The sequence below is a fragment of the Pelagimonas sp. KU-00592-HH genome (assembly GCF_040369695.1).
In the GTDB taxonomy this organism is placed as follows: Bacteria; Pseudomonadota; Alphaproteobacteria; order Rhodobacterales; family Rhodobacteraceae; genus Shimia.
The window spans coordinates 1-456,031 of the sequence record NZ_BAABWM010000002.1 but is presented as its reverse complement, the minus strand read 5'-3'; the positions used below and the strand labels follow the sequence as shown (position 1 = coordinate 456,031).

422 protein-coding genes, 2 tRNA genes, 5 pseudogenes and 2 riboswitches (1 of these 431 cut by a window edge) are annotated in these 456,031 nt (G+C 59.4%); of the genes and pseudogenes, 228 read left to right on the top strand and 201 right to left on the bottom strand.

The window, feature by feature from the left end; all coding sequences use genetic code 11:
• Positions 1–3, top strand: the 3' end of a protein-coding gene (locus tag ABWV42_RS09275) for an MATE family efflux transporter (protein ID WP_353339879.1). The gene continues 1,401 nt to the left of window position 1, outside the view; only the last 3 of its 1,404 coding nucleotides appear in the window; the start codon falls outside the window, past its left edge; its stop codon occupies positions 1–3.
• 12 nt (positions 4–15) lie between these two features.
• Here the strand turns inward: ABWV42_RS09275 and panB are convergent, their stop codons facing one another.
• Positions 16–825 (bottom strand): 3-methyl-2-oxobutanoate hydroxymethyltransferase, encoded by an 810-nt coding sequence (gene panB, locus ABWV42_RS09270; RefSeq protein ID WP_353339878.1) that lies wholly within the window; start codon positions 823–825, stop codon positions 16–18.
• Complete coding sequence (panC, locus tag ABWV42_RS09265; protein ID WP_353339877.1) at positions 822–1,667, bottom strand: pantoate--beta-alanine ligase; 846 nt, start codon at positions 1,665–1,667, stop codon at positions 822–824. Before panC ends, panB begins: the two co-directional genes overlap by 4 nt.
• 186 nt (positions 1,668–1,853) lie before the next feature.
• On the opposite strand from panC, the gene ABWV42_RS09260 reads away from it, so the two are divergent.
• Positions 1,854–1,997 carry a hypothetical protein gene (locus ABWV42_RS09260; protein WP_353339876.1) on the top strand — a complete coding sequence of 48 codons (144 nt, stop codon included), beginning with the start codon at positions 1,854–1,856 and terminating at the stop codon, positions 1,995–1,997.
• Positions 1,998–2,142: 145 nt separating this feature from the next.
• On the top strand, positions 2,143–4,650 hold the full coding sequence (locus ABWV42_RS09255; protein ID WP_255103342.1) for a GcvT family protein: 2,508 nt from the start codon (positions 2,143–2,145) through the stop codon (positions 4,648–4,650).
• Positions 4,651–4,731: 81 nt separating this feature from the next.
• On the opposite strand, the gene ABWV42_RS09250 is transcribed toward ABWV42_RS09255, so the two are convergent.
• From ABWV42_RS09250 to ABWV42_RS09220, 7 genes are all read right to left on the bottom strand, one after another.
• Complete coding sequence (locus ABWV42_RS09250; protein WP_353339875.1) at positions 4,732–5,319, bottom strand: DUF937 domain-containing protein; 588 nt, start codon at positions 5,317–5,319, stop codon at positions 4,732–4,734.
• Between the two features lie 85 nt (positions 5,320–5,404).
• Positions 5,405–5,833 carry an EF-hand domain-containing protein gene (locus ABWV42_RS09245; protein WP_353339874.1) on the bottom strand — a complete coding sequence of 143 codons (429 nt, stop codon included), beginning with the start codon at positions 5,831–5,833 and terminating at the stop codon, positions 5,405–5,407.
• Positions 5,834–5,881: 48 nt separating this feature from the next.
• A complete protein-coding gene (locus tag ABWV42_RS09240) occupies positions 5,882–6,220 on the bottom strand; it encodes a carboxymuconolactone decarboxylase family protein (RefSeq protein ID WP_353339873.1) in 339 nt (112 codons plus the stop codon).
• A gap of 259 nt (positions 6,221–6,479) precedes the next feature.
• Positions 6,480–7,139 carry a DUF938 domain-containing protein gene (locus tag ABWV42_RS09235; RefSeq protein ID WP_353339872.1) on the bottom strand — a complete coding sequence of 220 codons (660 nt, stop codon included), beginning with the start codon at positions 7,137–7,139 and terminating at the stop codon, positions 6,480–6,482.
• Positions 7,139–8,215 carry an NAD(P)/FAD-dependent oxidoreductase gene (locus tag ABWV42_RS09230; protein ID WP_353339871.1) on the bottom strand — a complete coding sequence of 359 codons (1,077 nt, stop codon included), beginning with the start codon at positions 8,213–8,215 and terminating at the stop codon, positions 7,139–7,141. The genes ABWV42_RS09235 and ABWV42_RS09230 overlap by 1 nt, the downstream gene beginning before the upstream one ends.
• Entirely contained in the window at positions 8,212–9,147 is a 936-nt protein-coding gene (locus ABWV42_RS09225; RefSeq protein WP_353339870.1) for an aldo/keto reductase, read from the bottom strand. The genes ABWV42_RS09230 and ABWV42_RS09225 overlap by 4 nt, the downstream gene beginning before the upstream one ends.
• A gap of 105 nt (positions 9,148–9,252) precedes the next feature.
• Positions 9,253–9,834: a VOC family protein gene (locus tag ABWV42_RS09220; RefSeq protein ID WP_353340377.1), complete on the bottom strand. Its 582-nt coding sequence runs from the start codon at positions 9,832–9,834 to the stop codon at positions 9,253–9,255.
• Positions 9,835–9,969: 135 nt separating this feature from the next.
• On the opposite strand from ABWV42_RS09220, the gene ABWV42_RS09215 reads away from it, so the two are divergent.
• The 3 genes from ABWV42_RS09215 (at position 9,970) to ABWV42_RS09205 (ending at position 11,831) form a co-directional block, all read left to right on the top strand.
• Entirely contained in the window at positions 9,970–10,713 is a 744-nt protein-coding gene (locus ABWV42_RS09215; protein ID WP_353339869.1) for a helix-turn-helix transcriptional regulator, read from the top strand.
• Positions 10,714–10,976: 263 nt separating this feature from the next.
• Positions 10,977–11,567, top strand: a complete 591-nt coding sequence (locus ABWV42_RS09210) for a Crp/Fnr family transcriptional regulator (RefSeq protein WP_353339868.1) — start codon at positions 10,977–10,979, stop codon at positions 11,565–11,567.
• 69 nt (positions 11,568–11,636) lie between these two features.
• Positions 11,637–11,831, top strand: a complete 195-nt coding sequence (locus tag ABWV42_RS09205; RefSeq protein WP_255103332.1) for a YgaP family membrane protein — start codon at positions 11,637–11,639, stop codon at positions 11,829–11,831.
• 94 nt (positions 11,832–11,925) lie between these two features.
• Here the strand turns inward: ABWV42_RS09205 and ABWV42_RS09200 are convergent, their stop codons facing one another.
• Genes ABWV42_RS09200 through ABWV42_RS09180 form a run of 5 tightly spaced genes read right to left on the bottom strand, consistent with a single transcriptional unit; the run spans position 11,926 to position 16,860 of the window.
• Complete coding sequence (locus tag ABWV42_RS09200) at positions 11,926–13,008, bottom strand: BMP family ABC transporter substrate-binding protein (protein ID WP_353339867.1); 1,083 nt, start codon at positions 13,006–13,008, stop codon at positions 11,926–11,928.
• A gap of 39 nt (positions 13,009–13,047) precedes the next feature.
• Complete coding sequence (locus ABWV42_RS09195) at positions 13,048–13,968, bottom strand: ABC transporter permease (RefSeq protein ID WP_255103330.1); 921 nt, start codon at positions 13,966–13,968, stop codon at positions 13,048–13,050.
• Positions 13,968–14,255: a hypothetical protein gene (locus ABWV42_RS09190; RefSeq protein ID WP_353339866.1), complete on the bottom strand. Its 288-nt coding sequence runs from the start codon at positions 14,253–14,255 to the stop codon at positions 13,968–13,970. Before ABWV42_RS09190 ends, ABWV42_RS09195 begins: the two co-directional genes overlap by 1 nt.
• The gene (locus ABWV42_RS09185; RefSeq protein WP_255103326.1) at positions 14,255–15,334 is read right to left on the bottom strand and encodes an ABC transporter permease; all 1,080 of its coding nucleotides are present in this window, start codon (positions 15,332–15,334) and stop codon (positions 14,255–14,257) included. The genes ABWV42_RS09190 and ABWV42_RS09185 overlap by 1 nt, the downstream gene beginning before the upstream one ends.
• Entirely contained in the window at positions 15,331–16,860 is a 1,530-nt protein-coding gene (locus tag ABWV42_RS09180) for an ABC transporter ATP-binding protein (protein WP_353339865.1), read from the bottom strand. Before ABWV42_RS09180 ends, ABWV42_RS09185 begins: the two co-directional genes overlap by 4 nt.
• Before the next feature lie 202 nt (positions 16,861–17,062).
• On the opposite strand from ABWV42_RS09180, the gene ABWV42_RS09175 reads away from it, so the two are divergent.
• The 3 genes from ABWV42_RS09175 (at position 17,063) to ABWV42_RS09165 (ending at position 23,650) form a co-directional block, all read left to right on the top strand.
• Entirely contained in the window at positions 17,063–17,908 is an 846-nt protein-coding gene (locus ABWV42_RS09175; RefSeq protein ID WP_353339864.1) for a DUF6544 family protein, read from the top strand.
• A gap of 76 nt (positions 17,909–17,984) precedes the next feature.
• On the top strand, positions 17,985–21,503 hold the full coding sequence (gene dnaE, locus ABWV42_RS09170; RefSeq protein ID WP_353339863.1) for a DNA polymerase III subunit alpha: 3,519 nt from the start codon (positions 17,985–17,987) through the stop codon (positions 21,501–21,503).
• 143 nt (positions 21,504–21,646) lie between these two features.
• Positions 21,647–23,650: a M10 family metallopeptidase C-terminal domain-containing protein gene (locus ABWV42_RS09165; protein ID WP_353339862.1), complete on the top strand. Its 2,004-nt coding sequence runs from the start codon at positions 21,647–21,649 to the stop codon at positions 23,648–23,650.
• A 3-nt stretch (positions 23,651–23,653) separates the two neighbouring features.
• On the opposite strand, the gene ABWV42_RS09160 is transcribed toward ABWV42_RS09165, so the two are convergent.
• On the bottom strand, positions 23,654–23,848 hold the full coding sequence (locus ABWV42_RS09160; protein ID WP_255103316.1) for a SlyX family protein: 195 nt from the start codon (positions 23,846–23,848) through the stop codon (positions 23,654–23,656).
• 102 nt (positions 23,849–23,950) lie between these two features.
• On the opposite strand from ABWV42_RS09160, the gene ABWV42_RS09155 reads away from it, so the two are divergent.
• The 3 genes from ABWV42_RS09155 to ABWV42_RS09145 all read left to right on the top strand — a co-directional run bounded on the left by ABWV42_RS09155 (position 23,951) and on the right by ABWV42_RS09145 (position 26,345).
• Complete coding sequence (locus ABWV42_RS09155) at positions 23,951–24,754, top strand: crotonase/enoyl-CoA hydratase family protein (RefSeq protein WP_353339861.1); 804 nt, start codon at positions 23,951–23,953, stop codon at positions 24,752–24,754.
• 99 nt (positions 24,755–24,853) lie between these two features.
• Positions 24,854–25,465: a TetR/AcrR family transcriptional regulator gene (locus ABWV42_RS09150; protein WP_255103312.1), complete on the top strand. Its 612-nt coding sequence runs from the start codon at positions 24,854–24,856 to the stop codon at positions 25,463–25,465.
• A gap of 67 nt (positions 25,466–25,532) precedes the next feature.
• Positions 25,533–26,345, top strand: a complete 813-nt coding sequence (locus tag ABWV42_RS09145) for a crotonase/enoyl-CoA hydratase family protein (protein WP_353339860.1) — start codon at positions 25,533–25,535, stop codon at positions 26,343–26,345.
• A gap of 63 nt (positions 26,346–26,408) precedes the next feature.
• On the opposite strand, the gene ABWV42_RS09140 is transcribed toward ABWV42_RS09145, so the two are convergent.
• The 9 genes from ABWV42_RS09140 to ABWV42_RS09100 form a co-directional block, all read right to left on the bottom strand.
• Entirely contained in the window at positions 26,409–26,900 is a 492-nt protein-coding gene (locus ABWV42_RS09140) for an NYN domain-containing protein (protein ID WP_353339859.1), read from the bottom strand.
• Positions 26,901–26,951: 51 nt separating this feature from the next.
• The gene (locus ABWV42_RS09135) at positions 26,952–27,686 is read right to left on the bottom strand and encodes a hypothetical protein (protein WP_353339858.1); all 735 of its coding nucleotides are present in this window, start codon (positions 27,684–27,686) and stop codon (positions 26,952–26,954) included.
• Positions 27,687–27,695: 9 nt separating this feature from the next.
• Positions 27,696–29,192, bottom strand: a complete 1,497-nt coding sequence (locus ABWV42_RS09130) for a phosphomannomutase/phosphoglucomutase (RefSeq protein WP_353339857.1) — start codon at positions 29,190–29,192, stop codon at positions 27,696–27,698.
• A gap of 20 nt (positions 29,193–29,212) precedes the next feature.
• On the bottom strand, positions 29,213–30,046 hold the full coding sequence (gene kdsA, locus ABWV42_RS09125) for a 3-deoxy-8-phosphooctulonate synthase (RefSeq protein ID WP_353339856.1): 834 nt from the start codon (positions 30,044–30,046) through the stop codon (positions 29,213–29,215).
• Between the two features lies 1 nt (position 30,047).
• Positions 30,048–31,748 carry a KpsE/RkpR family capsule polysaccharide export protein gene (locus ABWV42_RS09120; protein WP_353339855.1) on the bottom strand — a complete coding sequence of 567 codons (1,701 nt, stop codon included), beginning with the start codon at positions 31,746–31,748 and terminating at the stop codon, positions 30,048–30,050.
• Complete coding sequence (locus ABWV42_RS09115; RefSeq protein WP_255103299.1) at positions 31,726–32,385, bottom strand: ABC transporter ATP-binding protein; 660 nt, start codon at positions 32,383–32,385, stop codon at positions 31,726–31,728. The genes ABWV42_RS09120 and ABWV42_RS09115 overlap by 23 nt, the downstream gene beginning before the upstream one ends.
• Before the next feature lie 191 nt (positions 32,386–32,576).
• Positions 32,577–33,824 carry a Na+/H+ antiporter NhaA gene (locus ABWV42_RS09110; protein ID WP_255103296.1) on the bottom strand — a complete coding sequence of 416 codons (1,248 nt, stop codon included), beginning with the start codon at positions 33,822–33,824 and terminating at the stop codon, positions 32,577–32,579.
• A gap of 180 nt (positions 33,825–34,004) precedes the next feature.
• Complete coding sequence (locus tag ABWV42_RS09105; protein ID WP_353339854.1) at positions 34,005–35,039, bottom strand: permease; 1,035 nt, start codon at positions 35,037–35,039, stop codon at positions 34,005–34,007.
• Positions 35,032–35,379, bottom strand: coding sequence for an ArsR/SmtB family transcription factor (locus tag ABWV42_RS09100; RefSeq protein ID WP_255103292.1), 348 nt, complete (start codon positions 35,377–35,379; stop codon positions 35,032–35,034). The genes ABWV42_RS09105 and ABWV42_RS09100 overlap by 8 nt, the downstream gene beginning before the upstream one ends.
• Positions 35,380–35,463: 84 nt before the next feature.
• Here ABWV42_RS09100 and ABWV42_RS09095 point away from each other — a divergent pair, with 84 nt between their 5' ends.
• Positions 35,464–36,063: a uracil-DNA glycosylase family protein gene (locus tag ABWV42_RS09095; protein ID WP_353339853.1), complete on the top strand. Its 600-nt coding sequence runs from the start codon at positions 35,464–35,466 to the stop codon at positions 36,061–36,063.
• Positions 36,060–36,848: an SseB family protein gene (locus tag ABWV42_RS09090; RefSeq protein WP_353339852.1), complete on the top strand. Its 789-nt coding sequence runs from the start codon at positions 36,060–36,062 to the stop codon at positions 36,846–36,848. Before ABWV42_RS09095 ends, ABWV42_RS09090 begins: the two co-directional genes overlap by 4 nt.
• Before the next feature lie 118 nt (positions 36,849–36,966).
• Here ABWV42_RS09090 and ABWV42_RS09085 read toward each other — a convergent pair whose 3' ends face one another.
• The 6 genes from ABWV42_RS09085 to ABWV42_RS09060 all read right to left on the bottom strand — a co-directional run bounded on the left by ABWV42_RS09085 (position 36,967) and on the right by ABWV42_RS09060 (position 43,575).
• Positions 36,967–37,896 carry a 2-hydroxyacid dehydrogenase gene (locus tag ABWV42_RS09085; RefSeq protein ID WP_353339851.1) on the bottom strand — a complete coding sequence of 310 codons (930 nt, stop codon included), beginning with the start codon at positions 37,894–37,896 and terminating at the stop codon, positions 36,967–36,969.
• A gap of 90 nt (positions 37,897–37,986) precedes the next feature.
• Positions 37,987–39,126: a rod shape-determining protein RodA gene (gene rodA / locus ABWV42_RS09080; RefSeq protein WP_255103284.1), complete on the bottom strand. Its 1,140-nt coding sequence runs from the start codon at positions 39,124–39,126 to the stop codon at positions 37,987–37,989.
• Entirely contained in the window at positions 39,123–41,069 is a 1,947-nt protein-coding gene (gene mrdA / locus ABWV42_RS09075; RefSeq protein ID WP_353339850.1) for a penicillin-binding protein 2, read from the bottom strand. The genes rodA and mrdA overlap by 4 nt, the downstream gene beginning before the upstream one ends.
• The gene (locus ABWV42_RS09070) at positions 41,066–41,608 is read right to left on the bottom strand and encodes a rod shape-determining protein MreD (RefSeq protein ID WP_353339849.1); all 543 of its coding nucleotides are present in this window, start codon (positions 41,606–41,608) and stop codon (positions 41,066–41,068) included. Before ABWV42_RS09070 ends, mrdA begins: the two co-directional genes overlap by 4 nt.
• Positions 41,601–42,497, bottom strand: coding sequence for a rod shape-determining protein MreC (gene mreC / locus ABWV42_RS09065; RefSeq protein WP_255103278.1), 897 nt, complete (start codon positions 42,495–42,497; stop codon positions 41,601–41,603). The genes ABWV42_RS09070 and mreC overlap by 8 nt, the downstream gene beginning before the upstream one ends.
• A gap of 37 nt (positions 42,498–42,534) precedes the next feature.
• Complete coding sequence (locus ABWV42_RS09060) at positions 42,535–43,575, bottom strand: rod shape-determining protein (protein ID WP_255103276.1); 1,041 nt, start codon at positions 43,573–43,575, stop codon at positions 42,535–42,537.
• Between the two features lie 226 nt (positions 43,576–43,801).
• Between ABWV42_RS09060 and ABWV42_RS09055 the strand changes: the two genes are divergently transcribed.
• From ABWV42_RS09055 to ABWV42_RS09040, 4 genes are all read left to right on the top strand, one after another.
• The gene (locus ABWV42_RS09055) at positions 43,802–44,596 is read left to right on the top strand and encodes a 23S rRNA (adenine(2030)-N(6))-methyltransferase RlmJ (protein WP_353339848.1); all 795 of its coding nucleotides are present in this window, start codon (positions 43,802–43,804) and stop codon (positions 44,594–44,596) included.
• A 199-nt stretch (positions 44,597–44,795) separates the two neighbouring features.
• The gene (locus ABWV42_RS09050) at positions 44,796–45,227 is read left to right on the top strand and encodes a hypothetical protein (protein ID WP_353339847.1); all 432 of its coding nucleotides are present in this window, start codon (positions 44,796–44,798) and stop codon (positions 45,225–45,227) included.
• Positions 45,228–45,317: 90 nt separating this feature from the next.
• Positions 45,318–45,728 carry an ImmA/IrrE family metallo-endopeptidase gene (locus ABWV42_RS09045; protein ID WP_353340376.1) on the top strand — a complete coding sequence of 137 codons (411 nt, stop codon included), beginning with the start codon at positions 45,318–45,320 and terminating at the stop codon, positions 45,726–45,728.
• Position 45,729: 1 nt separating this feature from the next.
• Complete coding sequence (locus ABWV42_RS09040) at positions 45,730–46,800, top strand: beta family protein (RefSeq protein ID WP_353339846.1); 1,071 nt, start codon at positions 45,730–45,732, stop codon at positions 46,798–46,800.
• Positions 46,801–46,956: 156 nt separating this feature from the next.
• Here ABWV42_RS09040 and ABWV42_RS09035 read toward each other — a convergent pair whose 3' ends face one another.
• The gene (locus tag ABWV42_RS09035) at positions 46,957–48,327 is read right to left on the bottom strand and encodes a tryptophanase (RefSeq protein ID WP_353339845.1); all 1,371 of its coding nucleotides are present in this window, start codon (positions 48,325–48,327) and stop codon (positions 46,957–46,959) included.
• Between the two features lie 153 nt (positions 48,328–48,480).
• The gene (locus ABWV42_RS09030) at positions 48,481–49,359 is read right to left on the bottom strand and encodes a LysR family transcriptional regulator (protein WP_353339844.1); all 879 of its coding nucleotides are present in this window, start codon (positions 49,357–49,359) and stop codon (positions 48,481–48,483) included.
• Between the two features lie 112 nt (positions 49,360–49,471).
• On the opposite strand from ABWV42_RS09030, the gene ABWV42_RS09025 reads away from it, so the two are divergent.
• Positions 49,472–50,317 carry an alpha/beta fold hydrolase gene (locus tag ABWV42_RS09025; RefSeq protein WP_353339843.1) on the top strand — a complete coding sequence of 282 codons (846 nt, stop codon included), beginning with the start codon at positions 49,472–49,474 and terminating at the stop codon, positions 50,315–50,317.
• On the opposite strand, the gene ABWV42_RS09020 is transcribed toward ABWV42_RS09025, so the two are convergent.
• Together ABWV42_RS09020 and ABWV42_RS09015 are read right to left on the bottom strand one after the other, a co-directional pair.
• The gene (locus ABWV42_RS09020; RefSeq protein ID WP_353339842.1) at positions 50,314–51,264 is read right to left on the bottom strand and encodes an asparaginase; all 951 of its coding nucleotides are present in this window, start codon (positions 51,262–51,264) and stop codon (positions 50,314–50,316) included. The genes ABWV42_RS09025 and ABWV42_RS09020 overlap by 4 nt on opposite strands.
• 213 nt (positions 51,265–51,477) lie before the next feature.
• Positions 51,478–53,052, bottom strand: a complete 1,575-nt coding sequence (locus tag ABWV42_RS09015) for a 2-isopropylmalate synthase (RefSeq protein ID WP_353339841.1) — start codon at positions 53,050–53,052, stop codon at positions 51,478–51,480.
• 352 nt (positions 53,053–53,404) lie between these two features.
• Between ABWV42_RS09015 and ABWV42_RS09010 the strand changes: the two genes are divergently transcribed.
• Together ABWV42_RS09010 and ABWV42_RS09005 are read left to right on the top strand one after the other, a co-directional pair.
• Positions 53,405–54,061 carry a pyridoxamine 5'-phosphate oxidase family protein gene (locus ABWV42_RS09010; protein WP_353339840.1) on the top strand — a complete coding sequence of 219 codons (657 nt, stop codon included), beginning with the start codon at positions 53,405–53,407 and terminating at the stop codon, positions 54,059–54,061.
• A gap of 42 nt (positions 54,062–54,103) precedes the next feature.
• Positions 54,104–54,766, top strand: coding sequence for an SDR family NAD(P)-dependent oxidoreductase (locus ABWV42_RS09005; RefSeq protein ID WP_353339839.1), 663 nt, complete (start codon positions 54,104–54,106; stop codon positions 54,764–54,766).
• A 139-nt stretch (positions 54,767–54,905) separates the two neighbouring features.
• Here the strand turns inward: ABWV42_RS09005 and ABWV42_RS09000 are convergent.
• Positions 54,906–56,042 (bottom strand): annotated as a pseudogene (locus ABWV42_RS09000) (IS3 family transposase).
• 274 nt (positions 56,043–56,316) lie between these two features.
• Here ABWV42_RS09000 and ABWV42_RS08995 point away from each other — a divergent pair.
• A complete protein-coding gene (locus ABWV42_RS08995; RefSeq protein WP_353339838.1) occupies positions 56,317–57,981 on the top strand; it encodes a DUF262 domain-containing protein in 1,665 nt (554 codons plus the stop codon).
• Between the two features lie 66 nt (positions 57,982–58,047).
• Here ABWV42_RS08995 and ABWV42_RS08990 read toward each other — a convergent pair whose 3' ends face one another.
• A complete protein-coding gene (locus tag ABWV42_RS08990) occupies positions 58,048–58,962 on the bottom strand; it encodes a LysR family transcriptional regulator (RefSeq protein ID WP_353339837.1) in 915 nt (304 codons plus the stop codon).
• A gap of 146 nt (positions 58,963–59,108) precedes the next feature.
• Here ABWV42_RS08990 and ABWV42_RS08985 point away from each other — a divergent pair, with 146 nt between their 5' ends.
• The gene (locus ABWV42_RS08985; RefSeq protein ID WP_353339836.1) at positions 59,109–60,776 is read left to right on the top strand and encodes a GMC family oxidoreductase; all 1,668 of its coding nucleotides are present in this window, start codon (positions 59,109–59,111) and stop codon (positions 60,774–60,776) included.
• Between the two features lie 14 nt (positions 60,777–60,790).
• Here ABWV42_RS08985 and ureG read toward each other — a convergent pair whose 3' ends face one another.
• The 8 genes from ureG to ABWV42_RS08945 all read right to left on the bottom strand — a co-directional run bounded on the left by ureG (position 60,791) and on the right by ABWV42_RS08945 (position 65,980).
• Positions 60,791–61,438 (bottom strand): urease accessory protein UreG, encoded by a 648-nt coding sequence (gene ureG / locus ABWV42_RS08980; RefSeq protein WP_353339835.1) that lies wholly within the window; start codon positions 61,436–61,438, stop codon positions 60,791–60,793.
• A complete protein-coding gene (locus ABWV42_RS08975) occupies positions 61,435–62,079 on the bottom strand; it encodes an urease accessory protein UreF (protein ID WP_353339834.1) in 645 nt (214 codons plus the stop codon). The genes ureG and ABWV42_RS08975 overlap by 4 nt, the downstream gene beginning before the upstream one ends.
• Positions 62,063–62,509 (bottom strand): urease accessory protein UreE, encoded by a 447-nt coding sequence (ureE, locus tag ABWV42_RS08970; RefSeq protein ID WP_353339833.1) that lies wholly within the window; start codon positions 62,507–62,509, stop codon positions 62,063–62,065. The genes ABWV42_RS08975 and ureE overlap by 17 nt, the downstream gene beginning before the upstream one ends.
• 10 nt (positions 62,510–62,519) lie before the next feature.
• Positions 62,520–64,280, bottom strand: coding sequence for an urease subunit alpha (gene ureC, locus ABWV42_RS08965; protein WP_353339832.1), 1,761 nt, complete (start codon positions 64,278–64,280; stop codon positions 62,520–62,522).
• A 146-nt stretch (positions 64,281–64,426) separates the two neighbouring features.
• Positions 64,427–64,732, bottom strand: coding sequence for an urease subunit beta (locus ABWV42_RS08960; RefSeq protein WP_353340375.1), 306 nt, complete (start codon positions 64,730–64,732; stop codon positions 64,427–64,429).
• The gene (locus tag ABWV42_RS08955; protein ID WP_353339831.1) at positions 64,729–64,896 is read right to left on the bottom strand and encodes a hypothetical protein; all 168 of its coding nucleotides are present in this window, start codon (positions 64,894–64,896) and stop codon (positions 64,729–64,731) included. The genes ABWV42_RS08960 and ABWV42_RS08955 overlap by 4 nt, the downstream gene beginning before the upstream one ends.
• A gap of 12 nt (positions 64,897–64,908) precedes the next feature.
• A complete protein-coding gene (locus ABWV42_RS08950; RefSeq protein ID WP_353339830.1) occupies positions 64,909–65,211 on the bottom strand; it encodes an urease subunit gamma in 303 nt (100 codons plus the stop codon).
• Between the two features lies 1 nt (position 65,212).
• Positions 65,213–65,980 (bottom strand): urease accessory protein UreD, encoded by a 768-nt coding sequence (locus tag ABWV42_RS08945; protein ID WP_353339829.1) that lies wholly within the window; start codon positions 65,978–65,980, stop codon positions 65,213–65,215.
• A 456-nt stretch (positions 65,981–66,436) separates the two neighbouring features.
• Between ABWV42_RS08945 and urtA the strand changes: the two genes are divergently transcribed.
• The 10 genes from urtA (at position 66,437) to ABWV42_RS08895 (ending at position 78,947) form a co-directional block, all read left to right on the top strand.
• On the top strand, positions 66,437–67,717 hold the full coding sequence (gene urtA, locus ABWV42_RS08940) for an urea ABC transporter substrate-binding protein (protein WP_353339828.1): 1,281 nt from the start codon (positions 66,437–66,439) through the stop codon (positions 67,715–67,717).
• Between the two features lie 63 nt (positions 67,718–67,780).
• Positions 67,781–69,736 (top strand): urea ABC transporter permease subunit UrtB, encoded by a 1,956-nt coding sequence (gene urtB, locus ABWV42_RS08935; RefSeq protein WP_353339827.1) that lies wholly within the window; start codon positions 67,781–67,783, stop codon positions 69,734–69,736.
• 193 nt (positions 69,737–69,929) lie between these two features.
• Positions 69,930–71,159: an urea ABC transporter permease subunit UrtC gene (gene urtC, locus ABWV42_RS08930; protein WP_353339826.1), complete on the top strand. Its 1,230-nt coding sequence runs from the start codon at positions 69,930–69,932 to the stop codon at positions 71,157–71,159.
• On the top strand, positions 71,156–71,896 hold the full coding sequence (urtD, locus tag ABWV42_RS08925) for an urea ABC transporter ATP-binding protein UrtD (RefSeq protein WP_353339825.1): 741 nt from the start codon (positions 71,156–71,158) through the stop codon (positions 71,894–71,896). The genes urtC and urtD overlap by 4 nt, the downstream gene beginning before the upstream one ends.
• Positions 71,897–71,899: 3 nt before the next feature.
• Positions 71,900–72,595 (top strand): urea ABC transporter ATP-binding subunit UrtE, encoded by a 696-nt coding sequence (urtE, locus tag ABWV42_RS08920; protein WP_353339824.1) that lies wholly within the window; start codon positions 71,900–71,902, stop codon positions 72,593–72,595.
• Positions 72,596–72,699: 104 nt separating this feature from the next.
• The gene (locus tag ABWV42_RS08915) at positions 72,700–74,412 is read left to right on the top strand and encodes a sensor histidine kinase (RefSeq protein ID WP_353339823.1); all 1,713 of its coding nucleotides are present in this window, start codon (positions 72,700–72,702) and stop codon (positions 74,410–74,412) included.
• Positions 74,409–75,710, top strand: a complete 1,302-nt coding sequence (locus ABWV42_RS08910) for a sigma-54-dependent transcriptional regulator (protein ID WP_353339822.1) — start codon at positions 74,409–74,411, stop codon at positions 75,708–75,710. Before ABWV42_RS08915 ends, ABWV42_RS08910 begins: the two co-directional genes overlap by 4 nt.
• Positions 75,711–75,820: 110 nt before the next feature.
• Entirely contained in the window at positions 75,821–76,831 is a 1,011-nt protein-coding gene (locus tag ABWV42_RS08905) for a C4-dicarboxylate TRAP transporter substrate-binding protein (RefSeq protein ID WP_353339821.1), read from the top strand.
• Positions 76,832–76,903: 72 nt separating this feature from the next.
• Positions 76,904–77,560, top strand: coding sequence for a TRAP transporter small permease (locus tag ABWV42_RS08900; RefSeq protein ID WP_353339820.1), 657 nt, complete (start codon positions 76,904–76,906; stop codon positions 77,558–77,560).
• Positions 77,547–78,947, top strand: coding sequence for a TRAP transporter large permease (locus ABWV42_RS08895; protein ID WP_353339819.1), 1,401 nt, complete (start codon positions 77,547–77,549; stop codon positions 78,945–78,947). The genes ABWV42_RS08900 and ABWV42_RS08895 overlap by 14 nt, the downstream gene beginning before the upstream one ends.
• A 46-nt stretch (positions 78,948–78,993) precedes the next feature.
• Here ABWV42_RS08895 and adh read toward each other — a convergent pair whose 3' ends face one another.
• A complete protein-coding gene (adh, locus tag ABWV42_RS08890; protein WP_353339818.1) occupies positions 78,994–80,517 on the bottom strand; it encodes an aldehyde dehydrogenase in 1,524 nt (507 codons plus the stop codon).
• A gap of 133 nt (positions 80,518–80,650) precedes the next feature.
• Positions 80,651–81,610: a helix-turn-helix domain-containing protein gene (locus ABWV42_RS08885; protein WP_255108753.1), complete on the bottom strand. Its 960-nt coding sequence runs from the start codon at positions 81,608–81,610 to the stop codon at positions 80,651–80,653.
• Between the two features lie 246 nt (positions 81,611–81,856).
• On the opposite strand from ABWV42_RS08885, the gene ABWV42_RS08880 reads away from it, so the two are divergent.
• From ABWV42_RS08880 to ABWV42_RS08830, 11 genes are all read left to right on the top strand, one after another.
• Entirely contained in the window at positions 81,857–83,950 is a 2,094-nt protein-coding gene (locus ABWV42_RS08880; RefSeq protein ID WP_353339817.1) for an FAD-dependent oxidoreductase, read from the top strand.
• Positions 83,951–83,962: 12 nt separating this feature from the next.
• A complete protein-coding gene (locus tag ABWV42_RS08875; RefSeq protein WP_353339816.1) occupies positions 83,963–85,141 on the top strand; it encodes an acetyl-CoA C-acyltransferase in 1,179 nt (392 codons plus the stop codon).
• An 11-nt stretch (positions 85,142–85,152) separates the two neighbouring features.
• Positions 85,153–86,349 carry an acyl-CoA dehydrogenase family protein gene (locus ABWV42_RS08870; RefSeq protein WP_353339815.1) on the top strand — a complete coding sequence of 399 codons (1,197 nt, stop codon included), beginning with the start codon at positions 85,153–85,155 and terminating at the stop codon, positions 86,347–86,349.
• A gap of 15 nt (positions 86,350–86,364) precedes the next feature.
• A complete protein-coding gene (locus ABWV42_RS08865; RefSeq protein WP_353339814.1) occupies positions 86,365–87,474 on the top strand; it encodes an acyl-CoA dehydrogenase family protein in 1,110 nt (369 codons plus the stop codon).
• 26 nt (positions 87,475–87,500) lie between these two features.
• A complete protein-coding gene (locus tag ABWV42_RS08860) occupies positions 87,501–88,286 on the top strand; it encodes an oxepin-CoA hydrolase, alternative type (protein ID WP_353339813.1) in 786 nt (261 codons plus the stop codon).
• Positions 88,287–88,291: 5 nt separating this feature from the next.
• Entirely contained in the window at positions 88,292–89,287 is a 996-nt protein-coding gene (locus tag ABWV42_RS08855; protein WP_353339812.1) for an NAD(P)H-dependent flavin oxidoreductase, read from the top strand.
• Between the two features lie 23 nt (positions 89,288–89,310).
• Positions 89,311–90,831 (top strand): class I adenylate-forming enzyme family protein, encoded by a 1,521-nt coding sequence (locus ABWV42_RS08850; RefSeq protein ID WP_353339811.1) that lies wholly within the window; start codon positions 89,311–89,313, stop codon positions 90,829–90,831.
• Between the two features lie 187 nt (positions 90,832–91,018).
• On the top strand, positions 91,019–92,089 hold the full coding sequence (locus ABWV42_RS08845) for a C4-dicarboxylate TRAP transporter substrate-binding protein (RefSeq protein WP_353339810.1): 1,071 nt from the start codon (positions 91,019–91,021) through the stop codon (positions 92,087–92,089).
• 76 nt (positions 92,090–92,165) lie between these two features.
• A complete protein-coding gene (locus ABWV42_RS08840; RefSeq protein ID WP_353339809.1) occupies positions 92,166–92,663 on the top strand; it encodes a TRAP transporter small permease in 498 nt (165 codons plus the stop codon).
• Between the two features lie 59 nt (positions 92,664–92,722).
• The gene (locus ABWV42_RS08835; protein ID WP_353339808.1) at positions 92,723–94,063 is read left to right on the top strand and encodes a TRAP transporter large permease; all 1,341 of its coding nucleotides are present in this window, start codon (positions 92,723–92,725) and stop codon (positions 94,061–94,063) included.
• A gap of 73 nt (positions 94,064–94,136) precedes the next feature.
• Positions 94,137–94,940 carry an IclR family transcriptional regulator gene (locus ABWV42_RS08830; RefSeq protein WP_255108738.1) on the top strand — a complete coding sequence of 268 codons (804 nt, stop codon included), beginning with the start codon at positions 94,137–94,139 and terminating at the stop codon, positions 94,938–94,940.
• Positions 94,941–94,982: 42 nt separating this feature from the next.
• Here ABWV42_RS08830 and ABWV42_RS08825 read toward each other — a convergent pair whose 3' ends face one another.
• From ABWV42_RS08825 to ABWV42_RS08805, 5 genes are read right to left on the bottom strand one after another with little or no spacing between them, the layout of a single operon-like run.
• Positions 94,983–95,639 carry an energy-coupling factor ABC transporter ATP-binding protein gene (locus ABWV42_RS08825; RefSeq protein WP_353339807.1) on the bottom strand — a complete coding sequence of 219 codons (657 nt, stop codon included), beginning with the start codon at positions 95,637–95,639 and terminating at the stop codon, positions 94,983–94,985.
• A complete protein-coding gene (gene cbiQ / locus ABWV42_RS08820; protein WP_353339806.1) occupies positions 95,636–96,418 on the bottom strand; it encodes a cobalt ECF transporter T component CbiQ in 783 nt (260 codons plus the stop codon). The genes ABWV42_RS08825 and cbiQ overlap by 4 nt, the downstream gene beginning before the upstream one ends.
• Complete coding sequence (locus ABWV42_RS08815; RefSeq protein WP_353339805.1) at positions 96,418–96,999, bottom strand: NikL family nickel/cobalt ECF transporter subunit; 582 nt, start codon at positions 96,997–96,999, stop codon at positions 96,418–96,420. Before ABWV42_RS08815 ends, cbiQ begins: the two co-directional genes overlap by 1 nt.
• Entirely contained in the window at positions 96,996–97,607 is a 612-nt protein-coding gene (gene cbiM / locus ABWV42_RS08810; protein WP_353339804.1) for a cobalt transporter CbiM, read from the bottom strand. The genes ABWV42_RS08815 and cbiM overlap by 4 nt, the downstream gene beginning before the upstream one ends.
• A gap of 6 nt (positions 97,608–97,613) precedes the next feature.
• On the bottom strand, positions 97,614–98,399 hold the full coding sequence (locus ABWV42_RS08805; RefSeq protein ID WP_353339803.1) for a DUF4198 domain-containing protein: 786 nt from the start codon (positions 98,397–98,399) through the stop codon (positions 97,614–97,616).
• A 133-nt stretch (positions 98,400–98,532) separates the two neighbouring features.
• Positions 98,533–98,736: riboswitch (cobalamin riboswitch) on the bottom strand.
• Positions 98,737–98,985: 249 nt separating this feature from the next.
• On the opposite strand from ABWV42_RS08805, the gene ABWV42_RS08800 reads away from it, so the two are divergent.
• The 4 genes from ABWV42_RS08800 to ABWV42_RS08785 all read left to right on the top strand — a co-directional run bounded on the left by ABWV42_RS08800 (position 98,986) and on the right by ABWV42_RS08785 (position 115,868).
• Positions 98,986–109,095, top strand: a complete 10,110-nt coding sequence (locus ABWV42_RS08800; RefSeq protein WP_353339802.1) for a calcium-binding protein — start codon at positions 98,986–98,988, stop codon at positions 109,093–109,095.
• Positions 109,096–109,262: 167 nt separating this feature from the next.
• Positions 109,263–110,768 (top strand): trimethylamine methyltransferase family protein, encoded by a 1,506-nt coding sequence (locus tag ABWV42_RS08795; RefSeq protein WP_353339801.1) that lies wholly within the window; start codon positions 109,263–109,265, stop codon positions 110,766–110,768.
• Positions 110,769–110,906: 138 nt separating this feature from the next.
• Positions 110,907–113,324, top strand: a complete 2,418-nt coding sequence (locus tag ABWV42_RS08790) for a GcvT family protein (protein WP_353339800.1) — start codon at positions 110,907–110,909, stop codon at positions 113,322–113,324.
• A gap of 129 nt (positions 113,325–113,453) precedes the next feature.
• A complete protein-coding gene (locus ABWV42_RS08785; protein WP_353339799.1) occupies positions 113,454–115,868 on the top strand; it encodes an FAD-dependent oxidoreductase in 2,415 nt (804 codons plus the stop codon).
• 133 nt (positions 115,869–116,001) lie between these two features.
• Here the strand turns inward: ABWV42_RS08785 and ABWV42_RS08780 are convergent, their stop codons facing one another.
• Positions 116,002–116,928 carry a LysR family transcriptional regulator gene (locus ABWV42_RS08780; RefSeq protein ID WP_353339798.1) on the bottom strand — a complete coding sequence of 309 codons (927 nt, stop codon included), beginning with the start codon at positions 116,926–116,928 and terminating at the stop codon, positions 116,002–116,004.
• Between the two features lie 102 nt (positions 116,929–117,030).
• Here ABWV42_RS08780 and ABWV42_RS08775 point away from each other — a divergent pair, with 102 nt between their 5' ends.
• From ABWV42_RS08775 to ABWV42_RS08750, 6 genes are all read left to right on the top strand, one after another.
• Positions 117,031–118,407, top strand: coding sequence for an aminotransferase (locus ABWV42_RS08775; RefSeq protein WP_353339797.1), 1,377 nt, complete (start codon positions 117,031–117,033; stop codon positions 118,405–118,407).
• A 12-nt stretch (positions 118,408–118,419) separates the two neighbouring features.
• Positions 118,420–119,910 carry an aldehyde dehydrogenase family protein gene (locus tag ABWV42_RS08770; RefSeq protein ID WP_353339796.1) on the top strand — a complete coding sequence of 497 codons (1,491 nt, stop codon included), beginning with the start codon at positions 118,420–118,422 and terminating at the stop codon, positions 119,908–119,910.
• Complete coding sequence (locus ABWV42_RS08765; RefSeq protein WP_353339795.1) at positions 119,907–121,178, top strand: hypothetical protein; 1,272 nt, start codon at positions 119,907–119,909, stop codon at positions 121,176–121,178. Before ABWV42_RS08770 ends, ABWV42_RS08765 begins: the two co-directional genes overlap by 4 nt.
• Entirely contained in the window at positions 121,171–122,184 is a 1,014-nt protein-coding gene (locus ABWV42_RS08760) for a glutamate cyclase domain-containing protein (protein WP_353339794.1), read from the top strand. The genes ABWV42_RS08765 and ABWV42_RS08760 overlap by 8 nt, the downstream gene beginning before the upstream one ends.
• Before the next feature lie 20 nt (positions 122,185–122,204).
• A complete protein-coding gene (locus tag ABWV42_RS08755; RefSeq protein ID WP_353339793.1) occupies positions 122,205–123,464 on the top strand; it encodes an aminotransferase class V-fold PLP-dependent enzyme in 1,260 nt (419 codons plus the stop codon).
• A gap of 274 nt (positions 123,465–123,738) precedes the next feature.
• Entirely contained in the window at positions 123,739–124,401 is a 663-nt protein-coding gene (locus tag ABWV42_RS08750) for a hypothetical protein (RefSeq protein WP_353339792.1), read from the top strand.
• A 964-nt stretch (positions 124,402–125,365) separates the two neighbouring features.
• Here the strand turns inward: ABWV42_RS08750 and ABWV42_RS08745 are convergent.
• Complete coding sequence (locus ABWV42_RS08745) at positions 125,366–126,142, bottom strand: response regulator (RefSeq protein ID WP_353339791.1); 777 nt, start codon at positions 126,140–126,142, stop codon at positions 125,366–125,368.
• A 189-nt stretch (positions 126,143–126,331) separates the two neighbouring features.
• Between ABWV42_RS08745 and ABWV42_RS08740 the strand changes: the two genes are divergently transcribed.
• Positions 126,332–128,965: a PAS domain-containing sensor histidine kinase gene (locus tag ABWV42_RS08740; RefSeq protein ID WP_353339790.1), complete on the top strand. Its 2,634-nt coding sequence runs from the start codon at positions 126,332–126,334 to the stop codon at positions 128,963–128,965.
• The gene (locus ABWV42_RS08735) at positions 128,949–129,362 is read left to right on the top strand and encodes a response regulator (RefSeq protein ID WP_353339789.1); all 414 of its coding nucleotides are present in this window, start codon (positions 128,949–128,951) and stop codon (positions 129,360–129,362) included. Before ABWV42_RS08740 ends, ABWV42_RS08735 begins: the two co-directional genes overlap by 17 nt.
• A gap of 133 nt (positions 129,363–129,495) precedes the next feature.
• Here ABWV42_RS08735 and ABWV42_RS08730 read toward each other — a convergent pair whose 3' ends face one another.
• Positions 129,496–130,032 carry a hypothetical protein gene (locus ABWV42_RS08730; protein WP_353339788.1) on the bottom strand — a complete coding sequence of 179 codons (537 nt, stop codon included), beginning with the start codon at positions 130,030–130,032 and terminating at the stop codon, positions 129,496–129,498.
• A 702-nt stretch (positions 130,033–130,734) separates the two neighbouring features.
• Here ABWV42_RS08730 and ABWV42_RS08725 point away from each other — a divergent pair.
• Positions 130,735–131,907: a hypothetical protein gene (locus ABWV42_RS08725; RefSeq protein ID WP_353339787.1), complete on the top strand. Its 1,173-nt coding sequence runs from the start codon at positions 130,735–130,737 to the stop codon at positions 131,905–131,907.
• A gap of 254 nt (positions 131,908–132,161) precedes the next feature.
• Here ABWV42_RS08725 and ABWV42_RS08720 read toward each other — a convergent pair whose 3' ends face one another.
• A complete protein-coding gene (locus ABWV42_RS08720) occupies positions 132,162–139,382 on the bottom strand; it encodes a CARDB domain-containing protein (protein WP_353339786.1) in 7,221 nt (2,406 codons plus the stop codon).
• Between the two features lie 235 nt (positions 139,383–139,617).
• Between ABWV42_RS08720 and ABWV42_RS08715 the strand changes: the two genes are divergently transcribed.
• The 5 genes from ABWV42_RS08715 (at position 139,618) to ABWV42_RS08695 (ending at position 145,400) form a co-directional block, all read left to right on the top strand.
• Complete coding sequence (locus ABWV42_RS08715; protein ID WP_353339785.1) at positions 139,618–139,809, top strand: hypothetical protein; 192 nt, start codon at positions 139,618–139,620, stop codon at positions 139,807–139,809.
• A 115-nt stretch (positions 139,810–139,924) separates the two neighbouring features.
• A complete protein-coding gene (locus tag ABWV42_RS08710; RefSeq protein WP_353339784.1) occupies positions 139,925–140,485 on the top strand; it encodes an SH3 domain-containing protein in 561 nt (186 codons plus the stop codon).
• Positions 140,486–140,949: 464 nt separating this feature from the next.
• Entirely contained in the window at positions 140,950–141,609 is a 660-nt protein-coding gene (locus ABWV42_RS08705) for a hypothetical protein (protein ID WP_353339783.1), read from the top strand.
• A 28-nt stretch (positions 141,610–141,637) separates the two neighbouring features.
• Complete coding sequence (locus ABWV42_RS08700) at positions 141,638–142,519, top strand: S1 family peptidase (protein ID WP_353339782.1); 882 nt, start codon at positions 141,638–141,640, stop codon at positions 142,517–142,519.
• A complete protein-coding gene (locus ABWV42_RS08695; protein WP_353339781.1) occupies positions 142,476–145,400 on the top strand; it encodes a S8/S53 family peptidase in 2,925 nt (974 codons plus the stop codon). Before ABWV42_RS08700 ends, ABWV42_RS08695 begins: the two co-directional genes overlap by 44 nt.
• 58 nt (positions 145,401–145,458) lie before the next feature.
• Here the strand turns inward: ABWV42_RS08695 and ABWV42_RS08690 are convergent, their stop codons facing one another.
• Together ABWV42_RS08690 and ABWV42_RS08685 are read right to left on the bottom strand one after the other, a co-directional pair.
• Positions 145,459–146,358, bottom strand: coding sequence for a LysR family transcriptional regulator (locus ABWV42_RS08690; RefSeq protein ID WP_353339780.1), 900 nt, complete (start codon positions 146,356–146,358; stop codon positions 145,459–145,461).
• Positions 146,359–146,508: 150 nt separating this feature from the next.
• A complete protein-coding gene (locus ABWV42_RS08685; RefSeq protein ID WP_353339779.1) occupies positions 146,509–147,390 on the bottom strand; it encodes a LytTR family DNA-binding domain-containing protein in 882 nt (293 codons plus the stop codon).
• Between the two features lie 330 nt (positions 147,391–147,720).
• On the opposite strand from ABWV42_RS08685, the gene ABWV42_RS08680 reads away from it, so the two are divergent.
• From ABWV42_RS08680 to ABWV42_RS08650, 7 genes are all read left to right on the top strand, one after another.
• A complete protein-coding gene (locus ABWV42_RS08680) occupies positions 147,721–148,806 on the top strand; it encodes a Hint domain-containing protein (protein ID WP_353339778.1) in 1,086 nt (361 codons plus the stop codon).
• Positions 148,807–148,821: 15 nt separating this feature from the next.
• A complete protein-coding gene (locus ABWV42_RS08675) occupies positions 148,822–149,349 on the top strand; it encodes a Hint domain-containing protein (protein ID WP_353339777.1) in 528 nt (175 codons plus the stop codon).
• A 139-nt stretch (positions 149,350–149,488) separates the two neighbouring features.
• The gene (locus tag ABWV42_RS08670; RefSeq protein WP_353339776.1) at positions 149,489–150,565 is read left to right on the top strand and encodes a hypothetical protein; all 1,077 of its coding nucleotides are present in this window, start codon (positions 149,489–149,491) and stop codon (positions 150,563–150,565) included.
• Between the two features lie 53 nt (positions 150,566–150,618).
• The gene (locus tag ABWV42_RS08665; protein WP_353339775.1) at positions 150,619–151,179 is read left to right on the top strand and encodes a cytochrome P460 family protein; all 561 of its coding nucleotides are present in this window, start codon (positions 150,619–150,621) and stop codon (positions 151,177–151,179) included.
• Positions 151,180–151,243: 64 nt separating this feature from the next.
• Positions 151,244–152,176: an MBL fold metallo-hydrolase gene (locus tag ABWV42_RS08660; protein ID WP_353339774.1), complete on the top strand. Its 933-nt coding sequence runs from the start codon at positions 151,244–151,246 to the stop codon at positions 152,174–152,176.
• A 159-nt stretch (positions 152,177–152,335) separates the two neighbouring features.
• Positions 152,336–154,513 carry a mechanosensitive ion channel family protein gene (locus ABWV42_RS08655; protein WP_353339773.1) on the top strand — a complete coding sequence of 726 codons (2,178 nt, stop codon included), beginning with the start codon at positions 152,336–152,338 and terminating at the stop codon, positions 154,511–154,513.
• A 53-nt stretch (positions 154,514–154,566) separates the two neighbouring features.
• The gene (locus ABWV42_RS08650) at positions 154,567–155,337 is read left to right on the top strand and encodes a hypothetical protein (RefSeq protein WP_353339772.1); all 771 of its coding nucleotides are present in this window, start codon (positions 154,567–154,569) and stop codon (positions 155,335–155,337) included.
• 78 nt (positions 155,338–155,415) lie between these two features.
• Here ABWV42_RS08650 and ABWV42_RS08645 read toward each other — a convergent pair whose 3' ends face one another.
• The 7 genes from ABWV42_RS08645 to ABWV42_RS08615 all read right to left on the bottom strand — a co-directional run bounded on the left by ABWV42_RS08645 (position 155,416) and on the right by ABWV42_RS08615 (position 160,489).
• Positions 155,416–156,606, bottom strand: coding sequence for a cation:proton antiporter (locus tag ABWV42_RS08645; protein ID WP_353339771.1), 1,191 nt, complete (start codon positions 156,604–156,606; stop codon positions 155,416–155,418).
• Entirely contained in the window at positions 156,603–157,145 is a 543-nt protein-coding gene (locus tag ABWV42_RS08640; protein WP_353339770.1) for a peptide-methionine (S)-S-oxide reductase, read from the bottom strand. The genes ABWV42_RS08645 and ABWV42_RS08640 overlap by 4 nt, the downstream gene beginning before the upstream one ends.
• Complete coding sequence (locus ABWV42_RS08635) at positions 157,097–157,555, bottom strand: carboxymuconolactone decarboxylase family protein (RefSeq protein ID WP_353339769.1); 459 nt, start codon at positions 157,553–157,555, stop codon at positions 157,097–157,099. Before ABWV42_RS08635 ends, ABWV42_RS08640 begins: the two co-directional genes overlap by 49 nt.
• A gap of 145 nt (positions 157,556–157,700) precedes the next feature.
• Entirely contained in the window at positions 157,701–158,264 is a 564-nt protein-coding gene (locus tag ABWV42_RS08630; RefSeq protein WP_353339768.1) for a peroxiredoxin family protein, read from the bottom strand.
• Positions 158,265–158,272: 8 nt separating this feature from the next.
• Positions 158,273–158,776 (bottom strand): peptide-methionine (S)-S-oxide reductase MsrA, encoded by a 504-nt coding sequence (gene msrA / locus ABWV42_RS08625; protein WP_353339767.1) that lies wholly within the window; start codon positions 158,774–158,776, stop codon positions 158,273–158,275.
• A gap of 1 nt (position 158,777) precedes the next feature.
• Positions 158,778–159,221 carry a peptide-methionine (R)-S-oxide reductase MsrB gene (gene msrB, locus ABWV42_RS08620; protein ID WP_353339766.1) on the bottom strand — a complete coding sequence of 148 codons (444 nt, stop codon included), beginning with the start codon at positions 159,219–159,221 and terminating at the stop codon, positions 158,778–158,780.
• A 164-nt stretch (positions 159,222–159,385) separates the two neighbouring features.
• Positions 159,386–160,489 carry a cytochrome P460 family protein gene (locus ABWV42_RS08615; RefSeq protein WP_353339765.1) on the bottom strand — a complete coding sequence of 368 codons (1,104 nt, stop codon included), beginning with the start codon at positions 160,487–160,489 and terminating at the stop codon, positions 159,386–159,388.
• Between the two features lie 386 nt (positions 160,490–160,875).
• On the opposite strand from ABWV42_RS08615, the gene ABWV42_RS08610 reads away from it, so the two are divergent.
• Positions 160,876–161,475: a hypothetical protein gene (locus ABWV42_RS08610; RefSeq protein ID WP_353339764.1), complete on the top strand. Its 600-nt coding sequence runs from the start codon at positions 160,876–160,878 to the stop codon at positions 161,473–161,475.
• A gap of 12 nt (positions 161,476–161,487) precedes the next feature.
• Here ABWV42_RS08610 and ABWV42_RS08605 read toward each other — a convergent pair whose 3' ends face one another.
• Positions 161,488–162,000, bottom strand: coding sequence for a hypothetical protein (locus ABWV42_RS08605; protein WP_353339763.1), 513 nt, complete (start codon positions 161,998–162,000; stop codon positions 161,488–161,490).
• Positions 162,001–162,117: 117 nt separating this feature from the next.
• Here ABWV42_RS08605 and ABWV42_RS08600 point away from each other — a divergent pair, with 117 nt between their 5' ends.
• The gene (locus tag ABWV42_RS08600) at positions 162,118–164,232 is read left to right on the top strand and encodes an AIPR family protein (protein WP_353339762.1); all 2,115 of its coding nucleotides are present in this window, start codon (positions 162,118–162,120) and stop codon (positions 164,230–164,232) included.
• A 17-nt stretch (positions 164,233–164,249) separates the two neighbouring features.
• Here the strand turns inward: ABWV42_RS08600 and ABWV42_RS08595 are convergent, their stop codons facing one another.
• The 7 genes from ABWV42_RS08595 to ABWV42_RS19695 all read right to left on the bottom strand — a co-directional run bounded on the left by ABWV42_RS08595 (position 164,250) and on the right by ABWV42_RS19695 (position 171,666).
• Positions 164,250–164,684, bottom strand: a complete 435-nt coding sequence (locus tag ABWV42_RS08595) for an EcoRII N-terminal effector-binding domain-containing protein (RefSeq protein WP_353339761.1) — start codon at positions 164,682–164,684, stop codon at positions 164,250–164,252.
• A complete protein-coding gene (locus ABWV42_RS08590) occupies positions 164,681–166,495 on the bottom strand; it encodes a DEAD/DEAH box helicase (RefSeq protein ID WP_353339760.1) in 1,815 nt (604 codons plus the stop codon). The genes ABWV42_RS08595 and ABWV42_RS08590 overlap by 4 nt, the downstream gene beginning before the upstream one ends.
• The gene (locus tag ABWV42_RS08585) at positions 166,488–167,312 is read right to left on the bottom strand and encodes an HNH endonuclease (RefSeq protein ID WP_353339759.1); all 825 of its coding nucleotides are present in this window, start codon (positions 167,310–167,312) and stop codon (positions 166,488–166,490) included. The genes ABWV42_RS08590 and ABWV42_RS08585 overlap by 8 nt, the downstream gene beginning before the upstream one ends.
• Positions 167,312–168,943, bottom strand: coding sequence for an ATP-binding protein (locus ABWV42_RS08580; RefSeq protein ID WP_353339758.1), 1,632 nt, complete (start codon positions 168,941–168,943; stop codon positions 167,312–167,314). Before ABWV42_RS08580 ends, ABWV42_RS08585 begins: the two co-directional genes overlap by 1 nt.
• 42 nt (positions 168,944–168,985) lie before the next feature.
• On the bottom strand, positions 168,986–169,447 hold the full coding sequence (locus ABWV42_RS08575; RefSeq protein WP_353339757.1) for a very short patch repair endonuclease: 462 nt from the start codon (positions 169,445–169,447) through the stop codon (positions 168,986–168,988).
• Complete coding sequence (dcm, locus tag ABWV42_RS08570) at positions 169,440–170,513, bottom strand: DNA (cytosine-5-)-methyltransferase (protein ID WP_353339756.1); 1,074 nt, start codon at positions 170,511–170,513, stop codon at positions 169,440–169,442. The genes ABWV42_RS08575 and dcm overlap by 8 nt, the downstream gene beginning before the upstream one ends.
• Positions 170,514–170,853: 340 nt before the next feature.
• The gene (locus ABWV42_RS19695; protein ID WP_502930956.1) at positions 170,854–171,666 is read right to left on the bottom strand and encodes a DUF8548 family protein; all 813 of its coding nucleotides are present in this window, start codon (positions 171,664–171,666) and stop codon (positions 170,854–170,856) included.
• Between the two features lie 45 nt (positions 171,667–171,711).
• Here ABWV42_RS19695 and ABWV42_RS08560 point away from each other — a divergent pair, with 45 nt between their 5' ends.
• From ABWV42_RS08560 to ABWV42_RS08540, 5 genes and pseudogenes are all read left to right on the top strand, one after another.
• Complete coding sequence (locus tag ABWV42_RS08560) at positions 171,712–171,930, top strand: helix-turn-helix domain-containing protein (RefSeq protein WP_353339754.1); 219 nt, start codon at positions 171,712–171,714, stop codon at positions 171,928–171,930.
• Between the two features lie 353 nt (positions 171,931–172,283).
• Entirely contained in the window at positions 172,284–173,657 is a 1,374-nt protein-coding gene (locus ABWV42_RS08555) for a site-specific DNA-methyltransferase (protein WP_353339753.1), read from the top strand.
• On the top strand, positions 173,654–174,040 hold the full coding sequence (locus ABWV42_RS08550) for a DUF5681 domain-containing protein (RefSeq protein WP_353339752.1): 387 nt from the start codon (positions 173,654–173,656) through the stop codon (positions 174,038–174,040). Before ABWV42_RS08555 ends, ABWV42_RS08550 begins: the two co-directional genes overlap by 4 nt.
• A complete protein-coding gene (locus tag ABWV42_RS08545) occupies positions 174,033–174,419 on the top strand; it encodes a DUF5681 domain-containing protein (RefSeq protein ID WP_353339751.1) in 387 nt (128 codons plus the stop codon). The genes ABWV42_RS08550 and ABWV42_RS08545 overlap by 8 nt, the downstream gene beginning before the upstream one ends.
• A gap of 163 nt (positions 174,420–174,582) precedes the next feature.
• Positions 174,583–175,722: pseudogene (locus ABWV42_RS08540) on the top strand (IS3 family transposase).
• A 63-nt stretch (positions 175,723–175,785) separates the two neighbouring features.
• Here ABWV42_RS08540 and ABWV42_RS08535 read toward each other — a convergent pair.
• The 3 genes from ABWV42_RS08535 to ABWV42_RS08525 form a co-directional block, all read right to left on the bottom strand.
• Complete coding sequence (locus ABWV42_RS08535) at positions 175,786–178,101, bottom strand: KAP family P-loop NTPase fold protein (protein ID WP_353339750.1); 2,316 nt, start codon at positions 178,099–178,101, stop codon at positions 175,786–175,788.
• 612 nt (positions 178,102–178,713) lie between these two features.
• Positions 178,714–179,511 (bottom strand): E2 domain-containing protein, encoded by a 798-nt coding sequence (locus ABWV42_RS08530; protein WP_353339749.1) that lies wholly within the window; start codon positions 179,509–179,511, stop codon positions 178,714–178,716.
• Entirely contained in the window at positions 179,508–181,112 is a 1,605-nt protein-coding gene (locus ABWV42_RS08525) for a hypothetical protein (protein ID WP_353339748.1), read from the bottom strand. The genes ABWV42_RS08530 and ABWV42_RS08525 overlap by 4 nt, the downstream gene beginning before the upstream one ends.
• Positions 181,113–181,244: 132 nt before the next feature.
• On the opposite strand from ABWV42_RS08525, the gene ABWV42_RS08520 reads away from it, so the two are divergent.
• The 10 genes from ABWV42_RS08520 (at position 181,245) to ABWV42_RS08475 (ending at position 191,918) form a co-directional block, all read left to right on the top strand.
• Positions 181,245–182,126: a WYL domain-containing protein gene (locus ABWV42_RS08520; RefSeq protein ID WP_353339747.1), complete on the top strand. Its 882-nt coding sequence runs from the start codon at positions 181,245–181,247 to the stop codon at positions 182,124–182,126.
• Positions 182,105–183,007, top strand: coding sequence for a Crp/Fnr family transcriptional regulator (locus ABWV42_RS08515; protein ID WP_353339746.1), 903 nt, complete (start codon positions 182,105–182,107; stop codon positions 183,005–183,007). Before ABWV42_RS08520 ends, ABWV42_RS08515 begins: the two co-directional genes overlap by 22 nt.
• A gap of 219 nt (positions 183,008–183,226) precedes the next feature.
• Positions 183,227–183,841, top strand: coding sequence for a TIR domain-containing protein (locus ABWV42_RS08510; RefSeq protein WP_353339745.1), 615 nt, complete (start codon positions 183,227–183,229; stop codon positions 183,839–183,841).
• 15 nt (positions 183,842–183,856) lie between these two features.
• Positions 183,857–184,555: an adenylate/guanylate cyclase domain-containing protein gene (locus tag ABWV42_RS08505; protein ID WP_353339744.1), complete on the top strand. Its 699-nt coding sequence runs from the start codon at positions 183,857–183,859 to the stop codon at positions 184,553–184,555.
• A gap of 821 nt (positions 184,556–185,376) precedes the next feature.
• Positions 185,377–185,751: a hypothetical protein gene (locus ABWV42_RS08500; protein ID WP_353339743.1), complete on the top strand. Its 375-nt coding sequence runs from the start codon at positions 185,377–185,379 to the stop codon at positions 185,749–185,751.
• 204 nt (positions 185,752–185,955) lie between these two features.
• Positions 185,956–186,300 carry an integrase core domain-containing protein gene (locus ABWV42_RS08495; RefSeq protein WP_353339742.1) on the top strand — a complete coding sequence of 115 codons (345 nt, stop codon included), beginning with the start codon at positions 185,956–185,958 and terminating at the stop codon, positions 186,298–186,300.
• A 149-nt stretch (positions 186,301–186,449) separates the two neighbouring features.
• Positions 186,450–188,648: a sensor histidine kinase gene (locus ABWV42_RS08490; RefSeq protein ID WP_353339741.1), complete on the top strand. Its 2,199-nt coding sequence runs from the start codon at positions 186,450–186,452 to the stop codon at positions 188,646–188,648.
• 1 nt (position 188,649) lies between these two features.
• Positions 188,650–189,204, top strand: coding sequence for a hypothetical protein (locus ABWV42_RS08485; protein WP_353339740.1), 555 nt, complete (start codon positions 188,650–188,652; stop codon positions 189,202–189,204).
• Between the two features lie 568 nt (positions 189,205–189,772).
• Positions 189,773–190,564 (top strand): adenylate/guanylate cyclase domain-containing protein, encoded by a 792-nt coding sequence (locus ABWV42_RS08480; protein WP_353339739.1) that lies wholly within the window; start codon positions 189,773–189,775, stop codon positions 190,562–190,564.
• A 248-nt stretch (positions 190,565–190,812) separates the two neighbouring features.
• Positions 190,813–191,918, top strand: a protein-coding gene (locus ABWV42_RS08475) for an IS3 family transposase (RefSeq protein WP_353339738.1) whose coding sequence is annotated in 2 segments (ribosomal slippage) — positions 190,813–191,023 and positions 191,023–191,918 — 1,107 coding nt in all. Because the reading frame shifts where the segments join, the coding sequence is not laid out codon by codon here.
• 189 nt (positions 191,919–192,107) lie between these two features.
• On the opposite strand, the gene ABWV42_RS08470 is transcribed toward ABWV42_RS08475, so the two are convergent.
• The 4 genes from ABWV42_RS08470 to ABWV42_RS08455 all read right to left on the bottom strand — a co-directional run bounded on the left by ABWV42_RS08470 (position 192,108) and on the right by ABWV42_RS08455 (position 197,706).
• Positions 192,108–192,860 (bottom strand): DUF3800 domain-containing protein, encoded by a 753-nt coding sequence (locus ABWV42_RS08470; protein ID WP_353339737.1) that lies wholly within the window; start codon positions 192,858–192,860, stop codon positions 192,108–192,110.
• 202 nt (positions 192,861–193,062) lie between these two features.
• Positions 193,063–193,962 carry an HNH endonuclease gene (locus ABWV42_RS08465; protein ID WP_353339736.1) on the bottom strand — a complete coding sequence of 300 codons (900 nt, stop codon included), beginning with the start codon at positions 193,960–193,962 and terminating at the stop codon, positions 193,063–193,065.
• A gap of 493 nt (positions 193,963–194,455) precedes the next feature.
• Positions 194,456–195,421 carry an HNH endonuclease family protein gene (locus ABWV42_RS08460; RefSeq protein WP_353339735.1) on the bottom strand — a complete coding sequence of 322 codons (966 nt, stop codon included), beginning with the start codon at positions 195,419–195,421 and terminating at the stop codon, positions 194,456–194,458.
• Positions 195,418–197,706 (bottom strand): AAA family ATPase, encoded by a 2,289-nt coding sequence (locus ABWV42_RS08455; protein WP_353339734.1) that lies wholly within the window; start codon positions 197,704–197,706, stop codon positions 195,418–195,420. The genes ABWV42_RS08460 and ABWV42_RS08455 overlap by 4 nt, the downstream gene beginning before the upstream one ends.
• A gap of 142 nt (positions 197,707–197,848) precedes the next feature.
• Between ABWV42_RS08455 and ABWV42_RS08450 the strand changes: the two genes are divergently transcribed.
• The 3 genes from ABWV42_RS08450 to ABWV42_RS08440 all read left to right on the top strand — a co-directional run bounded on the left by ABWV42_RS08450 (position 197,849) and on the right by ABWV42_RS08440 (position 202,113).
• Positions 197,849–199,504, top strand: a complete 1,656-nt coding sequence (locus tag ABWV42_RS08450; protein ID WP_353339733.1) for a hypothetical protein — start codon at positions 197,849–197,851, stop codon at positions 199,502–199,504.
• 567 nt (positions 199,505–200,071) lie between these two features.
• The gene (locus ABWV42_RS08445) at positions 200,072–200,485 is read left to right on the top strand and encodes a DUF2924 domain-containing protein (RefSeq protein WP_353339732.1); all 414 of its coding nucleotides are present in this window, start codon (positions 200,072–200,074) and stop codon (positions 200,483–200,485) included.
• The gene (locus tag ABWV42_RS08440) at positions 200,407–202,113 is read left to right on the top strand and encodes a recombinase family protein (RefSeq protein WP_353339731.1); all 1,707 of its coding nucleotides are present in this window, start codon (positions 200,407–200,409) and stop codon (positions 202,111–202,113) included. The genes ABWV42_RS08445 and ABWV42_RS08440 overlap by 79 nt, the downstream gene beginning before the upstream one ends.
• A gap of 104 nt (positions 202,114–202,217) precedes the next feature.
• Here the strand turns inward: ABWV42_RS08440 and ABWV42_RS08435 are convergent, their stop codons facing one another.
• The 3 genes from ABWV42_RS08435 to ABWV42_RS08425 form a co-directional block, all read right to left on the bottom strand.
• Positions 202,218–203,027, bottom strand: a complete 810-nt coding sequence (locus ABWV42_RS08435; protein WP_353339730.1) for a hypothetical protein — start codon at positions 203,025–203,027, stop codon at positions 202,218–202,220.
• Complete coding sequence (locus tag ABWV42_RS08430) at positions 203,024–204,091, bottom strand: GSCFA domain-containing protein (protein ID WP_353339729.1); 1,068 nt, start codon at positions 204,089–204,091, stop codon at positions 203,024–203,026. Before ABWV42_RS08430 ends, ABWV42_RS08435 begins: the two co-directional genes overlap by 4 nt.
• Before the next feature lie 471 nt (positions 204,092–204,562).
• Positions 204,563–204,638 (bottom strand) — tRNA-Gln (locus tag ABWV42_RS08425).
• A 258-nt stretch (positions 204,639–204,896) separates the two neighbouring features.
• On the opposite strand from ABWV42_RS08425, the gene dgt reads away from it, so the two are divergent.
• Positions 204,897–206,264, top strand: a complete 1,368-nt coding sequence (gene dgt / locus ABWV42_RS08420) for a dGTP triphosphohydrolase (protein WP_353339728.1) — start codon at positions 204,897–204,899, stop codon at positions 206,262–206,264.
• A gap of 7 nt (positions 206,265–206,271) precedes the next feature.
• Here the strand turns inward: dgt and ABWV42_RS08415 are convergent, their stop codons facing one another.
• Together ABWV42_RS08415 and carB are read right to left on the bottom strand one after the other, a co-directional pair.
• Complete coding sequence (locus ABWV42_RS08415) at positions 206,272–206,721, bottom strand: hypothetical protein (RefSeq protein WP_353339727.1); 450 nt, start codon at positions 206,719–206,721, stop codon at positions 206,272–206,274.
• Between the two features lie 104 nt (positions 206,722–206,825).
• A complete protein-coding gene (gene carB, locus ABWV42_RS08410) occupies positions 206,826–210,158 on the bottom strand; it encodes a carbamoyl-phosphate synthase large subunit (RefSeq protein WP_353339726.1) in 3,333 nt (1,110 codons plus the stop codon).
• A gap of 196 nt (positions 210,159–210,354) precedes the next feature.
• On the opposite strand from carB, the gene ABWV42_RS08405 reads away from it, so the two are divergent.
• The 6 genes from ABWV42_RS08405 (at position 210,355) to ABWV42_RS08380 (ending at position 217,675) form a co-directional block, all read left to right on the top strand.
• Positions 210,355–211,479, top strand: coding sequence for an aminodeoxychorismate synthase component I (locus ABWV42_RS08405; protein ID WP_353339725.1), 1,125 nt, complete (start codon positions 210,355–210,357; stop codon positions 211,477–211,479).
• Positions 211,434–212,081, top strand: coding sequence for an aminotransferase class IV family protein (locus tag ABWV42_RS08400; RefSeq protein ID WP_353339724.1), 648 nt, complete (start codon positions 211,434–211,436; stop codon positions 212,079–212,081). The genes ABWV42_RS08405 and ABWV42_RS08400 overlap by 46 nt, the downstream gene beginning before the upstream one ends.
• A gap of 165 nt (positions 212,082–212,246) precedes the next feature.
• Positions 212,247–214,097, top strand: coding sequence for an aspartate--tRNA ligase (gene aspS / locus ABWV42_RS08395; RefSeq protein WP_255109588.1), 1,851 nt, complete (start codon positions 212,247–212,249; stop codon positions 214,095–214,097).
• A 183-nt stretch (positions 214,098–214,280) separates the two neighbouring features.
• The gene (locus ABWV42_RS08390) at positions 214,281–215,657 is read left to right on the top strand and encodes a DUF1800 domain-containing protein (protein ID WP_353339723.1); all 1,377 of its coding nucleotides are present in this window, start codon (positions 214,281–214,283) and stop codon (positions 215,655–215,657) included.
• A gap of 11 nt (positions 215,658–215,668) precedes the next feature.
• Positions 215,669–216,898, top strand: coding sequence for a DUF1501 domain-containing protein (locus ABWV42_RS08385; protein WP_353339722.1), 1,230 nt, complete (start codon positions 215,669–215,671; stop codon positions 216,896–216,898).
• A gap of 63 nt (positions 216,899–216,961) precedes the next feature.
• Positions 216,962–217,675 carry a GNAT family N-acetyltransferase gene (locus ABWV42_RS08380; protein ID WP_353339721.1) on the top strand — a complete coding sequence of 238 codons (714 nt, stop codon included), beginning with the start codon at positions 216,962–216,964 and terminating at the stop codon, positions 217,673–217,675.
• A 2-nt stretch (positions 217,676–217,677) separates the two neighbouring features.
• On the opposite strand, the gene ABWV42_RS08375 is transcribed toward ABWV42_RS08380, so the two are convergent.
• Positions 217,678–218,394 carry a response regulator gene (locus ABWV42_RS08375; protein ID WP_353339720.1) on the bottom strand — a complete coding sequence of 239 codons (717 nt, stop codon included), beginning with the start codon at positions 218,392–218,394 and terminating at the stop codon, positions 217,678–217,680.
• A 153-nt stretch (positions 218,395–218,547) separates the two neighbouring features.
• Here ABWV42_RS08375 and mce point away from each other — a divergent pair, with 153 nt between their 5' ends.
• Together mce and ABWV42_RS08365 are read left to right on the top strand one after the other, a co-directional pair.
• The gene (gene mce, locus ABWV42_RS08370) at positions 218,548–218,952 is read left to right on the top strand and encodes a methylmalonyl-CoA epimerase (RefSeq protein WP_353339719.1); all 405 of its coding nucleotides are present in this window, start codon (positions 218,548–218,550) and stop codon (positions 218,950–218,952) included.
• A gap of 80 nt (positions 218,953–219,032) precedes the next feature.
• On the top strand, positions 219,033–219,317 hold the full coding sequence (locus tag ABWV42_RS08365; protein ID WP_353339718.1) for a DUF1467 family protein: 285 nt from the start codon (positions 219,033–219,035) through the stop codon (positions 219,315–219,317).
• A 90-nt stretch (positions 219,318–219,407) separates the two neighbouring features.
• On the opposite strand, the gene ABWV42_RS08360 is transcribed toward ABWV42_RS08365, so the two are convergent.
• The 4 genes from ABWV42_RS08360 to ABWV42_RS08345 form a co-directional block, all read right to left on the bottom strand.
• Positions 219,408–220,109 (bottom strand): hypothetical protein, encoded by a 702-nt coding sequence (locus tag ABWV42_RS08360; RefSeq protein ID WP_353339717.1) that lies wholly within the window; start codon positions 220,107–220,109, stop codon positions 219,408–219,410.
• Between the two features lie 213 nt (positions 220,110–220,322).
• Positions 220,323–221,027 carry an EI24 domain-containing protein gene (locus tag ABWV42_RS08355; protein ID WP_353339716.1) on the bottom strand — a complete coding sequence of 235 codons (705 nt, stop codon included), beginning with the start codon at positions 221,025–221,027 and terminating at the stop codon, positions 220,323–220,325.
• Positions 221,012–221,590: a nitroreductase family protein gene (locus tag ABWV42_RS08350; RefSeq protein ID WP_353339715.1), complete on the bottom strand. Its 579-nt coding sequence runs from the start codon at positions 221,588–221,590 to the stop codon at positions 221,012–221,014. Before ABWV42_RS08350 ends, ABWV42_RS08355 begins: the two co-directional genes overlap by 16 nt.
• Before the next feature lie 58 nt (positions 221,591–221,648).
• Positions 221,649–222,977: a histone deacetylase-like amidohydrolase gene (locus ABWV42_RS08345; RefSeq protein WP_502930955.1), complete on the bottom strand. Its 1,329-nt coding sequence runs from the start codon at positions 222,975–222,977 to the stop codon at positions 221,649–221,651.
• On the opposite strand from ABWV42_RS08345, the gene ABWV42_RS08340 reads away from it, so the two are divergent.
• Complete coding sequence (locus ABWV42_RS08340) at positions 222,898–223,152, top strand: DUF167 domain-containing protein (RefSeq protein ID WP_353339714.1); 255 nt, start codon at positions 222,898–222,900, stop codon at positions 223,150–223,152. The two genes, ABWV42_RS08345 and ABWV42_RS08340, sit on opposite strands and share 80 nt — an antisense overlap.
• 7 nt (positions 223,153–223,159) lie before the next feature.
• Here ABWV42_RS08340 and ABWV42_RS08335 read toward each other — a convergent pair whose 3' ends face one another.
• Complete coding sequence (locus ABWV42_RS08335; RefSeq protein ID WP_255109563.1) at positions 223,160–223,402, bottom strand: DUF8831 family protein; 243 nt, start codon at positions 223,400–223,402, stop codon at positions 223,160–223,162.
• Between the two features lie 134 nt (positions 223,403–223,536).
• Here ABWV42_RS08335 and ABWV42_RS08330 point away from each other — a divergent pair, with 134 nt between their 5' ends.
• From ABWV42_RS08330 to ABWV42_RS08300, 7 genes are all read left to right on the top strand, one after another.
• Positions 223,537–224,244 (top strand): M48 family metallopeptidase, encoded by a 708-nt coding sequence (locus ABWV42_RS08330; protein ID WP_353339713.1) that lies wholly within the window; start codon positions 223,537–223,539, stop codon positions 224,242–224,244.
• A 5-nt stretch (positions 224,245–224,249) separates the two neighbouring features.
• Positions 224,250–224,606 (top strand): YigZ family protein, encoded by a 357-nt coding sequence (locus tag ABWV42_RS08325; protein ID WP_353339712.1) that lies wholly within the window; start codon positions 224,250–224,252, stop codon positions 224,604–224,606.
• 98 nt (positions 224,607–224,704) lie between these two features.
• Positions 224,705–224,968 carry a DUF6455 family protein gene (locus ABWV42_RS08320; RefSeq protein ID WP_353339711.1) on the top strand — a complete coding sequence of 88 codons (264 nt, stop codon included), beginning with the start codon at positions 224,705–224,707 and terminating at the stop codon, positions 224,966–224,968.
• Complete coding sequence (locus ABWV42_RS08315) at positions 224,965–225,243, top strand: DUF6455 family protein (protein ID WP_353339710.1); 279 nt, start codon at positions 224,965–224,967, stop codon at positions 225,241–225,243. The genes ABWV42_RS08320 and ABWV42_RS08315 overlap by 4 nt, the downstream gene beginning before the upstream one ends.
• Positions 225,240–225,518 (top strand): DUF6455 family protein, encoded by a 279-nt coding sequence (locus ABWV42_RS08310; RefSeq protein WP_353339709.1) that lies wholly within the window; start codon positions 225,240–225,242, stop codon positions 225,516–225,518. The genes ABWV42_RS08315 and ABWV42_RS08310 overlap by 4 nt, the downstream gene beginning before the upstream one ends.
• 13 nt (positions 225,519–225,531) lie before the next feature.
• Positions 225,532–225,786, top strand: a complete 255-nt coding sequence (locus ABWV42_RS08305; protein ID WP_353339708.1) for a DUF6455 family protein — start codon at positions 225,532–225,534, stop codon at positions 225,784–225,786.
• 61 nt (positions 225,787–225,847) lie between these two features.
• Positions 225,848–226,204, top strand: coding sequence for a diacylglycerol kinase (locus tag ABWV42_RS08300; RefSeq protein WP_353339707.1), 357 nt, complete (start codon positions 225,848–225,850; stop codon positions 226,202–226,204).
• 101 nt (positions 226,205–226,305) lie between these two features.
• Here the strand turns inward: ABWV42_RS08300 and ABWV42_RS08295 are convergent, their stop codons facing one another.
• From ABWV42_RS08295 to rimO, 3 genes are all read right to left on the bottom strand, one after another.
• Positions 226,306–226,551, bottom strand: coding sequence for a CDGSH iron-sulfur domain-containing protein (locus ABWV42_RS08295; RefSeq protein WP_353339706.1), 246 nt, complete (start codon positions 226,549–226,551; stop codon positions 226,306–226,308).
• 94 nt (positions 226,552–226,645) lie between these two features.
• Positions 226,646–227,014 (bottom strand): thiol-disulfide oxidoreductase DCC family protein, encoded by a 369-nt coding sequence (locus ABWV42_RS08290; protein WP_353339705.1) that lies wholly within the window; start codon positions 227,012–227,014, stop codon positions 226,646–226,648.
• Positions 227,015–227,386: 372 nt separating this feature from the next.
• The gene (gene rimO, locus ABWV42_RS08285) at positions 227,387–228,793 is read right to left on the bottom strand and encodes a 30S ribosomal protein S12 methylthiotransferase RimO (RefSeq protein ID WP_353339704.1); all 1,407 of its coding nucleotides are present in this window, start codon (positions 228,791–228,793) and stop codon (positions 227,387–227,389) included.
• Positions 228,794–228,868: 75 nt separating this feature from the next.
• On the opposite strand from rimO, the gene ABWV42_RS08280 reads away from it, so the two are divergent.
• From ABWV42_RS08280 to ABWV42_RS08240, 9 genes are all read left to right on the top strand, one after another.
• Positions 228,869–230,494, top strand: a complete 1,626-nt coding sequence (locus ABWV42_RS08280) for a pentapeptide repeat-containing protein (RefSeq protein WP_353339703.1) — start codon at positions 228,869–228,871, stop codon at positions 230,492–230,494.
• Between the two features lie 201 nt (positions 230,495–230,695).
• Complete coding sequence (locus ABWV42_RS08275; RefSeq protein WP_353339702.1) at positions 230,696–231,613, top strand: lipid A-modifier LpxR family protein; 918 nt, start codon at positions 230,696–230,698, stop codon at positions 231,611–231,613.
• Positions 231,614–231,708: 95 nt separating this feature from the next.
• Positions 231,709–232,770, top strand: a complete 1,062-nt coding sequence (locus tag ABWV42_RS08270) for a Hint domain-containing protein (RefSeq protein ID WP_353339701.1) — start codon at positions 231,709–231,711, stop codon at positions 232,768–232,770.
• A gap of 485 nt (positions 232,771–233,255) precedes the next feature.
• A complete protein-coding gene (rpsD, locus tag ABWV42_RS08265) occupies positions 233,256–233,876 on the top strand; it encodes a 30S ribosomal protein S4 (protein WP_255109539.1) in 621 nt (206 codons plus the stop codon).
• Positions 233,877–234,131: 255 nt separating this feature from the next.
• Positions 234,132–235,166: a Hint domain-containing protein gene (locus ABWV42_RS08260; RefSeq protein WP_353339700.1), complete on the top strand. Its 1,035-nt coding sequence runs from the start codon at positions 234,132–234,134 to the stop codon at positions 235,164–235,166.
• 92 nt (positions 235,167–235,258) lie between these two features.
• Entirely contained in the window at positions 235,259–235,777 is a 519-nt protein-coding gene (locus ABWV42_RS08255) for a TIGR00645 family protein (RefSeq protein WP_502930954.1), read from the top strand.
• Between the two features lie 213 nt (positions 235,778–235,990).
• Positions 235,991–237,076, top strand: a complete 1,086-nt coding sequence (hisC, locus tag ABWV42_RS08250) for a histidinol-phosphate transaminase (protein ID WP_353339699.1) — start codon at positions 235,991–235,993, stop codon at positions 237,074–237,076.
• Positions 237,073–237,999 (top strand): prephenate/arogenate dehydrogenase family protein, encoded by a 927-nt coding sequence (locus ABWV42_RS08245; protein ID WP_353339698.1) that lies wholly within the window; start codon positions 237,073–237,075, stop codon positions 237,997–237,999. Before hisC ends, ABWV42_RS08245 begins: the two co-directional genes overlap by 4 nt.
• Positions 238,000–238,025: 26 nt before the next feature.
• Positions 238,026–238,754: an extensin-like domain-containing protein gene (locus ABWV42_RS08240; protein ID WP_353339697.1), complete on the top strand. Its 729-nt coding sequence runs from the start codon at positions 238,026–238,028 to the stop codon at positions 238,752–238,754.
• 44 nt (positions 238,755–238,798) lie between these two features.
• On the opposite strand, the gene ABWV42_RS08235 is transcribed toward ABWV42_RS08240, so the two are convergent.
• The gene (locus ABWV42_RS08235; RefSeq protein ID WP_353339696.1) at positions 238,799–239,797 is read right to left on the bottom strand and encodes a DUF2125 domain-containing protein; all 999 of its coding nucleotides are present in this window, start codon (positions 239,795–239,797) and stop codon (positions 238,799–238,801) included.
• A gap of 64 nt (positions 239,798–239,861) precedes the next feature.
• Between ABWV42_RS08235 and ABWV42_RS08230 the strand changes: the two genes are divergently transcribed.
• From ABWV42_RS08230 to ABWV42_RS08220, 3 genes are all read left to right on the top strand, one after another.
• Positions 239,862–240,389 carry a gamma-glutamylcyclotransferase gene (locus tag ABWV42_RS08230; RefSeq protein WP_353339695.1) on the top strand — a complete coding sequence of 176 codons (528 nt, stop codon included), beginning with the start codon at positions 239,862–239,864 and terminating at the stop codon, positions 240,387–240,389.
• A gap of 87 nt (positions 240,390–240,476) precedes the next feature.
• On the top strand, positions 240,477–241,727 hold the full coding sequence (locus tag ABWV42_RS08225; protein ID WP_353339694.1) for a biopolymer transporter ExbB: 1,251 nt from the start codon (positions 240,477–240,479) through the stop codon (positions 241,725–241,727).
• 3 nt (positions 241,728–241,730) lie between these two features.
• Complete coding sequence (locus ABWV42_RS08220) at positions 241,731–243,824, top strand: peptidoglycan -binding protein (protein ID WP_353339693.1); 2,094 nt, start codon at positions 241,731–241,733, stop codon at positions 243,822–243,824.
• On the opposite strand, the gene ABWV42_RS08215 is transcribed toward ABWV42_RS08220, so the two are convergent.
• The 3 genes from ABWV42_RS08215 to gloB form a co-directional block, all read right to left on the bottom strand.
• On the bottom strand, positions 243,825–244,754 hold the full coding sequence (locus ABWV42_RS08215; protein ID WP_353339692.1) for a M23 family metallopeptidase: 930 nt from the start codon (positions 244,752–244,754) through the stop codon (positions 243,825–243,827). It lies immediately after the preceding gene.
• 14 nt (positions 244,755–244,768) lie between these two features.
• The gene (clpA, locus tag ABWV42_RS08210; RefSeq protein WP_353339691.1) at positions 244,769–247,093 is read right to left on the bottom strand and encodes an ATP-dependent Clp protease ATP-binding subunit ClpA; all 2,325 of its coding nucleotides are present in this window, start codon (positions 247,091–247,093) and stop codon (positions 244,769–244,771) included.
• 164 nt (positions 247,094–247,257) lie between these two features.
• Complete coding sequence (gene gloB, locus ABWV42_RS08205) at positions 247,258–248,025, bottom strand: hydroxyacylglutathione hydrolase (protein WP_353339690.1); 768 nt, start codon at positions 248,023–248,025, stop codon at positions 247,258–247,260.
• A 61-nt stretch (positions 248,026–248,086) separates the two neighbouring features.
• On the opposite strand from gloB, the gene ABWV42_RS08200 reads away from it, so the two are divergent.
• The 7 genes from ABWV42_RS08200 (at position 248,087) to ABWV42_RS08170 (ending at position 254,477) form a co-directional block, all read left to right on the top strand.
• The gene (locus tag ABWV42_RS08200; RefSeq protein WP_353339689.1) at positions 248,087–248,827 is read left to right on the top strand and encodes a class I SAM-dependent methyltransferase; all 741 of its coding nucleotides are present in this window, start codon (positions 248,087–248,089) and stop codon (positions 248,825–248,827) included.
• A 351-nt stretch (positions 248,828–249,178) separates the two neighbouring features.
• Entirely contained in the window at positions 249,179–249,739 is a 561-nt protein-coding gene (locus ABWV42_RS08195) for a F0F1 ATP synthase subunit delta (protein WP_255109605.1), read from the top strand.
• Positions 249,739–251,277, top strand: a complete 1,539-nt coding sequence (gene atpA / locus ABWV42_RS08190; protein ID WP_255109507.1) for a F0F1 ATP synthase subunit alpha — start codon at positions 249,739–249,741, stop codon at positions 251,275–251,277. Before ABWV42_RS08195 ends, atpA begins: the two co-directional genes overlap by 1 nt.
• Before the next feature lie 12 nt (positions 251,278–251,289).
• The gene (locus ABWV42_RS08185; RefSeq protein WP_255109505.1) at positions 251,290–252,165 is read left to right on the top strand and encodes a F0F1 ATP synthase subunit gamma; all 876 of its coding nucleotides are present in this window, start codon (positions 251,290–251,292) and stop codon (positions 252,163–252,165) included.
• Positions 252,166–252,180: 15 nt separating this feature from the next.
• Complete coding sequence (gene atpD / locus ABWV42_RS08180; protein ID WP_255109503.1) at positions 252,181–253,605, top strand: F0F1 ATP synthase subunit beta; 1,425 nt, start codon at positions 252,181–252,183, stop codon at positions 253,603–253,605.
• Positions 253,606–253,616: 11 nt separating this feature from the next.
• Complete coding sequence (locus tag ABWV42_RS08175; RefSeq protein WP_255109500.1) at positions 253,617–254,015, top strand: F0F1 ATP synthase subunit epsilon; 399 nt, start codon at positions 253,617–253,619, stop codon at positions 254,013–254,015.
• 111 nt (positions 254,016–254,126) lie between these two features.
• A complete protein-coding gene (locus tag ABWV42_RS08170) occupies positions 254,127–254,477 on the top strand; it encodes an H-type lectin domain-containing protein (protein WP_255109498.1) in 351 nt (116 codons plus the stop codon).
• Between the two features lie 103 nt (positions 254,478–254,580).
• Here the strand turns inward: ABWV42_RS08170 and ABWV42_RS08165 are convergent, their stop codons facing one another.
• On the bottom strand, positions 254,581–255,597 hold the full coding sequence (locus ABWV42_RS08165) for a ribose-phosphate pyrophosphokinase (RefSeq protein ID WP_353339688.1): 1,017 nt from the start codon (positions 255,595–255,597) through the stop codon (positions 254,581–254,583).
• A gap of 117 nt (positions 255,598–255,714) precedes the next feature.
• Between ABWV42_RS08165 and ABWV42_RS08160 the strand changes: the two genes are divergently transcribed.
• Entirely contained in the window at positions 255,715–256,314 is a 600-nt protein-coding gene (locus ABWV42_RS08160) for a 2-hydroxychromene-2-carboxylate isomerase (RefSeq protein WP_353339687.1), read from the top strand.
• 1 nt (position 256,315) lies between these two features.
• Complete coding sequence (locus tag ABWV42_RS08155) at positions 256,316–257,116, top strand: alpha/beta fold hydrolase (RefSeq protein ID WP_353339686.1); 801 nt, start codon at positions 256,316–256,318, stop codon at positions 257,114–257,116.
• An 83-nt stretch (positions 257,117–257,199) separates the two neighbouring features.
• On the opposite strand, the gene ABWV42_RS08150 is transcribed toward ABWV42_RS08155, so the two are convergent.
• The 4 genes from ABWV42_RS08150 to ABWV42_RS08135 are packed head-to-tail and all read right to left on the bottom strand — an operon-like array spanning position 257,200 to position 260,064.
• The gene (locus ABWV42_RS08150; RefSeq protein WP_353339685.1) at positions 257,200–258,246 is read right to left on the bottom strand and encodes a threonine aldolase family protein; all 1,047 of its coding nucleotides are present in this window, start codon (positions 258,244–258,246) and stop codon (positions 257,200–257,202) included.
• Positions 258,246–258,725: a YcgN family cysteine cluster protein gene (locus tag ABWV42_RS08145; RefSeq protein ID WP_353339684.1), complete on the bottom strand. Its 480-nt coding sequence runs from the start codon at positions 258,723–258,725 to the stop codon at positions 258,246–258,248. The genes ABWV42_RS08150 and ABWV42_RS08145 overlap by 1 nt, the downstream gene beginning before the upstream one ends.
• Positions 258,722–259,654, bottom strand: coding sequence for a bifunctional riboflavin kinase/FAD synthetase (locus ABWV42_RS08140; RefSeq protein ID WP_353339683.1), 933 nt, complete (start codon positions 259,652–259,654; stop codon positions 258,722–258,724). The genes ABWV42_RS08145 and ABWV42_RS08140 overlap by 4 nt, the downstream gene beginning before the upstream one ends.
• A gap of 41 nt (positions 259,655–259,695) precedes the next feature.
• A complete protein-coding gene (locus ABWV42_RS08135; protein ID WP_353339682.1) occupies positions 259,696–260,064 on the bottom strand; it encodes a winged helix-turn-helix transcriptional regulator in 369 nt (122 codons plus the stop codon).
• A 93-nt stretch (positions 260,065–260,157) separates the two neighbouring features.
• On the opposite strand from ABWV42_RS08135, the gene ABWV42_RS08130 reads away from it, so the two are divergent.
• Positions 260,158–260,928 carry a nuclear transport factor 2 family protein gene (locus ABWV42_RS08130; RefSeq protein ID WP_353339681.1) on the top strand — a complete coding sequence of 257 codons (771 nt, stop codon included), beginning with the start codon at positions 260,158–260,160 and terminating at the stop codon, positions 260,926–260,928.
• Between the two features lie 120 nt (positions 260,929–261,048).
• Here the strand turns inward: ABWV42_RS08130 and ABWV42_RS08125 are convergent, their stop codons facing one another.
• From ABWV42_RS08125 to ABWV42_RS08110, 4 genes are all read right to left on the bottom strand, one after another.
• A complete protein-coding gene (locus ABWV42_RS08125) occupies positions 261,049–261,246 on the bottom strand; it encodes a hypothetical protein (RefSeq protein WP_353339680.1) in 198 nt (65 codons plus the stop codon).
• Between the two features lie 152 nt (positions 261,247–261,398).
• Positions 261,399–261,842: a MaoC family dehydratase gene (locus tag ABWV42_RS08120; RefSeq protein WP_255109475.1), complete on the bottom strand. Its 444-nt coding sequence runs from the start codon at positions 261,840–261,842 to the stop codon at positions 261,399–261,401.
• Between the two features lie 140 nt (positions 261,843–261,982).
• Positions 261,983–262,681 carry a helix-turn-helix transcriptional regulator gene (locus tag ABWV42_RS08115; RefSeq protein ID WP_353339679.1) on the bottom strand — a complete coding sequence of 233 codons (699 nt, stop codon included), beginning with the start codon at positions 262,679–262,681 and terminating at the stop codon, positions 261,983–261,985.
• Positions 262,682–262,897: 216 nt separating this feature from the next.
• A complete protein-coding gene (locus tag ABWV42_RS08110) occupies positions 262,898–263,785 on the bottom strand; it encodes a TIGR01459 family HAD-type hydrolase (protein ID WP_353339678.1) in 888 nt (295 codons plus the stop codon).
• Between the two features lie 199 nt (positions 263,786–263,984).
• On the opposite strand from ABWV42_RS08110, the gene ABWV42_RS08105 reads away from it, so the two are divergent.
• The 4 genes from ABWV42_RS08105 to ABWV42_RS08090 all read left to right on the top strand — a co-directional run bounded on the left by ABWV42_RS08105 (position 263,985) and on the right by ABWV42_RS08090 (position 267,803).
• Positions 263,985–265,130, top strand: coding sequence for an acyl-CoA dehydrogenase family protein (locus ABWV42_RS08105; RefSeq protein ID WP_353339677.1), 1,146 nt, complete (start codon positions 263,985–263,987; stop codon positions 265,128–265,130).
• A 95-nt stretch (positions 265,131–265,225) separates the two neighbouring features.
• Complete coding sequence (locus tag ABWV42_RS08100) at positions 265,226–265,687, top strand: MarR family winged helix-turn-helix transcriptional regulator (RefSeq protein ID WP_353339676.1); 462 nt, start codon at positions 265,226–265,228, stop codon at positions 265,685–265,687.
• Positions 265,680–266,573 (top strand): alpha/beta hydrolase family protein, encoded by an 894-nt coding sequence (locus ABWV42_RS08095; RefSeq protein WP_353339675.1) that lies wholly within the window; start codon positions 265,680–265,682, stop codon positions 266,571–266,573. Before ABWV42_RS08100 ends, ABWV42_RS08095 begins: the two co-directional genes overlap by 8 nt.
• A gap of 60 nt (positions 266,574–266,633) precedes the next feature.
• Positions 266,634–267,803 (top strand): winged helix-turn-helix domain-containing protein, encoded by a 1,170-nt coding sequence (locus ABWV42_RS08090; RefSeq protein WP_353339674.1) that lies wholly within the window; start codon positions 266,634–266,636, stop codon positions 267,801–267,803.
• Positions 267,804–267,957: 154 nt separating this feature from the next.
• On the opposite strand, the gene ABWV42_RS08085 is transcribed toward ABWV42_RS08090, so the two are convergent.
• Positions 267,958–268,878, bottom strand: a complete 921-nt coding sequence (locus tag ABWV42_RS08085) for a manganese-dependent inorganic pyrophosphatase (RefSeq protein WP_255109462.1) — start codon at positions 268,876–268,878, stop codon at positions 267,958–267,960.
• A gap of 150 nt (positions 268,879–269,028) precedes the next feature.
• Positions 269,029–270,039: a TraB/GumN family protein gene (locus tag ABWV42_RS08080; RefSeq protein ID WP_353339673.1), complete on the bottom strand. Its 1,011-nt coding sequence runs from the start codon at positions 270,037–270,039 to the stop codon at positions 269,029–269,031.
• Between the two features lie 164 nt (positions 270,040–270,203).
• On the opposite strand from ABWV42_RS08080, the gene ABWV42_RS08075 reads away from it, so the two are divergent.
• The 6 genes from ABWV42_RS08075 to ABWV42_RS08050 all read left to right on the top strand — a co-directional run bounded on the left by ABWV42_RS08075 (position 270,204) and on the right by ABWV42_RS08050 (position 276,127).
• A complete protein-coding gene (locus ABWV42_RS08075; RefSeq protein ID WP_353339672.1) occupies positions 270,204–270,863 on the top strand; it encodes a DUF2161 domain-containing phosphodiesterase in 660 nt (219 codons plus the stop codon).
• Positions 270,860–271,513: a sulfotransferase family protein gene (locus tag ABWV42_RS08070; RefSeq protein ID WP_353339671.1), complete on the top strand. Its 654-nt coding sequence runs from the start codon at positions 270,860–270,862 to the stop codon at positions 271,511–271,513. Before ABWV42_RS08075 ends, ABWV42_RS08070 begins: the two co-directional genes overlap by 4 nt.
• Before the next feature lie 182 nt (positions 271,514–271,695).
• Entirely contained in the window at positions 271,696–271,983 is a 288-nt protein-coding gene (locus tag ABWV42_RS08065; RefSeq protein WP_255109454.1) for a co-chaperone GroES, read from the top strand.
• A gap of 40 nt (positions 271,984–272,023) precedes the next feature.
• Positions 272,024–273,670, top strand: a complete 1,647-nt coding sequence (gene groL, locus ABWV42_RS08060) for a chaperonin GroEL (protein ID WP_255109452.1) — start codon at positions 272,024–272,026, stop codon at positions 273,668–273,670.
• Between the two features lie 177 nt (positions 273,671–273,847).
• A complete protein-coding gene (locus tag ABWV42_RS08055) occupies positions 273,848–275,620 on the top strand; it encodes a calcium-binding protein (protein WP_353339670.1) in 1,773 nt (590 codons plus the stop codon).
• A 39-nt stretch (positions 275,621–275,659) separates the two neighbouring features.
• Positions 275,660–276,127 (top strand): GNAT family N-acetyltransferase, encoded by a 468-nt coding sequence (locus tag ABWV42_RS08050; RefSeq protein WP_353339669.1) that lies wholly within the window; start codon positions 275,660–275,662, stop codon positions 276,125–276,127.
• Here the strand turns inward: ABWV42_RS08050 and ABWV42_RS08045 are convergent.
• Positions 276,103–276,573 carry an NUDIX domain-containing protein gene (locus ABWV42_RS08045; protein WP_353339668.1) on the bottom strand — a complete coding sequence of 157 codons (471 nt, stop codon included), beginning with the start codon at positions 276,571–276,573 and terminating at the stop codon, positions 276,103–276,105. The two genes, ABWV42_RS08050 and ABWV42_RS08045, sit on opposite strands and share 25 nt — an antisense overlap.
• A gap of 69 nt (positions 276,574–276,642) precedes the next feature.
• Here ABWV42_RS08045 and ABWV42_RS08040 point away from each other — a divergent pair, with 69 nt between their 5' ends.
• A complete protein-coding gene (locus ABWV42_RS08040; protein ID WP_353339667.1) occupies positions 276,643–277,389 on the top strand; it encodes an esterase/lipase family protein in 747 nt (248 codons plus the stop codon).
• Positions 277,386–278,516: an alpha-D-ribose 1-methylphosphonate 5-triphosphate diphosphatase gene (locus ABWV42_RS08035; RefSeq protein WP_353339666.1), complete on the top strand. Its 1,131-nt coding sequence runs from the start codon at positions 277,386–277,388 to the stop codon at positions 278,514–278,516. Before ABWV42_RS08040 ends, ABWV42_RS08035 begins: the two co-directional genes overlap by 4 nt.
• Before the next feature lie 108 nt (positions 278,517–278,624).
• On the opposite strand, the gene ABWV42_RS08030 is transcribed toward ABWV42_RS08035, so the two are convergent.
• The 3 genes from ABWV42_RS08030 to ABWV42_RS08020 form a co-directional block, all read right to left on the bottom strand.
• A complete protein-coding gene (locus tag ABWV42_RS08030) occupies positions 278,625–279,701 on the bottom strand; it encodes a 5-(carboxyamino)imidazole ribonucleotide synthase (RefSeq protein WP_353339665.1) in 1,077 nt (358 codons plus the stop codon).
• Positions 279,694–280,182, bottom strand: coding sequence for a 5-(carboxyamino)imidazole ribonucleotide mutase (purE, locus tag ABWV42_RS08025; RefSeq protein ID WP_353339664.1), 489 nt, complete (start codon positions 280,180–280,182; stop codon positions 279,694–279,696). Before purE ends, ABWV42_RS08030 begins: the two co-directional genes overlap by 8 nt.
• Positions 280,183–280,295: 113 nt before the next feature.
• Entirely contained in the window at positions 280,296–280,520 is a 225-nt protein-coding gene (locus tag ABWV42_RS08020; RefSeq protein ID WP_255109430.1) for a YdcH family protein, read from the bottom strand.
• A gap of 162 nt (positions 280,521–280,682) precedes the next feature.
• Between ABWV42_RS08020 and ABWV42_RS08015 the strand changes: the two genes are divergently transcribed.
• From ABWV42_RS08015 to ABWV42_RS08005, 3 genes are all read left to right on the top strand, one after another.
• On the top strand, positions 280,683–281,096 hold the full coding sequence (locus ABWV42_RS08015; RefSeq protein WP_255109428.1) for an Hsp20 family protein: 414 nt from the start codon (positions 280,683–280,685) through the stop codon (positions 281,094–281,096).
• Between the two features lie 4 nt (positions 281,097–281,100).
• Entirely contained in the window at positions 281,101–281,331 is a 231-nt protein-coding gene (locus ABWV42_RS08010; RefSeq protein ID WP_255109426.1) for a DUF1150 family protein, read from the top strand.
• A gap of 132 nt (positions 281,332–281,463) precedes the next feature.
• Entirely contained in the window at positions 281,464–282,585 is a 1,122-nt protein-coding gene (locus tag ABWV42_RS08005) for a hypothetical protein (RefSeq protein WP_353339663.1), read from the top strand.
• 33 nt (positions 282,586–282,618) lie between these two features.
• On the opposite strand, the gene ABWV42_RS08000 is transcribed toward ABWV42_RS08005, so the two are convergent.
• From ABWV42_RS08000 to trxB, 4 genes are all read right to left on the bottom strand, one after another.
• Positions 282,619–283,455 (bottom strand): glycosyltransferase family A protein, encoded by an 837-nt coding sequence (locus tag ABWV42_RS08000; RefSeq protein ID WP_353339662.1) that lies wholly within the window; start codon positions 283,453–283,455, stop codon positions 282,619–282,621.
• A 115-nt stretch (positions 283,456–283,570) separates the two neighbouring features.
• Positions 283,571–285,637, bottom strand: a complete 2,067-nt coding sequence (locus tag ABWV42_RS07995) for a bifunctional sulfate adenylyltransferase/adenylylsulfate kinase (RefSeq protein WP_500151994.1) — start codon at positions 285,635–285,637, stop codon at positions 283,571–283,573.
• A gap of 149 nt (positions 285,638–285,786) precedes the next feature.
• Entirely contained in the window at positions 285,787–287,466 is a 1,680-nt protein-coding gene (locus tag ABWV42_RS07990) for an adenylate/guanylate cyclase domain-containing protein (RefSeq protein WP_353339660.1), read from the bottom strand.
• A gap of 118 nt (positions 287,467–287,584) precedes the next feature.
• Positions 287,585–288,526: a thioredoxin-disulfide reductase gene (gene trxB / locus ABWV42_RS07985; RefSeq protein ID WP_255109418.1), complete on the bottom strand. Its 942-nt coding sequence runs from the start codon at positions 288,524–288,526 to the stop codon at positions 287,585–287,587.
• A gap of 214 nt (positions 288,527–288,740) precedes the next feature.
• Here trxB and ABWV42_RS07980 point away from each other — a divergent pair, with 214 nt between their 5' ends.
• Positions 288,741–289,241 carry an Lrp/AsnC family transcriptional regulator gene (locus ABWV42_RS07980; protein WP_255109416.1) on the top strand — a complete coding sequence of 167 codons (501 nt, stop codon included), beginning with the start codon at positions 288,741–288,743 and terminating at the stop codon, positions 289,239–289,241.
• 80 nt (positions 289,242–289,321) lie between these two features.
• Here ABWV42_RS07980 and ABWV42_RS07975 read toward each other — a convergent pair whose 3' ends face one another.
• The 4 genes from ABWV42_RS07975 to lgt form a co-directional block, all read right to left on the bottom strand.
• Positions 289,322–289,471 (bottom strand): hypothetical protein, encoded by a 150-nt coding sequence (locus tag ABWV42_RS07975; RefSeq protein WP_255109414.1) that lies wholly within the window; start codon positions 289,469–289,471, stop codon positions 289,322–289,324.
• 142 nt (positions 289,472–289,613) lie between these two features.
• On the bottom strand, positions 289,614–290,372 hold the full coding sequence (gene pgeF, locus ABWV42_RS07970; protein ID WP_353339659.1) for a peptidoglycan editing factor PgeF: 759 nt from the start codon (positions 290,370–290,372) through the stop codon (positions 289,614–289,616).
• Positions 290,369–291,430, bottom strand: a complete 1,062-nt coding sequence (locus ABWV42_RS07965; RefSeq protein ID WP_353339658.1) for a class I SAM-dependent methyltransferase — start codon at positions 291,428–291,430, stop codon at positions 290,369–290,371. The genes pgeF and ABWV42_RS07965 overlap by 4 nt, the downstream gene beginning before the upstream one ends.
• Complete coding sequence (gene lgt, locus ABWV42_RS07960; RefSeq protein ID WP_353339657.1) at positions 291,423–292,307, bottom strand: prolipoprotein diacylglyceryl transferase; 885 nt, start codon at positions 292,305–292,307, stop codon at positions 291,423–291,425. The genes ABWV42_RS07965 and lgt overlap by 8 nt, the downstream gene beginning before the upstream one ends.
• Positions 292,308–292,402: 95 nt before the next feature.
• On the opposite strand from lgt, the gene ABWV42_RS07955 reads away from it, so the two are divergent.
• The 5 genes from ABWV42_RS07955 to ABWV42_RS07935 all read left to right on the top strand — a co-directional run bounded on the left by ABWV42_RS07955 (position 292,403) and on the right by ABWV42_RS07935 (position 295,644).
• Entirely contained in the window at positions 292,403–292,642 is a 240-nt protein-coding gene (locus ABWV42_RS07955) for an accessory factor UbiK family protein (protein ID WP_255109406.1), read from the top strand.
• Positions 292,643–293,015: 373 nt separating this feature from the next.
• A complete protein-coding gene (locus ABWV42_RS07950; protein ID WP_255109404.1) occupies positions 293,016–293,516 on the top strand; it encodes a type III secretion system chaperone family protein in 501 nt (166 codons plus the stop codon).
• Positions 293,517–293,547: 31 nt separating this feature from the next.
• Positions 293,548–294,363 carry a pyrroline-5-carboxylate reductase gene (gene proC / locus ABWV42_RS07945; protein WP_353339656.1) on the top strand — a complete coding sequence of 272 codons (816 nt, stop codon included), beginning with the start codon at positions 293,548–293,550 and terminating at the stop codon, positions 294,361–294,363.
• Positions 294,356–294,694 carry a tRNA-binding protein gene (locus ABWV42_RS07940; protein WP_353339655.1) on the top strand — a complete coding sequence of 113 codons (339 nt, stop codon included), beginning with the start codon at positions 294,356–294,358 and terminating at the stop codon, positions 294,692–294,694. The genes proC (ABWV42_RS07945) and ABWV42_RS07940 overlap by 8 nt, the downstream gene beginning before the upstream one ends.
• Complete coding sequence (locus tag ABWV42_RS07935; protein ID WP_353339654.1) at positions 294,691–295,644, top strand: 2-hydroxyacid dehydrogenase; 954 nt, start codon at positions 294,691–294,693, stop codon at positions 295,642–295,644. The genes ABWV42_RS07940 and ABWV42_RS07935 overlap by 4 nt, the downstream gene beginning before the upstream one ends.
• Before the next feature lie 6 nt (positions 295,645–295,650).
• On the opposite strand, the gene ABWV42_RS07930 is transcribed toward ABWV42_RS07935, so the two are convergent.
• Positions 295,651–296,244: a thymidine kinase gene (locus tag ABWV42_RS07930; RefSeq protein ID WP_255109398.1), complete on the bottom strand. Its 594-nt coding sequence runs from the start codon at positions 296,242–296,244 to the stop codon at positions 295,651–295,653.
• Between the two features lie 379 nt (positions 296,245–296,623).
• On the opposite strand from ABWV42_RS07930, the gene ABWV42_RS07925 reads away from it, so the two are divergent.
• Positions 296,624–297,085 (top strand): hypothetical protein, encoded by a 462-nt coding sequence (locus tag ABWV42_RS07925; RefSeq protein ID WP_255109396.1) that lies wholly within the window; start codon positions 296,624–296,626, stop codon positions 297,083–297,085.
• A 2-nt stretch (positions 297,086–297,087) separates the two neighbouring features.
• Positions 297,088–297,972 carry a helix-turn-helix transcriptional regulator gene (locus tag ABWV42_RS07920; RefSeq protein ID WP_255109394.1) on the top strand — a complete coding sequence of 295 codons (885 nt, stop codon included), beginning with the start codon at positions 297,088–297,090 and terminating at the stop codon, positions 297,970–297,972.
• Positions 297,973–298,299: 327 nt separating this feature from the next.
• On the opposite strand, the gene ABWV42_RS07915 is transcribed toward ABWV42_RS07920, so the two are convergent.
• Both ABWV42_RS07915 and truA read right to left on the bottom strand, forming a co-directional pair.
• Complete coding sequence (locus tag ABWV42_RS07915; protein ID WP_353339653.1) at positions 298,300–299,421, bottom strand: beta-ketoacyl-ACP synthase III; 1,122 nt, start codon at positions 299,419–299,421, stop codon at positions 298,300–298,302.
• 124 nt (positions 299,422–299,545) lie between these two features.
• Positions 299,546–300,313 (bottom strand): tRNA pseudouridine(38-40) synthase TruA, encoded by a 768-nt coding sequence (gene truA / locus ABWV42_RS07910; RefSeq protein ID WP_353339652.1) that lies wholly within the window; start codon positions 300,311–300,313, stop codon positions 299,546–299,548.
• Positions 300,314–300,433: 120 nt separating this feature from the next.
• Between truA and ABWV42_RS07905 the strand changes: the two genes are divergently transcribed.
• A complete protein-coding gene (locus tag ABWV42_RS07905) occupies positions 300,434–301,849 on the top strand; it encodes a YcjX family GTP-binding protein (protein ID WP_353339651.1) in 1,416 nt (471 codons plus the stop codon).
• Entirely contained in the window at positions 301,846–302,838 is a 993-nt protein-coding gene (locus ABWV42_RS07900; protein ID WP_353339650.1) for a YcjF family protein, read from the top strand. The genes ABWV42_RS07905 and ABWV42_RS07900 overlap by 4 nt, the downstream gene beginning before the upstream one ends.
• A gap of 2 nt (positions 302,839–302,840) precedes the next feature.
• On the opposite strand, the gene ABWV42_RS07895 is transcribed toward ABWV42_RS07900, so the two are convergent.
• Entirely contained in the window at positions 302,841–303,254 is a 414-nt protein-coding gene (locus ABWV42_RS07895) for a group III truncated hemoglobin (protein WP_255109384.1), read from the bottom strand.
• Positions 303,255–303,385: 131 nt separating this feature from the next.
• Here ABWV42_RS07895 and ABWV42_RS07890 point away from each other — a divergent pair, with 131 nt between their 5' ends.
• Both ABWV42_RS07890 and ileS read left to right on the top strand, forming a co-directional pair.
• Positions 303,386–304,099: a VIT1/CCC1 transporter family protein gene (locus ABWV42_RS07890; RefSeq protein WP_353339649.1), complete on the top strand. Its 714-nt coding sequence runs from the start codon at positions 303,386–303,388 to the stop codon at positions 304,097–304,099.
• A 310-nt stretch (positions 304,100–304,409) separates the two neighbouring features.
• The gene (ileS, locus tag ABWV42_RS07885; protein ID WP_353339648.1) at positions 304,410–307,331 is read left to right on the top strand and encodes an isoleucine--tRNA ligase; all 2,922 of its coding nucleotides are present in this window, start codon (positions 304,410–304,412) and stop codon (positions 307,329–307,331) included.
• Between the two features lie 57 nt (positions 307,332–307,388).
• Here ileS and ABWV42_RS07880 read toward each other — a convergent pair whose 3' ends face one another.
• Positions 307,389–308,489 (bottom strand): fasciclin domain-containing protein, encoded by a 1,101-nt coding sequence (locus ABWV42_RS07880; RefSeq protein ID WP_353339647.1) that lies wholly within the window; start codon positions 308,487–308,489, stop codon positions 307,389–307,391.
• 110 nt (positions 308,490–308,599) lie between these two features.
• Positions 308,600–309,064, bottom strand: a complete 465-nt coding sequence (locus ABWV42_RS07875) for a hypothetical protein (protein ID WP_353339646.1) — start codon at positions 309,062–309,064, stop codon at positions 308,600–308,602.
• A gap of 126 nt (positions 309,065–309,190) precedes the next feature.
• On the opposite strand from ABWV42_RS07875, the gene ABWV42_RS07870 reads away from it, so the two are divergent.
• Entirely contained in the window at positions 309,191–309,643 is a 453-nt protein-coding gene (locus ABWV42_RS07870; RefSeq protein ID WP_353339645.1) for a methylated-DNA--[protein]-cysteine S-methyltransferase, read from the top strand.
• Here the strand turns inward: ABWV42_RS07870 and ABWV42_RS07865 are convergent.
• Positions 309,640–310,332, bottom strand: coding sequence for a CDP-alcohol phosphatidyltransferase family protein (locus tag ABWV42_RS07865; protein WP_255109370.1), 693 nt, complete (start codon positions 310,330–310,332; stop codon positions 309,640–309,642). The genes ABWV42_RS07870 and ABWV42_RS07865 overlap by 4 nt on opposite strands.
• A 51-nt stretch (positions 310,333–310,383) precedes the next feature.
• Entirely contained in the window at positions 310,384–311,211 is an 828-nt protein-coding gene (locus ABWV42_RS07860; RefSeq protein ID WP_353339644.1) for an NAD(P)-dependent oxidoreductase, read from the bottom strand.
• Between the two features lie 158 nt (positions 311,212–311,369).
• Here ABWV42_RS07860 and ABWV42_RS07855 point away from each other — a divergent pair, with 158 nt between their 5' ends.
• Complete coding sequence (locus ABWV42_RS07855) at positions 311,370–311,849, top strand: DUF4405 domain-containing protein (RefSeq protein ID WP_255109366.1); 480 nt, start codon at positions 311,370–311,372, stop codon at positions 311,847–311,849.
• A 34-nt stretch (positions 311,850–311,883) separates the two neighbouring features.
• Here ABWV42_RS07855 and ABWV42_RS07850 read toward each other — a convergent pair whose 3' ends face one another.
• The 14 genes from ABWV42_RS07850 to ABWV42_RS07785 form a co-directional block, all read right to left on the bottom strand.
• On the bottom strand, positions 311,884–313,212 hold the full coding sequence (locus ABWV42_RS07850) for a DUF8689 domain-containing protein (protein ID WP_353339643.1): 1,329 nt from the start codon (positions 313,210–313,212) through the stop codon (positions 311,884–311,886).
• Positions 313,213–313,326: 114 nt separating this feature from the next.
• Positions 313,327–313,827 (bottom strand): prepilin peptidase, encoded by a 501-nt coding sequence (locus ABWV42_RS07845; protein WP_353339642.1) that lies wholly within the window; start codon positions 313,825–313,827, stop codon positions 313,327–313,329.
• 11 nt (positions 313,828–313,838) lie between these two features.
• The gene (locus ABWV42_RS07840) at positions 313,839–314,687 is read right to left on the bottom strand and encodes a tetratricopeptide repeat protein (RefSeq protein ID WP_255109362.1); all 849 of its coding nucleotides are present in this window, start codon (positions 314,685–314,687) and stop codon (positions 313,839–313,841) included.
• 28 nt (positions 314,688–314,715) lie between these two features.
• A complete protein-coding gene (locus ABWV42_RS07835) occupies positions 314,716–315,276 on the bottom strand; it encodes a tetratricopeptide repeat protein (RefSeq protein WP_353339641.1) in 561 nt (186 codons plus the stop codon).
• A gap of 15 nt (positions 315,277–315,291) precedes the next feature.
• Positions 315,292–316,245: a type II secretion system F family protein gene (locus tag ABWV42_RS07830; RefSeq protein ID WP_255109360.1), complete on the bottom strand. Its 954-nt coding sequence runs from the start codon at positions 316,243–316,245 to the stop codon at positions 315,292–315,294.
• Between the two features lie 12 nt (positions 316,246–316,257).
• Positions 316,258–317,226 carry a type II secretion system F family protein gene (locus ABWV42_RS07825; protein WP_353339640.1) on the bottom strand — a complete coding sequence of 323 codons (969 nt, stop codon included), beginning with the start codon at positions 317,224–317,226 and terminating at the stop codon, positions 316,258–316,260.
• 6 nt (positions 317,227–317,232) lie between these two features.
• A complete protein-coding gene (locus ABWV42_RS07820) occupies positions 317,233–318,681 on the bottom strand; it encodes a TadA family conjugal transfer-associated ATPase (RefSeq protein WP_255109357.1) in 1,449 nt (482 codons plus the stop codon).
• Positions 318,682–318,696: 15 nt separating this feature from the next.
• Positions 318,697–319,956, bottom strand: a complete 1,260-nt coding sequence (locus ABWV42_RS07815) for a CpaE/TadZ family protein (RefSeq protein ID WP_255109356.1) — start codon at positions 319,954–319,956, stop codon at positions 318,697–318,699.
• Between the two features lie 215 nt (positions 319,957–320,171).
• Positions 320,172–320,804, bottom strand: a complete 633-nt coding sequence (locus ABWV42_RS07810) for an OmpA family protein (RefSeq protein ID WP_353339639.1) — start codon at positions 320,802–320,804, stop codon at positions 320,172–320,174.
• Positions 320,805–320,816: 12 nt separating this feature from the next.
• Positions 320,817–322,229, bottom strand: coding sequence for a type II and III secretion system protein family protein (locus ABWV42_RS07805; protein WP_353339638.1), 1,413 nt, complete (start codon positions 322,227–322,229; stop codon positions 320,817–320,819).
• A gap of 192 nt (positions 322,230–322,421) precedes the next feature.
• A complete protein-coding gene (cpaB, locus tag ABWV42_RS07800) occupies positions 322,422–323,288 on the bottom strand; it encodes a Flp pilus assembly protein CpaB (protein WP_353339637.1) in 867 nt (288 codons plus the stop codon).
• Positions 323,289–323,474: 186 nt separating this feature from the next.
• On the bottom strand, positions 323,475–323,651 hold the full coding sequence (locus ABWV42_RS07795) for a hypothetical protein (protein ID WP_255109352.1): 177 nt from the start codon (positions 323,649–323,651) through the stop codon (positions 323,475–323,477).
• A 149-nt stretch (positions 323,652–323,800) separates the two neighbouring features.
• The gene (locus ABWV42_RS07790) at positions 323,801–323,980 is read right to left on the bottom strand and encodes a hypothetical protein (protein ID WP_255108642.1); all 180 of its coding nucleotides are present in this window, start codon (positions 323,978–323,980) and stop codon (positions 323,801–323,803) included.
• Positions 323,981–324,284: 304 nt separating this feature from the next.
• Complete coding sequence (locus ABWV42_RS07785; RefSeq protein ID WP_255108642.1) at positions 324,285–324,464, bottom strand: hypothetical protein; 180 nt, start codon at positions 324,462–324,464, stop codon at positions 324,285–324,287.
• Positions 324,465–324,791: 327 nt separating this feature from the next.
• Between ABWV42_RS07785 and ABWV42_RS07780 the strand changes: the two genes are divergently transcribed.
• The gene (locus tag ABWV42_RS07780; protein ID WP_353339636.1) at positions 324,792–325,613 is read left to right on the top strand and encodes a lytic transglycosylase domain-containing protein; all 822 of its coding nucleotides are present in this window, start codon (positions 324,792–324,794) and stop codon (positions 325,611–325,613) included.
• A 4-nt stretch (positions 325,614–325,617) separates the two neighbouring features.
• On the opposite strand, the gene ABWV42_RS07775 is transcribed toward ABWV42_RS07780, so the two are convergent.
• Positions 325,618–326,991 carry an L-serine ammonia-lyase gene (locus ABWV42_RS07775; protein WP_353339635.1) on the bottom strand — a complete coding sequence of 458 codons (1,374 nt, stop codon included), beginning with the start codon at positions 326,989–326,991 and terminating at the stop codon, positions 325,618–325,620.
• Positions 326,991–327,692: a glutathione S-transferase family protein gene (locus ABWV42_RS07770; protein ID WP_353339634.1), complete on the bottom strand. Its 702-nt coding sequence runs from the start codon at positions 327,690–327,692 to the stop codon at positions 326,991–326,993. The genes ABWV42_RS07775 and ABWV42_RS07770 overlap by 1 nt, the downstream gene beginning before the upstream one ends.
• Positions 327,693–328,015: 323 nt before the next feature.
• Here ABWV42_RS07770 and rpiA point away from each other — a divergent pair, with 323 nt between their 5' ends.
• The 6 genes from rpiA to ABWV42_RS07740 all read left to right on the top strand — a co-directional run bounded on the left by rpiA (position 328,016) and on the right by ABWV42_RS07740 (position 334,076).
• Positions 328,016–328,804 (top strand): ribose-5-phosphate isomerase RpiA, encoded by a 789-nt coding sequence (rpiA, locus tag ABWV42_RS07765; RefSeq protein WP_255108631.1) that lies wholly within the window; start codon positions 328,016–328,018, stop codon positions 328,802–328,804.
• Positions 328,805–328,813: 9 nt separating this feature from the next.
• Positions 328,814–330,169: a glutathione-disulfide reductase gene (gene gor / locus ABWV42_RS07760; protein ID WP_353339633.1), complete on the top strand. Its 1,356-nt coding sequence runs from the start codon at positions 328,814–328,816 to the stop codon at positions 330,167–330,169.
• A 66-nt stretch (positions 330,170–330,235) separates the two neighbouring features.
• On the top strand, positions 330,236–331,372 hold the full coding sequence (gene hflK, locus ABWV42_RS07755; RefSeq protein WP_255108619.1) for an FtsH protease activity modulator HflK: 1,137 nt from the start codon (positions 330,236–330,238) through the stop codon (positions 331,370–331,372).
• Entirely contained in the window at positions 331,372–332,253 is an 882-nt protein-coding gene (hflC, locus tag ABWV42_RS07750) for a protease modulator HflC (protein WP_255108617.1), read from the top strand. The genes hflK and hflC overlap by 1 nt, the downstream gene beginning before the upstream one ends.
• On the top strand, positions 332,250–332,447 hold the full coding sequence (locus tag ABWV42_RS07745; RefSeq protein ID WP_255108615.1) for a DUF2065 domain-containing protein: 198 nt from the start codon (positions 332,250–332,252) through the stop codon (positions 332,445–332,447). The genes hflC and ABWV42_RS07745 overlap by 4 nt, the downstream gene beginning before the upstream one ends.
• A gap of 210 nt (positions 332,448–332,657) precedes the next feature.
• The gene (locus tag ABWV42_RS07740) at positions 332,658–334,076 is read left to right on the top strand and encodes a Do family serine endopeptidase (RefSeq protein ID WP_353340371.1); all 1,419 of its coding nucleotides are present in this window, start codon (positions 332,658–332,660) and stop codon (positions 334,074–334,076) included.
• Between the two features lie 61 nt (positions 334,077–334,137).
• On the opposite strand, the gene ABWV42_RS07735 is transcribed toward ABWV42_RS07740, so the two are convergent.
• Positions 334,138–334,677, bottom strand: a complete 540-nt coding sequence (locus ABWV42_RS07735) for a peptidoglycan-binding domain-containing protein (protein WP_353339632.1) — start codon at positions 334,675–334,677, stop codon at positions 334,138–334,140.
• A 53-nt stretch (positions 334,678–334,730) separates the two neighbouring features.
• Entirely contained in the window at positions 334,731–335,102 is a 372-nt protein-coding gene (locus ABWV42_RS07730) for an OB-fold nucleic acid binding domain-containing protein (protein ID WP_255108613.1), read from the bottom strand.
• A 125-nt stretch (positions 335,103–335,227) separates the two neighbouring features.
• On the opposite strand from ABWV42_RS07730, the gene ABWV42_RS07725 reads away from it, so the two are divergent.
• On the top strand, positions 335,228–335,551 hold the full coding sequence (locus ABWV42_RS07725; protein ID WP_255108612.1) for a 2Fe-2S iron-sulfur cluster-binding protein: 324 nt from the start codon (positions 335,228–335,230) through the stop codon (positions 335,549–335,551).
• Between the two features lie 65 nt (positions 335,552–335,616).
• Positions 335,617–336,300 (top strand): FG-GAP repeat domain-containing protein, encoded by a 684-nt coding sequence (locus ABWV42_RS07720; protein WP_353339631.1) that lies wholly within the window; start codon positions 335,617–335,619, stop codon positions 336,298–336,300.
• A 60-nt stretch (positions 336,301–336,360) separates the two neighbouring features.
• Here the strand turns inward: ABWV42_RS07720 and purD are convergent, their stop codons facing one another.
• Positions 336,361–337,623: a phosphoribosylamine--glycine ligase gene (gene purD, locus ABWV42_RS07715; protein ID WP_353339630.1), complete on the bottom strand. Its 1,263-nt coding sequence runs from the start codon at positions 337,621–337,623 to the stop codon at positions 336,361–336,363.
• A gap of 73 nt (positions 337,624–337,696) precedes the next feature.
• On the opposite strand from purD, the gene xseA reads away from it, so the two are divergent.
• On the top strand, positions 337,697–339,181 hold the full coding sequence (gene xseA, locus ABWV42_RS07710; RefSeq protein WP_353339629.1) for an exodeoxyribonuclease VII large subunit: 1,485 nt from the start codon (positions 337,697–337,699) through the stop codon (positions 339,179–339,181).
• A 120-nt stretch (positions 339,182–339,301) separates the two neighbouring features.
• Here xseA and ABWV42_RS07705 read toward each other — a convergent pair whose 3' ends face one another.
• The 9 genes from ABWV42_RS07705 to ABWV42_RS07665 form a co-directional block, all read right to left on the bottom strand.
• Positions 339,302–339,688 carry a hypothetical protein gene (locus ABWV42_RS07705; protein WP_353339628.1) on the bottom strand — a complete coding sequence of 129 codons (387 nt, stop codon included), beginning with the start codon at positions 339,686–339,688 and terminating at the stop codon, positions 339,302–339,304.
• A gap of 78 nt (positions 339,689–339,766) precedes the next feature.
• Positions 339,767–340,420 carry a DsbA family oxidoreductase gene (locus ABWV42_RS07700; protein ID WP_353339627.1) on the bottom strand — a complete coding sequence of 218 codons (654 nt, stop codon included), beginning with the start codon at positions 340,418–340,420 and terminating at the stop codon, positions 339,767–339,769.
• A 71-nt stretch (positions 340,421–340,491) separates the two neighbouring features.
• Positions 340,492–341,421, bottom strand: coding sequence for an AEC family transporter (locus ABWV42_RS07695; RefSeq protein WP_353339626.1), 930 nt, complete (start codon positions 341,419–341,421; stop codon positions 340,492–340,494).
• Between the two features lie 4 nt (positions 341,422–341,425).
• Positions 341,426–342,226, bottom strand: a complete 801-nt coding sequence (locus tag ABWV42_RS07690; RefSeq protein ID WP_353339625.1) for an MBL fold metallo-hydrolase — start codon at positions 342,224–342,226, stop codon at positions 341,426–341,428.
• Positions 342,223–343,029, bottom strand: coding sequence for a TatD family hydrolase (locus tag ABWV42_RS07685; protein ID WP_353339624.1), 807 nt, complete (start codon positions 343,027–343,029; stop codon positions 342,223–342,225). The genes ABWV42_RS07690 and ABWV42_RS07685 overlap by 4 nt, the downstream gene beginning before the upstream one ends.
• Before the next feature lie 3 nt (positions 343,030–343,032).
• The gene (locus ABWV42_RS07680; RefSeq protein WP_353339623.1) at positions 343,033–344,154 is read right to left on the bottom strand and encodes a DNA polymerase III subunit delta'; all 1,122 of its coding nucleotides are present in this window, start codon (positions 344,152–344,154) and stop codon (positions 343,033–343,035) included.
• Positions 344,151–344,777, bottom strand: coding sequence for a dTMP kinase (gene tmk, locus ABWV42_RS07675; RefSeq protein ID WP_353339622.1), 627 nt, complete (start codon positions 344,775–344,777; stop codon positions 344,151–344,153). The genes ABWV42_RS07680 and tmk overlap by 4 nt, the downstream gene beginning before the upstream one ends.
• The gene (locus ABWV42_RS07670; RefSeq protein ID WP_353339621.1) at positions 344,774–345,943 is read right to left on the bottom strand and encodes a D-alanyl-D-alanine carboxypeptidase family protein; all 1,170 of its coding nucleotides are present in this window, start codon (positions 345,941–345,943) and stop codon (positions 344,774–344,776) included. The genes tmk and ABWV42_RS07670 overlap by 4 nt, the downstream gene beginning before the upstream one ends.
• 25 nt (positions 345,944–345,968) lie before the next feature.
• Positions 345,969–346,838, bottom strand: a complete 870-nt coding sequence (locus ABWV42_RS07665; protein ID WP_353339620.1) for an SPOR domain-containing protein — start codon at positions 346,836–346,838, stop codon at positions 345,969–345,971.
• Between the two features lie 196 nt (positions 346,839–347,034).
• On the opposite strand from ABWV42_RS07665, the gene ABWV42_RS07660 reads away from it, so the two are divergent.
• Both ABWV42_RS07660 and ABWV42_RS07655 read left to right on the top strand, forming a co-directional pair.
• Positions 347,035–347,124, top strand: a tRNA-Ser gene (locus tag ABWV42_RS07660).
• A gap of 245 nt (positions 347,125–347,369) precedes the next feature.
• Positions 347,370–347,789 (top strand): annotated as a pseudogene (locus tag ABWV42_RS07655) (IS6 family transposase); the annotation flags it as partial.
• Between the two features lie 115 nt (positions 347,790–347,904).
• Here ABWV42_RS07655 and ABWV42_RS07650 read toward each other — a convergent pair.
• Entirely contained in the window at positions 347,905–348,381 is a 477-nt protein-coding gene (locus tag ABWV42_RS07650; RefSeq protein WP_353339619.1) for an Lrp/AsnC family transcriptional regulator, read from the bottom strand.
• 140 nt (positions 348,382–348,521) lie between these two features.
• On the opposite strand from ABWV42_RS07650, the gene ABWV42_RS07645 reads away from it, so the two are divergent.
• The 5 genes and pseudogenes from ABWV42_RS07645 to ABWV42_RS07625 all read left to right on the top strand — a co-directional run.
• Entirely contained in the window at positions 348,522–349,556 is a 1,035-nt protein-coding gene (locus ABWV42_RS07645; RefSeq protein WP_353339618.1) for a zinc-dependent alcohol dehydrogenase family protein, read from the top strand.
• Positions 349,557–349,559: 3 nt separating this feature from the next.
• Positions 349,560–350,360 carry a pyrroline-5-carboxylate reductase gene (gene proC, locus ABWV42_RS07640; protein ID WP_353339617.1) on the top strand — a complete coding sequence of 267 codons (801 nt, stop codon included), beginning with the start codon at positions 349,560–349,562 and terminating at the stop codon, positions 350,358–350,360.
• 86 nt (positions 350,361–350,446) lie between these two features.
• Positions 350,447–350,683 carry a hypothetical protein gene (locus ABWV42_RS07635; protein ID WP_353339616.1) on the top strand — a complete coding sequence of 79 codons (237 nt, stop codon included), beginning with the start codon at positions 350,447–350,449 and terminating at the stop codon, positions 350,681–350,683.
• Positions 350,684–350,689: 6 nt separating this feature from the next.
• The gene (locus tag ABWV42_RS07630) at positions 350,690–351,874 is read left to right on the top strand and encodes an aromatic amino acid transaminase (protein WP_353339615.1); all 1,185 of its coding nucleotides are present in this window, start codon (positions 350,690–350,692) and stop codon (positions 351,872–351,874) included.
• Between the two features lie 198 nt (positions 351,875–352,072).
• Positions 352,073–352,432, top strand: a pseudogene (locus ABWV42_RS07625) (IS6 family transposase); the annotation flags it as partial.
• Between the two features lie 114 nt (positions 352,433–352,546).
• Here the strand turns inward: ABWV42_RS07625 and ABWV42_RS07620 are convergent.
• The 5 genes from ABWV42_RS07620 to ABWV42_RS07600 all read right to left on the bottom strand — a co-directional run bounded on the left by ABWV42_RS07620 (position 352,547) and on the right by ABWV42_RS07600 (position 357,903).
• Positions 352,547–353,380, bottom strand: coding sequence for a phosphodiesterase (locus ABWV42_RS07620; protein ID WP_353339614.1), 834 nt, complete (start codon positions 353,378–353,380; stop codon positions 352,547–352,549).
• Positions 353,381–353,440: 60 nt separating this feature from the next.
• Positions 353,441–354,688, bottom strand: a complete 1,248-nt coding sequence (locus tag ABWV42_RS07615; protein WP_353339613.1) for an ABC transporter substrate-binding protein — start codon at positions 354,686–354,688, stop codon at positions 353,441–353,443.
• A 113-nt stretch (positions 354,689–354,801) separates the two neighbouring features.
• Positions 354,802–355,764, bottom strand: coding sequence for a carbohydrate ABC transporter permease (locus tag ABWV42_RS07610; RefSeq protein ID WP_353339612.1), 963 nt, complete (start codon positions 355,762–355,764; stop codon positions 354,802–354,804).
• Positions 355,761–356,741 carry a carbohydrate ABC transporter permease gene (locus tag ABWV42_RS07605; protein ID WP_353339611.1) on the bottom strand — a complete coding sequence of 327 codons (981 nt, stop codon included), beginning with the start codon at positions 356,739–356,741 and terminating at the stop codon, positions 355,761–355,763. The genes ABWV42_RS07610 and ABWV42_RS07605 overlap by 4 nt, the downstream gene beginning before the upstream one ends.
• A 1-nt stretch (position 356,742) precedes the next feature.
• Complete coding sequence (locus ABWV42_RS07600) at positions 356,743–357,903, bottom strand: ABC transporter ATP-binding protein (protein ID WP_353339610.1); 1,161 nt, start codon at positions 357,901–357,903, stop codon at positions 356,743–356,745.
• Between the two features lie 110 nt (positions 357,904–358,013).
• On the opposite strand from ABWV42_RS07600, the gene ABWV42_RS07595 reads away from it, so the two are divergent.
• Positions 358,014–358,886 (top strand): LysR family transcriptional regulator, encoded by an 873-nt coding sequence (locus ABWV42_RS07595; RefSeq protein WP_353339609.1) that lies wholly within the window; start codon positions 358,014–358,016, stop codon positions 358,884–358,886.
• Between the two features lie 115 nt (positions 358,887–359,001).
• Positions 359,002–359,707, top strand: a pseudogene (locus tag ABWV42_RS07590) (IS6 family transposase).
• Between the two features lie 112 nt (positions 359,708–359,819).
• Here ABWV42_RS07590 and ABWV42_RS07585 read toward each other — a convergent pair.
• A complete protein-coding gene (locus tag ABWV42_RS07585; protein WP_353339608.1) occupies positions 359,820–360,380 on the bottom strand; it encodes a TetR/AcrR family transcriptional regulator in 561 nt (186 codons plus the stop codon).
• 101 nt (positions 360,381–360,481) lie between these two features.
• On the opposite strand from ABWV42_RS07585, the gene ABWV42_RS07580 reads away from it, so the two are divergent.
• The 8 genes from ABWV42_RS07580 (at position 360,482) to ABWV42_RS07545 (ending at position 369,265) form a co-directional block, all read left to right on the top strand.
• The gene (locus tag ABWV42_RS07580) at positions 360,482–361,381 is read left to right on the top strand and encodes an alpha/beta hydrolase (protein WP_353339607.1); all 900 of its coding nucleotides are present in this window, start codon (positions 360,482–360,484) and stop codon (positions 361,379–361,381) included.
• A gap of 107 nt (positions 361,382–361,488) precedes the next feature.
• Positions 361,489–361,986: an SRPBCC family protein gene (locus ABWV42_RS07575; RefSeq protein WP_353339606.1), complete on the top strand. Its 498-nt coding sequence runs from the start codon at positions 361,489–361,491 to the stop codon at positions 361,984–361,986.
• A gap of 26 nt (positions 361,987–362,012) precedes the next feature.
• The gene (locus ABWV42_RS07570) at positions 362,013–362,921 is read left to right on the top strand and encodes an alpha/beta hydrolase (protein ID WP_353339605.1); all 909 of its coding nucleotides are present in this window, start codon (positions 362,013–362,015) and stop codon (positions 362,919–362,921) included.
• A gap of 165 nt (positions 362,922–363,086) precedes the next feature.
• A complete protein-coding gene (locus ABWV42_RS07565) occupies positions 363,087–364,103 on the top strand; it encodes an SDR family NAD(P)-dependent oxidoreductase (RefSeq protein WP_353339604.1) in 1,017 nt (338 codons plus the stop codon).
• Between the two features lie 89 nt (positions 364,104–364,192).
• Positions 364,193–364,585: a (2Fe-2S)-binding protein gene (locus tag ABWV42_RS07560; RefSeq protein ID WP_353339603.1), complete on the top strand. Its 393-nt coding sequence runs from the start codon at positions 364,193–364,195 to the stop codon at positions 364,583–364,585.
• Between the two features lie 13 nt (positions 364,586–364,598).
• Complete coding sequence (locus ABWV42_RS07555) at positions 364,599–366,872, top strand: xanthine dehydrogenase family protein molybdopterin-binding subunit (protein WP_353339602.1); 2,274 nt, start codon at positions 364,599–364,601, stop codon at positions 366,870–366,872.
• Between the two features lie 400 nt (positions 366,873–367,272).
• Positions 367,273–368,025 carry an HAD-IIB family hydrolase gene (locus tag ABWV42_RS07550; protein ID WP_353339601.1) on the top strand — a complete coding sequence of 251 codons (753 nt, stop codon included), beginning with the start codon at positions 367,273–367,275 and terminating at the stop codon, positions 368,023–368,025.
• 19 nt (positions 368,026–368,044) lie between these two features.
• Positions 368,045–369,265 carry a glycosyltransferase family protein gene (locus tag ABWV42_RS07545; RefSeq protein WP_353339600.1) on the top strand — a complete coding sequence of 407 codons (1,221 nt, stop codon included), beginning with the start codon at positions 368,045–368,047 and terminating at the stop codon, positions 369,263–369,265.
• On the opposite strand, the gene ABWV42_RS07540 is transcribed toward ABWV42_RS07545, so the two are convergent.
• From ABWV42_RS07540 to ABWV42_RS07490, 11 genes are all read right to left on the bottom strand, one after another.
• Positions 369,258–371,000 carry a sugar phosphorylase gene (locus ABWV42_RS07540; RefSeq protein ID WP_353339599.1) on the bottom strand — a complete coding sequence of 581 codons (1,743 nt, stop codon included), beginning with the start codon at positions 370,998–371,000 and terminating at the stop codon, positions 369,258–369,260. The two genes, ABWV42_RS07545 and ABWV42_RS07540, sit on opposite strands and share 8 nt — an antisense overlap.
• Before the next feature lie 166 nt (positions 371,001–371,166).
• Entirely contained in the window at positions 371,167–372,117 is a 951-nt protein-coding gene (locus tag ABWV42_RS07535; protein WP_353339598.1) for an XdhC family protein, read from the bottom strand.
• The gene (locus ABWV42_RS07530; RefSeq protein WP_353339597.1) at positions 372,110–372,562 is read right to left on the bottom strand and encodes an SRPBCC family protein; all 453 of its coding nucleotides are present in this window, start codon (positions 372,560–372,562) and stop codon (positions 372,110–372,112) included. The genes ABWV42_RS07535 and ABWV42_RS07530 overlap by 8 nt, the downstream gene beginning before the upstream one ends.
• A gap of 103 nt (positions 372,563–372,665) precedes the next feature.
• Positions 372,666–373,451, bottom strand: a complete 786-nt coding sequence (locus ABWV42_RS07525; protein WP_353339596.1) for an XdhC family protein — start codon at positions 373,449–373,451, stop codon at positions 372,666–372,668.
• Positions 373,448–374,635: a vWA domain-containing protein gene (locus tag ABWV42_RS07520; protein ID WP_353339595.1), complete on the bottom strand. Its 1,188-nt coding sequence runs from the start codon at positions 374,633–374,635 to the stop codon at positions 373,448–373,450. Before ABWV42_RS07520 ends, ABWV42_RS07525 begins: the two co-directional genes overlap by 4 nt.
• Positions 374,632–375,507, bottom strand: coding sequence for an AAA family ATPase (locus ABWV42_RS07515; protein WP_353339594.1), 876 nt, complete (start codon positions 375,505–375,507; stop codon positions 374,632–374,634). The genes ABWV42_RS07520 and ABWV42_RS07515 overlap by 4 nt, the downstream gene beginning before the upstream one ends.
• A 62-nt stretch (positions 375,508–375,569) precedes the next feature.
• Positions 375,570–377,996 (bottom strand): aerobic carbon-monoxide dehydrogenase large subunit, encoded by a 2,427-nt coding sequence (locus tag ABWV42_RS07510; protein WP_353339593.1) that lies wholly within the window; start codon positions 377,994–377,996, stop codon positions 375,570–375,572.
• Positions 377,993–378,487, bottom strand: a complete 495-nt coding sequence (locus ABWV42_RS07505) for a (2Fe-2S)-binding protein (protein ID WP_353339592.1) — start codon at positions 378,485–378,487, stop codon at positions 377,993–377,995. Before ABWV42_RS07505 ends, ABWV42_RS07510 begins: the two co-directional genes overlap by 4 nt.
• A gap of 11 nt (positions 378,488–378,498) precedes the next feature.
• Positions 378,499–379,353, bottom strand: coding sequence for an FAD binding domain-containing protein (locus tag ABWV42_RS07500; protein ID WP_353339591.1), 855 nt, complete (start codon positions 379,351–379,353; stop codon positions 378,499–378,501).
• A 149-nt stretch (positions 379,354–379,502) separates the two neighbouring features.
• Positions 379,503–380,621: an MHYT domain-containing protein gene (locus ABWV42_RS07495; protein WP_353339590.1), complete on the bottom strand. Its 1,119-nt coding sequence runs from the start codon at positions 380,619–380,621 to the stop codon at positions 379,503–379,505.
• A gap of 194 nt (positions 380,622–380,815) precedes the next feature.
• Positions 380,816–381,856: an alkane 1-monooxygenase gene (locus tag ABWV42_RS07490; RefSeq protein ID WP_353339589.1), complete on the bottom strand. Its 1,041-nt coding sequence runs from the start codon at positions 381,854–381,856 to the stop codon at positions 380,816–380,818.
• A gap of 191 nt (positions 381,857–382,047) precedes the next feature.
• Between ABWV42_RS07490 and ABWV42_RS07485 the strand changes: the two genes are divergently transcribed.
• Entirely contained in the window at positions 382,048–383,736 is a 1,689-nt protein-coding gene (locus ABWV42_RS07485; protein ID WP_353339588.1) for an NAD(P)H-dependent oxidoreductase subunit E, read from the top strand.
• A gap of 53 nt (positions 383,737–383,789) precedes the next feature.
• Here the strand turns inward: ABWV42_RS07485 and ABWV42_RS07480 are convergent, their stop codons facing one another.
• Complete coding sequence (locus tag ABWV42_RS07480) at positions 383,790–384,278, bottom strand: hypothetical protein (RefSeq protein ID WP_353339587.1); 489 nt, start codon at positions 384,276–384,278, stop codon at positions 383,790–383,792.
• A 28-nt stretch (positions 384,279–384,306) separates the two neighbouring features.
• Positions 384,307–384,786: a 2TM domain-containing protein gene (locus ABWV42_RS07475; protein ID WP_255108479.1), complete on the bottom strand. Its 480-nt coding sequence runs from the start codon at positions 384,784–384,786 to the stop codon at positions 384,307–384,309.
• 211 nt (positions 384,787–384,997) lie between these two features.
• On the opposite strand from ABWV42_RS07475, the gene ABWV42_RS07470 reads away from it, so the two are divergent.
• Positions 384,998–385,681, top strand: coding sequence for a lysoplasmalogenase family protein (locus tag ABWV42_RS07470; protein ID WP_353339586.1), 684 nt, complete (start codon positions 384,998–385,000; stop codon positions 385,679–385,681).
• A 7-nt stretch (positions 385,682–385,688) separates the two neighbouring features.
• On the opposite strand, the gene ABWV42_RS07465 is transcribed toward ABWV42_RS07470, so the two are convergent.
• A complete protein-coding gene (locus ABWV42_RS07465) occupies positions 385,689–386,534 on the bottom strand; it encodes an FkbM family methyltransferase (protein WP_353339585.1) in 846 nt (281 codons plus the stop codon).
• 107 nt (positions 386,535–386,641) lie between these two features.
• Between ABWV42_RS07465 and ftsY the strand changes: the two genes are divergently transcribed.
• The 3 genes from ftsY to ABWV42_RS07450 are packed head-to-tail and all read left to right on the top strand — an operon-like array spanning position 386,642 to position 389,364.
• Entirely contained in the window at positions 386,642–387,796 is a 1,155-nt protein-coding gene (ftsY, locus tag ABWV42_RS07460; protein ID WP_353339584.1) for a signal recognition particle-docking protein FtsY, read from the top strand.
• 42 nt (positions 387,797–387,838) lie between these two features.
• Positions 387,839–388,741, top strand: coding sequence for an EamA family transporter (locus ABWV42_RS07455; protein WP_353339583.1), 903 nt, complete (start codon positions 387,839–387,841; stop codon positions 388,739–388,741).
• A gap of 8 nt (positions 388,742–388,749) precedes the next feature.
• A complete protein-coding gene (locus ABWV42_RS07450; protein WP_353339582.1) occupies positions 388,750–389,364 on the top strand; it encodes an inner membrane-spanning protein YciB in 615 nt (204 codons plus the stop codon).
• A 79-nt stretch (positions 389,365–389,443) separates the two neighbouring features.
• On the opposite strand, the gene ABWV42_RS07445 is transcribed toward ABWV42_RS07450, so the two are convergent.
• The gene (locus tag ABWV42_RS07445) at positions 389,444–390,139 is read right to left on the bottom strand and encodes a glutathione S-transferase N-terminal domain-containing protein (RefSeq protein ID WP_353339581.1); all 696 of its coding nucleotides are present in this window, start codon (positions 390,137–390,139) and stop codon (positions 389,444–389,446) included.
• Between the two features lie 25 nt (positions 390,140–390,164).
• Complete coding sequence (locus ABWV42_RS07440; protein WP_353339580.1) at positions 390,165–391,103, bottom strand: alpha/beta hydrolase; 939 nt, start codon at positions 391,101–391,103, stop codon at positions 390,165–390,167.
• Between the two features lie 113 nt (positions 391,104–391,216).
• Positions 391,217–391,294, top strand: a riboswitch (SAM riboswitch).
• Between the two features lie 61 nt (positions 391,295–391,355).
• Between ABWV42_RS07440 and metZ the strand changes: the two genes are divergently transcribed.
• Entirely contained in the window at positions 391,356–392,537 is a 1,182-nt protein-coding gene (metZ, locus tag ABWV42_RS07435; protein WP_353339579.1) for an O-succinylhomoserine sulfhydrylase, read from the top strand.
• On the opposite strand, the gene ABWV42_RS07430 is transcribed toward metZ, so the two are convergent.
• The gene (locus tag ABWV42_RS07430; RefSeq protein ID WP_353339578.1) at positions 392,528–393,325 is read right to left on the bottom strand and encodes a HalD/BesD family halogenase; all 798 of its coding nucleotides are present in this window, start codon (positions 393,323–393,325) and stop codon (positions 392,528–392,530) included. The two genes, metZ and ABWV42_RS07430, sit on opposite strands and share 10 nt — an antisense overlap.
• Before the next feature lie 181 nt (positions 393,326–393,506).
• Between ABWV42_RS07430 and folE2 the strand changes: the two genes are divergently transcribed.
• The 4 genes from folE2 (at position 393,507) to ABWV42_RS07410 (ending at position 398,268) form a co-directional block, all read left to right on the top strand.
• Positions 393,507–394,610: a GTP cyclohydrolase FolE2 gene (folE2, locus tag ABWV42_RS07425; protein WP_255108462.1), complete on the top strand. Its 1,104-nt coding sequence runs from the start codon at positions 393,507–393,509 to the stop codon at positions 394,608–394,610.
• A 160-nt stretch (positions 394,611–394,770) separates the two neighbouring features.
• Positions 394,771–395,007 carry a hypothetical protein gene (locus tag ABWV42_RS07420; protein ID WP_255108460.1) on the top strand — a complete coding sequence of 79 codons (237 nt, stop codon included), beginning with the start codon at positions 394,771–394,773 and terminating at the stop codon, positions 395,005–395,007.
• 200 nt (positions 395,008–395,207) lie between these two features.
• A complete protein-coding gene (locus tag ABWV42_RS07415) occupies positions 395,208–396,656 on the top strand; it encodes a TrkH family potassium uptake protein (RefSeq protein WP_353339577.1) in 1,449 nt (482 codons plus the stop codon).
• 1 nt (position 396,657) lies between these two features.
• Positions 396,658–398,268, top strand: coding sequence for a thiamine pyrophosphate-binding protein (locus tag ABWV42_RS07410; RefSeq protein ID WP_353339576.1), 1,611 nt, complete (start codon positions 396,658–396,660; stop codon positions 398,266–398,268).
• 90 nt (positions 398,269–398,358) lie between these two features.
• Here ABWV42_RS07410 and ABWV42_RS07405 read toward each other — a convergent pair whose 3' ends face one another.
• The gene (locus tag ABWV42_RS07405) at positions 398,359–400,095 is read right to left on the bottom strand and encodes a serine protease (protein ID WP_353339575.1); all 1,737 of its coding nucleotides are present in this window, start codon (positions 400,093–400,095) and stop codon (positions 398,359–398,361) included.
• 181 nt (positions 400,096–400,276) lie between these two features.
• Here ABWV42_RS07405 and ABWV42_RS07400 point away from each other — a divergent pair, with 181 nt between their 5' ends.
• The 8 genes from ABWV42_RS07400 (at position 400,277) to glmM (ending at position 410,882) form a co-directional block, all read left to right on the top strand.
• On the top strand, positions 400,277–401,206 hold the full coding sequence (locus ABWV42_RS07400) for a glycine--tRNA ligase subunit alpha (protein WP_353339574.1): 930 nt from the start codon (positions 400,277–400,279) through the stop codon (positions 401,204–401,206).
• Positions 401,203–401,730 (top strand): DUF6446 family protein, encoded by a 528-nt coding sequence (locus ABWV42_RS07395; RefSeq protein ID WP_353339573.1) that lies wholly within the window; start codon positions 401,203–401,205, stop codon positions 401,728–401,730. The genes ABWV42_RS07400 and ABWV42_RS07395 overlap by 4 nt, the downstream gene beginning before the upstream one ends.
• 1 nt (position 401,731) lies before the next feature.
• Positions 401,732–403,957 (top strand): glycine--tRNA ligase subunit beta, encoded by a 2,226-nt coding sequence (gene glyS, locus ABWV42_RS07390; protein ID WP_353339572.1) that lies wholly within the window; start codon positions 401,732–401,734, stop codon positions 403,955–403,957.
• 101 nt (positions 403,958–404,058) lie between these two features.
• Positions 404,059–406,599: a pyruvate, phosphate dikinase gene (gene ppdK, locus ABWV42_RS07385; RefSeq protein ID WP_353339571.1), complete on the top strand. Its 2,541-nt coding sequence runs from the start codon at positions 404,059–404,061 to the stop codon at positions 406,597–406,599.
• Between the two features lie 135 nt (positions 406,600–406,734).
• Complete coding sequence (locus tag ABWV42_RS07380; RefSeq protein ID WP_502930953.1) at positions 406,735–407,385, top strand: cell wall hydrolase; 651 nt, start codon at positions 406,735–406,737, stop codon at positions 407,383–407,385.
• 181 nt (positions 407,386–407,566) lie between these two features.
• Complete coding sequence (locus tag ABWV42_RS07375; RefSeq protein WP_353339569.1) at positions 407,567–408,478, top strand: dihydroneopterin aldolase; 912 nt, start codon at positions 407,567–407,569, stop codon at positions 408,476–408,478.
• 51 nt (positions 408,479–408,529) lie between these two features.
• Complete coding sequence (gene folP / locus ABWV42_RS07370) at positions 408,530–409,549, top strand: dihydropteroate synthase (protein ID WP_353339568.1); 1,020 nt, start codon at positions 408,530–408,532, stop codon at positions 409,547–409,549.
• A complete protein-coding gene (gene glmM / locus ABWV42_RS07365) occupies positions 409,539–410,882 on the top strand; it encodes a phosphoglucosamine mutase (protein WP_353339567.1) in 1,344 nt (447 codons plus the stop codon). The genes folP and glmM overlap by 11 nt, the downstream gene beginning before the upstream one ends.
• 57 nt (positions 410,883–410,939) lie before the next feature.
• On the opposite strand, the gene ABWV42_RS07360 is transcribed toward glmM, so the two are convergent.
• From ABWV42_RS07360 to ilvC, 3 genes are all read right to left on the bottom strand, one after another.
• Positions 410,940–411,854 carry a DMT family transporter gene (locus tag ABWV42_RS07360; RefSeq protein WP_353339566.1) on the bottom strand — a complete coding sequence of 305 codons (915 nt, stop codon included), beginning with the start codon at positions 411,852–411,854 and terminating at the stop codon, positions 410,940–410,942.
• A gap of 60 nt (positions 411,855–411,914) precedes the next feature.
• A complete protein-coding gene (locus tag ABWV42_RS07355; protein WP_353339565.1) occupies positions 411,915–412,481 on the bottom strand; it encodes a hemerythrin domain-containing protein in 567 nt (188 codons plus the stop codon).
• Between the two features lie 133 nt (positions 412,482–412,614).
• The gene (gene ilvC / locus ABWV42_RS07350) at positions 412,615–413,637 is read right to left on the bottom strand and encodes a ketol-acid reductoisomerase (protein ID WP_255108429.1); all 1,023 of its coding nucleotides are present in this window, start codon (positions 413,635–413,637) and stop codon (positions 412,615–412,617) included.
• Positions 413,638–413,770: 133 nt separating this feature from the next.
• Between ilvC and ABWV42_RS07345 the strand changes: the two genes are divergently transcribed.
• The 3 genes from ABWV42_RS07345 to ABWV42_RS07335 all read left to right on the top strand — a co-directional run bounded on the left by ABWV42_RS07345 (position 413,771) and on the right by ABWV42_RS07335 (position 415,990).
• Complete coding sequence (locus ABWV42_RS07345) at positions 413,771–414,226, top strand: Lrp/AsnC family transcriptional regulator (protein ID WP_353339564.1); 456 nt, start codon at positions 413,771–413,773, stop codon at positions 414,224–414,226.
• Complete coding sequence (locus ABWV42_RS07340) at positions 414,223–414,678, top strand: Lrp/AsnC family transcriptional regulator (RefSeq protein ID WP_255108425.1); 456 nt, start codon at positions 414,223–414,225, stop codon at positions 414,676–414,678. Before ABWV42_RS07345 ends, ABWV42_RS07340 begins: the two co-directional genes overlap by 4 nt.
• Before the next feature lie 187 nt (positions 414,679–414,865).
• Positions 414,866–415,990, top strand: coding sequence for an aminotransferase class V-fold PLP-dependent enzyme (locus ABWV42_RS07335; RefSeq protein ID WP_353339563.1), 1,125 nt, complete (start codon positions 414,866–414,868; stop codon positions 415,988–415,990).
• Between the two features lie 141 nt (positions 415,991–416,131).
• Here ABWV42_RS07335 and ABWV42_RS07330 read toward each other — a convergent pair whose 3' ends face one another.
• The 4 genes from ABWV42_RS07330 to ABWV42_RS07315 form a co-directional block, all read right to left on the bottom strand.
• A complete protein-coding gene (locus ABWV42_RS07330) occupies positions 416,132–416,827 on the bottom strand; it encodes a M50 family metallopeptidase (RefSeq protein WP_353339562.1) in 696 nt (231 codons plus the stop codon).
• Between the two features lie 4 nt (positions 416,828–416,831).
• Positions 416,832–418,034, bottom strand: a complete 1,203-nt coding sequence (locus ABWV42_RS07325; protein ID WP_353339561.1) for a UbiH/UbiF family hydroxylase — start codon at positions 418,032–418,034, stop codon at positions 416,832–416,834.
• A 95-nt stretch (positions 418,035–418,129) separates the two neighbouring features.
• Positions 418,130–418,354, bottom strand: a complete 225-nt coding sequence (locus ABWV42_RS07320) for a hypothetical protein (RefSeq protein ID WP_353339560.1) — start codon at positions 418,352–418,354, stop codon at positions 418,130–418,132.
• 175 nt (positions 418,355–418,529) lie between these two features.
• Positions 418,530–419,174 (bottom strand): pyrimidine 5'-nucleotidase, encoded by a 645-nt coding sequence (locus ABWV42_RS07315; RefSeq protein WP_353339559.1) that lies wholly within the window; start codon positions 419,172–419,174, stop codon positions 418,530–418,532.
• Between the two features lie 113 nt (positions 419,175–419,287).
• On the opposite strand from ABWV42_RS07315, the gene ABWV42_RS07310 reads away from it, so the two are divergent.
• The gene (locus ABWV42_RS07310; protein ID WP_255108414.1) at positions 419,288–419,929 is read left to right on the top strand and encodes a GntR family transcriptional regulator; all 642 of its coding nucleotides are present in this window, start codon (positions 419,288–419,290) and stop codon (positions 419,927–419,929) included.
• A gap of 17 nt (positions 419,930–419,946) precedes the next feature.
• Here ABWV42_RS07310 and ABWV42_RS07305 read toward each other — a convergent pair whose 3' ends face one another.
• Entirely contained in the window at positions 419,947–421,752 is a 1,806-nt protein-coding gene (locus tag ABWV42_RS07305) for a glycosyltransferase (RefSeq protein ID WP_353339558.1), read from the bottom strand.
• A gap of 116 nt (positions 421,753–421,868) precedes the next feature.
• Positions 421,869–422,759 carry a LysR substrate-binding domain-containing protein gene (locus ABWV42_RS07300; protein ID WP_353339557.1) on the bottom strand — a complete coding sequence of 297 codons (891 nt, stop codon included), beginning with the start codon at positions 422,757–422,759 and terminating at the stop codon, positions 421,869–421,871.
• Positions 422,760–422,857: 98 nt separating this feature from the next.
• On the opposite strand from ABWV42_RS07300, the gene ABWV42_RS07295 reads away from it, so the two are divergent.
• Both ABWV42_RS07295 and ABWV42_RS07290 read left to right on the top strand, forming a co-directional pair.
• The gene (locus tag ABWV42_RS07295; RefSeq protein ID WP_353339556.1) at positions 422,858–423,562 is read left to right on the top strand and encodes an SDR family oxidoreductase; all 705 of its coding nucleotides are present in this window, start codon (positions 422,858–422,860) and stop codon (positions 423,560–423,562) included.
• A complete protein-coding gene (locus tag ABWV42_RS07290) occupies positions 423,552–423,803 on the top strand; it encodes a DUF6552 family protein (RefSeq protein ID WP_353339555.1) in 252 nt (83 codons plus the stop codon). Before ABWV42_RS07295 ends, ABWV42_RS07290 begins: the two co-directional genes overlap by 11 nt.
• Positions 423,804–423,935: 132 nt before the next feature.
• Here ABWV42_RS07290 and ABWV42_RS07285 read toward each other — a convergent pair whose 3' ends face one another.
• Together ABWV42_RS07285 and carA are read right to left on the bottom strand one after the other, a co-directional pair.
• Entirely contained in the window at positions 423,936–424,205 is a 270-nt protein-coding gene (locus ABWV42_RS07285; RefSeq protein WP_353339554.1) for a hypothetical protein, read from the bottom strand.
• A 161-nt stretch (positions 424,206–424,366) separates the two neighbouring features.
• Complete coding sequence (gene carA / locus ABWV42_RS07280) at positions 424,367–425,524, bottom strand: glutamine-hydrolyzing carbamoyl-phosphate synthase small subunit (protein WP_353339553.1); 1,158 nt, start codon at positions 425,522–425,524, stop codon at positions 424,367–424,369.
• 182 nt (positions 425,525–425,706) lie between these two features.
• Here carA and ABWV42_RS07275 point away from each other — a divergent pair, with 182 nt between their 5' ends.
• Positions 425,707–426,171 carry a GatB/YqeY domain-containing protein gene (locus ABWV42_RS07275; protein ID WP_255108399.1) on the top strand — a complete coding sequence of 155 codons (465 nt, stop codon included), beginning with the start codon at positions 425,707–425,709 and terminating at the stop codon, positions 426,169–426,171.
• Between the two features lie 68 nt (positions 426,172–426,239).
• On the opposite strand, the gene ABWV42_RS07270 is transcribed toward ABWV42_RS07275, so the two are convergent.
• Both ABWV42_RS07270 and ABWV42_RS07265 read right to left on the bottom strand, forming a co-directional pair.
• Positions 426,240–427,550: a calcium-binding protein gene (locus tag ABWV42_RS07270; RefSeq protein ID WP_353339552.1), complete on the bottom strand. Its 1,311-nt coding sequence runs from the start codon at positions 427,548–427,550 to the stop codon at positions 426,240–426,242.
• A 225-nt stretch (positions 427,551–427,775) separates the two neighbouring features.
• Entirely contained in the window at positions 427,776–428,573 is a 798-nt protein-coding gene (locus ABWV42_RS07265) for a phytanoyl-CoA dioxygenase family protein (RefSeq protein WP_353339551.1), read from the bottom strand.
• A 169-nt stretch (positions 428,574–428,742) separates the two neighbouring features.
• Between ABWV42_RS07265 and ABWV42_RS07260 the strand changes: the two genes are divergently transcribed.
• From ABWV42_RS07260 to ABWV42_RS07250, 3 genes are all read left to right on the top strand, one after another.
• Positions 428,743–429,777: a putative 2-aminoethylphosphonate ABC transporter ATP-binding protein gene (locus ABWV42_RS07260; protein ID WP_353339550.1), complete on the top strand. Its 1,035-nt coding sequence runs from the start codon at positions 428,743–428,745 to the stop codon at positions 429,775–429,777.
• On the top strand, positions 429,774–431,729 hold the full coding sequence (locus ABWV42_RS07255; RefSeq protein ID WP_353339549.1) for a putative 2-aminoethylphosphonate ABC transporter permease subunit: 1,956 nt from the start codon (positions 429,774–429,776) through the stop codon (positions 431,727–431,729). The genes ABWV42_RS07260 and ABWV42_RS07255 overlap by 4 nt, the downstream gene beginning before the upstream one ends.
• A 142-nt stretch (positions 431,730–431,871) precedes the next feature.
• A complete protein-coding gene (locus tag ABWV42_RS07250; protein ID WP_353339548.1) occupies positions 431,872–432,840 on the top strand; it encodes a LysR family transcriptional regulator in 969 nt (322 codons plus the stop codon).
• A gap of 8 nt (positions 432,841–432,848) precedes the next feature.
• Here ABWV42_RS07250 and ABWV42_RS07245 read toward each other — a convergent pair whose 3' ends face one another.
• A complete protein-coding gene (locus ABWV42_RS07245; RefSeq protein ID WP_353339547.1) occupies positions 432,849–434,360 on the bottom strand; it encodes a trimethylamine methyltransferase family protein in 1,512 nt (503 codons plus the stop codon).
• A gap of 186 nt (positions 434,361–434,546) precedes the next feature.
• On the opposite strand from ABWV42_RS07245, the gene ABWV42_RS07240 reads away from it, so the two are divergent.
• The 13 genes from ABWV42_RS07240 (at position 434,547) to ABWV42_RS07180 (ending at position 448,787) form a co-directional block, all read left to right on the top strand.
• The gene (locus ABWV42_RS07240; protein WP_353339546.1) at positions 434,547–436,979 is read left to right on the top strand and encodes a GcvT family protein; all 2,433 of its coding nucleotides are present in this window, start codon (positions 434,547–434,549) and stop codon (positions 436,977–436,979) included.
• Between the two features lie 5 nt (positions 436,980–436,984).
• Positions 436,985–438,250, top strand: coding sequence for a histidinol dehydrogenase (hisD, locus tag ABWV42_RS07235; protein ID WP_353339545.1), 1,266 nt, complete (start codon positions 436,985–436,987; stop codon positions 438,248–438,250).
• Positions 438,251–438,314: 64 nt separating this feature from the next.
• Complete coding sequence (locus tag ABWV42_RS07230; protein WP_353339544.1) at positions 438,315–439,571, top strand: PAS domain-containing protein; 1,257 nt, start codon at positions 438,315–438,317, stop codon at positions 439,569–439,571.
• 144 nt (positions 439,572–439,715) lie between these two features.
• Positions 439,716–441,539, top strand: a complete 1,824-nt coding sequence (locus ABWV42_RS07225; RefSeq protein WP_353339543.1) for a methyl-accepting chemotaxis protein — start codon at positions 439,716–439,718, stop codon at positions 441,537–441,539.
• Position 441,540: 1 nt separating this feature from the next.
• Complete coding sequence (locus ABWV42_RS07220; protein ID WP_353339542.1) at positions 441,541–442,164, top strand: chemotaxis protein CheD; 624 nt, start codon at positions 441,541–441,543, stop codon at positions 442,162–442,164.
• Positions 442,165–442,203: 39 nt separating this feature from the next.
• On the top strand, positions 442,204–444,009 hold the full coding sequence (locus ABWV42_RS07215) for a methyl-accepting chemotaxis protein (RefSeq protein WP_353339541.1): 1,806 nt from the start codon (positions 442,204–442,206) through the stop codon (positions 444,007–444,009).
• Positions 444,010–444,029: 20 nt separating this feature from the next.
• The gene (locus ABWV42_RS07210) at positions 444,030–444,341 is read left to right on the top strand and encodes an STAS domain-containing protein (RefSeq protein WP_353339540.1); all 312 of its coding nucleotides are present in this window, start codon (positions 444,030–444,032) and stop codon (positions 444,339–444,341) included.
• 1 nt (position 444,342) lies between these two features.
• Positions 444,343–444,714, top strand: a complete 372-nt coding sequence (locus ABWV42_RS07205; RefSeq protein ID WP_255108370.1) for a response regulator — start codon at positions 444,343–444,345, stop codon at positions 444,712–444,714.
• 4 nt (positions 444,715–444,718) lie between these two features.
• On the top strand, positions 444,719–446,719 hold the full coding sequence (locus ABWV42_RS07200) for a chemotaxis protein CheA (protein WP_353339539.1): 2,001 nt from the start codon (positions 444,719–444,721) through the stop codon (positions 446,717–446,719).
• Complete coding sequence (locus ABWV42_RS07195; RefSeq protein WP_353339538.1) at positions 446,709–447,179, top strand: chemotaxis protein CheW; 471 nt, start codon at positions 446,709–446,711, stop codon at positions 447,177–447,179. Before ABWV42_RS07200 ends, ABWV42_RS07195 begins: the two co-directional genes overlap by 11 nt.
• 2 nt (positions 447,180–447,181) lie before the next feature.
• Positions 447,182–448,072, top strand: coding sequence for a CheR family methyltransferase (locus ABWV42_RS07190; RefSeq protein WP_353340370.1), 891 nt, complete (start codon positions 447,182–447,184; stop codon positions 448,070–448,072).
• Positions 448,069–448,455, top strand: coding sequence for a response regulator (locus tag ABWV42_RS07185; protein ID WP_255108362.1), 387 nt, complete (start codon positions 448,069–448,071; stop codon positions 448,453–448,455). The genes ABWV42_RS07190 and ABWV42_RS07185 overlap by 4 nt, the downstream gene beginning before the upstream one ends.
• An 8-nt stretch (positions 448,456–448,463) precedes the next feature.
• On the top strand, positions 448,464–448,787 hold the full coding sequence (locus ABWV42_RS07180; RefSeq protein WP_353339537.1) for a DUF8776 family protein: 324 nt from the start codon (positions 448,464–448,466) through the stop codon (positions 448,785–448,787).
• A gap of 4 nt (positions 448,788–448,791) precedes the next feature.
• On the opposite strand, the gene hpaH is transcribed toward ABWV42_RS07180, so the two are convergent.
• From hpaH to hpaE, 4 genes are read right to left on the bottom strand one after another with little or no spacing between them, the layout of a single operon-like run.
• Entirely contained in the window at positions 448,792–449,592 is an 801-nt protein-coding gene (gene hpaH / locus ABWV42_RS07175) for a 2-oxo-hept-4-ene-1,7-dioate hydratase (RefSeq protein WP_353339536.1), read from the bottom strand.
• The gene (locus ABWV42_RS07170; RefSeq protein WP_353339535.1) at positions 449,589–450,443 is read right to left on the bottom strand and encodes a fumarylacetoacetate hydrolase family protein; all 855 of its coding nucleotides are present in this window, start codon (positions 450,441–450,443) and stop codon (positions 449,589–449,591) included. The genes hpaH and ABWV42_RS07170 overlap by 4 nt, the downstream gene beginning before the upstream one ends.
• Positions 450,444–450,478: 35 nt before the next feature.
• Complete coding sequence (hpaD, locus tag ABWV42_RS07165) at positions 450,479–451,330, bottom strand: 3,4-dihydroxyphenylacetate 2,3-dioxygenase (protein ID WP_353339534.1); 852 nt, start codon at positions 451,328–451,330, stop codon at positions 450,479–450,481.
• Positions 451,331–451,354: 24 nt separating this feature from the next.
• Positions 451,355–452,863 (bottom strand): 5-carboxymethyl-2-hydroxymuconate semialdehyde dehydrogenase, encoded by a 1,509-nt coding sequence (hpaE, locus tag ABWV42_RS07160; protein WP_353339533.1) that lies wholly within the window; start codon positions 452,861–452,863, stop codon positions 451,355–451,357.
• Positions 452,864–453,020: 157 nt separating this feature from the next.
• Between hpaE and ABWV42_RS07155 the strand changes: the two genes are divergently transcribed.
• Both ABWV42_RS07155 and ABWV42_RS07150 read left to right on the top strand, forming a co-directional pair.
• The gene (locus ABWV42_RS07155; RefSeq protein WP_353339532.1) at positions 453,021–453,398 is read left to right on the top strand and encodes a 5-carboxymethyl-2-hydroxymuconate isomerase; all 378 of its coding nucleotides are present in this window, start codon (positions 453,021–453,023) and stop codon (positions 453,396–453,398) included.
• A gap of 114 nt (positions 453,399–453,512) precedes the next feature.
• Positions 453,513–453,701 carry a CTP synthetase gene (locus ABWV42_RS07150; RefSeq protein WP_255108351.1) on the top strand — a complete coding sequence of 63 codons (189 nt, stop codon included), beginning with the start codon at positions 453,513–453,515 and terminating at the stop codon, positions 453,699–453,701.
• Here ABWV42_RS07150 and ABWV42_RS07145 read toward each other — a convergent pair.
• Positions 453,683–454,465: an alpha/beta fold hydrolase gene (locus tag ABWV42_RS07145; protein WP_353339531.1), complete on the bottom strand. Its 783-nt coding sequence runs from the start codon at positions 454,463–454,465 to the stop codon at positions 453,683–453,685. The genes ABWV42_RS07150 and ABWV42_RS07145 overlap by 19 nt on opposite strands.
• Before the next feature lie 79 nt (positions 454,466–454,544).
• On the opposite strand from ABWV42_RS07145, the gene ABWV42_RS07140 reads away from it, so the two are divergent.
• Positions 454,545–454,919 carry a hypothetical protein gene (locus ABWV42_RS07140; protein WP_353339530.1) on the top strand — a complete coding sequence of 125 codons (375 nt, stop codon included), beginning with the start codon at positions 454,545–454,547 and terminating at the stop codon, positions 454,917–454,919.
• Here ABWV42_RS07140 and ABWV42_RS07135 read toward each other — a convergent pair.
• The gene (locus ABWV42_RS07135) at positions 454,839–455,750 is read right to left on the bottom strand and encodes a DUF817 domain-containing protein (RefSeq protein ID WP_353339529.1); all 912 of its coding nucleotides are present in this window, start codon (positions 455,748–455,750) and stop codon (positions 454,839–454,841) included. The two genes, ABWV42_RS07140 and ABWV42_RS07135, sit on opposite strands and share 81 nt — an antisense overlap.
• Positions 455,751–456,031 lie beyond the last annotated feature (281 nt).

Sequence of the window (456,031 nt, the reverse complement as noted above, 5' to 3'; positions counted from 1 at the left end):
TAGCGCCGAAAGGCTTTAGCGATAAACCTGATCTTCGCCGGGGAAGCTGCGGTCCTTGACCTCTTCGGCGTATTTCTCGACGGCGCGTTCGATGGCGGGGCCGAGATCGCCGTAGACCTTGACGAATTTCGGGGTCCATTCGTTCAGGCCCAGCATGTCTTCAAGGACGAGGATCTGGCCGTCGCAATCGGCCGAGGCGCCGATGCCGATGGTCGGGATGTCGATTTCCTTGGTGATCTTTGCGGCCAGCGGTTCGACCATGCCTTCAAGCACGACCGAGAAGGCACCGGCTTCGGAAACCGCCTTGGCGTCTTCGAGGTGCGCGGCCCAGCTGTCTTCTTCACGGCCCTGGGTTTTGAAGCCGCCCATGACGTGGCTGGACTGGGGTGTGAGGCCGATGTGGGCCATGACCGGGATGCCGCGTTCGACGAGGAAGGTGATGGTCTCGGCCATGCGCTTGCCGCCTTCGAGCTTGACCGCGCCGCAGCCGGTTTCTTTCATGATCTTGGCGGCGTTGCGGAAGGCCACCGCGGGGCTTTCTTCGTAGGTGCCGAAAGGCATGTCGACCACGATCAGCGCTTTTTCGGTGCCGCGGACCACGGCCTTGCCGTGCATGATCATCAGATCAAGCGGAACGCCGACGGTGCTTTCCATGCCGTGCATGACCATGCCGAGGCTGTCACCGACGAGGATGAAATCCGCGTATTTGTCGACGATGGCCGCCGTGTGCGCGTGGTAGGAGGTGAGCGAAACGATGGGTTCGCCCCCTTTGCGCGCGGCGATCTGGGGCACGGTGTTGCGGCGGGTTTTGACTTGCTTGCTCATGGTGAAACGACCCTTTGATCCAGCAGGAGAACACCGCCGAACTCAGCAGAGAGCATGATGGCGGCGGAGGAGGTTAGAGGGCCGGAAATCTCGGACAGATCTTCGGCGCCCACGATGTCGAGACCACGCAGGGTGGCGCGGGGTTCGGCATTGATGGTGTTGGCGATGAGGTCGCGCAGGGCTTCGATGGTGGTGCCTGCGGCGGCGGCCTCTTCGGCAGCCTTAAGGGATTGCGACAGGACCAGCGCGGCCTGCCGGTCTTCGGGCGTGAGCCGGACGTTGCGCGAGGACATGGCGAGACCATCGGCTTCGCGCACTGTTGTGACGCCGCGCACGTCGACGGGAAAGGCGAGGTCGCGGGTCATGCGTTTGATGACCTGAAGCTGCTGGTAGTCCTTCTCGCCGAAACAGGCGACGTCGGGCTGGACGAAATTGAACAGCCGCGCGACCACGGTCGTCACACCGCGAAAGTGGCCTGGACGGACGAGACCATGCAGCATGTTGGCCATGCGGGTGGTTTCGACGATGGTTTCATCGCCGTCGGGGTAAACCTCTTGCACGGGCGGGATCAGAACCAGATCGACACCGGCGGCCTCGAGCATGGCGAGGTCGCGTTCCTCGTCACGCGGATAGCTGTCGAGATCGGCGGCTTCTCCGAACTGTGTCGGGTTCACGAAGATCGTAACGACGGTGCGGTCAGCGGCCTCTTTGGCGGCGGCAACGAGCGACATGTGGCCCTCGTGAAGAAAGCCCATGGTGGGCACGAGGCCAACAGTTTCCCCTGCGGCGCGGAAGGTTGCCACGGTGGCGCGGCAGTCTGCGATAGTGCGGCAGATTTTCATTTGTTGCGCAATTCCCAGTCAGTTTGTGTGTTTTCTTAGCAGGTCGTGCTGCGCTGCGGCAAGGACTATGCCACCTTTCCAGTATTGTTACGGTGCGTTGTCCAGCATTTGACGCATTTCCTGCAAACCAACGGTACATTCCGGTGTTACCCTTGGGATGTGGGGGCAGAGATGATGGAGGATGCCATGCAGAAGATCCTTCTGATCCTGCTGATCGCCATTTTACTGGCGGGCCAGGCGGCATTGAACGCGACGATGAATGGCGGGCAAACTGCCTATGTTCAGGTCTCTGCGGTCAGTGCGATTGCCGTTGAAACACTGGACGAATGACGCGCCGCGCGATTCCCGCGTGTCAGAATGCGACGTGAGGTGCGCGAAGGGTCGGTTTTGAACGTTTTTGGGTCGGCTGGACCCGCCGCGAGTGGTATTGTTTTGCCAGTTTACGGCAAGAAGATATTCACGGAGTCGTTCTGACATGAAAACCCAAGTCAAAGCACTTGTTGTCGGCGGTGGTGCTGTCGGCACCTCGATTGCCTATCACCTCGCCAAGGCGGGCTGGGAAGACGTCATGCTTATTGAGCGTGACGAGCTGACCTCCGGCTCAACCTGGCACGCCGCTGGCCTCTTGCCGCTGTTCAACATGTCCTATGCGACGACCCACATCCACAAGTACTCGGTCGATTTCTACAAGACCCTGGAAGAGGAAACCGGTCTGAATGCTGGTTTCGCCGTTGTGGGCAACCTGCGCATGGCGCAGACCCAGGAGCGTATGGACGAGTACATGCTGTACGCGTCGACCGCAGAGACCTGCGACGTGGCCTATGAGTGGCTGACCCCCGAGCAGATCAAGGAACGCTGGCCGCTGATCGAGACCGGCGACCTGAAGGGTGCGATCTATCACACCGAGGACGGCTATATTAACCCGGCCGACGTGACCCAGGCGATGGCCAAGGGCGCTCGTCAGCGTGGTGTTGAAATCGTCCGTAAGATGCAGGCCGACGCCTTCCACTGGACCGGCACCCACTGGGAAGTGACCTGCACCAAGATGGTCGAAAAAGGCGGCAACCTGGTTGCCTCGGACGAGCAGGTTGTCATCACCGCAGAGCACGTTGTGACCGCGTCGGGCAACCACGCGCAGCGCACCGCCAAGATGCTGGGCATCAAGATGCCGGCGATCCCGGTCGAGCACACCTTTATCGTCATGGACAAAGACCCCGAGCTGGTCAAATGGCGTGAAGCTGGCAACCCAGAGCACCCGGTTGTGCGTGACGCGGACAACGAATCCTATGCCCGTGAAGAGCGCGGTGGCTGGATCCTCGGGATCTACGAGCACGGCGCGCCTGCGCAGTTCGAACACGGCGTTCCGGACAGCTTCCGCGCCGACCTGTTCCCGCTGGATCTCGACCGGATTGCCGAGCAATACATGGCGATGGCCGAGCGTGTGCCCTCCTGTGCGGAGAGCGGTCTGAAAGACGATTTCAACGGCCCGATCTGCTATACTCCCGACGGCAACCCGCTGGTTGGTCCGGCGCCGGGTCTGCGCAACATGTGGCTGGCCGAGGGTTTCTCGTTCGGGATCACCGCCGCAGGTGGCACCGGCTACTACCTCGCGCAGATGATGGTCGACGGCGAAGCCGAGATCGACATGGCGTCGCTCGACCCCAAGCGTTACTCGTCGAACTGGATGACTACCGAGTTCGCCGCACGCAAGAACGAAGAGTGCTATGAGCACGTCTATATCCTGCACCACCCGGATGAAGAGCGTGAAGCCTGCCGTCCGCTGCGGACTGCGCCGGCTTACGACCGTCAGAAAGCTCGCGGCGCGCAATTCGGCTGGGTCAACGGCTGGGAGCGTCCGAACTACTTTGGTCCGCTTGATGCGCCTGAGACCTTTGACAAGGACGCCCGTTCGTTCCGCCGTGGCGGCTGGTGGCAGCACGCTGTCGACGAAGCCAAGGCGATCCGTGAAGGTGTTGGCCTGATCGATGCGACCGCCTTCACCAAACACGTTGTCAAAGGCCCCGGTGCGACCGCGTTCCTTGACTGGTTCACCTGTAACAAGCTGCCGAAGGTAGGTCGCATCAACCTGACCTATGCGCTGACCGCCTTCGGGACGACCCGCACGGAATACACCATCGTGCGCAATGGCGAGAACAACTACTATCTGGTTTCGGCCGGTGCATGGTCCGAGTATGACGCGGACTTCCTGCGCAAGGCTGCCGAAGACAAGATGGAAGAGTTCGGCTATATTGAGATCCAGGATGTCACCACCCAGTGGGGTGTGTTTGCCATCGCCGGTCCGAAGTCGCGTGACGTTCTGAAAGAGGTCATCGTGGATGCCGATCCGGCAACCGCGCTGTCGAACAAGCGGTTCCCGTGGCTGTCGGCCAAGCAGATCGAACTGGGCATGTGCCCGGTGAACGCGATCCGTGTTGCCTATACCGGTGAACTGGGTTGGGAACTTCACCACCCGATCGAAATGCAGAACTATCTCTTTGATCTGCTTGAGAAAGCTGGTGAGAAACACGGCATGAAGCTGGTTGGTGCGCGGGCGCAGAACTGGCTGCGTCAGGAGAAATCCTACCGTGCGTTTGGCAACGAACTGGGCCGTGATGCGACCCCGCTGGAAGCCGATCTGCCGCGTTTCGTGGACCTGTCGAAAGAGTTCCACGGCAAGGCCAAGCTGGAAGAGACCGGCGTGCGCGTGAAGTGCTGTACCCTTCTGATCGACGGTCCGGCCGATGCGGATCCGTGGGGCCGCGAGGCTCTGTACACCCCGGAAGGTGAGCGTGTTGGTCGTCTGACCTCGGGCGGTTACTCTGTCGCGTTCGAGAAATCGATCGGCATGGGTTATGTCAAACCGGAAATGGCCGTGGAAGGCACCAAGCTCCAGGTCAAGATCCAGGACAAGCTCTGGGATGCGGTTGTGACCTGCGACAGCCCGTACGATCCGAAAAACGAAGTTATCCGCAAGGATGGCTAAACCCTAACCCGCAAGGGTTTCCAAATCATGAAGAGGCCGCGACGGTGTATCGTCGCGGCCTTTTTCGTTTTGAAAGCGGGGTTATTTCAGGAACTTGCCCATGATGTCGTCAAGTACCGAACCGTCGTCATCGGCGTCCAGAAGGTTGGTCAGCATCGACAGGTCGGGGCCTTTCGAGTCTGCGCCAAGGAACTTGGTGGCGAGGCTGACGAGGCCACCTGCTGGCGAGCTGCCCGTCATGGTGTCGAGGGAGGCATCTGGCAGGTTCTTTTGCAGACCGCCCTGTGCCATTGCGGCCAGTGCGGGCAGGAATTGTTGCACGATCGAGGTATCTACGCCGACGCGGGCGGCAGCCTGGTTGGTGAGTTCATCTGCGCCGTCAGAGCCGCCCAGAAGGTTGTCGAGAAAGGCTTTGCCCTGCATCTGGCCCGCTTCCGAGGCGGCGGCGGTGGCGTCGTCGAACAGCGTGGCCTGATTTTCGCCCTTGAGCGCCCCCAGAAGGGTTTCAAGGTTGCCGGAGGCGGCCTGTTGCTTGGCCGCCGAGCCGAGGGCAGGGGCAAGCAGGGCGGTCAGATCGCTGGCCTTGTCGGCATCAAGGCCGAACTGATCTGCAAGGGCGCCGAGGCCCTGACCGTTCTGGGACTGTTGGAGAAGGGAAAGTAGGGACATCGAATTGTCTTCCGTTGTGGCTGAAATCACGGGGAAGAAATCAGACGTTGTCCCTTATTTTCAGGGGAAAAATCCCGACATCGTATCAGCGGCCGAAGTCGTCCACCGTGACAACACTGTCGCCGTTCTTGTCCATGCGGGCGAACCAGTCAGGGACGGCCGCCATGAATTCCTGATGGGTGACCGAGCCGTCGTTGTTTGCGTCGGTAAACTTGCGCAACATGCCATTGGCCGGATTGTTGCGGCCTTTGCCGTGGCCCATGCCGTTTTCTTTCATGTCGTTGGCGCGGGCTTCGTCGAAGAGATCGTGTTCCTCGGGAGAGAGGACGCCGTTGTCATCGGCATCGAAGGTCACGAAGACGTCTTCGCGCCGTTCGGTGGCTTCTGCGAGGGTGACCTTGCCATCTTCGTTCAGGTCCCAGTTTTCAACGAAATGGGAGCCGGGGCCTTCGCCGGCGGCAAATGCGGAGGTTGCTATGATCGAAAGTGAAAGCGCGGCGAGTGTGATTTTCATCGGGTGTCTCCCTGAAAAGTAAGAAGGGCACCGAAGTGCCCTTGAAGTTCAAGCGTTGCTCAATTCATCAAAGCATTCCAATGCCTTGGCGGCGTACATCATCGAAGGGCCGCCGCCCATCTGGATGGTCATTGCCAGAACATCGCCCACTTCTTCGCGGGTTGCGCCGGCCTTGATCAGGGCCTCGCAGTGCAGCACGATACAGGCTTCGCAACGCATGGCGACAGCGATGCCGAGGGCGACGAATTCCTTGGTTTTGAACTCGAGAACACCGCCTTCCTTGACCGCTTTGCCAAGGCCGCCAAAGGCGCGGGTGGTATCGGGGATCACCTTGTTCAGGCCGCGCAGTTGGTCACGGGTGCCGCTTAGTTTGTCAGTCCAGCTCATATTCGACTCCTAGAATTCATTTGAATGCTGGAGACCACGATTTCATATGCGAATCTTTGATTAAGATCAGATTGGGCGGAAAAACGGACGTCGGTGCAACGTCGGTATTACGTCGGTATTGCGACGGTGCGGCTGCGTGAAATTGCGGGGTTAATGGGGCGTGCGTGGTTAACAACTGGTTTGCGCGGAAGGGCGGGGTTTTGATGCTTGAAACCCGATGGGTGGGTTGCCCGGCGGCTGCGCCGGGCAGCGCCTCGGATCAGGCCGGTTTGCGCCAGATGATCGCAAGATTGTTGGCGGGCATCTCGACCATATCGGCGAAGTCGAGCCATGCGTCGCGGCCCCAGTCGACCACGTCGAAATCGCTCTTGTAGCCGATCTCGGGGTCTTTGGCCTGAAGCGAGGCGTGGAAGGTCCGGTCACCGTCGCTGGTGAGTTCGTCGTCACGCATGAAGGGGCCGTAGATCACCAGCGTGCCGCCGGGGGTGAGGGCCTGCGCGGCCTCGGAGATGAGGGTGCGGGCCTCGGCCGTGCTGATGAGGTGCAGAAGGTTCACGAGCAGGATCAGCGACTGGCCCGCGTTCTGGCTGCCCCAGCCGGGGGATGTGGCATCGAGGTCGAGGGCCTCGGCGACGTTCGGCAGGGCGGCTTCGGCGAGATAGGCGTTGATGCTGGCGCGGCGGGTGGCGTCGATTTCGGTGGGTTGCCATGTCAGGCCGGGCATGGCGCTGGCAAGGTGCACGATGTGCTGGCCGGTGCCGCTGGCCAGTTCCAGCGCCTTGCCGCTTGACGGGGCGTTGTCGGCAACAAGCGCCACGATGGCATCCGCGTTGCGGGCGGCGGAGGGGGCAAAGAGGCGACCGTCTTCGCCGGGGGTGGCGACCGAGGCGCTGTCGGGGAGGTTGAGACGTTTGGGCATCACGCGAACCTTTTGGGGTTGAGGGCGGCGAGGGTCACGTCGTCGAGATCAGATTTGTGGCCGGCGACGATGTCGGCGATTAGTTGCGAGGCGGCGGGGGCGGTCTGGAAGCCATAGCCGCCCTGACCGGAGACCCAGAAGAAGGCGGTGTCGTCAACGGCAGGGCCAAGCACGAGGTTGCGGTCGGGCGAGAAGGTGCGCAGGCCGGCCCAGCTTGACTCAAGGCGGGTGACCTCCTCGGTGACATGTTCTTCGTAACGGGCGAGGCCTTCGGCGAGCACCATGTCATCGGCCCATGCGTCATGTGGCTCTTGCGGGTGTTCTTCGGCGGGCGAGACCAACAGCTTGCCCGCGTCGGGCTTGGCGTACCAGTCTTCCTTGATGCCGAGCATCATCGGCCAGCCGGAAATGTCGTGGCCGCCCGGCGCGGGGATGCGGGCCATGGAGCGGCGCAGGGGGGTAAAGCCGAGCGGGGCGATGCCGGCCATCCTGGCGATTTCGTCCACCCATGCGCCGGCGGCGTTGAACAGGGTTTTGGCCTCGTAATCGGTGCCATTGGCGGTGACGCGCCAGCCGGTGTCGAGTCGTTCGATGGCGGTGACGGTCTGGCTGGTCAGAACCTCGCCACCGTGGCTGCGGGTGATTTTGGCGAAGGTCTGGATTTGCAGGTCGGTGTCGATGTCGAAGGCCTCGCCGTGGTGACCTGCAAAGCCGACGGTTTCGGGATCGAGGATCGGCACCATGTCAAAGGCCTGATCGAGCGCGATCTGCTGCATGTTGAGGTGGTCGCAGGCGGCGTGGAATTCGCTTTCCTCGCCTTTCTTGCCCACCAGCATGAGACCGCGGGGGCTTAGGAAACCGCCGTGGGCGTTGTGGTGGAAATCGGCGCTGGCTTCGGAGAGGGCGACGGTGGAGGCGAGGCCGTAATTGGCTTCGAACAGGGCGGCAGAGCGGCCCGAGGCGTGGTAGCCTAAGGCGGGTTCGCGTTCGAGCAGAACGGTCTTGCCCATCGGTGCAAGGCGGGCAGCGGCGGAGGTGCCGCCAATGCCACCTCCGATCACGAGGAAATCAATCATGCTTCTTCCAGTCTGTCAGTCGCCGGGGGCGGCGTCGGGGAAAGGGCGGACAGGCGGGCATAGAGCGCGTCGTCCATATCAAAATCAATGGCGGCCAGCGAGGGGGCCAGTTGGTCGGCGTTGCGGGCCGAGAGAATGGGGAAGGGGCCTGCGGGGTGGCGGGCGGCCCATGCCACGGCGAGGGTGGCAGGATGGATGCCGATCTCGCGGGCGATGTCGCTGAGGTCGGCGGCGGCGCGGTGCATCCAGTCGACGCCGTAGCGGGTGGCATAGTGGCTGTCGTTGACGATGCGGCCAGTGGCCTCGGCGTTACTGTACTTGCCCGACAGCAGGCCGCCCCCGAGCGGAGAGTAGGGGGCGATGACGATCCCCTGATCGCGGGCCATCGGGAAGATTTCGACCTCGGCCTGCCGTTTCACGAGGTTGTACATGGGTTGGATGATGTCGATGGTCAGGTCGCGGGCGGCGGCCACGGCGACGGCTTTCATCACTTGCCATGCGGCGAAATTCGAGACACCGATGTGGCGGATCAACCCTTCGGCCTTGAAGTCCGCGAGGGTGTCGAAGGTTTCGCCAAGATCAGTCTGGGCGTCGAAGCGGTGCAGGTAGAGGATGTCGACGCTGTCCATGTCGAGACGCTGGCGGCAGATGTCGAAATGGCTGCGCAGGGTGGTGGCGCGGGTATTGTCGTAACCCACCTTGGTGGCGATCACGAGGCGGTCGCGGTGCGGCGCGGCAAGACGGCCGAGGATCTGTTCAGAGCGCCCGTCGGTGTAATTGTAGGCGGTGTCGAAATGGGTGATGCCGGCGGCGAGGCTGGCTTCGAACATTCCGGCCGAGGCGTTTTCGTCGGCATTGCCGCCAAACTGCATGGTGCCGAAGGCGAAGCGGCCAATCGAGGTTCCGTCGGGGCTTTGGATCAGGCGTGTCATGGCGCGACGTTGCCATGACTTTGTGACAACTGGAAGTGGATTATTGTGACGCGCCGGTGACGGGGGTGCCGCCGAAGCCCTTGGGATCAGGCGGCTTTCCGGTGGTCAGTAGGGGTTGCGGGGGCTGCGGTCGGACGAGAGGGTGGCCTGCCGTTCCTCGACTAGGGATTCGATGGCGTCGGCAAGGTGGACTTCCTGAATGTTGTAGTCTCCCGCATCGACGCGCATCCGGTGAGCGCGGATCATGACGTCGGCATGGGTGCAGCCGACGGGTGGTTCGAACTTGTAGCAGGCGAGTTCGATCAGGAGCCCCATCGGATCCTTGAAGTAGATCGAATCCATGAAGCCGCGATCCTTTGGGCCGGAATGCGAGATGCCGCGTTCGTCGAGGCGTTCGACGGCCTGAAGGAAGGTGGCCCGTGACAGGTTGAAGGCGAGGTGGTGGACGCATCCGGGTTCGGTCGGGGTGCGGCGGGGATCGGGTGTGCGGGTTTCGTTGGTGAAGATGGTGATCAGGCGGCCATCGCCGGGATCGAAATACAAGTGGCCCTCGTCGGGATTGTCGAGGTTGGGCTGGTCGAAGATGAAGGGCATGCCCAGCACGCCCTCCCAGAAGTCGATGGAGGTTTGCCTGTCTGCACCGGTGAGGGTGATATGGTGGACGCCCTGGGCCTGAAGTTTGCGCATGGTCACATCTCCTTGTTTGAACATGAGGGGTGGCCTCCGTAACGGCACCCTGTTCTGAAACCGCGTGAAACCAAGGCGGTTTCGTGATCTATTCAGAGAAATCCTAGCGCAAAAGCCAGATCATTCCACGCCCCGATGACCGAATTGAATGCCCTGATCGACCTTATAGACGATTTCGCCAATGGTGCGGATTTCGATGCGCGGTGGCGGTTGGCGAACGAGGCGGTGCAGCGTCTTGGGGGGATGGCGGTCAATATCGGCGAGTTCGATACGACCACGCAGGAGATCAAGTGGCTGACCAGCACCATGTCGACGGAATGGATGGATCGCTACATGGAGCGGGCCTATTTCGACGCGGACGAGATTCTTGATCACTGTGTGAAATCGAACGAGGTGATCCGCATCGAGACCGGGTTGAAGATGCCGGAGAACAGGTTTTGCCCGGTGGAGGTGGCGCTGGACCACGATCTGCACGACTTTGGCTATCGCGGGTTCATGGCGCAGGCCCTGACCACCGGGGTGCAGGATCGGCTGGCGGTGTCGATGGTGATGAACCATGCACCACGTGCGCTTGAGCTGCCGGAGGCAGACGCGCATTTCAAACGCATGGCGGCGGTGATCGCGGCGTTCATCGGGCGGCCTGACACGTCCGGGGATGTCGAGGTCTACTATCCAAAGCAGAGGCGGCTGACCCCGCGTGAGCGTGACGTGCTGTCATTGCTGGCGAACGGGCACCAATATGCGCGGATCGCCGAGAGGCTGGGCCTTGCCGAGATCACGGTGCGGACCCACGTTCAGACCGCGCGGGCCAAGCTGAGGGCATCAACGCGCGAGCAGGCTGTGGCGATTGCGGTGCGGGATCGGCTGATTTCGATCTAGGGCGGGAAACGAGAAACGGGCATGCCGCCAAGCATGCCCGCCACTAGGAAAGTGTATAATTTCTCAAATAGGCGGTCCTGTGGGATGCATTTCCGGTTGGATCGGGACTGTGAGCTACCTTCCGGGAATGGTGGGATCCGCGCCGAAAACATCGCGGCAACAAAGGTTTGGTGCAACCTATCGAAATGGATAGGTTGGGCGGGTTCTGGTCATTCCGGGCGCGGGATGGCAGGTTGGCGCCAAGGTATCTGAGAGGTTTGGCCATGGCGCAGAAGGTGAGCTTTGAACGCGGGGCGCATGTGTTCAGCCCGGGACAGGAATGCGCGGGCTTTGTGCGGCTGGAGACGGGGACGATCCGGGTGTCGATGACGGCGGCGAACGGGCGGGAGGTGGTTCTGTATCGCGTTCTGCCCGGCGAGATCTGCTTGCAGACCTTTTCCTGTCTGGTGGATGGCCATTGTTACGCCGCCGAAGGGGTGGTCGAGCAGCCGGTCGCGGGCGAGTTCATTCCCAAGTCGGCCTTCTGGCGTCTGATGGGCGAGGATGAGGCGTTTCGGCGCGACGTGTTCTCGGCGGTGGCGCAGCGGTTCGGGGATTACCAGCGGCTGGTGGAAGAGGTGGCGCTGACCGGGTTTGACACGCGGCTGGCGCGGGTGTTGCTTCGGCTGCGGGACGGGCGGAACGTTGTCCATGCGACGCATGGCGAGTTGGCCGCCGAGACGGCCTCGGGGCGGGCTTTCGTGTCGCGGCGGCTGGCGGAGTTCGCGCATCGCGGGCTGGTCGAGCTGGCGCGCGGGCAGGTGAGCCTGCTGGATATTTCGGGCGTGGAGCGCATTGCCGAAGATGATGGGTGACAGTGTCACCGACAGGGGTGCGCACGTGGGCGCATAAAGGGGCAAATCTGGCAAATAGGAGATTCGCCCATGCCCCGTAATGAAGGCACCCTCGACCGCGCGCTGCGCATCATTCTTGGTCTTGTCCTGCTGTCGCTGGTCTTTGTTGGCCCGCAGACCATGTGGGGCCTGATCGGGATCATCCCGCTGGCCACAGGCCTGATGGGCTATTGCCCGCTGTATCAGATCGTTGGCCTGAACACCTGCCCGATGAAGAAGTCGTAAGTGGCAGGTGGCTCGGCGATCACCGCCGACCTGATGAAACAAAAAAGGCCCGCTGGATCAGCGGGCCTTTGGTGTGTTTGGAGCCTTAGCCGGATCAGTTCGGCAGTTCCGCGTCGATGCCTTCGACGTAGAAGCTCAGACCGGCCAGACCGTTGTCGCCATAGTCGGAGGCGGTTTCGCCGTCAGCCAGCCAGACCGAGCCGTCCTGCTTGTTCAGCGGGCCGGTGAAGGTGTGGTAGGAGCCGTCCGCCAGCGATTCTTTCAGAGCCAGTGCCGAGGCTTTGACATCTGCCGGAACCGCGTCGGAGATTTCACCGATGCCAACCATGCCAGCGCCGATGCCGTCCCAGGTCGATTTCGATTCCCAGGTGCCATCCATCACGGCCTGGGTGCGGGCAACGTAGTAAGGTGCCCAGTCATCGATGATCGACGAAACGCGCGGGAAGGGGGCGTATTCGCTCATGTCCGATGCCTGACCAAAGGTCACGACGTTGCCTGCGGCCTGTGCGGCGGCCTGCGGTGCGGTCGAGTCGGTGTGTTGCAGGATCACGTCAGCGCCCTGTTCGATCAGCGCCTTGGCGGCGTCAGCTTCTTTTGCCGGATCGAACCAGGTGTAGGCCCAGACAATCTTGAACTGGACGTCGGGGTTGACCTTCTTGGCGTGGATATAGGCCGAGTTGATGCCGCGGATCACTTCCGGGATCGGGAAGGAGGCGATGTAACCAATGGTGTTGGTCTTGGTCATGTGGCCCGCGATGTGGCCCTGAACCGCGCGACCTTCGTAGAAGCGGGCCGAGTAGACCGAGACGTTCGGTGCCTGCTTGTAGCCGGTGGCGTGTTCGAATTTCACCTTGGGGAACTTCTTGGCGACGTTGATGGTCTGGTCCATGTAGCCAAAGGAGGTGGTGAAGATCAGGTCGGCACCGTCAAGCGCCATCTGGGTCATCACGCGCTCGGCGTCGGGGCCTTCCGGTACGTTTTCGACATAGACGGTTTCAACCTTGTCGCCGAAGGCTTCGACAACGGCCTTGCGGCCCTGATCGTGTTCATAGGTCCAGCCGCCATCGCCGACGGGGCCAACATAGACAAAGCCGACCTTGGTTTTGTCCATCGCCATTGCGGTAGTTGCCAGACCCAGCGCGACAGCAGCGCTGGTTAGGAGTTTGGTGAGTTTCATGCGGGTAGCTCCCCCTGTTGGTTATTAACTATGGCCCCGTCATTGCGAGGCGTGGAACGTGCGGCCGAGCGAAGCGGGTGCGCCGCTCTTGTCGGCCGACATGATAACGAGCACGAGAATGGTGATCAGATAGGGCGACATTGCCAGATATTCGACAGGGATGGCAACGCCTGCCGCCTGCAAGTTGAGCTGAAGCACGTTGATGCCGCCGAAAAGATAGGCACCGAGCAGGACGCGCCAGGGCTTCCAGCTGGCGAAGACGACCAGCGCGAGGGCGATCCAGCCGATGCCGGCGGTCATGCCTTCGGTCCATTGCGGCACGCGGATCAGCGAGATGTAGGCACCACCAACACCGGCGCAGGCGCCGCCGAACAGGATGGCGAGGATGCGGACGCGGATCACGCCATAGCCAAGCGCATGGGCGGCGTCGTGGTTTTCGCCCACCGCGCGCAGGATCAGGCCGCCACGGGTGTATTTCAGGAAGGCATAGACCGCGGCGCAGAGGATCAGGCCGAAATAGAGGATCGGATCGTGGCCAAAGAGGATCGGGCCGACAACCGGCAGGTCGGTGAGGACGGGAATGTCGAGCTTGGGCATTTCCGGCGGGCGGATGCCGACATAGCTTTGGCCCATGAGAGCCGAGAGGCCGAGGCCGAAGAGCGTGAGGGCAAGGCCCGAGGCGACCTGGTTGGCCAGGGCAAACTGGGTCAGGAAGGCAAAGAGCAGCGACAGCAGACCCCCAGCAATGGCGGCGGCGATCACGCCGACGAAGGGCGATCCGGTTTCGACCGAGATCGCAAAGCCCGCGATGGCCCCGACGATCATCATGCCTTCGACGCCAAGGTTCAGAACGCCCGCGCGCTCGACGACAAGTTCACCGATCGCGGCCAGCAGGAGCGGTGTTGCCGCAACCATGAGTGAGGCGATGAGGAGGACGGGGTTGATAGCGGAGAGGTCCATTAGGCAGATACTCCCAAGACGAGCGTAGCAAACAGTAGGGTGGCTGCGCAGATTTTAATGGATAGTGTGCGCTGTGATTTGGTGGCGAACGAGGTCGCGCTGTCGGTTGAATTTCCGACAACAAGGCGATGGACAAGCCACAATACCCCATAGATGACCGCGCCGATCGCTACCAAAGAGGCGACTTCAAAGAGCGCGCTGGAGCCAGAATCGAACAGGAGGGCGCCGAAAAAGAGTAGGACACCGGCGCCCAGCACTCCCTGAAAGATGCTGTAAAGAGTGCTCATTAAGCAGCTCCTTTTGCCGCGAACTTGACGCGGTAGTTGGTCAGGAGGTCCAGCGCGAGCAGGAAGAACAGGAGCATGCCCTGGAAGACCTGGATCGCCGCCGAGGGCAGGCCGAGTTGCGATTCCGCGATGTCGCCGCCGATATAGGTGAGTGCCATCAGCAGGCCCGCAAGCAGGATGCCGAAGGGGTTCAGGCGGCCGAGGAAGGCAACGATGATGGCGGTAAAGCCGTAACCGACGTTGAAGTCGATGCTGATCTGGCCCGAGGGACCGGCGACTTCGAAGAGCCCGGCAAGACCGGCCAGCGCGCCGGACATGCCGAGGCAGAACAGGATCAGGCGGGCGGGTTTGACGCCCGAGAAGCGCGCGGCGCGGGGGGCTTCGCCGGAGAGGCGGATGTTGAAGCCGAGGATGTGTTTGTTCAGCAGGACATAGGCCATGATGACGGCGATCATCGCCACGACGACGCCCCAGTGCATGCCGTAATCCTGGGCGATCCAGCTGGTGGCGGAGGGGTAGTCATTGAGGTTGCGTGAGCCGGGGAAGCCAAAGCCCTGCGGGTTTTTCAGCAGGCCCAGCGACATCGAGGCCAGCAGTTGCTCGGCCACGTAGACCAGCATCAGCGAGACGAGGATTTCGTTGGTGCCGAACTTCACCTTGAGGATGGCGGGGATCATGGCCCAGAGCCAGCCGCCAAGCGCGCCGGCCATGACCATGAGCGGGAAGATCAGCACGCTTTCAGTGGGATAGAAGGCAAGGCCCGCACCGGCACCGCAGATCGCGCCGATGATGTACTGGCCTTCCGCGCCGATGTTCCAGATGCCGGCCTTGAAGCCCAGCGACAGGCCAATCGCGATCAGGATCAGGGGCGCGCCTTTCACCAGAAGCTGCGGGCGGTAATAAAAGGCGTATTCGCCGAAGATCGGATCCCAGAAGATCGTGCGGATCGCCTCGAACGGGTTCTTGCCGAGGGCGGCAAACAACAGCCCGCCCGCGATCATGGTGACGATCACCGCGATGACCGGTGTCGAGACCGACAGGGCCTTGGACGGCATGGGGCGTTTTTCGAGCTTGATCATGCGTCTTCTCCCACGTTGGCGACTTCCATGCCGTGTGCGCCGCCCATCATCAGGCCGATTTCGTCGATTGTCAGACCGGCGGCGGGGCGGATGTCGGACATGCGGCCCTCGTTCAATGCGCCGAAGCGGTCAGAGATTTCCATGAGTTCGTCGAGATCCTGCGAGATCACGACAATGGCCGCGCCTTCGGCGGCAAGGTCGAGAAGCGCCTGACGGATCGCGGCGGCTGCGGCGGCGTCGACGCCCCATGTGGGCTGGTTCACGATCAGAACTTCGGGGCGTTGCAGAACCTCGCGGCCGATGACGAACTTTTGCAGGTTGCCACCCGACAGGGCGCGGGCCGCCACATGCGGGCCGGGGGTGCGCACGTCGAAGGACTGGATGATCTTTTCCGCAAAGCTGGTGGTGTCGGACCAGTTGACGAAGCCGTTCGACGTGAGGTTTTCGCGGATTGCACCGGTCAGCAGGGCGTTTTCGGTCAGGCTCATGTCCGGCGCGGCGGCATGGCCGAGGCGTTCCTCGGGCGCGGCAAGGATGCCACGGGCGCGGCGTTCGTTGGGGCCGAGGTTGGCAATGTCCTGTCCCTTGACCTTGATGCTGTCGGGCCAGGTGAGGGCCTCGCCGGAGAGCGCGGAGAGGAGTTCATCCTGACCGTTGCCCGCAACACCGCCGATGCCGAGGATTTCGCCGGCGCGCACGGTGAAGTGGATGTTCTTGAGCGTGGTGCCAAACGGGTTGGAGGGTTCGAGCGACAGGCCTGAGACATCGAGAACCACGTCACCGGATTTCTCGGTGGTGCGGGTCGGGGTTTGCAGGGTGTCGCCGACCATCATCTCGGCCATGTCGCGGGCCGAGGTTTCGGCGGGCACGCATTCGCCGACGTTCTTGCCGAGACGCAGGATGGTGGCGTGGTCGCACAGGGCGCGGATTTCTTCGAGCTTGTGCGAGATGTATAGGATCGAGGTGCCTTCGGCCTTGAGCTTGTTCAGGGTCTTGAACAGGATTTCGACCTCTTGCGGGGTCAGAACCGAGGTGGGTTCGTCCATGATCAGGAGCTTGGGGTCCTGAAGCAGGCAACGGATGATTTCCACGCGCTGGCGTTCGCCTGCCGACAGATCGCCGACCGAGCGGTTGGGATCGAGGGGCAGGCCATAGGTTTCCGAGACACGACGAATGCGGCGGGCCAGATCGCGTTTGGGCGGCGGGTTCTCCATGCCGAGGGCGACGTTTTCGGCCACGGTCAGCGCATCGAAGAGCGAGAAGTGCTGGAACACCATCGCAACGCCGGTGGCGCGGGCGGCCTTGGGCTCCGGTGGGGCGAAGGGCTGGCCCTGCCATGTCATGGTGCCGCTGTCGGGTTTGACGAGGCCGTAGATCATCTTGACCAGCGTCGATTTACCGGCGCCGTTCTCGCCCAGGAGCGCGTGGACTTCGCCTTCCTGAATATCGAAAGACACGGTGTCGTTTGCGACGACCCCCGGATAGGCTTTGGTCAGACCGGAGATGCTGAGCAAGGGTCCTGTCATGTAGAGATGTCCCTGTTGGAGCCGAATTGAATGCGTCGCGCAGCACCCCGGCCTTGTCGTTTTTTTAGCGCACCCACACTAGGTTTGGGGGGGCGGATTCTGCAAGGGAAACTTAGGGTTGCAGGGCGCAGAAAAGCAGATACGCGTAATTTGAGGGCGTTGCCAGTGGAGCTTAATATTGTTAAGTTTCAAGCGGTTAATCATGCCTGATTATTTGGGTAAAATTGAAAGTGCTTCAATGGGCTGGCTGGTGTTGGCAATTCTTGTTGGTTTGGTGGTGGTTGCGGCGGTGCTGTGGCTTGGGCGCTGGGCCTATGAACGGCGTGCGGATCGCCTTGCCGGGCGGATCGGCGGCGATGTTGCGGGGCAACGGCCAGAGCGTCTGCCACGGGTGGTGCGCGATTTTGCAAGGCGCAACGGCGCGGACCCTGAGGCGCGGGTCAGTCACGTGGAATTCGGCCAGTCGGTGAAGATGCGGCTGCGGCGTGGTGCGCCCTGGGTCACGCTTTGGGGCTGGCAATGGAGCGGTGTGCGGCAGCCTGGGTTCCTGTGGAAGGCGGGGCGCGAGCTTTGGAAGGATGTGGCGCATATCCGCGTGCTCGACGGGTTTCTGAATGGGCGCGGGTTTCTCGAGGTCTATCTGCTTGGGGCGCTGCCGATGGTGCGGGCAAGCGGCGCGGACATCAGCAAGGGCGAGGCGATGCGCTATCTGGCGGAACTGGTCTGGGTGCCGGATGCCATTCTGGAGAACGGCGCGATCCGCTGGACGGTTGTGGGCGAACGCCATGTGGCGGCATCGATGGGTGATGCGCGGGTGGTGTTCGAGTTTGACGCCGGCGGGGACATCATCGGCGTGCAGGCAAAGGACCGCCCGGTGCGGGCGCCCAAGGGAGAGCCGCAGACGCGGGAATGGATCGGGACGTTCGAGCGGTATTCCTGGGTGGGGGGACGGCGGATGCCGACCAAGGCCGAGGTTGGTTATGTCTATCCGGACGGTTATGAGGCCTATTGGCGGGGCGAAATCACGGCCTATCACCTGCGCCACTGAGGGTGGATGGAATTGAGTTGGCAGCGGTGTCGGTTCGCCATTTCCTCGGCGCGAGCGCTGGGGTAGCTTGGGCGTCATGAGCAGCAGTCCACGATTCATCCACCTCCGCGTTCACACCGAATATTCGCTTCTGGAAGGCGCTGTCCGGGTCAAGAAACTGCCCGGCATGTGCGCCGACATGGGCATGCCCGCCGTGGCGATCACGGATACCAACAGCCTTTTTGCGGCGCTGGAATTCTCGGTCACCGCGCAGGGGGCGGGGATTCAGCCGATCGTGGGCTGTCAGGTGGATATCGCCATGCCGCACAACGATCCGACGGGGCGGACGCAGCCGCCGAAACCGGCGCCGATTGTTCTGTTGGCGCAGCGCGAGGAAGGTTACGAGAACCTGATGAAGCTGTCGTCCTGTCTTTACGTGGACAAGGGCGGGCAGTTGCCGCAGGTGACGATGGAAGAACTGGCCGAGCGGTCTGCGGGGCTGATCTGTCTGACGGGGGGACCGGAAGGGCCGATTGGGCAGGTTCTGCAACAGGGCAAGCGGGCCGAGGCCGAGGCCATGATGCGGCAGTACAGGGAGATCTTTGCCGACCGCCTTTATGTCGAGTTGCAGCGCCACCCCGGCGAGATGGGCCAGCCCGAAGTGGAGCGGCTGACCGAGCGCGGCTTTATCGAGATGGCCTATGAGATGGGCATCCCGCTGGTGGCGACCAATGATGTCTATTTCCCGAAGACCGACATGTTCGAGGCGCATGATGCGCTGATCTGTATTTCCGAAGGTGCCTATGTCGACCAGCAGGAGGGCCGCCGCCGCCTGACGGCGCAGCATTACTTCAAGAGCCAGGAAGAGATGATCACGCTGTTTGCGGATCTTCCCGAGGCGATTGAAAATACGGTGGAAATTGCACGGCGCTGTGCCTTTGCGACCTATCGACGGGACCCGATCCTGCCGAAGTTTGCCGATGACGAGGTGGCCGAACTGCGCCGCATCGCGAACGAGGGATTGCAGAAACGTCTGGCGGTGATCCCGCACGCGGTGAGTGTCGAGGAATACCAGGAGCGGCTGGATTTCGAGCTGGGAATCATCGAGAGCATGGGGTTCCCCGGCTACTTTCTGATCGTTGCGGACTTTATCCAGTGGGGCAAGGATCAGGGCATTCCGGTGGGGCCGGGGCGGGGGTCTGGTGCGGGATCGCTGGTGGCCTATGCGCTGACGATTACCGACCTTGATCCGCTGCGGTATTCGCTGCTGTTTGAACGTTTCCTTAACCCGGAACGGGTTTCGATGCCGGACTTCGACATCGACTTTTGCATGGATCGCCGGGAAGAGGTGATCAAATACGTGCAGGAGAAATATGGCCGCGACAAGGTGGGCCAGATCATCACCTTTGGTGCGCTTTTGTCCAAGGCGGCGGTGCGCGATATCGGGCGGGTTCTACAGATGCCTTACGGTCAGGTGGATCGCTTGTCCAAGCTGATCCCCGTGGAAGGGGTGAAGCCGATGTCGATTGCGGATTCGCTCAAGGAAGAGCCGCGTCTGCGCGAAGAAGCACGCGCCGAAGAAGTGGTGGATCGTCTGCTGACCTATGGCCAGCAGGTCGAGGGGCTTTTGAGGAACGCCTCGACCCACGCGGCGGGGGTGGTGATTGGAGACCGGCCGCTGGATGCGCTGGTGCCGCTTTATCAGGATCCGCGTTCGGACATGCCGGCCACCCAGTTCAACATGAAGTGGGTCGAGCAGGCAGGCCTTGTGAAGTTCGACTTTCTTGGCCTGAAGACGCTGACGGTGATCCAGAATGCGATCGAGCAGATCCACGCATCGGGCCGTGACCTGCATATCGCGGCGGATGGCACCCAGCTTTACGAGCCGGCGGAGGGGGCGGAGAACGAGATCAACGCCATTCCGCTGGATGACGAGCCCACGTACAAGCTTTATTCGGCGGCCAAGACGGTGGCGGTGTTCCAGGTGGAATCCACCGGCATGATGGATGCGCTGAAGCAGATGAAGCCGACCTGTATCGAGGACATCGTTGCGCTTGTGGCGCTGTATCGTCCCGGCCCGATGGAGAACATCCCGACCTATTGCCGGGTGAAGAACGGGTTGCAGGAGATCGAGTCGGTCCACCCGCTGATCGACCATATCCTTGAAGAGACACAGGGCATCATCGTTTACCAGGAGCAGGTGATGCAGATTGCCCAGGTGATGGCGGGTTACAGCCTTGGCGGCGCTGACCTGTTGCGCCGGGCGATGGGTAAGAAGATCAAGGAGGCGATGGACGCCGAACGCCCGAAGTTCGAGAAGGGCGCGGGCGAGAACGGGGTTCCGGCCAAGAAGGCGTCGGAGGTCTTTGACCTTCTTGAGAAGTTCGCGAACTACGGCTTCAACAAATCGCACGCGGCTGCCTATGCGGTGGTGAGTTACCAGACGGCGTGGCTCAAGGCGAACCATCCGGTCGAGTTCATGGCCGGGGTGATGAACTGCGATATTCACCTGACCGACAAGCTGGCGATTTATTTCGAAGAGGTGAAGAAGGCGCTGAAGCTGCCTTATGTGCCGCCCTGCGTGAACCGGTCTGACGCGACGTTCAAAGTGGTTGACGGGGCGCTGGTTTATGCGCTGGGCGCGCTCAAGAACGTTGGTGTCGAGGCGATGAAGCTTGTGACCGAGGGGCGCAAGGTGGAGGGCAAGGACAAGCCCTTTGCGACGCTGTTCGATTTTGCCCGCCGCGTAGACCTTAAGCGGGTTGGCAAGCGGCCTTTGGAGATGCTGGCGCGGTCGGGGGCGTTTGACCAGCTGGATGGCAACCGCCGCCGCGTCATGGAGAGCCTTGATGCGCTGGTGCAGTATTCGGCGGCCATTCAGGAACAGAAGCATTCAAGCCAGGTGTCGCTGTTTGGCGAGGCCGGCGAAGACCTGCCCGAGCCGCGCATGGCGCCGGTGACGGATTGGCTTCCTGCGGAGCGGCTGGACGAGGAAGCCAAGGCGATTGGTTTCTTCCTGTCAGGCCACCCGCTTGAGGATTTCATGCCCGCCCTGAAGCGCAAGAAGGTTCTGACGCTGGACGAGTTGACGGAAAAGGCCCGTGGCGGGGCCTGTATCGAAAAGCTGGCCGGTCGGGTGTCTGGACGGCAGGAGCGGAAATCGGCGCGGGGCAACCGTTTTGCCTTTGCCCAGCTATCCGATCCAACAGGGGCCTATGAGGTGACGATCTTCTCGGACACGCTCGAGAAGTGTCGGGAATACCTCGAGACCGGGGCCAAGGTTGTGGTGACCGTGAAGGCCGAGATGGAAAGCGACCAGCTCAAGCTGCTGGCACAGTCGGTGGCACCGGTGGAAACCATCGTCGCGGATGCGGGCAGCGCCGGATTGAAGATTTACCTTGAGGACGCAGGGGCGGTGGCGCCGGTGGCGAATGTGCTGCAACAGGCGGCCGAGACGGTGAAGGCGGGCGGCAAGGGGCCGGTCATCTTCTGCCTGATGAGCCCGGACCTGCCCGGCGAGGTCGAGATGGACACGGGCCGCGAATTTCCGGTGAACCCGCAGATCAAGGGCGCGCTGAAGTCGCTCGATGGGGTGATGATGGTCGAGGAATTCTGAGGGCCGTTGGCGGCACATGTGACGTGCCGCCGCTTTTGTGCTACCATCCGAGGCCTCAAACAGAATTTTCATGACCAACCGTCCGCGCATCCCGCGGAGATTTCGGTAGGACGAGATGCGCGGGCTTTGCGGGAGGACATCGCATGGCCAGCCCAGTTTCGACCGGTACCATAACGTTTGACGAGTATTCCCTTTACACGACCAACCCAACCTATACCTTCGCCAACCTGCTGCATGTGGGGGACTTTACGGTGAACACCACGGGGCAGCTTGTGCCGGACAGCTGCAACCCGACGACGCCCTGTATCGCGGCCAATTCGAGCTATAGCGGGCCGGTGGTCTTCACCTTTTCGCACCTTGCCTCGTCGGTGAGTTTCGATGCGGGGTGTTTTGATGCGGCCAAGAGCACGCGGGTCGTGATCCACGGACACAACGGGTTCAAGATCGTCAAGAAGGTGAACACCAACGACGATGGCACCTATCAGAACTTTAGTTTCGATTTCGGCGAGAATGTCATCAAGAAGGTGGTGATCAAGCCGATTGGCAGCGAGCCTGCGGGGTTTGCGGTGGACAACCTGACGGTGGGGGTAAGGCCGGAGCACAAGAAGATTGCCAACTCGGGCGATGTGAAGATTGACAACCTGATCAACGGCACGAAATGGGCCGAGAACACGATCACCTGGAGTTTCATGAACGCGAATTCGGACCTGCCGGGGTATGGCACGGGGCCGGAGACTTTCACTTCGTCTAAGACCCGCGCGGATACGTTGCAGGCGTTCTCGGCGGGGCAGAAGGCGATGACGCTGAAGGCACTGGACATGTGGGACGACCTTGCCGACATCAAGTTCAAGAAGGTGACGGATGGCGGCACGCCGGGCACGTTGCGGTTCGGGCGTTCGGACATTGATGCGCCGGCGGATGCGTTTCTACCGGGGCATAGCGCGAATTCGGGTGACGTGATGATCGACATTGCCCGTCCGACGGCCGAGGCGGCGGTGGGGTCTTATGACTTTTACGTCTTCATCCACGAGGTCGGTCATGCGCTTGGCCTGAAGCACCCGCACAGTACACGTGGCAACGGGGTGCAGTTGCCTGCCAATCAGGACAGTCACGAGTTTTCGGTGATGAGCTATCGTTCGTGGGCGGGGCAGTCGATTGCCAATGTGACCAATGCCGAGGGCAGCTATCCGCATACGTTGATGATGCACGATATCGCGGCGATCCAGTATCTTTATGGCGCGAACTTCAAGACCAAATCGGGGGACACGACCTATACGTTTGACAAGACGAAGGCGAAAATCTTCGAGACGATCTGGGATGGTGGCGGTCACGACACCTATGACGCGTCGAATTACAATACCGGTGTGATGCTTGACCTGCGGCCCGGCAAGTGGAGCGTTTTGAAGAAAAGCCAGCTGGCGCTGCTGGAGGGCAAAGCCGATCCGGACGACAATATCTATGCCCGTGGCAGCGTGTTCAATGCCCTGCTGCATGACGGCAAGAAACGGTCGATGATCGAGGATGCCATCGGTGGCTCGAAGGGCGACGAGATGTGGGGCAACTCGATCAACAACAAGCTGGTCGGGGGTGCCGGGAAGGACACGATCAGCGGGCTTGCCGGAAAGGACAGGCTGGAAGGCGGCAAGGGCGATGACCTGCTGATTGGTGGCAGCGGAGATGACACGCTTTACGGCCACAACCGCAATGACAGCATGGAAGGCGGGCTTGGCAATGATGTCCTGTTTGGCGGGGATGGTCAGGATACGCTGCATGGTGGCAACGGCGATGACACGATCCGCGGTCTTGGTGGTCAGGACACCATGTCGGGCGGCGACGGCGCGGATGCGTTTTCGTTCTTCAACGTGAGCGACAGTGCGCTGGGCGCGCATGACCACATCATCGATTTCATCCAAGGCGATGACCGGATTTACATCTCGGCGATCGATGCCAACACCGGTGCCGCCGGGGACCAGGATTTCACCTTTATCGGAACCACGGCCTTTAGTGGTACGGCGGGCGAGTTGCGCTATTTCAAGGGCGGCGGACGTACGGCCATTCGCGCCGATGTCGACGGCGATGGCACAGCCGACTTCTCGCTTGATCTTGGTCTGCTGGTTGACCTGACCGCAGGGGATTTCCTGCTCTGAGGATCAGTAGTGCGGGGGGCGTTCGTCACCAAAGACGACGCCACCGCCACCGTCGGATTCGCGGGCGGCTTCGCGTTCGAGCAGCAACTGAACGCGGCGTGTCAGCAGGGCGAGTTCCTTGTCCTGACGGGCGACGACCTCGGAGAGGTCTTCGACGGTGCGTGTCAGGTGGGCGATTTGTTCTTCCAGTTTGTCCATGGCAGGCTCGATAGGCCGCGCGGGGCTGCGGGTCAAGCGACGTGGGGTTTTGATTGACGCCGTGGCCCGCGGAATGCTGCCCTTGGGGCAGGAGGATTTTTCATGAGCTTATTGGTGGAAACGCGCGGACGGGTGCGGATTGTGTCGATCAACCGTCCGGAGGCGCGCAACGCGGTGAACCCCGAAACGGCGCGGGACTTGTACAAGGCTTTCCTCGAATTTGATCTGGATGACAGCGTGGATGCCGCCGTGTTGACCGGGGAAGGCGGGTTTTTCTGTGCCGGCTTTGATCTCAAGGCGGCGGCGGAAGATGGGGGGCAGGATTGGATCGGCGAAGTGGATATTCCCGCAGGCTGGCGGGATGCCCGCGCGCAGCCCCTGCCGGGGCCGATGGGGCCAAGCCGCCTGATGCTGACCAAGCCGGTGATTGCCGCGGTCGAGGGCTTTGCTGTGGCCGGGGGCATCGAACTGGCGGCATGGTGTGACATGCGGGTGGCGGGCGCGTCTTCGACATTCGGCGTGTTCTGTCGGCGCTGGGGCGTGCCGCTGATTGACGGGGGCACAATCCGGTTGCCCGCGATCATGGGGCAGGGGCGGGCCAACGACCTGATCCTGACCGGACGTCCCGTGAAGGCCGACGAGGCCCAGCGGCTGGGGCTGGTGGATCGCGTGGTCGAGGATGGCGCGGCTCTGGCGGCGGCGGTGGACCTTGCCGAGGGCCTCAGCCGGTTTCCGCAGGCCTGTATGCGGGCCGATCACCTTTCGGCGCGGATGTCGGGAGAGGCGCTGGCGCAGTCCCTGACGCGCGAATGGCGATCCTATGCAACCTTCATGAGCGAGGGGCAGCACGGCGCGGCACGGTTTGCCGGTGGCAAGGGGCGCGGCGGGGATTTCGCCGATATCTGATCTATGGGTGATTGTTTGGTGGCGGGGCGGCATGGATTTTCCTGCCGCCCCGTGCCATTCTGGGTGGGTAACGATGTTACCAATGTGAAAGGAAAGCCCATGGCGCAGGAAGCCGCTGATCTTATGACGCGACGTCGCAAAGTGCTTGATGCGGCACGGGTGATCTTTGCCGAGGAGGGTGGTCTGGATGCCGGGCTGCGCAAGATCGCGGCGGCGGCGGGATATACCACCGGGGCGATTTACAAGATGTTCTCGGGCAAGGAGGACATCTATGCGGCGCTGTTGGAAGAGAGCCTGCACGAGTTACACAAGGCGGTGTCTGTCGGGGCGGCGAAGGAGGCGGATCCGGAGGCGTCCCTACGAGCCTCTGTTTTGGCAGCAATTGAGTATTATCAGGCACATAAGTTTGAATATCAGCTTGGTCTCTACCTGTTTGAAAGGGAGGGACGCAAGAGCCTTGGGGCAGAGCGGGACCGCGAATTGAACGAGATTCTGAAAGACAGCATGGCGGTTTTCCAGGCCTGTTTCCTGCGGATCGGCGGCGGTGTGATGGGCGAGGACGAGGCGCTGGAGCGGGCCCATGCCACCTTTGCCGCGATGATTGGTGTGCTGGCGCTGAGCTTTTCGAAACGCGACCGATCATTGGAAACCCACTGGCAGTTGGTTCTTGACTCGCTGCTTGGGGCGCTCATAGTCAAGCCATCAAGATAACAGTGTTATCTTATTCGGAATGACAAGCGCGGGGACAGGTGGTTTCCGCGAACAGAGGAGACATGTCATGGCGGTGGAAATCGAAAAGAACGGTGATGTCTGGACCATCATTCACGATCGGTTTGACGAGGCACGCAACGCAATGAGCCCGGAGGCGGCAGATGCCATCGTGGCGGCTTTCGAGGCCTTTGAGGCGAGCGATGCTAAGGTCGCGGTGTTCTGGGGCAAGGGCGGCGCTTTTTGCGCGGGATGGGATCTGAAATACGCCACGACCCTGACGGATCGGGAGAAACTCCAAAAGGAGATTGTGGAGGACCTTGCCTTTCCGGTGGGGGCTGCGCCTGCGCCGCGCGGGCCGCTGGGGCCGTCGCGCATGGAGCTGAGCAAACCGGTGATCGCGGCGGTGGAAGGACCGGCGGTGGCCGGCGGGATGGAACTGGCGATGTGGGCCGATGTGCGGGTGATGGCCGAGACCGCGTATCTTGGGGTCTTTTGTCGCCGGTGGGGCATTCCGCTGATGGATGGCGGGGCCGTGCGCCTGCCGCGTCTGGTAGGACAGGGCAAGGCGCTGGAAATCGCGATGACCGGGCGCAAGGTGCCTGCCGAGGAGTGCTATCGCATCGGGCTGTGTGAAAAGGTGGTGCCGGAAGGCGAGGCACGAGCAGCGGCAGAGGCGATGGCTCATGAGATCGCGCGTTTTCCGCAGGCGGCGGTATTGGCGGACCGGCGCACGATCATCGAGTCGCGGGGGATGTCGGTGCGCGACGGGCTGAGGCTTGAGTGGGCCAATGGTATCGACGCCTGCCGCAAAGATGCGCCCGAGGGCGCCAGCCGCTTTGCCGGTGGCAAGGGGCGGAGTGGTGACTTCAGCGACATCTGAGGCAATGCCGGGGCGCCGTTGTGGACTTCTCCAACGGGTGCTCTGGAGTTGAGAGAGATCGTGTCAGGAGGCTTTCAGATAGGGAGACCCCTGTCGAAAGCCGCCTTTGACGAGGCGTTCGGGTTTGACGACATCGGGAAAGGCTGCGGCCCAGTCGCGGAAGCGGTCGTTGGTGATGATCGCGGCGTCCATGTCGCGGGCGGCTTGCAGGAGGAACTGATCGGCGGGCACGCCCTTGGGCGAGACCATCACCTGTTCGACGGGGAGGTTCAGGCGGTCGGCCATGGCCTCGTCGCCCAGAAAACGGTTGCTGATCTTGTAGCCGACGTTTGCATCGAACACGACGCCGGGGATGTGCCCGTGATGTTGCAGCGCATCGACCACGCGGCGGACGACGCGGATGACGGGGGTGCCGTTGTTCCAGTGCATGACGTTCGAGCCGTCAATCAGGATCGGTGCGCTTTGCGGGATCTGCCTGCGGGATTTGCGGAACCAGAGGGCAAGGCAGACGACAAGCAGAACAGCGACGGGCAGCGCATAGGGCAGAAAGGGCATGTTGGAAATACGTGGAAAAATTGGTTTCGGGAAAACGGGGAATGCTGGGGATCAGGGCGTGAAACGGCCAAGGATGCCGACCCCGATGTCATCGCCGCTGCGGGGCAGGTCGAGGGGCGAGAGGCTCCAGAGCCGGGCGACCTTGTGCGGGGCGGTTTCGTTCAGGTAGGGCAGTTTCTTTTCTGCGGCTTCATCGCTGAGAGAGGCAAGGATGGAGTTGGCCATGTTGAGGGACAACCCGTCCAATTGATCAAGGTGCAGGGTGTGTTCGAAGGGGCTTGTGGCGGGGCCGATGTTGCAGATCAGGCCGCTTTGGTCGCCCACGAACGAAAAGGCGCGTTTCAATTGGCCCTTACGGGCAATGAACCATGCAGAGTGTTCGACAACGCGGTGGGAGGCGAAGAACTGGGCCTCGCCGAATTCTTTGGACAGGGAGGTGACGGTTTGCGCGACGGCCTTGCAGCCCTCTGGGGTGTCGGCGTTGATGCCTGAACCGGTCACGGCAAGGGTCCAGCCGTTCAGCGGCGGGGTCACGAAGATCGGTGGCAGCTTGGACGATGGCCTGTGGCCCGAGACAGCGGCGAGGCCGCTTGTCCAGTTGCAGAGCTGCGGCTGGGTCATGCCGAAGGCCGTGGCGGCGGCATCGGTGTCGGTGGTGCGCAGGGCGAACCAGCCGGTCTTGAACCCGAAGGGGCGCGGCAGGTCGGCAGAGGTGGAAATCCCGCCGGGGCGGGATTTCTCTGCGGGTTGTCCCGATTTGAACAGGGCGCGTATCAGACCGAGCAAAGGGTGACCTCAGATCGTCTGGTCGTAGTCGCCAACCAGCTCTTCGGTGCGGATGACCGCGTCGATGTCGGCAAAGATGGCGCGCATTTCCGCTTCGCTTTCCGAGCTTTCGCAGACCACCACGAGGTTCGGGGTGTTCGACGAGGCGCGCACGAGGCCCCAGGAGCCGTTGTCGAGGATGACGCGGGCGCCATTCACGGTGACGACTTCCTTGATGGCGCGGCCGGCAAAGGTGTCACCGGCGTCGGCCTTGGCGACCAGCTTTTGCACGAGGCGTTCGAGAACGTCGTATTTCTCGGTATCGGCGCAGTAGGGCGACATGGTGGGGGTCGACCAGGTTTTCGGCAGGGCCTTGCGCAGGTCGGACATGGACATTTCGGGGTTGCGGTCCATCAGTTTGCAGATTTCCACCGCAACGCGCATGCCACAGTCGTAGCCACGGCCCACCGGTTCGGCGAGGAAGTAGTGGCCGGACTTTTCGAAGCCAGCCAGCGCGCCGATTTCCTTGACGCGGCGCTTCATGTGGCTGTGGCCGGTTTTCCAGTAGTCGGCGGTGACACCGTTCTTTTGCAGTTCCGGATCGGAGGCAAAGAGGCCGGTGGATTTCACGTCGGCCACGAAGGTCGAATTCGGGTAGAGCTTGGACAGGTCGCGGGCCATGATGACACCGACCTTGTCGGCGAAGATCTCTTCGCCTTCGTCGTCGACAACGCCGCAGCGGTCACCGTCGCCGTCGAAACCAAGCGCCATGTCGGCACCCGAGGCTTTGACGGAGGCCGACATGTCGTGCAGCATTTCCATCGCTTCGGGGTTGGGGTTGTAGTTGGGGAAGGTGTAGTCGAGTTCATTGTGGCTCTCGACCACTTCGACGCCCATGCGGCGGAAGAGTTCGGGGGCAAAGGCCGATGCGGTGCCGTTGCCGGTGGCGCAGACCACCTTTAGCGGGCGGGACATCTTGAAGTCGCCGACGAGGTCGTCGAGGTAGGCTTCCTTGACGCCGTCAACGAATTCATAGGAACCGCCTGCGGCTTCTTCCCAGTCGCCGTTGAGGACGATGTCGCGCAGTTCGCCCATTTCGTCGGGGCCGTGGGTGAGGGGGCGGTCAAAGCCCATCTTCACGCCGGTCCAGCCGTTGGGGTTGTGCGATGCGGTGATCATGGCAACCGCGGGCACGTCGAGGTGGAACTGGGCGAAATAGGCCATCGGCGACAGGGCCGGGCCGATGTCCTTGACCTGAATGCCGGCGCGCATCAGGCCCTGGATCACCGCCAGTTTGATCGAGAGCGAATAGTCGCGGTAGTCGTTGCCGACGGCGATCACTGGCTCGATCCCGCGGCGGCGCATCTGGGTGCCGAGGCCGAGGCCAAGGGCGGTCATGCCGGGCAGGTTGATCTCTTCCGGGAAACGCCAGCGGGCGTCGTATTCGCGGAAACCCGTGGGTTTGATCATCGGGTCGCGCAGGAATTCCCAGGTGTTCGGTGTCACCGTGGCGGCAGGTTTTTGCATATGTCTTCTCGTCAATTGAGTCAGATGTGAATTGGGTTTGCTTTAGCCAGTCGGTCGAAGGCCATCAACGTGTCAATTAGTGCAGGCATATGATGCAAATGTATCATGTTCGGCCCATCTGACGGCGCATTGTCCGGATCTTGGTGGGTTTCGATGAAAACTCCGGCAATTCCGAGCGAGACCGCGGCGCGGGCCATCACCGGCGCGAATTCGCGCTGACCACCCGACGAGCCGCCCTGACCGCCCGGTTGCTGGACCGAGTGGGTGGCGTCCATGATCACCGGATAGCCCGTTTGCGCCATGCGCGGCAGGCCACGCATGTCGGTGACGAGGGTGTTGTAGCCAAAGGAGGTGCCGCGCTCGGTGAGCATGATTTTCTCGTTGCCGGTGCTTTCGACCTTGGAGACCACGTTGTCCATGTCCCAGGGGGCGAGAAACTGGCCTTTCTTGACGTTCACAACCGCGCCGGAGTTGCCGGCGGCCAGAAGCAGATCGGTCTGGCGGCAGAGGAAGGCAGGGATTTGCAGGATGTCGCAGACTTCGGCGGCGGGGGCGCATTGGGCCTCGGTGTGGACATCGGTCAGGACGGGCACGCCGATGGCCTCCTTGACGCCTTGCAGGACCTTGAGGCCTTCGTCGATGCCAAGGCCGCGGATGCCCGAAACCGAGGTGCGGTTGGCCTTGTCGTAGGAGGCCTTGAAGACATATTGGGCGCCGGCGGCATCGCAGGCTTCTTTCATCTGCCCCGCGATCATCTGCGCGTGGTCCGCGCTTTCAAGCTGGCAGGGGCCCGCGATCACGGTGAGCGGGGCGTCGTTTGCAACCGAGAGGTTGCCAATCTGGACGTGTTTCATATCAGGAAGAGACCTGTTCTCTGAGAATGGACGCGGTAAGCGAGATCATCAGGTAGATGCCCGAAAAGATCAGGAAGGCCAAGATCGTGTTCTCAAACGCGCGCGGATAGGCCGGATCTTGCGAAGCGACCGGCGTGACCGAGGTTGTCAGGTAGCGGACCTGGCGGTTGGCTTCGAGTTCGGTTTGCTTGAGCGTTTGCAGGGCCGACTGCATCAGGAGATCGGAGGTGGCAAGGTCGGCCTGTGCCATCTGGATCTGGGCGGTTTTCTGGGCCAGCGAGGAATCCCCGGCGGTGGCATCCGTCATCTTGGCTTCGAGCGAGGCCAGCAGGGTCTGCATGCGGCGAATGTCGCCCTGCACGCCTTGAACGCGGGCACGGTTGGGGCGCGGGTTGTCCTGAAGGGCGGCGAGTTGCAGTTCTTTTTCCTGCAGTTGGACCTGTACGTTCGAAATTTGCTGACGCAGGCTCGCGATCAGGCCTTCGGGGTCGATCAGGTCGCTGTCGCTTTGCAACTGGACAAGCGCGCGTTGCGCATCGCGGCGTTCCTGCTTGGCCTGCTCCAGGCTGGCGCGGGCGTCGCGCAGGTGGTCTTCACGCTTGCGCTGAGACAGATCGTCGGCGCGTTGTTCCGCATAGGAAATGAGCGCGCGCGAGAAATTGGTGGCGACCTGCGGGTCAGCGGCGATCACCTCCATCCGGATCGAGCCTTCGGTCGGGTCGTAGCCGATTTTCACAACCTTCTTGTAAAGCTTGTGGGCCTCTTCGTGCGACGGATTGGGATCAAGGCGCTGGATCGGATCAATCGACGGGTCGGAGAAGTGCGACTTGAAGCCGACATCCTGATCAAGGCGCAGCATGGCGTCTTTCGAGGTGAGGTAGTCCTGCACCGCGATGGCATCGCTGTTCACGTTCAGCTGTGACGGCAGGAGCGAGCCAAGGCCCACACCGGTTGCGCCCTCGGCCTGCTGCACGAGGAAGGCGGACTTGGTCGAGTACATCGGCGTCGCGATGGTGTAGAAATACCAGGCGGCCATGAAGGTGGGCAGGAAGACGAAGACCGACAGGCGGGCCAGCATCAGCGCGAGGCGACGGCGGCGGCGGCGGGCGATGTCGCGCTGGATTTCACCGATCTCGGCGGCGCGGCGCTCGGTGGGCGAGACGGTTTCCGTCGAGGGCAGGGTCTGTTTGCCCATCGGTACGGTTTGCGGCAGTTGTGCCTGCTGCGAGGTGGTGGAGACGGCGGTGTTGTCGTCGGCCGTCACGAGTTCAAGCATGTTGGTGCGCTGGAACGGATCAAGCCCGTTGCGGCGCAACAGGCGCACGGCGTCATAGTCGGAGGTGGCGGCCAGACCGTGTTTCTGGGCCATGCGACGGGCCATGCGCAATTGGCGGCCGGTCAGGCCTTCGCGCTTGATGATGTCGATTTCCTGATCCGGTGTCATGGCGGCGGGCTGCGGTGCCGCTTGCGGGGTTGGCTGCGGCGCGGGGGCCTGCGGTTGGGGCGGTTGTGCCGCCGCTGGTGCTGCCGGTTCCGGTGTGGGCACGGCGCGGGGGCGCGGGCGCTCTGCCGGGGTGGGCTGCGGCTGGGTTTCGGGCAGCGCGGCGGGTGCGGCCTGAGCTGAAGCCGGGGCCGGTGCCGCGCCCGGGGTCGGGGCGCTGCGGCGGATGCGGAACTTTTTAGCCTTGGGTTTGGTAGTCATAGAGCTGCTTTGCCTCTTCCAAGGTGTCAAACATATACAGTTTACCGTTTAACAGAACGGCGGCCGAGCGCGCGAATTTTTCGAGAATTTTCGGCTTGTGCGACACGATAATGATGGTGGTGGTTCTCAGGCGTTCCTTGAGAACCTGTCCGGCTTTCTGGTTGAATTCGACATCGGTGGACGAGGGCATGCCTTCGTCGATCAGGTACATGTCGAAATCCAGCGCCAGCATGAGCGAGAAGGTGAACCGCGAACGCATCCCCGAAGAATAGGTGCCAAGCGGTTGGTCGAAGTATTCGCCAAGGCCACAGAGCCAGCGGCAGAAGGCTTCGACATAATCGGGATCGAGACCGTAGAGGCGGGCGATGTAGCGCGAGTTTTCCACGGCCGTGTGCTTGTTCACCACGCCGCCCATGAAGCCGAGCGGGAAGGAAATGCGGCACCCCCGGCGGATTTCGCCTTCGTCGGGTTTCTCAAGCCCTGCCATCATGTTGATCAGCGTGGTCTTGCCGGTGCCGTTAGGCGCCAGGATGCCGAGCGAATTGCCGAGTTCCACGCGAAAAGACACGCGATCAAGGATGACCTTGCGCTGTGTTCCAGTCCAGAAGGACTTGCTCACGTTATCAAATTCGAGCATCGATTGCTCCGGCTCTGCTCTGGCCATCCCACGTTTCGGGAATTCCTGACCGCTCTTTCATGGCGATCTTCGTGCCTCAATATGATGGATTGGAACGGTTAATAGCAACTATCTGCGGCAGAAATTTGGCAAAGATGACAAAAAAACCGGCGTCAATGCGCCGGTTTTCATGGTTTTCAACTTGGCAGGGCCTAGAAGTCGCGCTTCTCAACCCTGAAGATCTTGCCCGCTATGATCGACAGGACAGCCGCGGCGAAGGAGAACAGCGCGCCCATCTTGGCGGCATCCTGAACCGGACCAGCGTCGAAGGCGACCGAGGCCACGAACAGCGACACGGTAAAGCCGATGGCGGCGACAAAGCCGATGACCACGAGGTCGATGATGCGCATGCCCTCGGGAATGCCGAGACGCAGGGGGACAGCCGCGATCCAGCCGCAGATCAGGATACCCACGGGTTTGCCGATGATCAGGCCGGCCAGAACCAGCCAGGTGGCATCGCCGATCGAGGAGAATTTGACGCCCGCGTTGCACAGCCCAAAGAAGAACAGAACGATTTCGACCGGGTGCTTGAGGGCATGTTCGATGACGTTCAGCAGGTCATGCAGATGGGTTTCGGCCTCGGCGAAGATGCCGAAGGCGCGGTCGGCGTGCGGGATCGCGGGGACGATGGGCAGGAGGCCAAGCGCCGGGTGCAGACCCGAGCGCATGAAGCCGTACCAGCTTACGGCGGCCGCGATCAGATAGGGCACGAAGTGCAGATTCTTGCGGACCCAGGTCGAGTTCGGGCGCGCCTGGTTGCCGCGGTCCATCCGGCGTGGAAGCCAGTTGAACACCAGGAAGACAACCAATGCGGCCGCGAAGGACACCAGGAGCCACTCGGGGGCCAGATCGCCCGAAGGGTAGAAGATGGCGAGGATAATCAGGCCTGCGGCGTCGTCGGCGATGGCCAGAAGCAGCAGGAAGCGCACGGCGGGGTGCCCCGCGCCAAAGACCAGACGGCCAATCAGGTAGGAAAAGGCGATGTCGGTCGCGGTCGGGATCGCCCAGCCGTTGGCCACGGCATTGTAGGTGTCGGAGCCCAACAGCAGGGCAAGGCCAAGGTAGACGCCGATCGGGCCGAACATGCCGCCTGCGGTGGCGAACAGCGGGGTTGCCGCCTTCTTGCCGCGCAGGCTGCCGTTTTTGAGGATCACGGCTTCCCAGACTTCCTTGGCGGCGATGCCGAAGAAGAAGGCCATCAACAGGTCATTCACGAGGTAGTGCAGGGTCAGGGTGCGATGGCCGTCGTGTAAGTGACCAATCGGTGCATGGTCCCAGATCACGAACTCAACGAAGTGGTGATAGGTGTCGTAGTTTGTGTTGGCCCAGACCAGCGCGATGACGGCGCCGATGATAAGCAACAGTGAATAGTTGGTCAGAAAATTCCAGACGCGATACATCTAAGCTCCACCCTTCCTGCTCACGAGTTTTAAAATTGCTTATCGGAAATACCTTTTCTGGGCAACCGCGGGTCTGTGGGTATGGCTGGCGTTGTCACGTGGATTTCAACAGTGTTGCCCCGACGCCATTGCGCCGGGGCATATGCGACACCCTTGCGGGGTGCATGCGACAGACCTTGTTCAGGCGATGGCCTGCCATGCCAGACCGGCGAGGAAGGCCCCCAGCATCGCGTAGCCCAGGTAGGCGGCAAAGACGCGGGGTTTGACCAGGGCCCAGACCGCGATGGCGGCGGGGATGCAGCTGACGCCACCGGCGATGACAAAGCTCATGGCGGCGCCATTTGACATGCCCTGTTCAAGCAGGCCGGCAACCAGCGGGACCGCGCCATAGCCATTCAGGTAGGCCGGGGCTCCGACAAGCGCGCCGAGGATGATCGGCTGGATGCCGTCGCCGCCCAGCACGGAGGCAATCATCGACGCAGGCACATAGTGGATCATCAGCGCTTCGATGACATAGGCCAGGGCCAGCCACTTGAGAAGGAACGCGCCGTTTTCCAGAACTGCCTCGCGGAAGGTGGAGACGCGCTCGGCCTCGCCCCAGAATTTCCAGACGGGTTTGCCAGAGAAGGGTTGCTTGACGCCGCAGCAGCCGCCGACCTGCGGTTTCTCACGCAGCGGATCGGCGAAGACGGGTGTGGATTTCAGCAGCATGGTGCCAAAGCCGCCCAGAAGGCCAAGGCCGATGGCCGAAACCGTTTTGGCCAGCGCGAATTCGATGCCAAGCGTTCCGGAGGTGATGGCGAACATGGCCGGGTCCATCAGCGGCGAGGCAAGCCAGAAGGCCATGACGGCCGAGAGCGGCGCACCCACGGCAAGGAGGGCGGCGATAAACGGAATGACCTCGCAGGAGCAGAAGGGCGACAGGCCGCCAAGCAGCGCGCCCATCAGGATCATGCGGGTTTCGCGCCCTTCGAAGGCCTTGGCCAGCAGGTTTTCGGCCCCGGAGGCCTTGAGGTAACCGATGGCGAATATGGCGAAAAGGATGAAGGGGGCGGTCGACAGGAGGGCTTCGATCCCGAAGCCGATGGTGGGGCGCAGTTGCGGGAAATCGAGCACGGCCACCGCGATCAGGATCAGGACGAGGGCCAGCCAGGCCTTGTCGATGCGGGACCAGAGCGAAGAGATCGGGCTGGGGGAGTGGGTGGTATCAGCCATGAGAGTGGTGCTCCTCGGTGCAGACTGCGCAATCGGCGCAGCATTCCTTGAGTAGAAAGTCGGACAGGGTCTGGACCTGGTCATAGGCGACGGCGGCGCAGATGATGGACCGGCCCTTTTTCTCTTGGGTGACAAGACCCGCCTGGGCGAGAATTTTCATGTGGTGCGTGAGGGTGGAACCGGTCACGCCCGTGCGCTGGCCGAGTTCACCGATGCTCAGGCCGTCGTGGCCCGCCCGTACCAAAGTGCGCAGGACCGAGAGACGTTGCTCGGAACCAAGCGCGGCAAAGGTGGAGGCGGCAACCGCGAGGGAGAGGTCTTCTGTCGATTCGTGTTTCATATTTCTAGAAATATCGAAATAATTGGGTGGCGCAAGTTTTATTTCGAGAATTGTCGAAATAATATCCGGTTTCCCTTTTGGCTGATGAGCAGGCAGGGTGGGGTCATGGGGTTGATGGACGAGATACGCAGCTGCCGCTTGTGTGAAGACAGGTTCGCGGCGACCGCGACGGCACATGCGCCGCGTCCCGTGGCCTGGTTCCGGCCCGGCGCGCGGCTTTTGATTGTCGGGCAGGCGCCCGGCGCGCGGGTGCACGAAAGCGGACGCCCCTTTACCGATCCTTCGGGAGACAGGTTGCGTGATTGGATGGGGGTGGATGAGGCCACGTTCTATGATCGTGACCGGATTGCGATTCTGCCGATGGCCTTCTGTTTTCCGGGCTACAACGACAAGGGCAGTGATCTGCCGCCGCCGCCGGTCTGCGCCCGAACCTGGCGGGAGAAGGCCATGGCGATCTTGAAGGATGTCGAAGTGACCCTTCTTGTGGGGGGCTATTCGCAGAAATGGCACCTTGGCACCAAGAATGTAACCGAGGCCGTGCAGGGCTGGCGCGACCATGCGCCCGCGCGCTACCCCTTGCCTCATCCGTCGTGGCGCAATACGGCATGGCTTAGAAAAAATCCCTGGTTCGAGGCCGAGTTGCTGCCGGACCTGCGACAGACGATCAAGGATGTTCTGCGATGACTGAGACCCCTCTCGACCTGGCCCATGCGGCAATGGAGGCCGCGCCTGCGGATGATGCGGCGCGGTTGCGGTTCTACGAGCGGTTGGCGGATGCGGAACTGTTCCTGCTTTTGACCAAGGAAGCCGAGGGCGAGAACATTTCGCCAGAGCTTTTCGAGCTGGCGGACAGTGCGTTTGTCCTGGTGTTCGATACCGAGGAGCGGCTGTCGGAGTTCGTGGGCAAGCCCGCGCCCTATGCCGCGCTGTCGGGGCGGGTGATTGCCGCGATGCTGGCTGGTCAGGGGATTGGATTGGGCGTGAACCTCGAGGTGGCGCCGTCGTCGATCCTGATCCCGCCAGAGGCGCTGGCGTGGTTGGCCGAGACCCTGACCCATGAGCCGGACGAGGTTGAGGCCAAGCCGGAAGAGTTCACCGCGCCGGGGGGATTGCCCGAGACATTGGTCACGGCGCTGGATCAGAAGCTGTCGACCGCCGTGGGGCTGGCCAAGATGGCCTATCTTGTGGGCGTGTCCTACGACAACGGCAGCAAGAGCCACATGCTTGGCATCGTCGACGCCATTCCCGACGCGCAGGGGGCGCTGGCCAAGGCCGTGTCCGAGGCGCTGACCTTTTCGGGGATCGAAGCGGGTGCGTTGGACGTGGCCTTTGTGGCGGCGTCAGACGCGGTTGCGGCCCAGATGGCGCGGGTGGGTTTGCGCTTTGATCTGCCGGAACCGGAACAGCCTGCCGAATACGTGCCCGTCAAACCGGGCAGCGATCCGAACAACCCTCCGAAACTGAGGTGAGAGTGGGGTTCTGAGTTGGCAGAAATGCTGGCTTTCAGGACAAACGACTTTGCCCGGCGGCACCGCCGGGCTGAGCCTTCCTGTCGCTCGGTAGGCGCTGCCCTTTGTAGGGAATGCCCTAGTAGCCGCGTGCGCGATCCACGAGATTGAGGAAAGGCTGGCCTGCTTCGCCGCGCTGGATGTTTTCGGCGATGACTTCGCTTGCGGTTTCGGGGCGGGTTTCGGCGGCGATGTGCGGGGTGACCGTGACCTTGGGATGTGCCCAGAACGGATGATCCGCAGGCAGCGGTTCGACGCGGAAGACATCCAGCGTGGCATGCGCGATCTGGCCGCTGTCGAGGGCCGCGATCAGGGCGTCATCGTCGATCAGCGGGCCGCGACCGGGGTTGATGATGAAGGCCCCCTTGGGCATTCGCGAGAGTGCCTCGGCGTTGATCACGTTCTGCGTGGCGGGGGTGTCGGGCAGAAGGAGGATCAGGATATCCGCCGTCTCGAGGGCCTGTTTCAGGCCGTCGTCGCCATGCAGACAGGTGATGCCGGAGACATCCTTGGGCGAGCGGCTCCAGCCGGTGACGGGAAAGCCAAGACCGGTCAAGGCATGCGCGCAGGAGGCGCCAAGCGCGCCGATGCCAAGGATGGTCACGCGCCGTTCGCGGGCAAGGGGGGGCGTGGTGACGACCCATTCGCCGGTCTGGCCGGTGATGTGGCGATCCATGCCGAGATGGTGGCGCAGGGTGTGGCCGGTGACCCATTCAACCATGCCGTTTGTCAGGCCGGGATCGACCATGCGGGCCAGGGGTTGGGTCAGGGTTTCGTTGCCGGTGATGGCCTCGACGCCAGCCCAGAGATTGAGCACTGCCTTGCAGCGGGTGTAGGGGGTAAAATCCTGAACCTCGCTGTTGGGGGCATAGACGATGTAATCCACCTCTTCGGGGGCGAATTCGGTGCGCAGGTCAACGTCCAGCCTGGCCTTGGCAAAGGCCGCGCGCAAGGGGGCCTCGTAGGTGTCCCAGCGTTCGGAACGGGCGGCGAAAAGGACGTTGATCATGGGCGGGCACTCCGAAAGCTGATGGTCGTGGGCGGAGTGGAACGCTCCGCGCGACAGTCAGGCCACAGTCGCGCCCATTAGGCAAGAGGCTTAGCGCGGGCGGTGGACGTGGGCGCTTTGGACAAGGCCGAAGGCGACCATCAGGACCAGCATCGCCGAGCCGCCGTAGCTGACCAGCGGGAGGGGGACGCCGACCACCGGGGCCATGCCCATGACCATCGACATGTTGACGGCAAAGAACAGGAAGAAGGTGGTGGTGATGCCAAGGATCAGCAGCGAAGAAAAGCGATCACGGTTCACAAGGGCTGCGGCAATGCAGAACAGGATGATAAGGCCGTAGAGGCCCAAGAGGGATATGCCGCCGAGAAAGCCGAATTCCTCGGCCAGGGTGGTGAAGATAAAGTCGGTGTGTTTCTCGGGCAGGAAGTTCAGGCGCGATTGCGTGCCCTGCATGAAGCCTCGCCCTGTCCAGCCGCCAGAGCCAAGTGCGATCTTGGACTGTGTGATGTGATAGCCGGCCCCGAGGGGATCGGAGGAGGGATCAAGGAAGGTGTCGATCCGGCGATACTGGTAGTCCTTGAGAAGCTGCCATGTGGTGCCGCGCGACTGGAACACGGCGGTGACGAGGCCGCCGATCATCCCGATGACCGCAGCAAAATAGCCCCAGTGTACGCCTGCCATGAACATCACGATGCCGCCGCCGGTCACAAGCAGGATCGAGGTGCCAAGGTCCGGTTGGCGCAGGACAAGGGCGGTGGGCAAAAGGATGGCGATCACCGGCAGGGCGATCCACAGGGGGCGCGAGGTTCGTTCGGGGGCGAGCCAGTCGTAATAGGCGGCCAGTGCCATCACGAGGGTGATTTTCATCAGCTCGGAGGGTTGCAGGCGCATGAAGCCAAGGTCGATCCAGCGTTGCGCGCCCATGCCGACGCTGCCCATGACTTCGACAAGGATCAAAAGCACGATGGTGCCGACATAGGCAAAGCCCGAAATGCTGCGCCAGAACCAGATCGGGGTCATCGCCACGATGAGCATCAGCACGAGTGCCATGCCGAAGCGTTTCATCTGGGGTTCGGCCCAGGGCGAGAACGATCCGCCCGCCACGGAGAAGAGCATCATGAAGCCGACACCGGAGACAGCGGCCAGAAGGAGAATGAGCGGCCAGTTCAGGTAGAGCAGCTTGCGGATGCCGGTGGGGACGGTCTTGACCGTATACTCGAGATAGCTCATGCGCGGTCGCCCCCACGGTTGCCGTCGCGATCGGGGATCACGGCGCGCAGGCGCTTTTGCTGTTCCTCGATCCTTTTGCGGTCCTTGGTGGGGTATGCATCCAGCGGAGGCATGCCGCCATGCAGGGCCTGAAGGGTGATGTCACGGGCGATGGGCGCGGCCGCTGTTGAGCCGCCGCCGCCATGTTCCACGACCACCGCAACCGCGATGCGCGGATTGTCATAGGGCGCGAAGTTCACGAACAGGGCGTGGTCGCGGCGTTCCCAGGGCAGGTCTTCGTTCTTGGTGACGCCGCGGGCGCGTTCGGCGGCGGTGATGTTGCGAACCTGGCTGGTGCCGGTCTTGCCGGCCATGCGGTAGGCGTCTTCGATGATGCGGCTGCCATAGGCCGTGCCGCGCCGGTGGTTGGAGACGGTGAACATGGCCCTGCGGATTTTCTGCAGGTTGTTTGCGTTGAAGCCAAGCGACTGTGCTTCGGGATGGGGCGTTTCGATGCCGTCCACGGATTTCACGAGGCGCGGCGTGATGTCCTTGCCCGAGGCAAGGCGCGCGGTCATGACGGCCAGTTGCAGCGGCGAGGCCAGCACGTTTCCCTGTCCGATGGAGGCGTTGACGGTATCGCCGACGACCCAGGCCTGTCCGCGCACGCGTTCTTTCCATTCGCGGGTCGGGTTAAGGCCGCGCGCGATGCCGGAGAGGGGCAGGTCGAACTTGTGACCAAGACCAAGGCGATCGGCCACGGCAGAGAGTTTGTCGATGCCGAGCTTGAGGGCGACATCGTAGAAATAGACGTCACAGCTTTCGCGCAGCGCCTCTTCAAGGTCGACGTGGCCGTGACCGGCGCGTTTCCAGCAGTGGAAGCGTCTGTTCGACACTTCGAGATGGCCGGGGCACCAGACCGTGTCTTCGGGGGTGATGATGCCCTCTTCCAACGCGGCAAGCGCCGTGACCATCTTGAAGGTTGATCCGGGCGGGTAGGTGCCCTGAACCGATTTCGCGGCAAGGGGCCGGTAGTTGTTTTCGGTCAGGTCACGGTAGTCGGCCACCGAGATGCCGGTGACAAAAAGGTTCGGATCAAAGCTTGGCGAGGAGTTGAGCGACAGGATATCGCCGTTCTGGCAGTCGATCACCACGGCGGCGGCGCTTTCCTCGCCAAGGCGGGCCTGGATGTAGGATTGCAGCGCCTGATCAAGGGTCAGTTGCAGATCTGCGCCCTGCTGGCCTTCGCGGCGGTCGAGTTCGCGCATGACACGGCCGACCGAGTTGACCTCGACCCGTTTGGCACCGGCCTTGCCGCGCAGGTTGTCTTCGAGTTTGGATTCCACGCCGACCTTGCCGATCTGGAAGCGCGGAATGCGCAAGAGCTGGTCAGGGTCTTCGATCTTGGACAGGTCATAGTCGGAGACGGGGCCGACGTAGCCGACCACATGGGCGAAATCGCCCCGGATCGGGTATTGCCGCGACAGGCCGACCTCGGGGGTGATGCCCGGCAGAGAGGGCGCGTTGACGGCGATGCGGCTCATTTCCTCCCACGAGATGTGGTCGGCCAGGGTGACCGGCAGGAACGGGGCCGAGCGTTTCATCTCGGCGCGGGCGCGGTTGAGGGTGACTTCGTCGAGATCCACCAGCGACGAGAGTTGCGAGATCACCTGTTCGACGTCGCCTGCATCCTCGCGCACCATGGTTATGCGATAGGACGGTTCGTTAACGGCGATCGGCACGCCGTTGCGATCAAAGATTTCGCCGCGCGCGGGGGGGAGCAGGCGGATATTGATGCGGTTTTCCTCGGCCAGCAGGCGGAACTGGTCGGCCTGATCGACCTGGAGGTAGCGCATGCGCAGGCCCAGCATCGACATGAAGGCGATCTGTGCGCCGCCCAGAAGCAGGGCGCGGCGCGACAGGCGGCGGTGGGATTCCGCGTTATCCTGACCGGGGCGTCTCATGTTGCACCTGCCAGCGTGTCGTCATCCCCCGGTGCCGATTTGCGCAGGCCGAGGATCAGGTGCGAGGCCATGACCACAAGCGGGTAGAACAGGATGTTCATGAACAGCTGCATGACGCTCAGGCCAAGCGGGGCGCGGTCGACAAGGAAGATGGTCAGCGCGAGGCGTTCGGCGAGCATGATGGCGACAAGGGTTGCGGCGGCGGTGGCCCATTCGGTGGGGAAAGGGGCGTCGCGCAGGATCAGCGACTGGCGGCGCAGGGTCTGGCGGGCGATGACCATGATGGCGGCAAGAAGGCCCGGCGCGCGCAGCAAGATCAGATCGGCCAGCAGGAAGACCACACCCACCGCAAGGACGGGAACGTATTCCGGACGACGCGTGGCCCAAGCCACGGTCAGCACCACCAGAAGGTCGGGGCCGGCCCAGCCGCGCGGCATGGTCTGAAAGGGCAGCAGTTGAAGATAGACCACGCCAAGCGCGATCAGGAGGTAGGCAATGCGCATCCGCCAGCGCCGTCCGCTTGCGATGTGATCAGCCATCGCTTGCCTCCGGTGCCGGGGTTGGTAGGAAGACCGGGCCGACGACTTCGCCGGGTTCGGTGATGGTCTCGCGCCCGTGGTGGCGCAGGACGCGCAGGAATTCGAGACGCTCGTAATCGGCCGAGAGGCGCACGCGCAGGCGGCCGCCGGGATCAGAGGCGACCTGACCGACCAGCAGGCCCGCAGGGAACACGCCGCCGTCGCCAGAGGTTACGACACGGTCACCCGGGCGGACCTGATCGGTGTTTTCAAGGAAATCCAGATAGGGGGCCGGGGTGTTGTCGCCCTCGACTAGGCCGCGCTGGCCGGAGGGTTGCACGACAACCGGAATGCGCGAGGAACTGTCGGTCAGCAGGATCACGCGGCTCGAGTTTCTGCCGGTGCCGGAGATGCGCCCCACAAGCCCGATGCCATCCATCGCCGCCCAGCCATCCACGACGCCATCACGCGCCCCGATGTTCAGCAGCACGGATTGCCGGAACGGTGAGCCGCTGTCGGCCAGGACAACGCCGGTGATATAGGTCAGGCGCGGGTCAAGGCGGACGTTGTTGAGATCGAGCAGGCGGGCGTTTTCCTGTTCCAGCTGAAGGGCGGCCTCTTTCCAGGCCTTCATCTGTTGAAGCTCGCGGCGCAGCTCGCGGTTCTGTTCCACGATGCGCTGGTAGCTCTGGAAATCGCGAAACAGGTCGACGGTGGCGGTGACGGGCGTCATGGTCCAGTCAAACGAAGGCAGGACCGCATCGACGATCTGTGCGCGGAAGCGTTCGACGCGCGGTGAATCGATGCGCCAGAGCAGGAAGATTCCCACAAGGCACAGGACAAGAATGCCCAGAAGCAGACGCCTGATCGGGGCAATATAGTCTTCGCCTGATGTCCGGTCCCGGGCCACGCTTCCCCCTGTTCAGGTCGCTGCGCCTAGAGGCGGCTTAGCTGTCGTAGTCTATGGCGTGACGCAGCTGCTTTTCATATTCGAGCGCCTTGCCGGTGCCCATCGCCACGCAGTTCAGAGACTCGTCTGCAATCGAGACCGCAAGGCCGGTCTGTTCGCGCAGGGCGAGATCGAGATCGCCAAGAAGGGCGCCACCCCCTGTCAGCATAACACCACGGTCGACGATGTCGGCCGCAAGGTCCGGCGGGGTGGCTTCCAGCGCGGTCATCACCGCTTCGCAGATCTGCTGGACCGGTTCCGACAGGGCCTCGGCCACCTGTGCCTGGCTGATCTCGGTTTCCTTGGGCACGCCGTTCAGAAGGTCGCGGCCCCTGATCTGCATCGACGCGCCGCGGCCGTCGTCGGGCATGCGGGCGGTGCCGATCTGGGTTTTGATACGTTCGGCGGTGGCTTCGCCGACCAGAAGGTTCTGGTTGCGGCGCAGGTAGTTGATGATCGCCTCGTCCATGCGGTCGCCCCCGACACGAACCGAGCGCGCATAGACGATATCGCCCAGCGACAGAACGGCGACTTCGGTGGTGCCGCCGCCGATGTCGACAACCATGTTGCCGGTCGGATCGGTGATCGGCATGCCGGCGCCGATCGCGGCGGCGATGGGTTCTGCGATCAGGCCGGCGCGACGGGCGCCTGCCGAGAGAACCGATTGACGGATCGCACGTTTTTCAACGGGGGTGGCGCCGTGGGGAACGCAGACGATGATCTTGGGCTTGGAGAAGGTCGAGCGCTTGTGGACCTTGCGGATGAAGTGCTTGATCATCTCTTCGGCAACGTCGAAGTCGGCGATGACACCGTCCCGCATGGGGCGGATGGCTTCGATCGAACCCGGCGTCCGGCCCAGCATCAGCTTGGCGTCTTCACCCACGGCCAGCACTTTCTTGATGCCGTCCTTGACGTGATAGGCGACAACCGAAGGCTCGGACAGGATGACCCCCTTGCCTTTGACATAGACCAGCGTGTTCGCAGTACCGAGGTCGATTGCCATGTCAGAGGTAAACAGGCCGCCCAGATTTCCCAGCATATGTTGTGTTCCGTTCCCGAAAATATCCCAAATAGGCCCGCGACTCCCGTCAGCACGAACCGACTCTCTTATAGTGAGGCACCTTGGCGACGGGAAGGGTGTGCGAGGCGAAATCAGCGTGAATCCGCCGTGTTTTTGCAGGGTTTTCGAATGGGGGGGCTGGGGGAGGGTTTCTTGGGCGGAAAATCTGCGCTACGAGCGGCGGATTGGAACGGGGGATGGGGCGATGCTCAGCTATCAGCATATCTATCATGCGGGCAATCTGGCGGATGTTCAGAAACATGCGCTGCTCTGCGTGATGCTGGCATATATGGGCAAAAAATCCAAACCTTTCAGCTACTTGGAAACCCATTCGGGGCGGGGATTGTACCACCTTGATGCGCCGGAGGCGGTGAAGACCGGCGAGGCGGCGGCGGGGATCGGGGTGGCCGAAGCGTGGTTTGACGCCGACCACCCGTTCCGGCGTGCGCTGGACGAGGTGAAAAACCGTTACGGGGCAACGGCTTACGGAGGGTCTCCGCTCTTAGCGGCGGCCTGTCTGCGGGCGGGGGACCGGATGCACCTTGCAGAGCTGCACCCGCAGGAAAACGCGGCGCTGAACGAATCGATGTTTGGTGTGAAAAATGGCGTGATTTCAAAGGTCTACAAGCAGGATGGCTTTGCGATGGCGCAGGCGGTCTGCCCGCCGGAGCCGCGCCGGGGGCTGATGCTGATTGATCCGAGCTATGAAATCAAAAAGGATTATAAAACCCTGCCGGATTTCATCGCCAAGATTCACCGCAAATGGAACGTGGGCGTGATCGCGCTGTGGTATCCGGTGCTGACGGACGGCAGCCACGAGGGCATGGTCAAGGCGTTGAAGGCAAAGGGCTTTCCGAAAGCGCTCTGCCACGAGGTCCGGTTCCCGCCGGCCCGCGAAGGCCACCGGATGGTGGGTTCGGGCATGTTCATCGTGAACGCGCCCTACGGGCTCGACACCGAATGCCGCCGCCTGGACGGGTTTTTCAACAGTCTTCGTTAACGCCTGAAGAGGGCCCGCAAGGACGCGTCGGTGCCACGTCGGTATTACGTCGGTATTGCGGAGGTGCCCCCACCCCGGATGGACAGGGTTAAGGGGGCGTGCGGTAATTTGATGATTGTTTCATCTTGTGGTTGTTTGGCTGGCTTGTTAAAGTAAGAACAAATGCGGAACAATTTGATTTGGGAATAAACTGATTGCTATGCTGAAATGGATTGGAGCGGTTGTTGCTTTGGGTGTAGGTGGAGCGTTGTCATTCGCTATAGTATTTAGCATTTATTCTATTGTACCCTTTTCGATCGCACCAGAAGCGGTTCACCGGATTTCGTACGCGGATTTGGTCGCAATCATGCTTACTGCGGTTTCGATAATCCTAGCTGCGCTTGGTTTTGTGGTCGCATTGCTCGCATTTATTGGTTGGAACTCTATCGGTGATAAGGTTTCGTCTTTGGCTACTCAGCTTTTTCATCAGTCTTTGGACGAAGAAGGTGAACTTAGAGGAATTGTTCAAAACTCTCTGCGAGAAGGAGGTGAACTCTATGACCTTGTCCAGGAAGAGGCTAAAGAGATTATCTATCGTTCAGTAGAGCCTGTAGTCGCCGATAACGGTGATGACTCCTATAGAGAGGACTAACCTTTGAGTGCGGAATGGGAAAGAATTAGCGAGGAAGAAAAGGCAACTATCGCACCTTTTTTAGAAGAGGTTCCCGTTAGAATCGCAACAATGGCGCGTGCACTTGGTGTCGAAGTGAAGAGTGCTACTCTGCGGCCTCGGATTTCTGGACAAATTCAAAGATCGGACAGTAGTCAGTCAGGCTACAGAATTCGTGTAAATCGGCACGAGGCACCCACAAGGCAAAGGTTTACCATTGCCCACGAGATAGCGCATTTTCTATTGCATCGGGACTATATCGGTGACGGGATAGAGGACTCTATTTTGTATCGGTCGACTTTGTCCGACAAGCGTGAGGCCGAAGCCAATAGGTTGGCGGCCGAACTTCTAATGCCGAAGGATAGCGTAATTCAAGCTTTGCGTGTGCGTGGAGGCCGTGCTACACCTAGGATTGCAGTCGAAATTGCTCAGGATTTCAATGTATCTGAGGCGGCTATGAGTATTAGATTAGGATTGGGATAAGTTGTCTGTAGATATTTGGAACTCTTCATATGTTCCGACAGTTTTCTTGAGACCCTCTGAACTACGCGCAGTATCTGAGCTCCCCGATAGTTCAAAGGACGTATTAACGCCGATATTTTGTTTGAAACCTTGGGCAACTTCTAAGTTGCTGGAAAATTCAATGAACAAAATCTCAAGTGTCTTTCCTAATAGGGATTTCTTTCTAGACATTGACCCCTTCTATGATCGGGAGGCTACCAGACCGGCTCAAGAAGAATACTACGAACTCATTGATCATAAGGACAACAACAAGAGTTGGGTCGACTTTTTTCAGAAGTACCCACATGCCTACCCTTGCATCCAGGTTAATCACGGCGAAATTGAACCAATTGAATTTCAAATTCAGTCGTTCAAACAGAGTGAGAAGTTTTTCCTTGTACGTTTGGATCACGATTGTGGTCGAAATCATAGTGAGATCATCAATAGGGTTTGCGCGGTCGATCACTCAAACTTTGGATTTGTTGTTGACGCAGGGTGGTCGAAGAGGCTTCTCGATCGCGCTCTGTGGGCCGACGGTCTGATCAAGCAAATCGCAAAGCTTAGAGGGGATAGTATTCCCATTGTTGTTACAGGGAGTAGCTTCCCAAATAGCTTTACGGGCTTCGCAATGGGCGAAAGCGCGGATCTTCTCGAAAGGAAGATCTTTGCCCAGTTGCAAGGTGCAAACAATATGGCCAGGCTGGTATATGGAGATTGGTCAAGTAGTCGATCACCTTCTGAAGGCGGCGGAGGAGGTAGCATCCCGCCGAGAATAGACCTGCCTACCAGCAGCTCGTGGGAAATCTATCGCGCGGATGACAAAGTCGAGACGTTTCAGGGATTGGCCGCCGAAGTCATGAAAAGTAGTTCATTTCCAAAGAATTTAGATATTTGGGCTACTTACATGATCGCGAAAACCAAAATAGGTGAACCGAGAGGAATTGATAACCTCCGAATGGCCACAGCAGTTAGAATTAACATGCACCTCTACAATCAATTGAATTTTGGGCGGTTTGATCCCGCACCTGACACGGATGACGACTATATAGAGTAACTGATTTCCGGAAGAGAGCTGTCGATTGTGCGCCCGACCCTCCCCATGGGAGGGCGCTTGGGGCGCCCACCCAGGGTCGGGCGCGGCCCTTGTTGAGAGTTGATGGTGAAAGCCGCCCCTTGGAATGCATCAGGGGCGGCTTTCTTGTGTGCGGGATCAGCCTTCGATCGGCTCGAAGTGGCAGGTGAAGTGGCGCATGAGTTGGGGTTCCTTCACGATGCGGTAGCCGGTGAGGCTTTCGCGGGCCTTGGCCAGTTCCTCGAAGGCCTCGACGATATAGTCGGCGTGGCTCTGGGTGTAGGTGCGGCGGGGCATGGCGAGGCGAACGAGGTCCATCGCGGCGGGGTGTTCGCTGCCGTCGGGGTGGCGGCCGAACATCACGGTGCCGATCTCGCAGCTGCGGATGCCGGCGATCTCGTAGAGCGCGACGGCCAGCGCGTGGCCGGGGTACTCGAGCGGCGGGATATGCGAGAGCCAGCGGCGGGCGTCGATGAAGACCGCGTGGCCGCCTGCCGGTTTCACCACCGGGATGCCAAGGGCGTCGAGGCGTTCGATGATATAGGCGTTGGTGCGGATGCGGTAGCGCAGGTAGTCCTCGTCGACGATCTCGGACAGGCCCTGGGCGAGGGCTTCGAGATCACGCCCGGAGAGGCCGCCGTAGGTGGGGAAGCCCTCGGTGCGGATCAGGTGGTTGCGGGCGGTTTCGGCGAGGCTGTCATCGTTCAGCGCCAGCCAGCCGCCGATGTTGCCGAAGGCGTCCTTCTTGGCGGACATGGTCATGCCGTCGGCCTCGGCGAAACAATCGCGAACGATTTCGGGGATGCTGCGGTCCTGCTGGCCGTCTTCGCGGGTCTTGATGAACCATGCGTTTTCGGCAAAGCGGCAGCCGTCGATGAAAAAGGGCTTGCCGTACTTGCGGGCGAGCGCGGCGGTGGCGCGGATATTGGCGAGGCTGACGGGCTGGCCGCCGCCGGCGTTGTTGGTGATGGTGAGCATCACGCAGGGCACGCTGTCGCCGTGCTCTTCGAGGTAGGCATCAAGGCGGTCGAGATCCATGTTGCCCTTGAAGGGGTGTTCCGAGGCGGGATCCTTGCCTTCGGCGATTACGAGGTCGTGGCCCTGTGCACCCGAGGCCTCAATGTTGCCGCGGGTGGTGTCGAAGTGGGTGTTGTTGGGGATGTTGCGGCCTGCGCCGCCGAACATGGAAAACAGGATGGCTTCGGCGGCGCGGCCCTGGTGGGTGGGGATCACGTGGTTGAAGGGCATCAGATTCTTCACGGCCGCCTCGAAGCGGTAGAAGGAGGGCGAGCCGGCATAGCTTTCGTCGCCCTGCATGACGGCCGACCATTGCGCCGCGCTCATGGCGCCGGTGCCGGAGTCGGTCAGCAGGTCAATCAGCACGTCGTCTGATTTCAGGGCAAAGAGATTGTAGTTGGCCGCCTGCAAAAGGTCCTGGCGCTCCGCGCGGGTGGTCATGCGGATCGGTTCGACGGATTTGATGCGGAAGGGTTCGATGATGGTTTTCATCTCAGGGCTCCGTGTGGATGGCCCCGGATGGATTCACGGCAACGTTTACGTGATGGGGCCATAGCGCCGCGGTTGCCCATAGGAGGACCGCGCTCAGCGCCCATTCGTTGCGGGGGGTGTTATCGGGCAGATTTGCGGAGTGGTCAAGATGGCCTAAACCGCCTGAAGCACGTTCTGGCCTCGGGCTTCGATCTGGATTTCTTCGGCCAGGGCGCGGGCGGGGGCAGAACGGGATTTGCGGGCGATGCGCACGACATAGGCGATGTCGGGTGGCGGGGCGCCGATCTGCGGGTCGATGATCGTCATGCGCGGCGTGATGTGGCGGGCGTTCAGGAGGGCGATGCCAAGGCCCGCTTCGACCGCCGAGACGATGCCGGCGTTGCTGGCGCATTGCAGGACGGTGCGGAAATCGCGCCCCCCCGCCTGTCCGAGTGTCATGGCCCAGTGTTTGTAGAAACAGTTGTCGTCGAAGGCGAGGAAAGGCAGCGGGCGATCATCGGGCAGGGGCAGGTCGGGCGAGGCGACCCAGTGCAGATGATCGTGGAACAGCGCGATGTCGCCGGGGCGGGTTTCATGGGCGAAGATCTGCATGATGGCGAGGTCGATCTCGCCCTGTTCGAGATCGGCCATCAGCGACAGGCTCTGGCTGACGTGGGTGCGCACGCTGACGTCGGGGTGCAGGCGGGCAAAGCGGGCGAGGATGCGGGAGAGGCCGCCGCTGGTGGTGTCTTCGGTCATGCCAAGGCGCAGGTGGCCGGTGAGTGGGCTGTTGGTGAGGTGCAGCACGGCCTCGTCATGCAGGGCCAGAATCCGGCGGGCATAGGTCAGGAGGGCGCGGCCGTCTTCGGAGAAGGTGGGGGCACCGGGGCGGCGGGTGAGCAGGGTGCGGCCCAGCTTGTCCTCGAGGCGCTTGATCTTGTGCGACACCGCGGATTGCGACAGCGCGAGGTGGTCGGCGGCGCGGGTGATGCCGCCTTGGTCTTCGATGGCGCAGAGGGCCTGAAGGGCGTCGATGTCCATTCTGAGGGTCATGGTGTGCTCCGGCATTTGCATGACCAATTTAGATCATGTGATGAAATCAATCAATTTGATTCATGTGAGGCTGGACGGCAGAACAGGAGCATCAGGAAACAGGAGCCTTCCCATGGATCATATCGTCACCGACCACATCCTCATCAATGGCTTTCGCATCGCGCATGGCGTGCATGGTGCGGGCGAGCCGGTTGTTCTTTTGCATGGCACGCCGTCGTCCTCGCTGATCTGGCGGAATGTGCTGCCGGTTCTGGTGGCGGGGGGCTATCGGGTGCATGTCTATGACCTCTTGGGCTACGGGCTGTCCGAGCGGCCTTGTGACCCGGCGGTGGATACGTCGATCACCGGTCAGGTGCCGGTGCTGGAGGCGCTGTTTGATAATTGGGGGCTGACGGATGCGCATGTGATCGCGCATGACATCGGCGGTGCGGTGGCGCAGCGGTTCGCGATCTTTTCGCCCGCGAAGGTGCGGACGCTGAGCATGATCGATGTGGTCAGCTATGACAGTTACCCGTCGCGGCGCACGCGTGAACAGATGCAGGCGGGTCTTGAGGCGTTGATCAAGGCGCCGGATGCCGATCACCGGGCGCATTTCGAAGAGTGGTTGCTGAGCACGGTGCAGAACAAGGCGGCGCTGCGGGCGGGGCCGCTTGCGACCTATCTTGATTTCATCAGCGGGCCGATCGGGCAGGGCAGCCTGTTCCAGCATCAGGTGCGCCACTACGACCCCAAGCACACGATGGAGATTGCCGAGCGGATGCACGAGTTGGGGCGGCGTCCGGTCAAGCTGATCTGGGGGGCGGATGATGCGTGGCAGGTTGTGGACTGGGCGCATCGTCTGAACGCGGCGATCCCCGGCAGTGATCTTGAGGTGATCGCGGACTGCGGGCATTTCGCGATGGAGGACCAGCCGGAACAGGTGGCGGCCAGCCTGCTTGGGTTCCTGAAGGCGAACTAGGGGGTGAACTCGCCACAGAGCGAGGTTTCGAGGCGCGCCCGACGGGTGGCTGGATCGGGGCTGTGGGCGAGGGCATAGGTGAGCTTGGCATAGGCCGCTTCGACGGTCATGTCGCCGCCGTCGATCACACCGTGGTGGCGCAGGATGGCAGCGGCGGCATAGGTGCCAAGCGCCATGCCGCCCTCGGGGCATTGGCTTACGGCGACCACGGGGATGGCGCGGTTTGCCGCTGTGGTCAGGGCGCGGGCCAGACCCTTGGTGCCCGGCACGGTGCCCGAGCCGAAGCAGCGCAGTACGAGGCCGTCGCAGGTTTGCGCGGCATATTCGAAGAGGTCGGTGGGCACGCCGGGGGCGACCGAGAGGAAAGCGACCTTGTGGGCGCCGGTGCGGTGCAGGGTCAGGGCGGTGCCGGGCTGGCGCGGGGCGATGTCGGAGGGATCGGCGGCAAAGGCATCAAAGGCGCGCGAGTGGGATTTGCGCACCCGTGCGCCGTGCAGGAGGCGGCCTGCGAATTGTACCCAGACGCCGGGTGCGGCGGTGGCGGTGGCCGCGATGGCATCGGCGAGGTTGCGGGTGCCGTCGTTGTCCGGAACCGAGAGCGGCAGCATGGAGCCGGTGACGATGACCGGCTTGGACAGGCCTTCGAGGGCGAAGCAGAGGGCGGCGGCGGTATAGGCCAGCGTGTCGGTGCCGTGGGTGACGATGAAGGCGTCATAGTCTGCGTCGGTCTCGGCGATGGTGGCGGCGATGCGATCCCAGTCTTGCGGGGTGGCATTGGCGCTGTCGATCAGCGGGGCGAGGCGGCGGATGTCGATCTGCGAGGCGTTTGCCTGGGTCGCGAGGTGGCTCTTGAGAAAACCCTCGACCACCCCATCGGCGGGGGCGAAACCGTCATCGGTGGCCACCATGCCAATGGTGCCGCCGGTGTGGATGAGGAGGGTTTTCATGGTGGTATCCTAGCTCATTGCCGTCGCATGTGAAGGGAGGAGAGGGTTGCCCGGAAGCGGGGAGGGCGGCGACTGCCTGGGGAGGCGCGAATGCGCCTGCCGGGGGGCAGGCAGGCGCAGCCCGGCGGTGCCGCCGGGCGATGTTTTGTCTGTCTTGATGTGCAAAGGCCGCCCGCGGGGGACGGCCTTTGGATGTCATGTTCGCGTTCGGTCTCAGGTCACGTCGCGATAGGAGATTTCGCGTTCGTCGACGCCTTCACCCAGTTTGCCACGGCGCACGATCAGGCGGTTCAGGGCGTGGATGTAGGCCTTGGCCGAGGCGACCACGGTGTCGGTGTTGGCCGACTGGCCGGTGGTGATGACCCCGTCTTCCTCGAGGCGCACCGAGACGGTGGCCTGGGCGTCGGTGCCTTCGGTCACGGCGTGGACCTGATAGAGTTGCAGGCGCGCGGTGTTGGGGTGCAATTCGCGGATGGCCTTGAAGGTGGCGTCCACGGGGCCGTCGCCAAAGCTGGTGGCCTGCACGTCCTTGCCGTTGATCTCCATCTCGACGGTGGATTCCGCCTGACCGCCGGTGCCGCAGGTCACTTTCATCGAGACCAGCTTGAGGGCGTCGTTGGCATCATCCTCGCCGATGCGCATCAGGGCGATGAGGTCGTCGTCGAACACTTCTTTCTTGCGGTCGGCGAGATCCTTGAAGCGCACGAAGACGTCTTTCAGCTGGTTGTCGCCGATCTCGAAGCCGAGGTGTTCGAGCTTGTCGCGCAGCGCGGCGCGGCCCGAGTGTTTGCCAAGCGGCAGCGAGGTGCCCGAGAGGCCCACGTCTTCGGGGCGCATGATCTCGAAGTTTTCGCGGTTCTTGAGCATGCCGTCCTGGTGGATGCCGCTTTCATGCGCGAAGGCGTTCTTGCCGACGATGGCCTTGTTGGGCTGCACGAGGAAGCCCGACACGGTCGAGACACGGCGCGAGATGGCCATGATCTTGGTGGTGTCGATGCCGGTGTGCCATGGCATGATGTCGTTGCGGGTTTTCAGCGCCATCACCACCTCTTCGAGGGCGGTGTTGCCGGCGCGTTCGCCAAGGCCGTTGATGGTGCATTCGATCTGGCGGGCACCACCGGCGACAGCGGCCAGCGCGTTGGCCGTGGCCATGCCGAGATCGTTGTGGCAGTGGGTGGCAAAGATCACATCGTCGGCGCCCGGCACGGTTTCGATCAGGCGCTTGATCAGGTCGGCGCTTTCGACGGGGGCGGTATAGCCTACGGTGTCGGGGATGTTGATGGTGGTGGCACCGGCCTTGATGGCGATCTCGATCACGCGGCAGAGGTAATCCCACTCGGTTCGCGTGGCATCCATCGGCGACCATTGCACGTTTTCGCAGAGGTTGCGGGCGTGGCTGACGGTTTCGTGGATCTTGTCGGCCATCTCGTCCATGGTCAGGTCGGGAATGGCGCGGTGCAGCGGCGAGGTGCCGATGAAGGTGTGGATGCGGTTCTGACCGGCGTGTTTCACCGCTTCCCAGCAGCGATCAATGTCGGCAAAGTTGGCGCGGGCGAGGCCGCAGATGCGGCTGTTCTTGGAGCGTTTGGCAATTTCGCTGACGGCCTTGAAGTCACCTTCCGAGGCAATCGGGAAACCGGCCTCGATGATGTCGACACCCATCTCGTCGAGCATCTCGGCAATCTCGAGTTTCTCGTCGTGGGTCATGGTGGCGCCGGGCGACTGTTCGCCGTCGCGCAGGGTCGTGTCAAAGATCAAGACGCGGTCTTGTTTGGCAGTATCGGTCATTGGAAGTCTCTCTTTTTTCTCCTGGGGGTCCGGTGGGGTTCGGGCGCGAAGCAGTTATCCTCTGAGCGGTCGCGCCAGCACCGGCACGCTCAGAGGCGGGCTAGGAGAAGAAGGTCGGCCAGAATCGCAGCGCGGGTGCGCTGTGCGGGTGCTGCGATATGTGCCGTGATCATCATGGCGGCGATTTATACATGCCGCGTGGGAAATGAAAAGCCTCATTCGCGGGTTTTTCTGTGCGGGGCGGGATGGGGCTTTTGCAGAATTGGTATGCAAAGAAAGTGCGATAGTGGACATTTTTGCAGGCCCAAAGCTGGCTTACTTCGGCCCTCAAGACGATCAAGGAGGCCGGACCATGGCAAAAGACACTCTGGACAAGACCGAGCGGACGCGGCTGCGGCGGCTGCACGAGAAGGGATCCTACGAGCGCGAGGTGATTCACCAGATCCTCGATGCGATGCCGATGGCCCATATCGGTTACGTGATGGATGGCAGCCCGTCGGTGCTGCCGACGTTGCAGTGGCGCGAGGGCGATCACGTCTACTGGCACGGGTCTTCGGCCAGCCGGGCGCTGAGGGCGATGAAGGGCAACCAGGTCTGCATGACCGTGTCGATCCTGGATGGCTATGTGCTGGCGCGGTCGGCGCTGCATCATTCGGTGAACCAGCGGTCGGTGATGATCTTTGGCGAGGCCGAGCAGGTGATGGAGGCGGACGCCAAGGAAGTGCATATAAAGCGCATGTTCGATCAAATCTTTCCCGGACGTTGGGAGGCGCTGCGGCCGTTGCAGCCGCAGGAGACCAAGGCGACGGCGATCTTTCGGATGCCGATCACCCAGGCCTCGGCCAAGTTGCGGGATGCGCCGCCGGCTGATGACGAAGAGGACTATGCGCTGCCAATCTGGGCCGGTGTAGTGCCGATCCGGATGCGGCTTGGCGCGCCGGTCGCCGACCCGCGGGTTCTGGAGGGGGTCGAACCGCCCGCGCATCTTGGTGATATCCGCATCGGGTAGTCGCCGTCTTGCCGCGCCACTTTCAGGGGCTAGATGCAGCGCATGAGACGCGCATTGGTGATTGGAAACAGTGGTGGTATCGGCGGGGCCCTTGCGGGGGCCTTGCAAGAGAGCGGCGTGGCGGTCACGGGCCTGTCGCGATCGGAACACGGGTTCGATGTGACCGATCCGGCCTCTGTCGAGGCGGGGATGGCGGGGCTGTCGCCCGGGTTCGACATGATCCTCGTAGCCAGCGGGGCGCTGACGGTTGTTGCGCCCCGGCCCGAGAAATCGCTGGCAGAGCTGACCGCGGAAGAGATGGCGGCGCAGTTCGCGGTGAATGCCATTGGTCCAGCGCTGGTGCTGCGGCATGTGCCGCGCCTGTTGCGGCGGGACGGGCGGGGTGTCGTGGCGGTGCTGTCGGCGCGGGTCGGCTCGATCGGGGACAACCGGATGGGCGGCTGGTACAGCTATCGGGCGGCCAAGGCGGCGGTGAACCAGATCGTGCACGGCGCGGCCATCGAATTGGCCCGTAGTCACCGCGAGGCGATCTGTGTCGCCCTGCACCCCGGCACGGTGGCGACCGATTTCACCAAGGCCTATGCCGGCCGTCAGAAACTAGCGCCTTCCGAAAGCGCGGCACATATGCTTGGCGTGCTGGACGGGCTGACGCCGGAAGACAGCGGCGGGTTCTTTGCCTGGGATGGGGAGAGGATCGAGTGGTAGGGGGGGAGACGGTGAGATAGTTTGCCAGACGCTGTGCTTTGGGAAATTGGCAGCAAGACGCGGTTAGATACTATTGCAAGTGACCTGAGCCCCAAGTTACCTCCACCTCGCGGAGAGTCCTTGGGTTTGGTTGATGGCCTTACGCGGCCAGTTTGTCCATCGTTCTTTTCTCAGCAAATTCTCTGGGCGTCAGGTTACCGAGCGCCGAATGTGGTCTGTGGGTGTTGTAGTCCTCCTGCCATTCTTCCAGCGTGTCACGGGCCTCAGCCAATGAGGTGAAGAGCGTCTCGTTCAAGCATTCGTCGCGCAGCTTGCCGTTGAAGCTCTCGATGAAGGCATTCTGGGTTGGTTTCCCTGGCGCAATGTAGTGCCAGTCGATGCAGGTCTCCTGCACCCATCGTAGAACGGCCATACTGGTAAACTCGGTTCCGTTGTCAGACACGATTGTTCCAGGCACCCCGCGCTCTTCAATCAGCCGGTCCAGTTCTCGCGTGACCCGTAAGCCCGACAGCGATGTATCGGCCACCAGCGCTAGGTTCTCCCGCGTGTGATCATCCACCACGGTCAGGATACGGAAGCGGCGACCATCGGTCAGTGCATCAGATACGAAATCGAGGCTCCAACGCTGGTTCGGACCATCTGGCACAACCATCGGCCTTCGCGTGCCCAGAGCCCGCTTTCTACCACCCCTGCGGCGCACCTGGAGCTTCTCTTCGCGATAGATCCGACGGAACTTCTTGTGGTTCACTTGCCAGCCCTGCCGTTCGACCATCACATGCAGCCGCCCCTCTCGGGACATTGCTTCGCAATGCCCTGCCGGGCAGTGGATAGCCGAACCGGCGACGTTCCTTGGCGACCACCTTCATGGCATCGCGCAGCTCCGTATCATCTGACCAACGCGTTTGATACCGCACTGTAGAACGATCCACGTCCAGAGCAGAGCATGCCCGACGCTGGCTCACCTGATGCGCCTCCATCAGATGGGCCACTGCTTTGCGCTTGGCGTCGGGCGTTACCACTTTTTTGAGTTCACATCCCGAAGCATGGCGTTGTCCAACATCTGCTCAGCTAAGAGCTTCTTCAGCTTCGCGTTCTCGGCTTCCAGCGCACGGAACTTCTTGGCATCTGACGGCTCCATGCCGCCATACTTTGACTTGTATTTGTAGAAGGTGCCTTGGCTGATCCCATAGCGCCTGCACACGTCAGCCGTCTTCTCGCCAGCTTCCTGTTCCTTGATCATCTGAATGATCTGTTCGTCGGTGAATCTCGTCTTCATTTGTCCGTCCTACAGTTGGGCGGACTCTACACAAAGCTGGAGGAGATTCAGGGGCTCAGGTCACAAGTTCGAAGAGCACCAAACGTATCAACTGCAAAGACGGTCCGAACAAGTCATTTGCCGGACAATGAAACGCCGCAGGGCTAGTTTTCCCAAGCAGACTTTGGCTACGTTTTTTCGAGAAGATAACCCAAACAAAGGTTGGGCTACTTTGGGTTGAACTGACAGTTAAGTTGGCGATAAATAATGACGATTTTTTTAGCAAGGTGAGTTCATGACAGATTCTAAAATCGAAGCCAATAACAGGTCGCTGGGTGAAATTTTCGGCAAAGACAATTATCGCTTTGAAATCCCTGCGTATCAGCGTCCTTATTCTTGGACAAAAAAGGAGGCAGGCGAGCTTCTAGAAGACGTTATCGAGGCAATGAACGAGGGTAGAGATCAATACTTTCTCGGTAGCCTTGTTCTAGTCAAAACTCCTGGCGAAAAACTTGCGCAAGTTGTCGATGGCCAACAGCGGTTGACCACACTAACCATACTATTTTCGGTGTTAAGGGACCTGATGGCCGAGGACCAAGCCATTAGTGGTGCAATCGACAAGTTCGTTACAGCTGAACGAGATGCATTGAACAAGCAAAGCCAAGGAACTCCTGTGCTGCTTGTTCGCAACAAAGTACAAGAACGTACGTGTTTTTGGGATGTCGTACAAAGGCCGGGTGCAACATTGTCGTCCCCGCAGCCCAGTTCCGCAAGCCCTGTTGTTGCACAACTCTATGTAAGCAACGCGAACTCATTGCGGTCCGACGTGTTGCGTGCAGCTTTAGATATTCCCAAACTTGTCACATATTTGCGTGATAAGTGCTTCCTAGTCGTGGTGGAGGTCCCTTCTCCGAGTGAAGCGCGCCGTATTTTCCAAGTTCTCAACGCACGCGGCCTCGACTTGCAAGCAACCGATTTTCTCAAGGCGCAAATACTCGAAAAGTGCTCTTGCGAGAAAGTGATGGAACAGTACGCAGAGCGCTGGGAGATCCATGAAGAAGCCGTGGGTCGCGATGTGTTCGCACAACTGTTCACGCACATAAGGATTATGAAGGCGGGAAGAAAATCCAAAGGCGCGTTGGAGGATCAGTTCTCCAAGGACGTGAAAGAGTTCGGGGAAATATCTAACTTCTTTAACCGTGTTCTTGATCCGATTGTGGATCACTACTTGGTTTGCTCAGATAACCAAAAGGCAGTGAACGATTTCGGTGATGAATGCGCCGAGAAGCTGCGTTCTCTGTGGCGTGTGGACAACAGGAATTGGCTTCCTCCGTTGCTCGCCTACCTTTGCAAATTTGGAAGTGAGGGTTTCCATGACTTTCTTGGTCGGCTAGAGCGCCAAACATATTACCTTTTCGTCATGCGAAAGTATGAAAACGTTAGAATTAATCGTGCAGTTGACGTTCTGAAGGCGATTGAGGATGCCGAGTCTTCCACCGACTTGTTGTCTGATGCACGGCTTGATCTTTCAAAACATGAGCGAAAGGAGTTTCTCGAAGCACTAGATGGCGACATCTACGGTACAAAGCCTTGTTTGCCTGTCTTGTTGCGCCTCAATGACGCTATCTCAGAGGGTGCGCTTATCTACACTGGGAAGACAACCATTGAGCATGTTCTTCCCCAAACTCCGGGAGAAGGGTGGAAGGACTTTAGCGAAGAAGACTATGAAGAATGGACCGATCATCTCGCCAACCTTGTGCTGCTTTCGCGAAAAAAGAACTCGAGTGCCGGAAACAAGCCTTTCAAAGAGAAAAAGGAAAGCTATTTCTGCGACGAAAACGGAAAGACATCCTTTCCATTAACGCAAGACGTTTTGCTTGAAGAAGAGTGGGACTTGAGGGCGCTGAGATCACGTCGCAAGAAGCTTCGAGCGAAAATGAAGTCAATTTGGGATATCTAAAATCGAGTTGCGTGCGCAGGTTACGCAGCTGGAACAGCGCATTTGATGGTGTCCGGCCTGAACCGGCTATTGCCAGACGTGTTTCAGGAGGCTGAAGAGGGCCGAGATTGTCGGGCTGCCCTTGTTGGGGGCGAGGGTGATGAAGCTGAGGCAGGCGGGGACCGAGACGGAGTTGCAGACGGCGAGGCCAAAGGCCTGTTTCTGGTGCAGGGCGATGGACTCGCGGCACAGGCTGAGGCCGATCCCGGAGCGGACCATTTCCAGCATCGAGGATTCCTGATCGACAAGGGCGACGGCGTTCTGCGTGCAGCCTTGCTGTTCGAACACCCTGCGCAGCAGGCGGTGGTGGGCAGAGGTTTCGGGCGTGCCGATCCACGGCAGCCGGGCCAGCGTGGGCCAGTCGGCGTGGTCAATCTTGGTCTGCCACCCAGCGGGGGCAATGACGCGGTAGGTGAAATCGGCCAGTTTGAAAGCGTGGATCGGCTCGTCATCTTCGACGCGGTTGCCGGTGATCTCGTCGGGGGCGCTGAGGAAGAAGCCGGCGTCGATCTGGCCGCGTTTCAGCCAGGCGAGGATGTCGCCGCTGACGCCGTGCAGCAGTTCGGTTTCGATGTCCGGGTATTCGGCGCGCAGGTGGCTCAGCATCCGGCCCAGGCGAATGAATTCGGGATCGACAACGGTGCCGATCTTGAGCGTGCCGCTTACGCGGCCGACACGCTGGTTGGCGCTGCGGCGGAATTCGGCCATGGCCAGCAGAACCTGTTCTGCCTTGTCGAGCATCGCGGCGCCGTCGCTGGTGATCTGCAGGCCGGTTGCGGTTCGGGTGAACAGCGTGATGCCGGTCTCTTCGCTTAGCCGTTTGATCTGGTGGCTGACGGCGGGTTGGGTCAGGTTCAGAACCTCGGCGGCGCGTGACACGCTGCCTTCGCGGGCCACGGTCACGAAGGCCAAGATCGTGTTAATATTCGAGAAACGCTCCATATAAAAATCCCTAATATAGCATTGTGAGATTTGTCATTAGGTATTTGTGCCCCCGTGGCCCCATGAAGGGTGCATGATGTGCCTTGAGAGCGCGCGTCGTGCGTCGCGTTGGCGGCATGGATGATGAAACGAGGGATGGGTGAGACGTGTCTGAGGGTGAGAACAGGTTTGACTATATCGTGGTTGGGGCAGGCTCGGCGGGGTGCCTGATGGCGAACCGGCTGAGCGCGGACCCGAAGAACCGGGTGCTGTTGCTGGAGGCGGGCAAGCCCGACACCTATGCGTGGATCCATATTCCGGTGGGCTATCTCTATTGCATCGGCAACCCGCGGGCCGACTGGATGTACAAGACGCAGCCCGCCAAGGGGCTGAACGGTCGCAGCCTGCTGTATCCGCGTGGCAAGACGCTGGGTGGGTGTTCGTCGATCAACGGCATGATCTATATGCGCGGGCAGGCGCGGGATTATGACAACTGGGCGGCGTTGACCGGCGAGGCGGCGTGGAGTTGGGAGAACTCGCTGGAAGACTTCAAGGCGCATGAAGACCATTACAAGCTGGATGGCGGGGCTGATCCGGTTACCGGTGACAACAGCCGGTTTTCCGACATGCACGGCCATGGCGGGGAGTGGCGGATCGAGAAACAGCGGCTGCGTTGGGATGTTCTTGACAGTTTTGCGGATGCCGCGGTGGAGACCGGGATTTCGCGCACCGAGGATTTCAACACCGGCGACAATGCGGGCGTGGGCTATTTCGACGTCAACCAGCGTTCGGGTTGGAGGTGGAATACCTCGAAGGCGTTTCTGCGTCCGGCCAGGTCGCGGCCGAACCTGACGGTCTGGACCGAGGCGCAGGTCGAGAAGCTGACATTCGACAGGGGCGCGGATGGCGCGTTGCAGTGTTCCGGTGCCGTGGTGCATCGCGCGGGCAGGCCGGTCACGGCCCATGCGCGCAAGGAGGTTGTTCTCTCGGCGGGGGCGGTGAACTCGCCGCAAATTCTGCAGCTGTCGGGGATTGGTCCGGCGGGGGTGTTGCAGGAACACGGCATCGAGGTGGTGATGGATGCCCCTTATGTGGGGGAGAACCTGCAGGATCACCTGCAAATCCGTGCGGTTTATAAGGTCAAGGGGACCAGAACCCTGAACACGCTGGCGAATTCGCTGGTGGGCAAGGCGCGGGTTGGGCTTGAGTATATGTTCAAGCGAAGCGGGCCGATGAGCATGTCGCCAAGCCAGCTTGGAGCGTTCACGCGGTCAGACCCGAGCCGGCCGCATGCCAACCTTGAATACCATATCCAGCCGCTGAGCCTTGAGGCCTTTGGTGAGGACCTGCATGAGTTTCCCGCGATGACGGTGAGTGTCTGCAACCTCAACCCGACCAGCCGTGGCCACATCCGGATCGCGTCTTCGGATTTCCGTAAGGCGCCGGAGATTGCGCCGAATTACCTTGATACCGAGGAAGACCGCATTGTTGCGGCGCAGAGCCTGCGGCAGGTGCGCGAGATCATGGCGCAGCCCGCGATGCGGGCCTATGAGCCGGAAGAGTTCAAGCCGGGCATCCAGTATCAGAGCGATGAAGAGCTGGCCCGTCTGGCGGGGGACATTGCCAGCACGATCTTTCACCCGGTTGGCACGATCAAGATGGGGCGGGTCGATGACGAGACGGCGGTTCTTGATCCGCACCTGCGTATGAAAGGGGTGGCGGGGCTGCGTGTGGTTGATGCGTCGGTGATGCCGGAGATTACCAGCGGCAACACGAATTCGCCCACGATCATGATCGCGGAAAAGGCGGCGGGCTGGATGCTGGCGGGCCAGTAGGGCCAGCCAGTTGTTCAGGATGCGGCGCGTTCGGGTTCCGGTGTCTGCAATGTCAGGCCACCGATCTCGGCCAGCAATGCCAGCACATCGGCCACGCCTTCGCGGTGGCGCATGGCAGTGAAGACAAAGGGCCGCCCCTGTCGCATCCGCGTGGCATCGCGGTCCATCACCTCGAGCGAGGCACCGACGTGCGGGGCCAGATCGGTTTTGTTGATAATGAGGATGTCGGACTTGGTGATGGCGGGGCCGCCCTTGCGCGGGATTTCCTCGCCTGCGGCGACGTCGATCACGTAGAGCGTCACGTCGGCGAGTTCCGGGCTGAAGGTGGCGGAGAGGTTGTCGCCGCCGCTTTCGATCAGCACGACTTCGACGTCGGGATGGCGCTCGACCATTTCCGCCACGGCGGCGAGGTTGATCGAGGCATCTTCGCGGATGGCGGTGTGGGGGCAGCCGCCGGTCTCGACCCCGATGATCCGGTCCTGGGGCAGGATTTGCAGCCGGGTCAGGGCTTCGGCGTCTTCCTGGGTGTAGATGTCGTTGGTGATCACCCCGATCGAATGCGTCTCGCGCAGGGCTTCGCTCAGGGCGGCGGTCAGGGTTGTCTTTCCGGCGCCGACGGGGCCGCCGATGCCGACGCGGAGGGGTCCGTTCATCGTGCTCATGTGCGGAAAATCCTTGAATATTGGGTTTCGTGTTTCATCGCGGCGATGTCGCCAAGGAAGGCTGTGCTCGTGAGGGCATCAAGCGAGCCCGCGCAGGTCTGGTCCGCGATTTCGGTGCAAAGCGGGGTGAGATCGCGGATCAGCCTTTGGCCGTCGGTCTGCCCCAGGGGCACCAGCCGCATGGCGACCGCGGCAAGGTTGGAGACAAAGGCCATCAGGTAGAATTGCGTGGCGAGGTCCAGCGGCAGGCCTTCGAGGCGCGCTGCGCGGCCGACGGCGACCGGATAGGTCAGTTGGGCGAGGTCGGTTGCCCAGACTTTGGCCGTGACATCGCAAAAGGCCGCACCCTGCAGGCGGGTTTCCTTGAGGCGTTCTGAGGAGGCGGCAAAGGCGCGGGAGGTTGCGTCGATCTCGGCGAGGTCTTCCTGTTCGGCGTGATAGGCGGCGGCGAGGAACAGGCCATCGTTCCAGCCCGCGCCGTGGCGCAGCACGTCTTCGATCCATGCGCGGGTCTGCGCGGCGGTGGCCACGTCGCCCACCTCAATGGCCCATTCCAGCCCGTGGGAATAGGCAAAGGCCCCCACCGGGTAGGCGGGTGAAAACCATTGGGTCAGCCTGAGGATGTCAGTGGCTGTGGCCATGGGTGCGTCCGTGTCCATAGGCTCCGCCTTCGGGGGTGAAAGGTTCGACCACCTCGCGCACCGTGGCGCCGATCTTGCCAAGCATGTCGCGGATCACATGGTCGCGCTGGATCAGCAGGCGGGTCGCTTCGATCTGGCAGGGGGTGTGGCGGTTGCCGATGTGCCAGGCAAGGCGCGGCAGGTCGGGGCCGGTGACTTCCAGAAGGTTTTCGGGGGCGGCAACGATGCCGATCTCGCGACCGTCTTCCAGCACCAGAACGCCGCCGTGGTCGAGCGAGGTTGTCTTGGGCAGGTCGACCAGGATGGATTGCCCATCCTCGGTTTTCAGAACCTTGCGCCGCAGGAAACGCGCTTCGTAGTCGAGCGCGATCTGGGAGGCGAGGGCCTTGTGGGCGTGGGCGTGATAGGCGCGGGCGATGGTTTGGGTCATTTTCGATGCCTCAGAACAGGAAGTAGCGTTGCGCCATGGGCAGGGTTTCGGCCGGTTGGCAGGTCAGGAGTTCGCCATCGGCGCGCACCTCGTAGGTTTCGGGGTTCACCTCGACCTCTGGCGTTGCGGTGTTGAGTTTCAGGTGGGATTTGCCGATGTTGCGGGTGTTCTGCACGGCCAGCGTCTGCTTGGCGAGACCGAGGCGGTTGCCGATGTCGGCGTCCTGTGCAGCGGCGCTAACGAAGGTGACGGCAGAGTGTTCGACCGAGCGGCCATAGGCGCCGAACATGGGCCGCGAATAGACCGGTTGCGGGGTCGGGATCGAGGCGTTGGGATCGCCCATCTGGGCCATGGCGATGGTGCCCCCCAGAAGAACCATTTCCGGTTTTACGCCAAAGAACGCGGGATTCCAGAGCACCAGATCGGCGCGTTTGCCTTCTTCGATCGAGCCGATCTCATGGGCAATGCCGTGGGCGATGGCGGGGTTGATGGTGTATTTGGCGATATAGCGGCGGACGCGGAAATTGTCGTTGTCGCCGGTTTCTTCCGGCAGTTGGCCGCGCTGTTTCTTCATCTTGTCGGCGGTCTGCCAGGTGCGGATCAGCACTTCGCCGACGCGGCCCATGGCCTGACTGTCCGAGGCGATGATCGAAAAGGCGCCCATGTCGTGCAGGATGTCTTCGGCGGCGATGGTCTCGCGGCGGATGCGGCTTTCGGCAAAGGCGACGTCTTCGGGGATCGACTTGTCGAGGTGATGGCAGACCATCAGCATGTCGAGGTGCTCTTCCAGCGTGTTCACGGTGAAGGGGCGCGTGGGGTTGGTCGAGGACGGCAGGACGTGTTCCTCGCCGCAGATCTTGATGATGTCGGGGGCGTGTCCGCCGCCTGCGCCTTCGGTATGGAAGGCGTGGATGGTGCGGCCCTTCATGGCGGCGACGGTGTTTTCGACAAAGCCCGATTCATTCAGGGTGTCGGTGTGGATCATGACCTGCACGTCCATGGCGTCGGCCACCGAGAGGCAGCAGTCAATCGCGGCGGGGGTTGTGCCCCAGTCCTCGTGCAGCTTGAGGGCGCAGGCGCCGCCAAGGATCTGTTCTTCCAGCGCATTCGGAAGGGAAGCGTTGCCCTTGCCCGCGAAGGCGAGGTTCATCGGGAAGGCGTCGGCGGACTGCAGCATGCGGCCAAGGTGCCAGGGGCCGGGGGTGCAGGTGGTGGCAAGCGTGCCATGGGCGGGGCCGGTGCCGCCGCCGAGCATGGTGGTGAGGCCGGAGTGCAGTGCGTCTTCGATCTGCTGCGGGCAGATAAAGTGGATGTGGCTGTCAAACCCGCCTGCGGTCAGGATGCGGCCTTCGCCGGCGATGGCCTCGGTGCCGGGGCCGACGGGGATGTTGACGCCCGGTTGCGTGTCGGGGTTGCCCGCCTTGCCAATGGTGTGGATGCGGCCGTCCTTGAGGCCGACATCGGCCTTGTAGATGCCGGTATGATCCACGATCAGCGCGTTGGTGATGACGGTGTCGACGGCGCCTTCGGCGCGGGTGGTCTGGGCCTGTCCCATGCCGTCGCGGATCACCTTGCCGCCGCCGAACTTGACCTCTTCACCATAGAGTGCGGCGTTCGGGCCTGATCCTCCGGTCTGGGCGGCACCGGCCAGTTCCGCCGTCAGATCGCGTTCGACTTCGATGATGAGGTCGGTATCGGCAAGGCGCAGGCGGTCGCCTGTGGTGGGGCCGAACATGGCGGCATAGTCAGAGCGGTGGATGGTGGCGGGCATATGTCGTCTCTTCTTTTGTCTGGTCCACACCCGAAGAGGTTTTTCACCAAGGGCGGGTCCCGACCGCGGGTGGGGGTGAAGCCCCCGCCCATGGGGGCGGTCGGGGGCTGCCCGGGCCTGAGGCCCGGGCGGGAAGATGTCTTAGGTCACAGGTCCCCCATGACCTTTTGATTGAAGCCGAACACGCGGCGTGCGCCGCCAATCGGGATCAGCGCAACCTCGCGCCGTTGGCCCGGTTCGAAGCGGACGGCGGTTCCGGCGGCGATATCCAGCCGCAGGCCGTAGGCGGCGTCGCGGTCGAAATCGAGCGCGGGGTTGGTTTCGGCAAAATGGTAGTGGCTGCCGACCTGAACCGGCCGGTCGCCGGTGTTGGCGACCATCAGCGTGGTGACCTCGCGGCCTTCGTTGAGGGTGATTTCCCCTTCGGCCGGAAAGATTTCGCCGGGGATCATTTCCTGCGCGCCCATGCAAACGTGGCCACGCTGGCGGCGGTGAGCGCGCCAATCAGAAGCGGCAGCCAGACCGGATCATCCGCGTGCGGGTGCATATGCGCGCCGGTATGGGCAAAGGCGGGCGCGGCGGCGATGAGAGCAAGTGCGGTCAGGGTGGGTTTCATAATGGGGCTCCTTCAGCGGATCGGATTGTGAACGGTGACGAGTTTGGTGCCATCGGGAAAAGTGGCTTCGACCTGCACTTCGTGGATCATCGAGGCGATGCCCTCCATGCACTGGTCGGCGGTGATGACATGGGCGCCTGCTTCCATCAGGTCGGCCACCGAACGGCCATCGCGGGCGCCCTCGACAACGGCGTCGGTGATGAGGGCGATGGCCTCGGGGTGGTTGAGTTTCACGCCGCGGGCAAGACGCTTGCGGGCGACTTTGGCGGCCATGGCGACCAGAAGCTTGTCTTTTTCTCTGGGGGTCAGGTTCATCTCACATCATCCAGCATCGGGGGAGGGGGCTGCCGTTCAGGCGGTGCAGGACCGGCAGAAGGGTTTGTCTGAGGTCAAAGCTGTCTTCGGCCAGAAGGCGCAGGACAAGCGTGTCATCGTGCAGGAGGCTGACGCCTGCGGTGTCGGGCAGGGCGGCCTGCAAGGGGGCGAGGTGCGCTTCGGCATTGGCCGCGACCAGCACCACGAGGGCCATTGCACCGGCACCGTTCGCGATGGAGGGGCGGGCAAGATGGCGGGCCACGTTGCCATTCAGGGCCATGGCATCAAGAAAGAGCGGGGTTCCTTCGCGGCGGATTTCGATGCGGTCGCGAAACCGGATGTCGGTCAGGGTTTCGCCCATGGCAGGGCGGCCCAAGACCAGCGGTTCGACCATCAGGAATGAGGCATCGGCAGCGAGGTCGACCCGCAAGTGGCGATCAAGCGCGCTGCCGTTGAAGAGGATGGTTTCCTGCGGCAGCCAGTTGACGCGCGCGCCGGATGCGATCTTGAGCCGGTTGCGCAGGCGTCCGACCTGACCGGCCTGCGCCTTGTAGGCGCGTTCGCAGGCCTGGGTGGTCAGGGTCAGGGTGGTTCTTGGTGCGGCGTGGGCGGAGAAGGTGAACTGGTCGCCCCCGGTCACACCACCGGCGGTGTTGAGGAGAACAGCCTCAAGCGCAGGACCGCGGCTGCGCGGGAAGAGACATTTGAAAGAGCCGGATTGGCGAAAATCATTCAGGACGCTGCCCGTGCCGGAGGTCTTGGTGCCCACATGCACGGTGCCCAGCGCGCGGGGCGGCTGGACGTGGTGAGCGGTCGATATGTCTGACTGTTGGGTGATCGGCTTGATCCCGGGTCATTTCGGACTGCCTCAGGTTTTGCCATCCAAAGGGCAAATCGCCATTGCAAACGGCATTTTGCGGACAGAGCGCGGCTCTTGCTGGTTATTTTTTGGGCAGTAGTCGGGATGGGAGTCTGAAAATTAGGCGCTCACTGGCGGTGGTCAGGAAAACCCCACCCCCAAGTTTGCTAAATTCGCTGCGATGCAGAATCGATAGGGCACTCGCCGGGGACAGCTTGTCCGAAATCGGGGGTGTGTGGCGACCATACGAATTGGACCTCGAAGCGGCCGCCACACGAAATGCAACATCAAGTTGCGGGGGATAGCTAATGGGATGGGGCACATATGTGCAAGCCCTGACGGCGACGGACCCGCCTGGAGGATCGTATGAACTTTCTTAAATCCACACTTGCCGGATCGGTTGTTTTTGCCACGCTGGCGGGCGCTGCCATGGCCGACGAAGACACCATCAAGGTTGGCGTGCTGCACTCGCTGTCGGGCACCATGGCCATTTCGGAAACCACTTTGAAAGACACCATGCTGATGCTGATCGACCAGCAGAACGCAAAGGGTGGCCTTCTGGGCAAACAGCTGGAGGCCGTGGTGGTCGACCCGGCATCGGATTGGCCGCTGTTTGCCGAAAAGGCCCGCGAGCTGCTGACCGTGCACGAGGTGGACGTGATCTTTGGCAACTGGACCAGCGTTTCGCGCAAATCGGTGCTGCCGGTGATCGAAGAGCTGAACGGCCTGCTGTTCTATCCGGTGCAGTATGAAGGCGAGGAATCGTCGAAGAACGTGTTCTATACCGGTGCCGCGCCGAACCAGCAGGCGATCCCTGCGACCGACTATTTCCTTGAGGAACTGGGCGTCGAGAAATTCGCGCTGCTGGGCACCGACTATGTTTATCCGCGTACCACCAACAACATCCTGGAAAGCTATCTGAAGGGCAAAGGCATCGCGGATAGCGATATCTTCGTGAACTACACGCCCTTTGGCCATTCGGACTGGTCCAAAATTGTGGCGGACGTTGTCGCGCTGGGCGCGGACGGTAAGAAGGTCGGCGTGATCTCGACCATCAACGGCGACGCCAACATCGGCTTCTACAAGGAACTGGCGGCGGCTGGCGTATCGGCGGATGACATTCCGGTTGTGGCCTTCTCGGTCGGTGAAGAAGAGCTTGCCGGTCTGGACACCTCGAACCTTGTTGGTCACCTGGCGGCGTGGAACTACTTCCAGTCGGCAGACAGCGATGTGAACGCATCCTTCGTGGAAACCTGGAAAGCCACCATGGGCGAAGAGCGTGTGACCAACGACCCGATGGAAGCGCATTATATCGGTTTCAACATGTGGGTGAACGCGGCGACCGAGGCCGGTTCGACCGAAGTTGATGCGGTTCGTGCGAAGATGTACGGGCAGGAGTTCCCGAACCTGACCGGCGGTACTGCGGTGATGCTGCCGAACCACCACCTGGCCAAGCCGGTGCTGATTGGTGAAATCCAGGAAGACGGCCAGTTCGACATCATCAGCCAGACCAGCGAAGTGCCGGGCGATGCCTGGACCGATTACCTGCCGGAATCGGCGGTTCTCGTTTCGGATTGGAAAGATCTGGGTTGCGGTATGTACAACACCGAAACCAAGAGCTGTGTTCAGACCCTGTCGAACTACTGATCCTGACATTGGGAAGGGGCCGAGCACTGGCCCCTTCCACCCAAACACGCGGACATTCCCGACATGTTACGACTTTTCCTTGCGGGTCTCGCAATTCTGCTGTCATGCGTGATGGCAACGGCCGAAGACGGCGCGATCCAGCCCTTGTTGCAGGAGCACCGCGAGGTGATCGCCAAGAGCTCGCGCAAGACAATTGCCCCGGCCATTGATGCTATCGCGGGCAGTGGCCTGCCGCAGGCACAGACGGTGCTGGAGACCTGGGCGGCGAAAGCCATGTGGTTGCGCAAATCCGACGGGCATTTCTTTGCCGGTGAGAAGCTGGACAGCAAGAGCTATCAGTTGACGGATTTTGACAGTGGCGAGGTGGTCGGGACCTTTGCCAAGAAAGAACTGAAGCAACTGAAACCGAACAGCGGTATCCGGGCGATGATCGGCACCGCGCTGGTGCAGTTCCAGTTGCTGGACGCCGATATTGCCAAGCGGCAGGCGGCGCTGACCTCGATCCAACGTGATCCGGAAGCCGCGCTGCTGGCCCCGTTGCGGGCGTCAATCGCGGATGAGCCGGACGCGGGGTTGAAGGCGCAGAAACAGCGGCTGGAGCGGTTGCTGACCATTGGCTATGACGAGGACTCGGCGGCGCGTGTGGCGGCCATCGAAGAAATGTCGGGTGATCTGGGTGTGGACGTGCGTGCCACGCTGAACCCGCTGGTGGCGACGACGCGGGATGTTGCGCCGGGGCCGGTGCCGGAGGGGGTGAACGTTGCGGCGACGCTGGTGCCCGGAGAGGACGGGTTTCCAGAGCTCGAGGCCTATGACCTGTTGGTTGCGAAAGGGTTTGCGCCGGCGCGCGTGACGCTGGATGACATGCGCCTTGCGCTGGCGGCGCATATCGAAGGTGCGACGGTTGGCGGTGTTCCGGTAGCGCAGTTGAATACGGACGAGAACCGCGCCCGAGCCTATGCCGCGCTGGCCGAGGCGGGCAAGGTGGCGCCGCTTGTGACATCGGCAGACGTTCAGACGGCCCTTGCGGCGCATGTGTTTTATGACACCTATGCCGAACCCTCTGCCCAGGTGACGGAGGCTGCCGAAGCGGCGTTGGAGGATATCGCGCTCAAGGTGGGGATGAACCAGACGCTTGATCTGACGCTGGATGCGTTGTCGCTCGCGTCGATCTATTTCCTTGCGGCGATTGGCCTTGCCATCACGTTCGGTGTGATGGGTGTGATCAACATGGCGCATGGCGAGTTCATCATGATGGGTGCCTACACGGGCTATGTGGTGCAGCAGATCATTCCCGATCACACGGTGTCGATCATCGTGGCGATCCCGCTGGCCTTTGCGGTGACATTTGCAGCCGGTGTGGCGATGGAGCGGCTGGTGATCCGCTGGCTTTATGCGCGCCCGCTTGAGACGCTTTTGGCGACCTTCGGGATTTCGATTGCCTTGCAGCAGCTGGCCAAAAACATCTTTGGCACGCAGGCGCGGCCGTTGACGGCCCCGGGCTGGCTGGATGGGGCGCTGGTGATGAACGACGTGGTGTCGATCAGCTATATCCGCATTGCCATCTTCATTCTGGCGCTGATCTTCCTCGGTGTGTTCCTGTTCATCATGAAGCGGACGCGGCTGGGGCTGGAAACTCGCGCCGTGACGCAGAACCCGCGCATGGCGGCCTCGATGGGGATCAACCCGGGGCGCGTGAACATGCTGACCTTTGGTCTTGGGTCGGGCATTGCCGGGATCGCCGGGGTGGCGATTGGGTTGTTTGCGAAAGTGACCTCGGAACTGGGCAGCGATTACATCGTGCAGAGTTTCATGACCGTGGTTGTGGGCGGGGTTGGCAATATCTGGGGCACGCTTGCTGGGGCTGCGATGATTGGCTTCCTGCAGAAGGGGATCGAGTGGCTGAACCCCTCGAACACGCTGGCGGCGCAGACCTACATGATCGTCTTTATCATCATCTTTATCCAATTCCGGCCAAGGGGCATCATCGCCCTCAAGGGCCGCGCGGCGGGGGATTGAGCCATGTCGGGACTTGATATTCAGGGCGGCCCCCGCGCCGCACGGGGCGCAGGCCATGCGCAGGGCGACACGAGATGCCACGCCCTTTCAACGCATCACTTTGGCTGCAACAAAGCCCCCGCCCCGTGGGGGGGCGGTGCGGGGGCTGCCCGACCTGTCGGTCGGGTGGTGCAGATTGCAGGGGGGGTGTCTCATGCAGCGTAGTTTCATTGCCAAGAACCCGTCTGTTCTGATCTTTCTCGCCTGTCTTGCGCTGTTCACGCTGATGGTGACGGTGCTGTCGGAAGGCTTTGGGGTCGGGATGATCTCGACCAGTTTCGTCAAGACGCTGGGCAAGACCCTGTGTCTGTGCCTGATCGCGGTGGCGATGGACCTGATCTGGGGCTTTGCCGGTATCCTGTCGCTTGGCCATTTCGCGTTTTTTGGCCTGGGCGGGTACATGATCGGCATGTGGCTGATGTACGAGCGCACACGGTTGATCGTGGTGGACTCGCTGTCCCAGGCCGAGATTCCGCCCACCGGTTCCGAAGTCGTGGACGCCATTGGCAACCAGATCTTTGGTGTCGTCGGGTCGAGCGAGTTCCCGTTGATCTGGGCCTTTGCCGATAGCCTGTTCCTACAGCTGGTGCTGGTGGTGCTGGTGCCGGGGATCTTGGCGCTGGTCTTTGGCTGGCTGGCGTTCCGCAGTCGGGTGACGGGGGTGTACCTGTCAATCCTGACACAGGCGATGACGCTGGCGCTGGCGCTTTATCTTTTCCAGAACGACAGCGGGTTGCGCGGCAACAACGGGCTTTCGGGCCTGCAGAACCTGCCCGGCGTCGAGGCCTCGCAGGATGTGGTGTCGCTCTGGTTCCTCTGGGCCTCTGCCTTGGCGCTGGGTCTTGGCTATCTGCTGGCGGCCTGGGTGGTGTCGGGCAAGTTCGGTTCGGTCATTCGCGGCATTCGTGACAACGAGGCGCGGGTGCGGTTCATCGGGTATTCGGTGGAGAGCTACAAGCTGATGATCTTCACCCTGACCGCCTGTATCGCGGCCATTGCCGGCGCACTGTATTACCCGCAGGCGGGCATCATCAATCCGGCCGAGATCGCGCCGATCGCTTCGATCTATCTTGCGGTCTGGGTGGCCATCGGTGGGCGCGGGCGGCTGTACGGCGCAGTCATCGGGGCGGCCTTTGTCAGCCTCTTGTCGACGTGGTTCACGGGCGGGCAGGCACCGGACATTCCGCTGGGTTTCTATACGATCAAGTGGGTGGACTGGTGGCTGGTGCTGCTTGGCATGTCCTTTGTCGCGGTGACGCTTTTTGCGCCGAAAGGCATGGGTGGATTGGTGGACCTCTGGACGCAGCGGCGCGCGCCCAACCGTCATGGTGCGGACCTTGGGCCGGATGACGGGGCATTGCGCGAACAGGAGGCCAGAAAATGAGCACTCTACTGGAAGTTTCCGGCGTCTCGGTCAGCTTTGATGGGTTTCGCGCGATCAACAACCTGTCGTTCCAGATTGGCGAGGCCGAGTTGCGGGCGGTGATCGGGCCGAACGGAGCGGGCAAGACGACCTTTATGGATATCGTGACCGGCAAGACCAAGCCGGATGAAGGGCGGGTGATCTGGGGCGAGAAATCGGTCTCGCTGTTGAAGATGAACGAAGCCCAGATTGCGCAGGCAGGGATCGGGCGGAAGTTTCAGAAGCCCACGGTTTTCGAAGACCAGACGGTGCAGGAAAACCTGTTGATGGCGCTGAAAAAGCCGCGGGGCTGGTTGGCCGTTCTGACCTATCGGCCTGCGGGCGAGGATCTGGACAGGGTGGCCGAGCTGGCCCGCGAGATCGGGTTGTACGATGCCCTTGGGCGGACGTCGGGGGAGTTGAGCCATGGCCAGAAGCAATGGCTCGAGATCGGCATGTTGCTGGCACAGGAGCCGCGGTTGCTTTTGGTGGATGAACCGGCCGCGGGCATGACGCCGCAGGAGCGCGAGCACACCACCGACCTGCTTTTGAAGGCGGCCGAAACGCGAGCGGTTGTGGTGGTTGAACATGACATGGAGTTCGTGCGGCGGCTGAACTGCAAGGTGACGGTGCTGCACGAAGGGGCGGTTCTGGCCGAGGGGAGCCTGGATCATGTCACGTCGAACCAGGAAGTCATCGATGTTTATCTGGGGCGCTGAGAGATGCTGAAGCTGCAAGACCTGACCCTGCACTATGGGCATTCGCAGATCCTGAACGGGATTTCGATGGAGGCGGCACGGGGCGAGGTGACCTGTGTGATGGGCACCAATGGCGTGGGCAAAACCAGCCTGATCAAGGCGATTTCGGGCACGCATCCGCGTTCGGGGGGCAGTGTCGCGCTGGAAGGCGAGCCGCTTGGTGTTCTGCCCGCGCATGTCCTGGCGCAGATGGGGGTGGCGCTTGTTCCGCAGGGGCGCGAGATCTTTCCGCTTTTGACGGTGCGTGAGAACCTCGAGACGGGGTTTGTCTGTCTGCCGGCGTCCGAGCACTTCATCCCCGACGAGATTTTCGAGCTTTTTCCGGTGCTGAAAGAGATGCAGAACCGCCGGGGGGGCGACCTGTCGGGCGGGCAACAGCAGCAGCTGGCCATTGCGCGCGCCCTGATCACCAAGCCGCGTCTGTTGTTGCTGGACGAGCCGACCGAAGGCATCCAGCCCAACATCATCCAGCAGATTGGCGAGGTTATCAAACTCCTGCGGGATCGTGGCGATATGGCGATTGTGCTGGTCGAACAGTATTTCGAGTTTGCTTACGAGCTTGCAGACCGTTTCGTCGTGCTGCGTCGGGGCGAGGTGATGATGTCGGGGCCGAAGGCGGAGTTTTCGAAAGAGGACGTGCTGAAGGGCGTGTCCGTGTGACAAGGTTCAGACTTGCTGCTGATTTAGTGCCTATCTGTTGAACGATGTCGTCTGCCGGGACTGTCAGGATTGATTTCCGAAGGGGAAGTGCGCAATACGATTGGATGCGCTTTGTCTACGGTCTTTTGCTGATGCTTGTTTTCGCGATTTCGGTCGCGTTGTTCCAGGGTGCGTTTTCCTATTTCAAGGCGCAACAGGTCGAAAAGGCGTCGGCGCGATTGACGCTTTATCGCAATACGCTCGAGTCAGAGATGCGCCACTTTGCGCATCTGCCGTTCCTGCTTTCACTTGATCCTTTCGTTGCAAATAGCCTGGCGCAGCCGGAGACAGAGGTGCTGGATACCCGTCTTGCGCGGTTTGCACAGAGTGCCGGACTGGATGCGATCTACCTGATGGACCACACGGGATTTACGCTGTCGGCATCGAACGCGGGGAGTGCGACATCGTTCAAGGGCGAGAACTATGCCTATCGGCCCTACTTCCAGACCGCGCAGACCGGGCAGCTGGGCGAGTTTTACGGGATCGGGGCGACGACTGGGAAGCCGGGGTATTTCTATGCGATCGCGGTGCGCCATCCTTCGGGAGGGGATGACGGGGTGATTGCCATCAAGGCCGATCTCACCCCCATTCAGGAAAGCTGGCAGGCCTCGGGAGAGAGGATGCTGCTTAGCAATGCCGACGGTGTCGTGCTGTTGGCATCGGAACCGGAGTGGCGGTATCGCACCTTACAGGCGTTGACGCCAAAGCAAAAGGTGCGGATCGATGCCTCGCGTCAGTTCGCAGGTGAGCCCCTTGTTCCTTTGGCGTGGTCGGTTGACGAGACAGCGGGAACCGCGGACATTGGAGGGCAGACGTTTTTGTATCTGCGCACGGCAAATCTCCCGAACAGCTGGTCACTGCATTTTCTGGAGCCTCTGGATCTTGCCCTGCGGAGTGCCTGGTTGACGACGGGCGCGTTTGTCATGCTGGCGATGATGAGTTTCATCGCTTTCCAGTTCAGCCGGGCGCGGCGGGTCCGTGCCGCCTTGTACAAGTCGGAGCAGGAAGAATTGCTGTTGCGGCAGGCCAATGAAAAGCTGGCGGTGGAGATTGAAGAGCGGCGGGTTGCCGAACGCAACCTGCAAAAGACGCAGGCGGAGCTTGAGCGTGCAGGGCGCCTTGCGGCGCTTGGGCAGTTGGCCTCTTCAGTGACGCATGAACTTGGGCAGCCGATTGCTGCGATGCGCAACCAATTGGTTGCAGCCGAGATGACGCAGGGTGCGTCACCGCTGAACGAGAAGATGCAGGGGCTGGTCTTGCGGATGGAAAACATCACCAAGCAGCTCAAGTTTTTTTCGCGGAAGGGGCGAGACCAGTTCGAGGTGCTTGATCTGCGCGAGGTGGTGGACGTTGCGTTGGAACTGATGGAACCGAATATTTCGCAGATCGGAGCGGATGTCAGTGTGGAGCGTCCCGAAGCGGCCCTGTTGCTGAAGGGCAACCGAACCCGCCTTGAGCAAGTGGCGACGAACATCCTGCGCAATGCGCTGGACGCCGTGGAAGAGCAGGGAGAGAAGCGTGTGGCCATCAGCCTAGGTCACGATGACAAAGAGGCATGGTTCGAAGTCTCGGATACCGGGCACGGGCTGGGAGACAAGTCTTATGAAGACCTGAGAGAGCCGTTTACAACCAGTCGTGAAAGCGGGCGTGGCATGGGGTTGGGCCTGACGATTTCCGCGGGGATTGTCAGCGATCACGGCGGGATTATTCGGGCGCAGGATCGCGCCGGGGGCGGGGCAGTGTTTCGCGTGTCGCTGCCTTTTGAGCCGGAGGTATGAGAGCAGTGAACGCAGGCCGGATCCTGATCATCGACGATGATATGATGATGCGAAATTCTCTTGTAGATCTGGCAGAGGCCGCCGGCTGGACGGCAAAAGCCCTGGCGCGGGCGACGGACGCCGCGCGTTGGATAGCCCAGTTTCAGCCTGATGTGATCCTGTCTGACCTCAGGATGCCCGAGGTTTCGGGGCTTGATCTCTTGCGAAGCCTCGATAGCGGCCCGCCGCTGGTTCTGATTTCGGCGCATGGTGACATTCCCATGGCGGTCGAAGCGATGAGTGCAGGCGCCTATAGTTTTGTCGAAAAGCCTTTTGACCCCAAGCGGCTTTTGTTGATCCTGTCGCACGCGGCGGAACAGCACCAGATGCGGCAGAGCAACCACCGCCTGAAAGAGCGGTTGCAGCAATTGTCGGGGCTGGATCGTCTGTTGCTGGGGCAGACCTCGGAGATCATCGAGTTGCGCAAGACGGTCGCGATGCTGGCCCAAAGTGCGACACCCGTGTTGATCCGGGGCGAAACCGGCACCGGCAAAGACCTTATCGCACGAGCACTGCACGATACGTCGGATCGCTGTGATCGGCCCTATGTTGCCGTGAATGCAGCGCAGGTGAGCGTGACGCAATTGCCGATCGTGGCGCAGGCTGCGTCCGGGGGGACGTTGTTTCTGGATGAAATCTGCGCCTGCCCCCCTGATGTGCAACCGGCGCTTTTGCGCTTGATCGAGGCACAGGAGGTGCTGCCGCCGGATGCGGCGCTGCCCGAGAAGGTGGACTTGCGGATCGTTTCGGCGACCAATGAAGATACGGGCAAGGCGGTCGCGGAAGGGCGGTTGCGGCAAGACCTGTTGTTTCGTCTTGAGGGGTTTGGCCTGTATATCCCGCCGCTCAGGGCGCGACTGGATGATATCCCCCTTTTGGCGCAGCGGTTCCTTCAGGAGTTTGGTGCGTCGCAGGGCGGTGGCCCCCCTGACTTGGGCAAGGATGATCTTGCCGCGACCATGGCCTATGACTGGCCCGGCAACGTGCGTGAGTTGCGCAACGTGATCGAACGCTTCGTGTTCCTGTCGCAAATGGGAGAAGCGCGGGTTGCCGACGCGATTTCGGGCACGGTGGACTATGTCACGGACCGTCCGGGATTGCGCGAGGCTGTGGCGGCGTTCGAGCGACAGATGATCAGCCGGGCCATCCGGGATCATGGCGGGCGTATGGATGAAACGGCCGAAGCTCTTGGCATCGGCCGGCGGACGTTGAACGAAAAAATCGTCAAGCTTGGTCTCGACAAAGACGCATTGATCTAGGTCTGCGGAAATCCGCAGGGCGGCGGGGGAATCCCGCGCGTTTTTCTTCATGAGTCCTCCTTTCCAAAATCGGCTTTGTTCAGGCCATCGAAATTTTGGGAGGACTGAGAATGAAGAAGTACCTGAGCCGTGCCGCGGTTGCCGCAATTGTTGTTGCCCTTGGATCGGAAGCAATGGCGACCGAATGGAACGTTTCCCTTTGGGGCAAGCGCCGGGCCTTTACCGAGCATGTCGAGAAGCTGGCGGAACTGGTGAGCGCCAAGACAAACGGTGAATTCACCCTGAACATCAGCTATGGCGGCCTGTCCAAAAACAAGGAGAACCTTGACGGTATCTCGATCGGGGCATTCGAGATGGCCCAGTTCTGCGCGGGGTATCACCGTGACAAGAACCCTTCGATCACCGTTCTGGAACTGCCGTTCCTTGGTGTGGCGTCGCTTGAGCAGGAAATCGCGTTGTCGATGGCCGTATACCAGCACCCAGCCACGCAGGATGACCTTGCACGCTGGAACGCAACCCTGCTGATGCCTTCGCCGCTGCCGCAGTACAACATTGTCGGTGTCGGTGATGCGCCTGCATCTCTGGCGGACTTTGCCGGTCTGACCGTGCGGGCGACTGGCGGTATCGGCGCGGCTATGGAGACCGTGGGTGCGGTTCCGACCTCGATGTCGGCGTCGGAAGTGCGACAGGCGATGGACAGCGGTGTGGTCAAGGCTGTCAGCTTTGCACCCCACGCGCATATGTCTTTTGGTACCATCGAGAACGGCAAGTGGTGGACCACCAACCTCAATCCCGGCACCGTGAACTGCCCGGTGGTGGTGAATACCGATGCCCTGGAAGACCTGTCGGATGCACACCGTGAGGCGTTGATGAGCTCGGTTGACGAGGCGCTGGCGCATTATGTCGACAACTACAACAACAAAACCATGGCTGCCTGGGGCCCGGCGCTGGAAGAGCGTGGCATCGTTCAGGTGACCTTCTCCGATGCCGAGATCGACGCCTTCAAGGCGGCAGCGGCTGCGCCTGCCGCAGAGGCCTGGATCAAGGACAACACGGCCCGTGGCCTGCCCGCGCAAGACCTCTACGATCTTGTGACCGGCATGATCGCGAACGGCAGCTAAAGCCCACACCGCACACGCCCCGTACCTGCCAACAGGTGCGGGGCTTTTCACTTCTATCGAAGGAGGAATGCCATGGCCGGTTCATCCCTGGTCCTGACAGATGGCAGCCGTCTGAGTTGGTATGACCAACGGCTGTATCGCCTCGAACGCCTGTTGGCCCTACTCGGTGGCCTGACGGTGTTTTCACTCATGATCCTGGCCGTGATCTCGGTCAGCGGTCGCAACTTTGCCAATCATCCGTTGCCGGGATACGTGGACTGGATCGAGCAGGCCATGCCGCTGATTGCCTTTCTTGGGGTCTCATACGTACAGCGCGATGGCGGGCACATCCGCATGGACATGCTGGTGGGCGCCCTGAAGGGGCGGTCGCTTTATGCGGTGGAGTTTTTCACAACGCTGGTTTTCCTGGGATTGATGCTCTTGCTGCTCTGGGGCAGCTGGGCGCATTTCGACCGCAGTTTTGACTTTGGCCAGCCGCTTTGGAGCCGGGACAGTTCGATGGATATTTCGCTGCCGCTGTGGCCAGCGAAGCTCATGGCACCTGTGGCCTTTGCTGTTTTGTGCCTGCGCCTGTGCCTCCAGCTTTGGGCGTACGGGCGGGCTTTGCGCATTGGCGTCGGGCACGCGATTGCCGTGCCGCAGATCGCGGATGCCGCAACCCTTGCCGCCATGGAAGCCGAGCATGTTTCGGCCAACGATGTAAAGGACACCGCACATGGAACCGATTGAAATTGGATTGATCGTATCCGGCGGCCTACTGGTGCTTGTGATCCTCGGGATGCGGGTTGCCTTTGCCGCGGCGATGGCGGGAATGGTGGGGCTGATCTGGATTTTCTGGGCCAAGTTCGGCTATGATCCGGCGCGTTTCGGAAAGGCTTTGACCATCGCGGTCAAGACCGCCGGTCAGGTGCCGCATTCGAAGATTTCAAGCCAGGCCCTGAGCCTGATCCCCACCTTCATCCTGATTGGCTACCTTGCCTATTATGCCGGGTTGACCAAGGCGCTTTTCGAGGCTGCCAAGCGGTGGCTGGCATGGGTTCCGGGTGGCTTGGCCGTGTCCACGGTGTTTGCCACTGCCGGTTTTGCCGCTGTTTCCGGTGCCTCGGTTGCGACCTCCGCGGTCTTTGCCCGCATCGCGATCCCGGAGATGCTCAAGATCGGGTACAACAAGCAGTTTGCAGCAGGTGTGGTGGCGGCAGGGGGGACACTGGCCTCGCTCATTCCGCCGTCGGCGATCTTGGTGATCTATGCCATCATCGTCGAGCAGGATGTCGGTAAACTGTTGCTGGCCGGGTTCGTGCCCGGTGCGTTTTCCGCAGTGATCTACGGCGCGCTCATCATCGGCATGGCCAAGGTGATCAAGGGGTTCGGCCCGCCGGTGTCCGGATTTACCTGGAAGGAGAGGCTCGTGTCGCTGCCGCCGGCGCTGCCGACCCTCTTCGTGGTCGTGACCATCATCTTCTTTGTCTACAACCCGTTTGGTGGCGATGCCTGGGGCACGCCGACCGAAGGGGGGGCAATCGGGGCATTTGTCGTCTTCCTCATGGCGCTTTATCGCGGCATGCGGTGGGCGCAGTTGAAGGATGCCCTGCTTGAAACCGCAAAGCTGAGCGTGATGATCTTCACGATTATCTGGGGGGTCCTGATCTACGTGCGGTTTCTTGGATTTGCCGAATTGCCGGCGGCCTTTGCGGATTGGATCACCTCTCTGACGATGTCGCCTATGCTGATCCTGATCTGCATTCTGTTGGCCTATGCGGTGCTGGGAATGTTCATGGATGCGATCGGGATGCTTTTGCTGACACTGCCCGTGGTCTACCCCGCCGTCATGGCGCTGAATGGAGGCGAGTTCGTCTCGGCTGCGGACAGTACCTTTGGCATGTCGGGGCCGATGTGTGCGATCTGGTTCGGTATTCTTGTTGTGAAGATGGCAGAGTTCTGTCTGATTACGCCACCGATTGGTCTCAACTGTTTTGTCGTGGCCGGGGTGCGTGATGACCTGAGTGTCCAGGACGTGTTCAAGGGCGTGACCCCGTTTTTCATCGCCGATGCCGTGACCATTGCATTGCTGGTGGCCTTTCCCGCAATCGTGCTGTGGCTGCCATCCCTAGCTTAGGGACGCAAAAGAAGTGCAGGGGCCACGTGGCCCCTGCGTTTGGTTTTTAGAAGAAACCCAGTTTGTTGGGGTTGTAGCTCATCAGGATGTTCTTGGTCTGCTGGTAGTGATCCAGCATCATCTTGTGCGTTTCGCGCCCGATGCCTGACTGTTTGTAACCGCCAAAGGCTGCGTGGGCCGGATAGGCGTGGTAGTTGTTGACCCAGACGCGACCGGCTTCGATAGCGCGGCCAAAGCGGTAGCAGGTGTTGGCATCGCGCGACCAGACACCGGCGCCAAGGCCGTACATGGTGTCGTTGGCGATCTGGAGGGCCTCTTCTTCGTCTTTGAAGGTGGTGACCGAGACCACGGGGCCAAAGATTTCCTCCTGGAAGACGCGCATCTTGTTGTGGCCCTTGAGGATCGTGGGCTGGATATAGTTGCCGCCTGCCAGCTCGCCGTTGAAGAGCGCCGCGCCGCCGCCGGTCAGAACCTCGGCCCCTTCCTCGACGCCGATGGTCAGGTAGGAGAGGATTTTCTCCTGCTGTTCGGTGCTGGCCTGTGCGCCGACCATGGTTTCGGGGTTGCGCGGGTCGCCCTGTTTGATGGCCTTCACACGTTCGATGCAGCGGGCGATGAACTCTTCGTAGATGTCTTCCTGGATCAGGGCGCGGGAGGGGCAGGTGCAGACTTCGCCCTGGTTGAAGGCAAAGAGGACAAAACCTTCGACGGCCTTGTCGAGGAATGCGTCATCCTTGGCCATGACGTCGGAGAAGAAGATGTTGGGGCTCTTGCCGCCAAGTTCGAGGGTGACGGGGATCAGGTTGTCCGTCGCGGCCTGCATGATCTTTTTGCCGGTCGCGGTGGAGCCGGTGAAGGCGATCTTGGCGATACGGGGCGAGCGGGCCAGCGGTGCGCCAACTTCTGCGCCGTAGCCGTTGACGATGTTCAGGACACCGGCAGGCAGGAAGTCTGCCATGATCTCGGCCAGGATCATGATCGCGGCCGGGGTTTGTTCGGCGGGTTTGAGGACGATGCAGTTGCCGGCGGCCAGCGCGGGCGCCAGTTTCCATGCCGCCATCAGGATCGAGAAGTTCCACGGGATGATCTGGCCGACGACGCCAAGGGGTTCGTGGAAGTGATAGGCCACGGTGTCGGCGTCGATCTCGCTCATGTTGCCTTCCTGTCCGCGCAGAACGCCCGCGAAATAGCGGAAGTGGTCGGCGGACAGCGGGATGTCGGCGGCCATGGTTTCGCGGATCGGCTTGCCGTTGTCCCAGGTTTCGGCCTGTGCAAGGCGATCAAGGTTGGCGTCGATGGCGTCGGCAATCCTGAGAAGCACGTTCGAGCGTTCCGCTGCCGAGGTCTTGCCCCAGCTTTCCTTGGCGGCGTGGGCCGCGTCCAGCGCCAATTCGATGTCGGCCTCGTCGGAGCGGGCGCATTCGGTGATGGGCTCGCCGGTGATCGGGGTCACGTTGGTAAAGTAGCGGCCGTTCACGGGCGGGGTGAATTTTCCGCCGATGAAGTTGTCATAGCGGGCCTTGAAGGGCGAGACGTAGGTGCCTGCCTCGGTGTGAGTCATATCGTTCATTTGGGTTTTCTCCTCCTTGTAAAACCGGACCTCCTCCGGAATTGCCAATGAACATGACCAAGGGGCAGGCCGGAGTCTGCGGGGGGAGAGGGGCGTAGGAGGGGGAAGTGTCTCAGGGCTGAGACAGGTGCGCCTAATTTTGCTCGAGGCCCAGCCGTTTCATGCGGCGGTAGAGGGTTGCGCGACCGATGCCGAGCTGGCGGGCGGCTGCCGAGACGTTGCCGCCAGCGCGTGTGAGGGCGCGAATGACGGCGGCGCGTTCGGCCTTTTCAAATCCGGTTGCCCCGTCTTGCCGTCCCAACACGTCATTTGCCGGGCGCGGGGCGAGCGGGCCAGCGGCGGCGAGGCCGAAGGCGCGGCGGGCCTCGCGGGTGGCCCCGATGATCAGGTCGTGATCGTCGATGGCAAGGAGGGTCGTGGCCTCGGCGTCTTCGCTTTCGGCCACCACGATGCGGGCCTTATCATAGGCGGCGCGAAAGTTGGCTTCTTCGATGGCGCGGGCGGTTTGGGCCACCTGTGCGCCGATCAGGCGGTTGAAGGCCTCGGTCTGGTCGGCGCGGGCAGAGGAAACGTCCAGAGCGGCGAGGATCTGGCCCTCGGCCCCGTAGATCGGGGCGTCGATGCAGCTCATGGCGGTGTTGCGGGCGTAGAAGTGTTCGTCGCGGTGGATGATGACGCGGCGTTGTTCGGCAAGGCAGGTGCCGATGCCGTTGGTGCCTTCGTGCTCTTCGCTCCAGTCGGCACCGACACAGAGGCCCCAGGCTTCGAAAATGGCGGTGTCGGCTTCGGATATCCTCTGGTCGAGAACCACGCCGTCGTCATCGGTCAGCAGCACCGCACATCCTGACTGGCCCACGAGGGAGAACAGGGTGTCGAGACGGGGGGAGGCCACCGTCATGAATTTCTCGAAGGCTTCGAGGCGTTCGCGCAGATGCGTGCCTTCCAGCCGCATCGGGCTGCGGTGTTCGCCGGGATCAAGGCCGTGTTTTTCCGCCGAGCGCCGCCAGCTTGCCGCCAGCCGGGAGCGTGCCGCCGCAGAGGGGGAGTTCGCGACTTCGAGGACTTTTTCGATATGGGCGACGGATCGGGTCATGGGCCTTGGGGTTTGGAAATTTGGGCAACGGTAGGTGAAGAATGCGTGTATGGCAAATTTAGGGGGGATGACCTGTCTCAGTTCTGAGACAGGTTTTAGGGAATATTGAAGTCTCTGCGGGGAGTGAGAAGAGAAGCGACGTTACGTCTGAAAAATGAAATTGAATTTTACATATTGAAATTTGATAGGCCGGCAGGTACCTCTGGATTCGATCAGTAGTTGCCCTGAAGAACTGGAGAACGCGCAATGCCAAGTCTTATCAACGTGAACCTAGAGGGTGATATTGCCGTGATCGGAATCGACAACCCGCCGGTCAATGCATTGTCGCATGCCGTCCGTGAAGGGTTGCAAGAGGCCGTGCGCGGGGTGCTGAAAGACGGTTTGGCAAAGGCGATTGTCATCTATTGCGAGGGACGCAGCTTTTTTGCCGGGGCCGATATTCGCGAATTCGGCAAGCCGCCAATGCCACCGCATTTGCCAGACTTGATCGACGAAATCGAGGCGACGACGATCCCGGTGGTTGCGGCCATTCATGGCACGGCGCTTGGCGGCGGCCTCGAGGTGGCGATGGGGGCGCACTACCGCGTTGGGGCCAAGAGTGCCAAGTTCGGTCTTCCAGAAGTTGCCCTTGGTCTGTTGCCCGGAGCGGGTGGGACGCAGCGTTTGCCGCGTCTGATCCCTGTCGAGGACGCAGCAGCGATGATCACCAGTGGCAAGCCGATTGCCGCAAGCAAGGCCCTGGCATTGGGGTTGATTGACGAGATCGCCGAGGGCAGCGACATGCGTGCCGCCGGTGTGAACTTTGCCCGTAAGTTGATCGAAGATGGGCAGGGCGTGCGAATGACGCGTGCCTTGGCCTGCAACTCGATGAGTGATGAGGCCGCTGCGACCCTGCGGGCGAAAGTTGCCAAGTCCGCGCGGGGTGCGATTGCGCCTCTGAGCTGTCTGGATGCGATTGATGCGGCGATAACCCTGCCGTTTGATCTTGGGCTGAAGCGCGAGCGCGAGCTGTTTTACGACCTTATGAACTCGGATCAGCGCGGCGCGATGATCCATGCTTTCTTCTCGGATCGCCAAGTTGGCAAGGTTCCTGAACTGGCGACCGGCACGGCGCGGGAGATTGCACAGGTTGGTGTTGTTGGGGGCGGGACCATGGGGGCAGGCATTGCCGTCAGCGCCCTTCTGAGCGGGTTGGATGTGACACTTGCCGAGCGCGACGACGAGGCGGTTGCCGGTGCGCAGTCGCGGGTTTCCGGAATGCTGGGCGAGGCTGTCAAACGCGGCAAGCTGGCCGAGGCGGCGCGGAATGCGATCCTCGCGGACAAGTTCCGGGCAACCACGAACTATGGTGATTTTGCCGATGTGGACCTCGTGATCGAAGCGGTGTTCGAGAGCATGGAGGTCAAGAAAGACGTGTTCACCAAGCTGGACAGCATCTGCAAGCCGGGCGCGATCCTTGCGTCGAACACTTCGTATCTTGATCTGAACGAGATCGCAGCGATGACAAACCGCCCGCAGGACGTGATCGGCCTGCACTTCTTCTCACCGGCCCACGTGATGCGCCTTTTGGAGGTCGTTGTCGGAAACGAGACCTCGGCGGATGTGGTTGCCAGCGGGTTCGCATTGGCCAAGCGGTTGAAAAAGGTCGCGGTGCGGGCAGGGGTCTGTGACGGCTTTATCGGCAACCGGATTCTCTCGCACTATGGCAAAGCGGTCTACAACATGGTTCTCGCCGGCGCGAGCCCCTATGCGGTGGATAAGGCACTGACGGACTTTGGATTGGCGATGGGGCCGTTTGCCGTGGGTGATCTGGCGGGGCTGGATATCGGCTGGGCCAATCGCAAGCGTGTGGCCCCGATGCGGGACCCGAACGAGACCTATCCGGAATTTGCCGATCGCATTTGTGAGCTTGGGCGGTTTGGGCGCAAGACGGGTCGCGGGTTTTATATCTATGACGAGACGTCCAGAGGCGGGCGGCCCGATCCCGAGGTCGAAGAGATCATTGCCAACGAACGGGCGGAGAAGGGGATCGAGGCCCGCGAGATCGACAGTGGCGAGATCATCGACCGCTATATGGCCGCGATGGTGAACGAATCCGCCCGCGTGGTGGGAGAAGGCATCGCGCTGCGCCCGCTGGACGTCGATGTGACGCTGTTGAACGGCTATGGTTTCCCGCGCTGGCGCGGTGGCCCGATGCACTATGCCGACACTGTCGGTCTTGAGAAGATTTTGGCTGATATTGGTCGTTTTGCCGAGGAAGACGCGACCTTCTGGAAGCCGGCCCCCTTGCTTGAGAAACTGGCCTCGGAAGGCCGGACCTTTGCCAGCTTGAACGCATAAGGAGAGATGAAGATGAAACAGGCGGTTATCGTCTCGACGGCACGGACCGGACTTGCCAAGTCCTATCGCGGTGCTTTTAACGAAACGCATGGTGCCACTATGGGCGGCCATGCCATTGAACATGCGGTCAAACGGGCGGGCATTGACCCGGGCCTGATCGAGGATGCTTTTGTCGGGTGCGGGTATCCGGAAGGTTGGACTGGATCGAACATTGCGCGCCAGTGCGTGATCCGTGCCGGTCTGCCGGTCAGCGTATCGGCGGCGACGGTGAACCGGTTCTGTTCCTCCGGGCTTCAGACGGTGGCAATGGCAGCACATTCGATCGTGATGGAAGGGGCGCCTGCTGCAATCGGCGCAGGGGTGGAAAGCATCAGCCAGATGCCCCCGTCGCGCCCGCCTCAGGCACGGGAAAGCTGGATCGCCGAGAACAAGCCGGAACTGTATCATTCGATGATCCAGACCGCGGATATCGTGGCAGAGCGCTATGGCATCAGCCGCGAGGCACAGGACGAACTGTCGCTGGAAAGCCAGAAGCGGACTGCGGCGGCGCAGGCGGCGGGGCGTCTGGATGACGAGATCGTGCCGATCACCGTGACGCAGGCCTTCAAGGATCGTGAAACCGGCGAGGTGACCCGCAAGGAGGTGACCTTTGGCATGGATGACTGCAACCGCCCGAATACAACGCTGGAAGGCCTTTCCGGTCTGGCGCCGGTGCAGGGTGAGGGGCATTTCGTAACGGCGGGCAATGCCTCGCAGCTGAGTGATGGTGCGGCGGCGCTGGTGCTGATGGACAGCGATCTGGCCGAAAAGCAGGGCGTCGAACCGATGGGGGCGTTCAAGGGCTTTGTGGTGGCCGGATGTGAACCGGACGAGATGGGCATCGGGCCGGTCTTTGCAGTGCCGCGTCTTCTGGAGCGTCATGGTCTCAAGGTGTCGGACATCGACCTTTGGGAGTTGAACGAAGCCTTTGCGTCGCAGGCCCTGTATTGCCGTGACCGGCTTGGGATTGATCCCGAACTCTGCAACGTCAACGGCGGGTCTATTTCGATTGGCCACCCGTTCGGGATGACAGGCGCGCGCATGACCGGACATCTGATGATCGAAGGCAAGCGGCGTGGTGCCAAGCTGGGTGTTGTCACCATGTGCATCGGCGGTGGCATGGGCGCTGCCGGTCTGTTCGAAATCTTCTGAGAGGGCAAAAGATGGACCTGAGTTATACCGAAGAGGAACAGGCGTTTCGCGCCGAGGTGCGGGACTGGCTGAAAGAGACGCTGCCCCGCGACCTGAGCGAGAAGGTGCGTCTTGGCAAACGCCTGGGTAAAGCCGACGTGGAACTGTGGCACAGTCTGCTGAACGAACGCGGCTGGCTCGCGCCGAACTGGCCACGTGCCTATGGCGGGTGCGAATGGAATGCCGTGCAGCGCCATATCTATGAAGAAGAAGCCTGTCTTGCACATGCGCCCCGCAACCTGCCGTTTGGCCTGAGTATGCTGGCGCCTGTTTTGATGGCTTTTGGCAGCGAAGAGCAGCGCCAGACGTTTCTACCCCGTATCCTCAACGGTGAGGACTGGTGGTGTCAGGGCTATTCCGAACCGGGGGCGGGTTCCGACCTTGCGGCGGTGAAAACCCGTGCGGTGCGCGAGGGCGACGAATATGTCGTCAACGGCCAGAAGACCTGGACCACCCTCGGGCAGCACGCGAACTGGATTTTCTGCCTTGTGCGCACCGATCCGGACGCCAAGAAACAGGAGGGGATTTCCTTTCTGCTGATCGACATGAATACGCCGGGCGTGACCGTGCGCCCGATCGTTCTTATCGACGGCGAGGCCGAGGTGAACGAGGTGTTCTTTGACAACGTGCGGGTGCCGGCGGAGAACCTTGTTGGCGAAGAGAACAAGGGCTGGACCTATGCCAAGTACCTCTTGACCCACGAGCGGACCAATATTGCCGGGGTCGGGTTTTCGACGGCTGCGCTGGATACCCTCAAGCAGGTGGCAGAGCAGGTGAAATCGGGCGGCAGGCCGCTTGCCCAAGACCCGTTGTTTGCCGCGCGGATGGCACAGGTCGAGATTGACCTGATGGCAATGGCGACAACCAACCTTCGCGTGGTGTCGGCGGCGGCCAAGGGGCAGGCGCCGGGCGCTGAAAGCTCGATGCTTAAGGTCAAGGGGACGGTGATCCGGCAGGAGTTGACATCGCTGTTGCGCCGCGCCGTGGGACCGGACGCCATGCCGTTCCAGAGCGATTATCTGAACGGTGGCGACAATGTCGAGGCCATGGGTCCGGAACATGCGGCTGCGGCGGCGCCCAACTATTTCAACATGCGGAAGCTGTCGATCTTCGGCGGTTCGAACGAGGTGCAGCGCACCATCATCACCAAGGCCATTCTTGGGCTTTAAAAGGGGAAACGGAGCATGGATTTCAATCTGACCGAAGAACGCAGCATGCTGCGCGATACCCTCTCGCGGTTCCTGGCGGACAAGTATGACCACGAGGCGCGGCGCAAGCTGATCGCCTCGGGCAAGGCTTATGATACCGAGATTTTCGCCGGTCTGGCCGAACTTGGGGTGCTTGGGGCGCTGTTTTCGGAAGACCAAGGCGGCTTTGGTGGCGCAGGGTTTGATCTGAGCGTGGTGTTCGAAGAACTTGGCCGCGCGGGAGTGATCGAGCCGGTTCTGCCGGCTGTGCTGACGGGGGGGCTTTTGGCGGATGCCGGTCACGAAGAGCTTGTTGGCGAGATCATCGCCGGTGCGAAGATCGTGGCGCTTGCGCAGGGCGAGGCGGCGGCGCGCTATGATCTGAACCACGTCGAGACGACGGTGGCGGATGGTGTGCTGAGCGGGGTGAAGACCCACGTCCTGAATGGTGCGCAGGCGCAGAGTTTCGTGGTGTCGGCGCGCGAAAGCGGGGCGGTGGATGACGAGGACGGCATTTCGTTGTTCCTTGTGCCGGTTGGTGCTTCGGGCGTGACGGTTGTTGACCATATCAACACCGACGGAACCTCGGCGGCGACAGTGCGGTTCGAGGGCGTCGCGGTGGACGACACCATGCGGATCGGCGCCGCAGGTGCGGGGTTTGCTGCGCTGGAAGCGGCGGTTGCGCGGGCGCTGTGCGCGATCTGTGCCGAAGCCCTTGGTGCCATGGAGGCGGCCAAGGCGCTGACCATCGACTATCTGAAAGAGCGCAAGCAGTTCGGCATTCCGATCGGCAAGTTCCAGGCGCTGCAACACCGTATGGCAGACATGCTGATCGAAGTTGAGCAGGCGCGGTCGGCGGTGATCAACCTTGCGGGCAATCTTGAGCAGCCCCGCGACATTCGCGAAAGCCATGTGAGTGCTGCCAAGAACCTGATTGGTCGGGTGGGGGCGCTGGTGGCCGAAGAGTGCATCCAGATGCACGGCGGGATCGGCATGACCGACGAATACGCGCTGTCGCATTTTGCCCGTCGTCTGACGATGATCGACCACCTGTTCGGGGACGTCGATCACCACTTGGCGCGGTTCATCGCGCTGAAGGCGGCTTGAGGATTGGCCGGTTTGGAGAGTGAGACATGAGCACCCTGTTTCGACATGAAAACCTGGGCAATGTGATGGTTATCTGGAACTGCAACCCCGGCCAGCGCAATGCCCTGTCGCCCGAGTATTACGAGGGGGTGCTCTCGGGACTCGAGGATGCGGCGGCGGACCCGGCGATTGCGGCGGTCGTGCTGGCGGGTGAGGGGGGCTTCTTCTGTTCGGGGGGCAACCTGAACATGCTGAAGGAACGCAGGGAGCTGTCTCTGGAGGATCGCAAGATCCAGATCGAGAAGCTGAGCGCGATCATGCGTGCCATTCGCGCCTGTCCCAAACCGGTGATAGCGGCGGTGGAAGGTGGCGCGGCGGGGGCTGGTCTGTCGCTGGCCATGGCGTGCGACATGATCGTGGCGGCAGAGGGGGCCAAGTTTACGCTGGCCTATGTGAAGGCCGGGTTGGTGCCGGATGGCGGGGCCACCTATGCGCTTTCGCAGGCATTGCCGCGGGCCACGGTGACGCGGATGGCGATGCTGGGCGAACCCTTGGGGGCAGAGCGTATGTGGGCCCTTGGGGCGGTGAGCGAACTGGTTGCAGAGGGTGAGGCCGTCGCGGCGGCCTGTGATCTGGGCAATCGGCTGGCGCAAGGGCCGGAGGTGGCGATCAGCGAGATCAAGACCCTGATCAATCAGTCCGAAAGCGCCAGTTTTGAAGACCAGTTGACCCACGAGCGGGATGCGATGGCCACGGCCCTTGGCGGTGACGAGGCCCAGATTGGCATCAACGCGTTCCTGAACAAGAAATCCCCTGTATTCCGACAAGGATGACTCCCATGACACAGATTCCCGAGATTTTTGATACTGCCGTGACCCGCACCTTCGGGACACGCCTGCCCGTGGTCGCCGGTGGTTTGCAGTGGCTTGCCAATGCCGAATACGTGTCTGCGGCGGCCCATGCCGGGATCATTTCCTTTATCACCGCGGCGAGCTTTCCCGATCTTGAAGACCTGCGGGCCGAAATCCGGCGCTGTCGCGAGATGTGCGGTGACAGGCCGTTCGGGGTGAACGTGTCGATGATCCCCAAGCTGGTGCCGGGGGAGAAGACCGAAGAGGTGTTCCGGCTGATTGCCGAGGAAGGTGTGCGGTTTGTGGAGACTTCCGGTCGTAGCCCCGAAGCGTTTATGCCGATCCTCAAGGATGCGGGGATCACAGTTCTGCACAAGGTGCCCTCGCTGCGCTATGCGGTGAAGGCCGAGGCGGTCGGGGTCGACATGGTGTCGATCGTGGGCGCGGAATGTGGCGGGCATCCGGGCATGGACATGGTGGGTAGCATGGTAAACGCCGGGCTTGCCGATGAGCGGCTGAGCATTCCGTGGCTTGTGGGCGGGGGCATTGGCCATGGCAAGCAGATCATCGCCGCGCTGGCGATGGGGGCCTCGGGGGTGGTGATGGGGACGCGGTTCCTCGTGGCCGAGGAATTGACGGCGCATCCGGGTTACAAGCAGGCGATGATTGATGCTTCGGAACTGGATACGCAGCTGACCATGCATTCTGTGCGCAACACGGTTCGGTCGCTGCGCAATGAAACCACGGAAACCGTGGCCAAGCTTGAGCGGGACAATCCGGATATCGGGATTGCCGAGTTGCTGGAACACGTGTCGGGCAAGATCGGGCGCAATGCCTATGCCACTGGCGACGTCTCGCGCGGGATTCTGTCGGCGGGACATGCGCTTGGGTTTGTCGACAGGATCGAGCCCTTTGCCGACATCGTTTCACGGCTTGAAAACGAGGCCCTTGTGGCACTGGGCCGCCTTGGCCTGGCGGCTTGAGACAGGGCTTTGGGAGGAGAACCATGACCAATCGCCTGCATGAGCTGCTGTTGTCAGCGGCGACAAACCGGTCTGCCGATCTGGCTCTGATCGATTTCGATGACCGGAGATTTTCCTGGTCTGATCTGAAGGAGGCTGCCGACGCGGCGGCGGCGTGTCTGAAAGCGCAGAATGTCCGCCCCGGAGACCGCGTGGTTCTGGTGTTTGAGAACTGCGCTGAGGTGATCGCGTTTTTCTTTGCCACCAGCATGATTGATGCGACGGCAGTCGTGGTGAACGCGCGGCTGTCGGTGCCCGAGCTGGAGCGTATTTTCGCACATTCGGACCCGAGCGCGGTGATGTTCTCGACCGGGTCTTCGAAAGCGGCGAAGGCACATGCAGAGCACTTTGGTGCCGAGGATGTATCCGGGGCGTTTGGTGCGGCTGCGATCATGTCGCGTTCGAACAGCGTGTCCGAACCCGTTTTCGACGATGGCAAGGAGCAGGTGGCCCTGTTGCTTTACACCTCGGGGACGACCGGGGCACCGAAAGCCGCGATGTTGACCCATGCCAACCTGATCGCGGGGGCAATGGCTTCGGCCGAGGTGCGTGGCGTGCGGGCCGATGACATGACTTACCTTGCGCTGCCGTTGAGCCATATATTCGGTCTTGTCACGCTGTTGTCGGTTGCACATGCGCAGTCAGCCATGCGGATGGAAGCGAAGTTCTCGGTCGAACGGCTGTATGACGCCCTGAAAGAGGATGTGACCCTGCTTCCGGCGGTGCCGCAGATGCACGCGCATTTGTTCAACTATGCCCGCGCCCACAACATGCCAAAGTACGACACGGGCAAGCTCAGGTTCGTGTCGTCGGGCGGCGCGCCGCTTGACCCGGCGTGGAAGCGGGAGGCGGAGGCGTTTTACGGACTTCCCCTGCAGAACGGCTATGGGCTTACCGAAGGCGCGGCCGGTGTTTGTGCTACAAAAAACGAGATCGGAAATCCGGATATCAGTGTCGGGGTGCCAATGGGCGAGTGTGTTTTCCGATTGGACATGGAGGCCCCAGGGGCAACGCCAGATCAAGGGATCGGTGAAATTCTGCTGGGTGGTCCACAGGTGATGAAAGGATATTTCCGCGATCCCGAGCAGACCGCGGCCGCCCTGACGGAAGACGGTTTTTTCCGGACAGGTGACCTTGGACGTTTCGATGATGAGGGGCGGCTGCACATTGCCGGGCGGACAAAGGAATTGATCATCCGCTCCGGCTTTAACGTCTATCCTGTCGAGATCGAAGCGACGCTCACCGAACACCCTGATGTGGTTGTGGCCGGTGTTGTTGGTCGCGCGGTTGAAGGCAATGAGGAAGTTTTGGCCTTTGTCACCGCCGCAACCGGCAGCGGGATAGGTGAGGATGATCTGAAGGCCTGGGTTCACGACAAGCTGGCGCCTTACAAGCGTCCGTCGCGAATCATTGTTGCTGATGCATTGCCTGCTGCGCCGACAGGCAAAATTCTGAAGGCCAAACTGATCGAAACCTTTGCGGATGACCTCGCCCCGATGGGCTAGGGAGTTGGCCTGCGCGCGTTGAGTTTCTTCGGGATAAGGTAAGTTACTGAAAGCTTTGGAAACCTGACGAGCGAAAGATCGCGAAGAATGAATGGAATAAATTTTTACTATGTAAAATTAGCTGGACAGATCGGCTAAATTCCACATAGTGAAACTGAACCCGGCAAAAATGGAGGAGATGCCAGCCATGGGACTGATCAAGAATTTTCTGGGGGGACTGACCATCGCGGCCGGTCTGGCCGCAACCGCCGCCCAAGCGGAAACCGTGATTTACTATGGCCACAGTGGTCCTGCACGAGGCACGATCCCTGCTGCGCTTAAGTGGTACAACACCCGGATTGGCGAACTTTCGGGCGGCGATCTCAAGATGGACATCCAGTGGGGTGGCGCGCTGTTCAAGGCAAGCGCGGCGGTTCAGGGCATCAGTGACGGTGTTGCGGATGCGGGCTCGGTTATCGCGGCCTATTTCCAAAAGGAAATGGCGGCTTATTCGCTCGCGGACTTCCCGATTGGCGGGGCCAATGCATGGGTCGCGCTGCGGGCTACGGACCGTCTGATGCGCACCGAGCCGCAGATCACCGAGAACCTGGCGCGTCAGAACCTGGTCTATATCGGCACCTTCACGGCGTCGGCGGTGAACGTTGGTTGCGCGGGTGATCCGATCCGTTCGATCGAAGACATCAAGGGCAAGAAGGTGCGTGGCGCGGGCGTTTACGGCAAGGTGTTTGGCGATCTTGGCGCCACACGTGTCAACCTGTCCGTCTATGAGGCCTATCAGGGGCTGGACACCGGTTTGATCGATTGTACCCAGGGCTATGACTATGTGATCCCGGCGCTGAAGTGGGACGAGGTCATGGACAACTATACCGTTCTGAACTGGGGACAGATCGGCGGTTATGGGATGTTCATGAACAAGCAGACCTTTGACAGCCTGACCTCCGAGCAGCAGGCGGTCCTGATGCAGGCGGGTGAAGAGCTGGCGGATACCTTTGCCAAGATCGTGACCGGCGCCAACGGCAAGGCGATGACCATGATGAAGGCGGGTGACACCGCGCGTCCTATCGAAGTGATCGAAATGAGTGCCGAAGACCGTGAGAAAATGAACGCGGCGACCACTCCCTACATCGAAGAGTGGAAGGAAAACGCGCGCAGCGTGGGGTTGGATGCCGACAAGCTGTTGGAGACCTACACCGCGGCTGTGGCAGAGTTCACCGCTGAGTTCGAGGCAAATGGATACCCCTGGGCGAGCAGTAACTGAGCCCTGGTCAACAAACATGCGGGCCGAATGGCTGTTCGGCCCGCGACCGGTACACAGGACAGGAGTGGAGGAAACGATGCTGCAACGGCTTGAGAAGATCTTTATCGAGATCGCGACGGCTTCGATCATTCTGTTGGCGCTGTTGATCTTTGCGGATGTGATCGCGCTCAATGTTTTCAACAGTTCGGTGCCGGACACGATTGTCATCGTACGCGAGCTGATGGTGTTGGCCATCGTGATGCCGCTCGCTGCGGCGACTGCGAACCGTGCGCATATCTCGGTGGAGTTTCTGACCAACAAACTGCCGGATCGGGTGGTAGGCTGGCTTGTCGTCTTTGGATCGGTTTTCGGGCTGCTGGCGTTTTCGCCCATCCTGTATTCCGGCGGCAAGGAGTTCCTGCACCAATGGAACACGGGCAGCGTGTTCTATGGCGACCTCGACCTGCCGCAATGGCCTGGTCGTCTGGCCTTTGTCATTGGTACCGCACTTGGGTGGCTGCGCCTTCTGGTGATGGTCTTTCAGGACGTGCGCGTTCTCTTGCGAGGCGGAACGTTGGATTTGTACCACGGCTGATCCGCGCCCCGGTTGCTAAACTTTCTGCCCAAACATAACCCTTATTTCGGAGAGACCGCATGGATCCTTCTGTCGTAGGCCTTGTCGCCTTTGCCGTCATGCTCGTGCTTTTGGCCATTCGTGTGCCGATTGCCTTTGCCCTGATGGGTGTCGCGACCTTGGCGGCGTTCACCATCTTTGCCTTTCGCACCGGCACGTTCATGCCCGAGCGCGCGATCCGGGCGACCTCTTCGCTGGTGTTTTCCAACTCGTTCGACCTCGTGCATTCCTTTGATCTGTCGATGATCCCCCTGTTCATCGCGCTGGGCAATATCGCCTATCGGGCGGGCATAACCACGGCGGTTTATGATGCTGCCAAGGTCTGGTTGCTGCGTTTGCGGGGCGGCATTGCAGTGGCGTCCGTGATGGGCTGTGGCGGGTTCTCGGCGATCACCGGATCGAGCCTCGCCTGCGCGTCGACCATGGGCAAAATCTGTACACCTGAAATGCTGCGGCTGGGGTATGATCCCCGGCTCGCGACCGCCAGTGTGGCGGCGGGGGGGACACTTGGCTCTCTGATCCCCCCGAGCATCCTTTTCATCATCTACGCGATCTTTACCGAGACCTCGGTGAACAAGCTGTTCATCGCAGGCATCCTGCCTGGATTGCTGACATTGGCGGGATTTGTCCTGGTCATTATCCTGTGGATTCAGGCTGATCCGAAAGCGGTGCCGGCCAAGGGGCAATCGGCCAGCTGGGCCGAGAAGATGGCGGCCTTTCGCAGTGCATGGCCTGCGGCGGTTATCTTCCTTGTGATCGTTGTTGGCATCTATGGCGGGTTTTTCACCGCGACGGCGGCTGCAGCGGTCAGCGTAGTTCTGACCTGTGTCATCGGGTTTGCACAGCGACGTCTGAGCCTTGGGGATATCTGGCTGGCGGTACGAGAAACCTGTGTTCAGACCGGGGCGATCTTTTTCGTCGCGGCGGGGGCGAAGATTTTTGTGGCGGCCATTGCCCTGACTGGCATGGCGCCTGCGCTGGTGGAGTGGGTGTCACAGGCTGAACTTTCGACGGCGACGCTGTTGCTGGCGATCTGTGTGGTTTACCTGATGCTGGGCATGTTCCTTGATCCCATCGGTATCATGGTTCTGACGCTGCCGCTGGTGGTGCCGTTGGTCGAGGCCTATGGTTTGAACCTGATCTGGTTTGGTGTTGTCGTGGTAAAGCTTCTGGAAATCGGCCTGATCACGCCACCGGTTGGATTGAACGTTTTTGTCCTGTCCAACGTCGTGGGCAAAGACGCCCCCATCGGAATGGTGTTCTCCGGGATCTGGCGGTTCCTGAGCGTGGATGTGATCGTTCTGATCCTTCTGGTGGCCTTCCCGTCAATCTCTCTGGTGCTGGCAAGCTCTGTTCAGTAAAGTCTTGGATCAAGGAACAAAGAAGCAAGGTCTGGGCACGTCCAAGCGTGATTGGGCCGCGACAGGGGGAAACATGGCAGGCGACACATCCGACAGGAGATATGCCAATACACTTGCCAGGGGTCTGACCATCCTGCGCGCGTTTCGTCCCACGGATGACGGGCTTGGCAACCTGGAAATCTCGGAACGGACGGGCATTCCCAAACCTACGGTGTCGCGGCTGACCTTTACTCTCTGCGCGCTCGGGTATCTCACGCACGGGCGCAAGCACGACAAGTATCGCCTGGGACCAGCGGCGCTGGCCCTGGGCAATATCGCGGCGGCGTCTTTCTCGTTTGTCGAGGTTGCCTCGCCCACGATGCAGCGTCTTGCGGATGAGACCGGCACCCTGACCGCGATCAGCATCAAGGATGATCGCCGGATGTTGATGACCAAGGCATGGCGGCCTGCGGAGTCTCCTTCGATCTGGCTGGATGTGGGGTATCGGATGCCGCTGCCCAGTTCTTCGAGCGGCAAGGCTTTTCTCGGGGCGCTGGACGACGGCGAGTTCGACACGCTTGTGGAAGGGTTTGCGCAGGACGATGAGGCCGTTGCGCAGGAGCTTGGTCGTATTCGTCTGCAAGCGCGGGACGAGTTGTTGGCCAGCGGGTTCACGCAGGTGCGGGGCGTCGAGAGGTTTTCGGAGACGATCAACGCAGTGGCGGTGCCCTACCGACCGAGCGACTTGGGAGAGCCAGTCGCCTTCCTCGCAAGTTCGACGTCCAGCCTGTTGACGGATTCACGTATTCACGACGAAGTTGGCCCGGCTTTGGCGCGCGCGGTTTCTGAAGTGCGACGTGTCACAGGGCAGCAACCTGCGCTGGTCGTCAGTGGTTGAGGATTTGATCGGCGCCAGAAAAGTGGTGCGCTTTTCGGGTGTTTAGGCCTCGGCTTTGACCAGTTTTCCATCGCGCAGGTCCAATGCTTCGTCGGTAAGTGACTTGCGAAAGCCGGGAGAGTGGCTGATCAGGAGGATTGCCTGGGGCAGGCCTTGCAGGATTTCCAGCAGGCGCGCTTCGTTGCGGGTGTCGAGCGCGTTGGTGGGTTCATCCAGCAAGAGGGCTTCGGGTTCCATTGCCAGCACCGTTGCCAGCGTCACCAGACGCTTTTCGCCGCCGGACAGCTTGTGGGTGACGCGGTCTTTCAGGTGCATGAGGCTAAGGTCGCCCAGAACCTTGTCGACGATGGCCAGCGCTTCTTCGCGGCTGCGACCAAGGTTCAGGGGGCCAAAGGCGATGTCCTCGGCCACGGTGGGGCAGAAGAGCTGATCATCCGGGTCCTGAAACACAAGGCCTATGCGGCGGCGGACTTCATGGAAGTCGGCCTCGTCCTGACGCAATTCCCCGAAGGCTGTCACCGTGCCTTTACTTGGTTTTTGCAGGCCAAGCGCAATCCGCAGAAGGGTCGATTTCCCCGCTCCATTGGGGCCGGTCAGCGCCAACCTTTGGCCCGGTTCGAGAGAGAGCGACGCCCCTTCCAGAACGGGGGCATAGCCGGGATATGCGAAGTGAATGTCGTCGAGCGCAAGGATGGTCATGCGAATTCCAGCAGGAAGAGACCGAGGCAGACCGCGCCCATGCAGAAGGCAAAAACCTGATCCCGACGACCGATTTCGAACTCGCGCAGCAAAAGGAGCTTGCCAGAGAAGCCACGGCATTTCATGGCACCGAGAATGCGTTCGGAGCGTTCGATGGCACGCACCAGCATCATGCCGACGAGATAGCCAAAGCTGCGATAGGTGTGCCAGTTGGTGCCGGGCCGGAAGCCGCGGATTTTCATCGCGGCACGCAGGCGCATGTATTCTTCGCGCAGCACTTCGATGTAGCGGATGGTGAACATCAACAGATGCACAAGTGTTTCGGGGCAGCGCATCCGGTAGAGCGCGTGGCCAAGTGTGACGGGTTCCATGGTGCTAACGAGAACCATGACGGCGAGGATCACGGCATTGGCGGTCAGGCCGATCTCGACCGCTTTCCAGAGGCCCTGCCAGCTTGCCGGAAAACCGAAGACGGTGAACATTGCGTCACCGGGCATGGAAAACGGCAGCAGCACCAGCATGAAGATGATGAAGCTGTCCATCATCGCCATACGTCGAAGAGTGCGCCGCATGGGCAGTTTGGAGAGCATCAGCAGGCCGATGGACACCAGAAGTGCGGCCATGAGCGCCGCGATGGAGGTCAGGGCGACGGTGACGATGGCAAACAGGCAGGCGATCACGATGCGTACGCGAGGGTCCAGAGACCCCAGCAGGCCATAGTGACCCAGTTCCCCCGGTTGGGAGACTGTCTTGTCTGGCTGTTCGAGTACGTAGACCATCAACTGTCCATCTTGCGCCGGGCGGCGATGTAGAACCCAAGGCCGAAGAGACCCACGATATAGCCGATACCGCCGAGAATGGACTGGAGATCGTTTTTCTCGCGGTAGGCGGCGATTTCCCGACGCAGCGGGCGGATCTCGTCGCGTACGGCCTCGGCTATGGCAAGGCGCTCTTTGTCGGAGAGCGATGCAACAGTGATAGTGGCGCTGTTGCCGGTTGCAGTATCGTTTGCGACGGCCTCAACCAGTTCTGCGGCAACACCCATGATCTTGGCCACGTCTTTGGCGGGCATTGTCACCTCGGCCACGTGGCCTGCGCCCATGTCGGCGCGGAAGGTGTGTGCGACGGGCTGTTGGGGCGTGAAGAGGAAAAAGCCATCGCCATCGGTGATTGTGCGGCCGATTTCGGCACCATCTGGGCCGAAGACAATGACCTCCTGGGCCACCGCCATATCACCGTTGGAGAAGCCAAGTTCGCCTTCAATTGCGTCCCCTGCGGGAAAGACACCGGCGATGACCTTGTGGGCAAGGGCGGGTAGCGGGGCGCAGAGCAGGGCGAGGGCCAGACAGAGGTGTTTCATGCTGTGCCCCCTTTGACAAAGAGTTCGGGTTTGACTTTGCGGGCCAGCAGAACTGCAAAACCGGTCAGGACGGCTTCGACCACCATGACGGGGATATGGGCGAAGAACACGAGTTTGGCGGCCGGCAAGAATTCATCACCTGTCAATGCGAGAGAGACTGCGACCATAGCCGTTGTGGCGGCAATCGCAAAGGCGCCACCTATGGCCCCCCATATGGCGCCCTGAACAGGAGAGCCGCGACCGATCATTCCGCTGAACAGCAATCCGGCGACAACGGCGGGGAAGGCGATGTTCACGGCGTTGACGCCGAGAACCGTCAGACCACCGAAGCCAAAGAACACGGCCTGCAGCAGGAGGCCGATGAAGAGGGCGGGAAAGGCGGCCCAGCCGAGCAGAAGCCCGGCGAGGCCATTCAGGATAAGGTGCACGGACGACGGCCCGATCGGCACGTGGATCAGGGAGGCGACAAAGAAGCTTGCCGAGAGCACCCCCGCTGTGGGGATGCGGTCAAGGTCCAGCGATCTTAGGCCCATGGCAATCCCGCCCACGGCGGCAACTGCGCCGCCGATGACTACGGGATTGGAAAGTGCGCCGTCGACAATGTGCATGGGGGGTTACTCCAGGTCCCAGGCGCGGATCCAGATCACGGCGTCCTGGCTTAGTTCCTTGCCTTCATGTTCGGTGGCCGGGCCGGAACCCAGAGCGGCAAAGCCCCAGTAGCCGGCTTTCGGGATGCCGAACGAGAAATAGCCGTTGTCGTCGGAGATCGCGACGATTGCGCCACCCGGCAGGGGGGAGGCGGTTCTGGGTTTGGTGCCGTTGCTGTCCATGTCAGGTTCGGCTGCCATGTATTCGATTTCGATTTCGGCGCCAGCCACGGGTTTGCCTTCGCTGAGCACGCGGCCCGTGAAGGTCGAGCCTGCGATGATGTTGTAGGGCTTGTTGAGCGGCAGGATTTCGGTGGCCAGACCTTGCGGCTGATCCCAGTCGGTGGGCAGCTCGTTGCGGTTCAGGTAGGCCTTGGTGATCTGCTGGATGTAGATGTCTTCCGACTCTTCATAGTAGGGCGCCGGGACGGTGACGATGACGTAGTCGCCCGAACGCTTGACCGGAACGGAGCCCATGAACGCGGGCGCATTGTTGTCCGGACCTTCGAAGGTGAACGGCTTGAGGGTGTCCATCAGGTCGGTTTTCTTGCCGTTGTGGATCACGAAGAATTCTTCCGGCTTTTCCATGACCATCGCGTGGCCAGCCTCGTGCGGGTGCCAGAAGATCAGTTTGACCGGAACATCGCCCGGACGTTCGATCATGGTGTCGGTGGTGTATTCCAGAAGGAAGTGGGCCTGGGCCATTGCCGGAATGGCCAGTGCCGCTGCGGCCGCGCAAAGCAGCTTTTTCATGAACTTTCGTCCTTTTTCACGTCGTGCCAACCCCGGCACGCATTTAAATTTGACGACTGGACGCAAGATACTATTTGCCGACATGGACAAAAGCATCAGGCGCGCACCCCGCCGCCGAAAATGAAATGTCCCTTCCGAGGACACGTATCCGGCAGGTCTCCTGACTTGCGGGTCAATGCGACGGTCTGGCCTTCCCGGGGTGTTCCCCAGTGGCGTTGTCAGCCGCGCTCACCGCTTACAGTTGCGGGGGCAGTTGCAGAGTTGGTGATCTTCATCACCGCACTGCATTCCCTATTTCTTCCGGGATCAACCCGGAACCGGACATTGGGTTTGCATGGCAGAGCATGCGGTTTTCGTCAACTCGGATTCGTGTGTCGGGACATCAAATCGCAGATGGTGAATGTCGGCGGGTTGTCGGAGCAAATGGAATTTACTTGCGAGCCCTTGGACAACCGGTTCGTCGGGCAGGAAAACAGCTCAGGATTGTAAAATATCCCTTTCGGCCACACCTTTTTGTCCTTGAGGGTGTTTTGCGCTATTCATTCGTTAAGCATTGCGCAAAGTCGCTAGAATCAAGGGCATTACAATGGCGAACCTCACCGGAGACAGTGGCAATAACGTGATCGAAGGCACCGCGGATGCGGATTCGATTTCGGGCCTGGCTGGCGTTGATTACCTGTATGGTTTTGGTGGCAATGATACCCTGAGCGGCGGCACCGAGAATGACGGGCTTGCGGGCGGTACCGGCAACGACATCCTTTATGGTGATGCGGGAAATGACCAGCTGTTCGGCGAGGACGACAACGATGCCCTGAACGGCGGCGACGGCGACGATACGCTGTTTGGCGGCAACGGCGTTGATCTGATTGTGGGGGGTGCCGATGACGACCGCCTGCTTGGCGGCGCGGGCGACGATGATCTTCTTGGAGGCGACGGCGACGATGTCTTGCTTGGCGGTTCCGGTGCGGATGAACTGGTTGGCGGCAACGGCAGCGACCTGTTCATTGGCACGGCCTCTTCGATGCAGGGAGATACCATCGCGGATCTTACGGCGATCGACCGTATTGCCGTTCTGGGGGCCAATTTCGACGCCACGAACATGTCTTTTTCGGTGGTTGGCGGGAACACCGTTGCCAGCATTGATACCGATCAGGACACGATTGCCGATCTGAGCTTTACGATGACCGGCACGCTTGCGGTGGGCATGCTGGTGCTGGCGTCGGAGTCGTTCACTCTCATGCTATTGAATTCGTTCAACGGCACGATCTGGACTGGCACGGCGGCCGATGACAGCCAGGTTGGCAGCGCCGCGGATGACGCGCTGGTTGGCGGCGACGGTGCCGATACGGTTGAAGGGGGCGACGGCCACGATCTGCTGATGGGCGGTGTGGGCAACGACTCTCTGGACGGTGGTCTTGGCAACGATGTGCTTCAGGGCGATCTGGGGGATGACTTCCTGCGCGGGGGCGCAGGCCACGATGTCATTCAAGGCGGTGACGGCGCCGATACCGTGTATGGCGACAGCGGCCATGACCTCATTTCACTGGGTGCCGGGGCGGATATTGCAAGCGGCTGGTATGGCGACGACAGCATCTATGGCGACGCAGGGGCCGACACGATTTATGGCCGGAGTGGGCGCGATTATCTGGATGGTGGCGCGGACAATGATGCGCTGTCTGGTGGTGAAGGGTTTGATACGCTTGTTGGCGGCGAGGGGGGTGACTCTCTTTACGGTGATGAGGGGTCGGATAACCTTTATGGCGATGCAGGGTCGGACCGTCTTTATGGTGAAGAAGGCGACGACCGTCTGTTTGGTGGCGATGATGCCGACACGCTGGACGGCGGTATTGGCAATGACTCTCTCGCAGGCGGGGATGGTAACGACTATCTGTTTGGTGGCGACGGAGCGGACTCGCTTTGGGGTGAAGAAGGTTTTGACACGCTTTGGGGCGGCGACGGTGCTGATTGGCTCATTGGCGGCAACGGCATCGACCGGCTTTATGGCGGCGCGGATTCGGATACGCTCTGGGGCGGAGATTTCGGCGACTATCTCTATGGCGGCTCAGAGGCGGATACGCTTTATGGCGGCGGCAGTTCTGACTACCTGTACGGCGAGGGCGGCAGCGATAGCCTGCTGGGCGGAGACGGCGTTGACCGCCTCTTTGGTGGCGCGGATGCGGACACGCTTCTGGGCGAGGCTGACAACGACTCGCTGGACGGTGGCGAGGGGGCCGACAGTCTTGACGGTGGCGAGGGTCAGGACACGCTGAAAGGTGGTCTTGGCATTGATACGCTTGCTGGCGGCACCGGCGCGGACAGGTTCGAAGGCGATGCGGCCGATCTGGATGGTGACCTGATTTCGGATTTCGAAGCGGGTGATCAGGTTGCGGTTCTGAATGCCTATTTTGCGGACGGTGATCTGAGCGTGGTGGTCAATGCCGGGGTCACGACGGTGACCATAGACATCGGCAGCAATGGCGACGTCAGCGATGACATCACCCTGAATTTCACCGGCACGGGATTGAATTTTGTCACCCTGTTCGGGAACTCGTCCGCAACGGGGACGGATATCCTTCTGGTGCAGGAAGGCCAAGGAACGGCGACGACAGGCAGCGACAGCCTGACCGGCACCGCGGGCGCGGATTCGCTGGATGCGGGCGGCGGGAATGACACCGTTGTCGGCTTTGGCGGTGCAGATACGCTGGCGGGCGGTCTGGGCGCGGACAAGCTTTATGGCGGGGGCGACAATGATCTGCTGACCGGCGACGCCGGGGATGACTTTTTGTTGGGTGGTGCAGGCGATGACACCCTGCAGGGTGGCGACGATGCCGACGTTCTCATGGGCGAGGCGGGGGCCGACAGCCTTGAAGGCGGGGCAGGCATCGACACCCTGAACGGTGGTGCCGGCGCCGATACGCTGGTCGGTGGCACCGAGCTGGACGTATTCGCGGGGACAGTTGGCGACCTGAACGGCGATACAATCGCGGATTACCAGGTTCTTGAACGTATCCGTGTTCTTGACGAGAGCTTTGACACCTCGGACATGACGGTCAGCAACGATGGCGTAAACACGTTCCTGAACATTGATGTCGATGGTGACGCCTCTACAGATATCACGCTGACCCTGTCCGGCCTTTTCACAGGTACCTTCGTCGCACGGTCCGGTATTCCGGTGACCGGCCGCAGCGCGACTGCGACGGAGATCATTCTGGTCCAGACCAGCGGATCGGTGATTTTCGGGGACGACAACTACAACAATCTCAGCGGCACCGTGGACGATGACCTGATCTTCGGGTTCGGTAACTATGACTACCTATACGGCGGCGATGGCAACGACGAAATCTGGGGGCATGAAGGTGGTGACTACCTTTATGGCCAGAATGGCAATGACCTTCTGATTGGCGGTTCCGATGCGGACAATCTCTATGGCGGCGATGACAACGACACGCTCCGCGGCGATGATGGCAACGACTACCTGACGGGCGATAACGGAGATGACCTGCTCCTCGGAGGGCTCGGTTATGACCGGATCTACACGGGAACCGGTAATGATACGGCGTATGGAGGGGACGGCAACGACTCGATCTATGCCAACGCGGGCGACAACCTGCTCGACGGGGGCGCGGGGAACGACAGTTTGCAGGCCAGCACAGGGGAAGATACGCTGCTGGGGGGTGACGGCGATGACACGCTCCAAGGCAGCGGCGGCCCGAACAGCCTTGTTGGTGGTGCTGGCAATGACCGGCTTTCGGCAGGGCAGTCGAACGACACGGTTGAAGGTGGGACCGGCAACGATACGCTCAACGATAGCAGCGGCGACGACATTCTTGATGGCGGTGATGGCGATGACTCGATCATTGCCAGCGGCGGCAACAACACCCTGATTGGTGGTCTTGGCAACGACTACCTGAGGGCGGCGGGCAGCACTGACAGCCTTGATGGCGGAGATGGCAACGATACGCTCTTGAGCTCTTATGGCGCGGACACGCTGACGGGTGGGGCTGGGACCGATGTCTTCCAGGGCTATTCCTATTATTACTACGGCTATCGCTATCAGACGCTCGACGGTGACCTGATTACCGATTTTGAATCTGGCGACAGGATCACTCTGAATCAGACCACGGCGAACAGCGTTGTCACTTTTGACACGAGTGGGCCTGATACGATTGTAATGCTTGATCGTTATGGCAACGGCAACGTTGACGTGACCTTTACGATCGCTGGGGTACCGGCTGGGGGCGAATTCCTTGTTCTGCACGGTGCTACTCAATCCAATGGTACCGATATTTATCTGACGTCGTTTGCCGGTTCCGGTTCGGCGACTGAGGGAGCTGATGTGTTGGCTGGAACGCCGACCAATGACTCGTTCAATGGTCTGGGTGGGAATGACACGCTGGTTGGGCTTGATGGCAATGACACTCTCCTGGGTGGGGAGGGTGATGACAAGCTGTTTGGACAAGGCGGTAACGACAGTTTGGTCGGCGGTCTTGGCAACGACTCTTTGCTTGGTGATGTCGGTGATGACACGCTGGAGGGAAGCGAAGGCAATGACACCCTGGAAGGCAACGAAGGTGACGACAGCCTTTCGGGCGGAGACGGCAATGATCGCCTGAATGCGCATGACGGCAACGACACCCTGTTTGGTGGCGTGGACAATGACACGCTGATCGGGGGGGACGGCGCCGACAGCTTGGATGGTGGAACGGGGGCCGACAGTCTGACCGGTGATGCTGGCAATGACACGCTTTCGGGGGATGCGGACAACGACACGTTGGCCGGCGGATCGGGGAATGACTCGATTGACGGCGGTGATGGCGAGGATCGGCTGAACGGCAACGACGGTGCGGATAGCCTTGTTGGCGGTGACGATAGGGACTGGCTCTACGGCGACAACGATGATGACACGCTGTCCGGCGGGCTGGGCGACGACTATCTTTACGGCGGCACGGGCGCCGATAGCATTGAGGGCGGTGAAGGCGCCGATTTTATCAGCGGCCAGGATGGTGCCGACACCATGACGGGCGGCGCCGGAGCCGATATCTTCAGCCTGCGCCAGTTGTGGGTGGACGGAGACGTCATCACCGATTTCGGCCAGGACGACACGCTGCGGTTTACTGATTTCCGGGCGGATAGCGGCAACATTTCCGCCACTGTCGACAACGGCAATACGGTGCTCACGATCGATGTGGGTGATGATGGCGATACGTCCAATGATGTCAGCCTGACGCTGAACGGCACGTTTGCGCAGCCTTTCCTCTTCCTTGCGGGGCTGACGTCATACAGTGCGAGCGACATCGTCCTTCTCACGCAAACCGGTATTGGAAGCGAGACTGCGGGCAATGACTCGATCATCGGGACCGATGCGGTTGAGACCCTGTCTGGTGGAGACGGAAACGATACCATCATTGCGCTGGGCGGCGATGACAGCCTGAGCGGTGGGATCGGTGCCGACAGGTTGTTCGGCAATGGTGGCAACGACACGATTGATGGCGGTGACAGCAACGACATGCTGTCGGGAGGCGCCGGCAACGACTCGATACGCGGCGGGTCCGGACGTGACACGCTGTTGGGTGGTGCCGGGGATGATACCCTTGAAGCGGGAACCGAAAGTGCGCGTCTCTATGGGGATGGTGGCAACGATAGCCTGGTTGGTACCGCAGACCGCGACTACCTTTATGGTGGAAGCGGAAACGATACACTGCGCGGTGGTGCTTACGCCGATTATCTGTATGGCGATGCGGGGGACGACAGCATTGATGCGGGCGACGGCGATGACCGTGTCTATGCTGGCGACGGTGCCGACAGCGTTTCAGGTGGGAGCGGCAACGAGTACATCAACGGGGACGCCGGCGACGATACGCTGAACGGCGATCTTGGTAACGACAACCTGTTCGGTGGTTTGGACAACGACCTTCTGAATGGTGGGGACGGCGACGATTCACTCTATGGCAATGATGGTGACGACACGCTGAATGGTGGCGTTGGCAATGATGTCCTGAAGAGCGGTGCTGGTGCGGATAGTCTTGTTGGCGGCTCGGGCAATGATACCTTTGAAGGAAGCTACAGTGACCTTCAGGGCGATTTCCTTTCGGATTTCGCTTTGGGCGATCTGATCAGGTTCGATGCGTACATTCGTGATGCGTCGAGCGTCGCGGATGCGTCGATTAACACGGCGGCCAGTGGCGCCAACACGCTGGTGAGCCTTGATATCGACAATGATGGTACGGCCGAGACCACATTCACACTTGCGGGCAGTTGGGCGGCAAGTGCGCTGGCCTATGTCGTGGTGGATCGCAAAGGGGTTGTCATCGGTCTGGGTGGGTCCGTTCAGGGCAGCATTACCAGTGGCAACGACACTGTTTTCGGGACGACTGGCGGAAATTCGATCAGCACAGGCGATGGCAACGATATCGTGTTCGGGTTTGCCGGCGGCGATGCGCTGTACGGCGGCAATGGCAACGACACCCTTTTTGGAGATGCCGACAATGACAACCTGTCGGGAGATGCCGGGTCCGACAGCCTGAGTGGTGGTGAAGGCAATGACACGCTCAGCGGCGGCGATGACAATGACAATCTTCTTGGTGGCAACGGCACGGATTCGCTGATTGGTGGTTCTGGACGAGACACGCTGCGTGGCGATGCTGGCAACGATACGCTTTATGGCGGTCTGGACACGGACTACCTGTACGGTGGTGAGGACGACGACTATCTGGTTGGTGAAGACGGTAGTGACCGGTTGTATGGCGATGCTGGCAACGACACGCTGATCGGCGGCCTTTTGCATGACCGTCTTTATGGCGGAGACGGTAACGATACGATCACCGGCGACGACGGCAACGACTATCTCTACGGCGATGATGGAGACGATACGCTTTCTGGCGGAGAAGGCATTGATCGTCTTTATGGTGGTGTCGGAAATGATAGCCTGACGGGGGGCAACGGGGCTGACGAGCTTTGGGGCGGCGCAGATGCCGACACGCTGAGCGGTGGGGCCGACATCGACGTATTCCGGGATACCCTGGTAGATTTCAACGGCGACCTGATCACCGATTTCCAGGCCGACGAGCGTATCGATATCAATACAACCGGGCTCTCCCGAAACCAGCTGAGCGTGAGCGAAGTTGGTGGCAACACGGTCCTGACGTTTGACCTTACTGGCGACGGGGCGAGCGTGGACGATGTGGTTCTGACTTTGAACGGGACGTTCACGGGCGAATGGACCCTGCTGCGTGGGTTCTATTCAACGTCCTATACCTCGGTCTTCCTGATGTCGACGACGCCGTCCGGAACGGCCACGAGCGGCGCGGACAGTATCGTTGCCAATGCCACGGCTGATGCTCTGGATGCCCTTGAGGGCAACGATACGGTGTTTGGCTTTGGCGGCGATGACCAACTGAGCGGCAACCTTGGCAACGACAAGCTGTTTGGTGGTATCGGCAACGACACCCTGTCGGGTGGTGACGGCAACGACACGCTGAACGGCGAAGAGGGTAATGACAGCCTTGAAGGGGGCACCGGTTCGGATGCCCTTCTTGGCGGGGCCGGGAGCGATATGCTCGACGGTGGCGAGAGCAATGACCAACTGTTTGGTGGCGCTGGTGACGATACCCTGACCGGCGGGGACGCAGACGACTATCTCGACGGTGGAGAGGGCCATGACCTCCTGACCGGTGGCCCCGGTAATGACAGGCTGTATGGCAAGGGTGGCAACGACACTCTGATCGGCGGCGACGGCATTGACTCGCTTTACGGTGAAGACGGCGACGACTCGATGGTGGGTGGCGCTGGCGACAGCACGATGGCGGGTGGCCTTGGCAACGACACGATGACGGGCGGCAATGACCGTGACTATCTGCAAGGCGGCGAGGGTAACGACCTGATTTCAGGGGGTGATGGTAACAACCAGCTCTATGGCGAGGCAGGTGACGACACGCTTCTCGGAGGCGCCGAGACGGACAATGCGACAGGTGGAGATGGCCACGACAGCATAGCTGGTGCGGGTGGCAATGACTATCTCTACGGCGATGCGGGCGATGATACGATCGTTGGCGGCGACGGCAACGACTATATCTATGGCGGGACCGGCAACGACAGCCTTTCCGGCGGTGATGGAGACGATTACCTTGCTGGCCAAGGTGGTGCCGACGTGCTTTCAGGTGGAGCTGGGCTGGATTTCTTCCAGCTGAACTTTGTCGATTTGGCCGGAAGTCGGATTGAGGATCTGGAAATCGGAGAGCGGATTTCGCTTGCGGGAGCCCCCCAAGACATGGAGGGTTTTGTCGTTTCCGAACTGGGCGGAAATACTCTACTGGGGTTTGATGTCGACCACGATGGCGTGGTGGATGCGAGCCTGACGCTGGCAGGCACAGGGTTCACGGGCCAGTTCACCTACGACCAAAGCGCAAGACAAATTTACTATTTGACCGCAGGAGGAAGCGGTGCTTCCACGGCCGGGAGCGATACGATTTTCGGCACGGCTGCTGGCGAGATACTTGATGGCCTAGCTGGCAATGACCGGATCTTTGGGCGAGGTGGCAATGACGCGCTGAAGGGTGGTGATGGCTATGACACGCTGTTGGGTGGTACAGGCGCTGACACTCTGGATGGCGGCGCGCTGAGTGACCGGTTGTATGGTGGCGAAGGGGCTGATGTTGCGGTCTTTACCGGTAATCAGGCCGATTACACTTTGACCGCCGCGGCGGATGCCCGGGGGCAGACATTGGTGCGCCACACCGCAAGCAATGTCACCGATTACCTTTATGGGATCGAGCGGCTTCAGTTTGACGATGGGATTGTCACGCTGTTCAACTCGCCACCGGTTCTGAATGCACCGATTGCGCAGGTGAACTGGTTGCAGGGCAACGCGCATGTGCTGGATGTCAGCGCGGCGTTTTCGGATGTAGATGGCGATGCAGTGACGCTTGCTGCGACGTTGGCAGACGGGTCTGCTTTGCCGACATGGATGATTTTTGATCCGGCGACGGGACGGTTTGCCGCTGACATTCCGGAAGCGCTTTCGGGAACGCATTCGTTCTCCGTGATTGCAACTGACACGCATGGGGCGTCTACACGTGCGACGTTTGATCTTGTCATCGAAAGCAACGTGATTACAGCCCCTGCGTCCGGCGGCAGCACAACTGGCACCAACGCGAACGAACGGATCTATGGTTCTGGTAAGGCCGATCGTCTTGTCGGCCTCGGTGGACATGACCTGATCGTTGGTAAGAACGGTGCAGATACCCTGATCGGGGGTGATGGCGACGACACGCTGAATGGCGGTAATGGTGCCGACCTGATCGATGGTGGTGCAGGACGCAATACGCTGTCTTATGTCTTTGATTCAGTTGGCGTGAACGTGGATCTTAAGACCAACGTGGTGTCGGGCGGCCAGGCGGCAGGCGATGTTCTAGGCGGCCTTTTCTCCGATGTCCTGGGGGGCGCTGGCAACGACACCATTGTTGCGCATTTCAGCGGTTCACAGCTGTCCGGCTTTGATGGCAACGACAGCCTTACCGGCCGGATTGGCGACGATGAACTGTTGGGGGGTAGTGGAGCCGACACTTTGAACGGCGGTTCTGGTGATGACACTCTGAACGGTGGAGGGTCGCACGATTTGCTGCTTGGTTTGAGCGGTGCTGACAGCCTGTTGGGGGATTGGGGTCTGGACACGATCGACGGCGGCGACGGCAATGACACCGTAGACGCCGGATCAGGCAACGACTCGGTTGATGGTGGAGCAGGTGACGACAGCCTTGAAGGTGGCCTTGGGAAAGACCTGATCACAGGTGGTAGTGGTAGCGATACACTAAGTGGCGGAGACGGCAATGACACCCTGCGCGGCAGCGGTGGAGATGACCTGATTTCCGGCGGTGTTGGCGATGACGAGATTGATGGTGGTTTCGGCGCGGATACCCTTGACGGTGGTGAGGGTGTCGACCTTTTGACCTATGCCTATGAAACCCTGTCGATGACCATCAACCTTACCACCGGGGCCGTCAACGGAGGGCGGGGTACAGGTGACGTTGTTTCCGGTTTCGAGAACCTGACCACGGGTGCCGGGGATGACGAAATCACTGCATCTGCTGGAGACAACGTCATCGTGGCGAACGGCGGCAATGACACTGTTTCAGCGCGAGACGGGGCGGATTTGGTTCAAGGCGGAGCCGGGAACGACAGCCTCTCTGGTGGCCTTGGCGAAGACACACTCAAGGGGCAGGCTGGCGACGATACGTTGTCTGGTGGTGCTCAACGCGACGTGCTGATCGGCGGGGCGGGCTCGGATAGCCTGTCTGGCAACTACGGAAACGATACGCTCAACGGTGGCGGCGGAGATGACAGTTTGTTCGGCGATGCCCAAGATGACCGATTGTACGGTGGGAACGGTGTTGACCTTTTGGTTGGTGGATCAGGGAATGACACGCTTACCGGCGGCGGCCAAACGGATACCTTTGTTTTCACGGATGGCTTTGGTCAGGATGTGATCACCGACTTCAAGACTCATAACGCGGAGAGGATCGATCTGTCCGGTGTGACGGGCATCACCGACTATGCGGATTTCATTGCCAATCACGTACAGGACAGCGGAGGGTTTGCCCTGATCGTCGATGGGGCCAACAGCATTCTCTTGCAGAACGTGAGCTATCAATCCGTGATCAACGGGATAAACGGGTATACCTCTGACGACTTCCTGTTCTGAGGCCGAGATTTGCGTGGGTGCGCCGCAAAAGGGGCAACCCGCGCATTGGGTATATCAGGAGGTGTAGCTGGGTGAATCTATTTCACCAAAGCGCGTAAATAATGAAATTGAGCTAATTTAAGCGTCTTCCTAGACTGCCTTCGAACGACTTAGCATCTAGGGTTCAAATGAGGCGGACACGATCGACAAGGGGGGCGGTGGCCCCCGGCCCACAGATGACATCTCCACCCAAAGGCGGTCGGTTCATGCCGTTGACCGACGCCAAGCTTGCCAAAATCACCGAGGCAGCATTTGAGATACTGGAACGGATCGGGGTTTCCCAGGCGCCTGAAGACATTCGCGAGCTTGCCCTGAACAACGGCGCGGTTGTGCGGTCGGACGGGCGGATCACCTTCCCCCGATCACTGGTCGAGGATGTGATCGGCAAGGCGTGTAAGCGGGTCGAAATGCCCGGCTATGTCCGTGATCGCGGGATCGAGGTTGGCGGCGGCAAGGTGCATATCGGCACCGGCGGCGCGGCGGTTCAGATTCTGGATTCGGCGACCAATGCCTTCCGCGACAGCACGCTGCAGGATCTCTATGGCCTGATGCGTATTGTGGATGCCTGTGACAGCATCCACTATTCTCTGCGCCCGGTGGTGGCACGCGATCTGGAAGATCCGTTGACGCTGGATATCAACACCGCCTTTGTCGCGATGAAAGCAACCTCGAAACCCATTGGCACCAGCTTTTTCGAACCAGCACATGTTGCACCGGTGATCGACATGTTCGACGAGGCCTTGGGGGGCGAGGGCGCGTTTGCCAAACAGCCGTTCTGCTTTGCCTCGGTATGCCACGTAGTGCCTCCACTGACTCTGGCAGAAGAGGCCTGTGGCGTGATGCAGGAATGCGTACGTCTGGGGATGCCGCTGCAGATCTGTTCTGCCGCGCAGGCAGGTGCGACCAGCCCTGCCTCGCTGGCCGGTGCCTTGGCGCAGGGACTGGCGGAATCGCTGGCCGGTCTGGTGCTGGTCAACATGATGCAGCCGGGGTTTCCCTGTATTCTCGCCTTCCTACCGTTCATTTCCGACCTGCGGACCGGCGCGATGACCGGTGGCTCGGGCGAGGCCGCTGTGGCCAACGCCGCCGCGGCGCAGCTGTTGCTGAACCTTGGCCTGCCGTCGACCGTATCGGCGGGTATGACAGACGCCAAGACGGCGGATGCGCAGTCGGGCTATGAAAAGGGCTATACAATCGCGCTTGCCGCCCAAGGTGGCGCGGACATGATCAACCTGAGCGTTGGCATGCTGGGGTCGATCATGGCGGCCAGCAAAGAGGCTTTGGTGATCGATAATGACATGTGCGGTGCGATCCTGCGTTCGGTGCGGGGGGTCGAGATGTTCGAAGGCTCGATTGATCTGGACATGATCGAAGAGGTGGTGACGGGTGAGGGGCACTTTCTTGGCACCGCGCAGACGCTGGACCTGATGACCAAGGAATATGTCTATCCCAAGCTAGGCGACCGCCAGAGCGTGAACGACTGGCTGGAAAGCGGCGCACAGACCGTCTGGGACAGGGCCATCGCCCGCGTCGCCGAAATCGAAGCGATGCCCGCGCCGTCTCACCTGCCCGCAGATGTCGAAGTCGCCCTGCGCGCGCGTCTGCCGATCCGGCTGCCGCCGAGCGACCGCTAGGTAGGGAACAACGATGTACAGACTCAACAAACACCAATTGGTCCGGCGGCAGGCCGGACCGCGCCCGACCCTCCCCACGGGAGGGCGCAAGAGCGCCCACCCAGGGTCAGGCGCGCTCCTAATCGCGTGGAGAAACTCATGAAAACCCAAGCCAAAGTTGTCATTATCGGGGGCGGTGCGGTTGGCGTGTCGACCCTCTATCACCTGGCCAAGGCGGGCGTGACCGACACGCTGCTGATTGAAAAGAACGAACTGACGAGCGGGTCGACATGGCACGCGGCGGGTAACATTCCGACCTATGCCAACAGCTGGGGCGGGATGCGCGCGGGCAACTATGCCTGGCGGCTCTACAAGGATCTGGCGAGTGAGGTCGATTACCCGATCACCTATCGCCACACCGGCGCCTTCTGGCCTGCGCACACCGAAGAACGGATGGACCTGTTCCGCCACCTCGTCGGTATCTCCAAGGGGCTGGGTTACGACATGACGATGCTGACCCCTTCCGAAATGGACGACATGCACCCCTATTTCAGCTCGGGCGACAGCATCATCGGCGGTATTCTTGACCCCTATGAAGGCGATGTAGACCCCTCGCAGCTGACGCAAGCCTTGGCGAAGGGTTCGCGGGACCTAGGCGCCGAAATCACGCGGTTTACCCAAGTCACCGGCATCAACCGCCGCCCGTCGGGTGAGTGGGAGGTGGTGACCGACAAGGGCAATGTCCTGTGCGATGTGGTGATCAACGCCGGTGGCTATTATGGCCGTGTGGTGGGCGAAATGGTGGGGCAGAAGCTGCCCGTCGTTACGCTGGAGCACCAGTATCTGGTGACTGACAGCCTGCCGGAACTGGAAGCGAACCCCGAGAACTTCCCGCTCGTCCGTGATCCGGACATCATGTATTACCTGCGCCGCGAGCGGAACGGGCTGCTGCTGGGGTCCTATGGCCACGAGGGGCGTCCTGCGTGGCTCGACGGGATGCCGGATTGCTTTGCCAACCAGCTATATCCTGACAGTGTTGATGACATTGCCGAAATTCTTGAAGCCGCGCTGGAGCATGTGCCGCTCTTGGGCGAGGCGGGGGTGAGCCGCTTTGTGAACGGCCCGATCCCCTATAGCCCCGATGGCGCGCCGCTCTGTGGTCCGGCGTTCGGTCTGCCGAATTTCTACCATGCCTGTTGTTTCCCCGTTGGCATCACCCATTCGGCGGCGGCGGCGAAGACGCTGACCGAGTGGATCACCGAAAGCGAGACCGAGTGGGATATGTCGTTCTGGGATCCGCGCCGGTTTGGCGAGGAATGGGCGACGTTTGATTACACCGTGAAACGGTCGAGCGAGCTGTATGAAAACCAGTATGCGATCCCTTACCCGCACCGCCTGTGGGCATCGGCGCGTCCGGTGCAGACCACGCCGCTTTATGACAGGTTGAAAGCCAAGGGTGCCCAGTTCGGGCAGGTTGCTGGCTGGGAGCGGGCGTTCTGGTTCGAGACGGATGCGATCAAGAATGATGGTGCGCTGAGTTTCCATCACGAATGCTGGCATGATGCGGTCAAGGCCGAGTGCGAAGGCGTGCGCGACAATGTGGGTGTGATGGATCACGGCGGCTTTACCCGCTATGAGGTCGAGGGGCCGAAGGCGACCGAATTCCTGAACGAAGTGTTCTGTGGTGCCATGCCGTCTGTGGGCCGGGTCAAGCTGTCCTACATGCTGACGCCCAAGGGCAAGGTCTGGTCCGAGGCGACGATAGCGCGTCTGGGGGATGACAAGTACCTGCTGTGCGGCCCGACGCTGGCGGATCAGCGTGATTTTGACTGGATGTCGCAATTCCTTCCCGAGGAGGGCGTGGGTCTGAAGCGCGGATCCGAGTTTGATGCGGCGCTGATGGTGATGGGGCCGAAGTCGCGCGACGTGCTGCAGCCGTTGACCGATGATGACCTGTCGAAAGAGGCCGCGCCCTGGATGTCGGTGCGCGAGATCGCCATCGCCGGCGCGCCGGTGATTGCGCTGCGCGTGTCCTTTGTGGGCGAGCTGGGCTGGGAACTGCATCTGCGCAGCGATGATCTGGTTGCCGTCTACGAGGCGATCATGGAGCAGGGGGCCGACAAGGGCATGGTTGAGTTCGGATCCTACGGATTGAACGCGATGCGCCTTGAAAAGGGCTATCACGGTTGGGGCGCGGATTTCGGGATCGAGTACAGCGCGTTTGATGCGGGTCTGGAGCGGTTCGTCAGCAAGACAAAAGCGAGCTTTGTGGGGCGCGACGCGTTTCTGGCGCAGGCGGAGCAGGAGAAGGCATACCACTTTACCGCATTTGTGCTGGAGGGGCATGGCGGGGATGCGCTGTCCTCAAGTCCGATCTGCCGCGATGGCAAGCCGGTGGGCTATGTCAGTTCGGGCGGGACGGGGTTCCGTATCGGCAAGCGGATCGCGCTGGGCTATCTGACCGAGCCATCCAGTCCGGGTGATGTCTACGAGATCGAAGTGCTGGGCGTGCCGGTCAAGGCGACTGTTGCGACCGTGCCGATTTATGATCCCGAGAATGAACGGCTGCGGGGGTAGGAGCATGACGAACGGATCCGAAATGTCCCGCCCGGACGATAGGCCGGGCAGCGCCCGACCCTCCCCCATGGGGCGGCGCATTTGCGCCCCCCCCGCGGGTCTCTGCAGCCCTTTCCGGAAGGTAGAAGCATGACCAAACCCCTGCCCACAGACGTTCAGGTTGCCATCATCGGCGGTGGCATTGTTGGCTGTGCGACGGCCTATCACCTTGCCAAGGCGGGCTGGTCGGTTGCGCTCTTGGAACGCAAGAAACTGACCTCCGGCACCACCTGGCACGCCGCTGGTCTGGTCAGCGAAACACAGGGCGTGCCGGTGATGACGGCGCTGGCGAAATACGGCCTCGACCTGATGGAAGCCCTTGAGGACGAGACTGGCCAGAACACCGGTTTCAAGCGCAATGGTTCGATGACCGTGGCCCTGAATGACGCGCGGATGGAAGAGTTGCGGCGCAAGGTCGACTACGCTCATGGCTGTGGCATCCGTGCCGAGGAGATCGGGCTGGCCGAGGCGCAGGAGCGTTGGCCTTTGCTGTCGATAGACGGGGCCAAAGGCGCGTTCTGGTTTCCCGGTGACGGCTATACCAACCCCATCGACACCACCATGGCGCTGGCCAAGGGCGCGCGCATGAACGGTGCGCAGATTTTCGAAGATACCCCCGTCGGCCGCATCGTGATTGAGGGTGGCCGCGCGGTGGGTGTGGAAACCGAACAGGGCCTGATGCGCGCGGAGCATGTGGTCAACGCCACAGGCATGTGGGCGCGTGAATTCGGCCTGACCCACGGCGTGCAGATCCCGCTGCATTACACCAATCACTACTATGTTGTGACTGATCCGATCGAGGGTGTCACCGGTGACCTGCCGGTGCTGCGGGTGATGGATGAATACGCCTATTACAAGGAAGACGCGGGCAAGCTGCTGATCGGTTGCTCGGAACCTAACGCGACGCCGTGGCTGCCCGAACAAGGTCTGCCCGAGAGGTTCGAGTTTGACGAGCTGCCTTGCAACGAGGAACACCTCTATCCCATTCTCGAGGCGGCGATGGAGCGGGTTCCCGCGTTGGCAGAAAGCGGCATTCGCAAGTTCTTTAATGGGCCGGAATGCTTTACCCCGGACGCCAAGCACTATCTTGGGCCGATCACCGATATGAAGGGCTATTGGGTTGCTGCCGGGTTCAACTCGACCGGTATCCAGAACGGGCCGGGCGCGGGCAAGGCGCTGGCGGAATGGATCATGTACGGTCACATGACCATGGATCTGACGGATGTGGACAGCCGTCGCATCGTGCCGGGGTTGAACGCCCGAAGCTATACCGCAACCAAAGCCGCCGAGACCCTGAGCCATGCCTATGCGATGCATTGGCCCTATCTACGCAAGACCGAGGCGCGAGGGATGCGGCGCACGCCCTACTATGCGCACCTTCGCGATGCGGGGGCACAGTTTGGCAGTGCAAACGGCTGGGAGCGGCCGCTCTACTATGGGCGCCAGATGACTGACGGGTTCGGTCGTGAGCCGTGGTTTGATGACTGGCGAGCCGAACACGAGGCGCTGCGCTCCGACCTTAGTCTGATCGACCTGACATTCGGGCGGTTCATCGTTGATGGCGCGGATGCCGAGGGCCAGATGCAGCGCCTTTGTGGGGCCAATATGGCCGTGGCGTCTGGGGCGTTGGTCTATACGCACATGTTCAACGAACAGGGCGGGATCGAGGCCGATGTGACGGTTGCGCGCCTGTCCGAGACACGGTTCATGGTGATGGCTTCGGCCGGGGCCGAACCGCAGACGCAAAGCTGGCTGACGTCCCGGCTTGAGGGCACAGGTGTATCGGTTGTGAATGTGACGGCGGGCGAGGCGACGCTGGCGATGATGGGGCCGCGGTCGCGCGAATTCCTGACCGCGCTGACGGGTGCGGGTCTGTCGAACGAGGCGTTCCCATTCGGCACCTGGCAGAACCTGCACATAGGCCATGCGCCGGTGCGGGCGCAGCGGATCACCTATGTGGGCGAGTTGGGGTGGGAGCTGCATGTTCCCGCAGAGTTCGCACAGCAGGTGTTCGAGACAATCATGGCGGCCGACGGTGCGCCGCGCCTGTGTGGTGGCATGGCGGTGGACAGTTGCCGGATCGAAAAGGGATTTCGCCACTGGGGGCACGACATCGGGCCCTTTGACAGCCCGGTGGACAGCGGCCTGACATTTGCCTGTGATTTCGGGACGGAGTTTACCGGGAAGGCCGCCATCGAGGCGCGCAAGGGCGAAGGTGCAGCCAGCCGGTTGCTGTGCTTCCGTCTGGAAGAACCCGAGGCGCTGATCTTTGGCAAGGAGCCGATCCTGCGCGGTGGCGAGATCGTCGGGCGGCTGACCTCGGCCTCCTACGGGTGGAGCGTTGGCGGGGCGGTTGGCCTTGGCTACGTGAGCCGGCCCGAGGGCATGACGCTCAAGGATCTGGCGGCGGGCGAGTTCGTGGTGATGGTCAACGGCCGTGCGGTCAGGGCAACAGCCAGCCTGCGCCCGTTTTATGATCCGACCAACAGCCGTATGCGCGATTGATCGCACCCGGTTGCGGCCAGGGGCCAGGGCGGTTTGAAACGCCCTGGTTAAAGCGCCTTGAAAGGCGCCTGGAACCCGGTTTGCAAACAGGGAGGCAAAGCCCGTTCGAACGGGCTTTGGGGCAGATTGCGGATCAGGTGATGTGAAACCCGCCGTCCGGCAAGTCGCACCATTCAGACAGAAGCTGCGCAACCTGGTGGATCGGGTCATCCTCTTCCATGTCCTCGACCCGGATGACCGCGCGCCAGGGCACGGATATCCCGTCCTCGGTGACGCGCGCGCCGACGATGCGCCCTTCGTTCAGTGCGGTCTGGAGCGCCCAGTTTGACAGGACACTGGTGCCAAGATCAGAGGCCACGAGCTCTACGATGGCTTCCGGCAGTTCAACGGTGGCGGCCCACTTTGGGTAGCTGTCGGTTGGGCGGAACAGCAGGGCGAATTCGCGGTCTGGTTCGGGCACTTTGGTGTAGGTGATGAAGGATTCCCCAACGATGTCAGAGCCTTCGACAAACTCCCGGTCGGCGAGGCGGTGGGTCGGGCACATGATGTACAAGAGCGGATCTTCGAACAGGGGGATGCTGTGGAGGCCAGCCTGCGCAACGGTGCCGGACATCACCGCGATGTCGAGGTGCCGGTTCAGCACCCCGGTCAGGGGATCGCTGCGGGCGCCGGCCATGATCTGGATGTCGATCCCATCGGTGCGGGACTTCAGGAACTTGATGAAGGATGGCAGCCAGCGATAGTTGCTGTAGGCCTCGACCGAGAGGCGGACGACGTGCTGCACATTAGCGTTCATCCGGCGGACGTCTTCTTCGGCGCGGGCCAGATCGGTCAGTATGCGCTCGGCGACAACCGCCATATAATCGGCAGCCGGTGTCTTACGGAGCTTCTTGTGCATCCGGGTGTAAAGCGGCACGTCCAGCCGTCTTTCGGCCTCTCGCAAGCGGTGTGACAGGGCAGAGGGTGTGACGCCAAGGACTTTGGCGGCATCGGTAATCCGGCCGGATTGATTGATGGCCTGGATGAGTTGGAGGTGTCTGAGATCAAGCAGCGGTTTCATGATTTAGCCTGAGGGAAATTCATCAAAATAGGAAAACTTCGAAATTGATTTTCAGTCAAGGTGAATGTGAACTCTTGGGGAAACCTTCGCCTGGAGCACGCCATGAACGCCGACGCCAAACGCTCGATCGAGCAGGACAAAGCCCATCACGTCCACCCGCAATCCAACCTCCGCCAACACGCCGAAAACGGGCCGACCATGATCACCCATGGCAAGGGTGTTTTCATCTACGACAGCGAAGGTCGCGAGATCATTGACGGATTTTCCGGTCTGGGCTGTGTGAGCCTTGGCTATCACAACGAGCGTCTGGCAAGCGCCGCCATGCGCCAGATGAACACGTTGCCGTTCGCGCCGACCTTCTACAACCGGTCGCACCCACGGGTGGCGGAACTGGGTGAACGGCTTATCAGCATGGCACCGGGTGGTATGGATCGCGTGATGTTCCAGTGTTCCGGCTCGGAGGCCAATGACACGGCGATCAAGCTGTTGTGGTACACGAACACCGCCAAGGGGGAGCCGGACCGCCGCAAGATCATTGGCCGCGTGCGTGGCTATCACGGCAATACCATCGCCACCGTATCCCTTTCGGGCCAGCCGCATATGCACGCCAAGTTCGGCCTGCCACTGCCCGAGTTCAAGCACACGGAATTGCCGAACTATTACCGCTTTCACATCGACGGGGAGAGCGAAGAGGAGTTTTCGACACGGATGGCGGCCGAGTTCGAGAAGCTGATCCTTGCGGAAGGCCCGGAGACGGTTGCCGCGTTTTTTGCCGAGCCCGCAATTTCCGGTGGCGGGGCGCTGATGCCGCCCGAAGGGTACTGGAAGGAAATGCAGGCCGTTCTACGCAAGTATGACATTAAGTTCCTTGCCGATGAGGTGGTGTGTGGCTTCGGCCGTACCGGCAACATGTGGGGGTCGGAAACCTGGGGGCTTGAGCCGGACATGATTTCCTGTGCCAAGGCCCTTTCGGCGGCGTTCTTCCCGATCTCGGCCCTGATGTTCAAGGACGCAATGTATGCGGACATGATGAAGAACTCGGACGAAGTTGGCGTGTTTGGCCACGGCTATACCTATGCCGGCCACCCGGTTGGCGCTGCCGTGAGCCTTGAGGCGCTCGATATCTACGACGAGATCGATCTGGTTGGACATGTTCGCAAGGTGTCGAAGACCTTCCTCGCGAAATGCCACGCCTTGGCGGATCATCCGCTGGTGGCCGAAGTGCGGGGTGTCGGCCTGTTCTGTGGCTTCGAGTTGATGAAGGATGCCAAGACGCGCGAGCCGTTTGATCCGTCTTGGAAGGTGGGGGAAATGGTGCAGAATTTTGCCCATGATCGTGGGTTGTACCTGCGCGCCATCGGGGACCGGATGAGCTTTATGCCGCCGTTGATAATCAACGAAGACGAGATCGAGATCGCCACCGAGCGGTTCAAGGGGGCGCTGGATGACGCCTGGGCCGTCGTCAAGGCCAAGATGTAAGGGAGAAGGATGATGGGAAACTTGCTTGAGCCGAACCTTCCTGATGCGGGCCTTGCCGGAAGCTATATCAATGGCGCGTGGCACCGTCCCGAAAACGGGCAGACGATCATCATCGAAAACCCGTCGCGCCGCAGTCCGATCTGCGAAGTGGGGCGGGGAACGGCAACCGAAATTGATCTGGCCGTGCAGGCCGCGCGGGCAGCTTTGCCTGCATGGCGGGCACTGGCGGCGAGCGAGCGCGGGAAGCTGCTTGCGGAACTGGGCCGTCGCCTTGAGGAGAACGCCGAAGATGTTGCCCGCGTTCTGGCGGCGGAATCCGGCAATGCCATCAAGACCCAGTCACGTGGCGAGGCCATGGGGGCGGCAGGTGTGCTGAAATACTATGGCGGCGTCGCGGTCGAGCAGAAGGGAGAGACCCTACCGCTTGGCCCCGGCTTGCTGAGTTATTCGACGCGAGAGCCGCATGGGGTGGTGGGTTCGATCATCCCTTGGAACTCGCCGTTGCAGTTGGGCTGCGTCAAGATTTCGATGGCCCTGGCCACCGGGAACTGTCTTGTTCTGAAGCCTGCCGAAGACGCGCCGCTGGCCATTCTGAAACTGGCGGAATTGGCCGATGGCCTGTTTCCGTCGGGTGTATTCAACGTCGTCACGGGGCTTGGTGAAGAAGCTGGCGCCGCGCTGGCGAGCCATCCGGGTATCGACAAGGTTTCGTTTACCGGATCCTCTGAAGTTGGGCGTTTGATTGGCCATGCGACGGCGGATCGGATTGCCAAGCTGACCCTTGAACTTGGCGGCAAGTCCCCGACCATCGTGTTCCCTGATGCGATTGCCGGGGGTCGCCTCGACGCCACGGCGCAGCAGGTTGCCAACGCCATGCGTTTTGCGCGCCAGGGGCAGAGCTGTACTGCGGGCTCGCGCCTGTTTGTTCACAAGGATATCTGGGACGTCCTGATGCCCAAGGTTGCCGAGAAATCGGCCGCTTTAAAGGTGGGCGATGCGCTGGACCCGGACGTGGACATGGGGGCGGTCGTCAATGCGGAACGCTATGGCGAAATCCGCGCTTTTGTGGCCGAAGCGGAAGAGCAGGGCGCGACCTTCCTGATCGGTGAAACGCCGGCGGAGGATCCCGCAGGTTTCTGCCCGAACCCGACGATCATTACCGGTGTCGACAATGGCTGGCGTATTTCGCGTGAAGAGGTGTTTGGCCCGGTTATGGTGGCCATCCCCTTCGAGACCGAGGAAGAGGTGATCGAGATGGCCAACGACACCCACTATGGGCTGGCGGCGTTTCTTTTCACCCATGATGTCAGCCGGATCACCCGCCTGACCCGCGCGATTGATGCGGGCTGGATTCAGGTCAATCAGGGGGGCGGCCAGATTCCGGGCATGTCTTATGGCGGCACCAAGCAATCCGGAATGGGCAGCGAGTATTCCATCGAAGGCGCGCTTGAGGCCTATACCTACCGGAAATGTGTCACCATCAACATCGAGGGCGGCGCGTGACTACGGACCGTTTCGGAAACACTATCGACCCCGCGGTAGGTTATGCGCGGGGCAGTCTACTGCGTGGCTCTGCGGATGAGGTGCGCCGTCTGGCACAGGCCGGGCGCGTCGCGGCTGATTTTGTCGCCCGCGAGGGGATTGACAAGATCGCGATCTGTACCGGCAACCTGCGGTTTTATCCGGTGGTCGCCGATGACTTGCCCGTTCTTTGCGAAGAATGGATTGGACCGGGCCTTTTCGGAGAAGACATGCGGCAGGCCGCAATTGCGCATTTGGGGGGTCAGGGGCACGAAGCGGCGGCTGTTGTGAACCGCACCAGCGCAGGCATTGTGGCAACCGTTCTGGCCCATGCGCAGAGCCGCTCTGTCCTGTCACTGGTTCCCGACGGCGACCGCAGCCATGCCTCGGTCGGGCGCGGTGCAGGCTTGGCGGGTGTCGATGTCGTCGAGGTGCATGATCTTGATGCGTTTAAGGAAGGCATTGCGCGCGAGACGCCCTCGCTTGTCGTGATCACGCCGGTGACCTCTGAGTTGTCGATGCTGGCGGATGACTTGATAAAGGGTGCCGTCAAGGCGGCGAAAGCCGCCGGATGTATCACGTTTCTGGATGATGCCTATGGCGCGCGTTACCGGCCTGTCTTGCATGGCGGTGGCGCGTCCCTGTCCTTCGGGGCGGATCTTGTCATCACCAATGCCGACAAGGCGGGCCTGTCCGGTCCGCGTGCAGGCATTCTGTGCGGTGATCCTGCGAGCCTTGTGCCTGTTCAGGCGAAGGTCAGCGAGTTGGGTATGGAAGCGCGTGCGCCTGTCGCAGTGGGCGCGATGCGCAGTCTTCAGGGATTTACACCTGAGCTGTTGATGCAGGAGGCGCAGGATGGTCAGGATCTGGCCGAGGCGCTTGAAAAGGCTTTGGGCGCAAATCGGATCACCTGCTCGGCCCTGGGGCCGAAGATCGACGAACAGGATGCTATGAAGATTGTGCTGGACATGGCCGGAGCAGAGGCAGCCGATCTTGTGCCTGCCGAAGTCACCGCCGCGATCGGCATGCTGATGCTGCGCGACAAAGGGATCGTTACGGTCAACACCCATGGTCAACCCGGCGGGCGAGTTTCGATCCGGTTGAAGCCGACAGCCGGGGCCGTAGCTCGCGCCGGTGGCACCAAGGCAGTCGCTGAATGTCTCGTGTCGGCCATGCGGGAAGTGGCAGATCATTTGCAGGATCAGGCTTGGGTCGCTGCGACATTGTTTGGAGAAAACGCACATGGCTGATGCGGCTTTGATCACGCGCCTGGACAACCGTTTAGACCAGTTGGTGAACATTGATATGGGCGAACGCGGAGTTGAACATTTGTTTGTGGCCGCACGGGAATTGCAGGGCGGTTCGCTGGTTGGTGCCGCGGCAGATGCGCTGATGGCTGTGCCAGAAGGCGGCACGGTGGTGATGACCACCGGCTCTGTCTCGCGTGCGTGGATTACGGAAGACCTGGGTGAGAACGACGGGCCGTCGGGTGCTGCGGCTGTGGCCCGCGCCTTGGTTCTGGCCCGCAATGTGACCGTCGTCATGCTCTGTGAAGAGACGTTGCTGCCAGCGATCCGCAATGTGTGCCAGTCGGCGGGATTGTTCCCTGTTACGCTGGCACAAGCGGCGATCGCCAAGGCGGACAAGAGCCTCGCCACCATCGTGATGCAGCCCTTTGCCACCGAGGATGAAGCCGGCAAAGTGCAGGCCGAAGAGATGATGGAGACGCTGAAACCCGATCTGTTGTTCTCGACTGAGCGAGTGGGCCGAAACGAATTTGGTGTCTACCACTCGATGAGGGGCATCGACTATGGCATGGGCCGGGCTCGGGTGGATATCCTGTTTGATCTGGCTCTCGAACGCGGTGTGCCGGTTGTAGCCGTTGGCGACGGCGGCAATGAGATCGGCATGGGGAAGGTTGCGGATCATGTGAAAGCGCATGTCCCCTATGGCGACGTCTGCCAATGCGGTTGCGGTGGCGGCATCGGTGCCGTGACATCTTGCGATGTGCTGGTGACGGCCGCCTGTTCGAACTGGGGCTGCACGGCGATTGCTGCGGCCATGGCCGTTCGCGCAGGGGATGCCCGCCTGCTGCATACACCGGAACGCGAGGCCCTTCTGCTGGACACCATGGTTGCCAATGGCCTGATCAATTCGACCCACGGAGTTGTCGACGACAGTGTCGATGGTTTCCCGAGACAGAGCCACCTTGCAGTGGCTGAACTTTGCCGCACTATCGTGTCGCGCGCCCTTTGATTCCCCACAGGAAAAGACCCATGATCCAAGACAATCCTGACCTGATCGCCGCAATCCGCGATCGCTTTGCCCATGTCGACAGCTGCCCGTTCCAGGGCGAGCGTATCTTTTTTGAAAATGCCGGTGGTGCGTTGACGCTGAAATCGGTTGTCGAAACCTCGGGGTTCTATGCGGCCATTCCCGACAATCCGGGCCGCATCAATCCGGCGGGGCAGGGGACGCAGAACGTTATCAATAAGGCAAAGGCCGATCTGGCGGTGTTCATGAACGCCACCTCGGGCCAGTTCTTTGCCGGCGAAAGCGGGACCGAGCTGTTGTTCCGTTTGTTGCGCACGGCCTGTGTGAACGCGCCCAAGGGCAGCAAGGTGATCGGCTCATCCATCGAGCATCCGGCCACCCGCAGTGCCGCACGCCGTTGGGCGGGCATTGCAGGGTTGGACTATGTCAACGTCCCACATGACGATGCGACGGGGCTGGTGACTGCCGCGGACTATCTGAAGCATCTTACCCCGGACGTGTCGGTGGCGACGATCCTTCATGCTTCGCCGGTGACCGGCATGGGAATGGATGTCGCGGAGATTTCCAAGGCGATCCGGTCGGTTGCGCCCGACTGTTTCATCATCGTTGACGGCATTCAGCACGCGGCGCACGGGCAGCTTGATCTGGAGGCCTATAACGTGGACGGCTATGCGATCTCGCCCTACAAGGTGTTTTCGCGTCACGGCTATGGCATTGCCTGGATTTCGGATCGTTTGAGTTCAGCGCCGCATGACATGCTGATCGATGCCCCGGCGACGGGCTGGGAATTTGGCACCCGCGATACCGGCTCTTACGCGACGGTGTCTGACGTGGTGGCCTATTTCGACTGGCTCGGCGGTGAGGTGTCGGAGGAAAGCGAGCCGCGTAAACGTATCGAGGCGGCGGGACGCGCGATCCACGCCTACGAAACCCATCTGACAAACACGGCCATCAATGGCACCGGCAATCTGCCCGGGCTGCGAGACATGGAGCACGTCACGATCCTTGCCGGCGCGGACAATGCGGCGCGCGAGGGGCTGGTGTCGATCGTGGTCGACGGTCATGCCTCCGAGGACGTTGTCGAGCGCCTGAACCAGCAGGGCATCCGCACCCACACCCGCAAGGCCGACCACTATAGCGGCAACGTGCTGACGCCGCTTGGCCTGCCTGATTGCATCCGCATTTCCTTTTGCCACTACAACACCGAACAGGAAATCGCCCGAATGCTTGCCGCCGTGAAGGAGCTTGGCAAGGACGGGTGAGACGAGGCGAATTCTCGCGAAATCAGCGGCCCCGCGCTTCAGAGACGAAGGGCGGGGTTCTGTTTTGGTTGATGACAATCTGAACGCTGCGAGGGAGAAAATCCCCCATTTGTGTTCGAGAAAAGCCATTGATATGGTGGCTCTGATTGGCGTCAGATGAGTTTGATTTTGGTTTGACGGATTTCAACGCCTGAAACGGCGCAGCATTGATTGTTTCGCGAGACGAAATGGCTTCGAACGCTGTTGAATATCAGAAACCGTATAAGGAAGAGGCATGCGTGATAAAGGTTTGGGTCGCGGAAAATCGCTTGGGCCCCCTCTTATCAAGCGCTGGTTTTGGGCGGTCGGCATAGGTCTGATCCTGGCTTTCGGTGTCGGTCAGACCATGCGAACACTTGCAGGCGCCTCAACTTCAGAACCGCTTCCAATTGAGTGGAGCGTGCAGCAGAAAAGCAAGAACGCTACCACCACAAATGCGTCCAGAAAAAACTACAACATATCCTCGACCACGATCGAAGGGTGCACTCTTGTCCATGTCGACAAGCGAGTCAGAGTGAATGCAATCAAAGGCTATCCAAAGGAAGCCATTATCACCATTTCACTCAAAAGCGTTGGAAAAGTAGAATTCCACGATTGGGCAGCCAGCGGCTCTCCTGACTTAGCGCACAGATCGCCCAGCCTGTACCTTTTTGGTCGAGATGATCACGTTGATGTCAAAAAGGGTTCGATCGAACAGTACATCAACGGAATCATTCCACTTCAAGGCACTGTAGAGAAATTGTACTACGGTGGGGAAATGATCGTAGATCAGGGGGATATTTCAAGCACTGACGGGGTCATTGAGCTGCCTTATGGTGCATCCACAGGAAACGCTTTGTGGCTTGTAAATTACATTAATGAAACCTGTTCTGGAAAAGCGAGATTGAAAGATGGGTAGCTCCCAATTTGAGACCGATGGTCGTTTGGGGGTGGGCATCTATTCTTGCCGAATGAATCTCGACCACTGCCGTTCTATTGCCCAGGAAGTGACGGAAAGAGAAACCGCGAGATGACGGAGAAAACCTCTCGGCTTCATGAGTTTCGTAGCTTTGCGAAGTCCAGAAAATACGCATGGATGTTTTTTACCGCGACATGGGCAATGCTTCTTGGTGTTAAATACCTTGATGGTGAGTCAAAGTCATTTGAGAGATGGGAGACGATGAGCAATTTTTGGTTGGTTTTTGGTCCTCTTTTGATTTTTTTAAGTGAATGTATCGAGTTAAAGAAATTCAGGTTCATGAGGAACAACGGTATCGACAGATGAACGATGCTGTTCACTTGTCTAGTGTCAGGGGCGCGTCATTCAATCGGTTGGGTCGGAACGTCGATCAGTGTTTTCCGTGATGGCAACGCCCTTGATGGATACGGCTCCTGACAACAGCGAGGACGATTGGTTAAACTGGTCGACCGGGCAGAACTTCGGCTCTACTCTGACACTGTGGCACCAGCCTTCAGCGGCTTGCCTAGGGCCGCTCAACACACCCCTGACACTCCGGGGCATCCACTGGGGCATTTCGCTCGCATAGCATGCCAGCTCTGAGCTAGAGGCGATACAGCATTCACAGCATTCAATGTCAGGAAGACTGGCTGGGATGGAAGGAAGCCTTGCCACCCCTTGGTTTCCATCAGCTTTCCCAACTGCCCACCAGAACTGGGGCGGTTACTGGGGCGAGAACCTTCCTAGTTCGTGCTGAACTCGTAGAACCGCTACCCGCCGCGTTCCTTCAACCGAACTGTCAGCCGGGTCTCTCGTCCATCGTCCAACAGCGCCTCCGCACGGCAGGTCAGCTGGGTGCTGGTGCGGTTGGTCAGGCGGGGGGACGAGACCTGTAGAACTCGGTAGGTGGCTCCGAAGGCGTTTCCTAGTCGTGAGGTCGTGTGCACGCAGGGGTGCGCAAAAGGTATCCGACACCACGTACGGTTTCGAAATATTCCTCGGCGTCCGCGTGTTCCATCATTTTGCGCTTCAGGCGGCTCACGAGGCCATCGATTGATCTATCGTAGCCAGCCCAATCTCTGCCGCGCAGTGCGAATACGAGGTTTTCGCGTGTCAGAACGCGGTCTGTTGCCCTCAGGAAAGTCACCCAGAGATCGAATTCCAGTTTCGTCAGTTTCAGTTCTGTACCTGACGGCGCAAGGAGCCTGCGTGCGTCGATGTCAGTCCGCCATCCATCGAAGTCCAGAAACGCGCCGTCACCGCCGTTTTCGATAGAGGGTGTTCCCCGCGCCTGCATTCGCCGAAGAAGGCTCTTTAGTCTCGCGACAAACTCGGAACGCGGAAAGGGTTTGACGACATAGTCATCGGCGCCCAGTTCCAGGGCGACAACCTTGTCTACTTCATCCAATTTGCCCGAGAGAACCACGATCCCCGCTTCGCTGGTGCGTCTGATCTGCCTGATCAACTCGTGACCGTGTCCATCGGGCAGCAATAGGTCAACGACGTACAGATCAAAGGCAATCTGCGAGGTGGCCTTGTGAAACTGGTGAATGGTACGGGCGAACGTTACCTCAAAACCCTGCTCACCCATCATTTCGGCAACTTCTTCGGACAGGTCGATATCATCATCGATGAGAAGGACTTGAACCTTTTTCATTTGCAGCACTTTCAGCGAATACTTTTGAAGACCCCAATCGGTCAAATGTCAGAGTCCTCTAGTCAAATCTGAACTGAGCTGCCACGCGTGAAATTGCATTTGCACGCTTCATACACCGAATTGCACAAAGCCTACACGAACACCTCACCAGACTATCCGAAAGGGTCGTTGCCAAAGGGGCGGATGCCGATAGGACATGCCTCTCGCTGGGAACCATTGGAAAGGAATCTGCCTATGCAGGTGCGCGGCGCTGCTGAAAAGGCTGGTGGAGGTCCGATCGTCGCAATGGGAGGGGCAAACCCGTTTCTCGGGGTCTTGTTCTGTGTGCTTGCCTACTATGGCAATGTGCTCAATGTGGACTTGTTCTTTGGAGTGAACTTTCTCTTCGGGTCGATCTTCGTCTGGCTGGCGATGATGACAGTTGGTCCGCTCTGGGCGATCGCTGCGGCCGCGCTTGCGGCGCTGCATACGGTCGAGCTTTGGGGGCACTGGTACGCGGCGGGCCTTTTCACGCTCGAGGCCGTCCTTGTTTCCTGTGCACATCGGCGCTCGCTGCCAACCCGCGTGACGGCCTACGTGCTGCTCTATTGGTTGCTTCTCGGAATTCCGAGTTCGATACTGGCTTACTCACAGGGGTTGGGCTTGCCCTGGACGACAGTGACTTTGGTTGTGTCCAAGCAGGTTCTGAATTCTCTGGTGAATGTCGCCTTTGCAGTCTTTCTCTTTAATCTCATCCTGTTGATGGCTCCCAATCGCATTGCATGCAACGGGGGCAAAGCCACGTCTTCCTACAGCAACTTTCTCCAGGCGCTTTTCGGGTTGTCCATGTTGCTGCCGATCTCCATTTCGGAGTTCGTTGAGTTGCACCAGTCCTTCAAGAACCGGACCGGGCAGGTTCAGGAGCGTGCCTTGGCGAATGTTGAGCGTTCGGCCATCAACTCGCTGTCTTTTCTCACGCTGGAAACGGCATTTTGGGCGCGGTTTTTTCATGGTGTGGAAGGTGTCGTGGGTGAAGCGGATCTGGTTGTTGATGACACCCGCAGCCATTCTGTCTTGCCGCAAGTGGTCTTTGAAATCTCACCTAACGGTGGCTGGCCGCAGAGATTCGGCCATTTCGATGCCGGGCTTGAAGCTCTGCAGGATGTTGCTGGCCACCACCCGATACCGAAATCGCAGGGTATCCACCTGTGGGGGTGCTGGTCTGGCTTGGTTTTCACCATCTCGAACTCCGCTGCGCCAAGGGAGACGCTGGTCTTTGGCTGGCGTCCAGCTGATTTGGGGATGCTTGTGTCGGAGGTGCCGGGGGCTGATGTGGAAATACATTGCGATGCGGTTGGAAAATATGACGCCGACACACGTGGTAGCCGCCCTTCGGTTGAGATCGTTCGGGATCTGAGTGTCGGACTACCTGCGCTGGCGTCATGGCAAAGGGGCTACGTTCTGAGCGAGGCACCTCTTAGCGCCGAGCATCCAGCGCGCCTGCGCCTTGTCATTCCGCTCAAATCGACGATCCTCGCCTTGCAACAGGACACAGCGCGCGCTGTGGTTCGCTTGTGTATTCTGGCCGTCCTGATCGTAGGAGGGGGCCTTCTGCTCGAAGCCATTTTCCGAAGATGGGTGGAGCATTTTGTTATGACGGCCGAGACGTTTTTGCGGTTCCACCGTCCGCCCCCGGACCGGATCAACACGAACTTCTATGAGGAGCGGGAAATAGCCAAGTGGCTGGGCCGGTTCGCGAAGGCGGTAGAAAGCGAAGAGCGTCGAAAGATACTGGCCGTGGAGAACCTAAAAAAGCTGGTTCGACAGACCTCCATACCGATCTTTGCGACTGACCTTCAGGGGAACGTCGCCGAATGGAACCCCGCGTTGGAAAAGATGACTGGCTTTTCGCGCAACGAGACTATCGGCACGCCGCTGCGCGCGCTTGCGGAAAGTGTTCATGACAGCGAGATGGGGCGGGACGGATTTGAAGGTGCTTTGTTCAATATCGAAATCAGGTCGAAAACCGGGAGCCTGGTGCACCTCGAGGCAAGTCAGACACTCCTGACAGAGTTCACCGAGATAGTCTGGGACGGAGATCATCAACGGACCGCGGGCCAAGGGGTGATCAAGTTTTTCATGGCTCGTAGTCTTAACGATCTAAAGGCCACTCAGGCCAAACTGGTCGAGGCCTCGAGGCTGGCGGCGTTGGGTGAAATGGCAAGTTCCTTTGCGCATGAACTGAACCAGCCACTGAATATTATCTCCATGTCTGCCGGGAACTATCTTGAGAGGATCAAGTGGGAGGACGTGCCGTCCACCTATGTCATTTCGAAAATGCGCAGGATTGAGCAGCAAGCCCTTCGTGCGGGACGCGTGATCCAAGGAATCCGCCAATTCGTGCTCGAGATCGGCGATGAAGAAATCGTGCCCTTTGACCCGGCAGAGCGTATTGAGGCCGCGATTGCACTGCTGCACGAGCAACTGAGGTTGGATAGTGTAGGGGTGGAACTGGACTTGCCAGTTTCGCGCGTCAGCCTTGTTGGACGGCCAATTCTCTTTGAACAGACAATCGTCAATCTTCTCACCAACTCTCGCCATGCAATGCAGTGCATGCCGCGTCAGGAAAGGTGCATCCGTATCCAGATTGTTTCGCATGACACCCACATCGTTGTCTCCGTGCAGGACAGTGGTCCGGGTATTTCACCCGAGTTGATCGATCGGGTGTTTGATCCGTTCTTTACGACCAAAGAAGATGCGAATGGCACCGGGATCGGGCTCTATCTTAGCAAAACCGTCGTTGAGGCGATGCATGGCAGCATCCATGCGGATGCCGTGCAGAAGGGGGCCCGGATCGTGATGCAGTTTCCCCATGGCAGATCCGATTGATGGCCCGGCGCAAGAATGGAGGATCGTTTTGACGTTTTGGGTTCTCATCGTCGATGACGAACTGGAGGTTGGTGGCGAACTGGCGGAAGCGATCGATCTTCTCGGCGGGTCTGCTGTTTTTCATTCCTGCCCGGAGTCGTGCCTGGCTATTCTGAAAAAGACTGAACAGCGCTTTGATGTGATCATAGCGGATCTCGCGATGCCTGCCATGAGCGGGCTGGAGTTCTTGCAGGAGGTCTCTCGCATACTCGACCCACGTCCCAAGTGTTTCCTGATGACCGGGTTGCCAGAGTTCAAAGGTGCTGAAATTCGCGAATGCGACCTGTTTCAATTGCTTCCAAAACCTGTAAGCCTTCGAGAGCTCAGAGAAAAAGTGGGGCACCCAAAATCGAGTTAGGGGGTATGGGCGCCCCAAGTGAACGAAGACCTCTCAATAGAGCGGTGCAGAAGCCTTCGTATTGATCCCGTTCCTGAAACTGGCTCCCCAGTGCCGCGAGTGGTGCAGGAACGGGTAGTGCGTGCTGTCAGTTTCAGATCTTCCTGCGAAAGCCCTCAAATGCTTCGCGGCGGAAGTCGTCGAACCGAGCTCCCCAGCTTCTGTTCGCTTTGACAGCGGCACCAATACTTTTGGAGAGTTCCGAAACCGATTTCGGTTCGGCAACGACACAGTCTCCATAGAGTTTGGGATAGTCCACTTCCTCTGGAGACTTGCCGTTTCCAGCCATGACCAGGATAGGAATGCGCACGTCCATCATGCGCAGCAGGCGCACGTAGCTTTCCAGCCGCGCTTCGTCGAGGGGCTGATCGAGGCGCACAATGATCAGGGCCCATTCCTCGGGATCTTCGGAAACGACCTTGAAAACTGTATCAAGGCTATTGGAGCATGCAGCTTCGAACCCCAGATGCTCCAGTGCCCAAAGAACGCCCGAAAACGTGTTTTCCCTGTGAACCACACAGGCGACATTCCTGGCTTTGAACGCGCTGGAATCGTACAGGTTTTGCGTTTGCGTGCGATGCCCTGCGTGTACCAATTCATCGTTGCGTAGCTGAAACTTTTCGATACCCATCACCTTACTCCTAGCTTTGTCTCTTTGCTTCTAGGGGAAGAGTTTGAGGGGAGTGTGCAGGGAGTGTTCAAAATCCGTGCAACTTGAACGCCTGATCAGGTGCTCGCGGTTGCTCTGCGTTCGCAAGGGTTCCTGCGTGTCGAATTCCCGGGTGGAAGAGTTGAGAGCGCCGGGCGTTGTTCCGAGCAAACGACCCTATCTAGATTGATAGAAATTTTCTTCGCTGTGAGGGTCGTTTCCCGATTCAACGAGCCATGCCGTTTCAGAAAGGCGACATCGTCGTGATCCGGGAGTTGGCTCTGATCTTCAGCGGCTTGCGGGTGGCCGTCCAAACACAGCGATAGGGGCACATCTACGCACACAGCGTGGCAGCACTTACCTTGCGGTCATGCAGCATTCTATGTGTGGAAGACTGGCTGTGCGGACAGTTTCGAGCTATCCAGTCTCACGTAAATTTCCCTGCAAACAGGGAAATTTTCAGGGAAAAGTTGAGTTTCAAGACTGTTTTGCGCCGCCATTTCTGGAGAAATGACCAAATTATCAAATGGATAAAGGTGAATTCCCTGACTTACTAAACAGGGAATTTTTTGATTTCGATCAGTGAAATGTCATTTGAGAACTCGGATTAACGTTGTGACGAAGGCCACCTTTCTAGAACGTTGGCTTTGATTAAAGGGGTTGTTTGGTTTTTAGGGGGAACTCGTGGGGGCACAGGAAGACAGCCAAGATTCAAAACTCAGCAGGGAAGAACTCTACAGCTTGGTCTGGCAAAAGCCGATCATTCGGTTAGCAGAGGAGTTCGGGCTTTCCGACCAGGGGCTGGCAAAAATCTGCAAAAAATTTGAAATACCTCGGCCACCGCGTGGTTACTGGGCGAAACTTGAAGCGGGAAAGAAAGTCGAGCAAGCCCCTCTTCCAGCGCACCCCGCTAGATCCTCCAAGACCATCGTAGTGCGTTCAAATAAACGACAATCCGATGTTGTCAAAGACGTTCGCCAAGCGTCGAAGGCACTTGAGGAAAAGATTGAAGCTGTCCAGATCCCGGAAGATCTGCGGCGCTTGCACCCTGTTGTTGCGGGGTGGGTGGCGAAACACAAAGCGGATCAATCAAAACGGCGCACGGAACGTCGAAACTCGCGCAATACGTGGTACACTCCGCATCCAATTTCAGATTTAACGGAGAAAGACAGATACAGGTTCCGCGTTACCAGTGCGTTTCTGAAGGCGGTTGAGAAGCATGGGTTTGCAGTCAAATCCAGTCACGTGAAAGGCTCGATCGAACTAGAGGTGTCGGGCGAGAAGCTCGAAGTTGTAATTGCACAAAAGATGATGCGCAAACTGAAGGCCGGTCCGGATGATGAGGGCTGGACGGCTTTTCCCGAGCATCACCAAACCGGGCTGTATCCCTCGTGTTTCCTGCGGTTTTCCATAAAGGGCTGGGGAATTTCCCAAAAGGACTACGTTGAGACCGAAAAAAGCAAGGCGGATAAACTGCTGCGTAAATTCATCGCCCGCGTCCTAGCCGCCGAACCTGAGCTCCTACAAAGACGGAAAGAGCACGAAGAGTGGCAAAGAAAGTACGAACAAGAACGTGCTGAACGCGCGGAGCGTGTGCGCTTAGAAAAGCTCGATGCCCAACGATGGGAAAGGTTGATTTCGAAAGCTCAGGACCGAAGCCTGGCACGGGAAATCAAAAGCTTCATAGAAGAAATAAAAATAGCTTTGACCGACAGAGAGGTTGTTGAAGTTGACGGGAAGTCTATCGACGAATGGCTTGAGTGGGCTGAGGCAAAATCGGAAGAGTTGGATCCACTAAACAGCGTTGAGGACGTTTTTGCTCTTCCGAAGGATCCGTACACTTTTGGTCAGTGGTAACAGGTGCAGAACTCGGCACGTGCGATAAGCGCCATTATGTTAAATGTGGAGCTGGTTCCTTCCTTTGACGTGCCTGAAATGCCAACTACGTTCAGGTAGTGATTGTTGAACACGTCAGCTGAGGATCAATGATCTGCAAAAGGTAGGTGGAAGGCGTCTGCCATTTGGCCAAGCCGAAGAGCAGAGCCCGCGCCTATTGATGAAATGATCGGGGGCTTTTCCCGATGGCTCTTGGGAGCGCGTCAGTACATTGTTCAGAAGATGAAGTCGTCTTCTGAATAAGCCAAACCGGTTCCAATGTCAGAAAATGCAACGCCTTTTAGCAAGATTGAGTGAGAGCCAACGATGATCTTTGCAAATCCGTCGGCGTCCTGCAGGTGATTGTCAACAAGATCCTGGAAATCAGTGATTTCAGTTACCCCTTGTAGCTTGATGACTTCCCCATCTGCCGCGTTAAAGCCAAACACCGTGTCTTGACCAAAACCGTCCGAGAAAACGAAAGTATCAAAGCCCTTTCCACCGGTCAGTTTATCCTTGCCAGAGCCACCCACCAGAGTGTCGTTTCCGTTGCCGCCATTCAACACGTCGGCTTGGTTGCCGCCGAAAAGTTTATCAAAACCACTGCCTCCAAAGAGGCGGTCATTCCCGTTGCCTCCCATGAAAAGGTCATTCCCACCTGAGCCATTTACAGTGTCTTTTCCGTTGCCTCCGGAAACTGTGTCTCTTCCTGAAACGCTACTCTGCTCGTGATCAGAAAAGACATCGTCGCCGTTGCCCAGAACAACATTGTCTCTGCCTTTGCCGCCTTCGACGCTATCATTTCCTGATCCTGCCAGAATTGAGTCTGCACCATCATCTCCAAGCAGAGTGTCCTTGCCTTGCCCACCGGAAAGGGTGTCGGCACCTGAACCGCCCTTCAGGACATTCGCTCCTCCATCGCCGACCATGGTGTCGTTGAGGTTTGAGCCCACAAATACTTCTATTCCAGCAAACTCATCACCGAGTGCTTCGCCGGTGTTCTTGTTGGGTTTGGCAAGGTAGAGGGAGACGCTTTCCAATGCATCGACGTAGGAAACGGTGTCTTGTCCAAGGCCTCCTTTAAACGTGTCCGCACCGCCGTTGCCCAGCAAGAGGTCGTCACCTATTCCACCATCCAGCTGGTCGCCACCATCACCTCCTCGGAGTGTATCGTCATCCTTTCCCCCAAGCAGATCGTCGCGGCCATTTCCGCCTTCGAGCAAGTCGTTGCCTACGCCCCCAGATAGGTAGTCGTTTCCATATCCTCCCAGGATTGTGTCGGCTCCCCACTGGCCAAAAATCAAGTCATCGCCATTTGCACCTGTTGCCTTATCGTTTCCGCCAGCGGCAAGAATGACACCGTTGATATCTGCGATTGTCAGGTCATCGCTGCCTTTCGATCCTTCGATCCGATGGAACGGTTGACGAAGTTCAAACGATACAACGGTCAGATTGTTTGTAAGGATTGTTTCAGCATTGGGGCTTCTGGGCGACAAGCTAATCGACAGTGTTCCGTTAGAGGAGCCTGCAGTAACGCGAAGACGAAGAGTTGCACTTTCTCCAGCCGCCAAACTTTCAATTTCGAACTCGTCAAGCGAGACAGGTCCAGTGTTAGTAATGACTTCCAGATGACTACCATCTCCGTCGATGTAAGCTTGCAGGGAAATGTTGACTGCATCCCGGTCGCCCTCGTTGGTGAGGACTACTTCCACTTCGCTTCGCTGGCCGCTTACCAATGAAGTCTCTTCCTGAGATGCAGCGATCGTAAGGTCAATTTCTCCTTCAATTGTCACGGAGCTATCTGCAAAAACAGTAAGTGGTTCCGCTATTCCGTCATAGACCACGGCATAGACCTGATATGATCCGGCCAGCAGAGACGTCACACTAACGGGGTCTAGCGCTCCGCTGCCAGTTGCGACGTCAATTGTTCCCAGTAGAATGCCAGCACCTAGATCTGACTGTGCATCGAAACCGCTCCCGGCTATCGCGTAGAGAGCGACAGTTGCTTCATCTGAGTTGCCTTCGTAACTGTAGTCCACGGAGATCTGAAGAGAGCCTGCATCCCTGGAAAGATTGCTCAAGTTAAATGAAACATCTTGTGTCGGCGTCCATGCCTCATATTCAATTGCCCCGAGACCAACTGGATCTACAATTTCGATGCTCCAGATCCCTTCTGACGGCGTTTCGATTTCAACTGATCTCGCATACTCCGTAGTCATTTCGGAATAGATCGAAATGCCATGGCTCGCAAAATCTGCCTCCGAAATTATGGTCCCGTCCGGGTGAACTACACGGATCTCAACTGAACTTGAGGAAACCTCCCAGGAAACAGTCATTTGCAAGAGTTGTGTTCCGGCCTGAACTTGCCATTGCCCGCCGCTGCCAACGGGAGTTGAGGACGCGCCAAAAGCGATATCAGACGACCCGCTGTTGTTTCCAGGAGTGTAGTAGTCGGCTTTTTTTCTTCCGATTTCGACGTCCAGTTCAAAGGTCTCAAGATCGAACTTGAGAAGGTAGTCAACCTTTTTACCGGATCTATCATATCCGATGACGACCTGCCCCGACATACCATCAGTGTCCCACGGTTTGTCAGACGCTTCCACTCGCACAAATACTTTTGATGATGAATCAACATCGTCGTCGTTGATCTTTTTCAGGGTCTTTTCAGTGTCGGCAGACTTCCTGTCATAACCCTGAATGAAAGCCTTAATGTCAGACCATGTCATGCTGTAGGTTTGTGCAGCATAGAACAGTGTCTCCCAGTCGTTCAAACCTCTGTAAGAGTAATTCACGAGTAGATCGAAGGAAAAGAGGCCGTTGAGTGCAGTTGCGCTACCTTCAAGTTTCGCACTGAAACCCTGTCCCCAATCGACGGACAAAGAAGCGTCCGCCTCCAGGAGTGTGTGAGAGCCTCCGTCCTGGTACCAGTTGAACAAATCAAAGTCGCCAGCCAACTCAAACGATGTCTTTGAGAACGAAGCCGTAACTTCAAAAGTCGCGGCCTTTCGATTCATCCAGTAACCGCTGACGTTCCCTGAAAGTGTGATGTTTTCATCTTGGGCGGTGGTAGCCAGGTTTCCCACACCAACAGAGCCGCCACTCAGGAAAACGCCGTGGCTGACATGGAGGCCTGAACCAGTAGCCGCGATACCTGCTGTGATTTCGTTTAGTTGAAGTTCTTTACCATTAGCAGTGTCGGCGGATACGAATTCAAGCTGTGCTGAAAGAGAGAACTTTCCGAATGAGATGGTCGCGCCACCTTCGACTTCGAAGTCTCCGTCTGTGTTGTCGAAGTCAAGGAATGCGCTCTCAAAGCCAATTCCAGAAAGCTTGAAGGTTGACGACACGTCCGCACGAGCATTTATCACGAAGTCAGCCTCGCCATCTCCATCCTGATCGCGGACTTGTAGGTAGCGGCTTTCGCCTTCAACCAGAGTAGATGGATCCACACCTTTGCCGATGTCGAAAACAATTTCTCCGTAGTTACGAAGAGATGCAGCAAACTGGCCTTGGAAGGTAAGTATATCGTCTGCAAATGTTCCGGCAGATCCAGTTTCATAGTCGATAGAGACGTTCGATGCGCTGACTGTAATGAGATCAAAGAGCGACAGTGTATATGGGCCTGCCAGATCCACGCCAAAGTCAAATGCCGGTTGAAAGCCGTTGCTGTTATACCAAAGCTCTGGCTTGAAATCGGCATTGATGTTCAACTTGTCGCTAATTGGAGAAAGCCAACCAACAAACGATGTTCGAGGGCTTACCACCAATGCGTTGGTTTCCAGACGAATGAATTTCTGGGTCGCGGTAGGAAGAGAAAACTCCAGCCCTACTAGCCCTAAATCGAATTGCACGCCACCGGCCCAGTCAATCTCGCCGGTTTCCAGGTCAATAATGAAGTCTGACTTGATCCCGTCGTTGATCCAGGCAGGTGCACCTGTCAGCGCCGATAGATCGAGAAGAGCTTTGCTCACCTCCAGTTTGCCGTCACGGACACGATATTCTTCTGCATCGTTTATCGAAAGGATATATGCTAGATCCTCATCGGTGTTTTTGTGCCTAATTAGCATGTCGCCAGATGCGACAGGATCGCCGCCTGACAAATTCCACAGTCCGGTTTCCAGATTGAGAATGAAGTCTTCCGTATCGAAAGGCGCTCCACCAAATCCGTCTTCGATGGCCCCAATTGCGCGACCATGTCCGGAAAGGATTGCACCACCATCGTCGATATTGACGAGATCCGCTATGATCACTTCGATTGGTTCGGAGACGTTCTCATCAATTGTCTGAATTTCCAGTTCAGCGAAATCGCTGCCAGCATGGAACCGGACAATTAGATCTGCAGGTTGAATGTAGTCCAGACCCGCGGTGGCCGCGTTCTCTGAGCTTTGGGACAGTTTCACAAGGACACTGGTCTCTTTGCTCAAATCACCGCTTCTGTTGATCTCAAACTTGAGAACTCCACCTTCATCCACCGTCGCGCTTTTGATCGAATACAGCCTGTCCACTTCCTGGGTGGCACCTGTTTCTTCGGTTAAAGGTTCAAAGCTGAAGTCCGATAATTGTAGATCTTCTATCGCGTTAGATGCGAACGACAATTTTGTGCCGTTGCCCAAATCCAGGAAGGCAGTGTCGCCGTCTTTGTACCTGGAAAGTGCTGAAGCAATCCGTGAGGGGGAAAAGCCTGCTACATTGATTATGTCCTCGCCGGAAACGAAGTCGGAAAGTGTGTCGAGCCCGCTGTAGCGTTGGATGACAAACAGGTCGGCTCCATCTCCTCCATACAGGTAGTCGTTGCCGCCGCCACCAATTAGTGTGTCGTCACCATTGGAGCCATGAAGGGTGTCGTTGCCCTGGCGTCCGTCGATAAGATCATCCCCATAGCTTCCATATACAGTATCGTTCCCAGAGCTGAGAATTGCGGATACGTGCTCGAAGCCATCGATGTCGAATGAACGGGAGGTGCTGTCGGTGAAGTATACTACTTCGTCTGTTGACGACAAAAGTCTGAGATACACCGAGGAAGCGGCTTTCCCATCCCATACACCTGAGTAGTCGAGTGAAAGCCTGTCTTCTCCACCATAACCATTGATGTAGTCGGCAACAAACCCGGCATTGACTGTGTCGTTGCCCTGGCCAAATGTTCCTGTGATGACTTCCACGTTGGTCCATTCTATGGACTTGGAGCCTGATACAAATCCACCGGATGAAAGATCAGCATTCAGCCCTTCTGTGACATTGGCGAGAGAAAAGCTGAGTGTATCGAACCCGGATCCCCCATCAACTTCTCCGGCAATGCCGCCTAAGGAGAGCAGATCATTGCCATCACCACCGATCAGCGTGCCATTCCCGTCTCCACCATATAGGTGGTCGTCTCCAATACCCCCTTTCAGGGTATCGTCACCGTTCATCCCGTATAGGGTGTCGTTACCTTCGCGACCATCAAGGAGGTCGTCTCCATAGGTTCCATAGACTGTGTCATTTCCTGAACTGAGAACTGCGGAAACGTGTTCGAAGCCGTCGACATCGAATGTTCTGGATGTGTTGTTGGAGAAGTACACAACTTCATCTGTCGATGTGTAGAGCTTTAGGTAAACGTGGGTCGCACTAAGACCATCCCATGATCCGGAATAGTCGAGTGACAGATGGTCTTCGCCGCCGTAGCCATTGACATAATCGGCGACGAAACCGGCATTGACGGTGTCGTTACCCTGACCAAACGTTCCGGTGATTACCTCAACCCCGCTCCAGTCGATTGTTTGAGAACCAGCTACAAAACCTCCTGATGTGAGATCTGCATTCAGAGCTTCTGTAATGCCGGCCAGTGAGAAGCTAAGCGTGTCAAACCCGGTTCCCCCGTCTACGTGACCTGCCGTACCTCCGAGCGACAGTACATCATTTCCGTCTCCGCCCAGCAACGTACCGTTTCCGCTGCCTCCATAAAGATAGTCATCCCCGAGACCGCCGATCAGCGTGTCGTCACCGTTCATACCGTAGAGAGTATCATTCCCCCGGCGCCCGGCGAGGCGGTCGTTACCATAGCTGCCGTAGACGGTGTCGTTGCCGGAACTAAGCACGGCGGAAACGTGTTCAAAACCGTCCACGTCGAATGAGCGTGAAGTCCCGTCAGAAAAGTAGACTATTTCGTCCTGGGAAGTGTAGAGCTTCAAGTAAACATGCGAGGCGCCGAGCCCATCCCATGTCCCGGAATAATCCAACGAAAGGCGGTCTTCGCCGCCGTAACCATTGATATAGTCCGCAACGAAACCGGCATTCACCGTGTCATCACCTTGTCCAAAGGTGCCTGTAATTACCTCCAGGCCGCTCCAACTAATTCTCTTTTCTCCAGCAACGAAACCGCCAGACGTCAGGTCCGCGTTTAAGCCCTCGGTGATTGAGGCAAGCGAGAAACTGAGTGTGTCAAAGCCGGACCCACCATGAACCTGTCCACTTGTTCCTCCCAAAGAAAGGATGTCGTTGCCAGCGCCGCCAAGGAGCGTGCCGCTTCCACTTCCTCCGTAAAGATAGTCGTCGCCCTCTCCACCAATAAGCGTGTCGTCCCCATTCATCCCGTGGAGAGTATCGTTGCCAGCGCGCCCCTCCAGCCGGTCATTGCCATAGGTTCCGTAGACGGTATCTGCTCCTGAGCTCAAAATTGCAGAAACATGTTCGAAGCCATCTACATCAAAGGAACGGGAAGTTCCGTCCGAGAAGTAAACTATCTCATCACTCGAAGTGTACAGTTTCAGATATAGATGAGACGCGCTCAGCCCATCCCAGGTGCCGGAGTAGTCGAGAGCAAGGAAGTCTTCACCGCCATAGCCATTAATGTAGTCGACGACGAACCCTGCGCTTACTGTGTCACTTCCCTGGCCAAAGGTTCCAGTGATAACCTCGACGTTGCTCCAGCTAATTGTTTGGATTCCTGCAACGAACCCTCCTGATGTCAAATCTGCGTTTAGACCGTCGGTCACACTCGCGAGGGAGAAACTCAGTGTGTCGAACCCTGATCCGCCGTCCACCGTTCCGGAAGTGCCGCCAAGTGACAGAATGTCATTTCCTGCGCCACCGACCAAAGAACTGGTTCCGCTTCCTCCATACAGATGGTCATCACCGTCTCCGCCGTTCAAAGTGTCGTTGCCGTTCATGCCATGGAGCGTGTCATTCCCACCGCGTCCCTCAAGCAAGTCATCGCCGTATGTTCCGTAGGCGGTATCGTTGCCAGAGCTTAGGATTGCCGATACTCGCTCGAAACTATCCAGGTCGAAATTTACCCATGAACCATCTGATAAATAAACAATTTCATCGCTTGATGAATAGACTTTCAGATAGACGCTGGAAGCGGTCAGTCCGTTCCAGGTTCCCGAGTAATCCAGTGTCAGAAAGTCATCTCCGGACTGTCCATTAAGGCTAGTGGTAAGAAAACCTCCGTGGACCGTATCGTTACCCTGCGTCGACATACCGACTCCCAACAACTAAATAGAATATCAGCAGTTTTCCTCCGATTTGTTCTGAGACGTCAACGTCTTTTGATGCCGCAGGCAAATGACATCTTTGGAATTGCTGGCCCAACATTCCGGAATTCTTCCCAAGATCTTTGGCTGGGAACGCAGGTGAAAAGTCGTTCGTTAATACTCCATTAAGTCTTGCAGCGAATACTGACCGGGCAATCACTGGTAATTTGGGAGGGATAGTATGGTTGATCGTGTTTCAAACGACGGTCCGGCTGAGGAACGCTCATCAGAGAAATCGCGGATTCAGCTCCTTGAAATAGCCCTTGCTGAGTATGTCCAGTCGTATGGCTGGACAGATAATTCGAGGAATGCGCTTCTTGGTGGACGAGAAGTGAGGAGTAATGTGGCGGCGCTCGGGAAAGGCAATTTGTGAGCCACGTCTGCCGAGTTGAAAGACTAAGTTTGACTATTGGCCGCGTGCCTTTCATTGTCGGCCAAATTGGGCCTTCATCCCAGAAGGAGCTCATTGTTCGAATTAGCTTGTTTCGATGAAGTACTGGATTTGGTTCGCATTGTTGGTGTTCGTGGGTTCCCTTTTTCTCGGAGAAGGGGAGCAAACCGGAAAGAGTACCAATACACCGTCAAATGAGGCGCTCTCCAACAATGTAGAAAGCTCTGGTCGGTCATCGCACAGGCAACCGGAAAGAAAACTCTCGCATTTGGTTGTAACCGGAAACTCTGTGAACATTCGAACCGGTCCGGGAACCACGTTTTCGCGGATCGGTCAGCTAAATCGAGGTACCGCGGTGGAGTTCATCAGGGCCTCCGGTAACTGGATGTTCATAAGGTTCCCTGGGGGTGAAGGATGGATGTCGTCGCGATATCTTGCGCAACGATCTATCAAGAAACCACCAAAGAGTAAGACTTCTGGAAAGCCGGAGAAGCGTTGCCATCCCAGCTACGAGGGGAAATGCGTTCCGATAGCGAGTGATGTCGATTGCGCAGGTGGTTCTGGCAATGGTCCCGCATACGTTAGAGGTCCAGTTCGCGTCGTTGGTCCTGACGTGTATCGTTTGGATCGGGATCGGGATGGATATGGGTGTGAGTGAATGGCAGAACCAACTATGTTTGGCCGTCGTGAAAGCTTTATTGCATGCGTGTTTTTTGCACAACTTTAAGTGGAATATCTTGAGCTCTGATTTTAAGTGAGAGTTTTCGGGTGGAGTTCTCAAAGGACAAAAAACGAAGTGTCGAACAAGTTGGCGACAAGGGAATTTTCAGTCGTTGAGGGTGCGAATGGCGACTGATTCTGGCTTTTGATCCTGAGTGCCATTTGGGAAACAATCTTCAGATTCCGCAAAAATTCGTATTTTTTCTGAGAAAAATTCGAAATTTTCGATGTGACGCTAAATAGCTAAAACTAATCGCAAATTGTCGAAGATGCTAGTTGACGTCAGTAGCTTGAGGCACTTCCTATTTTGGCCCGACAACTGTGTGGTCAGTCAAATTCTTGACAGCAAAGAACATGCTTAACTACCCTAATAGTAGAATTTGCTGCCTTGGAATTTTTGTTATGAAGAAAATTGTTGTTCTTCTGTCCGCTCTGCTGGTTGTGGGCTGCACTACAAATCAGAGCATCAGAGTTGCTGAAAGTGAAGCGGGAAATGGGGCGTCGGACCAACCGCTGAACTACTACGCATACAATAGCACTTCAGAGTTGCTATCGACGGGTGCGTCCGTTGCCAATGCATATATTGAGCTCGCCGATGCCAATGCTACGTCGCAAGATGTGGCTGCGTTCCTACTGACAGGCATGGCAACTTGGGCGGCCTATGGGACGATAGAAGGGTATACCGCGGAAAAGCTGGGTAGAATTGCATTAGGCGGAATTCTTATCAATCAAAGTGTCAATTACCTTTCTCCGAAGGAGACACGTGAACGGCTTATTGTTGCTGCTGAGAGGCAATTCTGCATTGTTTCTCGTGGCCGTCCGTTTTCGAGTTCGACCGCTAACGAGGAGGCTCATCAAGTCCTCGCAGATGGCTTCACAAGTGTAAGGCTGTTGCTCCGCAAAGAATTGTCTCGGGAATTCCCCGACTTTTCAAAGGTGCTGTCGGACTACGCATCCGCAATCAAGAAAACTCAAGGCCTGGCACGCACATCTTCTGGGAACCTGGATCTACTAAGGGCTCAGATCGCTGAGTGTATTCTGGTGGGGAAATCGAATTCCTGACTTCGGCCAAACTACTGGGAGGGTAAAGATGTCGATGAATTTTAAGTACAGAACAATGGCTTTGGTCGGAAACGTTTTGTTTGCGCTTGGATTACTGATTGTTCCACTTCCTCTATTTGCCGATTTCGTGGCTGATGCGACGTACGTTGACCAAGAAAAGGAAGCTGTCCCAGAAGTTTTGAATGCCTGGAAAGCCAGCACCAAAGAATGGCCGGCAACAGTTGCTATAACCAGACAAGGTGGTGGCTCATGCACAGCAACATTTGTTGCCGAGCAAGTCCTGCTAACAGCCGCGCACTGCACGGATGATGGTGGTAAAGTTCGGATAAAATTCCGCGGAGGTTTGGGTAGCACCAGCGCTCTTTGCGATCACCACCCTGAATACGTCAAGCAGAGTGACAACTACAAAACTGCTTTGGATTTCGCACTATGCAAGACGAAATCACCCGTGAAGGGTGTTGGTTTCTTTGAGGTCATAAATACGAACGCTGTACTGCCAGCCAGAAATACTGACGTCATTCTTCTAGGGTACGGTTGCACAGATGAGCGCGCCAAGGATTCGTATTTCTATCGCCAGTTTGGGGTTCTTCACGAGGGCAGAACTAAACTAACCGGCAAGGCCAATAGTGGGCTCTATTTTGTAACCGAAGGCGGAGCCGCGGTTTGTTTCGGAGACAGCGGCGGCGCGTCGTACATGTACAACTCGGATGTCAGTAAGTCTCAGAAGTACATTGTGGCAGTTAATTCCAGAGGGAACATCAAAGACCATTCGTATCTGTCCACTACAAGTTCCGCCTCTTTTGTAAATTGGGCGTTGGCGTGGTCGGCGAAACAGCAAGTTGAAAACATTTGCGGACTTCATAAAAATGCTGAAAATTGCAGAAAGAACGCCGATCAAAAGGCTCCTTAACCTTACTATTTCGGGGTTTTTGACTTCGGTCGGGGTGGTGGTTCCAACGACCAGCGCCTATGCCGTTATCGGTGGCGACCCTCAACATGAGCAAGCGCTCAGATTCCTTGAGTCTGAGGATCTCGGTTCAGAGTTGGGTATGGCCGAGGTAGTAAGCATCAGGAGCGAAATTGGATTTCGGTGTACCGGTGTCATAGTCGGACGCAGTACTTTCCTAACTTCTGCTACTTGCGTTCGAGAACAAGATGGGCCTCCGGAAAGGCCGGAAGCTGTAAAAGTTTTTACTCAGTTCCAAAAGGCACCCTACTCCGCGGACTGCTATGTCCATCCATCTTTTCTAAGAGGCAAGTTACGTCAGTCTGAAAACAAGCTTGCAAGCTACGACGTCGCAGTCTGCTATTCGCAAGAAGAACTGCCCAAAGCAGCTCCCATGGCTGTGGTCAGCGACAAACGCGTAACGGAAACCAAAGACAGCTTTCTGGCCTTTTCGGGATATGGCTGCCTTAGCTACAACTCAATCGGGAGATCGGGGTTATCCAGTGCAGTAGTCCCGCTGAACACAGAAACATATGGTCTGAAAGAAGGAGAGAATGTTTTCCTTACTGAAGGGCAAAACGCATGCCCCGGAGACCAAGGGGCACCAACCTTTGTCGCCGAGGATGGTTGGGGGGCCAAACGACTGGTCGGCTTGTCAATCGGCACCAAACGCAAGGTAGATAATCCGGCACAAGTCGTCGCTACAATGCACGTCGACCTGTCATCTCCCGGGGTTCTTTCATGGTTCGATGATTTGGACAGCCAATCTAACGGCCGAATTACAGTCTGCCGTGGTCAGGAGACCGAAGAGTGCCCGTCTCCCTCAATCATTGAAAAAGCAGCCTTGCAAAAGATCGATGCTCAAGTCGTTTCTGCGTTACCAGACGCCCTAACCGTTGTGTTCGCTGCTGGAGAGACGATTGAGAGTGTCTACCAGAGAGTTTGCGGTTTCCCGATTTCACCATTCAGTTTGCCAGTTCAAAGGAAGCTTTTGGATTTGCAGGGCATCTCTGTCGATAGTGAACGACGTTTTGTTGAAGACGGAACCGCCGAATTCGTTGGTTGCCTCACAGGTGGCGAAATCGTTCACACTGTTCGACGCAAGGATAGGCTTTACGACTATTTTCTTGCGCAATGCACTGCAGGCTATGACTTTTTTACCAAGTCTCGAAACCCATTGCGCGATGGTTCTTTTGAAAACTACGTTGATGCGTTTCTGACTCTCAACCCAACGATAGATAATCCCAATGCGCTTCCGGAGGGGACGGCTGTCTTCCTTCCATCTCCAAAGGGGCAAGTGGTTTGTGACGAAGAGCGTTTGAAGGAACTGAGGGAGATCAACCAAACTGGGGAGCCAATTCACATCGGGGATGTTTCTCCCGGTGAAACCGTTGAAAGGCGTCAGAGCTATTTCCTTCATTCTGGGTTTGACGAAAATGACGTGAATTTTCGGTGCAGGACAAAGATACCAAGTGTTCTGACTGAGTATCCTTACAGCATTAGCGAGATGCTGGAATCCGTCTCGATAAACAGGCTCAACAAAAAGCGCGAATCTTTGTTAGAGGCTCGTATCCATGTTGCTGACACGGGGATTTGGCACCATTTGGGACACAGCCTCTCTTATGAAAACACTTTTCTGATGAAGCAATTGCCGAAAGACGTCACGCTCTCACTGAATATGGCATCCAGCGCTGACCGGCCTGCACTACATGGTACAATGGTCGTATCTCAAGCACTTGGAGGTCCTCTTGCCTTGCAGTTCTTCTCTGCATTTGAACGGCCGCAAATCCATCTGGACGTTGCAAGAGTTTTCGACCTCAGCAGAACATTCAACAGTCTTGAAGCCAATGAGTTCCTCTTTGACAAAGCGCTCAAGAGAACTGGAAAGGCTGACGTGGTCAATTTTAGCTTCTCTACGAGTGAAAAACGGCAATTACCAAAACTTAGTAATACTCTGGAAAAGAGTGCCTTTCTGCTAGTCGTCGCGGCTGGAAATCAAAGCGATCCGGTTGAAAACAGTTTTCCGGCAAGTTGGGGTGGTAGCCGAGGGGAGTATTCCAAGCGCGTTGTAACGGTGGCTTCGCAAGATGGGTTGAGCGACTATCTATCTCCCTTCTCCAATTACAATCGCAAAGTTGATGCCATTGATATTGCTGCGCCAGGTTGTGAAGTGCCCGTTTTGAGTAAGGTTTCCGGAGTACTGTCAGTTACCCGTTCTACTGGTTCATCGTTCGCGGCACCTCTGGTCTCTTTCATCGCGGCCTTGCTGCACTCTGAAGGAATTGAAACTCCGGAGGGTAAGAAGCTGAGGATACTCTCCGGATCCGATTTAAGGCTGAGTTTGCCTAAAGCCGAAGACTATCAGGGTGAGCAAGTAAACGACCTGAAGACTCTGGCGGAATACGTCGTGGATGGCCGCACGGTAAATGTCGCGAAAACACTGTTGGTGCATAGCGATATTTTGGAGGTCAATACTGATCAGAGCAAAGGGTTCGATATGCTTGTGGGAGATGCGACTATATTGGTCGATGAAGTCCCACTGGATTTGGAAAGCCCCCTCGAATTGCAAGGATGTAAGTCTGCAAATAGCGCTTTTGAGAGAGAAGGAAGCGTTCTATTCGAAGACATTAGGAAGCTGACGCCTTTTCTCCGCACCAACTCGGATGAGATGAGAATTCTAATTTACGAAGAACCACGCGAGGAAGCCGGTGACGAAGGCTTGATCAACCGGATGGACTGCAGCCTGCCTGGCCTTGTGTCGGTTCAGATGAGAACTCTTACGGGCGAGGAAAGGCTTGTGCCCCTTGATCAAGTGCGTGACTTTGTTCCGCGGGTGCGGTTCTGATTGCAAAATTGACCGAAGCGAAAACAAGGGGGTGCAAGTGGGAGCCTGACCGCCTCCGTCAATGGGACTGAGGCTGGCTCGGTGCTGACCAGTCAAATGTCCTGGACATTTCCAGGATATCACGAACTTCCTTTGGTGTTCCTGAGCCGGAGACGGCAACCAGAGAGATGGTACGTTCCAGATCAAGGCCATCGACTGAACGCAATAGAAGGCCCGCAGCATAGCCCGATCTCTCCGGCAGGGTTGTTATGCCGACCCCCATCGCCACCAATTGCTGAATCCAGTCTTCCCTCTCTGACTGGACCTTCGGCCTCATGACAACCTTGCGATCCATGAAGTGCTCGATCACCTGTGATCTGAACTCACAGTGCAGCCGATCAAGGTAGGGCTCTTGAGACATTTGCGCGGGAGTGACGCTCGATTGCTTAGCAAAGGGGTGATCCTCCGATACTCCCAACAAAAGGCGCTCGGAGAACAATGGAACAACGCTCAATTTGAGATTGGGCGCGGGCGGGTTGGTCAGCAAACATAGATTGTACTTCCCCGAAAGAACTTCTTGCTCCGTTTCGCCGGGTTGCATCTGATGAATCGTGAGTTCGACGTTCTCAAGTTTCGTAAACACCTGTTTTATGAAGCCGCTCAGAATTGAGGGAGAAACGGTGGTAGCTACCCCTATGGAAAGGTGGCGCCTTTTCCCCGTGATGGAGAGATCGGCGAGTTCCTGAACGTTGTTGAGAAGCTTGGCAATTCGCATGAACTCAACCTGGAGTTCCCGACCCAAAGCTGTAAGTCTCGTATCTTTGCCATCCCGGTACACCAACAGTGAGCCCAGCTCATCTTCGAGCCGTTGGATAGACTTAGTGAGACTCGGTTGAGACACTCCACTCAGGCGTGCTGCATCCGTGAAACTGAGGGTCTCCGCCAGATTCAGAAAATACTTGATTTGGTTTAAGTCCACCTGACGTCTCCACTATTTACCGACACAGTGCCCCATTCTTAATCGAATTTTGGGAAAGGACACAACTTGGGGCCAGGAACCAATCTCCGGAGAAGGCGGTGAACGCGTCAGAGACATTGCTCAAGCAGCTTTCTGAGATGCGCCTTCTTGTTAGTTGATGCGAACAGTCGGTACGTGTTCTTCGAGCCAGGCTTTGATTTCTTTTTGCCGCGCTTCAGCGACAGGGATACGCTCTCCATTCACCAGTATCAGACACATTTTTCGCCCCTGCTTTGTTGCCTCAGAGATCGCGTTTTTTGAAACCCAAAAAGATCGATGCGTTGGAACTCCCCATGCCGTTTCGGTCTGTTGCACAACTTCAGAGAGCTTCCCATAGACCGTTTCAGTAGACCCATCGGCAAGGTTCACTTCAAGATAGTGATCCACTGATCGTACGAAGAGAACATCTTCAATCGAGTACTTCGAGCGACCCAGTGCGAGACTGGGGGTAGTGGCTTCGGACTTGTCCATACTGTAGCGAAGGTACCTCGCCTCCAGGACAGGCTGTACGAACTCGAAATACAGAAATTCGAAGGCAAGGACGCCAATTAGGCTGCTGACGCAATATGTCACGAATTCACTCGATGGGGGCAGGGGGGCGCCAGTTGCCAGGAATAGTCCGCTTCGATTGAGAACTATTGTTGGCGCTATCGTCAGGAACGGAATGATGGGTAGGTAGACACGGGGAAAGCCAAGCCGATTTGAACATGTGGCCCAGGCAATGACAGCAAGAATGTAGATTGCGACTGTATCGAACGCTGCAATCAGCCAGTAGAGCAATCTGGGAAGCGGGGTCAAAATCTGGCTGAGGCCGTGTGCGTCGAACCAGAAGAAGAGTAGTGCACCTATTCCTACAAAAGCTGAGAACCTGAAGTTTACCACCGCTCGTCGGAGCTCGGGCAATGTAAACCGGATAATACGACCACGCATTGTTGTTACTTCTAGAGCTTGTTGGTCGTTCCCTTCCGGGCGCATTGCCTTGTTTGTCTTCAATTCCTGAATCCTCGTGCCGCTTCTTCCTGCTCTACCGCCCTTGGTTCGCGCTATGCATTCACTGCGTACAATGTTTCCTCCGATTTCGGCTCTACCTCAAGTTTGAAACTCTAGGGTCTGTCGGGTTCGCGCTTCGTCAGGCTGTAGTTTCTTCGATTTCACGAAAAACAAAGCGCATCCACGATTTGAAAGCTCTTAGCCGTAAATTTTTGGACCACAACTCGAACTGGAAGTGGCACGCGAGTTCCGGTTCGACCGAGTGGGATTGGTCATTCTGGTGAGGCTTGTGGCTCGTGCCTCATACACAGGCGTTGGCAAGGGACAAGTAAAGTGCCGATATACTATAAATATGACCAAACCCTGCTAGGAACCCAAACGACAATCAACGGCTCCAGCTTCAACTACAATGGAACCCCGCCAACTGGCGGTGACTGGAGTTATTCTGGGGTTGTTTTTTCTCATCGAGTCGATGAGGCCTCCAATTCTGCAGTGAACTACAACGGAGACGTAACGAACGAAGTCGTTCCCAACTCAATCAAATTGGGAGCTTCTGGGGAACAGTCTTCAGAGATTTCTGGTACTCAAACGGTCGTCCTGTACGACTATACGTTTCGTGTAACTGATGGAACGAACAGTTACGACATCGCAGTAATTGACGCCGATCTGAATAATGATGGTGACGTCAATGACCCAGGAGAAGACGGCTATTACCTGATTTTTATTGGCGACGTTCCACCTCCAGACACGAATTTGACAATCGTCGGAATTGTGGACAATTCGACCGCAAGGACCCACGCGTCACTTGGAGGTCGAGTTGTTTGCTTCACCGCCGGAACATCGCTCGCAACGATACAGGGAGCCCGTCTAATCGAGGAGCTTGCGGTAGGTGACGTCGTTCTGACCCTGGACTCCGGCTACCAGTCAATCCGATGGATAGGAAGAATTGAGTTGCCGGTTTTCGGGGATGTGGCGCCTGTTGAAATCAGCGCTGGAGCCATCGGAAATCCCGAGTTCATATCCGTATCTCCTCAACACAGAATGCTCATCAGTGACCCGATCTGCGAGTATCTTTTTGGGGAGCGAGAGGTGCTTATTCCTGCGATCTATCTATTGGGTCTACCCGGTATAGCTCTTCGCCGGAGCGGTATGGTGGAGTACTTCCATATTCTGTTCGATACCCATGAGCTCGTGTTGGCAAACGGGTGTTGGTCAGAGAGTTTTCACCCAGGCGAGCAGGCTATTCGTGCGCTTTCTTCCCCGGCAAGAAACGAATTGCTAGCCCTCTTTCCTGAACTTGAGAATGCATCCAGTAACGGACAATTCCAGGTGGCACGGCGATCATTGCGCAAGTTTGAAGCACAGTTGCTGCTGAATGAAATCTCAATTGATTTCGATGTTTCTTCAGCGCGGGCCTGAGGGGGACACACTGCAATGTTCGCATCCGGTACAAAACTATTGGCCTCTGATGAGTGCTATATTCCCGTCGAGAAACTAAAAATCGGTGACTGTCTGCTCTCAGTGCTTTCCGGGCATGCGGTAGAGATAACGGACATACTTTCCCGAAGTGTGCCTTTGCCACGGACGTCGGCATCTCCTCAGCCAGGCGCCAATTTAAGTTCGCTTTCACCTGTCATTGTGCCTGCTGGTTTTCTTGATGGTCAGCGCCCGTTTGAGGATGTCGTCGTGTCTCCCGGGCAAGTGGTTTGTACCGTGCAGAACTCCACAGGATACAATCGCTTGGTTGAAAACACCGCGAAGGCCAGTTTTGGGCAAAATCCTGAACTATCGGAAGGCCTGCATTCGGTCGAATACTTCGCGCTGTTTTTCGAAGACCAATACTATTTGAGTGCGATCGGCCTGGTTGTTCGTGGCTATGACAGCAGGGTTCTCACGGAAACGGGTGATTGGCTTCGTGGCCCTGAAGAGACTGAGCCAACTTCTGTGTCAGGTTTCAGTTGATGCAGCGGCCAGCCTCTTTAATGCCCCACGGCTATAGAATGTATAACTGTCCGCCGGTTGGAGCCAATTCTAAACTCAAGTTGCAATTCATCGCTCGCATAGCGCGCGATGGCCTTCCAATCCCCTTAAGGACAATTCGATGAAATCCAACGTTTTCGCCAAGCTTGGTATGATAGCAGCTACTGCTTCCGCCTCGATTTTCACCCTGGGTCTCCCCGTTTTCGGAGCGGGGCACTTTATCTCAGGACTACAGGGGCTCTACCCTGAGTATGACCTCAATGACGCCTATGTTTTTCAGTCAACCACAGCCGGCCACACCTCATTCATTCTCTCAACAAATCCCAGTGTCCCGGGATCCTTAATTCCCCCAACCGGTGCCAACTTCGGAGCAGGCGGTCTCTACAATCTCCACATCGCAACCGATGAACAGATCGACGAGGGAATAACCTACGTATTCTCCTTTCAAGGCGACGAAATCCAGGTTTCGAAACTGATGTCAGCCAACGCAGACATCGGTGCGACCAGTGAGCACCTGGCGAACGGAACAGTCGGGGAGGCGTTCTCGCTGCCCGGCGGTGTTCAGGTATGGGCGGGGAGGGGAGTAGATCCCTTTTTTGGAAACGGTGTGGGCCTTGCCGGCTTCAATGCAAAGCGCCAGGCCGGAACTTTTTCTCCCGAGGCCTTTCAGGAAGGAGGGGACCTGTTTGCAGAGGCGACCGCCAGCTTCATCGTCCTGGATGTTCCAAACGAGTTGTTGTCAGACGAAATCCGCTACTTCACCTCGACTGCAGTTGTTCACAATGAGGAATGGCATCAGATCGACAGGCTGGCGAACGTTCTGTTCCCATATGTGTTTTTTGCAGACACGCCCGCCGTGCAGGAGGATCACCAACAGCATCGCCCTGACACAGATGTTAGCGAACGCCGGCAAGCTGCGGTCAACAATGTTTTCATGGCAACCAGTTTGTCCGGGGCGCAGGAAGGCAACGAACTTGCATACGCTCAGGAAGTTGCCGATGTGATCCTTCCGGATGTGATTACCTATAAAACGGGAACACAAGCTAGTTACACGCTTGATGCAATGAACGGTCGTGCTCTTCACGATGACGCCATGAACACGGTTTTGAACCTGATGAATGGCTTGGCGGTGGATGATCAGGTCAACAACGCAGGGCGCTATGGTTCAGCGTTTCCTTACATTCTTGCAGTCGAATGATTGCGATCCCCTGCACTGATTTCAAACTTGGCTCAAAACTTGGGAGAATAATCATGAGAACAAGTATCGGCTCTCTCTGCGCTTGCATTTGCGCCTTAGTCCCAGCCGCGCAGGCCGACCAACTGCCAAAGCTGGAGATAGCATACAACGAAGACGGGTCAGTGGACCGTCCATTGAACTATCGAGAATGGGTCAACGTAGGCACAACGTTGCTGCCAAAGGGGCAGGTCAACATTATCGATAACAAGCCGATCGAGAACAGCGAGTACATTGATACCTATGTCGAGCCCCACTCGTTTGCGATGTACATTGCAACCGGTGTCTGGCCCGACGGCACTCGAATTGTAAAGGAGTTCACGGCCACCAAACCATCCGCTCCAGACGAGGCCGTTGTTGAAAGCCACTATAACGGACTTGGCATGATTTTGAAGGATACCTCCCGGTTTGAGGAGGAGACAGGGTTCCTGGGATATTTCCAATTCGGCCATCGCCCCGAACCCTACGAACGTCGTGCCGTGCCGATGCCGCGAGAAACGTGTTCCAGCTGTCATGAGGCTCTGGCGAGCGATCAACAGTACATCTTCGCAGATCATCACATAGGCCTCGAAAGATAGGCCCGCGTGAAAAGGCGCGTGTTTGCGCTGTTCAGTAACCTAGTAAACTTGGAGTATCCTAAACATGAAGCTTGTACCGACCCTGGCTACCTTTGCTGCAACGCTTTTTTCAACAGCGGTTGTCGCCGAAGACAAACCAATCCTTGGTTCGAGGTCCTTTCTGGATGAGGGCAACAACAACAGCATCATTGAGCACCAATATAGCGAAGGGGACTACCTCAAGCCTGGCGATGTGGGCATCGATTTCTACGGGCACATGGCGTTTAAGATTACTTCTCCAAACGGCATTACAATGGTGATCGACCCCTGGAGAAACGATCCTACGGGTGTTTTCGGGGTCTGGTATCCAGAGGAGTTTCCCGAGGTGAGCGCAGATATCGCAATCTCGTCTCATGCACATTTCGATCACGATGCAGTCTATCGCGTTAAGGCATCAATGAACCTGGAGCGTATCGCTGGCGTGTTCCATCTTGGAGATGTCAAAATCACCGGATTTGCGGACAAACACCAATGCCACGCGCCAGGAGAGGTGAACTGGACGGCATATCTCAAGAGCGAGTTTCATCTCGATCTTGAAGAGCTGTGTCCGGAAAACGCGCCGCGCAGTTGGGACAACGTGATCTACGTGATCGAAACTGGTGGTATGAAAATCGGTTTCTGGGGTGACAACCGTCCGGATCCGGACCCGCATCTCTTTGAACAGCTTGAAGACCTTGATGTCATGATAATGAACATCGACGGATCGGGACACATCCTGTCCTACGAACAAGTAAATGACATTCTGGATCGAATTAAACCAAGGTCTGTCATTCCCGGGCACTACCTGCAAGTCGGAACGGTTTTGGACAGCTCGACTCTGAAGAGTGCTGATGAATGGGTTTATAAAAACGCCGATGTTGTCGCTTTGAACAGCGCGAGTTTGACGGTGAACAAGGCTCTTCTCGAGGGTGCTCAAGGCCGCGTCTACTACTTTGGCGACAATGTAAAAAAGGACTGACGTCAGCGTGTCAGTCACAACGGTCTCGGAAACTCACACTTAAGCGGTCTGGGGAGCAGTAGCGAGTAAATGTGATGTTTCCGACCTCCAGCCAGAACCACCTCGCGTGGGAGCAGGGTTTTGGCTGGGGGGCAAATTTCATCCGGAGCCACAGTAGACATGACCCCAACGACGCCTTCGCGACGCCCCTTTAAGCAAGCGGTTTTGCTGCTGGTGGTGCTGTCCGCCAGCCTCTGTGCACTACAACTGCAGGCTTCTGTGCCAGTTGAAACAACAGGGGTGGTATCTTCCATGGCTGATGATCTCGTTGGCCTGGCAGAGAATTCCAAACAAGTCGAACGCGAACAAGGGAGAGGTGGCTCGTTTAATCCCGCGCTCATTGCACAAAGTGTCTATGAGTTCGGTGAGGTCCTCACAACGCGTGTTGGCACGATTTTCGGTGCATATCGCGAGGTGCCTGGTGTTCTGGATCGAGGCTACCGCGCCTTCCTGGATCAAAGTGGGCGTAACGATGCACGAGGGTTTGTGTTCGGGGTTGCCATTTCATTTGCGATCGCTGCCTTTTGCTCTCAGTCAATACTCAGGTTGATGACCAGGATCAGGGTTTTGGATCTCCGCGGTCTTTCCCTGCCACTCGGAACGCGTGACAAACTCCTCTTCCAGTTCCGTGAATTCATGAGCGGCTGTCTTTCGGTGGGGGGCTTCGCGGTAGTGGCAGCGATTACCTATCTGGCATTTTTTGCATCGAGTGCAGCAGATAGGCTTGCATTCTTCTACTATTTGGTGCCGACCTGCGTGTTTCTTGTCTCGTTGCGTTTTCTCCAGGTCTTTTGGTCCCCGATGGATCGAACCTTCAGGCTCCCCGATCTGTCGGACGTCGAGGCCAGGAAGCTTTACTGGTCATATGTTGTAACCATTGGTTTCGCGGCATTCGCGTTCTTTACTTGCGCGCTGATCTATACGTTGGGAATTAGCGGTCCGGAGCACGAGCTGTTTCTGGTGGTTGTTACGGCTGTGTCTTCCGGGTTTCTTGGATTTGCCTTCTTCCTCAATCGAAATGCCATTCGCAAAGATCTCGACGTCGACGGCAAATCTGGTGGTTGGTTGATGGCCTGGCCATTGGTGCTCTCCTTTGTGCCCATTGCGCTTTGGTCGGCACTTTTCACAATGACTGTGCTGGAATTGAATGCTCCTTACGGAGCAGCTCTCTTTACCGTTCTCGTTTTGGCGGTCTTTCCGCACATCGATGCCGCGGTGAAGCGCCAGGAACTGGAATTCTCAAAGTTGGAGGAGGGAGCGCTGGAGTTTGCGATCTCCAGGGCTGTCAGGCCAATTCTTGGTATTCTTACGATACTTGGGTTGGTCTACGCTTGGGGTATCGGACCCAAACAGTCATCGACGGATACCTACTGGAGTACTCTGGCCAATAGTATGGTCTACATTTTCGCTGGGGTGGCATTATGGAGGTTCAGCGACGCCTACATCGGACGGATGATCGAAATCGAAGATGGAGGAGATGGCGAGGCCAATGTTGATCTGGGCGAAACCGAAATTGGAGGAGCGGGTTTGTCGCGAACCCGAACGCTTCTCCCCCTTGCTCGACGAGTCGTGCAGGCCTTTGTCCTTGTAACAATAATCATATCGGTTCTGTCTGCCATTGGTGTGGAGATCGGGCCTGTACTCGCCGGCGCGGGCGTTCTTGGCTTGGCAATTGGCTTTGGATCACAGACCCTTGTCCGAGACATAGTCTCAGGTGTTTTCTTCCTGATTGATGATGCAGTTCGTATCGGTGAATACATTGATACGGGTTCCGTTATGGGCGTCGTCGAGAAGATGTCCGTTCGCTCCATGCAGCTTCGACATCACAGAGGGGCGGTGCATACGGTTCCGTTTGGAGAGATCCAGTCTTTGACCAACTACAGTCGTGATTGGGCGATAATGAAGCTCCGCTTCACCGTCCCATTCGATACAGATCTGGAAAAGGTGAGGAAGCTTCTGAAAAAAGCGGGACAACAGCTCGCGGAGAACGAAGACATCAGAGATGACTTCATTCAGCCTTTCAAGGCTCAGGGAGCGGTAGAAGCTTCCGACCATGGCTTCGTGATCAGTACCAAGTTCATGTCAAAGCCAGGAAAGCAGTTTCTCATCAGGCGGTACGCCTTTGCGACGGTGCAAAGAGCGTTCGAAGAGAACGGGATCAAGTTTGCGCGGCCTACAATCAATGTCGCGTCAGACCGTGACGAGGTGTTGGAGCCGAAGGTTGAGGAACTGGCGGCCGCAATGGCCAGGGCCGAAGAGAAAAACAAATCTCGGAATCCTGGTCTGGAGCCAACCTGACAGGACCAAATTGCATGTGATTCAGACCCGGTAAGCTTGTTGGAGGAAAGAGTATGAAAGTGAATGCAAACGAGACCCTTCTGCTTGGAATGGTCGTAACCTGGCTTTTCACCCCTTTTGCCTATGCAGACATCAAAGCTCTGCGAAACGGCGCTTTGCAGGCAGAGTTTTCCATTCAACCTGGTACTGCCCCCGCCAGTGTTTATTCGGAGCTGGTAATGGGACCTGGCGTTCCCGTTACCAACAGATTGGTAGTCGTTGACACAAGCTTGCAGCAACACGTTGTTCAACTGGATCCACTGCAGCTTGTCTTTGAAGGTCCGCATCCGCTTTTGGCTGATTTGTCCGGTGACGGCTTTAACGAGGTGATTGTAGTCGAGACCGACAAAGAGCTCGGTGCGTCACTTGCCGTCTATGGGGTGTCGAACGATGCGCTTGAAAAACTTGCCCAAACGCCTTTCCTTGGTAAGCGCCCTCAGTGGCTGTCCTTTGCGGGCATCGCGGACTTTGATGGCGATACAATCAATGAAATTGCAATTGTTGAGAAACCACATGGTGGGAACGTGGTTGCCATTCTTGAATTGAAAGACAACTCGCTTGTGCGTTTGGCGGAGCTGAAAGGACCGACAAATCACGTGGAAGGTACAGACTTTTTTCAAAGCGCACTTCGAAAGTGTAATGGACGTGTGGAAATTCTTATGTCGGACCATGACTGGGCAGAAACCATAGCAGTTTGGCTTTGGGAAGGAGAGTTGAAACAGCGCGCCCTCGGCCCGTTTAAGAGCCTGGACCACTTGAGAAAGCTCTCAAGTCGCTGCGACTGATTGCCGTCTCAAAGGTGCCAAATGAGTAGAGTTCGGGACAGTAGGAAACATAGCAGTGGGCCAATCCTGGCGGGCGCCCTACTTTCCAATTCGCCTTGCAAGAGGGGCCGCTGAGAAACCATGCAGTAAAATCGACGCCCCTACCGTTAGTGAAACACATGCAAGCAATTCAGCTTCGTTTGGAAAATCAAATTCATCGATGATGATGAGCGTGAAGAGGATCGAAGCCAGCCCGCGTGGTCCGAACCATCCCAGAAAGAGTTTTTCCGGAAGCTTGAGACCGGATCCCGAAAGGGAGAGCCAGATAGGCAATACACGTACTGCAGAGAGAAACAGCAAGGCCAGCACTACGGTCGTGACCTGCATGTGCTCAATTCCTGTAGGTAGAAGGAATGCTCCAAAGGCGAGAAATGACGCCATCGTCAGAAGTTGGCCTGCGCCTTCCATGAACTCACTGATAAAGTGAATGTTGTGTCGGAAAGTGTTGCCAAATGTCATGCCTGCTACGAAGGCAGCAATGAAACCATTCCCGCCAATTGAGACTGACACTGCGTAGGCAAGGAAGGCCGAAGAAAGAAAAACAAGGCCGGACGCGGACTCGTTTGTCAGATCTGCTCCCTGAGCCCAGTCGAGGAGTTTTGCAATAGCCCAGCCGACGGCTATTCCTGCAAGCGGGCCGAGAACGATCTCGCGGAGCGCCTCGAAGGCCAGGTGGACCAATTGCTCGTCACCTGCGTGTGTAGCAGACGCCAAAACAGCGCCGAAGAGTACGAAGGGAAGGGCAAGGCCATCATTCAGGCCGCTCTCCACGTTTATTGACTGCGACAGATCTTCCGGGACTTCGGAGCTGTTTACTACAGGTTGTCCCAAAGCGGCATCTGTGGGCGTCAAAACAGCTGCAGTCAGCATCGCCATCGCCACGCCTGAGGCCGGATTCAGAGCCAGGGCCACAATCGTTCCCAATGCAATGGTAAGTGGCATACCCACGATCAACATCCTCGCCGGAATTCTCCACGACGTTGACAACTGCTTGAATCTGACATGGCTCGCGTCCGCGAACAGGACGAGGATCAAGGTGATCTCCGCCAATACTCGCTTGCCTTCGTGAACGGCTGCAGTTTCCCCGATTTGTTCAAGTGGAGTGGATAGTGCAAGGCCAAGCATTGTGAATAAGATTGGCAACGTCAGGATCGTCCGTCCAATTGCTTTGCTGGCCAGGGAATAGGCGGTGAAGGCCAGCAGTACGATGATAGTTACAATTGACGTCATGTGGTTACCCGATCTTTCAAAAGCTCAGGAAGGTTGCGGCGTAGCAGTGCGAGCTTAGGGTCAATGTAGGTGCGGCAGAACGGGCGCTCCGGATCAGTCTTGTAGTATTCCCTGAACCGTTCGTCGGAGTGCCTGAAGCCGGCAAGATGAAGGACCCGGGTCACGAATTCCGTACCTGTTTCCTGTGTGATCTCCTTCACAATTCTATTTGTTTGTTGAGCCTGAGAAAGGCTCAGGCAGTAGATTGCACTCCGGTACTTTCCCCGCATGCTGTGTTTGGCCGTGCTGGCATGGGTTGCAAGGTGTACACGTACCAGGTTTTCCAGAGCGACTTCGGCGGGATTGAAGGTTACCCGGACCGCTTCAGAAAACGCGTCATCCGGGGCCAGTGACGCGGCAAAGCCCTGATCAACTTCCGAGACCCCTCGAATGGCGTGGAAAACAGCCTCAGTGCACCAATGGCAGCCGCCTCCAAAGGCTACCTGTTCCATCAAGCTACAACCGGCGTCGCGCCCTGTGCGAGCTTCAGGCGTGTCCATAGGTTCATGTTGATGACGACAGCAGCGATTTCTGCAATGGCGGTTTCGTCATAGTACTCCAGCAACTCTTCATGAAGGTCGGGCAGTACGATGTGGTCGTAGTCTGTAAGCGCCTCGCAATATTCCAGCGCGGCCTGTTCTCCTTCTGTGAACATCGAGCTTTGTCTCCAGCTTGCGAGATGCGCAACTTTCTCTTCCGCTATTCCTTGCTCGCGCGCGGCCTTCGTATGAAGGATCAGGCAGTATGAGCAGGGGTTCATCTGGGCTACCCGCAGGCGAAGCAGTTGCGCTACCTGGCCGTCGATAGACAGGCCGGCCGTATAGCCAACTGACTTTGCCATTTGCCTGGCGATGCTATGAAACTCAACGAGATCGGGATCAAAGCGAGTGTTGGTGAATTCCAGGTTCATTTGTTTCTCCTGTCTGAGCTCCAGGGCCGTGAGCCGATGAAGGCTCACGGATCGGGCGTTTTGTCAGTTGGCTGTGAACACCCTACCGTTGTGGGGTGGCGAAGAGCTTGAACACTTCGTGAACGAAAACTGTTTCAAGCAGGGTTCAGGAGTCCGGGACGCGATGCATGTCGACGCTTTCTTCGCCAAGGGCCTCCAGCAAGCGATCAGCATCCAGCCTGAAGTCCGCAAAAACGACGGCTCCGGACGGGTCGATCACGGTGAACCAAGGGGTTCCTGCGGTTCTGTAGTCTGCCATGAAACTAGGGTACTGGTCGCCATCCTGGACGACATCATGACCAAACGGCATTTTCAGGAAGTACTGCTCCTGATTTAGCCGGAGTTTTTCGACAGTATTGACATCTTCTCCCTCGAACACGGTTTGAATTACAGCAAAGCCAACGTTTTTGGACTTGAGGCTGGAGTGTAGTTTCTTGAGGGTGGGAAACCCTCGCGAGTGACACCCGGGACACCAGTGTTGGAAGCAGAAGATAATCTTATAGCCATCACCAAGATCGGCTAGTTTGAGCGGACGTATTAGCTCTTTCCCATCTGAACCGATCCAGGTCTCTACGCGAAGCTCTGGCGCAAGTCTGTGTAGATTTCCAAATTGCATTGAGGTTCCTTTCAAAAGAACAAGCTTGATTGTCCAGTTTTTCTGGACCGTCACATTGGCATTCAGGCGGTTTCCCGTTTTGGCAGCACCCAGTCAGTGCGCGCGAAGTGGCAGGTATAGCCGTTCGGATTCTTCTCGAGATAATCCTGGTGGCAGTCTTCGGCCTCCCAGAAATCGCCCACGGGTTCGACCTCGGTCACCACCTTGCCGGGCCAGAGACCCGAGGCATCGACGTCGGCAATGGTGTCCAGGGCGATGGCCTTCTGGTCTTCGCTGGTGAAGTAGATGGCCGATCGATAGGACATGCCAAGGTCGTTGCCCTGACGGTTAGGGGTGGTCGGATCGTGAATCTGGAAGAAGAACTCCAGCAGCTTGCGATAGCTGATCCGCGCGGGATCAAACACGATCTCGATCCCCTCGGCATGGGTGCCGTGGTCGCGGTAGGTGGCATTCGCGACATCGCCGCCCGTATAGCCTACTCGGGTCGAGACAACGCCATCCATCTTGCGGATCAGATCCTGCATGCCCCAGAAACATCCGCCAGCCAAAACTGCACGTTCCGTCATTCTAGATCTCCTCAACCTGGTCCAGATAAGCCCCATATCCTTCGGCCTCCATGTCATCGCGATGCACAAACCGAAGGCTTGCCGAATTGATGCAATAGCGCAGGCCGCCACGATCCATCGGACCGTCCGGAAAGACATGGCCCAGGTGGCTGTCACCATGTTTGCTGCGCACTTCCGTCCGCACCATTCCGTGGGTGGTATCGTGATGTTCGGTTACATGCGCCGTCTCGATCGGTTTGGTGAAGCTTGGCCAGCCGCAGCCTGACTCGTACTTGTCGGACGAGGCAAACAGAGGCTCGCCAGAGACGACATCGACGTAGATGCCCGGGTCCTTGTTGTAGAGCAGCTTGCCTGAGCCGGGTCGTTCGGTGCCGTTTTCCTGTGTGACCCGGAACTCTTCAGGCGAGAGGTTGGCAATTGCGTCTTCGGATTTGTGATAGTTCACGTGTTCTCTCCCATTTTACTTGCTCATGAGGTGGGGAGGGGAAACAAGAGTTACCAATAGGTGGCCGCTATAGGTTCGATGCACGGTGTTCACCAAGAGATCTCACGTTCGCCTGTTCCGGAGTTACTCGGATTTCCGACTAACTCCAGAACTGCTCGCCGATACTATGGAAGCCGGCTGATCACAAAATCCCGACCTCCACGGTGGCATCCGGTGCACTCACTAACCCCGTTTCCAATCACGTTCTCGTAGATTTTGGATGGATCTGTTGTGGAAAGGAACTCAACCCAGAACCAGCCCCGGCCGTTCGCGCTTTCCTCGTCCGTCTTTATTGCTACCGCCCAACCAGTAACTTCGGTGGCACTATCGTTGTATAGCTCTTTTACAACTGCAGACCCCTTTGGGTGCTGCTTGAATTTGCCCGCCAGAGATTGAGCCAATGCATCTGAGAAGTACACCTTTACCGGCATACCCGGAGTGATGTGTGGGCCGGCCGAAGGGTGCACTGCTTCTTCCGCAGGGCCCATTGTCTTGTATTCACCAGACTGCAGGTGTTTGAACAAACTGTCTCGATCAGTCGGCAGAGGGCTATCGACGGCAGGTTGCTGCTCCGACTGTGATTGCTCAACGGCGGCCTTGGTTGTCGAACCTGCTTTGGGGCGGCTGTCGGAAACACGCGGCTCGCTTGCCCTAAGCACAGGGTAGAACTGGGTAAAGACAAAGTCGTTTGCGGCTGCTGATGCGTGACAGGAGTTACAGGACGCCGCAGGAAATGGTTGAGCCGACTCTTTCCATTCTGCCGGGGTTTCCCCGAAGTTGTAGTAAACCCATCCGCCAGGGTCATCGAAACGGGTGGTATCTTTCACGGTCAACTCGAAACCGGAGTATTCTCCGTTGAAGTACCCCCGACCAGAAACTGCCTGACACGAGCCATTTTCGGCATCGACATCACCGCAATCGTCCCCTCGATAGAGATGTGTTCGAACCTTTGCCAACTGTGTGCCATTTGCGAACTCGCCGGTTCTTTTGAAATGCTCGAAGGCCTCAGGTTCTATGTAAACGCTATGAAACTGTTGAAAGCTCGCCTGGCCTCCGTTCAGGGCATTTGGGGTCAATGGTGACCCAACGAAGACCCATGTCTCCCAGTCTACCGGGCGAACGACCGATCCATCCTTCGTATATTCGGGACCGAAACCAGTTTCCTGGGCGCCCAATTGCGTCGCAGCCATTGCGAATATTGCCATCGAGCTAAGAAATTTCTTGTGCATGGGTGTCCTCCTCAGGGATGTTGCCCGCCGGGTTTCGGGAGAAGTGAAATCATCGCGGGATCAAGGCATCCTAGCCTTGGGGGATCTCCGGCATCCAATAGCTGGTCGCTATAGTTTCAATGCCCTGGATTAAGGAAAACTACGCGGTCGGGAGCCATTCGATAGCCCCCTCTTCGCAGTCAATATGCCCCTTTGTGCGAACAACCTTCTCCCTGTCTTGTGGGCGTAGGTTAGCTAGACTTGGGATAGAGAAAGCCGGAACATGGATTTCGCGAATTGGTAAGAGAATTCGCCAAATGGACATAGGCTTTGTTCGAGATGATGGCTGCGATACAATGTTACGTGCCAGCATTGCCAATTTCGAATTTGCCAAAAGGAAATATTGTATGGAAGTTCTAACACCTGATCTGGTGCGCAAATCTATGAATGGGTTCTACGAGAATCTTGAAAAACTTGATGTCGGAAATTTGCTTAACGAGGATCTAGAGAGAAGCAGAAATAGCTTTTTGTTTGTGTGTTTCGTGACGGTTTGCATCGCTGTATTGGACGTCCAACAGGTTTCGATTGTTGGTGCCAAGGTCTCATTGAAATCAAATGGTGAGTTCGTGATTTTTGGGTTCCTTATTGCGGCGTCAATCTTGATGGCAGCTTACTATCTCGTAAATGTTCGGAGCAGTATTATCGACAAGAGCGCACGGTATAGAATGCTTTCACTCGCCTTGGTCGGAACCAACTCAAAGCTGAGCGAACACCAGTATGAAACTGAGAACGCCAAGCGAACAAACCAAAAAGGTTTATCAAAGGTTGACGAGGAACTCCTAAAAACGTTGTCGGAAGAGATTGCCAAAAGCCAATTGGCCATTGAGGATTTTGAAACTTCGTTCAAACGCCAAAAGGCTATCGCGCAAGCGCTTCCGGTTTCATTTGTTGTTGTTGGAGTAATGGCGGAGGCTTTGGCGATTTGGGTAGGTCGTGGATACTACTAAACGCCAACTCATTCATTCAACATGAGCCAAACCGCACGATCTCACAATCAGTTCACCGTCTTTCAATTCGCTGCTTTTGTGAAGGTGACTTATGTGCAGGTGCCGAACACTATTCGGGATCACTGAGCGGCGAGTTGTTGGCTCAAACTCGTTTTCGCATATCAATTGACCACCTTCTTGAATAAGGAAGACACGTTTGTCGGAAGCCAACGGTGTCATCGTGACTAGAATACAGGGCTCTTGGCCTTTTTGAAGTGAGGCAAGAAGCTCCTCGAAATTGACTTCTGATTGAATGAACTCGCACTCACCGCTCATGTGTTCACTCAAATCGTGGCCGAAGGCGATGCCAGTGGTCAACGTTACTAACAGTGGTGCCATGATCATTAGACTGCGTCGCATAGGAAATTCCTCATAGAAATACGAACTGTATATTGGGCCAAGCATCGAGGGAGCGTCAAGAATAGCCGGTGCTCTTGAAGGACTAATGCGTATTGCTTTGGGGAAATCAGGTTCCTGTTTCGTCATTCTGGGGGATGAGATGTTGGAAAAATTATTGAATTTCAGTGTTTTCGAATACATTCTGATTTTGGAAAGGCACCATCCTAGTGCTGGAGATTTATTGATTTAGGCCGTGGGCACAAAATGACAGATTTATCCGATTTCAATTCGTCACTCTTGGAGGAAGTACGTCAGGAAGCCAACCAAGGAGGGGTGTCTGAAGCCGACGCGTTCTTTGAGTGGATGGCTAGTCGATTGGAAACCGAAGGCGAAATTGCAACGATGGATCGCGCAGAGTTCGCTGGTAGCAATTCCGGAAAAACAGTGCGGATTGACGGGATTGGAGGACACCCACGGGAGTCAGAAGGCGTTCTCAGTGTCATTGTCTGCAATTTTCTGCCCGATGGCGGGCTACACAAAATGAATAACCAAGAGGCCAAGAAGTACTTTGGCCATTTGATCAATTTTGTGGCTGCCTCGCGACGCAAAGCCTTCCGTGAGGGCTTGGTTGAAGGGAGCGCTGAATTCGGTGTGGCCAAGTTGATTTCGTCGGCGTGGCCGTCAGTGACAAAGGTCAAACTAATCCTGCTCACCAATGCGATCTACAGTGCTCGAACGGATGCGGTTTTGGCAGGGAAAATTTCGGGCATCCCCGTAACATACAATATTTGGGACCTAAATCGGTTTCACAGATATGAAACATCTGGTCATGCAAGAGAGAAGATAGTCGTGAATTTTCGCGAGGACTTCGGGGCAGCCATTTCCGCTCTGCAGGCTTCTACACAAGATGAAAAACTTGATAGCTATCTCGCGGTCATCAACGGTGAGCAGCTAGCCGAAATTTACGATAAATGGGGCGCGCGTCTTCTTGAGTCAAATGTCCGTAGCTTTCTTCAGGCAAGGGGGGCCGTTAACCGGGGGATCAGGGACACGATCAAAAATGAACCGGAAATGTTTTTCAGTTACAACAATGGGCTTTCGGCGACTGCTGATAGCATTGAAGTCGAACATTCGCCTGACGGTTTGAAGATTCTTTCCGCGGTCAATCTGCAAGTGGTCAACGGTGGCCAAACGACTGCCTCGCTTCATGCCGCAAAGCGCACCTCGCCGGAAACGTTGTCTCAAGTTTATGTACAGATGAAGCTGACAATTGTTCCGCCGGATGCTTCAGAAGATATTGTTCCGAACATTTCGAAATATGCAAATAGTCAGAATAAGGTGAGTGCAGCGGACTTCTTTTCGAACCACCCATTCCACATGCGTATCGAGTCGTATTCGCGTCGAGTTCTGTCTCCGGCTGCAGAAGGTACGAATAGGGAAACCAAGTGGTTTTACGAGCGAGCAAGAGGGCAGTACCAGGTGGAAAGGGCCAAGCTATCAGCAGCTGAAAGGCGACGTTTTGATATGGAGTATCCTAGAGCGCAGCTCTTTGTAAAAACCGACCTTGCCAAAGTAGAGATGAGTTTCCGACAGTACCCAGATACCGTCAGCAAGGGAGCACAAAAAAACTTCGGCGTTTTCGCGCAGGAAATAGGAAAGGAGTGGGATCGTAACAGCAAGCGCTTTGACGAGATTTGGTATCGACGGCTTGTGGCCAAGATCATTATCTTCAAGCATCTTGAAAAAACTGTTCCGAAACAGCCGTGGTATCCGGGGGGGTACCGCGCAAATATTATTACCTATGCGATTTCAAAGTTCGCAATCGATGTGGATGATGCTGAAAAAGTTATTGATTTGGATGCAGTCTGGCGACGTCAATCAGTTTCCCGAGAATTAAATGATGGATTACTTCTTGCGGCTGAAGCCGCTTCTGAGGTTGTCACTCGCCCCGAGGAAGGGATCAACAACATCACGGAATGGGCAAAGAAACAAGCCTGTTGGGCAGCGTTACAGAGATCGAAAATTGACTATGGCCCCGAAGTATCAAGTTGCCTTGTCGATCCAGAAGAAGCGCAAGAAAATCAAAGGGATTCCAGAAAAAATGAAGCGGTTGTTTCCGGTATTGAAGCGCAGGCAAATGTAGTAGAGGCTGGGGCAGATTGCTGGAAACGCCTGCGGTCTTGGGGGGCTGAGAAACGAATGTTCAGCCCCAAGGAAGATGGCATACTGAAGACTTGTGGCCTACTTCCAGCAAAGCTCCCGTCCGAGAAACAGGCGATCATAGCTGTTGGCCTTCTTGAGAGGGCTCGGGCTGAAGGATACGTCGACGTTGAAGATGCGCCGAGGATCAAGATTTCAACCCTTTCACGCCCTCACTGAATGGAACTTTGACAGGATCAATGGACTCTGCGCCAACTATTCAAACGAATGCGGACACCTTCCTGTCCTTCGTCGGGTTCCTGAATGGCTTTTTGCTGAATACGGATAGAATAGACGGAGCTATCTTCCGTTTTTGTGATTTCAAATTCATCTCCCTCTCTTGCCCCGACGTCGCGGAACCAACTTGTCATATGAGTAACCCGATACTCGTCTCGAGTTCCTCCTTCGTCATGGTGTTTGTTGTTGTAGTAAACGAAACGAAATCTAAGCCTCTGTCCCTCATCGTCTACGCATTCGAGCCATGCGTCCGGGTTCTTGATTCCTGGTTCCAAAGACGGGAGGATTTTCAGAAGTTCTTTCTCACCTTTGGGAATGTGGATCCCTGCTTGGTGCCCACCAGTGCTTCCAACGTCATTGGCGCTCAGAGTTTTTCGGAATGTCTGCTGGCTCATTTTTTCCTCGGTGTAATTTCCAGGGCGCGTTTCAAATCCTCGGTGTCCCTTGTGGAAGTAGGAACTGTTTCATTAGCTAGTTCATTTTTCCATTCGGAACGGTCCATCATAACTTCTTCCACCGTTTCTTTGTAGAAGAGCCGATACACGGTTACAGTTTCGGTTTGCCCTCGCCGATAAGCCCGAGCACTGGCTTGAGCTTCGAGTGCGGGGTTCCATACGGGGGTAAAGTGGATGACAACCGTCGCGGCCGTGATGTTTAGCCCAGCTCCTGCGGCCTTTGGGTTCAGAACCAAACAAGCCGGTCCGTCGTATTCTGCAAATTCGTCAATTTTGCTTTGGCGGTCTTCTTGCGGCGTTGATCCATTGATTGCCCCCCAAAATGCCTTCGGAAGGTCGGCCCCGGCTTCCTGCAACAGTTCTCCGACCCGATTAAACAGGGAAAACACGATTACTTTGCGGCGGTTTCGAAACGCCTCACCAAGTAGCTCGACCGCACGCTCCATTTTGGGGGTGATCAGGGGCATTTCCGCTGCAGGGGATAGTTCCGCGTCTTCTTCATCCGCACCTACCTTGTGGCGCAACCAAGGATGTGCACATAGAAGCTGCAATTGAAGTGTTGCCACGAGCGCTCCTGCCACAGGGTACTTCTCCATGGTGGTGCACCTGACCTGTTCGTAGTGATCTATCAGTTTCTCATCGAGCTCCAGTGGAAGATCGATGTCTATTCGTTCTGGAAGATCGTCGGCGACGTCTGCGACTCTCCTCCTCAAGATGATAGGGTCGGTCAAACGGCCAAGGTTTTTGCCAGAATCTATGCTGTCAGGGTATTCTTCTTCGAACTCGATACGGTCGCCAAGAAGCTCTGGGATCGCGAAATCCACAAGAGACCAAAGGTCCAGAAGCGAGTTTTCCACGGGCGTACCGGTTACAGGAATGGACTTGGCACGGGGGATACTTGCAATAGCTTTCCTGCGATTTGAATCTGGATTTTTGATCGCTTGAGCTTCGTCACAAATAACCCACGACCAATCCAGTGAAGATATTAAGGAAATGTCATTCACCATGGTATCATAGGTTGTGATGATTACTTGCGCAGTTTGAAGGCCGCTGACCACGCCAGTTCGATGGGCGCCTCGATGAACTAGAACACTGAGACACGGAGCAAATTTCTCGAACTCCCGCTGCCAGTTTGCAATCAAGCTGGTTGGACAAAGAATGAGCGCGGGCGATAGTGTCGCTGGTTGCTCTACCAGCAAAAGAGCAATTATTTGTAGTGTCTTGCCTAGTCCCATCTCATCCGCGAGGATGAGGCCTCCAGTTCGAGATATCGTGTCCCACATCCATTTTACTCCGCGAGACTGGTATGGGAAAAGGTCAGCGTTCAGTCCTGGAATGCACAGCGGTGCATTGTCCTGTTCGGCAGCATCTTTTCCAGCAATCATGATCGCTTCTGAAGGAGAGGCTTGGATTTCATCGTTTTTTGAACGGATCATTCGAAGAGCCGCGCTGAATGGTATATCTGTCGGATCGTGTTCGCCGACAATCTCATTCAGCAGGGAAACAGAGTCATGCGGGATAGGTCGAATGACCTTTCCATCAACAACCCAAGCATGCCTATTGCTGGGCGCCGGCAACTCAAATCTCTTTCCTCTTACCGTTCTCACGCCGCCAAGACGGGCTACAATACGAGTGTTTTCACGATCCAAAAGTACCACGGGGTCCACCAGGCGTTCCGAGACTGAGTAGCCGTCAGGGATCGAATTCCGTAGTTCGGAAAATCGCTCTGGAAGAGAACTTAAGTCAACCATCTGTATCTTTCATTAAATCTTGAAGTTCGCTCAAAGACCAAGGGATGGGGCGCTTGGTATGTACGGCTCTGTGACAATTAGGGCAAAGTGGGACCAGATCTGTTGCTGGATCATATGGCTTTGATGTGGAAAGGTTCCCAAGCGGTTCAAGATGATGAACTTCTATTGTCCCACCTGCTATTCCGTAGCGTTCTCGAGGCTCAAATCCACAAGCAGCACATTTCTCACCGTGCAATCTAATGCAGAGCAATCTATTTCGAGGGTTGCGTTCGCGCCGGTTGACGACAGTTGGCTTTAGACCACCTTCTAAGACGGGGCCGTTCGTGCCTAATTCTTCTTCAACAACATCGTATCCTATCAATTCGGCCATAGCAGCCATCAAAGGAACAATTACTTCTCTGCAAGTCCGGGAAACCGCTTCGTCCGTGTCTGCACTGAGAACATGTCGGATTGTGGCTTCGATTTGGAAACTACCGTTTTCGACAAGCCATTTTTCCTGCGGTTGATCTCCGAAGGAAACCTTAACCGAAGGATCTATGGAATTAACCAATGCCCTTGCCAGTTGTACGTCTTCGTTGGAGGCTTTGCGAATTTGCCGGATGATTTCGCCGGAAAAGTGTCCGAACGAAAGCTGTACACGATGAGCCTTTAAACCGTGAGGTCGAATGCGGGCGACGGGTCCGTTCTTTTCATCCAGATCATCAAACCAGATCCGCATGGCCGAACGCAGCCCGCCTTTGTCCAGAGACACCGCAATTTCAGCTCCTGTGCCCTCCTCGAGCTCTGCGACAATGAGGTCCCTTTTTGACGCAATCATCACTCGCCTTTGGTATCGGTCAGTTCGCCAGGCTCAGGGTCCGGCAAGTTTCTAAGAAGCTTGCGCAGGTTGTTGGAGATTTCCGATCGAATGTCTTCAAAAATAGGGGCAAGCTCTTCATTCGTGTTGTTTTGTTCTGCTGCAGAAAAAGCCCATAGAAGCAGATCCATACCTTCAATGGCGAACCCGTTTGCTGCTGCCCGATGGTATATCTTTTGGTAAAAGTCGTGATGCTTGTTCAGATGAACCGCAGGTACATGCCCATCGGTAGATGAGCTATGGAACGCAGGTTGCCAAAGCTCTCCACTGGTGATCGTTTCCACCGCGTGAACGTGTAGATGGTCTGAACTCACGTTGTTTTCGACTGGCGACTTTATCCGGATCTTAGGCCCCATATTGTTCGAGACCTGAGCAAGCTGTTTTTCTGGGTCAACGGATGTAACAACTGCCTTGTCTGCATTGGAGGTGCTGGCAATGTTCTTGTTTGCGCTTGCATGGTCGACAGCATTATTTGCATTTGCCTGTGCTCGGCTTTGCCGTCGATAGCGATTTCCCGCTTCGCGATAGATAGGTTGCAGAAGCGTTCTCAATCCATCTTCAAGATCGGGGTGAAATAGGATGCGCGATTTCTTAACGTCGATCCGAAAAGCGTCATCAAGCTCATGTCCAAAGTCAAACTCTATTCGAAGCAACGATGTGTGTGGTTCCGGCGCGCCGAAAACGTCCATCCATCCTCCGTCCTGAATGAGACGACCTTCTCGGTAGACATAGAAACCTTGAGCTCGGTTGGTTATCCGAGCAAACTCCTTCTCTTCATCTTTGGTCATATCGCGGCGGTGGGGGAGTATCCACGCTCTAATTGTAGCCTTTTGTTCAGATCCATCTGGCATTTCAATGAGTAGCGCTTGTTTCTTTTCCTGCAGAACCTGCTCTGATCGCTTAGGATAGAAGGGGTTCCAAGGGACAACCGGGCTTTGATTGATGAAGATATCGAGATTGCGCTCTCGCTTGTCGGACTTGTCAGTAAAACGATGGTATACCAGCGATAGGTGCTTGCTGATCGCGTCTGCAAGACGCTTAATTGCAGCCTGTTCTTTGGAACCTCCAGCCTCGTATTCTTTTGAAAGAATGCGGTCGCACTTTTCCCATACAACGAGTGTGCCGGTTTGGCCGCAGAGCTCGTCAAACATCTCTTCTTCGTCTGTTGTTACAGGTTCTTGCAACATTTCCCAGCGCCGCTGCGCCGCAACATGGTCGAGATCCCATGCGAGTTTAGCGAGCGGCTGTTCAGTCGAGGCTTTAGAAATGATCGTAAACTTCTTGCAAACAGAACTGGATGCCGTTTTGAGACCAAGACCGAATTTGCCAAGGCTTTCCGGGTTTTCCCTAACCGGGGCGCCATAACGCATTGCGCTGTGCAGACTTTCTGCATTCATGCCACTGCCGTTGTCGCCAAAGTAAACGAGCTTTCGCCCGTCTTCGTGGAGGACGATTTCCACATTGATTTCGTCGGCATGGGCTGCAATGGAGTTATCTATGATGTCTGCGGCTGCAGTCCTGACATTGTATCCTGTATCACGAAGACCGAAAATCAGTCTTTCTGCATCGGGTTCATTGATAAGATCTTTCATCTGTTCGTCCTGGTATTGCATTCAATGGATTTGGCAACTCTTTCAATTGAGTCGCTCCAATTCGCTTGGCATGAAGCCTGAAATTTCATCGCTGCGCAACCATGCGGCGATCTGCTCTGCAAGTGTTTCTTGCGTTTGGTTTCGGGTGGCGCATTCCCAAATGGTCAACACTCTCCATCCCGAATTCATCAGCATGGTATTGAATTTCTTGTCTCGCTCCACATTGCCAGCAAGTTTCTTCTTCCAAAAATCCGTTCGTGTTTTGGGCAGTCGGAAGAAATGGCATCCTTGGTGTGCATGCCAGAAGCAGCCATGGACAAAAATCACAGCTCGATACTTGGGTAAAACCAAGTCGGGCTTGCATTTTTCTATGCTTCTGTGAAGTGAATACCGAAACCCTAGCCTGTGAATACCGCGTCTAACGATCATCTCTGGCTTGGTGTTACGCGATCCAATGTTTCCCATCATCTCGGAACGTGTCATTGGCTGGCGTTTTTCAGGCAAGCAGGTTTCTCCGAGACTTGATTGATACTGTATTGGTTATCCAAGGTGCCATTGCTTCAGCAATTGCGACGGCAACCGGCGCTGCGACTGCATTGCCGAATTGCTTGTATGCTTGGGTGTCTGAGACAGGTATTTTCCAAGGTTTGTTGGATCCCGGGCGATCAAAGCCCATGAGCCGTGCGCATTCACGTGGTGTCAATCGTCGTGGGTTGCGTCCTGGCTGTGCTATCAGGATCTCAGAACCATCCTTATGATAGCGGGCGCTTAGAGTTCTCGCGACACTCTCGGGGGTGCAAAGGCCGAAGCCAAAGCCATTTCCTTTAGCTTTGTGCTTTGCTGCATAGGCTTGCAAGTATGCCCATAACTTGTCGGACAGAGTGTACTTCTCATTGACCAGCGCTGCTGAACCGGACGTGTAAGGGGGTTCGGCACGCTCGCTTCCATCTTCGGGATGTAGGATTTCAGAAAGCCGTGGGTTCGGGGGCTTTGGAATTATCACGTCATCGAGAGTAAAACTCGTAGGAACATCACGGCGGAAGCCCGCGATGAAAATCCGTTCTCTATGTTGTGGAAGCCAGCTTCGCGCATCGATAACTTTATGATCTACTTCATAACCCAACTCGTCCAGGGCATGTAAGATAATGCGCATGGTGTTGCCCTTGTCGTGCGACAGAAGGTTCTTAACGTTTTCCAGAAGAAATGCACGCGGCCTATGGTGACGTAGGATTCTCACAACGTCGAAGAATAGTGTGCCTTGTGTTTCATCGAGAAAGCCATGCGCTCTCCCCAAAGAGTTCTTCTTGCTCACACCTGCTATAGAAAACGGCTGACAGGGAAATCCCGCCAAGAGTACGTCATGCGGCGGAATGACCTCTTCACTCAGTTCAGTGATGTCACCTTCGATGGGATGCTCTTCACCAAAATTCTCGCGATAGGTTTCCTGAGAATACCTGTTCCATTCGCTGGTGAATACACAGGTTCCTCCAATTGCCTCGAAACCTATTCGAAGTCCTCCAATACCTGCAAAAAGGTCGATGAAGTGAAATCCGTGATTCTTATGCTGCATAACAAAACTTCTACCAATGTAGTTACACCATATCCAGGCCTACTGTGCCTCAGGAATCAAGATGTTCCGGGTTCATGCCAAGTGCATTGTTTCTTTCTGCTCAAAGCGGGAAAACTGCAATTCTGGTTTCGGACTCGCAGGCGTCACTGGGAACGGCGGATAGTTGCATTTGGTTCATTCAAATATCGGGAACCACTTTAGACGACCACTTTGCGAAGAGTTCCCATGAAAAGCCACCAAGATAAGGAACACTTGAAAGATGTTGTGGAACCCATCGTTTGAAACCTGTTTCAAGAGGCGAGTCTTGCCTCTGCCAAACCAGCCGGTGTTGCCGCGCAATTTACTGTGCGCGCTCAAAGCTCCAAATGGCATAGTCCAGTTTGCGGGGCGTCCAGTTTGGATCGATGGATTTCAGCGAAAACGTAGCTAGTTGGAGCAGCTCACGGGCCGTTTCGGGTGACACGACGTTTGGGGAGCAATCTAGCGCCCGGGCAATGAAACGAAGCACCATTCTGTCAGGCTTGATCAAGTTGTCATTGCCTGCAAGCATTTGAAAATAGTCGAATGAAATACCGCTTCGCTGTCCGGGAATTTGAGACACCCAGTGTGCGGCGTTGGCCACCTTGCTTTCATCCATATCAGAGAAGTCCTCAATGCCGGAACTGACCAAAGCGAGACAAAACAATCGGACGGCTTCCGACTTGAGGATGCCGGATCGAGTAGAGGTTCTTTGGCGATTTCCGAACAATGTGTCCGCAGCTTCAATCTCTTCAAGGCCTTCGAAGAGCGTTAGCAGCTCGCTCACCTTGTGCTCTCCTTGAAGTCGCGGCTGTGACTGTTCGATTGAAAACTGCCATTCTTGGTTTTCGCAGAACCGAACAACAGTGTTCCGCGTAGAGGTATATGTAACACCGATCGAATACACTGCGTCTATGACGCAAAGGGGAAGAGACGCATAGAAGAACTCTACTGGCAGCGGGGCTGGTCGAAGACCGCAGTTCCGAACAAAGGCGACAAACTTCTGAACTGAAACAGTATCTGTTGGAAACAGTTTTTCTGAAGAGAATGCGTGGGGAAGCAAATATCTTTCCTTTCTATCTAAGGTTGAATTTATGAATGCTTCCTTGGCCTCCAAAGTCCACCTAAATGTCACTGATCGTCTGTGGTTTTTTGTCCAGAGCTGGATTATCCGGGATCAATGTCAATTCGATCGCGTCTCAGCTCAAATTTACGATTACTGCGGTTACAAAGGCGGTGGTCACAAGCGGAGCTTGCCAATCATTCGGGCTTGGAATGCAAGACAATTCGCCTGATTGAAAGCGAAACAGCATTGCCAACCATTGAGGACATAGATCGAATAGCCTCTGCTTTAGAAGTTAACTGCAGCGACCTTCTCGATGAATTTGAACCAGAGTAGTTGGCACACATTCATCGGGCGACAAGTAAACCAATATTTTAGCTTCTTGAGTTATTCCAGGATGTGTTCCTGAAGAGACGGCTACGTCGAGCAACAGACGGGCAATGAATGCGTTGCACGCCGATTTTTTAGAAGGAGCGGAGCTGAAACCTACAGACTGTGCGAAGTCGTTTGGTGTCAGTTCGCTGCGAAGTGGCGGGTGGGGAGGCCTACCTGCCTCGTGCCAGTAATCTGGCCCTTTGCAAAGAACCTCGAAAGGTTCGGCCTCCATTTCTCGTAACCTTCTGGACTCGCTTTGAAATTGAGCGGCCAGAGGCCGCTCTTCTTAAGGGCGGTAATAAAGGAGTTCCGAAATGGAAAACCCCAATTCAAAAATCCGAACAACCGGTGACGGAGAGATGCCTGCGCGAGATGTTAGGTATCTATCAGTTGGTGAGCTGCGACCATACTCAGGAAACGCGAGAACACACTCAGCCAAGCAGATTTCGCAGATTGCTGCCTCGATCCGAACATTTGGTTTTGTAAACCCGGTTCTCGTCACTGAGGAAGGTGTCATCATAGCGGGGCATGGTCGGGTTGAAGCCGCTAAGCAACTTGGGATGAGCCGGGTGCCAACGCTCGAGATCTCAAGTTTGAGCCCGGATGAGTTGCGAGCCTACGTGATCGCAGACAATCGGATCGCGGAATGTGCCGACTGGGACAAAGACATCCTTGCGATTGAATTTCAGGCGCTGGCGTCGGCTGAGCTTGAGTTTGAATTGGAGGTCTCTGGGTTCGAAACAGCTGAGATCGACCTTTTGCTACAGCCGCTGGAAGCAGATGAAGCTTGCGATGATGAATGTCCACCAGCTGTTCCAAAGGGTGATCCTGTTACCCGCGTAGGGGATATCTGGTTGCTTGGTAAACATCGGTTGGTGTGCGGCGATGCGCGCCTCGCAGCGACCTATGGCGATCTGATGAAGAGCGAAAAAGCGCAGGTCGTGTTTACCGACCCACCATACAATGTGAAGATTGACGGACACGTTTGTGGTGGCGGAAAAATCCAGCACAAAGAGTTTGCCATGGCTTCGGGGGAAATGAACTCAGACGAGTTTAAGCACTTCCTGATTTCGTCACTTCGAAACATGGCAAGGGTCAGCAGCGATGGTGCAATTCACTTTGTCTGCATGGATTGGCGGCACTTGCCCGAGCTGCTTTTCGCAGGTGCAGAAGTGTATTCGGAGCTCAAGAACCTTGTCGTTTGGAAAAAGACAAACGCTGGCATGGGGAGTTTTTATCGTTCTCAGCACGAGCTTGTCTTTGTTTATAAAAATGGGCGTGCCCCGCACAGGAACAACTTCGGTTTGGGGGAGAGAGGGCGATACCGCACCAACGTGTGGGAGTATCCCGGCGTCAACTCTTTTGGCAGAAATCAAGCGGATCTCGAGTTGCACCCAACAGTGAAACCGGTGGCTATGATTGCCGACGCACTAAGAGACGTAAGCAGAAGAGGGGAGGTCGTATTGGATGGCTTTGGCGGAGCTGGTTCAACCTTGCTGGCTGCTGAACGTACTGGTCGTAGAGCCAGGCTGGTGGAGCTGGAACCTGCGTATTGCGATGTAACCTGTTTGCGGTTTGAAAAGCTAACCGGGCAAACACCCACTCTTGAGGCTTCAGGACAGACCTTTCATGAAGTTTCCCGTACTCGGTGTTCTCTCGTTGAGACCGGCATGGAGGCCTCACAATGAGTAAGTTGGAACCGTACAAGACCGGCTACATGAAACCGCCAAAGAATGGGCAGTTCAAAAAGGGGCAGTCGGGAAACAAGAAGGGTCGTCCACGCCGACAGAAGACACTCTACGAGACCCTCAAAAGCGTACTCGACCGAAGGATCAAGGTGCAAGGGAGGGATCGTAAGGTGCCCATTGGCGAGGCGTTGATGTACCGCCTGAAACAAGAGGCTTTGAAAGGCGATCGCCGCGCAATCGCGCTTTCCCAAAAGATCATCGTGATGGCGGGTGGTAACAAGCAGGTAATCGAACCGGTCGATGTGACTGACGCCATCGAGCGTTTCCATCAGTTGTGTGCAGAAAACCACTCAGACGAGAATGAGGAGGCAAACAATGACTGACGACGATAGCGTCGGGTACGGAAAACCACCCAAAGAACATCAATGGAAACCCGGGCAGAGCGGAAACCCGAAGGGGCGCCCAAAGAACTCGACCGAATACCTGGCCCGGTACGCGGAAATTCTCAATGAGCCGGTTAAGGCTCGTCGACAAGATGGTTCGACTACCCGCCTCGAAGGATTTGAAGCGGCCTATCTGGAACTCTGTCGAAAAGGTTTGAACGGCAACATTTCTTCTTTGGTCCTGGCTGTCCGAACAATGTTGGAGTTCATTCCGGAAGGGCAGGAAGCCGAGAATACACTTGCGGCTGAATCGGAGGGAGCTAAGCGGCGCTTTTGGGAAATGGCATTCGGGCCTGCGCCCTGTCCGCTCGATGATTAATGCCCAATGAGAGGCGCTGAGCGGCCCGCAGGCGCCGTGTCGGAGCGCTTTAGGTGGGGGGGGCTGGCCGAGCTTTGATGGGGGGGGTAGCCTCCCGAAAATGGGGCACTGACCTAAGCTACGATTTGTTGTCTGCCGATCTTCGACGAAGAGGAGATCAGAGATGTCGAAACGGAAGCAGCATTCGCCTGAGTTCAAGGTGAAGGTGGCGCTAAAGGCGTTGAAGAGCGAACAGAGGGTATCCGAACTGGCGAGCCGGTTCGGGGTTCATCCGACGATGATCCACAGCTGGAAGAAAGCCCAGCTTGAAGGCGCGTCTGGCGTTTTCGAGCGCGGTGGCAAGAAGGTCCCTGAGATTGACGAGGAGCAGGTCAAGGAGCTGCAGGCGATGGCCATGGCTAACGATTTTTTGTCACGAAAGCTCAAGCCGTGGATCGGCAAGTGAGGTGCAAGATGGTCGAGCCCGCAAACACCAACCTGTCGATCGGCAAACAGTGCAAGCTGCTGTCGATCTCTCGGTCGTCATTTTACTACCAGCCCAAGGGCGAGACGGCGATGAATCTCACGCTCATGCGCCAGATTGATGATTAATTCCTTGAGACACGGTTCTTTGGCGTTCGGCAGATGACCTGGCACCTGCGCAACGAGGGCCATCTGGTGAATAAGAAGCATATCCGCCGGTTGATGCGTTTGATGGGCCTGATGCCGATCTACCAGAAACCCAACACCAGCAAGACGGCGAAGAGGCACAAGAATTTTCCCTACCTGCAGCGCGGTCTGCGCGTGACGCATCCCAATCAGGTCTGGGCCGCCGACATCACATATCTGCCGTTGCGGCGTGGGTTCTTGTATCTGGTCGCCAACATGGACTGGCACACCCGCAAGGTGCTGGCTTGTCGGATATCGCACACGTTGGAAGCCGACTTTCGCGTCGAGGCGCTGAATGAAGCAATCCACTAGTTCGGTCCGCCTGAGATCATGAACGCCGATCAAGGCAGGCAGTTCGCGTCCTTTGCCTGGACAGACCGGCTGCGCCGATCCGGCGTGCGTATCTCAATGGACGGCAAAGGCCGGTTCCTCGACAACATCTTCGTCGAACGGCTCTGGCGGTCCCTGAAATACGAAAGCGTCTAGCTGCACGCCTGGGAGACCGGGGCCGTGCGAAAGTCGGCGTTGACAAACGGATCGAGTTCTACAATATCAAGCGCCCCATTTCGCCCTTTGCGGTAAACCCCCGGCCGTGGTCTATTGGCTGAGGAAAGACGAAACCCAACCCGATCAGCAGGAGAAAAGAGTAGCTTAACTTCCGCCGGAAACTGTCCAAGCATCGGGGAGTAGCTCAATTTCTCAAAGTCAGCTACCGTTTCTAACTTTCAAAATGGGCCTGTTTACCATCGTCCTCTTCGCGCATCCATGCATCAATGTAAAAACGCAGAATTCCTAGTTCATGCGAATACTCCTGCGCTGTTGCAGTGTTGTCTAATTCGACCAAACGCCTATGTGCCGCCTTGACGCCGTAAAAATCTGAAATGATCGATTTTTCAAAGCTTTCCGTCCGTCGACCGACTCGATCACCTACAGTTTGTGATTGCCCAACCAGCATGGTGTTTTTTATAAAGAGGCAGAAATTGCGGTCATCGGCAGCGACTTCTTCAACCCATGCCTTTGGTTCATCCAAGCTGTCGGCATAGTCTCGCCACCTATAGAGCAAGTTGGTCAGGTCACTGCGCTCAAGAAGCGCTCTTGGGCGTTCTGCAAGTTCGAGAAGTTGACGCAGCCATTCATCCTTTAAGGACTGTACTTCTTCCGACGTCAGAACTGGCTCAAGTGATCCTTCCCTTCCAGTTGGACGGTCGGTCGGATCATTCAAGTGGATGATGAGCGAAGCGACTTGCAAAGCTCCGGTTGATTTAAGTGCATCGAGAGCCAGCTGGCCGCGCTTCGCTCCTGGAATACAGCGGATGTACCAACTTGCGGCACGCCACCCTTGCGTCCAAGTCGTATTAAATGGGTCTGGGTCTTCTTTGTTGGCATTTCCCTCCGCAAGTTCGAACATTAGCGGCAAAAGCACTGAAGCGTTTTCGGTCGGCAATTGCCCCACAAATTCATCCAGCATTGAGACGAGCGACGGAACAATCTTCCTATCGCGAATTGTGGCAATCATAGATTTGAGTTGCTCCTCACTACTACTGGCGGCAACGAAATCTTGAAATTCTCCGTACGAGAGTTCGCCGATCGGTGGCTGAAGCTCGAAATATTTTGGGAAGAAACGTGGATTGCACACACGTTTTGAAATGGCCCACTCCTGCTGCCACTCCGCTCCATAATCTGGGCCACCAAAAGCAGACTCAGTCTGAGGAAACAACTGCCTTAGAGCGGTAGTTGCGGTTTCGCGCATATCTTCTCTGACTAGAGCTACCAGTGCATCGAGTTGTTCTCGATTTTTCGCTTCACTAACGCCCCCCAGAAATGGGCTTGCACCGGCTACCAAATTTTGACGGCTAAAGAGTGCCGCATGGAATTCAGGCTCGAATACTCGTAGCGTTTCCAATGCGATAAGATCAATAATATTAACCTCAAGCCCATTGCTCTGAGCGTGTAGTGGAATGTGAGTTGCCAGAGAAGAAACCAATCTACGGGCATCTCGCAAATTATTCACGAATGGTTGAATGCATCCTATCAGAACATTACCCCACCGAACGGCTTCAAACCCGTTTTCGCTGGTTGCATATTGGTTCGCCAATAGAGCAAGTTCATCCGTAAAGATGCGGTGTACGGTACTGCTAGGTACAGCGGGCAAATCGAAACTCATCTGAACGATCTTTTCCAGAAACTCACGGCCATCTCCGTTAGCGATCGGGTTTAGCGCCGCCTCCACGACATTCTGCTGAAACAATAAAACGAACACAATGTTGGGGAAGTTTGCATTGGCTTTTACCTGGCGGATAAGACCTCGTATTTCTTCTTCCTCGAGCCGATCTATGTCATCAACGAAGACGATTAACGGTCTGTCCAAGATCAGCAGGCTTTCTACTAATGAGTCCCGGATGTCTTCGATTGGTTCGGCCCACTTGTCCTTGCCGAAGTAGAGCAAGAGTTGACCAACAGTAGGAATGACCAGTGCAGCGATTGCGATAATAGCTGCAGTCGTCGCCAAGGTTGGGATTTCAAAACTTAGGGCTCCAGCCAATGAAGCGACGGCGGTACTACCCAACACCAATTTTAAGGCTCCAGTAGCCTCGCCGATTGCCTTTAACGGTCCCTCTGCGCCCGTCATAATTGCCCCATATCGGCGGAATAGCAAAGAGCGCCTTACGGCATCCTTGGAGTGCCCAGTCTTGAGTTTGTTTGCTATTTCTTGAAAGAGAGCTTTTGAAATAGCATCTGCATCACCCCATCGCCAAGGATTAAACTCGATCCAGAAGCCACCCTCCATGTGTTCGGTGATGAGGTTCATCAGCGAGGTTTTCCCATAGCCCCAACGGCCGCGAATTGCATATACTCGGCTGCCATCAAGAACTTTTTGAGACAGAACGTCAGCAATTCGTTTAGCGAAAACAACCCTGCGTAGTTTATCATCTGCTGAGCGAATAATCGGGCCTTCGGTTTTTATTTCAGCTTGCTGCTCTAGGGTGTCTACTTCCTCTATCGGGCGTTTAAGTCTTCTACCAAACAAATCCACAATTCCCTCAATTCGATATCATCTACAACCTAAGCAAAAACACCTATGAATCTATCCAAATCCTCAACTACAACGAAGTGACCACGGGATCTCCAACTTCAAAGGAAGCCTCATGCGGGAAACGAACGTCGAGTTTGGGCTGTCAGAGGTCGGTAGATCTTTTTTGCACGAAAGGTCGTTTTGGGCACAATATCCTCTCCAAAGGGCGGATTGTGTGCATTCGCTGCATCTGCGAGAGCCACTCCTCTGATCTTGGAAGGCAGCCATTCAAAGGTTATGGGTCAATACCTGTCATGCAGCAGCCAACTCCACGATCAGCAATTCAAAGATAATTGGCTGTTTAAAGTTTAGAAAACGGTCAAGTCGGACCTTGCCGATGCCGTGAATTGCTGCGATGCGTCTTCTCTAGACCTGACTTTAGCAACATTTGTTAGGGTATTCAAAGAAGTGCTGCTTGGGTCTGCAACCAAATCAGTGGCAGCAATGCGCAGATGGCACTCGTTGCAAAATTATGACAGCAACGGCACTCATACCGACCAACCTCGACCAATTCGGACCCGCAGCCAGCTTGTTGATATTGCGGTAAAATTTCCGCAAAGCAGACGCTGCATTCTAACCTTTAGGAAGCGGACAGTTTTTCATTGTGCCACAGCACTTTACTCCAGTTTGGATGAGATCTGAAATCAACTTACCTTCAGCCTTGCGCCGACTATGTTCGAGCAGAACCAGTTGCTCCACTGACGTGCGATTTGGGCAATCCGCCCGCAAAATCGCCTGATGTACTCTATTGCACCCGTCATAGCATTCATCAGTTTCACAAGAGAGTTTTCTATGCTTCTTGTGCTTTCTTCGACATCCTCGTGGACAGGGCGACCTTGCATTCACAAGTGTAACTTTATCTTTTGAGAGGCGCGGTAGTGCTCCCGATAACCACCCTTTGGCCCGAAAGATAGATGTTCGCACCTCGTCAAGCCAACCAAGTGACTTAGCTATCTCCTCCATTTTCAACTGATCAATCGCTGCACTGCCATGGCTTAATCCCGATGCTAGCGGCCACACCCCAAACTTTTCAGCGTACCGCTGATTGTTCAGGTAGGAATGCAAGCTAGCCCACCAATCCTCGGCTTTTTCTACGGATTCAATCGGGGCTTCGGAATTATAGCCCAAGCAGAAGGTTGCGTCGGGATTGATATGGCGCTCAACACAACACAACGGCAATTGAGCATCTGCGCGCTGCTCCTCCACACTAACTCGGTTCTGACCATACGACCGTACTTTCAATTTGAAAGTACGCAGTTGGGTCTTGCGTGAGCCAGAGGGGGTCACCACGAATACGAGCTCGTCAGCTCCTTCATTTGTTAATTGGGCCCAGTCTGGCTTGGCTTCCAGCAGTCGTTTGAGTGAACTCATTTTGCCTTTAGGTGCGCTCGTGGAGTGCTCACGTTTGAAGTGGAGTGAGCGCGCGCATACAAGGGAGTGGAAGTCGCTGGAGGAGTAAATTCAGACAGACAAGTGGTAACATCTTCAAAGTTCATGTCACTTGAAAAGCCTTGCTCATCAAAAATGTCGTTTAAGGCAGAGGGAGCGGCTTTAAGCGCCTTTGGACCAAACAACGTCCCATTTTCAGGGCATTCTTGCTGCATCTGCTCTGACCTGCTGGAAGCAACGCTGGAAACGAGGCGAACAGAACGCTCCCCTCTTATGCCAACTCTAGTAATGGGGGTTGGACCAAGCTCAGCACCAATGGCCAGACCAAGAGTTTCAATTCCATCCAACTCTTGCTGGCAAAGCTCGAAAGATGAACGTAGTCCTCCTGCGCATTTTGCAGCCAACGACACACTCTCTCGCTCGTTTGCTTGCAATCGGTCTCCTTCCGCAATCACAGCGTGGATGCAGTCACCGATGAACCGCACTTTTCGCCCTCCAAAATCAGCCTCCACCACATTCTGAAACTCCTGCCTGATGACAAAAAGAGCCAGCACAGCTTCGGCAATCTTGCCAGCTTGTACGGCTTCATCGACATAGTTTGTGTAGCCAGACAGGTCTGCAAACATCGAAACCAGCGGCATCCGCACGCTCCGGCTTGGAGAAAGCTCAGAGTAGTCGATTTCACTAAGTGGTGGCTGTTGATAGGAAAACTTGAACGACGGGTCGGTGATGTCCGGCATGGTTCCGTTGTGAATTTCACTCTGCCAATCAGACAACAGTGCCGTAGATTTACTCACTGCGTCTTGGACACCAAAAACGATGGTTCCATCATCGCTTCTACGAGCGGCGTTAAGGCTGACAAAGTTCTGATCCAACCCGCTAAACCGCTCCAAAACACCAAGCTCTGGTACGTTTAGAAGCGCTCTGACCCGATCCGAAACATATACGCCTGGCTCATCGCCATCGGCCAGCTTCGCAGCATGGTTAGCAGCACTTCCCAAGAACATTGGTTCCTGCTCGCCGCTGGTACCGTTGTTGATGGCAACGCATGTCCCAACATCCACGCCGATCCGAAAACGAGCGGTAAACTCGTTGCCAGCAAGCGTTCTGTTTGCTTCATCCGCAACCAGTTGCAAGTCATGGATAAAGGCAAAAGCCTCAGCGATGGTTTCCCTAGTTACGCCTAGTCCAGATTGCCCAAGGATCACGGCATGCATTCTTCCGCCGTGAAAATCCACGCGCTGCGCAGATGACTGTTCGATCACGCGATCTGCAGCGCTGTAATGGAGATGCAGGAATCTGAGTGCTTTCTCATGGGACGCCTCAGTCTCCCGCTCTTCTTCTAGGCGATACTCGTCGTAGTTGGTGATCGCAATATAGATTTGAACTGTGTCGACGACGACTGCTTTGCCCTTCTCCAAGCTGAAAAGTGGAGGAGTAACGGCTTGTTTCTGAGCCATCAGAGCAGTTCTGCGCGCCTCATAAAGAGGCATGTAATCGTTGAAATCTTGAACGCTAAATTTGGGAGCATCCCCGATCAATTTTTTGATGCGCATTTGCGCTGTTTGGTGTCGCCAGGACATGGCAGCTCCTCCCAGTTGCTCGCACCTGAGTAGATAGGAGCAAGTTCACATTAACTTTGGTACTCCTATAAAATGGGGCTTCATAAGTGAATGTCAAGGTGCTAGTGTTTTGGAAACTTGGGGGAGGCCACTGTGGAAGTACTACATAACCTGAAGAGCAACATTCGAAGGCGGTTTGAGTTCATTGAATTTTGCTTGAACTGGGACGGGAAAGTCGGTCGTCCTCAGCTTCAGGACCAATTTTCGATCTCACCTCAACAGGCGACAAACGATCTGACTACCTACCTCGATGCCTGCCCAGGCAACATGAACTATGACCCAAGACAGCGTGCATACACTGCGAATCCGAACTTCAAGCCGAGGCTCATTTCAGGTGAAGCATCTGAGTATTTTATGCATCTTGAGATGCTCGCCAAGAATTACAGGACAGAAAGCGAAATCTGGATAAATAACATACCGCAGGTTTCGACGGTATCAGTTTCCTCGCGGCCCTTGAGCAAAGTAACGGTGAAGGCTGTAGTGCAAGCGATCAATACTGAATCCGCTCTCCTTTGCGAGTATGCTTCAATTAGCTCTGGCAGCAACAGTGAGCGCACGTTGGCACCAACGGCATTAGTAAGTGACGGGCATCGTTGGCACATTCGGGCGTATCACTTCGAGAAGCAGCGCTTTGGAGACTATGTTCTTACACGCATGTCGCGCGCAAGAGTAGCTCCTCTGCCCGATCAACCGGTTCCTGCCGACGACGAATGGGCTGATAGCGTTACAATTGAGTTCTCCCCAGCGCGAGCGCTCAATGAATGGAGACGAGCCCAACTGGAACATGAATATGAAATGCAATCTGGAAGGTTGAGCGTTTCGACAACTAAAGCTCTGCTATTTTATGTTTTGCGCCAATATGGGTTCAACCCATACGACCTCGAAGAAAATGGAATGATGCGCAATGTCAGCAGCTTTCAGTTAGAGGTGTCGAATCTTGATGAGGTAGAAGAGTGTTTACGAAGAAGAGCATAGATCATCGACCAATTATCACAGAGAACTCAGATCTTCCCCAAGCGGAAGTTGACCGACAGATCGAGATTCTTAAGCGCAACGAATTGGTTGGCAATAGTGATGAATTGGCGCAAAAAATCTTTGAAGCCTCGACTATGCATACCTGTAAAAGAGGCTTCCAAATCATTTGCGAAGGGGAGGAAAAAGACGACGTGTTCTTCCTTCTCTTTGGCGACGTCTCAATCACTCGAAAAGGCAAGGAAATTGATACCAAGTCCGCCCCGTCCAATATCGGAGAACTCGCGGCCAATACACCCGGCGACCCTCGCACAGCAGACATATCAGTTGTTTCAGAAACCGTACGGATGAGAGTTATCTCTGGCGCAGAGTTTCGTAAGATAAGGGATGCTAGCCCGGAATTTGAGAAGGCCCTCAATCGTTTCATAGCTAAGATGAACCGATCCAAGATAGCTCAGCTTGGGCAGAAAAGTACAAAAACAGGCATGCCTTGGTATGTGCTGTCTGCCACAGTAAGCTTAGCATCTATGTTATTGGCAGCACTTCTTTTCTGGATGAGCGAGTTTAGCTGGCTTCAGTCGAGCGCTGGCACTTTGTTAGTCGGAATTTTGGGCTTGGTGGCTATGCTGTTGCTTAACCCAGACCTTGTATACCGCAACATGTTTAGGTTTTCCGGTTTTGCGGTTGTTGGCCTAATAGCGTGGGGGTCGGCAAGCTGGGCTTTTAGTTTTGATGGAACAGGTACCAAGATTCCTTTGTTGATAGATTTCAGTGCTGGCGGAGAAATGAAGACAGCCGCCTTGGTTGGAAGCATTGTTGCCCTTCTCCTGCTTGCAGGTCTTTCCGCATACCATGACCGAAAGATGAGCAATGATTCTACGTAGCGGAGGGCGCTGTCGAATTATGACCTCGTCCGGTGCTCAGGGGGGGGCATCAGGACCAGCCAATTGGCTGTCGACTGAGGTTTTGGGCCAACGAAATTGTGTCTATTCTTGCGGGAAGCGCGTACGTTAGTATCGCTGGATTCAAAGTTGCGGACCGAAACGCCAGTCAACATGTGGGTGAGGGTATTGTTTGATCCGTCTCAGCCACGGTCTGCATCAGTGGCTGCGGCTGAGCCGACGGTTAGTTTGGTCGTGTCAGCAGAACACTTCACCGCTACCGCGTCCCAATTTCCAGATATTTGGCGGCAAGTTGCCAAAGAGTTTGGCGAACGGCTTAGACAGCGAACAAAAAACATTCGGCCGTCAAATCCGGTGCCATTCATGTTTGTCGCATGCGCGTCGGAAGCCCTCCCTATCGCGAAAGCCCTGCAATCATTTTTCGTTGAAAAGGAAGTCGTCGTCGAAGTATGGACGGATAGTGTTTTCAGGCCCTTGCAGGGAACGATGGAGAGCCAGGAAGGGAAACTTGAAACGGCTGATTTCGCTGTCGCGGTCTTTAGTGCCGACGACAGGGTTGAAAGCAGGGGAGTGGAAAAAGCGACTCCACGTGACAACACCGTCTTTGAGCTGGGGTTGTTTGCAGGTGCAAGGGGTGAGAAGGATCATTCTTTGCAGTTCAAAAGGGGGGGCGACATTAAGGTTCCCTCTGACCTAGCAGGTATTTCTTCGTTACGCTATAAGCCATGGAGCAAGGCGAGGAGCCAGAAATTGCAGAGGCTTGCAGAGAGTTCTTTGAACGGACTTCTGCGCTGGCTCCGAGATATTCACACTTGAATTTGGAAACCTGAGATGGGCCTCAAGGCTGATTTGGAAGCAGACGTTAAGAAAATATACACGGAGCTGTGGGCTCGACGGGATGGCCGGAAAGTTCCAGAGGACGTAGATCTAAAGTCAGGAAATGACGCCGTCGATATCGAGGTTACGATTTTATATGCTGATCTCGACGAATCTACTAAGCTGGTAGACAATTACAAAGACTGGTTCGCAGCCGAAAACTATAAAACCTTTCTGCAGTGCGCGACAAAGATAATTCGTAGCGAGGGTGGCCATATCAGGTCTTTCGATGGGGATCGTGTTATGGGAGTATTTTTTGGAGGCACAAAAAATACTGACGCAGTTCGTTGTGGATTGAAGATCAACTGGGCTGTCAAAAACATCGTGCAGCCGCAGTTAAAGGTACAATATCCCAATACTAAATACGTTATGCGGCACGTGGTGGGTATCGACACGTCAAAGGTCATGGTCGCTAAGGCTGGCATTCGAAATAACAATGATTTAGTTTGGATCGGAAAATCAGCCAATCATGCCGCCAAACTATCTGCGCTGTCGTCTGACACACCCACTTGGATCACTAACACAGTTTACGATACCATGCTGGATAAGGCTAAGTTTAGCAATGACGGCACCAATATGTGGAAAGAAAAGACGTGGACCCAACGAAACAACCGTCGTGTTTACTGTTCGACATATTGGTGGCCATTGAGTTGAACGAGTGAGCGCCGCCGTGTGCTCAGATGTCAGTCATCGCTAATGGGTCCTTGGTCTGTTTCCGGAAACCCAACCAGAGTTCGAAAAGTCACTTACTGCAGCAAAGCGGGGCGTGGGTTCTCGTCGGGTGTGCAGCCGCAGCGAGCGGCAGCAAGGTTCCGCAGGCTGTGAGTTCGATCATCTCCAAATTTGCTCGAGCGGCGAATGACCGGAAAGCGAGCTGCGACTTCAGCAAGTTGGAAGTAGGGCAAAGGTCCGGAATGGGCCGTGAGTGATGGCGCTTTAAGCGAACTATTTTTGTAGTGAAGCACAACAGCAACTGGCGATTTCGAGCCCAAAGCCCCGAATGCTCGAGGAGCCCACGTCAGCTTTTGAACCGTTTTCGGAAATTTAGGACCGCCTTACGCGCGAAAACGCGCGAACTCAGTTGGTCATGTCTAGAGGGCAAGGCGGAAACCCTCCATTTTGAATAGACGTAGTTTGATATTAGTTCATTTTCCTGTTGGAACGTACGTCACTAAAGTCTTCGCGATTCCGATCCAAAAAACGATCTGGATATTTCTGCCATCCACTACGATGCGTAGAGTCCGCCCATTTGAAGGACGGAAAATGAGGCGAGACTCCCTGACGAACAGATCATCCTGATGATCAAGGAACAGGAAGCTGGCGAAAAGGCGGCAAATGTGTGCAGGCGCTACGGGCTCGGCAAAGGCACCGTCTGCAAAAAATGTCCAAGTATGGCGTTAGTAGTCGTCCGATGAGAAGAAGCCCCGAGCGCAGGAAGGCGAGAAAACGAAGCTGAGAAGCTGTTGGCTATAAAGATGCTCGACAACGCGATGCAGCTGGATGTGAACTCAAAAAAAGTGGTGACGCCCGATGCTACGCGGGCGGCGGTGGCGCATCTGGTAGAGGTCCATCAGGTGAAGCAGCGGCGGGTACGCTCTGCTCTGGAAGTGGGGCGTTCAACGGAGTGGTTCCAATCGCGCCGTTCTAATGATACGGACCTGCGCGATGCCATTAAGGAGGTCGCCTATGAGCGTCGACGGTGTGGCTGTCGACGACTTTACCTGATGACCGAACGGCAGTGTTGGCCCCTTCTGGCAGATTTGCCTTGCAAATCGCTTGCCGGGCAAGGAGTGAACCACAAGACGTTCCGTCAGATCTATCGCGAAAAACAACCCCAAGTACGCCGCTAGAGAGGTAGAAAGCGGACTCTCGGCTCGCGAAAGCCGAAGGAGATTCCAGATGGGCCGCACCAGCGTTGGAGCTTCAATTTCGTATCTGATACGCTGATCGATGGTCGCCGGTTCAGTATCGTGATAGTGGTGGATTGTCACAGGTATGAGAACCTGGGGCTGGTGGTCGAAACATCGCAATAGGGCCTTCGGGTCACGAGGAAGTTGAACCAGCTGCTTGTAGAGATGGGTGTGCCAAGTATCATCGTTCAGGACAAGGGCACTGAGTTCACCAGCATGGTGGTGCTAAGATGGGGGCGGGAGACCTGCATCGATTGGCACTACATCGTGCCAGAGAAACCAACCCAGAGCGCATTTATCGAGAGCTTCAAAGGCAATCTGAGCGGCGAATGCCTGAATGAAATAAACTTCAGTTCGATGAACGAGGCCAGATTGACGCTGGAAGATTGGCAGGAAGGCTACAACACCCACAAACCTCTTTCGGCGCTCGGAAACCTGAAGCCCAGAGAGCTTTCTGGGAAAACGATGATGAGCAAGATGGCCAGGTGAGGCCATCAACCAAGCTCAAGGACACGCCGAGAGGTGGAGTAAGCTTGGAGCTCAAGGCTAGTTTTTGTTGGTATGTCAGGTTTTCATCGACAAGTGCACAAAATGCTGCATGATGTGTCCAACTTTTTGAAGATCCGGAAACTGTATTTTTGCACGAAACACTTTCACAAAAGCGCATTAAGCAACTAAAAAAGCTGTGCGAACTATCGGATGCAGATGCTGCTATACTGTGGCTTGGTGATACGATTGAAGACAAAAGGCACTATCTCTGTTCTTACTCCTATGGACTGGATGAAAGTACTATTGAGAAGCTCTATGGGCACTCTTCGAGTGCAGCACGTGATGACGAAATTGAGTTGGAAGTAAAACGCTGCTTGGAGAGTGCCGGGCTAGATGGCCAATCGTTCGAGGTATTACCAATTGTCAGCGGACGAGGTTTAAACGATGATTTTGTTACCTCGTCTACTAGCCACAACCTTGGTTTTCTCGCGGTACGCAATCCAACAAATGTAGATGGCTCCCAGTTCTTGCTTTCGATGGATTTGTTCGCATCCATTTTGGCCGCAGGACGAAATAAGAGAATTATTGATGCGATCAAAAATACTCAAGAGCTACTGGAAGGCAAAGAAGGGGACATTGACTTATCGCTTATGAAGATTGGTGACATGGTCAGGCGCCTGATTGGTGCCGAGCGCTTTGTTTTCAGCAATAGAAACTCCATGTCTTCTTGGGTCGATATATCGATAGAGCAGGACGAAATTTATCAAGAAGAGGTTGAGGTCAGGTTTACGAGAGAGACCGACCCAATGCGATTGGGAAAAGTTGAGCGACGGCAGATTACTATAACGGAGAATGATCAGGACAGAAGCACTGAAATGATAATTGCTCCTTTGCTCCAACCGTCATTCCCGCTTTCTTGTAAAAAGCTTAGTCAGTCCCAAGAGTTCCTCGGCAATCTCAACGCAGATAGAAAAGAACAGGGAGCCTTGGAGTCAAACGAAGTCTCCCTGCTCTTTATAGGAAAGAATGTCGATGGATACCTACAAGATGAGTTTAGCCAGACCGATCTGGCAGTCGCATCGGGCGTGTTTGGTTACTTGAGTCATTATGCTGCGGCCTGCATTTTTGACGAGAACTACACAATCGTGTCGAAGTACCTACGAGAGCATAGCGGAACAGACGCAACAGATCCCTCTCGGTTATTCAAAGTCTTGCGGAAATTGACCAAATCGCTTGTGGCTGTCCACAGCTACAAGGCCCACTTTGAAGATGAGCGCCTAAGTTTAAGCGAGACAGGATCAGAATGCGTCGAGCCGATCGAGAAAGTTCCGTCAGAATACCTTGACCGACTGTCTTCGACAATTAGGGCCAAGGCGAGCGGTGAAACCATTCTGGACGCTGAGTTTGGATTGGAAGAATCCGGTGGAAGGTATTGGTTCGAATTCTATCTGCCCACACCTGCTGGTGCAGATCGTCTAATATTAGCTGAGATAAGGCGAAACCGGGTCTCTGAGTCGATTCTAAGGGCTTTGGTTCTTTTGTTCAGCGAACTGTATGTTCGTCTCCAGAAAGTTGAACACGAGAATGATCGAGCCACCTTCTTGGTGCAAGTTCGCCACTCAGTCATCCATCACTTCGCCGCGGCCGACAACAACCTCAAGACACTTGAACCCCTCTGGGAGCGTGGCAGTAAAAACAAAGAATATTGGGAAGCGTTGAGGGACGACCCGCTTATTGGACGGAAAGTTCGTCGCGCGATATGGTCTCTAGGTCAAGCCAATTTGATCTTGGAGAACGGAAAGTATCTCCTGGACCATTTTGAGACAGAACCAGTCAACCGGAAGAATTATAAGATATCAGAGATAATTACAGATTGCTTAAGGACTGTGGAGGACCAGAGACTAGCAAAGTCCCTTACGGTTATCCACAAAACTGTCGGGGCGCCCCAGGGCGTAATGAACTCAGAGGAAATCCCCCTAAAAATCGCGATGCTGAATCTATTTGATAATGCAGTCAAGTATACGCAAGTCGGAAAGACGTTGAGATGGTTCTTAGAGTACAGACACGATCGATATCGCTTTGAAATCACCAGTTTTGGCCCAAAGTTGGACCCGAAACGCAAAGATAAACTGTTTAGTATAGGCTACAGAGGTGTCCAAAAAGACCACCTCAACCAACGGCAGGGAACTGGCTTGGGATTGCCTGTTGCCTACCGTATTCTTAAGTGGTTGTCGCCAGAGGCGGTCTTGGATTTCGAACCGCATGACTTTCATCCAGACATTGATGGCGAGGGTAATACGTTCTTCTTCGAAATGCCGTATCTAACTGGCACCTCTAGAGAGGACTAAAATGAGCAAAATCCTTTCCATCTTGCATGTTGAAGACGAATGGCATGAGTATACTGACTACGTGCATCTAGTTAAGAACTTAGTAGAAAGCTATTGGTATGAACAAACCAAAGAAGTAAAATTCGCTAAAGTTAAAATTTCTGGTCAAAGTACTGCAAAGCTGACTGAAGAAAACAAGAAGCTACCTTTGAGTTGGCAAGCTTTTTCGATCGCCACAGGTCTCGATGACGGAAGTTTTATAGAGTATACTTTTGTGGGTCCTTCAACTGTCCCTGATGAAGTATTGATCAACCTTGCCAAAAAACGATTTTTCATTCTCGATGTGCTACGTCCTAAAGAAGGGCAAGCGTCTCTCGCGGTGTCCGTGGATGAAACGCTAAACTCTTTGCGCGGATATCTAGAAGATATTGAGCAGGCGGTTCTGTTTACGGCCCATCAGGGAAATGGTGTCGACTATTCTAGCCCGAAAATGCCCAGAAAAATAAGTAAAGATCACAAGAGTGAACTTGCCGAATTGCTTTCTGAATTGGTCGTGGGGTGTCTTACCGGTGGTTAATCTGGTTTCTGGAACTTGTAACGGTGCTGAAAGCGCAAGTATTCGCGATTGGAGAGACTACTTCGAATGTTCTCTGGGCAAAAAGCTCGTTAGAGGTGGGAAACTTCAAGATCCGCTTAGCTATATGTCATTCAGAGGACAGACCGTACATGCGGTTTTTGGTTACCTTAGGAACGGTGGTAGCGCAGATCTAGTATATTTCTGGTGCCGGGGTCTTTCCCAATTGCGTATTGAAAGTCTGGTAAGTGAAAACTACGAGACCTCATTGCTTCGATTGGCTTCTATGTTATCGGATGTCTGTAGCGTCCGACCCAAGTTCGTACAACTTCGAATGATATGGGAAGGAAAGTTTTCTGAAGCCACAGATTTTCTTGGTCCCGACCGCGACACTTTCGACCTTTATTGGTACGAGAGTAATGATCTGATACTTGCATGTCTTTACGATAAGGACGAGTCTGGTCAAACTGGACGCTCTAAAGACCGAAGTAGTTCATCCACGCTATTGGAGTGCTTGGCCTTCCATTGCGACTATTTTCAATTGCGCTCGGTACTATCGAATAGCGCTCCAATGCGATACCTGAACAAGGTTTTGGATAGCAAACCTGACCGGCTCGTGAAAGCACATCTCGAGACGAAACTCTTTAAACCTGACACAGAGAATCGTGAGAAACGTTTTGAGTGGCCATGGCAGCGTTCAATTAAGTATGAATTGGAACAGCTGGGCTCTGAACAGTGTCACCGCCTAGAATACAGGCCAGTTCCAACAGTGTCTTTGGTTGCTGATTTAAGGAAGTCTACCCGAGCTCTGGAGCAACTTCCAAGTGAATATGTCGGCGAATACTCTGCCTTCCTAACAGCGATAGTTGATATAGCCAAAGAAACAATTTTTGAATTCGGTGGCTTTTTTGACAAAGAGACCGGGGATGGCATTGTCGGTCACTTTGTTGACTTTACCCAGCTTGGCGAGATCGATTCGGCTCGTAAACGAGCCTTTCATACCGCAGAGAAAATGATCCAAGACATCAATCTTAAGTGTGTTTCCTTACAGAAGAAGCTTCATTTGGGGGTAGAAGGTCTGGGGATTTCTGTGGGTGTACACCAACAAGACGCAGTTTGGGTAACGGAAGCCGATCAGGTGCGCGCGATAGGGCCAAGTGTTGTTTTGGCTGCCCGCCTTTGTGGAGATGCCAACCGAAACTCAATTTTTGTGTCGAACAGCTTTTTTGAGACACTGCATCATGAGCTTCCGTCATCTACATTGTCCAAATTCTCAAAGAAAGAGTATTCTGGAAAAGAGCATGATCCGCACGTGGGATTGTACGGATATCAAATAGGGATCGGGGAGGCTCTTGAACGCTAAATTGTTTACGCAAGTTGTATTCTTATTGGCTACTTCCGCAAGTGGAGACGGGTTTGTAGATGACGTCAAATTTTAATTCAAAATTCGTTGTTAGGTCTGGCTATAAGAACTTGATCGAAGTTCTTTGCAAGAATGTTGGTGTTGGATTTGACCCAGCCCCCTGAAATCCGGCCATTGAGGTGTTAGTAACCCGTCCAATTAAAGGATGGACTAAGAAACGCAGATTTTCAGACGAATAGATCATCGGAATGATCAAAGAATATGAAGCGGGTGTTAAGGCGCAAGAACTGTGCCGCCGCTATGGCATCAGCGATGCGACTTTCTACAAATACAAAGCGAAGTTTGGCGGAATGAACGTGTCAGATGCCAAAAAGTTGCGCGCTTTGGAGGACGAGAACAACAAGCTGAAGCGCATGTTGGCGGATGCGATGCTCGACAATGCAGCTTTGAAGGATCTCGCGACAAAAAACTACTGACGCTTGATGTGAAGCGAAGAGCCGTGCGTGACGTGATGGATCAGCACGGCTTATCTGAGCGTCGGGCGTGTGAATTGGCTGACCTGCATAGGTCTGTCTTTCAGTATCAGAAGCAAGGACATGGCGATGATGCTCTGCGAAAGCGGTTGCGTGAACTGGCGAATGAACGTCGCCGGTTTGGCTATCGCCGCTTGGGCATTTTGCTGGCCAGAGAGAGCTTTGAAGTGAACCACAAGAAGCTCTTCCGTCTGTATCGTGAAGAAGGTTTGGCCGTGCGTCGCAGAAGGTCAAGAAAGCGAGCTTTAGGCACACGCAGACCTATTCTGGTGCCGGATCGCGCTAGTCAGCGTTGGTCGTTGGACTTCGTTTCTGATGCTTTTGAAGACGGCCAAAGGTTCCGTGTGCTGTGCATTGTAGATGACTGTACACGAGAGGCGCTGGCAACCGTCGTAGATCGCTCATTGTCTGTGGCCCGGCTAACCCGTGAACTGGATGATCTGGTCCATCGCCGTGGTCAGCCTGACATGGTTGTCTCTGACAACGGGACGGAGATGACCTCTCACTCGGTTCTGAGGTGGTGCCAGGACACTGGCGTGAACTGGCACTACATCGCTCCGGGGAAGCCCATGCAAAATGCCTTCGTTGAGTCGTTCAACGGAGGATTGCGGGACGAATGCCTGAATGAACACATCCTCGGCAATCTCGCTGAAGCCAGAAAGATCATCGAAAACTGGAGAATTGACTACAACACCCAACGACCACACACATCACTTGGCGGACTGGCACCAGCCGTTTATGCCAATCTCAACCGTGCCACCCGGCCTGCTTCGCCTGAGCTACGCAAAGGCTCAGCTCAGCAGGCCTTGACCGCAACCTAATCACGAGAAAGAAACAGGAACAGTTTCTACATCTAAACGGCCCGGATCAAGGGGCTGGGTCAGCGTTCTAGCAATTCATTCAATTGAACTCTTCGAGTGATCGGCCAATGGCTGCCGTTCACTACAGTGAGCGGATGCTGCGATGCAGCCCTACAAAGAAGACCTTCACCTAAGCTGCAGTATTGGCAGTCAAAACAGAGACGAGGATCGCCCGTTTAATGCGGCTAGTGGGCCGATGGCTGCCTTGTCTAGTTCTGATACTGTACCCATGTCGAAGCCGCCACGTTTACGAAACCAACGCCCGATACCGTAAGCGAGTGCATCTGCAATCTGAATTCCATGAACGAGGTGGGATGGAGCCGTAAGTATGCCACCACCAATCAACCAAGGAACATCTTCACTTCGATCTACCACAATCGAATTTCTTGGTCGATCCTGGTCAACCAAGATAGCAATCGGCCGATTTTCTTCTCGATGTTCCAACACTAACGACCGGAGCGCAAATCGTTTGAGCGCTGTGTTGCGGTCAAGTCGAGGGTCTCCGTGGCGAGAACCTTGCATTCTAGATCGGATGTCGGAGTAGTCTTCATGCGAAACCCAAGCGTAACGCATTGATGCATTGGCCTGCTCGATGAGCGCGCCCAATAGACTGAGAGCTTCGACCCTCTCATAGTATTCGACATTTCTCCAAGAGGAGTTTCCCTTGGGGTTTACTATTTCTGCAGCGTGAAATTCACCTACGCCAAGCCGTTCGAGCCTCTCGATCATCCTGCTTCTAATTTCGGAATAGTGGTCAGAAGCTATTTCTAATCCCACCACAACACGAAGATCAGGGACAAGCTCGGGAACCTCTTGACCTTGGAACTCAGTCTCATCGACAAATACTAGTGTCTGTCCTGGCCGGATTAGTTGTGCATCAATTTGTGAAAGACTCAAGCACATGTTTATTGCCTACATCTTGGTGATCATACATGGCAAACCTGCTCCGCGCCGTCACTAGCGTCCCATACCGGACTTTTAACTTCCCTGACCGATGTTGCGATGCTGCACCTTAAACTAAACTTTATCTGCGGTTGCGAATTCGGTGATGGGGGGCTCAAACACTCAGACGCGGCCATCATTGCTTGCAAATGTTAAATTGGAACTAAGTTTTGCGGAAGATCTTGGTTCGATGATATGCCATATAGGATGCTTGCTCTTTTGTAAGCGGTCTCTTCTCAAGAACTGCCGATAAGCCCCATGCCAAATCCACCTCAGGCGGAAGCGAAGGGCTCATCATCATTGCGCCGTTGTCCTCGAAGGAGATGTAGCCACGGTCGAACAAGCGGTCAACGTGTGGGGAAAGAAGTAGGCCATTGTTACCATCTAGTTTTTCGAAGTCGGTGCTCTTCGACCAAGGTTTGATGTGGCTCGCGGTCAAGAAACGGCCGTCAGAGATCTTGGTAATGCGACATCCGACCTCGTGTTGCTCTAGGTTCTTTCGATACTGACCTTGACCAACACGCGACTTAACAAGCTGGTACTTTTCTGTAACCCCAATGTCAGTTCGGTTCTGGATTTCGCGCGCTTGCCCCTCTTCAAGGGTCAAATCAGCTTGTTGGCCTATGAGCGACAGTAGGACTTCGGCCATGGGTTTCGGGATTTCAGCGAGATAGACTTGGTTACCGCTGCCATCAGCGCGAATTGGCGAGTATCTCTTGGGCAGGAGTTGCGCTAGTACATCCATGTGTGCCCTTGGCTTCATTGGGTTGTTGAGCTCTTCGTAGTCTTCTTGCACCAACCACCCATCTGTATCCCATGCGTCACCGGCTTTTCCAAACTCCTTGGGTTTCTCCGCCGAACGGGCCATTGACGAAACCACACCAACGGTCTTTATGAAGGTGTCTGCAAACGAGAATACGATGTCGCCCAAGCTGACCTTAGTCATGTTTCGATAGAACTGGTTAAAACCGCCATCTTTGTTGGTTTTAAGCGACCACATGTAGCCGCAGCCAATCTCGGCTTTGTAAGTTTGGTTTTGATTGACCCACCAATAGCGCGGCATGAGAAATTCCTTTGACGGATAACGAATGCGGCTAAACCTAAATGACAAGCGGCCAGATGCAAATGGCCATGTGGAGACCGCTCTGGCTCGTTGCTGACCTTCGCTGCTCCCGGCCCTTTGCGGACCTACAACCCGAGTGCTGTTTGCTGCGATCGCATCCCGCTTTCCCGACATTGGCTAGGAAAGCAAAAAAACTGATCATTTCAATGTTTGATCGGCGGACTTTTCTGCCATTGGTGTTTACAATTTGAACGGCTGGTGTAGGCGTTGTGCGACCGCAGCCCCCCATAAAAAATTAGGTGCGCAATCATACCTTCGCTAAAACTCATTATCACCACAATGTAGTGCCATGAATGAGCGATAGCCTTGCCTTTGCTCCCGTCATCACAGAAATGTTTGTCCGCTTGGAGTTATTGGGGCGGCAACAATATTCTCAGACTTGCTTCTGGGCCTAAGTTTGCTGCATTTCTCAGCTATTCCCAAAACCCGGCTGCTAAGTGATGAGGTCCATTGGCTCGATCTGTACCTCGCGCAAGGTATCAAACTTTCCTGCGGCTTCCGAACTACGGACCCAATCACGTTTGGCGGCAAGATACTCCTCTTGCGGGCTGAACATTGAGGCGACACCGGCAAGTGCGTCTTCCACCAGTTCGTCCTGCTGGGCCAAAAACACAGGGTCATCTACCACAGCACTAAGCTGCGCTCGGAAAGCCACTTGCTTTTCCAGGTGAGTGACGGCGATGTCCAGTCGATCCAAAGCCGCCTTGCGCTTGATCACCAGCTCATGACGGAGCAGCGCATAAACATAGATCGATGCTTCGCCTCTGGGGGAGGCGACCCCGTTTCGAACCCTTGCGCGCACCGTGCCATCGGGAAAAAACTCGAGATGCTCCTCGGGATCGTCCTCACAAGGATCAATCAAAAGCTGGGATGGCGCTTCTAGATCGATCTGGCTTTCGTGATGTCGAACTCGGACGTTCTCATCCGCCAACGGAAATTGAGAGGTTTTACCAAGGACCAGCGTTTGCGGCTGATTCGCAACTTTGTGCTCGCGGGCGCGGTTACAATCCACGCAGGACAATAGAAGGTTGGTCCAATCCCCAGCGAGCCAATAATAGCCGGGCTTCAGCTCAAACTCGCCCGAAGTGATTTCGTTCTTAGGGCGAAAATGCTCGACGTCACTGGGTGTAACCGCCCCAAAATCGCTTTCGCAATAGGCGCATTTGGTGCCAAAGACTTTGATCAGTTCTGTTCGCAAGCCCTTGTTTTTGTAGACCGTAAATGAGGGAGATTTCTTGTCCGTGATCTTTTTGTTGTCCGCAAAGTGAGCCGGGTCCGAGAAAAAGTTGCAAGCCTCGTCGCGTTCTTTTTCATAGGGCGGGACCTTGGGGGCCCTGGTGCGGTTACGATTATAAACAGGCAGATCAGGGGTGGCGGGGTTGCGGTTGATCTTCATCATCGCCTAATCCCCGCGTTGCGCAGCGCGTTTTGCCACATTGAGCCGATCTGGTCGGCGACCTCCTGTTCCAGGGCTTGTGGCGCCTGGCGCGCGCTGGTGTCCTGTTGGGCCAGCAGCTTGTCGATGGCGGAATAGAACAGGGTTTCGCGCTGCGAATTGCCCATTTGCTGGCGGGATTTCAGGGCCTCTTCCAACTGCGAACGTTCTGCCTCTTGCGCCTCAGTCAGTTCTGAAAGCGCCAACAACGCATAGTACTGGTCGAACATAGCTTCGACATCCGGGTCGATGGTCGATTTCAGACCAAAGAAATCAGAGGTCAAAAGCTGATCCACGCGCAGTTCCGCAGGCGATGGCAGGTCGGTCAGCGGATCGATAAGCCCTTCCTGATCGCGGCGCATCACGACGACTTCACCTTCGGTTAGGCCGCGTAGGCAAAGCGGCTGGTGCGTTGTCGCCAAAAATTGCACCCCGCCCAATGCCTTGCGCAGTGCGCTCACAATCTTCATCTGCCACGTCGGGTGAAGATGGGAGTCAAGCTCGTCCACCAGAACGACGCCCACAGCTTCGCTCAAATCCGGCCAGATCCGCGACAGCACATCCAGCATATCTGCGGCCATCGCCAGAACTGTACGAAAACCGTCGCTTAAGTCTTTCATGCGGACGGTTTCACCGGGCCATTTGATGACAATTTCGGTGCGGTCCTCATTGGGTTCGATCTTGGCGGACTCATCGAGATCAAGCAGATCCCGCAGGATGTCGCAGGCCGTTTGGTATCGCATGTCGTCCAGCCCCAGCAGCCAGGTTTGGGCGTCGATCAGTGGGACAAAGGAATGAAACAGATTGTCGATGCGTGAATACTGTCCTCCGGCCTTGACCATCTCGGCCCCGCCAGCCATCAGACGTGTGGCGCCGTAGGCCAGAACCAACGTCTGCGCTTCCCATCCGGTTCCGGAGCGACGACCATCCGCATAAATGGTCATCTGGTCGCCTTGCGGGCTGAGAAACTCCAGCCGATCAGGATAGACCGACAAAATGTGCGCCTCGGAAAATCCGCTTAGCCGCACTGCGATTTGGCCATGATCGCATCCAGAGCGAACCATAGCGCCGGGTTCGATCCATTTTTCCTCAATCAGCCGTTGCACCTGGTCATAACCAGACAGAGCCAAGGCCACCGATTGCAACACCGTGCTTTTGCCGGTGCCATTTTCACCAAGAAGCATAAGCCACGATCGAAGGTCTTGTGTTTCGGAACCAAGGACAAGATCCAGATTACGAATGGCGCGAATGTTGGTGAGCTCGATCCGTTCGATCAAAGGTTGAAAGGTTCGGAAATCGGCCAGCCCCTGCGCGCTTCCAAAGGAATAGCCGGATTTGCTCGATATGAAATCCTCGCGTGAGGCACGGGCGCGACCGACGCGATCCTCGGTCGTCTCGTTGGTGCGCTCTGTCCCGTGGCTTTCCATTCTACCCAGCTGCGTCTGAAAATCGTCCTGCAAGGCCTGTTGGATCAGGTCCTGGATATGTTTGCTTAGCACCAATTGGCGCATCATGCCCGCAAAGGGCGCTTTATCAGAAACATACATTTCCAACTCTTCAGCGACGCCTTTGGAGTCGCTGGCGCCTCTTGCTGCTTTCAGAAGCGCTTCGAATTGACGGAGCCTATCACGGCGGGCCGCCACAAGATGCGGTCGGTTCAGCCCGAGAACCGAGATCGTGGTATTTCCCTTGTCCGTTTCGCCATAAACAATGCCGTTCATGTCAAAGGCAAGGTGGTCTTCGGGATGGTCCGAAGTTGGATCAATCAGCAAGGCCTGTTCTTGGGTCAGGTCACCTTCTGGTGTGTAAACGCGGGTTTTTTCATCGGCGAGTGGGAAACGGCTTCCCTTACCGAATATTGTGCGCTCTTTTACACCAGCAATACTATGATTTCGCTGCCGGTTACAGTCCGCGCATGCACTCAAAAGGTTATCCCAAGAGTTCGCCAACCACCAATATCCGGGGTGATCAGGAGCTTCAGTCACATTGGTTTTTGGACGAAAGTGCTCAACGTCCAAAGGCGCGCCAACGACCTTGCATTCGCAATACGCGCATTTGCCGTGAAATAGCGCATACAATGCATCGCGTACCTCAGAGCGAGAGTATTGCTTTAAACTCGGGCGGTCCCCCCTAGCGCCGCTCGCTTGTATTTGCTGCGCGAATTCTTCAATTTCTTGCACTGCGCGCTGGCCGACCCCGGTCTTGAGATCAAGCGGGTTTGGTACGCGGGATCGGTCAATGAAAATCATTTGAACATTCCAATTCCATCAATTTGACCAAGTTCACCGCAGCCCCCCTATCTTGGCAAGAAAATTCGCCTTTGACGAGAGTGGGGCGATCGCGCAAACTTAAGAAGTTTTAAGAAATTACTTAAGAGATCGGAGCGCAATGATGGCTAAAGGAGAGAAATTTCGACAGGCGGTCATCGTTATTCATGGAATGGGCGAGCAGGTGCCCATGGAGACCGTGCGAGGCTTTGTTGAAACGGTTTGGAATTATGATCTACGTGTTATCGACAATCGCCGACCTGTGCGCGGAGAAGAGGATCTAGGAACCTCAAAACGGGATCGCAACCCGACCTGGAGCAAACCGGACCCACGCACCGGGCTTTATGAAACCGGGCGCATTACCACAGAAAAGGGCGACAACAGCTATTACACGGATTTCTTCGAATACTATTGGGCCCATTTGGTATATGGAACCACCTGGGAGCAAGTTCGAGCATGGATTGCCGGCCTGCTCTGGCGTAACCCCTTCAAGCGGGTGCCGCGCGGCGTGCTGTTTGCCTGGATTGCGCTATGGGTCGCGACCCTGACGATTGCCGGGGGGGCGTTGTGGTCTGCCTGGCCCAAGAGCGACATAGCGGAAACGACTTTGCCGAGTGTCTCTTTCCTTACTGGCGGGGTCAGTTTGGTTGCGGCCTGGTTCGTTTCCAATATTCTCGTCAAACGTATTGGCGATGTAGTGCGCTATACTCAGGCCGAACCGCCAAACATCGCCCGGCGCGAAGAAATTCGCCGAAAAGGCGTAAAATTTTTGCAATCCCTGATCGATCAACGAGACAGCGCCAAGCCAGATCAACCCTATTACGACCGAATTGTTGTGGTGGCCCATTCGCTGGGCTCCATCGTTGCCTATGACATCCTTTCCGAGTGTTTTGCGGCAAATGCCCGATCACTGGACACGACGTTGCCGGATTCGGCGCGGCAACCTGAACGCGACAAATTGGAAGAGTTCATTCGTCACAAACTAGGACTGGACACGAAAGACGACAAGCCGCCCGCGCTGGACGTGGAGGCCTATCAGAAACAGCAAGATGCCGCGCGCTGCGAAATGAACAAGATGGGCGGCACCTGGCCCGTAAGTGACTTTGTGACGCTTGGTTCGCCACTCAGCCATGCCGAGTTTTTGATGGCGGAAAGTCATGAAGACCTGCGCGCACTACAGAAGGAGAGGATCCTCGCAACTTGTCCGCCAACGCTGGAATATGATGGTACGACGCGACTACGGCATTTCAGCTATCGCAGGGGCCGCGCCAGTTTCATTGGGGCTTTGACCAAAGACGAAGAGAAACTTAATATCCCGCAGGACCCGAAGGGCGCAGATGCTGCGATTATGCAAGCCAATGAGAATAAGCGCAAAGAGTATTGCAAAGCGCAGGCCCAAATACCGCGCTGGCCACATCATGCCGCAGTTTTTGGGTACACCCGCTGGACGAATATCTATTCGCAGCATCGTGGAATCATCACAGGCGACATCGTTTCAGGCCCTTTGGAGCAACAGTTCGGGATAGAGGGACAAGCGAGTTACTTCTGCGGAATCAAGGATGTGGCAGTGATGCCAAAACTGAAGCCGGGCAACGAAGTGCCGGATTCTTCGCATCGAAGACGCTTTGTATCACACAACTCCTATTGGTCGATGGAAGGTGGTACAGAACGTAACAAGGATGATTTCGATGCCAAAACATCGGATCCTGGAAAACACCCGCATCACATCCGGGCGCTTCGCGACGCCCTGCGGCTTGGGGCGGATGATTTGAACGGATAGGGGAACCAGAATTGTTAGTGCCTTGTCAATTCTTTTTGCATCTTACACCATACCGATAGCAATCGTTCCCTACGCAAACGTCGAGCGCTTTTATCGAGTTCATAGACAATATCCCGAACGTCAGCTCTATGATCCGTTTCCACCCAAGTGGTGCTCCTGCAGCGAAAGTTCGCTTCCCGGCCTTCTCGAATATCACTGGACTTTGAGGCTTATGGCAGCGGTAATGGTGTCGAAAAATCTCGCCCGGAAACGCCGGGCTCCACTCAGTACCGGACGGGAGATAGGCTTCGGCAAAAGAGTGGAGAGAGTAAAACATGAAAACCTTAGGTGAAATCGTAGTGGCGCAGGTAAAGGGCGCAACTGGGAGACATGCGCGGCAAAAGCAATCGGCTGAGTTGAAGAGCTGCAAGCACGGCGCTACGACATCAGAAACTGATAGTTTCTTTTGCTGGCAGATTTGTAGGGCTCAGGTCGCGGGGGCAAAGCTTGGCAAGGTGGTCTCTCCTCTTGTAAGGGCGGATACCGACAAGAACGCAATTCTTTACCTGGTCGTGGGAGTTTAAATCCATGACGAAAAAATGCGCCGCGAACTTTCAACAAGAACTGGCTGGAATAGAGCAATTTGATCGACGTGATTGCCTTGAGCGCTGGAGAGGGGCCTTTGACAGACCTCCACCAAAGCACCTTTCCACACAGTTCATGAGGCGAGTACTCATCTGGGAGTATCAAACCCAAGAACTGGGTAAAGCCTCGATCATTACGGAAAGGCGGTTGAAGCAAATTGCAGTTGGGAAAGCAGTGCCTACAGTAGCCAAGCCAGGATCGCAACTGGTTCGGGAGTGGAATGGGCGCACGTATCAGGTTGAAGTCGTCAATGGTGGTTTTGTCATGGGCGGCAAGACATGGCGGTCGCTGTCAGCGATCGCTCGCCACATCACTGGCGCAAGATGGTCGGGCCCTCGCTTCTTTGGGGTGCAATGATGCGGCGTATTCGTTGCGCCATCTATACTCGAAAGAGTTCCGAAGAAGGCCTGGAGCAAGACTTTAATTCGCTCGATGCTCAGCGCGAAGCTTGCGAGGCGTTCATTGCCAGCCAAAAACATGAGGGTTGGGAACTGTTACCAGACCACTTTGACGACGGTGGTATTTCCGGAGGCCACCTCGATCGTCCCGCGCTCCACCGATTGATGCAAGCTGTTGACGAAAAACGCATTGATCAGATTGTGATCTACAAAATCGACAGATTGACGCGTTCCCTGACTGACTTTGCGAAGCTGGTAGACCGGTTGGAAGCGTCTAACACCTCATTTGTATCCGTAACGCAGTCTTTCAATACCGCTACCAGTATAGGGCGTTTGACACTTAATATGCTCCTCAGCTTCGCCCAATTCGAGCGAGAGGTTACGGCTGAACGAATACGGGACAAAATAGCAGCATCCAAAAGAAAGGGCATGTGGATGGGCGGAAGTGTCCCTCTGGGCTACCAGCCTGAGGGACGAACTTTGAAACTCGATGAGGCCGAAGCAGAAACCGTCAGAACACTATTTGAACTGTATCTTCAGCTTGGGTCTCTTAGAGAAGTGAAAGAGCATGCAGAGCAACTCGATCTAAGGTCGAGATGCCGCACTAAGGCGGGGCACCGAATTTCAGGCGGTACCCATTTTGACCGAGGCCACCTTCAGCACATACTTAGCAACCCAATTTATGCGGGCCGCATCCGTCACAAGAACAACGTTTACGAGGGGCTGCATCCAGCCATTATCGATCCGGATGTTTGGGAAAAAGTACAAGGTATGCTGAAGAGTCGGTCAGCTACAAGTCGAGGTTCCAAAAGGAAAACTGCCAAGTCGCTTCTTGCCGGTAAACTGTTTGATGAAACCGGTGATGGTTTGACGCCCAGCCACAGTCGTAAAAACGGCAAGCGGCTTCGCTACTACATTTCTCGCAGGTTAGTCAGAGATCGTAGTCAGAAGCATCCGGATGCCTGGCGTTTGCCAGCAGACCAATTGGAGGGTTTGTTGACTGAATTGGTGGAGCAACACCTGAGGAGAGCCGACGCGGCGGCTAGAATTGCCAAGGGTCTGGCGGCAACCGAACTCTTAGGCTTGTCGCAGAAGCTGGGGGAGATGGAAGGTTCTCCAGAATACCTCGCATTGATTGAACGATGCGAACTGCAGCAAGGTTACGTCAAAGTAAGATTAGATCGAGAAGGCCTGGCTAGCAGTTTTGGGTGCAAGCCGGATCAACTCGATGCCGCAAGTCTTGAAATCAATGCCCCCTTCCAAATGCGCCGGCGTGGAGTGGAACTAAAGCTCTTCTTGGGGGAGGCACCAGCAGAGGTTGATCAGACCTTGATTCAGAACGTCTTGAAGGGACGCAGATGGTTGGAAATGGTTATTAAAGGCAAAACGCTAGCAGAAATTGCTGAAGCCGAAGGAGTTTCAAAACGCCGTGTTCAGGACGTGGCCAACTTATCCTTAATCGCTCCTGATGTCCTGGATGCGATTTCACTAGGTGAGCAGCCAGCCGGACTGACCACGGACTACCTCATTAAAACGCATTTCTCGGCAGTCTGGTCTAAACAGCGAGAACAGTTTTCTTCGATCTGATTGAACCGGTCGACCCGTGTGCATTTTGAAGTGCTCAAAACTGGAATCCTCCAAGGAGGTTGTCTTCACTGGCACTTCCGTTCCATGGACGTTCGCTGATAGCACTATGTTTGCGGGGAGGCACAACTGAGATCTTGCATTAAGTGTAGGTATTTTCGGCCCAGCGAAGCATTTCCGTGTAGAACATCTGATTTGGGCTGTTTGGAGTTTTGGCTAAGCCGCTTGGCACCTCGCATGAATTCCAGACCGGTTAAACAGCCCTGCACGCTGGTTCCGTCCGGCTGAATGTAAAGCCGCGAATTTGGGATAGCTTCAAATGCGTTAAGCAAAGCTGCATTCAATGAGCGTGCCAATCCGGGTCCATCCCCGCGCTTTACGATACGCTTTATCTCGATAAGTTTCGAAGATTTGTCGAGAACCTGCTCAGAAGGAAATGGTTGGGGAACAAAGGCAATGGGCACATTCCCTTCACGCCGAATTGCAGATGCAAGCTGGAAAGAGAAACTGTTTCTCGCCAAGTCAACTAAACCTTCGTGCAGAGCTTGCTCAGACAGAAGTGCGGGTAGGTTTTCTCCATTGCCCGAGACTAGTTCTTGAACGGCCTCATTTCCAGATGGCCATCCAGTGACGAGCTTGTCACTGGACATGCGGGCAACGCTGAACACCGAGATAGACATGGCAACTACGACGATTACATCAAAATCCTTCAGAGCCTGAGGCGTCTGACTTCCCAATTGTTCTAATCGGTTTCTGAAGTCGCTGCTGACTGCATGAATTCGCCCATTGCTTACGGACAACTCATCCAAACTAATTCCCGGTTTGGCAAAAGGAACCAGTTGAACTGAGGAGGTATCTTCCAAACTTGCGGCAATGAGTTTTGAGGTATGAGAATCTCCAATAGCCAATAGTTTCATTTTCTTGCGAATGCCTCCAGGAGCGCTTCCTCGCAAATGGCTTCGTCATCCACGCCATTGCTATCTTGGGATAGTGCTTCCCCCGTTTCTTCTTCTGTTTCCTGGACATCGGGGTGAGATGCGAAGAACACGGACATCACTGTTTCCACACCCTCCTTCGTCACAGTTCTCATATTCGGATCGTAGAAATGGCCGTGGTACGGCGTGCCAGTGATCATCTCATAAGAAGGAAAGTAGTCGACGTTTTCGTGCCGATTTGAAACTTCTTCTGCGGCTGCTCGTAGCACTGACTTGGAATATGTGGTTGCACGGAGAACGTGTAGACCCGTAGCCGTAGCCGTCAGCGGAACAGGGGAAACCGTCAAAAGGACTCTGACCTTCTCCGAGAAGCTCTGGAGCTGTTCCACAATACAGTCGAGATCCTCGATTGTGTCTCTGACACTCAGATTGAGGAAAGCGTGGCGAGCTGGATCATACGTGCCAGCGATTACTCCTGGGGCTGTTGGAAAGACAATGCCCGTGGGCACATCTACCCAACATTCGGTCAATCCCAATGTGAACACCATCACATCTATCTGTTTAAACAAATCCTGCAGCTTATGAAGGTGGCTGATCCTGTGTGCTATCAGCTCACTTTTCGTTCCAAAGCCGTGAGGTTCAACATTGGGGCGAAGGGCATCAAAGTAGCGACCTGACTTTTCCCAAATGGCGGCATCGTGAACAGTGGGCGCAGCGGTGTCATCCAGAAGCTGCAGGAACTGGCGAGCGGTATAGACGTTTCCGTAGCGTGCCGAGAAGAGTCCGTAGCCGAAACGCTTGGCGGTTTCCGGACGCATCAACTTGGGTGTGGGCTCTACGTCTACGAGGACTAGGTTCGAAGCTCGAACATACCTAGCAACATTCTGAGCGAAGCAACTGCCAGCCGTCGCAACCCGCATATTTGCTTCGAGATTGAACTTGGGCTGAAACAGATCGAAGGTCAGGAAGGTATCGTCATTTCTGGCGTTTCGCCAAAAAGAGCGATCTGGCAAATCGCCATATGGAAGCTGTACTGGCAAACTCACGTCTAAAACTCACAATGCTACTTACAATTTGTGCCCCTTCCTATTTGAAGTAGTGACAAATCAATCTGTCGATTTTGAGGTCGGACTTTGGCGCGGATTGGGCTAACTAGCCATGCGGTTTCAGGAAGGCGACATCGTCGTCATCCGCGCTGGAGAAGACTGGCCCGAGCATCTGTTCTGGATGGATTGGGTCTTCGATGACTGTGGGGGTAAGGTGGTAGCAAACGAGCGTAGGCACACAGTTTGCTGACCAGTCTCAATTTGAAAGATTGATCATTGATCGAACAACTAAGAGCTAGGCTTGCACACTGCAAACTCGTACCGTGGGAATTCCAAACAGAGACTTTGGACCATTTCAGGCTCCGTGTCGGTATGACTCGGAGTCTCCGTTCCGCAACGGCATACGTAACCCCCGGACATGTCGCGAGAATGCCGTTTAAGGTGTTTTGTCGTTCAATTTCGTGGACTTGCTGGCTGGGATGGTAGGACTCGAACCTACAACCTACGGTACCAAAAACCGGTGCTCTACCAATTGAGCTACATCCCAGCAGTGAGGGGCTAATTAATGAAGCTGGCGGGGGGGCGCAAGCCCTGAATTGCATTTTTTTGTGGAAAAAATCTCCGGCCTTGGGTGGCGGGGTTGCGCCCGTTCCGGACGGGGAAAAGGGCGGGAAATCGGTGTCGGTATTACGTCGGTATCGCGGCGGTATTGCGGAGGTGCGGGATCGGGTTTTCGGGGGTCTTTGCTTGCGGTGTTTCCGGTGCGCCAATAGGTAGGTGCAGGGACAGTTGAAAGGTGAATGTGATGCGGATGCAGTGGGACAGGTTGCTGTGTGATGATCTTCTGGGGGCCGACAAGCAGCCGGAAAAAGATCCGTCGAGGGACGTGTTTCACCAGGACGCCGACCGCATCCTGTTTTCCGCGCCGTTCCGGCGGCTGGCCAACAAGACGCAGGTGCATCCGCTTTACGAGGTGGACCACATTCACCACCGCCTGATCCATTCCGCCGAGACCGCGAGCGTGGGGCGGTCGTTGGGGATGAAGCTCGGGGCTGGCTTGCTGGAACGGGAGATTGAAGGCGTCGGGGCGGATGCGCCGCATCGTCTTTCCTATGTGTTGCAGGCGGCCTGTCTGGCGCATGACATCGGCAACCCGCCGTTCGGGCATTCGGGGGAAGAGAGCATCGGCAAGTGGTTCTGCCGGGTGCTGGATGCGGGGCACGGGCTGTTCTCGCAGATGAGCGCTGAGGAGCAAGTGGAGCTGCGCCGGTTTGAAGGCAACGCGCAAGGCTTCCGCATCCTGACGCGCACCGAGATGTACCGCAATGAAGGCGGTATGCGGCTGAGCCTTGCGACGCTGGGGTCGTTTTCGAAGTATACCTGTAGCGAACCGGCGGCGCGGGCCTGGAAGGCAGCGGGCAACGCACCATACGTGTCGTTCAAGAAGCCCGGGTTCTACCTGTCCGAGGCCGGCTATTTCGGCACCGTGGCGCAGGGTGTCGGGATGATCGAGGTCGCGGGGGGTGCGGCGCCGATGTGGCGGCGGCATCCGCTGGCCTTCCTTGTCGAGGCGGCGGATGACATTTGCTACAACATCGTGGACGTCGAGGACGCTTTCGCCTCGGGGGATGTGTCCTATGAGGAGGCGGTAAAGCTCTTGGGGCCGCTTGCGGGCAACAAGACGGTGAAGGACAGCCAGAGCAAAGAAGAGCAGGTGTCTTACCTCAGGGCCATCGCGATCGGGCGGGCGATTGATTCCTGCATGGCGGCCTTCTGGGACAATTACGACGCGATCATGGTGGGGCGCTACAATGGCGCGCTGAGCGAAGACGGCCCGCTTGGGCCGCTGTTCAATGCCATTCGCGCCTTTTGTGTCGAGCGTGTCTTTACCTCGGCGCGCAAGACCAAGCTGGAAATCCTCGGCGAGCGGGCCATCGGCAATGTTCTGGATGCTTTCTCGGAGCTTTATGTGGGCTTGGAACGGTGCGACTGGGATCTGGACCGGTTGCAGGCGGAAGACGACAGCGCGCGCAAGCTGATCCGGGCGAGCGGGATCGACATGCGTGATGCGCGTGATCCCTATAGTGCTGCGCGGTCCCTCTGCGATTTCGTGTCCGGCATGACCGACCGGTATGCTCTCCAGATGAGTGATCTCGTGCTGGGCATCCGGTAAGCGGCGGTCAGTTCTCGAAACAGGCGGGCAGGGCGGTGATGCGGGCTTCGGTCATCGGACCGCGTGGCAATGCGTCTTCGGGCAGGGCACGTAGCTGGGTTTGCAGGGCTTTCATCTGCTCGGTGGTCGAGAGTTTGCGCTTTTTCAGCATGGTCTTCATGGCGAAACAGTCGGCGGATTGCTCGGTCAGACGGGTGGGGTGGATGGCATGTTGCGCGCATTCGCGGATCAGCCAGAAATCGGCGACCAGCGGTGGTAGCTGTCCAAGGCGTTCGGGGTGCAGCGCGATGATGGCGCGGCCTTTGCGGTCGGTCGTGGCACCGCCAAGGCCCTCGACGGCGGGGTTGCCAAGGTAGGGCACTTCCATACCCTGCCAGGTGCGGCAGGTGGGGGGCTTGGCCTGTGCTGCGCTCGCGGCGACGAGGCAGAGGGCCAGCGAAAGGGCAAATGTCTTCATGTCGCTCTCCAAGAGATTTGCCGCCACTTTACCACCCGCCAGAATCGAAAACGCCGACATCGGTCAAGGATGTCGGCGTTTTTGATGTTTTTTCGGAGGGCGGATTAGCCTTGCAGGCTGCGCACCTCGATCTCGCCTTCTTCGCGGGCCTTCATCGCGCGGGCGGCGGCGTTGGAGGCGGCGGCGGTGGTGAAGTAGGGGATCTTGTCCATCAGCGCCACCGAGCGGATTTCGCGGCTGTCGTTGACGGCCTGCGCGCCTTCGGTGGTGTTCATCACCAGAGAGATGTCGCCGTTCTTCAGCAGGTCGACGATGTTCGGGCGGCCTTCGTAGACCTTGTTGACCCGTTCACATGCCACGCCCTGTTCGGTCAGCCAGCTGGCGGTGCCCGCGGTGGCGACGATGCCGAAGCCGAGGTCGATCAGGATGCGGGCCGCGTCGAGCATCAGCTCGGTCTTGTCCTCGTCCTTGATCGAGATGAAGGCCTTGCCTGCTGTGGGCAGGATCATGCCTGCGCCCAGCTGGGCTTTGAGGAAGGCGCGCGCAAAGGAGCGGTCCCAGCCCATGACTTCGCCGGTCGAACGCATTTCCGGACCCAAGATGGTGTCGACGCCGGGGAAACGGTTGAAGGGCATGACGGCCTCTTTCACCGAGAACCACGGCATGATCGGATCGGCCAGGGTCATCTGGTCGGCGATCGGCTGCGGGGTCGAGATGTCGGCATCTTCTTCGTAGGGCGGGCGCTCGGGGAAGTGCGAGAGCGGCTCGCCTGCCATGAGACGTGCGGCGATCGAGGCGATGGCCGAGTCGGTTGCCTTGGCTACGAAGGGCACGGTGCGCGAGGCACGCGGGTTGACTTCGATGAGGTAGATTTCGCCCGCCTTGACCGCGAACTGGACGTTCATCAGACCAACCACGTTCAGAGCTTTGGCCAGCGAAACGGTCTGGCGTTTGATCTCTTCGATGATGTCGGCTTCGAGCGAGTAGGGCGGCAGCGAGCAGGCCGAGTCACCGGAGTGGACGCCGGCTTCTTCGATGTGCTGCATGATGCCCGCGATGTGGACGTTTTCGCCGTCGCACAGCGCGTCGACGTCGAGTTCGGTTGCGCCTGACAGGTAGCTGTCGAGGAGAACCGGGCTGTCGCCGGAGACAACGACGGCCTCGTTGATGTAACGCTCGAGCTGGGCCATGTCGCGCACGATTTCCATCGCGCGGCCACCCAGAACATAGGAGGGACGGATCACCAGCGGGAAGCCGATGTCTTCTGCGATCTGGAGTGCCTCGGTATCGGTCGAGGCGATGCCGTTCTTGGGCTGCTTGAGGTTCAGCTCGTTCACCAGCGCCTGGAAACGCTCGCGGTCTTCGGCGAGGTCGATGGCGTCGGGGGTGGTGCCGAGGATCGGGATACCGTCGGCCTCGAGCGCGTTGGCAAGTTTCAGCGGGGTCTGGCCGCCGAACTGGACGATGACGCCGTGCAGGGTGCCGTTTTCCTGTTCGGTGCGCAAGATTTCCATCACGTGCTCGAAGGTGAGCGGTTCGAAATACAGACGGTCCGAGGTGTCATAGTCGGTCGACACGGTCTCGGGGTTGCAGTTGATCATGATGGTTTCGAAACCCGCGTCGGTCAGCGCATAGCAGGCGTGACAGCAGCAGTAGTCGAATTCGATACCCTGGCCGATCCGGTTCGGGCCGCCACCGAGGATGACCACTTTCTTGCGGTCGCTGGGGCGGGATTCGCATTCGACTTCGCCCATCATCGGGGCTTCGTAGGTCGAATACATATAGGGGGTCTGGGCTTCGAACTCGGCGGCGCAGGTGTCGATCCGCTTGAAGACGGCGGTGACGCCGGCGTTCACGCGGCGCTTGCGCACGTCGCTTTCCTTGTAGCCGGTCAGCTTGGCAAGGCGGGCATCGGTGAAGCCGAGCATCTTGAGCGCGCGCAGGCCGGCCTCGTCCGACGGCAGGCCTTCGGTGCGGACCTGTTCCTCGGCATCGACGATTTCGCGGATGCGGGTCAGGAACCACGGATCGAACATGGTGACGTTCTGGATCTCGTCGTTGGTCAGGCCGTGGCGCATCGCCTGTGCGATGGTGCGCATACGGTCCGGGGTCTGCTGCGAGATGGCCTTGATGACGGCGGCCTTGTCGGGCGCGCCTTCGATTTCCACCTCGTCAAAACCGGTGAGGCCCGATTCCATCGACGCCAGCGCCTTTTGCAGCGACTCGTGGATGGTGCGGCCGATGGCCATGGCTTCGCCCACGGATTTCATCGCGGTGGTGAGATAGGGCTCGGAACCCGGGAATTTCTCAAACGCGAATTTCGGGATCTTGGTGACGACATAGTCGATGCTGGGTTCGAAGGACGCGGGCGTCACCTTGGTGATGTCGTTGTCCAGCTCGTCCAGCGTATAGCCGACCGCCAGTTTCGCGGCGATCTTGGCGATCGGGAAACCGGTTGCCTTGGAGGCCAGCGCCGAAGAGCGCGACACGCGCGGGTTCATTTCGATCACGACCATGCGGCCGTCTGCCGGGTTCACGGCCCATTGCACGTTCGAGCCGCCGGTTTCCACGCCGATCTCGCGCAGGACGTTGATCGAGTGGGTCCGCATGATCTGGTATTCTTTGTCGGTCAGCGTCAGGGCCGGCGCGACGGTGATCGAGTCACCGGTGTGCACACCCATCGGATCGACGTTTTCGATCGAACAGACGATGATGGCGTTGTCGGCTTTGTCGCGCACGACTTCCATCTCGTATTCTTTCCAGCCCAGCAGCGATTCATCGACCAGGATCTGGTTGACCGGCGAAGCGTCCATGCCGGTGCGGCAGAAGTGGATATAGTCTTCGCGGTTGTAGGCCACGCCACCGCCGGTGCCGCCCATGGTAAAGGCGGGGCGGATGATGGCGGGCAGGCCGATGTCTTCCAGTTCTTCCAGCGCGAGGCGGATGCCCTCTTCGAGGTCGGCTTCGCCGGTGTCTTTTTTCGGTGCGGTGACGATCGAGGCGCGCGGGTTCTCAATGCCGAGGCGGTCCATGGCCTCGCGGAACAGCTTGCGGTCTTCCGCCATCTCGATGGCGTCACGGGTCGCGCCGATCATTTCGACGCCGAATTTCTCAAGCACGCCCATTTCCTCGAGCGCGAGCGAGGTGTTGAGACCGGTCTGGCCACCCATCGTCGGCAGGAGCGCGTCGGGGCGTTCCTTTTCGATGATTTTGGCAACCACCTCGGGGGTGATCGGCTCAATGTAGGTCGCGTCTGCGAGGCCCGGATCGGTCATGATGGTGGCCGGGTTCGAGTTCACGAGGATGACGCGGTAGCCTTCTTCTCGCAGAGCTTTACAGGCTTGCGCCCCCGAATAGTCGAATTCACAGGCCTGACCGATCACAATGGGACCGGCCCCGATGATCATGATCGAGGAGATGTCTGTTCTTTTGGGCATGGCGGACCTCGGATTGTGGGGCGGCGTCAGAGTGGCAGACTCGCCCGAATGCGCAAATTGTCGTGGGTTATAGACATCGCGGGGCAAGGTTCAAGGGGTATCGGGAATTTGCTGCAACTTGCCGCTTTCTACCCTGTTCAACTGTATCAAGGGGCGTATATGAGGTCCATTCTGTAGCATGGGGTATGGTTGCACAGTGAAGATTCGGTTTGATCGCGGTCCTGAAGGGCGGGCAGTGCAGTTTGCAGAGCCCGAGCGGATGATCCGTGCCGAGACGTTGGACGAGGTAGATTCTGCGCTGGCCGATCTGGATTCGGCGCGTGCGGCGGGCAAATGGCTTGCGGGATATTGCAGCTATGAGATGGGCTGTGCGCTGGAGCCGCGCCTAGAGGATCGGTTGCGCGAAGACCGTGTGCTGCCGTTGATGTGCTTTGGGGTGTTCGATGCGCCCGAAGATGCGCCGGAGCTTGCGGGCGGCGACTTTAGCCTTGGCAGTTTTGCGCCGCGCTGGGATGAGGCCACCTATCGGGAGGCTTTTGACAAGGTGCATGGGTTCATCGGGGCCGGTGATATCTACCAGGCGAACCTGACTTTTCCGCAGGATGCCGTCTTTAACGGTGACGTTGAGGGGCTTTATGCGGCGCTGGCGGCGCGTCAGCCGGTGGGTCACGGCGCGCTTGTCTTGCAGGACGGCCTGCCGGATCTGGTGTCGCGCAGTCCGGAGCTGTTCTTTCGCACCAACAACAAGGGGCGCATCGAGACGCGCCCGATGAAGGGCACGCAGCCGCGCTCGGATGATCCGGTGGCAGATGCCGAGCGCAAGCTGTGGCTGGCGCGGGACGAGAAAAACCGCGCCGAGAACCTGATGATCGTCGACCTTCTGCGCAATGACATCAGCCGGGTGGCGAAACCCGGTTCGGTGCATGTGCCGGAACTGTTCAAGGTCGAGAGCTATGCCACGGTGCACCAGATGGTGTCCTTGGTGGCGGCGGAACTTCAGGACGGGGCCGGTCTTGGCGATATTCTGCGGGCGCTGTTCCCCTGCGGGTCGATCACGGGTGCGCCCAAGCTGCGGTCGATGCAGATTCTCTATGATCTGGAGCCGTGGTTGCGGGACATCTACTGCGGGTCGATTGGCTGGGCAGCGCCGGATGGGTCGTCCGAGTTCAATGTGGCGATCCGCACCTTGATGGTGGATGAGGATCGCGCCGTGCTGAATGTCGGTGGGGGCGTGGTCTGGGACAGCACCGGGCCATCGGAATACGAGGAGGCGCTATGGAAAGCCCGTTTCGCGAGCCAGTTCCCGACGGAACCCGCCTGATCGAGACCTTCCGGTTTGAGCCTGAGAGCGGGTTTCACGATCTTCCCCGGCATCTGCAACGGCTGGAGCGGTCGGCGGACAGCTTTGGGTATCCGTTTGACCGTGAGGGCATTGTTGGTGAACTGGCGGATTTTGCTGCGGATCAGCCGATGCGCTGTCGTCTGACCCTTGGGGCGGACGGGGGGCGTGAGTTTACCTCGGCCCCGCTTGGGGAGACTGCGGCGCGCTGGAGGGTGGCGATTGCCAAGACGCGGTTGCAATCGGATGATGCCTGGCTTGTGCACAAGACCACACAGCGCGCGGTTTACGACAGGGCGCGTGCCGATCTGCCTGAAGGGGTGGATGAGTGGCTGTTCCTGAACGAGCGTGATGAACTTTGCGAAGGCACGATCACCAATGTCTTTGTCACCCTGCAAAACGGTGAGCGTGTGACGCCGCCGCTTGGGTCGGGGTGTCTTCCGGGTGTGCTGCGTCAGCGTCTACTGGACCAGGAGGACGTTCGGGAACAGGTCGTGACATTGCAGGATCTGAAAACGGCGCAAGCGTTCACCATAGGCAACTCTCTGCGGGGTGAAATTCCTGCCGTCCTGATTGCGCCCTGAAACCCTGAACCATGGACAACATCGCCGCTTGCGACGGTGTGGGGAAATTAACTGGACACCTGACGCCGAAAAATCGCCCAAAGCGGGGTGGTTCCCTTGACTTTGTGCCCGCGAAGAGGTGTATCAGCGCGACTTCATTTATTTGACCCGTCAGAGGGAGCGACCATGCACGCCTTTCGCAGCCACACCTGCGCCGAACTGAACAAATCCAATGTCGGCGAAACCGTCCGTCTGTCGGGCTGGGTCCACCGGGTCCGTGACCACGGCGGCATCCTGTTCATCGACCTGCGCGACCACTATGGCGTGACGCAGGTTCTGTGCGATCCCGACAGCCCGGTTTTTGCCGAGATGGAGAAGGTGCGCAGCGAATGGTGTATCCGCATCGACGGCAACGTGAAGGCGCGTGACGAAGATCTGGTGAACCCGAAGATCCCGACCGGCGAGGTCGAGGTGTTCGTGCGTGACCTGGAGATCCTTGGCGCGGCCGACGAACTGCCGCTGATGGTGTTCGGCGATCAGGAATACCCGGAAGAGACCCGTCTGAAGTACCGTTTCCTCGACCTGCGCCGCGAGGCGATGCAGGACAACATGAAGCTGCGCTCGGACGTTGTGATGTCGATGCGCAAGCGCATGTGGGACACCGGTTTCCGCGAATACCAGACCCCGATCATCACCGCCTCCAGCCCCGAAGGTGCGCGTGACTTCCTCGTGCCGTCGCGTCTGCATCCGGGCAAGTTCTATGCGCTGCCGCAGGCGCCGCAGCAGTTCAAGCAGCTGATGATGGTTGCGGGCTTTGACAAGTACTTCCAGATCGCGCCGTGCTTCCGTGACGAAGACCCGCGTGCCGACCGTTCGCCGACCGATTTCTACCAGCTCGACATGGAGATGTCCTTTGTCGAACAGCAGGACGTGTTCGACACGATCGAGCCGGTTCTGAAAGGTGTGTTCGAAGAGTTCGGTGGTGGTCGCAAGGTTGATCAGGACTGGCCGCAGATTTCCTACAAGGACGCGGCCCTGTGGTATGGCACCGACAAGCCGGACCTTCGGAACCCGATCAAGATGCAGATCGTGTCGGAGCACTTCCGTGGTTCGGGTTTTGCGATCTTTGCCAAGCTGCTTGAGCAGGAAGGCACCGAAGTGCGCGCCATTCCCGCACCGAAAGGCGGTTCGCGCAAGTTCTGTGACCGCATGAACAAGTTCGCCCAGCAGGAAGGTCTGCCGGGTATGGGCTATATCTTCTGGCGCGAGAAAACCGCAGACGGCGTGGCGCAGGAACTGGGTATTTCAGTGAAGGAAGCCCAGGCCAAGCTGAAGTCCGGCGAGGTCGAAGGTGGTATGGAGGCGGCTGGTCCGCTGGCCAAGAACATCGGCCCCGAACGGACCGAAGCCATCCGTCAGCAACTGGGTCTGGACGTGGGCGACGCGGCCTTCTTCCTTGGCGGCAAGCCGAAGGCCTTTGAAGGCGTGGCCGGCCGTGCCCGCGCCGTGATCGGTGACGAACTTGGCTTGACCGAGAAAGACCGTTTCGCCTTTGCATGGATCGTCGACTTCCCGATTTTCGAGGCGGACGAAGAAACCGGCGAGATCGACTTTGAACACAACCCGTTCTCGATGCCGCAAGGTGGCATGGACGCGCTGAACGGCGATCCGCTGGCGGTGAAGGGTTATCAGTATGACCTCGCCTGTAACGGTTACGAACTGGTGTCGGGTGCGATCCGGAACCACAAGCCGGAAATCATGCTGAAGGCCTTTGAACTGGCCGGATACGGTGAAGACGAGGTGAAGAACCGCTTTGGTGCGCTGTTCAACGCCTTCCACTATGGCGCGCCGCCGCACGGTGGCTGTGCCGCTGGTATCGACCGTATCGTGATGCTGCTGGCCGATCAGCAGAACATTCGCGAAGTGATGATGTTCCCGATGAACCAGCGCGCCGAAGACCTGATGATGAACGCACCGTCCGATCCGTCTTCGGATCAGATGATGGAACTGGGTCTGCGCATCATTCCCCAGGACTGATTTGCAAACATAGCTTGAACGAAAGGCCGTCCCGCTTGGGGCGGCCTTTTTCGTGGGCGGGGAATGGCCGAGGGGGAGCGATCCGCGCTTTTCGTCATCAAAAACCGACGGAAGCTGGGGTATTCTGCGTATGAGTGTCGTGGTGCGGTGATTGTCGCGCCGGTTTTGCAAGGGAGTTTCACGGTGTTTGATCCCGTCATGGCGGAAACGCGGTTTGGATATGGCCTGTCGCCGCGCATTGCCGCGCCAGAAAGCATCGGCGTTATGCTGGCCGGTCTCAAGGGGCGCGACGCGATGGCAGACCGCTTTCCCATTGAGACCTTTGAAAGTTTTGGCCCGCGCGAGGCCGAGCGTATCCGGCTGCGCCGCATTACCCGCGGGCGCGAAGAGGGTGATGTCGAGGCAGCAGATGCCGCCTTGCGCGACCTGAAAGAGCAGACGCGGCGAGACGCGCTAAAATGGCTGCGTCAGGACATGTTGCGGCGGGTGCGGACGCAGACCGCCTTTCGCGAGCGGCTGGTTGCCTTCTGGGCCGACCATTTCACGGCGATGGGCAAGGGGGCGGTGATCAACGTGGCGACGGGGCCTTACGTGGAAGAGGCCATTCGCCCGCATGTTGGGGCACGCTTTGAAGATATGCTGATCGCGGCCTCGGTGCATCCCCTTATGCTGCACTATCTGGATCAGAACGCCTCTATCGGGCCGAACAGCCGGCGGGCGCAGAAAAAGGGGGGCGCACGGGGTTTGAATGAAAACCTGGCGCGGGAAATCCTTGAGTTGCACACACTGGGCGTGGATGGACCTTATACCCAGACCGATGTCAGGCAGTTGGCAGAGTTGCTGACCGGGTTGAAATGGGCGCCGCTGAAAGGCGCGGTTTTCCTTGAGGGTGTGGTTGAGCCCGGTGCGGAAGAGGTGTTGGGAAAAACCTATGGCCCTGATGGGGGCGTCGAGGCCATTCATGCCGCCCTGCGCGATCTGGCGCGTCACCCGGCAACGGCACAGCATATTGCCTGGAAGCTCGCCGTGCATTTCGTATCCGACACCCCCGATCCCGACATGGTGACGCTGATGACGCGGGCCTATCTGGACACGGGCGGGGATCTGACGGCGGTCTATAAGGTTCTGCTGAGTCATCCTTCGGCCTGGGCGGCGGATGCGGGAAATTTCAAGCGCCCGATCACCTTTGTGAGTTCGACATTGCGGGCGCTGGACCTGCCGGTGCGCCGGGCGGAAGCGTGGAAACCTGCCCGTGTTGGGCGGCACATCTTTCGGCCGCTGTTGCGCATGGGGCAACGCTGGCAACGTCCTGGGGGGCCGGATGGCTGGGCCGAGGAAGACGCGGCATGGATCACGCCGCAGGGTATGGCAGCGCGGATGCAATGGGCGCTGGGTTTGCCGGAAATGATGGGCGACAGGATGCCGGACCCGCGTGAATTCGTGGCAGCGGCCCTTGGGTCGACCCCGCCGCAGCGCGTGGTGTTCGCGGCCGAGGCCGCCGAGAACCGCCGTGAAGGCGTTGCGCTGGTGCTGATGTCGCCAGCGTTCCAGAAGGTGTGAGGAGGAAAGTCATGACGCATGAGTTGACACGACGCGGGTTCCTGATGCGCGGTGCGGCGATTGGCTGTTCCGCAGCCGCCAGTCCGCTGATCACGCCAATGAGTTTTGCCGCGACACCCTGGGACAATCGCCTTGTTGTGATCATCCTTCGGGGCGGTTTGGATGGCTTGGATGCGGTCCGGCCATGGGGCGATGCGGCCTTTGCCAGTGCGCGGCCCAATCTGGCGGGGCAACAGGCGTCTGCCCTTGATCTGGATGGCTATTTCGGGCTGCATCCCGCGATGAAACCCCTGATGGGTCTGTGGAACAAGGGCGAGCTGGCCTTTGTGCATGCGGTCTCGCAGCCTTATCGCGACAAGCGCAGCCACTTTGACGGGCAGGATTTGCTTGAGGCGGGCACGGTATCGCTTGCCTCTGGCACGCAGCGGGATGGCTGGCTGAACCGGATGTTGCAGGGCATTCCGGGCGTCGAGGCGCAGACGACCTTTACCATCGGGCAGGAGAATATGCTGCTGACCAGTGGCGATGCGCCGGTGTCGAATTGGTCGCCGGATGTGGATGTGACACTGAGCGAACAGGGGCTGCGGTTGCTGGAGCTGACCATGCAGGACGATCCGGCCATGGCGGCGGTCATGCGCGAGGCGGTGACGCTGGCGGGGCAGGATGGCGATACGGTCGTGGCCGAGAGCGAGGCGCAGATGATGGAGGCCATGGGCAATGACATGGCGGCTTCGCGCAAGGGCAAGGGGCATCATCGCATCGCGGATTTCGCGGCCGAGCAGCTGCGCGGTAATGCGCGGATCGCGACGTTTTCGCTGGGCGGGTGGGATACCCATGCCCGTCAGGAAATCACTTTGAAGCGGCCGCTTGAGCAACTCTCCGAGGTACTGTTGCGCCTGCGCAAGGGTGTCGGGGCGTCGGTCTGGGGCAAGACGACCGTTGTGGCCATGACCGAGTTTGGCAGGACCGTGCGGGAAAACGGCACCAAGGGTACTGATCACGGGACCGGCGGGTTGATGGTTCTGTCAGGCGGCGCCATTCGCGGCGGCAAGGTCTATGGCCAGTGGCCGGGGCTGGAAGAGGCCGCGCTTTATGATCGGCGGGACCTGATGCCGACAGGCGATGTGCGGGCCTGGGCAGCCTGGGCGATGCGCGGCAGCTTTGGGATTTCCAAGTCGCGGCTGGAAGGGGTGATCTTTCCCGGTCTCGATATGGGGAATAACCCGCATATGATGTTGTAAGCTCAAAGGCTTGGCAGCGGCTGGGCCTTTGTGCAAATGTCATGCGACGAGGGAGACCCGCGCATGACTGAGCCAAGACCGCTTGGACCAAAGGTAGAAAACTGGACGCCCCCCGCGCCGCCCAAGGGTGTGGTGCTTGAGGGGCAGTATACGCAGCTGGAGCCATTGCAGGCCGAAGCCCATGCGGCGCTGCTGTTTCGGGCTTACGAGGGGCAGGATGCGGTCTGGGATTACATGCCTTACGGTCCATTTCACTCGGCGGCGGCCTATCATCGGTGGATGAAGGGCATCACGGGGGCAGGCGATCCCCTGTTCTATGCGATCTATGACAAGGACGCGCGGGCCTGGGGCGGGGTGGCAAGCTATCTGCGCATTCACCCCGATGCCGGTTCCATCGAGGTCGGGCATATCAATCTCTCACCACAGTTGCAGGGCACACGCGCGGCGACCGAGGCGATGGTTCTGATGATGCAATGGGCCTTCGAGAATGGCTATCGGCGGTATGAATGGAAGTGTGATGCGCTGAACACGCCCTCGCGGCGGGCGGCGCAGCGGTTGGGTCTGAGTTATGAGGGTGTGTTCCGCCAGCATCTGGTGGTCAAGGGGCGCAATCGCGACACCGCATGGTTCGCAGCGATTGATACCGAGTGGCCGGCCCTGAAGGCGGCCTATGATGTCTGGTTGTCGCCGTCGAATTTTGGCTCTGATGGGCAACAGCGTGAAAGCCTGAGTGACCTGACGCGATTGGTGCGGGTGGGGCGCGATCCGGCGCTTTGACGTCAGATGGCAGGCTGGCGTTCGATGCGATCCTGAACCAGCTGGGTGAGCCGCGAGATATCAGCGTTCAACACAGTTCCTTTGGCACGCCCCTTCGAGACGATTTCGGCGGCGCGGTGGAGCGGCTGATCCTGTGCCGAGAGGGCGAGACCGGCAAGGAACTGCGCGACATAGTCGATCACGTCATCGGGGTTGTTGTTCTCAAGCGTGTCGGCGGCATGGCAGAGATCATCGCGATAGGCCGCGGGATCGGGCACGACCGGATCATCGGCGATAGGTCGCGGCCCGCAGGGGCGGCGGTCTTGTGGCAGGCGCGACAGGACGGCATCCTGAAACGCGGCGAGGCTGTTGAGCGGTTTGGCAAGAAACCCGTCGGCACCAGCGGCAATGGCCGCATCTTCGGCAAAGGGATCGCCGGACATGCCCAGCACCACTTCGATGCGGGGTGTCTGCTGGGAGAGTTCTTCGATCAGCGTGGCACCGGAGCCATCGGGCAGGCCCATGTCGACGATGGCCACCGACGGCAGGTAGATCTGAAGATGACGGCGGGCCGAGGCGATGCAATCCGCGCGCCGGATGCGGGCACCGGAGCGCAGGCACAAAAGGCGCAGGGCATCACAGGCAAAGCGGCTGTCCTCTACGACAAGCACGGTGAGCCCCAGCAACGGGCGCTGTGCCGTCGGTATCCGATGCGTGGCAAGGGTGGCGAACTCGTCCATGGCAGGCTCCTTGGGAAGAATGGCAGATGCACATGACGCTAGGCAGAGTTGGCTAACAAACAGTTAAGCGTGACGCGACGGCCTGTCCCTTGCAACCCACAGCGCGCTTGCCCATAAGGGCGGCAGGCTTAAGAAACCGAAAGGAAACTCGACATGATCGGACGTCTGAACCACGTCGCCATCGCCGTACCCGACCTCGAAGCGGCCTCGGCACAGTATCGCAACGCGCTGGGTGCCAAGGTTGGCGACCCGCAGGACGAACCCGATCACGGTGTGACCGTGGTGTTCATCGAACTGCCCAACACCAAGATCGAGCTGCTTTATCCGCTGGGCGAAAACAGCCCCATCAACGGTTTTCTCGAAAAGAATCCGGCCGGTGGCATTCACCACGTCTGCTATGAGGTGGAAGACATCATCGCGGCGCGCGATCACCTGAAGGAAACCGGTGCCCGCGTGCTTGGCTCGGGTGAGCCGAAAATCGGTGCCCACGGCAAGCCGGTTCTGTTCCTGCACCCGAAGGATTTCAACGGCTGCCTGGTTGAACTGGAACAGGTCTGATCTAGATTGGCAGTCGCACGCGGGCGGGATCGTCTCCTGCCCGTGTTTCATTTAAAGGCGACCAGAACAGGAGCGCGCCCATGTCGATCACCTCTGCCCTCGTGCTGTACGCGGTCTTGTGGTTCATGACCTTTCTCATCGTGATCCCGATCCGTCTCGAGACACAAGGCGACCTTGGCGAGGTGACACCGGGCACGCAGGCCGGGGCGCCGGAGAACCATTACCTCAAGACCAAAGCGAAGATCACCACACTCGCGGCGGCGGTGATGTGGGTGATCCTGTACTGGATCATCACCGCGGAAATCATCACGGTGCGCGATTTCGACTGGATGAACCGCCTGCCACCGATCAGCGAGAGCGAGTGATCCGGACGTATAGGGGGGGATCCGGGGGGCTCGTTTTGCGGTCATTCCCTTGAACACTCCAGGCGCGATGGCCGCTTTGAGCGCAAGACGTTAGTTCGACAATGCTTCAACGCAGCTTACGTTCAGTGTTCCACTCTGAGCGTATACTTCGACAAAGTTCTTATGTTGTGGCACCAAAGTGCTTGCGATGGCTTGAGTGAGTTGCTTGCCAAAGAAAGCCTCTTGCCCCAAGTGAAAAGCCTTTGGATCGCAAATATCCAGAACTAGCTGTAGGCTGTCTTCGCTCGTCAGGGGGGCTTGCTGAAGCCTGTCGGAAATCGTGTCAGACAGAAGCGCTATGAAGGGTTCGCGTGCATCATGGACAATCATGTCGTCCGGCAGATCAATACGGCCAATTTGGCCATCGGCTCCGCGCAGCGCTTTCACAGCTAAGGAAAAGTGCTCTGATCGGTCGATGCTCTGACCATAGAAATCGTTTTTGAACAGGTGCTTAAGGAAAATGAGGTTGGTCTGGCTAACCAAGTCGTCATTTAGATAGAAAAAAGCAAAATCTACCAAAGTCTGGCCGTTTGCGTTTCGTTCGAGTAGCAGTTCCGGTCGGCTAGAGACGATTTCCTCTAGTCTATGATTTTCGAAATTTGCGTTCGCTTGAAACGCCTCATCAAACAGTTCGACTGGATCGGATGTATCTGCCCCGACTGAACCGCCAAGCAGAAAGCCACAGGATATTGCCAGCGCGCAAGACATGCCCACAAACCGGGAAACGACAATTGCGATTGGGGCTCTAGGCACCGGAAAATCCTTTAAGGTCCAATTACGTGATAGTTGGCAGTGAGAAGGTTTTGTCAATGCGCACTTGGTTCCGTACAGCCGTCACCTCTTCACAGGCAAATCCCGAAGGTAACTTCTTGTCCTTCGTTTTGGCATGGCGTCGCACCTACAAAGTAGACAGCCCTGATTGCACCAGTTTCGCAAAGGGCGGCCCGAGAGCCGCCCTTTCTTGTTCTATCCGCGCTGTTCCAGTCGGTGGAACAGATGTGTGAAGGTGGCCGCCCCCAGGATCGGGATGATCAGGTTCAGGAGCGGTACCGTCAGGGGGATCGCCATCAGCGTGCCGGCAATCCAGATCGTTGCCATGTGGCGGCGGCGCAGTTGCTTGGCCCCCTCACGCCCGAGGCGGCGCATCGCGGCCAGTTGGAAATATTCCCGCCCCAGAAGAAAGCCGTTCAGCCCCCAGAAGATGAAGGGGGCAAGCGGCGACAGGAACAGGTAGAGCACCAGCGCCACGAGGTTTGCCGCGATCAGAACACCGAGGAAGGACAGCGTGTCCTTCACGGCCTCGGACATCGCAATGGCCTTGGCAGGGGGCAGGTGGCCATAGTGGCGATCCTCGACCGCGTCGGCGACCTCATCCAGGAACATCGAGGTAAAGGCCGAGGCCACGGGAACCATCAGGAACACCGAGGCAATCGGCGCGACCAGAAGCACCGACCAGCCGAGCGCATCGTCGATCCAGCCGACTTCGCCAAAGAAGGGCAGGGTGACGGTATCGCCAACAAGGTAGCCAAGGAACCATTGCAGCAGGAAGGTTGCCCCGACCAAAAGGGCGATGGTCAGGCCAAGCCCCTTGAACAGAACACGGCGAAAGCGCGTATCCCCGACCTGTCCGAGGGCCGAGGAAAAGGACGACAGGATTACTTGGAGAGCCATGTCACCTTGGCCTCCATATCCGGGCGCGGGCGTTCCGGGGGCGCGGCTTTTTCGGTGCCGATGTGGATGAAGCCGGCAAGGCGTTCGTGGGGGGCAAGGTGCAGTGCCTCTTCGAGGAATCCGCGATCATGCGAGGGCCAGCCGGACAGCCAGTTCGCGCCCCATCCGGCGGCGAGCGCGGCGTTCAGCAGTTGCAGGCAGACCGCACCGGCCGAATAGGTCTGTTCGATTTCCGGCACCTTCTCGGCGATGACCGGGCTTTCGATCACCGCCACAGCGAGGTTGCCGGTGTCGAACTGGTTGCGCCCCTTGGCGATCTTTTCCTCGTCCAGCCCAAGCGCGGCACCGCGCTGGCCCGCGATCTCGCCGAACCGTTGCAGGGCCGCGACTTCGAGCACCACCAGCCGCCACGGCTCGAGCTTGCCGTGATCGGGGCTGCGCAGGGCGGCGCGCAGGATCGGTTCCAGCGCGTCGCGGTCGGGCACCGGGGTGGTCAGGGTCTTGGCAGGGCGGGAGCGGCGGCTCAGCAGAAATTCGAGCGCCTGCGGGTTCGGGGTCGGCATTATCTTGGTCCTGTTCCTTCAAGAATTGAGCCAGATGTCGTTGGTATCGCCCCGGTTTTCAACCGCCTGCAGGGGGATTGGCAAAGAATTCCGCCATTTCCGCGATCTGGGCGTCGACGAAGGCATCAAAGCGGGCGTCGGGCTGGCGGGTATTCAGGGTTTCGGCCATCGGGTCGGGGACATGGATGTCTGACCCCGACAGTTCCTCCATCACGGCATGGCCGCAAAAGGGCACGTAGGCCTCTGAATACCCGCCCTCGTGCACCAGAACCAGCCGCCCCTTGCAAAGCTGTTTCGCGGCGTCCAGCACCTGCCTTGTCATGATGAGGAAAGTCTCGGCCGTGGCCAGCATACGCGAGAGCGGATCAAAGGCGGCGGCGTCATAGCCGCAGGCCACGATGATCAGGTCGGGCTTATGGGCCGCAAGCGCGGGCAGGACGATCTGGTCCATCGCGCGGATATAGGCGGTGTGACCGGCACCGGGGGGCAGGGGGATATTGATGTTGGCGCCAAGCCCGGCCCCGCGCCCGCGATCTTCGATGTCACCGGTATCCAGCGGATAGTTGCGGGCCTGATGCAGCGAGATCGTCAGCACATCTTCGCGCTCATAAAATATCGCTTCGGTGCCATTGCCGTGGTGGACGTCCCAATCGATCACGGCCACGCGATGTGCGAGGCCTTCTGCTTTCGCAGCCTCGATGGCGATCGCAATATTGGCCAGAAGGCAAAACCCGTTCGGCCAGTCCGGCAGGCAATGGTGGCCGGGCGGACGGGAAAGCGCATAGGCGTTGCTCAACTCACCCTGCAGAACCGAGAAAACCGCCTGTTTCGACAATCCTGCCGACAGGGCCGCGGCCTCGTAGCCGCCTTTGCCAAAGGGCGTGCGCAGACCCAATTCGCCGCCGCCAGCATCCGACATGGCCCTGAACCGCTCCAGATAGTCGGCCGGATGCACCCGCGCGAGATCGTCGTAGCTGGCTTCCGGCGCAGAACGCATGTCCAGCTCCTGCGCCAGCCCGCTCACATCCAGCAGGTTTTTCAGGCGGGCTTGGTCTCGGGGCTTTCCGGCAACCCACCCGCAGCCAGAGGCTGTACGAAGTCGCCCACCGGCAGGGTGAGGGCATAGTTCCCGCCCGAATGCCAGAAACACCGCTCGTCCCAGAAAAAACCAGTTGTCATGCCTGTTGCCTCCCCGCTCTTCAATGCACCAAAAATACTCTCGCCGAAGGCGAAAGAAATTGCGAGAGCCTTCCGAAACCGTCCGGCCTGAACTAGGGTCGACACATCTCCAACGCAGGAAAAGCCGGATGCCCGATGACCTTGAAACCCTAGCCGTACCTGGCGCGGAAATTGCCGTGCGGGTCACGCCCAAGGCCTCGCGCAACATGGTCAAGGTCGAGGGCGGGCAGGTCCGGGTCTATGTCACCACGGTCCCCGAAGGTGGCAAGGCGAATGCCGCTGTGCAGAAGCTGCTGGCCAAGGCGTTGGGCGTGGCAAAGACGCGCCTCACACTTGTGCGGGGACAGACCTCGCGGGACAAGGTGTTTCGGCTGGAGGCGTGATCCGGGTCTAGTCTGATCCGGGTTTCTGCAGCTTGTACACACCTTCGGGAAGATCCAGGGCCGCCGCCAGTTCCTCGGCCTGGTGAATGGACAGGGTGATCTTCTCGACCCTGTCAGTGCGCGGGTCGTATTGCTCGACCGTGATGCAATCCTCGAAAAGGTTGATCGTGACATCCTCTGACAGGGGGGCAGACCCCTCGTCGATGAGTGTGACAACCGTGGCGTCGAATTCGTGCTCGATGCTAAACATGTCTTCAGCCTAGACCATGCAGAGGACAAGGCAAGGGGCTTCGAAGGAATTTTGCCAGGGGGCGTTTTGCGGGGTGGCAGAGTTCGGGCAGAGAGATTAAAGTTCCCGCGATATTTTGTTCCGCCGGAGTAACCATGCGTTTTTTTCCCCTGATGGCAGTGACTTCGCTTGTTGTTGCAGGTGCCTGCACCACGACGACCGACCCCGAGCCGACATCCAAGCCTAAGCCCGAACAGGTTGTGTCCCGCCTGTCGGTTGAACAGGCCACGGCGCGTCTTGCGCCGATCAAGCGGCGGCTGGAGCCGATTGCGGAACGGGAATGCAAGGCGCTGACCAAGGGAACGAACTGCGACTTTGCCATCTCTGTCCACAAGGATCGCAACGCCCCACCGAACGCCTTTCAGAGCTACAAGTCAGGGCGGCCGCATATCACCTTCACGGCGGCGCTGATTTCCAATGCCAAGAACGACGATGAACTGGCCTTCGTGATGGGCCATGAGGCGGCGCACCATATCGAGGGCCATATCCAGCAATCGACCAGCAATGCGATTGCCGGCGCTGTGATTGTCGGTGTCCTGGCAACCCTTGCCGGTGCCGGGTCCAGCGGTGTGGATGCCGCAGTTGATATCGGGGCCTCTGTCGGTGGACGCAGCTATTCGAAAAAGTACGAACTGGAAGCGGATCGTCTGGGCACAGTGATTACGCACAAGGCAGGCTATGATCCCGTGAAAGGGGCCGAGTATTTCAACCGTATCCCAGATCCCGGTGATCGTTTCCTTGGCTCTCACCCGCCCAATCAGGAGCGTATTAAGACCGTGCGCGAGACCGCCAAATCACTTTGACGACCATGTTGCAGATCACCAATGTCGTCTCCGACCGGGGATCGAAATACGCGGTGTCCGGAGGCCCGGTTGCAGATCGCAAGGAGGTCGATGCCTTTTTGAAGGTGCTCAAGAAGGAGCGCAAGTTCGCCAAGGCCACGCATAACACCTGGGCGGTGCTGCTGTCGGATGGCACACCTCTCAAGGGCGATGACGGCGAAAGCGGGGCGGGTATGGTGATTCTGCGTATGCTGGAACGCGAGGGCCTGAAAGATCACATCGTGGTCGTGACCCGCTGGTATGGCGGCGTGAAACTGGGCGGAGACCGGTTTCGGCGCGTGCAGGACTGTGTCCGTGCCTATCTGGAAGAACGCGCCGGTTGATGCAGGTCAACCCGCTTTGTCCTTTGGGTTGACGCAAGTCAAAGGGGCAAATCAAACCCCGTGATAGGGTTCTCCTTGTGCAACCTGTGGAGGACCCCATGCCGGACCGTGCCGACCTCAAGCGACATGCCGATCTTGTTGATCGGACCGCGACGCGTTTGGGTATCGATCTGGAAGACGCCGCACTGTCCGGGCGTCTGGCCTTTGATGACATCGCCGAGATGGTGATGCGTTGCACCAACTGTTCCAATCCCGAAGATTGCGCCCACTGGCTGAACCGTGACGAAGCGCGCGCCGATGCGCCGCCGGTTTATTGCTGCAATGCCAATCTTCTGGCCGATCTGAAGGAGGTAAGCGCTTGAAACCCCTTGGAGAAACCAATTCACATTTCTGGCTGGCCCAGCGAATGGCCAAGGCCACCGATACCGATCTTGTAGCCGCGATGGAAAAGGCCGAGCTCAGCCAGGAAGACTGGGCCGAGATGGTTCTGGAATGCCGTGGCTGTGACTGGACCAAGGGCTGTAAACGCTGGCTCAACCTCCATGAACGCACGTCGGTGCCCAAGGCGCCGAAAGCCTGTGTGAACCAAAACCGTTTCATGGCGCTCAAATCTGCTTTGGAGGAGTTGGAGCAATGAGCAAGATCCAACCGCTAGGCGATCCGGCACGGCATTTCTGGATGACCCGCAGCATGGCACGGGTGCTTGGTCTGTCCCTGAGCGAAGCAATGGCGGACGGGCGTCTGTCGCAGAAGGGCTATGCCGATCTCGTGACGCGGTGCCGGCAGTGCCATCATGTGGCGGCCTGCGAGCATTGGTTGGGGCAGCAGGGCGGACATGCTGAGGCGGCGCCCGAGTGCTGCGTACACGCACAACTGTTTCATTCATTGAAAGACGAAGCCCGCAGGGCCTGAAGGAGGACGCAGGATGAACCTGTTCAAGAAAATCGACGACCATTCCGACCTGATGGGCAAGATGTCCCAGAAAGTGGGCGTCGACTGGAGTGAGAAGCTGGCCGACAACCCGGAGTTGGCGCGCCAGTACCGCGGTGCGGTGATGACCTGCACCCATTGCCGTAGCGTGGGCGAGTGCAAGGGTTGGCAGGCGGAACACGCCAGCGCCGAAGAAGCGCCGGATTATTGCCTGAACAAGGATCTCCTGGGGCGTCTTGCCGAAGGTTGATCCGGCTAACCTCTATTGATTGCATGGCTTTTCCGGTTCAGACTGCGAACACGGAGGGGCCATGCTGTATTTTCTGAAACGTCTGAAGTGGCGCGTTGTCTGGAGTCTTGCCGGATGGCGGGATGCCTGGCGCAACGAGCATTCGTTTCGCAGTTGGGTCTGGGCCAACCTGGTGTCGGGTGGTTTGGCCCTCTATCTGCCACTGGAGGTTTCCGAGCGGGCGCTGATCCTGTCGCTGGGCGTTCTGGTGCTGGCGGCAGAGCTGATCAACACGGCGATCGAACGGGCCGTAGATTATATTTCCGAAGACCAGCACCCCCTCGCGAAACAGGCCAAGGACGCGGGCAGCGCCGGTGTCGCCGTGGCGGCGCTGGCGGTCGGGGTGGCCTGGATCGTGGTGATCTGGGGGCTGATTTAGCACGTCGGTATTGCGTCGGTATTCCAGCGGTATCGCGGAGGTGCGCCTGCGCGGACTCCGCTAATTTTCCGTGAATCCTCGCCGATTTGATGACCGAAAGGTTAATCCATCCGCGAATGGGTTCCGTCACACAACGCGCCTTTTCCGGAATGCTTGCAGCCGCAGAAGAACACCTTCTTGTCGGCTTCGGCGGTGAATTTGACAGGCTCGAAAGAGGTCCCCTTGTGGCTGCCGTCGCAGAAGGGCTGGCGCTTGGACATGCCGCAGGCACACCAGAAATAGGATTTGCCCTCCTGAACCTCGACGGGGAAGGGGGCGCGTTGGGAAATGTTGGGGGTGTCGGTCATGGCTGGCTCTCCTGAACGGTTGGCTGTCAGGAAGAGGGTGGCATGGTTTTGCGGTCGGTCAAGGGGAGCGGTGGGAAAACCGGCCAGCGCTGGATCAGCCGCGGGACATGCGCTTGAGGTGGCGGCGATAGAGCCACGGGGCCAGCACGTGGTCATAGGTGAGGGTGGCGAGCGGGCGCAGCAGGGGCAGGCCGGTCAGCCACGCCAGCCAGCGATAGCGCGGCATCTGCGCCCAGAGGATGCGGAAGGCCGGAATGCCGTCATAAAGCTGGCCATCGTGCAGCACGTGCAGACGCCGGGCGGCGGTGTCGGGATCAATGCCCCAGCTCTCTCTCGCATCCGAGTTCAGCGCGTCATAGCGCACCGGCAGGTCACGCTTTTCGGTATAGCGCGCATAGTGGCAGATTTCGGCATCGCAGATCGGGCACTCAGAGTTGTAGAGAACGCGGGTTTGGGGGGGCATGGGCGGGTCCGTTGTGATCTGCCCGACCATCTGGTGCGGGGGCGGGGGAGGTCAAGAGGGTGTTAGGCCAGAGGGCCGCAAAGACCCGCGGGGTGGCGCATCGCGCCGCCCCATGGGGGCGGGTCGGCGCGGCCCGGCTTTGCCGGGCAGGGCAAAGGATGGCGGGTTGCTTGTCGCAGAGTGGCAAGAGTGTCCTCTAATAGGCACGATGCGGCAAGCCCGACCTCGGTTGGGCGATGAGGCGCTCTGTGTCGGTCGCGGCGGTTCAAAGCACGCGGCCTGGATTGTTTGGCGTGAGGTTGCAACAAGCCCTCCCGTGGGGGAGGTCGGGCTTGGCGTGTCGGGCCGACACGCGGGGCGTTGCCTCTGACGTTAGCGGCGCAGGGCGCCCCAGAGATCGTATTCCCCGGCTTCGTCCACCTCGACCGTGACGATGTCGCCGACGCTGAGGCCATCCGTGCCCTCGTCGATGAACAGGTTGCCGTCGATCTCCGGAGCATCGGCCTTGGTGCGGCAGGTGGCGATGCCGTCTTCATCGATGTCATCGACGATCACGTCCATGGTCTGGCCGACCTTGGCCTGAAGCTTGGCCTCGGAAATCGCCTGCGCCTTTTCCATGAAACGCTCCCAGCGCTCCTGTTTGACCTCTTCGGCCACGTGATCCGGCAGGGCGTTCGAACGCGCGCCGTCGACGTTTTCGTATTTGAAACAGCCCACGCGATCCAGTTGGGCTTCGTCCATCCAGTCAAGCAGGTGCTGGAACTCGGCCTCGGTCTCGCCCGGATAGCCGACGATAAAGGTCGAACGCAGGGTGATGTCGGGGCAGGTCTCGCGCCACTTGGCGATTTCGTCCAGCGTCTTGGCACCGGCGGCCGGGCGGGCCATGCGTTTGAGCGTGTCCGGGTGGCTGTGCTGGAACGGGATGTCGAGATAGGGCAGCAGCGCGGTGTCGGGATCTGCCATCAGCGGGATCAGATCGCGGACATGCGGGTAGGGATAGACATAGTGCAGGCGCACCCAGAGGTCCCTGGGCGTGCCAAGCTGGCCCAATTCGCGGGCGAGGTCGGTGATGTGGCTGCGCACTTCGCGGTCTTTCCACGGGTGGCTGGAATACTTGCGGTCAAGTCCGTAGGCCGAGGTGTCCTGGCTGATCACCAGGAGTTCGCGCACGCCGTTGTCGACCAGCTTCTCGGCCTCGCGCAGGATGGCGTGGACGGGACGCGAGGCGAGTTTGCCGCGCATGTCTGGGATGATGCAGAACTTGCAGGCGTGGTTGCAGCCCTCGGAGATCTTCAGATAGCTGAAGTGGCGCGGCGTAAGCGAGACGCCGGTGGCGGGCAGCAGATCGACAAAGGGATCAGGGTCGGGCGGCACCGCGCCATGCACCGCATCCAGCACCTGTTCGTACTGGTGCGGGCCGGTCACGGCGAGAACCTTGGGATGGGCACCGGTGATATATTCCGGCTCGGCCCCGAGACAGCCGGTGACGATGACCTTGCCGTTCTCCTGGATCGCCTCGCCAATCGCCTCGAGGCTTTCGGCCTTGGCGCTGTCGAGAAAACCGCAGGTGTTCACGATAACCGCATCGGCACCGGAATAGTCGGGCGAGATGCCATAGCCCTCGGCCCGCAGGCGGGTCAGGATGCGCTCGCTGTCGACCAGCGCCTTGGGACAGCCCAGCGAAACCATGCCGATGGTCGGCTGGCCGGGACGGGCGGTTTCCTGTGCAATGCGGGCATTGGCGAGGTCGGGGCGAAGATCTGGCGGATTGCTGGTCATGCGCGCGGATATAGGGGATCGGCGGGCGTTTGGGAATTGGGGAAATGGATTGGGTGAATTGCACGCAGCGCAACGATGGGTAGAGTAAAGGCCAAGATTTCAGATGACGAGACGGCGATGACGGATTTGAAGCCCGCAAACGAGAACCCCTGGTACGTGTTGATGACGTTGTATGGGGAGCAAACGGATTTCTTTGATCGGGGGCTGCATGAAGCGAACCGCAGAGCTTGGAATGCTTGGGTCGGGAAGCACTTGTCTGACGTAGAAAAAAACGCAGCTGCCAAAACGTGTCGGATAGAAGTCGCGGAGCTCTGCGCAGCAGACGAAGATGATCGATGGTTGAAAAAGTTGTGGCACAAGGCAATTAGAGAACGCTTACCTTCAGAGGTAGCTAAGCTGATTTCATTTAGGCCTCGCTCGGGTATCAGTCTGTCGAAAACCGAATTTCCGAAAATCGTATGTCTGAATGGTTTCGCATTTCCCGGTCGACTTGGGCTTCAATCAAGCGAGTTTCGTTCCGCTTTGATAGTTGAGGATGCGTGGTTCAAGAACGATGTATCTGGGCAGTTCAGTTACTTTCGCGGAGAAGTTTTATTTAACCGTTGTCGGATGAAAGAGAATTTCGAGCTGACGCATGGCACCTTTGAAAGGGGCTTGAGGGTCTCGGACTGCACTATTGATGGCCTCACCCGGATGGACAGTTGTTCGTTCGCGGAAAAAGTAGATTGCCGAAATTCGGTGTTCAATATGGATGCGTCTTTTGGCGATTCAGAATTTCAAGGCACCGCAATTTTTTGGAACTGTAAATTTAATTTATTTGGTCAGTTCATTAGAGCAAAATTCAATGGAATGGCTCACTTTGATGGAGCTGAATTTCATTTGTACGCTCAGTTCATTTCGGCTCAGTTCAGCAAAACGGCGTGGTTCAATAAGGTCAGCTTTTTGGGGGACGCCGATTTTGGTTCAAGCCGGTTCGAAGATTCAGTGTTTTTTAGCAATGCGACTTTCTCACATGGAAAGGCGAGTGAAAGCCCCGAAGAAATAGAGAAGGTGAAGGAGGTCAGAGTAGATTTCTCTAACGCCTTCTTTCAGTACCCAACGAGTTTTAGAGGTGCAGTGTTTGAGAGGTCTTATCCTATCCTAATTGGCACTGTAATGAATGACCTAACGTTGTTCTCTGCCGATGAAAACTGTTGGCCATACGAGAGCTCTCAAGACCCAAGTGAAGCTAAAGAGATTTGTGGGAAAATTCGGCATGTTGTTTCCAAGCAAGGGCTGCCGGAGGACGAGCATTTCTTCTTTCGTCGAGAGATGCACTTTGCTGGAAAAATTGGAAGCTACTGGCAGAGAGTTCCCTATCGATTGTTTGGATTGGTTTCAGATTACGGTAGATCGATTGAGAAGCCGTTAAAGTTGCTTCTCACTACAGTTGTTGCCCCTAGCGGAGTATTCACGGCGTATCTTCAGACCTTGGAAGGAAGCTACAATTGCCTAGAGGCGTTTCATTGGGTGCCCGCCGGATTGGGAATGAGCTTTTCCAACACCTTTAAGTTTTTAGGCCTCCAAAGGCTTCATTTTGCGGAAGCATTTGAGGAAGCGGGGACAGCTATTCACGCCGTTGCAGGGGGGCAGACGGTTCTTGGGTTTGTGTTCCTCTTCTTCCTCGGTCTTGGGCTTCGACAGAGGTTCCGGTTGCGCTGAAATCGCGCGCGTTGAGGTGAAAGACATCGTACCTTCCTGCCGTGCTGCGCAAATTTCTAGGTTTTGCCATAATTCGGGGTTAAAGAAGTCTTAACAGGCAAAGAACATCAACAAATCCCCTTTTCCGGGTGATCCTTTCTGGCGGCGTGGCCGTGTGAGGGGTAAGCCTTGGAAAAACGAGCAGAAAAAAGGGCAGGAACAGTGGGTCGGATCGCCTCCTTCATTATGGCGGTGGCGCTTGGTGCGTCGCCGGCAGTTGCGCAGGATACCGCAGAACGCGGATATCTGGGCGTGGGTCGTCTTTTCGTGAATGACTTGATCGGGGACGGCGAAGACCGTTGGCGGACCGGGTCATATGTGGCGAGTTTTGTCTGGGGTCCGGAGTGGCAACATGAACTGCCGCAGGGATTTGGCGACCTGCTGGAGTTGCGGGTGTCGGGCGAGATCATCCAGCCGTCGAACCTGACCACGGTGTCACCGACTGATCGCCCCTATGCCGGGGCGCTGACCTTTGGCGCGCATACGCATTTCCAGCGCGGGTCGAACGAGTTCCGCGCCGGTGCCGACCTCGTGGTGATCGGGCCGCAGACCCATCTGGATGATTTCCAGTCTTCCATTCACGATGCGCTGGGCATGGTGTCGCCCTCGGCGGCGGTGCTGGGCAACCAGATCGGCAACAGTTTCCGCCCGCAGGTGTCTCTGGAATACGGTCGCCTGGTCGAGTTCGGCGCGGGCCGGGTGCGCCCCTTTGTCGAGATGCAGGCCGGGGCCGAGAGCTATGCACGGGTCGGGTTCGATCTGACCTTTGGATCGGTTGGGCTTGGCGACATGATGGTGCGCGACAGCGTGACCGGGCACCGCTATCGGGCGCTACGTCATTCCGATCCGGGCACGAGCTTCGTGATTGGTGCGGACATGGCGAAGGTGTTCGACAGTGTCTATTTGCCGGAATCCCGCGGCTATACCCTGACCGATACCCGCGACCGTGTAAGGGCCGGAGTCCACTGGCAAGGCGAGAAGCATTCCGTGTTTTATGGCGTGACCTGGCTGGGCAAGGAGTTTGTCGGGCAGTCGGATGGCCAAGTGGTCGGTGCGATCAATCTCAACATCGAGTTCTGAGTGATTTTGACTCAGGGACAAGATTTGTCTTTTCTTGGTGATTCGCCTCTGTTAACCTTTGGTTAATAAAAAAGAACCAAGGCAGGCATCAGGCAATGAGAACGGGCTTTTGTGGCACGTTCGTCATCTCCTGGTCACAAACGAAAATAGACGGTGTTGGGGCTGCATCGGTGCAGGCGCTTGAAACGGGCGCGGTGTGGTCATGGCATGGGGAGCCGGTCCGTGTGGACGGACCCACCGAGCTATTGCGACTGGACCAGGCGGACGGCGAGGCAAATCTCCGCAAGCGGGCGGCACGTATGGTGCGCCGGCTGGTGGGCGCGGCAGTCAAGAACACGACACAGCTGACCGAGATCGAGGTGGATGAACCACTTCTCGAGGGCGGTTTTGTCGTGAGCAACGGCACCCAGAGTTTCACGGTGACAGTGATCGAGGTCGAGGGCAGCGCGCCCTTGCTGATGTTCCTCGATGAATTGCCACCGCGCAACAGTGACCTTTGGGTGGTTCACAACACGATCGAATTCCCGGATCGCAACCCTATGGCGGCCTCCGACGGGGGCGTCATCTGTTTCACACCCGGCACGATGATCCAGACACCGGACGGGCCGCGCCGCGTTGAAGAACTGCGCGAGGGTGACCTTGTGCAGACCAAGGACAACGGGGCCGAAGAAATCTGCTGGATCGGCAGCCGCAGGATGAGCGGGGCAAGGCTTTTCGCGATGCCCAAGCTGCGCCCGATCCGTATCCGCATGGGGGCCTTTGGCGTCGAGCGGCCGGAACAGGAGCTGGTGGTGTCACCGGAACACCGGATGCTGGTGCAGGGGCCTGCGGCGCAGGCGCTGTTCAACACGCCCGAGGTTCTGGTCGAGGCACGCGAGCTGATAAACGGCGACACAATCGCGGTGGATTACACCAAGCGCGAGATCACCTATGTCCACCTTTTGTTGCCGCGCCATCAGGTCCTGTGGGCCAACGGGGTGGAGACCGAAAGCTATCATCCGGCCAATGCGGCGCTGACCTCGCTTGAGAACACTGACCGCAAGCGCCTTTTGCGGATGTTGCCAGAGCTGGAATACGACCTGAACAGCTATGGCCCCTATGCCCGCCGCAATCTGAGCCAGAGCGAAGCGGCCATCCTGATGCACGAAGCGGCCTGATCCAGCAGGCCCTTACCCAAGACCTTGACCCCGCCCCTGCAACGGCGGGGTTCTTTTGGGTTAAGGCGATGGGAGGCGCGAAAACGGACGTAGGTATTACGTCGGTATTACGTCGGTATTGCGGAGGTGGACCCGCGCGGACTGGCGCGGTTCACGCCACGCGCGGTTGCCTAACAAAGACGATAGGGGCGCACGGTGGTGTTGCGCGTGCGGTGGGGCAGGGTTTCATTGACGAAAGCGCCCGCATGGTTCAGAGTCTGTTTAGACTTGAGCCCGCGTCTGTCCGATCAGGTTGATCAGGAAAGACCGGAGGCTGTCACTTTTGCAGGTGGCCGCGCTTGACTCCCCCAATTACTCGTGTATACGCGCGGCTTCATTGGTGTTGGTGGCCCCCGCAAGGGGATGCCTGTCATGGGGAGACCCAAGAGGACAACGCCCTTCATAGTGGCCTTATCGGGCCTCGACCATAACGAAGGAGATCAGCCGTGACCAAACGCACGTCTGCCAAGTACAAAATCGATCGCCGCATGGGCGAAAACATCTGGGGCCGCGCGAAATCCCCGTTCAACCGTCGTGAATATGGCCCCGGCCAGCACGGTCAGCGCCGCAAGGGCAAACTGTCGGACTTCGGTCTGCAGCTGCGCGCCAAGCAGAAGCTGAAAGGTTACTACGGCGACATGACCGAGAAGTCGTTCCGCCGCATCTATGCCGAAGCCGAGCGTGTAAAAGGCGACACCGGTGAAAACCTGATCGGTCTGCTGGAGCGCCGTCTGGACGCCGTTGTTTACCGCGCCAAGTTCGTTGCCACCGTTTTCGCAGCCCGTCAGTTCGTGAACCACGGCCACGTGAAAGTGAACGGCAAGAAAGTGAACATCCCGTCCTACCGCGTTAAAGAAGGTGACGTGATCGAAGTTCGCGACAAGTCGAAGCAACTGGCTGTTCTGATCGAAGCGACCCAACTGGCCGAGCGTGATGTTCCTGACTACATCGACGCGGACCACTCGAAAATGACCGCAACCTTCGTTCGCACCCCGGGCCTGTCGGATGTTCCGTACCCGGTGATGATGGAACCGAACCTCGTGGTCGAATTCTACGCGAAGAACTAATCTTCGCCATTCCGAGAATTGCGAAAACCCGCTGCAATCGCAGCGGGTTTTTTCGTTTCAAGGCCGTCAAACGACCCTGAAACCGGCAGGTTTAGGTCCAATTTTGGCGCGTTTTTCCCCTTATCTTCATACTCGGGCCCGCAATAGGGTCGGCCTCGTTCCCGTGGGTTTTGCGGGGATGGTGGTGAATGTGATGAGTGGTGACGTGTTATGCCAACAACGTTTACGGTCTTTTCCCTCGGGAATCTGGCCGACATGGATACGGTTGAAGGGAATACCCAGGCCGAGAACGCCTCGGCCCTTGTGGGGACGACGTTTGGTGCGGCGGGGGATGCGCTTGTCAACGACGCGGTGACCTTTGCCATGGGCTCGACCGGGTTCGGCGGTGGCACCTCTACGGCCTACAACCAGAACAATTCACCCAGCGAGACCTTTACCATTGATGGCGGGGCCGAGCAGACCTTTGACTCGACCGCCGTCTTCAATGCGACGATCACCTATATTGACGGCACCACGGCGACGATCACGGCGGTGGTGTTCCAGGACACCAGCGGCAACACCTATTGGGCGCCCGAGTTTTCGGCCAATACCGACATGGCGGCCATGGAGGCGGCGGCGATCCGGTCGATCAGCCTCGATAGCCTTGCGGGCAACAACTATTCCGGCATGACAGGCAGCCGGGAAACCTGGGACTATGTGACCTGCTATGTAAAGGGCACCCGGATCATGACCGCCAAGGGCGAACGCCCGATCGAAGAGGTCAAGGCGGGGGACATGGTGCTGACCCGGGACAACGGGTTCCAGGCGGTGCGCTGGATCAACCATTCCAAGGCGATTGCGCGGGGCAAGCTGGCCCCGATCCGGATCAAGCAGGGGACGCTTGGGGACAATGCCCCGATGCGGGATCTCTTGGTGTCTCGTCAGCACCGGATGCTGCTGCGTTCGAAGATTGCGCGCCGCATGTTCGGGATCGAGGAGATCCTGGTACCGGCGGTGAAACTGTTGCAGTTGCCGGGGGTCAACGAGGAGCCGTCCTTGCGGCCCGTGAGCTATTATCATCTGATGACCGAGCGGCACGAGATCATCTATGCCGAAGGCGCCCCGAGCGAGACCCTGTTGGTAGGCCCGGGCGCGGCCGAGGCGATGGGGCCGGAAGCGGTGGAAGAGGTGCTGACCCTGTTCCCGGAACTGGAGGAGGAATACGTGGAACCCGCGCGTCCGATCCTTCAGAACAAGCGCCTGAACCGGTTCTTCCTGCGCCACATGAAAAACGAGCGCGCCTTCGTCTGAGGGCCAGTTTGGCTCCTGCGGCATTCGGGGCGTTGCACCTTGGCCGGTGGTTTTCTATTCAGTGCCCGCAGACAGGATGTATGAGGGCACCGATGGCGGGCAAGATCGAGCAGAATTTCGAAAAGGGGCTGTTTGCCTCGCGCTGGCTGATGGCGCCGATGTACTTTGGCCTCGTGGTGGCGTTGGCGATGCTGGTCTTTGTTTTCGTTCACGAATTGTTGCTATACCTGCCGATGTTGCCGTCGATGGGGGCGGACAAGGTGATCCTCGTGGTGTTGACGCTGATCGACCTGACGCTGGCGGGCAATCTCCTCCTGATCGTGCTGTTTTCCGGTTACGAGAGCTTTGTCTCGAAGATGGACGTGGCGGCGGCCGAAGAGCGATTGGGCTGGATGGGGACGGTGAATTTCTCGGGGCTGAAGATGAAGCTGATCGCCTCGATCGTGGCGATTTCGGCCATTCACCTGCTGAAGCGGTTCATGGAGCTGGGCAAGGGCAAGGAGTTGGCGCAGGACGAGCTGTACTGGCTGGTGGTGATCCACATGGTGTTTGTCGTGTCGGGTGTTCTGATGGCGTTGATGGACTGGTTGACGGCGCAGGCGAAGAAGTAGGCGCGGCCGGATTTCGATTTTGCGGGCCGCCCTGTCGCAGGGCGGCTTTTTCTTGTAGAAAAAGACGTTTTCGGGCGGGTGTTTGGCGCGAATTGCGCTAGTTCGTCGGACGGCGTGGCCACAATCACGCACCTCGCCTTAAAGCTGTTCTAGAAGCTTTCCAATCCGAAGGGGCGAGGATAAGAGTTCGGGACGGTAGAGGAGACCCGGTTCATGACACGTATCACGCCGCAACCCGGCATCATGGATATCGAGCTTTACGTCGGCGGGAAGGCCACCGTGGAAGGTGTGTCGGATGTCGTCAAACTGTCCTCGAACGAAAACCCGTTCGGGACCTCGGACGCTGTCAAGGCGGCGGTGGCGAAGGCGGGTCATGGCCTGCATCGTTACCCCTCGACGGATCATGCCGAGCTGCGGGCGGCGATTGCCGAGGTGCACGGTCTGGACGCCGAGCGGATCATCTGTGGTCAGGGCTCGGACGAGGTGCTGCAATTCGTGGCCCATGCCTATGCCGGTGTCGGCGACGAGGTGATCTATACCGAGCACGGGTTCTCGATGTACCCGATCCTTGCCAAGATGGTGGGGGCGACCCCGGTCGTGGTGCCGGAGCGCGAGCGCACGGTGGATGTGGATGCGATCCTTGCGGCCTGTACCGAGAAAACCAAGATCGTGTTCATTGCCAACCCGGGCAACCCGACCGGCACGATGATCGGTGGCAACGAGGTTGCGCGTCTTGCCGATGGTCTGCCCGAGGGCGCGATCCTTGTGCACGACGGGGCATATACGGAATACGTGGAAGGCCATGATGGCGGTGCGGCGCTGGTCGAAGCGCGGGATAACGTGATCATGACGCGGACGTTCTCGAAGATCTATGGCCTTGGCGGGCTGCGGATCGGCTGGGGTTACGGGCCGAAAGAGATCATCGACGTGCTGAACCGTGTGCGCCAGCCGTTCAACCTGTCGACCGTGCAGCTTGCCGTGGGTGAAGCGGCGGTGCGCGATCAGGACTGGGTTGCGAAGTGCCGTGCGGACAATTCGCGGCTGCGGGCCTGGCTGGCCGAGGCATTGGCCGAGCATGGCGTGCCGTCGGATACGTCGACCGCCAACTTTATCCTGGCGCGGTTTGCCAGCCAGGACGAGGCGGAAGCCTGTGATGAATACCTGAAATCCCAGGGCCTTATCGTGCGCCGCGTGACGGGGTATGGCCTGCCGAACTGTCTGCGGATCACTGTGGGGGACGAGCCGAGCTGTCGGCGGGTGGCCCATGCGATTGGCCAGTTCAAGGGAGATACCGCATGACCGCACCGGTCTATGAGCGCGTCGCCCTGATCGGGCTTGGCCTGATCGCATCGTCCATGTTCTGGGCGATCAAGCGCGGCGGGCTGGCCGGTGAGGTAACAGGATATGCGCGCTCGGAAGCGACGCGCGAGACGGCGCGTCGGATCGGGCTGTGTGACCGGGTATGCGACAGTGCGGCCGAGGCGGCCGAAGGGGCCGACCTTGTGGTGCTCTGTGTGCCTGTCGGCGCGATGGGGCGTGTGGCGGAAGAAATCGCTCCGGTTCTGAAAGCCGGGGCCTGTGTGTCGGACGTGGGATCGGTCAAGCGGGCGGTGATCAATGCCGTGGCCCCGCATCTGCCCGAGGGTGTGCATTTCGTTCCCGCGCACCCGTTGGCGGGCACCGAGCATTCGGGGCCGGAAGCGGGGTTTGCCGAACTTTACGACAATCGCTGGTGCATCATCGTGCCGGGGGCCGAGGACACGGACCCGGAGGCGATTGCCAAGGTGCGTACGCTTTGGGAAGGCATGGGGGCGAATGTCGACGAGATGGACGCCGACCACCATGATCTTGTTCTGGCGGTGACATCGCATGTGCCGCACGCGATTGCCTATACGATGGTGGGGGTGGCCGATCACCTGCGCCGTGTGACCGAGAGCGAGGTCATCAAGTATTCGGCGGCAGGTTTTCGGGATTTCACGCGGATTGCCGCGTCTGATCCGACCATGTGGCGCGATGTGTTCCTGAACAACAAAGAAGCGACGCTGGATATTCTGGGCCGCTTTACCGAAGAGCTGTTCGTGTTGCAGCGGGCGATCCGGATGGAAGACGGCGATCACCTGCACGACTATTTCACCAAGACGCGGGCGGTGCGGCGTAGCATCATCGAGGCCGGTCAGGACACGGACGCGCCGAACTTTGGCCGCGAGGCACCGAAACCGTGAGGGCGCGGGCGGCCATAGTCGCCCTGATGCTGGCCGGGACCGCGGTTGCCGAAGCGCCGCGTGAGTCTCTGCGGCCGGTGATCCGTGAAGATGTGTTCCCCATTGCCCTGCCAAGCCTTGCGCCGGAGACGTCGCTGCGGCCCCTGTTGCGACCGCGCAGTCTTGGGCAGAAGGTGAGCGTGGTGCCGCCGGTGGTGAACCGGACGGCGCGCGAGGTGCCTTCGGCAGTGGGCAAGGTGTGCCGTGACCGCGATTTGCAAGGCACCGAGGTGGGCCATGTGCCGGGGAAATTGCAGGGCTGTGGCATCCGGCGCGGGGCGATCAAGCTTTATTCGGTGTCGGGTATTCCGCTGAGCCGGCCTGCGGTGATGGAATGCGACACGGCCTATGCCCTCAAGAAGTGGGTGGAAGGCGGCATGAAGCGGTCGGTCAAACGCTATGGCGGCGGGGTGGTCGAGTTGAAGGTGGCGGCGGGCTATAGCTGCCGGACGCGGAACCATAAGAAGGGCGCGAAGATCTCCGAACATGGCAAGGGGCGCGCGATCGACCTGTCGGGGTTTGACCTGAAGAACGGGGATCACATTTCCGTTCTGCATGATTGGGGGAATGGCAAAAAGGGCCGTATTCTCAAGGATATGCACCGGCGGGCCTGTGGGCCGTTCGGCACGGTGCTGGGTCCGAATTCGGACCGCTATCACAAGGATCATTTCCATTTCGACATCGCCAAGCACAGGGGCGGGCCCTATTGCCGCTAAGGTGCGAAACGTGAAAGCCCCGGCGCACGTCCGGGGCTTTGTTTTTAGCGGATCACCAGTTGCGGAGCGGGGCCGATGGGGACCGGACCCAGCCATGTTGCGCCGCGTTTGAAGGTGAGCGGGATGTCGAGGGTCTTGGGATTGCCCGAGATGCCGGACAGGAGTTCGAGGCCCTGCGAAATGCCGTCGAGGACCCCATTGGGCAGCTGTTCTGTTTCGCGGGCAAGGGCGATGATTTCGCGCCAGTTGGTGGCGCGGATGGTAATGTCGCCGGAGGGGATGCCTGCGGGATCGACGGTGACGCGGCCTGCGGCGTTGAGATCGAGATCGCCCCAGGTGATCTGGGCCAGTTTCACGTCAATCCATGTCGGCCGGGGGCGGGCCTGTTCGAGGGCAAGGCGATCCCACGGGCGATCAAAACCGGCGGTGATGTCGGCCTGAACGGTCTTGAGGGTGCGGGGCAGGCCCTTGGCCTTGGGCAGGGTCTGGGCTGCGGGCGGGGCAAGGCCTTCGGCGGTGAGGGCAAGGCGATAGGTGTTTTCGCCCTCGCTCTGACGGTGCGCGGCGAGGCGCAGGGCGTCGGCGGTGAGGGTCCAGTCGGCGGTTGAGGTCAGCGCGAGGCCCTCGATGGCGAGGTTGCTGCGCTCAAGCGGCAGAGAGGTGTCACCGGCAAGCACCAGCGAGGCCTTCATGTCGGTGCTGGCGACGGTGACCTTCTGGTCGGGGAAGGCGAGGGTGTGGCTGTTGGGCCAGGCCGCGATCAGGTGGTTGGGGCGATAGGTGAGGGCGAAGAGCTGAAAGAAGGGCAGTTCCCACGCGACGCCGGTGTCGGGGTCGGCAAGGGCGACGTTGGTGAAGGTGGTGTCGAAGCGGTTGGGAAAGCCCTTGACGGAAATCTCATCGACCTCGGCCAGCCAGCCTTCGGAGGCGCGGGTGTCGAACCATGCGGTGAAGCCCGATTTTGCCGCCGATGCGCCGACAAACCAGTAGGCAAACCACGCGCCCGAGACCACGAGGATGACAAACAACAGTCTTTTGAACATGTCAGGCCCTTTTCCCTGTTTCGCGATTGGTGTTTAAAGCCCAAAAACCAAGAGGACCAGTGCGATGACAATGTGGGTGTTCGGATATGGCTCTTTGCTGTGGAATCCGGGGTTCGAGTACCGCGAGAAGGTGATTGCCACCCTGCCGGGCTGGCATCGTAGTTTCTGTATGCGGTCGATCCACCATCGCGGCACCGAGGAAAAGCCGGGGCTGGTGCTGGCGCTGGACGCGGAAGAGGGCGCGCATTGTCAGGGGCTGGCGCTTTTGGTGCAGGAAGGCCATGAGGCTGCGACGCTGGAATACCTGCGCGAGCGCGAGCTGATTTCCTCGGCCTATCTTGAGAAGATGCTGGACATCACCCTGCAGGACGGGCGGGTCGTGGAGGCGGTGACCTATGTGATTGATCCGCATCACGTGCAGTATTGCCACCTTGAGATGGAAGAGCAGGCGCAGATCATTTCCACCGCCGTGGGCGGGCGCGGGCCGAACACCGATTACCTGCACAACACGGCCTCGCATCTTATCGAACTGGGCATTCAGGATGCAGATCTGGACTGGTTGTCGGCACGGGTGCGCGAATTGACCATGTGAGGCCGCCGGGGTGGCATAAGTTCTTGGCACATTGAGCGCGAAACAGTAGGGTGAGCGCAGAAAAACAATGAGCCGGGAGCTGTCCAGATGGATCAGCCGGACCGCAAAGTCGAGCCGCATTTCTCACACCCTGTTCGCCAGATCCTGCTGATGCTGATCGTGCTGGGGCTGACGGGTTTACTTGTCTATGTCGCCCTGCCGCGCGTCCTGCCGGTGTTCGAGGCCAACCCCTATCTGAACGGGTTCATCCTTTTCGTATTCCTGATCGGTGTGTTCGCCTGTTTCGCGCAGGTGTTTTCTCTGATCTATTCGGTGCGCTGGATCGAGAATTTCGCGGGCGAACGCGAGGGGCACGAGTTTGATACTGCGCCATCGCTGCTGGCGCCCTTGGCGGCGCTGTTGCGGACGCGGGGCGCACGGGCGCAGATCGGATCGAGTTCGGCGCGGTCGATCCTGGATTCGGTTGCAACCCGGATCGACGAGGGGCGCGAGATCACGCGCTACCTTGTCAACATGTTGATTTTCCTTGGCCTTCTGGGCACGTTCTATGGTCTTGCAACGACGGTTCCGGCGGTTGTGGACACCATTCGCAGCCTTGCGCCGCAAGAAGGCGAAGGCGGGGTTGAGGTGTTTTCGCGCCTGATGACCGGGCTTGAGAGCCAGCTGGGCGGCATGGGCGTGGCCTTTGCCTCGTCCCTTTTGGGGCTGGCAGGATCGCTGATCGTGGGCCTGTTGGAGCTGTTTGCGGGGCATGGCCAGAACCGGTTTTACCGCGAGCTGGAAGAGTGGCTGAGTTCGATCACCCGTCTGAGCTTTACCGCCGGTGACGGCGAGGGCGGGATCGAGCAGGCGGCGATGGTGAATGTGATGGATCACATGGGCCGCCAGATGGAAGCGCTTCAGCAGATGTTCACCCAGTCGGACGTCAACCGCGCGGTTGTCGATGAGAAGCTGGGCACGCTGGCGGACGCGGTAGAGCGGCTGACGGCGCGGATGGAGACCAACTCCACGGCGACGGATGCCCTGTTGCGGGTGGCGGATGGGCAGGAACGCCTGATCCATGCGCTGGAAGTGCGCAATGACGGCGAGGGGATCGACGCGGAAAGCCGGATGCGGCTGCGGTCGATCGACGTTCAGATGCTGCGTATCCTTGAAGAGATTTCGGCGGGACGACAGGAAAGCATGGCCGAGCTGCGCACCGATCTGGCGGCGCTGGGCCGCGTGCTGAAACAGGCGGCCAAGGCGCAGGCGGTGACCGCGAGCGAACCGGTACAGCCGCGCCGCGCCCAGGCCCGCAAGGGCAAGCCGGCTGGCGGCGGCAACAAGCAGGAGGGCTGATCCATGGCCCTGTCACGGCGCACCGGACAACGATTCCAGGCCTCGATCTGGCCGGGCTTCGTGGATGCGATGACGGGGCTATTGCTGGTCCTGATGTTCGTGCTGACCATTTTCATGGTGGTGCAATTCGTTCTGCGCGAGACGATTTCCGGACAGGAGACCGAGCTGGATGCACTGTCGGCGGAAGTTGCGGCGCTGGCGCGGGCGCTGGGGCTTGAGGAACAGAGATCGGCGACGCTGGAAGAGCGCGTGGGTGGTTTGCAGGCGACCCTGACCAGTGCGCGGGAAGAGGCGGACCGGCAATCGGCGCTGATTGCTTCGCTGACGTCGGACCTTGCGGCGCGGGATGCCTCATTGTCCGAGGCGCAGACGCAGATCAGCGCGTTCGAGGCGCAGGTGGCGGCGCTGCTGGCGGATCAGGATCGGGCGCTGGCGACGATTTCCGAACTGGAAGGCGCGCGCGAGGCGCTGCTGTCGGAGCAGGAGGCGTTGAACCTCGCGCTGGCGACGGCGCGTGGCGAGATCGACGCGCAGGCCGAGGCGGCGCTACTGGCGGCAGCGCGGCGCGAGGCGCTGGAGGCAATGATTGCCGATCTGAACCGCGAGGCGGCGGAAGGGGCCGAGGAGCGCGATCTTTTGCTGGCGCGTGTTGGCGATCTGGAAGCGGAGTTGAGCGAAGAAGAGGCCGCGCGGTTGGCCGAGGCGGCGGCGGCCGAGGCGCTGCGCGAGCGTCTTGAAAACGCGGATACGGAACTGACGGCGATGACGCTGGCGCTTGAGGCGCAGCGCAAGAAGGCCGAGGAGACCCTGACACTTTTGGCGGCGGCGGATGCGGCGCGGGGCGATCTTGATGTCAAGCTGGCGGCGGCCTTGCTGGCGGGGGAGACCGCTGAGGCCGATCTGGCCGAGGCGCTGGCCAACCTGCAGAAGGCGCAGGCCGAGGCAGAGAGCAAGGGGGCCGAGGTGGTCTCGGCGCGCGATCAGCTGGCGCAGGCGCTGGCGGCCTTGCAGGCCTCAGAACTGGAAGGGGACGAGAAGGATACGGCGCTGGCCTCGGTTCAGGCGGCGTTGGATGCGGCGCTTGGGGAGGTTGCCGGCAAGGACGATGCGCTGACGGCGGTGCAGTCGGAGCTGACGGCGCAGCAGGCGGCGGTTGAGGATTTGCAGCGGCAGTTGGCCGAGGCGATTGCGGCGCGGGTTCTTCTGGATGCGCAGTTGAGCGATCAGGACGAGGTGCGCGCGCAGTTGGCGGCGGCGCTGGCGGCGAAAGCGGCGGCGGAACTGACCTCTGAGGATCGGTTGACGGCGGTGGAAGAGCGCGAGGCGTTGCTGGCGCAGGCCAATAAGGCGCTGTCCGAGGAAGAGGCCAAATCGGCCGATGCACAGCGGGAAGTGGCGCTTTTGAACCAGCAGGTTGCCGCGTTGCGGACCCAGCTTTCGGGTCTTCAGGCGCTCTTGGATGATGCCAAGGAACGCGATGCGGCGGCGCAGGTGCAGTTGCAGACGCTGGGCAGTGATCTGAACGCGGCGCTTGCGCGGGCGGCGTCGGAAGAGCGCAAGCGGCGGTTGCTGGAAGAGGCGGAGCGCATTCGTCTTGAGGCCGAAGCCAAGGCGCTGGCCGAGGAAGCCAAGGACCTGGCGCGCTATCGGTCAGAGTTTTTCGGGCGGTTGCGCGAGATTCTCGCGGGGCAGGAAGGGGTGCGCATCGTGGGCGACCGTTTCGTGTTCTCGTCCGAGGTTCTTTTCCCGCCGGGTGGAGCGGAATTGTCAGAGGCGGGCAAGGCGGAGATTGCCAAGATCGCGGCGATCCTGCGCAATATTTCCAGCGACATTCCCGCTGGCATCGACTGGGTGATCCGGGTGGACGGGCATACGGACAACGTGCCGATCATCAACGGGGCCGAGTTTGCTGATAACTGGGAGCTGAGCCAGGCGCGGGCGTTGTCGGTGGTGCGTTTCATGGCAAGCGAGCAGGGCATTCCGCCGAACCGTCTGGCGGCGAACGGGTTCGGAGAGTATCAGCCGCTGGACCCGCGCAACACGCGGGAAGCGCGGGCCAAGAACCGCCGGATCGAGCTTAAGATTACCGAGAAGTGATCAGTCGCGCACGGTGATGTGGCTGTGGCGGAGCGCGATGAGGGTATCGCCGCGCATCAGTCGCACCGTACCTTCGTAGAAGCCTGCGGGCCAGCCGCCGGCGGGGGCGCGACGGCCATAGGCCTGCATGTGGGATTTGCGCGGATTGCCGAGATCGAGGTCGTGGCCGAAGATCGTGCCGCCGGGGCCGCGGGCGGTGAATTCGAGCCGGTCGCCGGGTTTGGCAAGGTAGAAATATCCATAAAGGACAAGCGGTTGATCCGGTTTCGACGTGGTGCGCCGCTTGGCGCCGGTGCGCGCGTCTTCCAGCGTGGGGACGGCGTTGGCAAAGGCGGCGGTGTAAAAGCCGGTGTCGTAGTAAGGCAGGGGATCGGCCCACATCTGGGTGGTGTCTTCGCCGCAGGTCTCGGCCCCTTCGATAGCGAAGGGATCGACGTCTTTGCCCTTGTGTTCGAGCGAGAGGTGAAGGTGGGGGTGGTTGGATTGGCCCGAAAGGCCGATCTGGCCCAGCACGGTTCCAGCGCGCACCTTGTCACCCTGACGGACCGAGATGCTGCCGAGTTTCAGGTGGCAATACTGGGTGTGCCAGCCGTCGCCGTGGTCAATGCGCACGCCGTTGCCACAGGCGATGTTGGAGGGGACGTTGGCATCGCGGGTGTCAGCCATGCTGTCGCGGGTGCCGATCACGGTGCCGGGGGCAGCGGCGAGAACGTCAACGCCGCGTTCCATTGCGTCAAACGACAGGAGCGCGATGTCGGTGCCGCCGTGGGCATCGCGGGTGTTGAGGCCGCAGGCGAAATCCTTGCGGGCCTCGCTGGCGTCGTGGTCGAGGTAGTCTTCGACATAGCAGGTGGTGCCGAGGGTGCAGTCGACGGGGAATTCCAAAACAGGCGCGCCCGCGACCGGAGAGGCCGCGAGCGCGCAAATCATGAGGACCGGACGCATCAGTCGGCGGTCAGAAGCGGAGGCTTGTCGCCGGCGATGCGGGGCTTGTCAGGGCCGGACAGTTCAAGATCAAGCTCGCCTTTCTTGACGGTGACCTTGACCACACCGCCTTTGGCCAGCTTGCCAAACAGCAGTTCCTCGGCCAGCGGCTTCTTGATGTGCTCCTGGATGACGCGGGCGAGGGGGCGTGCGCCCATCTTGTCGTCGTAACCCTTGTCGCCAAGCCATGCGGCGGCCTTGGGGGTCAGTTCGATGGTCACGTTGCGATCCATCAGCTGAGCCTCGAGTTGCAGAACGAACTTTTCGACCACGCGCATGATGACCTTCTTCGACAGCGGCGCGAAGGAGATCACCGCATCCAGACGGTTGCGGAATTCCGGCGTGAAGGTGCGTTCGATGGCGGCGGTGTCTTCGCCCTCGCGGCGGTCGCGGCCAAAGCCGATGGCCGATTTCGCCTGTTCGGCGGCACCCGCATTCGAGGTCATGATCAGGATCACGTTGCGGAAATCGACAGTGCGGCCGTTGTGATCGGTCAGCGTGCCGTGGTCCATCACCTGCAACAGGATGTTGTAGACATCCGGGTGCGCCTTTTCGATCTCGTCGAGAAGCAGCACGCAGTGCGGGTGCTGATCGACGCCATCGGTAAGCTGGCCACCCTGATCAAAGCCGACATAGCCCGGAGGCGCGCCGATCAGGCGGGAGACCGCGTGTTTCTCCATGTACTCGGACATGTCGAAGCGCAGCAGTTCCACGCCGAGGGTATCGGCGAGTTGCTTGGCGACCTCGGTCTTGCCGACACCGGTGGGGCCAGCAAAGAGGTAGTTGCCGATGGGTTTTTCCGGCTCGCGCAGACCGGCGCGGGCAAGTTTGATCGCCGAGGACAGGGCCACAATGGCGTCGTCCTGACCGAAGACCACCCGTTTGAGCGACTTTTCGAGATCCTTGAGAACCTCTGCATCGTCCTTGGAGACGCTTTTCGGCGGGATGCGGGCGATCTTGGCAACCACGGCCTCGATCTCCTTGACGCCGATTGTCTTGCGGCGCTTGGAGGCGGCCACGAGATGCTGGGCGGCGCCGGCCTCGTCGATGACGTCGATGGCCTTGTCCGGCAGCTTGCGGTCGTTCATGTAGCGGGCCGAAAGCTCAACCGCGGATTTGATCGCGTCGGCGGTGAATTTCACGCCGTGATGCTCTTCAAAATAGGGTTTCAGGCCGCGCAGGATTTTCACGGTGTCCTCGACCGAGGGTTCGTTCACGTCGATCTTCTGGAAGCGGCGCGACAGGGCGCGGTCTTTTTCGAAGTGCTGACGGAATTCCTTGTAGGTGGTCGAGCCCATGGTGCGCAGCTTGCCGCCCTGAAGCGCAGGCTTGAGCAGGTTGGAGGCATCCATCGCGCCACCGGAGGTGGCCCCGGCACCGATGACGGTGTGGATTTCGTCGATGAACAGCACCGCATCGGGGTGTTCCTCAAGCTCGGTCACCACGGCCTTGAGGCGTTCCTCGAAATCACCGCGATAGCGGGTGCCGGCGAGAAGCGCGCCCATGTCGAGCGAGTAGATCGTGGTATTGGCCAGCACCTCGGGCGTCTGGCCCTTGACGATCTGGTGCGCGAGGCCTTCGGCGATGGCGGTCTTGCCCACGCCGGGATCGCCCACGAGAAGCGGGTTGTTCTTGCGGCGGCGGCAAAGCACCTGAATGCAGCGCTCAACCTCGGAGTCGCGGCCGATCAGCGGGTCGATGTCGCCCTTGGTGGCCTTGGTGTTGAGGTCGACGCAGTATTTGCCAAGCGCGCTTTCTTTCTTGTCGCCTTCGGGAGTGGCGTCGACGGTGTTGTCTTCTTCGTCGTCCGCACCGGTGACCGGGCGGGCCTCGCCAAAGGCGGGGTCCTTGGCGACGCCATGCGCGATATAGTTCACGGCGTCATAGCGGGTCATGTCCTGTTCCTGCAGGAAATAGGCCGCGTTGGATTCGCGTTCGGCAAAGATCGCGACCAGCACGTTGGCGCCCGTGACCTCGGTCCGGCCAGAGGATTGCACGTGGATGGCGGCGCGCTGGATCACGCGCTGGAAGGCGGCGGTGGGGACCGCTTCGGAGCCTTCGATGTCGGTGACGAGGTTGGAAAGTTCCTCGTCGATGTATTCCACCAGAACACCGCGCAATTCGTCGAGATCGACGCTGCAGGCGCGCATGACGCGAATGGCGTCGGGTTCTTCCAGCAGTGCTAGAAGCAGGTGTTCCAAGGTGGCGAACTCGTGTTTGCGCGCGTTGGCCTGTGCCAGCGCCGCGTGGATCGCCTGTTCAAGTGTCGTCGAGAATGAAGGCACTGCTCTGTCCTCCTTCGGTTCTGGGCGTGCGGGCCATCAGGGCCCACTTAACCGTATCATCCTAGGTTTAAAGTTTGGTCTATATGCCGGAGTCTTCAAGGGCTTTCTTTGCAAACCCCATCACATTTGACGGATAAGATGTGATTTCGCGCGTATTTTGCACCTTAGAAAGTGTCTTTTCGCTGGCGGATTTCTGCAAAAACCTTTGCCGGATCGGCACCTTCCATCCCCATATGTCGTTGCACGGCGGGGTCGGTGGCACGAAGGAAGGGATTTGTGGCCAGTTCTTCGGACAGGAGCGAGGGCACAGTCGGGCGGCCCTGGGCGCGGGCCTCGGCGATGGCGTCGATGCGCGATTGCAGGGCCTTGTTGTCGGGGTCGATGGTGGCGGCGAAGCGGCCGTTGGCCTCGGTGTATTCATGGCCGGAGCAGACAATGGTGTTCTCTGGCAGGGCGGCGAGTTTGGAAAGGCTGGCCCACATCATGTCGGGGTCGCCTTCGAACAGGCGGCCACAGCCAAGCGCCATCAGGCTGTCGGCGGTGAAGACCGCGCCGGATTTGGGCAGGTAGAAGGCGATGTGGCCGACGGTGTGGCCGGAGACATCCATGACCTGCACCTCTTCGCCGCCAAGGGTGAAGGTGTCGCCTTCGGAAACGGCAAGGTCGAGCGGGGGCAAGCGGTGGGCGTCGGCGGCGGCGCCGATCACCTTGGGCGAATGGGTCTTTTGCAGCTCTTCCAGACCGTCGACGTGATCCCAGTGGTGGTGGGTCAGGAGCACGTGGGTCAGGGTCCAGCCGAGTTGCGTCAGGACCTTGTTGATCTTGTCGGCCTCGGGGGCGTCGACAAGGGCGGTTTCGCCGCTGGCCTTGTCGTGCACGAGGAAGGCGTAGTTGTCGGAGAGGCAGGGGATCGTAATGATTTCGAGGGGCATGGATTTTCGCCTTCACATTGCTATGTTGTGACCAGAGTTGCCGAATATCCGGGCGGTTGCAATGCACCTCGATGTACAGGACCTGAGGAATTTCTATTACCGCAGCACGCTTGGTCGGGCCGCGCAGAAGGCTGTGCGCGATCAGGTGGTGGAATTGTGGCCCGATGCGAAGGGGCAGACCGTGGCCGGGTATGGGTTCGCGGTGCCGCTTTTGCGGCCCTACCTGAAGGAAGCGCGGCGCGTGATCGGGCTGATGCCTGCCCCGCAGGGTGTGATGCCCTGGCCGGCGGGAATGCAGAATGTTTCGGTGCTGTGCGAAGAAACCCTGTGGCCGGTGGAAACCGGGCGGGTGGATCGCCTTGTGATGATGCATGGCCTCGAGAACTGTGACCGGCCCGGCGATCTGTTGACCGAGGCGCACCGGGTGCTTGGCCCCGGCGGGCGGGCCCTGTTTGTGGTGCCGCACCGGTCGGGGATGTGGTCGCGCAGTGACAGCACGCCTTTCGGATTCGGGCGACCCTACTCGCCGGGGCAGCTTGAGGCGCAGCTGCGCCATTACGGGTTCATGCCCGAACGCCACCGCACGACGCTGTTCCAGCCGCCGTCGCACAAACGGTTCTGGCGCAAGACCGGGGCGATGTGGGAGAGCTTTGGCCGCACGGTTTCGCCGGTGTTGGCGGGCGGCATCTTGATGGTCGAGGCCAGCAAACGCGTTCACGCGCCCAGCGGACCGGGGTTGCGCGAAAAGGTGCGCAAGCCGCTTGGCGTGCTCGCGCCAAAGCCGGAAACCGCGCCGGTCTGATCGTTCATTTCCCGTCTTGGATTCGGTTTTGGGGGCGGATTCCGACCGGAAATCGAACTGTTGTCGCTAACATTCAGTATCCGGAAGCCACCGGGAATCGCGAAAATATGTGTCTGACAGTGATTTTTTTCGACGTCGGGTCACAGGCAAAGGGTCGCACCTTGCTCAAAGCCTTAAAAACAAGGGGTTTTCGTGAAAGCGTGAATGTTTGAAACAATGTTGCTAGGTGCGCGAGGCTCTGCTACATCCTCGACGGATTTTACTGCCCTGAGAAATCGGGGTCATGAAACGCCCCCGTTGACGGCATACCGTGGTATGCAGAATTCGGGGCCAGAAAGCGGAAGGGTGGACGTGTCCGAACCAGCTTCGATCTCCTCCGGCATCGCCGCGCGCTATGCCACCGCGGTCTTCGAGATCGCGAAAGAGAACAAGACGCTTGCCAAATTGGAAAGCGGTCTTGACGACCTTAGCACCGCACTGGCCGACAGCGCAGAAATGCGCGACCTGATTGCTTCGCCGCTCGTGAGCCGCGAAGAGCAGGGTAAAGCCATTGCACAAATCGCAGAAAAAATGGCGTTGCAGCCGGTTCTGGCGAATGTTCTGGGCCTGATGGCCGAGAAGCGCCGCCTGTTTGTTCTGCCCCAGCTGGTTGACCAGCTTCGTGCCATGCTGGCCGAAGAAAAAGGCGAAGTGACCGCGGACGTGGTCTCGGCAAAGGCGCTGACCAAGGCGCAGACCGAAAAGCTTTCGAAGACCCTTACCGCGCGTGTCGGTAAAGATGTCAAAATCAATGCGACCGTTGATGAAGCCCTCATCGGCGGTCTTGTCGTTAAAGTGGGTTCGAAGATGATCGACACGTCGATCGCCTCCAAGCTCTCTTCCCTCCAGAATGCAATGAAAGAGGTCGGATAATGGGTATCCAAGCAGCCGAAATCTCTGCGATCCTTAAGGACCAGATCAAAAACTTTGGCCAAGAGGCCGAAGTGGCCGAAGTCGGCCGTGTGCTTTCCGTCGGTGACGGTATTGCGCGCGTCTACGGCCTGGACAACGTTCAAGCCGGTGAGATGGTTGAATTCCCCGGTGGCATCATGGGCATGGCCCTGAACCTTGAGAACGACAACGTTGGTGTCGTTATCTTCGGTTCGGACCGTGACATTAAAGAAGGTGACACCGTTAAGCGCACCAACTCGATCGTTGACGTTCCCGCCGGCCCCGAGCTGCTGGGTCGTGTTGTTGACGGTCTGGGTAACCCGCTGGACGGCAAGGGCCCGATCAACGCTGCACAGCGTAACGTTGCAGACGTCAAAGCACCGGGCATCATCCCGCGTAAATCGGTTCACGAGCCGATGGCAACCGGCCTGAAATCGGTTGACGCGATGATCCCGATCGGCCGTGGCCAGCGTGAACTTATCATTGGTGACCGTCAGACCGGTAAGACCGCGATTGCTCTGGACACCATCCTGAACCAGAAATCCTACAACGACGCAGCAGGCGACGACGAGTCGAAGAAACTGTACTGCGTATACGTTGCAGTTGGTCAGAAGCGTTCGACCGTTGCTCAGCTCGTTAAGAAGCTGGAAGAAACCGGCGCGATCGAATACTCGATCGTTGTTGCTGCAACCGCTTCGGACCCGGCTCCGATGCAGTTCCTGGCGCCCTACGCCGCAACCGCGATGGCCGAGTACTTCCGTGACAACGGCAAGCACGCCCTGATCATCTATGATGACCTTTCCAAGCAAGCTGTTGCGTATCGTCAGATGTCGCTGCTGCTGCGTCGTCCGCCGGGCCGTGAAGCTTACCCGGGTGACGTTTTCTACCTCCACTCGCGTCTGCTCGAGCGTTCGGCAAAGCTGAACGAAGAGTTCGGTGCTGGCTCGCTGACCGCTCTGCCGGTTATCGAAACCCAGGGCGGCGACGTTTCGGCGTTTATTCCGACCAACGTGATCTCGATCACCGACGGTCAGATCTTCCTCGAAACCGAACTGTTCTACCAAGGTATCCGTCCTGCTGTGAACACCGGTCTGTCGGTTTCGCGTGTGGGTTCGTCGGCGCAAACCAACGCCATGAAGTCGGTTGCCGGTCCGGTTAAACTGTCCCTGGCCCAGTACCGCGAGATGGCGGCCTTCGCCCAGTTCGGTTCGGACCTCGACGCCGCCACCCAGCAGCTGCTGAACCGTGGTGCCCGTCTGACCGAGCTGATGAAACAGCCGCAGTACTCGCCGCTGACCAACGCGGAAATCGTCTGCATGATCTACGCAGGTGTGAACGGCTACCTCGACAAGCTGGAAGTTCGTGAAGTTGGCCGTTTCGAGCAGGGTCTCCTGGACCACCTGCGCGGCAAGCACGCTGACCTGCTTCAGTACATCACCGACGAAGATCCGAAGATCAAAGGTGAAGCCGAAGACAAGATCAAAGCCGCGCTGGACGAATACGCAGCTGACTTCGCATAAGGGGTTCGGACAATGCCCAGTCTGAAGGACCTAAAAACCCGGATCGAGAGTGTGAAAAACACTCGTAAGATCACCAAAGCCATGCAGATGGTTGCCGCGGCGAAACTTCGCCGCGCGCAGGAAGCTGCCGAGGCCTCGCGTCCCTACACAGAACGGTTCAACGCCGTTCTGGGTGGGCTGGCGGCTTCGGTCGGCGGTTCCGACTCTGCACCCAAGCTGCTTTCGGGCACCGGAAGCGATCAGGTCCACCTTTTGGTGGTCATGACCGCGGAACGTGGCCTGTGTGGCGGCTTCAACAGCTCGATCGCGAAACTTGCCCGTGCCAAAGCCCAAGAGCTGACCGCCGCTGGCAAGACCGTCAAGATCCTGACCGTTGGCAAAAAAGGCCGCGAGCAGCTGAAGCGTGAGTTCGAAGACCAGATGGTCGCGCACGTGGATCTGTCCGAGGTCAAGAAGATCGGCTACGACAACGCACAAGACATCGCGCGTGACCTGCTGTCGCGTTTCGATGCGGGTGAGTTCGACGTCGCCACCATCTTCTTCAACCGCTTCCAGTCGGTGATCAGCCAGATCCCGACCGCACAGCAAATCATCCCGGCCGCGTTTGACGAGGTCGAGGGCGATGGTGAAAGCACGCTGTACGACTACGAGCCCAGCGAAGAGGCCATCCTGGCCGACCTGCTGCCGCGCGGTGTCGCTACGCAGATTTTCGCTGCGCTGCTGGAAAACGGTGCCTCGGAGCAAGGTGCGCGTATGTCCGCAATGGACAACGCGACCCGCAACGCAGGCGACATGATCGACAAACTGACGATCCAGTTCAACCGCTCGCGTCAGGCAGTGATCACCAACGAGCTTATTGAAATCATCTCGGGCGCTGAAGCGCTCTAAGACCGGAGACGAAACATGGCAAACGCAAAAGGCAAGGTGACCCAGATCATCGGCGCCGTTGTGGACGTGCAGTTCGAAGATTCCCTGCCGGAAATCCTCAACGCACTGGACACCGAAAACAATGGTAAGAAACTGGTTCTGGAAGTAGCCCAGCACCTCGGCGAAAACACCGTACGCACCATCGCGATGGACGCGACCGAAGGTCTCGTTCGTGGCGCAGAAGTGGTCGACACCGGCGCACCGATCTCGGTTCCCGTTGGTAACGCGACCCTGGGCCGTATCCTGAACGTTGTCGGCGAACCCGTTGACGAACAGGGCCCTGTGAAAGCAGACGAAACCCGCGCCATCCACCAGCCGGCACCGGAATTCGACGAACAGTCGACCGAGTCGGAAATCCTGGTAACCGGCATCAAGGTTATCGACCTTCTCGCGCCTTACGCGAAGGGTGGTAAGATTGGTCTGTTCGGCGGCGCCGGCGTTGGTAAGACCGTTCTCATCATGGAACTGATCAACAACATCGCAAAAGTACACTCGGGTTTCTCGGTGTTCGCAGGTGTTGGTGAACGTACCCGTGAAGGTAACGACCTTTACCACGAGATGATCGAATCGAACGTTATTAAGCCGGACAACCTCGAAGAGTCGCAGGTGGCCCTGGTTTACGGTCAGATGAACGAGCCTCCGGGTGCACGTGCACGTGTTGCTCTGACCGGTCTGACCCTTGCGGAACAGTTCCGCGACCAGTCGGGTACCGACGTTCTGTTCTTCGTCGACAACATCTTCCGCTTTACCCAAGCTGGTTCCGAGGTTTCGGCGCTTCTTGGCCGTATTCCTTCGGCCGTGGGCTACCAGCCGACCCTGGCAACCGACATGGGTGCGATGCAGGAACGTATTACCTCGACCAAATCGGGCTCGATTACGTCGATCCAGGCCGTCTACGTTCCCGCGGACGACCTTACCGACCCTGCACCGGCAACCACCTTTGCCCACCTCGACGCAACCACCGTTCTGTCGCGTGCGATCTCGGAACTGGGTATCTACCCGGCCGTTGACCCGCTCGACTCGACCTCGCGTCTGATGGACCCCTCGGTTGTTGGCGAAGAGCACTACAACGTGGCGTTCGAAGTCCAAGGTATCCTCCAGCGCTACAAGTCGCTGCAGGACATCATCGCCATCCTCGGCATGGACGAACTGTCGGAAGAAGACAAACTGACCGTTGCGCGTGCTCGTAAGATCCAGCGTTTCCTCTCGCAGCCGTTCGACGTTGCGAAAGTGTTCACCGGCTCGGACGGTGTTCAGGTTCCGCTGGAAGACACCATCTCGTCGTTCAAAGCGGTTGTCGCAGGCGAATACGACCACCTGCCCGAAGGCGCCTTCTACATGGTTGGCGGCATCGAGGAAGTGATCGCAAAAGCCGAGAAAATGGCTGCTGAAGCGGCCTAAGGAGGCCCCTGATGGCAAACACGATGCAATTTGACCTTGTCAGCCCGGAACGGAGCCTCGCTTCGTTCCAGGTGACGGCGGTCCAGATTCCGGGCGCCGATGGCGACATGACCGCAATGCCGGATCATGCTCCGACCATCACCACGCTGCGTCCCGGTGTCCTGTCGGTCGAAGGCCCCGAAGGTTCGGCACAATATGCCGTCACCGGCGGGTTTGCCGAAATCTCGGCAGAAGGCACCTCGGTTCTGGCTGAAAAGGCGATGCCCGTGGCGGAAGTAACTGCTGCCGACATGGACTCGCTGATCGCCCTGGCAAAGGACGCCGCGGATAACGCGACTGCCGAAGCCAAGGACGCCGCCGCCAAGACGCTGGCCGATATGGAAGCTCTGCGCTCTGCGCTGAACGTCTGATATCGTTGAAATGATTGGAAAAGGCCCTACCATCCGGTGGGGCCTTTTGCTGTTTTTGATTGCGTCCCGCGAGAGATTTCAGCTAAGCCGGTATAGCAACTGGAAGACCTTATGAAACGACTTCGAAATCATCTTATTGGTGTGGATCAGGGAGATGTCCCGCTGTTCTCGGATTTTGAGGATGGCGGCGAAATGTGGACCGGAACCGGCCCGCGTGAGCGCCGCAAGGCGGTGAAGTTCAGTTCGGTCTATCGCCATCCCCCGGCGGTGCAGGTGGGGCTTTCCCTGTCGGATATGGACAGCGCCCACAACACCCGCGCCGAGGTTAAGGCGGAGAAGATTACCGAAAAGGGGTTTGATCTCGTGTTCCGGACCTGGGGCGATACGCGTATCGCGCGGGTGCGGATGAGCTGGCTCGCGATCGGAGAGCTGGCTTACGAGGATGACTGGCTGGTGGACTGAGGGTCCGGCGCTGCCCGGTCCTGCGGTCTGGGCTGACTGGTGATACTGCAATGAAAAAGGGCGCCTCTGGGGCGCCCTTGGTGTTTTTGGAAACCGGTAAAGGTTACTTGTTGAACAGGCCCTCGTAGGCCGGTTCCAGCGTGTCGGTGTCGAACAGCGACGAGACCGAGGTGCCGTTCCAGATGTTCAGGATGGCCTGGGCAAACAGCGGTGCGGTCGGCACGATGCGGATGTTCTGGGCGTCCAGCACGGGCTGGGTCGGTTCGATCGAGTCGGTGATGACCAGCGACTTCATGACCGATTTGGTGATGCGGTCGACGGCCGGGCCGGAGAGGACGCCGTGGGTGATGTAGGAGTGCACCTCGGTGGCGCCGTGTTCCATCAGGACTTCGGCGGCCTTGCAGAGGGTGCCGGCGGTGTCGCAGATGTCATCGACGATGATACATTTCTTGCCTTCGACGTTGCCGATCACGGTCATCTCGGCGACTTCGCCCGGTTTCTCGCGGCGCTTGTCGACGATCGAGAGCGGGGCGTTGATACGTTTGGCGAGTTCGCGGGCGCGGGCCACGCCGCCAACGTCGGGCGATACGATCATCACGTCGGCAAGGTCGTCCTTGAACTGTTCAAGGATGTCGAGCGCGAAGATCGGCGAGGCATAGAGGTTGTCGACGGGGATGTCGAAGAAGCCCTGGATCTGGGCGGCGTGCAGGTCGAGGGTGAGGACACGCTCAACGCCGGCTTCGACCAGCATGTTGGCCACCAGCTTGGCCGAGATCGGGGTCCGTGCCTTGGCGCGGCGGTCCTGGCGGGCGTAGCCGAAGTAGGGGATCACGGCGGTGATGCGGGCTGCCGAAGAGCGGCGCAGGGCATCGGCCATGATGAGCAGTTCCATCAGGTTGTCATTGGCCGGGTTCGAGGTCGGCTGAATGATGAACATGTCTTCGCCGCGTACGTTCTCGTAGACTTCGACAAAGATCTCCTGGTCGTTGAAACGTTCCACGCGGGCATCGACGAGGCCAAGGTTCTTGCCGCGGTGCATGGACATGCGGCGCGAGATTGCCTTGGCCAGCGGCTTGTTGGCTGTGCCGGTAATCAGTTTCGGTTCCAGAATGGTAGGCATGTGAGTGATCCCCAGGTCTGATGTCACCTGCCAGGAAATGACAGATTCGTGACGTTGCGTACCGCTTAACATGCGCATAGCGTCTGGCAAAGTGATGCTCGTGCGAGGAGGAAACAAATGGCGCATATTGATTACTATTTTTCGACGATTTCACCCTATGCTTACCTTGCGGGCGACCGTCTCGAGACGATCGCGGCCAAGCATGGGGCGACGATCACCTATAAACCCATGGATATCATGGCGCTGTTTGCCCGGACGGGGGGCACACCGCCCAAGGATCGCCATCCCAACCGGCAGGCCTACCGGGCGCAGGATCTTGTGCGTCAGGCGGCGAAACAGGGGCTGGACTTCAATCTGCAACCGGCGCATTGGCCCACCAACATGGCGCCGTCCTCCTATGCGGTGATCGCGGCGCAGAAGGCGGGGGGCGGTGATCTTGCCGGTCTCGTGCAATCCCTGATGCGGGCGTGCTGGGCCGAGGAAAAGGACATCGCGCAGGATGATGTGATCAAGGCCTGTCTTGAAGGGGCGGGGTTCGATGCGGGGCTGGCGGACAGCGGTCTTCTGGTCGGGGCCGAGACCTATGCGCAGAATCTTGAGGATGCGGTTGCGGCAGGGGCTTTCGGTGCGCCGTTTTACGTGACAGAGGAAGGGCAGGGGTTCTGGGGACAGGACCGGCTGGAATACCTTGATCTGCACCTGGAAGGAAAACTCTGAAATGGGATTGGATGGCGCGGCCCCACTGGCCTTGCATTCACGGGAATTTGGCAAGGGGCCGCGTCGGGCCTTGGCGCTGCATTGTTCGCTGGCGCATTCCGGCGCGTGGAAAGGTGTTGCGGCCGAGCTTGAAGACGAGTTGACGATTACGGCTTTGGACCTGCCGGGGCACGGACGCAGCCCGGACTGGGATCACGCGGGCGATCTGACCGCGGCGACCTTCGAGGCGGTTCTGCCGTTTCTGGATCAGCCGATGGACCTGATCGGGCACAGCTATGGCGGGGTGATTGCCCTCAAGCTGGCGATGGCGCGGCCCGATCTGGTGCGCAGCCTGTCGCTGTTCGAGCCGGTGCTGATGGCGGTGGCCAAGGAGGACCTGCCCGAGGAGTGGGAGTGGAATCGTCGCCACATGGAAGAGGTCAACGGCCATATCGCGGCCGGAGACCCGGCCATGGGCGCGCGGCTGTTCATGCGGGTCTGGGGCGATGGGCGGAAATGGGATGACCTGCCCGAGGAATTGCGGCAGGGGTCGACCCGACGCATCGGGTTCATCGGGGCGAGCCAGCCTGCGATTTCGGAAGACAACGGCGGCGTGGTGCCGCGTTTGAGCGAGATCGACGCGCCGGCCGTTGTGATGGACGGGGCGGAGTCTCCGGCGCTGATGCATGTGGTGCAGGACGGGATCGCGGCGCGGCTGCGCAATGCGCGGCGTGTGACCTTTGACGGCATGGCGCATATGGGGCCAGTCACCCACCCGAAATCCGTAGCGGCCGAAATCCGCGCCACGTTGCAGCAGGCTTGAAGCGAAGCAAGGCCGCGCAGGGCGCGCGGCCTGTTTTGGGTATTTGGGCCAAGAAGAAGGCCCGTTTGGCCCCCTCAGACCCCTCAGGCCGGTTTGACGAGGTCGATGAAACGGTCGATCTCTTCGTTGCTGATCGACCAGTCGCAGACCAGCCGTGCCTCGAGCAATTCATCGGGATCATCGCCCTCAAGGCTGCCGGACCAGACATAGTAGAGCGCGCCAGCGTCGTGCAGGCGCTGGTGCGCGGCGCGCGGGAAGGCGCAGAAGATGATATTGGCTTGCGGGTCGTGCAGGAAGGTCACGCCGGCATCGCGCAGGCCCGCAGTGAGGCGGGCGCAGTTGGCATTGGCCTTGCGGGCATTGTCGCGCCAGAGATCGTCTTGCAGGTAGGCCTGCATCTGGGCCGAAAGATAGCGATGTTTCGAGAACAGGTGCGCCCCGCGTTTGCGGCGCAGTTCGAATTCCCAGGCCTTTTCGGGATCAAAGAAGATCACCGCCTCGACACCCATGCAGCCGTTCTTGGTGCCGCCGAAGCTGACCACGTCGACGCCGGATTTCCAGGTCATCTCGGCGGGGGTACAGCCAAGCGCTTCGAGGGCATTGGCAAAACGGGCCCCGTCGAGGTGCACGGGCAGGCCGTAGGATTTGGCGACCTCAGAAAGCGCCTTGATCTCGGCCACGCTATAGACGGTGCCACGTTCGGTGACCTGGGTGATCGAGAGGGGCCCGCGCTGGGGGCCGTGCACGCCGCGGGTTTCTTCGCCTTCGATGGCAGCCTTGAGCGCCTCGGGCGTCATTTTGGGCGCATCGCCCACGAGGGTCAGCTTGGCGCCGCCGGAATAGAATTCGGGCGCGTTGCATTCGTCTTCGTGGATGTGGGCCACGGGGCTGCAAAAGACGGTCTGGTAGGGCTGGCAGTAGGTGGCCAGCGCCAGCGAATTGGCGGCCGTGCCGGTGGCCACGAGGTAGACCGCGGCCTCGGGGGCTTCGAAGATGTCGCGGATTTGTGTGCGCACCTCGTCCATGATGGGATCGGCGCCATAGGGCATGGCATAGCCGGTGTTGGCACGGGTCAGTGCCTCCATGATGGCGGGGTGGGCGATACCGGCATTGTCAGAGGCAAAGAACATCAGACGGGCTCCTCGATGATATACTCTTCCCATTCGTCTTCGGGGATTTCGAATTCCGAAACGGTGCGGTTCTGGACCGAGACACCGGCGGCATGGACGCTGTCGGGGGTGCCCGAGATCAGCGGATGCCAGTCGTAGAGCGGCTTGCCCTCCCAGAGCAGGCGGTAGGCACAGGTCTGGGGCATCCAGTAGGCATGGGTGTCGATATTGCGCGGGCTGAGCACGATACATTCCGGCACGAACTGGTGACGGATGTCGTACTGCGTGCAGCGGCAGCTCTCGTCGTCGAGAAGGCGGCACGCGATGCAGGTCAGGGCGACCTCGCCGCTGTCGGCGTCTTCCAGCTTGTTCAGGCAGCACTTGCCACAGCCGTCACAGAGGGCTTCCCATTCTTCCTTGGACAGCTTGGTGATCTTCTTGCGCTCCCAGAAGCGGGAGGCAAAGCCCTTGCGGTTGATCGGGTCCTTCTTCTGGCTCATAGGTCGGCCAGGATGTCGCGGCATTGGGCGCAGTCGGCGTCGATCTGGGCGACCAGCGCCTCGAGGCTGTCGAACTTCCACTCGGGGCGCAGGAATTCGACAAGCGCGATGGAAAGTTGCGTGCCGTAGAGATCGCCGGAGAAATCGAACAGGAAGGTTTCGATATTGGCCTTGTTCTCGCCGAACATCGGGCGCACGCCAACCGAGGCCGCGCCCTTGTAGCTACCTTCGTGGGGGCCTTCGAGCACGTCGATCAGAACCGCGTAGACACCGAATTTCGGCGGGTGCAGCCCGTCGATGGACATGTTGGCGGTGGGAAAGCCGAGGTCGCGGCCACGCTGGTCTCCGCCGATGACGGGGCCGTCGACGCGGTGCCAGTGGCCCAGCATGGCGGCGGCGTCGCGCGGGCGGCCTTCGGTCAGGGCCTTGCGGATCGCGGTCGAGGACACCTGTTCGTCACCGCCTTTGAGAAGCGGCGCGATGGTGACGCCAAAGCCCATGTCTTTCCCGAAAGCCTGAAGATCTTCGGCGGTGCCGGCGCGCCCCTTTCCGAAACAGAAGTCGGCCCCAATCACAACGTGTTTGAGGCCAAGGCCCTCGACGATCACGTCGCGGGCGAATTCCTCGGGAGTGAGGGCGGAGAGGGTCGCGTTGAAGGGCAGTTCATAGAGCCTTTCGACCCCCAGTTTCTCGAGCCGGTGGGCGCGGGTTTCGGCGCTGGTCAGGCGAAAGGGATCGCTACCGGGGGCAAAGAACTGGCGCGGGTGGGGTTCAAAGGTGACAATGCCCAGGGGGGCTTCGCCACCGGCCTCGCGCGCAAGGTCGATCACCGACTGGTGGCCGATGTGGACACCGTCGAAATTGCCGATCGCGGCGCTGGCGCCCCGGTCGTCTTCGTTCACGTATTGATAGTCACGTATGATCCGCATGACCGAAGGGTTAGCGGGACGTGCAGGCAGGCGCAAGGGGATCAGGCGTTATCGACCTCCTGACGCGACGCCTGAATCGAGGGAAAGTTGTTGTCGGCCCAGATCACCAGTGGCTTGAGGACGCCGACTAGGTCGTGGCCCTGCTCGGTCAGCGTGTAGGTGACGGCAAGGGGTGGGCCGGCGTGAACGGTGCGTAGCAGATGGCCGTCGCGTTCGAGATTGCGCAGGTTTTCGGTCAGGACACGTTGGGTGATGTCGCCGATAAGGCGTTTCAGGGCACCAAACCGCTGTGGGCCGCTGGACAGGACCAGCAGGATAAGAAGCTGCCATTTGCCCGTGACCTTCGAGAGAACCGAGCGGATTGGGCAGTTCTCGGCCTGTTCCTTGGAGAGGGCGGTTACCTTGAGCATACCTGGTTCCTTTTAAGTGCGTAATTGATACTTGGTATGAAATTGATACCTCATTGGGGCAATGACAGCAACGCGAATCGAGAGGAATGATCCATGTCAGTGAAAGAAGTTGTATTGAACGCGGTAACGGCGCTTTTCGTTCAGTTTGATCCTGAGGCTGCGCGCGACCTGCTGGCGCCCGGCTATATCCAGCACAACCCGATGGTGCCGACCGGGGCCGAGGCGATACTCGGGGTTTTGCCCGCGCTCAAGGAAAGCGGGCTGACGGCGCAGGTGCACCGGGTGATCGCCGAGGGCGATCTGGTGGTGCTGCACAGCACCTATGACAATGCCCAGGCCTTTGGCGCCAAGACACAGGTGGCCTTTGACGTGTTCCGCGTGGCAGATGGCAAGGTGGTCGAACATTGGGACAACCTGCAACCTCTCGCGGGCCCGAACCCGTCAGGCCGCAGCATGGTGGACGGGGCGGTCGAGGTCACCGATCTGGACAGGACCGCGGAAAACAAGGCGCTGGTGACGCGGTTTGTCGAGGACGTGCTGCACGGCAAGGCGCCGCAGAACATCGCGACCTACATCTCGGGCGAGAGCTATCACCAGCACAACCCGCTGATCGCCGATGGTCTCGAGGGCCTGGGTGCGGCGCTGAAGGCACTGGCGGATGCGGGGCAGGTGATGCGCTATGATGCGACCCATATGATCGTGGCCGAAGGCAACTTTGTGTTCACAGCATCCGAAGGGATGTTTGGCGAGACCCATACCGCCTTTTTCGACCTGTTCCGTGTCGAGGACGGAAAGATCGTTGAGCACTGGGACACGCTTTCGGAAATTCCCGCCCAGATGGCGCATGAGAACGGAAAGTTCTGATCCATACGCCTTCGGCGAGAGTATTTTTAATGCATTGAAGTCTGGTGCTCTTCAATGCACCGGAAATACTCCGGGGTCTGGGGCAGCGCCCCGGCCTTGCGCGTACGGTAAATCCGGATGTCAGCTGGGACGGACGGCGACGAGGACCACGTCCAGCTCGTCTTCCAGCGACTGCAGTTTTTCGATCTTGTCCTGTGACAGGTTGGCCGAGCCTGCGTCCACTGCGGAAAGGGCGACAATCGGGCTGCCGATCTCGGCTTCGAGCGCCTTGAGCGCCTCGAGTTTGTCGTCTTCCAGCGCGGCGATTGGATAGAGCATGGTGACATCCTTTCCTATGACTTGGTCGAGAACAACTTACGTCTAGAAGAGTAGCGCATAAGGCGAAGGGGTCAATTCTGCTGTTTCCGGGATGCTTGCGAAACCAAAAAGGCCGCCCGGAGAGGCGGCCTTGTGAGCAGATGTCCGGAAAATCAGTCGAACTTGCGCGAAGGCGCGAGGACGGTGGCTTCGCCGATCAGGACTTTCTTGCCGTCGACCGAGCAGTGGCAATCGAGTTTCACGCGGCGTTTCGAGATCTCGATGTCGACCACCTTGACCTCGGCATAGACCATGTCACCGGGGCGGACGGGGGCGAGGAACTTGAGGGTCTGGCCCATGTAGACGGTGCCGTGGCCCGGGAGCTGTTCACCGATCACGGCCGAGATCAGGCCGGCGGTCAGCATGCCGTGGGCGATGCGGCCCTCGAAGATGGTGTCGTTGGCGTATTCGTCGTCGAGGTGCACCGGGTTGCGGTCGGTCGAGACCTGGGCGAACATCTCGATGTCTTCGTCGGTCACGACTTTGCGCAGGTAGCGCGACATGCCCATCTCGATGTCTTCGATGCAGATCGTTCCGCGTGGCAGGTTATCCAACATTCCGCCCTCCGGTTGCGTTGGGTGTGTAATTTTCGCACTGTGGGGTGCTATGTTTCGCAACTTTATTACTTTGCAGGTGCAGAAAATCAAGCCCAATTCCGGCAAATGACCGCAAAATCTCGCCAGAATAGGGGCTGGGGTTAGGTAGAATAGGTGGATTCTTGCGTCCCCCAGCCTTCCTGCTCGAGCCAGAGCTGGCGCAGGGGGGCGGATTGGGCGGGGAAAAAGCTGTCGAGGGGGTCGCAGGCATAGATTCGGTCGCTGCGGAAATGGCGGAAGCCGCCGCGCAGTTCGCACCAGGCGGCGAGCATCACGCATTCGAGGTGATAGACGAGCGCGAGGGGGCGGACGGTGCGGGTGGTCTCGGTCGCGTCGGTGTCGCGGTAGGTGAGGCGTAGTTTGCGTTCTTCGCGGATGGCATCGCGCAGCATGGCAATCGAGATGCAGCCCTTGGCCGGATCGTCACCCGGCGCACCCCAGGGCACAACCACCAGCCAGTCGGCGGGGCCGTGCAGGTCTTCGACCTTTTCGCAGATCCGCAGGGCGGCCCGTTGCAGGGCGCTGTCGCCAGTGCGGGCAAGCATGGCGAGGCCGACGCGCAGGGCCTCGATTTCCTCGAGATCGAAATTCAGCGGCGGCAGGTCATAACCCGCCCGCAGCACGTAGCCGAGACCTGCCGCCCCTTCGATCGGGGTGCGCATGGCCTGAAGTGCGGCGATGTCGCGATAGACGGTGCGTTGTGACACCTCGAGCGCGGCGGCCAGTTGTTCGGAGGTCAGGGGCTGATCCGCGGCGCGCAGAAGCTGGATCAGTTCGAAAAGACGGCTGGTGCGACGCATGGGGGCTCCTTCCTTGCTGCTGCCACTATAGCAGAGCCTGCTGACAACACCCTGTCAGGGGGGATTGGGCAAAAAGGAGGGAGATGAGCGAAGGAGAGCGGGATGAGCTGGTATGATGTGGCGCGTGACATGACCCGACCGGATGGTGGGGCGGATTGGGGCGACAGGCGGTATGTGCCGCCCTGCCGCCTGTTTGCTGCGCGGGACGGGACGGCTTTAGCGCAGGCGTCCGATCGAAAAGGTTGGGCTCGACATTTCCTTTTCAAGATAGGCGTTTAGCGCCTCGGCGTCGGGCTGGACGTCGGGGTGGATGTCGGTCTTGGTTTCCCTTGCGGCGAGGCCGCCGGTGATGAAGAGCGTGTCGATGTTTTCGCCCATGCCACCGGCAATATCGGTGTGCGGGCCGTCGCCGATGGCGAGGATCGCGCTGTCGGGGATGTCCTTGCCAAGTGCGGCGAGGCGGCGGCGGGCGAGGTCGTAGATCGGCGGGTGGGGTTTGCCAAAATAAAGGCTTTCTCCGCCCATTTCGGTGTAGAGGCGGGCCAGTGCGCCGGCGCACCATTCGCGGGTTTCGCCACGGTCGACTACGATGTCGGGATTGGCGCAGAGCAGCTTCATGCCCTTGGTCTTGGCATAGAGGAAATCGGCTCGGTTCACGTCGGGATCGGCCATTGGATCAAAGGGGCCGCAGCAGACGATGCCCTCGGCCTCGGCCAGGGGGACGCGGGAAATGGTGACCGGATTGTCGATCACTTCCAGCGGCGTGAAGAAGCCCTCGTCGCGCTGCCATTCGCCCATGAAGTAGACCTTTTCGCCAACAGCGCCGGTGAACATGGCGGCGCGGGCGCTGTCGCCGGAGGTGGCGATGGTGTCATAGGCGTCGGCGGGCACGTTGAAATCGGCCAGTTGCGACATCACCCCGGCGCGGGGTTTCGGGGAGTTGGTGACCAGAACGACGATGCCGCCCTTTGCGCGGTAGGCCTGAAGTGCGGCGACGGCTTCGGGGAAGGCGGTGATGCCGTTGTGGACGCAGCCCCAGAGATCGACGAACAGCGCGTCGTAGCGGTCGGAGACGTCGGAAAGCGATGCGATGATCTGGGTCATGGGGTGTCCTGTCGCGTGGATGTTGGCGCAGGTATGGCAAAGCGGGCTGTGGGTTTCCAGTGAAATCTGGGTGAAAAATGGGGGGCTGTATCGCGTCGGTATTACGTCGGTATCGCGACGGTGCTGCGGCGCGGCGGTCGCGACGTTTTGATGGACAGGGGGCGGGACGGCGGACAGCATGGCGTGAGGGAGGATCATCATGGACGCACATCTGTTTCTGGGAGAGGAGCACGCGCTGTTGCGCGACCAGGTTCGCCGGTTTGTCAGAGAGCGGGTTTTGCCCCATGGCGAGGACTGGGAGGCGGCGGGCATGGTGCCGCGCGAGGTGCTGCGCGAGATGGGCGAGCTGGGGTTCTTTGGCATCCGATACCCCGAGGCCTATGGCGGCAGCGGGATGGACACGCGGGCGACGGCGGTTCTTGCCGAAGAGCTTGGGCGGTCGACCTTTTCGGGCTTTGCAATCACGGCGCTGGTGCATACGGACATGGCGTCGGTGCATCTGTTCAACGCCGGTAGCGCGGCGCAGCGCGAGCGGTTCATGCCGGGGATCGTCGCGGGCGAGACGATCACCGCCGTGGGTGTCACCGAACCGGGGGCGGGGTCGGATGTGAAGGGCATACGGACGACGGCACGGCGGGACGGGGATCACTACGTTCTGAACGGGTCAAAGATGTTCATCACCAACGGGGTACATGCCGATCTCTATTGCGTGGCAGCCAAGACCGATCGTGACGGGCCGGCGAGCCAGTCGGTGACCATATTCCTGCTGGAGAAAGGCTTGGAGGGGTTCGAGGTGAGCCGCGCGCTGGACAAGCACGGGTGGCTGTCTTCGGATACGGCCGAGCTTGCCTTTCAGGATGTGCGGGTGCCGGTCGAAAACGTGCTGGGTGAAGAGGGGCGCGGGTTCTATGCGATCATGCAGAACTTTCAGAACGAGCGGATCGTGCTGGGGGCGATGGCGGTGGGCGAGGCGCAGGCGGCGCTGGACCTGACGGTGGAGTATGTGAAGGAGCGGCAGGCCTTTGGCGCGCCGCTTTGGGAGAAACAGGCGATCCGGCAGCGGCTGGCGATGCTGGCGGCGCGGGTCGCGGCGGCGCGGGCCTTTGTCTATCAGGTGGCGGCGCGGGATGCGCATGGCGAAGAGGTGGTGCGCGAGGTGTCGATGCTCAAGGCGCTGTGTGGCGAGCTGGTGAACGAGGTGATGTATGATTGCCTGCAGTTCCACGGCGGCGCGGGATACCTGCGCGGCATGGCCATCGAACGCATGGCGCGGGATGCGCGGGTGCAGGCGATTGGTGGCGGCGCAACCGAGGTGATGCTGGAGGAAGTGGCCAAACGCATGTGAGGCCGCTTTGCGCAACGTCATGCTTAATCGGGGTGGCGTGCGGTAAGGTTGTTCGTATACGAGCTAGATAAAGATAGTTCGGATGCGAAATACCAATGGCAAAATCTCCCAAGGTCTTTTTTCTTGTTCACAAGGCGCATAGCGCGCTGATCCGGGCGGTGGATCGCCGTTCACGGGATGAAACCGGATTGTCGATGACGCAGCAGGGGGTTCTGTTCCTGCTGGATCAGCAGGACGGTCTGAGCGTTGGTGCCCTGGCGCAGGCCTTGTCGCTCAGCAAGTCGTCGCTAAGCGGCTTGATCGACCGGATGGAAGACCGGGGATTGGTGCGCCGCGCGCCTGTGGATGGCGATGGGCGGCGGGTTGTCGTGCATATCGAGCCACAGGCACGGGCGCTTGTGGTGCAGGGGCGGCCCCTAGTGCAGGGCTGGAACGCGGCCTTGCTGGCGCCGTTCGATGCGAGCGAGCAACAGGTGATCGCGCGGTTCCTGACCCATCTGGCCGACCATGCAGACGAGATTATCGACGGCGTTGAGCGGGGCGGGAAGAATGGCTGAGGTATATGTGGAAGAGGTGGCCTTCGAAGCCGGTGATGGCTGGGCGCTGGTGGGGGATCTTTATCGCGGAGAGGCCCCGCAGGTGGCGGTGCTGATCTCGGCCGGCACAGGTTTTCCGCGTCGGTTCTATCGCCATGTCGCGGCCTGGCTGGCGGCGCGGGGGGCGGTGGTTCTGACCTATGACTATCGCGGGATCGGCGACAGCGGCACGGAGAATCTCGCGCACTCTGGCATCGATTATCCCGACTGGGGGCGGCATGACATGACGGCGGCCCTTGAGGCGCTTGAACAGGTCGCGCCTGGGCTACCGCTGGTGACGCTTGGCCACAGTATCGGTGGCCAGTTTGTCGGCTTCATGGGCAACCATGCCAAGGTGGCGCGGCATGCCTTTGTCTCGGTCGGCAGCGGGTATTGGGGCGTGCATCACAGGACGCGCCTGCCGCTGGAACTGTATTTCTGGTGGGGGTTCGGGACGTTCTCGCTCTGGCGCTGGGGCGAGATCCGGCCGGTGGGCGGCTGGGGTGGTGCCGCGCTGCCGCCCGAGGTGTTCCGCACATGGCGGCGCTGGTCGCAGCGGCGCAGCTATATCAAGCCGGACCTCGCCGCCCGTCGCTGGCCGCACCACTTTGACGAGGTGGCGGCACCGATCTGCGCCTGGGTGTTTCCCGATGACGGGATCGCCACGCCAACGGCGGCGCGTGATACGTTGAGTTGCTATCCGAAGGCGGAGAAGCACCTTGTTGTGCGAAAGGCGCAGGAGTTGGGCGTGTCGGCAGTGGGACATGAAGGCGCGTTTCGCAAGGGGCGCGAGGCGCTTTGGGAGGAACTCTGGCTCTGGCTGACCGATGGCCAATTGCCCGAAGGCGGCGGCGTCGCGGTTTCCTGACTTTATTCCGGGGCGCAGGTGGGGGAAGATGGGCGTTCAGGCAGGGCAGGAGCGCGGACCATGTTGAAAATTCCCAACCGGCAGGCCCGGCATCTGTGGTTGTCGGTGCAGGGGCTGGACAAGACACCCACCGGGCCGCTGGACCTTTTGGGGATGATCACCAGGCTGGGCTTTGTGCAACTGGACACGATCCAGGTGGTGTCGCGGGCGCATCATCATATCCTGTGGAGCCGCAACCAAAATTACCGCGAACCGATGCTGGACCGGTTGCTGGCGCGGGATCGCGCGGTGTTTGAACATTTCACCCATGATGCCTCGGTCCTGCCGATGGACTTCCTGCCCATGTGGCGCAGGCAGTTCCGGCGCAAGCAGGCGCAGCTGGATCGGGCGGGGTGGTTCAGGGGGCTGCCGGACAAGGCGGCGCGGGACGAGATCAAAGCGCGGATCGCGCGGGAAGGGGCGCTGTCGACGCAGGCGTTTGACACCAAGGTGGAGGGCGCGCGCGAGATGTGGGCGCGTCCCCCGCATAAGAAGGCGCTGGATTACATGTGGTACGCGGGCGAATTGGCGACCTGTCACCGGGTGAATTTCACCAAGGTCTATGATCTTGCCGAACGGGTGTTTCCGCCCGAACTGGCCGCGGTCGAGATGTCGGATGCGGCGCAGCTGGACTGGCTGTGTCGGGCCGCGCTTGATCGGATCGGGGTTGGTACGCGGGGCGAGATCCAGCAGTTCTGGGATGCGGCCAGTGCGGAGGAGGTCAAGGGCTGGTGTGCTGACGTGGCCGGAGATTTGCAGGAGGTGCAGGTGCAATCCACTTCGGGGGAGTGGAGCACGGCGCTGGCCCCGCTGGACATCGAAGCCCGGCTGGAGGCAGTGACCGCGCCCACATCACGGCTGCGTATCCTGAACCCGTTTGATCCGGCGGTGCGGGATCGCAAACGCCTGAAGCGGCTGTTCGGGTTTGATTATCGCAACGAGATGTTTGTACCCGCCGACAAGCGGGTCTGGGGGTACTACGTGTTCCCGATCCTCGAAGGGGATCGCTTTGTGGGACGCGCAGAGATCAAGGCGGATCGCAAGGCGGGGGAGCTGGTGGTTCAGAAGTTCTGGCCCGAGGCGGGTGTGAAATGGCCACGCAGCCGGTTTGACCGTCTGGAGGCAGAGCTGGCGCGGCTGGCGCGGTTTGCCGGGGTGGAGCAGGTCATTTGGCGCGCCGAGATGTCCTGACACCGGCAGGCCGCCGGGGCGCTGCCCCGGACCCCGGAGTATTTGACGTGCATTGAAGAGGGGTCCCCTGGTTTCAATGCACCAAAAATACTCTCGCCGAAGGCAAAAAGGCCCCGCAAATTGCGGGGCCTTTTCAAAACGATGGCGAAGAAGATCAGACCTTGAGGTTCGGGATGATCTGCTTTTTGCGCGACATGATGCCGGGCAGGACAACCGCGTCGCCCTCAACGGATGCGCCGAAGCTCTTTTCGGCAACGCCTTTGACGAGGTCGTTGGGCACCAGGAGGGTGGCTTCTTCTTTCAGGATGTCGACAACGAAGAGCAGAACTTCGTCAACGCCATCTTCGGCGGCGACGGTTTTGAAGGTTTCCATCAGGCTGGCCTTGCGGTTCAGCGGGATTTCCGGTGCGGTGGTTTCCAGAACCGAAACGCGGAACTTGGTGCCGTCGACTTCGTATTCTTTCGAGTCCATGCGGATCAGTTCGGCATCCGAGAAGGCCGAGACGTCGGATTTCGCGGCGAACATTTCAGCGGCATATTCGGTGACGTTGACGCCCAGATCGGCGGCCAGCGCGGCAACCACTTCGCGGTCACGGTCGGTGGTGGTCGGCGAGCGGAATTCCAGGGTGTCGGACAGGATGCAGGTCAGGGCTGCGCCCTTGATGTTTTCCGGCATCTTGGCGGCGTCGTCGCCCATCAGGTCGTACATGATGGTGGCGGTGCAGGCCAGCGGGCGGATGGTGATGTCGATCGGGCCTTTGGTTTCCAGACCGCCGACCAGCTTGTGGTGGTCGATGATGGCCTGAACGTCGGCGCCGTTGATGTTGGCGGGCAGTTCGGCGGGGTTGTTGGTGTCGACGACAACGCAGGCCTGATCGTCGGCCACGTCTTCGATGATGTCGAGCATGTCAAAGCCCCAGCGGTTCAGCATGAAGGCCGCTTCGGTGTTGGGCTGGCCAAGCAGAACCGGCTTGGCGTCAACGCCTTTGACTTCGTTCAGGTACCAGGCCCAGACCAGCGGCGAGCCGGTGGAATCGGTGTCGGGGGATTTGTGGCCGAAGACGAGGGTGGTCATAATCTGTGGTCCTTCATGGAATGCGGGATTTTGCGCGCCTTATAGGGGCTGAGGTGATCCTTGTCACGCCCTGCAAATGGGGCTGCGACGAGAGGTCTGCGGCTGGTGGAAAACTGTTGCTGCAATGCAGCAATTCTTGCCTTGCGCGGCTTATTCGGCGGCGAGGGGCAGGCGGGAGACGGTAAAGCCCCGGCGCTCGAGGCCGAGAAGCAGGCCGTCAGGGCCGGGCAGGTGCAGGGCGCCGACCGCGACGAAGGCGGGGCTTTGCGACAGGGCGGGGGCAAGTGTGTCGAGCCATGCGCCGTTGCGGGCGGTCACGAGCCTGTCGGTGAAGGTTGCGAGCTCGGCGTCGAGTTCGGCCGCGGGCATGGCATCGGTGGCGCGGTTTTTGGCGTGGGCGTCAAAGACGGCGAAATCCCAGACCAGGGCAATCTCTTCGTCGAAGTAGAGGGCCTGCATGGTCTCGATATTGTTGCTGCCGTCAAAGCCGAAGGCGAGCCCCTTGCGGAAATCCTCGACCTGTTTGTCGATGGGATCGGAGGCGAGAAGGGCCAGGAGCGTGTCGACCTTGTCGAGCGAGGTCAGGGGCAGGTCGGCGGCGGTGGCGACCTCCATCACCTGTTTGTCGATGCCTTTCAGGCCGCGCTTGATGTCTTGCAGCACGCAGGGCGGGGCCGAAAGGGCGAGGCCGAGGAACCAGGGCTGGTAGCGGGCGGCCATGAAGGGCGGCATGCCGCTGGCCTGCAGGCGGGGTTTGAGATCGTTCCAGGCCTTTTCACCGAGGCGTTCGAGCAGGCTTGGCCCTTCGGTGATCAGGTAGAGATCGGGCGAGGTGGTGAGGCGGCGCATCATGGCCAGTTCGTCTGTCTTGGTGATCTCGACAAAGACCTGATCGACGCGGTCCATCAGCGGGGTGATGCGGGCTATGGTGCGGGCGTGGTCGGGATGGGGGAAGTGCATCGTGCCGAGGATGAAGGAGGTGATGCCATTCTTCTCGACCTGCCAGAGGATGCCTTCTGGGTAGGCGGTCTTGGCGGCTTGGTCGCGTAGGATGGCCTGGTCTGCCGCGGGCAGGGCGTGGAACTGCGAGGGGCCGGTGCAGGCGGCGTGCAGGGAGCTGGCGAGGAGGAGGGTGACAAGGAATGACAGGAAACGGATCACGGGAAAGTCCTTCTGGGATGTTGCGCGCACCCTAGCAGGTGGAAGGGGCGCGGCAAGGGACGCTGCCCCTCTGGGCGCGGGGGCGCCCATTCACCCCGGAGTATTTGTTCGTGCATTGAAGAACGGGTTTGGCAGGGCGCGAGGGAGAGGGTAGGTCTTGGGGCATGGCAAGGGTGAGCGAGACAGAGTTGTATGCGCCGGTGAAGGCGTGGCTGGAGGACAGGGGATTCGAGGTCAAGGCCGAGGTCGGTGCGGCGGATGTCGTGGCGCGGCGGGGCGAGGATGATCCGGTGATCGTGGAGTTGAAGACAGGATTTTCGCTGACCCTGTTGCAGCAGGCGGTGGCGCGGCAGCGGGTGTCGGACTGGGTTTACGTGGCGGTGCCGCGCTGGGCCGGGAAAACGGGCTGGCGGACCTTCAAGGGCAATGTTGGTCTGTGCAAGCGGTTGGGGATCGGCGTGTTGTCGGTGCGGCTTGAGGATGGGCATGTGCAGGCGCATTGCGATCCCGTGGAGTATCGTCCGCGCAAGTCGAAGCCGCGCCGGGGCGCACTGTTGAAGGAGTTTGACCGGCGGCGGGGGGATCCCAACCAAGGCGGCACGCGGGGCGCGGTGACCACGGCCTATAAGCAGGAGATGATGCGTTGTGCCAGATTCCTTGCGGAGCATGGCGCCAGCAAAGGCGCGGCCGTGGCCAGCGGGGCCGAGGTGGTGGCGGCCACGCGGATGATGCGGGAGGATCATTTTGGCTGGTTCGAGAAGGTGGCGGTTGGGGTCTATGACCTGAGCGACGCGGGGCGCGCGATGCTGGAGGCGGAGTCATGATTTCGCGGCAGCATGAGGTGGTGTTCGTGCATATCCCCAAGACCGGAGGGCAGAGCATCGAGGGGGTGTTCCTGAAGGCGCTGGGCATTGCGTGGAAGGATCGGGACCAGCTGGTGATGGGGCCGAATGACGACCCCGCGCGGGGGCCGAGCAAGCTCGCCCATCTTTATGCGCGGGAATACGTGGAGATGGGGCATATCAGTACAGAGGATTATCAGCGGTTCACCAGTTTCGCGGTGGTGCGCCATCCGTTTGACCGGATCGTGAGCGAGTACCGTTATCGCATCACGGCGCGGATGAAGAAGGGCAAGCCGGTGCCGGACGATCTTTATGACGGGTTTGATGCCTTCATCCGCAAGGAGGCCAGGAACAGTTTCGGCGATCTGGCGCGGCATATGGCGCGGCAGGTGGACTATGTGACGGATGCGTCGGGGCAGGTGATTGTGGATCACGTGTTTCACCTTGAGCGGCTGGATGCGGAGATTGGCCCGCTGTTGAAGAGGGTGTTTGGGCGGGACATGGTGTTGCCGCGCTCCAATGCGTCGAAGGCGGCGGAGGGCATCACCGTTGCAGGGATGCGGTCGGATCAGAAGGCCTATCTCTACAATCGGTACCGGGCGGATTTCGAGATGTTCGGTTACGAGGCGTGATCCCGGCGGCAGGCCGGTTTCTGCTTTCCTGAAAAAGCCATCAAGATTTTTCGGATTATCCTGTTGACTCGGGTCTAGGAGGTGCCTAGCTATTTCGCCGTTAGCACTCGCCGACAGGGAGTGCTAACGGCTCCGCTGAATGGAGTCAGGGAGACACTTACTTAGTTAGGGAAACCTAGACAATGGCACTTACACCTCTGCACGACCGCGTGCTGGTACGTCGCACCGAAAGCGAAGAAAAGACCGCAGGCGGTCTGATCATCCCCGATAGCGCAAAAGAAAAGCCCGCCGAGGGTGAAGTTGTATCCGTGGGCGCAGGCCTGCGTGACGACAAGGGCGGCCGCATCGAGCTGGACGTCAAAGCGGGCGACCGCGTTCTGTTCGGCAAATGGTCGGGCACCGAAGTCAGCGTCGACGGCGAAGAGCTGCTGATGATGAAAGAATCCGACATCATGGGCATCATTGCCTGATCGTCTGACCGTTACAAAGAATTCCAAGAGGTAAAGCACAATGGCTGCTAAGGACGTAAAGTTCGACACCGATGCCCGCAACGCAATGCTGCGCGGCGTAAACATTCTGGCCGACGCCGTTAAAGTGACCCTGGGCCCGAAAGGCCGCAACGTGGTTCTGGACAAGTCGTTCGGCGCACCGCGCATCACCAAGGACGGTGTTTCGGTTGCGAAAGAGATCGAGCTGGAAGACAAGTTCGAGAACATGGGCGCGCAGATGGTCAAGGAAGTGGCATCGCGCACCAACGACGAAGCCGGCGACGGCACCACCACCGCAACCGTTCTGGCGCAAGCCATCGTTCGTGAAGGCCTGAAGCAGGTTGCTGCCGGTCTGAACCCGATGGACCTGAAGCGCGGCATCGACCTGGCGACTGCCAAGGTTGTTGAAGGCATCAAAGCCTCGGCCCGTGACGTAAAAGACTCGGCTGAAGTTGCTCAGGTTGGCACCATCTCGGCCAACGGCGAAGCCGAAATCGGTCAGCAAATCGCAGACGCGATGCAGAAGGTTGGCAACGAAGGCGTCATCACCGTCGAAGAAAACAAAGGTCTGGAAACCGAGACCGATGTTGTTGAAGGTATGCAGTTCGACCGTGGCTACCTGTCGCCGTACTTTGTCACCAACACCGACAAGATGATCGCAGAGCTCGACGACTGCATGATCCTGCTGCACGAGAAGAAACTCTCGTCGCTGCAGCCGATGGTTCCGCTGCTCGAGCAGGTGATCCAGTCGCAAAAGCCGCTGCTGATCATTGCAGAGGACGTTGAAGGCGAAGCGCTGGCAACCCTGGTTGTTAACAAACTGCGCGGCGGCCTGAAAATTGCTGCGGTTAAAGCACCGGGCTTTGGCGACCGTCGTAAGGCCATGCTGCAGGACATCGCGATCCTGACCGGTGGTCAGGTGATCTCGGAAGACCTCGGCATGAAGCTCGAGTCGGTCACCATGGACATGCTGGGCACAGCCAAGAAGATCGAAATCACCAAAGACGAAACCACCATCGTTGACGGTGCTGGTGAGAAGGCCGAGATCGAAGCACGTGTTGCCCAGATCCGCACCCAGATCGAAGAAACCTCGTCGGACTACGACCGTGAGAAGCTGCAAGAGCGCGTTGCCAAACTGGCAGGCGGTGTTGCTGTTATCCGCGTCGGCGGCATGACCGAAGTGGAAGTGAAAGAGCGCAAGGACCGTGTGGACGATGCTCTGAACGCGACCCGCGCAGCCGTTCAGGAAGGCGTCATCGTTGGTGGTGGTGTTGCCCTGGTTCAAGCCGGTAAAGCCCTGGAAGGTCTGGAAGGTGCAAACGCCGACCAGAACGCCGGTATCACCATCGTCAAGAAAGCCATCGAAGCGCCGCTGCGCCAGATCGCAGAGAACGCGGGTGTTGACGGTGCCGTTGTTGCGGGCAAAGTCCGCGAGAGCACCGACACCGCATTCGGCTTTAACGCTCAGACCGAAGAATATGGCGACATGTTCTCGTTCGGCGTGATCGACCCGGCGAAAGTAACCCGTACCGCTCTGGAAGATGCGGCATCGGTTGCTGGCCTGCTGATCACCACCGAAGCCATGGTTGCCGACAAGCCCGCCAAAGAAGGTGCAGGCGGCGGCATGCCCGACATGGGCGGCATGGGCGGCATGGGCGGCATGATGTAATCACGCCGTTTCCGTCAGGAAATAGAGAGGGTCGCCTTCGGGCGGCCCTTTTCTTTTGGCTCACGCGAGAATTGGGGGCTGGGTCGTGTGGAAAGTTTCGTTTCGGGAAAGGACGATTCTGCCCTAGGATTACGGGAATTCGACTTTTGCCTTTCACCCGTCCCATTGGAGCGTGTCATGAATTACCTTAGCCCCTTCACCCCAGAAACCCGCGTCAATACCTACACCACCGATGATCAGGACGATCCGCGGATCGCGGCATTGCCGGATGGAGGATACATCATTGTCTGGGAGTCCTTTGGGCCGACGGGCGTGGGCAATAGTATCTACGTTCAGCGCTATGATGCCGATGGCAATGCCGTGGGCGGCAATGTTCTGGTGAACACCTCCAACACGATCTCGCAGTCCAACCCGCGCGTTGACGTGCTTCGTGACGGCGAGTGGGTCGTGACGTGGAACACATGGGACGGCGGCGATGCCGCGACAGAAGTGGTGGCGCGTGTTTTCAACGCGGATGGGACACCGAAGGGCGCGCAGTTCCAGATCAACAGTTTCACCACTGGAGAGCAGCACAGCCCGGAAATCGCACCGATGAAGACGGGCGGTTTCGTGGTGGTCTGGACCAGCGACGGGCAGGATGGCGATGACGTGGGAATCCGGGCTCAGCGATTTGACAGTTCCGGCGTCAAGATCGGCAGCGAAATCGGTGTGAACACCACGACGGCAGGCAAGCAATATGCCCCCAAGATCGCGGCGTTGAAGAATGGTGATTTTGTCGTGACCTGGCAGAACCCGCTTTATGACAACGGTGGCAACAGGACGGGGACCGAGACCTTTGCGCAACTGCTTGCCAGCGATGGATCAAAGATCGGTGGCGAGATCCAGGTGTTGGACCTGCCCGATGCCGATGAGGGGGCCTGGGATGTTGCTACGCTGAAGGATGGCAAATTTGTCGTCGTGGGCTGGAGCAAGGATGCTCTGAGCGGCAAGGTCAGTGCCGTTGGCCAGGTGTTCAGCAAGACCGGTGTGCCAATAGGAGACGTCGTCGAGCAGGGCGCGGTGGTTGGTCATGTGCACAACACGCGGATTGCCGCCCTGCCGGATGGTGGCTTCGTGATCGTGACGGAGTACGAGTATTATAACGCGACCGAAAGCCGTGACGAATATGATGCGCATATCACCCGCTTCGATGCGGCGGGCAAGATTGTCGGCGATCCGGTTTTTCTGTCGGACAGCAACGGTGATGGCAACTGGGACTGGCAGCCGGATGTGACGGTGCTCAAGAATGGTGCCATTGCGGTGACCTGGACCGACTGGGGCGAGGATGGCAGCGAAAACGGTGTTCTGACACGGATCTATGAGGCCAAGTACGTGGGCACCAACGGCGCGGATACGCTTGGCGGGACGGCGCAGGGGGATGACATGTACGGGCGCGACGGCAAGGACGTGCTGCGTGGCTACAAGGGCAAGGACAAGCTGAGCGGTGACAAGGGGTTTGACCGGCTGGAAGGCGGGTTTGGCAACGATACGCTGAACGGCGGGGCGGGCAATGACACGCTGAGCGGCCAGGACGGCAAGGATCGGTTGCTGGGTGGCAAGGGCAACGATGTTCTGCTGGGCGGCAAGGGTTGGGACCAACTCTTGGGTGGCAATGGCAAGGACGTGCTGAAGGGCGGTCTTGGCAATGACACGCTGAATGGTGGTGGCGGTGCGGATGATTTCCATTTCAACCACGGCAAAGATGTTGTTACCGCGTTCCAGAACAATATCGACGAGCTTTACCTTGACGAAACCGCCCTTGGGCTGACGGGGCAGAGTGCGGCCGATGTCGTGGCCCTTGGGCAGGTGGTTGGTGGCAATGCCGTCTTCGACTTTGGCGGCGGCAATATCCTGACCGTGAAGGGTGTGACCAACCTCAATATCTTCCTCGATGACATCATCATCGGCTAGGCGCTTGCACCAGTGGGGCGGCCCGCCTAGGGTCGCGCCATGATTATTCGCGGGTTTGTCGAGAAAGATACGGCGCAGGTAGCGCAGGTGGTGAAACGGGCGTTCGGGCAACCGGACGAGGCCGATCTCTGTGTGGCGCTGCGGGCCGGAGGCCACATGGCGTTGGAACTGGTGGCCGAGGATCGGGGGCGTATCGTTGGGCATGTGGCCCTGTCGCGGATGCAGGCGCCCGCGGGGTGGCTTGCGCTGGCGCCTGTGTCGGTTGATCCCAAGCGACAGAAGAAGGGCATCGGCGCGGCGCTCTGCCAGATGGCGGTGGACTATGCCAATGCGCCGGTGGTGGTGCTGGGCAATCCCGATTATTACGCGCGGTTCGGGTTTGATTATGGCCGGGCGGGCAATCTGAAATCGCCCTTTCCGGTGGAATACACCGGGCTGTTTGCGCCGAAGATCGAGGCTGACAAGCCGGAAGAGGCACTTGTCTATGCGCCGCCCTTCATGGGCTGACGCGGCTTTACCAGAAGTTCCAGCGGATTATAGCTGAGGCCGGATGTGCTCCATGCGACCTCGGGCAGGCTGTCGGGTTTGAAGCGCAGTGCGTCCATCTCGTTGCGGGAGAAAAAGCGGCGGCGGGTGACGACGGCCTCGGGGTCTTGCCAGTCGTCCGAGAGCGTGCCTGCGGTGATGGTGCAGCGGAAGTAGATGTCGACCTGGTGAAAGCGGTCATCGGGGTTGTGGAACTCGTTGATCAGGCAGGGGGTGCCCACGGCGATGGTGAGGCCGGTTTCCTCGTGGACTTCGCGTTTGAGGTTGTCGGGGAGAGAGGCATTGCGTTCGACGCCGCCGCCGGGCGCGCACCAGAGATCGTCGTGTTCGCCGGGGAAGGCGTTGACCAGAAGCAGGCGGTTTTCATGCAGGATCAGGGCGCGGGCGGCCAATCGGGGCGAATTCATGCGGGTGGGGGCCTTGTTGCGGGTGTGTTCCCCCTTTTTTAGGCGCGGGCGAGGGGTTATCTCAAGGCCATGCGAGTTCTAGCCGTTCTTTTGGCCCTGATGCCCCTGCCGGCGATGGCAGACTGCGTGATCCTGTTGCACGGGCTTGCGCGGACGGAAGCGTCTTTCGTGGTGATGGAGGCGGCGCTGAAATCCGAGGGCTATGAGGTGGTGCGTCCGGGCTATGCCTCGACGCGGGCCGAGGTGCAGCAACTGGTGGACCCGCTGTTGCCAGAGGCCATCGAGCGGTGTGGCGAGGGGCGGGTGCATTTCGTGACCCATTCCATGGGCGGTATCCTGACGCGCCTGTGGCTGGCCGAGCACCGGCCGCCGAACCTTGGCCGCGTCGTCATGCTCGGACCGCCCAATCACGGCACCGAACTGGTGGACGAGATGAAATCCTGGGGCGAGGTGATCGAGGGCTGGGACGATGCCTTTCGGTTTTTCAACGGCCCGGCGGGGGTGCAGATGGGCACCGACGGGGTTTCGACGCAGTTGCCCGCGGTGGAATTCGAGCTGGGCGTCGTGGCGGGGAGCCGGTCGCTCAATCCGTTCACGTCGATCCTGATCGAAGGGGCGGATGACGGAAAGGTCTCTGTCGACTCGACAAAGGTTGAAGGCATGACGGATCATATCGTATTGCCCGTTACACATACCTTCATGATGAATTCTCCGCATGTGATCGCGGAAACCGTCTATTTCCTGGCACATGGGCGGTTTCACCACGACATGAGCTTTGGGGATGTTCTCACATTCGGCGAGGAGTTGCCCAAGTGATACTGCGCGGAGCGGACGTGTTGCGGCCCGAGGGGCTTGCCATTGGTGACCTGTGTCTTGCGGACGGGTGTATTGCCGAAGACGGCGACGGGCGCGAGGTTGACCTCAGCGGGTTCCGGGTGTTGCCGGGGCTGGTGGATACGCATGGCGACGGGTTTGAGCGCCACGTGGCGCCGCGGCGCGGGGCGGTGAACAACATCGGCATCGGTTTGGAGAGCGTGGATGCGGAGCTGGCCTGTAACGGGATCACCACGGCCACGCTGGCGCAGTTCTTTTCCTGGGAAGGCGGGATGCGCGGGCCGGATTTCGCAGAGCGGTTCTGTGCGGCGCTGGGTGCGGCAGAAGGGCTTTTGACGGACATGCGGCTGCAGTTGCGGTTTGAGACCCACATGCTGGACCACTATGCGCGTTTCGAGGCTTTGGTGGCAGACAGTGGTGCGGGCTATGTGGTGTTCAATGATCACCTGCCGCATGACGCGCTGGCCAAGGGCAAGAAGCCGCCGCGGCTGACGGGGCAGGCGTTGAAAAGCGGGCGCAGTCCGGAGGCGCATCATGCGCTGTTGCGGGACATGCACGATCGTCGGGGCGAGGTGCCGGAGGCGGTTTCGGCGCTGGCGGCGCGACTGGCGGCTGCGGGTGTCTTGCTGGGAAGTCATGACGACAATACCGCCGAGGGGCGGGAGCAGTGGCGCGGTATGGGTGTTTCGCTGGCCGAGTTTCCGGAAACGCGAGAGGCGGCGGAAGCGGCCCATGCGGCCGGGGATGCGGTGATCCTTGGTGCGCCCAATGTGGTGCGGGGGGGATCGCACAAGGGCAATGTCTCGGCCACTGATTTGCTGCGGGACGGGATCGGGGATGCGATTGCCTCGGACTATCACTATCCGGCGATGCGGCAGGCGGTGGCGCGGCTTGTCGAGGGCGGCGTGGTGCCGTTCGAGACGGCCTGGGGGTTGGTGTCCTCGGGGCCAGCGCGGGTTCTGGGGCTGACAGATCGGGGCGAGATCAGTATCGGCAAGCGTGCCGACCTCGTGGTGATGGAGCCCGAGAGCGGGCGGATTGGCGCGACCTTTGTAGCGGGGCGGGTGAGTTACCTGTCGGGGGCCGTGGCAGAGCGGTTTCTGGGGTAGGTCGGGACGCCTGGCCGTGGCGGGCGCTTAGTTACGCGAAATGCAGACCTCCTTGTGAAGGTCTGCATCTGGTGTTCAGGGGGGACCTGAGCGCAGTCCTAACGGGGGTTACTCGGCCTTGGGCTGGATGCGGTTGACGTGGCCCATCTTGCGGCCAGCCTTGACCTCTTCCTTGCCGTAGAGGTGCAGGGCGCAGTTGCCGTCCTTGAGGAGTTGCGGCACCTGGTCCATGTCGTCGCCGATCAGGTTCAGCATGACCACATCGTTGTGGCGCTGGCCGTCGCCGAGGGGCAGGCCGGTCACGGCGCGGATGTGTTGTTCGAACTGGTCGATGGCACAGCCGTTCTGGGTCCAGTGGCCGGAATTGTGGACGCGCGGGGCGATCTCGTTCACGATCAGGCCCTGTGGTGTCACGAAGAGTTCGACACCCATGACGCCGACGTATTGCAGCTCGTTCAGGATGCGCGCAGCCAGAAGCACGGCGTCCATGCGCTGCGAGGCGGACAGGGTGGCGGGCACGGTGGTGGTGTGCAGGATGCCGTCGCGGTGGACGTTCTCGCCCGGATCAAAGCAGGCCACGTCGCCGGACAAGCCACGGGCGGCAATCACCGACACCTCGTGCGAGAAATCGACGAAGCCTTCGAGGATGGCGGGCGCACCGGCCATGTCGGCAAAGGCCTGTTCGATGTCATCGACGGTCTTGATGCGGGCCTGACCCTTGCCGTCATAGCCGAAGCGGCGGGTCTTGAGGATCGCGGGCATGCCGATGGTGTCGATGGCGGCCTTGAGATCATCCAGCGTGTCGACGGCGGCAAAGGGGGCGGTCTTGAGGCCCAGACCTTGCAGGAATTCCTTTTCGACAAGGCGGTCCTGGCTGACGCGCAGGGCCTCGCGGCCGGGGCGGATCGGCTTGTGGGCCTCGAGCGCGTCAAGCGCGGCGGTGGGGATGTTTTCGAATTCGTAGGTGATGACGTCGACGCTGTCGGCGAAGGCCATAAGGCTCTCGGTATCGTCATAGGGCGCGCGGGTCACGGCGTCAGCGACATGCGAGGCGGGCGGGTTCATGCCCGGTTCAAACACGTGGCATTTGTAGCCTAGGCGCGAGGCGGCAACCGAGAGCATGCGGCCAAGCTGGCCACCGCCGAGAATGCCGATGGTGGCACCGGGGAGAAGGGGATCAGTCATCTTGCGGTTCATCCGGGATCGAAGCGGCGAGGGCATCGCGCCAAGCGTCGAGACGCTCGGCCAGGGCGGGATCTTGCAGGGCGAGGATGCCGGCGGCCATCAGGCCCGCATTCGAGGCACCGGCAGCACCAATTGTCATGGTGGCAACCGGAAAGCCCTTGGGCATCTGGACGATGGAATACAGGCTGTCGACACCGGAAAGGGCGCGGGTCTGGACGGGAACGCCGACCACGGGCACGCGGGTTTTAGACGCCATCATGCCCGGCAGGTGCGCCGCACCGCCGGCACCGGCGATGATGACCTGAAGGCCACGGCCCGCGGCCTCTTTGCCATAGGTCCACAGACGATCGGGGGTGCGGTGGGCCGACACGATCTTTTTCTCGTAGGCAATCCCCAGTTCGTCGAGGATATCTGCCGCAAGTTTCATGGTGGGCCAGTCGGACTGGCTGCCCATGATGATTCCAACCTTGATGTCTGTCATGATGGTCTCCGCCTTAGGAGTGTTGCCTTATAGAGAAAGCTGCGGGTTTCGCAATTGCCGATGACGGGGCGAAAGGCCGCAAAAGAAGGGGGATAGCGCCGTTTTGCGTAGGATCAGGCGATGATGTCGGGGGTCAGGCGATCTTCGATCTTGGCGATGATGTCCTTGAGGCGCAGTTTCTGCTTTTTCAGGCGCTGGATCGTGAGTTGATCGCCGGTGCCGCGTTCGACAAGGGCGTGGATGGCATCGTCGAGATCGCGGTGTTCCTGCTTGAAAACCTCCAGCTCGACCCTCAGCACGTCATCGGTTTTCATCGACAGGTCACGGGGGGCATTCATTGCGGGGGATTCCCTTGCTTATTGGTGGCTAAATCATAGCGATTCGAGTGGGTTGTGCAAAGCCCTTGCAGTTGTCGGCGGGCTTTCCCATATTCAGGGATGACGGGTCGCCGCAACGGGGCCCGCGAAGTAGGACTGTCGCTTGACTGTAAGGACGTGTCGATGACGAAAATGAGCTTGGGTTCTTACCCGCATATGCTGGGTTTCGAGCAACTGGAACGCCTTTTGGAACGCACCGCGAAAACCGGTAACGAAGGCTATCCCCCTTATAATATTGAACAAACGTCGGATTATTCCTACCGCATCACCCTTGCGGTGGCGGGGTTCCGCGAGGAAGATCTTTCGATCACCGTTGAAGATCGCCAGTTGGTGATCCGGGGCCGTCAGACCGATGACGGTGCGGACCGCGTGTTCCTGCACCGTGGAATCGCTGCGCGTCAGTTCCAGCGGTCTTTCGTGCTGGCCGATGGTGTCGACGTGGGGGAGGCCGCGATGGAGAACGGCCTTTTGCACATCGACCTGACCCGGTCACGGCCCGAGACGATCGTTCAGACCATCCAGATCAACAAGGGGTAAGCCGATGCACAGCACTTATGATTTCGGCCCGGAGGTCGAAGACCGCCTTGTCTATGTCCGTGAGGTGGCCGTGGCGGACCTGCCGGAGGACCTTCAGGAACAGGCCGAGGGGGCGGATGTTCTCTATGCGGTTTGCGCTGCGAGTGACGGGGAACGCCTGGCGCTGGTGAAGGAGCGCAAGCTGGCCTTCATCCTTGCGCGCCAGAACGACTATGCGCCGGTGACGGTGCACTGATCCTTTTTGAGGCCCGCACAACACGCGGGCTTCGTTTTATGAAATCACTGTTATTTCAAGGCTGTGACGCGTGTTGACAGCCTGACGTCTCTTTGTATTCTGCATTTCATATTCGACTTTAAGGAGATTGATGTGCGTGCCATTTTATTTGCCCTTCTTGTCCTGTTTCCGGGGGCGAGTTTTGCCGACGCCTATATCCGATGTGTGCAAAACCAACTGACATCTCTTGGATATGATGCCGGTGGGGCATCCGGAAAATTGACCGGTCAGACCAAGGCAGCAGCGGCAGGGTATATTGCCAAGAAAGGCAACGTATTGCCGACCCTGACGCAGCGCACTGCGCTGACATGGTGTCGGGGGCTGGGAGACAAGCATCGCAAATTGCGCAAGCTTCAACCCTCGGCCCAACCCGCAAAGGTGTTCATCGACAAAGATCCGGATGGCAAGCGGGCGGCCCTTTTGGCCAAAGCTCTACATAAATCGCGCAGTTTCTTTGTTGGTAAGTTCAAAATCTATCCCGCGAGCCAGATCGACATTGTGGGTGGGGATAGTCAAAAGGCGATTATTGATAACCTGATCAAGGCGCGAAATGGACGCGGTGACGAGGTGAGGGGGTTGCGCAACGCTCTTCGTGAGCATTGTAGCGACAAAGAGAAGTTCGGAGGCTTCGAGATACGCAACCAGCTTGTCATGTGCTGGCCGGACAGTGATCTCAAGCAAAGTGCCTGGGTGCGTAAAATGAACGAAGTCACGGGGGAAGTGATGGTTCATGAATTTGCCCACCACGTGCAGCGGGAGTTGAGCAACGACAAGAACGCACGCCTTACACGCAATCTGCGCGAACATCCCATGGGGCCGTCCTGGCTTGTCGAAGGGGTTGCTGTGTATGCTGAGTTTCAGTTCTATGCCAGTCGCAATGAAGTGCGTTTATTCAATGCTTCGGTCATGCAGCAGAAATACGATGGCCCCGGGCATTCGCTTTCGAAATTGCACAGTGGAACGCAGATCCGAAAGGCCGAAGATGCCTATACGCTGGCTTATTTTGCGGCGCTGATCCTTGCAGAACGCACGAGCCCAAGGGACCTTTTCAAGTTCTGGGAGTATAGCGGCATGGGGCTGAGCTGGGATGAATCGTTTCGCAGGGCCTATGGTATCGGGTTGCGTGAGTTCGAGAGGGCCTTTGACAAGTCCCTGCGCTCGGACACTGCTGCTCTGCGTGCTTTCATTCGTAGCGGAACGCTGCCGCAAGGATGAGGTGTTGGCACAGCGGCGGAGGCCGCTGTGGCCTCACAACCAGATGCCGTGTTCCTGCTGGAAGTAAAGGCAGCAGGCGCGGTCGGCCTGTTCCCGGTCTGCGCCGTCTATGACGGCCTTGTAGAGCGGGGCCGAGTCATGGGCGGTGGTGCAGTCGGGGCCGCCGCGCAGGTTTGCGGGAACCCAGATCGGAGTGCCGGCCTTGGCCAGCATGCCCGAGAGCCAGATGTCATCCACCGCCCAGTAGACCGGCGGGATGTCGAACACGTCGTCATCAAAGAATTCGGGGCGGACCAGAACGCCGCTGTAGCCCTGGAAGAAGTCCCGGTAGCCGCCGGTCTTGATGGGGCGGAAGTGCGGAGGCTCGGGGCCGAGTTTCTTGAAAAGCCCCATGTGCCAGAGCAGGAGTTCTTTCCAGTAGGACAGGGCGGTGAGCTTGTCGCGAGCAACGGCACGAGGCTGGTGGGCGCGGATCATCCGGCTTTCCACCAGCCAGTTGTTCACCTCGAAGGCGACGGGTGTGATGGCGGCGTCGGGATGGTCAGCGCGGGCATCCAGCAGGCTTTGCGCCCAGTCCGGCGGGTACAGGCGATCATCGTCGCAGAACAGGATTTCACAGTCCTGACCGCGGAATTCGCGGACCGCGTGCAGCACCTTGCTGGCGGGGCCGAAATCTTCGTCGACGCGGCGGATCTCGATGCCATCGGGCACGTCGGGCAGGCGGCCGTCGTAATCGGGGAAACGCCGATAGGTCTTGGGGATGTAGAGCAGGATGTGATCAATCCGGGCCTCTTGCGCGAGGAGGCAGTCCAGTGTCGGGCGGAGGTGATCGAAACGGGGCGGAATGGTGGTGAGGGTAATGACCCGCATATGGGCGCTCCGTTGGAAGGTATTTCGACAGTTATGGCAGGGAAAATGAAGTGATGCCCGAAAAAAGAGAACGCGCCAAATTGGCGCGTTCTACAGGTTGTTTATGCAGCGCGGATTATTGCGCGGCGATCAGGCCCATGCTTTCCAGCTTGAGGATCACCTGGTGGGCGCAGTTGTCCACGTCTGTGCCTTCGGTCTCGATGCGCAGTTCCGGGTTGGCCGGAACGTCATAGGGATCCGAGATACCGGTGAATTCCTTGATCTTGCCTTCGCGCGCCAGCTTGTAGAGGCCTTTGCGGTCGCGGCGTTCACATTCCTCGATGGTGGTTGCAACGTGCACCTCGACGAAGGCACCGAAGGCTTCGATGTCTTCACGTACCGCGCGGCGGGTGGTGGCGTAGGGTGCGATCGGAGCACAGATGGCGATACCGCCGTTCTTGGTGATTTCCGATGCAACATAGCCGATGCGGCGGATGTTGAGGTCGCGGTGCTCTTTCGAGAAGCCGAGTTCCGACGACAGGTTCTTACGAACCAGGTCACCGTCGAGCAGGGTTACCGGACGGCCACCCATTTCCATCAGCTTGACCATGAGGGCGTTGGCGATGGTGGATTTGCCCGAACCGGAGAAACCGGTGAAGAAGACGGTAAAGCCCTGCTGCGAGCGCGGCGGCTTGGTCTTGCGCAGTTCCTTGACCACCTCGGGGAAGGAGAACCACTCGGGGATTTCCAGACCTTCGGCCAGACGGCGGCGCAGTTCGGTGCCCGAGATGTTCAGGATGGTGACGTTGTCACGATCTTCGATCTCGTCGTTGGGTTCGTACTGGGCGCGTTCCTGAACGTAGACCATGTGCTTGAAGTCGACCATTTCGATGCCGATTTCTTCGGCGTTCGCGCGGAACAGGTCCTGTGCGTCGTAGGGGCCGTAGAAATCTTCGCCCTGGCTGTTCTTGCCCGGGCCTGCGTGGTCACGGCCGATGATGATGTGGGTACAGCCGTGGTTCTTACGGATGATACCGTGCCAGACGGCTTCGCGCGGGCCGGCCATACGCATTGCCAGGTTCAGCAGCGACATGGTGGTGGTCGACTGCGGGTACTTGTCGAGAACCGCCTCGTAGCAGCGCACGCGGGTGAAGTGGTCAACGTCGCCCGGTTTGGTCATGCCGACAACGGGGTGGATCAGCAGGTTGGCTTCTGCTTCTTTCGCGGCGCGGAAGGTCAGTTCCTGGTGCGCGCGGTGCAGCGGGTTGCGGGTCTGGAACGCAACGACCTTGCGCCAGCCCAGCTTGCGGAAGTAGGCGCGCAGTTCGTTCGGGGTGTCGCGACGGGCGCGGAAGTCATAGTGCACGGGCTGTTGGATGCCGGTGACCGGGCCGCCGAGGTAGATCTTGCCAGCCTGGTTGTGCAGGTAGTTGACGGCGGGGTGCGCATCGTCGTCGGCACCGAAGACTTTTTCGGCTTCCAGCGACTTGTTGGGTTCCCAGCGGTCGGTGACGGTCATGGTGGCGAGGATCACGCCTTCCTGGTCACGCAGGGCGATGTCCTGGCCGATTTCCAGCGAGGCGGCGAAGTCTTCGGTCACGTCGAGGGTGATCGGCATCGGCCACAGCTGGCCGTCTGCGAGACGCATGTTTTCGACAACGCCGTTGTAGTCTGCTTCCGACAGGAAGCCCTTGAGCGGGTTGAAGCCGCCGTTCATCAGCAGTTCGAGGTCGCAGATCTGGCGCGGGGTCAGGTCGTGGCTGACCAGATCGGCCGCTTCGACCTTGAGTTTCTGGGCGCTCTCGTAGGAGACGTAGAGCTCGGGGATGGGAGCCAGGTTGTTTTGCATTGGATGGGTCCTGTGTTTGATAGGGGCCAGGCCGCTAGCCGTGCCAGTGAGTTCCGCGTGCAAGGCGTTGTATTCCTCGAGTTTGCGGGCAAGGAATTGGTCTGTGAGCCGCACTTTTTCCTTCGCCCCCCGCGAGGTCAGGGAATAGGCGAAACGTTGTCGTTTGTCCGGGCCTGCGCGTTCACTAATGGTGATCAGCCCTGCATCTGCTGTGGTGCGTAAAAGCGCGTTCAGGCGACCAAGCGAAACCCCGAGTGCCGAAGATGTGGCCCGCTGCGAGGCGTCCGGCGCGGTATCAAGCTGGCGCAGGAGGCGGAAGAGCAGGTCTTCTTCTTCAAAATTGGGTTTGGTCATCTGGGACGACATAAGAAACGACTCTAAGTGTGTTCACGCGTGAACGCATCGCATGAAACGGGCCTTGAGGGAAGCACAATCTTGGGTGGTGGGCAGAAAAATGCCGCCGTTGCATTGCTGCAACGCAGCGCGCGCGGCATGCCCGCGTTTCAAGGTTTTTTGCGTATTGCGAGAGCGTCCGGCAGGGTGCTTGCCTGAACAACCGGCAGGGCATCGACCGGGTGGGAGACGCCGCGCAACGTGAGCGCGGTCAGCGTCAGCCCCTCGAGAGGGATATTTGCGGCGCGCAGCAGATCGGCGGAGACCAGGAGTTCGACACCCAGTTCCTTGGTCTGTCCCTCAAGGCGGCTGGCGGTATTGACGGTGTCGCCAATGATGGTGCGCGGGGCGTTGTCGGCGGCGCCGATTTCCCCGAGGACGAGATCGCCGAGGTGGAGGCCGATGCCGATTTTCAGCGGGTCCGCACCTTCGGTGGCGAGCACCTTGTTGAAGGTTTCGAGCGCTGCACCGATGCCCTGTGCCGCGGAAAGGGCGGCCCTGGCCGAGTCTTCGGGGTTGTCCTGTTCGAAGATCGCAAGCAGCCCGTCGCCGAGGTATTTGTCGATGGTGCCGCCTGCGCCGGTGATCGACGGCACGATGGCATCGAAGAAACGGTTCAGAAGGAAGACCACGTCATAGGGCAGTTGACCTGCCGTGCGCGAGGTAAAGCCGCGCATGTCGAGGAAGAGGAGCGCGAGCACCTTTTCTTCGCCAAGGGCGTCGTGGGCGCGTTGACGGTTGCTGTCGGGGCGGAAGACGCGCAGGACGGTGGCCGGGGTTGTCGGGCGAATCTGGCAGGCGAGACGGGCGTTTGGCGGCGCGCTGACGGCGGCGAGCGAGGCCTGTTCCTGGGGGGAGGGCGGATGCAAAAGGTCTGCGCCCTGTTCGACCACAACGCGGCAGGTGGTGCAGCGGCCGCGGCCGCCGCATTGCGCCATATGCGGGATGCCGTTTGCACGTGACATTTCCAGAAGCGTCATGCCGCGTTCGCCGCTGATCTCGGGGCCGTCGATGTAGCTGACCCTTACGGACCGGCGTGCGGTGGCGAACTTGCGGACGCCGAAGGTTGCGGCGGTGAGGCCGAGGATGGCCCAGAGCGTGAGGTCGCCTTTCTGGGTGATGTCGAGCAATCGGGCGAAGGCCTCGGGGGTGGGCCAATTGTAGGTGGCGGCGAGGTCCGCGAAGGTATCGGCGTCGAAGAAGCGGGCGCGTTGCTGACGGCCCTGCACCATGAAACCGGCAAGGGCAAAGGCGGGGATCAGCGTTGCAAGGCCGATCCAGAGCGGCACAAGGCGTTGCCACCAGTCCGTGATACGCAACCACATGTGCAGGCCGATGCAGGCATGGACCCACGTCACCAGAACAAGGATCGCCTGCGTGCGTCCGGACGGGGTGGCCCAGATCAGGCCGGTGACATAGCCCATGCGATCGTTGAGATCGAACAGTTGATGCGCGACACGGGTGTGCACGAAGTGTGTCATCAGCAGGAACGGGATGGCGAGGCCGAGAAGGATTTGCAGGCCTTCGTGCAGCGGCATCTGAAGGGTGCGGCGACGGGCCAGACGGTAGAGGGCGAGGCCGGCGTGTGTCAGCAGGGCGGTATAGAGCAGGAGGCCGCCGGGGCCGGACCGGGTGATCAGCTGACGGGCGTCCTGAAACCGCTCCATGAGATCGAGCGAGAACAGGCCGAGGCCGACGTTGATCAGGTGAAAGAGGACGTAGGCAAACAGCACCAGCCCCGAGGCAATGCGCAGTTTCGCTGTCCAAGTTCCGTGCCAGAGTCTGTTCACGCGCGGCTCCTTTGCTTTGGGAAAGGTGGCCTGTGGCGGCGGTTGGGTCAAGGCGCGGAGGCTGTGCGGGGGTGCACAAAGGTGGCCTGCCGCCAAGGCGACAGGCCGAGGGTCTTGTTTATTCCTGTTCGGCCAGGAAGCGTTCGGCGTCGAGCGCGGCCATGCAGCCCATGCCAGCCGAGGTCACGGCCTGACGGTACTTGTGGTCGGTCAGGTCGCCAGCGGCAAAAACGCCGGGGATCGAGGTCTCGGTGGTGCCGGGCTTGACGGTGACATAGCCGCCGTTGTGCAACTCAAGCACATCCTTGACCAACTCGTTGGCAGGGGCGTGGCCGATGGCGACGAAGACGCCCTTGGCCGGGATGTCGGTGATCTCGCCGGTTTTCACGTTCTTGACCTTGACGCCTTCAACGCCAAGCGGGGTGTCAGTGCCGTAGACTTCGTCGAGTTCATGGAACCAGAGCGGTTCGATTTTCTCGTTCTTGAACAGGCGGTCCTGAAGGATCTTTTCCGCACGCAGTTCATCGCGGCGGTGGATCAGGGTGACCTTGGAGGCAAAGTTGGTGAGGAACAGCGCCTCTTCCACAGCGGTGTTGCCGCCGCCGATGACCACGATTTCCTGACCGCGATAGAAGAAGCCGTCACAGGTGGCGCAGGCAGAAACGCCGAAGCCTTTGAACTTTTCTTCCGACTCAAGGCCCAGCCATTTGGCGCGCGCGCCGGTGCACAGGATCACCGCGTCGGCGGTGTAGATCGTGCCGCTGTCGCCCTTGGCGGTGAAGGGACGTGCGGAGGTGTCGAGTTCGGTGATGATGTCGCCGATGATCTCGCAGCCCATGGCGGCGGCGTGTTCCTGCATTTTGATCATCAGGTCGGGACCCTGGACCTCGGTGAAACCCGGATAGTTCTCGACCTCGGTGGTGGTGGTCAGCTGGCCGCCCGGTTCGATCCCCTGCACGAGGATCGGGTTCAGCATGGCGCGGCTTGCGTAGACGCCCGCGGTATAGCCTGCGGGGCCCGAACCGATGATCAGAACCTTGGTGTGTTTCGTTTCCGCCATGGGGCACCTTTCGAATTGCAGCAAATGTCAGGGACCGGATATAGCCATCGATGGCCCGCGCGAAAACCCCGTGAGGGGGCAAAAGGACGTGTGTTCAAATTCTTGGCATCTGCTGGAAACAGGTGCAATCTTATGTTGCGCTAACGCGAAACAATATTGCGCGTCCTGTATGCGGTGTTATAAGAACCGCAAATTCCACAGGGAAAGACTCAGTATGCCCGGCACCCGGCTTGATCCGATTGACCGCAAAATCCTGGCCGAATTGCAGGCCGATGGTCGTATGACCAACGTTGAACTGGCAAAACGCGTGGGAATTTCGGCTCCGCCTTGCCTGCGCCGTGTGCGCACCCTTGAAGAGGCGGGCTTTATTCGCGGCTATCACGCCGATGTGGACGCGCGCGAACTGGGCTTTGAGGTTCAGGTTTTTGCGATGGTGGGGCTGGTGAGCCAGGCCGAAGCGGACCTGTCGGCCTTTGAAGAGCGCTGCCGCAACTGGTCGCTCGTGCGGGAGTGCCACATGCTGAACGGCGAAGTGGATTTCATCCTGAAATGCGTGGCGCCGGACCTGTCGACCTTCCAGAGCTTCCTGACGGAAGACCTTCTCAAGGCGGACAATGTGGCGAGCGTGAAGACTTCGCTGGTCATTCGCGGTGCCAAGGATGAACCGGGCGTGCCGTTCGACGTACTTGAAGAGCGTCTGAACCGCGAGGCGTGAGCCGCACCTGAAGGTACACATGCAAAGAGGGCCGCGTCGGATGTTCCGCGCGGCCCTCTTTGCGTGTGAAATGCGGCGTTTTACGCGGCTTGTTTTTCTTCGATCAGGTCAAGGCCTTTGCGCTTGGCGATGAATGCGGCGCGACGGGCACCACGGGCCCAAGGCATTGCCGGGACGTCCTGCTTGGCAGCTGCGACGATAGATTGGGTGAAACGTGCATTCTTGCGCATGTGTTTGCTCCTTGGGTTTGTGTTCGATCTGGTGAACACTCTGTTTCCTGCCTTGACCCTAATGTCGCTGCGAATTGGGGCAGGGATGGGGCAGGAAAGGTCAGATTCTAGGAAAATACGCGGAAGATTTTCGGGCAGGGGATCAGAGACGAATGGTCGAGATCAGGCGGCCATAGTCGGCCTCGCCGGCGTGGGTGGCGCGGCGGTACGAGAAGAAGCGGTCGGGATCGGAGTAGGTGCAGTGGCGGGTCCACTCGGCATCGCGCACACCGGCGTTGCGCAGGCGGTGCAGGCCATAGGCGGGCAGGTCGAACATCATCCGGTCGTCCTTGCCGCCGATGAAGAAGCGGCTGTTGTCCACGTCTTCGGCGAGGAAATCGTCGAGGAATTCGGGGCCGACCTCATAGGCGCGCTGGCTGATCGAGGGGCCGATCACGGCGATGGTGTTGCCGCGTTTCGCGCCGATGCTTTCCATCGCGTCGAGCGTGGCTTCGAGCACGCCATCAAGCGCCCCGCGCCATCCGGCGTGGGCGGCGCCGACAACACCGGCCTGCGGGTCGGCAAAGAGGACGGGCTGGCAATCGGCGGTGAGGATGCCAAGGATCACGCCGGGGGTGCGAGTGACCATCGCGTCGGCCCTGGGGCGGTCGCCGGTATGGGGCTCTTCGATCACCACGACATCGGCGGAATGGACCTGATGCACGGTGGCAAGTTGGTCGAGTTGGGTGTCCATCGCCTCGGCCACGCGGGTGCGGTTGATGTGGACGATTTCCGCCTGATCGCTGCTGCCGGTGCCGCAGTTCAGGCCGTGGAACACGCCGGAGGAGGCCCCACCCTTGCGGGTGAAGAAGCCGTGGCGCAGGGGCGCCAATGCGTCGGATGTCAGGATCTCGAGCGTCATGTTTCACATCCCGGCGGTGGTGGTTTGCCCTTGGGAAAGAGGGCGAGGACTTTGAACAGGTTTCCCATTTCATGCGGGTGCGTCAAGCGGCGATGCGCGGCGATGTGTGACTCGAGCGCGGCGTCGCTGAGGCGGGCGGCGAGGGTCTGGGCGCGTTGCGTGATGCCAAGGCGTTCGAGGAAAACCCCCTGTGCGGTCAGGCGGCTATGGGCCGAGGGGGTGGCGTTGGCGAGGGCTTCGAAATCGACGTGGGTGGTGAGGTCGGCCATGCCGGGGCTGTCGAGCGGGTCGACGGGTTCGTGGGCAGAAAGCGCCTGAAGCGTGTCGCCGAGCGAGCGCCAGTCACCGTAGTCGATGATGAGGGCGGTGCCGCCGTTGGCTTCGATTCGGGCACCGATGGCTTGGATGATCGGTGCGGCGGCAGGGCAGAATTCGACGAGATCGCCGTCTTTCGTGTCCTCGAGGCGGTGGAGCAGCGCGGGGTGGGGGGCAGGTTTGCCAAGGCCCCAAGCGAGGGTTTCGTTCTCGGTGCCGACCATGCGTTCGGACCACGCCGGGCCGGTGCGGATGAACTGGCGCACGGGCAGGGCATCGAAGAATTCGTTGGCCACGAAGAACAGCGGCTGATCCTCGGGCAGGGTGGTGAGGCTGTCGTGCCAGGTGGGCGTGTCGCCAAGCAGCGCGCGTTGTTTGTCGCGCAGGGCGGGCGAGGCTTCGATCAGGTGGACCTCTGCGGCCTCGGCAAAGGCGGGAACGGCGCGGGTGGCGCGCAGGATGTCGGCCATCAGGGTGCCACGGCCCGGTCCGGCTTCGGCCAGTGTGAAGGGGGCGGGGCGGCCCTGATCAAGCCACGCCTGGGCCAGACAGAGGCCGATCATCTCGCCAAACATCTGCGAGATTTCGGGGGCGGTGGTGAAATCGCCTTCGGCCCCAAGCGGATCGCGGGTGGCATAGTAGCCGTGGTCGGGGTGCAGGAGGCATTCGGCCATGTAGTCGGAGAGGGACATGGGGCCGGTCTGGGCGATGCGGCCAAGAAGGATGGATTTCAGATCAGCCATTGCGTGCCTTCCGCACGAGCCAGAAGCCGAGGAGGATCATCGGGATCGAGAGGATCTGGCCCATGGTGAGGCCGTAGCCGCCGATATGAAGGGCAAGGCCGAGCGGGTTGCCTTCGGAAATGAACTGGGCGTCGGGCTGGCGGGCGAATTCTACGAGGAAGCGGGCAAGGCCGTAGCCGGCAAAGAAGGTGCCGGCAATGGTGCCGGGGCGCTGGAGGGCCTGACGGCGCCAGGCCAGCCAGATCAGGACGGCGCCAAGGATCAGGCCTTCGAGCAGGGCTTCGTAGAGTTGCGAGGGGTGGCGGGCGCAGATTTCGCCGAGGGCCTGTCCGCAGTCCTGTGCGCCATAGCCGGGGAAGGCCACGGCCCATGGCAGATCGGAGGGACGGCCCCAGAGTTCGGCATTGATGAAGTTGGCGATACGGCCGAGCAGAAGGCCCGCCGGAACGCCAAGGGCCATTGCGTCAGCCAGGGGCAGACGCGCGACAGATTCTTTGCGCGACCATAGCCATGCGGCGATAATGACGCCGAGAAGGCCGCCGTGGAAGGCCATGCCGCCCTGCCAGACCATCGGGATTTCGGCGGGATTCGCGAGGTAGTAGCCGGGTTTATAGAACAGCACATAGCCGAGACGGCCACCGGCGATGACCCCCAGAATGACCCATGTCAGCAGGTCTTCGCACTGGCGCACGGTCATCGGCGCGCCGCGCGGCCCCCAGAGGTGTGAACGGTTCAGCGCCATGACAACCAGCCGCCAGCCGAGCACGATCCCGACGATATAGGCCATCGCGTACCAGCGCAGGGCCAGCTCCATGCCAAAGAGGGAGACCGAGAAAATCTCGGGCGACAGGTCGGGGAAGGGGATCATGGCGCGCATGGCCCCTGTTGGCCATGGGCACGCGACGAAGTCAACCATTGTGCAGCGGCAGAATGCACCCCATATAGAGGCCAACAGAAATGCCGGAGACTCACATGCAGACCCGCAATAAGATCATGGATGATATTTCGCAGCTGATGACCAACGCGATGGGCGTTGCACAGGGCGCGAAGGACGAAGCCGAGAACGCGATGAAATCGCTGATGGACCGCTGGCTGGCGGAACGCGATTTCGTGACCCGCGAGGAATTCGACGCGGTGCGCGCGATGGCCCAGAAGGCCCGCGAAGAAAATGAGGCCCTGAAGGCCCGTCTCGAGGCACTTGAGAACAAGTGATCGGATGAGGGCCGGTGTGCGCCGGCCCGATCCCATGTTTTCGCGCGAAGGCGGGCGGGATTCGCCCGTGGTGCGAAGGACAAAGCGCCCTGTCCTTGGGAAGGGCGCTGTATTTCCCCAAAATTTTCGAAAAACCTTGCTGGCGCGGCGCAGGTCTTCTGCGTCAGGCATGAAACTGTGACTGTTTCTTGTGTCTTCCCAAGTTTAATCCACAACAAATTGCGTTATCCACAAATATTTTGCTTTACAGGTCACCCCTTGGCGCAGCACCATATCTGGTAAGGGGAGGCGGTATGTACCCTTTCCCTAGAGCAGGCACCAATCGCTTGGGGAGCTGCCAATCCTCGGGCGCAACAAAGAAAGAGGTGGCGCCATGGCATTGTCAGAAGATTTCCTTGAGGAAGACATTCACCCGATTGATATCGTCGAGCATATCGCGGAGCATCACGACTGGAGCTTTGACCGGCTTGGGGATGACCAGATTGCCATGGCGGTTGAAGGGCAGTGGCGGACGTATTCGATCACGCTGGCGTGGTCGGACTATGACGAGACCCTGCGGCTTGTGTGTTCCTTCGAGATGGAACCGCCAGAGGGCAGCGAGCCCAAGCTTTACGAGGCGCTGAACGCGGTGAACGACCAGTGCTGGGCCGGGGCCTTTACCTATTGGGCCCAGCAGCAGCTGATGATCTTCCGCTATGGCCTTGTGCTTGCGGGTGGCCAGGTTGCGAGCCCCGATCAGATCGACACGATGATCCGCGTGGCCGTGATGAGCGCCGAGCGTTTCTATCCGGCGTTCCAGCTTGTGGTCTGGGGAGACCGGACCGTTGAAGACGCGATGCAGGTCGCCATTGCAGAGGCCTACGGGCGCGCGTAACACTTCCGCCTGAGACAATCAGGGGGATTTCATGGATATGAGTTTTGTCGCGGAACGGGGACTCGTTCTGCTTGGGTGTGGCAAGATGGGATCGGCCATGCTGGAGGGGTGGCTCAAGGACGGGCTGCCGGCATCCTCGGTCTGGGTGCAGGATCCCTATCCGAGCGACTGGGTTCAGGCGTCGGGTGTGCATGTGAATGTCGATTTGCCCGCACAGCCCGCGATTGTTCTGATTGCCGTCAAACCGCAGATCATGGCCGAGGCGCTGCCGGTGTTGCAGCCGATGGGCAATGGCGAGACGCTTTTCGTGTCGGTCGCGGCGGGGATTGGCATTGCGCATTACGAAGAGGTTCTGGGCGCGGACACACCGGTGATCCGGGCGATGCCGAATACGCCAGCGGCGGTGGGCAAGGGAATCACCGCGATCATCGGCAATACCATGGCGGCCGCGGCGCAGATGGATCTGGCGCAAAGCCTTTTGGAGGCGGTCGGCCAGGTGGTGCGGCTTGAGAGTGAGGGGCAGATGGATGCGGTGACCGGTGTGAGCGGGTCCGGTCCGGCTTATGTGTTCCACATGATCGAAACGCTGGCGGCCGCGGGCGAAGCGCAGGGGCTTGCGCCGGATCTGGCGATGGCGCTGGCAAAGGCGACGGTGGCGGGGGCAGGGGCCTTGGCCGAAAGCGCGGATGAAACCCCGGCGCAGTTGCGCGTGAACGTGACCTCGCCCAACGGGACGACGCAGGCGGGGCTTGAAGTGTTGATGGATGATGGGGCAGGATTGCCGCCATTGATGGTGAAAACCGTGGCCGCGGCTGCGGAGCGAAGTAGAGAGTTGGCCAATGGCTGAGATTGAATTCGACGATTTTCTTAAAGTGGATATTCGCGTCGGCACGGTGGTGCGCGCCGAACCTTACCCCGAGGCGCGCAAACCGGCGATCAAGGTCTGGGTCGATTTCGGCCCCGAGATCGGTGAGCGCAAAAGCTCGGCCCAGATCACGCAGCATTATGATCCCGACGCCCTGATTGGAAAGCAGGTCATGGCGGTAGTGAATTTCCCGCCGCGCCAGATTGGCAAGTTCATGTCGGAAATCCTTGTCCTGGGCTTTCAGGATGAAGAGGGCAATATTGTCTTGGCCGGGCCGGACAAGCCGGTGCCAAACGGGGGGCGGATGCATTGAAACGCCTTTATGTCACACGGCCCCTGCCTGAGCGGGTGATCGAGGTTGCACGCGGCACATGGGATGTGTCGGTGCGCCAGTCGAACCGTCCGCTGAATGACGATGAGTTGCGCCGCTGCCTGCGCGATTTCGATGCGGTCCTGCCGACGCTGGGCGATATGTTCTCGGCTGCGGTGTTTGCCGATGTGCCGGAGCCGCGGTGCAGGGTGCTTGCCAACTTTGGGGTGGGCTATAACCACATCGACGTGGCGGCGGCCAACAAGGCTGGCATCGCGGTGAGCAATACGCCGGGGGCGGTGACCGATGCCACGGCGGATGTGGCGCTGACCCTGATGCTGATTTGCGCGCGGCGTGCCGGAGAAGGCGAGCGGCTGGTGCGATCCGGTCAGTGGGAGGGATGGCATCCCACCCAGATGCTGGGCATGCACATGTCGGGCAAGACCGTGGGGATCGTTGGCATGGGGCGGATCGGACAGGCGATTGCCCAGCGGTGCTATTTCGGGTTCGGGATGAAGGTGAAGTATTTCAACCGCTCGCCCAAGCCGATGGAATTCGATGCGCAGCAGGTCGAGGATCTGGTGGACCTTGCCCACCACGTGGATTTCCTTGTCACGGCTGTTCCGGGTGGGGCGGAGACGCGCAACCTGATCGGGGCGAAGGTGTTCGACGCGATGCACAAGGATGCCTATTTCATCAACATCGCCCGTGGTGACGTTGTGGACGAGCCTGCGCTGATCCATGCCTTGCAGACCAATGCGATCGGTGGCGCGGGTCTTGATGTTTACGCCAAGGAACCCGAGGTGCCCGAGGCCCTGCGTTTGATGGAAAACGTTGTGCTGTTGCCACACCTTGGCACGGCCGCTCTGGAGGTGCGCACCAACATGGGCATGATGGCGGTCGAGAACCTTCTGGCCTTTGCCGACGGACGCCGGATGCCTAATCAGGTATAGGCGGGATCAGTCCGGTTTGGGCAGGTCGCCCATGGCTTCGCGCCAGTGGCGGCGGCACAGCGAGACATAGGTTTCATTGCCGCCGATCTGGACCTGTGCGCCGTCGCGGAGCACGTTTCCGTCTTCGTCCTGTCGCACCACCATCGTGGCCTTTTTTCCGCAGTGGCAGATGGTGCGGACTTCGCGCATTTCATCGGCCAGAGCGAGGAGCGCGGCGGAGCCGGGGAACAGCTTGCCCTGAAAGTCGACGCGCAGGCCATAGCACATGATGGGGACGCGTAGATCGTCGACGGCGCGGGCCAGCTGCCAGACCTGTTCTTCTTCCAGGAATTGCGCTTCGTCTATGAAAACACAGGCAATTTCGCCTTGAGACTGGCGTGCTTCGATCTTTTGGTAGAGGTCTTGGCCGGGCGCGAAGGTATCGGCTTCGGCGCTGATGCCGATGCGCGATGCGATCTTGCCAACCCCCTCGCGATTGTCGAATTGCGCTGTCAGCAGATAGGTGTCCATGCCGCGTTCACGGTAGTTGTGTGACGCTTGCAGTAGCACCGTCGATTTGCCGGCGTTCATGGTGGAATACTGGAAATAGAGCTTGGCCATGGACAGGTTGATAGGCCGGGGGGCGGGAGAGACGCAAGAGGGTTAAAGCAGGTTCTGGCCCCCGGGGGAAAAGGGACCGGAAGCCGCCAGATATGGCCGCTCCGGTTTCGTCGGATTCCCTTAACCGGCCTTCCACGAGACAGGGTCTCTGGGGATGGATGAAAGGCCAAACTTGTTACCAACCGACGAACCGTCTCCGCTGGATGGATGCGCGGAAAGACGTCCCCCAATCCCAATCACTGTTTCCGAGGGGCAGTGACCGGACGTCCCGGTTTGTGACGGAACACTTTACAAATGACATTTTGTTAATAAGCCTTTAAGGGGAAACGAATTGTCTAATTCCCCGAAAGGGGATCACATGTTGTTGGGGGACATGAGTATGGGTGCAGTAGGTTCCTACCTGAAGAAACATTCCGAGGCGCTGGTCAAGGACGTGGGCATTGAAGCGGCCTGTGAACTGACCGGAAAGTCGAAGGCCACCTTAGGACGCTACTATTCGCACAACCCCGAACACTTAGACCGTTTCATGCCCATCGATGCCGTGGCGCACCTGGAAGAGGCAGCGTCGTATCCGCATGTTACGGCGGCATTGGCCGAGTTGAAGGGCATCACCCTGTCTTATGATGACAGGCGCCGCAACAGTGATGATCGCAGCGGCGGTGTGAATGCCGATGTGATCGCGCTGAGCCAGCGGTTCGCGATCCTGATGGCGGAATACAGCCAGTCGATCGAGGACGGCATCATCACCATGAACGAGGCCAAGCGTCTGCTGAAGGAAACCGTGGCGCTGCAACAGGTGCTTTTGGACATGAAGCTGCACCTCGAAGAAGAAACCACCTGAGCATGGCTGGGGGGGAAGCAGGACGACGTCCGCTTGTGGCGGCTGAATCCTATACCCCCGAAATCCTGCGTGATTTCCTGACGGACCTGGAAAACACCCGCCATACGTCTGACGTGTGGCGGTTGATCGTTGAGTTGGGAATCCAGCTTAACCTGCCCTACGTGGATCTGATCTCGGCAAGCAGCTATTCGAACTGGAAGAAAACCCAGTTCATCCGCACGTCCTATGATTCCAGCTGGCTGAATTCGATCAATGCCGATCCCGATCTGGCCAAGTGGTCCTATTTCCGTAGTCACGCCATGCATTTTCTGACTCCCATCGCCGTGGGTGTCGAGTTTGCCGAGGACTATCGTCATATCCCCCATGGGCGCTACAAGGTGTTGCAAGAGGCAGCGCGGCGCGGTCTGAGGTCTGGGTTCTCCATTCCGCTCAGGGTTCATGCGCCGCCACAGGCGGCACTGATCACCTTTTCGGGCAATCATTCGAAGCGCGAGATGGAGCAGATTATCCGTATGCATGGCTGGACCCTGCATGCTGCGGCCCTGTCGGGGCACCAGCGTTACATGACCCACTTTGCAGGCGAGTTTTCCGAGCGCAACAAGATCACCGAGAAGCAGCGCGAGTTGCTGCGGATGATCGGCACGGGGCTTCAGGACAAGGTGATTGCCGAGGAACTTGGGGTTTCAGTGTCCGCGGTGCGGCAGCGGATGAACAATATTCTGAAAAAGACGGGGCTTTCGAACCGGTCTGAGTTGGCGGCGTTGGCGATGAGCATGGGCATTCTGCCCGATCCGCTGTCTCGTCAGGATGAAGCCCAGGCGATCCGGGTCGAGATGGGGTTGCCGGGGCGTTCGGGGGATACGATTCGTATTCGCACAAGAAATTAGGGTGCCTCCTGGGGAGACACCCTGACTTAGGTGAAAAAAGATCTTCTCACGGAAAACCGGACGCATCAAGAATACTACGCCCGATCTACTGCACGGGATGCACAGCAGGGGAAGGTGGTCTGCACCCTTGGATTGATGCGGCCGCGACCAGTCTGGGGAACCGATTTTGGCGAGGTGCCTACCGAGAATTAGAGTATCTACAGTGGCGCCATTTGTAAGTATGGGAAACCGCACCTAGGGGTGAAATTATACTGTCAATTTTGATAGGTTTTGCAGGCAGCCCTGCAAATATTGACAGTATCTACCATAGGTTGACTTAGCGTCACTCTAGTGTCGCCGAACGATAATCGATCCCACGGAATATCCGGCGCCGAAAGAGCAGATCAGCCCGGTGTCGCCAGACTCGAGATCCTTGGAGTTCTGCGCGAAGGCGATGATCGATCCGGCCGAGGATGTGTTGGCGTAATCCTGAAGGATATTGGGCTGTTCGCCGGCTTCCGGGGTGCGTCCGAGAACCTTTTTACCGATGAAATCGTTCATCGTCTTGTTGGCCTGATGCAGCCAGATGCGTTTCAGATCGTCGCTTTCAACGCCGTTGTCGGCCATGTGGTCGAGGATGTGCTTGGAGACCATCGGCAGCACTTCCTTGAACACCTTGCGACCGTTCTGCATGAACTGCATGTCGCGGCGGTCTTCCATGCCATAGGGGCGTGACCGGCGCAGGTAGCCGTTGTTGTTGCGGATGTTGTTCGAGAATTCGGTGGCGCAGCGGGTCGAGAGGATCTCGAAGTAGTCACCCTTGGCGTCGCTGTCGCGTTCGATCACGGTGGCCGTGGCGACATCACCGAAGATGAAGTGGCAGTCGCGGTCGCGCCATTCGAGGTGAGCCGAGCAGATTTCGGGATTGACCACGATGGCCTTGTTGGCCGATCCCGAGCGGACCATGTCGGCGGCGGCCTGGATGCCGAAGGTGGCCGAGGAACAGGCGACGTTCATGTCGAAGGCAAAGCCGCCGGCACCAAGCGCCTGCTGGATTTCGATGGCAACGGCGGGATAGGCGCGCTCCATGTTCGAGGCGGCACAGATCACAAGGTCGATTTCCGAGGCGTCGACCTGGGCTTCGGCCAGGGCCTTGTGACAGGCATCAACCGCCATTTCCGCCATCAGGGAAATCTCGCCATCCGCGCGTTCGGGGAACAGCGGGTGCATGACCTTGGGGTCAAGCACGCCGGTTTTGTCGATCACGTAGCGCTGTTCGATGCCCGAGGCTTTGACGATGAACTCGGAAGACGAGTGTTCCAGCGGTTCCATCTCGCCGGCGGCGATGGCCTCGGCGTTTTGCGCGTTCATCAGGTCAGCGTAGGCATTGAAGGTCTCGACCAACTCGTCGTTGGTGATGATCTGTTCCGGAGTGAAGACACCGGTGCCGGTGATGACGGGATTGAACATGGCGGACCTCGTGGCTGTGGTGGCGTCTAGCAATCAATATAGCACGAGGAATGGTCAAGGGATGCCCTAGGGGAAACCTTGGCGGGAATCTGAGATTTTCCCTTGTTTCGCGGGAATGCGGAGGTCAGGCGAAGGGATTGTCAGGGTAGCCGACGCCAGCAAGGTAGAGGCCCTGTGGCGGGCAGACCGGACCACAAGCGGCACGGTCGCAGGCTTCCAGCGCGTCGCGTACATCTTCGGGCGACCGGGCGCCTGCGCCGACCCGTTCAAGGGTGCCGACGAAGCTGCGGACCTGGTTGTGCAGGAAGGATCGGGCGCGCACGTGGAAATGTATTTCAGGCCCCCAGAGGGTTTCGACCCGTTCCACCCGCAGTTCGTCAAGGGTTTTGACCGGGCTGGCGGCCTGACAGATCGAACTGCGGAAGGTGGTGAAATCGTGGTTGCCGATCAGCATATCAGCCCCCGCCTGCATGGCGTCGGCGTCGAGTTGATGGCTGACTTGCCAGACCAGTCCGGCCTGATGGGTGGCCGGGGCGCGGCGCATCAGAAGGCGGAACAGATAGCGGCGTTCGGTGGCCGAGAAACGGGCGTGCCAGTCATCATCAACCCGCTTGGCGTCAACGATGGCGACGGGCAGGGGTTTGAGGTGGAAGTTCAGCGCCTCGGAGAGGCGGAAGGGATCCCAGTCTTTCTGGAGGTCGCAATGGGCCACCTGTGCCAGACCGTGAACACCCGCGTCGGTGCGGCCGGCAGCGGCAATGGTGTGCGGGCCTTTTTCCAGCTTGGCCAGCGCGTCTTCGATGGCGCCCTGCACAGAGGGTTGATCGGCCTGCCTTTGCCAGCCGGCAAAGGGGGCACCGTGATATTCGACTTTGAGCGCGATCCTAGGCATAGGACGCGCTTAGCGCATCTGGCCTTGAAGGAAAAGACGGGGAGTGATGCGACGTGCTTCCCCCCTAGTAAAGAGCTGGGGCGCTGCATAGGTTTGAGACAGATGGCATAGGGGGCAGATGTGGTGATTTCCACGCTTGCCGACGGCGTGACGCGCAGCGTCGAGGCGGTTGGCGATACGATTTCGGAAACCTTTTTCGAGCCGGTGATACGGTTGGGGGTCACCGGTCTGGCGCGGTCGGGCAAGACGGTGTTCATCACGTCGCTTGTGGCAAACCTGCTTGATCGGGGGCGGATGCCGGGATTGGTGGCCAATGCCGAGGGGCGGATCGAGGCGGCTTATCTGCAGCCGCAGCCGGATGATACGGTGCCCCGGTTCGACTATGAAACGCATCTGGGTGCCCTGACGGGACCGTCGCCGCAATGGCCGGACAGCACACGGGCGGTGAGCGAGTTGCGCCTGTCGCTCAAGGTGCGGCCTTCCGGATTGCTGGGGGGCTTGCAGGGGCCGCGGACGATCCACCTTGATATTGTCGATTATCCCGGTGAGTGGTTGTTGGACCTCGGGTTGATGGACAAGTCTTATGCGCAGTGGTCAGAAGAGGTGCTGGCGCGGATTGCCAACCGTGAAGAGGCGGTGGCGTTTCGTGGTCTGATCAAGGAGACCGACGCCGCAGAAGCCCTTGAGGAGCCAAAGGCGAAGGCGCTTTCCGAGAGTTTCACGGCCTATCTGAATGCGGCGCGTGAGGCGGGGTATTATGACTGCACGCCCGGGCGGTTCCTGTTGCCGGGGGATCTGGCGGGGTCTCCGGTGCTGACCTTTGCGCCCTTGCCAGAACAGAGCGGGATGCCGCGGCGGTCGTTGTGGCGCGAGATGGAGCGGCGGTTCGACGCCTACAAGGCGAAGGTGGTCAAGCCGTTCTTCCGCGATCATTTTGCTCGGATCGACCGGCAGGTGGTTCTGGTAGACGCGTTGGGCGCGATCCACAAGGGGCCTCAGGCCGTCGAGGACATGCGCGGGGCGATGGCCGATATTCTTGAGGCCTTCCGGCCAGGGTCAAACGGCTTTCTTGCGCGGCTGCTGCGGGGCAAGCGGGTGGAGAAACTGCTGTTTGCGGCCACCAAGGCAGACCATCTGCATCACCAGCAACATCCTCAGCTGACCGCGATCATGCAGGCGTTGACCCGTGATGCGGCAGATCGGGCGCGGTTTGCCGGGGCGGAGACGCGGGCGCTTGCGCTGGCTTCTGTGCGGTCCACAACGGAAGAGGCGTTGCGCCACGACGGGCGCGAATTGGACTGTGTGCGCGGAACGCTTTTGGAGAGCGGTAAGCAGGCGGCGTTTTATCCCGGCGACCTGCCGGAGGATCCCAGCCACCTGTTGACGCCAGCGCGGGACGGCGCGGAACGGTGGTTGGACGGGGAGTATCAGGTGATGAACTTTGCGCCTGCCAAGCTGACACTGAAGCCCGGTGAAGGGCCGCCGCATATCCGGCTGGATCGGGCCATCGAATTCCTCGTGGGAGACAAGCTATGAGCAAGGGGCCGGTTCTGATCGACCTTGAGAATGAGGATCACGCACCGTCGGTGGCCGAGGCGCCGCCGGTGCCGGATATCGCCGACCCTGTGCCTGAAGGACAGGCGATGCAGGTGGCGGCGCGGTTGGCGGCACGCCGACCGTCGCGGCTGGCGCGGTGGTTCTGGGCTTTGCTGGGCCTGTTGCTGTCGACCGTGGTGTCGGTTGCCGCGTGGGATTTCGTGACGGGGTTGATTGCCCGCTCGCCCATGCTGGGCTGGTTGGTGACGGGGCTTGTGGGGGCCTTTGTGCTGGTGGCGCTGGCGATTGCCCTGAAAGAACTGGCCGGGTTTGCGCGATTGCGTCGGGTTGATGCGTTGAAGGCGCAGGCAGATAGGGCGCTGACGTCGAAAGACCTGAAGGCCGCGCGCCGGGTTGTTGACCAGATGGAGCGGCTTTATGCCGGGCGCGAGGACACGGCATGGGGGCGGCAACGCCTGAGGGAGCGACGCGGCGACGTGATGGATGCCGATGCGCTTTTGGGGCTGGCCGAGACCGAGCTTTTGCGGCCGCTGGACCTTGCGGCAGAGGCCGAGATCGAGGCGGCGGCGCGGCAGGTGGCAACCGTGACGGCGCTTGTTCCGCTGGCGCTGGCGGATGTGGTCACTGCCCTGACCGCGAACATCCGCATGATCCGCCGCATCGCCGAGGTTTACGGCGGACGCGCGGGCACGTTGGGAAGCTGGCGCTTGTTGCGGGCGGTGATGACGCATCTCGTGGCGACGGGGGCCGTGGCCGTGGGCGATGACCTGATCGGATCGCTGGCCGGGGGCGGCGCGCTGGCCAAGGTGAGCCGCCGGTTTGGCGAGGGCCTTGTCAACGGTGCCCTGACCGCGCGCGTGGGCGTGGCGGCCATGGAAGTCTGCCGCCCGCTGCCGTTCGTGGCGACGAAGCGGCCCGGTGTCAGCGGCCTTGTCAAACGGGCGCTGACCGGGCTTTTCGGGGGCTGAGATCAGTCAAGAACCGGCACGGCACCGGCGCGTTGGCGGACGTTTTGCAGACCATAGCGCAGGCCCTCGCCGATGCGATGCGCAAGGGCCGAGAATTGCCGTGCGGTGAGGGGCGGCAGAGTGTCTGTCAGAACCTCGTCGAAGAGGGCGAGCCAGAGCTCGAAATGTTCGGGCTGCACATGCGGGCTTTGCATGTGGGTCATCATCGGGTTGCCGTTGTAGCTACGCTCTTTCAGGATCGCATTGCGCCAGAAACCGGCGATCTTGGCCTCGTGTTCGGGCCAGGCGTCATCGGCGATATGGGCGGCAAAGACCGGCCCCAGAACCTCGTGGGTACGGATGCGCGCATAGAAGGCGGTCATGACCGTGTCGATCTGTTCTGCGGTGATGTCGAACATCTGCAAGGGGTTGGACATGTGCGTTTCCTTTCGTCCTGTGGTGCATTTGGGTGTTCGCGTTCGGGATTGAAAGGGCCATAGCGCAAGCGGCGCGGGCAACCGTTGACCTAGCGCAAGGAATTCGACGGAAATGGCGCTAGGGTTGGGGCATGGTGGAGCATGGCCACAGCCAGGACGATGTCCAAGCCCGGATCGGTGCACCGCGCGGAAGAGGGTTTCTGCGCGACCTTGTCTATGGGGGGATCGACGGCTCGATCACCACATTCGCCATCATCGCCGGGGTGGCGGGCGCGGGGCTGGACCCCTGGGTGATCGTGGCGCTTGGCTTTGCCAATGTGCTGGCCGACGGGTTTTCCATGGCAGCGGGCAATTTTTCCGCGACCAAGGCGGAACTGGACGATCTGGCGCGGCTTCGTGAGGTGGAGCGGCGGCACTTGCGGGACTACCCGGAAGGCGAGCGTCTGGAGATCCGTGAAATCCTGCGGCTGAAAGGGCTTGAGGGGGAGGTTCTCGAGGCGGCGACGGATGCGATCGCGGCCAATGAGGAGGCTTCGGTGCAGCTGATGCTGGAGGGGGAATACGGCTTGGCAAGTGTCGATCCGCACCCGTGGAAGGCGGCGGTGATGACCTTTGTGGCCTTTATTGCAGCGGGTGTTATCCCCTTGATTCCCTTTGTTTTCGGGTTTGAGGGTGCTTTCCTCTATTCAGCCATTGCCACCGCGGGCGTGTTCTTTGGCATTGGCGCGTTGAAGAGCCGCTGGGCGCTTGTCGCCTGGTGGTGGTCGGGTCTTGAGACGCTGGGGATTGGTGGCGTGGCGGCGGCGATTGCCTATGCGGTGGGGACGTTGTTCCACCTTGGCTAGGGCGCCGGTTCGCGGTTGGTTTTTCGAGGGCGTTGCGATGCGTTGGGAACGCCGGGGGCGCGGCCCCCGGACCCCCGGGGTATTGGGGCCAAGAAGAAGCCTGTGGGAGCGCAATTGCCGCGAGCTTTGAGGCTTTACCCTGCTGCGGCTGGGGCCTATAACGCGGGCCATGATGACACGCCCTTTCGCGATCATTATTCGAATTATATGCCCGGCGCTCTGATCCAGACGAGCCGCCGGGACAAGGCGTATGGGATACCGCGCCGCCCCTCATCCCTGACAAGATACGACCATTGCAAGGACGCCAAAGATGTGCGCCGAGACACCTGAATATAAAGACACGCTGAACCTGCCGAAGACCGATTTCCCGATGCGCGCAGGTCTTCCCAAACGCGAGCCGGAATGGCTCAAGCGCTGGGCGGAGATCGGCATCTATGACATGCTGCGCCAGAAGGCGGAGGACGCCAAGGCGGCGGGCACCCCGCGCGAGAGCTTTACCCTGCACGATGGCCCGCCCTATGCCAACGGGCACCTGCACATCGGTCACGCGCTGAACAAGATCCTCAAGGATATGGTGGTGCGCAGCCAGCAGATGATGGGCAAGGACGCCCGTTACATCCCCGGCTGGGACTGTCACGGTCTGCCGATCGAATGGAAGATCGAGGAACAGTACCGCAAGAAGGGCAGGAACAAGGACGACGTGCCGGTTGTCGATTTTCGCCAGGAATGCCGCAAGTTCGCGGATGGCTGGATCGACGTGCAGCGCGAGGAGTTCAAACGTCTGGGCATCACCGGCAAGTGGTCGAAGCCCTATCTGACAATGGATTTCCGCGCCGAGCGGATCATCGCGGAAGAATTCATGCAGTTCCTGATGAACGGCACGCTGTACCAGGGCTCGAAGCCGGTGATGTGGTCGCCGGTTGAAAAGACCGCGCTGGCCGAGGCGGAGATCGAGTATCACGATCACAAGTCGCACACGATCTGGGTGCCGTTCTCGTTTGCCAATGCCGAAGGGGATCTGGCCGAGGCGCGTGTCGTGATCTGGACCACGACCCCCTGGACCATTCCGTCGAACAAGGCGGTCGCCTACAACAACAAGATTGCCTATGGCCTCTACCGTGTTGAGGCGACCGAGGAAGAAAGCTGGACCGCGGCGGGGCAGCTTTACATCCTCGCGGACGCGCTGGCCGAAGATGCGCTGGGCAAATCCCGTGTGACCGAATTTGCGCGTGTGCGCGATGTGGCTGCGGACGAAATGGCGGATCTGATCTGTAAGCACCCGTTCAATGGTCTTGAGGGCGCCGATGGCTTCTGGGACTACGAGGTTCCGATGATCGATGGCGACCACGTGACCGACGATGCGGGGACGGGGTTCGTGCATACCGCGCCCAGCCATGGTGCCGACGACTATGAGGCCTTTGTTGCGCGCAACTGGATCGACCGCATGACGCACAATGTGGGTGAGGAATCGGAATTCCTGCCGCATGTGCCGTTCTTTGCGGGGCTTCAGGTCTTTGATCGCAAGGGCAAGGAAGGCAAAGCCAACAACGCGGTGATCGCCAAGCTGGTCGAGGCGGGCGGTATCATTGCGCGTGGGCGTGTCTCGCACTCTTATCCGCACTCGTGGCGTTCGAAGGCACCCATCGTGTTCCGCAACACGCCGCAGTGGTTTGCCAGCGTCGACCGCGAGGTGAACGACGGCAAGGACCAGTATGGCAAGACCATCCGTGAGCGGGCGCTGACCTCAATCGACCAGTTGGTCGAGTGGACGCCGAAGACTGGCCGCAACCGCCTGTATTCGATGATCGAGGCGCGTCCTGACTGGGTGCTGTCGCGTCAACGGGCCTGGGGTGTGCCGCTGACCTGTTTCACCAAGAAGGGCGCGCTGCCGACGGATGCGGATTTCCTTCTGCGTGACGCGGCGGTGAATGCACGTGTTCTCGAGGCATTCGAGGCCGAAGGGGCGGATGCCTGGTATCAGGAGGGCGCGAAGGAGCGTTTCCTTGGCAATGACCACAATCCGGACGAATACGAGCAGGTCTTTGACGTGCTGGACGTGTGGTTCGACTCTGGTTCGACCCATGCTTTCGTGCTGCGGGATCGTGAAGACGGGTCGGATGACGGCCTGGCGGATCTCTATCTTGAAGGCACCGACCAGCACCGTGGCTGGTTCCATTCGTCGATGTTGCAGGCCTGTGGCACCCTTGGCCATGCGCCCTATCGCGGGGTTCTAACGCACGGGTTCACGCTGGACGAGAAGGGCATGAAGATGTCCAAATCGGTTGGCAACACCATCGCGCCTGAACAGGTGGTCAAACAGTATGGTGCGGATATCCTGCGCCTCTGGGTGGCCCAGTCTGACTATACCGTTGACCTGCGGATCGGGCCGGAAATCCTCAAGGGTGTGGCGGACAGCTATCGCCGCCTGCGCAACACCATGCGCTTTATTCTTGGCTCGCTGTCCGAATTCTCGGAAGCGGATCGCGTTGAGGTTTCGGAGATGCCGGAACTGGAGCGTTGGGTTCTGCATCGCCTTGCGGAGCTGGATCACAAGGTGCGCACCGGTTACGCGGCTTATGACTTCCAGGGCGTGTTCTCGGCGGTGTTCAACTTTGCCACCGTGGAGCTGTCGGCCTTCTACTTCGATATCCGTAAGGATGCGCTCTATTGTGATGGCGACACTGCCCGTCGCAAGGCGACCCGCACCGTTCTGGACATCCTGTACCACCGCCTGACCACCTGGCTGGCGCCGGTGCTGACCTTTACCATGGAAGAGGTCTGGCTCGAGCGGTTCCCGGGTGAGGGATCGTCGGTGCATCTGGTGGATATTCCCGATACCCCGGCGGATTGGCTGAACGAGCCGCTGGCGGCGAAGTGGGCGCAGGTGCGCGACGTGCGCCGTGTCGTGACTGCGGCGCTCGAGATCCAGCGGACCGACAAGGTGATCGGGGCGTCGCTTGAGGCGGCTCCGGTGGTGCATGTGCGCGATGCAGAGGTGATCGAGGCGCTGAAGAGCGTGAACTTTGCCGATATCTGCATCGTGTCGGATGTGATCCTGTCGAACGACCCGATGCCTGCCGAAGCCTTCCGCCTGCCGGAAGTCGAAGGTGTGGGCGTGGTGTTCGAGAAAGCCGAGGGCGAGAAGTGCCAGCGGTGCTGGAAGATCCTGCCCGATGTCGGGCGCCACAGCCACGCAGGTGTCTGCGGGCGCTGTGACGAGGCGCTTGGCTAAGCCAGAAACAGGAAACGCGGCCCCCCGAGGCCGCGTTTTTCGTTTTAGGGTCGGCGATCAGAACAGGAAGTCGTCGGCGTCGACGCCGCGTGCCCAGAAGCCGACGAGGGTGATCGAGTCGCTGCCGTCGAGATCGATGGTGGTGCGGAAGAAGCCCTTGTGGATGTCGTGGGCGATGTCGTCAAAGCTGTCGATGCCGTCATAGCCCGACAGGTCAATCACGTCGTGGCCGGGGCGGAAATCGAGGATGTAGTCGTTTCCGTCACCTGCCTTGAAGCGGAATGTGTCGTCACCGTAGCCGCCGACGAGGATGTCGTTGCCGGTGCCGCCGTCGATGGTGTCTTCGCCACGGCCGCCGAAGATCCTGTCGCGTCCCTCTTCGCCGATCAGGACATCATTGCCGCGCTGACCGCTCAGGACATCGCGTCCTGCGCCACCGATGGCGACATCATCCCCCGAACCGGCTCGGATGAAATCGCGACCGCCGTTGCCATCGACAAAGTCATTGCCGCGTCCCGTGAAGAAGTGTTCGCTGCTGCCGGTGCCGATTTCAAAATCGGTGTGCGGGGCGGTGAGGATCGACGACACCGCGGCGGGCAGGAGCACGCCGTCGATGATGTGGATGATACCATTGTCGGCCAGGTTGTCGGTGCTGATGATGCCGGGATTGGTAAGGCCGTTGTCGAGGTCGATCAGGCTTGCCGGGGTGGTGTCAAAGTCGGTCGTGAGGTTTTCACCAAGCAGGGTGGCAATGGCGGCATTGTCGCCAAGGCCGATCACGTCATTCAGGGTAAAGACGCCGGGGGCGACGTGGTAGGTGAGGATGTCGGTCAGGATGCCAGAGGCGTCCCCTTTGCCGAGAAGGGTCAGCACATCGGCGAGAAAGCCGACGGTCGCGCCTTCGTTCAGGGGCGCCGCGTTGCCGGTCACAGAGGCGATGGTGGTGGCAAGACCGGTGAAGGCATTGTCTTCGGGGGCGAAGACCGTGAGGTTGGGAACCGTGTCGAGCGCGGCGACAAGGCCGATATTCAGAAAGAGCGGGTCCGAGATACTGTCTGCGGTGATCAGCAGATCGCGCAGGATGTCGAAGTCATTGCCATTGGAGTCGTAGCCGCTTGCATCGCTGAGGGCGATAACGGTGCCGGTTATGCTTGCCATGTGAGTTCCTCCCCGTGAACTTTTGGACATTTGGAATGCCCGGTTTACGGGTGAGGGGGCGGGGCCGATCACTTAGGGCGGTAACGACTTCGTGAGGTCCCCCCGCGGGTTTAGCCGCCGTTCACGACGTCATGTGCTGTTTCGGCGGCGGCGGGTGCAAGCACCGCAGGCGGGAAGAGGATGCCGCCAATCCGAAGGAAGTTGCAGCGGAAATAGGCGATCTGGCCTTCTTCGAGGGTGACATTGTGAACAACGTTGTTCTCGGAATGCGCCGATACGACATGGGCGCCGGGTGGCAGCGGGATGACCATGGCCCGACGTTTTTCGCATTTGCCGACGGGCTGATCATCGACCTTGATGCTGGGGTAGTAGATGTCGCCGACGAGGCCCGTGTAGCCCTTGTCACCATAGACAATCACACCGGTGAAACCGGAACTGCCGTCAAGATAGGAGGCGGGCAGGGTATCGACATCGGCGTGAGGGTGGATGACGGCGCCGTCGACGGTTGTCGCGTCTGGTGTGGCACAGGCGGCGACAAGAGCGAGGGCGGACAGGCTGGCGGCAACTCTGAGCATGATGAAATCTCCCTTGGGCGGCAGTCTGCGCGGGGTGTGGCGATGAATCAATGCTCTTGGCCCGGTTCTTGCGCAAACGGTGTGTGACGGCTTGCCTGTACTGTGCGGCTGGCGCAGGGTTGCGGCATGGCAGAGAGAACAGTTGATAGCCCCGTCGGGCGTTTGCGGATTGTCGAAGAGGACGGCGCTATTGTGCGTCTGAACTGGGGAGAGGGGGGCGCAGATGAGACCCCTTTGCTACGGGAGGCCGAGGTGCAGTTGGCGGAGTATTTCGCCGGTCAGCGCGAGGTGTTCGACCTGCCTTTGCATGTTGAGGGGAGCGCGTTCCAGAGAGCGGTCTGTGATGCGATGCTGGCCATTCCCTTTGGCTATACCCGCACCTATGGCGAGATCGCCAAGGACGTGGGCGTGCCTGCGCAGGCGGTGGGGCAGGCCTGCGGCGGCAACCCGATCCCGATCATCATTCCCTGTCACCGCGTGATGGGGGCGAAGGGGCTGACCGGGTTTTCTGGCGCTGGTGGGGTCGAGACCAAGGTGGCGCTTTTGCGCCTCGAGGGGGCGGGCGGGTTCCTGCTCTAGCCGCGCTTGGGCAGGAGTTGTTGCGCGACGCCTGCGAACAGGAGGTAGACCGAGGTCACCACGAGGCCCCAATGTGCCCAGCTTTCGGGGTGGAAATCGACCCAGGCGGCCCAGCCGGCAAAGAATGTCCACGCCAGGGCCATCGGCAGTGACAGGAAGCGCCAGCGTTCCGTGCGGACAGGGTGGATGAACTTGAGCGGCAGGAACATCGAGACCGCAAGCGCAGACACAAGAACGAAGGAAATCCAGAAATTGGGTTCCAGCGCGAAGATGACAAGCACCACCATGTTCCAGCAGCCTGGGAAGCCGGCAAAGGAATTATCCTTTGTTTTCATCCGAGTGTCGGCAAAGTACATGGCGGATGCGAAGGTGATCACGATGATCGAGGCCCATCCGGTCCAGCCGCCCATGAGGCCCGATTTGAACAGGGCAAAGGCAGGAATGAAGACATAGGTCAGGTAGTCGATGATGAGATCGAGCAATACCCCGTCGAACTCCGGTGCGTATTTCTTGACGTGGAAGTGACGCGCCATCGGGCCATCGAACCCGTCCACGATGAAGGCGACAACCAGCCAGAGGAACATGAGATCCCACTTGGCGTCGACGGCGGCGAGCATGGCCAGCATGGCGAAAACGGCGCCGGTTGCGGTAAACAGGTGAACGGACAGGGCACGGGATTGGGGTGTCATTGCGGTGTCATGCCGGAAAACGGCGGGAAGTGCAATGAGATGGCGGTCACATCATGGTGCACCGCCGGGTTTGGGGCGTGGAGCAAGCTTTCTGATCGCTGATTGCACGGTTTCCGGCAGGGCGAGGTCTGCGCCTTCGGGGGCGGCGTCGAGGGCCGAGGCGACGTCTTTGACAAGGATGCCAATCGTGTTGTCTTCGGCCCAGCCATCGCGGGCGAATTCGATTTCGTCAAAGCCCGAGGCCAGCCAGTTCTGGCCCGAAGAGGTGTGGATCAGGTTCAGGAGGCGGGTCTCATCAAGGCCGGCATCGTCGGCCCAGTTCAGCACGAGGCGGGTCATGGCGGTGTGGGAGGCGGCAAGGAGGTTGTTGAGCACCTTGGCTTGCATCCCCATGCCGTAGTCGCCCATGCGGTGAAAATGTGCGCCCATGGCATCGAACAGCGGCTGGTGGGCATCGAGCGTGGTGTCGGTACCGCCGAGCATGAAGGACAGGCGGGAGTCTTCTGCGGCGATGGCGGCGCCGGACATGGGGGCATCAATCAGGGTGATGTGGGGCGGAATGCGCGGGCGCAGGTCGTGGATGTAACGCGGTGAGAGGGTCGAGGAGAGGATGATTGTCTTGAGATTGGGCGCGGTTGCGAGGTTTTGCGCGCCAAACAGAACGTCCTCGGTTTGCGCAATGTCCCGTACGACGGTGATCAGGATGCGCAGGTCTTGCGAAAATGCATCTAGCGGACGCATGTGCGGCGAAAGGGCTGCAAAGTCAGAGGCGGGCCGGACGTCATAGCCGAAGGCGTCGAAACCTGCCTTGAGAAGGGATGCCAGCATGGGGGCCCCCATGCGCCCACACCCCGCAACGCCGATACCCGATAGTGTCATGTTTTCCTCCCGCTATTTGGCCGAAGTCTAGGCGGCTGAAACCCCTGTTGCACGCCGGAAATTTGGCCTCGGGCGAAAGAGGATTTTCTTTCTCATTTGCGCGACGGAATGGGGCCGGCGGGACGTTCTAGGGACGTAACAGCGGCATGGAGAGTAAAATGTCTGGTTTGCGTAAATGGGCGACCCCTCTGACGGTTGGCACCTTCCTGATCATGGGGGTGACGGGGGTTCTCATGTTTTTTCACCTCGAGAGCATGTTGAACAAGGTGATCCATGAATGGGCCGGTTGGGCGATGGTGGTGGGTGTTGGTGCGCACCTCGTGTTGAACTGGCGGGCCTTTACCACCTATTTCAAGCGGCCGCTCGCGAAGGGCATCATGGTTTTCTCGGCGCTGCTTCTGGTGGTGTCGTTCCTGCCGACCAATGGCGGCGGCAACCCGATGAAGATGGCCGTTGACAAGATGCAGGACGCCCCCATCGAGGCGGTGATTGCCGTTTCCGGCATGGGGTTGGCGGACGGAATGCAGGCATTGGCCGATGCGGGTGTGGATGTTGCGATGGGCCAGAGCCTGAGCGCGGCCTCCGGGGGCGATCGCGGGGTGCAGATGGCCGCGATGCAGGCCTTGTTTGCCAATTGAGGAAAAGGCCCGGTGGTGTGCCGGGCCTTTTCAGTTACTTCACGATGTGCTCATCCTTGACGAACATGTTTGCCCAGGCGCGATCTATCAGGTCGGGGGTCATCTGGTAGGGGATGCCCTCGAATTCGCAGATCGAGATCATCTGGTCGATCAGGAAGACCGGCTGGTAGTTTGCGTAGACGTTGTTGATCGTCGGATACTTTTTCTTGAGAAGATGGATCAGCGCGGCCTCATCGAGCGGCATGCCCTTTTTCTTGGCCACAAGCGCAAAGATCTTGAGGAAGTTTTCCTGGCTCGGGCCGTCGATCTTGATCTTGAAGAAGATCCGGCGCAGGGCGGCCTGGTCGAAAATCTCGTTGGGGTGAAAGTTGGTCGAAAAGATCACCAGCGTGTCGAAAGGCACTTCGAATTTTTCACCCGATTGCAGGGCGAGGATGTCCTTGTTTTCTTCCAGCGGCACAATCCAGCGGTTGACCAGAGACTGGGGCGGTTCTTCCTGGCGGCCAAGGTCGTCGACGATGAAGATGCCGCCGGTGGACTTGAGCTGGAGCGGGGCCTGATAGGTGCGGGCGGTCGGGTTGTAGACCAGATCGAGCATCGACAGGGACAGTTCGCCGCCGGTGATCACGGTGGGGCGGTCGCATTTCACATAGCGGGTGTCAAAGCGGGCGACACGACGCAGGGAGTTGGGGTTCTGTTCGTCGCCCTCGGCCTTGGAGTGGACGATCGGGTCATAGACGGTGATCACCTGACCGGCATATTCGATGGCATAGGGGACATAGATCTTGTCGCCCATCGCGTCGCGAATTCCGTTCGAGATCGAGGACTTACCGTTGCCCGGCGGGCCGTACATCAGGATCGAACGGCCAGCGCCCACGGCGGGGCCAAGTTGGTCGAGCAGGGTTGGCGGCAGGATCAGGTGGCCCATGGCCGAGGTCAGTTGGTTGCGGGTGATCTGGATGTTGCGGATCGACTGGCGTTTAACCTGTTCGCGGTAGACATCGAGCGGCACCGGCATCGCTCCGTAGTATTCGGATTGCGACAGGGCATCGAGGGCGCGGGATTTGCCTGCGTCGGTGAGCTGGTAGCCCATCTCGTTGCCGCTATTGGCATTGAGTGTGCCGGTGGCTTCGAGCAGGCGTTGTTCACGTGCCATATCGACCAGTTCCTGCGTGACCGAGGATGGCAGACAGATTGCCTTGGCGATGTCGGTCACCATGTCGACGTTCTTGCGGAACATGGTCTTGAGCAGGATGTCCCGCATCATGACGATAGGGAGCTGCATCTCGGCAAGGGTGCGCGGCGGCGGGGGCGGCGTCACGTTCGAGGTAGGGGCCATGTCAGCGTTGGTTTGCACGTTCATCGGTATGACCTCGCAAAAAGGCGTTTTGTTTTGCGGGGATACGTGAAGACACAGGACGCCCGCCGGATTCGAGAGTCATTTAACCGGGGAAAGGTGGCGATTTTCGGGCCGAGGTCAGGCGCCGAAGAGAATTCCGAGACCGAGGTAGAGCGCAAGCGTGCCGCCAAGGGCGAGGCCCATCGGGAAATCCCAGCCCTGATCCCAGCTTTCCCAATCGGGTACGAGGCGCCGGATCGGGGAGTGTTTGGCGATGCGGTGGGTTGTCCAGGCTGCCAGCAGGTTTGCGGTGAAGAGACCGATCAGAAGGTGCAGATCGCCAAGGAAGACAAAGGGCGCGGCGGCGGCGGCGAATTTTGCATCCCCCGCACCGACAGCTCCGCCGGCGTTCAGAACCATGCCCACCAGAAGGATCACGATGACATGCACCAGTTGCCAGCCATAGATCGGCAGGGGCAGGGCGATCAGCCCCACCACGAGGTAGACGGCAAGCAGGATCAGAACCGACTTGTTGGGAATGCGCATTGAGCGCATGTCAGACCACGCGACGTAGAAGCAGATCGGCAGCACGAAAGGCATGAACCAGAGGGCCGCCGAAGAGGGGATCTGCATCTCCATGTGGGCCGCGATCAGCTTTCTTCGAGAGCGCGCAGCGAACGGACGGCTGCTTCGAAGTGTTGCGGGTGCGTGTCGATGGCCTCACGCAGGAGGGCCTTGCCGGTCTTGGTGTCGTTCTGCTTGATCGCCGAGAGAGCGAGCGTGTGCAGGAGTTGGGCGCGTTCGGTCTGGTCCATCGGGAAGATGGGCAGGGTGTACTTGCGCTGGGCACCCCGGGCGAGAACCATGTTGTTCTTGGCCGTGAACAGGGATGCATCCTGGCGGATGGCTTCACCGAACAGGCGCTCGGCCTCGGAATAGTCGCCGCGGGTCAGCTTGGAATAGCCCCAGTTGTTCATCACGCCCGCGGGGCGGGTGGTGAGGCCAATGGCGGTTTCATAGTAGCTGTCGGCCTTGTTCCACTCTTTGTTGGAGTCGGCGATCATGGCCTCGAGGCGATAGCGTTTGAAGGTTTCATGCGTCGGCGGGATCGAGTCGAGCTGCTTTTCGGCATCTTCCCATTGTCCGGCGCGGATCAGGGCATCTGCAAGATCGACACCGTCCACGTTGGTCGCGTCTGGGTGTTTCACGACGTTTTGCCATGCGCTGACACCTTCGGTGTAGCGCCGCGCGCGGATCAGCGAGATGGCGAGGCCGCGACGGATGTCGATGCGGTTGGGATTGTCCGAAAGCGTGCGCTGGAAGTAGGCGACGGCCTCATTCGGGTCGGCCACGGTCAGCATCACATCGGAAAGGTTGGCTTCGTCCAGAGCGTTTACATTCTGGAACGTCCGGTCAACGGAGCCATCGTTATTGCCTGCACAGCCCGAAAGGGCGAACGCACCTGCCACACACAGGGGTACGAGAAAAAAGTGGCGCATTTTTGCGTCCTCTTACTGCTCTTGCCTTTTATGGTGTCTGCCGGATTACGTAATCGCTTCTGCCCCGACGCACCAATTTGAATTCTTGTTGTTCGTCATCATAGGACGGATTTTCCATTTTTGCGAGGCTTAAGCGCAAATTATCGCGAATTGAGTCACTTTGGCCATTGTCGAGCGCGTAGGCCTTGCGGAAGACCTGAACCGCTTCGGGGGTTCTGTCGGTTTCGAGAAGCACAACACCCAGATTATTAAGGGCATCCGGACGGTCGGGGTTCTTCTTGAGAACGTCGCGGAATTGCTTTTCGGCCTGTCCGAGGCGGCCCAGGCCAAGGTTGGCGGCGCCGATGGATGTGAGAACATCCGGGGTCAGCCCGTGTTCGCCTGCGGCGCGGATATAGGCCTCGAGCGCGAGTTCGTATTCACCTGCCTCCATGAGGCGGTCGCCGACGATCAACCCGTCAACGGCCTGTTTGTTATAGTCTACGCCGGGTGCGAAGGGGCCGTTGGAAGATGCACCAAGGCCGCCCGTGTTGCAGGCGGCCAGGAACAGGACCAGAGCCAGGGGCGCAAAGCGCGCAGATGTCTTCATCGGGGTGCGGGTCTTTTATTGTCCAAGTTGCGTGATGCCGTGCACCGATGGACCCACGAGGATGATCAGCAGCGGCGGCACCGTCAGCATCATAGTGGCAAGGGTCATCTTGGTTGGCAACTTGTTTGCCTTTTCCTCGGCGCGCATCACGCGTTTGTCCCGCATCTCCCCCGCATAGACGCGCAGGGCGTCGGCGATCGAGGTACCGAAGCTGGTGGATTGCACCAGAACGGTCACGAAGGACGAGACATCCTGAACGCCACAGCGTTCGCCCATGTCGTTGAGAACGGCGGATTTGTCTTTACCGGCCTTCATCTCGTAGGAGACGATTTCGAATTCGTCGGCCAGCGAGGGGTAGGAGGCACGCAATTCGCGGGCAACCCGGATGATCGACTGGTCGAGCGACTGACCCGCTTCGACGCAGACGAGCATCATGTCGAGCGCGTCCGGGAAGCCGGAGGTGATTTCCTCTTTGCGGGCCTCAACGCGGCGGGTGACCCAGTATTTGGGCAGGAAGTAACCAACGGCACCGGGGCCGAGGATATACATCAGCGTGTCTTGCGTGCTTTCCGCTTCGCCACCAAGGGCCACCATGAAATAGGCAAGGCCCAGCACCAGACCTCCAATGCCAAGCGCCATCTGGGCGAGGTGGAAGGCGCGCACGGCATCGCGGGAATGATAGCCCGCCTGCAACAGCTTGAGGCGCAGGTTCGACAGTTCTTCTTCGTTCTGCGGTTCAAGGAAGGCCTTGTACTTGGCAAGTTTTTCCGTGCTCGAACCGCGGCGCAGGCGTTCCTGTTTGCCGTTCTTGGAACCGGTACGCTCTGACTGGCTGCGCTTGAGTTTGTCGATGGGATCGTCTTTGGCCTTCAGCATCATGGCCAGGGTCGCCAGCACCATGACGACGCCAAGTCCGCCAACCAGGATCAGGGGGCCAAAGGGGCCAAGTGCGTCTGTGAGGAATTGCATGGGACTCTCCGATCAGACTTTGATGTTCGTCAGGATGCGCATGACGAAGAGGTTGAGGGCGAGGAAGACACCAACCGTGATACAGGCCGGGATGAACAACGAGTGGTCGCGGACCTCGTCATAATAATGCGGGTCGGTCAGGTTGATGAAGATCAGCGCCGCGACCGGGAAGCCCGAGAGGAACTTGCCCGACCATTTTGCTTCGGCAGTGATGGCCTTCACGCGGCGGAACAGGCGGAAGCGATCACGGATCACCTTGGACAGGCCCGCGAGGATTTCGGCGAGGTTACCACCGGATTGCTGCTGGATGGTCACTGCAACAGCGAGGAAGCGCATGTCCTGCATGTCGAGACGTTCGGCCATATCCTTGAGGGCTTCGCCGATGTCGCGGCCATAGGCGCTTTCATCCGCGATGACACCGAATTCGGTTGCCAGCGGGTCTTCGACCTCGCGGGACACGATCTGGATTGCCGAGGAGAACGGGTGGCCTACGCGCAGCGAGCGCACCATGAGTTCGATGGCGTCAGGCAGTTGCTCCTCGATCATCGACATGCGTTTACCGGCCTTCATGCTGACCCAGGTGTAGATGCCGCCGACGCCCATCATGACAGAGATCACGATGTTGGTGACAAGACCGCTGCTGGTGCCGACGGAAAGGGCTGCAAAAGAGCCGACGGACAGGCCCACCATCATCATGATGAGTTGTTTCGGGGTGAAGGCGATGGCCGCCTTCTGGGCCTTGGAGGCCAGCATTGAATAAAGCGGGACCGAGCGAACTTTGCCGTGCTGCTGCATTTCCTTGCGCAGCTGTTCGAGAACCTCGTCGCGGCGCTGGCCTTTGTCGAGCATTTCGAGGCGGCGGTTCACACGGCTATTCAGGCTGATCGAACGGCCAAAAACAGTGAGGTAGACCCCTTCGACGAGGACGACCACGCCGATGAAGATCATGCCGTAGATCAGGAGTTCCGGAGAAAATGGCATGTCTGGTTACCCCGCTGTCGGTTCGTAGATGGACGGTGGCAGGTCATAGCCCCAGAGGCGGAAACGCTCGGAGAAGTGGCTGCGGACACCGGTGGCGGTGAAGTGGCCCATGATCTTGTTTTCCGGACCCAGACCCGTGCGCTGAAAGCGGAAGACTTCCTGCATCGAGATCACGTCGCCTTCCATGCCGGTGATCTCGGTGATCGAGGTCATGCGGCGCGAGCCGTCCTGAAGGCGCGAGGCCTGAACGATGAGGTTCACAGCCGAGGAGATCTGCGAGCGGACGGCCTTGATCGGCATTTCGATACCGGCCATCGCGATCATGTTCTCGAGACGGGCGATGCCGTCACGCGGATTGTTGGCGTGGATGGTGGTCATCGATCCGTCGTGGCCGGTGTTCATGGCCTGCAACATGTCGATCACTTCTTCGCCGCGGGTCTCGCCCACGATGATGCGGTCAGGGCGCATCCGCAGGGCGTTTTTCAGACAGTCGCGCGGAGAGACTTCACCCTTGCCCTCGACGTTGGGCGGGCGGCTTTCCATGCGGCCGACGTGGATCTGTTGCAGTTGAAGTTCGGCGGTGTCCTCGATGGTGAGGATACGCTCGCTGTTGTCGATGAAAGACGAGAGCGCATTGAGCGTCGTTGTCTTACCCGAACCGGTCCCGCCAGAAACGATAACGTTCAGTCGAGTGGAGACAGCGGCTTGCAGATATGCAGCCATTTCTTCCGAGAATGCCCCGAAATTCACAAGGTCGTCGATGCCAAGCTTGTCTTTTTTGAACTTCCGGATGGAAACAAGGCTTCCATCCACCGCAATCGGCGGCACCATGGCGTTGAAACGTGAGCCATCCTGGAGACGGGCGTCGACGTAAGGATTGGATTCATCGACGCGGCGGCCAACTGCGGAGACGATTTTGTCAATGATGCGAAGGAGGTGCTTCTCATCTTTGAAGTTTGTATCGCTGAGTTGCAGCTTGCCGTTGCGTTCGACGAAGATCTGATGCGGTCCGTTGATCAGGATATCCGAGATCGTCTCGTCCTTGAGCAGCGGTTCAAGCGGGCCAAGACCGGTGACCTCATCAAAGAGTTCCTGGTTCAGGGTGACCCGTTCTTCGCGGTTCAGGACGATGGCACGTTCCTGAAGAACTTCGCTGGCGATCGCGTTGATCTCGTGGCGCAAATCCTGTTCCGAGGCGCTTTCCAGAGCCGAGAGATTCAGGTTGTTCAGGAGTTCCTTGTGAAGCTCAAGCTTGATCTCGCCAAGACGTTCCTTGCGCTTGCGTTCCTTGTCAGCAGGGGCTGCCATGGCCGAGGCACGCGGCGCCGGTTTGCGCATGACGACCTTGGGGGCCGCCTCTTCCGGTGCGGGGGCAGCAGCGGCGGCTGCGGCGGCAGCGGCAGGGGCTGCCTTGGCGGCAGGGGTCGCGGCTTCTTTTTTGTAACGTGAAAACATCTTGTCCCCCTATTCTCAAGCGGCCTTGGGATCGGATTGATCCAGGTCGTGCAGGTTGCCTGCAAGTTTCGCGATTTCCTTGCGCAGCGGATTTTTGGGTGCCGAAATGCCCAGCGGCTGACCGTGGTCGCCGCCCTGCATCACCTGACGTCCGCCGTCCGGCAGTTGGATGTCGATCGAGATTGACAGGCTGTCGGCGAGACGCTTCACGCGCGACTTGCCTGCAAGGTCGGTGAATTTCGGTGCGCGGTTCAGGACGTAGCGCAGTTTCTCGTGCGGCAGTTCCTCGGCTTGCAGCGCGCGCTTGAGGCGCATCGCGTTCTGGGCCGAGCGCATGTCGATTTCCATCGTGGCAAAGTAGACGTGGGCGGCGTTCAGCACCGCTTCGGACCACTGCACGAGGGTCTTGGGCATGTCGACGATCACATAGTCATAGTGACGGCGCGCCGTTTCGAGAATGCGCTCGATGTCTTCGCTGGTGACAAGGTCCAGCGGGATGATGTCGGGCGGAGCGGTCAGGACGCTGAGCTTGTCCTCGTAGGATTGCAGCGCCTGGGCAAAGCTTTCGCTGTCCATGCTTTCGGTGTCGGTGATCTGTTCGAACACCGCCTCGCGACGGGGTAGGTCAAGGTAGGTCGACATCGATCCGAACTGGAAGTCAAAGTCGATCAGGCAGACGCTTGGGGACTCCTGTTTGGAAACAGTCGCCAGTTCCCAGCCGAGGTTGACGGCAAGGGTGGTGGCGCCGGTGCCACCGGCAAGACCGTGCACAGCGATTAGCACGCCTTCCTTGGAATAGCCGGTGTTGTTCAGGGCGACGCCCTGCGATTCCGTCTGAATTGATGCCGGGGCCGCGGGTGCCGGTTCGGGGTTGCGGATGCGCTCGATGGCTTCCTGCAATTCGCCGGACGGGGGCGGGTAGGGGATGAACTCGTCTGCCCCGTGGCGCAGCAGCTTGTGCAGGGATGCCGGAGTGACGTCTTCGGCGATCAGGATCACGCGAATGCCGTTCTTTTTGGCGGAGGAGATCACTTCCATCAATTGCGGCAGGTTTGCCTCGTCCAGATCGTCGATGGCCAGGGCAATGAACTCAAGCGTGGCGGCGTCGGGCTGGCTGAAGAACTGCAGGGCATCGACGAAGCCGAGATCTCCCCACTGCTCGCCGAGGGCTTCTTCCATGTCGACGATCAGAAGTTCGAAATTCTGCACATCCCGGCATACGGTGCATGCCAGGATCGCGTTCGGGTCCATTTGCGTCGTCTGTTCACTCGTCATTTCAGCCTCAGCCTCTGTTATTTCCTCCGTTCTGGGCCGCTGTCGCGTGGCAAGAACACGCCACGGCAAGAAGACCCCGAAGGAGATGCGCCGACTCGGGCCGGACGCACTTGTGCCTTTGGGATGAATGTCGCTGTGAAGTTGGGCAAGATTTGGGCCAAAAAGCTAAAATTGTGCGGTATCTCGCAACGATCAGCTTTTTGGCCCGAAGGGACTTATTCTGCTTCCTTGGCGTTTTCGACGCCGGTCAGAACAGTCTGAGACTGCGCGCTGGTGATGTAATCACGGTAGATGATTTGGGCATATTTGCCGTCAAGCACGCTGGGATGGCTTTGAACAAAGCCCGACACTTCGGTCACGGTGCGGCGGTTGCGGCGCTCGCGGCCCTGGGTCACGATCAGAGGTTGTGTTTCCCCATGGGAAACAACCGCTTCGAGGCGATCGCGGCCAATTCCCTGCGAGGCAAGGTAGGAGACCACCGCGCGGGCGCGGCGCATGCCAAGACGTTTGTTATAGGCATTGGAGCCGACGGCGTCGGTGTGGCCATAAACGCGGAAGCGCACTTCGGGGAACTGGCGGATCCAGCCGGCCTGCTGGCGCAGGATGGCACGGGCATCGCCATCAAGCTGGGCGCTGTCGAATGCGAAGGTGACTGTCGGAGTGACCTCGTCAGCAAAGCGGTTGGCGAGGTTGATGGTGTACTGGATCTCGCCCGAGTGAATGCCGGTATTGTTGGCGGTGGCATAGCCGAAGTTGCCGGCATCCAGCTCGCGCCCGGCCTCGGGATAGTTTTCCCAGCTACATGCAGTCAGTGCGATGAGCGAAACGGTGGCAAATACGTGTTTCATGTCAGCCGTTCCTTAATCCATCACGTAGCCGTAGGAGCCGGAGAAGTCCTGTTTGGCAACTTCACCTGCAGCGCCCTTCGGGGGGCGTTTGTCCTTGGCGATTTTGCCAAAGAGGAAGAGATCACGCTCGCTTGGCGGTTTCACCCGGTCGGTCGGGAGGACAAGGGCCTCGCCGCTGGTCGGGGTGACAAGGTGCGCTGTGATCACGATGACCAGTTCCGATTGCGAACGTTGGTAATCGGCGCTGCGGAAGAGGGCGCCAAGGACTGGAATGTCACCCAGCCACGGAACCTGTGCGTTGTTGTCGGTGAAGTCGTCCTGCAAGAGGCCCGCGATGGCGAAGCTCTGGCCATCGCGCAGTTCCACGGTGCTTGAGGTTTCACGACGGCGGAAGGCATCAATCGTGAAATTATTGTTGATTGTCAGGCTGTTGGTCGTATCGATCGAAGATACCGCGGCATTCAGTTCGAGGTTGATCAGGTCACCATCGACAACGCGGGGAATGAAGTTCAGCTCCACACCGAAGGGTTTGAATTCGACGGTGATGTTGCCGCTGTCCTGGGCCACGGGCACCGGGTATTCGCCACCCGCGAGGAACTTGGCTTCCTGTCCCGAAAGGGCGGTGAGGTTGGGTTCTGCGAGGGTACGGACGACGCCTTTGCGTTCGAGGGCTTCCAAAAGAAGGCCAACTTGAACCGATCCAAGGCCAACGTTGATGGCCGCAGCGCCGATGGTGTCGTTGTCAACCAGGATGCCGGAGTTCGAGTTGGTGGAATCTGTGCCCTGAAGCAACCACGTGCCAGTGCCTGCCTGCACGTCACCGCTGCTGATCGAGACCGAGGAACTCAGCGATTTGGCAACAGAACGCTGCATTTCGGCGAAGCGGACCTTGAGCATGACCTGCTGTACGCCGCCGACGCTCATCAGGTTGGATACGCGTTCCGGGGCATAGCGTTGTGCGAGGTCAAGGGCGCGTTGAAGGCGTTGGGCGCTGCTGACCGTGCCGGAAAGGACGATGCCGTCATTGGCGGTGCGCACTTCGATCTTTTCATTGGGCAGGATCTGGCGCAGGCGTTCCTTGAATTCCGTGATGTCGGGAGAGACCCGCACTTCGACGTTGGTGATCAGCCGGCCGCTGCCATCCAGAAGGGTCAGCGTTGTCGACCCCGGTGCCTTGCCCAGCACATAGATCGTGCGATCCGAGAGCGAGGAGATATCGGCGATGGTGGGGTTGGCGATCGAGAGTTCCGCGAAGGGGACATCACTTTCGACAACCACGGCGCGGTTCATGGGAACCCCGAGCACCGATTCCGTTCCGTTGCGAACAACACGAAGAGCCTCGGCCTTAGCCAAGGAGGGCAGGGTTACACCTGCACTGACGGTCAGACCCAGAAGGGCCGCGCCAAGAATACTACGAATTTTCATGTGACCTGCCTTTTTGATCACGCCTCAACTGCGGATCTTTTGCCCGCTCTTTGGGGTACTGTGCGCCAAAACCGGATTTTTTGCAAGAATCAATGGTTTCGGGCGGAAACATGATGTGGGGTCGTTGCAACAACGCAAGGGCATGCAAGAAGGGCCGCACGAGGCGGCCCTTGGTAAGGTGCTGATTTTGCGTCAGTTTGTGCAAGGGATCGGGATATAGACCACCTCGGCGCCGCGACGGGTGCGGATGGTGCATTCCTCTTCTTCTTCCTCGATATCCTGTGCGACCTCGACCTTTTCCTCGATGCCAAGCAGCACACGCTGGTTCACTTCGATGGCCGAGGCGACGGTGTCGTCCTTCGCGCCGACAAGCGACAGGGAGAGATCGCCGGTCGATTGGGCCTGTGCCAGGGCCGCCACCTGATGCGGTTTGACAGCGACGGTCACGGTGCGGGCGACATTGCCGGATTCGAGATCTTGGTTCGCGGTCTGGTCGATGGCGATCAGGTCGATATTGGCCTGGATCAGCTTGGTGAATTCATCGTTGCCAAGTTCCGCGCCGGAGCCTTTTACGCGACCTGTCCAGTAGACATCGACGCGATCTCCGGGGCGCAGGAAGCCGGCAACGCCAGAGGTGACATCCACCTTGATGGCAAAGGCGCGCATGCCCTTTTCAAGGCGCGAGGTCAGGCCTGCTTCTTCGCCGGGTTTGGTGACTTTTACCGCAAGGATGGCTTCCAGAGGCTCCATGGTGCGCAGGACAACGCGTTTGCGATCATCGTTTTCGGGGAACAGCGACTCTTTCGTGGTGAAGATGCCTTCGGGCAGGGCGCCCTTGGGGTATTTCACCATCTGGACGTCTTCCGCGAGCAGCTCTTCGCCGTACTTGATCGCGCGTTTCATCACGAAAACATCGACGGTTTCTATCTCGGGGCGGCGCGTGGCGCGTTCCTGTGCCAGGGCGGATTGATAGCCCTGGATATAGTTCTGGGCCATGTAGACGGCAAAGCCGGCAAGGCCGAGGCCGACGACCAGTACCAGACCAAATATCACACGCATTGCGGTTTCCTCTCGATTTCAGTGCCGCGCGTTTTGCGGGAACACTTTTCCAAGGATGACTCTGTCAGGGGAATGTGGCGAAAACGGGGAAGCTTGGCGAAGCTTTGAGGGCGTTTTCCCAAGGGGGACATGGGCCAAAAGCGGAAAACCGCGCTGACGCGCGGTGTTTCTTGGGGCCCTGTTTGTTTAGTTGCCGCTTGCAGCAATTGCTGTCGCGGCGGATGAGGCGAGTGTTTCCGTGTTGGTCGTGATCAGGGTGGTGACCGCGATACCAAGCGAAACAACGCCGGCCGTGATGACAACCCAATCGACGGTAACAGCACCTTTGTCGTCGTCGGAGAATTTTCTAAGGAAACGCTTCATCGTTTCTCTCCCATCTACTTTGCAATCACTCTGCGCGCCCTGTGTGCCAGATTCTTCTGCCTGTTTTGCGCTACTCGTCCCACCTCACGCAGTGGGGCCGCGCCGGCCAAGCGGCGCGGCCCCAACTGAAATTCTAGCTATGTGCCGGCTTATTTGCCGACTTCACCGCTGATCTGGGTCGCGGCTTGTGCGGCCAGGGTGTTGGTGTTGGTTTCGATGGCGGTGTAGGCCGCAACGGCCAGGCCAACGATTGCGGCGGTCAGAACAACCCAGTCTACGGTTACTGCGCCATTTTCGTCTTTGCGGAAGTTTTTGATGAACTTGATCATGGTGTGTCCCTCCTAAGGATACAGTGGATTCATTCAGTTTCGGTTCACAACCCGGCCGGGCAACAATTGGGCTATGTCTCTCTCGTGCCCGGTGTCCGACTTGGCATGAGGACAATATCCCTTTGGATTCGGGCAGGAATTGGGCGCAATTGGTGCCATTTTGTAGTGAATCGAGAGATTTTCATGGGCCTGCGGAAAAGATGTTGCGGGCTTTGTGCGGCCAGGCCCGTGAGCGGTTGACCCAAAAAGAAAGGCTGCGCCGAATTGACGGCGCAGCCCCGGAAATCTGGTTTTCAAGTGCGGCTTACTTGCCGACTTCACCGCTGATCTGGGTCGCGGCTTGGGCGGCCAGAGTGTTGGTGTTGGTTTCGATGGCGGTGTAGGCAGCTACAGCCAGGCCAACGATTGCGGCGGTCAGAACAACCCAGTCAACGGTTACTGCGCCATTTTCGTCTTTGCGGAAGTTTTTGATGAACTTGATCATGATGTGTCCCTCCAAGGATCATTTACATTCAGTCTCAACCTTGCCGGCCTTGGTGGGCTGCTCTCTCATTGCCCCGTGTCCGACTTGGTATGAGGGTAATATCCCGCTTGAATCGGGCACGATTGGGGCACGATTGGTTCCATTTTCGTGCTTTGAGGGAAAATTCTGATGAATTTATTTATCTATCTGTTTTTAAATGGAAAATTACACGAACTTTCTTCGGTTTGGTGTTTGGAAGAGCAGTTTGGTGTCGAAATGAGGCAAAAATGACAGGATTGGGCGCCCAATTGCATGGTTTCGGCGCGCGTTTTCTGGGAGAGTGGAGGCATGAGGCGTAGAAGGCAGCAGATTGTCCGAAGCATCTGGGCAGGACTGATCGGGTTTTCCGTGATCGCGGGACCGATTCACGCGGAAACACCACCACCTTTCCCCGAATTCAGTGCCAAGCGGATCAAGGCCCCGAAACCGGGGAGCAAGCCGAAGATTGATGTGCAGATCAGCGAAGAGGCGGCGGCACCTGTTCCGGTTGAACAGGAGGTTGCCACCACGGCCCCCTACGCGGCGCGCTATGACTGGTTCTGGAAGGAAGTTTCGCCACAGATGTCCGAGAGCGGTCCGGGGCGGTTGGCGACCGCGCTCCAGCACCTGAGCACGCCGCCAGAAGGCAAAGGGGTTTCGGCGCCAAGGCTGCAGGCCTTGCAGAAGATCGCACAGGCCCATGCGCGGGATATTCTTATTGCGACGGTGGGCACGGATGTGTCTCCGGCGCTTGTTTTGGCGGTGATTGCGGTGGAATCGGGCGGCGATGGTGCTGCGGTGAGTGGTGCGGGAGCTGAGGGGCTGATGCAGTTGATGCCGGCGACGGCAGAGCGTTTTGGCGTGTCCGACAGTTTTGCCGCGGATGAGAATATCAAGGGAGGTGTGGCGTTTCTGGATCTTCTCATGAAGACCTTCGAGCGCGACCCGATTTTGGTGCTGGCGGGGTACAACGCAGGCGAGAATGCGGTCAAACAGGCGCAGGGCGTGCCGGAGTATGCGGAGACGCGGGACTATGTGCCGAAAGTTCTGGCGGCCTATGCGGTGGCGCGGGGCCTGTGCAGGACGCCGCCAGAGTTGATTTCGGATGGTTGCGTGTTCGTCACGCAGTAACGGATCAGCAGTTGGGAACGTTCACCGCGAGCCCGCCAAGCGAGGTTTCCTTGTATTTCTCGTGCATGTCATGGCCGGTCTGGCGCATGGTTTCGATCACGGCATCCAGCGGGACAAAGTGCGTGCCGTCACCGCGCAGGGCGAGGGAGGCTGCCGAGACCGCCTTGATGGCACCAAGGCCGTTGCGTTCGATGCAGGGCACCTGAACAAGGCCTTTGACCGGGTCGCAGGTCATGCCGAGGTGGTGTTCCAGCGCGATTTCGGCAGCGTTTTCCACCTGTTCCGGCGTGCCGCCCATCACGGCGCAGAGACCGGCGGCCGCCATGGCAGAGGCAGAGCCGACCTCGGCCTGACAACCCGCTTCGGCCCCTGAAATTGAGGCGTTGAACTTGACGAGGCCGCCAATCGCGGCGGCGGTCAGCAGGAATTCATCAATGCGCGAGGTGGTGGCACCGGGCACGTGGTCGATCCAGTAGCGGATCACGGCGGGCAGAACACCGGCAGCGCCGTTGGTGGGGGCGGTGACGACCTGACCGCCCGCGGCGTTCTCTTCGTTCACGGCCATCGCATAGGCGCTCATCCAGTCGTTGATGGTGTGCGGCGCGTTGATGTTCATGCCGCGTTCGGCCTGAAGCGCATCGTGGATCGCCTTGGCACGGCGCTTGACGCCAAGACCGCCGGGAAGGGTGCCTTCGGTGGTGAGGCCGCGTTCGATACAGTCGTTCATGACCTGCCAGATACGGGCCGAGCCCTTGGCAAGGCTGTCGGGGCAGCCGCGTGCAATTTCATTGGCCTTTTTCATCTCGGCGATGGTCTTGCCGGAGGTTTGCGCCATTTCGAGCATCTCGACGGCGGATTTGAACGGGTAGGGAACGGGATCGCCTTCGTCGGTGTCCTTGCCGTCTGCCAGTTCCGCTTCGGTCATGACGAAGCCGCCACCGATCGAGTAGTAGGTTTCCTGAAGTGTGACATCGCCCTGGGCATCGGTGGCCATCAGGATCATGCCGTTGGCGTGGCCGGGCAGGTTGGGGCCGAAATCGAACTTGAGATCCTCAGACGGGTTGAAGTGCAGGGCGTGCAGCCCTTCGGGGTGCACCATGTGCGTGGCCTTGATCTGGGCCAGCGCCTCTTCGGCCTTATCGGCGTCGTAGGTGTCGGGCAGGAAACCCGCGAGGCCGAGGATGGTGGCGCGGTCGGTGGCGTGGCCCACGCCGGTAAAGGCAAGCGAGCCGTGCAGAGAGGCCTTGAGGCCATGGAAATCGAAGGGCGAGGCGCGCATCAGGTCGAGAAAACGCGCGGCGGCCACCATCGGGCCCATGGTGTGCGACGATGACGGGCCAACGCCCACTTTGAACATGTCGAAGACGGACAGGAACATTACAGGGCCACTCCTTCAGGCGGATTTGGGGATTTTGGGGTCGTGAACGGGTTCGGGGCCATTCCTTCGGCCTTGCACAGGGCAAGGACGGAGGGGCGGCTTTCAAGGCGGGCGGCGAGCGACTGAAGCGTTGGCCAGTTGGTCAGCGAGAACCAATCGGTGTCGCCCTGCGGATACAGCGCCATCCAGCGGAGCATCATGCAGACATAAAGGTCGAGCGCGGAAGGGTTTTGGCCATTGAACCAGGGTTTGTTCTGGAGGGCGAGGTCTTCCAGCAGGTCAAGCGACCGGATCAGGCGCGCGCGTGCGCCCTTACGCAGGGTTGCGTGATCGGTTGTCGATGGGCCGATATACTGGTCGGGATAGAAATTCAGGCGCAGGTCGGCGTGGGTGGTGTTCGACAGGTAGAACAGCCAACTGAGGAACTGCGGGCGGTCGGCGTCGTCAGGTGCCGGCCCCAGCTTGCCATAGGTGTCTGCCAGCCAGAGAAGAATGGCCGCGGTTTCGAAAATCGTGCCCTGCGGTGTTTCCAGCGCCGGGATCAGACCGGCGGGATTGATGGCGCGATAGGCGGCGCTTTGCTGTGCCTTCGAGGCACGATCGACCAGAACGGCATCATACGACAGTCCGCGCTCTTCCAGCGCGAGGCGGATGATTCCCGACGCGTTGTCGGGGGCATAATGTAGTCGCAACGTCTCCATGGTGGTGAAAATAGGAAGCGTCGCGAAAATCTGTCCGTCCTAAAGCGACGTTTCCAATCGGAAACGCGCATTTTTGATGTGGGTTTGGCGGGGCTTTGTGATGGCTGTCCGGCGGCGATCCTGTCTTGACGGGCTCATGTTGCGGGCTTGTCGTTGCAAGGGGCCGGGGGCGCATGATCCGGCGGGAGGCGTTGCTGAAGCTGATGCAAAAGGTGATTTCGACCATGAGACGTGGTTAGAACGGGTTAACCTGTTCGTTTTCACCGTGGCCCTAGGCGTGCAACTTTCCTATAAACTTGCCAACACTAACAGGGAGTCGCCGCATGTCCGGAGAATTGTCACCTATCGACAAGGCCAAATTCGTCGCCGCCAAGAAGGCCACCGATTATGTCGAAGACGGCATGCGGGTGGGTCTTGGGACCGGATCGACGGCCGCATGGCTGGTGAAATGCCTTGGCGAAATGGTGCGCGAGGAAGGGTTGCGCATCAAGGGTGTGCCGACATCGACCCGCACGGCGCAGCTGGCGCGTGAGGTGGGCATCGAGGTGGTGAGCCTTGACGAAGCCAAGTGGCTGGATGTGACGATTGACGGCGCGGACGAGTTTGATGGCGACCTGAACCTGATCAAGGGTGGCGGCGGTGCGCTGCTGCAGGAAAAGATCGTGGCAACGGCCTCGGATCAAATGGTTGTGATTGCCGATATCGGTAAAGAGGTCGAAACGCTGGGCGCGTTTCCCCTGCCGGTCGAGGTGATCCCCTTTGGCTGGCAGACCACGCAGGCCCTGATCGAGGAAACCCTTGTCAGCATGGATGTTCTGGGCCGCTCGTCGACCCTGCGGATGAATGGCGACAGCCCCTTCATGACCGATGAAGGCAACCACATTCTTGATCTGCATCTCAAGCGGATCGGGGATGCCCGCCAGTTGGCCCTGGTGATGAACCAGATGCCGGGCGTGGTTGAAAACGGGTTGTTCATCGATATCTGTGACGCGGTCGTTGTCGGCTATGGCGATGGGCGCGTGGAAGTGCGCGACATCAACGCCGGCACGATCGAAGAGAGCATGTTGGACTTTGCCGAGACCGACAATCTCTTCTCGGATCTGGCAGACTAAGGGCGCGATATGGAATTCGATTATGATTTGTTTGTCATCGGCGGTGGCTCCGGTGGCGTAAGGGCAGGGCGTGTTGCGGCCCAGGAAGGTGCCAAGGTGGCACTGGCGGAAGAAGATCGCTATGGCGGCACCTGCGTGATCCGCGGCTGTGTTCCCAAGAAGCTGATGGTGTTCGCCAGCGAATTCGCCCATGCTGCCGAAGATGCGCAGGCCTATGGGTGGGATATTCAGCCCGGTGCCTTTGACTGGGACGTGTTCCGCGGCAAGCTTTATGCCGAGCTGGACCGCCTCGAGAACGTCTATCGCAATATTCTGGGCAACAACGGTGTCGAGACCTTTGACCAGCGTGCCAAGGTTGCGGATGCGCATACGGTTGAACTGGCCGACGGGACCCGCAAGACCGCCAAGCATATCCTGCTGGCTGTGGGCGGACGTCCGACCAAGCTGGACGTGCCCGGCGCGGAACTGGCGATCACGTCGAACGATATCTTCCATCTGGACAAGCTGCCGGAGACGATCCTGATCGTGGGCGGCGGCTATATCGCGAGTGAATTTGCCGGCATCCTGAACGGTCTTGGGGTGAAAACCACGCAGTTCTATCGCGGGGCGCAGATCCTGCGCGGGTTCGATGATGAAACCCGCAACCTCGTGGCGTCGGAAATGATCGAGAAGGGCATCGACCTTCAGGTGAACACCAACGTCGTGTCGCTTGAGCAAGACGGCGACAAGGTCAAGGTGCTGGATACCAACGGCACGACCACGACCTTTGACAAGGTGATGTTTGCCACGGGCCGTGCGCCGAACACCGACGGGCTTGGCCTGACCGAAGTTGGCGTTGAAATCGGCCGCAAGGGTGAAGTCGTGGTCGACGACTACAGTCAGACCGCGGTTCCGTCGATCTATGCGGTGGGCGACGTGACCGACCGTGTGAACCTGACGCCGGTTGCGATCCGCGAAGGCATGGCCTTTGTCGAGACCGTGTTCAAGGGCAACCCGACCAAGCCGGATCACGAGTTGATCCCGACCGCGATCTTTACCCAGCCCGAGATCGGCACCGTGGGTCTTTCGGAAGAAGAGGCCCGCGCGCAGGAGCCGATCGAGGTGTATTCGACATCCTTCAAGCCGATGCAGCAAAGCTTTGCTGGACGCAGCGAGAAAGTGCTGATGAAACTGGTGGTGAGCCAGAAGACCCGCAAGGTTCTGGGTTGTCATATCGTCGCGCCGGGGGCGGGCGAAATGATCCAATTGGCCGGTATCGCGGTAAAGATGGGTGCAACCAAGGAAGATTTCGACAGGACTGTTGCGGTACACCCGACCATGTCTGAAGAGATCGTGACCATGAAGAGCCCGGTACGTACGGGTTGAATTTTGGCGAATGCACCGCAGATTATGTGGTGCGTTCGTAGATGATTGAGAAAGGGATAGACCTTTATGGCAGGCAATAGTGGCGGCCCCTGGGGCGGCGGCGGAAATCAAGGTGGCGGCGGTGGCAACCGCGGCAACAATGGTGGCGGTGGACGCCGCCCGGAAGATGATGGGCCGCAGATCCCTGATATCGACGAGCTGATGAAGAAAGGCCAGGACCAGCTGCGCGTTCTCATGGGCGGTCGCGGTGATTCCGGTGGTGGCCAGGGCGGCGGACGTCGCCCGTCTGGTGGCGGTGGTATCGGTCCGGGTGTGCTTGCCCTTGGGATTGGCGTGGTTGCAGCCCTGGGCTGGATTTCTGCGAGCTTCTATACCGTCAAGCCGGAAGAGCAGTCGGTGGAACTGTTCCTTGGGGAATACTCCTCGACCGGTAATCCGGGTCTGAACTTTGCCCCGTGGCCGCTTGTCACCAAGGAAGTGATCCCCGTAACCCGCGAACAGACCGAAGATATCGGTGTTGGCGCACGTGGTTCGGATGCGGGCCTGATGCTGACCGGGGACGAGAACATCGTCGACATCGATTTCCAGGTGGTCTGGAACATCAATGATCCGGCGCAGTTCCTGTTCAACCTGCGTGACCCGCGCCCGACGATCCGCGCCGTTTCTGAATCGGCGATGCGCGAGATCATCGCGCAGTCGGACCTCGCGCCGATCCTCAACCGTGACCGTGGTGTGATTGCCTCGAACCTTCAGGACCTGATCCAATCGACGCTGGACAGCTATGATTCAGGCGTGAACATCGTGCGTGTGAACTTTGACAAGGCGGACCCGCCCGAGCAGGTGATCGACGCCTTCCGTGATGTTCAGGCCGCCGAGCAGGAACGTGACCGGACCCAGAAAGAGGCGGATGCCTATGCCAACCAGGTTCTGGCTGGCGCGCGTGGTGAAGCCGCGCAGGTTCTGGAACAGGCCGAAGCCTATCGCGCCCGCGTTGTGAACGAAGCGCAGGGTGAGGCGAGCCGTTTCTCGGCTGTTCTCAACGAATACCAGAAGGCTCCGGATGTGACCCGCAAACGTCTTTACCTCGAGACGATGGAAGAGGTTCTGGGCCGTGTCGACAAAGTCATCATCGACGATCAGGACGGTGGCCAGGGCGTTGTGCCCTACCTGCCGCTGAATGAGCTGACCAAGGGGAAAAAATAATGCGTAAGTCGACTTATCTTCTCCCTATCCTCGTTGTGATCGTGGCGGCGGCGCTGTCGTCGGTCTTTATCGTGGACGAACGTCAGAAGGCGCTGGTTCTGCGCTTTGGTAAGGTGGTTTCGATCAAGGAAGAGCCGGGTCTGGCCTTCAAGATCCCGCTGTTCGAAGAGGTTGTCACCTATGATGACCGTATCCTGAGCCGTGATGTTGACCCGCTTGAAGTCACGCCGCTGGATGATCGCCGTCTTGTGGTTGACGCGTTTGCGCGTTTCCGGATCGCCGATGTGAACCAGTTCCGTCAGGCAACTGGTGCCGGTGGCGATCAGGCCATCGAGGTTGCGGGCCGCCGTCTGGACTCGATCCTGCGTTCGCAGACACGGGAAATTCTGGGTTCGGTTTCGTCGAACGACATCCTGAGCTCGGACCGTGCGGCGCTGATGCTGCGTATCCGGAACGGTGCAATTGCGGATGCGCGCGCGCTTGGCCTTGAGGTGATCGACGTGCGTCTGAAGCGTACCGACCTGCCGCGTGAAAACCTGAGCGCGACCTTTGATCGGATGCGGGCAGAGCGTGTGCGGGAAGCCACCGACGAACGGGCGCGTGGCCAGGAAGCGGCGCAGCGTATCCGTGCGCAGGCCGACCGGACCGTGGTTGAGCTTGTGTCGGACGCGAACCGCCAGAACGAGATCATCCGAGGTGAAGCCGACGCCGAGCGGAACGCGATCTTCGCGGATGCCTTTGGTGCAGATCCCGAGTTCTTTGAATTCTACCGTTCGCTCGCGGCCTATCGCGCGGCACTTCTGGAAGGCAACTCCACGCTGGTCCTGTCGCCGGACAACGATTTCTTCAACTACCTGAAATCGGACAAACCGGCACAATGATCGGGGTCGCACTACTTGCGATCGGTCTTGTACTGATTATCGAGGGGCTGGTGTACGCACTGGCCCCTTCGCTTGTTGAGCAACTGCTTGAAGCGTTGCGCAGCCTGCCGGAAAATCAACGCCGGAACATGGGGTTGATGGCAATGGCGCTGGGCGTTTGTCTGGTCTGGATGGCCAAGGCGCTGGGCGCCTGACAACCGGATTTTGGCCGGTAACATTCTTCACAATCACTTCACATCCATTTGTGGCTTGGCGATCCAAGTTGAGTTGCTCATGATGGCACCTACATTCATTGTGTCGCCCAAGGCGTGGCCCTGGTGTGCCACCCGGGTACCAAAATAGGAGATTTGCGAGTGAATACAGAGGCAAAAGCAGTTGCGCGTCCTGCCAGCCTGAGCGGGCACATGCGCGTCATGTGGATCACGGCACTGGGGATCCTGCTCTTGATCGCTCAGTCCATTTCAGCACAGGCTCGCCCTGATAGCTTTGCGGACCTGGCCGAGAAAATCAGCCCGTCCGTCGTGAACATCACTACCTCGACCGTGGTTGCCGGCCGCACCGGGCCGCAGGGCATCGTGCCGGAAGGCTCGCCGTTCGAAGATTTCTTCCGCGAGTTCCAGGATCGGCAGGGTGACGGGGATCGTCCGCGTCGCACGTCGGCGCTTGGGTCCGGGTTCGTGATCTCGGAAGACGGCTTCGTCGTGACCAACAACCACGTGATTGATGGGGCAGACGAGATCCTGATCGAGTTTTTCTCGGGGGAAGAACTGCCTGCGAAGGTTGTCGGCACCGATCCGAATACAGACATCGCGCTGTTGAAGGTGGAAACTGACAAGCCGCTGGCCTTTGTCAGCTTTGGTGACAGTGACACCGCCCGTGTCGGCGATTGGGTCATGGCCATGGGCAACCCGTTGGGACAGGGTTTCTCTGTGTCGGCAGGGATCGTTTCGGCCCGCAACCGTGCCCTCTCGGGCAGCTATGATGACTACATCCAGACCGATGCAGCGATTAACCGGGGCAACTCGGGTGGTCCGCTGTTCAACATGGATGGTGAGGTTGTCGGCGTGAACACCGCGATCCTGTCGCCCAACGGTGGCTCGATCGGTATCGGTTTCTCGATGGCGTCCAACGTTGTCACCCGCGTGGTGGACCAGTTGCAGGAATACGGCGAGACCCGTCGCGGCTGGCTGGGTGTGCGCATCCAGAACGTCAGCGAGGACATGGTCGAAGCCATCGAGGGGCTTGATGAAGCCGCTGGCGCGATGGTGACCGATGTGCCGGAAGGTCCGGCAGCCGAGGCCGGTATGCAGTCGGGCGACATCATCATGTTGTTCGATGGCAAGGAAGTCGCCGATGTGCGTGGACTGGTTCGCGTGGTGGGCAATACCGAAGTCGGCAAGACCGTCCGCGTGGTGGTGCTGCGCGATGGCAAGCAGGAGACCCTGAAGGTGACCCTGGGACGTCGCGAGACCGCCGAATCCAACAATGGCACCGAAAGCACTCCGGAACCGGCCGAGCCGATTGAGAAAGAGTTGCTTGGCCTGACCGTGACGCCGCTGACCGATGAAATGCGCAGCGAACTGGGTGCGGGTGAAGGGACTGTTGGTCTGGTTGTGACCGGTGTGGATGAAACCTCGAAAGCCTTTGAAAAGGGGCTGCGTGCGGGTGACATCCTGACCGAGGCAAGCCAGCAGAAACTGACCGCGGTTGCCGATCTCGAAGCGCGGGTTCAGGAAGCCCGTGACGCAGGCCGGAAATCGGTTCTCTTGTTGGTGCGTCGCGCCGGAGAGCCGCGCTTTGTGGCGCTGAACATCGAAGAGTGATTGTCTGGAAATAGACGATGAAAGGGCACCTTCGGGTGCCCTTTTTCGTGGGATGGGCGCGTTACTCCTCGCGCGCTACGGCAACAAGGCCGAGCTGGCGGGCGGCGGCAAGGGAGAGGATCGAACTGTTGAGGCCCTGTGGCTCCTGATAGCGGCGGATGGCGGCGCGGGTGCGCTTGTCCATCTCGCCCGTGATCGCACCGGTATAGTGGCCACGAACCTTGAGCGCGCGTTGCAGGGTGGCGGTGAACTCTTCGGTCCAGACGTCGTCGCAGGGCGTCTCGAACCACGTTTCGCGCCGTTCGCGGACAATGCGTTGCTGGGTTTCGCTGCGGTAGACACCGGGGCTGATCACGGTGCCGTCGGCCAGAACCTCTGCGGGTTGCACGAGAATCTGTTCGGTCACGGTTTCGATCACGGCGGGGGTCACGGAGCGTCCCCAGCAGGTGCCGGGCTTGGCCCCCGGCGGGGCAATGGCAGAGGTCGTGCGCACAACGTCCGGCTCGTTCAGCGCGGCGAGGTCGGGCGTCATCATGCCGTCTTCGCAGGCGGCCAGTGTCAGGCCGGCCAAAGCCGCAAGAAGGGGAAATCGGAGTGTCATGCTCGTTGCCTCTGGCGAAAACGCACGGGGTGTTTTGTTCTTCTTACCCTGTTTTAGCCCGTTTCGGAACCCCGCGGCGGGGTGAGCAGGGTGTCGAGCATGGGAGAAATGTCCTCGATCCGTTCGGCCAGAACATGGGTCACGTTGTTTTCGCGCTGGATGCGGCCGGTGATGCGCAGGAGCCTTCCCGAGATCACCGCGCGGCGAAAATGTTCATACAGCTTGCGCCAGACCACGATGTTCACGATGCCGGTTTCGTCTTCGAGCGTGAGGAAGATCACCCCCTTGGCGGTGCCCGGTCTCTGGCGCAGGATCACCAGCCCGGCAACCGTCACACGCGCGCCGTTGGGCGGCTCGACAAGACGGATTGCCGGCAGGGCCGACGGGGGGCGTGGCCAGGGGGGGAGGCGGGGCTGAACTGTCATAGGAACAAATATAGAACATTTGAATTTTGTCGCAAGGAAACAAGACCTGAGTCGCAAAAGGGACTGGCGAGAGTGAGAACCGTTGATTAGGTAAGTAAAAACTCACGCAAGGAAAGTTCTAAGACATGGCCAAAATCACTTATGTCGAGCACAACGGTACCGAGCACGTGGTCGAAGTTGCCAACGGTCTGACCGTTATGGAAGGTGCCCGCGACAACAACATTCCGGGTATCGAAGCCGATTGCGGCGGTGCTTGCGCCTGTTCGACCTGTCACGTGTACGTCGCCCCCGAGTGGGTCGAGAAAGTACCGGCAAAGGACGACATGGAAGAAGACATGCTGGATTTTGCCTATGAGCCCGATCCGGAGCGCTCGCGCCTGACCTGCCAGATCAAGGTGACCGATGCGCTGGACGGTCTGGTTGTCCAGATGCCGGAAAAACAGATCTGATGCCTGAAGGGGTGCGAGGTTCAGTTTTTCGCCCCCGATATGGGAAATTTGGGGCCGCGCTGCTGATGGGCTGCGCGGCCTTTCTCATGGCGGGAGAGGGCAGGGCCGAGATCGTGTCAGCCAGCTATGGCGCGCCGACCACGCGCTATGCGCACGGGGTTCTGGGCGACGCGATTGAATACGGCACGCTGGAGATGCAGATGTCGGACGGGCGGAGGCTGCGCCTGACCCTTCCGGAAGATCGCGTGTTTGAAGACCTGTCGCCGCGGCTTGTGGATCTGGACGGGGATGGTGACGGCGAGTTGGTCACCATCGAGAGCAGCATCCACGAGGGCGCGCGGCTTGCGGTCTATGACGAGACGGGACTGGTGGCGGCGACGCCGTTTATCGGGCGCTCGAACCGCTGGCTTGCGCCGCTGGGCGCGGCGGATCTGGATGGGGATGGCAAGGTTGAGCTGGCCTATATCGACCGTCCGCATCTGGCCAAGACCCTGCGGATCTGGCGGTTTGACGATGGGCGGCTGGTGCATGTGGCCGACAAGACCGGGCTGACCAATCACCGCATCGGCGAGGATTTCATCTCGGGTGGTATCCGCGATTGCGGGCAGGGGCCGGAGATTGTCACCGTCAACAGCGACTGGGGGCGGGTCATGCTCTCGACCCTGTCGGGGCGGAAAGTGACCAGTCGGGATGCCGGGCCGTTCCGGGGGCGGCAGAGCCTTGCGGATGTAGTGGCCTGCAAAGGCTAGGTCCCGGACCCAAGAGACAAAAAAGGCGCCAGGGTGTCCTGACGCCTTTCGTTTTTCCGATCAGAGGGCGCGCCAGCCGATGTCGCGGCGGTAGAAGCCACCGGGCCAGTCGATCTGGTCAATCATGGCATAGGCGCGGTCGCGGGCTTCCTGCAGCGAGGCACCCCGTGCGGTCACGTTCAGAACGCGGCCACCGGTGGCGGTGACCTTGCCGTCAACGGCGGTCGTGCCAGCGTGGAAGACCATGTTCTTGCTGTCTTCCGGCAGCGCGTCGAGGCCGTTGATGACACTGCCCTTTTCATAGGACCCGGGATAGCCGTTGGCCGCCATGACGACGGTGATGGCGTGGTCGTCGGCCCAGTTCACACGGGCTTCGGCCAGACGTTCCTCGGCGGCGGCGTGCATCAGGTCAAAGGCCTGCGCGCCAAGGCGCATCATCAGAACCTGACACTCGGGATCGCCAAAGCGGACGTTGTATTCCACGAGGCGCGGTTGGCCGTCCTTGATCATCAGGCCGGCGTAGAGAACGCCCTGATAGGGCACGCCACGGCGGGCCATTTCGTCGATGGTGGGCTGAATGATCTCATCCAGCGCCTTCTGGGCGATCTCGTCCGACAGGACCGGAGCCGGAGAATAGGCGCCCATGCCGCCGGTGTTGAGGCCGGTGTCGCCTTCGCCCACGCGCTTGTGGTCTTGTGCAGTGCCGATGGGCAGAGCGGACTTGCCATCGCAGAGGATGAAGAAAGAGGCTTCTTCACCTTCCATGAACTCTTCGATCACCACCTCGGCACCTGCGCCACCAAAGGCACCGCCGAACATGTCGTCGATGGCCTCCAGCGCGGTTTGCTCGTCCATTGCGACGATCACGCCTTTGCCGGCTGCGAGACCGTCCGCCTTGACGACAATCGGAGCACCTTGTGCTCGAATATAAGCCTTGGCCGCTTCAGCATCGGTAAAATGACCGTACGCTGCGGTTGGGGCCTTGGCGGCGTCGCAGATTTCCTTGGTAAAGCTTTTCGACGCTTCCAGCTTGGCCGCGCCTTCGGAGGGGCCGAAAACGAGGATGCCTGCTTCGCGCAGGCGGTCGGCCACGCCGTTCGCCAGCGGGGCTTCGGGGCCGACGATCACGAAATCAATGGCGTTCTCTTCGGCAAAGTTGACCACAACCCCACCGTCTTCGATGTCGATCTTGGCGCAATCGGCGATCTTAGCGATGCCCGCGTTGCCGGGCGCGACGATCAGCTTGTCACACTTGGGGTTCTGCATCACGGCCCATGCCAGGGCATGCTCGCGTCCGCCGCTTCCGAGAATGAGAATGTTCATGGTGTGCCCTTCTGCTTGGCCTTGCTCTGCGGGCGTTCTAAGCTGTGGTGAGCAGTCTTACAAGCGAGGCCAAATGTCCGACCTCATCGATTCCCCGATTGAAGGGGAAAATGCCCCGGAATTTAGCGTATCGGAAATTTCCGGCGCGGTGAAAAAGACCATCGAGAGCGCCTTTGGGCGTATCCGCGTGCGTGGCGAGGTGGGGCGCGTGTTCCGGGCGCGGTCTGGGCACCTGTATTACGACATCAAGGATGAGGGCAACGTGCTGGCCTGCACGACCTGGAAGGGGCAGGCGGCGCGGCTGACGGTGCAGCCGGAAGAGGGCATGGAGGTGATCGTCACCGGCAAGCTCACGGCGTTCGGGGCGCAGTCGAAGTACAACATGAACGTCGATGACGTGACCGTGGCGGGCGAAGGCGCGCTGATGGCGATGTTGGAGAAGCGCAAGAAGCAGCTGGCGGCGGAAGGGTTGTTTGCGCCGGAGCGCAAGAAACCCTTACCCTATCTGCCCGAGATCATCGGGGTTGTGACCTCTCCTTCCGGCGCGGTGATCCGGGACATTTTGCACCGTCTGAGAGAGCGGTTTCCGCGCAAGGTTCTGATCTGGCCGGTGGCGGTTCAGGGGGCGGCCTGCGCGGGCGAAGTCGCACGCGCCATCGAGGGGTTCAACCGGCTGACACCTGGCGGTGCGATGCCGCGTCCGGACCTGCTTATCGTGGCGCGGGGTGGCGGAAGTATTGAGGATTTATGGGGGTTTAACGAAGAAATCGTCGCGCGTGCAGCAGCGGCGAGTGACATTCCCCTGATCTCGGCGGTGGGGCATGAAACGGATACCACGCTGATTGATTTCGTCTCGGACAGACGCGCGCCAACCCCTACGGCGGCGGCCGAAATCGCGGTGCCTGTTCGCCTTGATTTGCTGGGCTGGACCGACGAGCAGGGGGGGCGGTTGACGCGGGCGTTGACGGATGGGATTGCGCGGCGGGGGCAGCGGCTCAGGGATGTGGCGCGGGCCTTGCCGAATGCGGATGCGATCTTGCAGACGCCCCGGCAGCGGCTGGACCGGGCAGGTGAGAACCTTCCGCGTGCCCTGCGCGACGGGGTGCAGCGGCGGCGGGTGGAGCTGACGCAACGCACGGGCAGCCTGCGGGCGAGCACCCTGCGGCAGCTGATCGACGGCAAGCGGCAGGCCCTGGGGCGGCGGGCAGACCGGTTGTCACCGGTGGCGATCACGCGGGAAATTTCGCGGAAACGTGAGAAGATTCAAGAACTTGCCGCACGTGTGGACCTTGCGGAAGAGCGCGTTTTGAAGGGGTTCAAGGACCGTCTGGCGCAGGCCGAAAGGATGCGCGAGACGCTTGGATACCAGGCCACGCTTGAGCGTGGATATGCGGTTGTCTGGGGTGATGGCAAGCTGGTGACGGACACGAAATCGGCCAAGAAAGCGAGCGAGATCGAGGTCGAATTCGCGGATGGAAAGGTGGCATTGGGCGGCAAGGTCGCGCCGAAAAAAACGGCCAAGAAAGACCCGCCGCCCACCCAAGGAAGCCTGTTCTGAGGGCGGGTTAACGGCGAAAACCGGCGTCGGTGCTACGTCGGTATTACGTCGGTATTGCGGAGGTGCGAGGGCCGATAATTCCGGTCGTTACAGCACCGTACGGATTAAGAGAGTGTGAATTCAGACGCCGACTTCGGGACCGAGGCAGAGCATTTCATCGGTCTGCTGGGTTTCATAAAGCTCGGTGGGAGAGTCACCGCTGGCGAAGACAGCGCCAAGGCGGCCGTTTTCGTTGAAGAACAGCCAGCACTGTGGCTCGAAATCGTCTTCGTAGATAAAGCAGATGTGCTGGCCTTCCTGATACCAGACGCCTTCTTTGCATTTGCCGTCAAGAAAGGACCAGCGGACACGCCGGTTCGGCAGATATTCCTCGACCCCGTAATTCTGGCCGTCGGCCCCGTAGGTGAGAATCTTGCCCTGGGTATGGGCTTCAAATTCCGCCGCTGACATGGGCGTATCGGCAAGCGCCGGGAAGGCGAAGAAACAAATGGGTACTAGAAATCGCATGGGCGCAGAGTGGCATGAGTGCGCGGCGCAATCTAGGGATTTGTGTCGTTTGGCGGGGTCAGTCGGGGAAATTCAACTTTAACTTGCCGCTTCGCGGGCCTGGGAAAGTTGGGTGAGGATGTTGGCGAAGGTGTCGACCCCTTGGGCGCCGGAGGTGGCGTGACGCTGGTCGAAAACCATGGTGGGCACGCCGGAGACGCCGCGGGAGGTCCAGAACTGTTCCTTTTCGCGGACGATGTCGGCAAAACGGCCATCCTTGAGAACCTCAGCGGCCTCGTCGCGGTCGAGACCGACAGAGGCGACAGCGTCTAGCAGAACGTCAGAGTTGGAGACGTCTTTGCCCTGTTCGAAGTAGGTGTTGAAGAGGGCGAGTTTCAGTTCGTGCGATTTTTCGAAGGTCTGCGCCCAGTGCAGCAGTTGGTGCGCCTGGAACGTGTTGTAGATGCGGGCGTCGTCGGAGAAGGCGAAGTTGATGCCGAGGGGGGTACCGATGTTTTGCAGGTTTTCGCGCGCCTTCGCAGATTGCTCGGCGGTGCTGCCGTATTTGCGCATGATGTGATCGCGCAGGTTTTCGCCTTCCGGCACCATGTCTGGGTTCAGTTCGAAAGGATGCCAGTAGACCACGGCATCAATGCCGGTCTGGGCGACAGCCTGTTCAAGCTGGCGAAAGCCGACGATGCACCAGGGGCAGACCACGTCTGAAACGATGTCGATGCGGATGGGGGTGGTCATTGGCGCGCTCCTTGAGGTTTGGTTCCTTGGAACATGTGCGCGCCGTCCTGTCCAATCAAGGGTGAGTGATCCTAGGGAAGGGCGCCAAGCCAGAGCCAGATGGTGAGGATCGAGATCGCGGTGCCGACGAGGACGGTGGAGGCGGCGGTGCGTTGCCCGCGTCCGTAGAGGTTGGCAAATAGGTAGGCGTTGATGCCCGGGGCCATCGATGCGGTGAGCACGGCAGAGCGGAGGCCGTCGACGCCGAGCGCATTGAAGGTGCCGAGGGTGTAGACGATGGCCGGATGCAGGACGAGGCTGACGATGCAGCAATAGGCGATGGTGCGCAGGTCGCCTTCGGGGCGATAGCGGAACAGGACGCCGCCCATGCCGAAGAGCGCGGCGGGGAGGGCGGCTGTGGCCATCAGGTTGACCGAGACCCAGACCGGTTCGGGCAGGGTGAGGCCGCTCAGGTTGACGGCGAAGCCCAGCGAGATGCCGACAATCAGGGCGTTGCGGAACATCGCCTTGAGCACCTTGGGAACGATGGTAATGGGCGAGGAGCCACGGGCGCGGACAATTTCCATCGTGGTGATGCCAAGGCCGTAGCAGAAGGGCGAGTGCAGGGCGACGATGGCATAGTTCCCGGCCAGCGCATCAGGGCCAAAGGCGCGTTCGGTGATCGGCAGGCCCAGCAGCAGCGAGTTTGAGAACAGGCAGATAAAGCCGATGGCGACGGAATCTTCCCAATCGCGTTTGAACAGGTAATGCGCCCCGAAGAGGCCTGCACAGAAGCTTAAGAAAGCGCCGGTGTAGAAGCTGCCAAGGAGGGCGAGGTCGAACTCGGCGGTAAGGTCCAGCTTGGCGATGGCGCGGAACAGCAGGACCGGCACCGCGAAGTTGGTTGCGAAGCGCATCAGGCCGTCGACGTTGTCCTGGGTGAACAGGTTGCGCCAGGCGGCGAGATAGCCAAAGCCGATCACCAGGAACACCGGAAGGATGACGGTGATCAGCGTTTGCATGGGATCAGACGGTGTAGACGATCTGCATCCCGTCATAGGCCGCGCGGATATGATCGGGCGTTTCGGCCTCGACCTCGGCGTGGTCCATGTCGATGTGCAGGTTGGTCAGGATTGCGCTTTTGGGGGCCACCTGTTCGATCCAGCCGAGGGATTTCTCCATATGGGCGTGGGTCGGGTGTGGCGTGCGGCGCAGGGTGTCGAGAATCCAGCAGTCGAGGCCCTGAAGCTGGAGCCAGGCATCGTCGTAGATCTCGGCCACGTCGGGCATGTAGCAAAGGTCGTTCACGCGGAAGGCGAGGGCGTCGATGCTGCCGTGGTTCACCTTGATCGGGGTGAGGGTGACGGTGCCGCCGTCGCCGGTAATCTCGACGTCATCCTTGATGGTGTGCATGTCGAGGATCGGCGGATAGGGCGAGCCTTCGGGCTGTACAAAGGCATAGCCGAAGCGGGAATAGAGCGCGTCCTGGGTGGCACCGTCGGCCCAGACGGGCAGGCGTTTGCGCATGTTGAAGACGATCATGCGCAGATCGTCGATGCCGTGCACGTGGTCGGCATGGGAATGGGTATAGACCACCGCGTCGAGTTCGCCGACGCCTGCATCCAGCAGTTGCGAACGCATGTCCGGCGAGGTGTCGATCAGGACGCTGGTCTTGCCGGCCTCGGTTTCGCGTTCGATCAGCAGGGAACAGCGGCGGCGGCGGTTCTTGGGGTTGGTCGGATCGCAATCGCCCCAGTGGCCGCCAAGACGCGGCACGCCACCGGACGAGCCGCAGCCCAGGATCGTGAAGGTCAGCGTGGCGCTCATGCGGCCTCCGCGAAGGAGGCGACCTTGGTGAAGAGGCGGTCGAAGTTGGCTTCGGTCTGGGCGGCGAAATCGGCGTAGGACATGCCGAAGACATCTGCGCCGACCTGCGCGGTGAGGGCGGTATAGGCCGGTTCGTTGCGTCGGCCGCGATGTGGGGGTGGGGCAAGGTAGGGCGCGTCGGTTTCCACGAGGATGCGATCAACCGGTGCGGCGGCAAAGATGTCGCGGACGTCCTGGCTGCGCGGGAAGGTGGCGATGCCGGACATCGAGAGGTAGAAGCCGAGGTCGACAGCGGTTTTGGCCAGGGCGGCACCGGAGCTGTAGCAGTGCATGACGCAGGAATAGGCGCCCTTAGCGTGTTCTTCCGAAAGGATTGCGGCCATGTCCTCGTCTGCATCGCGCGAGTGGATGATCAGCGGCAGGCCGGTTTCGCGGGCTGCGGTGATGTGGATGCGCAGGCTTTCTTTCTGCACGTCCTTGCTTTCGGCGGTGTAGTGGTAATCAAGGCCGGTTTCGCCGATGCCGACGAATTTCGGGTGCTGGGCGAGGGCAATGAGCTGGTCGACGGTGGCCATCGGCTCGTCTGCGGCGCTCATCGGGTGGGTGCCGGCGGCATAGAAGACGGGGGCGTGGGTCTCGGCGATGGCGCGCACGGAGGGTTCGTTGCGCAGGCGGGTGCAGATGGTGACCATGCGGGCCACGCCGGCGTCTGCGGCACGGGCGACGATCTCGTCGAGCTGTCCTTCGAAGTCGGGGAAGTCGAGGTGACAGTGGCTGTCGGTAATCCGGGGGATGTCAGTCATGGTCTAGCGCAATGCGGTTTCTGTTATCTTGAAAACCGTATCTAGAACTAGTGCGGCAGGGTCAAGGTTGACCGCCTGCCCGTGGCGGGTACGTGATGAAATCTCTTGCGCGATTTCCGCCCATTGGCGGGCCTTGTGCGGATTGGGGGCAAGGCGTTGCAGAACCTCGGCTTCGCCCCTGGCGGCCTCGGGCAGAGGCGGGACACCGGTTGCACCGGTGCGGGACAGCCGCGCGAGGAAGGTGTCGAACATGGTGAGCAAAAGCTCGAAACGGTTCTCGGCCCCGCGTGCGGCGGCGGCCTCGGCCAGTTTGAGGGCACGCGGGCGGTCGGGGTTGGGCATCGTGGCGAAGATGCCGACGATTTCCTGATACATCTCGAGACCGCCAAGCCGCGTCAGGCGCATGGCCTCTCCGACCGATCCCGAAGACAGGGCGGCCAGCGCGGGATCGTCGTTGTCTTCGGCCCCGGCCTGGGCGAGGGCGGCGGTCATATCGTCGGCCTCAAGCGGGGTCAGGCGCAGCTCGCGGCAGCGCGAGCGGATGGTGGGCAGAAGACGTGATGGCTGGTGAGAGACCAGCAGCATGGTGGTGAGGGCCGGGGGCTCTTCGAGCATTTTCAGAAGCGCGTTGGCGGCGTTCACGTTCATTTCGTCGGCGGCATCGACGATCACCACACGGCGTCCACCCTCGGCGGCGGACATGGTGAGAAAGTGGGTCAGGCCGCGGATGTCATCGACGGTGATCATGTCACGCAGCTTGCCGGTCTTTTCGTTCACGCTTCTGGTGATGGCGAACATGCCGGGTTCCGAGCGCGCCAGAAGGCGGTGGGCGACAGGGTGATCGGGCGAAATGTCGAGGGTGTCAAAGGTGGGCGGGGCATCGCCAAACAGGCCGCCGCCCTCGTGGATCGGTGTGGCCAGAAGAAAGCGTGCGATCCGCCACGCCAGCGTGGCCTTGCCAACGCCGCGCGGGCCGGTCATCAGCCAGGCGTGGTGCAGGCGGTCGGCGTTATAGGCTTCGAGAAAGCCTGCCTCGGCCTGGGACTGGCCAAAGAGCCGCTCGGTTTCGCGCGGGTGCGGTGCCCCTTCGACGCGATCTGCTTCTGGGAGTGTGTCGTCGCTCATGAAAGATGCGTTAGCACGGTGTCGGCGATGTCGGAAGCCACGGCGTCGATGGATTGTTCTCCGTCGATGATGCGGAAGCGGTCGGAGAACTCGTTTGCGAGGCCGAGAAAGCCCTTGCGCATCTGTTCCTGCAGGGCCTGTCCGAAGTCTTCAAAGCGTTCCTCGGTGGTGGCGCGGGACTTGGCGCGGCTAAGGCCGGTGGCCGGGTCCATGTCGATCAGGATGGTGAGGTCGGGTTCGCGGCCGATCATCAGGCGGTGCAGGTGGTCGACGGTCTCGCGCAGGTCGCCGCGCGACAGGCCCTGATACATGCGGGTGGAATCGGCAAAACGGTCGCAGAGCACGATCTTGCCCGCCGCCAGCGCCGGCAGGATGGTGCGCTCGAGGTGGTCGCGGCGGGCCGCGGTGAACAGCAGGATTTCGGTTTCGGCTGACCAGCGGTCGGGGTCGCCTTCAAGCACGAGAGAGCGGATTTCCTCGGCCCCGTCAGAGCCGCCCGGTTCGCGGGTCAGGACGACGTCATACCCCTTGCCGCGCAGGGTTTCGGCCAGCATCCGGATCTGGGTGGATTTTCCCGATCCGTCGATGCCTTCGAAGGTGATGAACAGTCCGCCGTCGGTCACGACGCGTCTCCGGCCCCGATGCCGAGGCTGTCAAACAGCACGCTGGTGGCGGTGCGCAGACGGACGGTAAAGCCGCCGGCGGGAACGTCTTTGGCCGCGACCAGAGGCACGCGGATCGCCGGCAGGTCATCGGGACGCAAAACCAGTTCGGCCAGTTCCTGGCCTTGGGTGACAGGGGCCTGAACCGGGCCGTGATAGACCACTTCGGCGTCGACCTTGTCCATCGACAGAACCGGCAGGAGCACATCGATATCCTCGGCCGGGACCAGTGCGACCTTGTTCTCGCGACCCATCCAGACCTCGGCATCGGCAATGCGCTCGCCCTCGCGGGCGATCTTGCTTTCCGAGAACTGGCGGAAGGACCAGTTGACGATCTGTTCCGACACTTCGGCGCGGGCCTTGGAGCTGTCGAGGCCGGAAATCACGAAGATCACGCGGCGGCTTCCCTGGCGGGCAGAGCCGACGAGGCCATAGCCTGCTTCCTGGGTGTGGCCGGTCTTGAGGCCATCCGCGCCGATGTCGAGGCTCAAAAGCGGGTTGCGGTTGCGGGTGTTGCCGGGGGCGCGGCCATCGAACTTGAACTCGCGTTCGGCGAACATCGGGTAGAACTCGGGGAAGTCCTCGATCAGGTGGTTGGCCAGCAGGGCAAGGTCGCGCATCGACATGCGGTGCCCGGGGGCGGGCCAGCCGTTGGAGTTGGCGAAGGTCGAGTTGGTCATGCCCATCTGGCGGGCGCGGCGGGTCATCAGGCGGGCAAAGCCGGCCTCGGTGCCATCCGGTGAAAGGGCCTCGGCGATCACGGCGCAGGCATCGTTGCCCGACAGCACGATGATACCGCGAATGAGGTCGGAGACCTTCACCTTGTCGGTGGTGTCAAGGAACATGGTCGAGCCGCCATAGTTCATCGCGTGTTGCGAGACAGGCAGCTTTTCCTCCATCGACAGGCGACCATCGCGGACCGCCTCGAAGGCCATGTAGAGCGTCATCAGCTTGGACATGGAGGCGGGCGGCAGGGGCTCGTCGGCGTTCTTGGCCAAGAGGATGGTGCCGGTGCCCTGATCCATAACATAGGCCGCGCTGGCCCGGGTTTCGAAGGCCGAGACCTGGGTCACGGTCAGGGCCAGCGCCACGGCGGCGCTCAGGAGGCGGGGCAGGGCCAGTTTCATGCGGCGATCTCCGTTTTCGCGCGGGTCAGTTGCTGACGGCGTAGGCGTCGGTGAACCCGGTGGCGTGGATGTTCTTCAAAAGCGTCTTGCGTTCGGCGGCATTCGAGGCCGGACCGACGATGACGCGCCAGAAGGTCTTGTTCTTGCTGGTCAGTTTGCGGATCAGCGGCACCATGCCCGCGTTGCGCATCTGCTGGGCGGCGTTCTTTGCGTTGCTTTCAACGCTGAAGATGCCGATCTGCACATAGGGTTTGGACAGGGTGGTGGATTGCGGTGCAGGCGCGGTTTCGGCCTTGACCTCCTGCGCGGGCGGCTTGGTGGCAGCTTCGGCCCCGGCAATCGCGGCGCTGGCGGCGGCGATCGGATCAAGCGCCTCTTCCTCGACTGCGGCGGTCTCGGTGGTGGCCACCGGAGCGGGGGCCACTTCCGGCACTTCCTCGCGGCGCAGGGCGGTCACGTTCAGCTCAACCGGCTGACCGGCGAGCATACCAAGGGCGGCGGCAGCATCGGCAGAGATCTGGACGCGGGGCCCGGGGATTTCACGTTCGCGGCGGAACAGGGCACCGATCACGAACTTGCCGTTCGACTGGTTGCGGATGATCACGCGCTCGGGATCGGCCACATCGGGGTGGGCGGCCCAGACGCCGCCAAGGCTCGGGCGGCCATCCCAGAGGCCGGCCTCGGTGACCGAGAAGACCTCGGGCGCCTCGACATCGCGTTCGACCAGCTTGGTGGTGCGGGTGTCAGTCTCTTCTGCTTCGGCGCCCGGTTTCGGCTTGAAGATCGAGGAAAAATCCTGGCCTTCTTCACAGGCGGCCAGCGCGCCTGTTAGGCCCAGTGCCAGAAGAATGCGGCCCGTGCGGGCAGTGGTGTTGCGGGAAGTGCCTGTGCTCATCGTGCCGTGCCCTTTGCCTGTGCGCGTGCTTTCGCGCGGTTCCGCCGCTTGCCGACGTTGTTTGCTGCCCTCGCGGGCTTGCGCGCAGTCTAGCGACATGGCCGCATCAAGAAAAGGCTGCGTTCGGGCATCGGCGAAATTTCCCCGACAGATTGGCCTTTCAGAATCATTTCTCTCGAATTAGGCAAGGCGTGTCGGAGGAGTGGCAGAGTGGTTGAATGCACCGGTCTTGAAAACCGACGTGGGTTAACGCCCACCGTGGGTTCGAATCCCACCTCCTCCGCCACCTTGTCTCCTCTGTTTGCCCGATAGGTTAGGACTGGACGTTTCGCGAATTTTCTGTGGGGGTGCGCGGTGAGTTTTGAGTGGGGATGACGGCCACCAGCGCAAATGGGCGTCTTGCTCCTGATCCTCCCCCACCGAAGTGGTCCTCGGCTATGTTTAGGAAAACTGAGGAAACACTCGGTCAACAAGCGACCAAAGCCCGAGGAGATTGTCACGAAGTTACGGCAGGTGGCCGGTATGAAATCCAGCCGCTGGCGTTGGCAGCTGGATGAGATGTTCGTGAAGGTTTACGGTGAACGGCATTACCTCTGGCGAGCGGTTGACCACGAAGGGGAGGTGCTCGAAAGCTATGTCACGAAGACGCGCGACAAGAAAGCTGCGTTGAAATTCTTAAGAATAGCAATGCGCAAATACGGCCAGCCAGATGACATAGTGACCGATCGATTGCGATCATATGGTGCTGCAATGATGGTCATCGGCAATGCAGAAAAACAGGATTGTGGTCGTTGGTTTAACAATCGCGCCGAGAACTCCCATCTGACATTCCGACGGCGAGAGCGGGCCATGCTCCGTTTCCGACGAATGCGAAGTTTGCAGAAACTCGCTGCCGTTCACGTCTCAATCTACAACCTGTCCAATTCGGAGCGCAGCCTCTACTCCGGATAAAATTTCAAGCTGAACCGCGCCGCAGCTCTAGTCGAGTGGCGCGGTCTATGCGTGGAATAAGGGGCAGCGATACTGTCCAATCAGAGACTGGTTCGAATGCGTCTGGCAGCACCGATCATCGCTCTGAACCACGAACAGGCAGCTTGCTCGATGCCTTCATTTCTTTAAGAGAAAGGTTTGAGCGTATGCTAGTTACGCCTGGCAAACGCCGCAAAGTACTGTCGACAAAAGCGCTGTAGTCGTCGAGATCACGCGCTACCACGACGAGCAGGAAGTCGTCCTCGCCCGTGGTATTATGGCAGGCGAGGATATTGGGCGTGAACTCGATAATACGCTGGAACTCGGCGGTTGCGGCCTGATCGTGCTCTGAGCAGCTCAGCTGAACGAAGGCCATGACGCCGAGCCCGAGCTTTCTGCGATTTAGGTGAGCCTGATAGCCCTCGATGATGCCCGTCTCTTCCAGTTTCTTGAGCCGTCGCCAGCAGGGTGTTTCGCTCATGTTCAGGTGCTCAGCCAGTTTGGCATTGGTCATGCGCCCGTCGCTTTGAAGCAGTTCGAGAATCTGTGCGTTGACCGGGTCGATGCTGAACAAGGGAAGAGTTTCCTCAATAACCCCTCATGGCGAGGGCTTTCTGCTCAAAATAATCACAATGAGGGGTAGAATAGCAAGCTAATTTCTCCGCTACATGATAGCTTCCACTCAACCATTCGATATAACGGAAAGACCCTGCCATGAAAGCTGTCCTGTTCGAGAAGTTCCAAGAAGCCCCCAAGGTCGTGAACGTGGCGGATCCTGTGCCCGAAGCGCATGGGGTCGTCCTCAAGGTGGAAGCCACGGGTGTCTGTCGCAGCGACTGGCACGGTTGGATGGGGCACGATAGCGATATCGAGCTTCCTCACATCCCCGGACACGAACTGGCTGGTGTGGTCGAGGCGGTCGGCAAGGACGTGAAGAACTGGAAGGTGGGCGACCGTGTCACCGTGCCGTTCATCTGCGGCTGCGGATCGTGCAGCGAATGTCATGCCGGGCATCAACAGGTGTGCCTGCATCAGGAACAACCAGGCTTCACCCATTGGGGCAGCTTCGCAGAATATGTGCCGATCCACCAGGCTGACCTGAACGTGGTGGCGTTGCCGGAAACAATGGATTTCGCCACTGCTGCGAGCCTGGGCTGCCGGTTTGCCACATCGTTTCGGGCCGTGATCGACCAAGGTAAAGTCAGCGCTGGCCAGTGGGTTGCTGTGCATGGTTGCGGCGGCGTCGGTCTCTCGGCCGTGATGATTGCAAGTGCGGCGGGGGCGAATGTGATCGGCGTTGATCTGGACCCCGCCAAACTATCGCTGGCCAAGGAGCTTGGTGCGGTCGCGGCCATCGACGGCAAGGGCGACGTGGTCGAGGCGATTAAGGAGATCACCAAGGGCGGTGCGCATGTCTCGCTGGACGCGCTTGGCCATCCCGCCACAATGACCAACTCGATCCTCTGCCTGCGGCCACGGGGCAAGCATATCCAGGTGGGTCTGATGTTGGGTGATCACGCTGCCCCTGCCGTGCCAATGCCCAAGATCGTCGGTCAAGAGATCGAATTGCTCGGCTCGCATGGGATGCAAGCCCATCGCTATGGGGCGATGCTGGACATGGTCGAGAGCGGCAAGCTGAACCCGGCGCGACTGGTCGGCGACAAGATCGGCATCGACGCCGCCCCCGAGGCGCTGATGAACATGGACAAGTTCCAGTCCGTCGGCGCAACCGTCATCACGAGCTTCTGAGCTATGGATAAGATTGCATTCATCGGCGGTGGCAACATGTCGTTGGCCATCATTGGCGGCATGATCGCCAGTGGGTGGGAGCCTTCCCGGATCACGGTTGTCGATCCGAACGCGGATCAGCGGGACCGGTTGGCCAGTGAGCACGGCGTCCGCACGACTGACGATGTGACCAAAGCCGCTGCCGCTGACATCATCGTGTTGGCCGTCAAACCTCAGGTCATTGCAGCTGTGGCCAAACAGATGGATGCAGACCTGTCTGGCAAGCTGATCCTCAGCATTGCCGCCGGGGTAACGATTGCATCGCTGGAAGGCCTCTTTGGACCGGTGGCCATTGCGCGCACTATGCCCAACACGCCAGCCCTGCTTGGTCTGGGGGCGACGGGACTTTTCGTAAACGAACTCGCGACCGATGCACAATGCGCAACGGCCAAAGCGATCATCGAAGCCTTCGGAATTTGCATCACCGTCGAGCGCGAAGATCTGCTGGATGCTGTTACGGCCGTGTCGGGCAGCGGCCCTGCATACTATTTCCTGATGATCGAAGAAATGATCCGAGCGGGCACGGCCCTTGGGCTAACCCTGGAGGATGCCAAGGCGCTGACACTACAAACCGCGCTTGGCGCGGCTACCATGGCCACCAAGGGTGATGAACCACAAGAGCTCCGCGCCCGTGTCACATCGCCAAACGGGACGACGCACGCAGCCATTGTTACGATGCAGGAAAACGGCTTTGGTGATGTGATCGCAAAAGCACTGACTGCCTGCCGCGACCGGGCCGTAGAACTGGGGAAGACAAAACAATGATTATTCGATGGTGGAGGGCCGTAGCGGGCTCTCAAGAGGTACTTCAACAATACGCGGACCATTTGGAGCGAACGACATTCCAGGAAATGGCTGAATTGCCCGGTCATCTTGGCGCGTCTTTGGCCGTCAAAGTGAACGGAACTGACTACGAACTGGTTGTGACCAGCCTATGGTCAGACCTTGCCTCGGCGGGACATTTTGAGAAGGGTGCGTTTGACGATGCCGTGGTCAAGCCGAGCACCCAGAAGCTTCTGAAATCCTTTGACTTGAAGGTTGAGTACTTCGAGACGCTGGTCACAACGGGTATCTTGGAGAAGGGCTGACGCAGGATGTTTGAACAGGTTGAGGACTATCCCGTCGATCCCATCATGATCGGGGCCGACTATTTCGCGGCTGACCCCCGTAAGGAGAAACTCAACCTAACCGTAGGTATCTATCAGGACGAACACGGCCAAACGCCTGTCCTCGAATCCGTAAAGCTGGCCGAACAAAAGCTGGTCGAGACCCAGACCAGTAAATCCTACCTCGCCCTGACAGGGGACGCTGAATATTGCCGCGTGCTGGGGCGTGAGATCATGGGTGATGCTTTTGATGACGGCTGGGTTTCAGCACAGACCTCTGGCGGAGCCGTCGCCTTGAGAGTCATGGCGGATCTCTTGGCGCAGATGCCAAAACCGCCCACCGTCTGGTTACAAACACCGACCTATGGGAATTACATTCCGATCCTCACGGCGGCCCACGCGCATTTTGCTCAGGTGCCGTATTACGACCGACTTAAGGCTCAGATCACCTTTGACCAAATGTTGGACGGGCTGAAAGCCGTCCAATCGGGCGATGTCTTTCTCATGCAGGGCGTCTGCCACAACCCAACCGGCGCGGACATGAGCGCAGAGCAGTTCGACGCGTTGCTCGATCTGCTAGAGGCGCGCGGGATCGTCCCATGGATCGACCTTGCCTATCTCGGATTTGCTCAAAGTTGGGACGCTGATTGCGCCATGGCCCGCAAAATCGCAGCGCGGTTTCCGGAGTGCATTGTCTGCATCACATTGTCCAAATCCTTCGGGATTTACCGCGACCGGGCGGGGGCGTTGTTTGTGAAGACGCGCGCAGGTGACCGGGAGCGTATGCATCGTGCGGTGTCCGCGATCGTCCGCTCCGGCGCGTCCCATGCTCCGGATCACGGCCCATCAGTAGTGCGCACGATCTTGCAGGACGATACCCTCAAAGCGCTCTGGTTCAACGAACTTGGTCAGATGCGCGCGCGCGTCGCCGGGGTGCGCCAACAGATTGTCAAAAATGAACGCACACTTCTTGGCACCAATCAGCTTGCCTATATAGGGAAGCAATCCGGCATGTTCTCACTGTTGCCTTTGACCGATGCACAAGAGACAGCCCTGACGCGAGATCATGGCATTCATGTCGTGAAAGGCGGGCGCGTGAACGTTGCTCGATTGGGGGCGGATGACATCACGAAGCTGATCGTAGCGATCTCAGACGTAACGTCCGCCAAGTAACGTTTGGCATGCAGAAATAACGGTCAGCAGAAATAAATCTGGCCCGTCAACAAGGCAAAGCAGACGCTCGCACGAGCTGCAGCATCAGTCACTCTAGGCTCGACCGGCCTTTCGCCGCAACGGTCATCAAAGTCCGCTTTGGGCGCTGTCAAAGGAACTTATGTTGAAGTGGGTAGGGCGTTGACATAGCGTCCTGCCATGTCAAAACGTTCTCCATTTCGCTACTTCAATACCAGCCCAGAAATCATTCGGCTGGCCGTGATGCTCTACGTTCGCTTCCCACTTTCACTCCGAAATGTGGAAGACCTTCTGCACGAGCGCGGCGTCGATGTTAGCCACGAAGTCCTTCGATATTGGTGGCATCGATTTGGTCCGATGTTCGCATCTGAGATTGAGAAGCGGTGAATTCGCGGTATGAAATCCAGCCGCTGGCGGTGGCACCTCGATGAGATGTTTGTGAAGATCAACGGTGAAAGGCATTGCCTCTGGCGGGCGGTTGACCACGAAGGGGAGGTGCTCGAAAGCTATGTTACGAAGACACGCGACAAGAAAGCTGCGTCGCCATGTACAGCGTTTTTACTATCCACCGCATGCGCCAGCCGGCGGGCGGGGTTTGCCCAAAAAACATGCGGCCGCCGCCGGTCACATTGGTGTCGGTCAAATGGATAAACTTCATTCTGCCGCCGCTGCGCCGGGTTTGGCCCAGTCATCCCAGCCGGTGCCAGAGGTCATGACGGGCCCGTCCCATGCAAAGGGAATCTGGTGGATCGTGGTGTCATCACCATCGATCAGCAGCACGAAATAGGCCGGATCCATCGGGGCCCCCTTGAGTAGTTCACTCTCTCTCATATCCGGTAGAGACTGATTTCCCGTAGAGGGAACACTGGCAAAGGGAATACCCGCGAACCGTCCATGGATCGGGGCGTGGACATGGCCGAAATGGATATACTCAATGCAATCGCCATAGGTTTTGAGCAAATCTTTGAACGGCGCGCGGTCCTCGGGGGTGAGGCCAATCTTGTCCTCCGCGGGCAGACCGACGGGCATCGGGTTGTGATGTAGAAAAATGCGGGCGCGATCAGCCTTGGCCAACTCCGCTTCCAACCACTCACGGCGGGCGGTACAGAAGTGGCCTGCGTGGGTTTTGTGGCCAACACTGTCAAGATAGATCATCCGCGTACCATCCACCGTTTCGGCGTGGTTAACAAAGCCGTTCGCATCCACCGGATGATCGTTGAACACCTTGCGGAAATTCTCGCGATCATCGTGGTTGCCGATCATCAGTCGCACCGGGATGGACAAATCCGCCAGCTCGATTTTTAGAGCCTCGTATGCCTCTTTCTCACCCCAATGGGCAAGGTCCCCGGTGATGATGATACGGTCAGCGTCTTCGTGGTTGTCGGCCACGTCTGCAAGGGCACGGGCAAAGCGGGCATGCGGGTCAAGCCCACCCATCTCTTCGCCGGGAATGGTGAGGTGAATATCGGAAATATGGATGATCTTCATGGCGCGTCCTAAAAGTGAAAATCCGGCCGCCCGAACAGGCGGGCGACCGGAAAGGGCGGTTTAGCCGTTGGGCAGCAGGTCGGCGACTTCTTCGACCATTTCCTGCTGAAGCTCTTTCATATCGGTTGCGTCGCCAGTGACGATGCGCTCGATACCGTCGTAAATCACCTGGGTAATTGCCAGACCATTGTCGCCCGGATAGGCCAGCCAATCACGCAGCAAAGGCAGCTGATCCACAGCGGTCTGCTTGTTCGGGTTCTGCTGGTAGAAATCGGCCAGGATCACCTCGTTCGCGGCCTTGTTCGGCGGCATGTAGCCAGTGGTCTTGGCAACCTCGGCCGCACCCTCACCCGAAGTGATGTACTTCAACCAGGTCCAAGCCGCTTCTTGCACGCGCGGGTCGTCCGAAGTCGAGGTCAGCAGCGCGGCGTTGCCACCGGCGGGCAGCCCTTTGGGGGTTTCACCCATGCCCGGGAACGGGCCGGTGACCAGTTCGAATTCGCCTTGCGACCGCTCAACTGCGCCGAGAGCCGACGTCGACCAGAACATCATGCCGATTTCGCCTGCCGAGAAGGACGACAAAGCGGCTTTCCATTCGAGGTTCTTCATTTCACACTTGGTGAAAATTTCCTGCATCTGCTCCATGGCAGCCAGGGCTTCGGGGCTGTCGAGCGTCACACGGCCGGCTTCGACGATCGCTTTGTCCTGCGACCACATCAGCGCCTGCATGAACCAGTTGCCGGTGATGTTCCAACCCCAGAAGATCGGATTGTCGATGCCGTTCGCCTTCATGGTTTCGCACATGCCGATCACATCGTCCCAGGTCTGGGGCAGCGTTTCGACACCGGCTTCTTTCAGGATGTCCATGTTGTAATAGCCAACCGGCAGCGAGACCGAGAACGGCAGGCCGTGGACGTTGCCGCCAAAGGTCGACAGCGACAGCATAACGTCGTGATATCCGTCCTTGGCGAAATCGGCTTCCTTTGCGATGAAGGGCTCCAGCGACTTGGCGATACCCTTGTCGACCAGAATTTGCTGACGGTTCAGGCCCTGCATGGTGACGTCAGGCAGATTGCCGGAGACGGCTTCACGCAGAACGGTGTTGGTGCCGTCTTCATAGGATTCGTAAGTGGCGCGGAATTTCACTTCGATGTTGGGATGTGCTTCCTTAAAGGCGGGCATCATCGCTTCATAGGTCACGTCGAACAGATGCGAATAGGGGTAAGCAAATTCGATGGTGACGGTGTCTTCCGCGAAAACGGCGGTGGCGCTCAGGGCCAGGCCCATTGCAGTGGCAGTCAGTTTCATGGAAAGTATCCTCTCTTGCCGGGTCTTGGAGCCATTTGTTTGCAGACGGGGCTCCGGGGTTTATCCCTTGTCGGGAATTCGGTGGTGGGGGTGCCTTGCGGGGCGCCCCCGTTTCATTTCATGCCGCTCAGGGTGATCCCCTCGATGAAGCGTTTCTGAGCCATCAAAAAGGCTACGATGAGCGGGGTGACGATCACGGTGGCGGTGGCCATCATCGGGCCGAAAAAACTGCCATCACCATCGCCCTTGAATTCGCGCAGACCCAATGGTGGGGTGAAAAGATCGCGGTTTCCGGTGACAACAATGCGGGGCCAAAAGTAGTCGTTCCAATGGGCCACAACCGAGAAGATCGCAAAGGCCAACAGCGCCGGAATCGCTGTGGGCAGCATCACGCGCCAGACGATGGAAAACTCTCCCATTCCGTCCATGCGCGCCGCGTCGATCAGATCATCGGGCACGGTCATAAAAAACTGGCGCATCAGGAAGATGCCAAAGACCGAGATTGTCCAAGGCACCACCAGTGCGGCATAGGTATTGGTCAGCCCCAGCTTGGCCAGCATGATGTAGAGCGGCAGGGCAATGGCGTGGACCGGGATCAGCAGGCAAAACAACACAAGTCCGAACACCGCTTCACGCCCCCAGAACTTAAGCTTGGCCAGCGCGTAGGCCGCAGGCAGTGCCACCACCACCTGGATCAGGAAGATCGAAGCGGTGACGATCACCCCGTTCAGCAGATAGCGTAAAAGCGGTGCCTCGGTGAACGCCTTGGAATAGTTGAAGACCGCCGGGTGCATGGCACAATCAGCCTTGGCTTCGGCCACCAGCGCATCGCGAACCTCGGCATCGGTAGCACTGGGAAAACGGTGGGCCGCAGCGGCGACGTCATCGCGGTTGGGATCACGCAGCTTGACGCAGCGCTCGTCCACCATCATCTCTTGCCGCCCGAAAAATCCGCCCTCGCCACGGTCGATCTCGCCCGGACTTTTGAACGAATAACTGACCATCATGTAGAAAGGTGCAATGACAACAATTACACCAAGGATCAGGATCAGATGTTTCCACCAGTCGCGGGTCATCCGTAGTGTACCTTTCGTTCCACCAGCCAGCGCTGGATCAGGGTGAGGAACATGACGAAGATGAGGAACAGCACGGTGATGGCCGAGCCGATCCCGATCAGGTTCTGTTGCACGCCCTTTTCAAAGATCGCGAACATCATCACGTAGGTTGATTTGTTCGGCCCGCCGCCTTGTGGCCAGAAGGCCTCAATCGTGTCGAAAACCTGAAAGGCGCGGATACACGAGATGGTGACGACAAAGACGGTGGTCGGGCCAAGCGCAGGCCATGTGACAAGCCGGAAGCGTTCCCAAGCCGATTTGGCGCCGTCCATTTCGGCCGCGTGGTAAAGTTCGCGATGCACGCCCGTCAGTCCGGCAAGGTACAGCACCATGTTGAAACCGAACCCCTGCCAGATCCCGATGAAACAGATCACCCAGATCGCATAACGCTTGTCGCCCAGCCAGACCGGGAACCCATCGGCACAACCCGTCGCCATGAAGGGCCAGAGCCATTCCAACGGCGTACCACAGCCCAGTTCCAGCGTTCTGTTGATCATGCCGATGGAGGGATGCAGCATGAACTCCCAGGCGATGGCCATCGCTAGAAGCGTCGCCATCACCGGTAGGAAATAGATTGTCTTGTAGATTTCGCGAAATCGGCCCAACGAGTTGATCAGCAGGGCAGCGCCAAGGCCCAGCCCGACCGAGATTGGCACCACCGTCACCACATAGGTAAAAGTGGCCACGAACATTTTCTCATAGGTCGATCGGGTGAATAGCTTTTCGTAGTTCCGCGCGCCAACCCAATCAAAGCCGCTATTGCCCAGCGAATAATTGGTAAAGGACAGGAAGGCCGCGATCAGTACGGGCACCAGAAGGATCACGACCATCAGGATCAGCGCAGGGGCGGCCAATGACCAGGCCGCGCGGCGTTCCTGTGTTTCGGCACTGGTCGCGGTTTTGGCTGACCGGGCAAGAGAGCTGTCTGTCACGGCCATATCAGGCAACCTCCTGCGCGGCGGTCTTGGAAAGCGGTTTGATCCGGCGCACCCGCTGGCCTTTGCCGTCAAAGACAAGAGCGTTTGCAGCGTCAAACCCGAGACCAACCGGCGTACCAATGGTCAGGTCACCGCGCCGGGCCGCTTCGGCACGCATGACAATGCGGCTTTCAAGGCCGGGGATGTCGATTTGAACAAAGAGTTCGGCCCCAAGATTTTCCGTATGTGCCACGGTGCCATGAAACACGGCATCCTCAGTGGCAAGATGCAGCGCTTCGGGGCGCAGACCCAATGAAACCGCCCCGTCGATCCTGTCCGTAGCCATCAAGTCAAGATCGCGGTCGAAGAAGGCAAATTGCCCGTGTCCTGTCAAAGACACCGGAAGAACATTAATTTTGGGGGAGCCAATAAACTCGGCTACTTCGATCGTGTCCGGATCTTCATAGATCACGTCCGGGCGGGCACATTGCAGGATACGCCCACCCATCATGACGGCGATCCGGTCGGACATGGTCATGGCCTCGACCTGGTCGTGGGTGACATAGATGAAGGTCGCATTCAGACGGCGGTGTAGCTGGACGATCTCGGCGCGGGTCTGGACCCGCAGCTTAGCATCAAGGTTTGAAAGCGGCTCATCCAGCAGAAAGGCCGCCGGGTTGCGCACAAGAGCCCGTCCAAGAGCAACCCGTTGACGCTGACCACCCGAAAGCTGTCCGGGTTTGCGATCAAGAAGATGGGTGATTTCCAGCATCTCGGCGGCATGGGCGATCTCTTGGGCGATCTCTTCGGCCAGGCCGCGAGTTCCGAGCATGAAGCGGCCCACCAGAGGCAGGCGTTGCAGGTTGCTCATTCGACGCATCTTGAGCGGCACAGCGATATTCTCTGCCACGCTCAGGTGCGGGTAAAGCGCATAGGATTGAAACACCATCGACAGGTTGCGATCGGCAGCGCGGAGTCCTGCAACAGACTGGCCACCGATATCGATCGTGCCATCGCTCTGTTCTTCAAGTCCGGCGATGATCCGAAGAAGCGTAGATTTGCCGCAGCCCGACGGCCCCACGAGCGAAACGAACTCGCCATCGGCGATGTCCAGCGACACCCCCTTGAGCACGTCGGTCTCGCCAAACCGTTTGGTGATGTTCTCGATCTTCAGCCCGGCCATCTGATTCCTCCATCTGACAGGGCCGATGTAGGCAACTGAGCCTATAGTTTTGTGACGTCATATTAGTGAGACTAATGAGCCCTATGGTTTCCCGCGAAAGAGGAACCACCATGCGCGCCAATCATCATCGCTTCGTGGCCTTTGCTTATGTCGTGCGCGAAGGCAGTTTCTCGGCCGCCGCAGCCCGACTGGGGGTTACGCAATCAGCCGTGACACAGCATGTGGCCAAGCTTGAGAAACAAGTCGGTTCGCCGCTGCTGCTTCGTGGTCGCGAAGGGGTCGCGCTAACGCGGACAGGCCGGGAACTCTACGATCTCGCCGATCGCATGGTGACCTTGGATTCGGCGATCGCTGAACGGCTCGAAGGGTTCGAGGCGATGGAGCGTGGGCATATCAGGATCATCGCCAATGCCCCTCTTCCTGCTCTGCGCGCCATCAGCCAGTTTCGCCAAACCTACCCCGATGTTGAAATCGAATTCGCTTTGTATGATTGGACAACCGCAACGCGGCTCCTGCGGGAGCGACGAGCTGATGTTGGCCTCATCACCGATCCCCCCAAATCGGATGAGTGGGAACGAGTTCCCGTCCAAAGGGTTCACTATGTGGCCTACCTCTTGCCATCTAGTCCGCTCGCCAATCGGGGCAGGCTGTCACTGCGAGATTTGGCGCAGGAAACTCTTATCTTGCCGGAGAATGGTTCTCTCACAGAGCGCGTCGTTAGAGAGGCGCAGGCAAAACATGGCATCAATTTCCAACGCACCATCAAGATGACCACTTTTCCCCTCATGTGCGAAGCTGTTCTTCAGGGGGCCGGTATCGCCATTTTCCTGAGCAATAGTGGGCTCATTTCCCGGGGTTTGGTCGAGGTGCCGGTCGTGGAGTTGTCAGGAGAGCATGAAACCGCAGTAGTGGCGCCCAAGGATCGGTCACGGCTTCGGTTGGTAAGTGCATTTATCGAGATCGCATCGTCGTCAAATTTCTGATGCCCTGTAGAGTTTTGCGCTTGGGCGATAGATTCAAAGGCAAGAGGCCACGTTGCAGGGCAATGTCAGAAGAATCCAACCTGAGACGGGCAGGGGGCTGACTTGGCGTCTCGCCATGTCAATACGCTCACCTTTTCGCTACTTTAAAACCAGCCCGGAAATCATCCGCCTGGCGGTGATGGTGTACGTCCGGTTTCCCCTTTCGCTATGCAATGTGGATGTTTCGCTTCATAAACGTGGCATCGGCGTGAGCCACGAAGTCGTTCGATATTGGTGGCATCGGTTCGGTCCTACGTTCGCATCCGAGACTACGAAACGACGAATAGCCGGTATGAAATTTAGCCGATGGCGTTGGCAGCTGGACGAGGTTTTTTGGGAGGCTCAACGGGGTTCGGCACTCCCTCTGGCGGGTTGTTGATCATGAAGGTGCGGTGCTGGAAGGCTAGGTCACGAAGATGCGGGAAACGAAGGCTGTGCTAAAATTCCAAAAGAAAGCAACGCGCAAGCAAGGGCGACCGGACAAGGTCGTGACGGAGCAGTTGAGGTCATATGCGGCAGCCATGAAAGAAATTGGCAATGCCCGCAAACAGCAAACTGGTCGGTGGCTGACCAACTGGGCTGTAAACTCTCATTTGTCTTTTCGACGAAGGCTGCGGGCCATGTTGCGTTTCACGCGCATGGGAAGTTTACAGAAATTCGCCTCTGTTCACGCCACAGTCTACGCCCTCTTCAATTCGGAACGACACCCTTTCTCAAGACCGTATTTCAAGTTGAACCGTTCCGCCGCCCTTGCCGAGTGGCGCGGTCTCTGCACGGAATAGGGACAGAAATGCTGTCCTGGCTGAGACCAGGTCGAATATGTCTGCCAGCACCTCCCTCGGCGTTGCGTGCCGCATGTGGCGCGTTCGCCTTAAAGGGTGCCAAACGCACCGCTCATTGCTTTGCGGCCACCAGGCAGAGCTGTCTGATTGTGTGAAGTTGTTGAAGCAGGTGTTTGCGGTCCTGGGCGTAATCTTTGGCGGCGCGTGCCGACCGCTGAACAAATTCAGCCAGGGCATCCGGGGAAGTGCCAGCGGCAGTCAGGGCCGCTTCGTAGGGCTGGAGAACCTCCTTGATTACCGCTTGGAACCTCCCGGCTGTAATCTCCAGCTCTTCCTTCGTGGCCGCGTTTACCCCTTCGATGATGTCCTGGGCATTGGGTGAGGCGCGCACCATGTCAAAACCGGCCACAACCATCTTCTCCAAAATCAGATCGATTCGCGCGCCCAGCCCCTCTGTTTTCGCTAGGCCGACGTCGATTTCGGCGATCGCGTTGTCCGTATAGGCATGAATGTGGGTGCGCAGGATATCGTCCTTGCTGCGGAACGCCTTGTAGAGCGTTTGCCGGGAAATCCCTGCTTCTTCAGCCACATCGCTCATGCTGGCACGTTTGACCCCATAGCGGGAAAACACCCGCTCGGCGGCGCTCAGGATATTTTTTTCTCTCTCGTTCATGGGTGACATATTGACACTAAGGGCTTTGGTGTCAATATTGACAGAAGTACAGATTTTGTCACCTCGTTACCACCGAGGCACCCGCCAAAAGGAAGACGACAATGTTCTCGAGATTCTTTGCCAACCTGGCCACAAAGACCCGCGCGCCCCTGTTCGACAGCCCTGCAAACTGGGGCCTTGCCTATGAAGACGTGGAATTCGAAACCGCCGATGGCGTGACGATCCGCGGCTGGCTGATCAATCCCGGCCAGGACAAGGTGATCATTCAGAGCCATTTCGGCCTGTTCTCCAGTCGTGCAGGCTATACCAACGAAGGCAAACCCATCGGTATGCGCGCCTGGCCAACCGATATCCCTTTCCTCAAGCACATCCAGAAGTTTGCCGAAGAGGGCTACACCACGCTGGCCTATGACCTGCGCAATTGTGGTGCCAGCGACAAGGACAAGCTTGGGTTCTCCAGTGACGGGCAAGCCGAATACCAGGATGTCTTGGCTGCGGTGGGCTTCATCACCTCGCATCCTGACTACAAGAACGCGCCCATCGGTATGCTGAACATCTGCATGGGGTCGAGTTCGATGACGCTGGCCCATGGGGTTGAGGGCGGTCTGGAGCATGTGGACAACATCGAGGCCCATGTTGTGGTCCAGCCGCTGAACAGCGGCATGTGGTTCGAGCAGATGAAAGTGCCCGGTTTCATGATCCGTGGTGCGGTACGATACAACGTCAAACGGGGTGGCGTGGATTTCACCAAGAAACCGATCGTGAAAGCGCACCTGATCAACAAGCCCACCATGGTCATTCAGAACAAGAACGACCCATTCGCGGACATCGATTACGTGCAGTCCTACTACGACACGCTGAATGTCGAAAAGGAAATGGTCTGGACCGACAAGGGGAAGACCCGGATTGACGGCTATGCCGACCTGACCGAGCGGCCCGAGAAAGTCATCGAGTGGTTCGGAAAACACGTCCGTACCGATCAACCCGTGTCAGCCGCCTGATCCCGCTTGCGATAGGGGGAACGCTTTCCCAGCCCTAAAATTACGACCCATGTTTCGATCCCCAGATAAACCCGAACTGGTCAAAACCGAGCTATTGAGAACGAGATATGACGCTAACCATCCTGAAATGGGTCGTGCCAGCGATCCTGGTAATCCTCTTGGCGGCGGCGGCCATGACCAAGAAAACCTTTCACGTCGAAACCGTCATTCCGGCCTCGCCCGCGGCGGTTTGGGCGGTATTGACCGACACGGAAAGTTACCCGGATTGGAACCCGGTCTTTGTCGCGGTCGAAGGAGAGTACCGCCTGGGCGCGACGGTCAAGAATTCGGTTCGTTTTCCGGATGGCACGACCGTCGATATGTCCGCCAAGATCAAGGGGTTCGAAGAGGGCCGTGAGTTGCGGCAATACGGCGGCACATGGGGTCTGATGACCTTTGACCACCAGTGGCTGCTGGAGCCGGTCGAGGGCGGCACGCGCGTCATCCAGCACGAGGTTGATCGGGGATTGATCCTCTGGACCTGGAACTCGGACTGGATCGAGCCCGCCTATCATTCTGTTCTGGACGCCCTGGAAAAACGCGTTGCGGAAACGCAGGACGGCTAATCCTTCTTACCTGAAAGGAAGATTCGATGACCCAAGAAATGAGCGAACAATCCAAGCAAGCCATGCAGATGATGCTTCACACGATGGGTGAAGCTTCGCGTACACCGATTATGCGTCGCCCAAGCGATTACGACATGGAATACGAAGACGTGTTTTTTCCAGCCATGGACGGCACTGTCATCGAGGGGTGGTTCATCCCGGGCGATTCCGACAACGTCATCGTCTTTAACCACTTTAAAGGCGCGAACCGCTATGGCTTCCCGGGTCACATTGAGCCATGGAAATCGCAAAGCTCGGGTTTTGAGGTCAACTTTCTGCCGCTTTACAAAGCGTTGCAAGAAGCAGGCTACAGCATCCTGACCTACGATCTGCGCGGCAACGGCCTAAGCGGGCCCGGCCCCTATCCTCTCATCGGTTCTGGTCTGATCGAATACCGCGATGCCATTGGTGCAATGCGTTATGTTCGGACCCGTGAAGACACCAAAGACAAAAAGGTCGCGATCTATACGCAGTGTTTTGGAGCAAACGCGACCCTGACGGCGATTGAAAAGCACCCCGAAGAGTTCAAGGATGTCGTCTGCATGATGGCGCTTCAGCCGCTGTCGTCCTGTGCGTTCATCGACGGTGGTGTCGCTGCCGCAGGCATCCCGGGCGATGTCTGGGAAGCAGAATATGAAAAGCTGACCAGTCTGCGTACCAGCGACATCGACATGCCTAAAGCGGCAAAGGCGATTACCTTCCCAACGTTTGTGGTGCAGGTGCATGATGACTTTGTGACCAAGCCTTATGACATTCAGGCGGTCTATGATGCGATCCCGGTTGAGGACAAGAAGCTCTTCTGGATCGAAGGCACCAACATTCGCACGGAGTGCTACCGCTATTTCCCGAACGATCCGACGATGGTTCTGGAATGGTTTGACAGCCACATGAAGTAACAGCCGGTCATTCACGCCACATTTTCCATTCAGGAAACCCAACCAGAGTTGTTGCGCCAAGCGGCGCAGCAAGTTCGTCCAATGAATCTGGAGGCTGCAGTGCCTATCGCAAACAAATATTATGACTCTTGGTTATCCAAAGTTCCCACCGCCCAAGACACCGTTATGGCGATCACTGGAACGACGTCTGGTGTTGGGTATTGGGCGTCCGTATTCGCCATCAGAAAACATGTCAAAGCGTTGGTCGTGCTGAACCGGCAATCCCCACGAGCAGAAGCCGCCATGGCAAAGCTGGAGGAGGAAAAACGCGCTGCGGGCAGCAAAACTGAAATCCATTCTGTGGCCATCGACCTGAAAGACGTCGAGTCGGTCAAAAGGGCCGCTGAACAGGTAAACGCGCTGTGCAAAGAGCTTGGCGGTTTGAACGTGCTGGCCAACAACGCAGGTTTTGGTCCTGTTGCGGACACCCGGTCTGCCGAAGGCTACGACATTCAGATGCAGGTGAATTTCTTCTCGCACTACCTGCTGACCAAATCACTGTTCCCGTCTTTTGACCTCGCCTTGGACAACGGGCAAGAAGTCCGCATTTGCCAGCAGACCTCGGGTATTCGCTATCAGTCTTCCAAGCTCATGCTGGAACAAAAGTACTATGAAAAATCCGAAGAGGGCACATTGGGCGGCATCGGCGTCAACGGTAGCATGGAGCGGTATCGTCAAAGCAAGATCTCCTGCGTGGCCTTTGCGCTGAAGCTTAACGATATGCTGGCGGCCCAGGGCTATGACACAACCAAAATCAAAAGCGTCCGCGCCGAGCCGGGATTTGCAGAAACCGATTTGGTAACCAACTCTGTTTCCGGAAATACGTTCTTCATCGGCCAGCTGTCCAAGATCGTCATCAGGGTCATGGCGCTTTTGATGAAGCGGCAGTCTGCAGCTGACGGGTCTTTGCCCATTGCTCATGCAAGCCTTGGCGAAGACGTCGATAGCGGCGATTTCTTTATGCCCAACGAAGGCAATGTCGGCACCCCCACCAAATCGGTTGCCAAAGGCAAGCTGAAGAATGGCGATGCCGAGCAGGAAAAATATGGACTGGAACCGGCAGGTCAGGACCTGTGCTGGAAAATGTCTGAAAAGGCGTTTGGGTCCTTCTTTGAGTTCGCAAAAATAGGAGCGCCCGTGTGATTGGCGACACATGACCAGAAGTCTGAAAATGCCCTTGATCGGCCAAGTTCGAGGCAAAGGTACCCCAGCGTACTTTCACTGAACCCCCCTTGCTTTGGGCGCTTCGTGATCATCTGGAGATGACGGGCACCAAATTTGGCTGCGGCATCGCACAATGCGGGGCCTGCACAGTGCACGTCGATGGTGAAGCGGTCAGGTCCTGCTCTTACCCGGTTGAAGTGGCCGAAGGCACCGAGGTCCGCACGATTGAAGGCCTGTCACCTGACAACTCACACCCGCTGCAAAAAGCCTGGCTGGATCTGAATGTCGCGCAATGTGGTTATTGCCAGTCCGGTATGCTGATGGCCGCCGCCGCGTTGTTGCAAGAGAACCCCAACCCCAGTGACGAAGATATTGACGACGCGATCGACAATATCTGCCGCTGTGGCACGCATTTGCGCGTGCGCGCTGCCATTCACCAAGCTGCCAAAGCCAACCAGTAGGGGAATTAGCCTAATGACACAGTCTTTTACACGCCGCTCTTTTCTGATCTCCGCAACCGCCACGGCCGGGGGCATGGCGATTGGTACCGTTCCGGCTTTGGCTGCAACGGTGGCTGACGATCCTTGGGCCGGAGCCGCAGAAAATACGGAATTCACCCCTTGGCTTGCCATCGAACCTAGTGGCGAGATCGTGGTACGCGTGACCTCTCCCGACTTTGGCAATGGCGTTCTGACCCAGGTTCCGCTGACGATGAACGAAGAACTGCACGGCGATTGGGCGATGATCCGCGCGGAATTTGCCGATACCAACCGGAATTTCCGCGAAGACCTTGTTTATTCATCGGTCGAAGGCTCCACCACATATTTCAGCGGGCGCTCTACGGCGACCAAACCCACGGAACTGTTGTTGCAGGTGGGGGCAAGCGCCCGTGAACGCCTCAAGGCCGCGGCGGCGCAGAGCTGGGATGTTCCTGTTGCCGAGATCAGCGCAGAGAACAGTATTCTGACGCATGGTCCCACTGGGCGCACCCTGTCCTATGGCGAGGTCGCCGAAGCAGCCGCGCAGATCCAGCTTGAGGTAGAGCCAACCCCGAAACCGCGCTCTGAATGGCGGGTTCTGGGGAAGGTCTCGACCGGCAAGCTGCAAGATCCGAAGATCGTCAATGGGTCGCTGAACTACGGCATCGACGTTCAGCTTGAGGGCAAAGTCTATGCCGCGCTGAAACAGTCCCCGGTGCATGGCGCCAAGCTTAAGAGCTTTGACAAATCAGCCGTGATGGGCATGCCGGGCGTGCTGGATGTCGTGGTTGTCGACCCGGATGAGCCGCGCCCTGATGCGCTGGCCCCGCCGCCCTTTCCACTGCTCTATTCCGCCGCGCAGGCCGCGGTTGCGGTGATTGCCGAGCATTATTGGCAGGCCCGCACCGCGCTAGAGGCGCTGCCGGTCGAATGGGAAGACGGATACAATGCACGCTGGACCTCCAACGACATGATCCGCGACAGCGCGCTTGCCGCCATCCAAAGCGATGGCGAGGTGATCTCGCCGGTGGGGCGGCCTGTGGAAGACCCTGACGACACCGCGCTGAAAGCGATTGAAACCGCCGAGACGCAGGTCGAGTTTGACTTTTTCACCCCCTATGCGGATCAGGCGCAGATGGAGCCGCTGAACGGCACGGCCATGGTCAGTGCTGACCGGGTCGATGTCTGGATGCCCACCCAGCATACGGAACTGGCCCATATTGTTGCCGCTCAGGAATCCGGCCGCAGTCTGGAAGAGGTCCATATTCATCAGACCTTTATCGGTGGGGCCTTCGGGCGGCGCTATTTCAGCGATGACACCCGTATGGTTGTCGCCGTGGCCAAGGCCTTTCCGGGTCGTCCGGTGCACACAATCTGGTCGCGCGAGGAAAACGCGACCCAAGGACGCTACCGTCCGATGACAGCGATCAAAATGAAAGCGGGCCTGTCTAAAGATGGCACCCCAACCGGGCTTTTGTCGCGCTTTTCCGGTTTTGCCCACCAGCCGTTTTCGCTGGCGGATACGCCTTACCAGATGGGGGGCGGCATTCCGGCCCAGCGTGTCGAAAAGAACGAGATCCCGATCTATATGCTGGTCGGGGCTTATCGCGGGCCTTGGTACAATGTGAACGCTTTCGCTGTCGAAAGCTTCATGGATGAACTGGCCCATGCTGCCAAAGCAGATCCGTTGGACTATCGCCTTAACCTGTTGAAATCCTGGCCGGATAAAGGCTGGGAAAAGCTTTTGACCACGTTGGCTGAGCGCGCAGAATGGGGCAAGGAATTGCCCGAAGGTCAGGCCATGGGCCTCGCCATCTGCAATTTTGAAGCTTACGGTCGGCCCTTCCACGGGTCGAGCGCGGCAGCGGTGGCGCGGATTGAACTCAGCAAAGACGGCGCGTTGAAAGTGCTTCAGCTGGATGTTGGCGTTGATGTGGGAACGATCCTGAATGCCGACGCGGTGCGCACCCAGATCCAGGGCGGGACGATCTTTGGTCTCAACATGGCGTTGAACGAAGAGGTCGCGATCGAGAATGGCCGTGTGATTTCGGACAACTTCGACAGCTACCCGATGGTTCGGATGGCGGACATCCCGACGGACATTCGCGTACATTTGGATGCCACATCCGGGCATGAGCGCATGGGCGCAATTGGCGAAGCACCGGTCGGTCCAATTGCTCCAGCCATTGCCAATGCCATTCGCAAGATCACTGGAAAGCGGATCACTTCGCTGCCGTTTCGCAATGAAGATCTAAGCTGGAGCAGTTGAACGGCACTGACAAGTTGGTCGCGCTTTATATTTCGGCAAGAAAGTCACCTTGACCAAACCGATCTCATGAGCGCGGCCAATGGGCGTCCTTTTCCCTCGCGAAGTCGTCGCATACGCGGTCTGGACACGCCATCGGTCCACTCGGAGCATGGCAGACGTCGATGATCGTCTTAAGGAGTGTTTTCATCAGTCTCGAAGCGGTTCATCTTTAGTGACGTCAGCGCCAACTGAACGGAGTTGAAACATCATTCGACGAACTCGCGTCCAGGCTGGTGAAGCTGCTGCCAAATTGTGCAGATTTTTCCGAGTGCACATTCTTTTGCCGTTTGATCCGGGTTTCATCCGTTTGGGGATGTAGCCTCATGGCCTGCGGTGTTAGCCTTGAGCCATGCCGCAACGCTTGCCTCTTCTGGTATTTTCGGACCTTGATGGAACGCTTCTGGACCATCACGACTATAGTTGGGAACTGGCCCGGCCCGGTTTGCAGAGACTGCACGACCTTGGGGCGGGGCTGGTGTTGGCAAGCAGCAAGACAGCGGCCGAAATCGAGGGGTACCGCCAGAGCATGGGGTTTCCCCATATGCCGGCGATTGTCGAGAACGGTGCCGGCATTCTCTGGCCTGACGAGGCCGAAACATCCGGATCCGGTGAGTACGAGAGCATCAGAGGGATCCTGGAACAGTTGCCGCCCGGTTTTGTCGGGTTCGCGGATATGAGCCTCGGGGAACTGTCAGACAGGACCGGTCTCGATCTGGATGCGGCGGCCAAAGCGCAGCTAAGGCAATTCAGCGAACCGGGGCTGTGGACCGGCTCTCCCGAAGGCCTTGAGAGGTTTCTGGACGCTGCCGCCCAGCATGGGCTGCATGCGCGGCAAGGCGGGCGGTTCCTCACCTTGTCCATGGGCAAGACCAAGGCGGTGGCAATGGCCACGGTTATCAACCGGCTGACCCCGGAACAGACAATCGCGCTTGGGGACGCCCCGAACGATCTTGAAATGATACTTGCGGCCGATACCGGGGTCATCGTCGCCAACCGGCTTGGCGCGCCCTTCCCGGAGTTGACACCGGAAGAGGAGGGGCAGGTTATTAGAACAACACTTGAGGGACCCGAAGGTTGGGCAGAGGCAGTTCTGACCCTGACCGCCGCCCCCTAAAACACGACAGGCAATCCGAATGGCAGACTTTCATCAGAACGGAAACATCACGACGCTTCACAACCTGAGAAGCCGACGTCCCGAGCAACTCACCCAAGAGATTTCGGTTTACGCCGAAACCCGCAAAATCACCCTGATCCTGCCGTGTCTTTATTCCGAACTGTCCGGACCGGCGTTGTCGGACATCCTCGACGAGCTGTCGAAGGTCACCTACCTGCACCGCATCATCATCGGGCTCGATCAGGCTGACGAACAGCAATACCGGCACGCGAGGGCCTTTTTCGAGCGATTGCCGCAGGAGCACGTGGTGATCTGGAACAACAGCCCCCGCATGTTGGAACTGGAGGCGCGGCTTGAGGGGTTTGAGCTTGCACCGCAGGAACCCGGCAAGGGCAAGAACGTCTGGTCATGTATCGGCTATCTGCTCGCCTGCGCGGATAGTGCCGTTATGGCGATCCACGACTGTGATATCGTTTCCTATGACCGCGAGATGCTGGACAGGTTGGTCTATCCGGTCGTGAACCCGACCTTTCCGTACCAGATGGCCAAGGGGTTTTACCCGCGCACAGGGGATGGCAAGCTCAACGGCCGTGTTACGAGGCTTTTGGTCAGCCCGCTGCTGATTGCCCTGAAAAAGGTGATCGGGGACCGCGATTACATCGACTACCTTCGCAGTTTCCGGTACCCGCTGTCAGGCGAATTTGCCATCCGCACACCGACCTTGCCCGATTTGCGCATCCCTTCTGATTGGGGATTGGAAATCGGCGTTCTCTCGGAGGCGTGGCGTAATCTTGCGCCCAAGTCGGTCTGTCAGGTCGAAATCGCCGACAACTATGATCACAAGCACCAGACCCTGTCGAAGGAAGATGCGAACAAGGGGCTTAGCCGGATGTCGACAGACATCTGCAAGGCGATCTTTCGAAAATTGGCCGCAGAGGGCACGGTCTTCACGGCCAATACGTTCAGGACGCTCAAGGCGACCTACTACCGGTCTGCGCTTGATCTGCTTGAGGGATACTATGCTGATGCCAAGATGAACGGGATGGAGCTGGATCGTCACGCAGAAGAGCGATCGATCGAACTGTTTGCAGAAAACATCATCCGTGCCGGGCAGATTTTCCTGGAAAACCCCCATGAGACGCCCTTCATCCCCACGTGGAACCGCGTCCATGCGGCAGATGCGGAGTTCCTGCAACGCCTGAGCGAGGCTGTTGCTCTGGATCTGGAGGAGTTCACGTAGCAGGCGCGTTTGTGATCCAACGGCACTGGTAGGGCGCCAGCGTAAACTCCGGCACGTTGGCACCGAAGATTTCGCCGGTCAGCGCGTCCATCCAGGTTTCCTCTGCGATCAGGTTGAATTCGCTTGGGCTGATTTGAACGTGATCGGACGACACGTTGTGAAGGGCAAAGATCGATTGGCTCCTGTCCAGACTCTGCCGCCAGATGCCGAAGACCCTATCATCCAGACGAAGCGTGAACTGTGTGGCGTTGGGGTGAAATGCGGTTTGCCGCGCACGAATGCGCAGGCGGCGCGACATTTCCGACAACACGCGCGCCTGGTTCGAGCCGGGATCAGCAAGCTGTGACAGCAGATCCGGATAGTGCCACCGGTGCCGGTTGATTGCGCGGTTCATGCCACGGCGTTCCACAGCCTCGTGATCATTGGGGGTTGCAAGCAGGGAATGGATGTAGAAGGCCGGAATGCCTTCCAGAGACATCACGATGGTTTGGGAACAGATAAAGCGGGCGAGATGAAATTGATCCTCCCCCTCGAAGGTCGCGCGCATGGCGTCGAAATAGCCGCAATTCAACTCGTAGGGTTCGTCGCGGCCATCCGGTAACGCCCGCATGGAAACCAAGCCGCCGTGATCGCGCACGGTTTCGATCATCCGTGCCTTTTCTTCCGGGGGCAGCAACCCTTCGGCTGGTCGCATGCCAATACCGTCGTGGCTTGCAGTGAAATTCAGATAGGCACAGCCCAGCTGCGCGGGTGGCATGGCTGCTTGCCACTCTCGAAGGTAGCGCACCGAGCCGGACTGCATGGCATGCAGGATCAACGGAGGCAGCGGGAAATTGTAGACCGCGTGGGCCTCGTTGCGGTTTCCGAAGTAGCTCAGGTTTTCCGTGCGCGGAACATTGGTTTCCGTGAGCAAAACCACCGTTTCCGTCGCAAAATCACACAGGAGCCGCAACAGTTGGACAATCGAGTGTGTCTGAGGCAGGTGAATGCAGGTGGTTCCGACCTCTTTCCAGATGAAGGCAACGGCGTCCAACCGAAGGGTACGGACCCCCTTGTCGATATGCAGCCGGATAATCCGAAGCATTTCGATCAGAACGTCTGGATTGCTAAAGTCCAGGTCGATCTGGTCGTGGCTGAACGTACACCACACATGTCGGTCACCGCGGCTTGTTTCGACCCGGCGCAACAGAGGTGTGGTTCTCGGGCGGACAACGGGGGAGAGATCGTCTTCGGGCGAGGCCTCGAAGAAATACTTGTCGTGCGGTGGTTTGCCCTGAAGGTAGTTGTTGAACCAGTTTCCCTGGCTGGACACGTGGTTCAGGACGAGGTCGGAAATCAAATGGAAGTCGTTTGCGATGCGGGTGATGTCTGTCCAGTCGCCCAGCTGGGCACTGACGCTATAGTAGTCTGACACCGCAAAGCCATCATCGGAGGTGAATGGGAAAAACGGCAGGATATGCACGCCGTTTACGACCCCTTGCAAATGACGGATTAGAAAGTCGTTCAACAGGTCCAAGGGCTTGTGAACCTGATCTTCGATAGAATTGCCATAGGTGATCAGGACGCTGTCTTTTTCCGACCAAAGACGATTGCCGGGCTTTCGCCCCTGCTTTCTTCGATGGTGGCCCGCTGGCCAAAACGCGTCTTCTATTTGTTTGGCCAACTCCGAGTGATCGTGATCCGGATAGATTTGGATCAGAAGAGTGTTCAGACGTCGAGAAAAACTATCGCTCATGGAGATCACACATGTCGTGGCTTCATTCAAAAGCGATGGTTCGGTGGGGGAGCAAATCTGTCAAACAAGTCTGCGGGAATTTGCCCATCTTCCGGGCGATTTTGGATTCTTGTGCCTGAGAAATGAACAAATGGGTGCATCAGATGAAGCCGTAGACCCGTTTGGGTCAGGCCGCATTCTGTTGTTGCGTTTGCTGTAGGGGCTGAATGCTGGAGGGAAAGGCCTCGACAACCTGTGCGATCGCAGACACCGCAATCGACGGGGCATTGCGCAGGGACGGCACCAGACCGATTGGGCCCTGAATGCGTTCCAGCTGCTGTATCGAAACACCATCAGCTATGAGATTGGTGAGGCGGAGGCTGTGTGTTTTGGAACTGCCCAGACAGCCGATAAACCGGGCATCGGTTTCAAGCGCGGCCTTGAGCAAAGCGGGTTCCCAATCGTGATCGTGAAACAGCGTCATGAAACCTGAGAAACGATCGAGCGGCAGGGAGTAAATTGCCAGAGGGTTGGACAGGAAAACGGGGGGCAACGTGGAGACGCGTTCGACCGCTTCAAGATCCGCTTCATCGGGGGAAAGCGCGAGGGTTTCAAATCCCGCAGCCTCTGCAACTTGAACAGTGGCGCGAAATACCGCGCCACGTCCGGCGATTGCGAGCCGGGGTTTCGGTGAATAGAGAAAACTGGCAGGTTCGTCCGTTGTAGGGAGCGCGTAGTCGATACGAGCAGGTTTGCGCTGCACGAGATTTTGGTGCGCGGTGCGGAGTGTCTCGTGGTCCGGCCGTGCGTCCAGCAACAGTTCCAATGATCCGCCGCAGGGAAGCTTGAGATCAAAGTAGGGCGACCCGTCGCCATAGCGCAGTGTTTTAGCGGTCGCGTCCGTTTCGAGCAAAGCCAACGCCTGCAGAAGGATGTCCCGGTCGATACAGCCATTCGACATATAGCCGACCATTTCGCCGTCCTGCGACACGACGGCGAGAGATCCGACCTCTCTCGCCGCGCCGCCCTTGATGTTGACCGACGTAACCAACACGAGCTTCTTGCCCGCATCCATCATGCTCTTGGCCTGACCAAGAACGTCAACAGGGTGTTCCGTATATTGGAGTTGTTCAAGCAACGGATTCTTCCGACATGACATCCGCAAAGGCTTTGAAGAACTTGGCGGCCAGCTTCTTGGCGGTGCTTTGGATCAGCCGGCTTCCGAGCTGCGCCAGTTTTCCGCCGATCACGGCCTTGGCTTCGTAGCGCAGGATGGTCTGAGACCCATCTTCCGTAAGGGTCACATCCGCGCCGCCCTTAGCGTGACCGGCAGCACCTCCGTTGCCTTGTCCCTCCAGAGAAAAGGCCTGGGGGGCACCTTCCGTATTGAGCACGACATCCCCAGTGAACTTGGCTTTCACGGGACCAACCTTGAGAACAACTTTGGCCTCGAGTTCGGTGTCGGATTTCTTGATCAGCTCTTCGCAACCGGGAATACAGCGTTTGAGGATCTCGGGGTCGTTCAAGGCGGCATAAACCACGTCGCGCGGGGCATCGATGATGATTTCGTCGGCCAGTTCCATGGCGGTTCCTTTCTTAGTTCAGCAACAGGGGTATTTGATCGTGGCAAGCACCTCGGCCTGCTCGGGCGAGGGTTTGAAAACACGTGTGAAGGCTTTGAAAAACCTACGCATTCTGGCTCCTTTCGATGGAGGTTCTGCGCACGGTGATCAGTTCCGCCAAAATCGAGAGTGCGATTTCCTCGGGCGTAACGGCACCAATGTCCAACCCGGCCGGAGCCGAAACAGTCGCGAGCGTGGCCTCGGACACCCCCGCCTCAGAGAGCTTCCTCGAAAGGGCCGCGAATTTCTTCTTGCTACCGACAAAGGCGACGTATTTCGCACCCTGGGAAAGCGCATCGCGCAAGGCATCGAGATCGCCCTGCCCTTGGGTCGCCACGACAACCGCACTCATCTTGCCAGACACGGCCGCGCCATCGACGGCACGCGAAATTGACCAATGGAACTGTGGCGCGATCTGCGCCAGGGCCTCGGCGACGGGCGAATTCCCAAGCACTGTCAACGCAGGCATGGGCAGACAGGGCTCGATAAAGATGTCGATGGTGCCACGAGAGGGGCACCCGTTGCGCGCATAAAGCACGCCCTCCACGATGGCTCCGGCGCTGACGCCGATCTCGTTCAGGAAGTCCTCTGGCGCGACAGACACAAGCCTTGGGGCGCCGGTTTCCAGAGCCTCAAGGGTGGCCCGTCTCACCGCGCCACGGGTGCAGCCGCCGCCAAGAAACCCGTGCAGGATCGTGCCATCGGCACCAATGATCGCCTTCGCGCCGGGTTTCGCCGCGGTGGTTCCCGCCGTGCGCACGATCGTTGCAAAGGCAAAGGGTTGCTCCTTGGCGCGCAGGGTTTGGGCGGTTTCTGCCAGATCGGGTGAAAACAATTCTGCAGGGGTCATAACGTTACCAGCTCCTTCTCCAGCGCGGCGAGATCCGCCAGGGTGTTGGCCGCAACAAAGCGGTCCAGATGCGGCAATGCGGCCGCCATGCCCGCCGCGACAGGCGCATAGTCGCGCCAGCCCTTCAGCGGGTTGAGCCAGATGATGGCGCAGCCGCGTTTGCGCAGCTTGGCCAGCGCCGCATCAATATGTTCGGGCGACGAGGTGTCATAGCCATCCGACAGGATCATCACGACCGAGCGGCCATCAACGAAACGGCGCGCGTAGGTGCCTGCGAACCGCTCCAGGCTCTCGCCGATTTTGGACCCACCGCCAAACCCATCCGCCATTAGCGACATGCGTCCGATGGCACGCATCGCATCCTTGTCGCGCAGGGCCTCGGTGATCCGCACGAGGCGCGTGTGAAACAGATAGGCGTCCGCAGTGGGATCGCCCCGCATCAGCCCTGCGAGAAAGGCGAGGAACACCTGCGCATAGACACTCATCGATCCGGACACGTCGCAGAGGGCGACGATCTTGCGGCTGCGATCGGGGCGTTTTCGTTTGATGAGGCGGAAGGGCTCGCCGCCGGTTGCGAGGCTCCGTCGGATGGTTTTGCGAAAATGCAGCCGGTCGCCCTTGCGGGCCGCGATGCGGCGACGGGAGCGGCGGTCACGCAGCGCATTGCCAAGGCGGCGGGCTATCTCTTCGGCTTTCGCGATCTCTTCGGGGCGCACGAGGTTGCGCAGGTCTCGCCGCGAGAGGTTGCGGACCTCGGTTGCGATCAGCTTTCCCTCACCATCGCTTTCGGCCTCTCCCGTCCCGCCGTCGGGTGCCGTGGCGTTTCCTGCTCCGCCGGCGTCTTCCCTTTTGGCGTCCCTTGAGGAATGCACACTGTCGTCCCCCTTTGCAGACGGTGTCGTCGTGGGCATCACCTTGGTCCGCACGCGGCCGGCATCCATCCAGAAACTGTCGAACAGAGGGTCAAAGCGTTGCGCCTCGTCCTTGCAGCCCGTGCAAACGGCCTTCAGAGCGCGGCGTGCCTCGGCAGGATCGGCAGCCTCGACAAAGGTCAGTGCCGACAAGGCCGTTTCGGTTTCCTGCACCCCAAGGCGCAGGCCATTCTCTCGCAGGTGAGCAAGAAAGCCCGCCATACGCGCCGTCGCACCGGGATCGCGGCCTGCAAAGCGGGTCACACGGCTCATGCGGCTTTCCCCGCAATGCGTTGTGCCACGTCCGAGGTGATGTGGGCGCGATCACTTTGGGTTTTCAGGAGTGTCGTGAGCGTGGCCTTAAGCGCCGCAGGGTTTTCGGTCAAATCACCAATGCCCAACCCCATAAGGGCTGCGGCAAAATCCAGCGTTTCCGCGATACCGGGCACTTTCTCCAACTCTTCCTTGCGCAGCGTCTGGACAAACCCGATCACCTGCTCGGCCAGGTGGGTCTCGATCCCCGAGCAGCGTGTTTTCAGGATCGCAAGTTCGGTTGTCCGGTCGGGATAGTCGACATAGGCGAAAAGACAGCGCCGTCTCAAAGCGTCGGATAAATCCCGTGTGCCATTCGATGTCAGGATCACGGTCGGCACGGTGGTCGCCGTGATGGTGCCAAGCTCCGGCACCGTGATCTGATAGTCGGCGAGGATTTCAAGCAGGAAGGCCTCGAATTCCTCATCCGCCCGATCAATCTCGTCTATCAGCAGCACCGGAGAGACATCCTGCGTGATCGCCGCCAGCAACGGGCGTTCCAGCAAATACTCACGCGAGAAAATCCGGTCCTCCACCGCCTTACCGGTCTCGCCCGCCTCGGAAGCGGCGCGGATTGCGAGCAGTTGACGTTGATAGTTCCATTCGTAGATCGCCTGCGCGGCGTCCAGCCCTTCGTAGCATTGCAGGCGGATCAAACGGGTATCTTGTGCGGCCGCCAACACGCGGGCCACTTCGGTCTTGCCAACACCCGCTGCCCCTTCAAGAAGCAAGGGGCGCTGCAGCGACAATGCCAGATGCAGCGAGACCGCAAGATCCTCTGATGCGACGTAATTCTGTTCCGCGAGCGCGGATTGAAGGGTGGTCCAGGACATGAGCGCCTCGAATGGGTTGAGTGGCGCGCGCAGCGATCCCCATGGCTGCGCGCGCAGGGAGCTTAGCCGTGAAGGCCCAGCTCGTTTGCAGTCTTCCAGATCCGCCAGTGGTCATGCGGCATGTGCGTATGGCGCAGGCCAAAGGCGCGGAAGGCATCATTCACCGCGTTCGAGAAACACGGCACACCGCCCACATGAGGGCTTTCGCCGACACCCTTTGCCCCGATCGGGTGGTGCGGGCTTGGAGTCACCGTGTGATCGGTTTCGTAGTTCGGAACTTCCCAGGCCGTCGGCAGGAAAAAGTCCATCAGCGTACCGGTCTTGACGTTGCCCATCTCGTCATAGGCAATCTCCTGCCCCAAAGCGACAGCCAGCGCCTCGGTCAGGCCACCATGAACCTGTCCCTCGATGATCATCGGGTTGATGCGGGTGCCACAGTCATCCAGCGCATAGAAGCGGCGAATGTCGGTGACGCCAGTGTCCACGTCGATGTCCATCACACAGACATAAGCTCCGAAGGGATAAGTCATGTTGGGCGGGTCATAGTAGCTGACCGCTTCCAGCCCCGGTTCGATGCCCGGGATCGCCTGGTTGTAGGCGGCGAAGGCGATTTCCTTCATTGTCTTGAACTTTTCAGGCGCGCCCTTGACCACGAAACGGTCGACATCGAATTCGACATCGTCGTCGTGCACTTCCAGCAGGTAGGCTGCAATCATCTGCGCCTTGGCGCGGATCTTGCGCCCCGCCATGGCCGTTGCCGCCCCGGCGACCGGGGTAGACCGCGAACCGTAGGTGCCGAGACCGTAAGGCGCGGTGTCGGTGTCCCCTTCCTCGATGGTGATCGAGTCTGCGGGAAGGCCGATCTCGGTCGCAAGGATCTGCGCAAAGGTCGTCGCGTGCCCCTGCCCCTGGGAAATCGTGCCAAGCCGCGCAATCGCCGAGCCAGTCGGGTGGATGCGGATTTCGCAGCTGTCGAACATGCCCAGACCAAGAATGTCACAGTTCTTGACCGGCCCCGCGCCAACGATTTCGGTGAAATGCGTCAGGCCAATACCCATAAGCTTGCGGGTCTTGCCCGCCTTGAAATCCTCAACCCGCTGCGCCTGTTCAGCGCGCAGCCCGTCATAGTCGACGGCCTTCAACGCCTTGTCCCAAGCGGTGTGGTAATCGCCCGAGTCATACTCCCAGCCCAGTGCAGACTGATAGGGGAACTGCTCTTTCTTGATAAAGTTGATCCGGCGCAGTTCTGCCGCGTCCATATTCAACTCGATCGCCAGAACCTCGATCATGCGTTCGATGAAATAGGCTGCCTCGGTCACGCGGAACGAACAGCGATAGCTGACCCCGCCCGGCGCCTTGTTGGTATAGACACCATCCACTGCCAGGTAGGCGGTCGGGATGTCATAAGACCCGGTGCAGATGTTCATGAACCCCGCCGGAAACTTGGTCGGGTCGGCGCAGGCGTCAAAGCCGCCATGATCCGCAGTGGTGTGGCACCACAGGCCGGTGATCTTGCCCTCCTTGGTGGCGCTGATCTTGCCCCTCATCCAATAGTCGCGGGCAAAGGCCGTGGTCATCAGGTTTTCCATCCGGTCCTCGACCCATTTCACCGGAACGCCGGTGACAATCGAGGCCACAACCGAACAGACATAGCCGGGATAGGCCCCAACCTTGTTGCCGAAGCCGCCGCCAATGTCGGGCGAAATCACGCGGATGTTGTGCTCTTCGATGCCGGAAATCAGGCTGACGACGGTGCGGATCGCGTGCGGTGCCTGAAATGTGCCATGCAGGGTCAGCTTGCCGTTGACCTTGTCCATCGAAGCCACACAGCCGCAGGTTTCCAGCGGACATGGGTGCGTCCGGTGGTAATAGACCATCTCTTCGGCCACCACGTCGGCCTCACCCATCACTTGCTCGGTCGCGTCTTTCTCGCCAACTTCCCAGGTGAAAATGTGGTTGGGGTGTTTGCGGGGGCCGTGGGCACCATCCGGAATGCTGCCACCTTCGCCCATCAGGTCTTCGCGCAGAACCACATCGGACTCCAGCGCCGCATGGGGATCGGTCAGAACCGGCAGTTCTTCGTATTCCACCTCGACCAGCTCAACAGCATCGGCCGCGATATAGCGGTCCTTGGCGACCACAAAGGCCACCTCCTGCCCCTGGAACAGAACCTTGCCATCTGCCAGCACCATCTGCTTGTCGCCAGCAAGCGTTGGCATCCAGTGCAGGCCAAGCGGCGCGAGGTCTTCGGCGGTCAGAACGGCGATCACACCATCCAGAGCCAGCGCCGCCTCGGCATTGATCGACACGATCCTTGCGTGGGCATAGGGCGAGCGCACGAAATCGCCATGCAGCATTCCCGGCAGTTTGATGTCATCGACATAGTTGCCCTTGCCTTGGGTAAAACGGGCATCCTCAACGCGCTTGCGTTTACAGCCCATACCACCCAGCGCATCTGCGCGTTCTTCGCGGGTCAGTTCCTTGTTCATTGTGCCGCCTCCTTTGCAGAGTTCATCTCGGCCGCGGCGGCGAGGATGGATTTGACGATGTTCTGGTATCCGGTACAGCGGCAAATGTTGCCCGCCATGCCAAAGCGCACCTCTTCCTCGGTCGGGTTCGGGTTTTCCTCGAGCAGCTTGGAGGCACGGGTGATCATGCCCGGCGTGCAAAAGCCGCACTGCAATCCGTGATGTTCCTTGAAGGCTTCTTGCAGCACGTGAAGGCTGTCTGGATTGCCAAGCCCTTCGATGGTGGTGATCTCGGCGCCATCCGCCTGTGCCACGAAGACGGTACAGGATTTCACGGACTTGCCGTTCATCGTCACGGTACAGGCACCGCAGTGTGAGGTTTCGCACCCGATGTGCGGGCCGGTCTTGCGCAGCCGTTCGCGCAGCGTGTGGATGAGCAGTTCACGGGGTTCGGCAAGGAACTCCTGTTGCTCACCATTGACGGTCAACGTGATGTGTTTCTTGTTTGACATGATCTCTCTCCTCAGGCCCTGGCCCAGGCGTTTTCGATCGCGCGGCGCAGGATGATCGCCGCTGCGTGACGTTTGAATTCGATGGGGCCGCGGTTGTCCTGCGTCGGGTCGATATCGCCCAGCATGGCGTCCACCGCTGCCTTGACGGCCGCATCATCCAGCGACGTCCCCACAAGGGCCGCACCTGCCGCGTCCGAGTGAACCGGGGTATCGCTGAGGTTGGTCATGGCGATGGACGCGGCTGTGCAAGTGCCCCCCTCCTTGGTGAGCAGAACCGCAGCCGCTGCGGTCGCATAGTCGCCGATCTTGCGCTTTTGCTTTTCGTAGGCGTAGCCGCCTGACGGGGCTTCAAATGATACGGCGGTCAGGATTTCATCATCTTCCCGATCGGTCATGTAGGCCGCTTCATAGAAGTCGCGGGCCGCAACCTCGCGCTCGCCCTCGGGACCAACCAGGGTAAAGGTGGCATCCAGACATTGCATCAGGCCCGGCATGTCGTTTCCCGGATCGCCATTGGCGACGTTGCCACCAACGGTGCCCATGTAACGCACCTGCGGGTCTGCGATCTGCAACGATGCCTCGCGCATGATCGGCGCGGCCGATGCCAACTGCACATCATTGATGATGTCATGCTGCGTAGTCATCGCGCCGATGCGAATGGTGTTTCCCTCGATGGAAATCCCGCTCAGCCCGTCAACATCCTGAAGGTCGATCAGGTGCGGCACCTCGGCCATGCGCAGTTTCATCATGGGGATCAGGCTGTGACCGCCTGCAAGCACACGTGCGTCGTCTCCATGTTCTTCAAGAACGGACAGTGCGCCCTCCAAATCCTTTGGACGATAGTATTCAAAGGCAGCTGGAATCATTGCCTCTCCTCCCTTCAGCAATTGTTCTGGCTGCTAGGAAGGCTGGCGCGACGCGTGGTCCATGGCCCGAAAAAACACTTTGTTTTCGTACATTTTGCACGAAATGCGCCTGAGGCTGCACGAGTTGCGCGGAGGGCTAGCGCGAAATGCTAGCCAAAGGCGGTCAGCGCGGCTTTCAGGTTCGACCGGCTGACCGGCACAGGGGGAAGATCGGCCTCACCAAAGGTGCACTGGCCCTTGTCCTTGGTCCGTTCGAACCCGACGACACGCCGGGGATTCACGATATAGCTGCGATGAACACGCAAAAATCCGGTCGGCTCGAGCCGCTTGACGGCTTCGGTAATCGGCCAGACGCAGAAGTATTTCTCGGTAAGGGTGTAGACCTGGGTATAGTGCCCGTCCGCGCGCACAAACACCACGTCGGGTGCCGCGACAAAGACCTTGCCACCGTCCCGTTCACAGGGGATGCGAAGGGTCGCGGCTGGCTGCTCGGGCTTGGGGGGGACTGGCAGGTGGTCAGTATCGGCAGGCATGCGTTCAGGTTGCGGCGTGGTGACGGGAACCAGATACGTGGTGCCGACCCAAAGAAACGCGCCGAAGATCACGAAGCTGGAGAGGATGACCCCCACCGCCATGACCTCGTTGCTAATGACAGGCCCGAATTCCCGGATGTTTTCCAGAGCCACGAAATTGGTGCCGGCCATGGCCAGGAAGTGCACCGAAAACACGGCGGCGCCAAAGCATAGGGTGCCGATCACGATGGTTCTGTTGGAGCGGACATTGTAGGCGATGCCAATCGCCAGAATGCACAGAACGATGGCGAGGACCGAGGAGCCGACCACGCCCTGGATCGTGTAAACCGGACGGCAGAGCTGCATCCCGGCCATGCCGACGTAGTGCATGGCGAGAATTCCTGCTCCCACGATCACGCCGGCCGCGACGATGATTGCCCTTGAGCGTTCCGTGAAATGCAAAAGCACAAGCGCCAGTGCGACCATCAGGATCGCAATCAGCGCCGAGGCCAGTGTGATGGCCGCGTCATAGTAAAACAAGATGGGCAACTTGAGGCCAAGCATGGCCACGAAGTGCATTGACCAGATGCCGCCGCCAAGGGCAATCGCACCAAGAGCTACGGCAAGCCTGCGTTGCGAGAGCGACTTGGCGGACAGGTCCCGGGTCAGTGACAAGCCGGTGGCGCCAGCGACAAGCGCGACGACGAAAGATACGGCCACCAGCCAAGGGTTGTGTCCGACGTCCAGAAATTCCATGAACCGGACAATGCAGCAGCGGACATGAGATTTCAATCTTCGCCTTCTTGTTGCGAGTCGATCTTCAAGAAAGGGTAAGGTCACGCGATTTCTGAACCGAATGCGCTGGTGCTCTGGTTGCAGAAACGGCTTTTTTCCATGGGCGAAACTTCAAGGAAAGCCCGCCCGGGTAAGCGCGTGTTTGCGGTGTGACGTCAGCTTTGCGGCTGGCCGGGGCTTGGGGGCAAGCCTGCCACTCTCGGGTCCATCACGCGGCGCCACATACGAGGCCAGAGAGCGAGGGCGCCCATCAGGGGAAGGGAGCGGGGCAGGATCGGCATGGTCGCGTGGTCGAGGGCGAGCGACGGGTAGGTGCGCAGCGGGTGCATGTGGTGGTCCGAGTGGCGCGGGGCATTCAGCATCAGGGCCGAGGAATAGAACTGGGGGGCGTTCCAGCTGTGCTGGGGGCCGACGGGTTCAAGGCGGCCGTCCGCGCCACGGGCACGGCGCAGCCCGTAGTGTTGCACGTAGTCCGAAACCAGAAGCTGCATCGTGGCATAGGTACAGAGGCAGAGGTAGGCGACGAGGCCGGAGAGGCCGAAGAGCGTTGTCATCAGCCAGAGCAGCATGAGGCCACCGCCGACATAGGCCACGTAGGGGTGGTCTGACAGAGGCTTGGGGCGACGGCGGCGCAGGGCGTTTTCGGCGGCAAGGCCCTTGCGGAAGGAGCCGATCCAGGCACGCGGCCAGAAATGGTAGAAGCTCTCACGGGCGCGCGGGCTGTTGGGGTCCATGTCGCTGGCGACCCAGACGTGGTGAACGCGCGGGTGAGCCGAGGCGTGGTGGCCGAACAGCAGCGAGATGTAGACCAGTTTGCCAAGACGGCGGGGCCAGCGGGCCTGTTTGTGGATTAACTCGTGCGCATTGGCGTTGCTGACCTGTCCGAAGAAGAGGCCGAAAGCGATGAAACAGGCGATCCGTTCGCCCGCGCTCAGGCCGTTGTCGCCGCCGATGGCAAAGACTGCGATGAATATCAGGCAGATATGGGCAAGGCCGAGAGTGATCGCGAGGGGTTCGCCTACCGGAAACTCGCCATCGGCACCGCGTCGGGCAACGGCGCCCTGAACGATGCGGTCCATCAGGTAGGTAAAGGCGGTGAGGTACAGGAGGGCGAGAAGGCACCAGAGGCCGCCTGCAAGGCCCGCGAGGGCAAGGAGGGCAACCGGCAGAAGTGTTGCCACGGTAAACCAGATCATCGCGACGCTTTCTTGAGTTTGGCGGGTTTCGCATATTAGCGCATAGTCCGGTAAGGGATACAATCCGGAGCCGTAACGAGAGGCTTTGGGATATACGAACGCATACAGTCGCCTGCATGTCGTTTTTGACCACGCCTGTGGGACGCGGAAAACGCTAGTGTGCCGCCAATACCAAGCTCAAGGGGGCCGCAATGGCATTGGACGAGTCCAAGAAAGGCATCTGGAAGTCAGGCAAAGGCAAGGGGCGCAAAACCCCGAAAGGACGTCAGCTTGATGATACCGCACATGCAGAGGTGCTGGCGCTGCTGGGTGATCGCCCGCGCACCCGCGATCTGCTGATCGAGTTCCTGCACCTGATTCAGGATGAATATGGCCATTTGTCGGCTGCGCATATGCGCGCTGTGGCGGAAGAGCTGCGCATCGGTCAGGCAGAAGTTTACGAAGTTGCTTCGTTCTATGCCCATTTCGACGTGGTGAAAGAGGGGGAAACCCCGCCGCCGTCGCTGACCATCCGGGTCTGCGATTCGCTGTCGTGCGAACTTGCCGGCGCCGAACAGTTGCAGAAGGCTCTGGAAGACGGGCTGGACCCGTCGGACGTGCGCGTGGTGCGTGCGCCCTGCATGGGCCGTTGCGATACTGCGCCGGTGCTGGAAATCGGCCACAACCACATCGACCACGCCACCCCCGAGAAGGTGCAGGCGGCGATTGCGGCGGATGACACCCACGCGCATATCCCCGATTACGAGGATTTCGCGGCCTATGAGGCCGAGGGTGGCTATGCGGTTCTGAAAGACCTGCGCGCCAACGGCGACTGGGAAGCGGTTCAGGCCAAGGTGAAAGAAGCCGGTCTGCGCGGTCTGGGTGGCGCGGGTTTCCCGTCGGGCACCAAGTGGGGCTTCGTGCGCGCCAATGAAGGCCCGCGTTATCTTGCCGTGAATGGCGACGAAGGCGAACCGGGGACCTTCAAGGACCGTTACTATCTCGAGCGCACGCCGCATATCTTCCTTGAGGGTATGCTGATGGCGGCCTGGGCGGTGGAGGCCGAAAAGGCGTTCATCTACATGCGTGACGAATATCCGGCTGTTCTGGAAATCCTGCGCCGTGAAATTGCGGCTCTGGAAGCGGCAGGAATCGTCGAGGCCGGCTACATCGATCTGCGCCGTGGCGCGGGGGCCTATATCTGCGGTGAAGAAAGCGCGATGATCGAGTCGATCGAAGGCAAGCGTGGCGAGCCGCGTCACCGTCCGCCCTTCGTGGCGCAGGTGGGTATCTTTGGCCGCCCGACCCTCGTGCACAACGTCGAGACCCTGTACTGGGTCTGCAAGATCAACCGCGAGGGGCCGGAGTGTCTGAACTCGGTTGAAAAGAACGGCCGCACCGGTCTGCGCAGCTATTCGGTTTCGGGGCGCGTCAAGAACCCCGGCGTGCATCTTCTGCCGGCCGGTTCGACCATCACCGATATCATCGAGGCCTGTGGTGGCATGCTGGATGGTCACGCCTTCAAGGCCTATCAGCCGGGTGGTCCGTCGTCGGGCCTGCTGCCGGCGTCGATGAATGACATCCCGCTGGACTTTGACACCCTGCAACCGCACGGCACCTTTATCGGGTCTGCCGCCGTGGTTGTTCTGTCGGACAAGGACAGTGCGAAACAGGCGGCGCTGAACATGCTGCGTTTCTTCGAGGACGAAAGCTGTGGCCAGTGTACGCCTTGCCGCGTGGGCTGTGAAAAAGCCGTGAAGCTGATGAGCCAGGACAAGTGGGACACCGGTCTTCTGGAAGAGCTGAGCGCGGCCATGGTGGATGCGTCGATCTGTGGTCTGGGCCAGGCGGCGCCGAACCCGATCCGTCTGACCATCAAGCACTTTGCCGACGAGATCTGAGGCCGGTCAAAACCAGGTTGAAAAGCGCCCCGCCGATTGTGCGGGGCGTTTTGTTATTGCAGGGACCCTTTGAAGCGCAGGGCGCGGATCGAGCGACCGAGGAAGCTGCCGGAAGCAAAGGCGATCACGAGGGTGAAAGGGGCGAGGAATTCGGGGCTGTCATAGGCCGCCGGTGCCACGGCGCGCAGGGTGCCCGCCGCGAAATTGGCCCAGAACATCACCATAAGGACGGCAAAGGTGAACCATTCGCCGGAGACCCTGAGGCGGGTGCCGTCGCGCCCGAGCAGCCAGCGGGATTGTAGGCCGTGGGCGATATAGGCCCCGGAGAGGAAGCCGAACATGAAGCAGGGCCAGACGAAGCCGGGGTTGGGCAGGCGGGCTGCGCTGTTGAGGGTGATCAACCCGAGAAAGGGCAGGCCGTAGAACATCGCGCGGGACACGTTGCGCGTGCGGGTGGATTGCAGGCCCAGTAGCACGAGGCCGATGAACAGCGGCCATACCCAGAGCGGGGCACCGGATGCGATGCCTTGAAGAAGGTCCATGATTTCAATTCCTTGGAAGGGGTAGGCCTTAGCGGCGCATACGCTTTTCGATCTGGCGTTTTTCCCAGTCGCGGCCGAAGAGGTCGACAACTTCGAAAACGCTGAGGCCGTGGGCGGCGACACCAATACCCCAGCCCAGCATCGGCCAGATCGCCCAGAAATACCCGGGGCTTGTGGCAAGGTTGATGATCAGCAGAAGAACCATGACGGCGCCGTAGGTGGCCGCGTGCATGTAGAAGGATTTGATGTCGCGTACGTATTCCATGGCCTCGCGCTCTTCGGTTGCGAGGTCGGGAAGAATGGGGGCGCTTTGTTCAATAGGCATGTCCTGTTCCTTTCGGAGGTCTGAAAAATCGGTTTCCAGAACAGCGGCGATGCACTTGAGGGTCTCCGGGCTTGCGTTTGCTCCGCGTTCGATGCGCTGGAGCGTGCGGGTGCTGATCCCGGACATTTCGGCAAGTTGTTCCTGCGAGAGGCCCTTGTCCAAGCGAAGCTTTCGTACAATCACGTGCAATATTCCTTCTGTTCTAAACCGCTTATCGCAAATCCGTGTGTCGCCACGCCACGACAGGCCCCCGACATTTACCCGACAGGGAGGTGACACCCCAAGGAAAACTTGGGTGTGGAGCGTCGAATCTCGTGGCTGGCGGGGGTTCCGCCATGTAACGGGAGACATTGACGGGCGCGCTTGTCTAAGGTCAGCGCAAGGAGGACTGCCTATGACCCTGATGGAAGAGATTGCACTGCGTCAGTCGGCGCGTTTTGGTTTGTTGGTGCTGGGCTGTCTTGCGGCCGTGATCTATGCAGCGGTCTTTTGCTATCGCGGGCCGTCGGTGGCCAAGACCGTCGTCAAATCGGTGCCGCTCTTGTCCTTTGCCGGGGCTGGTTTGGTGAGCTTTGCCAATCCCTTTGTCGTGGGGGCTTTGTTCATGTCAGCCGTTGGCGATATTGCCCTGTCGCGGGATGGCGAGAGGCCGTTTCTTGTGGGGCTGGTGGCCTTCGCCCTGGCCCATGTTCTCTATATCCTGCATTTCTGGGGGCTGGCCGGGGGGATTACCGGCGCTTTCGAGGTGCCGATGCTTCCGGTGCTGGTGATCCTGTTTGCCTTGTCGACGGAATGGTGGCTGGCGCCGTACACCGGAGATATGCGGTGGCCAGTCCGTGTTTACGTGGTGCTGATTGCGGTGATGGGGCTGTTGGCGCTGGGGCTGCCGGGGATGATCCTTGCGACGCTGGGGGCCTTTGCCTTCCTGGCATCTGACACGATCCTGTCGATTCAGCTGTTCCGTATGGAGGCAGGGTCGCGCTGGCAGGTGCCGGCGTCGGTGGCGCTTTGGGTGCTTTACGCAGGCGGACAGTTTGCCATCCTGGCCGGGGCCGGGTGGCAGAAACCCCTGTTCTGATGAAGGGTTATTCCGCGTCGCGCTGATAAAGCGAGTTGATGCGGGTGCGGCCGACGCATTTGTAGCCGAGGCGTTCAAAGGCCGCGGTGCAGGCCGGGTAGTCGTCGGGTCCGACACGTTCGATGACGATACGGTCGGGGATCATGTCGCCCTCAGCGGATTCGAGGAAGGGGGCGAGCGCGAGGTCTTCGTGGCCTTCCACATCGATCTTGAGGGAGTCGACGCGGGTGATGCCCTGTTCTGCGAGAATGCGGTCGAGGCGGCGGATCGGCACGTCGCCTTCTGCGTCTTCGACCACATTCACGATGGCCACGTCATCGGCATGGATGCGCAGGCTGGCCATGCCATCGGTATCGCCCACGGCAGCATGGATCACATCAATGGTCTTGAGGCCCGTGGCGTTGGCGTTGAAGTTCAAGGCATCAACCATCGCCTTGTTCGCGTCAATCGACACAGTATGCGCGCCGGTCAGGGCCATCGGCTGGCTGTAGAGGCCGATGTTGGAGCCGATGTCGATGGCCACCTTGCCTTCCCCCAGGTTGGCGGTCAGGAAGTCGAGTTCGGTCTTGTTGTAGGTGGGGCGCATCAGCAGGCCATATTCGATCAGGTTGGAATGCAGGCCGATGCGGAAACAGGCGCCGAAGCGGCGAATGTCGAGCGGTTTGCCGAAGCGATAGGTCAAGAGGCTCATGCGATAACGCAGCTTGCCGCGGCTGAGGATGGTGTTGCGGGTCAGGCCGATCAGGAAGCGCTGGATGGCGCTGGGGGCGTGAGATCCGAAGGGCGCGGACAGTCCGGATTGATCAGTAGTGTGTTCGTCGCGGCTCAGGGCCCGTGTTTCACGATCAATCACTTTGTCCTCCTAACTTGCACTAAGCAATATGACGGGGTGCGCGGTTGCCCCCCTTTTCACTGCATTTCCGATTAGCTAAAGGTAGCTTGTCATTCAAGCGAGCTCTCATGTCCTTTTTCAACAAACTGAAAACCCGTCTCTTCAAATCCTCTTCGAAACTAGAAGAGGGGCTGGATGCCATCATCGAAGAAGGTGGCGAGGAAGTTGCGGCCGATGAGGCCATGGAAGAGGGTGTTGTCGAGACCGCGCCGGAGCCGGTTGTCGAGGACGAACCCGTCGCCGACCCGGAGCCCGCGCCAGAGCGTGTGCCCGAGGTAACTCCCGAGCCGGACGTTGTGCCGGAACCTGTTGCAGCCTCCGAGCCAGCCACGCCTAAGCCGGGTATTCTGGCCCGTCTGACCGGGCGGGGTGGTGCCGCGCCGGTGGTCAAGCGGGTTCTGGACGATGACATGCTGGAGCAGTTGGAAGAGCTGCTGATCGCTTCGGATATGGGCGTGGAAACGGCGCTTCGGGTGACGGCGAACATTGCCGAGGGTCGTTTTGGCAAGCGCCTGTCGACGGATGAGATCAAACGTCTTCTGGCACAGGAAGTGTCACGCATCATGGAGCCGGTGGCGCGTCCGATGCCGCTTTATCCCACTACGCCGCAGGTGGTGCTGGTGGTGGGCGTGAACGGGTCGGGCAAGACCACGACCATCGGCAAGCTGGCCAGCCAGTTCCGCGCGGCGGGGAAATCGGTTGTGATCGCGGCAGGCGACACCTTCCGTGCGGCGGCGGTCGAGCAGTTGCAGGTCTGGGGCGAACGTGCCGGTGTGCCGGTTCTTACCGCGCCGGAAGGGTCGGACCCTGCGAGCCTTGCCTTTGATGCGATGACCAAGGCGCAGGAAGACGGGGCCGACCTGTTGATGATCGACACGGCGGGCCGGTTGCAGAACCGTCAGGACCTGATGGAAGAGCTTGCCAAGATCGTGCGGGTGATCCGCAAGAAAGACGAGAACGCACCGCATAACACGCTGTTGGTGCTGGATGCCACGACGGGGCAGAACGCGGTGAGCCAGGTCGAAACCTTCCAGAAGCTCGCGGATGTGTCGGGGCTTGTGATGACCAAGCTGGACGGCACCGCCAAGGGCGGCATCCTCGTGTCGCTGGCCGACAAGTTCGGACTGCCGATCCATGCCATTGGTGTTGGCGAACAGATCGACGATCTCGCGCCTTTCGATCCCGAGGAATTCGCGGCGGCGCTGACCGGTCTCAAGAGTTGATAGGCGGGCAGGCGCTGCGGCCCCGAACAAGAGTTTCTCCTTATGAGTGAATGGCTGGTCTCTCTCGAAGGTACCCCGACGGGAGAGCAGATGGCGCTTGTTCTGGCGTTGCTGGCAGCCTTTTTGCACGCGGTATTCGGTGCGCTCCAGAAGGGGCGGCATGATCCGTGGCTATCGCGCGGGGCGATTGATATCTGGCTGTTCGTGCTGTCGCTGCCGATTGCCCTGTTTCTCGTGCCCTGGCCTGAGGGCAATGTGTGGTGGCTCTTGCTGGGCGCACTGGTCATTCACTTTGTCTACAAGCTGGGCATGGCGCTGGCCTATTCGCGCGGGGCGTTCACGGTGGTCTATCCGGTGGTGCGCGGTACAGGCCCTCTTTTCACGGTGATCGGGGCCTGGGTGATCTTTGGCGAGAGTTTCTCGCTTGGACAATGGCTTGGGGTGCTGGTGCTGCTGGCGGGGATTTTCGGTCTGGCGGTCTATAACCTGATCCACATCGAAACCGGGCGCGAGACCCTGATGCCGGCGCTCTGGCTGGCGGTGGGGACCGGGGCGCTGGTGGCGATCTACACGACATATGATGCCTATGGCATTCGCGCGACGCCTGATCCCTTTACCTTTCTGGCGTGGTTTTTTCTTGTGACGGCGGTGGATTTTCCGGTGATTGCGGCGCTGCGCTGGCGCAACATGCAGCATCGCCCCGAGATCGGGCCGCTGATGTGGAAGGGGTTGGCCGGGGCGCTGGTGGCCTATGGCAGTTTCGGGTCGGTCATGCTGGCGACGCGGCTGGGCAAGGTGGGCGAGGCGGCGGTTCTGCGCGAGACATCGCCGGTGTTTGCGGCCCTGATTGGCTGGCTGGTGCTGCGCGAGACGGTGGGGCCGCGCCGCATTGCGCTGATGAGCTTGATCGCAGCGGGGGCTGTGATAGTTGAGGTGGCAGGATAGGAGCAGAAATGACTGACCAGAATACGCCCAAACCCGTGAACCCGATCCTTAAGCAGGTGCTTGAGCTGGGGCCGACCATTGCCTTTTTCCTGATCTACCTGAAAATCAAGGATGAGAGTTTTGTCATCGGTGGGACCGAGTATTCCGGTTTCATCATTGCGGCGCTGGTCTTCGTGCCGATCCTGCTGGTGGCGATGGCGGTGCTGTGGCGGCTGACCGGACACCTCAGCCGGATGCAGGTCTTTACCGCCTTCATGGTGATCTTCTTTGGCGGGCTGACCGCCTGGTTCAATGACGAGCGGTTCTTCAAGATGAAAACCAGCATCGTCTATGGGTTCATGGCGGCGCTTCTGGGCATTGGCCTGGTACAGGGGAAATCCTACCTGTCCTACGTGATCGGCGAGCTGATCCCGATGACGCTGGAGGGCTGGATGATCCTGACCCGGCGGTTGTTCGTGCTGTTCATCTTGCTGGCCATCGGCAACGAACTGGTCTGGCGCAACATGTCCGAGGAGGCCTGGGTCAAGATTGAGACTTTCGGGTTTCCGGCGATCCTGTTTGTCTTCCTGATGTCGCAGGCGGGCCTGTTCCAGCGCTATGCGCTGGAGGAAGACGAAGGCTAGGGGCGCTGCCCCTCTTGCCCCTGCCGGGGCAATTCACCCCGAGGTACTGGGGCCAAGAAGAAGGGGCAGTGTCGCCCCTTTATTTTTGCCGGAACAAGAGATCGTGCGAGGCCTTGTCCTTGCGCAGGTCGCCGCGTTTGTCGGCGTGCAGGGCGCGGCCCCGTTGGACGGCGGGGCGGGCCGCCATCTGGTCGAGCCAGCGGGCGAAGTGGGGTTTGTCCTCGAGCGTCTGTTGCTGACCTTCCCAGAGCGAGGCCCAGCCCCAGATCGACATGTCGGCGATGGAGTAGAAATCGCCCGCGACGAATTCGTTTTGCGCCAGTTGCTTGTCCAGCACGCCGTAGAGGCGGGCAACCTCGGTGCGGTAGCGGTTCTTGGCGTAGGGAAGGTCGTGGGGCGGGTCCATTGCCGGGGCGTATTTCAGGAAGTGGTGGGCCTGTCCGGCCATCGGGCCGAGGCCGCCCATCTGCCACATCAGCCATTGGTCGACCGCGACGCGCTCGCGTTCGGTGGTGCCGCCGAACTGGCCGGTCTTGCGGGCGAGGTATTGCAGGATGGCGCCGGATTCGAAGACCGAGATCGGCTCGCCGCCCGGTCCGTCGTGATCGGTGATCGCGGGCATCTTGTTGTTGGGAGAGATCGCGAGGAAGTCTTCGGCAAACTGATCGCCGGTTGCGATGTTAATGAGGTGGGTTTCGTAGTCGAGGCCCATTTCCTCGAGCGCGACGGAGACTTTCCATCCGTTGGGTGTGGGCCAGAAGTAGAGATCGATCATGCAGGGCTCCCCGGTCAGGTTGCCGTCATGATGCCTGTTTCATCGCGGCGGACAAGGTGGGGAATTTCCAGCCGCGCTCACTTTCCTGCGATGACGGGGGCGGGGCGGGGGCGGAGAGCAGGTTTTCGAGGTGCCGGAGCGGTGTGCGTTCCGGGGTGCGCAGCAGGCCCTGGTAGAGGGGAAAGACGCCTGGGCGCAGGTAGGTGGACCAGTGGCAGTGCCAGTGCGCACGCGCCGCGACCGGAAACCCAAGGGCGGCAAGGCGGGCAAGGGTTGCGGGGGCGTCCAGGCGCAGGGTCAGGGCATTCGGGGCGCTGAAACCGCGCCCCAGCGCGCGGTCGTGGCGGATGTCGGGGCGCAGGACGCATTCGAACAGGCTGTCGTAGAGGGCGTTCTCGTGGCTGACCACGTTGAAGAGTTCGCAAGTTTGGCCTGCCGCGCTTTCGAGGGCGGCGGTGGCGTGGCCCTGGTAGGCGGCGCCGTTCAGCAGGATGACGCGGGCAAGATCGCCGGCCTGCATGCGCCGGATCGCGGTGAGCGAGAGATGTGCGCCAAGGGAATGGGCGATGATGTTAATTCGGCGGTTCGGCGCGATGCGGCGCAGGCGGCCAACCAGATCGGCTAGGGCGATGGCGGCGCGTTCGGCACTGTCGCGGGCCTGCCAGAGGCTGCCACGTGCCTGCCAACCGAAGGCAATGGCGAGGCCCTCGCTGCCGTTGCCGCGCCCGAAACCGAGGTGGCGGGGCCAGCTGAGCGCCTTGGGGCAGGTGTTGGTGTCGCCCAGCGAGAAGATATGGGTGTGTGGGCAGTGGACCGGATCGTGCGGGCGGAACTTGTAGCCGTGTACCATGACCACGATCGGGCCGGGGTGCGCCAGCGCCCGTTCGAGTGTCGGCCCGAGCGGGTGGGGTGCCCCGTGCAGGGCGGGTGTCGCGCCGTCCGCGTTGATCCGTATGACCGGCATCTCAGGGCCTCCACTAGATCTTGTGTGCGGTAAACAGAATGTTTGCGTATCTATGATGAAAGTCCGGTTACAGCTGCGTGACGGTGTTGACCAAACTGCAGCATCGCTCTAAGACCCTGCCTCGTGGCGATTTGTTACCGGATTGCGGGCCACGTTAAACATGCCGCTAAAGAGGTCAGGACGAAGGAAACCCCTGTTCGCTTGGCCGACGGGGGTTTTTTGTTTGGGCGTTGGGAGCCCAAGGAGACGACAATGAGCGATTGGAAAACACGCACGAACCTGGTGCATGGCGGAACCCGCCGGAGCCAGTACAACGAAGTCAGCGAAGCGATCTTTCTGACCCAAGGATTTGTCTATGACACGGCCGAGCAGGCCGAGGCGCGGTTCATCAAGACCGGCGAGGACGAATTCATCTATGCCCGTTACGGCAACCCCACGGTTGCGATGTTCGAAGAGCGGATTGCGCTTTTGGAAGGGGCAGAGGATGCCTTTGCCACGGCCTCGGGCATGGCGGCGGTGAACGGGGCGCTGATGTCCCTGCTGAAGGCGGGTGACCATGTGGTTGCGGCGCGGGCGCTGTTTGGCTCCTGTCTCTATATTCTCGAAGACATCCTTCGCCGTTTTGGTGTCGAAGTAACGCTGGTGGATGGCACCGATCTGGATGCGTGGCGCGCTGCGGTGCGCGAGGACACCAAGGTCGTGTTTTTCGAATCCATGTCGAACCCCACCTTGGAAGTGATCGACGTGGCCGCGGTGGCCGAGATTGCCCATTCGGTGGGCGCGGTAGTCGTGGTGGACAACGTCTTTTCGACGCCGGTCTTCTCGAAGGCGATCGAGCAGGGGGCGGATGTGGTGATCTATTCCGCGACCAAGCACATTGACGGGCAAGGGCGCGCCCTTGGTGGCGTGATCCTCGGGACGCAGGAGTTCATTCGTGGCACGGTCGAGCCTTACATGAAACATACGGGTGGCAGCATGTCGCCGTTCAATGCCTGGGTGATGCTGAAGGGTCTTGAGACCATTGACCTCAGGGTGCGGGCACAGGCCGAGAGCGCGCTGAAGGTGGCCGAGGCGCTGGACGGGCATGAAAAGCTCGAGCGGATGATTTATCCGGGGCTGAAGGGGCACGCGCAGAACGCATTGGTGCAGACGCAGCTGGGTGGCAAGGGCGGTACGGTTGTGTCGCTCGACATCAAGGGCGGCCAGGCGGCGGCGTTCCGGTTCCTGAACGCGCTGAACGTGGCGGTGATTTCGAACAACCTTGGCGATGCCAAGTCGATTGCGACCCACCCCGCGACCACCACGCACCAGCGGTTGCCCGATGACCAGAAGGTCGAGCTTGGCATTACGCCGGGTCTTGTGCGGTTCTCGATCGGCCTTGAAGATGCCGACGATCTCGTGGCCGACATCAAGCAGGCGTTGGATCAGGCCTGAGTGGCGGCGCGGCCGTAGAAGCCGCGCTGTTCCTCTTCGGTGAACACCACGTCGGGGCGGTCGAAGAAAGAGAACACGGCGATGATCCGGGCCCTCGGGCCGGAGACCGGGGCAACCCGGTGTGGCGTGTTCTTGCCTCGGAAGACGTTCAGGGTGCCGGGCGACAAGGTCAGGCTCTGGACGTCGGGATCACCCCCGCGCAGCATGTTTGCGACACCTTCGTAGTTGGGATCGTCTTCGCTGCGCAGGTCGGTGCGGTAGATGAATTCGCCGCCCTGATCAGGGGCCTGAATCAGCATCGTTGTTGTGAATTCCGAGCGGTCGAAGTGCCAGTTCAGCGCCTGACCCGCGTCGTAGGACATGACGTTCACACGGGCGAGGGGATCCGCCATTGTGTGCAATTCGGGCTTGTCCATTGTTGCCGCGAGGAAGCGGGCGAAGGACGGCCATTCATAGAGGCGCATCAGGGCGTTCTGGCCCAGTTGGTCGGCGCAGAGTGTGAGGTTTGAGGTCTTGAAACGGGTCAGCGCAGGGTGATCTACGGGCAGGTCGGGGATGGACTTCTGGAAGTAGATGTTGTGTTCACGTTCATGAAGAAAGGACTCGGTCTCGAAACGTGGCGCAAGGGCTGTGGCCGTGGTCTGGGCAACCTCTTGAAACATTAGGCCAGGAAGATTGAACATGCCGTCACGGGCGAGATCGGCTTTGCAGCGTGCCACCAGCGCCTGCCACTCGGGGCTTTCGGGTCGGTCAAGCGGGTAGGTTTCGAGATCGATAATGTCGCGCATTGGTCCTCCTGTTGGGGGCAGGGTGCCGAGGGAACGTCAGGGCAATCAAGCCTGTTTGCGGCAAACTGTCGGGAATCGAAGCAAAAAAGACGTCGCTAACGGTGCATGGGCTTTCGAAATTGGAAATTCAGTGTGCAATCCGTTAAGTTAGACTGATCGCAGGACGCGAAAGGCAAGGCAAATGAACATTCAGGTTCCGGAAAACACGGGTGAAACCGAACGCCGCGAGGCCGCAGAGGCTTTGGCGCAGTTGCGCGCATGGGCGGCCAAGGCGACACCGACCGAGATTGCCGAGCTGGACCCGGCGATTGCACGTCTGTTGCCGGATCAGCCGCTGTCGAACTATCCGGACCTGAGCCGCGACTATCCGGCGGATTTCGTGGTCGACGAGGCCTATCGCAAGACCTTGCCGGATTTGCAGAATGGTCCTTCGAGCCTGATCCGTGGTGAAAAGCAGTTGATCCAGCACGTGGGGATTTCGAATTTCCGCCTGCCGATCCGGTTCCATACCCGTGACAGCGAGACCGATATCACCCTTGAGACCAGCGTGACCGGGACGGTGAGCCTTGATGCCAACAAGAAGGGCATCAACATGTCGCGCATCATGCGGTCTTTCTACAAGCACGCGGAAAAGACCTTCAGTTTCGATGTGCTGGAAGCGGCGTTGGCGGATTATGTGACGGACCTCGAAAGTCTGGATGCACGTATCCAGATGCGGTTTTCTTATCCGATGCGGATTGAATCGCTGCGGTCGGGGCTGTCGGGCTACCAGTATTACGACATCGCGCTCGAGAAGGTGATGGTGAATGGCCAGCGCCACAAGATCATGCACCTTGACTATGTCTATTCCTCGACCTGCCCCTGTTCGCTTGAGTTGAGTGAACATGCGCGGATGGCGCGGGGGCAGTTGGCGACACCGCACTCGCAACGGTCTGTGGCGCGGATTTCGGTGCAAAGCGTGCCGGGCGACCGCCTTTGGTTCGAGGACATGATCGACATGGCGCGTGATGCCGTTCCGACGGAAACGCAGGTGATGGTGAAACGCGAAGATGAACAGGCCTTTGCCGAGTTGAATGCGGCGAACCCGATCTTCGTGGAAGATGCAGCGCGCCTGTTCTGCGAAAAGCTGAAGGCCGATCCGCGGGTTGGGGACTTCCGGGTGATCGCGAGCCATCAGGAGAGCCTACACAGCCACGATGCGGTGTCGGTGCTGACCGAAGGTCCGCTGTTTGCCATGACCAGCATTGACCCCAAGCTGTTCAACACCCTGTTCCACGTCGGTTAAGCCTGTTTCCAAGGCAATCTTCGGTGAAACAGTCGTGCGGCGGTGCTGCACGACCGCAACAGGGCGTGTCTTGTCGCGGAATTGTTAACCGCCCGGAGGGTGTTTTGCGCTAGAATAGGCCTGTGGGAGGAAACCAGAGCGTCCAGGACGGAGGTTTCCAATGAACGAAGACGAACCAGACATCGAATTTCGCGCCGGCCGCCTGTTGCAGCGGATCGACATGTTCCTTGCAAGCCAGGGCATGGGGTTCAATGCGGGCACGGAACGGCGCAGACGCCTGCATGAGGCCTATGCCCTTGATGCGCTGAGCGATTGTGAACTGGCCTATATGGGTATGAACCGCGCGGATATTCCGGCCTTTGTCTTTGCCGACCTGCTTGGCGGGGGCGCGCGCTGAAATTTTCCTGTTCACGTCAGTTTCGTATGCCATTCGGCAGCGGCGATCATGGCATTGCGGGGAGGGGCGTTTCCTTGCGGGATTTTCGGCCGGAAATGAATGCCATAAGGCGTGTGGGGTGTTTGCCCTGACCCGTCGGGCATCGGGGTCGTGGTCTGGGTGCTTGACACAGGGCGGAACAACGGCCAACGCTCGGCCTCATGTTGGACTTGCGACCTGTCGGATATGTGATCGGCCTTCTTGTGGCCATCCTCGGCCTTGCCATGTTTCTGCCGATGCTGGTGGACATGGTCGAGGGCAACGGCCATTGGCCGGCCTTTCTTCAAAGTGCCATCCTGACTGTGCTGACCGGCGGCCTTGTGGCGCTGTCGTGCCAGTCGGGCAAAGGCAGTGGGCTTACCATCCAGCAGACCTTTCTTCTGACCACCGGTGTGTGGCTTGCCCTGCCGATGTTCGGGGCGCTGCCCTTTCTGTTTGGGGTCACCGAGGCGCGGTTGGTGGATGCGTTCTTTGAAGCGATGTCAGGGCTGACGACCACGGGGTCGACGGTGTTCTCGGGGCTGGACGAAATGCCCAAGGGGATGCTGTTGTGGCGCGGGTTGCTGCAATGGCTGGGCGGGATCGGGATCATTGTTGTCGCGATGGTTTTCCTGCCGGAACTGCGGGTTGGCGGGATGCAGATCTTCCGCTCGGAAGGGTTTGACACCTTTGGGAAAATCCTGCCGAGGGCGACCGAGATTTCTTCGCGTATCTCGGTGATCTACCTTGCCCTGACGGCATTGTGCGCGCTGGCCTATGTGATCACGGGGATGAATGCCTTTGATGCCATCGTGCATTCCATGACCACCATCGCGACCGGTGGATTTGCCAACTATGACGCCTCGTTCGGAGCGTTTTCCGCCGGAAGCGAATATGTCTCGGTGGTGTTCATGATGCTGGCGGCGCTGCCCTTCGTGCGCTTCGTGCAACTGACGGCGGGCTCTGCCAAGCCGCTGTTCATGGACAGCCAGATCAGGGCGTTTTTCATGACCGCAGCGGTGATCGTTGCAATGATCCTGACCTGGCAGATCCTGGCACGGGACGTGCAGACCGAGGAAGGATTCCGCAAGGTTCTGTTCAACTCGGTCTCAATCCTGACCGGCACCGGCTATGCGAGTGCCGACTACATGATGTGGGGCGGGTTTCCGGTGGCGGTTCTGTTCTTTACCGGCCTGATTGGCGGCTGTGCGGGATCGACGGCCTGTTCCATCAAGGTGTTCCGCTATCAGCTTCTGTTTTCGTCGATCAAGGTGCAGGTGCTTGCGATCCAGCAGCCGCGGGGCGTGTTCACGCCGCGCTATGACGGGCGGCGCGTGGACGAGGACGTGTTGAACTCGGTCATGAGTTTCTTTGTCTTCTTTACCGTGACGCTGGGTGTTCTGGCGGTTCTGCTGGGCATGACCGGCCTTGATTTCACCACAGCGCTTTCCGGGGCGGCTGCGGCGCTGGCCAATATTGGTCCGGGCCTTGGCGACACCATCGGCCCCTCTGGCAATTTCGCGAGCCTCAACGATACGGCCAAGTGGCTGCTCGCGGCGGGGATGCTGATCGGGCGTCTCGAACTCCTGGCGGTTTACGCCATTCTCACCACACAATTCTGGAGAGCCTGACATGGCAGCGAACACGGACGTAATGCGCCCCCTTGGTGCGCAGATTTCCCACATGCTGAAAGCGCGGGGTGTCGATACGATTTTTGGTATTCCGGGGGTGCATAACGTAGAGATGTACCGCGGGATCGAGGAAGCGGGCATTCGTCACGTGCTTGCGCGCCATGAGCAGGGGGCCGCTTTCATGGCGGACGGCTATGCGCGTGCGACCGGCAAGCCGGGAGTGTGCTATGTGATCACCGGGCCGGGATTGTGCAACGCGATGACGGCGCTGGGGCAGGCCTATTCCGATAGTGTGTCCGTTTTGGCGATTTCCTCATGTCTGGACGAGACCGCGGCGCGTCGGGGGCAGTTGCACCAGATGCTGGATCAGCGGGCCGCGGCGGGTACGGTCTGTGACTGGTCGGAAGAGGCACGCACGGCGCAGGCGGCCTATGGGTTGATTGACCGGGCGCTGACCGAGTTCCGCACCGAGCGCAAACGTCCCAAGCACATGCAGGTGCCGATCGCGCTGTTGGGGGCCGTTGCAGAAGGGGCCCCGGAGGCGCCCGGTGTCGATGCGGCAGCAGGGCTGCGCCAGCCTGGAGATGTCAGCGGTCTGGCGGCGGATGTGCTGGCGGCCAAGAAACCGATGTTCATCTTTGGCGGCGGCATGGTGCGCGACGGGGCCGAGGCCGACGCAGCGGCGCTTCTGGCGCGGACCGGTGCGGCGGGCTTTACGACCTATGCCGGTGGCGGGCTTCTGGCGGCGGACAACCCGCTGAGCTTTGGCTGCTATCTTGGGCGCCCCGATAGCGTGAGTCAGATCCGGCAGGCGGACCTTGTGATTGCGATTGGCACAGAGCTTTCGGAATGTGATCTGTGGCGCAACGAGTTGGGGCATGAAGGAACGCTTGTGCGGGTGGACATTGATCCGGAGGTGCTGGGTGATGAGCACCGGGCGGAGCGGGTAATCCATGCGGACGCGGGTGCGTTCTCAGTGGCGCTGCTGGCTGCGCTTGGTTATGAGATCGCACCAAAGTGGGACGTCAGTGAGATTGCAGCGGCAAAGGCGCGGTTCCGTGCCGAGACGGATTCGGAACGCCCCGGTATCGCCGATATCTGTGATGCGCTTCGGGCCGTGATGCCCGAGGATGCGATGGTCTATTCCGACATGACCCAGTTTGCCTATGTCGCCAAGGAGGTCTGGGACATGCCGCGTGCAGGGCACTGGCACCACCCCACCGGGTTCGGCACGCTTGGATATGCTTTGCCGGCGGCAATCGGTGGGGCTGTGGCCCGCCCTGGGTTGCCGACGGTCTGTGTGGCTGGAGACTATGGTTTCCAATACACGATTCAGGAGTTGGGAACGGCGGTTGAACTGGGCCTGCCGTTGCCGATCCTGTTGTGGGACAACGGCAAGCTTAAAGAGATCGAGGACAGCATGGTGGCCAGCCAGATCGCGCCCAATGCCGTGGTCGCGATGAACCCTGACTTCTGCAAGCTGGCCGAGGCCTATGGTGCCCTGAGCACGGCACCGCAGACGATTGAGGAATTGCAGGCGGCGCTGGGAGCCGCGCTGGCAGCGGATCGTCCGACGCTGATCCACATGACACCTGTTTTGAGCGCGGGCTAGGGTCTTGGCGTCCGGCGGGGTAGGGCGTGCTGGCGGAAACGAAAAAGGCCGGGGAGATGTCCCCGGCCTTTTGCTTTGGTCGAAAGTTGATCAGTTCCAGCAGCTGACAAGCACGGTCAGGCCGGCGGCCATGCGGGTGATGTCTTCGGGGGCCATTGCGACGCCGGAGGTGCGGGACTGGGCGTTGATGCCTGCTTCGGACAGGACCTGGCGGATCGCGTCAGAGCCAGCGGCAAAGCTGACGTCACCGGGCAACTGGCGCGCGCCGCCCTGCGGTTTGGGCAGCAACATGCCCATCACCGAGCCGTCGGTGTCGAAGATCGGGCCGCCTGCATCACCCGGCAGGGCCGTGAGGGCGAGGCGTTTGATTTCCGGCTCGCCATAGAGGCCCTTGATGTCGGCCAGACGGCCAAAGGTGAGGCTGGGGGCGCCGAGAACGCCCTCGTAGGAATAGCCGGCGACGGCCACTTCACTTTGCAGACGCGCATCCCCTTGCAGCAGCGCGGCGACGGTCTGCGGAACCAGGGCTTCCTTGGGGCGCAGCACGGCGAGGCCGAGGGTGTCGTTCACGCCCAGAAGCTCAGCGGCATAGTCGCGTTCGATGGTGAGGCGCGAGCAACCCTGAACGGCTTCGGCGGTGGTGATCACTACGCCTGCCTTGTTCACGAAGAAGCCGGAGCGCGACATCTTGGGCTTGCGGATATCGAGGCCCGACAGGAGGTCGATGTCCTGCGCGGCGTTGCTGCCAGCCGAGGGATCAAGCACGCCGGGGATGCGTTTGAACGAGGCTTTCATCTCGTCAAGCACGCGGGTGCGGCGCTCCTCGTCACCTTGTGGCCAGACAAGGGTGAAGCCCTTGATCCGACCGTTTTTCAGGGTGGCTTCGGTATAGGAGATGATCTTGTCGTTCTGACCAATCAGCGTGAAACTGTCTTTCTTGCGTTCGCGCGCACCGGTCAGGGGCACGATTTCCAGCGTCTGCATGATGTCATAGAGGCCGAACAGGGTGTTCTGGTCGCCTTCCTGCGAGATCAGCAGCGCCTTGGCCGGCAGCTCGCCCGTGGCGTCGAAATGCACGAAGGGATAGTCGGGGCCGGAGCGTTTCAGGAACGCCATCGGCAGCAGCATTTCGATGCCTGCACGATTGTTCGAGATAGTTTTCAGCCCGACTTCCTTGATCGGGGCAAAATACTGTTCGCGCAGCAGGGCCCGCTGGCGGGTGGTCATGACGCCGGTCTGGTCAAAGTTGTTTGCACCCTGCCATGCCGCCATGGAGGCGCGGGTGCCGCGGCCAAAGGCGCCGTCGATGGCGGAGTTGTAGAAGCCGGCCCACTTCAGCCAGCTTTGCAGCTCCTTGCGTTCGTCACGGGTCAGTTTGGCCTCGCTGGCGCGGGCCTCACGCGGCGTTTCATCGGGCTCGAAAACGGGCTGAGGTTCAACCACGGGTTCGACAACAGGGGTTGGTTCCGGGGCGACCTGAAGCTGGACCTGTACCGCGGGCGCGGCGTTCAGGAGGTTCGCGCCTACGGGCCAGAACTGGCTGCGGAAACCGTCGCTTGGCACGATGTAGGAATCACGGGGTATCAGGCGATCACGACGCAGGCCACGCAGGGCAACCTCTGCATTGTCCCGCTGGAACGGGCCAAGGGCGACGGCATACCAGCCATTGCCTAGTGAGAAACCGTTCACGTCCTGGATGTTCTGGCCGTAAAGCTGGGCGCGCTGGGTGGCGATTGCGAGGCTTGGGTGGGCTTCGATCTGAAGCCAGACCGTTTCATCGTTTCGGGACTGCGCGACAGCCGAGTGAACCGTTACCAGAAAAAGCATACAGATGGAGAGAAGAACGCGGATCATGTGGTTGAAAGTCCCTGAAGGTCTTGAATCGTGTGTCTATCGGTCATGTTTATCAAATGTTGCGCTTCTTGCACCCCCATTTTGGCCATTGGCGCAATTGACCCCACCGCCGTGTCGGCATAGGTACAAATCGCATTTTCCAGAGGGCAGGGCCATGGCGACGACCGACAGCAAACCGCGCAGCTTTCAAGAGATCATTCTGAGGCTTCAGAACTACTGGGCCGAGAAGGGCTGTGCTGTGCTGCAGCCCTATGACATGGAAGTGGGGGCAGGGACGTTCCACCCGGCGACAACGCTGCGGGCGCTGGGCACCAATGCTTGGGCTGCGGCCTATGTCCAGCCGTCGCGCCGTCCGACTGATGGCCGTTATGGTGAGAACCCGAACCGTTTGCAGCACTACTACCAGTACCAGGTGCTGATCAAACCCTCGCCGCCGAACCTTCAGGCCCTCTACCTTGGGTCGCTTGAGGCGATTGGCATCGACATGGACCTGCACGACATCCGTTTCGTCGAGGATGACTGGGAATCCCCGACCCTTGGCGCGTGGGGTCTTGGCTGGGAAGTCTGGTGTGACGGCATGGAAGTCAGCCAGTTCACCTATTTCCAGCAGGTTGGCGGCCATGACTGTCACCCGGTGTCGGGTGAGCTGACCTATGGTCTCGAGCGTCTGGCGATGTACGTGCTGGGTGTGGATCACGTGATGGACATGCCTTTCAACGATCCGGACGCGCCGATTGCCCTCAAGTACGGTGACGTGTTCAAGCAGACCGAGCAGGAATACTCGCGCTGGAACTTTGACGTGGCCAACACCGACGTGCTTCTCAAGCAGTTCGAAGAGGCGGAAGCCGAGTGCGAGAAGATCCTTGCACAAGAGCATGTCGATCCGAAAACCGGCAAGCGCATCATCATGGCGCACCCGGCCTATGACCAGTGCATCAAGGCCAGCCATCTGTTCAACCTTCTGGATGCGCGAGGCGTGATCTCGGTGACCGAACGCCAAGCCTATATCGGTCGTGTCCGTGCGCTGGCCAAGCAATGCGCCGATGCCTTTGTGCAGACCGAAGCTGGGGGATACGCGGCGTGACCGGGAAAATTTTGGCGGGGTTGATTGTGGCAACTGCTTTGATCGCCGGCGTGGCGATGTACTACCTTCAGGTCTATGCATTCTATGACACGGTAAGCGCGTCGGGGCAGGACGATGTTGAAATGACGCTTCTGGCGACAGGAGAGCCGGAGGCGATCCTTTACGAGGATTTCGAGGCCATCGATTCCACATCAAGCCCGATCCGCTATCGCGCCTGTTTCACCACGAGCCAGTCGCTGCCGATGATGACCGAGACCTACGAGGCCTATGACCATGCGGTGCCACTTGTGGCGCCGGGCTGGTTTAGCTGTTTCGACGCCAAGGAAGTTGGCAAGGCGCTCGAGACCGGCGAGGCGCTGGCCTTTCTGGGCACCAAGAATATCGAATATGGCATCGACCGTGTCGTTGCCGTGATGTCGGACGGGCGCGGGTTCGTCTGGCACCAGATCAACAAGTGCGGCGAGGTTGTCTTTGACGGTAAACCTGCGCCGGAAAACTGCCCGCCAAAACCGGAAGGCCTATGATATGCCCGATCTTCTGATTGAACTGTTTTCCGAGGAAATCCCGGCACGTATGCAGGCGCGTGCGGCCGAGGACCTGAAAAAACGTGTGACCGATGGTCTGGTCGAAGCGGGGCTGACCTATGCAGGTGCGCATGCCTTTTCGACACCGCGCCGCCTGACGCTTGCGCTTGAGGGGCTGCTGGCCGAGAGCCCGACCGTCAAGGAAGAGCGCAAGGGCCCGAAAGTGGGGGCGCCGGACAAGGCGATCGAAGGCTTTCTGCGCGGCGCTGGCGTGACGCGTGACGACCTTGAAGAGCGCGACACGCCGAAAGGCGCTGTCTACTTTGCGACGATCACCAAGCCGGGCCGCCCGGCGGCCGAGATCGTGGCCGAGGTTCTGGAAGATGCCATCCGCAACTTCCCCTGGCCCAAGTCGATGCGCTGGGGCTCCGGTGCGTTGCGCTGGGTGCGTCCGCTGCATTCGATCCTGTGCATCCTGTCGGACGAGGCGGGCGCAAGCGTGGTGCCGATGGATGTGGATGGCATCGTGTCGGGCGACACCACTGAGGGGCACCGTTTCATGGGGTCGGGCCGTTTTGCCGTGACTGGTTTTGAAGATTACGAAGCCAAGCTGAAGCGTGACCACGTGATCCTGAACGCATCCGAGCGCGCCGAGCATATCTGGAACGATGCCACCAACATGGCCTTTGCCCAGGGTCTGGAAGTGGTTGAGGACAAGGGGCTGCTGGCCGAGGTCGCGGGCCTTGTGGAATGGCCGGTTGTCCTGATGGGGGACATCGCCGAAGATTTCCTTGGTCTGCCGCCAGAGGTGCTTCAGACCTCGATGAAGGAACACCAGAAGTTCTTTTCGGTGAAGAACCCCAAGACGGGCCGGATCGAGAAGTTCATCACTGTCGCCAACCGCGAGACCGCCGACAATGGTGCGACCATTCTTGCGGGCAACCAGAAGGTTCTGTTCGCGCGTCTTTCCGATGCCAAGTTCTTCTGGGAGAACGACCTGCGCGTGGCCGAGACCGGGGCGCAAGAGTGGCTCGACAAGTTGGAAAACGTGACCTTCCACAACAAGCTGGGCAGCCAGGGGGACCGGATTGGCCGGATTGCCGCGCTGGCGCAGACGCTGGCGGGGACCGTTGGGGCGGATGCCGAGGTGATCGGCAAGGCCGCGATGTTCGCCAAGGCGGACCTGTCGTCCGAGATGGTTTATGAGTTTCCGGAACTGCAGGGCCTGATGGGGCGCTATTATGCCGAGGCAGCGGGTCATGGCGCCGAAGTCGCGGCCACCGCAGAAGAGCATTATTCGCCGCTTGGCCCGTCGGACGATGTGCCGACCGCACCGGTGTCGGTGGCTGTCGCTCTGGGTGACAAGCTGGATACGCTGACCGGCTTCTGGGCGATTGACGAAAAACCTACCGGTTCGAAAGACCCGTTCGCGCTGCGCCGTGCGGCGCTGGGGGTGATCCGTCTGGTGTTGGAGAATGATCTTCGCCTGAACCTTGATACCTACTTCGATTTGCAATTGCTGCGCCACGAAATCGCGCAGAATGGCGAGGACGAGGTGTCTGCCGGGTTGATGTCTGACATGATGGGCGAGATTGCCGAACATGGTGTCTTTGGGGCTGCCGTGCGCACGGTTCTGGATGCCTTTGACGGTGACCTGCCGGTGCATATGGAAGAGTTGAAAAGCCGCCTGCCGGATACCTCGCGCGATCTGCTGACGTTCTTCCATGATCGTCTGAAAGTGTACCTGCGCGATCAGGGTGTGCGTCATGACGTGATTGATGCCTGCGTTGCGATGCCGGGCAATGATGATCTGACGCTGCTGGTCAAGCGTGCGCGAGCACTTGGTGATTTCCTCGGCACCGAGGATGGCGAGAACCTGTTGCAGGGCTTCAAGCGGGCCAACAATATTCTCAGCCAGGCCGAAGACAAGGACGGGGTGGAATACTCCTATGGTGCGGATGTGAAGTTCGCCGAAGACGAGACCGAGAAGGCGCTGTTTGCCGCCCTTGATGCGCAGGAAGAGGCAATCTCTTCGGCCATCGAGGCCGAAGATTTCGCGGCCGCCATGGGCGGCATGGCCGCGCTGCGGGCTCCGATCGACGCCTTCTTTGAAGCGGTGCAGGTGAACAGCGACAACCAGATCGTGCGCCGCAACCGCCTCAACCTCCTGTCGCGCATCCGCAAGACCTGTCTCGGGGTTGCGGACCTGACCCTCATCGAGGGCTAATCTGGTGACGGCCTGCCGCTGACGCGCGGTAGGCCGTCGCAGCTTTTCCTTGCCACGCAAGGGATTGCGACTATGCTGCTGTGGCAAAGGAGAGCGCCGCAGTGCAGCAAGAAAACCCCCATATCACCTTCATTACCCCCGGAGCGCCGGTGGCCACGGCCACGCACGGCGGACGGGCGAAATGTCTTCAGCGCCTTGTTCGGCTGGACCTGCCAGTGCCGCCGACTGTTGCGCTGTCGTTTGATGAGGTGCATCGGATTGCCTCTGGGCAGATGCCGGATATGGCGGGCCTGCTGGCACCTCTGGATGTGGCGCAGTTGCTGTGTGTGCGGCCCTCTTCGGAAGATCCAGACTGGGGCGGGCCCGGCGCGGTTCTCAATATCGGGATGAACGACCAACGCTATGCTGAGCTTTGCGAGCGGATTGGTGAGACGGCCGCGCGGTCGATCTATGCGCGCTTCATCCAGTCCTATTCGATCAATGTGGCGCGGCTTGATCCGGACATGTTCGATGATCTGGACATGGATGATCCCGAAATCTGTCAGCAGGCGCTTGAGGCGTATGAAGACGAAGCGGAGGAGGCATTTCCGCAGGACCCGGCGGTACAGTTGTCGGGTGTATTGCGTTCTATGGCGCGGGCTTGGGAAGGAACTTCTGCACGCCTGTTGCGGCAGGCCAAGGGTGCCCCTGCCGACGCGGGGCTTGGCCTTGTTGTGCAGGAGATGGCGCTTGGTCTTGGGCATGGGGAGTGCGGATCGGGCGTGTTGCAGCTGGTGAATTCGACCACGGGCATGCCACAGATCACGGGACGGTACCTGAGCCAGTCGCAAGGTCGGGATGCGTTGCGCAGTGGTGCCGAAGCGCTATTCCTTGAGAAAGATCCGAGGGGATCGTCGCTTGAGGAAAAGGCACCAGAGGCGTTTGAAGACCTCAAGGTGCACGCCGCGCTGATGCGCGAGAAGCTGCGCGAAGAGATGCAGATCGAGTTCACCATCGAGAATGGTGCGGTACATATTCTGGATGGTGTTCGTGTCCAGCGGTCTTCGCGGGCGGCGGTGCGGATCGCGGTGCAGCTTGCCAAGGATGGCATCATTCCGAAACAGGAAGCGGTGATGCGGGTCGAGCCGCGGGCGTTGAATGAACTGCTGCACCGGCAGGTCGACCCCGAGGCCGAGCGCGATGTGATCGGCACCGGTGTGGCGGCAAGCCCCGGTGCGGCAACGGGACGGATCGTGTTTTCCGCCGCCGAGGCGCAGGCCAGCGCGGCCCGCAGCGAGGCTTGTGTTCTGGTGCGTCGGGAAACCACGCCCGAAGATATTCGCGGAATGCATGCGGCGAGTGCCGTGCTGACCGAACGCGGCGGGATCACGAGCCATGCGGCGGTGATCGGACGGGGCCTTGGTTTGCCTTGCGTTGTCGGGGCGTCCTCGATCCGGTTCCAGATGCGCAAGAAGATGTTGATTGCTCCGGATGGGCGGCAATTCAGGGAGGGCGACGTAATCACCATCGACGGCAGCGAGGGGGAAATCCTTGCCGGTGCGCCGGACATGGTCGAGGCGGCGCTGGATGATGCGTTTCAGACCCTGATGGCCTGGGCCGACGATGAGCGGGATATTGGCGTGCGGGCCAATGCGGATACGCCGGCCGATGCCAAGACCGCGCGCAACTTCATGGCGCAGGGGATCGGGCTGTGCCGAACCGAGCACATGTTCTTTGAGCCGGGCCGCCTGACGGTGATGCGCGAGATGATCTTTGCCGATGCGCCCGAAGATCGCCTCAGTGCCCTGGAACAGCTTTTGCCGATGCAGCGTGCGGACTTTATCGAGTTGTTCCGCATCATGCAGGGACAACCGGTCTGCATTCGTCTGTTTGACCCGCCGTTGCATGAGTTCCTGCCGACGGACCGGTCCGGCCTGCGCGATCTTGCCGAGGCCCTGAACCTGCCCTTGTCAGATGTGACGCGGCGGGTTGAGGCGCTTGGGGAATACAACCCGATGCTTGGCATGCGCGGGGTTCGACTTGGGATCACCGTGCCCGAGATATATGACATGCAGGCGCGCGCGATTTTCGAAGCCACGATCGAAGCGAGCCGCGATGGCGATGCGGTTGTTCCCGAGATCATGATCCCGCTGGTCAGTGCCAAGCGGGAAGTGGAGCTGGTCAAGACCCGCGTGGACGCGGTGGCGGCTGCGGTGCGTACGGAGCAGGGCGAGGATTTCGACTACCGGCTTGGTGTTATGGTTGAAACGCCGCGTGCGGCGCTTCGGGCCGAGGATATTGCGCCGCATTGTCATTTCTTCAGCTTCGGAACCAATGACCTGACACAGATGACCTATGGTCTGTCGCGCGATGACGCGGGGCGGTTCATGTCCGCCTATGTGCATCAGGGTGTCTATCCGGAAGACCCGTTCCACACGCTGGATGCAGATGGCGTGGGGGAACTGCTGCTTCTTGGGGCCGAACGGGGGCGGGATGCTCAGCCCGATCTGACCCTTTCGGTGTGCGGCGAACATGGCGGCAGCCCCGAATCAATCGCGTTTTGCCGAAAAGCAGGCATGGATTACGTGTCCTGTTCGCCATTCCGGGTCCCGGTGGCGCGTCTTGCAGCAGCACAATTGTCGATTCAGGATAAAGTCGGGTAATTTCCGAAAAAATCTCTCTTTCGGCTTGACACTTTTGTTGTTCTGTATCCCCGAAATCAATTTGGGGTGGACCTTGTATGCTCGATTCTGTATACGGCCGGGATTGTTCGGCTGGGAGGACCGATCACGACGCGTATGAGGCTCAGGATGAGACTACTTGTTACTGCTGTTTTGACCCTGTTTTTTGCAGCCGGACTCTCGTTTGCAGACGTCCCGCCGCGGGTCAGCACCAAGAATACGACGACTCAGGCCGAGGAAAAGAAACCTTCCTTCGGGAACCGCTTTCTTTTGATGTTTGCACCGCGGACCAAGAAGACCCCGACCGAGATCACCTATAGCCGCGCCTGGGTGGATGCCCAGCCGAAGGTGTCTAAGACCGACGAGCAATGGCAGTGCCTTGCCGAGGCGCTGTACTTCGAGGCGCGTGGTGAAAGCGTGAAAGGCCAGTTTGCCGTGGCCGAGGTTATCCTGAACCGTGTGGATCACGATTATTATCCCGATACGCTGTGCGGGGTGATCAAGCAGGGGACAGGCCGCAAGTACCAGTGCCAGTTTACCTATACCTGTGACGGTATCGCCGAGAAAATTCACGAGCCCGCCGCTTTTGATCGCGTAGGCAAGGTGGCCCGCCTGATGATTGATGGCGCGCCGCGCGGCCTGACGTCGGGGGCAACCCACTATCACACCAAGGCGGTCAATCCGGCTTGGGCGCGGAAATTCCCGCGGACCACCACCATCGGTGTGCACCACTTCTATCGTCAGCCCACCCGGTTGACCCAAAACTAACGACCCGTGGTTCTGCCGTCGATTTCAGGGCAGGGGCACAACACTACTCACGGACGGGCCTGCCATTGTGGCAGGCCTTTTCCGTTTGGTGTGGCGCGAATGGGTGCTGGCGCGGCGTTTGGCGGCCTGCTAAAGGCGGGCATCACGCCTATGGTTGTGATCCGAGACTGCGGAGACTGAGATGACTGACGAGACGAAACTGGCCTTTGGCCACCCCGAGGAACGGGCGGCCACAACGGAAGGGGCGGATTTCCTGGATCGCATTTCCCTGCGCAACCACGTTGTCGAGGTGGAAATCGGCGCGTTCCAGGCCGAGCGTGGTGTGACGCAGCGCCTGAGTTTCGATGTTGTTGTCGAGGTCTATCCGCTTGAGGAAGATGCCGGAGATGATGTGGATCGCATCCTGTCCTATGACCGTGTGACCGAGGCGATTGCGCATGAACTGGCGGCTGAGCGTTTGAACCTGCTGGAGACCCTTTCGGAACGGATCGCAGATCGTATCCTGTTGGAGCCGCAGGCGGCGCGGGTCTTCGTGCGCATCCAGAAGCTGGACCGTGGGTCGGGCGAGTTGGGGGTCGAGATCGTGCGGGCGCGTGGCGATGCTTCGGCGGCGGTTGCGGAAGGGGAAAAACCGCATCCGCGTGTTGTGTTCCTGTCGCAGGAGGCCATGGTGTCGGAAAACCTTGGTGGCTGGATCGAGAAGATGGGGGCGGATGCGCCGCTGATTTTCTGTGTCGGCCTGCCGGAGGTGGCAGCGCCGCAGACCGGACATCCCCTGACGCAGCGCCGTGTTGATCTTCTGGCGATTGAACAGAACGCCTGGATGCTGGCCGCGCGGGACCAGCGCTGTTTCGTGGTGGGCACCTGGACCGAGCTGGACTGGGCGATGAAAAACGGCCAGACCTGTGTCTGGGCGCCGTCGAAGATGGTGCTGGATGCCGTGGACGGCCCAAAGGGCAGCGATGCAATGGCGCTGGCGCAGTGGCTGGCCGAGGAAATGGAGGCCTGCGAACTGGTTTTCATCGGCGCGGATGTTTCAAGCGTTTCAACAGAAGGCGGCAAAGTGCCGATGCGGAGCCTGTCCGTTGCGTAATCGCTGACCTTGGTGCTTGCCAAGCGCGGCGCAAAGGCCCATTCAACAGATATGAAGACTTATTATCGTGCGATCCCACAAACCGATGCCGCGCGGCCCGTTGAGGCGTTGACGCTGGCCGGTGGCTGGACCTGGTTCACCCATGTTGAAATCCTGAGCCGCGATGCGGCCCCACGCATCGTTGCGGCCGCGCAGGTGCCTGAAGAGGCGCTGGCGGCGATCACCGCGCCACGCGCCGCGATCGGGGCGATGGACCTTACGCAACCGCAGATCATGGGCATCCTGAACGTGACGCCGGACAGCTTTTCCGACGGCGGGCTGCACAACGACCCTGAGCAGGCGGTGGCGCGAGCACGCGAGATGGTGGCCGAGGGGGCAACGCTGATTGATATCGGTGGTGAAAGCACGCGCCCCGGTGCCGTTGAAATCCCGATGCTTGAGGAAATCCAGCGCACCACGCCTGTGATCTCGGCCCTGACTGCCGTGATGGATGTGCCGATCAGTATCGATACCCGCAAGGCTTCGGTCGCCAAATCGGCGCTGGCGGCGGGGGCCTTGATGGTGAATGACGTGGCCGGCTTTACCTTTGATGCCGCACTTGCCCCGTTGTGTGCCCAGTTGGGGGCGCCGGTCTGCGTGATGCATGCGCAGGGCGATCCGCAGACGATGCAGGACAATCCGACCTATGATGACGTGCTTCTGGACATCTACGACTTCCTTGAGGGGCAGATCGAGATGCTTGAAGGGCTTGGCATGAGCCGGGATCAGATCGTTGTCGATCCGGGCATCGGGTTTGGCAAAACGCTGGCGCATAACCTTGCGCTTCTGGCCCGTCTGAGCCTGTTCCATTCGCTGGGGTGCGCGGTTCTTCTGGGTGCAAGCCGCAAGGGGTTCATCAAGGTGATCGGCAATGCACCGGAGCCGGAGAAACGCCTGGGCGGGTCACTGGCAGTGGCGCTGGAAGGGTACGCGCAGGGCGCGCAGATCGTGCGAGTGCACGATGTAGAAGAGACACGGCAGGCCCTGCACCTGTGGCAGGCTGCGACGACAGGAGTGTACGATGGGGCGTAAGTTCTTTGGCACCGACGGGGTGCGCGGCACCGCCAATCTCTATCCGATGACCGCCGAGATGGCGCTGCGTATCGGCGCGGCGGTGGGGCGGTATTTCCGCAACGATGGCCAGAACAACCATCGTGTTGTGATCGGCAAGGACACGCGCCTGTCGGGCTATATGTTCGAAAACGCGCTGACGGCGGGTCTGACGTCGACAGGGATGAACGCGCTGTTGCTCGGACCGGTGCCGACACCGGCAGTCGGGTTGCTGACCTCGTCGATGCGGGCCGATCTCGGGGTGATGATCTCGGCCAGCCATAACCCGGCAGAAGACAACGGGATCAAGTTCTTCGGTCCGGACGGTTTCAAGCTGTCCGACGAGGCCGAAGCCGAGATCGAGGCGTTGATCGAAAGCGGGGTCGAGCCGGTGCAGGCCAAGAATATTGGCGGCGCCAAGCGGATCGACGATGGCCGGTTCCGCTATATCGAGCGGGTCAAATCCTCTTTGACGCGGGCCGTGCCGCTGAAGGGCATGAAGGTGGTGATCGACTGTGCCAATGGCGCGGCCTATCGCGCCGCGCCTGAGGCGCTTTGGGAACTGGGGGCCGAGGTGATCCCCGTGGGGACCGCTCCGGATGGTCTTAATATCAACCGCGGATGCGGATCGACCCACCCGGCCACCGCTGCCGAGGCGGTTGTGGCGCATGGGGCGGATGTCGGGATTTCGCTGGATGGGGACGCCGATCGGGTGATGATCATCGACGAGAACGGGCAGGTCGCTGACGGCGACCAGATCATGGCCCTTTTGGCGGATCGCTGGGCGCAGGAAGGGCGGCTCAAGGGCGGGGCCCTGGTGGCGACGGTGATGTCGAACCTCGGGCTGGAACGGTTCCTTGAAGGCAAGGGGCTGCGGCTTGAGCGGACTGCTGTGGGCGACCGGTATGTGGTGGAGGCCATGCGCAAGGGCGGCTTCAACCTTGGGGGCGAACAGTCGGGTCATATCGTGATGACCGACTATGCCACCACCGGTGATGGGTTGATGGCGGGTTTGCAGTTTCTGGCGGCGATGGCGGAAACCGGGCAACCGGCGTCGAGCCTGACGCGGAATTTCGAGACCGTGCCCCAGATGCTCAAGAACGTGCGTTATGGCGTGGGGCAGACACCCTTGGAGACCGATGCTGTGAAGGCGGCCATTGCGGCTGCGGAACATGCGCTGAACGGGCAGGGCCGTCTGTTGATCCGGAAATCCGGAACCGAGCCGTTGGTGCGGGTGATGGCGGAATGCGAAGATGCTGTTTTGCTTGAGAAAACAGTGGATTCCGTGGTGGATGCCGTCGAGGCCGCACTGTGAGGTGAACGCGGGGGCGCTGCCCCCGCACCCCCGGGGTATTTTTCCAAGAAGAAGCGCTCAGCCCCGGAACAGGCGGGTCAGGGCGCCGTATTGGCTTAGGCCGACGCCGCCGAGGATGAGGGCAAGCGCCATGAGCAGGCTGGCGGGCAAGGGTTCGCCAAGGAACAGCGCGCCAAGGACCACGGACCAGATTGGCACCTGGTAGTTGGTGAGGCTCATGAAGGTCGGGCCTGCGCTACGGATCACGAGGACGCGCAGGAGATTGGCCCCGGCGGTCGGGATCAGGCCGAGCACGGCGAGAATGGCAAGCGTTTCCCGCGAGGGCATCGGGGGTGGGCCTTCGACCAGCCAGGCTGCGGGGATGACAATGGCGGAGCCCAGAACCAAGAGCATCGTGGCGAGGCCGATGGGGTCTACCGGTGGCAGGCGGCGGACCAGCACGGAGCTGAGCGCGTAGCAGCTTGCCGCGGTGACGCAGGCGAGGCGGCCGAAGGTTTCCAGGGCGGCACCGGTGCTTTGGAAGGCATTGCCGCCGATCAAGACAACAACACCGACAAAGCCCATCAGGAAGCCCAGCCCCTTGCGCAGGGTGAGGTGTTCGCCGGGGACGAGGAAATGCGCCAGCGGCAGGACCAGAAGGGCGACCGCGGCCATCGAGACGCCGGCAAAGCCGGAGGTGACGTATTGCTGCCCCCAGCTGAGCAGCATGAAGGGGATGGCGGAGCTTAAGGCGCCGACCACCACGACGGTGGGCCAGGCGCGGGGCGCGGGGGTGGCAAAGAGTTTCCATCCGCGCAGGCCCCAGACCGCGACCATCAGGAGCGTGGCAAACCCGATGCGACCGGCCGCGAGCCAGAAGGGGGTGATGCCTTCGAGGGCCATTTCGATCACGAGGAATGTCGAGCCCCAGACGAGGCCCAGCGTGGCCACCATGAGCCAGCTTGCGCGGGTGATGTTCGGTTGTTCTGTCATGTCCCTCTCTCGCGGCTGACAAGACCCCGACGCGCGGTCGGGGTCAAGGGGAGACAGGGGTCAGCCACGCAGGCGGTGATGCAAGAGGATCGGCACCACGAGATCTTCTTCGTCCGTCAGGTGACGGGCGAGGAAACGGTCGATGCCGCTGGTGTGTGTTTCCAGTGCCGACAGTTCGCGCTCTGCGTCCGTCGGGGAGAGGTGCAACAGCTTGAGATAGCGGTTGGCTGTTCCCGTCAGGTTTTCAAGCAGACCGTCCATCTCGTGGTGGTCTGTCTCGAGCATTTCCAACCCGCGCGTAAACCGGGGATCAGCCTCTTCCAGTTCGGGAAAGAAGCTGTGGTCTTCCCAGTGGTGATGCCCATGCAGGTTGTGGACCAGAAGATTTCCGAAGCGTGACAGGCGTTTGGCGTGGTCTTCCGGTGCGAGGGTCTTGTCGATCACCTGCTGGGTGTCGCTTTGCAGGATGGCCGCCAGCTGGCGGAAGGAGGAATGCGCCCCCAGCCAGTTGCGGGTGGACGCGGCGAGATTCGGGTGATCCGGCCAGTCATCGCGCGGATACTCCCGAAGCAGGGTCTGCATTTCGGTGGGCAGACCCTGTCTGACGTTGATGTCATATTGGGTCATGGCGCTGATGTGTGGTGGCGGCGGGGGATTTGCAATGTGCAGGAGCTGCGCCCGGCCTGTGCGCCCGTGCAGAGCGGCAAACGCGAAGGGGCGCCCCGAAGGACGCCCCTGATAACCGTTGTCCGGTAAGGACTTAGTTCTTTTCTTTGTCGACCATTTTGCCGGCCGAGATCCACGGCATCATGCCGCGCAGCTTGGCGCCGGTTTCTTCGATCAGGTGCTCGTCGTTGGCGCGACGCGATGCCTTGAGGGTCGGCTGGCCAACCTGGTTTTCCAGCATGAAGTCACGGACGAATTTACCCTGCTGGATGTCTTCCAGAACCGCTTTCATGCGGGCTTTGGTTTCGTCGTACTTCAGGATGCGCGGGCCGGTGACGTACTGGCCGTATTCTGCAGTGTTCGAGATCGAGTAGTCCATGTTGGCGATGCCGCCTTCATAGATCAGGTCAACGATCAGCTTCACTTCGTGCAGGCATTCGAAATAGGCCATTTCCGGTGCGTAACCGGCTTCGACCAGGGTTTCGAAACCGCAGCGGATCAGCTCAACCAGGCCACCGCAGAGAACGGCTTGTTCGCCGAACAGGTCGGTTTCGCACTCTTCGCGGAAGTTGGTTTCGATGATGCCCGAACGGCCGCCACCGATGGCCGAGCAGTAGGACAGGCCGATTTCCAGCGCCTTGCCGGTTGCGTCGGTGTGAACGGCTACGAGGCAGGGCACGCCGCCGCCTTTGGTGTATTCGCCGCGTACGGTGTGACCGGGGCCTTTGGGGGCCATCATGATCACGTCAACGCCTTCTTTCGGCTCGATCAGGCCGAAGTGCACGTTCAGGCCGTGGGCGAATGCGATGGCTGCGCCCGGCTTGATGTTGTCGTGGACGTATTTCTTGTAGGTTTCTGCCTGCAGTTCGTCGGGCATGGTGAACATGATGACGTCGCACCATGCGGCCGCTTCGGCGATACCCATGACCTGAAGGCCTTCGCCTTCTGCTTTCTTGGCCGAGGGCGAGCCTTCGCGCAGAGCAACGACAAGGTTCTTGGCGCCCGAGTCGCGCAGGTTCAGCGCGTGTGCGTGGCCTTGCGAACCGTAGCCCAGGATGGCCACTTTCTTGTCTTTGATCAGGTTAATGTCGCAATCGCGATCGTAGTAAACGCGCATGTCGGCGCTCCCTTTGTTGTATGTCTGGCGGGCACTATACCCGTACCAACAGGGAAGGCGAGATGCGCTTTGAATGAAAATTTATCCAGTATTGTGATAGTCATTCGTAAAAAATTCGTTTAATGAAAGATTCATGCTTGATGATCTCGATAGACGCATACTGCGCCAGATGCAGGCCGATCCCGACATGTCGCTGCCGGATCTGGCGGATCGGCTGGGGATGACCACGTCGCGATTGGGGCGACGGATAGATAAACTGCAAGAGATGAAGGTTTTGCGGGGGCAGCGTGCGGTGATCAACTGGCGGGCGCTTGGCTATGCGGTGGAGGTGAGCCTTCGGGTGACTCTCGACAAGACCAATCCGCGGGCGTTTGACGAGTTTCTGGCCGCTGCGCGCGAGATTGGCGAGGTGATCGAAATCCAGACCTTTCTGGGCCGGGTGGACGTACGGCTTTCGGTGATCGCGCGGGACATGTCGCACTATCAGGACATCTATCGCCGCCACATCCTGACCCTGCCGCATATCGCGGATATCGAGGCGCTGATGCAGGTGGCGGCGATCAAGGCCGAGGAGACCCTGCCGATATGATGGAACTGGACGAGGTAGATCGCGGGCTTTTGAAGGCGCTGGCCGAGGATGCGACCCAGTCGGCAGGGGCGCTGGGGCGGCGGTTTGGCCTGAGCCAGCCGGCCACGTGGCGGCGGATCAAGCGGCTCAAGGATGCCGGGGTGATCGCGGGGCGCAAGCTGGATCTGGATGCCGAGAAGCTGGGCTTTGGGGTGACCGTGTTTCTGGGCGTGAAACTGGCCACCAAGGGGCGGGTGTCGCTTGAGGATTTCGAGCGGGCGGTGACGGCGATCCCGGAGGTGCAGACGGTCGAGCATGTGCTGGGCATGTATGACTATCGCCTGCGGGTGACGGCGCGGGACATTGCGGATTTTGAACGGGTTCTGCGGCGGCGGGTGATGACATTGCCCGGGGTGGGGGACGTTGAGGCCAACGTGCTGCTGAGTGAAGAACGCAGGCCGGGGCCATTGTGATGTGGCAGAATGGCGGAAACGGGGGCGGTTTTTGTCGCCATTGTTCGTAAATCGCCTTTGAAAACCTGCCTAATCATGGGTTGTGGTGAACTGCATGCATGCCTTGAACAGTATGCAAAAGTAGACTTTGCCAAAACGGATTGAACCGGCTAGCGATACTGGCCGACAGAAGAAAAGGGAGGCCGTCATGGCGCTTTTGAAGGATATCGACCCGACGGGTCTCGAGGAGTTTTCGGTTGTTTTCACCGACCGTTCGCTGAACCACATGAGCCAGGCGTTCCAGCAGGTGATGCGGGATATCTCGGGGATGCTGAAAGAGGTGTACAATGCCGATGCGGTGGCGCTGATCCCCGGTGGTGGCACCTATGGCATGGAAGCCGTGGCGCGTCAGTTCGCGCGCGATGCCAAGACGCTGGTGGTGCGCAACGGCTGGTTCTCGTACCGCTGGAGCCAGATATTCGAGGCGGGCGCCTTTGCGGCGGAAAGCACGGTGATGAAGGCGCGCCAGACGGGCAATGACGTGACCGCGCCTTTTGCACCTGCGCCAATCGAGGAAGTTGTTGCGAAAATTCAGGACGTTAAACCCGATGTGGTCTTTGCTCCGCATGTTGAAACTTCGGCCGGTGTGATCCTGCCGGACGACTATATCAAGGCGATGGCCGAGGCCGCGCATGAGGTTGGCGCGCTGATGGTGCTGGATTGTATCGCCAGCGGATGTGTCTGGATCGACATGAAGGCGCTGGGGGTGGATGTTCTGTGTTCGGCGCCGCAGAAGGGCTGGTCGGCGTCGCCGTCGGCGGGTCTGGTGATGATGTCGGAGGCGGCGCTGGCGAAGATGGAAGAGACCACTTCGGACAGCTTTGCCATCGATCTCAAGAAGTGGCACTCGATCATGATGGCCTATGAGAACGGCGGCCATGCCTATCACGCGACCATGCCGACGGATGCGCTGCGGGCGTTCCGTGACACGATGGCGGAAACCAAGGAATACGGGTTCGACAAATTGCGGGATGCGCAATGGGCGCTGGGCAATGGTGTGCGGGCGATGCTTGCCGAGAAAGGCATTAAAAGCGTTGCAGCAGAAGGGTTTGGCGCTCCTGGTGTCGTGGTGAGCTATACCAGCGATCCGGGTGTTCAGAACGGCTCGAAGTTCGTGGCCGAGGGCATGCAGATTGCCGCCGGTGTGCCGCTGGCCTGCGACGAGCCGGAAGGGTTCATGACCTTCCGCCTTGGTCTCTTCGGTCTCGACAAGCTGTATGATGTCGACGCAACCCTTGGGCGTTTGCAGGTGGTTCTGGACAAGGTTCTGTAAAACTTGCAGCCGAATCAATGTTTTAAAGTGACCGGCGGCTCGGAAACGGGCCGTCGGTTTTACGTCGGTATTACGTCGGTATCGCGACGGTGCGGGATTGCGGATTTGCCGGATTAAGGCGGCGAACGGCTTTCCGTAAGGTTAACCCCTGCGCAGGTGGATGTGCACGTTGCTGTTCGCCCCGAGGCCATAGCGCAGGCTGGTGAAAATGGCGGCGAGGCTGATGGCGAGCCACAGGAGACCCCAGGAGGTGGTGGTGCCGCCGATCTCTTCGGCCAGCATCCGGGCATCGGAGCGCAGGTGGGCGCGGGCGATGGTGTCGGAGAAGATGTCATAGGGCACGTAGATCATGCTGGTGAGGCCTATGATGCGCAGCACGAGGTCGTTGATGTCGTGCGGCAGGTAGCGGGCGGTCAGGAGCATCAGGGTGCCGGTGAGGGCGCAGAAGCCGATGGCGAAGGGCTCGCGGATATAGAGCAGGGTGACAAGCAGCATGGCCGCACCAAGCGTGGCGAGGGCGGTGCGGTCGAGGCGGGTGCGCACGGCGGTCAGAAGTAGCGCGATGCCGATCAGGAGAGAGCCGACGTAGCCCGCGCTGAGGGTGATGAAGCGATTGCCACCCCGCGACATGACGTGGCCGCCCTCGTGGGCGTTGACCGAGAAATCGACCACGCTGCCGCCGGTGAGGATGGTGGCGATGGCGTGGGAGAGTTCGTGCAGGAAGACGATGAGCAGGCGCAGCGGATAGACGAGGTCGGACGGCCAGAGGACGAAGACAAGGGCGCAGAGCAGGGTCAGCTGCCAGTGGCCCTTGAGGAAGTTCGTCAGGCGGCGCATCCGGTCAGCGCGCCCCGAGACCCATCTGCATCAGCGTCTTGCGCACCGGTGCCAGCGAGTAGAGCGCGTTGAGGCCCATTGCGCGGGCGTCGCGCAGGGCGGGCGTTTCGACCATCGAGGCGCGGTTCAGCATGTCGATGCCCTTGACCCGCAGTTTGACCTCGGTGAAGCGTTTGCGGTGGTAGGTTTCGAGCATCTGGCGGCTGCCAAGGTCGGCGGGGCTGGCTTTGGCGAGATCGAGCAGGATGCGCATGTCGCCCAAGGACATGTTGAGCCCCTGCGCACCGATGGGCGGCACCACGTGGGCGGCTTCGGCCACCAGTGCGAGGCGTTCGCCGTAGAGGGTTTCGGCGGATTGCGAGATGATCGGCCAGATAGTGCGGCGCGAGGCCAGTGTGAGCGGGCCGAACAGGGAGCAGCTGCGCTCGGTCATTTCGCGTTCGAAATCGGCCACGTCCATGTTGAACAGCTCTTCGGCGCGGGGACCGCGTTCCATCCAGACCAGCGCGGAGGAGGGTTTGCCCTGGTAGTCGGGCAGGGGCACGAGGGTGAAGGGGCCGCCTGAGCGGTGGATCTCGGTCGAGACGTTCTCGTGCGGGATCGGGTGGGTGACGGCGAAGGCGAGTGCCTTTTGACCATAGCGGGTAGTGTGGACCTTGATGCCTGCGGCCTCGCGCATGGGGGAGTTGCGGCCATCGGCGGCAATCACGAGGCGGGCCGTGGTGCGGCTGCCGTCGGTGAGGGTGACGCGGGCTTCGTCGGTGCGGGTGAAAAGCGTGGTGGTCGCGGTGCCAAGCCGCAGGTCGACATTGTCCATCTCTTGCAGGCGGGCCAGCATTTCACGGCGCAGGAGCCAGTTTGGCAGGTTCCAGCCGAACGGCAGGTCGGAGATGTCGGTGGCGTTGAAATCCTTGACGATGCGCGGTTCGGGAACTTCGCCGCCTGCATCGACGATGCGCATGATCTGAAGCGGGGCGGCGTGGGGCGCGAGGCGTTCCCAGAGGCCTGCTTCGTCAAGCAGGGCGCGGGCGGGTTGCAGGAAGGCGGTGGTGCGCAGGTCGGAGCCTGCGGCGTCGCGTTCGGTGATCGGCGGGGCCGGATCGACGCATTGCACGGAAAATCCGGCGCTTGCAAAGGCGGCGGCTGCGGTCAGACCGGCGATGCCGCCACCAGAGATCAGGATATCGGTTTGGGATGTAGCCGTCATGGGCGCCTCATTGGTTCTCCGGGCCTTGGGCGCAATCTAGCGCTGGTGGCCCGGGGTTCCAAGGGGCGGAATGACGCCTTGCCCTGCGTCGGTGATTAACCGCGCGAGATGATCAGCAGGATGACCCAGATGACCGGAACAAGGGCCACGGCAGGCATGTAGAGGCCGGGAATGCCGAAGGCATAGACAGCCGAGCCCCAAGCGACGACAACGGCGGCCAGAACGGCGTAGATCATGGCCAGGCCGGACTTGGAGATGACTTCGTCGTGGTGGGTGTCTTCGGTGGTTTCGATGACGGGGTTGGTGTCGGTAAGGCTCATGCGCGTTTCTCCTGTCGAGTGTGGTTCCCTGTCTCGGCAGATAGCGATGGGCGCTGCGAATCCAAGGGGGTGTGACCCCGTGTCATGCTGCACGGCGGCAGGAAAATCAATACATATTCGCATAAATGAATTAATATATGCGCAGATTAGAAAGTATGCATGGGTTGACCCTGATTCAGGTCAGTTTCGACAGGAAGTCGGGCAGGTCGTCGGTGTGGTGGTGAATGTGGTCCGCGTCATGCGGATCGGGGGCCACGTGCACGGTTTTCATGCCCATCTCGTGCGGCGCCATAAGGTTGCGCGGATCATCTTCGAACATGGCGGCGGTTTCGGTGGTGACACCGTCGAGTTTGAACACCGCTTCAAAGGCGGCGCGTTCCGGTTTGGGCAAGTAGCCTGCGTGTTCAACGCCATAGACCGCATCGAACAACCCGTCGAGACCACGTGCGTTCAGCACCTGTTCGGCATAGGGCGCGGTGCCGTTGGTATAGACGATGCGCCGTCCCGGCAGGGCCTTGATTTGCGCGGCGAGGTGGGGGTCTTTTTCCAGTTCGGCAAAGGAGATGTCGTGCACGTCCACAAGATAGGGGGCGGGGTCGACATCATGTTCGCGCATCAGGCCGGCGAGGGTGGTGCCATATTCCGCCCAGTAGTGTTTGCGCAGGTGGTTGGCCTTGGGCCGGTCGACGCCGAGGGCGTTCATCACGTAGTCGGTCATCCGCACCTCGATCTGGTCGAAGAGACGTGCGTGGGGCGGGTAGAGCGTGTTGTCGAGGTCAAAGACCCAGGTGGTCACGTGGGAGAAGGCTTGTTTCGGCATGGGGGCAAAATAGGTCCGAGAGGGGCTGCGTGCAATGGCGGGGTTGATTATCGGCACGCGCGTGGCATAGGCTCGTGTGTCAGCGCCTGCAAGAGCGCATACGGGGAGAAATCATGTCGCAAGGAAAATCGCCGAACAAGGATGCGTATTCGCTGATCCTCGGAGCCATTGACGTGGGCGTGTTCAAGCCCGGCGACCGGTTGGTCGAAAGCGATCTGGCAGAGCGGTTCGGGGTGTCGCGGACACCGATCCGCGAGGCGTTGCAGCGACTGGAGACGCAATCCCTTCTGGCGCGGGACGGGCGGAGCCTGATCGTGTCGTCGCTGGATCACAACCAGATGGCCGAGCTTTACGTCGTGCGTACCGAGCTTGAAGGACTGGCGGCGCGGCTGGCGGCGAAACACGCGACGCCGGAAGAGGTGCGGGTGTTGCGCGACATGGTGGAAGAGGACAAGGCGCTGGTGAATGACCCGTCGGCCTTGTCGCGGGCGAACCGCCGCTTTCACAAGCAGATCCACCTCGCGTCGCACAACCGCTATCTCGTGCAGCAGCTTGACCTCGTGCACCGGTCGATGGCGCTGATGGCGACCACGTCGATTGCCGCCGAAGGGCGCAGCGAGGACACGCTGGTCGAACACGCGGCCATCGTGAACGCGATCGAGGCCAAGGATGAGGACGGGGCGTACAAGGCGCTCAAGGATCACATCTCGAAGGCCTTCGTGACCCGCCTCAAGCAGGAAAACACGGACGGGTAAGGGCCGTTTTCGCGGGTTCAGGGGGCTGTGGCGCTGGTGCCTTCTTGGGTTTTTCCGTGGGCTGTCTTGTCCCAGTAGAAGGGGATGAACAGCAGTTCGAACAGGGCCTTGTAGGCGGCAAGCGTGGCCATCGGGAAATAGGCCACCATTGCAAAGACCCAGGGGATGAGCGCGTTTCGGCCCTGGCCTGAAATCGAACGCAAAGAGATCAGCGCGTTGACCATGCCAAAGCCGAGAAACAGGGCTGCGGTGCCGGGGGGCAGGGCGCTTTCGAACGGTGGCGAGACACCGATCAGGCCCAGCCAGAACAACCAGATCAGCGGGGCGAGCAGGAACTGGGACAGGGTGCAGGCAAAGACCAGTTGGATGCCGAGAAACTGGCGGAAGCCGACGTCATGCAGGAGCCGCAGGGGCGCACGCATGTGCACGAGCCATGTCACCATGTAGCCCTTGAGCCAGCGTGATCTTTGGCGGACCCAGGCCAGCGGTTGGCAGTTGGCTTCTTCCTGTGTGACCGTTGGGATGAGTTCGGTGCGCCAGCCGAAACGGGCAATGCGCATGCCAAGGTCGGCGTCTTCGGTGACGTTGTGGGCGTCCCAGCCGCCAAGCGCTTCGATTGCGCGGCGACGCAGGAACAGGGTCGTGCCGCCCAGTGGCACCGCAAATCCGATGCGGGCGAGACCGGGCAGGACGGTGCGGAACCACGTGGCGTATTCGATGGTGAAACAGCGGGCGATCCAGTTGGTGTAGGGGTTGTAGTAGTCAAGGACGCCCTGCAGGCAGACCACCGCTGGCGGGGCGGCGGCAAAGTAGTTGGCAACGGTTTCGAGCTGGTCCGGGGCGGGGGCGTCTTCGGCGTCCCAGATGCCGATGATGTCGCCCTTGCAGAAATCCAGAGCATAGTTCAGCGCGCGCGGTTTGGTGGTGAGGCCGGAGCCGGCGGGAACGGTGACGACCCGCATCCAGCGCGGCAGGGTGGTGTGTTTGAGTGCGGCCTGCGTGGTGTCGTCATGGGCTTCGAGCACCAGCAGCACGTCAAGCAGGGCCTCGGGGTAGGTCAGGCGGCTCAGGCGGTTCACGAGAACCTGCGCCACTTCTCTTTCGCGGAACAGTGGCACCATCACAGAGATGCGCGGCAAGGGGCCTTGGAGCGGGGGCGCGGGGCGCGGTGGGGCGCAGGCCATGAAGGCGGCGATTTTCATGACCGAAACGGCAATTAGGGAGAGTGCCGCAAAGACCGTGAGAGCCGAAAAAAACGCAGAGGGGGCAAGCAGGATCAGGCAGGTGAGGAGGATCAGTGTCGCCCAGATGATGCGGCTGCGTTGGCGGCTGTGGTGCCAGTTGCGGCAGCTGTAGTCGGGCGCGGTTCGGGTTTCGGCCTGTTTGGTGAGTGTCGGGCGGTGGGTTGCGATGAGGGCGGTTTCGATCTGCGCGGGGGTGGCGACGGCGATCAGCGCGCCTTTGAGCGGGGCGGATTGCGCTTCGGGCAGGAGGGCCAGTGCGGCGGCCAGACGTTCGGGGGCGCCGGTGGCGAGGATCAGGAGGCCGCCCAGGCTCTGCCATGGGATCACGTTGTGGCGCAGGCAGAAGGTGGCGGGCAGGAGATGGGCGAGATTGGGGTCGGGCGGCGTTTCGGAGAGATCGACGGCCTGCATGTCGAGCTGGCGGGACAGCAGGTCGCGTCTTGCCTCGGGCGAAAGCCAGCCGCGGGCGGCGAGGATTTCCATCAGGGTGGCATCCCAGAGCGGCAGACGCTCGCGGGCATGGAAGAGTTGCCAGGGGGCCAGAAGGCCGGATTTGAGCAGACGCAGACCAAGGGACATTGTCCCCGCCGGAGCGGCAGGACGCGCATCTGTCAGGCGCAATAACGGTTCACTCACGGCCTGTCCCCCATAGGTCGATCCGCGGGGGATTTTGGCGGGCCTTGGTTAACAGGGTCTTAAGTTGGCCGTGGGTGTTGCCCGTGGGGCGCTGAGGCCTGTGTCATCCATTCAATCACCGCGGCAACGGCGGGTCTTTTGCGGGTGTCACGGCGGACGAGGAGATAGAAATCGGAGTCGCCTGTCATGACCTCGGGAACGACCTGTACGAGATTGCCTGCTTCGATCTCTTTGCGCAGGAGAAACCGGCTTGCCAGTGCGACGCCCTGACCCGAGATCGCGGCGTCGATGGCAAGGGCTGTCTGGCTGAGCTGGAGGCCGTGAAGCGCATCGTGTTTGGAGGGGGCGTTGCCGAGAAACTTTGGCCAGAGACTGTGGGCGTCGTGAATCCTTGGCAGGCTGGCGAGCGCGTCCATGTCCGGCGAGATCTTGTTGACGAGTTCCGGCGCGGCGACGGCGATGATCTCCTGTTTGAACAGGAGGTGGGCATCGAGGCTTGCGCCGAACGGGGGATTGCCCTGTCGGATGGCGAGGTCGATCCCGTCCGCATGGAAGCTCGACACCTTTTCGGTTGCGACGATCCTGAGATCGATGTCGGGGTGTCGTTCGCTGAAGTCGGGCAGGTTGGGGATCAGCCATTTCGAAGCAAATGTCGGTGTCACGCTGATCAGGACCTTGTCGGCCTCGGGCAGCAGGGTTTCCGTGGCCTCGCGGAGCGTGGTGAAGGCGGTTTGCACCTGCGCGTGGTAGCCACGTCCGGCAGCGGTGAAGATCAGGCCCTTGGAATGGCGCTCGAACAGCTGGATCCCAAGCTGTGCTTCCAGCGCGCGCACCTGCTGGGCCACCGCGCCCTGGGTGACGTCGAGTTCCTGGGCGGCGGCCTGAAAGGTGAGATGTCGGCCGGCCGCTTCAAAGGCGCGAAGGCCGTTGAGGGGTGGGAGGTTTTTCATAAGGAAGTAGTAAAACTGCAGGCATGTGGCGTCAATTCTGATTTCAGAAGGGGACTTTTCGCTCCTATGTTGCATTGAGAATGACGATGGAGGCAGTAATGACTGTAGAAAAAGTAGCGCTTGTGACGGCTGGTGGCTCTGGCATGGGGGCGGATGCGGCACGTCGATTGGCAGCGGATGGGTTCCGGGTTGGCGTTTTGTCTTCGTCGGGCAAGGGGGAGGCTCTTGGCACGGAACTCGGAGGGTTCGGCGTTACCGGCTCAAACCTTTCGGGGGCGGATCTTGGTGCGCTGGTCGAGGGGGTAATGGAGCGTTGGGGGCGTGTCGACGTCCTGGTGAATTCGGCCGGACATGGCCCCAAGGGCGGTGTTCTGGAGATGTCGGATGAGGACTGGCATCAGGGTATGGAAGTGTACCTGATGAACGTGATCCGGCCGACGCGCCTCGTGACGCCGATCATGCAGGCGCAGGGGGGCGGCGCGGTTATCAACATATCGACCTTTGCCGCCTTTGAACCCGATCCGCTGTTCCCGACGTCGGGTGTGTTTCGTGCTGGGCTGGCGGCCTTTGCCAAGCTGTTTGCCGACAAATACGCGGCTGACAACATCCGGATGAACAACGTGCTGCCCGGCTTTATCGACAGCCTGCCCGAAAGCGAAGACCGCCGCAGCCGCATTCCGATGGGGCGGTATGGAAAGGCGGGGGAGGTGTCTTCGCTGATCTCATGGCTCGCGTCCGAGGGCGGTGGATACATGACAGGGCAGAACCTGCGTATCGACGGGGGGCTGACGCGTGCCGTCTGAGGTGCTGGCGCCCGGTCGGGGCAAGGATCAGCTGGCGTTCTGGGTGAAGTGGGGGGCGTCTGTCATCCAGATCATCGGCTATACCGCGACGGGGTTTGGCTGGACCCCGTGGAACCTCTACCTGTTCCTGGTGGGGGTGCTTGGGTGGTTTGTTGTCGGCGTGCTTTGGAACGACCGCGCGATCATTCTGATCCACCTGGTTGCACTTGCCGCGATGATCGCGGGAATGAGCAGCGGGTAGCAAGTCGTCCCAAACCCGTAGGCCGTTTGTCCTCCCAGAGTTTGCTTTCTGGAAGGACAAGTTTTGCGACTAACGAGTCAGCTTGACGACTAAATTCGGCAGTAGAGCGAACGCGCTGTCACTGTAGTTGGACTAAGATTGTGATGTACGGTCAACGAAGCCTTGAAGCATTCTCTGGGCGTTTTCGAGGGCATCGATTTCCAACGCAATTTGCTTGGCGTCTTCCATGCCTTCTCCGCGCACCTGCGACAATGCGTTTGCTCTGATTTCGTGCATAAAAGCGATGCTCTGATCTAGTTCGCCGATTGTTGCTGAGGCGTTCTTTATCAGCTCATCACGAGTGGGAAGGGCGTAGTGGGCGTCCACTAGATCTTTCGATTTCTTATTGATGTGCCAAGGCATCGTCATCTCCGTAATAGGGTCCTCCCATTGAATGTGATATTATAACAGGGCCCGAAGCGCAAGGACAAAATGTCGCAGGCAAACCTACTTCCTCGGAAAGAAAAAGAGCCTGCTTCTTTCGAAGCAGGCTCCAGTTTTTTAGGTTTCGATTTGGCCGGGGCTCAGGCGCTGCGGGCGTCCATGGCGGCGGCGAATTTTTCGAAGAGGTAGAAGCTGTCCTGCGGGCCAGGCGAGGCCTCGGGGTGGTGCTGGACCGAGAAGACCGGGCGGTCGGCGATGCGGATGCCGCAGTTGGAGCCGTCAAACAGCGAGACGTGGGTTTCCACGACACCTTCGGGCAGGGATTGCGCGTCGACGGCAAAGCCGTGGTTCATCGAGGTGATCTCGACCTTGCCGGTCTCGTGATCCTTGACCGGGTGGTTCGCACCGTGGTGGCCGTGGTTCATCTTGACGGTCTTGGCGCCCAGCGCCAGAGCCAGCATCTGGTGGCCGAGGCAGATGCCGAAGACGGGCAGGTCGGTTTTCAGGATGTCCTGGATCATCGGCACGGCATATTCGCCGGTGGCTGCCGGATCGCCGGGGCCGTTCGACAGGAAGACGCCATCGGGGTTGTGGGCGAGGATCTCGTCTGCGGTGGCAGAGGCGGGCAGGACGGTGACGTCACAGCCGGCCGAGGCGAGGCAGCGCAGGATGTTGCGCTTGGCGCCGAAGTCGAGGGCGACGACCTTGTGTTTGGGGGCCTCCTGACGCGGGTAGCCGTCGGGCCATGCCCAGCGCATTTCGTCCCAGCGGTAGGATTGGGCGCAGGTGACGTCCTTGGCGAGGTCGAGACCTTCGAGACCCGAGAAGGCGCGGGCCTTGGCGATCAGCGCCGCGGTGTCGAAGTTGCCTTCGGGATCGTGTGCCAGTGCGACGTGCGGCGCACCCTGCTGGCGGATGGCGCGGGTCAGGCGGCGGGTGTCGACCCCGCCGATGGCGATGCGGCCGCGGGCTGCCAGCCAATTGTTCAGCGTGTCAACCGAGCGCCAGTTGGAGGGTTGGGTCGGGTCCCATTTGACAACCATGCCCGCGGCAACCGGATCGCCGGTCTCGTCATCCTCGGGGGTGACGCCGGTGTTGCCGATGTGGGGGAAGGTGAATGTCACGATCTGGCCCGCGTAGGACGGGTCGGTCATGATCTCCTGGTAGCCGGTCATGGCGGTGTTGAAGCAGAGCTCTGCAACGGTGTCACCGGTGGCCCCGAAACCGCGTCCGTAGAAGACGGTGCCATCTGCAAGGGCAAGGCAGGCTGTGGGTTTGGCGTTGGGATCCTGGACCATGGGGCGACTCTCCGGCTGACAAATTGTCGGGAAACTATGTCGAGGCGGGCGCAGCGTCAAGGGAGAGAAAAAAATGGTTTTCGTTTAAAAACAATAACTTGGCAAAATCGCGCGGTGCTTGCTTCGAAACCGCGCTTTATATATGTTCCCGGCTTCATGATTATCAGCAAACGGGCGATGCCATGACATTGCGAGACGACATCAATACCGCACTTAAACAGGCGATGCGGGATCGGGCGGCTGACAGGCTTTCGACCCTGCGTCTTGTGACTGCCGCGATCAAGGATCGTGACATTGCGGCACGAGGCAATGGGGACGAGGGCAGCGTCGGTGACGACGAGGTTCTGGGGATCCTGTCGAAGATGGTCAAGCAGCGCCAGGAGAGCGCGCGGACCTATGAAGAGGGCGGGCGTCTGGACCTTGCGGAGCGGGAATTGAACGAGATCACCGTGATCGAGGAGTTCCTGCCCAAGAAGCTTGATGATGGCGAGATCATTGCTGCCATCGACGCCGCGATTGCCGAGATTGGCGCAAGTTCGATCCGCGATATGGGCAAGATCATGGGCGTACTGAAAAGCAAGTACACCGGCCAGATGGATTTCGGCCAGGTGGGCCCGATGGTCAAGGATCAGCTGAACAAGGGCTGATCGTTCCAACGGCACATAGAAAAAGGGCCGCCCGGATTGGGCGGCCCTTTTGCGTTGTTTGATCCGGATTAGATAAAATCGTACTGGATCAGTTCGAAATCAGCGAGTGTCAGGCCTTCGAGCAGGAACTTGATCGTGCCATCGAGGGTCATTTCCAGACCATCTGCTGTTTGGACACCAACGAAGAGCGTCGGCTCGTGTACGCGGATGACGTCTTCTTCCACGTTGAAGTCTTTCACAGTGTCGTGGCCGTTGTTGATGGTGTCGAAGAAGACGAAGCTGTCTCCTCCCGCGCCGCCCATCAGGGTGTCATCGCCAACGCCGCCACGGATGGTGTCGTTGCCGTCACCACCGTTCAGGATGTCCGCGCCGCTGGCACCGGTCAGGTAGTCATCGCCCTTGCGGCCATAAGCGACATCATCGCCGTCACCACCGTGGATGGTGTCATTGCCGCGTTCGCCGCGCAGGGTGTCGTTGCCGTCATCGCCCTTGATCAGGTCGTCGCCGTCGCCACCCGAGGCAAAGTCGTCACCGCGTCCACCGTAAAGCTGGTCGTGGCCCGCGCCGCCGAAGAGGTCGTCGTTTTCGTCGTTGCCCGACATCTTGTCGTTGCCGGCGCCACCAACCATGGTGTCGTTGTCACGGCCGCCGCGCATCACATCATCGCCGGCTTCGCCGAACATCTCGTCATTGCCGGTGCCGCCAAGCAGGCGGTCACGTCCGTCGCCGCCGAGCAGCAGGTCATCGCCGCCACCGCCTTTGAGGGTGTCCTTGCCGTCTTCGCCGAACAGGCAATCGGCACCCGAGCCACCATTGACGTTGTCGTCGCCGGCACCGCCGGCCATGACGTCGTTTCCGTCACCACCGGTCATGGTGTCGTTGCCGTCACCGCCGAGCATGGTGTCATTGTCGCCGCCACCGCTCATGTCGTCATTTCCGGTGCCGCCGTCCATGAAATCGTTGCCCGCGCCGCCGACCATTTCGTCGTGACCGTCGTCGCCGCGCAGGTCGTCATCGTCACCGCCGCCGTCGATCACATCGTTGTCGGCACCGCCATAAAGCGTGTCCATGCCGAGGCCGCCATAGAGGCTATCGTTGCCAGCGCCGCCAAGGGCACCATCGTTGCCGCCATTGCCGTTGAGAACATCATTGCCGCCAAGGGCGTCAAAGGCGCTATTCACGGAGGACAGCATGTTGAGGGTATCATCACCTTCCGAGCCGACAACGGAGGCGGCCCAGGCCGAGTTGTGGTCATAGGTGCCGGAGATGATGAAGTCGTGGGTCCAGCCGAGCGCCGCGACCAGATCAGTCCAGGTCTGGCGGGTTGGGGCGACAATGCTGTCCGCGGTTTTCGAAGGGGTTGGTTCGGAACGTGCCATGGCAGTGGCCTTTCGCGCTTAGAGAATGTGGAAATTGGGTGGTACAATTAGGGCAATAATGGGGCAGTTGGGGCCGCTTCGTCAACGATCTGCGGGTTTGGAAACAGTTTGTTAACGAATGGGCGCTAATGGGATTCGTGTGATTTTTCTTAAAAAGAAGGCGCTTCGGAGGGGACCGAAGCGCCTTTATTCTTTGTTTTTTCCCCTTGAACGCGGGGTTTTGCCTCAGCGGCCCCAGATCACCGGGAACCAGTCTTCGCGCAGGCGCTGGCCCTCTTGCATGTCGTGGTCGGGGAAGGGAGGCGAGGTGCGGCCCGGACGTTCGACATAGCGGGCATCATCGCCCACCAGACGCAGGGAAAACGCGCGACGGCGGGTTTGCGAGGTGTTGCCGCGTGCGCCGTGCAGGATGCCATAGTTGAAGGCCACCGCATCGCCGGGCTCCATCTGCCATTCCAGAATGGTCATGCCTTCGGCCTCCGGGTCGGGGACGGGCATGTAATCGTCGACATTCGGGAAGTAGCTTTCCTCGCTGACCCAGCGCATCGGCAGCACGGGCTTTTCCCAGTTGTGCGAGCCCGCGACCATGCGCAGGGCGGCCTCCTTGACCGGATCGAGGGGGGACCAGAAGCTGACGGTCTGTTTGCCCTCGACAAAGTAGTAGGGGCCGTCGGTGTGCCATGGCGTTGCCATCGAGGTGCCGGGCTCCTTGACCAGCACGTGATCGTGGAAGACCTGAACCTCCTGCGACTGCATCAGGTCGGCGGCGACTTCTGCGGCGGGAGAGGTACGGATCACCTCTTCGAACTCGGGAATGCGCTGCCAGTTGCAGTAGTCGTCGAAGAAGCGGCCGGATTCGCCGTCTTTCTTGTTTTCCGAAGCATAGGGGCCGGGGGTTTCCATGTTGCGGGCAACGCCCTTGCGCAGGGTGTCGACATGGTCGGCAAAGAGGCCGCGGATCAGCACCACGCCGTCGCGCTGGTAGGTGGCGATGTCTTCGGGGGTGATCAGGGGGCTTGGCATGGCGATGCTCCTTGCATGGTCTTCTCTTGGGCAAGTCGTGGAGCGGATTGCGGACGTCGTCAAGGCGGGAAAATCGGATTTGGATTTCGTTAAATCTGTCTAGGGGCAAGTGGCTGGATTTTCGTATGAAATTGGTGTTTGTCTAGGGGAGAAAATTATGGGGCCAGACATGGCATTTGACGAGACGTTTCTGGACATCGAGGCCTTGGGCAAGACGTTTGACGGGTTTGCCGCGCTAAGAGAGGTCTCGCTGTCGGTCCGCGAGGGGGAGTTTGTCTGTTTCGTGGGGCCGTCCGGCTGTGGCAAGACCACCCTGTTGCGGGCGATTGCGGGGCTGGATCGCCAGAGCAGCGGCCGCATTCTGCGCAAGGGGCAGGACATTTCTGATGTGCCACCTGCGGCGCGTGATTGCGGGATCGTGTTCCAGTCTTATGCCCTGTTTCCCAATCTCACGGTCTCGCAGAACATTGCCTATGGCCTGCCGACCGGGAGGAGGCACCGTGCGGCCAATGCGGCGCGGGTGGAGGAGATGCTGGCGCTGATCGGGATGCAGGACCACGCGGGCAAATACCCTGCGCAACTGTCGGGGGGACAGCAGCAGCGGGTGGCGCTGGCGCGGGCGATGGCACGCGGGCCGGGGCTGTTGCTCCTGGACGAGCCGTTGTCGGCGCTGGATGCCAAGGTACGGGTGCAGTTGCGCGACGAGATCAAGGGATTGCAGCGGCGGCTGGGCGTGACGACGATCATGGTGACGCATGATCAGGAAGAGGCGCTGGCGATGGCCGACCGGATCGTGGTCATGAACGCGGGGCGGGTCGAACAGGTGGGCACGCCTGCCGAGGTTTATGGCGCACCGAAGAGCCTTTTCGTGGCGGAGTTCATTGGCGAAATGAACCGTTGGGAGGGTGTTGCTTGCGGCGGGACCCTCGAAATCGGACAGGAGCGCGTGGCCTGTGCGGGCGAGGGGGAGGTTGTCGCGGCGATCCGGCCCGAGGATGTGGTGATTGGCCAGGGCCGGATCCGGGCAGAGGTGTCCGAGATGGAGTTCCTCGGCGCCTTCTGGCGCTGCCGGTTCGCGGCGCGCGGCATGGAGATCGTGGCCGATGTTCCGGCGCAGGGGATTGACGGGATTGCAGTGGGCGACGCGGTGCAGGTTGATCTGCCGGAACACCGCCTGCACCTCTTCGGGGGCGCATCCGCGTGACACGGTTCAGGGACGAAACGGTGCTGCGATTGGGGCTGCTGGTGGTGGCGCTTTACTTGCTGGTGGCGCTGGTGCTGCCGTTGGGGGCGATCCTTGGCAAATCGATGACCACCTACCGGTTCGACCTGTCAAAGTTCGAGATCATGGTGAGCGACGAGGCGGGTGTTTTTGGCGGTGCGGTCCTGAACGCAGCCGAAGTAAATGCAGCGCTTGGCGTCTATAGTGAGGGTGACATTGTGACGGGGCGCGATGGGCGTCTGTCGCCGGTGGCGCTGTTTCCGGATTTCAGCTTTCGCAGCCCAGTGAAGTACCGTGTGCGCGGGATCAACGGGGGACAGTTCCTTGTCGGGGCGGCCCCGCATGGTGCGGATTGGGTCGAGGTGGATTCCAACACCTTCCGGCGGGTGCAGCTCCGGCCCGATGCGGCGCGGGGTTTTGGCAATTTCGCGCGCTACTTCAGCAGCCCTGCGCTGGCCGGGTCGATCATCAATTCGCTGGTTGTCGCGACGATCAGCACCGTGGTGACGGTGGCGCTTGCCTTTTGGTTTGCCTATGCGGTGCAGCGCAGCCGGATGTGGGGGCGGGGCCTGTTCCGGATGGTGGCGATGGCACCGCTTCTGGTGCCGAGCCTGTTGCCGGGGATCGCGCTGATTTACCTGTTCGGCAATCAGGGGATGCTGAAGGGCCTGTTGATGGGTGAAAGCATCTATGGGCCAATCGGGATCGTGATCGGCTCGGTGTTCTTTACCTTTCCGCATGCCTTTTTGATCCTGTCGACGGCCCTGTCGCTCTCGGATGCGCGACTTTACGAGGCGGCAGAGGCGCTTGGGGCGTCGAAGGGACGGATGCTGCGCACGGTGACGTTGCCGGGCGCACGCTATGGCCTGATCTCGGCCGGCTTCGTGGTGTTCAATCTGGTGATCACGGATTTTGGCCTGCCGAAGGTGATTGGCGGGCAGTTCAACGTCTTGGCGGTGGATATCTACAAGCAGGTGATCGGCCAGCAGAATTTCGAAATGGGGGCGGTTGTCTCGGTGATCCTGCTGATCCCGGCGGGGCTGGCTTTCGTGGTCGACCGGATCGTGCAGCGGCGGCAGGTGGCGGCGCTGAGCGAGCGGGCGGTGCCTTATGTGGCGGCACCCTCGCGTGGGCGGGACCGGGTGTTGCTGGTGCACTGCGGGATGGTGAGCCTGTTCATCCTCGGGGTGCTGGGGGTGTGCCAGTATGCGGCGCTGGTCAGGTTCTGGCCCTATGACCTGAGCCTGACATGGCAGCATTTCCGGTTTGATCTTGTCGATGGTGGCGGCTGGGCGTCTTATTGGAACTCGCTGCGGCTGGCCGTGCTGGTGGCGGGGCTGGGCACGGTGTTGATCTTTGTCGGGGCCTATCTGGTCGAGAAGGCACCGGGCATGGGACGTGCGCGGGGGACGGTGCAGGCGATGGCGCTGATGCCGATGGCGGTGCCGGGCATGGTGCTGGGGCTGGCCTATATCTTTTTCTTCAACGCGCCGGGCAATCCACTTGGTGGGATTTATGGCACGATGGCGATCCTCGTGATCTGTACCGTGGCGCATTTCTACACGGTGGCGCATCTGACGGCGGTGACCGCGCTCAAGCAGATGGACGGCGCGTTCGAGGCGGCTTCGGCGAGCCTTGGCCAGCCGGTGGTGCGGCTGTTCTTGCGGGTGACGGTGCCGGTGTCGCTGCCGGCGGCGCTGGAGATCGGGATCTATCTTTTCGTGAACGCGATGACGACGGTCTCGGCGGTGGTGTTCCTGTATAGTCCCAAGACCACGCTGGCCTCGGTGGCGGTGCTGAACATGGATGATGCGGGTGACGTGGCGCCGGCGGCGGCGATGGGGATGTTGATCTTCTATACCAACCTTGCCGCGCGGGGGCTTTACGCGGGGATCGCCCGTGGGCTGTTGGCGCGCACGCAGGGCTGGCGGTAGGGGCGCTGCCCCTCTGTCCCCGGAGCAGGTCCGGGGCCATTCACCCCGGAGTATTTCGCGGTGCATTGAAGCGCGGGATGGGTGCTTGCCTTGGGGTGGGGAGTGTCCGAGAGTGGCGGCAAGCTATCGGGAGTGAAGTGGTATGGCGCGTGATGATCTGAGCCTGCGGGGGCTGGAGTTGTTCCAACTGGCAGCGGCGGCGGGATCGTTGCAGGCGGTGGCGCGCGAGACCGGTTTGTCGGTGAGCACGGTGTCGCATCACCTCAAGACGCTGGAGGCGCAGTTGGGGGTGTCATTGCTGGATCATGGGCGACGTCCGATGGTGCTGACGCCAGCGGGGGGCGTGTTCCTGAAGCATGTGGATGAGGCGCTGCGTTTGATCCGGCGGGCGCGGGCCGAGGCCTCGGCCGGCAATATCACGGAGGCGACACACCTCAGGATCGGGATGATCGAGGATTTCGACAGTGATATCGGGCCGGAGCTGGCGGTGTTTCTGTCGGAGGCGATGCCGAAGTGTGACTTTCTGCATCGCACCGATCACAGCCACATGCTGTTGGAGATGCTGCGCAATCGGGCGCTGGATATCGGGGTGGCAATGCGTCCGGCGGATGCGGTGCTTGAGGCGCAGGAATACCCGTTGTTGCGCGATCCCTTTGTGGTTGCCCTTCCGGCGCAGAGCGAAGTCACGCCGGAAGACTGTCTGGCGGGGCGGGCGGGGATGCCGTTTCTGCGCTATACGCAGAACCAGATCATGGGGCGGCAGATCGAGGCGCAGTTGCGGCGCATGAAGCGAGTGTTGCCGACACGGTTCGAGATCGAGAACAACCAGACGATCATGGCGATGGTGGCGGCAGGGGCCGGGTGGTGTGTGACCACGCCGATGCTTTATGCGCGCGCCAAGCGGTTTCACGGGCGGGTGCGGTTGCACGAGTTTCCGGGCAAGAGCTTTGCGCGCAATATCTCGGTTTTTGCCACGCAGGATTGTTCGGAGAGCGTGGTGCGGATGGTGGATGTGAAGCTGCGTGCCTTGCTGGCGCTGCACGCGATCCAGCCAGTGCACGAGGCGATGCCCTGGCTGGCGGATGGATTTCGGCTTTTGGAAGGCGAATAAAGCCCCGGCTAGAGGATGTTGAAGCGGTCGCGGATGGCGGCGTCCTGCGCGGGAGAGAGGTATTGCGGCTGATGGTCGGCCAGGATGCGGCGGGCGGTGTCGCGGGCGCGGTCCCAGGCTGATTGCGCACCGGACTGCGCCCATGTGCGCGGCTCTTCCCGGTCGGCGAGTTCGGGGTAGTAGTAGTCGCGTTCCATCGCGGCATGGGTTTGGGCGTGGCCGAGGAAATGGCCTTCGCCGAGTACGGCGTCGCGAATGGCATCGAGGCCGAGAGTATCATCGCTGACTTCGACGCCGCGCAGGACGCGGTAGGTGTGGGCGTGCATTTCGTTGTCGAGGATGAAGCCTTCGAAGCTTGCTCCTAGAAGGGCGGCGGTCATGCCGGAGCTTTCGTAGATCAGGTTGCCGCCTGCCAGTGCGGCGGCAAGGGAAGTGAGGCCTTTTTCCATGCCGTACTGGGCGTCGATGGCCTTGGCGTCGGTCATGGAGGCCGCGACGCCCGAGGGCAGGCCGAGCCAGTTGGAGAGCTGGGCCGAGGCGGCGTTGAGGAGGGCGGTTTCGCCCCCGCCGCCCGAGAAGGCGCCGCTGCGCAGGTCGATCACGAAGGGCCAGTTGGAGAAGACCATCGGGTAGCCGGGCTGGATGGCGTGGACCATGACCAGCGAGGCGAGGGTTTCGGCAAGGGAATGGGCGAGGAACCCGGCCAGGGTGGCGGGAGCGGTGGCCCCGGCCTGGGCAGCGGTGATGCAGGACATCGGGATATTGTGGCGGATACATTCGTAGACCACGTCGACCGCGTCTTCGCCGTAGCGCAGGGGCGAGATGACGGGGCTGATGTGGGCCTTGACGAAAGGGCGTTTGGAAAAGGCGCCGTCGCCACCGGCGGCGATGTCGAACATCTGCACGATCGGGGCGACGTGTTCGGCGATGGTGAAGGCGGTGGCCACCGGCTTGGTGGTGTTCTTCATCAGCGCGTAGGCGGTGTTCACATCCAGATCAAGGAGATCGGGCAGATCGGTGGCGATGCAGCAGCGGGTGAACCAGCTGACGTTGGGCAGGGTGTCCTGCAGGCGGGTGAAATCGTGCAGGTCGGCCAGGGTCGAGGGGCGGTAGAGACCGGTGTCGATGTCCAGCGTCTGGACCGCCGCGCCGCCGGTGCCGAAGTGGACGGATGTGCCGCCGACCTCGATGCTGCGGTCGGGGTCGCGGCCATGCAGGATAAACTGTTTCGGGGCGCGGGCGATGGCATCCTCGACAAGGGCGCGGGGGAATTCGATGCGCGCGCCGTTTTCGCGTGCGCCGGCGGCCAGAAGATCGCTGCGCAGGCGGGCGGGCACCTCGCCCATGCCGAGGGTGTCGAGCAGGGTGAGGGCAGCGTCATAGATGCGCTTGAGATCGGCGTCTGACAGGGGGCGGTAGAGGCCACCCGGCTGACCGGGGGGGCAGGGATCGACTTCGGGTTTTGCTGCGCGCTGGGCGATGCGGGCCTTGCGTCCGCCGCGTTTTCGCATTGCCGTCATGGGGGCCTCGTTCGTGATGGTTGCGGGCAGGATAGAGGCGGGATGGTCGGGCGGGACAGGTGAGAAATGCAGTTTCGCATTTCAGGGAAAGTATTTTCGAAAATTTCGGATATAGCGATGCGGCGTTGATCTTTGATGCGGCTTGGCCACTGGTCTTGTGTAAGACTTGTTTTCCGGGAGAGACTTATGAAATCGCGCACGAAGGTCGTGGTCATTGGTGGCGGGATCGCCGGCTGTTCGACGTTGTATCACCTGACGCAGGAAGGGTGGAGTGATGTGGTGCTGGTGGAGCGCGACGAGCTGACCAGCGGAACGACCTGGCATTCGGCGGCGCAGGTCACCAATTTCGGCATGAACCAGACGATGGTGGGGCTGAAGACGCATTCGATCAATCTTTACAAGGAACTGTCCGAGGACCCGGAGTATCCGATCAATTACCACCATGCGGATGGCGGTATCCGGCTGGCCAATACCGAAGAGCAGATGATGGGCTATCGGCATTTTGCCTCGATGGCGCGGGGGATGGACGTGCACTTCGAGGTGATCGACGCCGAGGAATGTGCGCGGCGGCATCCGCTGATTTCGACGGAGAACCTTGTGGGCGGGCTATGGGATCCGCTGGACGGGGATATTGATCCGGCACAGCTGTGTCAGGCGCTGGCACGACGGGCGCGCAATGCGGGGGCCGAGGTTTATCGAAATACGCCGGTGACCGGCCTGACCCAGCACAAGGATGATACCTGGACCGTGCATACGGAGAAGGGAGATATCGACTGTGACATCGTGGTGAATGCCTGTGGCTATCGCGTGAACGAGGTGGGCGCGATGATGGGGGTGCATCATCCGGTGATGTCGATGGAGCACCAGTATTTCCTGACCGAGGAAATTCCCGCCATCAAGGAGGCCGGACACCGGATGCCGTTGTTGCGCTGTCCGATCAGCGATTATTATTCGCGGCAGGAAAAGAACGGGTTGCTTGTCGGGTTCTATGAGCAGGGCTGCAAGACCTGGGGCATGGACGGGATTGATCCGAAGTTCGTGAATGCCCTGTGTCCGGATGATCTTGACCGGGTAACGGATGTGCTTGAGGGGGCCTTTGCGCGGATGCCGGCCTTGATGGAGGTGGGGATTCACACGGTCGTCAACGGGCCGATCACCTATACGATTGACGGTGCGCCCCTGGTGGGGCCGATCCCGGGCAAGCGGAATGCCTTCTGTATCATTGGTCTGAGGGCGGGGCTTGGTGAAGGGGGCGGGCATGGCTGGCTTCTGGCGCAGCAGATCGTGCATGGCGAGGCCTGCTATGACACGTGGTGCCTTGATCCGCGTCGGTTCACGGGACATGCCAATGTCGAGTTGACCGCGCTGAAGGCGATCGAGGACTATCAGAACGAGTTCCGTTTCCATTTCCCGAACGAGCATCGCCCGGCGGGGCGGATGGCCAAGACAACGCCGCTGACGCCCGTGCTGGCGGCGGAAGGGGCCGAGTTCACGGTGGTGAACGGCTGGGAGCGGGCGGAGTATTTCAAGCCCGCCAAGGAGTTCCATCCGACGCATACCTTTGGCTTTGACGAGGCCGAGCCAGTTGTGGCGGCCGAGGTGAAGGCGGTTCAGGAGGGTGTGGGCCTGTGCGAAGTGAACGGGTTCAACCGCTTCGAGATCACCGGCGCGGATGCGCATGGGTTCCTTGACCGGATGTTCTGTGGGCTGGTGACGCGGCGCGCGGGGCGTGTGGGGCTTGGTTATCTGCTGAACCATCACGGGATGATCAAGGGCGAGGCGACGATTGCCAATATTCCGGCCTCGGATCGCGGTGGCGCGCGTATCTGGTATGGATCGGCGGCGGCGTCGGAGTTTCACGACATGGACTGGCTGACCTCGCATCTGCGCGCGGATGAGGACGTGCAGATCAGGAGCCTGACCAACGAGCAGACCATCCTTGTTCTGGCGGGGCCGAAGGCGCGGAATGTTCTTTCGGCGGTGTCGCGCGGGGATTGGTCGAAGGCGGCGTTTCCTTGGTTGAGCGTGCGCGAGTGTTTCGTGGGGATTGCGCCGGCCACGGTGATGGCGGTGAGCTTCTCGGGCGAGCTGGCCTATGAAATCCATGTGCCAAATGCCTCGCTTTATGCGGCTTATCTCGCGCTGCGCGAGGCCGGGGAGGCGCATGGGATGCGTCTGTTCGGGGCGCGGGCGGTCGAGTCGATGCGGCTTGAGAAAGGGTTCCACCATTGGAAGGCGGACCTGATCACCGAGTATGATCCTTTCGAGACCGGGCTGAACCGGTTTGTGCGGATGGACAAGGATTTCGTTGGCAAATCCGCTCTGGTGGAACGGATGGCTGCGGGGCAGAAGCGCAGGCTTGTCTGTCTGCATGTGGACTATGCCGATGCGCGGGCGCATCCCGGTGCGTCGGTCATGGTGGGCGACAAGGTTGTCGGCACGGTGACGTCGGGCGCCTGGGGGCATCGGGTGGCGATGAACCTGGCCTATGCCTTTGTGGATCGCGAGGTTTCTGGGACCGGCACCCAGCTGAGTATCGACATCTGCGGGGACATGGCCGAGGCCGAGGTGATCGCCTTTGGCCCCTATGATCCGGCGTTCGAGAAGGTGAGGGCATAAGCGCGATGGCGATAACCTATCTCAAGCGGGCCGAGCCGCGGCCGCCGTCGGAGAACCTTGATCTGCGCGATAGCGTGGCGATCATGCTGCACAATATCCGCGATGGCGGCGAGGAGGCCGTGCGCCGCTATGCCGAGCAACTGGATGGTTGGTGCGGGGAGATCGTGCTGGGCGATGCAGAGCGGGCGGCGGCCTGTGCGCGGGTGCCGGAGCAGACGAAGGACGACATCCGCTTTGCCCATGCCAATATCCGCCGCTTTGCCGAGGCGCAGATGGCGACGATCCAGGACTGCGAGATCGAGGTGATGCCGGGGCTTTGGGCGGGGCAGAAGCAGATCCCGATGAACAGCGCGGGCTGTTATGCGCCGGGTGGGCGGTATTGTCATGTGGCCAGCGTGTTGATGACGGTGACCACGGCCAAGGTGGCCGGGGTGAAGCAGATCACCGCAGCGTCACCGCCGCGCGGTGCCGAGGGGCTGCGCGACGAGATGATCTATGCGATGGACCTTGCCGGGGCCGACCGCATCCTGACCCTTGGCGGGGTGCAGGGGATCGCGGCGATGGCGGATGGGCTGTTTGGCGGCGTGCCGGCAGATATCCTTGTTGGGCCGGGCAATGCCTATGTCGCCGAGGCCAAGCGGATGCTGTTTGGCGGTGTGGGGATCGACATGTTTGCCGGGCCGACCGACAGCCTTGTGATTGCCGATGAAACAGCCGACCCGACCACCGTGGCCTGGGATCTGGTCGGACAGGCGGAACACGGCGCCGACAGCCCGGTGTGGCTGGTGACGACGTCGGAAAAGCTGGCACGCGAGGTCATGGGGCTGGTGCCGCATCTGATTGGCGAATTGCCCGCGCCGAACGGGCCGGTGGCGCAGGTTGCATGGGATGAGCGGGCCGAGGTGGTGCTGTGTGATACGCGTGAAGAGGTGGTCGAGGTCTCCGATCGCTATGCGCCCGAGCACCTGCATGTGCAGGCGGCGGATCTCGATTGGTGGCTGGGGCGGCTGAGTGCTTATGGATCGTTGTTTCTTGGCGAGGAGACGACGGTGCCTTTCGGGGATAAATGCGCCGGGCCGAACCATGTGCTGCCGACAAGCGAGGCCGCGCGTTATACCGGCGGGCTTTCGGTGCATAAGTTCACCAAGACCGTGACCTGGCAACGCTGCGACACGGCGGCTTCGCGGGTTCTGGCGGAACGCACGGCGCGGATCAGCCGTCTCGAGGGCATGGAGGGCCACGCGAGGTCAGCCGAGATGCGGCAACGCTGATTTACGGGTCGGCAATCTCTTTGCGCTAGGGCTGGGCAACCGGAACCAGCGCAGAGAGGACCGCATGACACAGGAAAACGAACAGGTCGGCACCGAGGTGGATTGGGGCTGGACCGAGTTGATCTATTCGCGCACCGATGCGCGGGGCGTGATCCGCTTTGCCAACCCGACCTTCTGTCGGGTGGTTGGCATGGAGATGGACGCGTTGCGCGGGGCGCCGCATCGGATCGTCCGGCACGCGGATATGCCCAAGGGGGTTTTCTGGATTTTCTGGGATCGCCTGAAGCAGGGTCTGCCGGTTGCGGCCTTTGTGAAGAACCGCACCATGAGCGGCGATTACTACTGGGTCTTTGCCTTCGCCAAGGCCTGTGAAGGCGGGTATCTCTCGGTGCGGTTCCGGCCGCGTGGCCTGCTGTTCGAGACGATCCGCAAGGAATACGAGGCATTGCGCCGGGCCGAGCGCGAAGAGGGGCTTTCGCCGGAGGCGTCGGGCAAGCGGCTTTTGGCGCGTCTGGCAGAGCTGGGCATGGAGGACTTCGAGGCCTTCATGTCGGCGGCGCTGGCCGAGCAGAGCGCGATGCGGCACGAGGCGCTGGGCCGGGTCGAACAGGTGCGGGACCGCACGGTGCGCGAATTGATTGGCCGCGTCGACAAGGCACAGGGCATCATCGACGACATGGCTGTCGGGTTCGATAGGATCCGCGGTGAGCCGATCAACATGCGCATCCTGTCGGGGCGCATGGATGATGGCGGCATGGCGATCAGCACGATCTCGCAGAACTATGACACGATGGCCTCGGAAATGTGGGAGGACCTGGCGGCGCTTGGCGCGATCGAGGGCAGTGATCTTCAGGCTATGCGCCATGCCTTTCACCAGGGCCACTTTGCCCTGATGATCGAGGAAATCCTTGGCGATGCCGCGGATGCGCTCGAACAAGAGGCAGGGGCGTTTGACGGCGATCTGGCGATTGCCGCTGATGTGGCCCTGTTGCGCGACATGGTGGACGAGGCCGAGAGTTTCGCGCGCCGCAAGGTGTTGCGGATCATCCAGCGTTGCCGTCTTTTGCCGGAAACCTGTCGCCGGTTGCGGCGCAAAATCAACGGTCTGGACGTGGTAAAATTGTTGTGCCGGGTGGAAAGCGGCCACATGGGCGAACGCGACACCGGGCTGGAGGGTATTATCGGCCGGCTGGATGATTTCCACAGCGATGTGGATCGGCAGCTCGATGGTTTGTCGGACTGCGCGCGCCAGATCACCAGCGACGGGCAGGCGCTGCTGCTTAGTTCAAATTCTCCACATAATCCCGCGCCCCGTGCGTGACTCCTGTGCCGGCTTTAACCCCTCCTTCGGGGTTGGCCGTCAAGGTGAGGCAAAGGCGATGGGAAGGATGAACATGACGGGGTTTCGAACAGGGCCGGCATTTTGTTGCGGGCATCAGGTAGCAGGCGTTTGGAGGGAGACGGTATGACGCGGAACGAGTCTTTGGCAAGACGGCCGATCTCGGCGTGGCGGGGGCTGAGCCTGAGGGTGCGTCTGGCGCTCATCATGATGCTTGGGTTCGCCTTCAGCATGGGGCTGATCCTTGTGGTGGAACATGTCGGCCACAAGCGCCAGATGGAGACCTTGGCGCATCGCAATGCCGAGATTGTCACCGGCCTGCTTGCGGACCGGATCGGGCAGCTGGGCATTGGTGAGCCCGAAGAGAGGCTGGCCGAAACCTATGCGGCGGTGGTCGAAGGGTATGCCCAGCAGATCTGGGCGCTCGAGGTGGTGGATGCGCAGGGGGCCATCCTCGCCCATTGGGAGGCCGGACAGGGCCGAGATGCCGCCCTGCATGAGTTGGCGCGCAAGGCCGCTGTCGAAGGCGAGGTGCTGCGTCAGGACGTGTTGCATGGACGTGCGCTGGCGCGTCCGATCCTTGGACCGGAGGGGCAGGTGATCGGGGCCGTGGCAGCGACCTGGAGCATGGATGCGCTGGCCGCGACAATCCGGGATGCCTCGGTTTGGATTTCCCTGCTCGCCCTTGTGGCGGGGCTGGCCGGGCTGGCGGCCCTGATGCTGGCTGTCTCGGTGATGGTCACGCGTCCGCTGAACCGGTTGGCGGGGCGCATGAAGGACGTCTCGGAACGCCGCTTTGAGGGCGAGATTTCCGATACGCAGCGCAAAGATGAAATCGGCGTGCTGGCCGCGGGGCTGTTGGTGCTGCGCGAGGCGCTTGCCGAGGAAGAACGCGACCGCATGCGCCGCGAAGAGCAGGAAGCCCGCAAACAGGCCCTGTTCGATGATCTGAGCCGCTGTATCGGTACCGTGGCTGAGGGGGATCTGTCGCCGCGCCTTCCCGAAGGTCTCGCCGCGGATCTCGAGGCGCGCTACCAAGAGGTGTTGCGGGATTTCAACCACCTGATCGACAGTTTCGAGCAAGTTATTTCCTCGGTTACGACAAGCGCTGAAACCGTGCGCACCAATGCGGTTGAAATCAGCCAGGTGGCCAGTGAACAATCGCGCCGCTCAGAGGCACAGGCGGCCACGCTCGAAGAATCCTCGGCTGCGCTGGATGACCTGTCGGGCAATGTTCGCAAGACTGCCAAAGCGGCGCAGGACGCCGACGCTGTGATCGTGCAGAACCGCAAGCAGGCCGAAAGCAGCGGCGAAGTTGTCAAACGCACCGTCGAGGCGATGCAACGGATCGAGACCTCGTCGAGCCAGATCAACGAGATCATCGGCGTGATCGACGATATCGCCTTTCAGACCAACCTCCTGGCGCTGAATGCCGGGGTCGAAGCCGCCCGCGCAGGCGAGGCGGGACGCGGGTTTTCGGTCGTGGCGTCCGAGGTGCGGGCACTGGCACAGAGATCCTCGCAATCGGCAAGTGAAATCAAGGAGCTGATCTCCAAGAGCGGCCAGCAGGTCATGGAAGGCAGCGTGCTTGTCGCCGAGACCGGAAGCGCTCTGGAGCGGATCATTACCCAGGTTCAGCAGGTGTCGGACCTGGTGACCGCGATCGCAACCTCGGCACAGGAACAATCCAGCAGCCTTGAGGAAATCAGTTCCGGTGTGGGGCAGCTGGACAAGGTGACCCAGCAGAACGTTGCGGTGATCCAGGAGACCACGGCCTCGAGCGAAACCCTGCGCCATGAGTCGGAAAAGCTGGTGCGGGTCCTGAGCGGGTTCGGCCGCGATGGCACCGAAGAGGCCAAGGTGGAGACTGAAATAGTCAGGCAGGCCCTCCCTGCACCGAGGCAGCAGGTTGTCAACGGTGGCATCAGCGATGAATGGCAGGATTTCTGAGATGACAGGATCACGTGGCCCCCAGGAATGGCCCTTGGAACGCGAGCGCCGGGCCCCGCAACCCGATCCGGTGCTGCCACCGGTGGTGGAAGCCAACGGAACCAAAACCCTTTCGGTGTTGCAGGGGCAGTTCCGGGTTTCGGACGACCCCAATGCGGTGATGACGACGATCCTCGGCTCTTGTGTCGCCACATGTGTCTGGGATCCCGACACCGGCGTTGGCGGCATGAACCACTTTCTCTTGCCGGGAACCGAGAAAAACCGTTCGGGCAACCTGCGCTATGGCGTGAACTCGATGGAGTTGCTGATCAATGCGCTTCTGCAGCAGGGGGCAAGACGCGAAAACCTGCATCTCAAGCTGTTTGGCGGGGCGCGTATGTTCGGTACCGAGGACGGGATTGGCCGGAAAAATGCAGAGTTCGCAGTGTGGTACGTCGAGACCGAAGGGCTGCGTCTGGTCAAGAAATGCCTTGGCGGCACCCGTGGCCGCAAGGTGCGGTTCTGGCCGGGAAGTGGCCATGCGCAGCTGAAATTCCTGCAGAACGACTGGCACGAGACCTTGTCGCCGGAGACCACCACGCCGCGCAGGCGGGCGGATGATTCCGGCGTCGTGACGCTGTTCTGAGATGCGGGGCAACAGGCAAAGACGGGGAGGACCTGTGAGATGAAAGCAAGAGGAATTGCCGGGAAACTGTTTTTCATGGCGGCCTCCATCCTGGGGATGATGATGGCGACGCTGTTCCTTGTGAGCATGCTGAACCGCGGGCTGGCCGAGAGCATTCATATCGTCGAAGCGGATGTGCGGCGTGATAACCTTGTTGGGGACATCAAAGAGCAGTTCGACAAGGCGCGTATCGGCCTTGCCGCCTTCCAGGGCAGCGGCAGCGAGGACGACGCGACGCGGGTCTTGCAGGCGCTGGAGCGCATCCCACCGCTGGCCGATACGCTTCTGGCGCTGGAAATGCCGGAGGAGATGCGTGCCGAACTGGATGTCGCGGTGGCCGACATGCAGATCTATGCGGCGACCTTTGCCCGGATCAAATCTGCCAACAGCATCGTGCGGATCAATGCCTTTCGCAGCGACCTCGACCCGATGGGCGCGCGGATCGAGGGAGAGCTGGATTACTTGCAGGAGGTCAATCGCGAAGATGCGCGGCGGCAATTTGCAGAGCAGGTGGCAATGGCCGAGGCCGCGCCGCGCTGGATGCTGGCCCTGTCGGCGCTGGCGCTGGCAGTAGGCGCGCTCTTTGCCATGATCATGGGCCGGTCGCTCAGCAAGCCGGTCGAAGAGATCGCTGGTGCCATCAGCCGTGTCCGTGACGGTGACTTTGACGGCGACCTGCCCGCCCTGAAGCGCCGGGACGAAATCGGTGAAATCTCCCGCGCGCTGAACGATCTGCGCGACCGCCTGCGCGAGGATCACGAGCGCCGGGTCGCGAATGACCTCCAAGTGGCCCGCCAGCATGCGTTGTTCAGTAAGGTCAGCCAGCACATGGAAGCGATGGCGGCGGGCGATTTCGAAGGGCGGATTGACGAGGCGGCCTTTGCCGATCTTGAGGCTGAGCACAAGCAGCTGAGCCGGGATCTGAACGGTCTAGCCGACGGGTTGCAGACGGTTTTGCAGGCGGTCAACGCCAGCTCAGGAGAGGTGAGCGGCGGGGCGTCACGCATCTCGCGCGTGGCGCTCGACATGTCACGGCGGGCCGAGAAACAGGCCGCTACGCTGGAAGAGTCCGCGGCTGCGCTGGAAATGCAGACCGAAAGCCTGCGCGGGTCTGCGGAAAACGCGGCCCAGGCGCGTAATTTCGTCGACCAGAACCTCAAGGACGTGGAAGACAGCGGCGACGGCATCAAGAAAGCGATGCAGGCGATGGCGCTGATTGAGGACTCCTCGGGGCGGATCAACCAGATTGTCAATGTGATCGATGACATTGCCTTTCAGACCAACCTTCTGGCGATGAATGCCGGGGTCGAAGCGGCGCGGGCCGGCGAAGAGGGGCGTGGCTTTGCCGTGGTGGCCTCAGAGGTGCGGGCGCTGGCGCGGCGGGCATCGAAATCGACCCATGACATCAAGGAGTTGATTGCCGAAAGCAATGCCCGCATCGGTGAAGGCAGCAAGCGGGTTGAGGGCACCGGCGCTGCACTGGTGCAGATCGTCGAAAGTGTTGGTCGCATCTCCGACCTCGTCGCGGAAATCTCTTCGGCGACCGAGGAACAGGCCGCCGGGTTGAACGAGATCAACTCCAAGATCGGCGCGCTGGACCAGTTCACCCAGCAGACCGCCGCCCTTGCCGAGGAAACTCATGCCTCAAGCGAGGTGCTCGATGCAGAGGCCGAAAAGCTGGCCGATGTGCTGGCACAGTTCAGGGCGCGTGACGGCGCAGACAACGACATTGCCCACTTCGTGCGCAGCGCGGAGCCGACGGTGAATGCGGAGGCATGGCCCGAAAACACACGGCATATCGCCTAGGGCTGGGAGGGAGAGTGACCATGATAAAGGACACGAGCGACCGGAGTGTCGCCGATATATCCGAACCCAAACCGATGGTTCTGGCGGAGCGGCTCGACAGCAAGGCGGCGGACGATCTGCTGGAGGCCCTGCTGGCGCAAATGGGCACGCCAGTGCGCCTTGACGCTAGCCGGGTGCAAGGCCTGGGCGCACTTTGCGCCGGAATTCTCTTGTCGGCGGCCAAGACCTGGAAGGAGGCAGGCCTGCCCTTTGCCCTTGCAAACCTGTCCGAGCGTTGCCGCGCTGACCTTGCCCTGATGGGGCTGACCGAAACCCGTTTCGAGGAATTTTAAGATGACTGCCAAACAAATTCTCGCCGTTGATGACTCGCGCACCATGCGCAACATGCTGAAACAGACCCTGGGAGAGGCCGGATACGAGGTGTCGCTGGCCGAAGACGGGGTCGATGGGGTGGAACGCCTGCGCGATCTGACGCCAGACCTGGTGATCACCGATATCAACATGCCCCGCATGGACGGGTTTCGCTTTATCGAAGAGGTGCGCGGACTGGGACGGCTGCGTGGTGTGCCGATCCTTGTGCTGACGACGGAAAGTGATCAGGCCCTGCGAAATCGGGCGCGGGCCGCAGGGGCCACGGGCTGGATCGTCAAACCGTTTGACGATGGCAACCTGATCTCGGCCATTCGCAAGGTCACGGTGGGGTAGGATCATGAGTGCCCTGCTGGACGGTTTTTTCGAGGAATGTGGCGAACTGCTGGAAAGCGTGTTCGAAGGCCTCTCTGCGCTGGAAGCGGATGGCGGTGACCAGGAGGCCGTGAACGCGGTGTTCCGCGCGGTGCATTCGATCAAGGGAGGCGCTGGCGCTTTCGGGCTGGAGGCGTTGGTCGCGTTTTCCCACGTTCTGGAAAATGCGCTGGATGCCTTCCGTTCTGGTGCCGCACAGATCGGCAGCAAGGAAGTTCAGCTGTTGTATGAGGCCGGCGACCACCTGTCCGACCTGGTCGAACGGGCGGCGCGCGGACAGGTTTCGGGGGGTGAGATGCCGGACCTGCACCGGGCGCTAGAGGGGATCTGCGGGGCGGTCGACCAAGAGGAAGACGCTGGTCTCGACTTTCAGCCGCTAACGCTCGACATCCTGCCCTTGGAACCCGAGCCCGCCGCGGGGTTCGATATCGTCTTTCGGCCCCATGCGACGCTTTTTGAGAACGGTCACGAGCCGGCCTTGATGCTCAGGGAGCTAGGCGAGTTGGGGGCCATTGATGTCGTAGCTGACCTGTCTGCCTTGCCCACTCTAGACGCAGGGCTCGCCAAGACCCCTGTGTTGGGTTGGCAGATCGGATTGGAAAGCGATTGCAGCCGGGCCCAGATCGCAGAGGTTTTCGAGTTTGCCGAAGGTCTATGTGATCTCGAAATCATCGCTCGTGAAGCTGAGGGGCTAAAGGTCGAAGACCCGGTGACGCAGAGCGATGTCGACAGGCCGGAGGTGGTTGAGAGAGCCCCGGCGCGAGAAACCATCCGGGTTGATCTCGCGCGTGTTGACCGGCTGATCAATATCGTTGGTGAACTTGTCATCAGTGAGGCCATGTTGCGCCAGGCTATGACGGAAATTCCGGTTGCGAAATACGGACCAATTGAAGCGGCGATGGGGCAGTTTCGCCAGCTTTCCGGACAGTTGCAGGAAAGTGTCCTCGCAATCCGTGCGCAGCCCGTCAAAGGGCTGTTCCAGCGCATGTCGCGCATCGTCCGAGAGGCCGCACGGGAAGCCGACAAGGAGGCGCGATTGGTGACTCACGGCAGTGCCACAGAGGTGGATCGCACGGTGGTGGAGCGGCTGGTTGATCCGCTGACGCACATGATCCGGAATGCCGTGGATCATGGTCTCGAAGACAGGGAGCGGCGGCAGGCTTCCGGAAAGGCATCTACCGGAACCGTGACCCTGAGCGCGGTGCACAGGTCGGGTCGGGTGGTGATTGAACTGCAAGACGACGGCGGGGGGATTGATCGCGAACGGGTCCGCCAGATCGCCATCGACAAGGGGCTGGTTGGCGAAAGTGATGAGCTAAGCGATGCGGAAATCGACAACCTTTTGTTCCGCCCCGGTTTTTCCACCCGCAGCGAGGTGTCGAACCTGTCGGGGCGCGGCGTGGGCATGGATGTGGTCAAAAGCGAGATCCAGGCGCTGGGCGGGCGGGTGTCGATCCATTCCGAATTTGGTGTCGGCACAACGGTGACCATCAGCCTGCCACTGACGCTTGCCGTGATGGAGGGTATGGTGGTGGAAACCGCAGGCGAAATCCTCGTTGTGCCGACAACCGCCCTTCGCGAAACGTTCAAGGCCTCGAATGCCCCGCTGCATGCGCTGGGGGCAGGAGGGCATGTCCTGAACCGTCGCGACGGGCTGGTGCCGGTCTTTGATCTTGGGTCGGCGCTCGGGTTTCGGGCGGCGCCCGGAGAATACGGCGACCATTCACTGCTGCTGGTCGAGACAGAGGCGGGCCGGCGCGTGGCGTTTGCCGTCGATCGCATCCGCGACCAGCGCGAAGTGGTGATCAAAGGGCTTCAGCAGAACTATCAGGAAATCCCCGGAGTGGCGGCGGCCACGATCCTGGGCGATGGCCGGATCGCGCTGATCGTGGATGCCGATCAACTTGCCGAACCGGCCGTACGCGGGGGCGCAGAACTTTATGGAGGAGCGGGATATGTCCAGTAACGCGGTTGCCACGGGCGAGCATCAGCTTGAAATCGTGTCATTTTCGATCGGGTCACAGGCCTTTTGCCTTGAGATCAGCCATGTTCTTGAAATCCGGGGGTGGACGCCAACCACGGTGCTGCCCCATGCGCCGGACTATGTGAAGGGGCTGATGAACCTGCGCGGTACGGTTCTGCCGGTTGTCGACCTGTCGCTGCGGCTTGGGCTCGGCGTGACCGAGCCATCGGCGCGTCATGTCGTGATCATCGTCTTCACCAATGGCCAGACGGTTGGTCTTTTGGTCGAAGCGGTGTCCGATATCCTGACCGTTTCGCCCGACGAGATGATGGCGGCACCGGACGTGTCTGGGGGCGAGCTGGCTGGCTGTATCCGCGGGGTCTTTGCCCGCGAAGAAGAGCTGATGCGGGCCATCGATCTCAAGACCACGCTGCCGTTTCTGGCAACGGGAGAGGCGGGGTGACCATGAACGGGGTGGCGGCGCAGACGGTTGATTTCGGCATCTCTGACAGGGATTTCGCCGAGGTGGCCCGGATTTTGCACAAGGAAACCGGTATCGTTGTAACCGAGGCCAAGCGCGCCATGGTGGTTTCGCGCCTGTCGCGAAGGGCGCGCAGCCTGCGGCTGCCGTCGATCGCGGCCTACTGCGGTTTGATTTCCAGCGACCGGGGCAGGGGTGAAATGCAGCACCTGATCTCCGCGCTCACAACCAACGTCACGCGGTTCCTGCGTGAAGAGGGGCACTTTGAGGATTTTGAAACCCGCCTGATGCCGATGCTTGCAAAACGGGCACGCGACGGGGGGCGGGTACGGCTGTGGTCGGCCGGATGTTCAACCGGTCAGGAGGCCTATACGCTGGCCTTCAGCCTCTTGTCGGGGCTGCCCGAGGCGGCGACGCTTGATGTAAAACTCCTTGCCACCGACATTGATGCCGCGGTGATCGAACAGGCGGTTACCGGTCGGTATCGCGAGGATCAGGTCGCGGCACTCCCCGAGCGTCTTCGCCAAGCGTTTTTGCGCCGGGAGGACGGGGAGACTTGGTTGGTTGGCCCGAAGGCGCGCGAGTTCCTGACGTTTCGTCCGTTGAACCTGTTGCACGACTGGCCGTTTCACGGCGACTTTGATGTCATCATGTGCCGCAATGTCACGATCTATTTCGACGCGGCCACGCAAGACAGGCTGTGGTGCCGGTTTGCCGCGCAAATGCCCGAGGGGGCGACGCTCTATTCTGGGCATTCCGAGAACGTGACCGGCGCGGCGCGACAGTTCTTTTCGCATCTGGGCGCCAGTGTCTACAAACGAAACGCGCAGACCGTGACGCCGGAATTTATGAATGATGTCAGGAGGGTGTCATGAGTTTGAAGGACCAGTTGAAAATCATGGTGGTGGATGACATGACCACCAGCCGCGGCCTGATCGAGCAGGCGATGAACGAGATCGGTATCTGGAACGTGGTGAGCGAAGCGGACGGACAGTCGGCCTTTCGCACCCTGATGGCCAAGCCGGTTCACCTCGTGATCTCGGACTACAACATGCCGAACATGGACGGGTTGCAGTTGTTGGAGCAGTTGCGGCTTAGCAAGGCCACGGCGCGGATCGGGTTCATCCTCGTAACGGGGCGAGCGGATAACGCGGTTTTGCAAAAGGGGCGGCAGCTGGGGATGAACAACTGCCTTCTGAAGCCCTTTTCGGTGCCGCAGATGAAGGCCTGTATTGAAAAGGTGGTGGGACGGCTGTGACAGAAAAGGTGAGTTTTTCCGAAGCGCTTGCGCGGCTGGGGGCGGAATTGCGCGGGTTATCTGCGGTTGCGGCGCGTCTGGATGTCCATATCGGCGACCTTGCGGACCAGTGCAACCTGCATGAAGATCTGCAACAGATCGATCTGATGTGTCAGACCCTTGAGGACCTTGTTGGCGTGTTCGACAGTTTGCAGCGGTCCGAGCCGGGGCAGCCTCTAGACCTCGCCATGCTGGTCGAGGGGGTGATCCTCAAGGATGTGCGCCGCCGCCTGTCAGGGCAGGTGACGCAAGATGCGGCCATGTTGAACGGTGCGCACGTAGAGCTGTTCTGAGGCCCTAGTCAAAGGCGATGTCGACGGAACCAAAGGCACCGAAATCGGCGTGGATGCAGGTTTCAGGCGGGCATTCGACGGGGCGGATGAAACTGCCCGAAAGGATGACCTGTCCGGGTTCGATCTGTTGGCCATATTGCGCCATGCGACGGGCCAGCCAGACCACGCTTTCGACCGGATCATTCAGGACGCCCGCGCCCAAGCCGGTTTCCTCGATCTCGTCGTTGCGGAAGGTGAGGGCACCGACCCAGCGCAGATCAAAGGCATCGACGGCGTGGCGTTCGGCCCCAAGCACGATGCCGGCGTTGGCGGCATTGTCGCTGATGGTGTCATGCACGCTGCGGGTGCGGCCGGTTTCAGGATCGGCGCGCAGGATGCGGGTGTCGAGGATCTCAATGGAGGGCGCGACAAAGTCGATGGCAGCGATGACGTCGTCACGGGTGATGTCGCTGCCGCCAATGGCGGTTTTCATGACAAAGGCGATCTCGGCCTCGATGCGAGGCTGGATGAAGCGCCCCTTGGGCACCGTGCTGCCGGTGTCAAAAAGCATGTCGTCAAACAGGATGCCGCTGTCGGGAATGTCGATGTTCAGCGCGTATTGCATGGCTTTGGAGGTGAGGCCGATCTTCCAGCCGACGACCTTGCGGCCCTGCGCCAGTTTCTGTTCGTAGATCGCATTCTGGATCGCATAGGCATCGTCCATGCCCATGTCGGGATGGCGCAGTGACAAGAGACCGATCTGTTGCCCCGTGGCTTCGGCCTGAAGCAGGTCGGCTGCGGCGCGGGCGTGATCCTGCGGGGTCATACCACTTCGTCCTCGATGGTGTTGCGCAGGGTGCCAATGCCCTCGACGGTGATCTCGACCACGTCACCGGGCACAAGATAGCGGGGCGGATCGAACCGGGCCCCTGCGCCGGTGGGCGTGCCGGTGACGATGATGTCGCCGGGCTGTAGCGTCATGAAGGTCGAGATATAGGCGATCTCCTCGCGGATCGGGAACATCATGCGGTTCAGCGTATCGTCCTGGCGGACCTCGCCGTTGACGGTTGTCACGATGCGCGCGTCATCCAGTTGGCTGGCATCGGTGAAAGGCACCAGCCATGGGCCGATGGCGCCGGAGCGATCCCAGTTCTTGCCTTGGGTGACGTTGAACTTGGCGTGGCGCACCCAGTCGCGGATGGTGCCCTCGTTGCACAGGGTCAGGGCGGCGATGTGGTCATAGGCGTTTTCGGGGTTGATCCGGCGACCGGTCTTGCCGATCACGATGGCAACCTCGCCTTCGTAGTCGAGGGTGTGGTTCTCGGGCGGGCGGATCAGGGGACGGTTGTGGCCGGTAAAGCCGCTGGCAAAGCGCGGGAAAAGCGACATGTACTTCGGCTGGGCGCTGCCGTCCTTGTACTCGGCGTTGCGGTCCGGAAAGTTGACACCGACGCAAAGGATGCGGCGGGCATCGGGCATCACCATCTCGAAGTCGAATTCGGTGTGGGTGATGTCGGCCCCTGACGCGGCTTTGGTCAGGGCGGAGAGCCCGCCCGCCGCGATGGCCTCGAACAGGGTTGGCCATTCGGGGAAACGGTGGTTCAGCGCGACGGCGCCGGCCTCGGTGATGGCACCGTAGTGGGTGTGGCCGTCGGCGGAAAAGGTGGCAAGGCGCATGGGGCTCTCCGTTGTTCGGTGTCAGGTGGTGAAGGTCAGACGGGGAAGATCACGTTGGTCTGGCCTGTGCCGGAGGAGGGGAAATACTCGGTCACGACTTCGCATTTGCCGTCATAGCTGTCCCAGCCGAGGGCACCGTAGAGCATGGCAGTGTCGTGCATGGAGCCTTCGCCGCAACAGAAGGTGGCATAGTCGCCCAGCATCTTGAGAAAGGTGGCGTGGTCGCCGTTTTTCCACATCTCCAGCACGTGCAGGTCCATCTGGCGGTTGAATTCCGAGCTGATGGTAAAGGTGCCGTTGTTGGCGGCATAGTCCTTGTTGGCCCAGATCTTGTGGGAGAGCGAGCCCGAGGCAACCAACAGCACCTTTTCGTCGCTGGCTTCCACGGCTTCGCGGATGGCTTCGCCGATGATGCGGCTTTCGTCGTGGTCATGCACGGTGGCCCATGCGGCGACGGAGACAACCTTCATGTCGTGTTCGCGGGACATGAAACGCATGGGAACAAGGGTGCCGTACTCCAGTTCGAGGCTGTCGAGATGGTGACACAGGGTGTAGGCACCTTTGTCAGAGGCAATTTTGGCAATTGCGTCACCCATCTCGGGGTTGCCTTCGTAGGAATAGGGCAGGTCCTGGATGAACTGCGGGAACTCGTTCGAGGTGAAAAGCCCTTCGAACCGGGCGTTGGCGTTGATGTGAAAGCCCGCGTTGATGACCCAGTGGGTATCACAGATGATGACGGTGGTGACGCCCAGTTCCCTGGCGCGGCGCGCGATTTCGCGGTGGCCGTCGATGGCGGGTTGGCGCTTGCCCTTGATCGGGCCTTCCTGCTCGGACATGAGCAGGGTCGGCACGTGGGTCATCTTGGCGGCGAGTACGATTTCTCCCATGGTATCCTCCCGAAGATTGATGGGTCAGGCGCCGAGACGCATGATCTTGTGTTGGCCGGTGGCAAAGCCGACGTGTTTCTGTTCCATGTAAAATTCAAACGACCAGTCGCCGCCGTCGCGGCCGATGCCGGAGGCCTTGACCCCGCCGAAGGGGGTGGGCAGGTGGCGGACATTTTCCGAATTCACCCAGATCATCCCGGCCTCGAGACGGTCGGTGAAGCGCAGGGCGCGGGTGAGATCGTTGGTCCAGAGATAGCCGGTGAGGCCGTAGTCGACGTCGTTGGCCATCGCCAGCGCCTCTTCCTCGGTCGAGAAGGGGATCGAGGTGAGGACGGGGCCGAAGATTTCCTCTTGGGCGATGCGCATCTGGTTGTTGGCGTTGGTAAACAGGGTGGGGCGCACGAAATAGCCCGCGTCGCCAACCTTTTCGCCGCCAGCGGCAACGGTGGCGCCGTCCTGTTTGGCGATGTCGAAATAAGAGGTCACCTTGTTGTAGTGTTCCTCGGTCACCAGCGGGCCGATTTCGGTTGCCGGATCAAGGGGGTGGCCGACCTTGATGTTGTTGACGCGTTTGATCAGGCGAGCTTCGAATTCTTCCTTGATGGTGTCCTGAACCAGGAGGCGCGAGGACGAGGTGCAGCGCTCGCCGTTGATCGAGTAGATCATGAAGATCACCGCATCGAGCGCGCGGTCGAGATCGGCGTCGTCAAACACGATCACGGGGTTCTTGCCGCCGAGTTCGAGGTGGTTGCGCTTGAGGGTGTCTGCGCCCTGTTTGACGATCAGGCTGCCGGTGCTGCTTTCACCGACGAAGGCGATTGCCTTGATGGCGGGGTGTTCGCAAAGCGCTTTGCCCGCGTCTTCGCCAAAGCCGTTCACGGTGTTAAGAACACCGGGCGGCAGGCCGGCTTCTTCGGCGATTTCTACCAGCAGGCGGGCGGTCAGCGGCGAGGCCTCGGCGGGTTTGTGAACCACGGTGCAGCCTGCGGCCAGCGCCGGTGCAATCTTCCATGTGGATAGCATGAAGGGGGTGTTCCACGGGGTGATGACGCCAACCGGACCGATGGGGGTGCGGGTGGTGATGTTCATCAGGGTGGGTGATTTCAGGTGCTGGCCATCGCGGGCCTGGATCACCTGATCGGCGAAGTAGCGGAAGTTTTCGGCACCGCGCAGGGCGGCCTTGGACATGAAGCGCAGGGTCTGGCCGGTGTCCCAGCATTCGCAGAGCGCGATTTCCTCGGCGCGGGCCTCAATGGCTTCGGCGACGTTGATGAGGATTTTGCGACGCTCTGCGGCCGGCATGTCGCGCCATGCGGGGAAGGCATCGGCCGCGGATTTGGCTGCGGCGTCGATGTCGGCTGCGGTGCCGTGGGTCACGTCGCAGATCACCGATTTGTCGACCGGAGAGGTGTTCCTGAACACACCGGCCGCGCCCTCGCGATCTTGTCCGTTGATGCGGTTCTTGATGCCACCCTCGGCAAAGCGGGAGAGATAGCCGCGAAGCTTGGCGATGTTCTGGTCGAGTTGGGACATGGGGCATCCTCCGCTTGAAATGCTGTTAGTTGTCATGTTAAGTAAATTGCAGTGAACATGTCAACAAAGTTTTTTCGGCTTGGTTCCCGTGCGGGGGAAACGGGTTTGACATGGGCGAAAATCGCGAAATGATTGAAGAAACTCTGGGACGGTAAACATGCCTCATTTCATCATCGAATATTCCGGCAACCTTGAAGGCGAGATCGACATGGGGGCGCTGTGCGAGGTGATCCGCGCGACAGCCGCGGGGATCGAAACCTTTCCGATGGCGGGGATTCGGGTGCGGGCGATCCGGGTGGATCACTATGCGATTGCCGACGGAGATCCGCAGCACGGGTTCATCGACATGTCGATCCGCCTGCGGGAAGGGCGGCCGCAGGAGGTGAAAGAGGCTGCGGCTGCCGAGGTGTTCGAGGCGGCGCGGGCGTTCGTGGCCGAGGTGATGGCGCGACGGCCGTTGGCGCTGTCGCTTGAGATGCGGGATATTGATGCCAGCCTGTCGCCAAAGACAGGGTCGATCCGCGACTTCCTTTAGGGGTGGATCAAGAAAGGTTCATCTTTCAGGTATCTTTCTGATTCAGATCAATGCGGACCTTTGCATGTGAGGCCAGTGTCGCCCGTGGAAACGCCACAAGATAAGGCAACGCACATGTTTCGGCTCTCTCTGATTCTGCATCTCTTCATCGGTTCGACCATCGCCGGCAGCGCAATGATCGTGGCGCTCGTGTCGGGGTATGACACGCTTTACCCGGTGGCCCTTTCGGCCCTTGTCGGCTTTTTCATTTCTTTCCCCGTGTCTTACCTGGTGGCGAAAAAGCTCTACGAGTTGGAAGCCTGAGCGCTGGTTGCGTTCAACCACGCCTGAACGGATTGCACGAATTCGCGGGGTTTCTCGGCATGGAGCCAGTGCCCCGCGCCCGTGATCTTGGCAAAGCGGGCCTTGGGGAAAAGTTCCCGGATGCGCGGGCGATGCTCTGGCGTTACATAGTCAGACTCGGAGCCGGACAGGAAGAGGGTGCGCCCTTCAAAGTTGCCGCTGATCTCGGGGAAGCCGATGACCTTTGGCATTTCCGCCTCGAGCACGTCGAGATTGAGACGCCACTTGCGGCCATTCAGGTCGAGTGACTGGGTAAAGAAGCTGCGCAGGGTCGGATCGTCGACGTTCTGCGCCAGTTGATCGATCGCGTCCGAACGTTTTTCCACTCGCGACAAATCCACAGCGCGCATGGCGGCAATGAACTGGTTCTGGTCGTGGGTGTATTGCACCGGCGCGATGTCGGCGACGATAAGGCGATTGACAAGGTCGGGGCGGGTGAGCGCGAGGATCATCGAGGCCTTGCCGCCCATCGAATGGCCCATCACGTCCATCGGTGCGCCCTGTGCCTCGATCACCTCGGCCAGATCGCGGGCCATGTCGTGATAGGAATGGCTGTCGAACCAGGGACTGTGGCCGTGGTTGCGCTGGTCGACCGAGACGATGCGACGTTCCGGAGCGAGGCGTTTGGCCACTGCGCCCCAGTTGCGGCCAGAGCCATAGAGGCCGTGGACGATCAGCAGGTCGGGTTCATCGGTGCGGGAGCCATATTCGAGCGTGTTCAACATACCCGCTTGATAGCCCCAGAGGGAAAGCGATGCCAGCCCTGTTGAGCGATGGGCGCGGCGGGGCTAGGCTGGCGGCAAGATGATTGATTTGAAGCATATCCAGAAGACCAACGCGGGGTTGGCGCGTCTTGCCGGTCAGAAGTTCTCGTTCGAGGCAGACGGCTTGCAGAAGGCGATGCGCAAGGTCGGGCGGCGTGTGCCCAAGGTGTTGCATCGTCAGGCGGCGGTTCTGATCGAGGCGGAACAGCTGGCGGGGCATCCGAAAATCCGGCTTGGGCTGGATGCCGAGAAGGTGGCGGCCGCCGAGGCGGGCCTGCGCGCGGGGCTGGAAGCGGTGGACCCTGCGGACCGGCGCAAGGGCTTTGTGCTGGGGCTACTCGGCGGGCTTTCTTTCAACCTGATAGCGGCTTTCGTACTGCTTGTTGTCTTTCTGAAATGGCGCGGATTCCTTTGACAGGGGCGCTGCATGCAGCGCGTCACGCAGCACCAGCGTGACGGTGACGAAACTCACGTAAAGCAGCAGATACCACGAGCCGATCTTGGCCAGGCTGACCATCTGGTCGCTGGTCTGGCCGTGGTAAAGCCATGTGCGGGTCATGGTGCCGATGTTTTCCGCCACCCATAGGGCGATGGCCGACAGGAAAGCCGCCAGCGGCAGGGGCATCCAGTAGGGCGTGTCGCTGACCTGAAACCAGATGCGGGTGCGCAGGAACACGATCAGCGTGGCAAAGAACAGCGCAACACGGATGTCCGGCAGGAAGTGGTGGCTGAAGAAATTGACATAGATTGCCAGCGCCAGAAGGGCTGTTGCCCAGAACGGCGGGTAGGGGGCAAAGCGCATGTCAAAAAGGCGGATGACGCGCGCCATGTAAGAGCCGACCGACGCGTACATGAAGCCCGAAAACAGCGGCACGTTCATGAGTTTCAGAACCCCGGCTTCGGGGTAGGACCAGCTGCCGTGGTTGACCTTGAAGACCTCCATCAGGGTGCTGGTGAGGTGGAACAGTAGGATCACCCGCGCCTCGGCCCAGGTTTCCAGTTTCAGGGCCAGGAACAGGATTTGCAGGCCGACCGCGTAGAGCACGAGAAAGTCGTAGCGGGCCAGTGGCCAGTCGCTCTGCCAGAGTTGCGAGGACAGGATGATGCCGACAAGCAGCAAGAGGGCAAAGAGCGCGGCCCAGGCCTGTTTGAGGAAGAACACCACGAGTTCCGCCACCGCAAACGGCAGGTGGGCGCGGGTCCAGTCGCCAACGGCGCGTTCGATGGGAAGGGGGCTTCGGCTCATGCGCCGTTTGTTGCCAAGGTGGGGGCGTTTGTCCAGAAGATTGACAGAGGGTGAAGGCAAGCGGCGGCAAAAGGCCGGAAACCCGAAGATTTCCGGCCCTGGTTGCCGTGAGTTTCCCGACCGGGGCCGGGCAGGCTTTGTAAGTTGGCTGCGCTGATGAAGGGCGCTTCCGATCAGGGACACATGTTCGGCCGCCCCCAAAAGCAACAACCGCTGCCAGTGTGCCTGACAGCGGTTGCCGATTGATTAAGCTGAAACCCGAAATTTACAGATTGTCGTAC

Bases quoted from the DNA above. Each gene is read 5' to 3' on its own strand.
- panB (WP_353339878.1), bottom strand. From the start codon at position 825: ATGAGCAAGCAAGTCAAAACCCGCCGCAACACCGTGCCCCAGATCGCC.
- panC (WP_353339877.1), bottom strand. From the start codon at position 1,667: ATGAAAATCTGCCGCACTATCGCAGACTGCCGCGCCACCGTGGCAACC.
- ABWV42_RS09260 (WP_353339876.1), top strand. From the start codon at position 1,854: ATGCAGAAGATCCTTCTGATCCTGCTGATCGCCATTTTACTGGCGGGC.
- ABWV42_RS09255 (WP_255103342.1), top strand. From the start codon at position 2,143: ATGAAAACCCAAGTCAAAGCACTTGTTGTCGGCGGTGGTGCTGTCGGC.
- ABWV42_RS09250 (WP_353339875.1), bottom strand. From the start codon at position 5,319: ATGTCCCTACTTTCCCTTCTCCAACAGTCCCAGAACGGTCAGGGCCTC.
- ABWV42_RS09245 (WP_353339874.1), bottom strand. From the start codon at position 5,833: ATGAAAATCACACTCGCCGCGCTTTCACTTTCGATCATAGCAACCTCC.
- ABWV42_RS09240 (WP_353339873.1), bottom strand. From the start codon at position 6,220: ATGAGCTGGACTGACAAACTAAGCGGCACCCGTGACCAACTGCGCGGC.
- ABWV42_RS09235 (WP_353339872.1), bottom strand. From the start codon at position 7,139: ATGCCCAAACGTCTCAACCTCCCCGACAGCGCCTCGGTCGCCACCCCC.
- ABWV42_RS09230 (WP_353339871.1), bottom strand. From the start codon at position 8,215: ATGATTGATTTCCTCGTGATCGGAGGTGGCATTGGCGGCACCTCCGCC.
- ABWV42_RS09225 (WP_353339870.1), bottom strand. From the start codon at position 9,147: ATGACACGCCTGATCCAAAGCCCCGACGGAACCTCGATTGGCCGCTTC.
- ABWV42_RS09220 (WP_353340377.1), bottom strand. From the start codon at position 9,834: ATGCGCAAACTTCAGGCCCAGGGCGTCCACCATATCACCCTCACCGGT.
- ABWV42_RS09215 (WP_353339869.1), top strand. From the start codon at position 9,970: ATGACCGAATTGAATGCCCTGATCGACCTTATAGACGATTTCGCCAAT.
- ABWV42_RS09210 (WP_353339868.1), top strand. From the start codon at position 10,977: ATGGCGCAGAAGGTGAGCTTTGAACGCGGGGCGCATGTGTTCAGCCCG.
- ABWV42_RS09205 (WP_255103332.1), top strand. From the start codon at position 11,637: ATGCCCCGTAATGAAGGCACCCTCGACCGCGCGCTGCGCATCATTCTT.
- ABWV42_RS09200 (WP_353339867.1), bottom strand. From the start codon at position 13,008: ATGAAACTCACCAAACTCCTAACCAGCGCTGCTGTCGCGCTGGGTCTG.
- ABWV42_RS09195 (WP_255103330.1), bottom strand. From the start codon at position 13,968: ATGGACCTCTCCGCTATCAACCCCGTCCTCCTCATCGCCTCACTCATG.
- ABWV42_RS09190 (WP_353339866.1), bottom strand. From the start codon at position 14,255: ATGAGCACTCTTTACAGCATCTTTCAGGGAGTGCTGGGCGCCGGTGTC.
- ABWV42_RS09185 (WP_255103326.1), bottom strand. From the start codon at position 15,334: ATGATCAAGCTCGAAAAACGCCCCATGCCGTCCAAGGCCCTGTCGGTC.
- ABWV42_RS09180 (WP_353339865.1), bottom strand. From the start codon at position 16,860: ATGACAGGACCCTTGCTCAGCATCTCCGGTCTGACCAAAGCCTATCCG.
- ABWV42_RS09175 (WP_353339864.1), top strand. From the start codon at position 17,063: ATGCCTGATTATTTGGGTAAAATTGAAAGTGCTTCAATGGGCTGGCTG.
- dnaE (WP_353339863.1), top strand. From the start codon at position 17,985: ATGAGCAGCAGTCCACGATTCATCCACCTCCGCGTTCACACCGAATAT.
- ABWV42_RS09165 (WP_353339862.1), top strand. From the start codon at position 21,647: ATGGCCAGCCCAGTTTCGACCGGTACCATAACGTTTGACGAGTATTCC.
- ABWV42_RS09160 (WP_255103316.1), bottom strand. From the start codon at position 23,848: ATGGACAAACTGGAAGAACAAATCGCCCACCTGACACGCACCGTCGAA.
- ABWV42_RS09155 (WP_353339861.1), top strand. From the start codon at position 23,951: ATGAGCTTATTGGTGGAAACGCGCGGACGGGTGCGGATTGTGTCGATC.
- ABWV42_RS09150 (WP_255103312.1), top strand. From the start codon at position 24,854: ATGGCGCAGGAAGCCGCTGATCTTATGACGCGACGTCGCAAAGTGCTT.
- ABWV42_RS09145 (WP_353339860.1), top strand. From the start codon at position 25,533: ATGGCGGTGGAAATCGAAAAGAACGGTGATGTCTGGACCATCATTCAC.
- ABWV42_RS09140 (WP_353339859.1), bottom strand. From the start codon at position 26,900: ATGCCCTTTCTGCCCTATGCGCTGCCCGTCGCTGTTCTGCTTGTCGTC.
- ABWV42_RS09130 (WP_353339857.1), bottom strand. From the start codon at position 29,192: ATGCAAAAACCTGCCGCCACGGTGACACCGAACACCTGGGAATTCCTG.
- kdsA (WP_353339856.1), bottom strand. From the start codon at position 30,046: ATGAAACACGTCCAGATTGGCAACCTCTCGGTTGCAAACGACGCCCCG.
- ABWV42_RS09120 (WP_353339855.1), bottom strand. From the start codon at position 31,748: ATGACTACCAAACCCAAGGCTAAAAAGTTCCGCATCCGCCGCAGCGCC.
- ABWV42_RS09115 (WP_255103299.1), bottom strand. From the start codon at position 32,385: ATGCTCGAATTTGATAACGTGAGCAAGTCCTTCTGGACTGGAACACAG.
- ABWV42_RS09110 (WP_255103296.1), bottom strand. From the start codon at position 33,824: ATGTATCGCGTCTGGAATTTTCTGACCAACTATTCACTGTTGCTTATC.
- ABWV42_RS09105 (WP_353339854.1), bottom strand. From the start codon at position 35,039: ATGGCTGATACCACCCACTCCCCCAGCCCGATCTCTTCGCTCTGGTCC.
- ABWV42_RS09100 (WP_255103292.1), bottom strand. From the start codon at position 35,379: ATGAAACACGAATCGACAGAAGACCTCTCCCTCGCGGTTGCCGCCTCC.
- ABWV42_RS09095 (WP_353339853.1), top strand. From the start codon at position 35,464: ATGAGCAGGCAGGGTGGGGTCATGGGGTTGATGGACGAGATACGCAGC.
- ABWV42_RS09090 (WP_353339852.1), top strand. From the start codon at position 36,060: ATGACTGAGACCCCTCTCGACCTGGCCCATGCGGCAATGGAGGCCGCG.
- ABWV42_RS09085 (WP_353339851.1), bottom strand. From the start codon at position 37,896: ATGATCAACGTCCTTTTCGCCGCCCGTTCCGAACGCTGGGACACCTAC.
- rodA (WP_255103284.1), bottom strand. From the start codon at position 39,126: ATGAGCTATCTCGAGTATACGGTCAAGACCGTCCCCACCGGCATCCGC.
- mrdA (WP_353339850.1), bottom strand. From the start codon at position 41,069: ATGAGACGCCCCGGTCAGGATAACGCGGAATCCCACCGCCGCCTGTCG.
- ABWV42_RS09070 (WP_353339849.1), bottom strand. From the start codon at position 41,608: ATGGCTGATCACATCGCAAGCGGACGGCGCTGGCGGATGCGCATTGCC.
- ABWV42_RS09060 (WP_255103276.1), bottom strand. From the start codon at position 43,575: ATGCTGGGAAATCTGGGCGGCCTGTTTACCTCTGACATGGCAATCGAC.
- ABWV42_RS09055 (WP_353339848.1), top strand. From the start codon at position 43,802: ATGCTCAGCTATCAGCATATCTATCATGCGGGCAATCTGGCGGATGTT.
- ABWV42_RS09050 (WP_353339847.1), top strand. From the start codon at position 44,796: ATGCTGAAATGGATTGGAGCGGTTGTTGCTTTGGGTGTAGGTGGAGCG.
- ABWV42_RS09045 (WP_353340376.1), top strand. From the start codon at position 45,318: ATGGCGCGTGCACTTGGTGTCGAAGTGAAGAGTGCTACTCTGCGGCCT.
- ABWV42_RS09035 (WP_353339845.1), bottom strand. From the start codon at position 48,327: ATGAAAACCATCATCGAACCCTTCCGCATCAAATCCGTCGAACCGATC.
- ABWV42_RS09030 (WP_353339844.1), bottom strand. From the start codon at position 49,359: ATGACCCTCAGAATGGACATCGACGCCCTTCAGGCCCTCTGCGCCATC.
- ABWV42_RS09025 (WP_353339843.1), top strand. From the start codon at position 49,472: ATGGATCATATCGTCACCGACCACATCCTCATCAATGGCTTTCGCATC.
- ABWV42_RS09020 (WP_353339842.1), bottom strand. From the start codon at position 51,264: ATGAAAACCCTCCTCATCCACACCGGCGGCACCATTGGCATGGTGGCC.
- ABWV42_RS09015 (WP_353339841.1), bottom strand. From the start codon at position 53,052: ATGACCGATACTGCCAAACAAGACCGCGTCTTGATCTTTGACACGACC.
- ABWV42_RS09010 (WP_353339840.1), top strand. From the start codon at position 53,405: ATGGCAAAAGACACTCTGGACAAGACCGAGCGGACGCGGCTGCGGCGG.
- ABWV42_RS09005 (WP_353339839.1), top strand. From the start codon at position 54,104: ATGAGACGCGCATTGGTGATTGGAAACAGTGGTGGTATCGGCGGGGCC.
- ABWV42_RS08995 (WP_353339838.1), top strand. From the start codon at position 56,317: ATGACAGATTCTAAAATCGAAGCCAATAACAGGTCGCTGGGTGAAATT.
- ABWV42_RS08990 (WP_353339837.1), bottom strand. From the start codon at position 58,962: ATGGAGCGTTTCTCGAATATTAACACGATCTTGGCCTTCGTGACCGTG.
- ureG (WP_353339835.1), bottom strand. From the start codon at position 61,438: ATGAGCACGATGAACGGACCCCTCCGCGTCGGCATCGGCGGCCCCGTC.
- ABWV42_RS08975 (WP_353339834.1), bottom strand. From the start codon at position 62,079: ATGGCCACAGCCACTGACATCCTCAGGCTGACCCAATGGTTTTCACCC.
- ureE (WP_353339833.1), bottom strand. From the start codon at position 62,509: ATGACCCAAACCATCGCCCGCGCCTATCACGCCCACGCCCACAAGGCC.
- ureC (WP_353339832.1), bottom strand. From the start codon at position 64,280: ATGCCCGCCACCATCCACCGCTCTGACTATGCCGCCATGTTCGGCCCC.
- ABWV42_RS08960 (WP_353340375.1), bottom strand. From the start codon at position 64,732: ATGATCCCCGGCGAAATCTTTCCGGCCGAAGGGGAAATCACCCTCAAC.
- ABWV42_RS08955 (WP_353339831.1), bottom strand. From the start codon at position 64,896: ATGAAACCCACCCTGACCGCACTTGCTCTCATCGCCGCCGCGCCCGCC.
- ABWV42_RS08950 (WP_353339830.1), bottom strand. From the start codon at position 65,211: ATGAACCTGACCCCCAGAGAAAAAGACAAGCTTCTGGTCGCCATGGCC.
- urtA (WP_353339828.1), top strand. From the start codon at position 66,437: ATGAACTTTCTTAAATCCACACTTGCCGGATCGGTTGTTTTTGCCACG.
- urtB (WP_353339827.1), top strand. From the start codon at position 67,781: ATGTTACGACTTTTCCTTGCGGGTCTCGCAATTCTGCTGTCATGCGTG.
- urtC (WP_353339826.1), top strand. From the start codon at position 69,930: ATGCAGCGTAGTTTCATTGCCAAGAACCCGTCTGTTCTGATCTTTCTC.
- urtD (WP_353339825.1), top strand. From the start codon at position 71,156: ATGAGCACTCTACTGGAAGTTTCCGGCGTCTCGGTCAGCTTTGATGGG.
- urtE (WP_353339824.1), top strand. From the start codon at position 71,900: ATGCTGAAGCTGCAAGACCTGACCCTGCACTATGGGCATTCGCAGATC.
- ABWV42_RS08915 (WP_353339823.1), top strand. From the start codon at position 72,700: ATGCGCTTTGTCTACGGTCTTTTGCTGATGCTTGTTTTCGCGATTTCG.
- ABWV42_RS08910 (WP_353339822.1), top strand. From the start codon at position 74,409: ATGAGAGCAGTGAACGCAGGCCGGATCCTGATCATCGACGATGATATG.
- ABWV42_RS08905 (WP_353339821.1), top strand. From the start codon at position 75,821: ATGAAGAAGTACCTGAGCCGTGCCGCGGTTGCCGCAATTGTTGTTGCC.
- ABWV42_RS08900 (WP_353339820.1), top strand. From the start codon at position 76,904: ATGGCCGGTTCATCCCTGGTCCTGACAGATGGCAGCCGTCTGAGTTGG.
- ABWV42_RS08895 (WP_353339819.1), top strand. From the start codon at position 77,547: ATGGAACCGATTGAAATTGGATTGATCGTATCCGGCGGCCTACTGGTG.
- adh (WP_353339818.1), bottom strand. From the start codon at position 80,517: ATGAACGATATGACTCACACCGAGGCAGGCACCTACGTCTCGCCCTTC.
- ABWV42_RS08885 (WP_255108753.1), bottom strand. From the start codon at position 81,610: ATGACCCGATCCGTCGCCCATATCGAAAAAGTCCTCGAAGTCGCGAAC.
- ABWV42_RS08880 (WP_353339817.1), top strand. From the start codon at position 81,857: ATGCCAAGTCTTATCAACGTGAACCTAGAGGGTGATATTGCCGTGATC.
- ABWV42_RS08875 (WP_353339816.1), top strand. From the start codon at position 83,963: ATGAAACAGGCGGTTATCGTCTCGACGGCACGGACCGGACTTGCCAAG.
- ABWV42_RS08870 (WP_353339815.1), top strand. From the start codon at position 85,153: ATGGACCTGAGTTATACCGAAGAGGAACAGGCGTTTCGCGCCGAGGTG.
- ABWV42_RS08865 (WP_353339814.1), top strand. From the start codon at position 86,365: ATGGATTTCAATCTGACCGAAGAACGCAGCATGCTGCGCGATACCCTC.
- ABWV42_RS08860 (WP_353339813.1), top strand. From the start codon at position 87,501: ATGAGCACCCTGTTTCGACATGAAAACCTGGGCAATGTGATGGTTATC.
- ABWV42_RS08855 (WP_353339812.1), top strand. From the start codon at position 88,292: ATGACACAGATTCCCGAGATTTTTGATACTGCCGTGACCCGCACCTTC.
- ABWV42_RS08850 (WP_353339811.1), top strand. From the start codon at position 89,311: ATGACCAATCGCCTGCATGAGCTGCTGTTGTCAGCGGCGACAAACCGG.
- ABWV42_RS08845 (WP_353339810.1), top strand. From the start codon at position 91,019: ATGGGACTGATCAAGAATTTTCTGGGGGGACTGACCATCGCGGCCGGT.
- ABWV42_RS08840 (WP_353339809.1), top strand. From the start codon at position 92,166: ATGCTGCAACGGCTTGAGAAGATCTTTATCGAGATCGCGACGGCTTCG.
- ABWV42_RS08835 (WP_353339808.1), top strand. From the start codon at position 92,723: ATGGATCCTTCTGTCGTAGGCCTTGTCGCCTTTGCCGTCATGCTCGTG.
- ABWV42_RS08830 (WP_255108738.1), top strand. From the start codon at position 94,137: ATGGCAGGCGACACATCCGACAGGAGATATGCCAATACACTTGCCAGG.
- ABWV42_RS08825 (WP_353339807.1), bottom strand. From the start codon at position 95,639: ATGACCATCCTTGCGCTCGACGACATTCACTTCGCATATCCCGGCTAT.
- cbiQ (WP_353339806.1), bottom strand. From the start codon at position 96,418: ATGGTCTACGTACTCGAACAGCCAGACAAGACAGTCTCCCAACCGGGG.
- ABWV42_RS08815 (WP_353339805.1), bottom strand. From the start codon at position 96,999: ATGAAACACCTCTGTCTGGCCCTCGCCCTGCTCTGCGCCCCGCTACCC.
- cbiM (WP_353339804.1), bottom strand. From the start codon at position 97,607: ATGCACATTGTCGACGGCGCACTTTCCAATCCCGTAGTCATCGGCGGC.
- ABWV42_RS08805 (WP_353339803.1), bottom strand. From the start codon at position 98,399: ATGAAAAAGCTGCTTTGCGCGGCCGCAGCGGCACTGGCCATTCCGGCA.
- ABWV42_RS08800 (WP_353339802.1), top strand. From the start codon at position 98,986: ATGGCGAACCTCACCGGAGACAGTGGCAATAACGTGATCGAAGGCACC.
- ABWV42_RS08795 (WP_353339801.1), top strand. From the start codon at position 109,263: ATGAGGCGGACACGATCGACAAGGGGGGCGGTGGCCCCCGGCCCACAG.
- ABWV42_RS08790 (WP_353339800.1), top strand. From the start codon at position 110,907: ATGAAAACCCAAGCCAAAGTTGTCATTATCGGGGGCGGTGCGGTTGGC.
- ABWV42_RS08785 (WP_353339799.1), top strand. From the start codon at position 113,454: ATGACCAAACCCCTGCCCACAGACGTTCAGGTTGCCATCATCGGCGGT.
- ABWV42_RS08780 (WP_353339798.1), bottom strand. From the start codon at position 116,928: ATGAAACCGCTGCTTGATCTCAGACACCTCCAACTCATCCAGGCCATC.
- ABWV42_RS08775 (WP_353339797.1), top strand. From the start codon at position 117,031: ATGAACGCCGACGCCAAACGCTCGATCGAGCAGGACAAAGCCCATCAC.
- ABWV42_RS08770 (WP_353339796.1), top strand. From the start codon at position 118,420: ATGGGAAACTTGCTTGAGCCGAACCTTCCTGATGCGGGCCTTGCCGGA.
- ABWV42_RS08760 (WP_353339794.1), top strand. From the start codon at position 121,171: ATGGCTGATGCGGCTTTGATCACGCGCCTGGACAACCGTTTAGACCAG.
- ABWV42_RS08755 (WP_353339793.1), top strand. From the start codon at position 122,205: ATGATCCAAGACAATCCTGACCTGATCGCCGCAATCCGCGATCGCTTT.
- ABWV42_RS08750 (WP_353339792.1), top strand. From the start codon at position 123,739: ATGCGTGATAAAGGTTTGGGTCGCGGAAAATCGCTTGGGCCCCCTCTT.
- ABWV42_RS08740 (WP_353339790.1), top strand. From the start codon at position 126,332: ATGCAGGTGCGCGGCGCTGCTGAAAAGGCTGGTGGAGGTCCGATCGTC.
- ABWV42_RS08735 (WP_353339789.1), top strand. From the start codon at position 128,949: ATGGCAGATCCGATTGATGGCCCGGCGCAAGAATGGAGGATCGTTTTG.
- ABWV42_RS08730 (WP_353339788.1), bottom strand. From the start codon at position 130,032: ATGGGTATCGAAAAGTTTCAGCTACGCAACGATGAATTGGTACACGCA.
- ABWV42_RS08720 (WP_353339786.1), bottom strand. From the start codon at position 139,382: ATGTCGACGCAGGGTAACGATACGGTCCACGGAGGTTTTCTTACCACT.
- ABWV42_RS08715 (WP_353339785.1), top strand. From the start codon at position 139,618: ATGGTTGATCGTGTTTCAAACGACGGTCCGGCTGAGGAACGCTCATCA.
- ABWV42_RS08710 (WP_353339784.1), top strand. From the start codon at position 139,925: ATGAAGTACTGGATTTGGTTCGCATTGTTGGTGTTCGTGGGTTCCCTT.
- ABWV42_RS08705 (WP_353339783.1), top strand. From the start codon at position 140,950: ATGAAGAAAATTGTTGTTCTTCTGTCCGCTCTGCTGGTTGTGGGCTGC.
- ABWV42_RS08700 (WP_353339782.1), top strand. From the start codon at position 141,638: ATGTCGATGAATTTTAAGTACAGAACAATGGCTTTGGTCGGAAACGTT.
- ABWV42_RS08695 (WP_353339781.1), top strand. From the start codon at position 142,476: ATGCTGAAAATTGCAGAAAGAACGCCGATCAAAAGGCTCCTTAACCTT.
- ABWV42_RS08675 (WP_353339777.1), top strand. From the start codon at position 148,822: ATGTTCGCATCCGGTACAAAACTATTGGCCTCTGATGAGTGCTATATT.
- ABWV42_RS08670 (WP_353339776.1), top strand. From the start codon at position 149,489: ATGAAATCCAACGTTTTCGCCAAGCTTGGTATGATAGCAGCTACTGCT.
- ABWV42_RS08665 (WP_353339775.1), top strand. From the start codon at position 150,619: ATGAGAACAAGTATCGGCTCTCTCTGCGCTTGCATTTGCGCCTTAGTC.
- ABWV42_RS08660 (WP_353339774.1), top strand. From the start codon at position 151,244: ATGAAGCTTGTACCGACCCTGGCTACCTTTGCTGCAACGCTTTTTTCA.
- ABWV42_RS08655 (WP_353339773.1), top strand. From the start codon at position 152,336: ATGACCCCAACGACGCCTTCGCGACGCCCCTTTAAGCAAGCGGTTTTG.
- ABWV42_RS08650 (WP_353339772.1), top strand. From the start codon at position 154,567: ATGAAAGTGAATGCAAACGAGACCCTTCTGCTTGGAATGGTCGTAACC.
- ABWV42_RS08645 (WP_353339771.1), bottom strand. From the start codon at position 156,606: ATGACGTCAATTGTAACTATCATCGTACTGCTGGCCTTCACCGCCTAT.
- ABWV42_RS08640 (WP_353339770.1), bottom strand. From the start codon at position 157,145: ATGGACACGCCTGAAGCTCGCACAGGGCGCGACGCCGGTTGTAGCTTG.
- ABWV42_RS08635 (WP_353339769.1), bottom strand. From the start codon at position 157,555: ATGAACCTGGAATTCACCAACACTCGCTTTGATCCCGATCTCGTTGAG.
- msrA (WP_353339767.1), bottom strand. From the start codon at position 158,776: ATGACGGAACGTGCAGTTTTGGCTGGCGGATGTTTCTGGGGCATGCAG.
- ABWV42_RS08615 (WP_353339765.1), bottom strand. From the start codon at position 160,489: ATGCACAAGAAATTTCTTAGCTCGATGGCAATATTCGCAATGGCTGCG.
- ABWV42_RS08610 (WP_353339764.1), top strand. From the start codon at position 160,876: ATGGAAGTTCTAACACCTGATCTGGTGCGCAAATCTATGAATGGGTTC.
- ABWV42_RS08605 (WP_353339763.1), bottom strand. From the start codon at position 162,000: ATGACGAAACAGGAACCTGATTTCCCCAAAGCAATACGCATTAGTCCT.
- ABWV42_RS08600 (WP_353339762.1), top strand. From the start codon at position 162,118: ATGACAGATTTATCCGATTTCAATTCGTCACTCTTGGAGGAAGTACGT.
- ABWV42_RS08595 (WP_353339761.1), bottom strand. From the start codon at position 164,684: ATGAGCCAGCAGACATTCCGAAAAACTCTGAGCGCCAATGACGTTGGA.
- ABWV42_RS08590 (WP_353339760.1), bottom strand. From the start codon at position 166,495: ATGGTTGACTTAAGTTCTCTTCCAGAGCGATTTTCCGAACTACGGAAT.
- ABWV42_RS08585 (WP_353339759.1), bottom strand. From the start codon at position 167,312: ATGATTGCGTCAAAAAGGGACCTCATTGTCGCAGAGCTCGAGGAGGGC.
- ABWV42_RS08580 (WP_353339758.1), bottom strand. From the start codon at position 168,943: ATGAAAGATCTTATCAATGAACCCGATGCAGAAAGACTGATTTTCGGT.
- dcm (WP_353339756.1), bottom strand. From the start codon at position 170,513: ATGCAGCATAAGAATCACGGATTTCACTTCATCGACCTTTTTGCAGGT.
- ABWV42_RS08560 (WP_353339754.1), top strand. From the start codon at position 171,712: ATGTCAATTCGATCGCGTCTCAGCTCAAATTTACGATTACTGCGGTTA.
- ABWV42_RS08555 (WP_353339753.1), top strand. From the start codon at position 172,284: ATGGAAAACCCCAATTCAAAAATCCGAACAACCGGTGACGGAGAGATG.
- ABWV42_RS08550 (WP_353339752.1), top strand. From the start codon at position 173,654: ATGAGTAAGTTGGAACCGTACAAGACCGGCTACATGAAACCGCCAAAG.
- ABWV42_RS08545 (WP_353339751.1), top strand. From the start codon at position 174,033: ATGACTGACGACGATAGCGTCGGGTACGGAAAACCACCCAAAGAACAT.
- ABWV42_RS08530 (WP_353339749.1), bottom strand. From the start codon at position 179,511: ATGAGTTCACTCAAACGACTGCTGGAAGCCAAGCCAGACTGGGCCCAA.
- ABWV42_RS08525 (WP_353339748.1), bottom strand. From the start codon at position 181,112: ATGTCCTGGCGACACCAAACAGCGCAAATGCGCATCAAAAAATTGATC.
- ABWV42_RS08505 (WP_353339744.1), top strand. From the start codon at position 183,857: ATGGGCCTCAAGGCTGATTTGGAAGCAGACGTTAAGAAAATATACACG.
- ABWV42_RS08500 (WP_353339743.1), top strand. From the start codon at position 185,377: ATGCTCGACAACGCGATGCAGCTGGATGTGAACTCAAAAAAAGTGGTG.
- ABWV42_RS08485 (WP_353339740.1), top strand. From the start codon at position 188,650: ATGAGCAAAATCCTTTCCATCTTGCATGTTGAAGACGAATGGCATGAG.
- ABWV42_RS08480 (WP_353339739.1), top strand. From the start codon at position 189,773: ATGCGATACCTGAACAAGGTTTTGGATAGCAAACCTGACCGGCTCGTG.
- ABWV42_RS08470 (WP_353339737.1), bottom strand. From the start codon at position 192,860: ATGTGCTTGAGTCTTTCACAAATTGATGCACAACTAATCCGGCCAGGA.
- ABWV42_RS08465 (WP_353339736.1), bottom strand. From the start codon at position 193,962: ATGCCGCGCTATTGGTGGGTCAATCAAAACCAAACTTACAAAGCCGAG.
- ABWV42_RS08460 (WP_353339735.1), bottom strand. From the start codon at position 195,421: ATGATGAAGATCAACCGCAACCCCGCCACCCCTGATCTGCCTGTTTAT.
- ABWV42_RS08455 (WP_353339734.1), bottom strand. From the start codon at position 197,706: ATGATTTTCATTGACCGATCCCGCGTACCAAACCCGCTTGATCTCAAG.
- ABWV42_RS08450 (WP_353339733.1), top strand. From the start codon at position 197,849: ATGGCTAAAGGAGAGAAATTTCGACAGGCGGTCATCGTTATTCATGGA.
- ABWV42_RS08445 (WP_353339732.1), top strand. From the start codon at position 200,072: ATGACGAAAAAATGCGCCGCGAACTTTCAACAAGAACTGGCTGGAATA.
- ABWV42_RS08440 (WP_353339731.1), top strand. From the start codon at position 200,407: ATGGCGGTCGCTGTCAGCGATCGCTCGCCACATCACTGGCGCAAGATG.
- ABWV42_RS08435 (WP_353339730.1), bottom strand. From the start codon at position 203,027: ATGAAACTATTGGCTATTGGAGATTCTCATACCTCAAAACTCATTGCC.
- dgt (WP_353339728.1), top strand. From the start codon at position 204,897: ATGCGGATGCAGTGGGACAGGTTGCTGTGTGATGATCTTCTGGGGGCC.
- ABWV42_RS08415 (WP_353339727.1), bottom strand. From the start codon at position 206,721: ATGAAGACATTTGCCCTTTCGCTGGCCCTCTGCCTCGTCGCCGCGAGC.
- carB (WP_353339726.1), bottom strand. From the start codon at position 210,158: ATGCCCAAAAGAACAGACATCTCCTCGATCATGATCATCGGGGCCGGT.
- ABWV42_RS08400 (WP_353339724.1), top strand. From the start codon at position 211,434: ATGGAAAGCCCGTTTCGCGAGCCAGTTCCCGACGGAACCCGCCTGATC.
- aspS (WP_255109588.1), top strand. From the start codon at position 212,247: ATGCACGCCTTTCGCAGCCACACCTGCGCCGAACTGAACAAATCCAAT.
- ABWV42_RS08385 (WP_353339722.1), top strand. From the start codon at position 215,669: ATGACGCATGAGTTGACACGACGCGGGTTCCTGATGCGCGGTGCGGCG.
- ABWV42_RS08380 (WP_353339721.1), top strand. From the start codon at position 216,962: ATGACTGAGCCAAGACCGCTTGGACCAAAGGTAGAAAACTGGACGCCC.
- ABWV42_RS08375 (WP_353339720.1), bottom strand. From the start codon at position 218,394: ATGGACGAGTTCGCCACCCTTGCCACGCATCGGATACCGACGGCACAG.
- mce (WP_353339719.1), top strand. From the start codon at position 218,548: ATGATCGGACGTCTGAACCACGTCGCCATCGCCGTACCCGACCTCGAA.
- ABWV42_RS08365 (WP_353339718.1), top strand. From the start codon at position 219,033: ATGTCGATCACCTCTGCCCTCGTGCTGTACGCGGTCTTGTGGTTCATG.
- ABWV42_RS08355 (WP_353339716.1), bottom strand. From the start codon at position 221,027: ATGGCTCTCCAAGTAATCCTGTCGTCCTTTTCCTCGGCCCTCGGACAG.
- ABWV42_RS08350 (WP_353339715.1), bottom strand. From the start codon at position 221,590: ATGCCGACCCCGAACCCGCAGGCGCTCGAATTTCTGCTGAGCCGCCGC.
- ABWV42_RS08340 (WP_353339714.1), top strand. From the start codon at position 222,898: ATGCCCGATGACCTTGAAACCCTAGCCGTACCTGGCGCGGAAATTGCC.
- ABWV42_RS08345 (WP_502930955.1), bottom strand. From the start codon at position 222,977: ATGTTGCGCGAGGCCTTGGGCGTGACCCGCACGGCAATTTCCGCGCCA.
- ABWV42_RS08335 (WP_255109563.1), bottom strand. From the start codon at position 223,402: ATGTTTAGCATCGAGCACGAATTCGACGCCACGGTTGTCACACTCATC.
- ABWV42_RS08330 (WP_353339713.1), top strand. From the start codon at position 223,537: ATGCGTTTTTTTCCCCTGATGGCAGTGACTTCGCTTGTTGTTGCAGGT.
- ABWV42_RS08325 (WP_353339712.1), top strand. From the start codon at position 224,250: ATGTTGCAGATCACCAATGTCGTCTCCGACCGGGGATCGAAATACGCG.
- ABWV42_RS08320 (WP_353339711.1), top strand. From the start codon at position 224,705: ATGCCGGACCGTGCCGACCTCAAGCGACATGCCGATCTTGTTGATCGG.
- ABWV42_RS08310 (WP_353339709.1), top strand. From the start codon at position 225,240: ATGAGCAAGATCCAACCGCTAGGCGATCCGGCACGGCATTTCTGGATG.
- ABWV42_RS08305 (WP_353339708.1), top strand. From the start codon at position 225,532: ATGAACCTGTTCAAGAAAATCGACGACCATTCCGACCTGATGGGCAAG.
- ABWV42_RS08300 (WP_353339707.1), top strand. From the start codon at position 225,848: ATGCTGTATTTTCTGAAACGTCTGAAGTGGCGCGTTGTCTGGAGTCTT.
- ABWV42_RS08295 (WP_353339706.1), bottom strand. From the start codon at position 226,551: ATGACCGACACCCCCAACATTTCCCAACGCGCCCCCTTCCCCGTCGAG.
- ABWV42_RS08290 (WP_353339705.1), bottom strand. From the start codon at position 227,014: ATGCCCCCCCAAACCCGCGTTCTCTACAACTCTGAGTGCCCGATCTGC.
- rimO (WP_353339704.1), bottom strand. From the start codon at position 228,793: ATGACCAGCAATCCGCCAGATCTTCGCCCCGACCTCGCCAATGCCCGC.
- ABWV42_RS08280 (WP_353339703.1), top strand. From the start codon at position 228,869: ATGGGTAGAGTAAAGGCCAAGATTTCAGATGACGAGACGGCGATGACG.
- ABWV42_RS08270 (WP_353339701.1), top strand. From the start codon at position 231,709: ATGAGAACGGGCTTTTGTGGCACGTTCGTCATCTCCTGGTCACAAACG.
- ABWV42_RS08260 (WP_353339700.1), top strand. From the start codon at position 234,132: ATGGATACGGTTGAAGGGAATACCCAGGCCGAGAACGCCTCGGCCCTT.
- ABWV42_RS08255 (WP_502930954.1), top strand. From the start codon at position 235,259: ATGGCGGGCAAGATCGAGCAGAATTTCGAAAAGGGGCTGTTTGCCTCG.
- hisC (WP_353339699.1), top strand. From the start codon at position 235,991: ATGACACGTATCACGCCGCAACCCGGCATCATGGATATCGAGCTTTAC.
- ABWV42_RS08245 (WP_353339698.1), top strand. From the start codon at position 237,073: ATGACCGCACCGGTCTATGAGCGCGTCGCCCTGATCGGGCTTGGCCTG.
- ABWV42_RS08240 (WP_353339697.1), top strand. From the start codon at position 238,026: ATGCTGGCCGGGACCGCGGTTGCCGAAGCGCCGCGTGAGTCTCTGCGG.
- ABWV42_RS08235 (WP_353339696.1), bottom strand. From the start codon at position 239,797: ATGTTCAAAAGACTGTTGTTTGTCATCCTCGTGGTCTCGGGCGCGTGG.
- ABWV42_RS08230 (WP_353339695.1), top strand. From the start codon at position 239,862: ATGACAATGTGGGTGTTCGGATATGGCTCTTTGCTGTGGAATCCGGGG.
- ABWV42_RS08225 (WP_353339694.1), top strand. From the start codon at position 240,477: ATGGATCAGCCGGACCGCAAAGTCGAGCCGCATTTCTCACACCCTGTT.
- ABWV42_RS08220 (WP_353339693.1), top strand. From the start codon at position 241,731: ATGGCCCTGTCACGGCGCACCGGACAACGATTCCAGGCCTCGATCTGG.
- ABWV42_RS08215 (WP_353339692.1), bottom strand. From the start codon at position 244,754: ATGATTTGCGCGCTCGCGGCCTCTCCGGTCGCGGGCGCGCCTGTTTTG.
- gloB (WP_353339690.1), bottom strand. From the start codon at position 248,025: ATGCCCCTCGAAATCATTACGATCCCCTGCCTCTCCGACAACTACGCC.
- ABWV42_RS08200 (WP_353339689.1), top strand. From the start codon at position 248,087: ATGCACCTCGATGTACAGGACCTGAGGAATTTCTATTACCGCAGCACG.
- atpA (WP_255109507.1), top strand. From the start codon at position 249,739: ATGGGTATCCAAGCAGCCGAAATCTCTGCGATCCTTAAGGACCAGATC.
- ABWV42_RS08185 (WP_255109505.1), top strand. From the start codon at position 251,290: ATGCCCAGTCTGAAGGACCTAAAAACCCGGATCGAGAGTGTGAAAAAC.
- atpD (WP_255109503.1), top strand. From the start codon at position 252,181: ATGGCAAACGCAAAAGGCAAGGTGACCCAGATCATCGGCGCCGTTGTG.
- ABWV42_RS08175 (WP_255109500.1), top strand. From the start codon at position 253,617: ATGGCAAACACGATGCAATTTGACCTTGTCAGCCCGGAACGGAGCCTC.
- ABWV42_RS08170 (WP_255109498.1), top strand. From the start codon at position 254,127: ATGAAACGACTTCGAAATCATCTTATTGGTGTGGATCAGGGAGATGTC.
- ABWV42_RS08165 (WP_353339688.1), bottom strand. From the start codon at position 255,597: ATGCCTACCATTCTGGAACCGAAACTGATTACCGGCACAGCCAACAAG.
- ABWV42_RS08160 (WP_353339687.1), top strand. From the start codon at position 255,715: ATGGCGCATATTGATTACTATTTTTCGACGATTTCACCCTATGCTTAC.
- ABWV42_RS08155 (WP_353339686.1), top strand. From the start codon at position 256,316: ATGGGATTGGATGGCGCGGCCCCACTGGCCTTGCATTCACGGGAATTT.
- ABWV42_RS08150 (WP_353339685.1), bottom strand. From the start codon at position 258,246: ATGTTCTTTGCCTCTGACAATGCCGGTATCGCCCACCCCGCCATCATG.
- ABWV42_RS08145 (WP_353339684.1), bottom strand. From the start codon at position 258,725: ATGAGCCAGAAGAAGGACCCGATCAACCGCAAGGGCTTTGCCTCCCGC.
- ABWV42_RS08140 (WP_353339683.1), bottom strand. From the start codon at position 259,654: ATGCGGATCATACGTGACTATCAATACGTGAACGAAGACGACCGGGGC.
- ABWV42_RS08135 (WP_353339682.1), bottom strand. From the start codon at position 260,064: ATGCTCAAGGTAACCGCCCTCTCCAAGGAACAGGCCGAGAACTGCCCA.
- ABWV42_RS08130 (WP_353339681.1), top strand. From the start codon at position 260,158: ATGTCAGTGAAAGAAGTTGTATTGAACGCGGTAACGGCGCTTTTCGTT.
- ABWV42_RS08125 (WP_353339680.1), bottom strand. From the start codon at position 261,246: ATGCTCTATCCAATCGCCGCGCTGGAAGACGACAAACTCGAGGCGCTC.
- ABWV42_RS08120 (WP_255109475.1), bottom strand. From the start codon at position 261,842: ATGTTGGATAACCTGCCACGCGGAACGATCTGCATCGAAGACATCGAG.
- ABWV42_RS08115 (WP_353339679.1), bottom strand. From the start codon at position 262,681: ATGCGTCGCACCAGCCGTCTTTTCGAACTGATCCAGCTTCTGCGCGCC.
- ABWV42_RS08110 (WP_353339678.1), bottom strand. From the start codon at position 263,785: ATGACCCAGATCATCGCATCGCTTTCCGACGTCTCCGACCGCTACGAC.
- ABWV42_RS08105 (WP_353339677.1), top strand. From the start codon at position 263,985: ATGGACGCACATCTGTTTCTGGGAGAGGAGCACGCGCTGTTGCGCGAC.
- ABWV42_RS08100 (WP_353339676.1), top strand. From the start codon at position 265,226: ATGGCAAAATCTCCCAAGGTCTTTTTTCTTGTTCACAAGGCGCATAGC.
- ABWV42_RS08095 (WP_353339675.1), top strand. From the start codon at position 265,680: ATGGCTGAGGTATATGTGGAAGAGGTGGCCTTCGAAGCCGGTGATGGC.
- ABWV42_RS08090 (WP_353339674.1), top strand. From the start codon at position 266,634: ATGTTGAAAATTCCCAACCGGCAGGCCCGGCATCTGTGGTTGTCGGTG.
- ABWV42_RS08085 (WP_255109462.1), bottom strand. From the start codon at position 268,878: ATGACCACCCTCGTCTTCGGCCACAAATCCCCCGACACCGATTCCACC.
- ABWV42_RS08075 (WP_353339672.1), top strand. From the start codon at position 270,204: ATGGCAAGGGTGAGCGAGACAGAGTTGTATGCGCCGGTGAAGGCGTGG.
- ABWV42_RS08070 (WP_353339671.1), top strand. From the start codon at position 270,860: ATGATTTCGCGGCAGCATGAGGTGGTGTTCGTGCATATCCCCAAGACC.
- ABWV42_RS08065 (WP_255109454.1), top strand. From the start codon at position 271,696: ATGGCACTTACACCTCTGCACGACCGCGTGCTGGTACGTCGCACCGAA.
- groL (WP_255109452.1), top strand. From the start codon at position 272,024: ATGGCTGCTAAGGACGTAAAGTTCGACACCGATGCCCGCAACGCAATG.
- ABWV42_RS08055 (WP_353339670.1), top strand. From the start codon at position 273,848: ATGAATTACCTTAGCCCCTTCACCCCAGAAACCCGCGTCAATACCTAC.
- ABWV42_RS08050 (WP_353339669.1), top strand. From the start codon at position 275,660: ATGATTATTCGCGGGTTTGTCGAGAAAGATACGGCGCAGGTAGCGCAG.
- ABWV42_RS08045 (WP_353339668.1), bottom strand. From the start codon at position 276,573: ATGAATTCGCCCCGATTGGCCGCCCGCGCCCTGATCCTGCATGAAAAC.
- ABWV42_RS08040 (WP_353339667.1), top strand. From the start codon at position 276,643: ATGCGAGTTCTAGCCGTTCTTTTGGCCCTGATGCCCCTGCCGGCGATG.
- ABWV42_RS08030 (WP_353339665.1), bottom strand. From the start codon at position 279,701: ATGACTGATCCCCTTCTCCCCGGTGCCACCATCGGCATTCTCGGCGGT.
- purE (WP_353339664.1), bottom strand. From the start codon at position 280,182: ATGACAGACATCAAGGTTGGAATCATCATGGGCAGCCAGTCCGACTGG.
- ABWV42_RS08020 (WP_255109430.1), bottom strand. From the start codon at position 280,520: ATGAATGCCCCCCGTGACCTGTCGATGAAAACCGATGACGTGCTGAGG.
- ABWV42_RS08015 (WP_255109428.1), top strand. From the start codon at position 280,683: ATGACGAAAATGAGCTTGGGTTCTTACCCGCATATGCTGGGTTTCGAG.
- ABWV42_RS08010 (WP_255109426.1), top strand. From the start codon at position 281,101: ATGCACAGCACTTATGATTTCGGCCCGGAGGTCGAAGACCGCCTTGTC.
- ABWV42_RS08000 (WP_353339662.1), bottom strand. From the start codon at position 283,455: ATGCGGGTCATTACCCTCACCACCATTCCGCCCCGTTTCGATCACCTC.
- ABWV42_RS07995 (WP_500151994.1), bottom strand. From the start codon at position 285,637: ATGACCAAACCCAATTTTGAAGAAGAAGACCTGCTCTTCCGCCTCCTG.
- trxB (WP_255109418.1), bottom strand. From the start codon at position 288,526: ATGGCGGAAACGAAACACACCAAGGTTCTGATCATCGGTTCGGGCCCC.
- ABWV42_RS07980 (WP_255109416.1), top strand. From the start codon at position 288,741: ATGCCCGGCACCCGGCTTGATCCGATTGACCGCAAAATCCTGGCCGAA.
- ABWV42_RS07975 (WP_255109414.1), bottom strand. From the start codon at position 289,471: ATGCGCAAGAATGCACGTTTCACCCAATCTATCGTCGCAGCTGCCAAG.
- pgeF (WP_353339659.1), bottom strand. From the start codon at position 290,372: ATGACGCTCGAGATCCTGACATCCGACGCATTGGCGCCCCTGCGCCAC.
- ABWV42_RS07965 (WP_353339658.1), bottom strand. From the start codon at position 291,430: ATGGCTGATCTGAAATCCATCCTTCTTGGCCGCATCGCCCAGACCGGC.
- lgt (WP_353339657.1), bottom strand. From the start codon at position 292,307: ATGCGCGCCATGATCCCCTTCCCCGACCTGTCGCCCGAGATTTTCTCG.
- ABWV42_RS07955 (WP_255109406.1), top strand. From the start codon at position 292,403: ATGCAGACCCGCAATAAGATCATGGATGATATTTCGCAGCTGATGACC.
- ABWV42_RS07950 (WP_255109404.1), top strand. From the start codon at position 293,016: ATGGCATTGTCAGAAGATTTCCTTGAGGAAGACATTCACCCGATTGAT.
- proC (WP_353339656.1), top strand. From the start codon at position 293,548: ATGGATATGAGTTTTGTCGCGGAACGGGGACTCGTTCTGCTTGGGTGT.
- ABWV42_RS07940 (WP_353339655.1), top strand. From the start codon at position 294,356: ATGGCTGAGATTGAATTCGACGATTTTCTTAAAGTGGATATTCGCGTC.
- ABWV42_RS07930 (WP_255109398.1), bottom strand. From the start codon at position 296,244: ATGGCCAAGCTCTATTTCCAGTATTCCACCATGAACGCCGGCAAATCG.
- ABWV42_RS07925 (WP_255109396.1), top strand. From the start codon at position 296,624: ATGGGTGCAGTAGGTTCCTACCTGAAGAAACATTCCGAGGCGCTGGTC.
- ABWV42_RS07920 (WP_255109394.1), top strand. From the start codon at position 297,088: ATGGCTGGGGGGGAAGCAGGACGACGTCCGCTTGTGGCGGCTGAATCC.
- ABWV42_RS07915 (WP_353339653.1), bottom strand. From the start codon at position 299,421: ATGTTCAATCCCGTCATCACCGGCACCGGTGTCTTCACTCCGGAACAG.
- truA (WP_353339652.1), bottom strand. From the start codon at position 300,313: ATGCCTAGGATCGCGCTCAAAGTCGAATATCACGGTGCCCCCTTTGCC.
- ABWV42_RS07900 (WP_353339650.1), top strand. From the start codon at position 301,846: ATGAGCAAGGGGCCGGTTCTGATCGACCTTGAGAATGAGGATCACGCA.
- ABWV42_RS07895 (WP_255109384.1), bottom strand. From the start codon at position 303,254: ATGTCCAACCCCTTGCAGATGTTCGACATCACCGCAGAACAGATCGAC.
- ABWV42_RS07890 (WP_353339649.1), top strand. From the start codon at position 303,386: ATGGTGGAGCATGGCCACAGCCAGGACGATGTCCAAGCCCGGATCGGT.
- ileS (WP_353339648.1), top strand. From the start codon at position 304,410: ATGTGCGCCGAGACACCTGAATATAAAGACACGCTGAACCTGCCGAAG.
- ABWV42_RS07880 (WP_353339647.1), bottom strand. From the start codon at position 308,489: ATGGCAAGCATAACCGGCACCGTTATCGCCCTCAGCGATGCAAGCGGC.
- ABWV42_RS07875 (WP_353339646.1), bottom strand. From the start codon at position 309,064: ATGCTCAGAGTTGCCGCCAGCCTGTCCGCCCTCGCTCTTGTCGCCGCC.
- ABWV42_RS07870 (WP_353339645.1), top strand. From the start codon at position 309,191: ATGGCAGAGAGAACAGTTGATAGCCCCGTCGGGCGTTTGCGGATTGTC.
- ABWV42_RS07865 (WP_255109370.1), bottom strand. From the start codon at position 310,332: ATGACACCCCAATCCCGTGCCCTGTCCGTTCACCTGTTTACCGCAACC.
- ABWV42_RS07860 (WP_353339644.1), bottom strand. From the start codon at position 311,211: ATGACACTATCGGGTATCGGCGTTGCGGGGTGTGGGCGCATGGGGGCC.
- ABWV42_RS07855 (WP_255109366.1), top strand. From the start codon at position 311,370: ATGTCTGGTTTGCGTAAATGGGCGACCCCTCTGACGGTTGGCACCTTC.
- ABWV42_RS07850 (WP_353339643.1), bottom strand. From the start codon at position 313,212: ATGAACGTGCAAACCAACGCTGACATGGCCCCTACCTCGAACGTGACG.
- ABWV42_RS07845 (WP_353339642.1), bottom strand. From the start codon at position 313,827: ATGGAGATGCAGATCCCCTCTTCGGCGGCCCTCTGGTTCATGCCTTTC.
- ABWV42_RS07840 (WP_255109362.1), bottom strand. From the start codon at position 314,687: ATGCGCCACTTTTTTCTCGTACCCCTGTGTGTGGCAGGTGCGTTCGCC.
- ABWV42_RS07835 (WP_353339641.1), bottom strand. From the start codon at position 315,276: ATGAAGACATCTGCGCGCTTTGCGCCCCTGGCTCTGGTCCTGTTCCTG.
- ABWV42_RS07830 (WP_255109360.1), bottom strand. From the start codon at position 316,245: ATGCAATTCCTCACAGACGCACTTGGCCCCTTTGGCCCCCTGATCCTG.
- ABWV42_RS07825 (WP_353339640.1), bottom strand. From the start codon at position 317,226: ATGCCATTTTCTCCGGAACTCCTGATCTACGGCATGATCTTCATCGGC.
- ABWV42_RS07820 (WP_255109357.1), bottom strand. From the start codon at position 318,681: ATGTTTTCACGTTACAAAAAAGAAGCCGCGACCCCTGCCGCCAAGGCA.
- ABWV42_RS07815 (WP_255109356.1), bottom strand. From the start codon at position 319,956: ATGACGAGTGAACAGACGACGCAAATGGACCCGAACGCGATCCTGGCA.
- ABWV42_RS07810 (WP_353339639.1), bottom strand. From the start codon at position 320,804: ATGAAACACGTATTTGCCACCGTTTCGCTCATCGCACTGACTGCATGT.
- ABWV42_RS07805 (WP_353339638.1), bottom strand. From the start codon at position 322,229: ATGAAAATTCGTAGTATTCTTGGCGCGGCCCTTCTGGGTCTGACCGTC.
- cpaB (WP_353339637.1), bottom strand. From the start codon at position 323,288: ATGCGTGTGATATTTGGTCTGGTACTGGTCGTCGGCCTCGGCCTTGCC.
- ABWV42_RS07795 (WP_255109352.1), bottom strand. From the start codon at position 323,651: ATGAAGCGTTTCCTTAGAAAATTCTCCGACGACGACAAAGGTGCTGTT.
- ABWV42_RS07790 (WP_255108642.1), bottom strand. From the start codon at position 323,980: ATGATCAAGTTCATCAAAAACTTCCGCAAAGACGAAAATGGCGCAGTA.
- ABWV42_RS07785 (WP_255108642.1), bottom strand. From the start codon at position 324,464: ATGATCAAGTTCATCAAAAACTTCCGCAAAGACGAAAATGGCGCAGTA.
- ABWV42_RS07780 (WP_353339636.1), top strand. From the start codon at position 324,792: ATGAGGCGTAGAAGGCAGCAGATTGTCCGAAGCATCTGGGCAGGACTG.
- ABWV42_RS07775 (WP_353339635.1), bottom strand. From the start codon at position 326,991: ATGTTCCTGTCCGTCTTCGACATGTTCAAAGTGGGCGTTGGCCCGTCA.
- ABWV42_RS07770 (WP_353339634.1), bottom strand. From the start codon at position 327,692: ATGGAGACGTTGCGACTACATTATGCCCCCGACAACGCGTCGGGAATC.
- rpiA (WP_255108631.1), top strand. From the start codon at position 328,016: ATGTCCGGAGAATTGTCACCTATCGACAAGGCCAAATTCGTCGCCGCC.
- gor (WP_353339633.1), top strand. From the start codon at position 328,814: ATGGAATTCGATTATGATTTGTTTGTCATCGGCGGTGGCTCCGGTGGC.
- hflK (WP_255108619.1), top strand. From the start codon at position 330,236: ATGGCAGGCAATAGTGGCGGCCCCTGGGGCGGCGGCGGAAATCAAGGT.
- hflC (WP_255108617.1), top strand. From the start codon at position 331,372: ATGCGTAAGTCGACTTATCTTCTCCCTATCCTCGTTGTGATCGTGGCG.
- ABWV42_RS07745 (WP_255108615.1), top strand. From the start codon at position 332,250: ATGATCGGGGTCGCACTACTTGCGATCGGTCTTGTACTGATTATCGAG.
- ABWV42_RS07740 (WP_353340371.1), top strand. From the start codon at position 332,658: ATGCGCGTCATGTGGATCACGGCACTGGGGATCCTGCTCTTGATCGCT.
- ABWV42_RS07735 (WP_353339632.1), bottom strand. From the start codon at position 334,677: ATGACACTCCGATTTCCCCTTCTTGCGGCTTTGGCCGGCCTGACACTG.
- ABWV42_RS07730 (WP_255108613.1), bottom strand. From the start codon at position 335,102: ATGACAGTTCAGCCCCGCCTCCCCCCCTGGCCACGCCCCCCGTCGGCC.
- ABWV42_RS07725 (WP_255108612.1), top strand. From the start codon at position 335,228: ATGGCCAAAATCACTTATGTCGAGCACAACGGTACCGAGCACGTGGTC.
- ABWV42_RS07720 (WP_353339631.1), top strand. From the start codon at position 335,617: ATGGGCTGCGCGGCCTTTCTCATGGCGGGAGAGGGCAGGGCCGAGATC.
- purD (WP_353339630.1), bottom strand. From the start codon at position 337,623: ATGAACATTCTCATTCTCGGAAGCGGCGGACGCGAGCATGCCCTGGCA.
- xseA (WP_353339629.1), top strand. From the start codon at position 337,697: ATGTCCGACCTCATCGATTCCCCGATTGAAGGGGAAAATGCCCCGGAA.
- ABWV42_RS07705 (WP_353339628.1), bottom strand. From the start codon at position 339,688: ATGCGATTTCTAGTACCCATTTGTTTCTTCGCCTTCCCGGCGCTTGCC.
- ABWV42_RS07700 (WP_353339627.1), bottom strand. From the start codon at position 340,420: ATGACCACCCCCATCCGCATCGACATCGTTTCAGACGTGGTCTGCCCC.
- ABWV42_RS07695 (WP_353339626.1), bottom strand. From the start codon at position 341,421: ATGCAAACGCTGATCACCGTCATCCTTCCGGTGTTCCTGGTGATCGGC.
- ABWV42_RS07690 (WP_353339625.1), bottom strand. From the start codon at position 342,226: ATGAGCGCCACGCTGACCTTCACGATCCTGGGCTGCGGCTCGTCCGGT.
- ABWV42_RS07685 (WP_353339624.1), bottom strand. From the start codon at position 343,029: ATGACTGACATCCCCCGGATTACCGACAGCCACTGTCACCTCGACTTC.
- ABWV42_RS07680 (WP_353339623.1), bottom strand. From the start codon at position 344,154: ATGAGCGACGACACACTCCCAGAAGCAGATCGCGTCGAAGGGGCACCG.
- ABWV42_RS07670 (WP_353339621.1), bottom strand. From the start codon at position 345,943: ATGAAACTGGCCCTGCCCCGCCTCCTGAGCGCCGCCGTGGCGCTGGCC.
- ABWV42_RS07665 (WP_353339620.1), bottom strand. From the start codon at position 346,838: ATGAGCACAGGCACTTCCCGCAACACCACTGCCCGCACGGGCCGCATT.
- ABWV42_RS07645 (WP_353339618.1), top strand. From the start codon at position 348,522: ATGAAAGCTGTCCTGTTCGAGAAGTTCCAAGAAGCCCCCAAGGTCGTG.
- proC (WP_353339617.1), top strand. From the start codon at position 349,560: ATGGATAAGATTGCATTCATCGGCGGTGGCAACATGTCGTTGGCCATC.
- ABWV42_RS07635 (WP_353339616.1), top strand. From the start codon at position 350,447: ATGGCTGAATTGCCCGGTCATCTTGGCGCGTCTTTGGCCGTCAAAGTG.
- ABWV42_RS07630 (WP_353339615.1), top strand. From the start codon at position 350,690: ATGTTTGAACAGGTTGAGGACTATCCCGTCGATCCCATCATGATCGGG.
- ABWV42_RS07620 (WP_353339614.1), bottom strand. From the start codon at position 353,380: ATGAAGATCATCCATATTTCCGATATTCACCTCACCATTCCCGGCGAA.
- ABWV42_RS07615 (WP_353339613.1), bottom strand. From the start codon at position 354,688: ATGAAACTGACTGCCACTGCAATGGGCCTGGCCCTGAGCGCCACCGCC.
- ABWV42_RS07610 (WP_353339612.1), bottom strand. From the start codon at position 355,764: ATGACCCGCGACTGGTGGAAACATCTGATCCTGATCCTTGGTGTAATT.
- ABWV42_RS07605 (WP_353339611.1), bottom strand. From the start codon at position 356,741: ATGGCCGTGACAGACAGCTCTCTTGCCCGGTCAGCCAAAACCGCGACC.
- ABWV42_RS07600 (WP_353339610.1), bottom strand. From the start codon at position 357,903: ATGGCCGGGCTGAAGATCGAGAACATCACCAAACGGTTTGGCGAGACC.
- ABWV42_RS07595 (WP_353339609.1), top strand. From the start codon at position 358,014: ATGCGCGCCAATCATCATCGCTTCGTGGCCTTTGCTTATGTCGTGCGC.
- ABWV42_RS07585 (WP_353339608.1), bottom strand. From the start codon at position 360,380: ATGAACGAGAGAGAAAAAAATATCCTGAGCGCCGCCGAGCGGGTGTTT.
- ABWV42_RS07580 (WP_353339607.1), top strand. From the start codon at position 360,482: ATGTTCTCGAGATTCTTTGCCAACCTGGCCACAAAGACCCGCGCGCCC.
- ABWV42_RS07575 (WP_353339606.1), top strand. From the start codon at position 361,489: ATGACGCTAACCATCCTGAAATGGGTCGTGCCAGCGATCCTGGTAATC.
- ABWV42_RS07570 (WP_353339605.1), top strand. From the start codon at position 362,013: ATGACCCAAGAAATGAGCGAACAATCCAAGCAAGCCATGCAGATGATG.
- ABWV42_RS07565 (WP_353339604.1), top strand. From the start codon at position 363,087: ATGGCGATCACTGGAACGACGTCTGGTGTTGGGTATTGGGCGTCCGTA.
- ABWV42_RS07555 (WP_353339602.1), top strand. From the start codon at position 364,599: ATGACACAGTCTTTTACACGCCGCTCTTTTCTGATCTCCGCAACCGCC.
- ABWV42_RS07545 (WP_353339600.1), top strand. From the start codon at position 368,045: ATGGCAGACTTTCATCAGAACGGAAACATCACGACGCTTCACAACCTG.
- ABWV42_RS07540 (WP_353339599.1), bottom strand. From the start codon at position 371,000: ATGAGCGATAGTTTTTCTCGACGTCTGAACACTCTTCTGATCCAAATC.
- ABWV42_RS07530 (WP_353339597.1), bottom strand. From the start codon at position 372,562: ATGGAACTGGCCGACGAAATCATCATCGATGCCCCGCGCGACGTGGTT.
- ABWV42_RS07525 (WP_353339596.1), bottom strand. From the start codon at position 373,451: ATGACCCCTGCAGAATTGTTTTCACCCGATCTGGCAGAAACCGCCCAA.
- ABWV42_RS07520 (WP_353339595.1), bottom strand. From the start codon at position 374,635: ATGAGCCGTGTGACCCGCTTTGCAGGCCGCGATCCCGGTGCGACGGCG.
- ABWV42_RS07515 (WP_353339594.1), bottom strand. From the start codon at position 375,507: ATGTCCTGGACCACCCTTCAATCCGCGCTCGCGGAACAGAATTACGTC.
- ABWV42_RS07510 (WP_353339593.1), bottom strand. From the start codon at position 377,996: ATGAACAAGGAACTGACCCGCGAAGAACGCGCAGATGCGCTGGGTGGT.
- ABWV42_RS07505 (WP_353339592.1), bottom strand. From the start codon at position 378,487: ATGTCAAACAAGAAACACATCACGTTGACCGTCAATGGTGAGCAACAG.
- ABWV42_RS07500 (WP_353339591.1), bottom strand. From the start codon at position 379,353: ATGATTCCAGCTGCCTTTGAATACTATCGTCCAAAGGATTTGGAGGGC.
- ABWV42_RS07495 (WP_353339590.1), bottom strand. From the start codon at position 380,621: ATGGAATTTCTGGACGTCGGACACAACCCTTGGCTGGTGGCCGTATCT.
- ABWV42_RS07490 (WP_353339589.1), bottom strand. From the start codon at position 381,856: ATGATCTGGTTTACCGTGGCAACACTTCTGCCGGTTGCCCTCCTTGCC.
- ABWV42_RS07485 (WP_353339588.1), top strand. From the start codon at position 382,048: ATGGCATTGGACGAGTCCAAGAAAGGCATCTGGAAGTCAGGCAAAGGC.
- ABWV42_RS07480 (WP_353339587.1), bottom strand. From the start codon at position 384,278: ATGGACCTTCTTCAAGGCATCGCATCCGGTGCCCCGCTCTGGGTATGG.
- ABWV42_RS07470 (WP_353339586.1), top strand. From the start codon at position 384,998: ATGACCCTGATGGAAGAGATTGCACTGCGTCAGTCGGCGCGTTTTGGT.
- ftsY (WP_353339584.1), top strand. From the start codon at position 386,642: ATGTCCTTTTTCAACAAACTGAAAACCCGTCTCTTCAAATCCTCTTCG.
- ABWV42_RS07455 (WP_353339583.1), top strand. From the start codon at position 387,839: ATGAGTGAATGGCTGGTCTCTCTCGAAGGTACCCCGACGGGAGAGCAG.
- ABWV42_RS07450 (WP_353339582.1), top strand. From the start codon at position 388,750: ATGACTGACCAGAATACGCCCAAACCCGTGAACCCGATCCTTAAGCAG.
- ABWV42_RS07445 (WP_353339581.1), bottom strand. From the start codon at position 390,139: ATGATCGATCTCTACTTCTGGCCCACACCCAACGGATGGAAAGTCTCC.
- ABWV42_RS07440 (WP_353339580.1), bottom strand. From the start codon at position 391,103: ATGCCGGTCATACGGATCAACGCGGACGGCGCGACACCCGCCCTGCAC.
- metZ (WP_353339579.1), top strand. From the start codon at position 391,356: ATGAGCGATTGGAAAACACGCACGAACCTGGTGCATGGCGGAACCCGC.
- ABWV42_RS07430 (WP_353339578.1), bottom strand. From the start codon at position 393,325: ATGCGCGACATTATCGATCTCGAAACCTACCCGCTTGACCGACCCGAA.
- folE2 (WP_255108462.1), top strand. From the start codon at position 393,507: ATGAACATTCAGGTTCCGGAAAACACGGGTGAAACCGAACGCCGCGAG.
- ABWV42_RS07420 (WP_255108460.1), top strand. From the start codon at position 394,771: ATGAACGAAGACGAACCAGACATCGAATTTCGCGCCGGCCGCCTGTTG.
- ABWV42_RS07415 (WP_353339577.1), top strand. From the start codon at position 395,208: ATGTTGGACTTGCGACCTGTCGGATATGTGATCGGCCTTCTTGTGGCC.
- ABWV42_RS07410 (WP_353339576.1), top strand. From the start codon at position 396,658: ATGGCAGCGAACACGGACGTAATGCGCCCCCTTGGTGCGCAGATTTCC.
- ABWV42_RS07405 (WP_353339575.1), bottom strand. From the start codon at position 400,095: ATGCTTTTTCTGGTAACGGTTCACTCGGCTGTCGCGCAGTCCCGAAAC.
- ABWV42_RS07400 (WP_353339574.1), top strand. From the start codon at position 400,277: ATGGCGACGACCGACAGCAAACCGCGCAGCTTTCAAGAGATCATTCTG.
- glyS (WP_353339572.1), top strand. From the start codon at position 401,732: ATGCCCGATCTTCTGATTGAACTGTTTTCCGAGGAAATCCCGGCACGT.
- ABWV42_RS07380 (WP_502930953.1), top strand. From the start codon at position 406,735: ATGAGGCTCAGGATGAGACTACTTGTTACTGCTGTTTTGACCCTGTTT.
- ABWV42_RS07375 (WP_353339569.1), top strand. From the start codon at position 407,567: ATGACTGACGAGACGAAACTGGCCTTTGGCCACCCCGAGGAACGGGCG.
- folP (WP_353339568.1), top strand. From the start codon at position 408,530: ATGAAGACTTATTATCGTGCGATCCCACAAACCGATGCCGCGCGGCCC.
- glmM (WP_353339567.1), top strand. From the start codon at position 409,539: ATGGGGCGTAAGTTCTTTGGCACCGACGGGGTGCGCGGCACCGCCAAT.
- ABWV42_RS07360 (WP_353339566.1), bottom strand. From the start codon at position 411,854: ATGACAGAACAACCGAACATCACCCGCGCAAGCTGGCTCATGGTGGCC.
- ABWV42_RS07355 (WP_353339565.1), bottom strand. From the start codon at position 412,481: ATGACCCAATATGACATCAACGTCAGACAGGGTCTGCCCACCGAAATG.
- ilvC (WP_255108429.1), bottom strand. From the start codon at position 413,637: ATGCGCGTTTACTACGATCGCGATTGCGACATTAACCTGATCAAAGAC.
- ABWV42_RS07345 (WP_353339564.1), top strand. From the start codon at position 413,771: ATGCTTGATGATCTCGATAGACGCATACTGCGCCAGATGCAGGCCGAT.
- ABWV42_RS07340 (WP_255108425.1), top strand. From the start codon at position 414,223: ATGATGGAACTGGACGAGGTAGATCGCGGGCTTTTGAAGGCGCTGGCC.
- ABWV42_RS07335 (WP_353339563.1), top strand. From the start codon at position 414,866: ATGGCGCTTTTGAAGGATATCGACCCGACGGGTCTCGAGGAGTTTTCG.
- ABWV42_RS07330 (WP_353339562.1), bottom strand. From the start codon at position 416,827: ATGCGCCGCCTGACGAACTTCCTCAAGGGCCACTGGCAGCTGACCCTG.
- ABWV42_RS07325 (WP_353339561.1), bottom strand. From the start codon at position 418,034: ATGACGGCTACATCCCAAACCGATATCCTGATCTCTGGTGGCGGCATC.
- ABWV42_RS07320 (WP_353339560.1), bottom strand. From the start codon at position 418,354: ATGAGCCTTACCGACACCAACCCCGTCATCGAAACCACCGAAGACACC.
- ABWV42_RS07315 (WP_353339559.1), bottom strand. From the start codon at position 419,174: ATGCCGAAACAAGCCTTCTCCCACGTGACCACCTGGGTCTTTGACCTC.
- ABWV42_RS07310 (WP_255108414.1), top strand. From the start codon at position 419,288: ATGTCGCAAGGAAAATCGCCGAACAAGGATGCGTATTCGCTGATCCTC.
- ABWV42_RS07305 (WP_353339558.1), bottom strand. From the start codon at position 421,752: ATGTCCCTTGGTCTGCGTCTGCTCAAATCCGGCCTTCTGGCCCCCTGG.
- ABWV42_RS07300 (WP_353339557.1), bottom strand. From the start codon at position 422,759: ATGAAAAACCTCCCACCCCTCAACGGCCTTCGCGCCTTTGAAGCGGCC.
- ABWV42_RS07295 (WP_353339556.1), top strand. From the start codon at position 422,858: ATGACTGTAGAAAAAGTAGCGCTTGTGACGGCTGGTGGCTCTGGCATG.
- ABWV42_RS07285 (WP_353339554.1), bottom strand. From the start codon at position 424,205: ATGCCTTGGCACATCAATAAGAAATCGAAAGATCTAGTGGACGCCCAC.
- carA (WP_353339553.1), bottom strand. From the start codon at position 425,524: ATGGTCCAGGATCCCAACGCCAAACCCACAGCCTGCCTTGCCCTTGCA.
- ABWV42_RS07275 (WP_255108399.1), top strand. From the start codon at position 425,707: ATGACATTGCGAGACGACATCAATACCGCACTTAAACAGGCGATGCGG.
- ABWV42_RS07270 (WP_353339552.1), bottom strand. From the start codon at position 427,550: ATGGCACGTTCCGAACCAACCCCTTCGAAAACCGCGGACAGCATTGTC.
- ABWV42_RS07265 (WP_353339551.1), bottom strand. From the start codon at position 428,573: ATGCCAAGCCCCCTGATCACCCCCGAAGACATCGCCACCTACCAGCGC.
- ABWV42_RS07260 (WP_353339550.1), top strand. From the start codon at position 428,743: ATGGCATTTGACGAGACGTTTCTGGACATCGAGGCCTTGGGCAAGACG.
- ABWV42_RS07250 (WP_353339548.1), top strand. From the start codon at position 431,872: ATGGCGCGTGATGATCTGAGCCTGCGGGGGCTGGAGTTGTTCCAACTG.
- ABWV42_RS07245 (WP_353339547.1), bottom strand. From the start codon at position 434,360: ATGACGGCAATGCGAAAACGCGGCGGACGCAAGGCCCGCATCGCCCAG.
- ABWV42_RS07240 (WP_353339546.1), top strand. From the start codon at position 434,547: ATGAAATCGCGCACGAAGGTCGTGGTCATTGGTGGCGGGATCGCCGGC.
- hisD (WP_353339545.1), top strand. From the start codon at position 436,985: ATGGCGATAACCTATCTCAAGCGGGCCGAGCCGCGGCCGCCGTCGGAG.
- ABWV42_RS07230 (WP_353339544.1), top strand. From the start codon at position 438,315: ATGACACAGGAAAACGAACAGGTCGGCACCGAGGTGGATTGGGGCTGG.
- ABWV42_RS07225 (WP_353339543.1), top strand. From the start codon at position 439,716: ATGACGCGGAACGAGTCTTTGGCAAGACGGCCGATCTCGGCGTGGCGG.
- ABWV42_RS07220 (WP_353339542.1), top strand. From the start codon at position 441,541: ATGACAGGATCACGTGGCCCCCAGGAATGGCCCTTGGAACGCGAGCGC.
- ABWV42_RS07215 (WP_353339541.1), top strand. From the start codon at position 442,204: ATGAAAGCAAGAGGAATTGCCGGGAAACTGTTTTTCATGGCGGCCTCC.
- ABWV42_RS07210 (WP_353339540.1), top strand. From the start codon at position 444,030: ATGATAAAGGACACGAGCGACCGGAGTGTCGCCGATATATCCGAACCC.
- ABWV42_RS07205 (WP_255108370.1), top strand. From the start codon at position 444,343: ATGACTGCCAAACAAATTCTCGCCGTTGATGACTCGCGCACCATGCGC.
- ABWV42_RS07200 (WP_353339539.1), top strand. From the start codon at position 444,719: ATGAGTGCCCTGCTGGACGGTTTTTTCGAGGAATGTGGCGAACTGCTG.
- ABWV42_RS07195 (WP_353339538.1), top strand. From the start codon at position 446,709: ATGTCCAGTAACGCGGTTGCCACGGGCGAGCATCAGCTTGAAATCGTG.
- ABWV42_RS07190 (WP_353340370.1), top strand. From the start codon at position 447,182: ATGAACGGGGTGGCGGCGCAGACGGTTGATTTCGGCATCTCTGACAGG.
- ABWV42_RS07185 (WP_255108362.1), top strand. From the start codon at position 448,069: ATGAGTTTGAAGGACCAGTTGAAAATCATGGTGGTGGATGACATGACC.
- hpaH (WP_353339536.1), bottom strand. From the start codon at position 449,592: ATGACCCCGCAGGATCACGCCCGCGCCGCAGCCGACCTGCTTCAGGCC.
- ABWV42_RS07170 (WP_353339535.1), bottom strand. From the start codon at position 450,443: ATGCGCCTTGCCACCTTTTCCGCCGACGGCCACACCCACTACGGTGCC.
- hpaD (WP_353339534.1), bottom strand. From the start codon at position 451,330: ATGGGAGAAATCGTACTCGCCGCCAAGATGACCCACGTGCCGACCCTG.
- hpaE (WP_353339533.1), bottom strand. From the start codon at position 452,863: ATGTCCCAACTCGACCAGAACATCGCCAAGCTTCGCGGCTATCTCTCC.
- ABWV42_RS07155 (WP_353339532.1), top strand. From the start codon at position 453,021: ATGCCTCATTTCATCATCGAATATTCCGGCAACCTTGAAGGCGAGATC.
- ABWV42_RS07150 (WP_255108351.1), top strand. From the start codon at position 453,513: ATGTTTCGGCTCTCTCTGATTCTGCATCTCTTCATCGGTTCGACCATC.
- ABWV42_RS07145 (WP_353339531.1), bottom strand. From the start codon at position 454,465: ATGTTGAACACGCTCGAATATGGCTCCCGCACCGATGAACCCGACCTG.
- ABWV42_RS07140 (WP_353339530.1), top strand. From the start codon at position 454,545: ATGATTGATTTGAAGCATATCCAGAAGACCAACGCGGGGTTGGCGCGT.
- ABWV42_RS07135 (WP_353339529.1), bottom strand. From the start codon at position 455,750: ATGAGCCGAAGCCCCCTTCCCATCGAACGCGCCGTTGGCGACTGGACC.